The sequence below is a fragment of the Dyadobacter subterraneus genome (assembly GCF_015221875.1).
GTDB classification, from domain to species: domain Bacteria; phylum Bacteroidota; class Bacteroidia; order Cytophagales; family Spirosomataceae; genus Dyadobacter; species Dyadobacter subterraneus.
In genome coordinates this window covers 5,062,369-5,523,741 of the sequence record NZ_JACYGY010000001.1, presented here as the reverse complement: position 1 = coordinate 5,523,741, position 461,373 = coordinate 5,062,369, and the positions used below count along the sequence as shown (strand labels likewise).

Genomic DNA, 461,373 nt, shown 5'->3' with positions numbered 1-461,373 from the left:
TTGATTACAACCTGCCTGATCACTGTAAATTCCATCCGCCGGATGCAAGTCGATGCTCCAACCACCAAAAGCTACTGTATCTTCGAATTGTTTTTGTTCAACAATATCCTGCTGTTTAAGCATATAATCGCCTTCAAAACGGCGGCTTTCCCGTTTTCCGGGAATAGTACCGACCCACTCCAATGTCATCGTTTCAGCTTCGGGGAACAGACCGGAATTTTTAATATAATTCCAGGCGCCGTAAACTACTTTCCATAATTCCCACTTAATTGTTTCCGTATCGTGAACGGTGTCAAGTCGTCCGCCATATTCCAGCCACCACAGCCGACAACCGAAATCTTTTGGATTGAATGTTTTATAACGCGGAATCTGCGTAATATCCTGCAAAGCAAAAGACGGCGGCGTAAATTTCACTGGTCTGCCAACATCTTTCGAATAAAAATACATCGAATGTCCAAGCAGCTCACCATATGCTTTATCCGGGGCGAATTTTTCACCAAACTCTTCCTGAGATTCTGCACCCATACGAAATGCCGCCCCTGCCAGAAAGGCAACAATTCCGTCACCGGAGGCATCACAGAACAAAGGAGCGCTGATTTTGTATTGCGTACTATTCTGACTGCAAAAAGCGTGGACAGCCGAAATCGTATCTTCCGCAGATTTGTCAAGGTCGAAAACGGCCGTGTTTAATAACAAAGTGATATTCTTTTCTTCAACCACTTTTTCCAGCAAAACGGTATCAAAAATCAACGGATTTCCATCAGGGTTCCGGTGGATATTTTCCAGCATAATTTCATTGATTACGCCACCTTCCCGTGCCCAGCGGTTATTGTTTCCCATATGTGAGGTTGCGCCCAAAACCCACAACCGGACTTCACTTGACGCATTTCCGCCCAAAACCGGTCTGTCCTGAACAACAATTACTTTCATTCCTGTCCGTGCCCCAGTGATCGCCGCGCAGGTTCCCGTCAATCCACCTCCGACGATTACTAAATCTGCTTCAAGAGATATGGTTTTTGGTGATCTTTTGTAGATGAATTCTTCTTTTATCATTAGTTAATAGCGTTAGGGTGGGGACTCAGCGAAGAATTAATATTTCCCAGTCGTATTTATATTTTTAATTATTTTAGTTCGATTTCTTTAATTCCGGCGGAGTATCCCGTTGGCTTCATGAGAGTTAGCGATATTTTTTTGTCAAAACCATTTAGCGGAATTGTGAATTCTTTACTCTCACCAGGATTAAGATCAGGAATGACATAGCTGCCATTTGCCGTTTTTAGCGAATAACCGCGAATGGCATAAGAAGGAAAATCATTACGTGCAGTCAGTTTAAGAACAAGCTGATGCGAACCCTGTTCACCGGATTTAAAACTCACTTTTTCAATTAAAACCGGCGACATTTCATCCTGATAGGATTTGTAGGCAGGCCTCAGTGAGCGATCCGGGCCAACAATTCCCCAGGGACGATATCCGTTGGCATTTGTGCCGTGATAGCGACTTTGATAATCGTTGTAAGTCCACCAGGAAGTCCCAATCACATAGGGCCTTTTTCTTACCTCCGCAATTACATCACGCACATGTTGCGCCTGACCAATTTCGCCACCCTTATCATCAGCTCTCGTTCCCCATTCACTAATCAGGATCGGTTTCTCAGGATATAATTTGTGGATATGGTCCAGGACTTTGGCATGGTTTCCATAGGTATTCGAAGAAATGAAATCGACATACTGACTGGCCTCATCTTCCGGTTTTTCAGGGAACGTATTTAAGAACATACTGGCGAAAGTGTACAGCCGTGTTGGGTCAAGTTCACGCGCATTCACGATCATATCCTTGGTCCATTTTAGTCCGGCCTGCGATTTTGATTCATACTCATTCCCAACGCTGTAAGCAATAATGCTCGGATGATTCCAATCTCGTTCCACCATTTCCCGGAACTGCGAACGGAATTTGGTACGCATGCTGTCGTTGTCCATTTGGCGGGGTGTCAGCTGCCAGTTTCCGGCTTCGGAAATAATCAGCATTCCATATTTATCGGCCAGTTCATAGAAATATTTAGAGGGAGTATAGTGCGTTAACCGTTGAAATTCCATTCCTGCTTCCTTCATCAAACGAAAATCTTTTTCCACCAGCCAATCTGGTTCCATCGAGCCTAAACCCGGATAATCGACAACACGATTTCCTCCGCCTAACCGAAGTGATTTTCCGTTCAGTAATAATTGCGCATTTTTGATCTCGACTTTTCTGATACCAAAATTTGAGGAAATTGTATCCGAACCGATGATTGCAGTAAGATGATATAAGTTCGGATCATCCAGATTCCAAAGTTTAACCTGCGCCGCAGAAAGGCTTGTTTCCGCTTCGATAATTCCCGTTTGTCCGGCTGAAATGCTGGTTGATTTAATTTTCCAATTCAGTGCAACCGCTTTCTCTTTGAATTGAACGACATAATTTACTTTCGGGGAAACCGTTTGTTTTGAAACGTTTTTGATTCTAAGTTTTGTAGTCAAAACAGCCGTTCCTTTGATTAAATCCGGTGTGCTTTCAATCTTGATATTATCAGCATAAACTTCCGGTTCAACAGTTAAATAAACCGGACGAATCAAGCCGCCGTAATTTACCCATCCCATAAAAGCGTCATTGATTCGGTTGTTGTCTTTTGCGCCGGGAATTGTTCCGACTTTCCAGGTATCATTGTTTACGGAAACAGCCAGCAGATTGTCGCCATCTTTCAGGAAATCTGTTATATCAAAGCTGAATGGCGTGTATCCGCCTTCATGTACCCCAACTTTCTGATCATTCAGCCAGATATTAGTTTTGTAATAAGCCGCGTCGAAATGGAGAATGATACGTTTCCCGGAAGTCGTTTTCCATGGAAATGTTTTTCGATACCAAACCGTTCCGTTGTAAAACTGATAGCGCAGATCGGCAGAAAAACAATGAGGCACCGTTACTTTGTCAAAACGATTCCCGTCAATTTTCGATTCGTACCATTTTCCAGCCAGTCCCATTTCAGCAGGATCCAGTGTGAAAGACCATTCACCATGCAGTGGAATAGCGTTAGGCTGACTGATTTTATATTGACCAAAGGAAATTGAACCGGATAAAAATAATAACGTCAGTACAAAAAGTGATTTCTTTATTATCATGATAGATGAGTTGCAAGTTTATGAGTGAAGGATTTGATTTTTTGTTTCTGCTGAAATGAGTTTGATTTTTCGGGACGCGCGCCATGGAATGATGGCTGTTAACAGAATCCCAAATGCTATGGCAGCTGTTAAGGTGGAGCCAATTGTAGTTAAAGCACTTAACACAAAAAGCAAAAAAGCGGTAAATGAAAGTGCGCCGGCAATCACCTGTAAGCCAAACTGATTTTGTCTGCGCGCCTCCGTTTTCTCTTCTTCCGAGCTTTCCAGATAATCAAATTTTCGCTGCGCCATCACAGCCTGATAAACTTCGTATTCAGAACTGGTAGCAGTTCTTCGTGCTACAAACCATTCATTAATAGCCAGTAAAATAATCGGCAAACCAATCCCGAGAAGCATTTCTTCTGAACGATTTAATTTAAAACCTGCCGTTAATGGTAAAATAATTTTGAAAAGTAAATTGACCGAAAGTGTAGAACCAGTGATCCAGAGGGTGGCTTTTCCGGTTAGCTTTTTGGAAAACAAAGCCCAAAGTGCCGGCGCTAAAAGTGGTCCGCCAGTAACTGCGCCGATACTTAAAACCACTTCCACAATCCCACCGGCAGCTGGTACGAGTAAAGCGATAATGATCATCCCGATGCCAAAAACAAGCGACGATAATCGTGCAATGGACATCAGCTTTTTATCCGAAGCGCCCGGATTGATCATGCCTTTGTAAATGTCGTTTGTGAAAACGGCTGACACGACGTTCAAGGTTGTATTGGCTGAGGCCGAAGTTGAGAAATACATGCCGGTAAGCATCAGTCCCATCAAACCCGGGGGCAAAACAAGCTGGCAAACTTTCAAATAGGCGTTTTCAGTATCCAGACCTACCAGGTCAGGATTAATGGTCCGGTAAATCATCGGAGGCAGCATCCAGATAATCGGGCTGATGAGGTATAATCCTGCAAAAAGAAAAGAAACTTTCCGGGCAGATTTTCCGCTGTCGACACTAGTGTAACGTTGTACAAAAGTCCAGTTACCTCCAATGTAACAAATGTGATAAAGCGTAAAAGCGATGATAAATCCGAAAGTATATTCGCCGTTTAACAATTCGAAAAAACCGTCTGGTGCTTTGGTAGTTACCGCGTCCCAGCCGCCTGCTGCATTTAAGGATAATGGTAAAATGATAAAAACGGCAGCCGTCAAAATCACAAATTGAAGAATATCAGTAACCATTACTGCCCACAATCCGCCAACGGCTGTGTAAGCGATCATCATAATTCCCAAAACAATGGTGCTGGGAATCAATGGAAATCCAAGTGAAACGCTCACCAGTTTGGCGACCGGATATAAAACGGAGCCTTTAATAAAAAGTGAAACCAGCGTAAAAATGTAGATAAACGTTTTTTGTACCGTCAGTCCCAATCTTTCTTTTACAAATTCAGCGGCAGTTAATGCGCCTGTTGCTTTCCATTTTGGAGCCAGCCAAAGTCCTGTGATCAGCGCGCCGATGCACATGGTCCACTGGATTGTCACGGAAACCCAGCCATATTTATAGGCAATAGCTCCCCAGGCGACAAAAGTGCCGGCAGAGAAAAAGCTCATAAATAACGAAAGTCCTCCTATAAACCAGGGCACGGATTCACCTCCGGCAAAAAAGGATTTCATGTTCCGTCCCGTCCGGACGAAAAGCATTCCGATAAATAAAACGAAGGCCGAAAAGATAAAAATGACGGCGGTATCAATGGGTGAGTTCAAGCGTTCAGGAGTGTTAGGTGAAGTAAATTTTTTAAGCTATTTTTTATTCAAACTGAACAGCAATCACTTCAATACCAAAACCCGGAATGTTATAGGCAAAGGAATTGTCGGATGCTGTAATGGTCTGATTAGATTTCTTATTTAGGATTTTCGAGATATTTTTCCCGGAAATCCATTTTTCCGGGTTTAAAGTAATTTTCCCTGATGTTGGCTGTGAGCGGTCATTAAGCAGCATGACATAAGCCACATTTTTTTGACCGTTTTCTGCCAGAATATAATCTACAATGGGTTTGTCATTTTGAACAAAACCTTCACGGATTACCAGATTTGACTTTTCACCATAAACCGATCCGGGTTCAAAGCCATAAGTCTGGTGCGGACCAACTTTCGGCGTTACAAAACCTCTCGGAAAACTGACTTTTCCGTCAGATCTCAGTTCAGTTTCGGACAGTAAATAATCTGTAATCCAGCCGATTTGCCACCAGGCGTGATGCGGATAAGGACCGGCACCTTTGTTCATGGATTGCCAGTAATAGGAAGCGACGCTGGTTTTTGGATCGACGAAAGCATCGCGGCCAATAGCGGCTGATCTTGCCAGATCAGCAAAAATCTGTTCGCCGGTGATTTTGTACATTCTGATAAAAAGTCCGGCGTGACTGGCCAATTGAATAGGCCCGTGACGCGTGGCTGAGCCAAATATTCCGCCATGTTCAAAACTCAAACCAGCCTGACTGATTTCCCAATCTTCTCTTTCAACACCATTAACAATTTTGATATTTTTGGAAGGAATCGGGTGTGTGTAAATTGAACTGACATAAATTTTAGCTGATGTTATGGCAGCTTTTTTATAACGCTCATCTTTTGTCATATCAAAAAGATCTAGCAAAGCCTGAGCAGATTGTCCGGTTGCGAAGTCAGGCGCATAACGCGCGTCACCACAAACACCAAGAAAAGAACCGGTTTCAACCGCATTTTTAATAAACCAATCAGCGCCTTTTTGTGCAGCTTTCAGATATTTTTCATCTTTTAAAATCCGGTAAGCGACGATCAAACCGTAAAAAGTAGGACGAACGTCTTTAATATCTTTGAATATCTCCTCTTCCGTTTTCCGGTCATAAGCAACGGCGAAACTTCCATCCGGTTTTTGCCAGCTCAACAATTTCTCGGCACCCAATTTCAGTCTTTCTTTTAATTCCTTATTATCAGGTTCAAAAAGCAGCATATTGCCGATGTCCAGCATGATGTAATAAGTCAGGCCGATTGGTTCCACGACCGAACCCCATTCCTCTACAAACTTTTTACTTTTTGCCAGATAATATTGTCCTTCAATTGCACCTTTGAAAAAACCATCGTCGGTTATTTGCTGAACCAGTTTGAAATTCTCTGCCGGCGGTAATACTTTCTGGTTCAATTCGGGGTCTTTGGTTTCATGCGCCAGCATCCACATGGCACCATAATCTGAATTTTTCATGGCATCTTTATTCGAACCCACAACACCACCTAGATAAGATTGAGCGCCAATTTGTTTCCCTTTATATTCTTCGATATTCCAAAGTGAAGTTTTCGGGTTGATCAAATAATGATGCATTTTTTCAATGCGATCTGATAAAGATTGGGTACTCTGACGAAGCGCCAGTCCTTCTTTAAAATTATAAACATCATAAATGGCGTGGTTCAGCGCCTGAAACCAATCGCCGGAAATCAAACTGTACCGAAACCCATAACTTAGTTCCTGACCGATTTCTCTTTCCGATTTTTCCTCTCCTAACACCGGATAATAGAGTGTTGGAGATAACTGCGATTTTCGGTTCATGTGCGACAATCCGATAAACCAGTCGGTCTGAGTGATTTTATCCTTCTCCCAAGGATCGCGCGCCAGGCCAGGTTCGGGAATAATAGATAAAGTAATTCCATTTTTGCTGCTCACGAGCGGACTCAAAGTACTCGCACAACGTTCACGATAAATGACCGGGCGATTCGGAATTCCGTGACCGTAAGCATAAGCAAGTGCAAAATTTTCCTGCATAAAATTTCCCTGAAAATAACCCGGAACAGAAACCCAGCTTATTTTTTCCTTCTCCAAAACCGCTAAGGTTGGTGTTGCCAAAGAGAAAAATCCTTTTCTTTTTGGAATCAGTTTTTGAGATACCTGAATGTCGGAAGTATACTTTTCATCCAGTTTCCAGTCGGCGATAATGATTGCAACCTCCGTTTCCTGTGTGAATTGAATATGATTTTTATCAATGATTTTTACTTTGGACGGAAAAAAATGGTACGTCTTTCCCGCCGTATTCAACGAAACGGCCGTAGTGCTTTCTTTCCATTGTTCCTGCTGATAATGGTAGGCGTCTTCCGGGAATTTTCCGCCTGTTATTTTTTCAAAATTTTCTGCGGATTCTGATGCGGGTTTTGTCTCGGAAAATAACAAAGTGTATTCACCGGAAGGAGCCAGATCGGAGATCCACTTTCCGTTTTTATTGACGGAAACCTTTTGAATGTGATAACCTTCCGAAGTATTCTGCCAGATAATCTGTATATTTTTATTGGCAAGAGATAACATTTTCGGTGCTTGGCCAAAAACGTTTATCAAAATAAAACAGGAAAGTATCGTTAAATAATATTTCATAATTGATTACAATTCTTTAATAAGGTTTTTAATCCCGTCTGTCAGATACGTTTTTAAGTTTCCATGATCGTCGGTATACAAAAGACATATATCGAGATTCGGGTTTTTTGATACAAAATGTTTTGTTTCTTCAAGACCCATGACGAAAAATGCAGTGTCAAATCCGTCCGCTGTGATGGCATCTTGGGCAAAAACAGTTACGCTAAGTAGAGAACTCTGCTCCATTGAACCGGTTTTGGGATTGATAATATGATTGAAAACTTGTCCGTCCTTTTCAAAATGGTTTCGATAATTTCCGGCCGTCGTCATCGCGCGGTCAGAAAGCTGAACTGAACAGAAAAGAGAACCAGGTTTCAACGGATTTTCGATGCCTGTAACCCATGGTTTATTATCGACTTTATATCCTTTACAAAGAATTTCTCCACCGATCTCTACCATAAACCTGTTAATATCAAGTCCGACCAGAAAATCACTGATTATGTCAACCGAATATCCTTGCGCAATACCATTAAAATCAAGCTGAATTTCAGGTTTTGACTTTCTTACAGCGTAGGAATCAAATAGAATTTTTTCGAAGCCAATGAGTTTCAGCAAAGAATTAATGTCCGCATTTTCAGGATTTTTATTTTTAGTCGGACCGAAACCATAAGCGTTAACCAATGGCAAAATGGTAGGATCAAAGGCACCATTCGTTGCCTCAAAAACTTCCTTAGATTTTTTGAGGACCGGGAAAAAGTAAGGTGATTTATATCGATGAAAAGTAGATTTATTAAAATCCGAAAGCTCGGAATCTGACCGGTATAGTGATAAACATTTATCAAAATCAAGTAAAATAGAATCTATAGCAATTTTCAGATTTCGCTGTTTTTTATCAAAATATTTAATGTGATAAGTCGTTCCCTGCGCTTCTCCCTGAATTGAAATCATCGGAATATCATAACGATTTGCCACCGCCAATTTTGACGATAGCAAATATGAAATGATAAAAAGAAGAAATCCGGTGATTTTGGTCATGGCTAATAGATAGAAATATTACGGCTGAGCCTCTATGGTTTCTCCTTTTAAAATTCCCATCAATTCGGGTAGGTGATCCTGGTAAACGCCTCTTGGTGTAGTCTTATATTTTGTGGTCAAATAAGCGGCAAAACCTACAACTTCGCCCATCATACCACAAGTTCTCATCACTCTTGTGCTGCCAAAAGCTACGTGTGTAGTACTGATATTTCTTCCGGCAACGAAAAGATTCTGGATATTTTTGGAATAAAGGCAGCGGTATGGAATGGTGTAAGGAGCTACCTTGATATGTTTGGTTCCTGCGAAAAACTCCTGTCCTTCAAAATATTTGCTGTTTTTTGCATCTGGAAAATGAAGATCAATTGTCCAGGTAGCCGTAACAGATCCATCCGGATACTGTTTGCCTTCCTGAATATCCATCTGGTTTAAAATATGATCACCGATGATTCTGCGCGACTCTCTTTTTCCTCCAATATAAGCTACCCAGGCAAGCTCCTGTTTTGCATATTTTTGTGATTTGTGATTTTTCAGATACGACCAGTTTCCATAAATCGCACGCAGGTTATGGTCTCGAATTTTTTCGGCATCCGTGATGGTGTTGAAGTTTCCAAAACCAGTTTCCCATTCCCAGTCGGCCTTGGTATTATCGATGTGGTACTCGTCTGAAAATTGCAGTGCCCAGGGCGTTTCAGGAAAAGTTGTAACGGTATCACGTGGTAATGAAGCCCAAAGATTTGAAGTTCCCAAAGTAAAATTATCCGGTTTCTCGGCAGCCAGTGATTCGCCTGTTTCCGCTTTGCTTTCTCTTCCCATTCTAAATTCTGCTCCGGCCAGATATCCGATGGTTCCGTCGCCGGTACAGTCTGAAAAGAAGGAGCCTTCGAAACGGGTTTCTTTATTGGTAATAATGTCTCTTCCTACAACCGCCGTAATAATGTCGTTTTGTTTTTCAACTTTATCCACATAAGTATTCAGGAAAAGCGAGATGTTTTTTTCGGCTTTTACAATAGAAGTTTTTCTTGCGTCGCCATATTCTTTTGCATCAGGATTTCCGTTTCCCGGATCTCCATTGTCCATTTCTCTTACAATCCTACCAAGTTTGGGATAGTAATTTTTATCAACATCACCCATCAAATGCACACGTATTTCCGAACTGTTATTACCACCCAAAACTGGCCGATCCTGGATTAACGCAACTTTCAACCCCATTCTTGAAGCTGAAATAGCGGCACAGGTTCCAGCTACACCGCCACCAACAACGACCATATCAAAATGTCCGGCGGATACCGGTGCACCAGGCAGATTTAAAAGTTTTTTGCGGAAGGCGGTTAGTTCTTCCAGTTTATTAGGTGGGGTGAATTTTGGAGCATCTGTGAACAAAATCGCATCGCAGCGGCCATTAAAACCGGTCAGATCTTTCATGGATAATTTGATTGTTTCCGTTTTTATTTCAGTTTCGCCCGCATCGTACCACTTCCACTCATCAGAACCGCTTTCTCCAAAAACTTGCTTAATCGGATTTCCATCAATAGAAACCTGAAATTTTCCCGGTCCTTTTGGAAATGGTGCCCAGTCTTTGGTGCGAACCCAGATATGGTATTTTCCTTTTTTGGGGAATTTTACGGTTGTTGAGGCATCTTTTACTGGTCGGCCCATGCCATGCGCCATCAGGTAAGACGAACCCATAACCACAAAAGATTGCTGGTCAATAACCCAGCCGCCTTTGTTTTCAAAGGATTCAGTTTCTACGAAAACGTGGTTTTGCGCAGAAAGCTGCAATGTGAATATTAGAAGGAATAGTGTTAGATAGTTTTTCATCTTTATATTGGTTTGTTCCATAGGATTCAGGGTTAAAACCCTGAATCCGGGATGGTTGGTCGCTCATTCGACCCAAGGCTGAAGCCCTGGGTTAGTGCTTTCCAAGGTTGAAACCTTAGTGGTGGATTTTTGCTTATTAACTTCAAAATCCGGTTTCTGAATTTCTATGATCCATGTTTTGGTTGTTTAAAATTTCAAATCGAAGTCTTTCGCCGAGGATTAGTTCTTCCGATTTTTAAACTTTGGATATGGAACTGCAAATCGCTGAATTTGCTATTTTTAGTTTTAGCACTGCATTAACCCAAGGCTTCAGCCTTGGGTGGCCAGATATCTCTACTTTCCAGACTTTAGTCATTCATCGCTTTATCTAAAATCTCTCGACTTTTATCCGATAGTCCGCTCTGCTTTTTCAATAATTCAATTTTCAATTTCCGTTGTTCATCGTTTGAGGCAACAAGCCCGTTAGCGATATTTTCTGTTAAGGTTTGGTTCAAAGGAATAGTCGAAAGTTTTTTCAAAATCGCGATCTGCATCGGATAGGAAGCTGATTGGAATGTTTCCCAAAGCCAGTTTTGTTTTTGCGGTTTTGAGAAAAAATCATTTTCTGTTTTCTGCAATGCTGTTCGGGCAGTATAAAGATTTTTCCCGGCAATAATTTTTTCTATGTCCGGTTCAAAAGTTTTTAAGACGCGGCCATCTTTGTTAATCACTTTTTCCATGGCCCAGTACTGATAATGATAGTTTTTGTCAGCCAGGAAATCATGGAGCATTTTATCATTTTTATAAGATTCCGTTATTTTCAGCATTTCCGGAACAGCCTTTCCATAAGCAATTTTCCAAAGTGTAAAACAGGTGTAAACCGCTCCGTCAATCACTTCGTTTTTAATTGTTTTTAAAGTAGCTCCGGTTTTGGCGTCCACTGAATCAGACAAGTCATCCGTACCTTTTGTAATAAGATCTTCCATTTTTAAATCGGCAAAAATGGAATTCTGCCTGGCCAGGATATCCTGTAATTTTTCGTAATCTTCCGCTTTGAATTCTTCGTGATCAACTTTGGTGAGGACTTTTCCTTCCGGCAGATCATACCTCACGTAATTGCCCAAAAGATCCCAATAGAAATTAATGTGCACTGGTTTGCATTCGTTGGTATAACAAACCGGCGTGAAAATATTCCGGAAGAAATACTGCGGTTTTCCGGAGTCGTCGAATTTCAGTTTTAAAGTATATTGAAGCGTATCGTTCTCAACAACAGTGAACTCACGTATCTTTTCTTTAACCATATTTCCCACTTTCCCTGAGACTGCAATACTATTTTCCTGACTTTTTCCGGACTGAGAAAAAGAGGAAAGAAGCATCAGAGAAAGAAGAAATAACGGGTTCATTTTCTTGAATTACAGTTAACGAAACCAGAAAACTTTGACGATTTTCTGATTTCGTTTTGAATTATTTGCTCATTGAAACTATTGCCAATCAGGATTTTGCACCAGTTTTGGATTCGCATAAATTTCGTCCTGAGGTATTGGGAAATATTTGTTTTTTGCCGTTGGCGTGCGGACAGGATATACACTATTTACCGCTTTTGGAATTGCGGTCAGGAATTTTCCTGTTCGTGTTAAGTCATACCAGCGGTCACCTTCTGCAAAAAACTCCCAGGCACGCTCCTGTATCACTGCATCAATAAATGCATCCTTACCAAGACCCGTTGCCAGGTCAGGAAGTCCGGCGCGTTTTCTGATCACATTGATAAAATCATAAGCGACACCAGTTGCACCGTTCAATCTAGCTTCTGCTTCGGCAGCGATCAGGTACATATCGGCAAGGCGCAAAATTGGAATATTAGGAATCATCCCGACCGTAGAAACCGGATCCTGATATTTCTTTATCAAAACCGCATCCGTTGTTATCGGCGTAATATTTTTTTGAGCAATCGTCTTGCCGGTTTTGTCAATATATGTTGTGTCAAGCAACAATCTGCGCTTATCTATCGGATTGAAAGAATTGAAAAATGATTGATAGGCAAACATGGAACCGTAAGATGTTTTGGCATATTCCGGGGCAGCACTTCCTGTCGGGCCCATCAAACTTGTCAGTTGATGTGACCGTGTTTGTGTTAGCGGATCCACTTCAAATGCCCACATATTTTCTGCGCGGGCAGCATCTTCTTTGTCGTAACGATAAGTATCACGCACATCCGGCATCAGGGAATATTTTCCGGAATTGATCACTGCTTTTGCTTTTTCCAATGCCTTTGCCCAGTCTTCATTATACAAAGCAGCTTTTGCATAAAGTGCGTTTACGACTTCATTGGAAGGGCGTCCTTTATCAACATTCGGGTAGGATGGAAGGCCGGCTGTCAGCGCCTGGTCAAGATCTGCGTAAATTTGTTTGTACACATCCGCTTTTGGACTTTTGCCCACAATCGCTTCTTCCTGCGAGTAACTTGGCGTTGTTTTTATGGGTACGTCACCAAAGTTTTTTGTCAAAGTCCATTGGTAAAACGCGCGCAAAAAATAGGCTTCACCAATGATCTGTTTCTGGCGGGTTGCATCCATGGTTGCTTCCGGAACTTTTGCAATGATCCAGTTTGCTTTTTCAATACCATCATAACCCGAGGACCAGATTTGCTGCGGAGATTCATTTGTCCGGGAATTTGTTTTCTGGGTTGTGTAATTGACATCGTACGTAAAAAGTGTCAACGTATTTCTACCCACAACACCACGTGGATAAGTCTGGTCGTCGCTGAAATCTGGTACCAGCGTTGCGGCCGGACCGGAATACATATCAGCCAAAGGATCGTACGCTGCAACCAGACCTTTTTCAGCATCTGCGGCAGTTTTGTAAAAATCTTCGGTATAAATGGAGGAATAAATCGTCTCGTCGAGCTGGCAGGCATTGAACAAAAACATGCTTATGACAAGTCCGGCCGAGGATAATTTTATATATGATGGAAACATAGGTTTCATATCGAATTCAGTTTTAAATAGGGAAATAATGGCTTAGAACGTGATTTGCAGACCACCCAGAATTGATTTTGCCTGTGGATAGACAAGGTTGTCTACCCCAATGACAGTGTTGGAACCTGCATAGGTATTCACTTCGGGATCAAAGCCGCTGTATTTCGTAATCGTCAGCAAATTGTTGACACTGGCATAAATCCTGATCTGTTGAATCCCCTTAATTTTCGGCAATGTGTAACCCAGCGAAATGTTTTTAAGCCGCACGTAAGATCCGTTTTCAACGAAATGATTGGTCACCGGTAAACGTCCGCTGACGTAGGCGCTCGCATATTCGTTGTTAGGATTTGTAGGTGTCCAACGATCTGCCAAACCTGCCAGCATATTTCTGCCTCCACCTGGATTTTCAAAAGAAAGTCGGCTGGCGTTATAAATATCATTTCCCTGAGAACCTGAAATGAATATGCTCAGGTCAAAATGTTTGTAAGATGCATTGGTTGAAAAACCATAAATAAATTTAGGATTTGGATTGCCTGTAACGACTTGATCGTCAGCTGAAATTTTTCCATCGCCATTTACATCTTTTACTTTATGTCCGCCAAGTCGTCCGTCGTACCCGGGCAGGATCGCATCTCCGGTTTGATTGATTCCGTCAAAAACATAGGTTTTAATCAAACCAAGCGGTTGGCCAACTTTCAAAACCGTATAAGCCGTAATGAATCTTTCCTGGGTAAGTCCGCCGTCCAGTCCTAAAACTTTGTTACGGTTGAATGTGATATTTCCTGAAACGTTCCAGGTGAAAGCACCATCAAGAATTCTGGCATTGGCCGCAAGTTCCAGACCTTTATTCTGAAGGGAAGCAAAATTTCCGGTGATGTTCGCGTAGCCAGAACTCAGCGGTAACGCTTTGACATACAATAAATCATCCGTCCGTTTTTTATAAACATCAGCGATTAAACTCAATCTGTTATTCAATAAACTTACATCAATACCAACGTTGGCCTGTTTTGATTTTTCCCATCTTAAATCCGGATTTGAGATACCGGATGGATTTATTCCGGTTATATAAGTGTGGTTAAAATTGTAATCAGCACCTTGGGCAGAAACCGTTGCCAAAGATTGATAGGGAACGAGGCCACCCGCATTTCCTGTAATCCCATAACTTCCACGAATTTTCAGATCAGAAAGCCAGGAAACATTTTTAATAAACGGTTCTTCAATCAAACGGTAAGCGGCGGATACTGCCGGGAAAACTCCATATTTATGATTAGCGCCAAACTTGCTTGATCCGTCGACACGCGCTGTAAGATCTACGAAAAGTCTGTCTTTAAAACCGTAATTAACCCTGCCCATATAAGAATCAAGACGCGAACTGTTACGGGTACTGGTAACGGTACGGGTTAACGCAAGTTGAAGTGCTTCATTACTTGTGGCATCATTTGGGAAACCGGTCGCACTTATTTAATTCTGATTAAATAATTCGATCTGCGTTGCAAAAAGTGCGGTTGCTTTTAAGGAATGATTAGGTGCAAGCTGCGTGGCGTAGGTAAGAATACTTTCATGCAAAAGCGATTTTGAATTTGCATTTCTTTTGTATCCGGAACCCGAATTATCATTTAAATCGTTTTTTGCGACGATGGATCTTGGAGAATATCGATCCTGTAAGCTGCTTTGCAAATCAGCGTTAAAAGATGCGCGGTAGGATAATCCTTTGAACAAAGAAACTTCACCATAAAGATTGACCAACGTACGATTGATTGCTGTCCGGTTCAGCATGGAACCAAAATTCAACGGATTTGTCACCTCACGATATTGTCCTGCGGCTTGTTCTCCAAATGGGAAAATTGAGCCATCTGGGTGATAAGGCTGTAAAGTTGGCGGTGCGCCGATGGCAGATCCAAGAATCGAATTAGTTACGACACCCGCGTCTCCAACGGTTTCTGAGCCAGTTGTAACACCATTATTAACGTTAAAGCTTCCAAGAATACTGGTACCGATTTTTACCCGTTTACTAACTTTATGGTCAACATTCAGACGGTAAGAATAACGTTTGAAATTGGAATTGATGATGATACCGTCCTGATTGAAATAATTCAGGGAAAGTGCCATTTGTGTTTTTTCTGAACCACCATTAATCGAAAGCTGGTGATTTTGAATAGGCGCTTCTCTGAAAATAATATCCTGCCAGTTTACACCTTTGCCAAGTGAAGCTGGATCTTTGTAATAATTGTTTTTGAAAACTTCATTTTCCAGCTGTGCAAATTGTGTAGCGTCTAAAACAGGTAAAGTTTTTCTTACTTTCTGGCTTCCGTAATATCCGTCATAGGTTACACGCGTTGCACCTGTTTTTCCTCTTTTTGTTGTGATCAATATAACACCGTTTGCTGCTCTTGAACCGTAAATCGCTGATGAAGAAGCATCTTTCAGGATTTCAATCGATTCAATATCATTAGGGTTTATGGTTGAAAGCGGACTTACATCCGTAATCCCGCCACTATTGGAAATCTGGATTCCATCGATTACATAAAGTGGTTCGGAGGTTCCATTGATTGAGTTAGTTCCACGAATTCTGACACTGATATTTCCACCGGGCGAACCTGAATTTTGATTAATCTGAACACCGGAAATACGTGATTGAAGTCCCTGCGCTAGGTTTACAACAGGAGTTTGTACGAGATCTGATGCTTTTACAGAAGCGATAGAACCGGTCGTTTCTATTTTTCGCTGTGTTCCATAACCTACAACGACCACTTCATCCAGTGCTTTTTGGTCAACTTTTAAAGTAATGTCAATCGTTGTTTTACTATTTACAGGTATTTCCTCTTTCAGATAACCAACAAATGAAAATACCAGCGTTGACTGGGCAGTGGCTGCTAATGAGTAAGTTCCATCGACATTTGAAAGTGTTCCTTGCTGTGAACCTTTCACAGTAACACTTGCGCCAGGAACAGGCTGACCAGTTTCGTCAATAATTTTCCCTTTGACAGTCCCATCCTGTGCATGCAGGAATTTCCCGGATGCGGTTATGACCAGGAGAATTAGGAAAGTGATTTTACATAAATTTTTGAGCATAGTTAAAAGGGTTTTGATAGTAGCGTAAATTGAAATAGTTCAATTTTTTTAGGTGTTCAACTAATGTTTTCCAAATCTGAAAAGATTCGATAGAATGCCTTTTTTGATTGAAAACCGGAATTATTACTTGAATATAGGAAGCAAAAAAGTTTTGTCAAGGCCGAAAAAACGCAGAAATATCACGAATTATCACAAAAAGTATCGGTAACGTTTGCGGATACGTTACCGATATATGGTTATGATTATTTTTTATATGAAAATTTTATAGAAGTTATTTTTAATATCTTTGAAAGAGAATTCTATGATTGTTTGGTGATATATTGAAATAATACAATGATCTCATGTCCTAAGTGCTCCGAAGTCGGATCGATAATGAAAGCGGGTTATGTGCGGAACAAACAGCGTTATGTTTGTAAAGACTGCAATTACTTTTTCACGCTTTCAAATCCGGATCAAATCACGCCCAGAAAAAATAGCCGACGGCACCAGACTACCATTATTGATATTGCCCGATCAACCGGCGTTTCAAATTCAACGGTTTCCAGGGCACTGCATGGACATGCTGATATTAGCCCTGAAACCAGAAATGCGGTTTTGGAAATGGCTGCGCTGCTTGATTATCAGCCAAATCAGTTGGCTTATAATCTTGTAAAAAGCCGGACAAATACGATAGGTATGATCGTGCCGGAATTCACCAATTCATTTTTTCCAAATATTATCATTGGTGCCCATGAGCTTTTGACAGAGGCTGGGTACAATCTGACCATTATGCAGTCCAATGAATCTTACCCGATTGAAGTTTCCAATACTAAAGCGATGCTTGCCAACCGGATTGACGGTTTATTGATTTCCCTGACGCAGGAAACTAATAATTATGATCATCTGAAAGTGTTTGAGAAAAGAGGAATTCCTCTTGTGCTTTTCAACCGCGTTTGTGATTATGTATCCGCTCCAAAAGTGGTTGTAAATGATTTTGAAGGTTCTTTTTTAGCTGTGGAACATTTGATATTAAACGGTTACGAGCGCATAGCGCATTTGGGCGGTCCGCTTAATTTGCTGGTAAGTCGTGAACGCTTGCGTGGGTACCGCGCTGCTATGGAAAAGTATGGCAAAAGTATTGAAGAGAATATGGTGATCCAGGGAATGTTTTCGCAGCAAAAGGCGAGGATTTATGGGAAATACTTATTGGATCTCGAAAACCGGCCAGATGCAATTTTCGCAGTAAATGATTCTTCTGCGATTGAAATTATGCTGATGGCTTTGGAAAAAGGAATCAGAATCCCGGATGAGTTAGGTGTTGTAGGTTTCAGTGACAATCCGGAATCTGCCTACATTGGTCCGGGATTAACTACGATAAGACAGCCAACCAATGCAATCGGTAAAACATCCGCGCAGTGGGTTTTACAATTGATTGAATCGGAAGAGGAGATGATTTTGCCTAATGAAAAGGTGTTGAAAACGGAGTTGGTGGTGCGGGGGTCTTCGAGGCGTAAGGATTTTTAATTTTTGGTCAAAACTGCTGATTTTGTTTGATCCAAATATGCCCGAAATTCCTCATAAGACATATTTTTTATATCATTTGAAATTTTGTCCTTGATTTTTCTGAATGTTTTGACTGTGTCAAATTCTTTTGTTTTACCATTTGTAGATTTCATTGCCTATTATATCTTTTGGTGAACAAATACTAAGCGCTTGGTAACCTAATTGTAAATTTACAGAATTATATCCATAAATTCTATGGACATTAACTATGTGCTTAAAGTTCCAGCTCACCAAAACATCAACCTTATTTAAAGTTGCTACGGCTATATGGATGCAATCATCTAAACTTGTCTGTCCAACAACATTTTTTGTTATATAGGTCTGTGCCAGTTGAAAAGATTCTGGTGTGACATTCACCAATTGTCTCTGATCTCCTTTTAAATCAAGAAAAAACGTCTTAACTCTTTTCGGAGCCTTAGATATTTCTTTTTCCGTCAAATCAGAATAGATACATTGAATCTGTCCCAAATTGACTTTTTCGAAAAGAATTAATGACTCCTTTTCAAACTCAGTATCAAACACCCCACCAAAAACAGATGTATCGAAGTAAAATCTATGTTTCATCAAATTTGCTAAAAAATCCTAACCTTGATACGGATTTTTGCAAAAGTGTCACTATGGTCAATAATTAATTTTCTCTTGCCTAAAATTAAAAAAGTGCGCTCCCACAGGAAACGCACTTTCATAACTACGGAAGAAAATTATTGATATACTCTTTAATTTTTTGCGGGCAATCAGTATTTCCGCATTATGATTTAAATAAATTAAGGGTAGGAATAGTTTATATTAATTCGCCGGGTACTTGGCGTACCCGGCAAATTGGCTTAATTTGGATTTTGTTTCAGGACATTAGATCCCATGATATCAATTTGCGCCTGAGGAATCGGGAAATATTCACTGCTTCCTTTTTTGAAAACTGCTCCGTTCAAATATGTTCTTTTGATTTTTTCTTTCGCCAGATAAGCATTCAAAACCACATCCGCATTTCCCCAGCGAACCAGGTCAAAGTGACGGTGACCTTCCATTGCCAGTTCAAGACGACGTTCGAAACGAACTGCTTTTCTTGCATAATCCTGGCTTGCGAAAGCGGTATATGGTTTTACCAGATAATTTGCAGCAGGCGTTCCGTCATCTTTTTTCACAACTTCCGTAGCTGCGCGGGTTCTGATCTGATTTACGATGGTCAAAGCTGTTGGAAGATCGTTTTCTTCTACTGCAATTTCAGCACGCATCAAAAGAAGATCAGCATAACGGATCGCACGATAATTGTTTGCGTTGGCGCGAGGAGATTCTGCACCGGCGTTATCACCGCTGTTAGCGAAAAACTTCTTGAACGTATAAGGCCCTGCAAAACTTTGATCACGGATCCAGTTTTTGCCCGGGTGAATTCCCCAGTTAAGGAAAGGCAAGCCACGGCGACCAACTGTCCAGTCTAATCTTGGATCCAAAGTTCCTGTCTCCGGAGTGAAAGGATCACTTGAAGCTAAACCTTCGTCATTTTTTACATCTACATCGTTGAAAGTATCCAAAAGTGGCAAACCTGCTGCATCCGTTTTAAATGCATTTACAAGGTTTTGTGAAGGCTGATAAAACCCGCAGCATCCGCCAGGACCTGAGCCATAAGGAAAATTAAGGTTATCACCCCAGCTACCATTTTCTCCACTACCACCGTCAGCTACTGACATTTGTACTTCAAAAACGGATTCGCTGTTGTTTTCCGTAGCAATTCTGAAATTGTCATGATAATTGGCAACCAATGAAAAAGGACCGTTTGAGATAATATCGACAAGCAAAGGTTTTGCTGCTGTATAATCGCTTTGGTACATATGAACTTTCGCAAGCATCGCTTTTGCAGACCATTTGCTGGCTCTTCCAACCTGTGCTTTTGTAGCAGAAATATTATCCACAGCAAACTGAAAATCTGCTTCGATGTTTGGCCAGATATCTTTATCGTTCGGTAGGTTGATGTAATCCGTTACCGTTTCATCAACGTAAGGAACCATGTTCCACATTTTTTTAGCTTCAAAATGGTACCAGCCACGAAGAAATCTTGCTTCTGCGGTAGCCTGCGTTTTTTCAGCCTCTGTCATATCCGTTGCTTTTCCGATCAGACGCAACACATCATTTGAGCGCGAAACACCGTCGTAAAGTGCCACCCATTTTTCGTTAAAACCACCAATGTCAGCCTGTTGGATATATTTTTCAATGGTTGTAATTTGAGCAAGGTCACCAACATCACTTCCTTTATAGCCATCATCAGATGCCACAGTTCCGTAGATCCAGTTACTTACAGCAGAAAAATATGTTCCGCCGGAACCTACACCGTCCAATAAACTGTAAGCACCGATCAAAACTGCATTTACACCGGTTTTATTTGCAAGCATGGTTTCGTTTCCTACGCCAAGTGGTGTAGTTTCCAGGAATTTATCTTTACAGGAATCCATTATTCCCATGCAAACCAATGCTGTCAATACTAAAATTTTCTTTTTCATATTTTTTGATTTAAAAAATCCGTGTCGGTTTGTTTTGATTAAAATCCAAAGTTGAGACCAACCTGATACATTTTAGATCTTGGGTAATTTCCCTGATCCACGCCTAATACAGTAGTTCCCGGAGTTGATCCAACCGAGGTAACTTCCGGATCAATTCCGCTGTATTTTGTAATGGTGAAAAGGTTTTGTCCCTGCACGTAAATTCTTGCGCTTGTCAAGCCAAGTTTAGACAACGCTTTTGATGGGAAAGTATAACCGATGGTCAGGTTTTTCATTCTGAAATACGTACCGTCTTCAATAAAGTAGCTTGAAGGCTGCTGACTTCTGCTGTCGTTTGCATCCAGAATCGGCAATACCGCATCAGGATTTTCCGGTGTCCAGGAATCATTCAGCATACGAAGACTTCTGTTACCTGCTTGATTATTGAAATCTGTCCAGCGTTTTACCATGTTCAAAATCTGGTTTCCTTTCACACCCTGGAAGAATGCAGAAAGGTCAAATCCTTTATAACCAAGGTTCAGGTTGATACCGTATGTGAAGTCCGGATGAGGATTTCCAAGGAATTTTCTGTCGGCATCTGTAATCACACCGTCTTCATTTGTGTCGTGGTATTTGTATTTTCCAACAGCGGCATAACCTGGATAAGTTGGTCCGGCGTCCACTTCTGCCTGATTTTGGTAAATCCCGTCAATCTGTAAACCATAAAAAGAATATAGCGGCATTCCTGCAACCGAGCGGCTCCATGTATAACTGCGAATTGTTGGTCCAAGAAGAACAGCAGAAGCACTGTTGTTCAATTTCACTACGTTGTTTTTGTAAGCTGAAATGTTAGCGCCGATCGAGTAAGTAAGCTGACCATCCAATGCTTTATTATTAAAATCAATCGCAAGGTCAATCCCTTTGTTATTCATTTCTCCAACGTTTACAAAAGGAATTGTGGCAACACCTTGTGTAGCAGGCAAACTAACCTGATACAACATATCCGAAGTAGTACGATTGTACAAATCAAGATTAAGACCAAACATTCCTTTCAGGAAAGTTGCATCCAAACCAACGTTCGTCTGCGTTGTTGTTTCCCATTTTGCATCCTGATTTCCAAATGCTTGTGTATCAAAACCAGCCTGAACAGAACTGTTAGATCCGTCAATTGCGTAAGAAGATTGGTTCAAAGTAGAACGGTAAGTGCTGAAACCGTTGTAGTTACCAATTTCCTGGTTACCTGTTTGTCCCCATCCACCTCTCAACTTCAAATCATCAAGCCAGGTAGTGCCTTTCATGAAAGCTTCTTCGGATAAACGCCATCCTGCACTGAATGCAGGAAAGGTACCATAACGGTTGTTTTGTCCAAAACGCGAAGAACCATCGCGACGAACCGTTGCTTCCAGTAAATAACGGTCTTTCAAAGCATAGTTAACTTTTCCAAAAACGGAGAAAAGTGACCATTGATAACCGGCTCCTGAGTTGTTAATACCCGCAGAACCTGCGCTTAAATACATGTACTGAGGATCTTCCGAATAAAATGTGGTACGGGTTGCAGAAAAGTCTTTTCCTGTACCTTTAATCGCCTCTGTTCCTGCCAGAACATTCAATTTGTGAATCGTTCCGAAAGTTTTGGTATAGTTAAGCGTATTTGACCAGGTCCAGTTTACGTCCCATGCGTAGGCATTTGTCAGCGAGTTATTCGATTCAATTTCTGCCTCTTCCAAATCCAGAAGTACATACGCTGTTCTGTTAGCATGGGTGAAATCGACACCGATACTTGATTTCGCAACAAGATCTTTTAGTACGTCAACTTCTACGTAAGCGTTACCGAAAGTTCTGAAAGTGTTAACACGGTTGTCTTTTGTACGATATAACTGAGCAACCGGGTTCGTGGCTGGTCCCAAACCAGCCGCACGTGTTGCAGCAAATTTGCCCATGATATCATAAACCGGAATGATCGAAGGAATACGGAATCCGTTTCCGATCGGGTTACCATCCTGGTTGTTGGTTGTACTTGCTGTACCGTTATTGCTGTAATAACCTTTATTCTCAGTATAACTTACTTCAAGATTTTCTCCAAAACGAATTCTCTTTTTGAACAAAAACTCAGTATTTGAACGAAGAGAATAGCGGTTGAAAGAAGTATTTTTCAAAATACCATCCTGTTTGAAATAGTTAAGTGAAAGAGCGTATCTGCCGGTTTCGCTTCCACCTGTCGCGCCAATGTTGTATTCCTGAATGGCAGCATCACGAAGAATTTCTTTCTCCCAGTCCGTACCTTCTTTGTTTGCTTTTACGATCTGGTAAAAACCGGTGCGGTTGTAATTGTAGAGCGATGGATTTGTAGCAGGATTTCCTTCGGACAAACCATACTGAGAACCAGCTAAAATATAATCCGGCACGACTGCATTAACACCATTACCATATTGCTGATGCGAAGGATTTCCGTTTGTAAGAACACCTGCATTTCTGCGCTGGGTCCAAAGAAGATCACCAAATTGTTGTGGATCAATGATCAATCCCAAATCAACTTTTCCGGTTTGTACACCGAAACGGCTGTTGAAAGAAAACTGTGGCGCACCAGATTTTCCCTTTTTTGTTGTAATGATAATTACACCATTCGCAGCACGTGAACCGTAGATCGAAGCAGAAGAAGCATCTTTCAAAACCTGCATCGATTCAATGTTATTCGGGTTGATGCTGTTCAAACCACCTTTTGTAGGAACACCATCGATTACATACAATGGATCGTTGTTGTTAACCGTACCAAATCCACGGATACGAACCGTCGCCTCACCACCTGGTGAATTATTTGAAGTAACCGTCACACCCGCAACGCGTCCCTGCAATTGCTGAGCAACGTTTGGAGCAGAAACTTTTGTCAATTCTTTTGTATCAACTGTTGATACAGCACCGGTAATATCTCTTTTTGATTGAGAAGAATAACCCGTAACAACAACTTCGCTCAATGATTTTACATCCGATTGAAGTGTGATTTCAATCATCGATTTGTTGGCAATGTTAATTTCCTGTGTCAAAAAACCGATCGAAGAAACAACTAATGTGGTACTTCCGTCCGGCAATTCAAGAGAAAAACTTCCCTCGCCATCCGTTGTGGTTCCAACACTTGAACTTCCTTTTAACACAATCGTCGCACCCGGAACAGTCGCTCCTGTGGCGTCAATAACCTTTCCCTTGATAGAAAATAATGCTGATTTAATCGTTTGGATCGATGTTCCCATTCCTTCGATCTGAGGGACAGAAGGTTTTGTTCCGGGAATTCTTTTCAGTAAAATCTGTTTTCCGGAAACTTCGTAAGTTACCTTTAAAGGCGTAAGGAAATTTTCAAGAATCGCTTCCAGTTTTTCATCCTTTGCATTCAGATTTACCTTACGTTCCGACTGGATCAGTTCAGGGCTGTACATGAAATTTACACCCGACAGTTTTCCCAGTTTTTCAAGAGCAACGCCAATTTTCTGTTCCTTTAGATTGATCGTCAGGCGACGGTTAAGCACTTCCTGTGCATTACTGTCTATCGCAAACGACATGGTGGAAAACTGTATAACAATAAACAATTGTATGAGGCTGATTCTCATAATTTTAAAAAGGCATTGGGGCCATTGTAAGGTTTTTTTCATACTTTTGAATGTTTTGATGGTTGTTAAAAAATCAGCAAAATAATTCCCTGGTCCCTTTTCGGGGGACTTCATCTTAGTGCCAACATAGGTGGGGATTTTAGTCAGGGTGAATGATGTTGACGCATCGTTCACCTTTTTTGTTTGTCTTCAAATAGTCTGGAGTTTAGGATTAAAGAATTATTGACAAGAATTTCCGGTAATACTTATTTTGTTTTCACTCACCTGATAGTTTGCTTCCAGTATCGCACAAATCCATTTCAATTTATTTTCCAGCGGTTCGTCTCCAAGTGTTGCCGTGATACTGCAATGCGCCATCGTTTGTTCATTGTACTCAATATCAATTCCGTAGGCTTTTTCAAGTGATGTAAAAACCTCCGAAACTGGCGTGGCATTATAAGTGAATTTTTGATTCTCTATCGGAATTTTCAAAAGCAGCGATCCTGTTACTGACGATCTAATTAAACGCGATTTCGCTCTTTCAAAAGTCGCCTGCTGATTACAGGTCAACAATAACGCGGATAACTTGTTGCCATCCTGATATTCTTTCAAGTGCTTATCAGTACTTGAAAAGACTGAAACTTTTCCGGTTTTGACAGCTACCAGTACGTTTTGGTCATCTTTATCCGCTTTGATACTAAAACTTGTACCTAATACTTTGGTTACCAGTTCATTGGCATAAACGAAAAATGGACGTTCAGGATCTTTTGTGACTTCGAAAAACGCTTCTCCTGAAAGCACAACAACCCGCTTATCCTTATCAAATTCTTTGTTGTAACTAATCCGGCTATTTTTTCTGAGTACTACCGAACTGCCATCAGGCAACTGTACATACCGAACTAAATTATTTTCATTGATGACTTCAATAACCGTTTCAGCTGATTTATTCAAAGAAAGCTGCTGCTGATTTTCAATAAATATGTTCTCGTTGTGATATTTTAGATAAACAAAAAGTCCTGCTGCGATCAGCAGTAAAACTGACGCGGCGATGGCTCTGCTATATTGGAACCAATTGAAATCGCCTTCCAAAGTTTTATTGGCATTTTCTCTGCGTTTTGCAATTTCCAAAGCCTGACTAACTTTGTAAGCTATATGTTCATCGGTAATCGGGAGGGTGTCATTTTGTATGGACAAAAGGCTGAATCTTGCCTGTTCCAATGCTTCTTTTTTTAAGGCATCATTCGCCGACCAGTTTTTCCAGTATTCATCAAGATCCGGACTTTCTTCAAGTACCCAGGCTATAAAAACCGGATTTTTTATCAATTCCTGAAAAAGCGCGTCGAGCTTGGCATTCATAAATAACAATATATTTCTACCTCTATATTGTTACTATCTGTTTAATCTGTATGGATACTCACTTGCCAAACTAAATTTTTACTATTCTTTAAAAATTATAATATTATTTCGAAAAATGAATAAAAGATAAAAGAAAAAGAAGGGCTTATTGGCCATATATTACGCAGGGTTGACAAAGCGCGTTGCAAAATATTACTGACGGATTGCGGCTTAATAGCAAGCAAAACTCCGATTTCTTCGGATTTTAAACCTTGAAAAAATCTTAGATAAATAACTTCCCGTTGCCTTGTCGGAAGTTGCGTCATTAATTCTTTAACCTGATTTTTTAGATTAAGCTCATTTTCATTTTGGATGATCACTTCTTCGGAGGAAAATTCCTGCCAGGTATCGACGAATTCTCCTGTCAATTCCTCTTCTCCGGCTAGCGGTTTCAGCGTTTTAATGATTCTGTGACGAAAAGATTTTAGCAAATAAAACTTGATCGAGGGGGTGTCATTGAGATTTTGACGGTGGAGCCAGAGATGGATGAATAAATCCTGTAAAGCATCTTCGGCAATTTGAACGTTTGGTGTAAATCTTAAACCGTAGTGAAGTAAAGTGCGGTAGTATCGTGTGGCGAGCTCGGTATAAGCTGCCTCATTCCCGTTCCGGAAACTGTCCCAGAGTATTGAATCATCGGTATGTTTGGAGATCTGAGTCAATAGTGATTCTGTTGAAAATAGACATCGTAGAATCAAAAATAGGTAATGGAGGTATTATATAAAATACTATTTTGAATATTATTAGAATATCAAAATTTAATTACGTTATTCTTCAAGTTTAGGTGAAGTTTCAACACAATTGTGATGAAAATTGGTGTCCGGATATAAAATTTGCCGCAAAAGAGTATAACAAACATAGACTTTCACTTTGTTATTTCAGTTCCTAACTTAATGACATTGTCAATGATCCGGATTATTCCATTTCAACTTTTTCTGGTATTCTGTTTTTTTGTAGATGCAAATGGGCAACCTGCTGGTATTGATTATAAATCACGAGTAAATGCCATCAGCAGCAATATAAATTCTGTTTTTTACGAATCTGAAACCGGGTTGTATAAAGAGACAAATGGTAAAAACGACAAACTACATTCTTATTTATGGCCGTTATGCGCCTTGGTTCAGGCCGCTAATGAAGCTGAGCAAATAGAGCCGGGAAAAGAATTTATGAAACCGGTTTTAGCAGCAATCGCTCAGTACCATAATACAAATCCGCCAGTGCCTGGTTATCAGGCTTATGTAACAAAAGAAGAAAAAGATTCGCGTTTTTATGACGATAACCAATGGATCGCGATTGCTTGTCTGGATGCTTACAACCGGACAAAAAAGAAATCATATCTGGATATCGCTGAGGAAATTTACCGGTTTCAGATGACAGGTTATGATGAAAAATCGGGTGGGGGATTGTACTGGAAGGAAGATGAAAAAAATACGAAAAATACTTGCTCAAACGGTCCAGGAATTCTGGTGGCTTTGCAATTGTACAAGGTCACAAAAAAGAAAGAATATTTGACAACGGCGATCAAGTTGTATGGCTGGACAAATAAAAACCTGCGCGCATCCGATGGTATTTTTTACGATGCAATCAAGATTCCAAGTTTGAAAATCGATTCAGCAAAATATACCTACAATACCGGAACAATGCTCCAATCCAATGTTATTTTGTATACGATTACAAAAGAGAAAAAGTATCTGGATGAAGCTGAATTGATCGCAAATTCTGCGGAAAAATATTTTTACAAGAACAAAAAGTTGCCGGGAAATTATTGGTTTAATGTTGTGTTGCTTAGAGGCTACGAAGAGCTTTATAAAGTGAACAAAAACAAAAAACAATTTCAGTTTTTTGTTGACGATGCCGAGCGTATCTGGAAAGAAGAAAGAGATGAAAAAGGTTTAGTAGGAACAAAAGCGGCCAAAACCCTGATCGATCAATCGGCGATGATGGAAATGTATGCAAGATTGGACGGGATGAAATAGTCTACCAATATTTCCCATTTTTCCGCGCAAACCAGAATCCCCGCCAGAAAATTAATCCATGATTCCAAAGCGAAGGAATCAATCCGAAATGCTTTTTTAAAACATTATAACGATCTAATAATGAGCGGCGATGATTTTGTATTGACAGTCCGCCCATTAAATACCGACAAAGAATAAAATCCATATACTGTGTCTTTTTTGAGTTTTTCAAACAGGAAATTTCCCAGTCAATATCAGCACTCAGATTGGTGTAATCATAGGGTGGGGCAATTTCTTTTTTAGCAATAAAAGATTGGTGGCAAACTTTCATTCCCAGTGCAAAATCTTTCCAGGTAAGGTTTTTAGGCAAATCGTGTGGAGTAAATTTACTTCTTAATCCAACTTCACTGCCATCTTCGCGAACTAGCAATGCATCGCTGTAATAAACATCTGCATTACTTTCAAACGCAGAAATTAACTGACTTAAAATGTTTTCATCCTGAACTTCATCACCAGCGTTCAGAAACCATAAATACTTTCCAGTTGCCAGATTCAAGCCTTTATTCATCGCGTCATAAAGTCCGCGATCTGGTTCAGAAATTACTTTTGAGATAAATTCGAATTCACTGGCAATGGTTAAAGTGTTGTCTTTTGAACCTCCGTCAATGATCAGGTATTCAACCACAGTTTTATCCGCCAGTTTTGCCAATGCCTTTTCAGCGCTTTTCAGCGTTCGGGGCAGGAAGCGTTCGGCGTTGTATGTGATGGTGATGATTGTTAGTAAAGGCATTCGTATCGATTTTTGAATGAATCAGATTCACCCTTATTTTATTATTTCCCAATGACCGCCTTTATCAGGCCCGATCCGGTTAATTATTTTTTGATCTTTTAGCTTTTGTATTTGCCATTCAATACCTCGTCTGCTTAATCCGGTAATTTGTTGAATGGCTTTTGTCGTTATTCGGGAATCGGATTTAATCAGGTTCAGGATAATTTCTTCGGTTTTCTCCACAGTTTTCTCCACAGTTTCCTCCACAGTTTTCTCCACAGTTTTCAGTACAGTTTGTGTAGAAACAATAACCCTAAATCCGTGCTGAAAATTTTCAAAAACGGGCGCTTCTAAACCGTAATTCAGAAAGGCATTTTGAATTCTTTTAATACCAGATCCATACTTTTCAATAACACCAGCTTCTTTGAAAATCGAAGATACCTTTTTATTTCTAGCCTGCGATGTGTAATCTCCGCTGAGTAATTGTTCAATGGAAATTGATTGTGGTAATGGACCAGGGTTGAAAAATTCGATATAATGATCAAAAACTTTCACAGATGAATCACCATAATGCATATAGTCGCGGTGGACGATCATGTTAATAATAATCTCACGAATTGCATTCAGAGGATATTCCCAGCGTTCCTCGCGTTGAGGATTTCCGGTAATGATATACTCTTTGTTTATATGTTTTTTAATAAAAGTTAATACATCTTCGATTTGAGAAAATAAATCGCTCCGGAGCGTTAAGCCATCTTTTATCAAAGTTGGAGCAGAAAATCTTCCCAATTCAATCGTTGCCAGAAACACGTCATTTTTCGCGAATAACAAATGGCACGCGTTGGCAATTTGGGATTCTTTAATCAGCTCAAATTTGTACAAAACCGTTAACGGATCATCCTGCAACGGATTTTCTTTGAGTATGTTTGATTTTTCTATAAACGAACGTACTTTTTCCAACGAAATATCGTCCAGTTTGTAATCGTTTGTTGCATAACTGTCCCAGCTTGTGTTGAAAGTTTTGAGATGCATATCCGAAATTTCTCTCAAATTCAATTGATGATTTGAGTTTTGGACCCGTTTGAAATAGCGTCCGCGAAAAGCTACCGGTTTGATTGGGAATTCTTTAATCGAAAGCGAAATTATTTCTTTTCCTTCAATTTCAAGGAATTCAGAATCAGGAATAACGGAAGGCTGCGTTTTGTGTTTGATTTCATTAAGCCATTGCTGAACCGTTTCTTCCCGGATCACGAAATTTTTGACAGGTTCTCCATCATCGTTAATACCAATAAAAATCTGTCCGCCTTTCGTGTTGGCAAAAGCAACCAGCGTTTCAATTACGGCATCACTAAAACGGCTTTTATATTCGGTATTGGAGTTTTCAGACATATGTAAAAGATATGAAAACTGCTTTGTCATTTGTTTTTCAACAATGATTTGTACAGCGTTTCATATTGAGACGCGACAATATTTTCCGCGTAACTTCCCAGTACTTTTTCCCGCGCTTTTTTAGAAATTTCTCCATCCGTATTATTTTCCAAAACCCACTGAATCCCGGTTGCTAACGACTCAACAGATTTATATTCTGAAAGGTATCCGTTTTGCTGATGATAAATCATTTCCGGAATACCGCCTATGTTGAATCCAACTGCCGGCGTTCCACAGGCAAAAGATTCCATAATCGTATTTGGCAAATTCTCTTCGAGAGAAGGAGTTACAAAAACCGACGCTGCGTTATAAGATAATACTATCTGTTTTACATCGGACAAATGTCCAAGTTTATGCGTCTTAAATGGTAATTGATTTAACACTTCTTCTTCCGCCTGCCCGAAAACCAGAAGTTCAATATTTTCAGAAAGCTCGGGATGTTGATTTTTAAGTTGAATTAATGCTTCCTGAAAATACGAAAAACCTTTCATCAGCGCATTTACGCGCATGGCGGCGAAAAGAATTAAATGTTTGTCAGTTGGTAAATTTAATTGTTGCCTCGCTTCCCTTTTTGATATTGGAGAAAATACGGTAATGTCAATTGGATTTGGAATCGATTCTATTTTAAAGCCATTAAGCAAACTGCTGTTTCGGGCTCTTTTGGATAGCCACTGACTGCAACCAACTGCTGTAAAATGATTAGGCTGATAGGCTGAGTTTTTGGAAAACCAGTCTTTTCTGGAAATATCATTTCCACCCGGGTTTTTCAAAAACTTGCAGTTCCCACATTCAATCTGATAGTTTTCGCATTCGCCGCTATGATGACAGCCGCCCGTAAAAGGCCACATGTCATGGAAAGTCCATACGACAGGTTTTCCCAGCGCCAGTAATTTTTTTATAGAACCGGTTGATAAAAATCCGAAGTTAACCCAGTGTAAATGAATGATATCTGCATTTTGAACAAGCGGATGTTTGCTGATATCCACGCCAACGATACCACGATTAAACAGAAAACGAATCTCTTTCGATCGTTCGTAGGGTAAAAATAAAAGTCGTTCAGCGATAAATCTCGCCCAGACAAATTGTTTTTTTAATGAAGTATTGGCGATTGTGGTTACAGCCGGATTTTCCGTTTTTTTTTCCTGAACCAATATGTCGCCTTTGATGGACGAATGTTTTTCCAAAGCCTTTTGCAGTCGGGAGCAAGCTATGGCTGCGCCGCCGCTACTGTCGCTGGTATTGATAAAAACTACGTTCATGCACGGGCCGTTATGACGATATAAGGTGATAGCGCCTTTGTTTCAAACGGAAAAAATTTAGAAAAAACTTTAAGCGAAAACCAGGTCGATTTGCGGAAAGCTTGTACCCAGGCAGGCTGTTTATTTTCATTTTCCAGCCAAAGCATGAAACGGCCGGAATAATAAACTTCAATATCTTTCAATCCCAAATTCTGGCAGATATTCCGCAGATAAACAAGATCCATACTTTCAATAAAATGCTTGTCGTAATTGTCGCGGTCAAATGTCTTTTGAAACCAACCGTTTAATCCCTGAAAGTTTGGCAGTGAGATAAAAAGTATCCCATTTTCAGAAAGAAACTGGGTATGCTTTTCAATAATTTCCGTTGTATTTTGAAAGTGTTCAATCAAACCGTTTGACATGACGAGGTCATATTTGCCAACGGGAGAGTAGTTGAATAAATCAGCTTCAATCGTCCCGACCGAACCTTCTGTTATTAGATTCGCTTTTTCAAGATCATGCAAAATCTTCGGATGTATGACGAAATCCAGCAGATCGGTTTTAATCTTTAAATTCTTGTGCGCCCAAACGGAATAATAACCCGGAAACCCACCGATTTCAAGCAGACTTTTTACCTGATTTGTGGTCACCAGTTTTTTTAAAAGAGACAAGAATGGATAATTATCAGGGATACTAAAAACGAGTCCGGTCTTACTTTCCCAATAATTCAACCAAAATTCTTTATCCGTCAGGCCATTCATAGATTTTAAAAACAGATTATGCTTATTCGAAACTTTGCAGAAAGACCAAAGTTACAATTTCAAAATTAAGATGTCTTTAAAAAATATAACCGGAGTAGATTTTCTTCAATCTTGAGGTCACAATTTGTGATCTCAAGATTGAACTGTTATTCGTGGCTATTTTTAAATCCTATTACTTTTCTTTAGGGATGTGGGGGATTTAATAGAAAATTCAAAGTTTCGTAAATGTCTTTAAATTTAATTTGCATCTCATTTTCCAGGCTTTCGATGCGCTGTTTCAATTCCGTTGAATCAATAATATTGACGAATCATAACAAAGGCCCGCATATTGGTGATGTTTACTTGAAGTGCTTTTTGACCTTTCAACACACTTGATAATATGGCAGTACCTAGTTCAGTAAAAGCAAATGGTAAATATTTACTATGTTCACCTCTTTGATTCTTTAAGATCACAAATTGTGATCTTAAAGAATCAAATTCCAGCGAGGTCAATTCAAACATAAGTCTGCGGGAAATCAATCAACATTTCTCCTAACAGCCTGTTTCAAAGATCTTGTTTCAACTTCATACATTTCTGCCAAATCGAAATCCAGCATAACTTTCTGTCCACGAAGCGTGAACACTTTGTTTTGTATAGCGATCAGTTCCATAAATTCAGTTTTTAAATTATATGGAATACTGAAAATCGATAATTAGGTCACAGCTTTTTCGATTCTCTAAGATCACAATTTGTGACCTTAGAGAATTACATTCTGGTCTTGTAATTTCAAACATAAAGTCGTCAGGAAACCTGTCACAAGGCGTTTCAATGGAACGCTTCATATCGAGGTGTTTATTTATTTCTACCAACGAGATATGCCTACGGCATAGTTAAAGAAATCTTCTGAGTTATAATTTGACATAATCGAAAGACATGTCCACATGTACCAGAGATACATTTTGTTGGTAGAAATAGAATACGTTATTATGTAAGGCGTTCCGGTAGGAACGCTTTGTGATTGGGTGTTAATATATTTTCTGTATACAAATACACCCAAGATATACCAGAACAAGATTTCCCCAAAATTTTCTGATCATAATTAATATGGCTAGTTTTATGTCCTCGTTTTAAATTTTACCAGAATGTTGTCAGAAATTGCTGCAAGTAAAATTGCAATTATTGGTCTTGGTTATGTTGGTCTGCCGTTGGCGGTGGAATTCAGCCGGAAATATTCAGTGCTTGGTTTTGATATCAATAAAGAACGTGTTGCTGAATTGAAGCGCGGCTATGACCGAACGCAGGAAATTTCTTCGGAAGATTTACAACGTGTTCAGGATCTGCAATTTTCAGATGAATTGTCGGCATTGGCGACTTGCAATATATTTATAGTAACTGTTCCAACGCCGATCGATAACTATAAAAAGCCGGATCTTGGCCCACTTTTGAAAGCCAGTGATACGGTTGGAAAAGTTTTGAAAAAAGGTGATATCGTTATTTATGAATCCACAGTTTATCCGGGTTGTACAGAGGAAGATTGTGTTCCGGTTCTGGAAAGAGTAAGCGGCTTGAAATTCAATGTTGATTTTTTCTGCGGATATTCTCCGGAGCGTATCAATCCAGGCGACAAGGTCAATACCTTAACCAAAATCAAAAAAGTAACCTCAGGTTCAACGTCGGAAATTGGTGAGTTTGTCAATACTTTATACGGAACGATTATCGAAGCCGGAACACATCTGGCATCGAGTATTAAAGTTGCCGAAGCTTCAAAAGCAATTGAAAATGCCCAGCGCGATGTAAATATTTCTTTCGTTAATGAACTTGCGTTGATCTTTGACCGGATGGGAATTGATACGACGGAAGTGTTGGAAGCTGCCGGAACAAAGTGGAATTTTCTTAAATATAAGCCGGGGTTGGTAGGCGGACATTGCATTGGTGTTGATCCCTATTATCTGGCGTACAAAGCAGAATCTTTGGGTTATTATCCACAAGTAATCCTTTCTGGCCGCCGTGTGAATGATACGATGGGTGTTTTTGTAGCCAATAAACTGGTCAAACTTTTGATAAAAAAAGGACATAAAATTGAAGGCAGTCGCGTTTTGATTTTAGGTATCACTTTTAAAGAAAATTGTCCTGATATCCGAAATACGCGTGTTGTTGATGTTTATAAAGAATTGAAAGATTTCGGTATGGATGTTGATGTGTATGACTCCTGGGCTTCGGCGGAAGAGGTGAAACATGAATATGACATCGCCTTGGCAGATAAACCAAATGGAAAATATGAAGCCGTTGTATTAGCTGTTGCGCACGACACTTTCAAAGAGTTGAATCTGACAGATTTTACAAATACAAATTCGGTCCTTTTTGATCTGAAATCGACTTTGCCAAAAGATTCGGTTGATTCTCGACTATAAAAATTATCCAAAACCGGAATCAACTTAGAAATGATTCCGGTTGTTTTTTTCTCTTATAGGTTCAAATTTTCGCTTTTGAAATTATCTCAATTGCATTAAAGTAAGCGAAACATTTCTTCCCCTCTTAAAATTGTCTGCGAATGTGTACTTTTGCAGGAATTACCACAAGATTTCTGACGCATGCGTGTTTGTTTTGTTATGGCGGGGTTGCCGCATTATTTTGCCTTGATATTGAATAAAATGGTTTCCGACTATGGAATCGAAGTTATTCTCGTCAAACCTACCCAACAAAGCAAAGCCCTGGGCGCCGGTGTGAAGGAAGATAAATCAGCCGCGAACTTCCGGTTGGTGGAACTTCCCGAGTTTACAACCTGGTACGGAAAGTCTTTTTTCGAAAATCTTATCCCGACTTTACAGGAAATAAAACCGGACATTATCGTAATGTCGTCCTGGCCATATTTTTTGCAACTGGTACTGAATCCGCCTTTTTATTTTAAACTGAAAAAAATTGGCGCAAAGTTAATTTGCCGGGATATTCCTTTTAATACGGCGTATTGGGGTAAAAGTCAGGAGTATTATTATTCAGGACAAAACATTACCGAAGATCTTGACGCAAATAAAAAAAACTGGAAAGGTGCACTTTATTTCCGGGCAATAACGTGGTTACGAAAATTATATCTTCCGCTAGCCGACGCGCATATCAACTATTATGATGAAGGCCGTGATATCATCGGAAGTTATGGCGTTCCGAAAGAAAAAATATTTATTGCCGCCAATTCTCCAGATACTGACGAATTGCTGGCCGCGTATGAAGAAGTTTTAAGACAACCTGAAATTTTACCGGCTAATCCACACCGTGTTATTCATGTAGGAAGATTAGTGAAATGGAAGCGAGTGGATATGCTGATTCAGTCGATTAAAGATCTGAAACGGTTTTTTCCTGATATTGAACTGGTCGTTGTAGGTTTCGGTCCGGAAGAAGAAAATCTTAAAAAACTGGCTGAAAAACTTGATGTCACGGACAATGTAAAGTTTGTCGGAGGAGTTTATGATGCACTCACGCTGGGTAAATATCTGCATGTTTCGTCCATTTATTTATTAGGCGGAATGGGTGGATTATCCATCAATGATGCCATGTGTTTTGCCAAACCGGTCATTTGTTCGGTTGCGGATGGAACGGAAAGACGTTTGGTGAGAGATGGATATAATGGTTTTTATTTTGAAAATGGAAATCAGGAAAGTCTGAACCTGAAAATGAAAACGTTGCTTCAGGATCCCGAAAAAATCAGCACCTTTGGTGCAAATTCATTGCGCATAATAAAAGAAGAAATCAATATACACAGTGTGCTGAAAGAATACATGGTTGCCTTTAACTACGTTCTGGCGCACTGATCTGTTTAAATTCTGGTTGATTAAAAAATGAAAATCCTGAGTATTGTTGGTGCCCGTCCGAACTTCATGAAAGTGGCTCCGTTGCACCGCGCTTTTTTACAACATCCTGAAATCGATTCGAAAATCATTCATACCGGACAGCATTATGATGCCCGTATGTCGGATGTGTTTTTTAATCAGCTGGAATTACCGAAACCAGATTATTTTCTTGGTATCGGCGGCGGTTCGCATACACAGCAAACGGCCAAGATCATGATCGAATTTGAGCAGGTTATGCTGGCTGAAAAACCGGATGTTGTGCTGGTTGTTGGTGATGTTAATTCAACAATTGCCTGTGCGATGGTAGCGGTAAAAGAACATATTCCTGTCGTTCACGTAGAAGCAGGTTTGAGAAGCGGCGACCGTGGAATGCCGGAAGAAATTAACCGGATCATGACGGATTGTATTGCGGACGATCTTTTTGTAACCGAGCAAGCCGGTATCGACAATCTGAAAAGAGAAAGTATTCCGGATGAAAAAGTCCATTTTGTCGGCAATGTGATGATCGATTCTTTGGTATACTATCGCCAGAAAGCTTCAACTTTAACATTGGTGAAAGATCTTGGCTTGGAGCCAAAGTCTTATGTTTTGATGACGATGCACCGCCCAAGCAATGTGGATTTTCAGGAAGGATTAACTAATATTTTGAAAATTATCAAAGAAACTTCAAAAAGTAAAACCGTACTTTTTCCTGTTCATCCAAGAACGCTGAAAAATATGGAAACATGGGGTTTGCTGGATGAATTGAGAAGTCTTGAAAATGTGATTTTGATGGAACCACAGGGTTATCTTGAATTTTTGCATTTGATGGAAAATTCTGCTTTGATTATCACCGATTCAGGTGGAATTCAGGAGGAAACTACTTATCTGCAAGTGCCTTGTCTTACTTTCCGTGCAAGTACGGAACGTCCAGTAACGGTAGAATTGGGAACAAATATTTTACTTAGTGATCTGGATCCGGTTTCTGTTGCTGAAAAAGTGCAGGATATTTTGGCTGGAAGGGTGAAAGAAGGCATTATTCCTCCATTTTGGGATGGACACGCCGCTGAACGTATCGCAGAAATATTGATACAAAAATACGCTAACTAGACTTTCAGAGTGGGAATCGTTGTTCGTCAGAGTCTTAAAGCTGGTCTTGGATCGTACATTGGGGTAGGGATTGGTATTGTCAATCAGATGTACGTTTCTACGAAATTTTTATCCGTAGAGCAATACGCACTTTCCCGGTTGCTTTTTGAAAATAGCTTACTTTTTGCTGCATTTGCACATTTAGGAACCCCCTTTATTGCAGATAAATTTTTCAGTCTTTTTCGGAACGACGAGGAAGAACATCATGGAATTCTTGCGTTTCTCCTGCTTCTTCCTTTTATAGGTGCAGTGATTTTCGGGATTATTTATCTCGTATTCACACCGGCGATCCATGCGTATTTCGCGGAGGAGTCGCCGATGTTTTTGAAATATCATTTTCTGGTTATTCCCTTAACGACGTTCTGGATCTATATTTCTGTCCTTGAAGCATATTGCCGAAACAATTCCCGAATTGCAGTACCGAATTTTATTAGAGAAGTATATCTCAAATTAGCCAACGTCTTGCTGATTTTGATGTTTGGATTGGGCTGGCTAAGTTTTGAAGCCATGTTGTATCTGGTCGTAGCATCCTATGGTTTAGCGGTAGTCATTTTTCTTGGTTACATCAAACAGCTTGGCAGATTATATTTCCGGTTTCCTGATAAAAAAATCCTGACACGCTCGTTAATCATACAAATGCTTGGTTATGGCGGATTTACATTGCTTGGCGGGGTGGGAGTAAACCTGATGCTTTTTATTGATCGAACCATGGTGGCTGGTAAAAAAGGACTGGTAAGTGCCGGGATATTTATCATTGCTTCTTATATCGCCGGGATTATTGAAATTCCTAAAAAAGCAATTGCTCAAATTTCAATTCCTTTACTGGCAGCTTCTTTGGTGAAAGGTGATTATGATCACGTTCGTACCATGAATCAAAAGTCAGCTTTAAATCAGCTTATTGCGGGCGGAGTTGTATTTCTATTAATTTGGGCCAGTATCGACGATATTTTCTTTTTAATACCCAAAGGAAGTACGTATGGAGAAGGCAAATATGTGGTGCTGTTTCTTGCGTTGGTGAAGGTGTTCGACATTGCAACGGGTTTGAATACAGAAATTATCATGTATTCGAAATTTTTCAGATTCGCTACGTTATTTATTGTTGCATCGGCCATTTTAGGTTTTTTGTTGAACTTATGGCTAATCCCAATCCACGGTTTTGTAGGAGCAGCGATTGCAACTGCCTTCACCACTTTGGTTTACTCAATTGCCAGAATGACTTTCGTTTGGTGGAAATTTGGAGTGCTTCCGTTCACAAATAAAACGTTACAGGTTACCTTAATTCTGGCTTTTTTGTATGCAATTACTTTCCTGATTCCGGATTATACAAGAACGATTATTTCGGCTATGTTGATGATGGCTTTGCGTTCAATAATCATCATTCTGTTGTTTATTCTTCTAATTGTAAGGTTTAAAATTTCCGAAGAAATTAATGATCTGGTACTGGGTTTGCAACGCAGATTTCTCAAATAATCAATCGAATAATTCTAGATCAGATCGTTCCCCAATTTAATTTTTCTGGAAGTTTTAACCCGGTTTTCAACAAAAGCCAGATCACGGATATAAATCGTGTTTTCAGGATTGGTAGTCGTAATTTTAGTCAGTTTTCGTTCAGAAGGGAAATAATTATAAGGCACAAAACCCAGGCTCAAAAGCTTGTCATGGATGTAATTCTGGCCAAATTCATATTGATCGGAAAGCCCATTGGTTTCCATAATAATGATTTTCAGCTCCGGCCTTTCCAATGTTTTTGAAGCGCCATTAATTACATTGGCTTCAAAACCTTCGACATCGATTTTTAGTAAATTGATGTTTTTATCGGCCAATATATTATCCAACGAATTTACCGGAACTTCTGTAACCGGGCCGCGGAAAGTATTATCGTTGATCACGTGATTGATTGCATCCAGAGAATTTGAAAAAATCAGCGTTTCTTCTTTATCACCAACTCCAAGATTATAAAGCTCCGAGCGGTCTTGCAGATTATTGTAATTGATATTGCGTTTCAGGTTTGCAAACGTTGAGGGAATGGGCTCAAACGATAAAGATTTTGCACCGGTAATGCCTGATGCCAAAACGGAATAAACTCCGATGTTAGCGCCCACATCCACAAAAGTATCTTCCGGACGCAGGTAATGCATCACAAAAAGCATTTCGTTTGTATCGTATAAGCCCGTATAAATTTGCAGTTCCGCGCTCGACATACCCTTGTCCACAACCAGCGAAACATGCTCAACAAACGGGTAGACCATCGGATGTTTGTGTAAGCGAATGACCAGGCCTCTTTTGAAGAGCGTCATCAATGCTTTTACCTTTCTGTCTTTGTTTAAAGGGTGGCCCAGAACCGTCTTTATCGTTTTTAATTTCATTCTAAAACTGAGGGATTTTGAAATTATTCCCGCTATCAATACAAATATTAAAATTGAGTGCTAATGTAGTATATTTGCACCCCCTATGCAAAATTGGAGTTTCGGAGCGATACCGGAAATCGGAATGTTTCAGGGTTGGAGTTGTCACAAATATCTTTCGGAATAAGCGGATAAAATGGTTAAGTTTTTAAAAAAGCAGGGTTGGGGAGTTCTAAATTCAGTTGGTTTTGGCGGAGCCGTTCAACTTTATTTGAAAAGTGCTCTGAAAGAATACGGTTGGTTCAGAAGTTTTCATTCCAAACAATCCGTTGACGCCGCAGGAAATCCGCTTCCCTGGTATACTTATTCGTTTATCTTTTTCCTTGAACCAAGAATTAAACCGCATTTTGAAGTTTTCGAATACGGATCCGGAAATTCTACACGTTGGTATGGTGCCCGCGTGAAACATATCGCTGCTGTTGAACATGATGCGCAGTGGATTGAAATCATTAAACCAAAACTTCCTGCAAACTCGACTGTTTTCTCTCGTCCGCAAGGACCTTCTTACGTTGAAGCCGTTAAAAACGAAGGCAAAAAATATAACATCATTGTAGTCGATGGCCGCAACCGCGTAAAATGCACCGCTTTTGCTGCTGAATATTTGTCGGAGGATGGTGTTTTAATTCTTGACAATTCGGAACGTGACTGGTATCAGCCTGCGAAAGATTTTATGACAAATAAAGGTTATAAGAGCATCGACTTTCGAGGAATGTTACCGATCGTGGGGCATGAAAGTTGTTCGACTGTTTTTTATAAAGAGGGCAATTGTCTGGGAATTTAATTACCTAATAGCACTTCTATCTTCTTTTCATAAGTGATTTTGAAAGATTCAATTCCGCCAAGATTCTTTTTAAATTTCAGCAGTCCTGGTTTCTCAATGCCATGATGATCCGTTGAAATACCAAGATCGAGAATTCTTATTTCTTCTTTTTGGCAATAATTGTAAACCGTTTCCAAGAGATATACCATCGGACTAAAACTTTTATAATCTGAAAGATCTGCTGGCAGAAAATTATACAATATTCCTTTACTGACAAGAACTGTTACGCTCATTGCAATTATTTTGCTTTCATCTCGAACGACGAAAATCCGGCATTGATGTGGAAATTTATTAATTAACACATCCACTTGCTTCGGCGTCATCGACATCAAATATCCTTTTTCTGACCGGCTGTTATGAATAAAATTGTAGACAATTTCAAAATCCGGTTTAGCGTATAATTCTGCCTGAAAACCCGATTTCCTGCATTTGGCTAATCTTCGTCTTTCAGCAGGAATAATGGTGTTAACAAAGGGTGACCGGGAAACCGGGATATGATGGTTGATGAATTTACGGGTAATCTTGTAGCCTGCCGTCTCGTAAGAATTAAATAATAAAAAGTGTTTGTCGGCTGATTTATAACAAGTTGCAGCTGTCCTTATTATACACTTAGTAGCGTTGGTTTGCGATGAAAACCAGTCTTCAACACATCGAAGGAAAAAGGATAGTTCATTTGCCTTGCACTTTTCATCACACTGAACTCCGCCGAATGGAGCTCGTAACGGAGAAACGAAGCTGGTATCAATATTCGTAAAATGAATGCAGGCAGCTGACAAGGCTTCTCCTTTCCGAAAAAGATAAAAAGAAAATCTTCTATCACAATTCTGGGCATTCAGGTAATCCGCAGTTTGATACAGAAAAGGCTCAAAAGAAAGTGGAATTTCTGTTACGAAATGCTGAATATACAGTCTTGTTTCCAAACCGTTTTCAACCCAGTCGAAATCAGGATTTTTCAAATTTTATATATGTGTGTGTTATTGATGTTTAAAAAATCCTCGTTAAAATGGTTACTAATGGGATTTTTGTTAGTCTAACAAGTTTAAGACGGTAAACCCCTAATTTTTAATTAGAAGTTTACAAGTAATTGAATGAAAGATATTTGGTATGGTTTTGATATATCTTTTTTATGGGCATAAAAGTATTTAAAATATCAGAATTATTAATAATTTGATAATTTATAATAACTTGTATATTAACAAATTAGTTATCGGACAATGGAATGTAGATATATTATTCTTTCTTTGTAGCATCATTCCCAGTTTATTTGTAGATATTTATTGGTTTTTTTGTCAAATTATCTTTGTAAATTATAGGCATATTATCTCGTAAGTAAATAATAATTATTGCGCTTGTTTAATAAACCAATTTACCGAATAATTGAGCTTAGTTTTCGGGCCATAAATAGAGATAAATTAATCAAATTCAAAAGTTTAAATTTAATCATTGATTGAATTTTGAAACTGAAAAAGTTAAAAAATCAGTTTAGGCTTAAAAATAATCAGCTCATTTTATTATAATTTTTAAAGTTAGCATATCTGTGTACCAGGCAATTAGAATTTATCTGATAACTTAGTGAATAGATAAATAATTAATTCTAACTTTGGGGTAATACTATTTCTACTGTCATTAGTATATAAAATTTCATGAAGCACATACTTATTGCCGAGGATCACGCTGTGGTCCGCATCGGAACCAAACACCTCTTAAAGTCCCTTATACCTGAATCACAGATTACAGGGGTTGATACTTTTCAGAAGGTCTTGCTGGAGTTGGGCAACCAAACTTTTGATCTTCTTATTCTGGATATCAATATTCCTGGTGGAAATAATACCAAAATGATTGAGACAATCAGGATTAAACGTCCTGATATTCGGATACTTATGTTTTCAAGTTACGATGAACAATTATACGGTTTATTATATCTTCAGGCTGGTGCAGACGGATATTTATCCAAGGATGCAGCAGAAGATGAATTTAAAACCGCTGTCTTAAGTGTGCTCGATAACAAGAAATATATGAGCGCGGATATGCAGCAGATTAATATTAACAGACTTATCAACCCTAAGGAATTTCTTCCGGATCCAATCGTGAGTCTTTCTCCGAGAGAAAAGGATGTAATGAATTTGCTTAAAGAAGGATTTGGTACTGCAAAAATTGCAGAAAAATTGAACCTTCAGCTTTCAACGGTCAGTACTTACAAGGCCCGGATATTCGAAAAAATGGGTGTTAAAAATATCGTTGAGTTAATTACTAAAATTAAGTTGATCGATAGTTAATATTTTAAGTTAATGTTATTGTGAAGCAGATACTTCGGTGATTTTATCAGGTATCTGCTTCTTTGTTTAATTGTATACCCTCATATCATACAGGAATTTGAAAATCGAAATTAATGGTTGCAGTCTTGGGTAAACGTACCTGGTAACCAGCGGTTTTTAATTTCAGATTACGAATGAATTACTCTAACGTATAATGAAAAGAATTTTAATTGTGGAGGATCATGCCATTGTAAGAATGGGTATTGATTTTCTTATTACCGATTTATTTCAGCCCGTAGATGTGCATCAGGCCTCTAATTTTACTTCTGCACTCGGATTAATTCAAAAAAATGTGTTTGACCTTATTGTGCTGGATATCAATATTCCGGGCGGAGAAAACAGTAGAATGATCAATAAAATCAGGGCTATCCAACCAAGTGTAAGGATTTTAGTTTTTTCCGGTTCTGAAGAAGAAATATATGCATTACATTATATACACGCCGGTGCAAATGGATTTTTATCCAAAAGTGCTTCGGAGGAAGAATATAAGATGGCCATTACGGCGGTACTCAATAACGGGAAATATATCAGTAATAAGGTCCAGCAGCAAATGGTAAAAAATATCCTGGACAGTAAAAATGTCAGTTCCAATCCACTGGAAGATCTTTCCAAACGGGAACTGGAGGTCATGCATTTACTTGCTCAGGGGAAATGGACCAAGGAAATCGCTACGCTTTTGGATCTGAAAGAAACCACAATCAGTACCTATAAAGCCAGGATCTTTGAAAAACTTGAAGTGGCAAATATTATTGAAATGTTTAAAAAACTGGAATTGTATAAAACCAAGGATTTTGATATCAGCTAGTTTGTAGTTTGTAGGTTTGGAAAAATCAGATGAACGTGTGTTCCCATATTTTTTTCAACCCGTAAGTCTAATTTAAGAAGCATTGCCAACTCCTTTACAATAGTTAGTCCCAATCCGTTGTAATGAATAGAGAATGATTTAGACTTTTCGAAAGCCTCTGCTTTTGAGGGAGTGTTAAGCCAATAGAGAAGTTCGTCTGGTATTCCGGGGCCTGAGTCAGAAATAATGAGATGGATTTCCTTATCCGTAATTTTTGTCCGGATACAAATGTCAGCGTTAAATGAAAACTTATTTGCGTTGTCAATCAGATTGTGCACGATAATTCCCAGCAGCTGGGCATTGGTGAAAACATTTACCACAGAGTCTACTTCGTTGGTAAACTGGTTGGAGCGATCACGGATTATGTCTTCAAAAATTTCGAATTTTTCGGAAAGAGACGTAAATAAATTAATTTCTTCAAATTCGATTTTGCTTCCGTAGACCTGTGTTGTGACATAAGCAATCAGGTTTTCCAATAAATTATACATCTGATCGGTAGAGTGCTCAATCGTTTTTCCAAGTTTGGAAACTGCCTCTATCTTTTCTTTTTCAAGCAATTCTTCAATCCGGCCGGCAGCGTTAGAGACAAATTTCAAAGGTGTTTTTATATCGTGCGACATGGATGCGATCAACCGGGTTTGAATGTGCATTTGGCGTTGCAATTCACGTTCGGATTTTTCAAGTGCGTTAAATGTATGTTCGAGTTTTCTGGTACGCCTTGCAATTTTAATTTCCAGCAGACGATTTTCTTTTCTGATAATCCGTAATCTCAGGCGAATGAAAAGATATACGGCAAGCACAAAAAGGATCATAGCTGCAATCCTGAACCATTGTGTCTCATACCAGCTGGGCGGTACGACAAGGGCTATTTTTTTGTACATATAATTATTCTCTCCAAAGCCATTATTCTTGCGGATAAAAAGCGTGTAATCCCCGGCTTTCAGACTTCCGATGGTAATATTCATACTCGTGCCATCAAGATCAAGCCACTCATCCGGCATCGTTTTGGACCGGGAGTTTTCCAGAAGTGCATAAGAAATATTCAGGTCTGCCGGGTTTCCGAAATAAGCAGTTGTGAAATGGATTTTTATGTTTTGCGGATTTAACGGAAAAGTGATAGAATCTTCGGATGCGGCAATGCTCTTTCCCCGGACCTCATAACGATCCAGAATAATATTTTTGTCGGGCAATTCCGTTTTTATGTTTTCAGGTATGAACCAAACGAGCCCGTCCAGCGAGGGTAAAGAAACATAGCCATTGGGCAGTCTCAGTGCACAAGGCTGACATTTTCCATTAAATTCATTGGTATAAAAGCCCTGCTCTTTTGTGAAGTGCATGGAAAAAATGCTTTTATTTTCAGATGTAAAATGGTTTTCGGCATAGTCCAGTAAATCTTTTTTGGCGATACGGAAAAGACCTTTATTAGTTGTGAGCCAGAAATAACCAAGCTTATCAAGGAAAATACAATGTGATCCGCTCAAATACTGATTCTTATCAAGCGGGAATTTGATGAGTTTGTTTTTGGAAAAAAGAAAGAAACCATCTTCGTAGGTCGTGATCCAGATTTCCTCTTTACCGGAATTTTTTCCTGTGCCGGTAAATGGAGAAATGTAAAGACTACGAATATATAAGTTTTCTGTTCCTTTAATGAAAACAAGTTTTTTAGATAATAAATTAAGGAAAAAAAGTCCGTGCGCAGTGCCAATAATTAACTCCTGAGAAGTTTTTTGATGAACAAATGATATTCTATCAAGCGGTCCTTTGATGAATTGCCGAGGTGCAGGGTTGGGATCTGATAAGTTGATTTGGAATAATCCGGAGCTTCTTGTTCCGATCCAGATAGTCCCGTCGTCGCCCTCATAAAGATGATTAACTTCTGTTTTTAAATCCCATTTCCCGACAATTTTATTATTCCGAATGTTATAACAAAAAATCATATCCCCGCTTTTCCGCCAGATATTTCCATTTTTGTCGATAAGTATTCCGTATCCGTCAGCTGATTTTTCATCATGGATTAATGGATAGTCTTTCAAAATAATCTGGTTGCTTCCTGCTAATTTTCCCAGAATAAAGCCTTTTGGCGTAATAACAGAGTTTGAGTCGAATATGGCTTGCCCGTAAAAAACATTTTCCAGATTATTTCCTTTGGTTCTGAGTGTGTAGAAAGACTTGTTTTTTAAGACAAATAAACCTTTTGTAACACTTCCAAGAAAAAATCGCTGGTTTGTTGTGTCGTAATGGATTGAGGTTATATTGTTTCTGACAAAGTCGAAATTGTTAAGCACCAGCGTTGTTTGCAAGATACCTTGTCGTTCTTCTTTTAAGGTATAAAGCTTTTTTTCCAGATAGAGGAAAACCTGATTGGATATATTATTCCAGTAAATTTTACCATTCATTTTCCCGGGAATATAGTTTTCATCCGATGTTAAATCACCGGACACAGAAAGGTTTGTTAATCCCGCTTTGTCTATACGTATGAATTTATCGTTTGTATAGCTATAAAGATTTTTATTTATCGTAAAGAAATTCCAGGGCAGATCTGTTTTGATAGCGTGGTCATATATCTTTTTCCAGTTGGAATAATATCCGATTTTCTGGCGTTCACAAATGAAGAAATTTCCTTCGCCTTCCGGGACGGCAATAATGTAATAATCAGGGTTGAGCCAATCCCGCAAATAATTTGGTGAGCCGTTCGACATAAGCACATTTTCTCCCGACTTACTCAAATGCGGAATAGAACGAATTCTATTGGTATATACAGAATCCATTGTGGCTCTCCCAGCTTCAATACGAACAAACTGGTAGCCTTCTGCAACCGCATATAATTTCCTGGATTTATTATTTTTTGAGCCAACTTCAAGGCTGGGCTGAAGCATGGAAAACCTGTTGTAGGTAATCGGGAGATTAGATTTGTCAAATGTAAAAAAGTTTTTTCCATCAAAGCGGACCAGGCCGGTTTCTGTGGTGAGCCATATAAAGCCCTCTGAATCAGATGAAATATTTTTTACACTATTTTGGGGGAGCCCGTTATCCTCGGTATAATAACTCACCGTATAGGCGTCCTGTTCATTTGTTTGCGGTTGCGCAAAAATGTAATTGTTAAAGGCGAAGAGTTGTAAAATTGCGAGGAGAACAGGGTATTTCTTCACTATTAAGGGAATAAATTTTAGTAACAATCCGATTAACTATCCAATAGACGTCGGATTATACTGTAAGTAACGATTTGATAAAAAAATCAAATCGTTAATATTATTTCGTGATAAATGTAGTAAGATTTTGATTTTATAGTAGTGGAACATTGCTTTATGGACTACTTAATTTTTTAAGTAATTAATGGATGGATATGATTTGTTTTTAAATAGCTTGTATAAAGTCGGGCATTAACATTTTTCCTGTTTTGAAATAATTCGTTGTACGTTTGTCTGGAAATTAATTAATATACTTTTATCGAAATCTATTGCAATGCGTAAACTGCTCATTGAGGAAATGAACCGTTTGTCGGTTAAAGAGTTTAAAGAATCGGATAAGTTTCCATTTGTAATTGTACTGGACAATATTCGTAGTCTTAACAATGTGGGATCATTTTTTCGTACAGCGGATGCGTTCAGGGCTGAGAAGATGCTTTTGTGTGGGTATACCCCCAATCCTCCGCACAGAGAAATTACAAAAAGTGCATTGGGAGCTGAAAATGCGGTGATCTGGGAAAAAGAAGAAAGTACTTTACAGGCCGTTCTAAAATTGAAAGAAGAAGGATATCAGGTTTTTGCTGTTGAACAGGCGGAGGGAAGTACATTGCTCCAGAATTTCAATCCAAAGCCTGATGTTCCCTGCGCATTTGTGTTTGGAAATGAAGTAGAAGGCGTAGCAGATGATGTAATTGAGGTTTGTGACGCCTGTATTGAAATACCTCAATTCGGGACCAAACATTCATTTAATGTGTCGGTATCGGCGGGAATTGTATTATGGGAATTTATCAAGAAAAATTTAACATAAATATAACACGTTTTATTTGCTCTTCTGGAATTATTAGACGGTATTTGCAGGTTGAAAGATAAGAGTATGATTTATTTAACAAACGGCTGGATGCAAGAATATTAGCCGTTCATACTTCTGGTCTTATTTTTAAAAATAATTCTTAAAATATGAAATCCGCAACGAAAAAACTTACTACCGAAATCGCAGAAACACTTGTTACGAAACTTGATGCGGTAACTGCTGATTCAAAAAAAATAAAGAAGTCAATTGAGAAAGCATCGGCTAAATTGGCAAAAAAAGTTTCGAAATTTCTAAAAGACGAAGCTAAGAGAAAAGAGAAAGAAGCTAAGAATGCGGAGAAAAAGGCAAAAGCACCAAAAAAAGAAAAAGAGTCAAAAAAGGATAAAAAGAAACATGCAGAAAAAGTAGCTACTTTGGTAGCGTCGGCCTCGTCTAAGCCTGCTGCTGTTCCGCCAGCTAAGACTCCCGCTCCAAAAGCTGCTGCGCCAGCACCAAAACCGGCAGCTGCTCCCGTTAAAGCTCCTGCAACTGAACCAGCGAAAACAGAAGAAGGCAAATAAGATATCGTTGCTTTAAAATATCAGATTGAATTCAACTCCGAAATGAGTTGAATTTTTTGTTTATAGCCGTTTTGGTTTGCGTTACATTTTACCGAACGTTACCATAATCGCAGCATTCCGTATAGATTATGTATGATCTAAGTTTACGGAAACATGGCGTTTTTCAATTGGAAAGGCATTTTTATTGTTGGGCTGTCTTTGATTCTTAATTCCAATTCTTTTAGTCAAGGTTATAATAGTGTAGTTATTTCGGAAATCATGGTAGATCCGACGCCGGTTGTTGGGTTACCGGCAATTGAATATACTGAATTGTACAACCGAAGTGGACAGGCTTTATCCTTGAAAAACTGGAAGTTAGTCATTGGTACAAGGACAGCCGTTTTTCCGGATTCGGTAATTCAGCCAGAAGAATATGTTCTGCTTTGTAATAAAGTAAACGCTGCCAGTTTTAATGGTTTTGGAAAAATAATTCCCCTTTCAACTTTTTCTTTACCTAACACAGCGGGCACAATTTCGCTGTATCGACCCGGAAATAACCTGGTATTTTCAGTTTCTTACGAAAGTAGCTGGTGGTCTTCCGACAAGCGCGCTGGGGGTTATGCGATTGAAATGATTGATTCTGATAATCCCTGTGGAGAACAAAATAATTGGAAGGTTTCAGAAGATCCACTTGGCGGAACGCGGCGAAAGTAAACAGTGTCAAAAATAGTAATCCGGATTCTGAGGCTCCTGTCATTCAACGTATTGACGTAACGTCACCGACTGAGTTAAGAATTATTGCTGATGAAAAACTGGATAGTCTGGTTGCAACTTCAGGCGCAATGATAGATTTGGCAGGTCGAAAAATCGTCAAGAAAAAACTGGAATCGCCTCAATTTCACGTTCTTTTTGCTACGCTGGATTCTCCACTTTTGGCGGGTGAGAAGTATAATTTATCGGTAAGGAATCTATCAGATTGCGCCGGGAATATTTTACGTCAGGCGGATTTTACAATTGGGTTACCCATACAGGCAGATTCCGGCGATGTAGTTTTAAATGAAATTTTATTCAATCCACCGGAAGGAGGTGTTGATTTTGTTGAAATTTATAATCGCACCAGTAAATATATTGACCTGAAAAACTGGTCATTGGGTAATGTAAAAAATGGCGAACCGGATGTTTCCAGGGTTATCACATCCGACAATTTTATTTTGGCACCTTTTGAATATCTTGCCTTAACTACAAATCCGGAGCTAATTAAAGAGCTTTATCCGGTCAATTCGTCTGGAAATTTCCTGCGCATGACTTCACTTCCCGCTTATTCAAACGCCGAAGGTGGTGTTATCCTTAAAAATCAGGATGATAAGATTTATGACCGATTCGATTATAATGAAGACATGCAGGATCCTTTAATTACCAACAAAAAAGGAGTTTCTCTTGAAAAAGCGGATGCGAATATTTCTTCGAAAATCATTTCCAACTGGCATTCAGCAGCTGCAACTTCCGGAAATGCAACACCGGGTTATGCAAATTCTCAAATAAAAACCAATGTGGAAAAGGATATCTTTGAAGTAGAGCCGGAAGCTTTTGTTCCGGATAATGTTTCCGTAGGTTTTGCAAAAATAAAATATAAATTGACGCAATCAGGTAAAATCGCGACGATCAATATTTTCGATATAAATGGCAGACTGATTAAAAACCTTCTCAGAAATCAGCTCATTGGAACAGACGGGGAAATTTCCTGGGATGGCAGAAATGAAAATGGCGTTGTCGTTCAAACCGGATATTACCTGATTCTGATCGATATTTTTGATCCGACTGGCGAAAAAAAACAGTATAAAAGGAAAGTGGTAGTCGTTAAAAATTAGAATACTATTCAATTAATCCGATAGTCACCAGCATTCTTCCGGTCATACCGTTTTCGTAACGATATGAAAAATAATCTTCATTATGCAAAACCGTTGAAAATGGCGAAACTTCTACATTTTCAGGTTTGATACCAAAACGAATCAATTGTTCTCTATTGGCCGATTTTAAATCAACAAAGTATTTATTTTTCTGATCATCCCAGCGTTTGAAAGTTGGGTTGAAATTGTCGGCAACATCTTCACCAACCTCGAAAGAACATTCATCAATACAGGTTCCAACGTAAGCCAGACAATCTTCTGGAACAGTTCCATATTCTTTTTGCATCGCCAAACCCGTTATAAAAACAATTTCCTGAACTGTCCCACGCCATCCCGCGTGAATGGCCGCTACTGCTTTTTTGACAGGATCAAAAATCAATATGGGTGTGCAATCTGCTATGGTAACGGCTAACTGAATGTTGGGAATATTAGTAATTAATGCGTCGTAACCTTCATAGCGGCCGGCGGTTGTGACGGTAAGAATTTCAGCACCATGTACCTGATGTGACTTGGCGACATTTTCAAAATCAATATTCAGCGATTGAAAAAACCTTTTATTATTTTCCAGAACATTTTCAGGCGTATCTTTTGTTGAACCGCCAAGATTCAGTGAATTGTACGGCGCCTGACTTACGCCGCCGTGACGCGTACTTTCGCCAGAGACGAGATTGGTAAAGGCATTAAAAATTTCCGGAACGCGGTATAAAGGCTTGTTATTCGAATTTGGCTGATCTTTCACAAAAATATTGTTAATTCTGAAAGCCCAAAAATAACACAACTCCGCCATGAAAAGACATGACGGAGTCGTAATTTTTAACTTTTAAAAAATTAGAACAACATTTCCTGCGGAGGCTTAACTCCTTTCAAACGGATATAAACAGTCGTTTGTCCACGGTGATGCGTCTGGTGCTCGAAGTCTTTTTCGAAAGCAGTTTTCACTTTAAGATCTTTTCCAAAAACCTTCACATCTTTTTCAAGATCAGCATCTTTCATTTCTTTCAAAGCATTGATGATGAAATCATAGCTGTCAAGTGTCGCTTTGGTTACAGCAGTTTTGGATTGGTCTGCGGCTTTTTCCAATGATTCTTTAAATGGACTTGCTTTGCCTGTCGCTGCTGAAATAAATGCATAATTTACATCCGCAAGGTGATCCATTTGCTGAGCAAACGACCGCATTTCCGGTGTTGGTTTAAACGCATAACCGTCTTCCGGCATCGCATCCAGATACTGTTTGGTGTAGGTTTTTGCTCTTTCGAAGTCCGCTATCATTTTGGTTGTTGCGGTTTGAGCAAATAGGCTCTGGGCTGTAAACAACAGCATAGCAGAAAGTAACAATTTTTTCATCTTTATTTGGTTTTGGTGGTTAAAACTTTTTGAATATACGTTGAAGTTTATGAGGATTAAAGAACGATTGGTATAGTATTCTAATTTTGAATATAAATATCTAAAAATGAGCATTTTGTGATAATTTATATTTTAATCTGTATAGAAAAATGTAAATACTTTTCATTCGAATTCAAAGCTGCTATTTCTGAATTCATTCAGTGGCCTGAATTTTTTAACTAACTTAAAGCATTTGAAACACGATTATCAATCATCAGGCTCAACTGGATAACTGCTAATTTTTTAATTATTAATGAAGGAAAAATCAGAAGAACGGACTAAGAAATTTCTTGCATTAGGACATAGTGAAGCGGAAAATCATGCAAAAACCCAACAGGAACTTTATGAAAAACATGTAAAGGAAACTTCATCCGTTACCAACGTTATTTCTGAATTTTTCAAAACCAATTTATTCGGTTTCGCCTGGCATTATCTTAAAAGTCGCTTCGGTCCGCGACATCCATATCAGGCCTATCCCAGAAATGGCGATACTGGTATTTACAAACTGCAATCTTCTGTTCCGAGCCGGGAAGAAATCAGCATCGCCTTACTTTCTGACTGGGCAAGTGATACAGCTGAATCTGATAAAGTAGCCCATTTGGTTTCTCGTTATGCGCCGGATTACACGATTCATATGGGCGATATTTATTTTGTCGGAACGCCAAAAGAAGTTGAGGAGAATTTTACGGCACCTTATGCATCCTGGTATTATGGCGCGTCGGGAAGTCTGGCGTTGTCAGGAAATCATGAAATGTATTCCAATGGAAATGCTTTTTTTCAACATTTGCTTCCCTCAATGTATGCGCAGGAGGGAGAGGTGAGAAAAACGCAGCAGGCTGGTTTTTTCTGTCTGGAAAATGACTTCTGGCGCGTAATTGGAATTGATACCGGTTATACTTCGGTAAGCCGGCCGTTGCTGGAAATTGTTTCGCCACCTGATTGTCATTTGAAAAAAGAACAGATTGAATGGCTTCGGGATGTGGTGAAACTGGGTGATCCTGATGATAAACGCGGATTAATTATTTTGAGTCATCATCCTTACATTTCAGCATTCCGTGAAGAATATACCAGGCCGGGTGCCCAGCTTAGGGAATTGATGGGAGAATTCGAAAGAACGATTGTCTGGTTTTGGGGCCATGATCATCGTCTGGTTATTTATAACAAAGATGTAAATGGAAAAGGACCTATGGCTTTTGGCCGTTGTCTTGGACATGGAGGTTTGCCCGTGGAAATAAAAATGCCTGACAATGAAACGGATCTTGAAAAAATACATTTGTACGACCGCCGTATCAGACTGGAATTAGGAAGATATCAGCTTGGTTATAACGGATTTGTAAAACTTCGGCTTGATAAAGACAAAGCAATTGCTGAGTATATCGATCTGGAGGATACCTGTGTTTTTGAAGAAGAATGGACAATAAAAAACGGCCAACTCGATTGGAAGGTTTTGAAAGCACTTCCGGAATTGGCCGTTCGTTAATATATTATAGTCCGATATTTCCTGTGAGGGAAATAAGAAATTTCAGTGACCGTCTGCGGAGTGATCAGTGTAAAATGCAGCAAATGTTACTACAAGACCGATAAGTCCGAAGATAAAAGTAAAAAGATCTCCAAATACTGCGAGAATGATTACTAACAATAAAAATATTACGATAGAAGCACCAAGTGAAGCTCCTTCAGGTTTGCTATGTACGTGTACGTCGTCAGCCATGGTTCAATAAAAATTTTAATAGTATTGATTTACTACTGCGAAAATAATAAAAATTAGTGAATGCCGACACAGAAAATGCAGATAACAAGGATTTTTACAGATTTTAAATTATTCGTTGTTAATTCAAAGGACAAAGCGGCGGAATATAATACATTTGTCAGGTTATAAAATTCAATTTACGCTTAATTAAAATGTCATTTATAATTGGTGTTGATATAGGTACGACAAACGTTAAAACCACTGCTTTTGACACAAAAACGGCCGCAATTCTTGCTTCACACAGCGAAGGTTATGAAATGCTTCATCCACAACCCGAATGGAGCGAACAAAATCCGGATGACATTTTTAAAGCGGTTTGCCATTCAATTCAGGTTGTCAGCGAAACCTGTAAACCGCAGGGAGAAACCCTTGGCGTATGTTTCAGCACGGCCATGCACAGTATTATGGCGATGGATGAAGATGGGTTACAATTGACGAACCTTATCATTTGGGCCGATAACCGGAGTGCGGAAATTGCCGAAAAATTGCGTGCATCGAAGGAAGGGAAAAAGATGTATCAAAATAATGGTACGCCAATTCACGCCATGACGCCACTTTGCAAGTTGATCTGGCTGAAAGAAAATGAAAAGAAGATTTTCAAGGCTGCAAAAAGATTTATCGGAATCAAAGAATATATCGTTTATCGTCTTACAGGCAATTTTGTCATTGATTATTCGATCGCTTCGGCAACCGGATTGTTCAATATAAAAGATAAAAAATGGGATGACTGGACGCTGAATCAAATTGGACTCGACGAAAGTTATTTGTCGGAAGCAGTTTCTCCATATCATATTGAAAAATTACCAGCCAATAATGGTTTTAAACTTTCTGCCGGCGTTCCCTTAATTATGGGTGCTAGTGACGGCTGTCTGGCAAATCTGGGAAGCGGAGCAATTTTGCCTGGCGCTATGGCTGTCACAATTGGTACAAGCGGAGCTGCCAGGATTTGTTCGGACGTGCCGTATCTGGACACCAATATGCGTACGTTTTGTTATATTCTGGATGAAAAAACCTACGTCATCGGCGGACCTTCAAATAACGGCGCTGTTGTTTTTCAATGGTTGAAAGAAACCTTTTTTACAGACAGCGATTTTAATCAGGTTTTCGACGAAGCGGCGAAAATTAATGCCGGCTCAGACGGACTTTTGTTCTATCCTTATCTTTTAGGTGAACGCGCTCCGATATGGAGTTCTGCGGTAAGAGGCGGATTCCTTGGGCTCGATATTCAACATACAAAACCGCATTTTGCACGCGCTGTGATGGAAGGAATTTTGCTGAATCTATTCAGTATCGGTAAAATTTTGCTTGAAACACAAAAGGTAAAAACGATTTATGCCAACGGCGGTTTTGCGCATAGCCCCTTATGGGTACAAATGCTTGCAGATGTTTTCGGAATTGAAGTGGCTTTAAATGATACGGTTGATACCGGAACGGTAGGAGCGGCGATGGTGGGATTGAAGGCTTTGGGCGTGGTTGAGAAATTATCTGATCTGCAATATTTTACACCGGTCAGCACGATATTTAAAGTTGATAAAAAAGTGCACAAAGAATATGTTTCCGTTTACGAAAAATTCGGGAAAGGCACAATCGGCGTGCTTGCCAATGCAGGAATAGAAAATAATTGATTATAATTTCAATAAAAACCACCTTACAAGCAAAGCCCGAAGGTGGTTTTTATATATAGCAGCCCGTGGAATATTGAACAGGCTGCCCGAACGTTGATGAAGATTTGTTGTTATTTAACGTCAAGTAAAACAGTGGCGCAACGCCACACCGAGGTGTAATTTTTTCCATTATGTTCGCCTTCTTCTTTTTCGCTTTTTGATGCTTCAATACTATAAGTTCCAGGCCAGATTGGTGTGAATTCTGCAACGCCCTGGGTATTGGTACTGATTTCTCTATTCCATCCGCTAGGTGAATGAACGGCTACCTGCAAGTTATCAGCCGGCTTTTCTTTGATAAAACCTGTTAATGCGAAAGGCTTATTGACTTTATAAGTTTTGCTTGCATCTGCAAAAACACTGATATCATTCGGGTTAAGTGCAGGATCATTTCCGGCAACGGATTTCCCAATGGCAACAACTGCACTGGCATTGAACTGATACTTAGTTTTACCTCCAAGTTCTTTCGCGGTATGGCTCACGCTGATTGTGTAAACACCCTCTTTTTCTGGTGTGAATTCTGATGTAAAATGATCCACGGCTTCGGTTGTTGGTAGTTTAACTTTGTGTTTATCAGGACCGGTAACCCATAAGGTGAAATCTTTAACATCTGAATACCAGTCTGCTATCTTTTCCGGTTTGTCGTTCGGTTCAGAATATACGATTTTGATTGCCTGTTTTTGTCCGGCTTTTCCAACTGTACTGGTTTGAATCCATAAAGCGTGTGCAGACACTTTTCCCAGAACAGCAATTAGTAAAAGGACAAAAATTGAAATGGTACGTTTCATAAGAAATTAATTAAAAGGGGAGTAGTAAGTATTTATTGATGATTGCAGTGGAACTGCCTGAGGAATTATTAACGCTTTTTGTTAAGGGTGTAGTCAAGGCTGTATTTGCCGGGACCCAGCAAAAATATGACTGTATAAGCCAACAGATAAAAGAATCCGGAAGAAGCGCTGTCAAAAATGTCACCCTCGTGGGCTACAAAAACGATGACAATCGTAGCGATGATTAATGGAATTGTTGCCAGCCTTGTAAATAATCCGATGGCAACAAGTCCGGCGCAAATCAATTCAGCAAAAATGGTGAGTGACAAGGAAGCTGGTCCGCTCAGACCCATAAAATTCATGAATTTGTCAGATTTTTCGGCAAATCCCATCAACTTGGCATAACCGTGTGGCATCATTAAGATACCAAAACCTAAACGTAAGATCAACATTGAAAAGTCAAACGAGCGGCTTTGGTAGGCAATACTGTTTAATTTTAAAGAAGGCATAGTAATTAATCTTTACTTTTTAAATGTAACAGGGTTATTGCATTTTGATATTCCGGCTCTCATTTGTTCCCAGAACGGGAACAAATGAAAAAAGACGGCTAATAAAAATTAAAACTTGTAAGAGATACTTAATCTGTAATTTCTTGGTGCTTCTGCCTGGTAGCTGTAACTTAAAATATAATCGTAGTAAGCGCCGCTGTACAGATATTTGTCAAGAACATTGAATACATTTAGCGTAAGTCTGATTTTGTCCTTTTCCCAGAAAACGCCTCCGTCAAGTTTGAAATAATTAGGAAGGTTTGTTTTGGTATTTGTTGTACTCCAATTAGACATTGCTCTGTCGACCAGATAAGTAAATCCGCCGGAAAAACCTGTTCCTTTTAGTGCACCTTTCTGGATTTTGTAGCTTAGCCAGCTGTTTACTACATGTTTTGAGAAACCAGGAATTACGTCACCTTTTGCGATAGAAGTCACGCCCTCGGTCACTTTTGTTACTTTGGAATCTGTGTAAGCATAATTTGCAACAAGATTTAATCCCGGAAGAATTGTTCCTCTTAAATCGAACTCAATACCCTGCGCTCTTTTTTGACCAAGCACAACACTTAAACCTGAGTTTGGAGGACTATTCGGATCAGAGGTTAATTCGTTATTTTTCAAAATCCGGTAAAAAGCAACCGTGGTATTCCAGCTTCCGCCAGCCCAGTCTTTTTTGATACCAAATTCTGTATTATTTCCAGTTAAAGGTTTTACGCTGCCGCTTCTCAAACGACCGGATTGCGGTAAAAATGCCTGGTCATAAAGTGCATAAATTGATGTTTGCTTGTCAATGGAAGCACTCAAACCGATACGTGGCGAGAAATGTTTTGCTGTTTCAGCCGCACCACCCCAGGCAGACATGCTTACGTAAGTGTAACGTCCAGCCAGTGTCAATCTGATTCTGTTATCCAAAAAGGAAAGTTCATCCTGCGCATAGATTCCGGTATATTTCTGGCTCATATTTCCTCCCGCGATCACAGCTCTTGCTTCAAGACTTGTTGTTCTGTCAAAAGACGGATAACCATTCACCGGCTTTCCATAATATGGGGCCAGAGGGTTAAATTCTGCTCCTGTGGTATCAAGGTCGTGAGTTTGTCCCCAGTCTGCCATGTAATCTTTATTTCCTATGTCAATTCCACCAAGAATTTTGTGTTTCAAAGGGCCAGTCGTAACATTTCCATTCACGAAAGCCTGCGCCAAAGTCATTTCACTTTTTGCATCCCAGATACCAACCGAACGGATCATAGTTCCATCCGGATTTACAATCGATGGCCACATGCTTGATCCGCGTTGTGCATAATTAAAGTATGCTGCCTGAACTGTCAATTTCCAGTCATCATTTAATTGATGTTGCAGGTTCAAAAACAGACTTTGATCCTTCATTTTCGTTGGTTCCAGTCCCGGAGGCATGGTCGTGAAATCTCGCGGTAAAGTGGCGTAACCTTTTGGCGCGAAGATATAGTAAGATCCAACATCAGACATTTTTGCATACTGCATCGTGTATTCAGCTGTCAGTTTTGTCTTTTCGTCAATCTGGTAAGAAATAACCGGTGCTACGCTGTAACGATCATTGTATTCATATGGACGGAATGACGCTTTATTTTGTCCGGCTACATTCAGACGGTACAGGAATTTCCCGTCTTTGCTTAATTTTCCGTCAAGATCCAGCGTGGCACGGTACAAACCATAACTTCCCATCGTGAAACCAGCTTCTCCTTTTGTTTGTCCCGTAGGTTTTTTTGTCACAACATTATACAAACCGCTTGGATCACCATTGGCAAGCATAAAACCTGCCGGACCTTTTACAAATTCAATATGATCAACGAAACTCATATCTTCTGTAAGTGGTCCCCAATATGAACTAACCACGTTAAATCCATTCCTAAATGCCTGAATCTGAGATCCGCGCATTGTAATATTGGCATACATATCTCCCCAGTGTTCCAGTCTGGCAGCACCACTGACGTTACGGATCAGGCCATCGCTCATGCTGATTACCTGCTGATCAGACAGCGCCTTGGAAGTGACAACCTGAATATTCTGAGGCGTTTCCTGGATCGGCGTCATCAAACGAAGACTTGAAGAAACTTCATTGGTTTTATATTGACTGGCGTCTTTGATGACAACTTCCTGTAATTCGTTGGCCGTTTCTTTTAAAGTGAAATTAACCGTAGCAGTTTGTCCGTCAATAACTTCTACTTGCTGTTCCAAAGTTTCCAGTCCGACATAACTTGCCAAAACTGTGTAAGTGCCCGGTTTCAATTTTTGAATAACGAAATTTCCGTCTTCTGCTGAAATTGCACCAAGTCTGTGGCCTTTTACACCAACAGAAACATGCTGGGCAGGTTTTCCATCCGCTGAGGTAATCTGCCCTTTGATACTTCCGGTTTGTGCGTAGGAACACAGGGAAAGAATCATGAAGCAAAGGATAAAGTAAATTTTTTTCATTTTTTTGAGTGGTTAATAATCTTTCTGGTTGAGCAGCAACTTAGCTAAATCAAATTGTTATTATTTAGACTGATTGTAATTAATGGCAAAAGTATAGTGAGATTGTATACCAAGCAAGAAATTATTTAGAATGTTTAAAAATAATTAATTCTGTCGGCAGGTTACAGAGAGGAACACGGAGATAAAAAAAGAGGGACACAGAGATTATTGAAAATCTCCGTGTCCCCGGGCGTCCGCTCTTTTTTACTTTCTCTGCGTAACCTACAAAAAATTACTTAGTAAGCGAGAATGGTGCTGTTTCTGGTTTGATACCCCATGCTTTTGAAGGCGAGTTGGTCATATTGAATTGAAGCGTTCCGCCGTTTTGGATATCCTTATGTTCAAGATATGTATTGGCGTAAGGTTTTCCGTTCATCGTTGCGCCGTCTACATACATATTGGTATCGCTTGTTTTTGGTGAATCGATCGTGAATTTCTTACCATCTTCAAGCGTAATGGTTGCTTTTTTGAAAAGCGGCGAGCCGATTACGTATTGGGTGGTACCAGGTGTTACCGGATAAAATCCTAGTGACGAGAAAACATACCAGGCAGAAGTCTGTCCGTTATCTTCATCTCCGCAATATCCGTCCGGCGTTGCCTGATACAATTTTTTCATAACCTGACGCAGCCAGAATTGCGTTTTTGAAGGCGCACCAGCATAGTTATACAAATAAATCATATGCTGGATCGGCTGATTTCCGTGTGCATAATTACCCATGTTCATGATCTGCATTTCGCGGATTTCATGGATAGGGAAACCGTAATAGCTGTCATCAAAAATTGGAGGGAAAGTAAATACTGAATCCAGTTTCTGAACAAAAGCTTCACGTCCGCCCATCAATCCTACCAAACCTTTTACGTCCTGAAACACCGACCAGGTATAGTGAACGCTGTTTCCTTCTGTAAATGCATCACCCCATTTGAACGGATTAAATGGCGTCTGGAACTTACCATCCTGATTTTTTCCACGCATCCACTTTGTAGTCGGATCGAAAAGATTCCGGTAATTCTGGCTTCTTTTCAGGTATAGGTCAATATCTTTTTGTGGTTTTTTCAATTCTTTTGCCAATTGTGATATACAAAAGTCAGCATAAGAATATTCCAAAGTACGGGCTGCATTTTCATTGATTTTTACATCATAAGGAACATAACCCAGTTCATTATAATACTCATGTCCGAAACGTCCAACTGAACTTACCGGCCCTGCATTTTCAGTATTTTTAATGATCGCGGAATATAGTTTTTCAATATCATAACCACGAATTCCCTTTATGTAAGAATCTGCAATCAGCGAAGCTGAATTGGAACCGATCATACAATCACGATGACCAGGACTTGCCCATTCAGGCAAAAATCCGCTTTCGTCATAAGCATTTGCCAAACCTTCCATGATGTGCGCATTCATGGTTGGATACATAAGCGTGAAGAATGGGAAAACGGCGCGGAAAGTATCCCAGAATCCGTTATCAGTAAACATATACCCCGGACGAACTTCACCATTATAGGGACTATAATGAACCACTTTGCCTTTCGCATCAAATTCGTAGAATTTTCTTGGGAAAAGCAAAACGCGGTATAGACAGGAGTAAAAAGTACGGATCTGATCAATATTATCACCTTCAACAGTAATGCGTGAAAGCTCAGTATTCCAGATATTACGGCCTTTTTCCTGTGTTTGGTCAAAAGTATCTTTACCAATTTCAGTCGTTAAATTTCTTTCGGCTTGTTCATAACTAATGAAAGATGAAGCAACTTTTAAGCCAATTTTTTCACCCGTTTTTGTTTCAAAACGAACCACAGCACCTACGTGATTTGCCTGAATTTCAAGGGTATCTTTTGTGATTTTAAATTTGCTCCATGCGGAAGAAAATTTGAAAGCTTTATCAAAAACCAAAACAAAATAGTTCTTGAAGTTGGCAGGAACGCCACCGCTGTTTTTGGTAGTATAACCAATAATCTTGCGCTCCGAAGGAATCACTTTTACATAAGAACCTCTGTCAAAAGCATCAAGTATCACATAAGAACTATCAGATTTCGGGAAAGTAAAACGGAATTGGGCAGCACGTTCTGTCGGTGCAATTTCTGTTGTTACATCATAATCGGCCAGATAAACTTTGTAATAATTTGGCTTGGCAACTTCTGCCTTGTGTGAAAACCAGCTTGCGCGTTCGTTCTCATCGATTTTCAACGCACCGGTAACCGGCATAATTGAAAATTGGCCGTAATCATTGATCCAGGGACTTGGCTGGTGCGTTTGTTTGAAGCCGCGGATTTTTTCTGCATCATACATATAGCTCCATCCATCACCCATTTTACTGGTTTGCGGCATCCAGAAGTTCATACCCCAGGGCAAAGCAATAGCAGGATACGTATTTCCGGACGACAAACTGAACTTTGACTGGGTTCCCATCAAGGGGTTCACAAAATCAACAAGATTTGTGTTTGTTGTCACACTCTGGGAAAAAACGAGGGAATTGGTTAACAGGGTAAAAAAAGCGATACAGGAGATAATTTTCTTCATGTCAAGGGAAATCCTTTTGAGTTTATGGTAGCAGTAAAACAAAGATAATGATCAGGCGCTAAATCCTTTTAGTTTTCCTTATAGTTTAAATAAACTGGATTATTTTATCAGGCTTGCCGTTTTCGGACGGCAATTTACTAAAAAGATTTACTTGGAAAGAACGTCAGTAATTATTTAACTGTGGTATCATTTTTTTATATCCTAAGATGAAAAAAATATATTTGTTCAGAGAATTTTATGAGCAGGCATGAAAACGTTTATGCCATGCAGTATCCCGCCTTTTTTTACAAGAAATCGGTTTTCTCTTCGTTCAAAGCAAACATTTAAGCTTATCTAGTAAAAGTATTTTTATAAATCCCACTATGACTGAACACTTGAACCGCCTTACTCCACGACAAATTGTCTTTGAACTGGATCAGTATATAATCGGACAAAATGACGCAAAACGGAATGTTGCCATTGCTTTGCGGAACAGATGGAGGAGAATGAATAGTCCGGAAGATATTCAAAAGGAAATTATACCGAATAATATCCTGATGATCGGGGCGACTGGTGTTGGTAAAACTGAAATTGCCCGCCGTTTGGCAAAAATTGCGGACGCACCTTTTGTAAAAGTAGAAGCATCCAAATTTACCGAAGTTGGATATGTTGGCCGTGATGTTGAAAGTATGGTTCGCGACCTGGTGGAACAAGCCGTTGGAATGGTCAGGACCCAGAAAAAAGAAGAGGTTAAAATTAAGGCCGAACAAGCCGTTGAAGATATTATTCTGGATGCACTGATTCCTCCGATCCACGGAAATAATGCTGTAAAACCACGTCCTGAAAACGCAGAATCAAACGGAGCAATTCCGGAAGATGACAACGAACTGAACCAGCGTACCCGCGAACGTTTCCGAGAAAAAATCCGCAATGGCGAATTGGATGAACGTAAAATAGAAATTGAAATCCAGCAAAACCAGTCGCCAAGTGTTGGTATGATCGGTGGTGCGATGGATGACATTTCGATGATGAATATCCAGGAAATGATTGGCAACATGGTACCGCGTCGTGGTAAAAAACGCAAGGTTACCGTTGGCGAAGCCAAAAAACTTCTTTTGGATGAAGAGGCAGGGAAACTGATTGATATGGACGAAGTAAAACTGGAAGCCATTCAAAAAGCGGAAAACTTGGGGATTATTTTTATTGATGAAATTGATAAAGTGGCTTCAAGTCGTTCAGGTGGCGGAAGCGGACCGGATGTTAGTCGTGAAGGCGTACAGCGTGATCTTTTACCGATTGTGGAAGGAAGCGCAGTAAATACCAAACATGGCGTAATCAATACGGATCATATTCTTTTCATCGCTGCCGGAGCTTTCCACGTAGCAAAACCATCCGATCTTATTCCGGAACTTCAAGGTCGTTTCCCAATTCGTGTGGAATTGAACAGTTTGACAGAAAGTGATTTCTACCAGATTTTGAAAACGCCGAAAAACGCTTTAACAAAACAATATGAAGCGATGATGGAAGCGGAAGGCGTGGATCTTCAATTTGAAGACGGCGCGCTTCGTGAAATGGCCAGGATTGCTTTTGAAGTAAATAGTGAAGTCGAGAATATCGGAGCGCGTCGCTTGCAAACCGTAATGAGTTTGCTGCTGAATGACTTTATGTTTGATATTCCTGATGTAATCGGACCGGATTCTTCAATCGTTGTTACCGCAGAACTTGTGAGTGAAAAATTATCTCACATGGTAAAAAACAGAGATTTGAGCCAGTTTATTCTGTAATCTGTTTCGACAAAAAATAAAAAAGCTCCCTAACTTAAAGCGAAGGCTTTCGGTTAGGGAGCTTTTTTTATATAGAATTTATTCTCCTGAATACAACCACTTCAAAGCTTTGGGAAATTCTTCTCCCCAGCAACTTTCCGAGTGTGTTCCTTTTGGATTCAAGGATGTTTTTATTTTAACACGACTGTAACCAAAACCCTGGTTAACAAGCGTTTCCTGTAATTTTTCAATATTAGGGATCATTTCTGCGCCTTCTTTTCCTCCGCCGTATAAATAAATACGAGTCTCAAAAGGTTCGAAAAAATGGATAGCATCAAAATAAATTTTGCGTGAAATCCAGAGTGACGGCGAGAAAATCATCAGTCTGCCAAAAATATTCGGATACATCAAAGCCGCATACATACTCAACAATCCACCGACAGAACTTCCGCCCATACCTGTATTCAGGCGATCAGGTAAGGTTCTGTATTGATTATCAATGTGTTTTTTAAGCGTTTCGGTAACGAATTTCAGGAACAGATTTCCTAATCCTTTTCCCAAATTCGGATTGTCGTAAGGAGAAAATTCCTGAACACGCTCGTCTCCGCCGTGATCAATCGCAACGATAATGACATTTGCTTTATCTTCTCCCGCAAGCGTAGCAAGTCTGCGGTCGATTTCCCAGTTTCCATAAGGAGAACCTTCGCCAAAAAGATTTTGTGCGTCGGTCATGTATAATACCGGATAGCGGCGGTCTGGCTGCTCATAATAATCATGCGGCAGCAAAACGTGAACACGGCGTTCTCTTTGTAATTGTGGAATCTCAAAAGTCTCGGAAAGAACTTCAACAATTGGCATCAAATCCAGTTTCTTGTTCTTGTCCGTCTGCCACCTTATCACATAATCCGACACTTCTGTTTCGTCTTCTGTAATAAAACGATTGGCGTAAGGCTGACCATAACGATCCAGTTCTACCTGATCCCAACCTCCTCGGGTATATTTATATTCCAGAGGAAATTCAAACTCAATATCGGTAGGAAATTGAAAAGTATAACGGCCCGGAGCCACTTTTGTCATTTGGAAATGAGGCAGATCCGGCAACCACTTGCAAAAAGGACCAGTTATGAAAATAGGACGATCGTCTGTATTGGGTGTTGTTAACGTTAAAGTGAGCGTTTCCTTTAACGTATCTATTTCTGTAAGCATTCTTGTAATAACACTGGGGTCAATATAAGTGTCAAATTTACAAGATTTTTATAACGAATAGTAACAGGATGAATAGTTTAACGAAATTTTTCTATCTGGCTTCCTCTGATTTAGGAATATGAGAAGAAAACATGCCACGAATACACGAATTATTCAAAAATGTTTTTAAACCAATTAGTCAACATTCACGGTCCGCCGCGCGGTGTATTCGTGGCGGAAAATATTTTTTGTAATTTTATTTAACTGTACTATCAAATTGTGTTTTTCTTATATAATCAACAAAGTCAAATGAAAATTCATGCTTTTCATCGCTTGGGTGATTTTCTCTTTCAACTTCTTCCCACAAATCTGAATTTTCTATTTTGAAAAATGTATCGCCTTCGGTTTCAGTATGTACTTCTGTGACGTATAACTTATCAGAAATCTTTTGAACCTGATTGTATATATCTCCGCCGCCTATAACGAAAGCTTCATCTGTTCCTGTTTTTTGTGCTTCTTCAATAGCTTCTTCCAATGAATGAACGACAATGGTACCTTCAAAATAAAAATTTTTGTCGCGGGTTATGATGATGGATTGTCTACCTGGAAGTGGTTTTCCAATGGATTCAAAAGTTTTTCTGCCCATGATCATCGGATGTCCGAGAGTGAGTTTTTTGAATCGTTTAAGATCATCAGGTAGTCGCCAGATGAGTTGATTGTTTAGTCCTATAACACCGTTTTCAGAAACAGCAACAATGATTGAAAGAAGCATTTATTTTGAATTAGTAATGTTTAATTTGAATGCAATAGATGAGGTTTCAAGTAGCGGAAATTTGATTATTTCGGTGCTCTGCATCTTGAATTTCAGAGTTTCGAATTTGTTTGCTACAAGTAATATGGTGCTCCGCACCTGCTGTAAATAGGTGCAGAGCGCCGTAATATTTGTAGAAAAACAGATATTGGTAGTCGGGGTGTCAAGGTGCAGCGCACCGAAATAATCAGAAATATCCTTACAATTTCGCCCCTCTCAAAAAATCTCCAACCTCCATTTTCTTTTTTCCTTCCAACTGCAAAACCTCAATCGCCAACCAAACATCACCTGCGCGGAAATGTAAAAACGTCTTATGATCTGTTTTAAATTCTCCCGGATTGCTCTCGCTTGAATCTTCCGTAATACTTGTTTTGAAAATCTTGCACGACAAACCATTCAATGTTGTCCACGCGGCCGGATATGGTGAAAGTCCTCTGACGAAATTAAAGATTTTTTCAGCAGGCTGCGTCCAGTCAATTTCACAGGTTTCCCTGAAAATTTTCGGAGCCATTTTTATTTCTTTCGACTCGTCCTGAGGCTCCTGAGGATAATTTCCTTCTTCGATTGCCTGAACCGTTTTCACTACAAGTTTCCCGCCAATATGCATCAGCCTTTCATAAACTGAACCGGCATTGTCTTCCCGACTGATTGGATCTCTTTCCTGAAAAATAATTTTTCCGGTATCAATTTCCTTTTCAATAAAAAAAGTTGTGACACCAGATTCTGTTTCACCATTTATGACAGCCCAGTTGATAGGCGCTGCGCCGCGATATTGCGGCAATAAGGAGCCATGTAAATTAAATGTGCCATATTTTGGCATACTCCAGACAATTTCCGGCAGCATTCTAAATGCAACGACCACTTGCAAATCTGCATTTAATGCTTTTAATTGAGCAATAAACTCAGGATTTTTGAGTTTTTCTGGTTGAAGAACCGGGATTCCCTGTTCTTCCGCATATATTTTGACAGGAGATGACATCTGTTTTTGTCCACGTCCGGCAGGTTTATCTGGCACGGTAATTACAGCAATTACATTAGAATTGCTCTCTACCAGACTTCTTAAACTTTGGACAGCAAATTCAGGCGTCCCCATAAAAATTATTCTTAATTTATCAGGCATGGATTGTATCTGCTTTTGATAATTTGGTTTGTTACCATTTACAAATATTGCTATTTTTGTCGTTCATAATTAAAAACAATGGAAAAGATAAAAAGATATTGCTGTCGAAAAGCTAAGGTTTTCTAGTCCTCTACTACGGGTTATAACAAACTCTTGTAGGACGGTCTTTGAGCCGTTCTTTTTTTTTACCCCAGACCACCAATTAAAAATTTAAGAATATTTAAACATAATTAAGTCATGGCTAAAATTTCATACTATACCGAAGAAGGATTAAATAAGCTGAAGAATGAGTTGAATGATATGAAAACCAAAGGCCGTACTGCTATTGCTGCACAAATTGCAGAGGCGCGGGACAAAGGTGATTTGAGTGAAAATGCAGAATATGATGCGGCGAAAGATGCACAGGGAATGCATGAAATGAAAATTGCAAAGCTGGAAGAGATCATGTCAAATGCTCGTGTGATCGATGAATCGTCGATTGATACTTCACAAGTTGCAGTGCTTTCCAAAGTGAAAATTAAAAACCGTAAAAACGGCATGGAGGTAACTTATACGCTTGTTTCAGAAGAAGAAGCTGATTTGAAAACCGGAAAAATCTCTGTTGGTTCACCAATCGGAAAAGGTCTTTTGGGTAAAAAAGTGGGAGAAACAACCGAAATTAAAGTGCCGGCCGGATTGATGGAATTTGAAGTTTTGGATATCAGCCGTTTCAGTGAATAGTCTTTATAGATAAAACCGGGTTTATCATTTTTTGTTAAACCGATAAAAAGAATGTTGAATTGCTGGATGATCGTTCATTCAATAATTCAACATTTTTTATTTAAATTGAATTAAGATCAATACCATAAACCATGAGATTTAAAGGATATTTATTGACGTTTTCATTCCTTTGGGTTGATGGTATGGCTGTTTTTCCTTTTATTTTTTCAAAGTCAAAAGTGCCTGGAAAAGTGCTTTTGAATCATGAAACGATTCATTTGAAACAACAGCTTGAATTGGGTCTGCTTCCATTTTACATTTGGTATTTTCTGGAATATCTGATTCGTCTTATTCAATACAAAAATCATTATCTGGCATATCTTAATATTTCTTTTGAGCGCGAAGCTTATGCAAATGAGCGCGAATTTGAATATCTTGTGAACCGGAAATTCTGGGCATTTTTGAAGTATTTGTGACTGAGAAAAGTAACTGGAAATTACAGCGTGATTACACATTTCAATTAAATCAGTATGACAGAAGAAAGTAAATCGTTTTTATACAAGTACCTGAACAACGCTTCTCCAACAGGTTTTGAAGCATCCGGACAGCAGATCTGGCTGGATTATATCAAGCCCTATATTGAAGAACAAATTATTGATGTGTACGGAACGGCTGTCGGCGTGATTGGCGGCGGACAGGATTACAAAGTTGTTATTGAAGCACATTCCGATGAAATTTCATGGTTTGTAAATTACATTTCGGAAGACGGATATATTCACGTTCGTCGAAATGGCGGATCTGATGCAGCCATTGCGCCTTCGATGCGCGTTAATTTACATACGGCCAAAGGAATTGTAAAAGGTGTTTTTGGATGGCCGGCCATTCATGTGCGTGACACCGCAAAAGATCAGGTGCCAAAAGTGCATGAGCTTTTTATAGATGTGGGCGCTGCGAAAAAAGAAGAAGTGTTGGAAATGGGCATTCATGTTGGTACTGTTGCCACTTTTGTTGACGGTTTGGACGAACTGAATGACAAATTCTACATCGGGCGTGCCTTGGATAACCGCATGGGTGGATTCATGATTGCGGAAGTAGCCAGAATGCTGCATGAAAATAATGTTCAGCTTCCATTTACGCTTTATATCGTAAATGCAGTTCAGGAAGAAATTGGTTTGCGCGGAGCAGAAATGATTTCCCGCAGATTGAAGCCGGATCTTGCTATTTGTACGGACGTGACGCACGATACCCAGTCGCCGATGTATAACAAAAAGGAGCAGGGTGATTTGAAATGTGGAAACGGGCCAGTGATTTGCTACGGACCGGCAGTTCAAAACAATGTGCGTGATCTTTTAATAAATATTGCTGAAGAAAAAAGTATTCCGTTCCAACGTCAGGCTGTAAGCCGCTCAACTGGAACGGATACGGACGCTTTTGCTTATTCAACAGAAGGAATTGCATCAGCCTTGATTTCACTTCCATTGAAATATATGCATACAACGGTTGAAATGGTACATAAGGACGATGTTCAAAACGTAATTCAACTGATGTACGACGTGCTTCTTTCTTTAAAAGGAAATGAGGATTTCAGATATATAAAGTAAAATCGGATTGCGTAAGTAGCGTAGGGGAAAGGGATAGAGTGAACAAACCCTATCTCTTTCCCTTTTATTTGGCTGGCAGAATTGGCATTTTAAAAACATTTTACACTTCATCACATGGATAATAGAGCAAGAGGCAGAGGAGCTGGAATTAACACCGACAACAAATTCCGAAAGCAGGAAATTGAATACACTTCCGAAGACTGGCAAAATTGGGAAGAACCTGAAACAAATGTCAAAACCTTATTTATTGAGGAAATTTCTAAATCGATTCTGAGTAAATCAGATAGTCCGGATCTTCGGAATTTCAATTCGATTAATCCGTATAGAGGCTGTGAGCATGGCTGTATTTATTGTTATGCACGCAATTCTCATGAGTACTGGGGATTTTCGGCAGGACTGGATTTTGAGACAAAAATCGTTGTAAAAAAGAATGCACCGCAATTGCTTGAAAAGCTCTTGAATTCCAAAAGCTGGGAGCCTCAGACCATTTTCTTTTCGGGAAATACAGATTGTTATCAGCCTGCGGAAAAGCGATATGAGCTTACAAGACAGATGCTTGAAATTTGTCTGAAATATAGAAATCCGGTCAGTATCCTTACAAAAAATGCCCTGATTCTTCGGGATCTTGATATTCTGGAAAAACTGGCGAAACTGAATCTTGTTCACGGCGCGGTTTCTATAACTTCTTTAAATGAAGATTTAAGGGGAAAACTTGAACCAAGAACGGTAACAGCAAAACGCCGTTTGCAGGTTTTAAAAACGTTACACGAAGCTGGCATTCAGATGGGTGTGATGACTGCGCCGGTTATTCCGGGATTAAATGATCACGAAATTCCGTCCATCATTCAGGCTGCGGCAGATGCAGGTGCGGTTTGGGCAGGTTATACGGTTGTGAGATTAAACGGATCTATTGGTGAGATTTTTGAAGAATGGATCAATCATCATTTTCCCGACAAAGCCACAAAAGTTTTGAATCAGATTAAAGAATGTCACGGCGGCCAGGTTAATGATTCCCGCTACGGACTTCGTATGAGTGGTGAAGGCAAATTCGCAGAAAATATCAGACAGTTGCATGATTTTGCCTGTCGGAAATATTTTGCCGGCCGTGAAACAAAAGAACTTAACACATCGCTGTTTATCAGAGGCGGACAAATGAAATTATTTTAATGAAAACAAATTTACTTGTCGCTCCTAACCATTTCCTAAATCCATAATTTTCATGAAAAGAATAATTCTTGCGCTGAGTTTTTTTGCTTGTGCCGGTATCATAACGACCAGTTGTGCGAGCACCTCAGGAAGTAAAAGTCCGTTTTTGGCCTCTTCTGATTCACTGGAAAGTCATAGTTCACCGGTTGCCAAATCGGTCATCACCGGCGCAGACCAAACGTCAGAATATCTTAAATATCTGAAAGGAAAACGTATCGCCATGGTCGTCAATCAGACTTCCATTATTGGCAAAACACCCAGCGTGGATAGCTTACTTGCGCTCGGAATAAACATTGTGAGGATTTTTGGTCCTGAACACGGGTTTCGGGGAAATGCCAGTAATGGCGCCAAAGTAAGTGATGAAACGGATCCGAAAACAGGTATTTCGGTTGTCTCACTTTATGGAAAATATAAAAAGCCAAGCAAGGAACATCTTGCCGATATTGATCTGGTAATATTTGATATTCAGGATGTTGGGTGTCGTTTTTACACCTACATCAATACGTTGGATCATGTGATGGAGTCCTGCGCTGAAAATAATAAAGAATTGATGATTTTGGATCGTCCGAATCCGAATGGTTATGTTGTGGACGGTCCGATTCTCGAAGATCATTTACATTCGGGGATCGGAATGCACAAAATTCCGATTACACACGGCATGACAATGGGTGAATTTGCTCAAATGCTGAACGGCGAAAAATGGTTGCCTGGTCAGTTACAATGCAAGCTGAAAATTATAAAAGTAGCTAACTATGACCATGATACGCCCTATGAATTACCTGTTTTTCCATCGCCAAATCTAAACAGTCAGCAATCTATTTTGCTGTATCCAAGTATTTGTCCTTTTGAGGGGACCATAGTAAGTCAGGGAAGAGGAACCTATATGCCATTTACTGTTCTGGGTGCTCCATTGTTGAAAGGGAAATATGATTTTTCTTTTATGCCGAAAAGTATTCAGGGCATGAGTGAGACGCCGTTGCACCAGAATCAGGATTGTTATGGCCTGGATTTGAGAAAATATGATATCGCTTCTTTAAGAAAAAGTAAGCAGATCAATCTGAAATGGCTTATTGAAATGTATAAGGCTTATCCGGATAAGGAGAGATTTTTTGATATGTCGCAAAGCAAACAAATGGGGAATTTCGACAAACTGGCGGGTACTGAAAATCTGAAAAAACAGATTATTGCAGGCACATCGGAAGCTGAAATTCGGAAAAGCTGGGAGCCGGGATTAACTGATTACAAGAATATGCGGAAGAAATATTTGTTGTATCCCTGAAATAATTAGTAAAAGAAAAGTAACAAAAAACCCCTGAGGCATAGTCTTAGGGGTTTTTAAATTTACTCAACGAGATTAGATATTATTTTGTCAGATATCGAAACATCTTTTATAATTAATGTGAGAAATATTTGTAGGTCTATATACCTTTGGCCGTATCTACGTTTTTTTTACCAACGTTAGATCATTTGGATGAAAATAAATTAGAAATATTTTCACACCACATATATCTAATTGATAATGAAGTATTTAAATCTTTGATTAATTTAAAATAATTAGCCAGCCTTACTTTTTCAGTAAAGTAGTCTTAATTAATACGAAGATCTGAGGGTATTAATGAGAAATTAATCAAAACTTGGCGCTCAACACTTTTGTATCACAACCAACCGCTCCATTATTCACAAATCCAACACTTACATCTGTAATTTTCGTAGACTTACCAGCGGGCAGGTCTTTTTTTATTGTGATAACCTTCGTCGTCAGGGCTTCCTGCGTGTCAGATAAATATTTGAACTCCACTTCGATACTCTTGGCAGGTTTGCTGGCTTTGTTTTCAACAAGTAGATTATGAATAGCAATTCCACCAACGGAATGCCATTCGTTTTCAATTATTTTAAATTCATCCTGAATTTTGCTTTTCAACGCTGCATCGGCAAGACTAAGTGAATCTTTTTCCCCTAACACAGTCGTTACGGACTCAATCTCTTTGTCTTTTTGAAGAAAATCAAGCTGTTTGTAATAATAAAGAATGTAAAAAAAAGCACATATAGGCACTATTGCACTTATCCATTTAAGCCACTCAATTGCTAGTTTTTTGAATTTGGCACTTTTTCGTTTTCTTGACGGCATTTTATTCGAATTGCGGTGAGAGAATTACAAATAAAAGCATCTTACGTAGTAAGAATACTATGTTGTGTCAAATTTTTAAGGAAATGCGGATAATTTTTTTAGTCCTGGGAATGGAAGGGGAGTATTTAGAGAAAAATTGATTTATGCAGTAGTAACGATTTTTAAGAAACTAAAAGGTATTTGTATGGAGATTACCACCATACATATTCTAAAATATTATAAAGGACAAAAACCAGTATTGAAAAAGCAATTAATGAAACAATAATTCTCCACCGGCCTGTATAACCAGGCTGGCCGTCACGCGAATTCTCCATGATATTCCAAATATTGTAGAGGTAATAGTAAAATACTTTTTCTTCTATTTATAAGCAGAATCACCTATTCTGACAATTTATTAGCGGGTGTATACTATGATCCAGGAAATTGGTATTCTGTTAACAAACGGTGACACAAGGTTAGTTTTTTATGTTGTGTCGCCCAAACCGTTAAATAAGTTTTGTTTTAAAATTGATGGATTTGTCGTATTAATATGATATGTCGCTATAAAACTAATTGGAATAATATTATAATTATAAAATTTAATTGTCTTTATTTTATTAGTGTCTGCTTCTGGCTGATATCAGGTTGTGGAAGTGTTACTTTGATGATTTTAATTGTGCTTTTAAAAGATAATGACGCGGTTAATACATGACATTCCTCATGTTCTCCCTAATTCCAATTGTCTTTACTGAATATAAAGGACCCGGCACATTTTCCTAGGAATTTTTCCTTGATACGCAGGAATTCTGTTCTAATGATCGGGTTGGATTAAAGCAAAGCGCCATACAATTCATTTTTAATCAATTTTACATTATTCAACTGGGGTATGGCTAAAACTTTATCCCTGGGAACGACACCTCGGGAGATCCAGTTTTGTACGCGACTAACTTTTAAATTATGAAGTCGGGAGTAATCGGAAATTGTCATCCACTCATGCAGGTCATACTCTGCCCCGGCAACCACAATTTTAACATCATTTAATAAGTGAAGTTCGTTTATTGCATCTTTAATATCTTTTATTGTTTGACGTGCAGTCTCCTTAATTTCCTGCCAAAAAGGTTCAATTTCATTTTTTTCATCATCAGAAAGTAAATAATACCAATTTGAAAATTCAGAACGTATTTTTGGTATTTCTGAATTATCTGCTTTCTTTATTTTTGTCAGATAATCTTCAAGCCTATCTTTTACGTGATCTATCATCTTATTTCAATTATTTGATTACAGAAATTTTAACATTTCTCTTAGCTTATTGCCTCTTGTTTTAATTCTTCAAATTCCTCATCTGAAAATTGACCCAGGGGTAAGAGTAACAGTTGGTCCAGGTCAGTAAATCTTTGATTTATGATTTCCAATAATTCTTCTCTTCGACTTTTTTCTTTCATAATAGGTGTGTTGATTGCGAATATTCTCAAATGTAAAATACTTATACATTAAATTTTGTATATAAACTATACAGCAGTTTTTTAATTATGATTTTAGTTAGTTTTTGAAAAATATAAAACAACAAAGGGTTGATATTCTACAATATCAACCCTTTATCATTGCCTGTTTATCCCAAAAATATTAAGGTTTTTTCACCGCAGTCGTTGTATCAGGATATACAACGCCCCCCGTTGTAACTGTTTTTTTTCTTCTTCTCACGGTATATCCTGCCGTTGTATCAGCACCTGGTCGGCCTGTGCTGCTTCTGCTTCCATCAACAGTTCCGTTCGTATTGACATTTCCGTTGTCATTCAAAACCGGAGCATTTTCTTTTATCACCGGATCTTTTGATAGGTTCACCCTTTTTGAAGTATCCATAACCGTAACTCTTTTGGATGTTTTCTTTTTAGTGCCGTCCTGGGTTTGAGAAAAACAGATAGCCGGACTAATCAGTATTGCGATAAGAAAGAAATGTTTCAGCGCTTTCATGGTGTAATTGTTTAAATATCAGACAAGAAGATTCTTATCTTTAACTATTAAAAATATTATTCCAGTGAATGATTAGTCGGTTCGGGTTAATGATGATTCACTTTATCTCCATTTTTCTATACTTCATCCACCTCATCCTGCTTTTCGGTAAAGTTCAGTTTTTAAAGGATCTGTTATCAGCCAATTTTGACTTAAATCTAATGAACAGCCAGGATGAAAACGTTATTAATTTCCTTATCAATATTTTTTCTGACATTAAGTGCAAAGGCACAAACCACAATTTCCGGGAAGATTTCTGACCAGAAAGGTGCCGCAATGCCGGGTGCCAATATATTGATAAAAGGTACTTACGACGGAACTTCTTCCGATGCGGACGGAAATTTTAAATTCGAAACAACGGAAACCGGAAAACAAATTCTGGTTTTTCAGGCCATGGGTTATAAACCACAGGAACGTGAAATCGAATGTGCAGGCCAGCCACTGAATTTCCAGATTTCCCTCGCCGAAAGCATTAATGTTTTAACCGCTGTGACGATAACCGCAGGAGCCATGGAAGCAAGTGATACCAAAAAAGCAGTTGTGCTCAAACCGCTGGATATTGTAACAACTTCCGGAGCGATGGGAAATATTACCTCAGCATTGCTGACACTTCCCGGAACTTCAACAGTGGGTAACGACGGCAGATTATTCGTAAGAGGTGGAGATGCTTCTGAAACTTCCATTTTCATAGACGGCTTACAGGTTGGAAATGCCTACGGAAGCACAGCGACAAATGTCCCGACACGTAACCGGTTCAGTCCCAATTTGTTCAAAGGATCGTTTTTCAGCACTGGGGGTTATTCTGCGGAATACGGCCAGGCACTGTCTTCCGCGCTTGCTTTGAATACGCTGGATCTGCCGCTACGCAATCAGGGCGATCTGAGTATTATGTCACTCGGAGGCGGCTATACACAAACTTTGGTTAGAGAAAATAACGCACTGACCGCCACAGCCAATTATTATAATCTGGCACCATATCAGTCATTTATTAACCAAAAATTTGATTGGGAAAAAAGTCCTTCGAGCTGGGATACAGAAGTTTCATTAAGACACAAATGGGGAAAAACGGGTTTCCTGAAAGCTTATGCCCATACGGAAGGAAGCAGTATGACGATCTGGCAACAAGTGCCGGGAGAATCGGGCAGGGGCGACCGGGTGCATATCAATAATCGCTATTCTTATGGAAATTTATCTTTTCGTCAATCCGGGAAACATGACTGGTTTTTCTACGGTGGACTGGCCTATTCACACAATCGGGATGCAATTAATCTCAATTATGTTCCTGTTCGTCAGGTTAATCAGCTGGGACATGCCAAAATTGTAGGCGTGAAAGATTTCAGTCCTCAGTTTTCTTTAAAAAACGGGATTGAATATTATTTAAAATCTTATTCGGAAGAATTGGTTGATGATCATCTCAAACGCAGTATCACAGATAATCAGCTTGTTCATTTTATCGAAACAGATTATTATTTCAGTAACCGTTTGATTTTTAGAGGTGGATTGAGAAGTGGATACAGCACAGCAGCAAAGCAATTCTGGATGGATCCAAGAGCTTCATTGGCTTACAAATTGAATAATCAGGGACAGTTTTCTATCGCCGCCGGGAAATTTCACCAGCTTCCGGATGAAAAGTTGAGAGTATTGCAAAACAATCTGCAAAATGCCGAGGCCAGTCATTATATCCTGAATTATTTTGTCGTCAATAATAACAGAACTTTCCGGGCGGAGGCATTTTATAAAACCTATAACAATTTGTCGACTTACAACGGAACGGATCTGACACCGGTAAACATCACACAAAACGGTTCCGGTTATGCAAGAGGAGCAGATTTATTTTACCGTGACAAGACAAGTTTTAAAAACACGGATTTCTGGATTACGTATAGTTTTGTGGACAGCAAACGCCAATATTCAGTTTACGAAACAAAAGTGCAGCCATCGTTCGCGCCAAAACATAATGGTTCTGTGGTTATCAAACATTTTGTAGTCGCGCTGAAATCGCAGCTTGGTACTTCGTGGTCGTGGAATAATGGCTATACCTACAACAATCCAAACGTTTCCGGAGAAATGCAGGGCAAAACAAAAGCGTATAGCGATCTGAGTATCAGTTGGAGTTATTTGCCAAGGCCTAACGTCATTCTCCACGCTTCCTGTTCCAATATTCTGGGAAGAAATAATGTATTTGGTTACAAATATTCAACACAGCCTGATGAAGCAGGTTCGTTTTCAAGAATTCCTGTCGGACAGGGTGCTACCAGAGTTCTTTTTGTTGGATTATTTATCACATTTTCTCATGACAAAAATGCCAATCAGCTGAATAATCTGTAACGACTTTGATATAGTTTTTACAAAACAAATCATACAAAAAATACTTGGTAATTAAATCATTACAATTTCTATCAGACCTTTAAATCAAACAATAAATGAAAAATTTGCTGTTAACTTTTGCCATAATTCTTTGTGCTGCCATGTCAATTTTCGCACAAGATTCCGCTTATCAAAAAGCCATGAAAAAGGAAATCGAAAAGCTGAATGCTGCTGATTCTCTGAATAAATTCCAGCAATCTGCCAATGGTTTTGCACGTATCAGTCAGCTGAATCCAAATGAATGGCAACCCTATTATTACAACGCACTTGCCTTAATTTATCAGGGACTTGACAATTCTTTGGACCTTACCAAAAAAGACGAAGCACTCGCAAAAGCGGAAGAACTGATCAAAAAAGCGGAGGCTATTTCTCCAAATAATTCAGAAATCGTAACGCTGGAAGGCTTTAAAATAATGGCAGAAGTCAATGCAGACCCGAACAGTCGCGGACAAAGTTTATCGGGTGCAGTCATGTCCACTTTTGGAAAAGCGATGAAAATGGATCCTCAAAATCCAAGAGCGGCACTTTTAATGGGACAAATGGAATTCGGATTGGCCAGATTTTTTAAATCCGGTACTGAAAAAGCATGTGGATTAGTCAAACAAAGTCAGGCTATATTTGCAGCCCAGGACGACGAAGCCCTGAAAGCAAAACTGGCGCCAACCTGGGGAAGACCGCTTGCCGAAAAGTCGGCAAAAGCTTGTCAGTAATACCTTGAAATATTACATTAGAAAAACCAATTGATCAAATGACATCTTCCATAAGAGGCTCAAAAAAATTCTGGAATTTTTCCCCGGCCTTTCTGGGTGTGAATTTGATTATTGCTGCCGTGCTCACGGTTTTAATCTGTCCTTCCTGCTTTTTTTCAATAAAAGGACTTTTGTTCGTAGCCAGTGACTTTTTCTATTCTTTCATTTTGTCATGTATTCTGAGTTACGGTGGTTTTCTGGCGGAATATTACTTTGACAAGAAAATGCCCTGGATTCAATATCCTGTCAAAAGGCTGATTTTGGAAAGTACGAGCTATGTGTTATATGTTTTCGTTACCAGCTATATCATTCTATTTTTAATCGAATTTCTGGTAAGACAGACTTTTTCGTTAGATAATATTCCCTGGGAATGGATCATGCTCCACACAAAATTACCCATGCAGATTTCCGTCATCATTGCATTTCTACTGATCAGTCGCTCATTTTTATTGGAATGGAGGAAATCCGCGATAGAAGCTGAACAATTGAAAACGCAGCAATATGCGCAACAATATCAAACGTTAAAGGATCAGCTGAATCCGCATTTTTTGTTTAACTCTTTCAATGTTTTGAGTAATCTGGTTTATGAAAATCCGGATACTGCGGCCAAATTTATAAAACAGCTGTCAAAGATATATCGTTATGTTTTGGAGGTTCAGCAGGAGAAAGTGGTTAAACTTTCCAGTGAACTGGAATTTGCCGAAAACTTTCTCTCGCTTCAAAAAATCAGGTTCGAAGAAGGTTTGCAATATCAGATTAACGTAAACCCTAAAACTGATTTTTATCTCCCGCCGCTTTCATTGCAAATGTTACTTGAGAACGCAATCAAGCATAACATCGCATCCATGGCCAATCCTTTGCACATTGAGATTTCGCTTGAAAAAAATCAGCTGATCGTAAAAAATAACCTGCAACTGAAAAGCAGTTTGTCGGAAGAATCAACCGGAATCGGACTTTCCAATATCCGCAAACGGTATGAGCTGCTTAATAACGAGCAGGTTTTGATTGAAGAAACAAGTGATTTTTTTATTGTGAAACTGCCTTTAATTGAAAATCCACTAATATAATTCCGCCAGACAATTTTAGAAAAAATGCGAATACTGATCATTGAAGATGAAAATATGGCGGCGCGTCGCCTGATCAAACTGATCAACGATTTTATACCAAATTGTGAGATTTTTGGAAATCTGGACACGGTAACTTCGGCTGTGGATTGGCTGAATAGTAATGCCCAACCAGATATTATTTTCCTAGATATTCAACTTGCGGATGGAATAAGTTTTGAGATTTTTGAACATATAAAAGTCACTTCTCCTATTATTTTTTGTACAGCATTTGATCAATATGCAATCAAAGCTTTCAAACTGAACAGTATCGATTATTTGTTAAAACCGGTTGATCCCGATGAATTAAAAAATGCTTTAAATAAATTTCAATCAGCAAGAAAAGCGCCGGAAATAACGCTCGATCAAATTCGTGTTTTATTACAACCTGTTCAAAAAGTATACAAAAACCGCTTTTTAGTAAAAATCGGAGAACGTATCCAGACAATCGCCATTGAAGAAATCGGGATATTTTACAGTGAAGACAAAGTGACTTTTTTAATGACCAGACAAGGCAAAAAATTCATCATCGATTATACACTTGACGAAGTAGAAAACCTGCTTGACCCGGAATTGTTTTTTAGGTTAAATCGAAAATATATCAGTTCGGTGGGAGCGATAAAAGGTGTTTTTACTTACTCAAACAGTCGCCTGAAAATCCAGCTTGAAAATTCGAACGATAACGATATTTTGATAAGTCGGGAAAAAATGGCTGCCTTTAAAAACTGGTTGGGCCAATAAAAGTAATAACCCCAGATTCATAGGATTTATAAATTTTCAAAGAAGCCGTTCGAGCCACCCGTCCTACGGATTTTTCTCCGTCGGACGGGTAATAAAAACCATCCCACACCAAAATTTCAAAACCTAACCTCTCTAAAAACCCCACATATCTACCTCAAATTCCATCATAAGTCCATTGAACTTCAAATCCTGTCGATAGAAATTTGCTCAAACTATCCGGCGATAATTGCGCATTCCCAACAATCATTAGTACATTAAAGTGTAATTGCTCAACATCAGGATAGCTGGAACGAAAGTTGAGTCCTTACTTTAAAGTGATCACTTTCAATATCTAAAAAACTAACACCTATCGATATGTCAAAGAAAGTAGCGGAACAACTGGCGGATATGCTTGTACAGGCAGGTATCAAAAGGATTTATGCGGTTACCGGCGACAGTTTGAATGAATTAAATGATGCAGTTAGAAGAAACCCGGCATTAAAATGGATACATGTGAGGCATGAAGAGGCCGGAGCATATGCAGCCGCCGCCGAAGCAGAACTTACCGGTTTGGCCTGTTGCGCAGGAAGCAGTGGCCCGGGGCACGTACATTTAATCAACGGACTTTATGACGCACACCGCGCCGGAGCGTCGGTTTTGGCGATTGCGTCAACCTGTGCTACGGTGGAATTTGGCAGCGGATATTTTCAGGAAACGAATACGATCAAGCTTTTTGATGATTGCAGTTATTACAATCAAATTGCTGCTACGCCGGCGCAATTGCCAAGAATGACACAAGCCGCGCTTCAACACGCCATTCAGCAAAAAGGCGTTGCAGTATTAGGTTTGCCGGGCGATGTTAGCGCAATGGATGCGGTTGAAAATGTGACGGCTGATAAAAATTATTTTTCCAAAGCATTGATCAGACCAGGTGATGAAGAACTTCTGGCATTGGCAAATCTGATCAACAAACATAAAAAAATCAGCATTTTCTGTGGAATCGGCGCTTCTGAGGCTCATGATGAAGTTGTGGAACTGGCGGCAATATTGAAGGCTCCGGTAGGATATTCTTTCCGTGGAAAAATGGGAATTCAATATGACAATCCTTATGAAGTTGGTATGACCGGCTTGCTGGGACTGCCTTCCGCATATCATGCCATGCACGAAAGTGAGCTCGTAATTTTACTTGGGACGGATTTTCCTTACACGCCTTTTATTCCTCAGGACAAAGTTTTAGTACAAATTGACACCCGCCCGGAAAGATTGGGAAGAAGAGCGAAACTGGAAATGGGTTTGCACGGCGATACAAAAACGACACTGAAAGCGCTTTTTCCACTTTTGAAAATAAAAGAAGACGACAGCTTTTTGAAAGCCCAGCTACATGTTTACGAAAAGGTAAAAGATCATTTGCATACTTATGTGAAGGACAAGGGCAAGAAAAATGCAATCCATCCCGAATCGGTGGCCGCTGAAATTGATAAACTTGCTACAAGCAACGCTATTTTCACCGTTGATACCGGTATGTGCTGCGTCTGGGCTTCCCGGTATATTCAGGCAACTGGCAAACGTAGTATGGTAGGATCTTTTACACACGGTTCAATGGCGAATGCCATGCCGCATGCGATTGGTGCGGCACTGGCTTGTCCGGATCGTCAGGTAGTTGCTTTTTGTGGTGATGGAGGAATTTCAATGTTGCTGGGAGATCTGGCGACGATTAAACAATACAATCTTCCGATTAAAATAGTTGTATTCAACAACCGTTCTTTGGGAATGGTAAAACTGGAAATGGAAGTAGCCGGATTGCCTGATTCTGAAACGGATATGGTAAATCCTGAATTTGCCTTAGTGGCCGAAGCGATGGGTATTAAAGGAATAACAATCAATGATCCGGATAATCTGGAAACAGGTTTACAGGAAGCATTTCTGCACAACGGCCCAGTTTTGGTCAATATCATGACTGATCCAAATGCGTTGGCAATGCCTCCGAAAATTGAAATGAAAATGGTTGGTGGTATGGCGCTTTCCATGACTAAATTAATACTGGGCGGGAAGTTTGAAGAAGTGTTGGACACTGTGAAATCAAACTACAAACATTTGGAAGATCTGCTGGATTAACAGTCGATTTTATATTTAAAAAAGGTTGTGTAAATCTCAAAATACGGATTTACACAACCTTTTTTATTTTCAATATATGCTGATAAAACCAATTTCAGTTTTTAGCAAAAGGAAACAAAACACTTTCCCGATGCGCCTCGCTCATATATTTTACCATTTTACTTACGATTTCAGTATTTTGAGACGCTACATTATTTTTCTCCGCCGGATCTTTTGACAGATCATAAAGCTCCGGAATTCCATCAGGATTTTTGTCAACTTCAAGTCTTATTGCTTTCCAATTTCCCATTTTTACAGCCTGTCTTCCGCCGCCTTCATGAAATTCCCAGTATAAATATTCGTGTTGTTTCTGGTTTGGCTTGCCAAGTAATTCATTGACAATCGAAAATCCGTCCGAATTTTTTGGTTTTGCTGCACCGGTGATTTCTGTAAATGTGGGCATAAGATCCCAGAATGCACCAACAAACTGACTTGTAGTATTTGCTTTAATTTTTCCCGGCCATTTCACGATAAATGGAACACGAATTCCACCTTCATACAAATCCCTTTTATTTCCTCTCAATCCCCCCGAACTATTAAAAAATTCCGGATCAGCACCGCCTTCACGATGTGAACCATTATCGCTGCTGAAAATGATGATCGTATTTTCTGTCAATCCCAGTTTGTCAAGTTTTTGCAAAATTTCACCCACATAAAAATCCATACGGCTTACCATCGCAGCATAAGTGGCATGTGCATCCGGCTCAGAAGCATAACCGGGAACGGTAGCGTCCGGACCATAATCATTTCCTTTGTATGGTTTTTCGGCCAATTTGCCTTTGTACATTTTCAGGAAAACATCATCCGGTCCCTGCAATTCTGCGTGCGGCAAAACTGTTGGCACGAAAAGAAAAAATGGCTTGTCTTTATTTCTATCAATAAAAGCCAGTGTTTTTTGCTGGATCAATTCTGGTGCGTAAACGGCTTTATGCTTTAAATCATTTCCGTCAAGAATTACTTTTTTATCATTATCCCAAAGATGCGTAGGGTAATAACGGTGCGATTGGCGCTGACAATTATATCCAAAAAACTGGTCGAAACCTTTTTTCGCCGGCTCGCCGGAAGTTCCGACCATACCCAATCCCCATTTCCCAAAAGCTCCAGTGACATACCCAGCTTTTTGAAGTAACTGTGCATAGGTTTCTATGGAATCCGGAAGCGGCTCCTGGCCTTCGGGCTGAATTTCCTTATTTCCTCTGATGTAAGTATGGCCTGTATGCTGACCGGTTAATAAAGAAGAACGGGAAGGTGCACAAACCGTAGTGCCGGCGTAAAAGTTGGAAAAAAGTTTTCCCTGTTTAGCCAGACGGTCAATATTGGGCGTTTTTATTATTTTTTGTCCATAAACCCCCAAATCTCCATAACCCAGATCATCAGCCAGAATGAAAACGATATTGGGCTTTTTATTTTGTCCGAAGGTTAATGTGGAAATTGCGATTAACCCGATTGCAAGCGATACTAATTTTTTCATAAATAAATTCTATACGCTGAATAAAGGAGAGCTGATGGCTTCCCTACCGGTTATTTAATGAATAACCTCATTTTGGGTAATTTTTGGATTCTGTTTTTCCAAATGTATATAACCCCATTTCCGCATTTCGTTAATGATGGGATAAATCGTTTCGCCATATTCTGTTAAATAGTATTCAACCCTTGGCGGCACTTCCGGGAAACTTTTTCTGATGATAATGCCGTCTTTTTCTAGCTCATCCAATTGTCTGGAAAGCATTCGTTCACTGATCGACGGCAAAGTTCTGCGCATTTCTCCAAAGCGGTTTCGGCCTTTTTTGATCATCACAATCAGCGTTGTTTTACATTTACCTTTGATAATGTTCAGGAAGACATCCGAAGGGCAAACGAATTCAACTTTTGGTACATCGTCCATAAATTTTTTTATGTTGATAGTCAGCATTACTATACAAAATGTCCGTTACGGTAATGAATGTAAGGTCTTGTAAAGCATAAATTGAAGCTGTAATTTTAATCAAAAAAATCATGACAAAGGCATTTAAAGCTTTATATATAAGCCAGGAAGAAGGAAACTTCAAAAAGGAAATCAAGGATGTAAGCATCGCCGATTTGCCGGAAAATGATGTGCTTATTAAAGTCAGTTATTCATCTCTGAATTATAAAGATGCTCTTTCAGCTTCCGGAAATAAGGGTGTTACAAAGAAATTTCCACATGTTCCGGGCATTGACGCGGCAGGAATTGTTATGAAATCCAACACGCCGGATTTTCAGGAAGGTGATCCGGTTCTGGTAACCGGATTTGATCTGGGCATGAATACCTGGGGCGGTTTTGGTGAATACATCAGCATTCCCGCTGCCTGGGTTGTAGCCTTACCCGAAGGACTTTCTTTAAAAGAAGCCATGAGTTTAGGAACAGCGGGATTAACAGCAGGATTGTCTGTTGAGAAAATAATTGCTGCCGGAATTACTCCGGATCAGGGCGCTGTTATTGTCAGTGGAGCAACCGGAGGAGTTGGTAGTATGGCGACGGCAATTTTGTCAAAACTTGGGTTTGAAGTGGTCGCGATTTCCGGGAAAAGTGAAAACGATTTTTTGACCTCAACGCTTGGCGCAAAACAGATGCTTAACCGGGATGAATTTATTGAAAAATATAATAACAAACCTTTATCGCCATCTGATTTTGCGGCTGGAATCGATAATGTAGGCGGACCGACATTATCAGGAATTTTGAAATCCGTCAAACAATATGGGATTGTTACCTGCTGCGGAAATGTCTCTTCGGCGGATCTAAACACTTCTATTTTCCCATTTATTTTAAGAGGAATTACCCTGACCGGCATCGATTCTGCCCAGGCTCCCATGGCGTTGCGAAAAAAAGTCTGGAAATCATTAGCATCAGAATGGAAGCCGGTACATCTGGATGAAATGATTGAAGAGATTAGTTTGGATGAATTACCGGAAAAATTGGATGCATTATTACAGGGAAAAGCCAAGGGTCGTTATGTCTTGAAACACGATTGATGAATAATTAAAGTTTGATGTTTGGCCTGTGTAGTAGGATTACCATCCGGCTATACAGGCTTTGCTATTTTAGGATTATTTTATTTGATTATATAATAAAAATATTGTCAAAACCGGTTTGGTTAATGTTTTATTAATCATTCTGTTAATCCTGCATGCCTAATTTGCATCAAATTCTTTGATCCTGATACATTCCGGATGGTTAAGGATTATATTCTTTCTCAAATATTTACAAACAATCATGATTAGAGTATTCTTTTTTGATTCTTATCTAAGTGTCACCCGTTTTTCAATTTCCAATTTCTGCTTTTAGATAAGATATCCAAATCAATTCAATGAAAAATTTATTACGCACTCTGATCGGTTTTTTGTTTATTTCTAACGCTTTTGCTCAGCAATCCGGCGCGTTAAAACTCTGGTATAAAATACCTGCCGGAAAAATATGGACCGATGCGCTACCGGTTGGAAACGGCCGTTTGGGAGCGATGGTTTATGGAAATCCTGAGCAGGAAGTAATAAAACTGAATGAATCTACCGTCTGGGCGGGCGGACCAAATCGCAACGATAATCCCAAAGCACTGGCAGCGTTGCCACAGATCAGAAAACTGATTTTTGAAGGAAAACATGCAGAGGCCGAAAAACTGGCTGCACAGAATATTGAGTCAAAAACAACCCATGGTATGATGTATCAGCCGGTTGGGAATCTCCATCTAAGTTTTGCGGGACATGAATCTTTTACAGATTATTACCGGGAACTGGATTTGGAAAAAGCGATAACCACAACTTCTTATACTGTTGATGGTGTGCGTTATACCCGACAAGTAATTGCCTCTGTTCCTGATCAGATTATTGCAATCCGGTTAACAGCTGATAAACCAGGGAAATTAAATTTCACTTCTTTTTTAACAAGTCCGCAAAAAGGACAGCGAAAAACAGATAAAACAGGGAAGCTGGTTTTTACGGGAATGAGCGGTAATCATGAAGGTTTGAAAGGACAAATTGCATTCAATGCACATGTGAAAGTGCTGAATGAAGGCGGACAAATATCGAAAAATGATACATCCGTCACGATCAATAAAGCCAATGCAGCCACGATTTACATTTCAATTGCTACCAATTTTGTTGATTACAAAACGCTGACAGCAAATCCGGAAACGAAAGCAGATTTGTATTTGAATAATGCGGTGAAGAAACCATTCAAAAATATTCTTGCCAGTCATATTCTTGCTTATCAAAAGTATTTCAACCGGGTAAAACTGGATTTGGGAACAACGGAAGCAGCTAAACTTCCAACCAATGAAAGAATAGAAAAATTTGCATCAGGAAACGATCCGCAAGTCGTATCCTTATATTTTCAGTTTGGAAGATATCTGTTGATTTCCGCTTCCCAACCTGCACAAAATGGAATGCCGGTTGGTCAACCAGCAACATTACAAGGAATATGGAATGAACAAATGACTCCCCCCTGGGATAGCAAATATACCATCAATATCAACACAGAAATGAATTATTGGCCTGCCGAAGTTACCAACCTGACGGAGATGCATGATCCTTTAATTCAGATGATTAACGATCTTTCGCAAACAGGAAAAGAAACGGCAAAGGTTATGTATGGAGCGGGAGGCTGGGTGGCGCATCATAATACAGATATCTGGAGAATAACTGGTCCGGTTGACCCGATTTTTTACGCCATGTGGCCCATGGGCGGTGCCTGGCTGAGTACACATGCCTGGGAAAAGTATTGTTATTCAGGAGATAGAAATTATTTGAAGTCTGTTTATCCTGCGCTTAAAGGTTCTGCTCAGTTTTTTATTGATTTTCTGGTTGAAGAACCTAAGCATAAGTGGTTGGTCGTAGCGCCGGGAATGTCTCCGGAAAATGCACCGGCTTCTCGTCCGGATGTGACCATTGGCGCTGGAAATACAATGGATAACCAGATTGTTTACGACATTTTCACCAGCACGTTACGCGCGGCCGAAGCACTGGGAACTGATCCTGAATTTGTAAAAATATTGAAAGAAAAACGGTCGAGATTGGCTCCAATGCAGGTTGGAAAATTTGGCCAGTTGCAGGAATGGCTGGAAGATCTTGACAATCCGGAAGATAAACACCGCCACATTTCACATTTATACGGATTATATCCCTCGCACCAGCTTTCTGCTTATCGTACGCCCGAACTTTTCAGCGCGGCGCGTACTTCACTTGAACATCGCGGTGACGTTTCTACCGGCTGGTCTATGGGCTGGAAGGTGAACTGGTGGGCCAGATTGCAGGATGGAAACCGGGCTTATAAATTGATTACGGATCAACTTTCTCCTGTGAATGCGCCTGGGAAAAAAGGTGGCGGAGGAACTTACACCAACCTTTTTGACGCGCATCCGCCTTTTCAGATTGATGGAAATTTTGGCTGTACTGCCGGCATTGCAGAAATGTTGATGCAAAGTCATGATGGTGCGATTCATCTGCTGCCGGCTATTCCTGATGGCTGGAAAACGGGAAGTATTTCCGGACTTCGCGCACGGGGTGGTTTTGATATACTGGCTTTGGAATGGAAAGATGGTAAGGTGTCAAAACTTGTGATTAAATCCAATCTGGGAGGAAATTGTCGTCTAAGGTTACCAAATAATTTACAAGGAAAAGGTATCGTTTTACAACCGGCAAAAGGCGAGAATTCAAATGTTTTTTACCCAACGGAAGATGTCCTGAAACCTATTATTTCACCAGTAGCCATAATTAATAAACTGAATATCAAAGAAACCTTTCTCTTCGATTTTCAAACTGAAAAAGGGAAAACGTATTCACTAAGCCTGTAAATAATTAACCCAGCCACCATGAAAAAACATATTTCGATCGTCTGCGTTCTGACGGCTTTTATACTGATTACCTGTCAGGTTTCAAAGCAGAAAACGACTGATAATACGCTGAGAACAACGGATGCATCGGTTGCAGCAATTCCTGCTTTTACTTCCAATCCTTCACCGGAACATTTAACGCCGGAGCAAAGTCTGAAAACATTCAAACTGCCAAAAGGCTATCATCTTGAACTGGTTGCCAGCGAACCGATGATCCATGAGCCGGTTGCGATTGCATGGGACGGAAATGCGCGCATGTATGTAGCTGAGCTGAATACGTATATGCAGGATGTGGAAGGAACCAATGAGCATGCGCCGACGAGCCGTGTGATGCTTTTGGAAGATACGAATAATGACGGTAAAATGGACAAGAGTTCTGTTTTTATTGACAAGATGCTTTTGCCAAGAATGTTGTTATGTGTTGGTCATGAATTGCTTGTCAATGAGACAGATACCTACAATATTTACAGTTATAAAGATACGAACGGCGACGGTGTGGCTGATGATAAAAGACCAGTTTATACACCCAATAAAAAAGCACCCGGAAATCTTGAACATCAGCGTAGTGGACTGGATTGGAATCTTGATAATTATATTTATACAACGGTTGACCCGGTACGTTTTCGCTATTCAAAAGGTATGTTGGTGCCGGATTCTATTCCAAGCGGATCTAACGGACAATGGGGTTTGACGCATGATAATTTTGGTCGGCTTTACTTTTCCTCAGCGGGTGGGGAAGTGCCTGCGCTTGGATTTCAGATCAACCCAATTTATGGCAGAATGGAATTTACAGATCAGTATACACAGGAATTCAATGAAGTCTGGCCGATCATAAAAACGCCGGATGTAGAAGGTGGATTGAAAAGATTGAGGCCGGATACAACACTAAACCATTTCACAGCCAGCTGCGGACAGGTAATTTTTCGTGGCGACAGATTACCAAAAGATCTTGATGGCGATTTGCTTATCAGTGAGCCGGTTGGCCGTTTAATTCGTCGCGCCAAAGTGATTGATAAAGGCGGTAAAATTACTTTGGAAAATGCCTATCAAAAAGAAGAATTTATTGCTTCCACCGATATGAATTTCCGGGTTGTGAATATGTATACTGGTCCGGATGGTTGTTTGTATCTGGTGGATATGAACCGCGGAATTATTCAGGAAGGCAACTGGACGGGGCCGAAAAGTTATCTTAGACCGCAAATTAAACGTTTAGGTTTGGATAAAAACATTCAGCACGGTCGTATTTATCGTCTTGTTCATGACGGAATGAAACCTGGTCCAAAACCAGATTTACTGGATGCTTCATCAAAAAAGCTGGTTTCCTATCTTAATCATCCAAACGGCTGGTGGCGTGATAATGCACAAAAGGAATTGATTATCAGAAATGACAAATCGGTTATTCCTGCTTTAAAAATTATGGCAGAAAGTCAGAATGAATCGGTGAAATCTACTTCTTCGTTAGGTCGACTTCATGCATTGTGGACTTTGGAAGGTTTAGGTTCTTTGGATAGTGCAATTATTCTTGGCGCTTTAAAAGATAAAGATGCTGAAATCAGAAAAACAGCAATCCGCTTAACAGAGCCTTATTTGAAAAAGGATGATCAAATGATCGAGCACCTGGCCAGCCTGAAATCGGACGCGAGTTATGATGTAAAAATGCAGCTGATTTTGTCTTTGTCGTATAGCAAATCTCCAAAAGCAAAAAGCCTAATAGATGAAATGCTAACTGCTTCAAACGGAAATGAAGTATTAGCCCGCGCGCAGAAAAGTATTGATAAAAATGAAGATGTGAAAAAATTTGGCCAACGTTTGGGACGGTTGGACGAAGTTGACAGAAAACTTGTTTTGAATGGTGCTGTGATTTATAAATCGCTTTGTACAGCCTGTCACGGTGTGGATGGAAAAGGTTTGCAAAGTAAAACTGCACCGCCGCTTGTAGGTTCGCCGCGTTTGGGAAAAGGAAAAGATATGGCCATGCGCATTCTACTGCACGGACTTTCCGGCCCGATTGATGGACAAACTTATCCGAGTGAGATGCCGGCCATGGGTGATAACGACGACCAATGGATAGCCTCGGTACTTAGCTACGTCCGTCACGAATTTGTAAACGCGCCGCCAATCCGTCCCGCCGACGTAAAAACCGTCCGTGAACAAACGGCCGGCCGAAAAAATGTCTGGACATTATCTGAATTGTCCGGATTGTAGGGGCGTACCCTTGTGGTCGCCCAGGTTCAAATTGCAACCAAACTCATTTGAGTAAAAATCCAGAGGCATCGATCTAATAGAAATGTTCCAGCCTGTGCCGAAGATTTGATATTGATATTAGAAATATTATTGATTATTCCGGGGCGACCACGAGGGTCGCCCCTACCTAAACCACCCATGAAAAATAAATTCCTTTTCCTGATCCTATTGATTTTCCTCACCGGAAAAATCACAGCACAACCAACCTTCAGCGGCGATAAAGTTTCCTGGCACGGCTTCGACCGATACGATTTCGTCATGGACGAATCAACCTTAAAAATAACACCATTCAAACCGGACCCGGACGAAAAAAATGCAGTAAAAACTCCCGAAAAAGGCCAGCGCCGATGTATCATCGTAGTTCCGCAAAAAGCCGCCGCCGGAAATCCATGGTCCTGGCAGGGATGTTACTGGGATCATGAACCGCAAACAGAGGTTGAACTATTAAAACGAGGATTTTTCATCGCTTTTATTACTCCCGATCCCGGAAAAGAATGGGATGCCTGGTACAAATTCCTGACCGAAAAATATGGTTTGAATACAAAACCAGCTTTTGTAGGCATGAGCAAAGGCGGCGTAAATGAATATGACTGGGCGACTAGCAATCCTGATAAAGTTTCCTGTATCTATGCGGATAATCCAGCCATAAGACCAACCGCTTTTATGAAATTAGGAGAACTGGCTAAAAATGATATTCCACTTTTAAATGTCTGTGGATCAGCTGATTTTCTATTAGAAAGAAATACACTGGCGATTGAAAAACGCTATCAGGAATTAGGCGGAAGAATTACTGTGATGATCAAAGAAGGTCCGGCCCATCATCCGCATAGTATCAAAAATCCAAAATTGATTGCGGACTGGATCGAATCTAATATGAAATTGACCCCGGAAATAAGACCTGATTTTGCAAATGCTAAATTTATCAAGTCCTACTATTACAGTCTCGACAATTCTTACCCATATCTCCCGGAAGAAAAAACCTATGCAATAAGCCGCGGCCCCGGTTTTACCAAATGTTATGAGCGTTATGATCTGGAAAGAAACAGCCAGTGGGGAGTAACCGGTATGACGGTCATTGTTCCGGAAAAAGCTGCTTCGGGAAAACCATGGATTTTCAGAGCCAGTAATATTACCAGAGATGATGTTGTTGATCAGCAATTACTTGCCAAAGGTTATCACATTGTCATTGCTCCGTTAACCGAACAATCCGGTGCTGTAAAAAGCCAATGGGACTCAACTTACAACTTCATGGTTGAGCATGGTTTTTCAAAAAAAGCAGCATTGGAAGGAAAGGGAGCAGCTTCAGGTGAAAGTTTTGCCTGGGCGATTGAAAATCCGGATAAGGTAACGGCCATTTATACAGAAAATCCGGTGATGATGAGTTTGATGTCAAAAAAAGTATTGCTGGATAATCTGGAATCATTGACAAAAGCAAAAATTCCACTTTTAACAGTTAGCGGAAGCCTGGATCCGTGGCTGACTGATAATACCAAAGTTTTGGAACAGCGTTATAAAAAGTCGGGAGGAAAAAATACAGTACTGATCCGACAAGGCGAAGGACATTTCCTTACCACAAAAGACCCTGAAGTTATTGTCAAATTCATCACAGATAATACTAAATAAATTCTATAAAACTTTATCAGTCAGGCAAATGCACAAGATTATACTAATCGGCCAGCTTTTGTTAAGCATTGTGATGTTTAGCGCACGCGAAAGGGAAAATTATTCCGGTCCGGATACCGACTGGCCAACTTACGGAGGAAACAAGGCTGGAAATCGTTATTCGCCTTTAAACCAGATCAATACAGGGAATGTAAAAGAGCTGCAAGTGGCCTGGATGTATGACGCTTCTGAAAAACCGGATCCTAATAATCCCGGCAGATCGCGGAACCGTGCCATTCAATGTCAGCCGATTGTGGTAAATGGCATTTTATACGGAACTACGCCAGAATTAAAATTATTTGCTCTGAAAGCAGGAACCGGAGAACAGCTCTGGAAATTCGAACCTTCAAAAAGTGATAAACTGAATTCCAACCGCGGTGTGGTCTATTGGGAGGAGGGCATAGACAAGCGTATATTGTATACAGTTGGTTCGAGCCTGTATTCGATTAATGCACAAAACGGTGAAATTATAAGAACTTTCGGTGTTAATGGGAAGGTTGATATTCATGAAGGATTACAAACAAATATGGATCATGATGTCAGCGTTTTGTCTGTAAATGCGACCAGTCCGGGAATTGTTTTCAAAAATACTTTCATTCTTGGATCGGCCGTTTCGGAATCTGGCGATGCAGCTCCGGGACATATCCGTGCTTTTGATGTAGTTACCGGAAAGTTGAAATGGGTTTTCCATACGATCCCGCAACCGGGAGAATTTGGTTACGATACCTGGCCGAAAGATGCTTACAAAAAGATTGGTGCTGCCAACAATTGGAGTGGTATGAGCCTGGATGAAAAACGGGGAATTGTTTATTTTGGAACGGGTTCGCCGGCTTCGGATTTCTATGGTGGAGACAGAAAAGGTACTAATTTATTTGCCAATTGTATCATGGCTCTGGATGCGGAAACCGGTAAAATGAAATGGTATTACCAGACAATTCACCACGATCTCTGGGACCGTGATCACCCAAGTCCGCCTAATTTGACGACGATAAATCACAAAGGAAAAAAGGTTGATGTATTGGTTCAGTCAACAAAAGACGGACTTGTTTATGTTTTGGATCGAGATAAAGGAACTTCCATTTTTCCTGTTGAGGAACGACCAGTTCCTACCATCGGACTTCCGGGAGAACATCCTTTTCCAACCCAGAGATATCCTTCGAAACCGCTTCCATTATCCCGGCAAATTTTTACCGAAAATGACATAACCGATCTTTCACCGGAAGCGCATGCTTATGTAAAGGAGCGTTACGAAAAGATAAAAACCAATAACAAATTTGCCCCGCCAAGTACAACCGGAACCTTACTTTTTGGTTATAGCGGCGGAGCAGAATGGGGTGGAAATGCGGTTGATCCGGATGGAATTTTTTATCAAAACGCAAATGAAGAGCCATGGGAATTAATCATGATGGATGCGACTCAGAAAAAAACAGATGTTCCAAGAACTGCCGGAAACGCTTTATACATGACCAACTGTTCAGCATGTCACGGTCAGGACAGGAAGGGGAGTGGAAATGAATTGCCGTCTCTTGTTGATATTGGTAAAAAACTGAATGCTGCGTCTATCAAAAGTATCCTGAAAACAGGAAGTGGACGAATGCCATCTTTTTCTCATTTGTCTGATAAAGAACATGATGCAATAATTGCTTTTTTGTTAAATACGGAAAAAGACCAGAATACGTTTGTTCAAACTGAAAAAAAAGCTCCGGTAAAGAAAGGCGGATTTCCTTATACACCAGCCTATGTCAGCAAAACCTGGCAAAGATTCACTGATCAGGATGGCTATCCCGGCGTAAAACCACCTTGGGGAACGCTGAATGCAATTGACCTGAATACGGGAGAATATTTATGGCGTGTGCCTTTGGGCGAGTATCCCGAACTGGCAAAAAAAGGGATTCCAACAACAGGAACTGACAGTTATGGTGGCCCATTAGCAACAGCCGGAGGCCTCGTTTTTATTGCCGGAACAAAAGACGAAAAGATCCGTGCTTTTGATAAGAAAACAGGAAAAGTAGTTTGGGAATACCAGCTTCCGGCAGGTGGATTTGCTACACCAATCAGTTATGAGATCAATGGAAAACAATTTATAGTCATTGCTGCCGGTGGTGGTCGAGGACAAAAAATTGGTGGAAATTATATTGCTTTTGCTTTGAAATAATAAACCTTTAATCCGATAGAAAGATGTCAAAATCAGAAAAAAATGTGGAGGATAGTCGGCGTAATGCGCTGAAATTATTAGCTGCCGGTTCAACGGCTGGTTTGTTTTCTTTGTTTGAAAGTCCGGCTGCACGTGCCGAAAAATATGTGACACCATCGTACGCAAAAGCAATGGCGCCGGTAACCATAAAAAGTGTAAAAGCAATCACAACTGCACCGGGCGGATCAAATCTGGTGATCGTAAAAGTGGAAACTTCGGAGCCTGGTTTGTATGGTTTGGGCTGTGCTACTTTTACACAAAGAGCGCTGGTAGTAATACCTGCAATCAATGTTTATCTGAATGAATTTTGCGTGGGAAAAGATGTCGATAACATTGAAGATATGTGGCAGTCGACCTATGTGAGTTCTTACTGGCGGAATGGTCCTGTGTTGAATAATGCACTTTCCGGACTGGATCAGGCTTTGTGGGATATCAAAGGAAAACGTGCCAATATGCCCGTTCACCAGCTTTTGGGTGGAAAAGCCCGGATTGCCGTTGAAACTTACACACATGCAAGCGGCCCGACTCCGGAAGCTGTTGCCGATAAAGTGCAGCAATATATGTCCGAAGGTTTCCGTCACATCCGGATTCAGCAAGGCGGTTATGGCGGAGTAGGAGCGATGGATGAAATAAAACCGGATTTTAAAGCAGCAGGTTTTGGCCGTTCAACAGACGATTTCAGCGACCAGAGAACTTATCTGAAACGTGTTCCGAAAATGTTTGATATTGTCAGAAAAAGATGTGGGGAGGATATTGAACTTTTGCATGACATGCATGAACTCGTTGAGCCAATGGATGCCATCAATATGATAAAAGGTTTGGAAGAATATCGTCCTTATTTCGTTGAAGATCCGTTTTCTCCGGAAAATATGGGCTGGTTCAAACAGCTTCGCCAAAGTACTACCGTACCCATTGCGATGGGAGAATTGTTCAATAACATCAACGAATTCCGTGAGCCGATGGCTCATCAATTATTCGATTATATCCGTTGTCACGTTTCCCAGCTTGGAGGAATAACACCGGCTATGAAAGTGGCGCGTTTGGGAGAATGGTTTAACGTGAAAACGGCATGGCATGGTCCGGGAGATACTTCACCGGTTGGGCACGCTGCCAATAACAATATCGATATCGCGATCTGGAATTTTGGAATTCAGGAATCCCAGAAATTCAGTGAGAAAGTGCAGGAAGTTTTCCCGGGTTGTCCGACGATAAAAAATGGATATTACTATGTAAATGAAACACCCGGACTTGGTATTGATATCAATGAAAAAGAAGCAGCGAAATATCCGATCAGCTCGAAATCGAGATGGACGGTTAGGAAAAGCGATGGGACGTTGTTAAAACCTTGATTATAAAATTCCGCTGTCTGCGGTCCCCGTGGGTTGAAACCCCGTGCTACAATGTCGGTCATGCCTACGGCATTTTTTCGAAGCATTATTTCGATTAACTGCCAGGAGCATGACCGATTATATTTTGATGGACTTTCGACCTCGAAATTGCTGATTAATAAACCATTAACGTCAATTTAATCTATTTTTTATTGAAATTGTTTAAAAAAATATCCAAAAAACAGCTCTGTTAATCCTTTATTAAGATTTTCTTAAGACTGCTAATCTAAGTTTGCCATAGTTAATTTTTAACCCTTTTGGCAAAATCATATGAATGACGTTGACTTGTGGAGAAGCTTTCGGAACGGAGATGATCACGCCTTTTCCATGTTGTATCAAACCTACATTGAAGTATTGTACAAGTATGGACATAAGCTTACGATTGATTCTGAACTGGTTGAAGATGCGATCCAGGACATGTTTATTGAACTTTGGAATAGTCGTCAGCGATTGTCCGATACGGATTCTGTCAAATTTTATCTTTTCCGAGTACTCAGAAGAAAGATTACGCAGAATCCTCTAATGCGAAAAACCACAGATTGTGGTATCGAATCCATGGAGCAAAAGTTCTTCTCAGGTTCTGCGGAAAGCCAGCTGATCGATACGGAAAGCGAAGGCACCCGAAAAAAAATGCTTGGAAGAGCTTTGCTGAAATTACCTCCCCGTCAGCAGGAAGTTGTTAATCTTCGTTTTTTCAATGAATTCAATCACCAGCAGATTGCAGAAATTATGAACATCTCGATCCAGTCGGTGCACAATACACTTCAAAAATCCATGAAAGGTTTGCGGGAAATACTTTCCGATTATTCCGAGATCATTTTGTCTGCGGTCATTATGCTTTGTTTCGGAAATTGAAGTCTGGTTTGAGATAATTTAAATATTTCAAAAAAAAGTTTAATTCTTAGGGTAATCTGTTTCGAATTCTCCCATTTGATTGATGAATAAGAGAAACAAGATTTTCTATGAATTATTTGTTATTTGAACCGGAGGATTTTGCGCTGGATGAATTTTTCTGCCGGTGGGTTTTGGAGCCTACCTCGGAATCGGAAACTTTCTGGCGTAACTGGCTGAATGATAACACTGGCAAAAATAAGGACATAGAAATTGCACGTCAGTTAGTACTTCTTGCAACCTCCGACGACGAGATTTCCCCTTCACAATTCATCATCAACAAAATCTGGGAAGGAATTGAGAATGGAAAACAGGCAAGAACAAATGTTTTTCAAAGTGTCAGATTCTGGATGAAAGTCGCGGCGGCTGTTACCATTTTATGCGTCGCTTTTGCCGGATATTTTTACAAACGCGTTCAAAACCAAACTTACCGCACTGCATTCGGTGAGTCCAGAAGATTATTACTACCTGATGGCTCACTGGTAACGCTTAACGCAAATTCAAACTTACGTATCTCGGACCGTTGGGGCGTTGCAAAAGAACGTGAAGTCTGGATGGAAGGTGAAGCATTTTTCAGTGTAAGTAAATTGAAAAAAAATGGTGTTCCAGTGAAATTTATCGTACACACGCCCGATCTGGATGTTCAAGTAAAAGGAACTGAATTCAATGTCAACACCAGAAAAAACCAGACGCAGGTGGTATTGAGTGAAGGCAGCGTCAATCTTTATCTATGCGGCATCGGGAATAAAAATGAAGTCCGGATGAAACCCGGCGACCTGGTTGATTTCTCCCAAAATAATAAAAAACTTTTAGTCAGGCATTTGAAAGATGCCACGCCTGTTTTCTCCTGGAAAAATAATCGCTGGACGTTAAGCGATACATCTCTGGAAGAAATTTCCAACCTGATCCGTGAAACGTTTGGTGTTACCGTTACCATTGAGGATGATTCTCTTCGCAGCAAAAAGATATGCGGGGTGGTTCCTACCGACAATATGGATGATTTGCTCAGTTCGCTTGAAAGTATTTTACCAATAACAATTCTGCACCATGAAAACCATTTGACTATCAGGAATCGCTAGTACTAAACTAAATCAAAAATTTCCACTAAAACCTTAATTGAATTCCCATGAAAAAAATTAGTCTACTCATAATGGGACTGACCTGTTTTTGTCATTCCATTGCTGATGCTCAGATATTTGCCCGGGGACAAGTGCCTCAAAAAGCACCGGTTTCCCAAACAACATATAAAAGTCTGGATCAGGTTTTGAAAGATCTGGAAAAGAAACATTCGATTTATTTCATGTATCAAAATGAAAAAATTAAATCGATGCAGGTGCAGTATCCTTTAAAGTCGGGTGAAGATGTGGATGCGACACTTGACAGAGTTTTGAAAGCCAGCGGACTGGAATATAAAAAACACGGAAAGATCTATGCGATTTTCCCGAAAGATGCTGATTCAAATTCAATTAAAGAATTGAAGCAGTCGATGAAACAAACGCAGGTACCTGCAAATGAGCCTGATTCTGATGCTGGTTCTGCCACAAATCAACCTGCGGAACAAGGGTCAGAAATAAAATTGATTGGCATTAAAGGAAAGGTAACGGACGAGAAAAATGCCGGACTGCCAGGAGTAAGTATTGTTATAAAAGGTACACAAACCGGAACCACAACCGATGCTGGTGGTGAGTATCAGCTGGATATTCCGGACGCACAAGCCGCAAGCGCTGTCCTGATTTTCAGCTTTGTAGGATATGAAAGCCAGGAAGTTCCCGTCGGTAGCAAAACTTCGGTTGATGTTAATCTGAAAGTAAGCGAACGTGGACTGGATGAGGTTGTTGTAGTAGGTTACGGAGAGCAGCGTAAAAGTGAAGTGACGGGTGCTACCAGTACAGTTTCGGCCAAGGAAATTGCTAAACGTCCGCTTTCAAGATTGGAACAGGCATTACAGGGAACTACGGCCGGAGTGATGGTTGTAAGCCAGAACGGTCAGCCGGGACAAGGACTTCGGGTGAAAATTCGTGGAGCAAATTCCATTACCGGGAGTAATGAACCACTTTATGTAATTGATGGAAATATCGGTTCCGGATCTGACGTGAATGTGAATGATGTTGAATCGATCGAGATTTTGAAAGATGCGGCATCAACAGCAATTTATGGTTCAAGAGGTTCCAACGGCGTTGTGATGATCACAACGAAATCGGGGAAATCAGGAAAAATGCAGATCAATCTGGAATCGTGGGTTCAGCAGGCGTCTATTCCAAGAAAACTGAAACTGATGAATGCCTATGATTTTGCGCGCTCGGTAAATTCTCAATTTGTTTCCACAGGAAGCACGCCAGCTTTTAATGAAACCCAGCTTCAGGCATTTAAACAAAATGGCGGTACGGACTGGCAGGATGAATTGCATACCAAACCATTTGTCAAAAATTACCAGCTTGATGTTTCGGGTGGAACAGACGCGGTCAAATATCGTTTTTCACTGGGCTATCTTGATCAGCCTGGTGTGATTTTAAATCAGTCTTACAAAAGAGCTTCTTTTCGTTCTAATATCGATACAAGGATAAACGACCGCATGAATATCAAATTCATTGTGGCTGCAACCATTCCTCAAAATCATAACAACAGTTACGGCGGAGGTTTGGGTGATCCGTTCAACCAGGCGGTAGAATGGGATCCGACTTCACCGATTCGTGATCCTGTGACCGGAAATTACATTTCCCACTCATCTTACGCTTCGATTCAGTTCAATCCAATCGCGCAGGCCAACAACCAGCGTGTTGATAATACAAGTACCAACGTTTCCGGAACAGGAACATTTACTTACAAAATCCTGAACGACCTTACTTTTACTTCTACCAATGTTTATTCGCTTGGTTCAGGTTTTGGCCAGCAGGTTTTCGGACCAGGAACGGGAGCATATGATTCTAAATCTGATTATGCTCAAATTAATTCTAATAGGTCGCACAGTTTTCTTAGCAGTAACTTTTTGACCTACAAGAAAAAATTCGGCGATCACTCACTTACCGTGACAGGTTTATACGAAGTAATGTCGGGACAAAATACTGCTGTTCAGGCTTTGGCAAAAAACTTGTCGACCTACGCACTTGGATATTATAATTTAAGTCTGGGGGGAACACAGCAAACTTCCTCTACTTATTCGGCTGATGTTTTGCGCTCTTATATGGGACGGGTTAACTATTCTTTCAAGGAAAAATATTTTGTAACAGCCAGTATTCGTACGGATGGTTCGTCTCACTTGACAGATAAATACAGCTCGTTCCCGTCTGTCGGTGTTAGCTGGAATATTGCCAATGAAGATTTCCTGAAAGATTCAAGATTTATCAATAATCTTAAAATCAGAGCATCTTACGGACAAACTGGTAACCAGGCGGTTGCAGCTTATTCAACCATTCCTGTGATTTCTACGGGCGGTACACAGCCATCCTATTACTTCGACGGAAGCACGCCAAGTGTTGCCACGCCACTAGGATCGCCTGTTTCGCCTTCATTGAAATGGGAAGTAAAAACTTCGTATGATGTTGGTATCGATGCAGCATTCCTGAACGGAAGATTGACATTTACAGCTGATGCTTACAAAAATACGATCAACGATCTACTTTATAATTACCAGGCTCCTTTCTATCTGGGTGGTGGAACTTACAGCCGCAATATCGGTAGTGTTTCTAATAAAGGTCTTGAATTTGCTTTGGGTGGAACACCGGTTGTGACAGAAAATCTGCGTTGGAATACCAACTTTACCATCGCTTTTAACAGAAATAAAGTACTTGATCTTGGAGGACTTGACAACGTAATTACCGGTGGCGTTACAAACCAGGGAATTTTGAAAGTGGGCATGCCACTTGGTGAATTTTATGGTTTCGATTTTCAGGGAACATGGAAGTCCAACGAAGCAGCTCAGGCCGCAGCCTTCGGTATGAAACCGGGCGATGCAAAATATAGAGATGTTAACGGCGACAAAGCGTACACATCTGCGGATTATGTGCCGATCGGAAATGGTACGCCAAAGTACAGTTTTGGATTTATTAACGACGTTTCTTACAAAGCTTTCACTTTAAGTTTTATGTTCCAGGGAACGCAGGGCAACCAGAAATTCTCTCAGACTCAGGCATATTTATGGGGTGGATTGGGTGATATGAAAAATGCAACCACGGTTGAAGCAGTTCCTGAAAACTTATGGTCGCCTGAGCATGAAACCAACAATCCGGCTTGGAGCAACACTGGGAAAAACTACAATTTGAGCAGCCGTTATGTGTACAATGCAAGTTATATCAAACTGAAAAACGTCGCAATTTCCTACCGCATACCAACTGATTTGTTAAGCAAAATCAGAGTGAGAAGTCTGGAAGTTTATGTGAGCGGTCAAAATCTTTTCATGATCACGCCTTACAAAGGTTATGACCCGGAAGTTGAAAACGGAAACGACGCTATCTCGCAAGGCCAGGAATTCGGTGTTATTCCAAATCCGAGAACTTACACTGTTGGAGTCCGGCTGGGATTGTAATCTGAACCTCGCTGTAACCAATCATTCTAAATTTTATTAAAGAATATAAAATGAAGACAACATATTCAATTTTGACAGTAATCCTTTCCATGATGATTTTCGCCGGGTGCCAGTCGCTCACCGAAGATCCGAAAGGTACTTTGACACCAGTCACATATTTCAAAACACAAAGTGACCTCGACGCCTCCGTTGCTGCGATGTATATCCGCCTTGCCCGGGATGGTGGCTGGGGTTTTACCAGTAAGGAAACTTCTTATTTCGGCTCGGACGATTACACGACAGATCCGGGTTTGAATAAACAGGATCAGCGTGATTTTGATAAACTTGCCGGGGGTAGTACCAATCAATCCATGGTTGCCGAATGGCAGGGTCCATGGGAAACTATTTATCAGGCGAATAACGTAATTGAAAATTATAGTAAGGTTAGTTCAACAGAAGAATTGAAAAATGCTTCTGCCGGACAAGCCTATTTTCTAAGAGGCCTTTGTTACTATTATCTGGTAAGAACTTTCGGACCGGTGCCTGTGATTTTGGGATCGATTGATGTGAATGATCGTCCGCCAAGGGATGAGGTTTCCAAAGTTTATGAAGCGGTTGTGAGTGATCTGCAAATGGCAAAAACCTTACTTGGCACAAAACTGGAACAGGGAAAACCAAACAGGTATGCAGCAAGCTCACTATTAGCTGATGTATATCTGACAATGGCTGGCTGGCCACTCAATAAAGTTGAAAATTATGCCTTGGCAGCATCCGAAGCAAAATCGGTGATTGATGCCAATGTGTATAATCTGAATACACCGTACGACAAAGTTTTTACAACAAACAACAGTACGGAATCCATTTTCGCGTTGCAATATAATATAGGCGGAGGACTTCCAAACCGTCGTTTTGGATCAAGTAATGTACCTTTGGACGAAGTGGCCGTTGATGGATCAAGCGGATGGGATGATGTATATCCGGAAATAACTTTCTTTGAAAATGCACCGAAATGTACGCGTACAGATTTAACTTTTTATACAACTTTAAAGTTGAGACAGCCGGACAAAACCACATTCAAACTCGTTCCGTGGAGTTCGGCCGAAACACATGCGCAGCATCCATATTACAAAAAATTCAGGGCAGGATTAAATGGTGATGGTGTGAAGGAAACAGATTCACAACTGCTTTCAATCCAGCCAAGTACCAACAAAGCGACCGACATTATTCGTTATCCGCTTGTTTTACTTTGTTATGCGGAAGCTTCCGCCATGGCATCAGCACCGACGGCGGATAGTTATGCGGCAATCAATCTTGTCCGAAAGCGCGCAGGTTTGCCGGATCTGACGCCAGGACTTTCACAAACTGCTTTTCGTGATGCTGTGGTGTATGAAAGAGCTTATGAATTTGCTGGTGAATTTGGTGTAAGGTGGTTTGATATTGTCAGGCTGCAAATGCTTCCACAAATAATTGCGGCCAGAAATCCTGTTGAAAATCCAATTCCGACTGGCACAAATATCAGCCAGAAATACATTGCGCCGATTCCTTATACTGAAATGGTAAGAAATCCGGAATGGCAGCAAAATGCCGGTTATTAATAGTAAACCAGTCTTTGAAAGAAAAATAGTTTAATCGTGCTACGGCATGGTTAAACTATTTTCTGTTGTTAAGAGTAATTAGATGTTAGGTTTCTCATCAGAAAATCTGGCGTGCATGTGAATTTCTTTCCCTTATATTGTTACTTTCAATAATGAGTAAAAAGCAAGTTTTGACAAGGAAATCAGCTCCGAAACCAGATCGGATAATCGCCTTTCGGGTGATCAGTATGCTGTTACCTTTTTTGTTGTTATTTCTTGTTGAAATTGCTTTGAGGACTTTTAATTATGGTAATGATCTGAGTTTATTTATCGAATATCCGCAGGATAAAAATTACCTTTTCCTGAATCCTGACGCTTCAAAACGATATTTTTCAAATCAAAAAAACGCGACAACCGGAAATGTTGAGCCTTTTAAAAAGAAAAAGGAAAATGGCACTTTAAGATTTTTTGTCTTGGGAGAATCCACTACGATCGGTTATCCATATTTTCATAACGGCTCATTTCATCGCTGGCTTTTATACCGGCTGACACATATTTATCCTGATCAAAAGTTTGAAATTGTCAACATTTCCCTCACCGCCGTTAATTCTTACACGGTTGCGGGTTTTGCAAAAGAAGTCATTAATTATGAACCAGATGCGGTTTTAATTTATACCGGACATAATGAATATTACGGTGCTTTGGGCGTAGGTTCAACTGAAAATATTGGTGGAAATCGTTTTCTGATTAAGTTAATTCTCAAACTGCGGGAGCTGAAAATTATACAGCTGATCACTAACTTTTACGACAAAATAATAAGTACTACCAGTTCCAAAAATCCGGATTCTGAGGGCACAAGAATGCAGCGAATGGTATCAGAACAAAAAATTCCTTATCAGTCTGATTTGTATAAAAGGGGAGTTGAGCAGTTTCAAGGGAATATGGATGAAACGCTTGAATTGTTTAGCAAACACAACATTCCAGTATTGATCAGTAATCTTGTCAGTAATGAAAAAGACCTTAAACCATTCGTGAGTTTCCCGGTTGATAGCACCAAATTTCCAGGTTTTTCACTGAATTTTAAGCTTGGTTTAAAAGCCTTTAAAAACAAGAATTACAACTCAGCTTTTAATTTTTTCAAAGCGGCTGATAAAAGTTATTCCGAAAATGCGGAGAGCAATTACTATCTGGGAAAGCTTACATATGCTTCGAAAAATTATAATGAAGCACGTCGATATTTTTCCAAAGCAAAAGACCTTGACGGTTTGCGATTCAGAGCGCCGGATGAGTTAAATACTATTTTGAAAAATCTGTCATCAAAATATTCCAACGCACATCTTGTAGATACCAAAAGTATTTTTGAAACACATGCAGCCAATCAAATTATTGGAGATGAATTAATTCTGGAACATGTTCATCCGGATTTAATGGGTTATGCACTTATGTCCGACGTTTTCTTTGATGAAATTGAAAAACTAAAAATTATTAAAACATCCGGTGAAAAAATTAGTTTTGATGTTTTGTTAAAAGAAATGCCGATAACAAAAATTGATTCTTTGTCAGGTATTTATAAAGTAGCAAATTTGAAAAGCAGCTGGCCTTTTACCGGGACAATGCGTTCGGATTCTTTCAAAATAAATTCCTTTGAAGAAAAAACAGCTTATGAATTAGCCAACCGGAAAATTTCCTGGCTGGATGCAATGGACCGTGCGTACAATTATTATGTTGAAAATCACGATTTGGTAAATGCCAGAAAAACGGTAGAAACTTTAATTCTGGAATATCCAACTGATGCTCAGTATTATCTAAAATCTGCAATGTTGAGCGGAGAAATGAAGGACGAGAAAAACGCCGTTTTTAACTTCAAAAAAGCATTTTCGCTTTCCCCGACTTTTGATATTGCACGATATCTTTTTGTCATTTTGCTGAAACTTGACAAACCCGCAGAAGCAATTCCATATCTGGATTACGCGGTTGCAAATAATACTTCCCGCTTCGATTTGAATCCTGTTAAAAATTCTGCCCTGAATATTATTGAACTGAAAAACACTTTTTCAAAGGATTCCAGCGATAAATCTGCTCCATTACAGATTGCCAAATTGTATTTTAAAATGCAGAACAAAGAAGGCGCAGAAAAATACGCACGTAAGGTTCTGGTCCTGTCTCCGGGAAATTTGGAGGCCAAAATGATTATTTCAGGACAAGTTAAACCTTAGTTATCTTACCCATTATTTGAATAGTGTGGTGGTATTTTATAATGAATATCTTCATAAATTTTTATTTGCTTCAAAGCGTTTTTTAAAATTATTCCTTCTTGGCTAGCAGGATCAGGTTTGTTATTGAATTAAATATCAATCCATTCTAAAATAGTTTCATATTCTTCTTCGCTTTTAATAGGTTTCATGTTCATAATATTTGTGGTTTATGAAATCCGGATTTTCGATTAAATGGATTGGGCATAATTCATGTTGACAAATTCCTTTCTTCAAACCTGGATTGATTTTTGTTAAATTCCGTTATCATTAAAAAATGAGACATTATGGAAAACACAAATTTGCCTTCAGATCACATTCCTATTCTTTTTACGGACCAATCAGGAATAAGTCACGAAGGAATTTACAACTCGGCCATTCATGCGTTTGTAGAAAAAATTGGTGATGAAGGACCGGAAGATAGCGGCATCAGTTATACCGCTGAGGAAATCAGGGAGTGGGAATATCTGGATGACAAGGAAAGTTCTGATCCTGATATCATGATTATTTTGTAAAATATGTTGATTCTTAGGTTGTAAGCGCTATATACTGGCATTTGTTCGAAAAAAAATAAAACTTGTATACGGAAGTAACGTTATTGAAAAAACTAAAAATCAATTTGAATGGAATTGTCAGATAAGCAGTGGGAGCTATTTGATTTCGTGAAAGAACAGCATGGCGAGCAAAAACGGAAGTACTCTGGTGAGCCGTACTGGACCCATCTTTTATCCGTAGCGCATATTGTGAGTGACTATTCAACCATTCATTTTGAAATTGAAATTGCTTTGTGTCATGATTTATTTGAGGATACGATGTGTACTCCCGACAAATTAAATGAGCATTTACTGAATCTGGGTTACGACAAATCTGGGAGGGACACGATATTGAGAGGTGTGAACGATCTTACTGATAAATTCACGAAAGAAGCTTATCCCAAATTTAACCGCAAACTCAGAAAAGGTTTTGAAGCACAACGATTATGGAAAATAAAGCCTTATTGTCAGACGGTTAAGTACGCTGATATTATTGATAACACAAGTTCAATTGTAGAAAATGATGCTGGTTTTGCCAGGATTTATCTCAGGGAAATTGATTCTTTCATCTGGAAAATCAATGCCGGAAACAAAGATTTATATGCACGATGCTGCAAACTTTTTAGTGAAGCGGTACATAAATTATTATAAATATGAATTCATCAGAGCAAAAGGAATTTGAATCTGTTACGCCGGCACAGGCTGAGGTACTGGAAACTGTAAGCATAATTCGTCATAATCTTGAATTACAATCTTTAAATTTGGAAGAGAATTCTGCTGCAAAAGAAGGTTACGAAGAAGCAATTATTTTACTGACAGAAAATAAAAATTCCTACGACCAGATTTCATCTTCCATTAAAAACCATGTAAGCCAGGCCATTGCTGTGCTTGCCATCAATTACTTAAATGGAGAATGCAGTCGGGAAACGTTTTTGGCGTTAATACCAAATGAATAATATGATTAAATGGCAACAAAATTGATTCTGCAAAAATGCAAAAGAACCTGAAAATGGTTCTTTTTTTGTGCCTGATGAGATACAATTTTGCATTTTGCCATTTAATAATTTAATTATTTTGTACTTATTATTCAGCTTATATTTACCAGTAACGTTGAGTAGTAGTTTTTAAAGGGGCTTCGTAGTTTTCGAAGTCCTTTTTTATTTATGCATTCTGGCCTGATTATTTTATTATCAGCCTTGTCTGCATAAACGTCATATTACTCAATACGACGATTAGATAGGTGTTTGGAAAAGAACTTTGGACTTTCTGAGGTTCTTTTTTTATGTTGTGATTTTGGCAAATCACCAACTTTTGACTGAGTTATTTAGCAATATCTAATCAATGTTTGCATACCACGGCAGTTTTTTCTGTTTTAATTGTTCTATTGGTTACAAATGTTTTACTTTTGCCAAAACTTACAAATTGTGAGTTAGGTAGAAATAATACTTATAAGAACTTCGGAGATTTCGGGGTTCTTTTTTGTTTCCTGATTCTTCGCGTCTTCACAGAATTTTCATTCGAAATAACATTCTGAAAATCAATCAGGATTTAATAAAAACCCGGATTGGTTAAAAATGTCGTAACTTAAAAAGGAAAACAAAGATTGTGTATTATGAAAGTGAAGATTATCACAAAAGAAGACCTGCCTGAGCCTGGTTCAATCGTAAAGTTTAGAATAAAAAATACTACACAATGGCGCGTGGGGCACAGAGATGCAGAAGGAAGTGATTTTATAGAAGAACCCCGCGGAATTATTTACCGATATTCCTGGAACCAGATCGACGAATACATGTTGTGGACAATTCCCGAAGTTGAAATTTAATAGATACTATCAGGATTAAAAGGAGGCAAGAGCCTCCTTTTTGATTTTAATTTTAAATGATTTGGGAAATAAATTTTCCATGACGGCATGTAATTTACCTATACTTGAACCTAATTTCTTTATAATTCGTGTAGGAAGTATGGTTTGATTTGTTCAATCAAAAAAGTTACCAATAAACATTAATTTAATATAATCGATTGTGTTAAAGCATTGAAAGCGAATGTTGCAAACAGGTATTATTGCAGTAAAATTCTTTTAACATCAGCCTTTTCTTTGGAGCCGGCATTAGGCATCACGTATAAATAATAGGTTCCTCGTGGCAGGCTGCTCACATCCACCTGGGTTTTGCTGCTATTTGCAGTCAATGTACTCGGGTTTGATATTGTGCGCACTACATCGGATCTTTCATTGTATAAAACAATTTGTTTTGGCTGTACTTCTTTATTTGAATTGCTGCTGTAATCGAGATTTATTACATCTCTTGCCGGATTTGGATATACACTAAGACCGGATTGCGTGCACTGCCAGCTAAAAGAAACTTTGTTGCTCATTGGGGTAGTTCCGCAAGCATTTTTGATAGTAGCCTGGACAAAATGTGCAGTTCCGCAATTTCCGCTATTGATATCTTCTACATTGTTAATCCCACTAAAAGCCAGATTTCCATCCAGATACCAATTGTAAGTTGCATAAGGAACTTCCGTCATAATCGCTGTAACAACACCGTTAGTATTTGGAGCGGATGCAGAAAAAGTAATTTCCGGAATCCCAACATAAACTTCTTTTGTTACCGTGACCGGTGTACTACATACGTCGATGACAGCGGTTATCGTAACAAGTCCATTTTCTGTTCCAATTCTTTTAGCAACTCCTGTCGTAGGATTAATGGATAATAAAGTAGAATTACTACTTGACCATGAAACTGATGTTCCAAATAAATTCGCTCTGAATGTTGTAGTACTGCAAACTGATGAATCTCCAAGAATTTCAAAGTTGTAATCCGAAGTAAGCAAGCTGTTTTCGTTACCGGCAATCCAGGCATTAATTTCTGATTTTGAAAATTCTGAGAACATGGGTGCGTCGTCAAGGCTGCTGCACATTAGTGAAGGAGCTTTTTCACTGCAACCTGATGCCGCATCTGTCGGGTGCGAAGCGTTGAAATTATGGCCAAGTTCATGCGCCGTGGTAAGATACTCATTAGTAGTACCATAGGTCAGCGAATAAGCCATGGAAGGTGTTTTACCAATGACGCCTTTGTGCGCGATACCCAGGGTAAATCCTTCAAGAAATTTGGATGTAAACAAATGTGCTACATCTCTTTTAACATTCGTGTGGTTCTTGTTCCAGTAACTTGTGAATTCAGTAAGGAGTTTGGCGGGATTGGTTGATGTATAAGGATCGTTTGCAGTGGCGTATACGTGTTGATAAGTTACCAAAATTTTGATGTTGAAAGTATTAAAGAAAATGCCTGCAACAATATTCATATCGTTCAAAATGCGTGCATTGGTGTTGTCACGGTGGTTTTTGTAATATTCAAAATCTGCATCCGTGGCAACTTCGAGAATTCTGCATTGCGCTGAAACCGTTGCAGCTTCTCTTGCACTGCTTTGAGCTTTTGAAACTACCTGGCTCACAGACTCTTCAATTCCGCATCCCGTAGCTGTTGATTTTACATCCTTTGTGTTATATACCACATAACGATTGTCTGACAAATTCGATTTTGTGATCGTTGATAAAGGCTCAATGGCGTAAAAACCGTTTTTTCCATCGCTGATTATTCCTTTAATCTGTTCATTATCAATATAAAGACGTACAAACTGGTTCGGATCATTATTCGCATATCCGGAATAAGTGTTGACAGCCGTCATGGATGAATCAACTATTTCTCCGTTTTCTGTGGTGATAGAAGCTTTGTAACCAGCACTTCTGATTTCGTTTTGCTGAATGGTCAAGTCCAGCGTCAGATCTTTTGATACGGCCAGTTGAAATTTCTTCGCTTGCAGAGGATTTCTTTTTACAAAACTGTTAAGCGAAGCGGGTTCCAGATTTACTACATTCAAAGATTTTGCAAAGCCGTCCAGTTTCACTACTTCGGTTTGAGAAATTCTGGCTGGTGCTGTAATTGGTGCAATGTTTTGCGCTTGTACTGTTTGAAAAAGTACAACAGACAAAATGAAAAGATTTTTCATGATCGTGAGATAAAGCTTATTAGCTGATAGGGAATGATAGTGTAATCCTTAAATTTTAATGACCTGATAATTGTGTTTTTGAGCCTGTAAATGCTTGAAATTAAGTTCTTCTACAAACGAGGGTTTAAATTGGAATTTTGGGTCGTTTTCTGCGGCTCGAATCTAAGTACTATAACAAAATTTAATTTGCAATAGCTTTTTGTAACTTTTTTCAATAAAGTATATACAATTCTACTAACTTGTAGAATTCCTTATTTTGTTGATTACAAGCATTTTATGTTGATTATGTCAAGAAGGTATTCGAAGTGGCATGCGTAATTCAAACGTGGACCCGCGAATTAATGAAAAGAAGTAAAATAGCAAAATTGTAACAATTTTATAGGTCAAAATTGAATTTTTGAAAAATTATTTTGCCTCAGCGAGATCAGGCAAAATATTATTTGTGGTATGCCAAAAGCTTCCGTTTTTTTTGAATAAAAATGTCAAATTCCTACTATTTCGCTTCGAACATTGTTCTATATACGTTTGCTGTTTTATGCTACTAAGGAATATTTTATTTGTAATAAAAATCTTACTTGTTTGTTCGAAAAAATCTCAATATTGGTTTTAGTTATTAAAACAGGTATATCTGGAATAAGAAATATTTGTTCAATCTGTCAAGTTGAATAGGGTAATCTGTCTTTAAGGATAATCCAAACAGGGAAAAAATTTAACAATCTGTCTTTTGATTAACTAAATAAAAGTTGCAGTTTAGATTACAAAAACAACTAAATGATAAAGAAATGGCAGCTGAACCCATAATCATTGAAGCAACAATAGAAGCACCCATTGAAAAAGTCTGGGAAACCTGGACCAAGCCAGAACATATTACCCAATGGAGTTTTGCGTCCGAAGACTGGTTTACGCCAAAAGCTGAAAACGATCTTCGTCCCGGCGGCGAATTTTCAACCCGGATGGAAGCCAAGGACGGCAGCTTCGGATTTGATTTTGGTGGTATCTATGACGAAGTGACCGAGCACAAATTGATATCCTATACTTTGGGCGATGGCAGAAAAGTGAAAATTGAATTTGAAGAAAATGGGAATGAGACCAAGATTGTCGAAACGTTCGATCCTGAGGATCAAAATCCGGTTGAAATGCAAAAAGGCGGATGGCAGGCGATTTTGAATAACTATAAAAAATATACTGAGGGATTGTAATTTTGAATGATATAACAAAAGAGCGGCTAAAACTTCATTTAGCCGCTCTTTTGTTATTTATTTTTCGGATGATGGCACAAGTTTGGCTTTCAAATCCGGATCTTTCATGTTTTTATCCAAAGGATACATCGGGTGCTGGATTCTTTTATAACCGAGTCTTTTCAAATCCTGATCAACACCTCCCGGAGTTAGAGCCAGAAGCCAATCGGCGCGCATATTATAAAGTTCAGGTTCAAGATAACCAATTTTGACAACCACGATGTCAGATTTGCGCGGGTTCAATCCAAGTCTGGTAAAGTCCGCTTCCTTATGATAAGGCTTACGTTTTTTGGTGACAATGACATGGACACTTCCTACTTTGATAACAACTTCCGTTTCCGCGTTCAAATCACCGTGCTCTATGGATTCAACTGTGCCGACAAGTCTTACCGGCGGAGCAAAACGTGCATCAACCGCTGCGCCGGCCAAAGCATCAATTTTTCCGCCAATGCCAGCCTTGATAGCAGCCTCAACAACAGCTGGTCCGGGAATGGATGCATAAATAAGCGAAGGACCATTTTCAGATTTAAATTCAGGACGTTTTAAAATTTCTGTCAAAGTCCACGTTACATCACCAGCTCCGCCCGCAGTAGGGTTGTCGCCGGAATCACTGATAAAAAATGGGTGTTTCTGGCTCTTAACAGCGGCGTTAAGCGCTTCATCTAATGTTGCTGTTGGTGCCACGAAATCAAACTTTGACCGTACATTCCAAAAGCTACTTGCCAGTTTTTCCGCCGTTTTTGTTACTTTTTCCTTATCATCCCCGGTTACCATTACCACCGCGTGGTTGCGTGGTTCATCCGCCCAGGCATACCCGATCCAGATTGCTGCATCGATAATTCCCGGTTGCAAAGAAGCGGGAGAAACGGCTGCATACAAAGTTTTTCCAGGCTCAATCCTTGTACTTGTCTGTTCACCTGGCAATAAGATAGGTACAGGAATATAGGCTTTGTAAGCAGGTTTTCCTTTTCCGCTTTCCAGTCGGGACAACATATTTGCTACTGCTCGTCTTTTGGTCGCCATGGCATCTTCATGCGGTGCCATTCGATAGCAGGTTATTAAATCCGTATTTTGCGCAAGTCTCCACGAAACATTTCCGTGCAAATCCATGGAAGTTGAAATAAACGGTTTTTTGCCAACCACTTCACGAATTCTGATCAGAAAATCTCCTTCGGGATCATCCATGCCAACAACGCTCATGGCGCCATGGATGTCATAAAAAATGGCATCATAAGGAAGATTTTTTCTCAACAAATCCAGCGACTGTTTTACCATCGATTCATATGCCTCTTTCGTAACGGTGCCACCGGGCAAAGAACGGCCCATAAACGCCGGAAGCCAGTTTGCACTTTTGCGAAGTACAGAATCAGGTGAAAAAAATGGATAAGAAGTAAAAATCTGGTCGCCACGTTTTGGATGAAAAGCTTCCTCATTCGTACGGGCCGGCGAGAATGTACTGGATTCAATTGCCAAACCAACTATCCCTATACGTGGCAGGGGTTTTTGTACAGATTCAGAAATTGATTTTTCCTCAACTACATTATTTTCAGGCTCTTTTGCAGAAACTGGAATACTGGGTTGAAAAAAGGTGAGATAAATAGAAGTGAGAAGCAAAAAAGTTCGTTTCATATATAAAATTTGGTCCAGGAAACATTTTAAAATATTTTATTAAATATAATCAACTTTCGACGTCTCTGGTAAATTTGCCCGAAAACTTTCAAATGATTGCTTCAAACTGCTATTAATTGGTTGAATTGTATAATTGGAGTTACTTCATCGCCGAGTGACCATCAATGTTTGTCCGAATATCGCAGTGCTAGTTATTATGTTTTGTTTGATAGTATGGGAATAGAATTAAAGTAGATAATTTGATTTTGGTAAGTTTTGGATTGATTTTAGCAAAACTTAAAATAGCTGTAATTTCTAGATTTGTAAAAAAATATACAGATATGATTATCAAGTTAATCAGTAGAGCACTTATTTTGTTCACAGCTTACATGGGTTTGAAACATGGCTGGCAAGCACTTCATATAAAACCCGGTGACACAGGACCTGAAGTTGAATTGTTTAACAAATTGAATGTAAGTCCGGGGGCTATAAAAATTATTGGTGTTTTAAGCATTCTGGGTGCGCTTCTTATTTTGGCTCCGCAAACGTTTTTCATCGGGAATTTGCTAAATGCCGTGGTCATTTTATTTCTTATGGCCATGTTTTTGAATGTTAGCGAAATAAAAGCAACAATAATTGAAGTACCGTTTCTGATTGCGCCCTTGCTACTGATTTATTTGAAATATCCGTTTGAATTCTCGTGACGAGAGGATTTTAAAACTTGCATATTCAAACAACGTGGATAAATTTAAGATCGATTTATTAACGTTGATGCTAAAATATTTTCATGAATAAACCTGCTCCCGAAGAATTACAAAGCTTTTTTCGTTCTGATATTTTCCAGTCGGAACTGGCAAAAAATGGAGATTTTTCACTGGTCATCAAAGCATTTTACGAGCGGTTTTATTCGGAATTTGATCAGGAAAAATACAATAAAATTGGTGTACACATTGATCAGATACGGCGTGAGCAGTTAATTTTTGATGAACAAACGGATGATAATCACGAAAAGGAATATAAAACAATCATCGATTTTCATTTTATAAAGGAAACCGCAAACAAACAATCTTTTTCATTAATAGGAACCGAGGAGGAAAGATTTTTTTATAATCTGAACAGTGAAGAACTTTTAAACTTTTTTATTCTGAGGTTTAGAAGATTCAGCAAACTTTTTATTCCATAAAGGAATGATTTAAATCAGCACCGAAAAATATTTGATTTTTTTTCATTCGCTAAATCTAAACTTTCATCCGTGTCGTATATATGTAGTCCGCGACTTTAAAAGTTCGGATAGAGGAGGGTTTAGAAACAGCTTCGGAAATTCCGGAGCTTTTTTTGTGCCCGATTTTTCCTGAAATACGTTCAATAAGATTAACCATAAATTAAAACGGGAACAGAATCAAAGCGCAGAAAATCAGCAGTCAACTCCCTCTTTAGTGATCAGAGATTGATTGTGAAATTTAAAATAGGTAGGAAGATAATTATGCACACACGATTTTCATACCGGAATATTCTATTCAGACGGATCTAAATATCAGTAACATTTTTGCGGGCAAAAATCAAATCCGTAAAATAGGTTTAGCGCAGATATCCCAAAAAGTTATATTCGAATCGGTATATTTGTTTATTCAAAAACAATGGAAAAAAGCGTCAGTCAACGGATTGATTTACTGGTTAAAAATTTCAATTGAAATCAATAAAATGAATAAAAACCTATTTGTTTATCTGCTTTTTATATTGTGCGTGCCATGTACATTTGCCCAATCTTCTTTGCCAATATCATCTTCCGCAAACGTTTTGTACGGCAACAATGCAAAAGCAGGTAAATACGCAGACATCCGTGGTTTCAAGATGTATTATGAAATTTACGGCACAGGAAAACCACTTTTGCTGATTCATGGGAATGGCGGTTCCATAGAAAATTTCAAAAACCAGATTCCATATTTTGCCAAAAATTATAAAGTAATTGTAGCCGACAGTCGGGCGCAGGGAAAATCAGCGGATATGGCTGATTCACTTTCCTATGAAATGATGGCGGATGATCTCAACGAATTACTGAATAAGCTTCATGTAGATTCCTGCAATGTTATTGGGTGGAGTGATGGCGGAATCGATGGAATTCTGCTGGCAACCAGACATCCGGAAAAAGTAAAGAAACTGGCCATAACCGGAGCAAATTTATGGCCGGATACATCAGCTGTTGAGTCTTCACTGTTTAACTGGATTGTTACGGTAAATGATAGTTTGGCAAAAGTGCAGCAGACACCGGCTGTAAAGGGGCAAAAGAAATTGCTGAATCTGATGATTTTGCAACCGAATATTTCAACCGCAGATTTGAAAAACGTAAAATGTCCAACACTCGTCATTGGTGGAGATCATGACGTGATTTTGCCAAAACATACTATGATCATTGCGGATGCCATTCCAAAATCATATTTATGGATTTTGCCAAACTCAGGACATTCGACGCTTGTCGTGTACAAAAATATCTTTAACCAGGTAGTCGGGGATTTTTTCAAAACGCCTTACCGTATCCAAAAAGGAATGGCTCGACTTGAATGAACCAGGTATAAATTAAATATCTTTTTGGACGGCAATGTGGATAATCTGACTTTGACTTCTGACGTTCTTTGAAAAGAAATGGGACTGAGTTATTCGCAGCTATTTCGGATCGCTAAGGAAGAACGCACCTTCCAAATACGCTTTATATTAATCAGAAAAGATTAGAAAAAGCTCGAAATCTGCTTGCAGAAACTGATATGAGGATTTCTGAAATTGCGTATCTTGTGGGCATCGAAAGTCCTCGGAATTTAGCAAATACTTTTTCCAGGCTTCCAGATCACTCCAACCGAATTTAGAAACAAGTCTGCCATGGAAAAAAATACAAAATCGACTGCTCAGAAAGTGTCCATTGCCGTTTTACCTTTTTTGAATCTCAGCAATGATCCTGAGCAAGAGTATTTTAGCGATGGAGTAACGGAGGAAATTATTAATGTATTAAGTCATGTGCCTGATTTGCAGATAGCAGGGCGCACTTCGTCTTTTACTTTCAAAGGTAAAAACCAGGACATTCGATTGATCGGTGAACAATTGAATGTCAATCATATTCTGGAAGGCAGCATCCGGAAATCCGGAAATAAGCTTCGGATTACGGCAAATCTTATAAAGGTTGAGGATGGGTATCAAATCTGGTCTGAGAAATATGACCGGGAATTGATGGACATTTTTGATATTCAGGACGAGATTGCGCTGGCGATTTTGAAAGAAATAAAAATACAACTGCTGGGCGGCGAAGAAGTAACGCCTTTCAAAAGATATACGAATAATCCGGAAGCTTATCAGTTGTATTTGCATGGCCGTTTTTATCACAACAAATTTGCAGGAGCGGATGAATTCAATAAAGCAATTGGATATTTTCAGTCGGCCATTGAGCTCGAACCGACCTATGCGATCGCGTACGCGGGAATCGCTTCCTGTTATCTGAACATGTGGTTTTATCGTCTTCTTCCTGCGGCCAAAGCTTTGCCGTTGATGAAAAAAGCAACAGAACAAGCGCTGGAACTGGATAATTCGATTGCGGAAAGTTATCTGGCGCTCGCCCGTATGCAAATGTTATATGAGTGGGATTTTGCAAACGCATCTGTCACTTTCAAAAAAGCACTGGAATTAAACTGGAACGCTGCTGAATTACATATCCAATTTGCCTTATACTCCGCTTTGACGGGCGATCTTGCCAAAGCGGATGAACATGTAACCCAAGCCTTATCACTGGAACCATTTTCGCTAATCAATAACTTTTATGCTGCTTACGTATATTGGATAGCCGGAAATATTGAAAAAGCAGTTGGCCAGGGAAGAAAACTGGTCGCGCTGGAACCTTCATTCTGGGGTGGATATATGATCACAGGCTTGAATCTAATCACACTGAAAGATTATCCGGATAGTCAGGAAGCGCTGGAAACTGCGCTGGAACTGAACTATAACGGGATTACTTTGAGTGCCTGCGGTGCCTTATTCGGATTATCCGATGAAACGGAAAGTGCCTGGGATATTCTTACGCAGATGACGTCATTGAGCAAAAATCAGGTTGTGGCGAATTACGACATGGGCATTGTGCATGCCTGTGTAGGCGATGCGGATACAGCTTTGGATTATTTTCAAACCGCAATAGACCAGCATGAGTCATCGATGCTGTTTTTCAAATTTATTGTACGCGACTGGCTTTCAGGTCATTTGCACGACGACCGATACGAATCCCTCATTCAGCAAATTGTGAAATAGCAGGATTTAAGAATTGTCTATCAATTTGGATAGGGACATTTTTGGTGCTGTATCTGTTTTGTTAAAATTCGATACTTTAAAGCGTAATAAGGAAAAGTGGTGGCTGAGTAAATTGTGACCAGTATTTAATATTCGGGATTGAAAATTTAAGCCATACCGTAATTGGCAACGATTCAACCTGCGCAATAAAACCTTGAAAAGCTGCAATCAGATCGTTAAATTTGATTTTCACAAATCCGCAACCAGCATGACCTCAAATTCCATTGACGACTTTTACAAAAGGGCTACGGCAACATTGCCGGAAGGAATTTCTAAGGAAATCGGTCATTTCAATGTGTTTGAGATTGAAAAACTGTTTGACAAAAAAACAGGTACCCGGATTATGCCTTACAGCAGAAGATCTTATTACAAAATAAGTTTTCTTCAAGGTAAAAACCGGGCGGAGTATGCTGATAAGGTTATTGAAATAAATGGAAGCGCTTTGCTTTTTGCAACGCCCAAAATACCGTATCACTGGATTCCGGAGGACGATAACCAGACAGGCTTATTTTGTATTTTCACCAGTGATTTTCTTTCGAAAAACAGGGCTGGCGTTGTGCTGGATGATTTACCAATTTTCCGCCCAGGCGAATTGCCGGTTTTTGAACTGACATCAGAGCAGGCAGAAGAGTTGGGATATTTATTTCGGAAAATGTACAAGGAGTTGCAAACGGACTACATTTATAAATATGATCTGTTGCGTAATCTGCTCCTGGAAGTGATCCATTACGGACAGAAATTGCAACCCGCTTCTTCTCTCAGTTCAGTACAAAATGCTTCTGACAGGATTTCATCCTTGTTTATCGAGTTGCTTGAAAGGCAGTTTCCATTGGAATCTCAGGAGCAAAGACTTGGTCTGCGTACTGCCAAAGATTATGCGGACAGACTGGCCGTTCATGTAAATCATCTCAACAAGGTGCTCAAAGAAATTACCGGAAGCACAACCACGGAAATCATCAGTAACAGAATTGCGCAGGAAGCGAAAATTTTGCTCAAACAAACCGATTGGAATATTTCAGAAATCGCTTATACATTAGGATTTGATGATCTTGCCAATTTTTCTCATTTTTTTAAAAAGCAGACTTCATTTACGCCAATGGGTTTTCGGTCTTGAAAGGTTAACCCGACGTCAGTAATGCTGTCGAAAGCCGTCTTCAGGATAAAAGTTATTTTTCGAGAAAATCAAAATGGAAATGTCAGAAAAGGATTTAAAAACTTTTTGTCCAGAAAGCCGTCATCAGTGGCGGAGATGGTTAGAAGAAAACCACGATCGGGAGAGATCTGTCTGGGTGATTTTCTATAAAAATAAATCAAATCTTCCGACGATCACATGGAGCGAAGCGGTAGATGAAGCACTTTGTTTTGGTTGGATAGACAGCATTGCGAAGCCCATTGATGAAGAAAAATTTATGCGGTTTTTTAGCAAAAGAAAAGCAAAAAGTGTTTGGTCAGCCATTAATAAAGAAAAAATCAAAAGACTTATTGATGAAAAACTTATAACCAAGGCAGGCTTTGAATGCATAGAAATCGCAAAACAAAATGGTACCTGGACAATTTTGGATCATGTTGAAGCGCTTGTAATTCCGGAGGATTTGGAAAAAGAGCTTCAAAAAAGACCTAGTGCGAAAAGTTACTTTTCAAGTCTTAGCAAATCGGATAAAAAGGGAATTCTACAATGGCTCGTTCAGGCCAAACGGTCAGAAACACGGGAGAAACGAATCATCGAAATCGCTGAACTCGCAGAGCAAAACCTGAAACCAAAAGTCATTCAATGGACAAAAAAACCGTTGGATGAATGAGTTGGATTACGTTCAATTCTTACTTGATTATCTTTTCATTAACCCTCACATTATTCAGCTCAAAACCTTGAACAACCGTTTTGTCATAAGCACCATTTTTGGCCGTGATATTCAGGTTTTCAAAATTGAATTTAGATAATTTATCAAATTCACCAGGATTTACATCAAAAAATACGTCACATTTTAGGTTGATGTTTTTCAAGCTGATGTTGTCACAATAAGATAAGGGAGTATCTTTTCTGCCTTTCAAATCAAAAAACTGAGTCCATGGTTTGACATAAATCAAACTGTGTGCATAACCGTCAACATTTTCAACACGCACAAATTCATATTTTTGCGGAGTGTCCGGCCGCATTTTCAGCCAGAGAACACGCATTGCATTGGTAATATGGCAATTTCGCATCACAATATTTTTGTTGTGAATAGCCTCGCTTCCGCAGGTAAGTGCTGCGTGACAAAATCCGAATTCACAATTTTCAATAATAATATTTGTGTTTTCGCCATTGCCCGGATCCTTATCCGCATATGGTCCTTTTCCACCTTTTAACGCAATAGCATCATCATTTACAGCCAGATAACAGCCTTTGATGAGCACATTACTGCAAACATCCAGGTCAATAGCATCCGTGCTTGGTGCTTTTACAGGTTCATGCGGCGCGGTAATTCGCACATTCAGGATCTTGATATTATTGCACTGATAATAATGGCTCGTCCAGAAACCTGAGTTTTGCAACCGGATATCCTGAATCTGGACATTATTACATTTCCATATAAAAACCAGTCGGGGCCTGGACACTTCCAGATTGGTACAATTGGGATTTTCTTTTCTTCTCTGCCAAAATGCCTTCCAGTAATTTAGTCCGTTGCCATCAATTGTGCCTTTTCCTGAAATTGTAAAACCATTGACGCCATAGGCATTTACCAACGCAGGAAAATAATCCAGACTTTGCCCTTCCATTCTTGATGGCATAATCGGATAATCAGCAATGTTGTCCGAACCTTTTAAAACGGCGCCTTCCGAAACAAACAAATGCGTATTGGGCTTAAAAAACAAAGCACCACTCAGAAAAATACCTTTTGGAATAATAATGACGCCACCTCCCTGCTGGTGAGCCTGATCAATTATTTTCTGGATAACGGCTGTTTGAACAACGCTGCTGTCAATCACCGCTCCGTGTTTTGTTATTACAAATTGTTTTCCCAAATCTTTCAGGTCGATCTTTGAACTGTCTGAAAACCAGTCAGGTATTTTTGTTCCGTCAGGGAAATTGATAGATTTATTCCCCTGTGAAAAAGCGGCGAAAGAGATGTAAAGCAGGTGTAAAATGAGCAAACAGGATTTTGCCATAATTGTAATGAATATCTATCGTGAATTGTAACTATTTTTGGTTTGTTAATGCTGTCTTTCAAAGTCATCATCGCCAGCTATCCTATTGAATGACGTTGATTTTGTTGCAAAGCCCTTAAAGAATAAAATAAGGCCAATCAAATTCTGTATCGGATAATTTGACTGATCACAAACGCTAAATTTAGAGATTCACAGGTTTTAACTGGTATGAAAAATAAATCGGAATACTCTTCACTGGGATTTTTTGCATTAATCATGGTTTTGATACTTCTGGTATACTTCACCAGTGCCGGAGTATTTAAAGATCAGATCTTAAAACGAAGCGAATTGGTCGAGGCAGACAGTACGGGTAGTGTCACAGCAGAAGGCCATAAATTTGTAAATAAAACCGAGATGCAGGTATATATGATGGAGCGAGGTTTCAACAAATTTTACCCACCATACAATGATATTTCGAATCCAATCATAATAATGCTGGCCGCCATGTCATTGGCTGCAATTGGCGTAATACTAAATGAAATTTACGATGAGGGGAGTGGTATCTTATTGATAAACAGACTCTTGTTTGGGATATTCCTCGGAGCGGTTATTTGGTTTATTGGCGAGCGCGCTTTTGGTATCAATGAATCTGGTAGTGGACATAATTCGGTTTTTATCATATCGCTTATTGCCGGGACGTTTGCCAGTAAAATTCTGAATGGAATAAAGACTATATATAAAAGTTCTTCAAGTAAAAGATCAATTAGTTGACCTTCAATAATCTGTTTTTCAGATCTTAAAGCAAAAAATGACTCCGACGTATCGCCAGTGCCATTTGAAATTATCATTTTTTAATCTTTCATTTTCCTTCAATCTTACCGATCGGATTTGAGCGTTCATTAAATTCTTTCCGTGCTGTCGCCCAGGAAGAATCTTCTGGATACAGTGCACTGCGAAGATATGCCAGCGAAAGTTGCTGTACTGCGGCAACGCGCTCAGGATTTTCGTCACTTGTTTCGGTAACGAGATATCCGGAAATTCCACCTAGCAAATGTTCGCCATCAAATAAAGTTACCAGCCAATCTGCGCCCGGGCTCAAAGTATAGGCGTCGGTAAACCAATCCCATCCCCGGATAGTGAGCGGCGAAATATCTTTATCCCCGGCAATCACAAGGGCCGGTGTAGTCATTTCTGCGTAGCTTGGATTCATAAAAGGATAATGCTCTGCGGCGAACGGACTTAGGTCTTTCCCTCCTTTCCCCGCCGGAGTAAGAAGTATCCCAGCCTTAATTCTCGGGTCAGACATATCCTCGCCCAGACTTCCGTCAGGCGCAATAATCCGTGCACCTAACAACATCCCTGTCGTTTGCGATCCAAAAGAATGTCCGACCGCAGCAATACGGTCACGGTCCAGACGACCTTTAAGTCCCAGGACAGAATCTTCAATAAAATCCAGATTGTCCAGAATTTGTTTCATATCCTCAACACGAAACTTCCATATTAAAGGCGTGCGCGGATCTTCGGGGCTGAGCGCCAGCGTTCTTGAATCAAGAAAAGTGGGTTGAATTACGACAAAACCATTGGCTGCCCAGAAATTAACCAGTGGGGCGTAACCATCCAGTGAAGAGCCGTAGCCATGTGCGAAAATAATAACGGGTAATTGATTTCCGGTTATTGGCGCGGAAACCCGCAATTGTATATCTTCCCCGCGTTCCGGAGCTGAAATTATAACAGGACTTACAGATAGAACTGCGCTTGGCGCATTTACCGCCTGATGATGCGTTATGTCGACTACTTCCTGTTCATTTAATTTTCCTTCTTTCATGATTTTGTATTAAAAGTTTAAAGCAACGGACAGATGTTATGGCTGATGGCTGCAATTAATTTGATAATACAAAGCTCCGGTTTAAAGGCTTTTTCGAATAAAGAGAATCAAACCGAAAATTATAATTTTCATACTTTTTCTTTACTCTTCCTGAAAGTGTTAGGAGTAAGGTCGGTAATCCTTTTGAAGTAGTTATTAAAGTAGCTTGGATATTCAAAGCCTAACGCATAAGCAATATCCGCAACGCTCCAATTGGTATGCAACAAGAGTGCTTTCGCTTCTGACGCAATACGTTCGGCGATATGTAAGGAAATTGGTTTGCCGGTAATTTCTTTTACAGAGCGGTTAAGATAGTTGACATGCACGGACAGACTTTCGGCAAAATCCTGGGCAGTTCTTAATCGTAGCGGATCTGCCGCTGTTTCTATTGGAAATTGTTTTTCCAATAATTCCATAAATAAATACGTCATTCTTCCGGCGGCATTTTTCTGTTTCAGTTCATTTTGTGGCTGAATCCGCAGTGCCTCATGAACAATAATATCTATGAAACTTCTGAGCATTTCGGCCTTTTTGTCATATTCTCCGCTATATACAGCTTGCATTCTTTGAAAAAGAGAGGAAATGAAAGCTGCCTGTTCATTGTTCAAAGGAATAATGGGATTTCCGTCAAAACGAAATATTGAGCTGTTTAAAAGACTATCGGTCCGTTCTCTGCTTCCAATAAAGCGCTCGGTAAAAACACATGCATATCCTTTCTGCTCAGGAGATAAATGTTCATTGGAATATGCGATGTGCGGATTGCCAAAAAACAGGAAAGTATCATTGATGTTAAATGTCTGATCGCCATAACAAATTTTAAAATGTCCCGTCGCCAGAACGATTTTATAAAAATCCCGTCTGCCATAAAAAAGTGAAGGATAGGATGGCCCGGTAATCTCATGGACTTTAAAGCCTTTCAATTTTATATCAGAACTTTGGAATCCCGCAACTTGACATTCTAGATTTGTCTTCATGTTGTAAAGTTAATAAAATCAAACTTTTTTTGAGGAATTTATATCATAGTGCTAAAAAGGCAAAGATTTGGAATCACCCACGCCAAAATGGGGATCATTAGCCGGAAAATCCAGGCCGAACAAACGGGGGAACTGGAAGGAAATGGTATTGTAAAAAGAGAAGATTTCAAAGAAGTGCCACCGAGCGTGGAGTATTCTTTGACAGAAATTGTTTTGAGTTATTGCAGATTTTAAATTTATTGACCGAGTTGAATTTGCGGCATAGTACTGTGGCGGAGGTTGATGGTTTAGAAATGAATCACGGTATTGAGGCAGAATAATTGATGAATTTCTTTTGAATTCGGTTATTTTTGAGATTCAACCTTTATGAATGATCAAATCAATATATGGATATCAATCAGGAAAAAAACATCGCACCCATATTACCTCTTTCCAAAGCTCTGGTAGCTAATGGTTTTCTATTTATTTCAGGCCAGATCGGATCAGCTGGCGGAAATTTGGTAACTACATCGTTTGCGGATGAAGTAAAACAAGTGCTGACCAATATTGAGACGGTACTAACCGAACACAATCTCACTTTTGATCACATTGTCAGCGTTACTATTTATCTTAACGATATGAGATTGTTTGATGAGCTGAACCTTGTGTACGGTCCTTATTTCAAAAACCGCTTCCCTACACGTACTTGTATTGCGGTTGCCGGTTTGCCCAAACTTGCGCGTGTGGAGATGACGACGGTGGCTAGTTTGGTGCTGGAATAGGATAAATGAGGGATTATTATTGTTTGTATTAAATCTTCGATCTTGTTTGGACAAGAGTTAAGAATTTATCTGGGGAGTTCTGGTTTGGGACTCTCTATTTTTTTGATTAAATAAAAGTAGCATTTATCTATTTTTTAGAGCCATTTATTCAATGAGTAAATTTTGATTTATAATACACATATCAATGGTTAGAGGAAAATAATAAAGCTAAGAGTATGAAGATAACAAGATTAAACCATGGTTATAGTTGGTATTGTTAAATGAAAAGACATTTCTCGTCTGTCTGAAAAAATATTTAATGTGGTATCTTGCTTTAACTAATATATGTTCATGTTTTGGGTGAAAAGTCATCGCTAGGGCAGAGACAACATTAATTGGATTGGCCCTTCGGTTAAAAAATTATCCGCTTAGGTCTTTGAGTAGTTCGTATATGAGCATGAGAATTTTGACTATGGATATAATTACGTTTGAAAATCCAATAATTGAAAAAGATTTGGAAAGGCCCGTGCCAATGGCAGGGCAGGGATATCCATACAATCAAATTGCCAATCCTCGTCGATTCGAAGAGCTGATTTATAGTATTTGTAAAGCTAAAATTTCTGACAATGGTTTTGATGATTTCGATGCGGTAAGTTTGATGTCGGGTGTAGCAGATAAAGGACGAGATTGTGCACTTTTTAAAAAAGGAAAAGCGCATGGTGTAATCCAGTGTAAGATGTACACCACTCATTACAGCAAAGAGAATTTTGGATTAGAGATTACCAAATTTGTACTTTACAGTTTACTTGATGAACGGTTGATTTATGATAACGAAGATTTTATCTATTATATCATGGTGTCAAATGATTTTACTGCTGACTGCAAGGACTTTATCGATGACTTCCAAAATAATATTCAAACCGAATTAAATTTGAATCGTTGGGTTCAAAAAAATCTTTCGGCGCCTACTCTTGCGTCACTCGGATTGCGTGATCGAATAGAAGAGGTAAAGAGTATACTTGGCTCCATTCAAGTGCGGAAAATTGTTCCTCAGGATATTGATGTGTATTTAAATGAGCCAGCCTGTTCTAAATTAATACCATTATTTTTTCAAGTTCGAACTGTAACCGATAATTCTGAGATAGCCAGTTTAAGGAATCTTTTAATTAAGGAGTTGACACCAGATGAAATCATAAAGGAGCTTGACGCAGGTTCTATTGGATTGAAAAGTGAAAGTAATGAATTTGAGGGTATTCAACATTCTCATATTGAGAGAGATGAAACAGCAGAATTATTACAATGGATTGTAGCAGAACCAGTCAGAAACAGTGAAGGCAAGCCATTAAATATTTGTTTACTTTCAGGGCAGGCAGGATATGGGAAGACTGTCATTCTAAGAGATCTTTATCACGAGATTTCAAAACAGAATATTCCAGTTTTAGGGCTTAAAGCTGATAAGTTGTATTCCTATACAATTTCAGATTTGAAAAAAAATATTGGTCTTTCAATTCCGTTGTATGATTTCTTCGAAAGAAGCCGTAGATATTTTCCTCTGACCGTAATATTGGTTGATCAAATGGATGCTTTATCTCAGTCGATGTCATCGGACAGAAGTTTTCTCAACGTATATAAATCACTTATTGATAATTTTGTTGGTAAAGAGAATATTAAAATCGTCATTTCTGTACGAACTGCCGATTTACAATATGATCCATCTCTCAGAGTGTATAAAAATGTTAAAACGGTTACTGCTAAACTTCTCAATGAATCTCAGGTATTAGAACAATTGTTGAAAATTGGGATTGTTAAAGAAAATTTTTCACAGAAGTTATTAGAACTACTTAAAACACCGAATCATTTAAATGTTTTTTCCCGGATAGCATTAAATAATAACAATAGCTTTCAAGCTGCAACTGTACAGGAGTTATATTTTGAACTTTGGAATAGCAAAGTCATAAATTTATCAAGTCAAATTCGAGTTGAGCCGGCCAGAGTAAAAGAAGTGCTATATTATATAGCTGACAAGATGTACGAATCACAGCGTATAACTGTTGCCGTACGTCGTTTTGAAGATTATAATAATGAGTTAAAGTATTTGGAAAGTGAGTTATTGATAAAGCAAGAAGGAAAACAACTGCAATTCTTCCATCAGTCATTTTATGATTTTGTCTATTCAAAACAATTTGTTGAAAAGGAAAATGACTTGGTTGAATATATAATTGAAGCCGAACAATCAATACATATTCGATCAGCGGTAAAAATGATATTAGGTTATCTTAGAGATTTTAATCCTGACTTATATATTAGAACTGTTGATAGAATTCTTTGGGATGATCAAATTCTGTTTCATATTAAACATATTCTACTATCCACAATCTTGTCACAAGACGATCCCACACAGCAGGAGAAAAAAGTTATATTGAAAGCTTTCAGAGAATCCATTTATTTTGCGACTTTATTTTTTGAGCAAGCCAGAGGTCATGCTTGGTTCGAATTAAGTAATGAAAATTCATTACTTAATTTTTTTAAAAAGGCAGAGCCAGTAGCAATAGAAAGCATTTGGATAGATGCATTGGCGCAAGAATTAGCCTATTTAAGATTTGTTTGCATTGGCTTTCTCAGAAATTGTTTGCTAAGTGAAAATATATCGGCGGCCTGGGAATTTACAAAGGATATTAAAGACCAGTCTATACTAAGAAATATCTTATTTTCTTGTGAAAATTGGAGTAACCCAATTTCTTATGAGCTTTTGAATTATTGTTCTGATTTTGAAGATATCGATTCCTTTGCATACTATCATGTACTAGATAACATAGCGAAGACAGATCCCGAATTTGTGTTAAAAAAAGTCAGAAACTCATTATTTTCGCATTATAAAAGTGATAAGCGAGCAAGAGAGTATGAGGAGGGAGCACTACTCAAAAATCTTGCAAAAAGTATCCCGGAAAAATTGTTTCCTATTTTGTTTGATATTATTCGTCCGGATATTGAGAAAACAATAATTGTAGAGGAGGACATACTAAGTGATTTTAAATATCGGTCGATCGATTTGGACGACGATCATTTGGAGAGGGGAGAGTTTTTATATCGTCTTTTGGCAATATGCCTCCGCAGCTCGGCCGAATTAAAAGCTACTAGTTTTAATGACTTTCTTAATATTCACAAAAAGTCTGATTACTATTCCATTTTACGATTGTTGGTTTTTGCTCTAACCGGTAGTGAAGAAGGATATAAAGCCGAGATTTTTGAGCTATTCAATTATTTCATAGAATTTCGTTGTAAAGATTTTCATTCCAGACTTGGGTTTGAAATGAGAGTACTTTTAGGACAATCATTTTCTTTTTTTACAAAACACCAGATTGACATTTCTCTTAGAAAAATTGAGCAAATTGTTGATACAAATGAAATTTATTACTATAAAGACCCAGATTCTAAAAAACGTAAATTCCACTCATTCTGGGGACAGACAAAATATCAATGGATTTTGCAGATACCGGAAGAGTTTTTAGTCATAAATAATAGTCTGAGAAGATCTTTTCTGGAATTAAAGAGAAAGTTTCCAAAATATCGTGACACTGCACCGGGAGGGATGAGGAGTGGAGGGATTTTTAGTCCCATTCCAATGGAAGCTCATAGGTATATGAGTAAGACAAATTGGATTGATTCGTTTAGGAAGTACAACAGACAGCGAGATCAATCAAGTCATGATTTTTTTAAAGGAGGACTAGATGAACTAGCATCTGCATTCCAGACTGTTGTTAAAGAAAATCCCTCGATTGAGAAATTACATATTATTATAACCTCAATTAATGATCCAAATATTGATATCAAATACTCAATATATGGCCTTCGGGGATGGAGTGAAAGTAAGGGGGATCTAACTCAGGCAATTCCATTATTTAAACAGTTATTAGATAAGGACCATGAGCCATTTATTCGGGATCTAGTTAGTATTGCTTCCAATTTAATTGGAGAGGAAAGTGATGATGTAGTCATTGTGAATTTTCTGGTAAAAACAGCCTTACGGTTTAACGAGAGTTATCATAAATTAAATATAGATCAAGAGGAAGGAACGTCAATTAGAAAATTAATTACAGTAGGGAGCAACACACCTTACGGCTCAGCGCTGCGTGCGTTGGTGCATGTTAAGGATAAGGAATTGAAGGATTTGATTTTTAATACCTTTGAGAAAATATTTTATGAGGGACCTAACGAGGCTAAGGCAGCGGCGCTATTTCAGTTCGCATATTTAATGAATTTGGATCGGGATAGAGCTTTTGATCTATTTGCTTCAAGTGTCAATTTGGAAATAGACATACAGGTGCTCGCCTCTGGTATATGGTCATTTCATTATATGGGAAATTATAATTTTGGTGGGTTAGATACAGCTTACAGAAAATTAGCAGTTTCACAGGATCTTGGTCATGAGGATAGCCATTTTTTGTTTATTCAATTGTACGGAGCCTACTTACATGAACAGCCCAATGCAGATAGTCTGTTGTACATGCTTTTGGATAATAACAAACATAGTTGTTCCGGTGCAGTTAACGATATTGTAAAGCACTATAATCTATTTCCAGAGGCCAAAAATAAAAATAACTTTCTGCTTGATTATGTTCTTGACAAATCTGTAGAGGAAGACTATGAGCGGTTGAATTGGAGTTTTCTACATGCAGACAATCTTGAATTAGACGATATCCATTTATTTCTTAGGAAATATGTTCAGTCAAGATATTTTACCATTACCGAATATTTTCTGGACTATCTTACCCTGCAATGCACCCGATCTCCTTTAATAGCAATCGAATTATTTGAGCTTGCGATGAATAACAAAGGTGGAAATGTAGATAAACGTTTTGGTTTTGGTTCTGATAATTCGTCTATAAAGTTTATTGTGGGAGCTTTTAACGCACTTAACGAAAACGACGATGTCAGTAAAAATCAACGACAAAAACTTCTTGTATTATTTGACAAGGTTTTGTTAGATTATCGATTTAAAAATAACGCTGAGAAAATATTGGATCAAGCTAAATTCTTGGGGGTAGTTAAGCATATAATTTAGTAAGCCTGAATAAGAAGAATGGAATATCCCGAACACCTCTTGAAGATGCCCTAAAAGCCTTGATTTTGGCATTGAAAGATTCAGCAGAAGCATTCGTACTTCTGTTGTTAAAGAAGTTTAGGATGTCCAAATAGTGGGTTTGAATAGATCTTCCGACAGTTTTAAAAGAATCAAGCGCGCAATCTTCGACAATATTATACCAAAGTGCCAACTTCTTGAAGGCTTGTTCTTTGGTTTTACCAGTCCGGAAAATCGTCCCTAACCCTGTTGCTAACTGGTAGGCTTGATTAATAAGTGGATAACGCTCAAACAGCAGTCTGGAACGCTGAATTTGCGAAGCAGTCCACTTGTCGTAATGCTTGAAAAGTAAGTACCGGCTTCTTACCAATAGTTGTTTAAGCGTATCACCATTGCCAAGAATTTCAGGTTGATAAGGCAAATTAGCTTGCTTTGCAGCTTCAATAGCTTGATTTTCCTGATCCAATGCCTCCCATCTGTATTTGATTCTAACTTCCTGAACCGCATCATAAGCCAATTTCTGGACATGAAAACGGTCAATAACCTTTGATGCTTTCGGGAAACATCTACTTACGATCATTCCCATATTGGCGGCCATATCCAAGGTTACTTCACGTACTTTACTGCGAATGCGCCTGGGTATTTTTCGCAAAACCTCAATCACTGATGCCGCTTGCGTACCCTTTACCATTGCTAACAAAGAACCTTTTCTGCCCTTTGCGGCCTTATTAGTTACAATTGTATATAGTTCACCATTGGAAAGTGACGTTTCGTCGATGCTTAAATACGGACCGGCATTTTCAGGGTACAAAAGCCATTCTGCCGCATGTTCGCGTTGATCCCAATCCTTATAATTGCTGATATGATTTTTGTACTGCTCTTGAAGTTGTTTACCATCTAAATGGAAATATTTGCCTAGCTGAGAACAACTTACAGGATGATTATCAATACATTGCTTTTAAAAAATCAGCGAACTCTTTAGTCATCCGAGTCCCCTGCTGCACCAAATTCCAATCTCTGCTGATGATCCCGCCAGTAGCTTTGACCTCCCAGCGACGACGCTTAATACAGAGCGTAACTTTTTGATTACGAATCGGAAAGTCCTGAATGTATACTTCCGGCAAAAAGCCCTTGGACTCTAGTTTTTGATCATTGTATTCGGTAGGAGGTAAGTTTTTTTCTTCTAAATAAATGTTCAGTCCCGTAAGACCTTCCACGATTTTAGAAAGTTCGAAGTAATCCAAGATACCCTCGGGTAACAGGAAGCGAACTAGGGCTTGGTAAGACTCTTGCAATGCGTTCAATATTTTATCCATTGCAAAACAACTACTTTTTTTTCTGCCCCTCAAGTTTTAGGACTGATCCCAAACACTGTCTATGCGTAACGAGATGCGTAACGAAATAAAAAGAAAAGAGCGCAAGTAATTGAATATCAATCTCTTGCGCTCTTTAAATGTACCCGGAGCCGGGGTGCCACCTACTTAATCTTAAAAAAATAATTTTAGTCATAAAACGTAATTAATAAGCTCATTTTAAGCTTGATAAGAAGGTTTTTCTGTATAGAGTCATTAAGCATCATTAAGGTAGATATGGTTTTTATTAAGTAAAAGTGTTAACCATAGTGTTAACGTATTATCTTTGTATATCCCTAAGTACAAAGAAGCAATGGCAATTAATAAACACGTCAGGTTTTACATTCGGAATAAGAAAGGCACAACTCCTCAGCCAATTTATTTATCATTCTACATTGACAAGTTGAACAGGCTATTTTATCCTACTGGTGTAAAGGTGCATCCCAAACATTGGGATAGTAAAATGGACAAAGTCAAGAATGTCGCTATGCCAGAAATGACCGTAGACAATAAGCATGTTCATGAGATTGCCGGATATCAGCAGGCTACTAAGGATAATGTTAATTTGTATTTCAGTTACCTACGAACAGTGGTAGATAAGGCTTTAAGTGATGCGTTAGTAGGCAGGATATCAATTACCAAGGAATATCTTGAAAAAGCTCTTGACGATTATAATAACCCGGTTATTGAGCCTGATACAATTTCCTTCTTCCAATTCATTGAAAAATTTATCAATGACCTGGAAACTGGTAAACGGATGTTGGATGGTAATAAAATTGCAGATCCGAAAACGGTTCAGCGATATAAGACTGCTAAAAATAGTTTGATCGAATTTGAAAAGCACGAGCAAATCAAAATAATGTTTGATAGCTGGACAGAAGAATTATGGAATACCTACATTTCATACCTGACATTCGTCAAAAATTTCAGAATCAATAATATCGGGTTCTATCAAAAGCAAGTAAAAATTTTACTTAAAGCAGCTCGTAAAGCAAAATTATATACGGTGGGCGATTGGTTGGATGACGTTAAGATATTGGCTGAAAATCCCGTAGATGTTTATTTGAACAAAAAAGAGTTGGCACTTATTGAGGAAAAAGACTTGACTGGCAATGAAAGGTTAGATCGTGTAAGAGATTTATTCTTGATTGGGTGCTATACTGGGTTTAGAATTTCAGATTGGAAACAAGTAAAGAAAAGTAATATAAGAATCACAGAAGCCGGAAATCACTTTATCGAGATATTTCCGGAAAAAGGCAATGCTACGCCGCCCTCAACTAATTTATATCCGGTTGTTAGTAGAATTCTTGATAAGTACCAGGATGTACTTCCGACTATAAGCGAACAAAAGTTCAATGAATACATCAAAGAGCTTTGCAAGCTTGTAGGAATTAAAGACGAGGTAACTACCAGATATATAATTGCAGGACGTGTCAAAGTTGAGAAATTTGAAAAACATACTCAAATAAGCAGCCATACTGCTCGCCGGAGCTTTGCAACAAATATGTATCTCGATGGCGTGGAACCATACCTAATAATGAAGGCAACCGGTCACTCCTCGGCTGCAAACTTTAAAAAGTACCTTAAACTGGATAATTCAGGGGCAGTAGATGCTATAGCGGATCATAAATCTAAAAAATCTTAATTACTAGGTACCATGACACTAGAATTTGCAATGGCTGCTGTGAGATTGTTAAGTCCTAACACCATCCCAAGATATAAAGAATCTCAAGAACATGGCCGTGGCCCCCAGCTAACAATTCTTATTTATCCAGACCAAGTCATGAAGCTATTTGCAGAACATGGTATAGAAGATAAGGTAAGCCTAAAAGTTTCAAAACAGAAACTTCATGAGAAATATCAAGTTCCAGTACTTCCGTCCAGGATTCTGGATACTTCAATACCAAACCATTACAATTTTTTTGACTTATTTGATGAGTTAGTCGAAGGGAATAAGGAATTACGCCTGAAAGAAAGCGCTAACCAGTACGACTTCACCGTTGAAATGGTAATGAGAGGATTAGAAAGGGATGTGAAAAGCATTGATCACTCATCATCAGACCCGTTTGTTAACAGAGGTAGATTGTTATTCTATGCCGAACTTAAAAAGTTAAATCATACAGTTCTATTCCCTCGATATATTTCTGTACGAAATCTATACTATAGTATACTTTCCGAGGCAAATAAGAATGAGTTAGAGGTAATTTGTGATGCATTGATGATTATAGATAAGCTTACCCCTTTAATGCATCTAGTGAACCAAATCTTTGATGGCCATCAGGAGGAGGTACTGAGTGAAGTGCCGAAATTTATTGGTGCTAGTTCGGCAGGTAAAACTGAAACTAATTCTGTTATAAAAAAAGAACAGGGTTCGAAAAAAGAAAAGAAGAATATTAAGGGCTGGGCATTGTATTATGCGTATGCAATAGAATCAAAGGAAATAGCTCCTTTAAATAAAAGAAGATTCCTTAAAATAGCAAAAGATATGGGTAGTAGTGAGACTTCTATCTATCAAGAATACAACAAACTGAATAACGAAATTACCAGGAAAAAAGAGTTGAAAGATGGTAAAACCGGGAAGAAAATAATACTATTTTGTATAGAAAAATTGAAGGAGGATAATCTATTATCTGCATTGCAACTAGCTGAAAAAGAATATAATACTTTGTTTTTAAATTGATCTACTTTATAGAAGGTATTAATACCATGTAGTTTCATACCATTGTGAAAGGACTATAATATTGCAGAACGTTTTACTAAACAGATATGCAATGGATAATCCGTTTCACAACATAGATATTCGATTGGGTAGCATCGAATCTACACTTTTAAAGATCGTTAAAAAGAATGATAGCTCCGAGTCTGAGAGCCTTGTACTTAATGCTGATCAATACATAGATCAAAAAAGAGTTTCCGAGCTTTTAGGTGTATCCACGGTTACTATATGGGATTGGGAAAGAAAAGGTTTGCTGAAATCTTATCGAATTGGTAACCTAAAAAGATTTAAGCTTTCTGAGGTAATGGATGCGCCTCAACCAATAAAACGCACCTTTAGAGCTTCAAAATTAAACATCACAGACAATGTTTGATGGGGCTAAACATATGACTCTGACAGTTCCAGGGGATATATTAATCCATACACTGGATTTTGAAGGAAAGCATGGTCTAACATCTGGTGAAGACCTTAAAAAGAAGTGGTATGCTGCAAAGCTTAAAGGGTGGACGTTTATAGTGTACCGAGATGGAAATAGATACGGCAGAGTAATGGCCAAAGGGAGCTATCATAAGTTTTTTAATGGCGGAACTCAAAATTACGATGACTTTACACTAACTAATTTAATTGAGGCATTAAATATGTTCAGCGTAGAAATTGGGATTAATCCTACAAAGGAAAAACTGACTAATATAGAGTTTGGTGTTAATGTGATACTTCCTTTTGACGTGAGAATAGTTTTAAATGCCCTATTAACTTACAAAGGAATTGCCTTTCAGCGACCAATTGAAAATGCGAATTATTTTCAGTGTAAAACCGGAGAGTTCATAATCAAATGTTACGATAAGGGGCGGGAATTTAAGTTGTCTCAGAATGTACTCCGATTTGAAATTAAAGTGATTAATAAAAGATTTTTAATAGATAAGGGTATTGAAATTACGTACCTATCTGATCTGTTAAATTATGAAAACTATCCAAAGCTAGGAAGATTATTAAAAGAATATTTTAGCGCAATTCTGTTTAAAAATTCAGAGTTAGAAATTTCTTCGTTTTCAAACAAGGACAAAGAATTAATTTGGAAGGGGGGGAATCCCATATATTGGATGAGGCCGGAAAAGGGAACTTTTAAAAGTAAATCAGAATATGAAGCTGCTAGAAAAAGACAAAGTCGCGAAGAGCTAAGATTTCGGAATTTCAATATTCCGGATTGGTATGATATGTTAGTTGAAAGGATAGTTGGAAAATGGTTTGAATTGACCACCCTTTCTGATTCTATTTTGTCCCAAATTCAACGCAGTATTGAAAATTGGCAATGTATAAGTTACAACAGTGTGTAAAGGGCGAATGTCCCAAATTCGTACTTTATATGTATGCAGAATTTGGGACATTTAAAGACTTACTAATCCATAAACTAAATTGGATTGCAAGAATAATCGGAGCACTAGACTTAAAAAACTGATAAGTGTAATACCAATTTGGACTTGGAATAATACAGCGAAAATACAACGAGGCAATGGGTCAAATAGATAATTTAAAAAACTTTGAAAAGGGTAAGTCTGGGAATCCAAACGGAAGGCCTAAAGGGTCTAAAAACCGTTCTACTTCTTTAAAAAAGATGTTGGCTTTAAAGGCTCAAATCATTAATCCAGCCAGTGAAAACGGTGAGATAATGAAAGGTACTTTGGAGGATAAGGTGGCGGCGGCAATAGTACAAAAAGCATTGTCAGGTAATTTGATGGCGTTTAGGGAAATTATGGATTGTGTTTATGGGAAGATACCGCTTATAGTAAAAGATCCCGGTGAAACCGAGGATCTCAATAAAGGTAAATCGACTCCTTTTACCATTATGAATCCGGTTACGAACAATATAGAAACATTTGATATCGGTGGAGCTGACGAATAAACAAAAAGAAGCCATTTTGAGGTGGCAAGACCCGAGAATAAGCTTTCAGTTATATGGAGGAGCAATACGCGGAGCAAAAACGGCAAAACTAGCTATTGAAGCCGCATTATTTGCAATGGCTTATCCTAATTCAAGATGGGTAATCATGAGATCAGACCGTCCAAAGATTGTTACGAATCTATTGCCAACGGTAAGTCATTTTTATTCTATGGATGGAATCAGAGAACATGTTGTGAAAGTAAACAGGTCGGAACTGACTTTTACTTTTGATAATGGCTCTGTTGTGCAGCTCTTTGCTGAAAGCTATTCTCAGGATAAGGATATGAATAGATTCCACGGGTTGGAAGCTAATGGTTTCTTTTTAGATGAGCTATCAGAATTTCAAGAACAAACTTTAAATAAATGTTTTGAACGCGCTGGTTCATGGTTAAATGCGGAGCCAAGTATATTCGGGAAAAAGCCTAGATCAATCGTTTCGGCTACCTGTAATCCTACAAAAAACTGGGTTAAAACAGAATTGTACGACAAATACATTCAAAATAGATCACCTGAAGGATGGATTAAAGAGGGCTGGGTTTATATCCCAGCTAAAATAACAGACAATCCAAAGGTTCCCAACTCATATTATGTCGGTTTAAAGCAAAACATGACTTCATTAAACTATCAACGTTTTGTAGATGGAGACTGGGAGTATGTTGAATCAAATGGTCATGAATGGATTTATAACTTTGATTATTCCTCTCATGTTCAAAAAGTAGATTATTTGCCAAATGTGGCAACCTATTTGACGTTTGATTTTAACGTGTGGCCTTACATGACCTTACTTTGTTTCCAAGTTGTGCAAATTCCTGAGGGATATCAGGTAAGATTTTATGACGAATTTTGTTTACCTCATCCTAAAAATACAGCAGAGGACGTTTGCAAGGCTTGGATTGATAAGTACCCAAAGACCTACGGGAAAATTCCGGTAAGTTATTGCGGGGATGCTTCTGGCGAGAATAAAATTCCGGGCTTTGGGGATAAAAAAGCTTTTAATTCAGTCCGTTCTACTTTGGCTCCCTACCTACATAATAGTTCCGATAGGGTATATAAAAAGCAATTTTTCAATGAGTTTGTCAGAAAATTTATAAATGATATTTTTTCAGGGACTCTTCGGGATCGTTCCCAGGTGCAGATAATTATAGATGAAATAAATTGTCCCAAATTCATAAAGGATATTCAAATGACCATCGAAAATCCGAATGGAGGTTTTATCAAGGAAAAGGCAATAGATCAAAAGACAAAGGTAACGTACGAAAAAAACGGGCATTGTGTGGACGCTGGAAAGTACGGTTTGCTTTCTGTTTTCTCAGGACTTTACGAAAATCAATATCACAACAATAAATTTTATTAAGATGTCTAATGGTGGTTTAGAGTACTCAGAGCTCTCAGAAGAGCAAAAAGCGAAAATTATGGAGGATAATTGATCCTAGTGAATTAGGTATTGTTTATGATCCTAAGGTGTCAACTCCTTTTATTATTCAAAGTAATTCTACCGGAGAAATAGAAGATCTCAGCGACTTTGGCGGATGCGCAGAAAGTTAAGATTAAGTGATTAAAGTTCTTAGTTTAAATGAGTCTTGAAACAGCGTTGACCTTTTGATCAAAGAACTTTAATTATAGATAAATTTTATTTTTTTCTAAGTAAGTTTATAATATCCGTTAAATAAAATAATTTGGTATTGAAATAAAATCTAATGTTATTGTGGATTACTCTCCAACAACTGATGTTAATGAATTTACTTCTTGCCCCCACTTCTGCTTTATCTTTTCCTTTTTCGGGAAAAGCAGAACTTTCTAAGCACATTGAAGCAACGAATGATTTTAGCCAGCTTAAACAGCATAGCGCGTTTAAAGGAATAATTATTAAGCCTTCAGAGATTTCAATAAACGCAAATCGTCAAAAGCGAATCAGCTTTCAGTAATTGATAACTGCGATTCTTCTCAAAGGTTATCATGCTGATAAGATAATAATAACTATCCAGCTGTCATTTTAATAAATCTGATATTCAATCGTTCATGAAAATTTATTTAGCAACGTTTTCTTTAAAAATCTTAAACCGTGGAAAAGATTTACAATTGATAGATCGGTTTAATGGCGCGGATGACTTCTTCGATATTCTGAATAGATTTTTAATGGAAATATTCCAGAATAGATTTGAGATTCCGGGTGCTGAAAACGAAGTGCCACTATATTTAACCTTAGAAGCTCCTCCAACAGTAGATGTTGAGAATCGTGAAATTTATGGATATTTTAAATCTGGAATCAGTGGAGATAACTTTGAGGTAGTGGAATTAGAAAATAATCAGACGGTAATGGATGTAACGGATAGACATGCCACTTTTCGTAAAATGTTTTTTTACTTCAAACTTCCTCATCTTTCAAATAGGGCAGGTGTAGTCCTCGAGAAACGTGCGAAATTCGGAATAAAGGGTTTACTTGATCGAGCAATAAATAATTATATCCAACGATTAGGATATGCAGATTATAGAATTGTTTTGGATAACGCTCTACATGGAAGAATCTTTAATGAGTTTATGGAGCATGGACGTTTAACAAAAGTTGAAATCGTTAAGCGGTTTTTGCCTCCCACCTTAGAACAATGGTACGCGGATAACCAGACTCCCAGAGAAGTTAAGGGAACAATCAGGACTGTAATGACTTCAAAGGCGGGTCTTCCAGATGCTTTTAAAAGCTTCATTGGTCAACGATACAGGAATCCAGATAATTTTATGGTTGAAGTAGCTGATAATGATATAGGACACATCGAATTCGAGCTGAAGTTGCGCGGAAAGACTAAGAAGTTCTATCTTGCCAACCAGGACAAAGCACAACCAGATATTGATGTAACTGCACAAATCCAGTTTGAAAATGGACGTCCTACAACAGAATCAATGCTGCTACAATCACAGGAATTACTTGATGAAATACTAAATCTACGTCCCATAGATGCTGGCTAGAATTGATATTTGGAAAATTATTTGTGATCACTTTGCCACACTTAGGCGCATTGATGATGGCTCTAAAAACATGTCTATTAACGATTGTGTTATCTTTATTTTTTTGCCATTAGTCTTATCGTCCATCTTTGTAAGGCTCGGCTTTAGTATAAAGTTGCAATTGAGTAATTTAATTTCAGCGGTAAGCATTTTTGGAGGCTTTCTATTTAATTTATTAGCAATAATCTATAGCCAATTCGACAAAATACAAAAGGATTCACAGACAGGACAAAATACGGAATTAAAGAAGAGGTTTATCAGAGAAATTCACTCAAACATCTCTTTTTGCATTGTTCTTTCGGTGTTTATTGTCCTGGTCTTGTTTTTCGACGCTATTGAAATTCCAGATAAAAATTATTGGTTAGATCCAAGACATGTTCAGGATTTTGTGACTTTTTATTTGCTTTTACTTCTGCTATTTACAACTCTGATGGTAATTAATAGAGTTTACATATTGCTTAAAAAGGATGTTGAGAATAGATAAAATAAAACCATTGGCTACAATAGCATCTTAATATAGATTTTTAAACTTACCCTCTTATTATTCATGGAATTTTACTACGCGAAATTAAATTTTTTTGATACAATCTATTCTTTGTTGCCGGAAGAGGCAGTTCTTAGCGGTTCTCGAATTGAAGTTTTGGAAGAAGGAATGAAAATTGCCACGTCTGTTACTTCTCAGGGGAGCAAATTTATGTTTGCGGATGTAAGTAGGGAAATAATTGAAGGTGAGTCGTATCTTTATGGTAAGATAGTAAAGTATGCTGACAGGAAGGAAAAAGTTGCGAATGTAGAAGAGCTAACCACTGATTCGGTAATTGTACCGGATCGGATATTATCAGAGTCCCATTTTGTAATCGAGTTTAAGGAAAATTTTTTGCTTTATACAGAATCCAAAAGTCATTTAAATAAAAACTCCTTTATCGTTAAGTTTAATGATTTGATTTCTAAAGTTTTAATCCGTGCTACCTTCAATTGCGAAGCTTATCCGGTATCTGACCAGTATAGTTTTTTCAATCGGCTGTCAGATCTTCAAGAAGTTTTGGAACTCGAATTAACAATTTTTCCTACAAACCCGTTTCCTTCAAAAGTAATCGAGGAAATTGATAACGTTTTAAAGGAACAAAACGTTAAAGTAAAATACACTAAGTATAAGGCTAAGCCCGGCGGATTAAACGTAAAAGATAAGGAAATAAAGGAAAACTCTACTTACGCTGACATCGGTTACGGAAAAGGGCAGGCCAGGGGGATTGATAAAAGTGGTAATGCAGTAAGGATTAGTTCTCAGAAATCTGACAAGCAAAGGAGCGTAACTATTGACCCGAAAAGCCGTAATCCTTTTGATATATTACAGGAAATTAATAATAGAATAAATGAAAAGAATAAGTGACATAGTTTTGACATGGGATACCATTCTAGGTTTAATTGCCATGTTTGCTGCGATTTGCTATGTCCCTGATAATATTTCATCAGCAATTTATATTTCTATTTATGGCACCGCTATTTCCGTTTTGTCAATCTTATTTTCTATCTTTTTCGCTAGCCTAGCCGTTATTATTTCTTTTCCGGATAATTCGTTTGTTGCGTTTTTAGAAAAAGCTGGCAAATATTTTAGTCAATTAATAGCCTATTATAAATTGACGCTGTTTATACTTTTTGTTGCTCTTTTCTATACTTTGGTTATTTACATTTATGCATCGCTGAGCCCGTCAGAATTTAGATTTAGCAAGACGACATTTGTAATCTTCATATTTATGTTCACTTATAGTCTCGTAGCAACTATAAGTGCTGTTATCGTGATACTTTCCTTGACTAAGAGCAGGGCTGCATATCTCGCCAACCAGGAGGAAGAATCTGAGAAGGAGGAAGAAGGAAATTAATATATCAGTTGTAGTTGTGAGTGACAAATTTAGATTGGCTGATTTTAGGGGGAAATGGTAGATATTATCCATAAAAGCATAGCTAACTACCTTTTCTGCTAGTCTATTAACCCAGCTTCTCTCAAAAAAATATCTATTTTTGACCTCATTGTATCATTGTTCAAGATTTGAGATTGAGCCTCTTTAATTAAATAGTCAATAGTAGAATCCCTCACATCAGACATTTCGGAATACCTGTTTTTTATATAAATATCTACTCTCAAATAATTACTATCTAGACTGAAGGATTTGAAAATTGTTTCTATTTGATTATCAATAACTTTGACGGGCCCATTTGTACTTAAATCAATCACTGGTTTTATCCATCTAAATTTACCCCATCCATTTGCCCTGATACCGTCAACTAACGAATTGGTATGTCCCGTGCCTAATGAAAGTAAAGCAATGTCCTTCATTTGCAACACTTTATTATTTAATTTGTAGTGCTTATAGTCCGCGTTTCCAAGCACTTCAACTAGCACCCCTAGCGAAGGATTATTCATGTAAATACCTCCATCAATACAAATTAATCTTTCTGAGGCGTAATGGAAATCGTAAGTTGGAAAGTAAGTGGGAGCGGCAGAGGTGGCTCTAGCTATTTCAACGAGTGTAGGATTTCTATCCGCAAAAAGACTTGCTTCTCGATATGTAAAGAAAACAGGTTTGTTTCTATGAATATCATAGGAGGCTATAAATATCGGTTTTAAGCAATTGCTAATTCTTTCCTCTCCAAAGTATTCTTTTAGTACTTCATTTAAGCCTTTTGGATCGAATTGTGGTTGAATCCAACTCTTACAAAAGGTATACCATTTGACAAATTTTGAGGGAGCGGGGAAAATTTCCTTACCCCTATCTTTATAAATACTTTCTAATTTATCTAACGTATATTTTCTAGTATCTGCTTCAACGGAATTTTTATCCTGAATGGTAAGTGCACTCGATAATATGCCGCCAGTTGATGTACCCGCAATCAAATCAAAAGATTGATGAATTTCCTTTTTGGTAACTGACTCAATGTACCTAATTACCTGTAGGGGAACAACACCTCTTATCCCACCTCCATCTATTGCTAAAATTTTAAATTTTGGCGGTCGTGCCATATTATTTAGAATAAACTTTTTCTATAAAATTTATTAAGATGTTTGTGATTTCAGTATCTGTTAATTCCCGGATTCTGTAATTCTTAAAATCTTTAAATCTTTCTTCGTTTTGTAATTTGAATGATACCTGTACTGTTGCATTGAATTCTTGGCCTTCAAATTTAATTGAAGGATTATTTTTAGTGCCATCGATAAAAAATTCAAACTTATTCGTCCCGACAAACATTTGGATCAGTGCGTAGTAAGAGTTTCTTCTGTTTTCATAGGGATCATCGTATAATATTCTAAGGCTATCATCAGTAGATTTTTCAATCTCGTGATTAATATCCTGTACGATACGCTTCAATTTCACTCTTGTCACATCATAAAACAGACCTTCAAATTCACGAATAGCGGTAAGGTTTTCCTTTCTTTTATCAATAAGCCCCTTAAGTTTTTCTTTAATTGGATCTTCCATACATCATAATTGTTAAATTATCATTTGATACTTTATACCAGTAAAATAAACCCCAAATATACCACTGATATCAATGGTATTAGGAATACTAAGTAAGCAAAACCTTCGTACATTCCTCACCAAACTGGCTAATTATCCTCACAGCAACTTTCTGACCCTTCCTCTTTATTTCAATAGGATGAGAAATATGACCATATAATCGATCAAAGGCTTCATCATCTATTTCAATTTTAAGTGTTTTTTCGACCTTCTTTTTAGTGCTTTCCTTTGCTAAGTTATCAAGACCCTTTTTCCATTTATTGAATTCGTCTTTATCTCCGCCACAAAAAAATACTTGTTTCACTACAAAATTGCTGCCGTCGTAATCTTCATCCACCATCCAATATGCGATATCATGAATGTTACGTGGTTTTACTTCATCTTTGATTGGATCATATATATCTAAGCCTTTGATTTCAATGGTTGCTTCATTTCCGTTTCGGTTTAAATCAATATCGGGCTCGCCGATTGTTACGAAGCTTGCCGCTGATTTAGCCGGTTTCTTTTTAAGTCCTTCTTGTAACAAGTCATCGTGTATACGCACCCTGTCTACCTGGAAGGTTCCCATGCTCATAGTTTGGGAACCTCCTTCAATGTCACTTTCGAAACTAAAACCTAAAATCACCAGCCATTGCGCATCACCACGCGAGCGGCAGTCTTTTATAGCTTCGTTAACCAACTTCTTACTAACGGTTCCAAATTTTGGGCCGATATGGAAATAAGCCTTTTGTTCACCACTTTCCGTGATGTAGAAACCTTCCGCATTGAGTGACTCGCTTGCTAACAATTCTACACTTCGAAAAACGACCATCTCATCTTTTCGACCATTCTTGATGCCGGCACTTACTAAATGCTGTTTAATTACATCTTCGAATGCTCCTTCCTCTTCGTTAACTCTTACCTCATCATCTAATTCTTCCGGGCTTATTGGTTCAAAGTTTTGTAGTGTTTCAACTGTAAAAGGGCCACTTACTCTAAGTAGTTTTTTGTCAATTTCCGGTTGATCGTAGAGAGTTTCATTTGCAGTTGGTTCGTCATTCGCTAAACTCTTTAAGGTTATATGTGGAACAGTTTTGTATATAAATCCCTGACGTACATCACCATTTTCATCATATAAATTATAGTACGGATAAATAGCAGTCATGAGTCGCTCTTTGGCTATGCTAAGTGCAATACGGCTAGTATCGATCGTGATCCAACGCCTTCCCCACTGCTCAGCTACAAATGCGGTGGTGCCACTTCCGCAAGTGGGGTCTAGAATAAGATCTCCGGGATCCGTGGTCATGAGTATGCAACGTTTGATTGCCTCGACAGCCGTTTGTACCACATATAGTTTTTCTCCTGTAAATCCTCTTTCTCCAAGTCCCAACCAAATATTTGAATATGGCACTACAGGGAAATCATCAAGGTAACGCTTGTATTCAATACGATTTCCAATGGCAATAATTCTTTGTAGCTCTGCTAACTTTTTTAAGCCCGTAACACTAGTCTTCCAGTGAGATCCAGAAGGTGGCAAATACTCTTTACCCATAAATTCAAATGGTAGATTACCTTTTGAAGACTCGCCAGTTGACATTAATGGTGTTCCATCAAAGATTTTATAATCTTTCGAAATTTCCAAAGGCCTCTCTTTCTCATCCTTGGTCATCGAACGCCACTCACCACTCCTAATATTCTCTATAAGAGTGTAACCTGTTGCTCCCTCTTGGCCAGCTTCCTTTCCCTGGTATAGCTGCCTATACTTAACTACTGATTTGCTTTTTGAGAACCAAATTATATAGTCATTTACTGTTCCGAGCAAATTTGAACTGGCACCGCCCGTTTTTGTAAATACGATTAAGCTAACGAAATTCTCGCTACCAAAAACTTCATCCATTAAACTTCTTACCAAATGTACATTTTCGTCACTTATTTGGACAAAACATGATCCACTTTCAGTCAACAGCTCTTTTGCAACGAGAAGACGATCACGTAGATATGAAAGGTATGAGTGAATACCAAGTTCCCATGTATCTCTGAATGCTTTAATTTGTTCTGGTTCGCCGGTTAACGCTTCATCATTTGTATCCTTTACATCAGTGCTATTTAACTTTATTTGCCAATTACCACCATATTTTATTCCATATGGAGGGTCAATAAAAATTGTTTGGACCTGCCCTGCCATACCTTCTCTTTCCAGCAAACTTGCCATTACCAAATGACTGTCACCTTGTATCAATCGATTAGTCCAGCCATCCTGATGCTGATAGTATTCACTTACTTTATCAATCTCATCCTTTTCCAAAGCATTCCCGAATAGTTCGTTAACACTACTGAAAAGATCCAATTGATCACTTTGCGTTTCAGTTACCGTATATAAATTCCTTATCAAAGTTTCAGGAGCTACATGCTCATGGCGGTACAGACTTCGAATATCTATTTTTAATAAAGCTTCACGGTCATCGTTGCCGTACTTATTCAGCCAAAATAATTCAGGGTCTTGCCCGCGATGCACAATCGGATTTTTTGGTAGTTCCAGTATTTTTTTACCACTTTGTACTTTTGAACTAGCATCTTCATAGCCTGCTTCCTCTTTGCTAGGGATATGAGCGCGAGTGTCTGTGTTATGCTTGATAGAGGTTACTTTCTTAGCCATTATATACTCTGAATTTTTTCGATCAATTGATTTTTGATATTACGGATGTCATTTGCCACTTCAATGAAATGCCACTCAGGATATTCGTATTTTTCTTTTAAAGAGTTTACAGCTGGTATCCATCTATTCTCCACATACCACTTCTTTTCCGCTTTGTCACGGTTCATTCCTGTAATTTCTATCATCAGATTTTTAATAGAACCATCTTTACTTTTCACACGGGCAATAAAATCGGTAAAATACTGCCTATCTTTACCATCTTTGGTGTAAGGAATGGCAAAACCCAGAAACTGGTTTTTTACATAACTTTCGACAGTTTCAAGTTCTTCCAATGTTTTTGCACAAATCCCCTCCCAATCGCTATCCATAACCACATAATTCACATGGCTTTTTTCGGTAGGGTAAACATCTTTTACCGTGTTGCCATTAACGTATTTACTACTGCTGAATTTGTTGTAGTAGTTGAATACCGGACGAACATGTTCAGTTGTATTATTATGAGTATTAATTCCTCGTGCAATGTGATCAACGATCTTCTTTGGCTCATCGAAATAGAGTAGTCGTTTAAATCTTTGATCCTGAATATTGAGAAGTAATACCTTTTTTTCATACCATTCCGCCACAATGTTCTTTAACTTATTGAATTTCTGAAACTGCGGGTTTCCTTCATCATCACTGAAATGAAATTTTATTAACTCCTTTGTAATCAGGAAAATAAGTTCGTTGTCCCGTTTTTCCAAAACAGCCTTTACCTGCAACTTTTCTTCTGTTGCAGAAATGGGACTGGACATGATTGTTTCCGTTGGATAGCTGGAACCGTCGATTTCATAATTTTCAAGGTCACTAAAATCGTGCTTTATGTCACCTTCTGAATTCTCAATTCTATAACCCACAACATTTGGAAAATCAATTTCCATTAATGCTTGTCTATCTGGTATAGCTGAAATATGGGTCAAATCCACGTGAGGTGGAGGTGCTTCTGATTTCCCACCTTTGAACATCTTAAATGGCACACCAATAATGTGAGCATATTCAGGTGGGAATTTTTCAATCAGATTTTCTGGTTTAAATCTGTGCTTTTCTTTGGCTTCAACTTCTTCACCCGTGTCGACCCTATATGTCTTTAAGATATAGCTCATTCTACGCAAAGCTCTACCTGCCACCTGTTCACAGAGCAACTGACTGCCAAATGCTCGTAAGCCTATAATGTGCGTTACCGTATTTGCGTCCCAGCCTTCCGTAAGCATTGAAACAGATACAACACAACGAATATGCGAACCCAGTTTCCCTTGCTGTCCAACAGTGTTTACCACTTCCCGAAGAATTTCAGCATCGGACATTTTTTCAACGCTCCCTTGTCCATACAGACGTGCGTAATCCTTTTTAAACTCTTCTATCTCAGAAGAAAATATCTTTTTGAAGTCATCATTTATTTGCTCTCCATTTTCCAGTGCGTCACTGTCAATGAGCAATGTTGGCGGTCTCCTTAAAGGCTTGTTAGTGATAGGATCGTAATTAGAGAACAAGTCTTTTGCACCTTGCACTGTTACCGTTTCTCCTTCGCCATCAGCATATTCATATCCGGCAATATATTTGTAAACCTCCTTGGATACCCCGGTATTATTACAAACTGCTATAAAAACGGGTGGTGCTGAGAACAAACTCATTGATTCCTCCCGATTTTTTCTCATCCCATTGAAGTAATCTACATAGTGATTGTAGAACTGATCCAAAGCTCCCTTAACCAGTGAGGGAAGTTTTGGACGAGATTCAATGAATTTAGAACCTTCAGCCGCAGCATCCTTTTTCTGGGTTCGCTGACCTTTTTTGGGAAGCTCATCTTTTACATGATCATAGAGGTTACGTAAGACAGGCATAGTCAATTCCTGTGTATTATCACTTTCTGGTAGGAACGGGATTTTAACTAATCCGCTTTCTATAGCTTCTATTAGACCGAAATCCGAGACTACCCATGGAAAAAGACTGTATGGAGGGTAGCCAGAGCCAGTGAGATAGTAAGGAGTCGCTGAAAGATCATAGACAGATTGTACTTTAAACTTCTTTGAAATCTCTCGAATTCCACTAAACCAAACTGCTGCTCTTGCGTTTTCATCTGCTTCCTCGTTGTCGGTGGTTTTGCTTTTAGATTTTGGCAAGTAGCAGTGATGCGCTTCATCATTCAACACCAACACCCTGCTTCCGGTTTTGAATTTTCCAAGCGTTCGTTTTATAACCTGTGAAAAATCCTCCTTATTTCCGGTATCTATTTTCTTGCCTTGCAAATTCACTTTCCCATCAAATGGGCTACGTTTATTGCCTTGGAGAATTTTAGGCTCAAAGGTATGGTAGTTAGTGATTACCAACCTTGCATTAAGATTTTCGAGCCTATGCTCTAGATTCCCTGGCACTAAACCACGAATTCTATAGTAGTCTTCAATATCTTTTGGGTTCTTATTTTTCGTATCAACAAATAAAACCCCCAACCTACTCTTTATGGTAACACCTGGTGCAACGATCAAAAAATAATCCGCAAATCTGGTATCATTTCTATATTCCTGTCTATTAAAATAATGGTAGCATATTAGACATCCCATTACCACCGTTTTACCAGAACCAGTCGCCATTTTGAAAGCGACTCTCGGTAGTTGGTCATCCGCATCAGCACTTATCGTCTGCTGTCCGGCCCTGAGTAAATTAAGAATGTGCTGCCCCGCATTTGATTTTTCAGCAACTTCGTTAAGCCAAATAGCAGTTTCCACAGCTTCTTGCTGAGCGAAAAACAATTTTTTGGTAGCAAGTCTTTCCGGGTTGCTAAACCAAAAGGTTAACAGCTCTTTTGTAATTCTGGTTGTGTTTGGATAATTTGATGTTCTCCAATTACCGATTTCTTTTCGGCAGAGATTAATTAGGTGAGAACCATATTCAGCTGGGTTATCATTCCATTCGAAAGTTTCTTTGTGGCCTTTTTGTCTAGTTGGGATGACTGAGGCGTCGGTTTTGAAAATTCTCCTTCCATTACAAACAAGATTATAATCAAGACTTCCTTGGCTGTCGGTATCGTAGTGTAATTTTGGTTCTAGATATGGGCTATTTAATATCGGGTTGTCCGAAGGCATAACTTGAGGGATTTTTTGTCAAAATACATATAAATTGTATAAGATTTCAAATCAATCTTAATTTGAGGCCCTAAATTCCAATTTGATTTGCATCAATGAAAAAGTTCGTATTAAAAGATGGTAATATTTAATGAAAGTGATTTGGTTGAAATGTTCTATCTGTTCTGTTGATCATTAATTTATCTTTGACGATTAAAAAAATCCTCTTTAGCTTTCGGAAGTGCAGTTTAAAAGGGATTCATTAAGTAAGGAGGACTAGATTTATTTGGTAAAGGAATACGATAAGAGTAAACTAAGGGCATTATTTTGTATCAGTACCTTAGATTTTAATAAATATTTATTTTCCCTTTTCCTGCACTTCTCTCTCTGGTATCCAGTATTCCTCAAGCCTCCAGTCAAAATACCTAAAATGTTCTCCCAGTTTTTCAACTAACTTCCAATAACCCTCCTTATTTAGTTTTGTCCATACGTTTACGTTTATTCCTTTCAGGCCAGGTATGGCAGAAAGTTTATCTAAAAGTATTTTGTCTATTGGAGGATGAATTACCTTAATATTTTCAGTAGGTGCACCATTTCTAAGGATAACAGATGTCTTAAGGTATATTGCTATAATTTTTGCTGCCCTACCATAGGAGACATCCTTTAACCCTTGTTCTCGTAATGATTTTATAAGTTTTAATGCATGTACTCTGTGTAAAGCATCAAAATCCTCGACGATCTCATTTGAAAGCATTTCAGCCAACTGCCTGATTTCAGAGTATGTAATTGCGCGGCTAATATTTTTGGTGTAGCATTCTTCCATTTACGTTGGACAGCTCTGGCGGCTGTCCAAACTGCAAAATTATGCCTATGTTGTTCAAAATAATATATGGACATGAAAAGGAGGATTTATTTTAAAATACAGAAGTGTTAACCAAGGTGTTAACGAAACAATAAAAAAAGACTCTAACTAATTGATAAACAATTGATTAGAGTCTTTAAATGTACCCGGAGCCGGAGTCGAACCGGCACGAGTGTAACCTCATTGGTGTTTGAGACCAACGCGTCTACCAATTCCGCCATCCGGGCATTGTGTTGTGTTGGGAGTGCAAAAGTAGGGAGAAAATCAGATTAACCAAACATTGTTTGAAAAATATTTTGAATAAATTTTCAATGATTGAAATGATCTGAATTTCCTGCCGGCATTACTCATAACGCAACGCTTCGATAGGGTCTAAGCGTGAGGCTTTTATGGCAGGATATATTCCTGAAAGTACGCCCACCACTACGCAGACTACAATTCCCAAAGCCATCCATGCCCACGGAATTACAAAAGAACTTTCGGAGCTTATTGAGTTTGAAATTACATTTCCGATCAAAATTCCCAGAAATAATCCGGCAATACCACCAATAATACAAACTACAATCGCTTCTATCAAAAACTGAAAACGGATTACACTGGGTGTAGCACCAAGAGATTTACGAATTCCGATTTCTCTTGTTCGTTCGGTGACAGAAACCAGCATGATGTTCATCAACGCAATGGATGCACCCAATAAGGTGATAATTCCGATACCAAAACCACCGATTCTTAGATAACCCGTTATATTTTCAAAATCTTTCGCCATTGCATCTGCACGCTCTACAACAAAGGAATCTTCGTTTCCGAGCCTGTCGTTGCGGATGCGCCGCATTAAGCCCCTGGCTTCTTCCAGAATAACGTCGCCATCCGAAATTTTCGAAGTTGATGCGGTAATGTTATAGGTTAATGTCCGGTTTGCAGCCAGTCCGCGTCCGTTATCCATCGGAATGATCATGATCCTGTCTGCATCATTTCCACCACCCATGGACCCCTTTTTTTGTAAAACACCGATGACTTTATATTTGGAACCCATAAATGTGATTTCCTTATTCAAAGGATCAAGATCACCAAAAAGATTCCGGGCAATTTCCTGACCCAAAACCACGACATTCAACGAATTTTCCATGTCGTTTTTATTCAGATTCCGGCCAAAATCTATCTTGTAGCCGTTAATCGCCAGATACTGTTCATCCGTACCAATCACATTGCTGTTTGGATTGGTTTTCTTGGAACGATAATTGGCCTGAATCGCGCCGCCTATGCTGGATGAAAGGGAAACCGTTCCGCCAAAATCATCCCGGAAACGCTGTGAAAATTCACTGGCTTCTCTGTAATCAATGACCGGATAACGTTTTCCACGCCGTCCGCCATTCCGGAAATTATCTTCTTCGTGATTTTTAACCGTAAAAGTGTTGGCGCCCAAATCGGCAAAACTACTGTTCACAGAATTCTGGATTCCTTCAATGGCAGTCAAAATTCCTACCAGAGAAGTAATTCCAATGGCGATAATCAGCGCGGTAAGTACGGTCCTAAGAAGATTTGACTGTATGGAACGTAAGCCTTCGTCTACATTTTCCCTTATATTCATTATATAATTATGCGTTACGTACCATATTTTGTTTAAATTACGTTAAATCAGACAGAATATGAGCGTTAGAAAACGTATATTTCGATAAGAATCTGATGGATCGTTTTCGTAATTAAAACGAAAATTTTTGCCAGATCTGTCCTGATTTTAAAATTTGTTATAAGGTGACTTGGAAAAAAAGAAACCTGTTTTTATCAATACGTAAAGCTGCACATGATGCGTGAAAGAATCAAACCAATGGTACGGCTCTTTGCCCCGTTTATCATTTTTTTAGGAATTTCTGCCCAGAGTTTGGGGAACAGATTGCTGATTCCGATGGATGATTCGCAAAAAAACCATTTGAAGGCTTATGGAATCGCTTACTGGATTCTGAAAAGTTATGAAATGGAAATGGACTGGCTGCTGAACTACCGTGGCGGAAGTTTCATGGTGGCCTATAATCAGCAATTCGCTTCGGAAATGACGGTTCGGGGTGTAAGTTTTGAAGTAATTTCGGAAGGACAAGCGGGTAAGATACTGAGTGATATCAGTGCTCCGGATGTGAATATGGATGCGGTTAAATTGCAAAAAGCGCCGAAAGTTGCCGTTTATTCTCCCAAATCAAAATCGCCCTGGGATGATGCGGTGACGCTGGTTTTGACATATGCAGAAATTCCATATGACGTTGTTTATGATGATGAGGTACTAAACGACAAGCTGCCTGAATACGACTGGCTGCATTTGCATCATGAAGATTTTACAGGTCAATTTGGTAAGTTTTTTCAATATAAAGATTATCCCTGGTACCGTGAGCAAAAGCGTGAAGCGGAAGGTGTGGCAGAAAAATTCCAGTTTGCCAATGTACCGCAAATGAAGTTGGCTGTGGCCAAGAAAATTTCTGCTTTTGTAACGGGTGGAGGCTATATGTTTGCGATGTGTAATGCGACGGATACATTTGACATTGCGTTGGCAGCAGACGGACTTGATATCGTGGAAGCGATGTATGACGGAACGCCGGCAGATCCAACAGCGAACAGCAAACTTCATTATGAAAATACATTCGCTTTCCAGAATTTTAAAACAATTCCATATCCTTATGAAATCGAATTTTCCGACATTGACAGTCAGGTTGAAGAACGCGGATTGAATGAATCCAACGATTTTTTCTCGCTTTTCCAGTTCTCTGCAAAGTGGGATCCGGTTCCAAGTATGCTGACTCAGAATCATCAGACCATTATCAAAGGTTTCTGCGGACAAACTACTGCGTTTAAAAATCGTTTTGTTAAACCGGAAGTTGTTGTTTTGGCAGAAAATAAACAATTACAGGAAGCCAGATATATCCATAGCACGCATGGTAAAGGCTTTTTCACTTTCTATGGCGGTCACGATCCCGAAGATTATCAGCACAGAGTAGGTGAGGAACCTACGGATTTAAATCTGCATCCTAACTCAGCGGGTTATCGTCTGATTTTGAATAATATTCTTTTTCCGGCTGCAAAAAAGAAAAAGATGAAGACTTAATATATTATAATTTCTTCTTGTTCGCAAACACACAAACCGTGCCATATCGCACGGTTTTTTCTTTGTTATGTTTTGATAAATATCTGATTGAGAGTTTGTTGACCTTTGGCATAATGTTGTGAACAAAAAGGTATAGTTAGCCATGAAAATGAAATGACCATATCTTAAATATTTACAAATGGATCGGGAAGTTGAACCGCTGTATGTTCAAAAACAAAATAACCGGCGCTGGATTGTTGGAATCGCTGTCACTATTGCCATCGCTGCGGGAATTTATTTGCTTCGCAGTTCTTTGCAGGGAACAATTGAAGCATCCAGAATCAGGACTGCGGCTGTTGAAACGGGAGATGTAGAAAATACAATTACCGCATCGGGAGAAATTATCCCGGCTTATGAACAAGTTATTACCAGTCCGATCCGGGCAAGTATTCGCAGGATTTTGATTAATCCCGGGACGCCGGTATCTCCCGGACAAGCCATTGTTGATCTTGACAAATCGTTGACTGAAATTGAGCTGGAAAAGTTTCAGGATCAGCTTGCTTTGAAAAGAAACAGCATCGAACAGCTTCGGATGAAGCTTAATAAAAATCTTTTTGATGTTGAGATAAGTGATAAAATCAAATCCTTGAATATCAATAAACTAAGAGCTGATTTTGAAGATGCAAAACGTTTACAGAAAGTTGGAGGTGGTACCGGCGAAGATATTACAAGAGCAGAAAACGAATTGAAAATCGCTGAACTTGAAAAAAAACAGCTGGAAAATGATCTTTCCTACAACCGCGAATCCATGGGTGCAAGTTTGAAAGAAACAGAATTGGGCGCGCAGATTGAAGGAAATAATTTAAAAGAACTTTCGCATAAACTGAAAATGGCAGACATCGTCGCCGACCGGAAAGGTGTGCTCACTTGGGTTAATGATAATATTGGCTCTGCGGTGAATGAGGGCGAAATGCTTGCCAAGGTCGCTGATCTGGGAAGTTTCAGAATTGATGGTTCCTGCTCCGACGTATATGCTGATCAGATTAAATCCGGGCTGCCTGTGATTATTAAACTGAACGAAACGGTTTTACGCGGTTTGATCACCCAGGTAAAACCTTCGGTAAAAAACGGCATCATTGAATTCGTCGTTCAGCTTGATAATGCAAAAAATGAATCACTGCGGCCTAATATGAAAGTGGAAGTTTTCATTATTACCGACCGGAGTCTGAAAACGCTGCGTGTTGCCAATGGCCCCACTTTTAACGGCAAGAGAAAACAATTTGTATATGTTGTGAAAAACGGAACTGCGTATCGTCGGGAAGTGGAAGTCGGGTTATCAAATTTCGATTATGTTGAAATAAAAAGCGGGGTGCAGAAAGGCGAAAAGGTTGTTTTGTCTGACATGAGCCAATTTGAAAATCTGGAAGAAATCTCAATCAAATAGCCATGAAAAAGAGATATTTCTACCTTCTGCTAATCATTTTTTGCGTGCAGTTTGCTCAGGCACAAGTTCAGCGCATTTCACTTACCGAAGTTGTTCAGCAAGCCCGGGAAAAATCTGTGGCTTCAAAGCAGGCTGTCACTTCCAAGAAAACGAATTACTGGCAATACCGTTCCTTTATGTCCGATTTTAAACCGCAGTTGAGCTTGAATGGAACAATTCCCGGGTTTACCAATTCCTATATTCAGGTAGTTCAGCCTGATGGAACGGTTTCATTTCAATCGGTTTCTAACAATAATTCGGTAGTAAATCTTTCCCTGAATCAAAGTATTGCTTTGACGGGAGGTACCATTTATGTCCAACAGCAAATGCAGCGTTTTGACAATTTTGCGGGGAAAACCACCAGCTACAATGGTATCCCTTTTGAATTCGGAATCACGCAGCCACTATTTCGATTCAATGCGATGAAATGGAACCGGAAAATTGAGCCATTGAAGTATCAGGAAGGCAATCAGCAATACATTGCTTCTTTGGAACAAGTAGCTTTGGACGCAACCGGATTATATTTTGATCTTCTGGTTGCCCAGGTAAATTTACAGATAGCCGGAAAAAACAGAAGTAATAATGATACGCTTTATAAGATAGCAGGTCATAAACTGGAATTGGGCAAGATTTCGCAAAACGATTTGTTACAGCTCCAAATGGGACTTTTAACCGCTCAAAAAGATCTGGCATCCGCTCAGCAAGCCGCTGCTGTTGCATCTTTAAAATTAAAAATGTTTTTGAGTTCAAGAGATGAGCGGGAACTGGAACTGGAAATTCCTATGGAGAAGGATGAATTTGCTATTAATCCACAATTAGCGTTGGAACAGGCTTTTTTGAATAGGTCGACTGCAATTTCTTTCCGCCGGAGATTGCTGGAAGCAGAACGTGATGTTGTTCAGGCGAAACAGGAAAATGGATTGAATGCTTCACTTAACGCAACATTTGGCTTATCAAATCAAGGTAACCGACCAGGAGAGATTTATGTAAAACCACAGGATCGTGAATTTGTGGAGCTGCAATTTACCCTTCCAATTATGACCTGGGGACGAAATAAGGCCCGGACAGAAGTGGCCAAAGCGAATCAGGAATTTGCCCGACAATCTGTGGAACAGGATAAATTGACTTTTGAACAGGAAATTTTCACCCAGGTAACGCTGCTTCAAATGTTGCAAAAACAGGTAAAATTGACAAAACTGGCAGATCAGATTGCTGCAAACCGTTATCAAATAGCCCAGGATCGCTTTATTTTGAGTAATTTGAGTGTTACGGATTTGGGAATAGCGATGCAGGAAAAAGACAGAGCCAAGAGGGATTACATTTTAGCATTACGCGATTACTGGCAATCCTATTACACATTACGATTATTAACATTATACGATTTTGAAAATGATCAAAGGTTGAATGGGTAGGGGCGACCCTTGTGGTCGCCCTTTTTGCCACCTGTCGCCTTTTTGCCAGCCATGGTCGGCCTTTTTGCCCGCATTGGTCACCCTTTTTGCCAGCCATGATCGCCCTTTTTTGCCAACCCCGATCGCCAGAACATTGCCAACGTCAGTTGCCAGAGAATTGCCGACATGAGCCAGAAGAACGTTACAGATGAGAATCACGGAATGTTATCAACGCCAAACGATATCCAAATAAATTATTGCCCAATCCAGGATCCCGGATCGGAACGGGCGACCACGAGGAGCGCCCCAACCGTCGCCCTAACGAGGACCAAAATAAAATGATCGAAATAAAATATTAAGACGAAATAATCAGGACATCAGAAGGAATCCAAAAATATTTATTTAAAAACCATAACAGCCATGATCAAATTACAAAACGTTGAAAAAGTTTACAGAACCAGTTCTATTGAAACATTAGCACTCAACAACATCAACATTGATGTAAAAAAAGGAGAATTTGTATCCATTATGGGGCCGTCGGGTTGCGGAAAAAGTACGCTCTTAAACATCATTGGATTGCTCGACGCACCGTCAAAAGGAATTATTGAAATTGACGGATTGAAAGTCGAAAAATTTCATGACAAAGAACTGGCCCATTTGAGAAACCAGAAACTGGGTTTTATTTTCCAAAGCTTCCATTTGATCAACGATTTGTCCGTGGTTGATAACGTAGAAATTCCTTTACTATATCGTGAAAGTAATGCCAAACAGCGCAGAGAACTGGCAGAAGAAGCGTTAGAAAAAGTAGGATTGGCCAACCGGATGAAACACTTTCCCAAACAATTATCAGGCGGACAAAAACAGCGTGTAGCCATCGCCCGCGCCATCGTTGGAAAACCTGAAATAATCCTGGCCGATGAGCCAACCGGAAACCTAGACAGCGCGATGGGAAACGAAATTATAAGTATTCTACAAAACCTGAATGAAAACGGAGCCACAATCGTGATGGTAACACACGATGACGCCATGGCCAAAAGAACACATCGGTTAATCAGACTGTTCGACGGAACGCAGGTACTTTAATGTTAAATGAGTGAATGATTGAATGAGAGAATAATTGGCTCATTCAATCATTCACTCATTCTATCACTCACTCATTCAATCATTAATTCCCATGCTCGCTAACTATATAAAAATTGCCTGGAAAGTTTTGCTGCGGCATCCTTTCTATACATTTATCACCTTGTTTGGTATAAGTCTCACGCTCACCGTGCTTATGCTTTTAACCTCATTTCTGGATCATTTGATCGGGGCGCATTACCCGGAAACAAAAAGAGACAGAACGCTTTACGTTGAAAGGATGGTCATGTCTGATTCAACTGCTCACTCGATGATGTCCGGACCTATGAGTTTCAAGTTTTTGAATGACTATGCCAAAACACTTAAAACCGCAGAACGCGCTGCCATTTTCTCCTATTTTAACGGATCAAATGCTTATGTAGGTTCTCAGAAAATCAAACTGAATATCACTTTTTCGGATGCCGATTTCTGGCGCGTTGCTGATTTTGATTTTGTTGAAGGAAAGCCATTTAATGAACAAAATATAAAAAACGGAGATTATGTGGCAGTTATCACGGACAACTTCAAAAAACAATATTTTTCAAATTCGGATGAGCCTGTAGTTGGGAAAAATGTAGAGATTGAAAACATAAATTATAAAGTTTTAGGTGTGGTAAAAGGGAGTCCTATCACAAGACCATTTACGCATGCTGACATATATTTCCCGTATACAGCGCCCAAAAGTAATTACCAGAACACGGGAATGCGTGGCAACTTTATAGCGATGATTCTGGCAAAAAGTAAAGGAGATTTAAAAACCGTTCAAAGTGAATTTCAAAGTCAGATTGGAAGAATTCCTTTGCCAGGAATGCAGGGCGACTTCAAGTATTCTGAACTTGAAGTTAGAAGTGATCCATATCTGGAACATTTTATTATGACGATTTTGAATGGTGGACCCGGATTGAAAAATATTTTTTATGGTGTTATAGGTTTTATTATGCTGATGGTCATGGGACTTCCCGCTATAAATCTGGTCAATTTGAATGTGGGTCGCATACTGGAAAGAGCTTCGGAAATCGGGGTCAGGAAAGCCTTTGGAGCACCGATAAAAACTTTGATGTGGCAGTTTATTGTTGAAAATGTTTTCATCACGTTCATCGGAGGAACCATCGCGTTAATCCTCACCTATATTCTGATCAACATCATCAATGCAAGTGGCTGGATTGCCTATGCGGACCTGGCAATAAATCTTCAGGTGTTTTCCGTAAGCATAGCGGTTTGCCTTGTTTTTGGATTATTATCAGGCGTCCTGCCAGCATTGCGAATGTCAAAACTAAGCATCATCGAGGCTCTTAAATCATAATTTTGAATGATAGAATTAGTGAATGATAAACCAGCAGTAAAATCCTATCACCCCACATTCGCTCATTCCATCATCTCACATTCACTAATTAATCTTCTCCCCATGATACGACATCTTTTTAAATTGATATGGAATAAAAAGCAGACGCACGCGCTGCTGATTATTGAAATTTGGGCATCGTTTCTGGTGCTGTTTGGTCTGGCAACACTGATTGCCTACAACGTTCGGAATTATCTTCAACCACTTGGATTTCAATATGATAATGTGTGGGCTATTAGTTTGAATAATAACCAGGATACAGTAGCGATTCAGGAAAAAATCGAAACGATATTTCAACAGGTTAAGGCATTTCCGGAAGTAGAATCGTTGTCAAGGATGAGCGACAGTTATCCTTTTTCGCACAGCAACAACGGGAGAACTATCAAGTACAAAAATGCATCATCACAGATCACTTTTATTTCCGCGGATGAAAACCTGAGCAAAACGATCGACATTCCGATGGTGGAAGGAAAATGGTATCGAAATGCGGATAGCGTTGGTAAATACCGGCCGGTTGTGATTAACCGTAAAGCCGAAAAACAGCTTTTTGAAAATGAAAGTGCTGTGGGTAAAATTTTGGGAGATAATGATGGAAAAGGAGTCTGGATTGTTTCGGGTGTGATTGATTATTACAAAGACAAGGCGGAATTTATGGAAAATAAACCGTACATGTTTGAATTGTTAAAGTCGGGCGATACCTGGAATAAGGCGTTGGTAATTCATGTGAAACCCGGAACAGATGCAGTTTTTGAGGCAAAATTGGTCAAAAATATTGCTTCGATAGCCAAAGGATGGAGTACGGAAATTGTTTATTTAAAGGATGCGCGCCAGCAGCAACACGATATGACGCTTATTCCGGTACTTATATTTCTCATCGTATGTAGTTTTCTTTTAATCAACGTAGCTTTGGGGCTATTTGGAATTCTAAATCTCAGCATTGCAAGAAGACGAGGCGAAATTGGATTAAGGCGGGCAATGGGCGCGACAGAAGGAAAAGTGACTACGCAGTTTTTAGGCGAGATATGGGTTTTGGCAACCTTCAGTCTGATCCTGGGATTATTATTCGCTGTGCAGTTTCCATTGCTTAATGTTTTTGATGTTGCGGCGGGAATTTATGTGACGGCGATCCTTGCAGCCGTTCTGATCATTTATTTGATTGTTACACTCTGCGCATGGTATCCGAGTAGACAGGCTTCGAGGATTCATCCGGCGATTGCTTTGCATGAAGATTAAGATTTTAAGGGTTTCACACAAAGCAAAAAAGAAGGGCAAAGTACGCTAAGAATCTTTTGCGTATTTTGCCTGCTAAAACAATCTTTAACCTTAACTCCACGCTCTTTACCAACCTCAAAACCTTTGCGTGAAATAAACCAAACCTTATGATCCTCATAGTAGACGACGACCTGGCCATCAGAACCTCACTTGCTCTTCTCCTCAAAAAAGAAGGATTCAGTGTCAAAGGTGCCGGCTCGCCTGAGGACACATTTGAAGTATTGAAAAATGATATCCCTGAATTAATTCTATTAGACCTGAATTTTTCCATTGAAACTTCCGGAGATGAAGGCATGCATTTACTTCAAAGAATTCATAAGTATAATCCAAAGATTCCCGTCATACTTATTACCGGTTGGGGAACGATTGATCTTGCAGTAAAAGGTATGAAGGAAGGCGCCAGAGATTTTATTACCAAACCCTGGCAAAATGAATATCTCCTTCAATCCATCAATACGATTTTAAACCTGGCACATCAGGCACCACAAACTGCCAACCGTCGGAAACTGGAACAGAAATATCATTTTGAAAATATCGTAGGAGAAGATCCCAAGCTGCTGCAAATACTGGAAACAGTCGGTCGTGTTTCCGCAACAGACGCGCCCGTACTAATTACAGGAGAAAGCGGAACCGGGAAAGAATTAATTGCCGAAGCGATTCATACCAATAGCAAAAGAAAAACGAAGCCATTTGTAAAAGTTAATCTGGGAGGAATTTCATCGACTTTGTTTGAAAGCGAATTGTTTGGTCACGTTCGGGGTGCTTTTACAGATGCAAAAACAGATCGGGCTGGTCGGTTTGAAATGGCGCATAAGGGAACCATTTTTCTGGATGAAATAGGGGAACTGGATCTTGCCAGTCAGGTGAAATTGCTGAGAGTTTTGCAGGAAAGAACTTTTGAACCTTTGGGAAGCAGTAAAAGTAGGACTGTGGATGTCAGGATTATCTGTGCTACCAATCGTAATCTGGAAGAAATGGTAGCGCAAGGTACTTTCAGAGAAGATCTCTTTTATAGAATTAATTTGATTACTGTAAAGCTTCCCGCATTAAGAGAACGACCAGGAGATATTCCTATTCTGGCTGATTTTTTCATGAATAATTTAAAAGTAATTTATGAACGACCAGCTTTACAACTTAGCACAACGGCATTGAAATGGCTGAAAACACTGACCTTGCAGGGTAATATTCGTCAGCTAAAAAATATAGTAGAACGTACCGTTTTACTAGCCGGAGATGACATACTTGAAGTGGAAGATTTCAAACAAAATATGAATTCTGATTTGCGCCCAACCGTTAAAAGTTCATTGCCGGAGGTTGGGACGATAACATTGGAAGAAATGGAATATCAGATGATTATCCGTGCCATGGAATTCCATCAGCAGAAAATATCAAAAGTCGCCAGGGCACTTGGAATTACCAGATTTGCCTTGTACCGCCGACTGGAAAAGTATGGGATTTCCTATGAATCTGAAAACTAATCTGTACTCATCTTCATGAAAATCTCGCTGCGGCTTCGTTACATTTTATTTATTGGAATACTTCATATCGTGTTGATAGTGATGATCTTTGTATTGCTCAGAGATCAAAAAATCTATTTTATAGCCTCGGAAGTTTTAATCCTGATTTCTATCATCATATCAGTACAGATTTATAGAGATTTTTTAAGGCCGATAGAATATGTTCGATCTGGTATTGAAGCGATAAAGGATAAGGATTTTGCGATAAAATTTGTACAAACCGGCAAGAGTGAAATTGATATTTTAATTGAGGTTTATAATCTCATGATTGATCAACTCAGAGAGGAAAGGATCAAATTAAACGAACAACATTTCTTTCTGGAAAAGCTGATTGAGGCTTCACCGATCGCTATTCTGATTATGGATTTTGATGAAAAAATTACTTCTGTTAATGAAAAAGCGAGAAGATTATTTCAAAAAAATGAGGATTTCTGGCTGGGTAAAAAATTGGAAGAATTAGATTTTGCTTTATTTCCCCAGTTGGAAGATTTACAGGATGGGGAATCCAGAACTGTTAAAATTAATAGTATTGAAACCTACAAAGTACAGCGTTCCCATTTTATGGACCAGGGTTTTCGGAGATCTTTTTTGATGATTGAAGAGTTGACAACAGATATTCTGGAATCAGAAAAAAAGGCTTATGGAAAAGTGATCAGAATGATGGCTCACGAAGTGAACAATACGCTCGGTGCTACGGGTTCTATTCTTCAAACGACCAGAAATTATCTGGCAGAAGATTCATTTCTGGATCTGAGGGAGGCACTTGGCGTTGCTTCGGACAGAAATAAAAAACTAACGATTTTTATGCGGAATTTTGCTGATGTTGTCCGCCTGCCAGTTCCTTTCAAAGAAAAAACAGATGTTGTCGGCTTACTGAAAAGTGTAGGAACATTTATGCGTCCTATGGCTGAGCAAAAGGGAATTAGGCTTGAAACTGACTTTTTTGAAACTGGTGAATTTTGGATGGATCTGGATTCCGGACAAATGGAGCAGGTTTTTGTCAATGTAATTAAAAATGCAATAGAAGCCTGTGAAACTGGAAATTTGATTCAGCTGAAAGTTTCAGGAGGGAAGGTGTTAATACGAAATAATGGGAAACCAATAGAGCAGCAAGCAGCTATTCAACTTTTTAATCCTTTTTTCAGTACAAAAAAAGATGGACAGGGGATAGGATTAACGCTTACAAAAGAAATCCTACTTAGTCACGGTTTTACATTTTCGCTAACCTCCGGAATTAACGGCTGGACTGTTTTTGAGATTTCTGTTCCGAATTAAATCAGACTTTACGTTTCCGGATTTTTAAGGCAGAAGCCGGATTTTTTATCAATAACTGATCAAGTTCTGAATCTGTGAATCCTTTGGTTTTCAGAAGAGGAAGAAATTTATCGGATATCGTAGTGAAACCTGTGAAAGTCCCGCCATTTTCTTCACCAGGTTTATACCATCCTCCATCGTGGGAAATGAGGACTTTGTTGAGTAAGTTATTATTCTTCATTAACTCAATCAAGACAGCGTTTTTCTCCAAATTTTCTCCACTAATGCCATCCAGGCTTATCCATGCGCCCATTTTTGCAGCTTTAAGAAAATCATCATCCTCCGAACTACTTGCATGAACCCAGACAAACGCTTCCGGGTGAACGCCTTCTTTTTTCAATATTTCAATTCCTTCAAAAGCAGGTAAGGATGGGCCAGTGTGAGAATAAATTGTTAATCCGGTTTCGAGATGTGTTATTGCCGCAGCTCTTACCAGTTTTTGATGAATCGGTGATAAGCTTCCTGAATTTACGCCAATTTTTATAAAGCCGGGTTTGATTCCTGTTCCGTCAATTCCGTTTTTAAATTCGGTAATCCAACGTGAGGCTAGTTGTTCTGCTGTTTCTTTAAAGGCGAATTCCGGGAGATATTTGTTGTCTGAAGCGCCGTAAAAACCTGTATTCGTCAGAATATTTAAACCACTTAAACCGGATAGTTTTTTTAATAGTGATACGTCGCGGCCAAGGTAAGCAGGCGTGCATTCTACCAATGTTTTTATTCCGTGATTTTTTGCTTCCAATAAATAGGGCAACACTTTATCGATTACTTTCTGATGATCCCAGCGGTTAGGATTGATTTTATCAGCCCCAATAAAATCAACAAGAATGTGTTCGTGAATTAAAGTTTTGCCAAGATCGGACGCATTAATTTCGCCAGTTACGGTATTTATTTTTCCTTCAGAAAAAGGTAAACTCCGAACAAGAAACGGAGCTGTAAAACAGAATTGTAAAAATTTACGGCGTGATGGCATGACATAAGATTTGGATTCTTATGTAAGTTATCCTTTTAAATTGTTTGTTGGTTAAGGGGTAAAAGTATTGGCGACCTAATTTTTATTGAAGCCAGGAATAACACCTGTACGTTCATATTCATTTAGCCAGGTTTTATGATTTCCTTCGATAGTCAGATAAAAATCAAAAACCGGTTTTAGATCTTTTTGTAAATCTCCTGACAAATAAATGGGTTCGCTGATGACAAGTCCTTTGCGGGGATAATCAAATCCGATCAAAATCAGAGGAACATCGGAAAGAAGGGCCATATGATAAAAGCCTGTTTTCAGTCTTTCAACATCTTTTCGTGTTCCTTCCGGTGTTATGGCTATGTGCAGCGTTTCGTTTTGCTTAAACATGGCTGCGACTGCTTCGACCAGATTTCCGGATTTGTTTCGGTAAACCGGATAACAACCCAATGCTCTGAACAACCAACCCGAATACCATTTAAAAAGCTGACTTTTGGCAAGAAAACCGACATTTATTTTCATTTCTCCGCGAGCACCCAGGCAAACCATAAAATCCCAGTTGGAATTATGCGGTGCGCCAACCCAAACTGCTTTTTTTATTTCATAAGGTGGTCTGCCAATAATTTTCCAACCGGCAATACGAAATATGAATGCGGCGATGGCATTTAGCATGTTGGATAGTATTGGGATAAGCCAGTTTAGGTAGCTCAGCGAAAATCAGAGTACAATAAACGGTTTGGGACTGAATGATATAATGAAGATTATCAGGGCAATTACACCTAATATCATTCGTGCTGTACCGATAGGTTTGTTTTCCTCTGTCTCAGGATGACGAATTCCCAAAAATCTTCCAAGAATAAAAATAAACGGCAGAAATCCTGAATAACCTTCCCATTCAGGACGCAAAAATGACAAGCCAAACTGACCAACAACAATCATCAAACTTACCATCAGCGCGTTCGAAGCGTTTTCACTGATTCGTCTTAGACAGATATAAAGGAAATAAATGTAGATAACCAGCGAAAGCAAATGTTCATAGAAAACCGAGTCGCTGCTGATGGCAAATTCCTCAGCTCTGAACATTCCAAGTCCGGCGTAAAAGACAAAAACGATATAAAGCGCAGGAGCAACAACATCGAATTTTTTCTTACCAATCATTCCATACAAAATATGTCCGCCATCAAGCTGACCGATTGGAATAAGATTCAATGACGTAAAAAATAGTGCAAGGTATCCCGCAAAAAGAAGGGGATAATGAATGATTTCGTATGCGTGAGGCAAACGTGCAGGATCCGCTACGAAATTCTTAAAGAACCAGAAAAGGATATTATCACCTAAAACAATGTTTCCGGCTGAGTTTTCATATACAAATTGCGGATAACTTAGTCCGTAACGTGCATACTCAGGATGTATTGTGAAAATATAATCTGCTGGTGGCAAATGTGTAAATCCGTACCACAACACAACCAATGCAGCTACGAAACCAGCCAACGGTCCGGCAATACCAATATCGAAAAATTTCAATCTTGAACGGACAACAGAAGTAATTCTTATGAACGCGCCCATGGTACCGATACTCTGTGAAATCCCGAACCACAATGGAATGTAGTAGGGAAGTGTAACTTTTACCTGATGTTTTTTGGCTGTGAAATAATGGCCAAATTCATGAATGGTAAGGATCGCTAAAAATGGAATTGAAAATTGAAATCCCATAAAAAACTGAGACCAGCCCATTGGCTTTCCAGTTTCAGGAACCTGATTTCCCGACATTTTCTCTGCCAGAAAGTGAATAAATGTGCTGACAAAAGAAAAAATATTACCAAACATCCACTCGGCACCAGCCATTGTGGTCGTAATAAGCGTAGCAACAAAAAGTAAAGCCTGAATCAGGTGTGTGCGGGAATTAGGCGACATAATCTTTAAGATAGTCCAGTATTGTGACAGGCTTTTGTACGAGAATGGTGTCGATGCCCAATTTTGAAGCTGCTGTTATATTATCAGGATTATCATCAAGGAAAAGTGTTTCTTCCGCTACGAGGCCTGATTCTTCCAAAACCTGCAAATAAATTGCCGGATCCGGTTTCATCTTGCCCATTTCGTAGGACAGATATACTTTCTCAAATAAATCATCCAGTTTTTCTACACCTGATGCGGCGTGAAGAATTTTGTTAACTTCTTTAATATGAATGGAACTGGTATTGCTTAATAGAAAAAGGCGGTACTTTTTGCCAAGTTCTTTAATCAGTTCAATTCTTGCTGGTGGAATGTCAAGCAAAAGGCTATTCCAGGCTGTATCAATAATTTCTTCTGACCATTCAGGGAATTCGAGTACTTCCCTGACCATATTTCTGAATGCATCCTCGTCTACCAAGCCGGTTTCGAACAAACGGAAAAGTTCTTTTTCTTTGAAAAGAGTCAAAACTTCATGCTGTTCTTTACCGCTAAGTTTCCCAAAGTTACTGGAAGCAAGAGGTACGTCAATATTAAGAATGACGTCACCCAGGTCAAAAACGATATTTTTAATACGGCTGTTTTTCATGAACTCCTAAAAGCTTGATTATTCAACAACTACACCCATGGCACAGAATTTATCAATTCGCTGATCAATTCTTTTTTGCGGGTTTATCGAAGAAAGTTCTTTGATATTGCTTAAAATTACTTTTTTCACTTCAGCAGCCATCCAAGCATGATCCAGATGCGCACCACCAAGCGGCTCGGCAATGATTCCGTCGATCAGATTATTATTTTTCATATCCTTGGCAGTGATTTTCATTGCTTCTGCTGCCTGTTCTTTGAAATCCCAGCTTCTCCACAAAATCGTAGAACAGTTTTCAGGGGAGATTACAGAATACCAGGTATTTTCAAGCATCAACACACGGTCACCAACTGCAATTCCAATTGCTCCTCCCGAAGCACCTTCACCAATAATAATACAGATAACAGGTACTTTCAACAAAAACATTTCCTTGATGTTACGGGCAATTGCTTCACCTTGTCCACGTTCTTCCGCCTCCATTCCAGGAAATGCACCAGGCGTATCAACAAGCGTAACGATAGGAACATTGAATTTTTCAGCCAGTTTCATTAGACGTAAAGCCTTGCGATAACCCTCCGGATTTGGCATACCAAAATTACGATGCTGACGCTGTTTTGTATTTCTTCCTTTTTGTTGACCAATGATCATGCAGGTTTGTCCGCCTACATTCGCCAATCCACCAATCATCGCAGGATCATCTCTAACCTGACGGTCTCCGTGAAGTTCAATGAATTCATCACAAATCAACTGGATGTAGTCAAGCGTATAAGGGCGGTCCGGATGACGCGAAAGCTGAACACGCTGCCAGCTGGTGAGCTTTCCGAAAATTTCCTTACGAAGTTCAGTAATATTATTTTCCAGAAGGGAAATAGCGGAAGAAACATCAACGTTATTTTGCTGCGCTAATGTCTTCATCTCTTCGAGCTTACGTTCTAGCTCGGCCATTGGTTTTTCAAAATCAAGGTATGTTCTCATGTTATATTTCTTCTTTGTGGCTGAGGCTTAAAGTTCATAGGAGTGTCCCCGCAACGGTATTTCGACCGTTTTATAGCCTAATTCATTAATTTTACCCTGGAAATCTGTCATGCTTTGATGTTCACCATGCACCAAAAAAACCGTTTTTAATTTTTCAGGATCCTGCATTTTCACAAACTTCATCAAGTCATTTTGGTCTCCGTGGCCGCTAAATACGTCAATTTTTTCAATATTAGCCAAGACTGGCAGCTTGTTTCCACGAATAGAAATGCTATCCTGGCCATTTAAAAGCCTCCAGCCCAGCGTTCCTTCACTTGCGTATCCGATCATCAGGATAGTCGCATAAGGATTACCGATGTTTGCTTCCACATGTTGTTCAACCCGTCCGCCCTGCACCATTCCTGATGAAGAAATGATTATACAGGGTTCATTATAATTGGAAACGGCACGACTGGCGTCCGAACTTTCAAGATAAATCAAATTGTCAAAATCGAACAAAATGTCATTATCGGCATGGAAAGTTCTGGCTTCTTTATTCAACAATTTCACATAGCGCTGATAAACTTTTGTACTGCTATGCGCCAGCGGACTATCCGAAAATACTTTCAGATTCGGAAAAGCATGGTCCGCATAGATTTTATTCAATGTAAAAAGTAATGCCTGCGTACGGCCAACGCTAAAAGATGGAATGATTAATCTTCCAGGTATGTCAATACAGGTACGTTTGATCACATCTGCAAGCGCTTCGGCAGGGGAAGTGGTGTCTTCATGAAGACGGTTTCCGTAGGTAGATTCACAAACCAGATAATCAACTTGTGGAATTTCCTGTGGATCAATTAGTAAAGGATAATTGCTTCTGCCAATATCGCCGGAAAAACAGATCTTTTTCTTCTCTCCGTTTTCAGTTACTTCCACAACAATATGCGCTGCACCCAGCAAATGCCCGGCTGCATAAAACGTTATAGCAACATGATCGGCAATTCGGTACCGCTGTCCGAAAGAAACAGGGACGAAATTATCCAGTGCCTCAATGACGTTTTTTTCTACAAAATAATCGCGTGGGACATCTTTCCTTTTGCGTCCTCTTTTTTTATTGGAAGAGCTGTTATGAGAATTCAGTCTTTTCTGATGTAAGTGTGCAGCATCTTTTAAAAGCAGGGAAGTAAGTGCCAAGGTGGGCTCCGTACAAACCACTCTGCCTTCAAATCCCTCTTTAAATAAGTTAGGTATGTTGCCGGAATGATCAATGTGTGCATGCGTTAATAGCACCGTATTGATCAAACTTGCATCGAAAGGGAAAACACTTTTTTGTTCATCATAGCGTGTTTTTCTGTCTTTTTCATCTAAATCAAAATCTGAGCCACAGTCAATCAAAATCCGGTAATCGTCTGTTTCGAGCAGAAACATACTACCGGTAACTTGTTGGGCGGCTCCCCAAAATGTCAATTTCATGTTTTATGTGATACCGTGAATATCTATATTGCGATTCTTCTCTTTGTGGGAAAAATCAATATTATTTCGAATCGTAAAGTGTTATCAAAAGATTAAGTTAATGTAAAAAAGCGTGCAGCAAGATAATGCATGTATAATAACGGCAATTGTTGCGGAATATCATCAAACTAACTTAAACATTTAAATACAAAAGTATCAAAAAAGAGACTTAGAATTGGCTAAGTCTGTATAGTTTAGCATAAGAATATTACTTTTTGGGAATTAGCGCTGACCGAATAAACATTTATGAAATTAATATATACCTTTTTCTGCATGCTTATTTTCTTTGCAGGAAAGGCGCAATCAATTGATAGTTTGGCTTTAACCGGTTTTAGCGATGCCGTACTTGAACTTCAAAATAGCGAGCTGATCAGGAATGGAACGCTGTCAGTAAGCGTAAAATCGGTGGCAGATAAAAAAACAATTTTTGCTATTAATTCTGAAAAGTCATTGCCTTCTGCTTCTATATTAAAACTAGTTAGTACAGCAACAATTCTATCTATACTGGGAGGTGATTTTCGATACCAAACCTTCCTGGAATATGATGGTTTTATTATGAACGATACTCTGGTGGGTAATATTTACATAAGAGGAACCGGCGATCCGTCACTTGGCAGTGACAGATTTAAAGATTATTTATCCAGCTCACAATTGATCGCGCGATGGACAGCTGCTATTCAAAAAGCTGGAATAAAATATATCAAAGGTGATGTTTTGGCAGATGCTTCATATTTTGATAAAAACACTTTGGCAGATAGCTGGATTTGGGGCGACCTGGGAAATTATTATGGTGCCGGTGTTTCCGGATTAAACTTCAACGATAATCAATACCGTATCAAATTTAAACCTGGTGTTGATGAAGATGATCCGGCTGCATTTCTGGGCATTGAACCTGCAATTTCTTATTTAATTTTTCAAAATCTTGTAACAACGGGTGAAAGAGGTTCTGGTGATAAAACAGTTGTTTACGGAAATCCGCTAAGTACTAATGTCATTCTCACGGGAACTGTGCCAAAAGGTGTTCCGACTTTTTCGGTTAAAGGATCAATTCCTGATCCGGCAGCTTATGTAGCTTATGCTTTAAAACAAAGTCTAGCCAACACAATTCCGGTAATTCCAGAGACAGTGACGTTCAAATTAACAAAGTCGGTTATAATGCCGGGACCAAGAAAAATGCTGGACGAATATAAATCTCCACCTCTGAAAGAAATATGTCAGCAGGCTAATTATTGGAGTGTCAATTTATATGCAGATTCATTTTTGAAAATGGCAGGAAAAAGATTGGAAGGGAAATCGGATTATGACGACGCGGCGAAAGCCGTGACCAATTATTGGTGGAACAGAAAAGCAGATATGCGTGGATTTTTTATAAAAGATGGCAGCGGACTTTCACCATCAGGTTCGGTCACGACAAATAACATGACAGAGATTTTGAGTCTGGCAACGAAAGAAGCGTCCTATCCTGATTTTTACAAAAGCATAGCGGTTTTGGGTGTTAATGGGACAGTAAGAAATTTAGGTAAGGGAACAAAGGCAGCCGGAAATATTCGGGCAAAGAGCGGCTCTATTGAAGGCACAAGGGCCTATGCAGGTTATATCACGACAAAGTCTGGTGCCGTATTAAGTTTTGCGATGATTGCAAACAAATATCAGCAGGAAAGCAGCCGCACTATTTCCGAAGAATTAGTAAGATTAATGACCCTTCTGGCGGGATTTTGAAAAAACGATATGAGTGTAGAAATTAAAAAAGTGTCAGTGGAGGCTATTCTGCCAATCCGGCATAAAGTGCTTTGGCCTGACAAACCGTTTGAATTTGTAAAAGTGGAAGGGGATGAAGAAGGAATTCACTTTGGGCTCTATGAAAATTCTGAGCTCGTAACGATTATTTCATTATTTGAAGAAGGAAAAAGTCTGCGATTCAGGAAATTTGCAACCTTACCGGATTATCAAAACCGTGGACTTGGTAAGATGATGATTTTGAAAGTAATCGAATATGCCAAAGAAAATAATTTCGAAAGATTGTGGTGTGATGCAAGAACGGACGCGTTGAATTTTTATGAAAGGGTAGGATTTAAAAAGTTTTCCGAGCCCTTTTTCAAAGAAGAAATTGAATATTATAAAATTGAAAAGTTACTCTAAGATTAGAAAGCGGCTGAGAAATTCAACCGCTTTCAAATGCTTTTATTGAACAACTTTTTCAATAACAAGATTGTGGTTTGTATAAATACAAAGATCAGCCGCAACCGTTAACCCTTCACGAACCATTTCCTCAGCTGTCAAGTGTGTTGCATGTTTTTTCAAAGCCTGAGCTGCAGACAAAGCAAAGTTTCCGCCAGAACCAATTGCTGCAATTCCATTTTCAGGTTCCAAAACATCGCCTGTCCCTGAGATTACCAGAATTTCATCTTTATTAGCAGTAATCATCATAGCTTCGAGTTTTCGTAGATAACGATCTGTCCTCCAATCTTTTGCAAGTTCGATCGCAGCACGTTTCATGTTGCCGCCATACGCGTTAAGTTTTTCTTCGAAACGTTCCAAAAGTGTAAAAGCATCAGCCGTGGATCCTGCAAAACCAACAAGAATTTTGCCGCCCATAAGCGTGCGTATTTTTTTTACATTGCTTTTTGCTACTGTATTACCCATCGTCGCTTGTCCGTCTGCACCCAATGATACGGTGCCATTGTGAAGTACGCCAAGGACGGTGGTTGCATGTATTTTTTCCATAGTGTAATTGTGAATGCTAAATGATATCTGCCAAACGCGCAGAAATTTAATCTGTTGTTAAAACAAAAGTGCCAGGCTATAAAACCTGACACTTTTGACATTATTGTATTTTTTAAATTGAAATCATTTCGAAAAACTAGTTTTTGTTTTTCAGGAATGTTAAGATAGCGTCGGTTGTAATTTCGATTTTGTCTAGTCGATTATCAATCTTGTCAATCTTCACTTCTATCTTATCTAATCTATCCTCAACTTTCTCTAATCTGTCCTCAACTTTCTCTAGTTTGTCCTCTACTTTCTCTAATCGGACTTCAATACTATCTAATCGAACTTCAACTCTATCTAATCGAACGTCAACTCTATCTAATCGCTCTTCAACTCTATCGATTCTTATTTCCAGATTATCAATCTTCTTATTCGTTGATAACTGATTTTCCAAAAGGAATGATATAGCGTCAGTTTGTTTAAATAAAATGTCAGTATGCTTGTCCAATGTTTCGGAATTTCTTTTCATCGAAACTCTGAGTTCGGCAACATCCTCTGAAACTCTATCAACTTTCGCTGCGGTCTGATCCAACTTAATAAGCATTTTAGCAATAAGTGGCTCAATCTGATTTAAACGGTCTTCTGATTTCATATATAAGTGTGTGTTTGTTAATTACAACTTTAAACCAACATGCTCATCGGCTCTTCCAATAGCTTCTTCACAGTGTTCAGGAACTGGGCAGCAAGTGCTCCGTCAACAACACGGTGATCAGCAGAAAGTGTAACTTTCATGATGTTAGTAGGATATACAGTTCCGTCTTCCTTGAAAGCAGCAACTTTCTTGATACCGCCAATAGCCAAAATACAAGAATCCGGTGGGTTGATGATGGCTGTAAATTCATCTACACCAAACATGCCCAGGTTTGAAATCGAGAATGTATTTCCTTCCCAATCCTTTGGCTGCAATTTTTTATCTTTTGCTTTACCGGCAAAATCTTTTACTTCTGCTGAAATGGTAGAAAGATTTTTCTTGTCAGCATCACGGATCACAGGAACCAAAAGTCCTTCGTCAACCGCAACGGCAACTCCGATATTTACATAGTTGTATTTTCTGATCTTGTCACCCAACCATGCAGAGTTAACCGCAGGATGTTGTTTCAACGCAATTGCACAAGCCTTGATCACGAAGTCATTGAATGAGATTTTAGCTGGGCTAACTTCATTCAATTGAGGGCGCAATGCCATCGCTTTATCCATCACGATTTCCATGGTAACATAGAAATGCGGTGCAGTGAACAAGCTGTCGCTCAAACGACGTGCAATCGTTTTACGCATTTGAGAAACCGGAGTGTCAACAAAATCTCCGTTTGCAGGCGCCGCAGCAGGTTGTGCTTCTGGTTTCGCAGCAGGGGCAGCTGATTCAGCAGCTTTTTCAGGTGCAGCTTCTGTTTTGGCAGCTGGTTTGAATTCATCTACATCACGTTTTACGATACGGCCATTATCACCGCTTCCTGCAACCTGATTAATGTTAATTCCTTTTTCGTCAGCCAAGCGACGTGCAAGAGGCGATGCTTTAACGCGTTCTCCTGAATCAGCAACAGATGTCGCTTTTTCAGCTTCTGCAGGAGCAGCTTCTTCTGTTTTTGCAGCAGGTGCAGCCTCCGGCTCTGCTTCTCCGTTTTCACGGGCAAGCAAAGCTTCAACGTTTGATCCTTCTTCACCAATAACAGCGATAATTCCGTCAACCGGAACTGCTTCGCCTTCTTTGATACCTACATAAAGCAAAGTACCATCTTCATATGCTTCAAGTTCCATAGTAGCTTTGTCGGTTTCGACTTCCGCCAGAATGTCTCCTGATTTTACTTTATCTCCAACTTTTTTCTGCCATGAAACCAGAGTTCCCTCTTCCATCGTATCGCTCATTTTTGGCATACGAACCACGGCAGCATTGATTTTTTCAGCAGATTTTGCAGCAGGTGCAGCCGGCGCTTTTTCAGCAGTAGGTGTTGCAGTTTCTACCTCTTTTTCTGGTTTAGGTTCTTCTTTTGGTGCTTCTGCTTTGCCATTGCCCGCAGCAGCTCCATTTCCACTACCTTCTTCCAGCAAGGATTTATAATCTTCACCTTTTTCACCTACGATGGCCATTACGCCGTCGATAGGAACAGCATCGCCTTTTTTAACGCCTATATAAAGAAGAGTACCATCATAATACGATTCAAGATCCATAGTAGCTTTGTCGGTCTCGACTTCGGCTATAATTTCACCGGATTTGATTACATCACCAACTTGTTTGTGCCATTCTGCAATAACACCTTCTTCCATGGTGTCGCTCATCTTGGGCATACGGATTACTTCTGCCATATCGGTATTTGTCGTATTTTAGTTTCTTGGGTATTACAAATAGATTCGAGTCAAATTTACAACAAAAGGCTTACGAAGCACTTTCTTTTGTTATTAAATTATAACGCTGCTTTGGATTTAATTAATCTTTAATACAGCCATAAATGCTTCCTGTGGTATTTCTACATTACCAACCTGACGCATACGTTTCTTCCCTTTTTTCTGTTTTTCAAGCAGTTTACGCTTACGCGAAATATCACCGCCATAACATTTTGCCAATACGTCTTTACGCATCGCCTTCACTGTTTCACGGGCGATAATCTTCTGACCGATAGCGGCCTGGATTGCGATCTCAAACATTTGACGAGGTATCAGCTCACGTAATTTCTCGCAAAGTTTTTTACCCCATTCGTATGCTTTCGTTCTGTGAACAATGGCCGACAAAGCATCAACCGGTTCACCGTTAAGCATTACGTCAAGTTTAACCATGTCAGATTCTTCGTATCCAGCCAGATCATAATCCAGAGATGCGTAACCTTTTGAAATTGTTTTAAGTTTGTCAAAAAAGTCAAACACAACTTCTGCAAGCGGCAGTCTGAATTGCAATTCTACACGCTCAGCCGTCAGATAAACCTGATTTTTCAACATCCCGCGCTTATCCATACAAAGCGTGAGGATCGGGCCGATGTAGTCAGATTTTGTGATGATCTGTGCATTGATATAAGGTTCTTCAATCCAGTTGATAAGGTTCGGCTCCGGCATTTCAGAAGGCGCACTGATATTGATCAACTGATCTTTTGTATTGGTTATTCTAAACTGAACGGACGGAACCGTTGTAATAACCGTCATATCAAATTCGCGTTCCAGACGTTCCTGAACAATTTCCATGTGCAGCATTCCAAGGAATCCGCAACGGAAACCAAAGCCAAGAGCCGCAGATGTTTCAGGTTCCCAAACCAGGGCCGCGTCATTCAACTGAAGTTTTTCCATCGCATCACGAAGTTCTTCAAACTCCGTAGTGTCGACCGGATAAATACCAGCAAAAACCATTGGTTTTACTTCCGAGAAACCAACAATCGATTCAGAGGCCTGACGGTGCAAATGTGTGATCGTATCACCCACTTTTACTTCTTTGGCAACCTTAATACCGGAAATAAGATAACCTACATCGCCACACTCAACAACCTGTTTTGGTATTTGTACAAGTCCTAGTGTTCCAATCTCATCGGCAATATATTCCTTACCGGTGTTCATGAATTTTACCTTATCGCCTTTTTTAATACTTCCGTTTTTGATACGGAAAATTACCTCAATACCACGGTAAGAGTTAAAAACCGAGTCAAAGATCAGTGCCTGTAAAGGAGCTTCCGGATCGCCAACCGGTGAAGGAACTCTCTCAATGATGGCATCCAGAATTTCTTTGATACCAATTCCTTCTTTTCCACTCGCCGGAATAATATCATCGCGGTCACAGCCAAGAAGATCAACCATTTCATCCTTGATTTCCTCAGGTCTTGCACCTGGCAAATCGACTTTATTCAGTACCGGAATGATGGTAAGGTTATGATTTATCGCAAGATATAAGTTTGAGATAGTCTGCGCTTCTGTTCCCTGTGAAGCATCAACGAGCAATAATGCACCTTCACACGCAGCAATTGAACGGGAAACTTCATAAGAAAAATCGACGTGTCCCGGCGTATCAATCAGGTTCAGTGTGTATTCTTCCCCTTTGTAAAGATAAGTCATCTGGATCGCGTGGCTCTTGATCGTGATGCCGCGTTCGCGTTCCAGATCCATATTGTCAAGGAGCTGAGCCTGCATGTCGCGGTTGGATACCGTTTTGGTAAATTCCAACAGACGATCTGCCAGCGTACTTTTTCCGTGGTCAATATGGGCAATAATGCAAAAATTACGAATGTTCTTCATGAAAATAATTATATAGGCCGACAAAATTACATGCCTAAACTTTCAAATCCTACATTTCGCTAACCCACTGCATCATAAGTGCAGAAAGATAGCCTCCATAAGTGCCTATGGCGTATCCTAAAATCGCTAATAAAATTCCGACAGACGCCAGTGAAGGATGAAAAGCGGCTGCGACAACAGAAGCGGAGGCGGAACCACCTACATTGGCCTGACTGGAAACGGCCAGGAAAAAGTAAGGGATTTTCAATAATCGTGCTACCAGAACAATTAAACCGGCATGAACCATCATCCAGATCAAGCCAATTCCAAAAAGTCCGGGATTATCAGCAATCGATCCTAAATCCATCTGCATACCAATTGTTGCCACCAGAATGTATAAAAAAACACTTCCCAGTTTTGATGCCCCAACGTTTTCCAGTTTTCGTAAAGGCGTGAAAGAAATAATAATTCCCATCAAAGTAACCAAACCGGTAATCCAGAAAAAACTGGAAGTCAGACTGTATTTTTCCAATGACGGATAATTGGTTGAAAGATAAGGCGTGATCTTTTCCGCTAGCCAATGCGCCAATCCGGTAGCACCAAGACCAACGGCACATAAATAAATGAAATCTTTTGTGCCGGGAATTTTCTGGTTCGTCAACTGGGCTTGTTCCAGATCGTTTTTAACATGATCAATCTGACTGCTGTCGGCTTTTAGAAAACGATCAATTTTTGTCGCAAAACCTGCGCCATAAATTAAAACCGCCATCCATAATTCTGCGGTAATCACATCAACAGCAACAATTTGTGAAAATAAACGGTCGCTTGGTTTGAAAACTTCGCGCAACGCTGTCTGATTTGCCCCGCCGCCAATCCAGCTCCCGGCAATGGTTGCCAATCCCCGCCAAATCGCCTCCGAACCTTCACCGGCAACGGTTTCCGGACTTATTTTTCCAACAATAAAAAGCGCAATCGGTCCGCCGATAATAATTCCGAATGAACCTACCAGCATCATAATAATGGCTGGTGGACCAAGTTTTGCAAGCGCTTTCCAATCCATTCCTAAGGTAAAAAGAACCAGACAAGCGGGCAGCAGATATCTTGAAACGACAGGATAAAGTTGAGAAGTCGCTCCATTAATAATTCCAAAGGAATTTAGTAAACCGGGAATAAAATAACATAGTAGTAGTGGCGGAAAAATACTGTAAAGTCGTTGCCAGCCTTTGTTCGGAAGTGACGCTGTATAGAAAACCATGGCGAGAATCACCATGAGCAGGCCAAGAACCGTAGCGTCATTTTGTAACATAAAAAATATTTTTTCGAAGGCTTAGGGATATTGATTTTCCAAATATATGCATTTAGGCAACGGAGGCTAATTTTCTGCACGCTATTAATTGTTGGCCGGGAAAAGTTCTGGAATATGTCTTTATAATCTGTAACTATTCAGAGTAAATCCAGTGACTTTATGGGTTTTATTAAAATTGGCAAAGTTTCCTAAACCTATATAAACATTCAATGCGTACACCATTACAAGCAATTTCAGGATCGGCAAAAAGATTGATAACAGTGATTTGGGAAGACTATGTGTGTGGGGTAAAATCTGCTCCCGTGTTTTTGCTTTTTCTTTTTTTATTTTTCAATTCAGCTTTTGGACAAACAGGCGGCAAGTTTTCAGTGACAGGAAAAGTAACGGATACTCAAAATAACAGTGGATTAAGTTATGCCAGCGTTCGTTTATTTAAGACATCTGACAGCACTTTTGTCACAGGTGCGATTACGAATGAAACAGGCGAGTTTTCCATTGAAATTAATACCGGGTCGTATTATGCATTGACAGAATTCATTGGTTACAATGCCCGGAAAACTTCCAGTGTAAATGTCACTTCCCAAAATTCTCCATTAAATATTGGTACAATAAAATTAAATCCTTCGGCAAAAACACTGGATGAAGTTGTAGTTCAGGGTGAGAAAAGTACGATGGAACTGACTTTGGACAAAAAGATTTTTAATGTTGGGAAAGATCTGGCCAATGCAGGTGGAACTGGTGTGGATATTTTGACAAATATCCCGTCTGTCGCTGTTGACGTGGATGGTAATGTCAGTCTGCGGGGAAGCAATAATGTGCGTATACTCATTGACGGTAAACCTTCAGGTTTGGTAAGTCTGAAAGGCGGAAGTGGTTTGCAGTCTTTGCAGGGGAGTATGATCGAACGTGTTGAAATAATTACAAATCCATCTGCGCGGTATGAAGCCGAAGGAATGGGCGGAATTATTAATATCGTTTTGAAAAAGGAAAGAAAAGAAGGTTTCAACGGTTCTTTTGATATTATTACCGGAAATCCAACGAATTTCGGCGCAGCGGCTAACGTAAATTATCGTCGTAAAAACCTGAATTTCTTTGTCAATTATACGGTTTCATACAGAAATACACCTGGCAAAAATTCACTTTATCAGGAATTGTACCGCAACGACTCGACATTTATTACAGAAAAATACATGACCAGTCGGTTAAAAGGCCAGAATAACAGCGCCCGTGCCGGAATTGACTATTATTTAAATGACAAAAATGTTTTAACCGGATCTTACACCTATCGTCTGAGCAAAGGAAAACGCTTTTCAAATATTGATTACCGTGACTATCTGTCAAATCTGAATAATTTGGTAAGCACAACAAACAGAACGCAGGACGAAACAGAAACCGAGCCAAATTCTGAATACGCATTAACCTATAAAAAAACGTTCAAAAGAAAAGGACAGGAACTGACGGCAGATTTCAGATATTTGGACAACTGGGAAGATTCGGATCAATACTACAAACAGACCAATTTTAAACCGGACGGAAGCGCATCCGATATTCCATCGACCTTACAGCGCGCCGTGAATTATGAAACAGAAAAGCAGTTTTTAGCACAGGTTGATTACGTCCATCCGTTTGGAAAGGAAGGGAAATTTGAAGCAGGCGGAAGAAGCAGCACACGGAATATGACGAATGATTATACCGTAACCCAACAAAATGACGACGGTAGTTTTAGTCCGATTCCCGGTCTTACCAACGACTTTTTATACGAAGAAAGAATCAATGCGGCTTATGGAATTGTAGGAAATAAAACGAAAAAGCTTTCCTATCAGGCTGGATTGCGTGCAGAATGGACAGGCGTGACAACGACTTTGAAACAAACCAATGACGTCAATAAAAGAACTTATGCCAATTTATTTCCAAGTGTCCACGTGAGTTATGATTTGCCACGGCAAAATGCACTTCAATTGAGTTTTAGTCGTCGTGTCCGCAGGCCGCAGTATAATGATTTGAGTCCTTTTATGACATATAGCGACAACCGGAATTATTTCAGTGGAAATCCGGATCTGAATCCTGAATTTACCAATGCTTTTGAAATTGGTCATATCAAATATGTGGAAAAAGGTTCGATCAGTTCTTCGGTTTATTATCGCCATACCAACGGGAAAATTATCAGTATCCGTCGTGTTGAAGAGAATGGAGATTCTTATACCAGACCCGAAAATCTGGGGACAGAAAATTCTTATGGCGCTGAATTTACAGGTTCTTATACCTTATACCAATGGTGGAAACTGGATGGAAGTTTAAACTTTTTCCGTGCTATTACGAACGGTCAGGGTGTTGATTCCGAATTTCAAAGTGACACATACAGCTGGTTTGCCAGAACCACTTCCCGTTTTACATTATGGAAAAATACCGATCTGCAATTGCGAGCCAATTATGAAGCGCCCCAACAAACTCCGCAGGGAAAACGTAAGGCTTTGGCAACGCTGGATTTGGCAGCGAGCCGAGATGTTTTCAAAAATAACGGTACACTGGTTTTGAGCGTCACCGATGTTTTTAATTCCCGTAAATACCGGTCAATTCTGGAAGGTTCAAATTATTATGCAACCACAAGTTCTCAGGGAAGATTGAGACAAATCAACCTGACGTTGAATTATCGTTTACATCAGGCTAAAAAGAAAAAAGAACTTAATGCTGGTGAATATTGATAATGTACTTAAAGTCAGAAGATTATATTTTTGGTGAAATAATATATTTTCAGGATCGTTAAAAATATATCAAAAGTGTGATATTTGATTTGGGATTAACACTTTTGACTTTCTGATTTTTAAGAATTAGATTTAATATTCAGAGACGGGAGGTAGTCTGCCGCTTGCAACTTAATGTGAAAATTGATCAGGTATGAATAAAATTGAAAGAAAATACATTTTCCTGGTCGATGATGACGAAGACGACTGCCTTTTGTTTGAAGACGCTTTGAGGGAAGTATGTGATACTACTGAACTTCGTACAGCTAATGACGGAGTAGAATTGATGGATATTTTAGAAAATAAAATACCGCCAACGCCGGATGTAATTTTTCTGGACCTGAATATGCCCAAAAAGAATGGTTTGGAATGTTTGAGCGAAATCAGAAGTGAGGGAAAATATAAGGATATTCCTGTTGTGATTTTTTCAACAAGCGGAGAGGAGGAAACGATCAACAAGGTTTATGATCAGGGGGCTAATTATTACATTAGAAAGCCAGGATCATATCCAAAATTGAAAATGGCAATTCAGCATATTTTGTCCATAGACTGGCGCCAGCATCCATTTAAGACATTCAAGGAAAATTTTTATTTTCAGTTTTGATATCACTATTGGCACCATGTTAGCAGCAAGCTGGTAGAGAGTCAGACCCTTTTATTATTAGTGAGAAAATAGGATTGAAGCATGAATTTACTTGAACTGGATTTCGAAAGAGCCAAGGCAAAACACATCTTATTTAAAACACGGCTCAGATCAATGCTATATGGCGCTGAGACAGATGAGTCTTCTGTTACAAGTCACCATGAATGTGAAGTTGGAAAATGGATATATAATCATGCACTCGAAAAGTACGGGGATATTCCGGAGATGCACGATCTTGAAAAAGTTCATCATAAAATTCATGACTGCGCCAACGAACTGATTAACCTTTATAAAAACGGAGAAGTTGAAAAAGCGCGTGAAGGATTAACATCCATGGAATTTATTGCGGGCAATCTTACCACATTATTGTCCGTCGTCGAGGTTAAAGTCAACTCAAATAATAATGATCAGAACGAAAACGGGATTTCGGATCAGGTTAGCGTAAATTACAAAGAACTTCTTCAATTGCACGAAAAGCTGGTAGAGCTTGATGAACGGGTAAAAACTGAAATCGAAAACGCCGCAAAGGCAAAAAAGCAGGAAGACAACAGCGAAAGCAAGTTTCGTAATACGATGATGCAGGCGCCTGTCGGTATGATCATATTACGCGGACGGGAGCTGATCGTCGAAATGGCAAATGCAACTTATCTTGAAATTGTAGATAAAACAGAAGAAGATTTTGTAGGAAAATCCTTATTTGATTCTCTTCCGGAGGTAAAAGACCGTGTAAATCCGATCCTGCAAGGTATACTGACAACCGGCATTCCCTATTACGGAAATGAGTTTGAAGTGATTTTGCGCCGTTCCGGTATTAAGGAAACCTGTTATTTTAATTTCGTTTACCAGCCGCTTCTTGAAACTGATGGAGCCATTGGCGGAATAATTGTGGTTGCAACAGAAGTAACTCAGCAGGTAAAGGCAAAAAAAGCCTTGCAGCAAAGTGAAACCAGATTTCGGAATCTTGTAGCACAATCACAATTTGCCAAAGCAATTTTTGAGGGTGAAGATATGGTGATCAGCCTTGCCAATGAAGCAATGCTGAAAGATCTATGGAAGCGTGAATTGAAAGATGTGCAGGGGAAAAAACTTCTGGATGTTTTTCCTGAACTGATAGACCAAAAATTTCCGCAGATTTTGAAGGACGTTTATTTTAACGGAATTACTTACCGTGAGAACGAAGCGATGGCTTTTGTAGAAACGCCGGAAGGGCCGAAAATATATTACCTTGATTTTCAATACGCTCCAATCCATGAAATTGACGGATCTGTTTCCGGTGTCATGGTTTCAGTTAATAATGTGACCGAAAAAGTTGAAGCCAGGCAACAGGTTAATGACGCGGTGGAAAGACTTAGACTTGCCACAGAGGGAACACAACTGGGAACCTGGGATCTGAATTTAAAAACCCGGCAAGTCGTTTATTCTCCAAGGTTAAGCGAATTGTTTGGACAGCCGGAAACCAAAGTTCTCACCCATTGGGACCTCCGCGACCAGATTTATGCTGAGGACAAAGATATTATTGAGCAGGCTTATAAAATAGCTTTCAAAACCGGGATTTACTATTATGAAGCCCGTGTGGAACATCCGGATCATTCTTTGCACTGGGTAAGAACTCAGGGTAAGGTAATTTTTGATCAGGATGGGAAACCGCATCGTATGCTTGGTACAATGATGGATATTTCGAAGCAAAAAGAAGCAGAGAAAATCATTGAAGAAAGTGAAAAACGATATAAGGATCTGATCGAAACGCTGCCTGTTGCGGTGTATACGGTTGATGCTGACGGCCTGGTGAATTTGTACAACAAAGCTGCGGTGAAGTTATGGGGCAGAGAGCCGGAATTAGGCAAAGATCTGTGGTGCGGATCTTATGAAATGTATACGCTGGATGGCGAATTCCTTCCGCATGCTGAATGCCCGATGGGACCGGCGTTGAGAGAGAAGCGTTCATTGACGGCAGAGGCTTATGTGAAACGACCGGATGGAACTTTGAGACATGTTATTGCAAATCCACAGCCGATTTTTGATAGTGCCGGAAATGTAACAGGCGCGCTTAATGTGGTTATTGATATTACCGATCGAAAAGAAGTTGAATTTGCTTTAAAAACGAGTGAAGGAAAATTCAGGACTTTGGCAGACTCGATGCCGCAGTTTATCTGGACAGCTGATATAGAGGGAAATCTTAATTATTTCAATCGGGCTGTTTTTGATTATTCAGGTTTAAAATTTGAACAAATTCAAAAAGATGGGTGGCTGCAAATGGTTCATCCGGATGATCGGGGAATAAATATTCAACTGTGGTCGGAAGCGATCGGTTCGGGAAAAGAATTTGTTCATGAGCATCGTTTCCGAAAATTTGATGGAGAATATCGCTGGCAGTTAAGTCGTGCTATTCCTCAAAAAGATACGGACGGCGTAATTCAGATGTGGGTTGGGACGAGCACGGATATTCACGACAGTAAATTGTTTATTGATGAACTGGAAGCCAAGGTTCAGCAGCGTACACGGGAGCTGACGGTCACAAATGATGAATTGATCCGTACAAATATTGAACTGGGGCAGTTTGCTTATGTAGCCAGTCACGATTTGCAGGAACCGTTACGTAAAATCCAGACGTTTGCGACAAGGATCATGGAAACTGAAAAGAATAATCTTTCGGATCGCGGCAAGGATTATTTTAACCGGATGCAGGCGTCTTCTACCCGGATGCAGCAGCTCATTGTTGATTTGCTGGCTTTTTCAAGAGCGAATGCGGTAGAAAAGAATTTTGAGCATACAGATCTTAATCTTTTATTGCAAAATGTACAAGAGCAGCTGAATGAAAGTATTCAGCAGAAAGGTGCTATCATCACTTCTACGAATTTGCCATCACTGAACGTAATTGTGTATCAGTTTGAACAATTATTTACAAACCTGATTACTAATTCACTAAAATTTGTGAAAAACGGTGTTCGTCCGGAAATCAACATCACTGCCGGAATTATTGCGGGAAGAGATTTGGAATATGTGGAAGCAAACCCGGAAAACGATTATCATTATCTTTCCTTTTCCGACAATGGAATTGGTTTTGATCCGCAATTCAAGGAAAGAATATTTCAGGTTTTCCAGCGTCTTCACAACAAAAACTCATACGAAGGAACAGGAATCGGCTTAGCGATATGTAAAAAAATTGTTGATAATCATCTTGGGATTATAACGGCAATCAGCAATCCGGATGAAGGAGCAACATTTATTATTTATATTCCTGTTGCTTAAATATGACTTATTTATCAATCACAATACCGTCAAAAGCTTCAAGTTTATCAACTTTAAGTTCCAGAAATCCATCTTTCCAGGTATGAATAACAGGTTTCCCGCTTGTCATTGAAAATACCCTGGAAGGTTTAAAATCTGATTTTACTTTGAATTTAATTTGATAAACAGGTAATGGAGGGAAATACGTATTCCCACTAAATCCGGTCAGATTGATCAGGTGCAAAATCATTCCGTTTTCCTTACCTGGTGTATTAACACCCGGCGTATTCTTACTATATTTTTGAAGAATTGTTTCAATACGTGCGGGTGCATCAGTTTGTATTGTTTGTGCTGCTTCCGGATAAATATAGTTGATTACATCCAGCATAATATTCTTGTGTTCTTCATAACCATGCATATAGTATAACCTGCCAATATTGACCGGCATTAAAACGGCTTTACTTTTCGAATGATTTTTTATACCCAAAGCAAAAGAACCGATAGGGTCATGTCCGCCAATAATTTCCGGAGGACCGGGTCTTCCTTTTGCCAGAACAGGAAGTAAAGTCTGATCTGCATTTTTGAAATCATACAATCCCAGATTAAATTTCCAGAACACCATTTTCTGTTTTGTGAAATGTTTGAAAATGGATTTGTTTTCAGGATTGAGATAATTTCCCGCACCATCATTATCAAGCGTCACAATTTTTGCGCCGAATAAATCTATTAATATTTCCGGTGTGTCAAAAAACGCTTTGTTGGTAGCGATCAGGTTTGTTCCGTTGGCTGATGCTTCTTTGATTATGTCTAGCGATTTCTTGCTCAAATATGTGATTTCAGGCAAAATGATCAGTTTGTACTTTTTTACTTTCGCTTCCAGATTTTCAATTTGTGCGTCTTCAATGATATCAAAAGGAATGTGTGCCTCTTTCAGCATCAAAACGATTCCGCGATATTCCTGCATGGTTGGTCCGCTAGGCCAGGAACCCGGAGCAATCACAGCGATTTTGGCAACTGACTTATACTTTCCAAAGTACTGTTCATGTTTTTTATGATGTGCATAAACGGTTTTGATCACATCATAATTTCGCTCATCTTCATACCCACGCATATCTCCCATCATGCTGATATCCAGACCTGAACCGTTCGCAATATTTTCATAAAGACGAATTCTCACTTCTTCGGGCTCAACGGCATTGTATCGTGATTGAAATGAAATCTGCTGAATACTTGCGTTGCTGATAATATGATCCGGATAAGAATTTACAGCATTACCAACGTTATCAGAAGCCGTGTAAGGCCAGTAAGGTAAAACGGTACTGCTCTGGGATTCATGCCGGATGATATCAACATATTTGTCAAAATATGTACAAACAGCAATGTTGGTATTTTTAGATTTTACTAAGGTATTAAGTCGGTGCGACCAATCTTCAACCGTAAATTTTTTAAATTCCAGATATTTTTGAAATAACGGATCCGCCTTGTTTTCCTCAGTTGGTAATGCCTGTCCATTTGTATATTCAGCAAAACGTTTTTGGTCATATTCGTTCTGGTCAATTCCATGATATTTTCCTTCGTACGGATTGTTGACCTGATAACCCGGCATATTCAGAAAAATGCCGTCAACCGGGAATTTGTCAATAACTTCTTCAATAATTTTGAAAGCTTTTTCCTGGACATAAGGCGCATTAATGGAAACGACGTACATATCCGTATTGATAATTCTTTCACCTTTTGGAGAAATATAACACCAGTCGGGATGTGTCTTGAAAATACTTTCATGTATCCTGCTGAAATCGAAACGGACGATAACTTTGATGCCATTCTCATGACATTTTCTGACTATGTCAGCCAGCATATTGTTATTTTTCAGAAATGGATTTCGGTAATGAAAATCGAGTTCGGTAGGGTAGAAGGCCATAATGCCTCCTGCGTTGATCAGGAGCGTATTGGCAGAAAAATTTTCAAGATCTTGTAGTAATGAATCAGGATTTAGCGTTGCTGCTTCGTAGGCTGGCAAATTAGTCTGGATGACACGCAGATTATTCTTTTTCCACCAGAAAGTTGTATCTGTCTTTTGTGCAAAAACATGTGTATTGAAAAGAAGAAAACAGATCAGAAAACTTAACGGCTTACTTTTCATTTGGCGCTTTATTATTTCTAAGGAATAAATGTATTAAAGACGCTTATTCTGGAATATACTTGCTGGCCTTTTATTTAACCGCAATAGACGCGATCGGTTTTCGCAATGGGCACAATGGATTTTGATCAGGATGTGGTTTTCTTTTTTAGGAAAGTGATGCCAATTCCTGCGAGAATGATGATTCCGCCGATGATCATTTGGAAGGAAACTTTTTCATTGATGAATAGCCAGGCCATTAATCCTGTTACAACGGATTGGCTTAATAAACTTAACGAAACGCGTTGCGCATCCAGTTTTTGTACTGCATAACTAATAGTGAGCCAGCCAAGTAATTGGCAGATTAATCCCTGAACACTCAAAACTGCCCAGATTGTTGGTGTGAAACTCCATAATTGCTGGCCAGTTGCCAGACAAATAATAAGTAAATAAATACTGGAAACCGACATACTGTAAACCATAAAACTGACGATTTTCATCCGGTTCAAAACCCGTTTGCTCGTAATCATGTAACTGGCATACAAAAGTCCGGAAGTTAGCGCCATCAGGAATCCCTTATCAAATCGCATTTGGGTGAACGTGTCGAAACCCATCAGAATTACCATGCCTGAAAGCGCCATAATGGTTCCGATCCAGAAATGTTTTCCCGGTTTGTCATTCAAAAAAAGTGCAGAAGCAATGCCAACCCAAACCGGTGACAAATTTGAAAGTAATGTTGCTTGCGTCGCGTTGGAATAATGGATTGATAAATTCCAGATTGCGATATCACTTCCAAATAAAATCCCGCAGATGAAGATTGGAAGCCATAAAGATCTGTCAGGTCTTTGGAGCTGATTTTTAATTAAAACATATGGCAATAAAACGATTACCGCAATCGACATTCTGTAAAATGCAGAAGTTAACCCCGAAACCGGCGCCCATTTCACCAGAACCGGAAAAATACTGATGGAAATAACACCGATAATAAGACAGATCCGGGGATTGAGCATGCTGTAATTTTGAAACTATCCGATAATTTTTACGCGTCCAACTTCACCTGTCGCCAGTCTTACTTTTATACCATGCGTATGTTTTGGCGCGCTTGTTAAAATGTCTTTTACAATTCCCTTGGTTAATTTTCCGGTGCGCTGATCCTGTTTCAAAACAATAGATACTGCAAGTCCCGGTGTTATATTGCTCCGCTCGGTACCTGATAATGCATTCATAAATACTGATTTCGGTTATTGATAAAACTTATTTTTTTTCCAAAAGTAAAATAAATTGACTCTGGAACATCATCTCACGTTATAATCATTGCTTTAAAGTTATATAATTATATTTTTCCAAGTTGTTGTGGTGTTGTCATAAATTATGTAACTCAGAATAACTTTTCAGTTTCCGCTTGATGAAACAAATGAGATGTGATTAGTCTTAAAAATTCTTTGAAAGATTTAATAAAATTTTATTGCAAATAAGGCTCTTGAATTCGTCTTGAACACATTTTGAAATATAGGCGTTACCTTTCCTGTATAAAAGAAGATTTTTGGCTTGTTTAAAATACTCGCCTGAAATTATGAAATATTGATTCTCTGTTTTGTGATAGAAATTTAACAAAACAAAGAAATGTCGATCTGAAATGTTTGCTGTAAAATATTAAATATGAAAAAGAGCGTATTAACCCTTACCCTCGGTGGTTTTGGAATTGGCATGACAGAATTCGTAATCATGGGAATTTTGCCGGATATCGCGAAATCACTTGAAATAACAATTCCCGAAGCAGGTCATTTGGTATCGGCTTATGCCCTTGGTGTTGTTGTTGGGGCTCCGTTATTGATTGGTTTTACAGGTAGCAAACCGCCGAAAACAATTTTGTTATTGTTGATTATCCTTTTTACTGTCTTCAATACAATTTCTGCTTTTGCCCCAAGTTATTATATGCTTTTGCTTTCCCGTTTCTTTTCCGGAATGCCACACGGAGCATTTTTTGGTGTTGGTGCAGTGGTAGCCGGCCGACTGGCAGAACAGGGAAAAGAAGCCAGATCAGTTTCCCTAATGTTTGCAGGATTAACAATTGCAAATCTGATCGGCGTGCCGCTGGGAACATTTATCGGTCATCATATCAGCTGGCGGATTACGTTTATGATTGTGGGTGTAATCGGTTTGCTGACAACCACAAGTATCAAAATCTGGATGCCTTCGCTTGCGGTTACAAATACAAAAGGGTTGTTAAGTGAGCTGAAATTTTTCACGCGTCTGGACGCGTGGCTGATTGTCGCGGTTATCGCAGTGGGTACAGGAGGATTCTTTTGCTGGTACAGTTACATCGCTCCGTTGTTAACGGAAGTGGCAGGTTTCAGTGACGATTCCATCATGTATATTCTCGTTTTAGCCGGATTGGGTATGGTCGTTGGTAACTTTATTGGTGGCCGGCTTGCGGATCGGTATTCTCCTTTGTATACTTCTGCCGGCTTGTTACTCGCTATGGCGATATCTTTGACGATATTATATTTTGTTTCTCACAACCAGATATTGACTCTTGTTTCAACATTTATCACTGGCGCAATTGCATTCGCCATGCTTTCGCCTTTGCAAATGCTGATGATTAATACCGCGAAAGGAGCGGAAATGCTTGCGGCCTCTGTCAGTCAGGCGAGTTTTAATATTGGAAATGCCCTAGGAGCATATCTTGGTGGTTTGCCAATTGCGGCCGGTTTAGGTTTTAATTCACCGGAATGGGTAGGCGCAAGTCTGGCCATTGGCGGAGTGCTGGTTTCTTTTGTGCTGATGTTTCATTTGAAACAAAATAAAGAAGTTCGTTTGCAAGCTGTTGAAGTCTGATCAGACTTCAACAGAAATCTTGTTCAGGATTTTAATTTCGTCAATGGTAATCGTACTGATCAACTCAAATAGTCCATTGATGGTTTTTAAATCAGATAGCGCTTTTCTGGCTGGCGACTGAGCAGATTTTTCAATTCCCATTTCCTTAATTTCTTTTTTCCGGATTGTTAAAAGCTCGATTAATTTCTGGTTTTGAGGAAGCGATTCTTTAATAACTTCCGTTCCTATATTTTGTTCTCCTTCAATAACTTTAATTGCCGTTTCGAACTGGCGGTCAATCTGCCGGATCATCGGTTTAAATTCTTCAGATAAATAACTTTGTCCAACCGTTTGTGCATAAGTTGATAGGGAAGCAATGTAAGAAGTTAGCATATGGCTTGTAGCAACAAACTGGTGATGCTCTTCCATTTTTACCTGTTGTTTTTTGGGTTCAGAAAGCATGCGTTGGAAATTGTCTGACAGGTTTGCCATCGCAATAATAGCCTCTTTTCGGTGCAATTTTAATTCACCAATATTTAAAGCAACTCCTGTAAAAATTGTCGAAACATTGTCGAAATACTTCCTGTTTGCGTCCAAAGCTTCTTTCATGTACTGCTTGATCTGCGTATGTTCCCAAACCGGAAGTACATATGACGAAACGAAATATGCGATAATGGATCCAATGACGGTATCAATCACACGATCCTGCAAAACGGCTGTAATATGCTGTGGATTTAAAAAGTTAAACCAAAGCAAAACGTAAAGTGTAATTCCAGTGGAGGCGACGAAATAATTGATTTTCAAAAAACTGTATGCACCGATCATGGCGAGCATCATAATAATAAAAATGACCGTATCATCCTTGACCAGATAAAGCGTCATAAATCCAATGAATGCGCCTAAAACGGTTCCGCCGATCCGGTATATATTTCGTTGCTGTGTAATGCTGAATGCCGGTTTCATAATTGTTACAATGGTCAGCAAAATCCAGTAACCATGCCCTACATCAAAAAACAAGGAGCCAAGAAATCCAATAATCAAAGCCAGCGTAACCCGGAATGCATGGCGGAAATGACTTGATTTGAAGGAAAGATTATCTAACAGAATTCTTGGAGAATACTCCTGTTTTGTGATAAAATCGTCTGTTTCAAGATTTGGTTTGTAATCTTTGCTAAGATCAACATCGTAAGCTGTTGCCCGATGCAATTTCTTTATCCGCTCCGTAATATCCTGGATACTATTCAAAATCTGGCGTAACATGATAAAATCTTCCACATTATCATGTGTCATCCTTCGTTCACGGATTTTGTCAAACGCAAGCTGGCATTTATTGAAGGCCTCATCCAGATCATGTTTTGGTTTAGAGGGAAATCCACCTTGTACAGCTAATCCGATTTGCAGAAGTTCAGCCGCCAGCCAGCTGATGTAAGTACCAAAAAGTCGCAGGATTTTGGTATCATCAAAAGCTCTGTGCAGGTTGGAATAATTTTGCTGGGAGTTCAAAATCCGCTCCATTAAATCAACACTATCTAGAAACATCAGCATCAAAATCCGGCTGGTATTTGTTGATTCTGATACGATTTGACGTGTTTTGAAAAGAATTTCTCTTAGCGTTTCATGATTTTCGCGTAGAATAACCTGTTGATGGATCATTTGGTTAAACAATTCATCATAGTCCGGTTTGGCAAAATAATAACCTGCCTTAACTGAAAGTAGTTTTCCCAGCTCTACAAAGTTTTCTCCAAGTAATTGCTGGATCAGTTTATAAGGACGGATTTTTTGAAGAACAAGAAATAAAATCAGGTACCAGATTCCACCCGCAGAAAAAACAAGCGCATTGTGCAGCACCATTTCCGGGCTGATGTGATCATCAATATTGAAAACAAAAACGAGCAATGATATCAAACCAATACTATTGGCGCGGTTTCCATAAACACCGACCAGCGAGAAAAACATACCAAAAAGTATGATCTCAATAAATGAAACAAAATGTATGTGTCTTGAAAATCCGGTAACGCAAGCGACGACAAAGCACGTCACTATGGCGATCATCAGGGAATTTCTTCTACGATGCACCGGACCTGGATTATCTGTGGTTCCAATCAACAGAGTACCTAAGGGAAACGCAATCAGGTTGTTCAGAATACCGTAATGATGAAAGATAAGGCACGGAATAACAGCTCCTAACGTGAGCCGGATGCCCGTGGAGAGGTAGTGGCTGGAAATAAATTTCTTAAACTCATCAAGGTAATTCATGCAAAAGATAAACGGTGGCTAATTCTTTACTTCCAATATCAACTTTAAGTTTGACAAAAACGATACCTGAGCCAAAATTTTATTCTGCACAAGCTCACTTTTCGCAGGCTTTGTTAAATTTTGCAGAATGGATCCGAAGCGTAGTTGGGGACTTGTTTTTATTCCTATATTGATCCTCTGACCCGGTTTTTGCTATAAAATAAAATGATTTTAAACCCGGCTTGATCTTTACGTATAAGCCTGTGGCGTGATTATTTTAACCGGAAAGCAAGTCAACTTACATTACATTTAACATTAATTGAATTGATTTTATGAATATCAGAAAGGCAATTGATCAGGACCGTCATGAGGTGTGGGAAATATTTACAGCGGTAATTCAGACGGGTGATACGTATGTCTTTGCACCGGATACGGCGAAGGAAGATCTGGACAAACACTGGTTTTCGCCTTACATGGATACATATGTTTTGGAAGAAAACGGAGAAATTCTGGGGACTTATATTATCAAACCGAATCAGATTGATTTGGGATCGCATATTGCGAATGCGTCCTACATGGTACATCCGAAAGCGCAGGGCAGGGGAATTGGAAATTTGCTTTGTGAACATTCATTGATGGAAGCGAGGAAATTTGGTTTTATGGCGATGCAGTTTAATCTGGTGGTAAGTACAAATAAAGTAGCCGTTAAACTTTGGCAAAAATTCGGTTTTACTATCATTGGGACAATCCCTGACGGTTTTAATCACCTGACACTTGGTTATGTTGACGCATTTATTATGTATCTTAAACTATAAATTTACATGAACTGGTAACTTTCCATGCTCACATTTAATTTCGAAACCTTCCCCGTTCTTGAAACAGAACGGCTAGTATTGAAAGCGATTTCAATGGATTTTGTAGCAGATATTTTTCAGCAGCGAAGCAAAAAAGAAGTCATGCAGTACATTGCAAGACCGTTGCTTTATTTGAAAATACAGGCAGAAGATCTGGTTAAGAATTATCAGTATTTGTATGAACAAAGAATCAGTATTTCCTGGGCAATTACGCTGAAAGATTCGGGTCAGATGATCGGGACAGTAGGTTATCCAAGAATTAATAAGGACAATTACAGAGGAGAAGTTGGTTATTCCCTTGATCCGGATTATTGGTACAAAGGGTATATGAACGAAGCTTTGGAAAAAGTGCTGAAATTCGGGTTTGAAGAATTACGTTTTCACAGTATAGAAGCATTCATTCACCCCGATAATAAATCTTCTTCTAATCTGGTAATAAAGCATGGATTTGTAAAGGAGGCTTATTTTAAAGAGTATACTTATTTTGAAGGTAAATTTCTGGATGTGGAAGTTTATTCATTGATTCAAAAAAAATAAATATAAAATTAAAACGCAACAAAAAACCCGTTTGCAGAGCGCAAGCGGGTTTTTTGTTACAACAAAATTTATATTTCTATTGAGCTGTCAATTCGTTCGTTGTTGTTTTTAAAGTCACTTCAACATTGCCCCGTGTTGCATTAGAATACGGACAAACCTGATGTGCTTGTGCAATCAGATCGTCAGCAACCGATTGTTCAACACCAGGAATATTTGCTTCAAGGGTAACCACAAGTCCAAAACCTTCCGCTTCATCTTTGCCGATTCCTACATGTGCTGTAACCGTTGTCATCCCGGTTGTCACTTTATTTCTCTTAATGATCAAGCTTAACGCACTATCAAAACAAGCGGCATAACCTGCTGCAAACAATTGTTCCGGATTGGTATAATCATTATTCGCGCCGCCCATTTCTTTCGGGATACGTACTTCAAGGTCCAAAACTCCGTCAGATGAAGTTACTTTTCCATTTCTTCCGCCGGTTGCTGTTGCAGTTGCGGTATATATTGCGTTGATCATCTTCAATTGGTTTTTAGTGGGTTATTCAATTAATTACTATGTACTGTTTCAATTTGGTTGATCTTTTCAAGCAGCCCTGTTGCCAGCGCTTTCATTTCACGCATTTCCTTATCTGTAAGTTCAAGACTACACTTAATCTGTTCCGGAATTACGGAAGCGCTTTCTTTTAACTGTTCTCCTGATTCTGTTAACGTAATAATGACAACACGTTCGTCTTCTTTAAGTCTTTTCCGGAGCACCAATTCCCGGTCTTCCAGTTTTTTCAAAAGCGGAGAAAGTGTTCCGGAATCAAGCATTAATTTATGTCCAAGTTCTTTAACCGAAACTGAATCTTCCTCCCAGAGTACCATCATGACAAGATATTGAGGATAGGTGAGTCCGATTTTTTCGAGAAGAGGCAGATAATGGCTCGTAATCTTCCGGGATAAAGCATACAACGGAAAACAAAGCTGATTTGATAATTTTAATAATTCCATGTCTTAATATTGATTGTGCAAAATTAAATTGTATACAATTTAATTCCTAGCATTAACTGGTATTTATTCTTTAAAACGAAAAGAGCCGCATCAGAAGATGCAGCTCTTTTTGTAAGCTTGAATTTTATATTTCTAGTTCTCAGAACTGATTTTCAAAATTGCTTTGTCGATGTGGTAACGACCAGTTCCTTCTTCACCGATTACATCAAAAAGTTCGATAGCGCGACGGGCGTTGTCTTCTTCTTCGATTTGTTCATTTACAAACCACTGCATGAAAGTTTCAGTAGCATAATCTTCTTCGCGACGGCTCTGTGTTACAATGCGGTTGATCGATTGAGTCACATTGATTTCGCTCTGAAGCGCTGCTTCAAAAACACTTCTGAATGAAGCGAATTCTTGTTTTACAGCAGGAACCTCAGGAGAAACAGCAGTTCCGCCAACGGTCATGATGTAGTTGAAAATTTTCAACATATGTCCGCGTTCTTCGTCGGATTGTTTAAGGAAATAAGCTGCGCTGTTTCTGTAACCATTACGGTCGCACCATGAAGCCATAGCCAAATATTTAGCTGATGCTTCTGCTTCCATTTTAACCTGGTTGTTCAATAATATTTCTATCTCTTCTTTTAAAGAAGTACGGGCTCTAAGTAGATCTCTCATGGTATTCGTGTTTATCATTTGAAGTAATAAGCACAAATATCACACGAAAGTTCATCATTACAAGACAAACCTTTAAATTTGGAATTGGTCTAATATGAAGGGTTTCAGCTATTTAGACTAATTCTTGTTCTACGTAAAGAATGGTATGAAGAAGTGAATTAAGTTCAATTGCGAAGTGCGTTCCGTTAACAAGTTCTCTTAACTGGATCAGTTCGCAAAGGGTAAGTTTCTGATTGATATTGAGTTGAGGAGCTTCAACAAATTCGAAATCAGATTCGTCAGACAGATCAAATAATCTGCTTTTTATGTCAATGTTGTTTACTAAACGACGGAAGTTCAGGAAATCCTGGATGCGAAATGAAGCAATCATTTCCCCAAAATGAATTACAATTCTTGAACTTTTATCACACTGAAAACTATAACCTTTGGAGGTACAGAACAATTCATTCGGGTTATTCACTGCAACTGACATTTATATGACCTTGAAATCTGGCACAAAGATAAATCGTAAGTTTTAGCATTGCAAGTATTATTTAAAACCAATCTAATTATATGGAGTGTTTAATTGAAATTTAATGGAGGTTAGGGAAATATAATTTGGAGATTTTTGTGCAGCGATTTAATTATCATAAATAAAAACGTCGTCTACCTTTTTAAGTAACGACGTCTTCAAAAGAAGTGGGTATATAAATTTTTCCAAATCTCTAACCAATCCAGGTAGAAACAAGAAAATACTTTAAGTCCAAAGGACTGATATTATTATAGGAGGTGAAATTTAGAATTTCCAAAACCCCGAAGGGGTGATATTTCATCCCTTCGGGGTTTTGGAGAATATTTTGTTTCTCAATTTCTATAATAATAACATCCCTTCGGGATTGAAAAGCACAATTATAAATATTTTAATTTAACTGCGTTTCGGTATGCTTACTAAGCCTGCATTACTAGCAGAAGGCCAATGGCCAATAGCTACCTATTTTTCCCCAGCCTTCGCCCAGTTATCACGAAGCGTGACCGTACGATTAAAAACAGGCTTCTCAGCCGTTCCATCCGGATCAGCAGCGAAATAACCTTTTCTTAAAAACTGGAATGATTCGCCAGGTTTTGCTTCTGTTAAAGAAGGCTCAGCATATCCGGTAATAATATTTAATGAATCCGGATTCATGTATTGTTTGAAATCACCTTCCTCCGAAGCTACATTTTCAACAGAAAACAAACGGTCATACAAACGAACTTCAACCGGCACCCCATGTTTGGCGGAAACCCAGTGCAATGTTCCCTTTACATTGATTCCAGTAGTATCCTGTCCGCTTTTGCTGTTTTCAACATAGGTACAATGAACTTCGGTAACTTCGCCATTTTCGTCTTTCACAACAGAATCAGCCTGGATGATATATGCTCCTTTTAAACGGACCATTTTACCTGGTGCCAGTCTGAAATATTTTTTAGAGGGAACTTCCATAAAATCTTCACGCTCGATGAAAATTTCTTTTGTGAAAAGAATCTCACGCATACCGGTTGCGATATCTTCCGGATTGTTTTCAGTAATACAGGTTTCAGAAAGATCTTCAGGGAAGTTGGTAATCACCAGTTTCAAAGGATCAAGAACCACCATTCTGCGCAAAGACGTTTTGTTCAAATCTTCACGCACACAAAATTCCAGCAAACCTACATCAATCATATTTTCACGACGTGCCACACCGATACGATCGCAAAATTCACGGATACTTGCCGGTGTATAACCTCTTCTGCGCAAACCGCTGATGGTTGGCATGCGTGGATCGTCCCAGCCATTTACGTGTCCTTCCTGAACAAGCTGCAATAATTTTCTTTTGCTTGTTACCGTGTAATTCAGGTTACGACGCGCAAATTCATATTGATGAGATGGAAATATTTCCAGCTTTTCAATCAGCCAGTCGTACAACTCACGGTGCGGAATAAATTCCATCGTACACAATGAGTGCGTGATATTTTCGATAGAATCACTTTGTCCGTGGGCAAAATCATACATTGGATAAATGCACCATTTGTTGCCTGTACGGTGGTGATGCGCATGTTTGATACGGTATAAAATCGGATCACGCATCAGCATATTTTGATGCGCCATATCAATTTTCGCACGAAGCGTATGACTTCCATCCGGAAAATCACCGTTTTTCATCTGTTCAAAAAGAGTCAGATTTTCTTCAATCGTGCGGTCACGGAACGGACTGTTTTTTCCTGGTTCCGTTGGTGTTCCTTTTAAAGTCGCAATTTCTTCGGAAGTAGAATCGTCAACATAAGCCAGACCCAGATTGATCAGCTTTACTGCATAATCGTACAAAGTATCGAAATAGTCAGAAGCGTAAAGTTCGTTCTGCCATTCAAAACCCATCCAGCGAATATCATTTTTAATACTTTCAACGTATTCCGTGTCTTCCGTTGTCGGATTTGTATCATCAAATCGCAGGTTTGTATAACCCGGAAATTTTTTTGTCAATCCAAAATTCAGACAAATACTTGAAGCATGCCCGATATGAAGATATCCGTTCGGCTCAGGAGGGAAACGGGTTATAATTTCCTTGTACTTACCTGCTTGCAGGTCTGCCTCAATGATCTCTTCAATAAAATTCAGGCTCTTCTCTTCTTTTTTTTCTTCCGTAATCATACAGTACTGGAAATATATTTCAATTGTCAAAGTTAATGTTCTTCACGTCAACCTCGAAATAATTTGTGTTCTTTGAATGAAATCTGTATTTAATTCAGCTTTCTGTTGTCAAATTTATATTGACAAAGTGATTTTTAGAATATTCTGAATCTTCATCAACATAAAAAAGTACAAATCGGTGCCTCATTTCTCACCTTATTCATATCTAAGTTTCAATCTCAAAAAGATAAACTCACTACTTTCTCTTACTTTTGCGGCATGCGCTATTTTATCGAATTCAGCTATAAAGGGACAAATTACAGTGGTTGGCAGAAGCAAAACAATGCAATTTCTGTGCAGCAAAAACTGGATGAAGCACTTACGCTCATTCTGAGAGAAACGATTGAAAGCGTTGGCAGCAGCCGTACCGATACTGGTGTGCATGCGGAGCAACAATATGCACATTTCGATACCATACAGCCGGTTAAAGATTGTGATGTACTAACTTACCGGCTTAATAGTTTATTGCCTTTTGACATTGCGGTTCATCGGGTTTTCGTTGTTGAGGATACTGCACATTCCCGTTTTGATGCCATTTACCGGCGTTATGAGTACCGGATTGTAAAGCGAAAAAATCCTTTTTTGTTCAACGAATCGCATATTTTTCACAAACAACTCAATATTCAATTGATGAACGAAGCGGCTCTTCTATTATTCAAATACAAGAATTTTGAAAGTTTCAGCAAGCTGCATACGCAGGTAAACAATTTTCTTTGTGAAATCACCGAGGCTGAATGGTTTGAGAAAGGCGGAATTCTGATATTCAGTGTAAAATCAAATCGTTTTCTGCGGGGTATGGTTCGGGCACTTGTTGGCACATTGCTCGAAGTGGGTACCGGGAAAAAAAGTATTGGTGATTTTGAAAAAATTATCCAGGCGCAGGATAGGAGCAAGGCCGGAGCACAAGCACCTGCGGAAGGTTTATTTTTAGTTGAAGTCGGGTATCCTGAATAAGCCGGATTTCATTTTATCTTTTCCAAAAGTTTTTCAACCTGCGAATCCCCAAACCCATAAATTCCTTCTCTTTTACCAAATTCCCGGAAAATTGTTTTAAAATCTGTTGTTTCTTTTTCCTTCATAATTTCTTTCAAAACATTTTCTGGCCGATTATATTTCCGGTCGAGCTGAGCCTGTATAACCGGGGACAGAAACGTGAAATTTTCTGATTGGATCAGTGCCAGTTCTACCAGCTTTTCACGATTATCATTTTTATAAGCATCCCAAAGATTCGCCAGCAGACTTAAATCAGAAAGTGAAAGCTCCTTTTTTTGCAGATAAGCTTCTGCAAGTGCATGTCGATCCATAGGACCGAATCCGCGCCAATCCGGTTCCTGGTCAATTAACGGCGGTTTGATAATAAAAGCTTTAATCACATGTGCGACGGGCAGCAACAATGAGGCGCAAAACCATAAATTCGCCTGACAAAAAAGATCGTCTTCAAACCAAAAATTAACTTCTGAATTGGCAGGAATCGCTTTTATTTTTTCAAACTCGGTAACAACTTCTTCAAAATAAACTTCCTTTTCTTCACCATAAGTTTCCTGAATAAAACCTGCGCGGGTTTCCCAAAACTGTTCTGGTGTTGCGCCATCAACCGGTCCGTCCACCAGACATTCCCGGGCGATAATGATTTCGCCGGTTAGCAATTCCGCTGGAAAATTATCCAGTAATGCATCTCCATTAAGGATATGAAAAGTTTTGGTTTTGACGGCGATCATGACTTTATTGTTTAAGAACACTGCTAAACGCTTCCAAAGCTTTTCTTCGGAAGCGTTTAAAGTTAAGATTTATATCTCCCGTTTGGTAGTTTCGTTATTCACCAGCCTGAAAATTCCCAGCGGATTCGCGTTTTTCAATTCAACCGGAAGTAAGGAATCATCCCAATCCTGAAATGACTGCGGACGAACAAACCGAAGAATCGAATGACGGCCAACAGAAGTAAACCGCGCATCAATGGCCGAAGGAAACGGTCCGCCATGATGCATGGATGGACAAACCTCGACACCGGTCGGAACTCCATTCATAATAAATCGTCCGCAAATTCTGGAAAGACTTTGCAGCAATTCCGGATACTTAGCAGCTTCACTAGCATCAGCCATTAAGGACGCAGTTAGCTGGCCTTTCAAACGTGAAATTGCTGACAGTAATTCGGCTTTATCCTTACAGATAACAAGCAATGAAAATGGTCCGAATACTTCTTCGTGGATTTTAGGATTAGCAATAAAATCCTTTCCGCTCACTTTTGCCACAGAGGCCTGCGACTGGTTTTCCTGCTCTTCGGTAAGGTCAGAATATGCCAGTTGCGTTACACCTTCCTGTTCTACCAGTTCATCCCTTAACTTATAAAAATTGGAACGGATACCGGCAGTCAGCATCGTAGTTGATACTGTTTTTAGGATTTCGTTTTTGTATGCTTCTTCAAATAAATTCAGCGAACCGGTTTCAATGACAAATACCAATCCGGGATTTGTACAAAACTGACCGGCGCCGAGTGTTACAGATGCAGCCATTGTTTTGGCCAGCTGCGGTGAATTTTTTTCAAGATATTCCGGCAAAATAACAACCGGATTAACACTTCCCATTTCAGCATAAACAGATATTGGTTCTTCACGCTCCTGCGCCAGTTTGTGCAGCGCCATTCCACCTTTAATCGAACCGGTAAAACCAACAGCCTTACTGGCCGGATGTTTAACCAAGGCCGCGCCAACTTCAAAACCATCATCATACAACATGGAGAAAACGCCGTCCGGCATTCCGGTTCTTTTCGCCGCTTTCACGATTGCCTGAGCCGTAAGATCACTAACACCGGGATGTGCGGCGTGTGCCTTAACTACAACCGGATTTCCCGCTGCCAAAGCCGGACCTGTATCAACACCTGCAACAGAATAGGCAAATGGAAAATTACTCGAACCAAAAACAATCACTGGCCCGATAGGAATAAGCATTTTACGCAGATCTGATTTTGGAACCGTCGTGCGGTCAGGAATGGCTGTGTCAATACTCGCTTCAACCCACGAACCTTCCCGGATCAGATCAGCAAATTGTGTAAGCTGATTAATCGTACGGGCTCTTTCACCTTGTAAACGGGCAATAGGCAAACCTGTTTCAAGATTTGCTCTTTCCAGTAATTCGTCGCCGATGGCCAGGATTTCTTCGGTGATTGCAATTAAAAAATCAGCTCTTTGAGAAGCGGGAATTTGTGAATATGGTCCAAATGCATTTTGAGCAAGTTCCATGGCTTGCGCTACTTCGTCAGGTGTAGCAGCGTGAAATTTCTCAGGTAATTCTATATTTTGAGCAGGAACGTAGGATTTAAAAGTGCGCTCGTTTTGGGACGAAAGTGAATAACCTATATAATTTTCTCCTTGAATTGTCATGGTTGGAATTATGGTTTTGTGTTGAAGAATTTAATATACAGATACCTTTAAAAGCAAAAAATTGCGTTGATATCCTTTACAGATCAACGCAATTTTGTATAAATTAAATTCCTTTTCTGATTAAAGAAGACGAGCAATGATGTCGTCGACCGATATTCCCTCAGCCTCTGCTTTAAAGTTTCGGATAATCCTATGACGCAGAACCGGAAGTGCAACCGCCTTTACATCTTCAACATCAGGAGAATATTTTCCTGAAAGCAAAGCATTACATTTTGATGCCAGAATCAATGCCTGAGAAGCACGCGGACCAGCGCCCCATTCCAAATAATCACTTGTGTCTTTTATTGCCAGAGCAGAAGATGGTCTGGTTTTATGAACCAGTTTTACAGCATATTCAATCACATGATCCGTAACCGGAACACGGCGAACAAGATGCTGGAAATCCATAATTTCCTCTGCTGTAATTACTTCCTTAACCTGATATTTTGAATCGTTGGTCGTACTTTTTACAATGCTTACTTCCTCGGCATAAGATGGATAATCCAGCTGAATCATAAACATAAACCGGTCTAATTGCGCTTCCGGAAGTGGATAAGTTCCTTCCTGCTCAATCGGGTTTTGCGTTGCGAGTACGAAAAACGGACGGGATAAAGCATGTCTTTGTCCGGCTATCGTTACTGAATATTCCTGCATCGCTTCCAAAAGTGCCGACTGCGTTTTTGGAGGCGTACGGTTAATTTCATCCGCAAGAATAATATTTGAAAATATCGGCCCCTGAATAAATTTGAAATTACGATTCTGATCCAAAGTTTCTGATCCCAGGATATCTGAGGGCATTAAATCGGGTGTGAACTGAATCCGGTTGAATTTTAAATCCAGCGACGAAGCAATGGTTTGAATAAGCAGTGTTTTGGCCAATCCGGGTACGCCGACTAACAAACAATGTCCCTGACAAAAAATGGCTGTAAGCAATCTTTTAATAACTTCATCCTGTCCGACGATCACTTGTCCTATTTCACTACGGATTTTTTCATAGGCCACTTTCATAGCCTCGGCTGCTTCAACGTCAGATTTATAATTCACAGTGAGTCAATTTTCAATTTTGGGGAATCTTAAATTTCTTCAATCGGCATGCTTTCAAACTCAGGTATCGCTGCCATTGGACAACCCGAGAATTTTACAATTTTTATATTCCGGTTCAACACTGATGAAAACATCACCCTGTGCTTTTTTGAACCATTCTTCCAGCGCATGATTTCTTTTATTGCTCAATACAATCTGGGAAATTTTCTCGTAATCATCACGAAGATTGGCGGTATGCGGTTCAGATCTGCTTTTATACCAAAGAATACGCATCGCACTTCTTCCGTCTTCTGTACGGTAAGAAACCGGAACGCTCAAATCTCCAACTTTCATCGTATCAATTGCAAAATAAAGCGCAGGGTCCATTGAAGCATCAAGTGTCAAACGTCCAAGCTGTGTATTTCTATCCTGAATAATTCCTCCCGTTTCAGCAGTTTCTTTATCTTCTGAATTGTTAAGCGCTGCTTTTGCGAATTTCAAAGTATCCGATTTAATCAGAATACGCAAACTGTCAAGCACACGAAGTGCACTGCTCATGTCTGTTCCTTTGTTATAATCTGGTCTCAACAGAATGTGACGTGCGTGATATTCCGCACCGCGGGTTTCAATCAGTTTTATTAAGTGAAAACCAAATTGCGATTCCACGATGTCTGACATTTCTCCCGGTTTCAATGCTAATGCTGTACCCTCAAATTCAGGAACCATCGCTCCGCGTTTTGCAAAACCCAAATCTCCGCCATTTTTTGCAGATCCAACATCCTCAGAATAAATGGTCGCAAGCATGGCGAAATCTTCACCTTTTTCTGCTCGCGCTCTCAGTTCAAGAAGCTGGTTTTTTAATTTATCTTTTTGTTCTCTCGTAACAGTTCCCAGACGAACAATATGCCCGATCTCAACTTCCGAAGGGATATAAGGTAAACTGTCTTTTGGAATTGAATTGAAGAATTTACGTACATCACTCGGTGTGATTTTAACGTTCCCCGAAATGGTACGCTGCATTTTTTCAACTACTTTCTGCTCTTTTACCTGTGTACGAAGTTCGGTTTTCAAGTTTTCAACACTTTTTCCGTAAGCCTCAACCAGGTTTTTTTCTGATCCGAAACGCTGGATCATATAGTTCATTTTTCCGTCAAGCTCATTATCAACGTCCTTATCTTCAACAGTTACGGAGTCAATTTCAGCTTTTGCCAAAAGCATTTTGTTGATAATCAGAGATTCAAGGATCTGGCATTTTTCAGGAGCTTTCTGACCATTCTGTGCATAGCTGTTATACATTTCTTCCAGCTCGGAATTGAGGATATAATGGTTATCCACACGGGCAATAATCTTGTCAATCATAACACCCTGCTGTCCTTGTCCGTAACCAACCAGACTTAAACACAATGTGCAGATTGCAAAACATTGCATTACTATCAATCTATTTATTTTCATATAATTTTAAGTGTTCCTGAATTGAAATAGTAGGGCTTATTTATTCCGGTTTTGTAATAAAAAGATAGTCAACCGGTTTTCAAAATGCTAATTTACGTTTAACGCTTAATTTTTTCTAATTCTTGTTGATTCACTTTCACCGGAAATTTTTGTTGAAGCTTTTCAAGCCACTGTTTTTCCAGTATTTTTTGATATTCATTGATCACACTTCCTCGTGCTTCGCCAAATGTTTTTACTCTTGCCGGTTCAATTTTCTGAATTTCAATCCAGTAAGTTAATCCATTGGCAGTCACGGTTTGTTCGCCGGTTTCCCATTTTGCCTGACTAAGTAAAGCATTATTTTTCTGGAAATATCCTTCCTGGATTATAACGGCATCCGGTGTTACAGAATTATAGACTTTCTCCACATCTTTTTTGGACTGACTATAAAACTGGAAACTTAGTCTTCTATTACGCTCAATTTCGGCAGATTGACGAAAAGATCCGTAATCTTTTTCAAGAATTCTTACAATGGATATATTTTTTGAACTTAAATATTGAACTGCCTTTCTGATTCTGTCGGAAGAAATCGTTTCAGCTTCCGTCGAAGAACGGTAACCAGCTATTTCAACAACATAATCCGGATTTTTTTGCAGGATGATATATACATCATATAATTTATCAATCTGATCCTGAGTAAGATCACTTGAACCTTCCTTGAAAATCAGTTCGTTTGCTTTTCTTTCCAGTAAATAAGGACTTTTTGAAATTGATTTTTTTACTGCATGAAGTGTCGCAGTATCCGGGGCTGTTACAATTGTTCCAAAAGCACGTTCAGGATAACGGAAATGATCCATATTTTTTTGATAATAGGCCTGCTGTCCGGCAGAATCGGTAAGAGAACGCTGTAACACATTTTCTTCCATCAACTGATCCAGCAAAACACCTTGTCGGATTTCTGTGATCTGGCTTTTAAATTCCGGGAGTGATTCTTCGAGATGCTCCTTTTCATAAGCGAGAAGACGATCCGTCAGATAATCATTGTAAAAATGTCTGAAAATTACTTCCGGTGACGAGCCTTTCGGACGGGGCTTCTGCTGATTTTTAACATAATTTAGGAAAGACAGCGCGTCGTATGGTCTTTTTTCAATTGTAAATATTACGTTGGAAGCCCAATCTGATGAAACAGCTTTCATATAGTCCCATGAACCTAAAATCAGCGTACTGTCGATTAGCGGATTAAACAGTGCATATTTATCAGCAAATTCCTGAATGGCATATTTGGCACGAAGACGTTTTGCCGTTGCCTGATCCAGAATTTTTCCACGGGAATCCGTTACCACTTTTTGTCTCAAAGTTGGAGCCAAAACGCTGTATGGTTCCAGATTTTTCTTTTCAATCAGTTTGATAATGTGCCAGCCGTAAGATGAAAGAACGGGTGCAGCATAAGAATTCAGTCTGGTCAGTGCAAATGATGTTTCTTCAACTTCCGGAACCATCTGGCCGATACCAAACGGTGGTAGCAAACCATGATTTTTGCTGGATTGTTTGTCGTCGGAATAAGCTTCTGCTATGGCATCCCATTCCTGGCCGTTTTGAAGTTTTTTGTAAGCCTCGTCAATTTTAGTTTTCGCTGTTGCCTTTTGCGCTTCGGTTGCTTTTTTATCAACCTTCACCATAATGTGGGCAATTCTCACCGTACCACGACTGGCCCTGCGATCATTCACTTTGATGATATGGTAACCGGTTTTACTGCGTACGGGTTGAGATGTTTTTCCAACGGGCAAAGTATAGGCAACTGTTTCAAATGGATAAACAGTTTGGAAAACAGTAAAATAACCAAGATCGCCTTTGTTATGAACAGCTGATGGATCCTTGGAAAATTTTGCTGCCATATCTCCAAAATCAGAACCTTCTTCCAGTCTTCCGCGTAATGCTATGGCTGCGTTGTATGCATCCAGTGTATCCTTTGCGGAAGCATCTTCCGGCACCGCGATCAGAATATGAGAAGCTTTCACTTCCTGTTTCATTCTGGCATAGGCCTCAGTTGAAAGTTTTTCAACCAGTGCTTTATCAACCAAAAAGTTTTTGGCTAGTTGATCGTAGTAGGAATTAATTTCTTCTTTATAATCATTCGTGGTATCCAGTCCTTCGCTTTGTGCGGCCAGCAATTTAATTTTCTGATCTCTGTAAAGCGGTAAATATTCTTCCGTCGAGAGTTCCTTTACAGAGTCTGAGGCAAATTTATTTTTGTTATAAGAATCTAAAAAGTCATTCGCACTGAATTTTTCATTTCCAATTTGTATGAGCGCAGGGGTTTCAGAAACTACTTGGGTTTTAGGAGCTGAGGTCTTACAGGAATTAAATATTACCGCGGAAAGCAGAGAAATTATTATCGGGTATTTAAACATACGTGTACACAATTCGTAAACAGGAGATTGCTCATCTCCACATAAATTTTAATCTAACTTTTATAAGTTCTAAATATTGTATTTGCCCAAAGTTATATCCTTTCAAACGAGTATAAAAATAATACTCATGTGAACACCACTTTTAGGCTGTGGAATTCCCCATTTTCCGGGCTCAAAAACAGTGTAAATCTGCTACAATTTAAGAACTGGAAGAGACCTGAAATTACTCGTAATTTCTCTCTTTTATGAAAATAAATTTAATCTATATGGTTTAAAGAATAATATTGATTTTTCTGATCATTTTGTAACCGTTGGGCATAGAATTTGTGCGTGTTTTGAAATACCTTCACCTGTTTCAGCAACTGCTATGGAAGATTCCAAATTACACGAGTTCGTTCTGAAAATAAGCTCTTTATGGAACGAACAAAAAATCAGAGAGGTCCTTTATCTTGAAGCTTTGAAAAAAGACAGTATGGGTCCCCTGAGGAGAATGCTTACGCAAGGACATTTTAGCGCTTTGCTGTTCCAGAAGGAAATCCATTGGATTTATGACTACTTCAAATGTTTCTTAACCGACAAAGATCTTGTCAACAATGAAGAAGTAAATTTAAACACCGTCTCGGCCCTGCACAATCTGGAAGATAAGGAAGAAGTAGCCGGATATCTGAAGAAAACAGAAGGGAAAATTTTGCAATCGTACAGATCACTTTATAAGTATCTGGACAGAGATTTGGAAACCAGAAGGGTTGTTGATGAGCACCTGGACAGGATCTCTGAATTTTATGAAATCCTGTCCAAGCAGGAAATTGTGATAATAAAGGAACTGAAACGTCCCGTTGCAGCCTGATTAATCTTCGCTCGAAAGGAATTTGTACACAATTCCTGCCAATGCTGCACCAACCACCGGTGCTACAATAAATAACCAAAGTTGTTCTGTTGCCCATCCGCCTACAAATATTGCCTGACTGATACTTCTTGCCGGATTCACCGAAGTATTGGTAACCGGAATACTGATCAGGTGAATCAATGTTAAAGCCAAACCAATAGCAAGACCTGCAAATCCGCCCGAAGCTTTTTTATCCGTTGCTCCAAGAATAATAATCAGGAACATAAATGTCATAACGATCTCCGTTACCAGGGCTGCCACCATGCTGTATTTGCCGGGAGAATGTTCGCCGTAACCGTTTGCCGCAAAATCTCCGATCGCACTTCCATTTCCGGTTATGATGAAAGACAATACCGCCGCAGCTGCAAGTCCGCCAAGGATTTGCGCGACGATGTACGGCAATAAATCTCTGCTGGAAAATCTGCCGCCGATCCAGAGGCCTACAGAAACTGCCGGATTAAGATGTGCACCGGAAATGTGCCCAAGGGAATAAGCAATGGTCAATACCGTTAATCCAAAAGCAAAGGAAACACCAAGCAATCCAATTCCGACATGTGGAAATGCCGCCGCCAGCGCCGCACTTCCGCAACCGCCTAAAACCAACCAAAATGTCCCGATAAATTCTGCTGCGTACTTTTTCATGTGTGTATAGTATTTAAATGTTAAAGTGTGTTTGTTTTTCTGGATAATAGACGCTGATAGCTGTTAGAGGTCACAGTTGTCCCAAAAACCAAAAGCCCCGAATGTAAAATCAATTACATTCAGGGCTTTTCTTAATCTAAACAGCAATACTAAACTTCGTAGAGTTCTATCGGCAGATCGTCGGGATCAGCAAAAAAGGTGAATTTTTTGCCCGTGAACTCATCAATACGAATGGGTTCCGGATGGACATCTTTTTTTACAAGTTCTTCAATGGCTTCTTCAATATTTTCAACCTGAAATGCCAGATGCCGCAAGCCAGTCGCTTCCGGTCTGGATGGTCGTTTAGGTGGATCGGGGAATGAAAATAATTCGATTAAATATTGACCATTTAAAGATAAATCAAGTTTGAAAGATTGTCTTTCCACACGGTTAACTTCACGGTCAATAGTAAAACCTAAAACATCGGTGTAAAAGCTTTTTGACTTTTCGTAGTCAGAAGCGATAATCGCAATATGATGAATTCCTTTCAGTTGCAGCATTTAGGTAAAAGTTAATATTCTCCCAAAGGTAACAAAGTTCGATTTTCCGGATGCAATTATGACGACAATCATAGTTAAGCGCCTGATTAAAATCCTATTAATTTTTAATTATAACTAATCTAAATAACTTTAATACTTACCTTTGCAGCCGAAGCCATAATATCACGAAAGACAAAAACATATGAAGAGGTTTATTATTCCGGTAATACTTTTAGGATTAATGTCAGGATGTAGTTCGTCGGATGACGATGCAGTTGATGGCGTTGATCCGTTACGTCAGCAGGTTGTTGAAAATTATGCAAGCCTTGTTCTTGCGAATTATACGGATGCCATTACCACTGCAAAAGCGTTACAAACCCAGGTAAATGCATTTCTTGCAGCGCCAACTGCAAAAGGATTGGAAGATTGCAAAACTGCCTGGTTGAAAAGTCGTATTCCCTACTTGCAAACCGAAGCATTCCGTTTTTACGACGGACCAATTGATGCCGCCGCTGATAATTATGAAGGTTTAATTAATGCATGGCCATTGGATGAAGCCTATATTGATTATACTGACAGCCTGGGTACTATTATCTATGGTGGTGTTATCAACGATCTAAAAGGTTATCCTTCCATTACGGAAGCCGTTCTTTTGGGAGATAATGAGAAGAATGGAGAAACCGATGTTAAGGTAGGTTACCACGCCATCGAATTTTTACTATGGGGACAGGATCTCTACGCAGATAGTCCTGGAAAACGTCCATACACTGATTACGTAACCGGTGGAACAGGTACCAACCAGGCAAGAAGAGGTCAATATCTTAAAATTGTAACTGATTTATTGGTAAAAGATCTTGAATCGGTAAAAGCACAGTGGGAAACTACCGGCGCATATCGCAAGGATTTTACAGCCGCTGCAAATGTGGATCAGTCGCTGATGAATATTTTTAATGGAATGGGAAAACTGACCAAAGGCGAACTTTCCGGAGAACGTATGACGGTTTTGCTTGCCTCGAAAGATCAGGAAGATGAACATTCCTGCTTTTCTGACAATACGAAAAACGATTACATTTATGATGAAGCTGGTATTTACAACGTCTATCTGGGGAAATATACCAGAACAGACGGAACCGTGCTTGACGGCCCAGGATTAAACGATCTTGTATTGGCAAAAAATGCATCTGTTAACACAACAATGATCGCCAAACTTGATGCTTCTGTTGCTGCAATCAACGCAATCCCTGCACCTGTTGATCAATCGGTAACCAAAAGTCCTGATTCATTTAAAGCCGCTATTACAGCATTGCGTACACAGGCAGATCAGTTATCTGTTGCTGCACAGGCAATTGGGATTAATTTAACTATTCCTGAAAGTAATTAACAAGAGGTAGAGTTTTGACGGATAGAAGTCAGTTGGTAAAGCCAAATTCCTATCCGTCAAACTTTCCAACAAATAATTGAAGATTCAATTCTTCAATTTCACCACCATGAATAATTGTCATTAAAGTGAGTGCAATACTCAGAAACTTGATTGTCCATTCATTTTGGATATTCAGTATTACCATTTTCAGTCAGTGCAGTTCTCCCAAAGTTGAATCCGAAGTCGAGACAGACGTGGATGAAGCTTACTCGGGTGGTAAGGAAGGGACTGTTTTTGACCAGACCGCCAATGCTTTTGGGAATTCCCTGATCAACCTTAACTCGGACGAAGTAGATCAGTTTGTAATCGGAAATTCATTCAATAGAAATAATTGGGTTACGGCTCCGTCCTCAACATCTGCAAGAGACGGGCTTGGACCATTTTTTAACGCCACGTCCTGTTCTGCCTGTCATTTTCAGGATGGTAAAGGAACACCTTTAAATGCAGATCAAACAATTACGCAATCTTTACTTTTCCGTTTGTCTATTCCTGGAAAAGGTGAACATGGTGAACCGCTTTTTGATCCGAATTATGGTGAACAGTTCAATCCCAGAGCAATTATCGGCGTTGAGGCTGAAGGCGATGTTTCCGTAACTTATCAGGAAATGCCTGGTACTTATCCTGACGGAACTTCTTATTCTCTTAGAAAACCAACCTATATTTTTTCAAATCTGAAATACGGACCGATGTCCGGTACTTTAATTTCGCCAAGAATTTCAACACAAATGTCTGGTGTTGGACATCTGGAAGCGGTTACCGAAGCAACCATTCAATCTTTTGCAGATCCAGATGATTCAAATGGCGACGGCATTTCCGGTCGACCTAATTATGTCTGGGATTATAAAACGCGGAAAAAAGTAATGGGGCGTTTTGGCTGGAAAGCAAATCAGTCAACGGTAGAACAACAAACTGCTTCTGCTTTTAACGGGGATTTGGGAGTAACATCTACCTTATTCATCACTGAAGGTTTGACAACAGCTCAAAAAGTAAAATATGGTAATTTAGCCAACGGCGGTTCGCCCGAAGTTGAGGATAATATATTTCAGGATGTTGTTTTTTATATCAAAGCGCTGGCCGTTCCGGGCAGAAGAAGTTTGACGGACCAACAGGTTATAAGCGGGAAAGCGCTTTTTATCAAAGCAAATTGTTCAGGTTGTCATATTCCAAAAATGACCACGGGGAAATCTGATTCTCCAAGTTATCTTTCCGCACAAACGATCCGGCCATATACTGATTTGCTATTGCATGATATGGGAGACGGTCTGGCTGATAGTCGTCCGGATTTTGAAGCAACAGGAACGGAATGGCGTACGGCTCCGCTTTGGGGAATTGGGCTGGTGCAAACGGTTAACAAGCATACCAATTTCCTGCATGACGGACGTGCCAGAAACGAAGAGGAGGCGATTTTATGGCATGGAGGAGAGGCAGAAAAGTCGAAGCAGGCTTTTATGAAATTCTCAAAATCCGACCGTGAAGCTGTGTTGAAATTTATTGATTCTTTATAGTAAGACCCAAAGATATGTTTAAGAAAATATTTTATTTCCTGTCCGTAGCTGCCATTATTGTAGCCTGTTCATCCAAGGATAGTCCCGATCCTTCGACTTCTTCGGATCGTGTAGCGATGCTTACCAATCTGGGAAAAAATGTAATTGTGCCTTCCTTTGAAGCCTTTTCGACCAGTTCTCAAAGCCTGGCAAAAGCTGCAAGTGATTATGCTGCCGACACAAAAAGTGAGGCCAAGTTAACAGCACTTCAAACGGCATGGACTGCAACCGCGGCTTCCTGGAAAACAGCCTCATTATTTACCCAGGGACCCATTGAAGATGATTTCCTGTCCTCAGGGATTTATTTTACTACGACAAATTATACAGGAATTGAGAAAGCGATAACACAAACGACTGCGACGATTGATAATGCTTATATCGAAAGTCTTGGTGCAACTTTGAAAGGAATTCCGGCCATCGAATATTTGCTTTTCAGCACAACGGGAAATGCTGCCGTGATAGGAGGTTATACCGGCGTTAACGGTGCGCAAAGAGCTGCTTACTTGAAAGCCCTTACTGTTAATTTGCAAAATCAGGCAGCAAATGTTGTCACGAAATGGAAATCAGACGGCGGAAATTATGTGAAAACATTTATTGCTGCGGACGGAAGTGATATTAATTCTTCTCTTGGTATTCTTTCTAACAAAATGATCGACCTGATTTATACGATCAAAGATGAACGCATTGGCGCACCGCTTGGAAAAAGAACAAACGGAACACCGCAGCCGGATCTTGTGGATGCAAAATTCAGCAACGCTTCTTTAACTTTAATGAAAGCGGAATTGCAGTCACTGGAAAATGCTTTTACCGGAAAAAGTTTGAGCGGCAGTGATGGATCTGGAATTGACGATATTCTGGATAAAGCAAATGCTATGTCGGGAAGTGTGTTGTTAAGCAAAAAAATAAAAGATCAGTTTGCAGTAGTAAAAGGGAAACTGGATCTGATCACGGTTCCTTTAAGCAGTGCGGTAACGACACAGCAAGCTGCTGTAAGTGCTTTGTATGACGAGGTGAAAAGGTTGCAGGTAATGATGGAGGTGGATATGATCAACAATCTGGGCGTGTTGCTGACTTTCAGTGATAATGACGGGGACTAATTAATGGTTAAGGGTTAATTATTAAGGGTTAATGATTTCTGTTAACAAACTAATTCGAAAGGCGAAGGAATTTGCTGGGAGTGAGTCGCTCGCTTTCTTTCGGATTGTTTTTGGGCTATTGCTTTTTGTTTCGGAAGTCAGGTTTATCTGGAAGGGATGGATTACGGACTTTTATATTACGCCGCAGTTTTTCTTCCCTTTTTATGGATTTGAATGGGTGCGTCCGCTGCCGGATCCTTACATGCATTGGGTCTTTTATGCACTTGTTCTGCTTTCGCTGTTAATCACTTTTGGGCTGTTTTACAGGGTTTCGATCATTACCTTTTTTCTCGGTTTTACATATGTTGAACTGCTTGATAAAAGTGTTTATCTGAACCATTATTATCAGGTAAGTTTGTTGGCACTGCTTATGTGTTTTTTGCCAATGAACGGTTCTTTTTCGCTTGACAACTATTTTTTCAGATCCAGTCGTTTAGACAAAATTCCTTACTGGATGATCTGGGTTTTGCGTGTTCAGGTTGGGATTGTTTACTTTTTTGGTGGTATCGCCAAACTTCGCTACGACTGGCTTTTTGAGGCACAACCGTTGCGGATCTGGTTATCTGCCAATCAGAATTTTCCTCTCATTGGCTCTTTATTGATCGAAACCTGGGTTGCCTTTTTACTTAGCTGGTTTGCTATGTTTTTTGATCTGAGTGCACCATTTTTTCTTAGTTTCAAGAGGACAAGAATTTATATGTATGCCGTCATCGTGATCTTTCATTTACTGACGCATTTTTTGTTTTACATTGGTATGTTCCCATGGATGATGATTTTTACGGCACTCATTTTCTTCCCATCCAAAACACATCGGAAGATTTTGCATTTTTTATTTGGAAGATGGAGACGACTTTCGGCTGTAATTCCTTCTTCAAACAAAAGGTATTCATTAACCTTTGCTTTCTTGTTGCTGTTTTTTCTCTTTCAACTTTTTATGCCGTTTCGCAGCCGGTTGTATGGTGGAAATGTGCTTTGGCATGAACAGGGATTCCGGTTTTCCTGGAATATTATGCTGATGGAAAAAAATGCTTCACTGGAATATGAGGTTAAAGTCAAGGAAACGGGCAAACAATTTACAGTCAGACCAAACAAATATTTAACCAGAATCCAGGCCCGGCAATGCAGTTTTCAGCCTGATATGATTTTGCAGTTTGCACATATGCTTCATCAATACTATCTGGATTCGGGTGTTGGAGATACAGAAATTAGAGCGATATGTTATGCATCAGTAAATGGCCATGGAAGTAATTTACTGATCAATCCTGACGTCGATTTAATCAAAGAGCGGGATAGCTTTGAGCCAAAAAAATGGATCACAGACTGGAAGCCATAATCACAAATTCATTCAAATTGATTTTATATTTTATCAATAGAAAAGTGTTAAGAAAATTATTCGTTTTGTTAATTATTACCGTCATTTCTGCTGTGGATTTTACACTTTCAGCTCAGCGTATTACGGTTTCAGGAAAGGTTTCCGGCTCAGAAGGAACAGCCATACCTAATGCGCAGATACAAATTAAAAGTTTGAAAACAGGTGTGGTAGCAGATTCCTCAGGTTTTTATACTTTGTCAGTCAAACCCGGAAAATATTCTTTTGAGGTATCAGCTGTCGGCTTTGAATCTCAAACGGAAACTGCAAAAGTTTCGAAAGAACTGACACTGAATTTTATATTGAAATCCTTAATCCGCCAGCTTAATGCGGTTGATGTAAAAGATAAAAAAAATGATGTCAATGGTTTGAGACGACTTGCGGATGTCGAAAATATGGCAATTTATGCCGGCAAAAAAAATGAAGTGATCGTTCTGGATGGTGTTAATGCCAATTTGGCGACTAACAATGCACGCCAGATATATGCCAAAGTTCCCGGTGTAAATATTGTCGAAAACGATTCTTATGGTATTCAGCTTGGCGTTGCCACACGTGGTTTGAACCCGAACCGGACAACTGAATTTAATTCTCGTCAAAACGGCTATGATATTTCTGCTGACCCCATTGGTTACCCTGAAAGTTACTACACGCCGCCAACGGAAGCAATTAGCCGGATTGAGATTGTACGGGGCGCTGCATCTTTGCAGTATGGAACCCAGTTTGGTGGATTGCTGAATTTTCAGTTTAAAAAGGGAAATCCTGATAAAAAGTTTGAACTGGATACCCGGCAAACGGTGGGTACCTATGGACTTTTCAATTCTTTCAACGCTATCGGCGGTCAGGTTGGAAAATTAAATTATTACGGGTTTTATCAACATAAACAAGGCAACGGCTGGCGGGATAATACCAATTTCAATTTGAACACAGGTTATGCGGCAGTGAGTTGGGATCTTACGCCAAAGCTGAAAATTGGCGGAGAAATAACCATGATGGATTATCTGATGCAACAGCCGGGAGGGTTAACAGACGCTGAATTTGAAGAAAATCCAAGAACCAGTTATAGAAACGGAAACTGGTTTAAGGCTAAATGGAATATTCCCGCCGTGCATCTGGATTATCAGCTTGGCGAAAAAACAAAAATTAATCTGAGAACTTATGGTTTGGTTGCCCAACGCGGCTCCATCGGAAATATCATAAATCCATTACGTGACAAAACAGATACAACAGCTCGCCGTCAACTTTCTTACGATCATTACAACAACTGGGGTTCGGAATTCCGGTTTTTACATCGTTACAAAATAGCTGGAAAAGTTTCCTCATTTCTGGCCGGAGCGCGTTATTTTCAGGGAAATACACAGAAAAAACAAGGATCGGGTTTTGAAGGAAAAGATGCTAATTTCAATTTCCCGAATCCAGATAAGGTTGATGAATTTGATTATACTTTTCCCTCTCACAATGCCGCCTTTTTTGTTGAAAACGTAATTTGGCTGAACGAAAAATGGAGTGTTACGCCAGGTTTCCGGATGGAATATATCAATACGAATTCAAGAGGATACAGCGTTTCTGATGTTACCAATGAAATAGTGCAAGGCAGGGAAAAGAAAAACCGTTCGTTTCCTTTGTTCGGTATTGGTGTTAATCACGCGATCACGACGAAATCAGAAATCTATTTCAATATTTCACAAAATTATAGTCCGGTTAACTATTCTGATATTCAGGTTCGTACACCTAATTTTCAGGTTGATCCAAATCTGAAAGATGTGACCGGATTTAACGCGGATCTTGGGTTCAGAGGTCAATATAAAAACTGGCTTAATTTTGATTTAAGTGCTTATTATCTTGATTATAACAACCGGATCGGAATTATCAGAATTGCCAGCGATGATGGTTTGGAAGTAATCCGTTATCGTACCAATGTGGGCCGTTCCAGAAGCCGTGGTGTGGAAGCTTTTGGAGAAATTAATTTTTTCAGATTGCTTGGTAAACCGGAATCTACCGGAGATTTGTCGTTTTTTGCCAGCGTTGCCTATACTGACGCAGCTTACACAAAAGCCATTAATCCATTATTGAATACGCTTATTGTGGGTCGTCAGGTTGAATTTGCACCCAAATTGATCACAAGAGCAGGTATTACTTTCCGGAAAAACCGCTTTGGAACAACACTCCAAATGGCCTATACCAGCCAGCAATTTACGGATGCATACAATTCCTCACATACAGCGGATGGTTTGGTCGGAGAAATTCCGGCTTATAAACTTGTCGACTGGACAGCGAATTATCAATTGAAAAATGTCAATTTCAGTCTGAGCGTGAATAATGTTCTGAACGAAAAATACTTTACACGCAGAGCCTTAGGATTTCCCGGACCAGGTATTATTCCAAGTGACGGGAGAACTGCTTATTTAACCGTTGGGTTTAAAATTTAAAATCCGCCGGTTCGATTTATACGACCGGCGGATTACTGAAAACGGTGTTGAGTAAAATTAGATCTTGATAAATAGTTTCTTTTTGTACATCCAGTATAAAATCCAGAATTCCACAAGCAAAATAATACCGCCACTCACAAGCGTGCGGTAAGCCTCTCCAAATATCAAATCATAATTCTGGCTGATATTGATCCGGAAAGACTGGTCGATAAAATCATTAATGGTATGGGCGAAAATATAGGCTGCGATGGAGTTTGTACCGATCACGATCAAGGGCAAAAACCAGGACTTGTTTTCTTTTACATCGACAATAAAATAAAAACCGGCTAACAGAATAAAACACCATCCTCCGCTAAACAATGTCCATGCAGGCGTCCAGATACGTTTTACGATTGGATTGATTCCCGTAAGATTCAAAGTAATCCCAATCACAAAAAGTATTGCTGCGGTAATCACAAAACGTTTTACAAGCCAGGAGGAAGATTCCGCAGTTTTTAGCCATTTTCCGGCAATTAACCCCAAAGTCATTGTTCCCAAGGTTGGTATAAAACTAAGCGTGCTATATCCGCCGCCATTAAAATGAAAAGGACTTTCTCTTGGAAAAAGATTCATAAACCACCTGTCAAATGCCCAGGCGGCGTTTGTGTTCTTATTCCAGTGAGCCGCGAACCCTTGTAAATTATGTTCCCAATCGGCTGTTGTGCCTGTTTCAGCCCAATCGAAGTATGGACCAGGTAAGGGATAAACTGCGAAAAATATTCCGTATCCCAAAAGCAGAAACGCCAAAGCTGTCCATTGTACGCGTTCGGAACGGAAGCCCAAAGCGAATAAAAATGGATAACCCAGACCGATTTGTGTTAATGTATCTTCGAATGTAAAATTGGTCTGTTCCCGATGCATGGAGCGTAAAAAAATACCCAGCAAAATCAAAATCAGTGACCGCCTGAAAGTATGAAACCACATCATACCTGTTGTCTGCTGCCTGCTGGCTCTACTGGCCATGGAATAGGGAAGTGCTACGCCAACCAGAAACGAAAAGGATGGTTGAATCAAGTCGTGTAATGAACATCCTACCCAGGAAACATGGCTTTGCTGATAGTGAAGAAAAGCCCAAAAAGCACTTCCCGGGAGAGCCTCTGAAACTTTATTAAAACTTAAAACTTCGCCCATCATGAGCAGCATTACAAAGCCGCGGTACGCATCAACGGAAGAAACGCGCTGAGGAATGGCTGGTAAAGAAAAATCTTTCAATGTAAAGTGGGTTAGGATTTACAGAACGTGTTTGTTTTTTGGAATGAACTTACAATGTACTACATGTTTTTTATCAAAAAAGGCTATTGGCTACAAAAGCAAAAACCCCGCCGGATTTACCCGGAGAGGTTTTTGGTAATCAGTTCAATAAAAAACAGTTAGTGTTTTTTTAGATATTCATCTTTTTAAGCTCCTTCACCGCATGGTCGGCAGCACGTGCTGTCATAGCCATGTAAGTAAGCGACGGGTTAACACAAGATGAAGATGTCATAAACGCACCATCAGTCATGTAAACATTTTCTGCACCCCAAACCTGGTTGTTTTTGTTCAAAACAGAAGTTTTAGGATCGTTACCCATACGAGCAGTACCCATTTCGTGGATACCAATTCCTGGGTGTTTAGATTCGTCGTTGTATTTTGATACGTTTTTCAAACCAGCCGCTTCTAACATTTCGGCAGCATCGTTCATCATATCAACACGCATTTTCTTTTCATTGTCGCCATAAGCCGCATCGAAAACGACAACCGGAAGTCCCCATTTATCTTTTTCTGTTGTTGAAAGCGTAAAACGGTTTTTCTCATCGGGAAGCATTTCGCCGAATCCACCAAGATTCATGCTCCATCCGCCCGGTTGAGAAATTTCTTTTTTGAATTCAGCACCGAAACCATCGATGTTGGCTCCACGTCCCCAGCTGTCGCGACTAGCACCACCCTGGTACCCAAATCCTCTCAGATAATCACGTTTATCATCACCCCAGTTACGGTAACGAGGAACATAAATACCATTTGCACGACGTCCGAAATAATATTTATCCTCATATCCTTCCATATCACCACGGGCACCAACAGCAAGATGGTGATCCATAATGTTACGGCCAACCTGATCGCTTTCATTACCGAAACCGTTCGGGAATCTTTTCGATTTCGAGTTTAAAAGAATCGATGCAGAAGCAATAGCAGAAGCATTAAGGAAAATCACCTTGGCGAAATATTCCTTGGTTTCCTTCGTGTTCTGGTTGATTGTACGAACACCGGTTGCTTTGCCAAGCTTGTCGTCATAAATCACCTCTGTTACAATTGTATCAGGGATCAAAGTAAGATTTCCGGTTTTCCTTGCAGCCGGTAAAGTTGCGGCCTGTGTACTGAAATAGGCACCATATGGACAGCCACGCATACACATGTTACGGAACTGACAAGCAGCACGTCCCAATTCTGTATGAACTGCGTTTGGCTGGGTTAAATGTGCAGCACGTCCCATGATCACGTGACGGCCTGCAAATTTCTTTTCAATTTCTCCCTTTACTGTTTTTTCAACACAGTTCATTTGCATAGGAGGAAGATAGTTACCATCCGGCAACACATCCAATCCATCTTTTGCACCACTGATACCAGCGAATTTTTCTACGTAATCATACCACGGAGCGATATCGTTATAACGAATCGGCCAGTCGATAGAAATACCATCTTTTGCATTCGCCTCAAAATCTTTTGGATTCAGACGATAGCTCTGGCGTCCCCACAAAAGTGAGCGGCCACCAACGTGGTATGCCCGGATCCAGTCAAATCCTCTTGTTTCTTTATAAGGATTTTCCTTATCGTTTTCAAAAAGATATCTGTGCTCTTCATTGGCAGTATAACCTGTACGCATTCCAGCCCAGTATTCTTCCTTCGCAACGGTTGTTACACGGCCGCGGTGTTCAAGTTCCCAGGGAGCCAGTGTGGCAGTTTTGTAATCTTCAATATGTTTGATATCACGCCCGCGTTCGAGCATAACCACTTTCAGTCCTTTTTCAGTTAACTCTTTAGCAGCCCATCCTCCGCTTATACCAGAACCAACGACGATTGCATCGTACGTTACTTCCTTTTGACCTTTCAGGTTTAAATTCATAGTGAAATGATATTATAACTTAATGATAACCAGTTCTTTTGAGCTTCAATTATTTAAAACTCATCCTTAAATTAAAAACTACATTGCCCAGGCTTTCTGTCCGGGTTTCAAGTCAATACAGCCATCGTAACGGCCCGGTACTGCAACGTATTCCAATGCCTGCGTAGCGCCTGGCTCAGAAGTGAAATATCCCAAAAGTGTAAGTTCTTTGATCAATTTGAAGAAAGGAACACCCTGATCATCAGTATATTCTTTACCTGCTTCTGTGAATTTCTTACGTTCCTCAGTCGCTTTTTCTGAATCTGTTTTAGCAGAAGCTTCCAGTTCTTTCAAAATCTTTGTCTGATCTGCCGGTGAAGCTTTCAGGAAATCTTTCTTTTCAAGTTCTTTCAAACCTTTTGCAAAACTGTCCTGATCCTTGCCTGCATAACATTCTTTGATCATCTTCTCGATGAACTCGCCAACTTTGGCATCCTTCGCACCAGGTGTATCAGTTTTAGGAATAATGATTTCAGCAACTTCGGAAACTAAATTTTTTTGATCCGCCGAGAAAGGAAAAGTCAGCGCAGTCGACGTTTCCGTCGACGATTTGCAGCCCTCCAGAAAAGCCAGCATGGTCGGGGCGGAAAGCGTACCACCCATCAATAGTGCCACACGGGCAATTGCGTCACGTCTTTTCATTTTATATACTTAATAAGGTTAACAATCCAAAGTGTAATTATACATTCGATTAATGCAATTAAGAACAACCCGGCTAATTTATGAAATATTCTCTATTATTGTTTGGTTAGAACAATTCTATATAAGATGAATTGAATTTAACTAATTGATAATAAGCTAGATATGAAATTGGTCGGGAAAATTATTATGCGCGATTCTATTAAGAAAGAAGGTTCTGATCTGCTGATTTTTAACAGACCATTTAACGATTTACAAAACCAGTAAATTGCATCCTCTGATATCAGAATTATCAAAACGGCCCATGACATAAAATGTGCCAGCCTCTGCACCAAATCTTCCAAGATCCTGGGTTTCTATAAATGAACAGCTGTCAAGATTTGCCAGATCAATAATATTGATACCGCCGGTTTTGGATCCGGTCAAATTGTGGTCATAAATTGAAAAAGGATCGTTCACATCACGAAGAAGAATACGCATGGTAGTGCCTGGGTAAAATAACCCGTCGCCCTGAGAATAACTTTGAGAAAGCAATTCTGTCATTCCATATTCCGAATGAATTTTTGAAACTCCGAAACTTCCGGTCAGAATATCATGGACTTCCTCACGAAGTAATTCCTGCCGGCGACCTTTCATCCCACCGGTATCCATCACTTTCAGATTGGGAATATTTTTCAGAAAAGAAAAGTCAATATCACTTTCGGCCAGATCCAGAAGTGCAAAGGTTACACCCATCAATAAAATGCCTCGGCCGTCCGGATTTTTGGCCAGATTTTTCAGCTGTTCAATCATTTCTTCTGTGTTATGAAGATAAAAATTGGATAGCGGGGACTTGGCCTGATCAATAAAATGCTGCATCATATACACCAGAGACGAGTTGTTTCGTTCAAGGTATGATGGTAGCAGAACTAGCATATGGAAGTCGTCCAGATGCCCGTAATTTTGCTGAAAGATGCGCGTAGAGACGGATTGGTAGAGAGGAGCATCATACAAAGCATGACGGCTGGTGGCAGTACCGGTGGTTCCGCTACTTTCAAAAATTACGGTTGGTTCAGGCGGAATTCCGGATTTAATTAAATGATGTTTAAAGAATTGAATCGGAAGGAAAGGAATATCCGTAAGTCTGTTAACTTCATTCGTTTTGATATGCAGATGTGAAATATATTCCTTATAAACAGGATTGTTTACAGCCTGATATTGAAAAATAAGCAATGCAAGTGATTCGAAATCAGATGGGTCCAGATCAATAATTTGCCGGCGAAGTTCCTGACGCATTTCCAATGAAGATTTATTGCTTTGAAGTTTCAATCGTAGTACTTTCGTAAATAGAAAAACAAAGTTAGAAGTTACAAGCCAGAAGTTAACGGCTTGTTTTTGAAAATGCAGAGAATTGTTAAAAACATTATAATTACATAAACTCTGACCTATATCAACTGAAATTACAAACCTGATCTATGAAATTTAAAATCTTACTTTTTTTTATAACGGCAATTGCTCTTGCGAGCTGTGTCGATATTCCTGATTTTGACGATACACCAAAGATTTTTTATAATAGTATTGATACTGAAACCGAATTAGACAGTAATGGTAAGAAGGTACAGGAAAATATCACTGTGACAATTGATTTTGAGGATGGAGACGGAGATTTAGGTGCTTCTGATGCCGAAATTGCGGATTCTGTGAAATACAGAGATTGGGGGAATTATGAACTGGTTACTTCCACTTTGACGGATGGAAAATGGGTTGATCAAATACTTGCAATTGATCAGTTCAAATGGTTCCCGGATCTAAAACCTGATGGGAAGGCGGGTCCGATAAAAGGTAAGCTTGACTTGCATACATCAGCCAAGTATTTTAATAGTTCGGTACCAATTACCATAAGATATAAGGTCAGGATCCGTGATCGCGCATTGAGAGTTAGTAACCAGATTGTTACAGACAGTATCACGGTTCCCGGATTTAGATAAAACTTACAAAATATTAATTGAAAGAGACTGATATCTTATTTGATGTCGGTCTCTTTTTTTGTAACTTTTGGTTTAATTATTTGAACTAAATGCATATAAACCGGAAGCTTTAATATGAAAATCAAAGTTCTATTATTTTGTGGGTTCGCCATTACACTTCTCGGCTGCGATCCAACTCCCAATTTCAATACCGTTCCAAGCATTTCTTATAATGATATTAGCTCAGAAACAGAACTGGATTCGAATGGAAAGAAAATTAGGGAAAACGTAACCATTTCGATAGACTTCGAAGATGGTGACGGCAATCTTGGCGCGACAGAAAGTGAAATAAATGACTATGTTAATTTTCGCCCGCCTTATGGCAATTGGGGAAACTATGAACTGATCACTTCCAGACTGGAAAATAATAAATGGGTGGAGAGAATCATGGCCACGGATTCTATCAAATTTTTCCCGTTGTTAAAGGTGGATGGGAAAATTGGACCGATAAAAGGGAAACTGGATTTGCATACTACGGCTTATTACACGGCTAATACAAAACAGGTTTTATTCAAATTTAAGCTAAGGATCCGTGATCGTTCCCTGCATGTAAGTAATCAGGTTGTTACGGATAGTTTGTATTTGCCATACTATCAGTGAGGGTTTAAATTTGAACAATGTATTGGTTTTGCCTGTTGTGCATTTAACCCTACCAGTAAAATCATCTTCGGTTACCTGTGAACATTGGAATGTATGCTTCAATTCTTCTTTCTGTAAGAAGTATCATGTTAGGGTAAGCGTTTTTCAAGGCTTCATCAGTTAAAATGCTTGGTATCAATGTGTCTGACTTTATGTCTCCTTTTGTGTAAGCAAATACAAAACGAACCGGAAGAATGTACTCCCCAACATAAGAAGGTTTCAGGTGTGGAAGATGGCGGAGTGCTTGTTTAACTTGCTTGTCAAAACCATAATCTGGCTGACTGGGATTTAAAATTGCTATATTCTGTATGTGACCCAGTGAATCGATATTAAAATGAGCGTAAATAATTGATCGTGTGTAGACCTTTGCTTCAACTGCTTGCTGAGGATAGGTGATATATTTATGTAAAACAGCATTAAATGCAAGATCTTGATCAAGGCTATGAAGTGACTGCGCATGTAAAAATTGACCAACAAGACAGAGTCCTATTAAAGTATTGAACTTTATCATTTGAAGTAGATTTAAATTAAGAAAGATTAATAATTCTACGTTTTGCCTTCTGATAACTCAAAGTACAGTATTTTAATTAATCATTCAATGTTGTACGTTCTTTTTTTGAACTGTTAGGCCGTCGTGCGTCAATGTTCTTTGAATAGTGCGAAGTGTAGCAAAATACGGTTTGAAAGGGTATTTGTGAATTAGAAGCTATTCTGCTGTTTTAATTTATATTGTTACAACGGTAGATGATTAGAGGGGCTGACCAAAAAGTCGGTCACATACTTTATTCCATTCGGACCAATTGGAGAAATTTTTGTCCGGACGGTTTTCAGGCAACGAAATTTACTATTTGGTCAGCCCCAACATTAAGCTTACTGCTGGTAAGATTTTTTGCAAAACTCCCTCAGACAACATTTTTCCAACCCCAAACCGCTTAAAACGATAAACTCCCGTATATTTAGGAGCTTTATCGGTCGCAATGTTTATGCAGGGAAATTCTACCAAAATTTACAATTCATTAATCTCATTTTTTCTGACAGTTTTATTTGTCGGTACTTCCTATGCGCAAAAATCTGCATCGGGTGATAGCATAAAAATCGCCATTGCACCGGAGTATAATGCTGTTGGTAAATCACACCGTTTTTTTCTGGGAGAAAATTACAGGAAACTCTGGGCTATGCCTGTTCCTATGCGGATACTTGATTTTTCCAAAGAACACGGTGGTCTGACGATTTTGAAACTGGGTGGAGGAATGCAAACACGTTCGCTGCGTCTGAAAGATTCTTCCGGTAAAGAATGGGTTTTGAGAACCATACAAAAATATCCGGAACGCGGACTGGCGGAAAATCTTAAACCTACTATTGCAAGAGATATTGTCCAGGATCAGGTTTCTACCGGTCATCCTTTTGGTGCTTTGGTCGCGCCTTCGCTGGCCGAAGCGTTGGGGTTACTTCATTCCAATCCTGAAATAGTATATGTTGGCAACGATCCGGGTTTGGGAGAATACCAGAAAGATTTTGCCAATGCGGCCTATTTATTTGAGGAAAGAAATCCTTTTGAAACAGAAAAAACGGATGCAACGGATAAAGCGCAGCGGAAGGTTCAGAATGATAATGATACCAATTTTGATGAAAAACTCACACTTCGAGCACGTTTGCTGGACATGGTCATCGGCGACTGGGACCGTCACGAAGATAACTGGCGCTGGCTCCCGGAGAAATCAAAAGGAGAAACCATTTACAGACCTATTCCAAGAGACAGAGATAAAGTTTTTTATAAAACCTCCGGACTCTTGCCCTGGTTTTTATCTCATCAATGGCTGAAATCCAACCTTCAGCCTTACAGTGAAAATATCAGGGATGTAAAAGGGTACAATTTCAATGCGCGGTACCTGGATCGTTATTTTTTGAATCAGCTGGATGAGGGTGACTGGAAAGAAGAAATAAAATATATTCAGGATAGGCTGACTTCTGAGCTTATCGACAGCACAATGAAGTTTTTACCAGATAGTGTTTATGCCGATCCAAGTACCGCAGAACTTACCAGATCTTTGAAAGGCCGGGTGAAAAATCTGCCGGTTTATGCTCTGGAATATTTTCGCTTTTTGGCTGGTATCGTAGAAATTCCGGCGTCAGATAAAAAGGAATTTTTTGATATTCGTCATACCAAAAAAGGTGATATTGATCTGACTATTTTCAATATCAGAAAAGACGGATCAAACGGAAGGAAAATTTATCACCGAAAATTTGATCATCACATTACGAAAGAAATCAGGCTTTACGGTTTTGGCGGGGAAGATGTTTTTTCTATAAATGGTACTACGAAATCTTCCATCAAAGTGAGAATGGTGGGTGGAGATGATGTTGATAAATTTGAGGTTGACGAAAACCTGAAAAATAAACATAAGCTTTATGTTTATGACAGGTCCGATCAGGAAAATATACTACCTGCTCCTTCACTTGCAAGGTTAAGGTTAGCAACCGATACCGCTGTCAATCAATACAACAAGAGAAGTTTTCTTTTCGATAGATTGGGGCCTCTTTTTCGTATCAATTACAATATTGACCAGGGAATTCAGATAGGTGCGGGCCTGGTTTTTGAAAAACAGGGATTCAGAAAAGTACCTTATGCTTTCAAAAATGAATTCTGGGCCAATTATTCTACCGGACGAAAATCTTTTATTCTGGATTATGTTGGAGATTTTAAGAAAGTGTTCGGGTTGAATGATATGGAAATTGACGCGCATTTATTAGGCCCGAATAATTTAAGTAACTTTTTTGGTATTGGTAATAATACCCGTTTTATCAATAAAGGAAACCGGAAAATGCCATACTATCGAAATCGATATGATTACCTGACGGCGGATTTTAAACTGAAAAGAAAAATCAGAGACAACCTGACCTTATTTGGAGGAGTTTCTACGGAATATTATACAAGTAAGCAGACCAATAATTTAACCCGTTTCCTGTTCGATTTTAATGAGGCAAATCCTCAGTACCAGGTTTTTCAAGATCGCGTTTATGCCGGTTTGATAGCGGGTTGGACTTATGATTCCCGGGACAATATTTCCATGCCTTCAAAGGGACTTTACTGGAATACAACTTTTTCAGCGAAGGAAAAGCTAAACGGTTTTTCTCAATCCTATGGCAAGCTGGCTACCGAGATCAGATATTATTTAAGTAGTAAAAATTCAAATTTCGTCATGGCAAATCGTCTTGGCGGCGGAACAACTGTGGGAGATCCAACTTTTTTCCAAAAAATGCAGTTGGGTGGTGTGCGCAGTCTTCGTGGATATCATACCAATCGGTTTACCGGAAAAACGATGATGTACCATAACCTTGATTTACGGATGGATATTCTGCATTTCACTTCTTACATCGTTCCGGGAACACTGGGTATTATTGGATTTAATGATGTGGGAAGAGTTTGGGAGCCCGACCAATCTTCAAAAAAATGGCACGATGGATACGGTGGCGGATTATATGTTGTTCCTGCCGAACTGGTTCTTATTCAATTTGTAATGGGTTTTTCCAAAGAAGGATCGCTTCCTTATATTTCAATCGGATTCAGTTTTTAGGTTGATTCAGGATTCAATATCCTGATCCTGCTCCACGACTTCTTCCATAACTTTGGCGGGGATTAAAATTCTAAAAGTGGTTCCTTTGCCAACTTCTGAGCTTTTTACGAATAATTTCCCCCCATGATAATCTTCAATGATACGCTTGGCCAGTGTTAAACCTAACCCCCAGCCACGTTTTTTTGTACTGAAACCAGGATTGAAAATTTTGTTGGCGTTCGCTTTGGTCATTCCTTTACCGGTATCGGTAATATCAATAAGTATTTCTTTGCTTGACGGCGGAGCTTGCAGCGTAACGTGGATTTCTCCGATACCGGCCATTGCATCCACAGCGTTTTTACAAATATTTTCAACAACCCATTCAAAAAGGTTTTTATTCAATAGTGCAGTTTGTCCTTCCGCGAGCTGATCATGGATATAAAAATGAACTTTTGAAGAAACACGTTTTTGAAGATAAGTAATAAAACTGGTTACGATGAAGGAAACCGATTCCTGTTTTAAAGTAGGAACAGAACCTATGTTGGAAAAGCGGGTCGTAATCATTTCCAGACGCACCACATCTTTTTCAATTTCGTCTGCAATGGAAGAATCAATGTTAGGATCACTGCGAAAATATTCTACCCATGCCATGAGTGAAGATAATGGTGTACCCAACTGATGCGCAGTTTCCTTAGCCAAACCAACCCAGACACGATTTTGCTCCGCTTTCCTGGCTGCACTAAATGCCAGATAAGCCAGATAGCCAATCAGCAGCATAACCGAAAGCTGGATAAAAGGATAGTACCGAAGCTGTGTTAACAAAAAAGAGTTACTATAATAAATGTAGCCAACTTTTCCTTCGCCAATCTGGACGGGAACCGGCGGGTGCTCTTTTTTCATTTTAGCCAAATGGGCTTCCACAATTCGTTCTTTTTCCCGAAGCGAGGCATTTTTTGAAAAAGGAATATTCTTGAAAACACTGGGGAAATTATTTTCGTCTACATAAATCGCAGGGATCTGATAAAAGTTGAGTGCATCCTGAATGAAACCCATCACCACATTGAAATTTTCATCATCCGGGCTGTTGATTATATACCGCAGACCTTCACCAAACAACCTCACCTCACGTTCTTCGCGCTCTTCAAGTTTGTCGACCAGATCATTGGTATAAACAAGAGAAGCAATACTCAAAAAGAGTAAAACTACCCCAATTGCATATTTCAGGTTGCCTTTTTTCTCATAAGTTTCAACCAGAGAACGACGGAGTCTCTCGCTGTTTAAGAGCGCAGCCGGGTGTAATCGGAAACGTGGTTTGTTTTTAGGTGTTTCTGCAATCATTTATATTCAGACACTTAGACAAATTTACCTGTTGAAATATTAAGGCTTACAAATAACGTAAAATAATTGTGCTTAGTGGATTTTCCTGTCAATTTCCTTTGTTATCAGGTCAGGAATAAAGATGACGAATGTCATTTACCTGCCTCGGATTATAGCAGAAATTTACAATATAAACCGAAGTTTTATTTATATGTTTTCTAAATAAACAAGTGCTTTTTGGTTAGCGTTCCTATTGTAAATTTTGTGCTGTATTTTTGTAAATCGAATTAGACCTAGTGATGTATAATCATTTCAAATCAATAAGTTTATCACATCGGAATGCCCCACTTTCCATCAGAGAGCAGCTTTCGCTTTCGGAGGAAGGAGCAAAGGGAATAATGCTTCGTTTGAAGGATTTCTTTGAAGTTTCCGATGTTCTTGTCGTTTCTACCTGCAATCGTACAGAAATATATTATTCTTCGGCCGAGGATCTGAATGAGGAGATTATCAAGCTTCTTTTAATAGAGAAAGGGATTTCTGATGTACAGCCTTTTCTGGATTATTTTGATCGTTTTTCAGAGGGAGAAACAGCTGTACAGCATCTGTTTGAGGTTGCTACCGGCCTTCATTCACAAGTGGTTGGGGATATGCAAATCCCTAATCAGATCAAACATGCATACCAATGGACTGCTGACTTAAACATGGCTGGTCCATTTTTACACAGACTTTTACACACGATCTTTTTTGCCAACAAACGTGTGGCTCAGGAAACATTTTTCCGTGACGGAGCTGCTTCGGTTTCTTATGCTGCGGTTGAATTACTGGATGGTTTGATGCCAAATCCTAAAATTCTGGTGGTTGGTCTTGGAGAAATCGGAACTGATGTTTGTCGTAATCTGGCGCAAAAAACAGGTGCAGATGTAACTTTGGTAAACCGTACTGCAAGCAAAGCAGAAGCTTTGGCTCAGGAACTTGGTTTTAAAGTTGCCGATTTTGAAAATATTGAACAAGAAATTGCAAAGGCTGATATCATTGTTTCCTCCATTGCGCTTGATGAACCATTCTTTACAAAAGAAATGATGGTTCGTTTGCGGGGTATGTCTTTCAAATATTTCATAGATCTTTCTGTCCCGCGCAGCGTATCTCCGGAAGTGGAAGAAATTCCTGGCGTAATGCTTTATTCGATTGATTCCATCCGTTCAAGAGCAGATGAAGCGCTTACACGCAGACTTGAATCTGTTCCGCGTGTGAGAGAAATTATCGGAGAAGCGGTTTATGAATTTAATGACTGGTCAAAAGAAATGATCGTTTCTCCGACTATTCAAAAACTTAAAGGTGCGCTTGAACAAATACGTAAGGAAGAATTAACGCGTTTTACCAAAAACCTAAGTGATTCTGAACTTGAAAAAGTAGAGCGTATCACAACTAGCATGATGCAGAAAATCCTTAAACTGCCGGTTTTGCAATTAAAAGCGGCTTGTAAACGAGGAGAGGCAGAAACGCTGATCGATGTTTTAAATGATCTTTTCAATCTGGAAAAGCAAAGCGAAACACATTAACACAGAATATTATTCACTATGGAGTTATAATAAGACCCCGATGACCGAAAGGAATTCGGGGTTGTTTTTTGATAGGCTATTCAAGAAAAGAACGGGCCGCTTTGTGCGGCCCGTTCTATGCATTACCTTACCCTCCACAATATTTTTAATTTGCTGATTACATCTTTTTGATGAATGGACCAGCAATTGCAAGAACCTGATCCATAGTCAAAGGCTCATCAAATGCCTCAGTGATGGCAGTAAATGAAACACCTGACAAACCGTCAACACCAGGAAGATTCAAAGTACCTTGAACAACGTTTCCTTCACCTGCGTAAACCGCAGCAGGAACGCCGGCATCATTTGAAATCCATCCTTTGATAGTTGCATCGCCAGAAATTTTTGCCAATATTTTTCTGGCAATCGCAGCGTGACGCGCTTCAACTGAATGTATTTGAAGTGCATACTCCAACAAAGGTTTAGACGTGATAAGGTTACCAGCCTGTCCTTTGTAAGCGCGAACTCCAGTATCTTCTAAAGCTTTTGAAACAGTAACAAAAGTTGGGAAATCTGTGAAAACTGTTGGGAAAACTGCTGGGAAATCAAAAGTTGGTTTAGCAACTGCATTAGTGCTAAGCGCAGCTACAAGAAAATCAACGTGTGCTTTTTCGTGTTTTCCTATCTGTGCGAACACAGGGGCGTAGGTACTAGGAATTAATCCGGAAGTACCGTTACCAATCATGTAAAATTCGTTTTCCAGATATTCAAGCGTAAGTGCATAGTTAAGCACTTCAGTAGCAGTTGGAGTTGCTCCAAAAGCTTTGTTCACAATCGTACCGAAAGCAACAGGAATAGCAGCTGCGGCCAGTTTACTACCAATACGGTTCATAAACATGCGACGTGATGCGTGCTCTAGACGACCAACAGCATCGCCGTCAAATTTTTGGAAACTATCTATTATATTAAAGATATTCATGTCTTCGTGATATTAAAATGTTGATGATTAAGATGGCAAATTTGAACCACTGATTTTGTCCATTACAAAAGGCTGAACGGCCGGAAGGATTACGCTTGGAGGAACCGCTGCGTCAAATCCACCAAATCCCATTATTGTGACAAGTACATCATCACCAGCAAACGAACCCGTATTTGGCATCAACAAATCACGAATGATAGAAGCGTGACGTGCTTCAACAGAAACAATTTTACCTGCCAGAAGTAAATAATCACCGCTTGTAATTAATTTTCCAGCACCGTTGTAAGCCTGAACTCCTGTATCTTCAAACAATTTGGCAGCACCTAAAACACTTGCACGATCGTTGAAATTAATTGAGGTAAAATTAGGTGTCAATCCTTTAATTGCAGATCCGCCCAAAGCAGCTTTGAAGAATTGTCTGTGAATAATTTCGTGATCACGAATATCAGTAAGAATCATTTTTTCCTCAGCGGTCATACCTGCATAAGGAGTAGCCATTACTTGTGTGTAGAATGCAGCTTCCAATTGTTCCAATGCATAAGCATAGTTAAGGATACCAACATCACCTGATCCAAGATCAACTGTTTGGTCACCTTGAATATCATGATCAGTACATGCACCTAGGATAAAAGCTCCAGTTGCAGCCGCAACACCGGCTGATCTTAGAAAGTAGCGTCTGTTTACCACCGATAGCATTTGCTTATCTTCGGAAACTGTGTTGTCTAATAAGGTTTTTTTCATAATGCAGTTTGTTTCTAAAACTCTCGTTTGTTGAAAAAAGGTTGAATTTAGCAGACTTACGACGGCCTGATTGAAATAGATTAAGCTGTGAAAAAAAATATTTGGTGAAGTGATTAATCGGTAGAATCCAGTTTTGTATTCCTACGCTATTTATCCCGGAAAAGAAGCGTTTTCATAGGATTATAGGTAGAAAAAAAATTATAAAGTTTTAAGAAAATATATTTTAATACTCAATAAAAATATTGTGAAATGGGATAAATTTATTTTTTAAGTATTGAAAGTGAGATTTTTGCATGAGGTCGGATATAATCTTGTTAAACTAATCTTAATATAATCGACAGGATTAATCTCTTACTTTTGACTAATTTGCTATCTGTATGTACATCCGGTTTTAAATTTCCTTCGTATGTATTAAACGTTAGTATAAAATCCAGCATAGATATATTATTACACCTTTACCTCCATCTGATATGGCGTGCATGTACGCTCAAAAAAGAGTAAGCCGGCGTATGTTCAGCACCTTGAACGCTTTGCTAATTGTTTGCGTCCAAAGAAAGTTTTTGTTATTCTTTTTACTAATCAGTTTATGTAGAAATGCCGAGGCGCAAATACAGCATTGGAGTCCTTCGGCGGAACTGGGAAGTTATATCGGAACAAGTTCAACAGCTCCGTTCTGGCTTAGATCCAACCAATTTGGCACAGTCCCTTTAACGATGCCTTCTTTAACAGGACGTGTTGGGCTTACTTATGAATCCCAGATTTATGCTGATACGATCAAAAAGTCAAAACATTCCAAAATCCGTTGGGGTGCGGGTGCCGAAACAGTTTTCAATCTTGGTCGAGGTAATGAGAAAGTTTTATTGCCGGAGGCATATCTTAAAGTAAGGTGGAAAAAGCTGGAATTCTGGGGGGGAAGGAGGAAGCAAATTCTGGGCATAGTGGATACAACTTTGAGTACCGGATCTTTTACATGGTCAGGAAATGCAATGCCTGTTCCGAAAATTCAGCTCGGTTTCCCGGATTACGTTCCCTTGAAATTTTTGAAAAACTATGTTTCCCTGAAAGGATTTTTTTCACACGGCTGGTTTAACGTGCCTTATATTCAGGATGCTTATCTTCACCAGAAAACCTTACATGGAAAATTTGGAAAACCTGGTGGCAAATTCAGCATGCAGATCGGGGTTGTTCATAGTGTTACCTGGGGAGGTCACGCGGATTATTTGAAAACCAGTCCGCTTGCTGTAAACGGACAGCTGACAGATAATTTTGGAGATTTTTTATGGGGCGTCGTTATTGGTAAAATTCCGAAAGCTTATCAAAATAGACGTTTCACCAATTTTGATGGAGAAAACAGGGTAGGAAATCATGTCGGTCAATATGATCTCGCTTTTGAATATCAGCTAAAAACGTCAAAATTACTTCTCTATCATAATCACCCTTTTGAAGACGGATCCGGATTGCAGCTGCAAAATATTCCGGACGGATTGTATGGTTTAAGCTGGAAAAGGGCTGCGAGTAACAAATCTTTTATACAAGTCAGAGGTGTATTGCTCGAATATCTTTTCAGTAAGGATCAGTCCGGTGCAGGATTTGACCTGACGAATTCACATTTTAAAGGAAATGACAATTATTTTGATCATGCACAATATAAAGAAGGCTGGTCGTATTTTGGCAAAGGTATGGGGACACCCTTTATTCAGCCAAACAGCGAAATAAAATCAAAATACTGGGGCGAATTTTTTCCTGATAACCGGGTAGTTGTTTATCACGTTGGACTGGAAGGAACGGCAGCAAGATCCATTCAATGGCGGACTAAATTATCTTACAGTTCAAATTTTGGAACAAATAACAGGCCGTTCAATCCCACGGCCAAGCAGTTTTCGTATTTATTGATGGTCGATGCGCCAATATTTAAATGGGGAAATACGAGGTTGGTAACCAAACTTGCTTTTGATCAGGGAGATTTATTGCCCTCCTCACTTGCAGGTTACGTAGGTTTCAGAGCCACAGCCTTTGGAAAATGGAAATAAGTTTCCTTTCAAAGTAAAACAGAAAAGGTGGCCGGATTTCTCTGCCACCTTTTCTGTTTTATTTTTTTGCCGCTCTTTTGATAGGCCGACCATATTTCTTCATTTTTTCGGCCGCATGATCTCTGCGGACATTCACTTTTTTATTTTTATCAATTTTCTCATGAAATGCCGCACCAACCGTTCCTTTTTTAGGAAGTTTGATATCAACCGTTTTCATGTAGATATGAGGCTTTTCATTTTCAGTAAGAATATCTGATATTTTCAGATTTTCCGGTAACGCCAGCATTGGAATTTCGTAATTCATCAAAGCCTCGATATTTTCCTGAAATTCCTTTTCCTTCTCCGTTACAAATGTGATAGCAATCCCTTTTTTATCAGCGCGTCCCGTTCTTCCTATACGGTGAATATAATTTTCAGGTACTTCTGGAACGTCGAAATTAAAAACGTGCGAAACTTCGGCCACATCCAATCCTCTGGCAATAATATCAGTTGCGATCAGTAAGCGGTAATTCCCTTCATGAAACTGTTTCACACTATTGAAACGGTGATTTTGTTCCTTATTAGAATGTATTACACCAATTTTATCCGGGAATTTTCTTTCCAGCTGTCCGAAAAGCTGGTCTGCCAAATGTTTGGTAGCAGCAAATACAAGCACTTTTGACATATCCTCATTTTCACTTAGCAGCAGTTCCAGTAAATTTACTTTGGTGTAAAAATTAGGAACGTCGTAAGCCACTTGCTCAATATTTTCCAATGGCGTTCCAACCGGCGCTGCCTCAATACGAACAGGATTATTGAAATAAGTCTGCATCAAAACTTCCACTTCCGGAATCAGCGTTGCTGAAAACAAAAGATTTTGTCTTTTCTGTGGCAAAAGATCCAGGATATTTTTAAGCTGCGTACGAAATCCCAAATTCAGCATTTCGTCCACTTCATCAATCACCAGTTTTTTAATATTTTTAGTTTTAAGCGAACCATTCATCGCCAGATCAACCAGACGGCCCGGCGTTGCCACCACAACATCCGCTCCGTTTTTCAACTCGGCCATCTGCACTTTTATATTGCCGCCACCATAAACGCCAACCGCTGTCAGCGTCATATAAGCAGCCAGTTTTTTCACTTCTTCCACCACCTGAACCACAAGTTCGCGCGTAGGAACAATGATCAGAAGCTGGGGTAAACGGTCTTTGGAAAACTGTATTTGCCGAAGCGTTGGCAATAAATAGGCGAAAGTTTTTCCAGTTCCAGTCTGGGCAATTCCACACACATCTTTTCCGGACATCATCACAGAAAAAACTTTTTCCTGAATTGTTGTCGGTGTTGTATAACCAAGATCCTCTAATGCGTTCAGTAGCGGCCTGGTGAGATTTAATTCTTCAAAAGTCATAACACAATCCTAAATAATCCGCAAAGGTAATTCTAATCCGGCGGATATGACGACTTTTATCAGGATTTGATTACTTAATCGCTGTTAAAGAAGAAATTAGCATTTTTGATATATAACTGATTTTACATTTTGGTATAAATCCAGGCCCACCAGATCAAAATAAATTGTAAAGGCAACCGAAGAATTGCTATCCACAAATATGGATTTTGCTCTTTATAAAAAGTAATAGCCATCTGAATATTGGCTGGGAAAACAGCAATCAACAACAAAATCAAAAGCCATGCACCGATGTGTCTTGTTGCGGGAATTGCCAGTAAGATTGCGAACAAAATTTCACAGGCGCCGCTTACATATACCAGTTCCAAAGGATAGGGAAGGAATTTTGGAACGATACTCACAAACATTTTTGGTTTTGTGAAGTGCGTTATTCCTGCGAAAACAAAAAATGCAGACATGAGGTAGAGGAAAAAGTATTTCATGTTGCGCTGATATTGATGGGAATAAATTATGATGTGGATTCGAATTTATGATTCCGGTTAGATATCTTTGAAAATTGTTAATTTTCGGTTACATATCACCCTCAATTTAATGGTATTTAACGATTAATTACTACCACCTCCAATAAAAAATATGTTTTTAAAATCTACTTTATTCTCTTCCTTTTGCGGCTGTATTTTCCTTTTAACTTCCTGTGCAGGGACTTACCAGGTGCCATCTTCAATAACTATAAATAAATCAGATTCAACAAGCGGCGTTGTTCTGTTTTCTATTTCACTTCCAAAGCAGTCTTACGGACATTATTATATTGACATTTTTCAAATAGAAAGCCGGAAAAAAGAAAAATTGATTATCTCAACAGCCGACCTACCGAATTTTAAAAACGGTGAAATTAAAATATTCTATGGCGCAAAGGTTTTGCCAAAAGGAGAATATAAAATTTATGGCTGGGGTATTGATTTCAATGATGGAACACGAAAAAAGCCATATGTTTCCAAGGCGAATGTTGCGTTTCCTTTTACAGTATTTGCGGGTGATGTGAATTATCTGGGTGACTATTTCGGAATGTACAGGAGGATCACAAATGGTGGCGGACTAAAAGTACCGACAGAGGCATATTTCATTGTTTCAAATAGGTATCTGGAAGATAGAGAGATAATTAGTAAGAAATTTCCAGGCTTGAATTTGAATAAAACTGTCGATGCAATGCCGGATTTTGACGGCAACAATACAGCTTTTAGCGGATTTTATTTGAAAGGAATCAATGTACCATGATTATCCAATTTTTAGACATTTAATAAATTCCCAATAAATAATAATCCCCGTCAGGTGATTCACCGTCTGAAATAATTTCCCAACCCTGAGCATCATAAAAAGCCAAAGCCTTCTTATTAGCTTTTAAACATTTCAAAGATGCAGGCCGGCCGGTTCTTGACAGACATGCCTCCAAAAGAGATTTTCCTATTCCTTTTCCAACAAAACCGGTATCGATAAAGAGAGAATGGATAAAATTATCTGGCAGCCACCAGGCAATGAAACCTATCGGGAAGTTATCCTTTAAGGCCACCAAAACTTCTTCTTCCTGAATCGCGGAATCAAAATCGTTAAGATTTAAGCTTTTCGGGTCTACCCACGGAAAAGCCAGTTTTCGCGATTCCAGATAAATTTGGCGAAGTTGTTCTTTATACTCCGGGTTATATTCCCGTATGGTCCAAAACATTGTTTTTTCTTTTTCTTCCAATTTCTTTATCGTTGCCTATCCGATGTATTTTTCTTTTTAACAGTTTATTTTCTAAAACCGTACCCGCTGTTAACAATTATTATTGTTGCCAAATAAAGCCCGATGGTTTCTCCTTCATTCATATAATTTGAGTTAGATTTGTAATGATTTGCTGATCAGAGAAATCGACGTTTGTGAAGATATCCATATGCAGGCTAAACTTTCAAAATAATATTTTACCTGTTTTGTTGGAACAATTAGCCTGCGTAAAAGCTTCTATTCTTGAATAATGGTAGTATCTGTTTTTTTGAAACCGCCATCGTGAAATGTTTTAATTATAGTCTAATGAAACTTGTCGGACAATTAAACCGGGTTGTAGTTACCGGACTTGGCGCTTTGACACCGCTGGGAAATAATATAAATGCCTTCTGGAATGCATTGGTTAATGGCGTAAGCGGTGCAGCAGAAATAACGAAATTTGATACTACCAATTTCAAAACAAAATTTGCCTGCGAAATTAAAGGTTTCAACCCACAGGATTTTTTTGACAGAAATGACGCAAGAAAATACGATCCTTTCACGCAGTATGCATTGGTTTCAGTGGCCGAAGCTTTAAAAAATGCAGATGTTGATTTTGAAAAACTTAACAAAAACCGCATTGGGGTAATCTGGGGGAGTGCAAATGGCGGAACTTCAACTTTTCAGGATGCGGTTTCTGAATATGCAACCGGAAGCGGAATTCCACGGTTCAACCCCTATTTTTATCCTAAAATGATCGTTGACATCGCTTCTGGTGTCATTTCTATAAAGTACGGCTTGCGTGGTGTAAATTTCACTTCCGTATCCGCGTGTGCAAGTGCAAACACGGCAATCATCGAAGCATTCAATTTTATTCAGTGGGGAAAGGCGGATATGATCATTACCGGCGGTTCCGAAGCTTCTATTTATGAAGTTTCCATCGGTGGTTTTAATGCAACAAAGGCATTATCTACCAACAACGAAAATGCTAAAACGGCCTGCAAACCTTTTGATCCTGATCGTGACGGCTTTGTAATGGGAGAGGGCGCCGGTGCTCTAATCCTTGAAAGTTATGAACACGCAGTGAACCGGGGCGCGAACATTATTGCAGAAATTGTGGGCGGCGGAATGACAGCGGATGCGTATCACCTCACCAGCACACATCCGGAAGGTGCAGGAACATCTGCGGCCATGTTTCTTTCATTGGAAGAGGCGGGAATTTCTGCATCGGCGATTGATTATCTTAATGTGCACGGAACAGCATCATCAGTGGGAGATATCAGTGAATTACAGTCTATTAAAGCGGTTTTCGGACTGGATACCAATCTTAGTATCAGTGCAACAAAATCCATGACGGGGCATTTACTTGGTGCGGCAGGAGCCATTGAAGCCATTGCCTGTATCAAGGCCGTTGAAAATAATATAATTCCACCAACCATTAATACACAAAAACTGGAACCGGAATTTGAAGGCAGACTTGATCTTACTTTGGGCAAAGCAAAAAGTAAAACGGTAAATTATGCCATGAATAATACACTCGGTTTTGGCGGACATATTGCTTCAAGTATTTTTACAAAGTTCAGAGAGTAGAAATTCGAGGGCTTTCAGGCATAAAAAAAGCATCCGTTTTCAGGATGCTTTTTCGTTTATCGATGAAGTGTAAAATGTTATCTTGTTCTCAAACGACCTGATTTTTTGTCGTAAGTTCCTAGTGGAAAGCTTAATCCAAGATTAATTCCGAAGTTACGGTTCTGGATGTTGCTGTTAGAATCTTTTGTTACATCCAAAAGTCCCAGTCCGTATCTAACGTCAAAATTAAGCCATATTTTGCGTGTAAGTTCATAGTTCAAACCCAATCCGCCAGTCAAGCCCAAGTCAAAAACATTGTAAACACGACTGTTTGAATCGCCATTAATGTTATTTCCGTTGATATCTTTTGCGCTAACAAGGAAATTCAAACTTGGCCCAAGAAATACTTTCGGACGAAGACGATCACCATATTGACCAAAGAAGTAAGTGAAAAGCAATGGAACCTGTACATAGTTCAAATTGATTTCATTTGTTTTATCAAGGATTTTTGCACCAAGTTGTGTGTATAGGATTTGTCCACTAAATCCAAATCCCTTTTTTGAGCTATAATTATAAAAAGCTCCGATTGTCAAACCTGGTTTAACTTCTGTTTTACTTGCGCTTCCGTGAAAGTTAGCAAATGAAACACCTGCAATAGGTCCGATGGAAACATTTTCCTGAGCGAAAGCCTGTGACAGGCTAAGCGTAAGAGTAATTAAGAGAATAATACAATTCTTCATGTAGGTACGTTTAAGTTAATTTGAAACGTACTATTCAATTAGCATTCCAACTGAGCTGATTTGAGGAGATATTGGTTATTTTGTTTGTTATCAAGACTATAATAAATAATTGGAATTTTTACAATAGTGGAGATTTTAGAGAAACTGGGGTAAGTTGTCCACAAATTATATCAAAGAGCTACATTAATCATCGTCTTCATCATCAAAAACTGCTGTGTTCGGTATTTCATATGTTTTCAAAAAAGCTTTGAGCACACTTGGTACTTGCCATTTTTTTAATGTCAGCTTAATTTCTTTGATTTCAGCTTTTACTTCATTAATGTTGGTGTTAAATTTAACAACAACGGTCGTCATGGAATTGGCGTGTTGTGGATTGATCCCGCATAAATAGGAAATCTGCTGCTGAATTTCTTCTTTCTCTTTTTCCAATTCTTCAACCTGCTCTTTCAAAACCAGATTGTAATACGTAAGCTGTTCCTTACCCAGATTTTCAAGATGATCCTGATCGATTCTTTCAAACTCAATCTGCAATTTTAATAATTCAAGCAGATTATTTTCCTGATAAGTTTGGGTAACACGCTGCATAATTTCCGTTTTACGGATTTTTTCTGCTTCATCGGTTTCGCGGTCAGGATGGAATGCTTTGACCAAATCCATATAAACCGTTCGAACCGATTTTGTTGTCTTTTGTTTGGTTAGTAATTGTCTGGCTTCTTTCGCCTGTTCAGCAAAAGCTTTTGCTTTTTCTGCCCTTAATTCTTCCTTGATACGAATTTGCTCTTCTTCACTCAGTTCATGGAAATGTTCAGGATATGTTTCTTCCTCCGTAATTTCATTTTCTTCTGCTAATAATTTGCTGTCGATCAACTGGGAATCAGCTCTTTTCAATTCATTAAGCGCAGCTTCAAAATCAACTTCACTGTATTTGTTAAAAAGTGGAATCAGTTCTTCAAATTTATAATTGACAATCAGATCAAAAGATATTTCAGAAATGAGATATGCCAGTTTGGTCAGATATGCTTTTCTATAAAGATCCTTTTCGTAAGTCCGGTCCATAAGTTTTACCAGCTCCACACGAAAAGACTGGTATTCCAGCACAATCGGATTGTATTCTCTTTGAACGCGATCAATCAAAAGATGATAGGTCGTGCGCAACTCAGGAATCAATTTATCCAACTGCTCAATTTTTTCGGATAACTGATTAAATTCTTTTTGACGTTTGTTCCAAACAGTCTTTGGCTGCCCAATACGCAGCACACTTGATCTTTGCATGATATTATTTTAAAGTATTTCAAAAGCTGTTTTAGCTATTTTTAAGTTTATAATGTTAAGGAAATTTTGTTACCCGTCGGACGGGCAAAAAGCCGTCCGACGGGCTGCCGGTCCAACATTAACAAAGTGTTCTGACGTGCCACCGGTCCGACGGTTTTTTCTACCGTCGGACCGGTAATAAAAAATATCTATATCCTAAAACATCGCAGTCTCAAAACCCCAATTCCTGATAGGAAATCAACACAATGGCAATAACCGCCAAAGCTAATCCCAACCGGTTCAGATTATTCAACTTCTCCTTATACAAAACCCAGGCGGCAAAAGAAGAAACGAGCATACTCAGAATATTGTAAATCGGAAAAACAAAAGCCGCACTGTTTCCAAATGAACCCAAGGCCAATAACAAAAAGTAAAGCGAAAGAAAATTGGGAACGCCCAGAATTAATCCGCCGATAACACTCCGAAATTCAAGTTTTTCTCCCCCAAAAAATATTTTATAAATCAACACCAACGTCCCAATCAAAATTGCACCGGAGCATGCAATAATCATAAAAAGCGTAGTTTGTTCCGGACGATAATACGACATGGTCAGGTAATTGATCAGCGTATTATTCGTTCCGCTTGCCAGAAACGTAAAAACCGGAAGCAGCCAGGCGTAAGAAAAAACAGAAACACGTAAAGGTTGCCCGTCTTCGAATTCAGTGGTTTTTTGCTGTTTTTGAATTGCTCCTAATGCCAATGCCGCTAGTGCAATAACGAGCCCGGTGTAGTTAAGAACCGTAAATTCTTTATTGGTATTCTTAAAAATGAACAGTCCGAACAGTACCGGAATTACCAGCGACATATTGCCTGCCAAAGATGCTGCTGTAACGCTAACTTTCTGAGCCGTTAAGCCAATTGACATAAATGCAATGACAAACAAAGTCCCCAAGGCCAAAGTCAATATAGTCCCTTCCGAATTCCACTGAATTTCCTGAAAAGCTTTCAGTTCCGGCGTAAGGAAAAGTCCGGTAACAACGCAGGAATAATAGTTGAAAACCACTGCATGAAAAGAATTGACCTGATAGCGCGGATAGGCACGCATAATCATATACAGCGCAACGGTAAAAAGTACAGCCAGTAAAAAGTATAACATGATAGCGGTAGCTTAATTCAGTTTTGAGACGACTTCGTCAATAATTCTTGGAAAATGCTCATGTTCCAGAACCTGTACTTTTTTGGCGACATCGTCTGGCGAATCCGTTTCTGAAACTTCGCAGGAAGCCTGGTAAATGATATTTCCTTCGTCGTAATTTTCATTGACAAAATGAATCGTTATCCCCGATTCTTTTTCGGCATTAGCCACTACGGCTTCGTGAACAAAATGTCCGTACATCCCTTTCCCACCATATTTTGGGAGTAAAGCCGGATGAATGTTGACCATTTTTTCAGCATAAGTGCCAAGTAAAGACGCGGGAATAAGCATCATAAAACCGGCAAGAACAATCAGATCTACCTGGTTGTTTTTCAAAATTTCTAAAATCCGGTCGGTTTCGTAAAAGATTTTCCTGTCAAAAACAACAACAGGAATATGGAATTTCCGGGCACGCTGAATAACGCCGGCCTGAGGATTATTTGTCAAAATTAAATTAACCTGCACGTCAGTACGGTCTTCAAAATATTCACAGATCTTTTCTGCGTTTGAACCCGAACCTGATGCGAAAATGGCAATACGCTTCATTTAGTTGAAAGTGGAAAGTTGAGAGTTGAGAGTTCTGGACTAACCTGTTATTATCCTTTAAACTTTAACTCCCGGTTTTAAATAATTTGGCAAAGCTATAAAAAAATGAACGGCTTTCGGGGAATATCGAAAGCCGTTCTTCTATATGTTGCTGGTAATAATGTGTCTTTTAGTAAATTTTTGTCAACTCACTTCTGCTGATCAGCTTTCCTTTTCTATATGATTCTGATTTAATATCCCACAGAACGCCCGGTGCGCGCCATGAAATTGTATTGATATCTACGGTTATTCCAAAACCCATTTTTGTTTCCATTTTCATATCGGAAGTTAATTTGTAGGCATCAAAAGTACCTGCGGGGATGGTAACTTTTTCCTGATCTTCAACATTACGGTTGGATATCAGCATATTCATTGTCATCGCCATCGGTCCGGAAGTTCCTTCGCCTTTCAAAGATGCGTCTTTCAGTTTTTCTCCGACGGTCAATTTGGTAGGATATTCAATATTGGTTGAGGTGAATTTCATATTGAAGTTTTCAAAAGACTTCATTTGTTCCTGGTTGATCAGCGTGCTTGCATCAATCATTAATGTGCTTCCGTTACATTTCATTTGATAGCTGTTTTTCAACTGGGATTTTCCTTTTGGATCAAAAACTTCCATGTCCAGTGTGATCAAAGCCATGCCACCTTCCTGCGAAACTTTGGCTATTTTATAGGAAATGTTTCCGGTTAACTTACCTTTTCCGTCATAAGTGGCCATATCAAAGCCGCTGCCAGCTTTCATTTTGACACCAAAACATTCCTGTGCATAAGTAGCTGTGATTGCAAAAAACGAAAATACGATCACTAGTAAAATTCTATTTTTCATATCGGGATACTTTGATTTGTTAATTATGATTTAGTTTAATAGTTACTGAACGACAATTTTGTCAAAAATATGTCCTTCCGAATGTACATCTGAGGACTTGTTATTGAACGGTATTATGCCCAAATCATGGTTACCAAGCCAAGGAGCATTATTATTTTACAAAGTGAACTGATTTTCCTGAAATCACGGCGGGTGTCCGAACGGGTTAAAGAATAAACCAGCCAGCCGATTGGTATGAGTAATAAAAGAAATAATACGGCAAGCACATTGTTGTTAAGCTTGTCGGCCATAGCAAAAAGAGAAGCTACGAAAACAAAAATTATCCCGTAAAGAAAATATTTGGTTCTGCGGATTCCCCAGATTATTGGTAATGTACGGCAACCATGCGCTTCGTCGCCCCGGATATCTTCCATATCTTTGACAATTTCTCGTATCAAAGAAATGAAAAAGGAGAAAACAGCGTAAATAAATACCAGTTTGCGGTTTGCCGGATAGTGTAAGGTGAGTATCAACAAAGTGGCACCCGTCAAAAGTGAGACGATAAGATTGCCAATAAATGGTGCCCGTTTGTAACGTTCTGAATAAAACCAGAGAGAAGTGATGGAGATTACATTCACAAGAAATATCCACGGACTTACGATTAATCCTAACGCGGCTCCTAAAACGTTTAAAACCTGGTGAGCGCCCATGGCCCAGCGACGTTTAAGATAACGCCCGACAACAACACGTTCGGGTTTGTTTACGATATCGATTTTTATATCAAAATAATCATTAATGATGTATCCGGCCGCAGCAATGCATACGGTCGATAAAGAAAGAATGAAAAGATCAGGGTCACTGATGATTTTTTTCCACTCACTTCTTGGGCCAATTAATAAAATACGTGTGAGGTACTGTGTAATGGCCACAATGAGCAGATTGCTCATCCGAACCAAACGCACACTACCGGCAACAAAATCCCGAATTCGCACTCTCGGTCTTACAGACACATTCATTAAGGTTAATAAAAAGCAGGTTCAGACATTAAAATTATTCATTTTATGTCAATTATAGAATTAATAAAATCTTTCTCTTCCTGTTCGGGATAAAAAAGGATGATTTTGTGTTAGCTATGCATAACTCTTCTGTATCGGAAAGTTTGTCGGGCTTTACGCTTTAATTATTTCACTAAGAACAAAGAAATTTTATATTATGAAAATAGGCATTGTTTGCTATCCGACATTCGGAGGAAGTGGCGTTGTCGCTACCGAACTTGGAAAAGCGCTTGCAAAAGAGGGACATCAGGTACATTTTATCACCTATTCCCAACCACAGCGACTGGATTTTTTCAATGAAAACCTTTATTATCATGAAGTAAATATACCTGCTTATCCATTATTTCAATATCCGCCGTATGAATCCGCTTTGTCGAGCCACATGGTGCATGTTGTTAAAATGGCGAAACTGGATTTGCTTCATGTACATTATGCAATTCCGCATGCGTCTTCCGCATACCTTGCCAAACAGATATTAGCACAACAGGGAATTCACATTCCTGTGATCACCACTTTGCACGGTACAGATATTACGCTTGTTGGAAAAGACGAGTCTTATGAGCCGGTTGTAACGTTTTCTATCAATCAGTCTGATGGAATTACGGCAGTTTCTGATTCGTTGAAAAATGATACTTATAAACATTTTGCAGTTACAAAAGACATTGAAGTTATTCCAAACTTTATAGATCTGGATCGTTTTAACAGACAGAAAAAGGATCACTTCAAACTGGCTATTTGCCCGAATAATGAAAAACTGATCGTCCATACGTCTAATTTCCGTAAGGTTAAAAGAATTGACGATGTGATTATGATTTTCCATCAGCTGCGTGATATTACGCCAAGTAAATTATTGCTGGTGGGTGATGGACCGGACCGTGCGCGTATTGAGCGTTTGTGCCGTGATCTGGATATGCTTTCTGATGTTCGTTTCCTTGGAAAACTGGATGCAATCGAAGAAGTTTTGTCCGTTGCTGATTTATTCCTTATGCCTTCCGAATCTGAAAGTTTTGGTTTGGCTGCGCTTGAAGCTTTGGCCTGTGAAGTGCCGTTGATCACTTCCAATGCCGGTGGATTACCTGAATTGAATATTCCTGGCGTGACCGGATTTTTGAGCGATGTTGGCGATGTTGACGATATGGTAAAAAATGCAGCCTTTATCTTGCAAGATGAAAATCTTCCAAGATTTAAAGAAAATGCCCTTGCACGTGCGAAAGAATTTGATGTGGCTAAAATATTACCGCATTATGAATCTTATTATGAACGGGTTATAGAAAACAGCAAAGTTGCTGTTTAAGCCGTTTTAGGTATGGTATTTGTAGTTGGCCTCATGTCACTACAAATACCGATACTATGCTACCGAATATCCCATATACCGACCATAAAAGAATTGTAATCATAGGCGCCGGCTTCGGCGGTTTGGCGCTCGGAAGAGAACTTGCCAAACGTGATGATTTACAAGTTGTCATCATCGACAAAAATAATTTCCATCAGTTTCAGCCTTTATTTTACCAGGTTGCCACAGCCGGACTCGAACCAAGTTCGATCTCTTTTCCGCTTCGGAAAGCTTTTCAATCCAAGAAAAATGTACATATCAGAGTTACGGAAGTAATTTCGATAAACACGAACAGAAAGTCGTTGGAAACTACACTGGGAGAAATTACCTATGATTTTTTGGTCATTGCAACCGGCGCTACCACCAATTATTTCGGTATGAAAGAAATTGAAGAACGGGCCATTCCAATGAAATCTGTTTCAGAAGCTTTGGCTTTACGAAACCGCGTTTTGCAAAATCTGGAAGATGCTTTGGCAGTTGATACGGACGACGAGCGTGAAGGATTAATGAGCGTCGTAATCGTAGGTGGAGGTCCAACAGGCGTGGAATTATCTGGTTCTCTGGCTGAAATGAAAAAATATATTCTTCCAAAAGATTATCCTGAACTGGATTTTTCAAACATGAAGATTTATTTGCTGGAAGGTCTGGATAAATTGCTTTCTGTAATGTCGGAGGAATCGTCTAAGAAATCCAGAAAATACCTGGAAGAAATGGGTGTGGAAATACTTACCGGACAGGCTGTTGCAGGTTATGACGGGAAACATGTTACCACAAAACAAGGAATGAAAATCCGTACTGATAATCTTATCTGGGCGGCCGGTGTTAAGGCCAATGCTTTGAAGGGAATAAATCCGGAAGTGCTTGTGAAAGGTGGAAGAATCAAAGTGGATGAATTTAACCGTGTTCAGGGTTACACTGACGTTTTTGCGATCGGTGATGTTGCTTCTATGAGTGAAGGGAAATTTGAGAACGGACATCCGCAACTTGCACAACCGGCTATGCAGCAAGGAAAAGCACTTGCAAAAAATATTTGGCGGGCATTGGATGAAAAACCTCCGGTACCATTCAAATATAATGATCTGGGTTCTATGGCAACGGTTGGAAGAAATAAAGCTGTTGTCGATTTACCATTTATCAAGTTTCAGGGATTTTTTGCCTGGCTTACATGGATGTTTATTCACCTGATTTCTATTGTAGGTGTTAAGAATAAAGTGCTGACCTTTATAAACTGGTTCTGGAGTTATGTCACGTTTGATCAATCGTTAAGATTAATTCTGACACCAAAAGTGCTCGCTCCCGGATTTGTAGAAGAGCCCGAGCCTCAACATGCCAAACCGGCAGGGGTATAATCATTGTAAAGTTTGCCGTCCGTCCATAAGTTGCACCATTCTTCCAACCTATTGGATGATTTGTTACCTTTTCGTTATATTCGTGTGTTATTTTTTACAGATTACACGTTATAATAGAGATATAAAACCTTTGAAAGATGAAAATTGTATTTAACATTCTTATTATATTCTTCTTGCTAATCGCTTTTGTACCGGTTTTTCGCCGTTTTATGTTTCATTTATTAGTTGGAAGGCAATTGGTAAAGGAGCAAAAAAGACAAGCGAAAGCTTATGAACAAAAAACAAAAGAGGGAATTCGTGTAGATACTGTACCACCAGATGCCAATCAGTCACGCTTTCGCGGAGGAGAATATGTTGATTATGAAGAGGTAAAATAGAAAAATATAGATTTTAATAAAAATTTAATTGGAGCCCAAAATCGTAAGATTTTGGGCTTTTTTATGCTTGGCCCGATTTGCAATCGGGTCGTAAATGGTTTCGCGTTTGAAACGCGTGTTAAAAAGAGAAAACGATTTAGTGAGATTCCACACTCGCGTTGCAAACGCGACACAGAAACGCACCGATTGCAAATCGGTGCGAGCGCACTCAACTCGTCCAACCTGTAAGCGTTACCATTTTTTTGTAACGACGTCCTAATTGAGATAAATCCCTTGCAAATAATGACGTGAGGATCAAGTATCTCAATTATTATTTTGATAGCAAAAAAAATCCTAATTTAGTAAATGTAGTATGCCGGAATTATTACGCCTGTTCGGATTGCGATTTTTCTTTTACAGCAACGATCATCGTCCACCACATATCCACGTAAGAGGTAATGATGGCGAGGCACGGTTCTCAATTAATCCAGTAAATTGCATTGAAAATAATGGGCTGAAAAAGAAAGATTTGTATTTGGCAGAAGCAATAATTAAAACTAATAAAGAGGAATTTCTTAGAAAATGGAACGAGTTTTTTAAATCATGAATATGAAATTTTTTGATTATAAAGCTAAAAAAGTTGAAGTAAACGAATTAGAAATTCGGGTTACCCTTATAGATGGTCGAGAGGCTGCCTTACTAATTTCGGATTTCCCTTTATTAAAAGAAGCAACTTCTTCGCAAAGAAAAAATGTAGAAGTCATTAATGGTTATGCGCTGTATTGGCCTGAATTGGGTGAGGATTTAAGTGTTGCCGGATTTTTCGAAAAAGAAATGATACAAAACGACCACAAATGAGTTTTATGCTCGGCCCGATTTGCAATCGGGTCGTAAATGGTTTCGCGCTTGAAACGTGTGTTAAGAGAAAATAAATTAGTGTGATCCATACTCGCGTTGCAAACGCGACACCAGCAACGCACCGATTGCAAATCGGTGCGAGCTCACAAAATAATCCCGGCTCATCACCGGGATTTTTTATATTATCCAACTTATCGGTTCCAATACAATTTTATAACTTTCAGCAAACAGTTATTTTTTAAGCAATTCGAGTGGAATTGGATATTTTTTTAGGGTCTCCCTCATTCGATCGATTTTCTTATCCACAGTTGTTATCCTTTTATCAGGTTGGCTCTTCTGATTAGCAGAAATGTCTTTTTTATTATTTGTGATAGTAGACATGCGAATAAAGTTTATTACTACTTAAATATACAAATCATTTAGTGTATAACAAAAACGCATGATAATTGGTGTTTCTTCTGAAATGTTCCCATTTCAATGCAGGCAAAGCTTCATTCAATAGATTTTCATCAATGAGGCCTAAAATTCCTAAACTAGGAGGAATATTATTTACGTCTTTTGAAATTCCCATTTGATATTTTCTTGTACGTATAGAATTACTCCCCTCGATGTAGAGTAAAGATTGCGGATGGTTTTCATAAATGAAATTGCTGTTTGAGCTACCGTCGCAAGAACTCGATCCATATCTCCGTTTAAGTTCGATTTTATCGTCAATATCATTTAGTATTTTATTCCATACTCCAAATGCTAGATTGTGATAATTACTTGCTTCCCGATCGTCTTTTGAAATAATAATTCGCAGTTCAATTATGCCTTTTGGCCCGATACTATTAAAAGTGTATGTATCAGAACTTATTTGTTTAGTTAAATATGTTCCAATCTGCATATTAAATTTCTATCTGGTTACAGAGATACTATTTCTAATAAGACGTATTTTAAGATCGATTTGTAACATATTGAATTAAATTTCCGATTCCGAATCGGTCTTAATCAACAAAAAATCCCGGCTCATCACCGGGATTATTTTTCATCATATTAATTTTTCTAAAACCTACCGGCTCAGATACAGGTTTCTTTCACTGTAAATTTTCTGGAAAAACTCGTCCTGCAAATCATCAATGAAGTAAATCGCTTCACCAGTTGATTTCATTTCAGGTCCTAATTCTTTGTTAACATTCGGGAATTTATTGAATGAGAACACAGGAATTTTTATCGCCCAACCTTTCTTAACCGGGTTGAAAGTGAAATCACTTAATTTTTTATCGCCAAGCATCAGTTTAGTTGCATAATTAACGTAAGGCTCCTGGTATGCTTTGCAAATAAATGGAACTGTACGAGAAGCTCTTGGATTCGCTTCAATTACGTAGGCTATTCCGTTTTTCACAGCAAACTGTACGTTGATCAAACCTTTCACATTCATTGCCAGAGCAATTTTACGGGTATACTCGTTGATCTGACGGATAACGTCATCTGTTAAATCGAAAGGAGGAAGTGCGGCATGTGAGTCACCGGAGTGGATACCCGCTGGCTCGATGTGCTCCATCACACCGATGATGTAAGCATCTTCACCATCACAAATTGCATCTGCTTCTGCTTCAAGAGCCCCTTCAAGGAAGTGATCCAGAAGAATATTATTATCAGGAATATCACGAAGGATTTTTACAACGTGTTGTTCAAGTTCTTTCTCGTTGATTACGATTTTCATATTCTGTCCACCCAAAACATAACTTGGACGAACCAAAAGCGGGAAACCTAACGTACGCGAAAGTTCAACAGCTGCATCAGCAGTTCTTACCGTTCCGAATTTCGGATAAGGAATTCCCAGTTCTTCAAGTAAAGGTGAGAAACGTCCGCGATCTTCAGCCCAGTCAAGTGAATTATAGCTGGTTCCGATAATTTTGATACCGTATTTGTCAAGTTTCTCAGCCATTTTAAGAGCTGTTTGTCCACCTAGCTGAACAATTACACCTTCCGGTTTTTCATGTTCGATAATGTCAAAAACGTGCTCCCAGAAAACTGGTTCGAAGTATAATTTATCTGCAATATCCGGATCCGTTGAAACCGTTTCAGGATTACAGTTGATCATAATCGTTTCGTAACCAGCTTCTTTTGCGGCCAAAACGCCATGAACACATGAGTAATCAAACTCAATTCCTTGTCCGATGCGGTTAGGGCCTGAGCCCAAAACGATCACTTTCTTTCTATCAGAAACAACCGATTCGTTATCAGGCGTTTCCTGAGAAGAATTGAAAGTTGAGTAGTAATATGGTGTTTTTGCTTCAAATTCAGCCGCGCAGGTATCTACACATTTGTAAACACGTTTGATGCCCAATTCTTTACGTCTGTCATACACTTTACTTTCTTTTGTTTGAAGTAAATGTGCGATCTGACGATCTGCATATCCTTTTTGTTTGGCAGTCAGGAATAATTCCTTTGGAAGATCTGACAAATCAAATTTTTCGATTTCATGTTCCAGTTCGATCATTTCTTCGATCTGGCGAAGGAACCAGGCATCTATTTTTGTAAGACTCTGGATTGTTTTGAAAGACAAACCAATCTTGAAAGCATCATAAATATGGAACAGACGATCCCAGCTTGGATGTGCAAGACTATATTTGATAGCTTCCTGGTCACGTAATTCACGGCCGTCAGCACCAAGTCCGTTTCTGCGGATTTCCAGCGACTGACACGCTTTTTGCAATGCTTCCTGGAAATTACGTCCGATCCCCATGGCTTCACCCACTGATTTCATCTGTAATCCTAACGAACGGTCGGCACCCTGGAATTTATCAAAGTTCCAACGAGGAACTTTTACAATTACATAGTCAATTGAAGGTTCGAAAAATGCAGAGGTACTTCCTGTGATCGGGTTGATCAATTCGTCAAGATTGTAACCAATCGCCATTTTTGCAGCGATTTTTGCAATCGGATAACCTGTTGCTTTTGACGCAAGGGCAGAAGAACGGGACACACGCGGGTTAATTTCAATCGCGATAATTTTATCGTCAACCGGATTTACAGAAAACTGAACGTTACATCCACCTGCAAATTTTCCGATACCATCCATCATTTTGATGGCCAGATCACGCATTTGCTGATAAAGTGTATCAGGAAGGGTCATTGCCGGAGCGACAGTAATACTATCTCCCGTGTGAACACCCATCGGGTCAAAGTTTTCAATCGAGCAGATAATGATGAAGTTTCCTGCACCATCACGCAACAATTCCAACTCGTATTCTTTCCAGCCATATACACTTTGTTCTACTAAAACTTCATGTGTTGGAGAAGCGTGTAAACCGTTATTTAACGCCTGGTCAAAATCTTTTTCATTTTCAACAATTCCACCTCCTGTTCCTCCTAATGTGAATGAAGGACGAATAACAAGCGGGAAACCGATTTCCTGGGCAATTTCTTTTCCTTCTAAAAATGATCTTGCGGTACGTCCTTTACAAACGTTAACGTCAAGTTCAAGCATTTTCAAACGGAATTTCTCTCTATCTTCTGTGGTTTCGATCGCTTTAATATCGACACCAATAATTTCTATATCATACTTTTTCCAGATACCGGCTTTATCGCAATCGATAGCCAGGTTTAATGCTGTCTGACCACCCATGGTTGGCAAAACGGCATCAATCGGCCTGCCAAGCGCTTTATGTTTTTCAAGAATCTCGATGATATATTTCTTCTCCAATGGAAGCAGATACACATGATCAGCGCTGATCGGATCCGTCATGATCGTCGCAGGGTTAGAGTTGATTAGAACAACTTCTATACCTTCTTCACGAAGTGAGCGGGCTGCTTGTGAACCTGCATAATCGAACTCACATGCCTGACCAATGATGATGGGACCAGAACCGATAATTAGGATGGACTTGATATTCGGATTTTTGGGCACAGTAAATGGTAATTTGTAGAATTTTGGGAATAACTTTTAATAACTTCGGAGCGTCCCTGATACTTTTTACCTCTCGATTAAAAGGGGTTCGTTCAAAAATTCCACAAAGTTAATTCACATATTGGAAAAAGAATACTGAATGACTAAAAAAAGTGTATATGACAATGTGTGTGTTAAACGGTGATAAACCGGATTTTACGTCGCCGACAGAAGCATGTTTGGTAAATTGACTTTTTGATAAATAATTATATGGGTGAAATTGATAATAAGTTGCTTTATCAACTTATTCTGGGATTTTTTATCGGTAGTATCGTAGCTACGATCGTTCATGAATATGGACATTTTTTTACTGCAAAATTACTAGGTTATGATGCACGCGTGAGTTATGCCTATACGACCTGGAGGAATACCATATATCATGATTTTGTTGACAGCCTTACCAGAGATGAAAGAATTAAGATCCGGACAAATGAATATTTTCCCCGAAAAGAGGAATATGCCGCTTTAATGAAAAGGATAAAAGATGAAAACTTTTTGATAACACTGGGCGGCCCTTTGCTAACGATTATAATCGGTACTGCCGGATTTATTTTCGCTTTGGTAAATAGAAAAAGTTTTAACGGAGAAACCCTTTTACAAAAACAGTGGATATTACTATTTACTGCACTTTTCTGGTTAAGAGAAACGGGTAATTATGTAATGGAATTATTATTTACAGTTAGCCGGGGACGCTTTCCGTATGGAAACGACGAAACTATCTTGGCGAGATATTTTGAAATCGATACCTGGTTGATATCCTTTGTTTTAGCAGTAATCGGTTTTTTTGTCGTTTTAATAATTTATAAACGATTTATACCGGACGAAAGTAAAACGACTTTTTTGCTGGCTGGACTGGTTGGCGGGCTGGGAGGCTATTTATTATGGCTATTTCTTTTTGGACCAATTTTTATGCCATGAAGTTAAATAATTTGTTAAGCTGCTATTGATAAGGTACCATAGATGGCGCCGCAATATCAAAATCACGCAGTCTTAAAGGAGTATTTCCTTCTATTGCATAACGAATAGCGGATGAAGTCCCGGGAATATTTGGATAATAACCAAAACGTAATTGCAATGTGTTAATTGAAAGGTTTTCATTTCTTAACCTCAATCCAAATCCATACCCCTGATATACGGGCGCATTCCATAAGTGAAATTTGTCTTGTGTTACAAGTCCGAAATCAGCAAATGCGTAATAAGCGATACGAAAACCTAATAAACTTTTTTCCGAAAAATATACGGTTTCAAGACCAACCGTGAACTTCTTTGTTCCAATTAATCTGTCGCTGTTGATTCCCCTGATTCCGTTATCCCTGCTTATATTGATATAATCCACCGGATCTCTATTGACTCCACGGGTATACCGAACAGTTACAAATTGCCTGAAATAGCTATAACGGAAAGGAATAAGTTTGGAAATATAATTTACCTGCCCACTAATGACGCCCGGTTGTTTCGAATCATTTTTAAAGTAAGAACCGACATTTACCAAGCCATATAAATAACCAGAACTGTGAGGGAGATAGTGTCCCGTTGCGTACTGAACGCCAGCATAACCGCGCTGCCCAAATTCCGTATTTTCCTGTCCTGCGGTCACTGCGAGTAAATTTCCGACTGGAACGTCCTCTGTTCTACCAAAACCATAGATAAGTACGTCTCGTTTATAGCTTCGGTTTGAGTAACCAAAACTAATAAGTGTTGCACTCCGGTCCCAATAAATAATGTTGGTATCCGCACGTACTTCGGGACGTTGCGTGTACTTGTATCTATTATGACGCATCGCGAAAACCAGACGCGATTTTTCACTAAGCGAAGAATTTTTAAAAGGAAATTTGAAGGATCGCCCCAGCCAGGCGTCATAATAATAATATCCCGTTTGATAGCGGTTCTCTTTATCCAGACTATCAAGATCCCTTTTATAATTACGAAGTTTGGCGTGACCGGCTTCTATGGAACCAGCATATTTTGTTTCAGTCGTAAGAAATGAGCGTGAAAAAACAATGGACTGGATTTTCTGGTCGCGCTCATAAATAAAGTTAGCCTGGCCGGTAATAAATGTTTTGCCGATGTAAGGAATGGTATAAATCGTCCGGAACTGAAATTTTTGCAGTGAATCACTGGCATCATACCGGATTTTGGTAAGCTGCTGATGCGTGGTTCCATTCACATTGGTATTGTTAAGACCAAGGCTGAATTTATTAAATTTGCTTGGGCTTGCCGAAATATTCCATGACCATGAATCTTGTATAATAACCACAATATCAGCCATCCATGTCACATCAGTTCTCGGTACCACAATGATCCGGGCATCTGTAATTGTTCCGTTTTTTCTTAATAAACGTTCATTGTCTCTCAATACGCTTGCCTGTATTTCATCACCTTCCGAAAATCTTAGAAAGGACTTTCTGATAATTCTTTCACGGGTGTTGGTATGAAAATTTTTGCTGAGAAACCGTTCCAGCTGTTTTCCTACCCGGGTGGTATCATAAACGGATTCCCCAAGAACATCAAGTTGTTTGATAACGATTTTCCTAATTACCATGCCTTCATATGGCGTGAAAGGATTTGTTTCAATGGCCTTAACCTCGCCCTTTTTTCCCTGATTATATACGTCCCGAAAAAGTAACCGGTATATGGACCGCGAGAATTTTGTTTTGGACATACGAATTTTAAGATTGGTATATCGCACACTATCCATATTTACTCCTCCATTCCTCAGGCTGTCACTTTTCTGCGCCAGAGTTATGGTTGAAATAAATAAGAAAAGTAACAAATATCTAAACATGGGCACATAGTAATGAACAATTCATTAGACAATATATAAACGTACGAATGTTAGATGTAGTAAGATTTAAACTGTTTTTATGGTGCTAAGATTGGAATAAAAATAAGATTATACTTAATTAATTTCGTGCCTCACGAATTGCTTTCAAAACAAGCTCTGTCTGCGCTGGTGAGGGCGCTTTTTTCGTTTCAAATTTCCCGTTGGGTTTGATAATAGCGTAAGATCCAGAATCAAGCGGATTAAGTCTTATAAGTAAGTCAATGATTTGATTGCTGTTGATAAACATATGTACGCCTTTTAATTGGTGTCTTACTATATATTGTTTAACCAGGTCGTAAGAAACAGGATTCTCATCCATAGGTAAATGCAGGTAAATAAATTCTACGTCCGTAGGTAATTGTGCACGTAAAGAAGCCGCATATTCCAGGTCATCCCTGCTTTTCTGATCCTCAATATTCCATTTTAAAATATAAAGCGTTTTCCCTTTGTATTGTTCTGTAATACTATTGAACCAGGCATTCCCGCGACTGTCAGATTCGGCCAGCCAATATTCAGGAAGCACTTCTGTTGGTGTAGCTTTAAGATTAGCGAAAGAAATCATTTTATTGATATTAACACTATCCTTAACTTCCAGTCGTACAATTTCATCCAGCGACTGACGGAATTGTGGTGATATCAAACGTGTTTGAATATATTTATTCAGGTTAAGCTGATTTTTGTACGAAAACTTGTAAAAGTTCTTAGGCAGGTATCTGGCATTCAGGAAATCAGAGCCGGTACTGTCAAATTGCGTATGATTGAACCTGCTTTCGGCTTCATAGGCAAAAAGCAAATCAAGTAATGCGGTATTTTTTTTGTAAAGATTATTGAGGAAATCCATTTCAATCTTTTCGGCTTTTCCGCGGTCTATAATCGCATCGAGTTTTTCAGTTTCATCGTCTGTCAATCCGGGCGTATTATTTTTTATCATTGTTCCCATCAATCTTACTTGCAGGGAATTGACCTTTGGCGAGGCGCCATTGGCCCATAACTGTTTTTTCAAATCGGCATATGAAGAAATCCGGTCAGCCAGGGAAACGTGCTGGGCTGTCAAAGGTGCCTTTGTAAGTTTTTTTAAATCAATAAGCCAGCTGTCTGATTTTGGCACATCAAGCTGATTGCTCAATAAATATTCATACAGATTTTGATACCGCTCATCTTCCGCAATCGATTGTACCCATTGCGTAAGTGCCTTATCCGGAACGGAATTTGAAGTTTGCAATAATGCAGAAACCCGAAGTTCTGCACGGGCTGAGGCTGCTTTTTGTGCTTCGGGAAAAGTTTTATCCCAATAGGTTTCATAAAATTTTGTTCCCAATACACTGTTTGAGGCCAGTGCATTATTCAACGAAGCCAGGTATTGCGGATATAAATTGTTCGCGGTAGCATTTACGCCGGCGAAGTAAAACAGCTTTTTTGCCTTAGCGATAGAATCTCCGTTGAAAGTGATTTCTATTTCGCCAGGTGATCCTAAAAAAGTTGTAAACGCCTTTCCGCTGTAATCCAGATAAATCTCTTCACTGGAAAATAAAATCGGCAGCGAAACCCGGAAACTGCCATCAGCCTGCAACGGAGCCTGTTTACTTAGCTCTGACTGTGGCTGTAAAATATTATTTCTGGAAAAAGTAATGGATGGAGCCTGTCGGTATAATCGCCCGGTGAGATTCAATATTCTTCCTTTGATTATTAGGGAATCCGTAGCAGCAAATCCGGAATAGGAGGTGCACAGGAATATAACGAGAATTATTAGGGGTAATTTAGTTCGCATGTTGATCAGTAATTAATAACGAAAAATACTGAGCCTTTATGAAGCAAACAAGTTTGTCAATTAAATTTCAAAGAGGTGAATAAGTGAAGAAATAGAGAGGTGAGTTAAATTATTGATTTATAGATATTTATTGTATTTGTGTCAGTTTTCGAACCGTACATTTATTCCATGATATTTCTCCTGGGCGCTATAATCTTTTCTTAAAGGGTGTCCTTCCCAGTCTTCGGGAAGCAAAATCCGGCGAAGATCGGGATGGTTCTCAAAATGAATCCCAAACAGATCGAAAGCTTCACGCTCATGCCAGTCGGCCGTGCGCCAGATGTGGCTTACCGTAGAGACAGAAGGCAGTGGCTGGTCTTCAGTATTTCGGGGGAAAATAACTTTAAGCATCAGGTCGTGACCATAAGGAATAGAGGTGAGATTGTAGATCAATTCCATTGTAGCCAGTCCGGGACCATTATCTATGGCTGTAATACAAGCCAGATAATCAAAATAAAAACGCTCGTCTTCAAACAAAAACTGACAGATTTCGGCAATGTTTTCAGTTGGGACTGTGATGGATGGTTGAAGTCCTTTTTCATCCGAAGTTATTATTTCTCCAAACGCCGCAATCAGATTATTTTTTATTTCTTCAAAAGTCATTTCAGTATTTCAATTTTGAATGAAGGAATAATTAAGCGGGAACACCTTCCTGCATTTCCAAAAATAATTCGGGTGCAAGCGGATGTTCTCCTCGAATTTTTTCCTGCAATTTCATAAATCCGCCGATCAGCGCTTCCGGGCGTGGAGGACAGCCGGGAACGTATATATCGACAGGAATAATTTTATCCACACCTTTGACCACGTGATACCCATGTTCCCAGTAAGGACCGCCACAATTTGAGCAGCTTCCCATGGAAATTACATAGCGAGGCTCAGGCATTTGTTCATACAAACGACGAATCCTGTCGGCCATTTTGAAAGTAACTGTTCCGGCAACGATCATTACATCAGACTGGCGTGGGGAAGGGCGCGGCAATATTCCAAAACGTTCCAAATCGTAATGTGAAGCATATGCAGCCATCATTTCAATTGCACAGCAAGCCAGGCCGAATCCCATAGGCCAAAGCGAAGAAAGCCTTGCCCAGTTCATCAAATCTTCCGCATTGGTTAATATAATTCCGCCGTCTCCGGTTTTGATTCGTTCACTCATCCCTGTCGCTTTCGGTAAATCCACTGGTACAATATTTGCTCAGACAAGAGCTAATCTGTCAGAATACAAAAGTAATGAATAATGACAAGAAACAGGCTTTTGTTTGTGTCAGATTGCAAACACTTCAACTTATCCAGATATGAAAAACAAACTACTTTTGACAATTATTTTTTCTGCCTTTTTTATTAATCTATCCAGCGCACAGCAGATTTCGGACACTACTGTTACGGCTCCCAAAAAATTCATGAGCGGAATGGCTATTTACGGTGAATTCGGAGTTTTATCGAACAGCAGTTTCAAAGCCATACGAAATCAAATGAAGGCTTTGAATATCAAACCTTTTGAAGATTTGATGGCTTCAATCGTTCTTGCCAAAAGAATGGAAACTGAGAAATTCTTTGCCGAAAGCCGGTTAATTCTGATGAACTCTACCAAACATAGTAACAACGAAAATCAAAGCAAGGGTTCTTTCAGAGGGATTGGAATTGGTGTAGATGCCAGTCCAAAATTCGTTAATTCCACACACTGGAATGTTTTGATACCTATTGGATGGGATCTGATGTTATATCAGGTGAAAGTTAAAAATGATCAGACAGCAAGTTTCGCACAGGTTGTCTCCAATCCAAATGGTTACCGGTCAGCCAAAATACATAACGGCAGTTTTAATTTACATGCCGGAATCGGAGTTGATTATAAAATGAATCTGTTTCCAAAGGTCTATGACAAAGTTTATATCAGCAGTAAGTTGACTTATCATTTGCCCGTTGCCCGTATGGGAAGATGGCGTGGGGATGATTTAAAAGTTACAGATCTGCCATCATTCAAAGCAAATCAGTTATATGCACAAATTGGCCTTGTGTTTTTTCCAAAAAATATGGGAAAAATGTGGGGGAGGATGCATAACAAATTCAACTAAGAGATTTTAAAAATAAACAAAACAGGGAGCTCATATACGAGCTCCCTGTTTTGTTTTAGTACTTATCAATACCCCTATTGATTAAATCAAACTCTCTTATATTTCTCATTAACCTGCTTATACAAATCGGCAGGGACCGGCGATTTTACTTCCGGAATTTTTGGTTCAGGGCGAACCCAGTCAAGGTAACCTTTTACCCAGGCGTATGCCAGTCCCAGAATTAATATCAATACAAAAACCGTCATTTCTGCCATTGCAAACCATCCCCATTGCCCGTTTGTCTGCGCGATAAGATCTTCATTACCAAAGACAACTGCCCAGGGAAAAAGAAATAATAACTCAATTTCAAAAAGAACAAAAATCAGGGCGATTACGTAAAAACGTACGTTGAATTGCACATTAGCATTTCCCAGCGGATCTTCTCCCGACTCATAAGTAGTAAGTTTTTCTTCATTTGGACGATCAGGTCTAAGAAAACGAGCGATCGTCAGCATAAGCCCGATCAGGGAAATTGCGGCAATTATAAAGAGAAGTATATAACCAAAATCACTAAGCATATGGCAGGAAACGAATTTCTGCAAAGCTAAGGAATTTTGATTTAGTGATGCCTAATGACCAGGGAAAGTGTATCAGGAATTCTGTATTTGCAGAGAAAGAGAATAAAATTAGATAATGCTGAGAATTATGGTTCTCAAACTTAAACCAATAACCAAAACTCCAACCATTAACATTAACGGTTTGCGTTTTATTTTTCCCACAAGAAGTGCTCCGAATGGTGCAGCAATAACGCCGCCAATAATCAGTCCGAGTACAACCTGCCAGCTGTTAATTCCATTGAAAATCAGGAACGTAATACCACTTGCGAACGAAATAACAAATTCAGCTGCGTTGACAGAACCAATAGTGTAACGAGGATCACGTCCCTGTCCAAGCAAAGTTGAAGTTACGATTGGTCCCCAGCCACCGCCACCAACGGAATCCATGAAACCTCCGGTTGCGGCAAGAACACCAATGCGTTTTGTGTTGTTCTTAATCAGCTTTTTCTGAATTGCTTTACGAATAATGATGACACCCAGGATCAACATGTAAAATGCGATATAAGGTTTGATCATCGCTCCGTCGATAACATCGGAAAGAAGATATGCTCCCGTAACCGCACCAAGCACACCTGGTATCAGTAAGGATTTGAATAGTTTTTTATTGATATTTTTAAATCTGAAATGCGAAATTGCTGAGGCGCCGGTTGTAAACATTTCTGCTACGTGAACACTCGCGCTACTCACGGCCGGTGTTACACCCAGACTCAATAAAAATGAAGTGGAAGTTACGCCATATGCCATCCCAAGTGCTCCGTCGACAAGCTGAGCAGCAAGTCCTACCAATAAATATAATGCGAAATCACTGGCTATGAATGTTCCGACTCCTTCCTGCGTGATGGAAATTGTTCCGTTTAAAAACAAAAAACCAACAAAAAGAACAGCAACACTGATCGGTAAAACATACCAAACCGGTTTTGTAGGAAGTTTAAGAGAAAGAACTTTTTCTAACATGGTGATGGGTATTAATAATTCAGCAATTTGTGTGATGATATGCAAAACTACTAAAACTATTAAATCTACCAAATTGATAGAGTAAAATTAATCTTAAATTAATTTTTTTGAATCAGATAAAAAGGAAGTTTTACCAGGTAATTTTCAGGAAAGAAACAGCTTGGCGAGGAAGTGGAAATTGCATGACCAATTCTCCATTTTTAACATTTATCCATTCAGGAGAGCTCAGAAGCTGTAATTGTCCGGCTTTTTCAAGTGTAGAAATTTGCTCTGCGGTTGGATTTTTAGGTGATCCCATTTTTTTCCAGACTTCATATGAATTACTGAATTTCTGATCAATCCGGTAATGGTGCACCAAAACTCGCTGAGCTGTAATTCCCTTGACATGAATATCAACAGGAGAATCCGGCGCAGGTTTATTATCGTCATGATAATTCCAGACCATCACGGCTGCTACTTTCTGATCTTTTGATGCAAATGCATTAATGTCGGGTTCGCCACGAACGCTTTCATCACGTACTTTCAGAAAATTATAAGCCAGATTTTGTTTAACGTCTACGCGCGTTCCCTGCATCATTCCGAACATGCGGAAAACATTTAAAACCGGTTTATCAACACCATTTGTAGCTAAATCCCGGAATCCACGAAACCAGGCCTGATCTTCAAATTCAAACGCCCAGGTTACTGCTCCTAATAAATTTACGCCACGGGCTTGCGCCAGATCCGATTTTCTCGCAAAAGATGCGGCTGTATAACTTGAATACATCGTCCCATTTCGATAAGCATTTTGCGGACTAACATCTTCTGAACAGGCAGCGCAACCTTCGGGATCGGATTCACCTATAATAATCGGCAGGTTTTTGAGGGTTGGATAAGAAGCAATAATTTCAAAACCTTTATCCATGTCACGCAGCTGCGTTCCCATATCCATGCGAATTATTCCGTCAACCAGTTTTGGCGATCCTTTGGCATGAAAGGTCAAAACATCGATAGGTGACCCGATTTTTCCTGTAACATAATTTTTTCCTTTGGTAACATGATCAAGAAATGCTCTGAAAAATTTGGCAGAAACGTCCCAGTTTGGGCCTGTAACTTCCGGTCCACCTACTTTTGCGGTGGGTAAAGCACGTTTTACGGCGTCAGCTGAATAATCATACATTTTGATATATTCCTCCGTTGTGCCTTTCCAGTAACTGATATTGGGCTCATTCCATAATTCCCAATACCAGCTTTCAACTTCTTTTTTACCGTATTTTTCAACCGAATGTTTTACCCATTGATATACCAGTTCTGCAAATTTTGCGTAATCTTTTGGCGGATACGCCCAGCCGGTGTAGATATCATTGTAATTATCTCCGGGTTTCCAAAAATGGCGGTATGGTTGCGGATGAGAAGATAAAGCCTCCGGCATAAAACCGATTTGGGCAATTGGCTTCATGCCACGCTCAATATAAGTATCACATATTTTATCAACAATTGTCCAATTGTAAACCGGTTTTCCATCTTTATCTTCCGTGTAAGCATTTGTTGAACCCCATTTCAAAGCAGCCACGCCGTCGCCGGTGACAAGCATACTATGAGCACGAACATAAACCGGAACTTTACTTAATTGAGATATTTCAGAAAGCAGTTTTTTCCCGTCTTTCATGTAAGTATAGTTTGGCTCATCATAGCCAAACCACGACCAAATCGGTTTTATCGGGCCTTTTTCTTTCTTTAAATCGATCTCGATGGAGACTGGTTTAACATCTTGCGCCCTACTTTGAAAAGCGAAAATGGTAATGATCAAAAAAAGAATAATTGAATTACATATATGTCTGCGAGTAAAATCTGAATTAATCAATTCCATTTAGTCTTTAAGTTTTGACAAAAAAGTAGTCACGGCATTTGTCGGATTGCTATGAGTTTGACTGCGAAAGAAATTATTATATTGGCTTTACTCTAATTGTAAACTGTATTTTTTGAAAATTCAAATGATACAAAACTTTATTTCTGGTCATCATTTAACCACACCACCTTTTGCTCCGGCTCATGTTCCTTTCCAATTATAGCTCCATACAAATCCGGTCGTCGCGCTTTGATATACCGGAAACCACCAGCGCGTTCCAGTTTTTCCGGCGTTAAAGTTGCAATGGCTATATCATTATCAAGCTCACGACATTCCGCAACAATATCTCCATAAGGATCGAGAATCATGGAACAACCATTTTTCAATTGATCATCGTCCATGCCAATCGGATTGGAAAAAATGGCATAAATCGCATTGTCATAAGCACGTGCCGGCAACCATTTCATGAGCCAGCTACGGCCTTTGGCTCCATCAAATTCCTGGCGAAGCGAAGTTGGATCAGATTCTCTGTTTTCCCAAAATTCCGGATCAACAAAACCTGCACCGGGGCGTGTCGAAGGTGTACACATAGTAACGTGCGGCATGAAAATAATATCGGCTCCAAGCAATTTTGTGGCTCTTACATTTTCAATAATATTACTATCGTAACAAATCAGAATGCCACATTTCCAGCCGAATAAATCGAAAACAACATATTTATTTCCGGGAGTCAAATGCGGATTTATGAAGGGATGAAGTTTTCGGAATTTCGCAACCAGTCCATTTTCATTGACACAGACATAGGCTTTATAAATTTTTTCTTCTGAATCTTTTTCAAACAAACCGGCGAGAATTGTAATATTATGTTCGCGGGAAATGGCAGTGAGTTTTTCAACACTTTCGCCATCCGGAATAAATTCAGCAATGTCCAGTAATTGTTCTTTGGATAAATGTCGGGCAAAAGTGTAACCTGTTATTGAGCATTCGTGAAAGGAAATAGCTTTGGCGCCTTTGGCAGCGGCCTGTTGTGAAAGCTGGTTGATAATTTCAAGATTATAAACTTTGTCACCGCTTCTGTTCTCAAATTGTGCGGTTGCAATTTTGATATTTTCCATGCTTTTGTCATTTTTAGTCGATGATTCAAAAATAGAAAACCAGGGAATTACAAAATTGTACAAACCCGACGGCAGACTTTATTTTTCAGAAATCTGCAAGAGATTGGCAGCTAACAAATTGGACTGACCGATATATTGACCTGGCGTAATACCTGAAATATTTTTCATTTCCCGAATCAAATGCGCCTGATCGAAGAAACCACAGTCGTAAACTAAATTGGTAAGTGAGTTTAGAGAAGAAGTATTTGTCCGAACCAATTTTAAGAAATGCTGAATTCTGGTAACTCCTGAGTATCGTTTTGGTGAAACTCCGATATGTTCAGCAAAACTTCTTTGCAACTGTCTTTCACTTATTTTTAAAAGAGAAGTTAATTCGGTAACAGGCAGATTACCATTGTTTTTATTTATTATTTGTATAGCCTGACAAGCGAGATTTAAAGAAAGATTTTGAATTTTAAGTTTAGCGGTCAGAAAATTTTCAATTATTTGAATTTGGTCAAATACATCAATTGAACTTACGATTTGATCTGAAATAATCTGATTCTCAACCGGATAAAAAATTTCAAGATCCAAAATCTGGTTTTTTAATTCAATCGCAGGAATACGTAATAATGAAGAGGAGCCAAAAGGATGGAAAACCACAATCAGCATCCCGATTTTACCAACTGAAATTATATTCTGGAAGGTTTCCGGCTGACCATAAATAAAAGAAATTGGAAGGATATCCAACTGTCCGTTTTCCAGATGTAAAAGTGGATCTCCATAATTGAAAACCATTCCCGTATTCCCATCTGCAAACATTCTGTGCTGCACATTCGCAGCGTGATCATTTTCGATAATCAGAAAATGTTTTACAATCTGCGAAAGCGACCGAGAGGGGAGAAGTTGCATGTAATTTAATTTACTATCCTTTTTTGACCCAAAAACTTTGACCCTGAAAATTACTTTTTGCTAATAAAGTTGCCGCCATGCGGCTTCGTTTTCCGGTCGTGCAATAAAATACAACGGTTTTATCAGCAGGGAAATTGGCAATATTTTCCGGTAATTCTGAAAGAGGAATATTTTCACCACCAATAAAATCTTCCTCAAATTCATAATTTTCTCTTACATCAATAAGGTATAAATCATCGGAGTTTGATTCTAATCGGTTTTCCAGATCTTCAAAAAACATTTCCTCAATTTTATTTGTAGAAACTGTTTTTGAAATAACAGATGATTTCTCAATTGGCATAACCGGAAATTCAGGTGAACGACTAAAACTGAACACATTGGTAGTATTTCCAAGTGCATTCAAAACCAGCAATTTTCCGGAAAGTATTTCGCCAAATTCGCAGATTATTTTGATGGCTTCATTGGCCATATAGGTACCAATAATGCCCGGCAAAATTCCGATCACACCGGCAACTTCACAATTATCACCTTCCTCAGCTTCGGGAAAAAGACAACGGTATGTTGGACCACCTTTATAATTGAAAACTGAAACCTGACCTTCAAAACGTAAAATGGAGCCAAAAACCAAAGGCTTATTCAAAGCGACACAAACGTCATTGGCAAGATAACGGGTTGGAAAATTGTCAGATCCGTCAATGACCAAATCGTAATTTGAAATAATTTCCAAAGCATTCGTTTCATCCAATCTTACAGGAATTGCAATAAGATTGACAAAAGGATTCATGACAGAAAGCTTCTCAACGGCAGTTTTCGCTTTTCCTTTTCCAATATCATCAGCGGAATATAAAATCTGCCGGTGAAGATTTGTAATATCAACGGTATCGTCATCAACCACACCAATGGTTCCAACTCCGGCAGCAGTCAAATATTGCAAAACAGGACAACCCAAGCCACCAGCGCCAATGACAAGCACCTTGGCAGCTTTCAGTTTTTCCTGCCCGGAAATTCCCATTTCTAGAAGCACTATTTGTCGACTATATCTTTTTCTTTCCTGAGACTCCACAGCTATTTGTTTCGGTGCTCTGCACCTTTAACATGTTTATATTATCCGGTTTTCTACAAGTATTTGGCCGCTCTGCGGCGACATTGAAAGCCTGGTGTTGCCGACTGAACATTCTATCATTCACTTATTCAATATTCAACATTGCATTACCTTATCCCAATCTTTCCAAACAGGCTCATATCCCTTAGACCTGATCATCGCTGCGATTTCAAACGGACTTCTTTCATCTGAAATTTCAAATTGCTCCAACGATTCAGGTTCCACTGCATATCCTCCCGGATTTGTTTTTGAACCTGCACTTATGGATGTTATTCCAAGTTGTACACAATGATTTCTGAACTTTTCAGACTCTCTGGTTGATAGAGAAATTTCTACTTCTTCATTAAACAAACGATAAGCACAAATGAGTTGCACCAATTCTTTGTCATTCATTTCAACTTTTGGCTCCAACCCACCCGAAAAGGGGCGAAGTCTGGGAAATGATAAACTGTAACGGGTTTGCCAATATGTTTTTTCAAGATAATTGAGATGTAAAGCTGTGAAAAAACTATCCGTCCGCCAATCTTCCAAACCAATTAAAACGCCTAAACCCATTTTATGAATACCAGCCTGGCCCAGTCTGTCCGGCGTTTCCAAACGGTAATTAAAGTTAGATTTTTTTCCTTTGGGATGGTGTTTTTTATAATCTTCTTTGTGATAAGTTTCCTGATAAATCAATACCGAAGTTAATCCAAGTGGAATCAGTTCAACATATTCTTCCGTGTCCAGAGGCTGAACTTCCATCGAAACCTGAGCAAAATACGGACGAATTAATTTTAAAACTTTTTTGAAATATTGTACATGTACGGTTTGATTCGCTTCGCCTGTCACCAAAAGTACATGATCATAGCCAAGGCTTTTGATCACTTTTACTTCCTGTAAAATCTCGTCTTCGGTCAGCGTTTTTCTCCGCACTTTATTATCCAGACTGAACCCGCAATAGGTGCAAATATTGGTGCATTCATTGGAAAGATAAAGTGGAATATAAAGCTGGATTGTTTTTCCAAAACGCTTTTGTGTCAACTGCTGACTTAGCTGCGCCATAGGTTCCAGATAGGTGGTAGCCGCAGGAGAAATTAACGCTTTAAAATCTTCCAGATTTCTTCGGGATGTATGTAAAGCGCGCTCAACATCGTTTTTTGTTTTGGAATAAATACTTTCCTTAACATCATCCCAGGTATATGTTTCGAATAAATCTTTAAAACTACTCATCTAAAAAGGCGGTTAACGGGCTGCTTGCCACGGCAAAATTTCCTTGTTTTCCTAATCTGGCATGGTAAGCCATTCTTCCAGCTTCTACGGCCATTTTAAAAGCAATCGCCATCTGAACCGGATTTCCAGCGATGGCAATCGCGGTATTGACCAGAACAGCATCCGCACCAAGTTCCATTGCTTTTGCGGCATCCGAAGGTGAGCCAATTCCAGCGTCGACAATCACCGGAACTTTACTCTGCTCAATAATGATTTCCAGAAAATCAATCGTTTTCAAGCCTTTATTGCTTCCAATGGGTGATCCCAATGGCATCACTGCGGAAGCGCCCGCATTTTCAAGTCGCTTGCACAAAACCGGATCAGCGTGAATGTAGGGAAGAATTACAAAACCCAGTTTTGCCAGTTCTTCAGTTGCCAGAAGGGTTTCAATAGGATCGGGCATCAGGTACTTTGGATCAGGATGAATTTCGAGTTTTATCCAGTTGGTTTCCAAAGCTTCTCTTGCAAGTTGTGCCGCAAAAACTGCTTCTTTGGCTGTGCGGACACCGGATGTGTTGGGTAATAAGTCAATAGACGGATGTTTGAGATGTATTAAAATATCATCGTCCGCATTGTTCATATCAACTCTTCGAAGTGCAACGGTTACCAATTCGGAGCCGGATGCGATGAGCGCCTCTTCCATCAATTTTGAAGAATTGAATTTCCCGGTTCCCGTGAAAAGTCGTGATGAAAATTCTTTGTCAGCTATTTTTAACATAGTATTTTTTTGATTTTGTAAACCACGTTTCGCGGATTTTCAGAATTAATAATTGAGCCGGAAATGGCTACTCCGTACATTCCGGTTTTGGTTATTGGTGCAACATCTTCTTGTGTAATCCCGCCGATTGCAATTATTGGAATTGATAAACCAAGTTCTTTTAATGACTTTATTAGATTTCTGTAACCTTCTAATCCCAAAATCGGGCTGAGATTTTGTTTGGTTGAGGTAAACTGGAAAGGGCCCAATCCTATGTAATCTGCTCCTTCGTTAATTCTTTTTACGATATGTTCAAATGTGTTGGCAGTCCCGCCTATAATCATGTTTTTTCCAACTATTTTTCTCGCCGTTTCAATAGGCATATCATTAAGTCCGAGATGCAGACCGTGAGCATTGATTTCTTTTGCGATAAATGGGAAATCGTTGATTATAAGTTTGGACTGATAGCTGTCACAAAGGACCTTGGCTTTTTCTGCAAGATTTAAAACGTCTTCAAAAGATTGATTTTTCACCCTCAGTTGTATCCAGCGACAGCCTGCGTCGAGTGCGGTTTGGATGCTTTCGAGGTGGGTGATTTCTTTGGTTTGGTTTGATATGAACTGGAGTTTTTCTATCATTTGATTTTATTTCTTGTGGATTGATTTCGATTACCCTAAAATCCCAGGGTATAAACCCCGGGCTAAGATATGTGACCCTGTTAGGGTCATGGAGATTACGAACATTTAGGTCATAATTAGGTTGTGCTTGTCCAAATGTTCGGGATGTGCCAAAGCCCAACGGGCTTACATATTTTAGCACCGGGCTTCGCCCGGTAGTGGTGTGATGCACGGTGTTATGTTGGTGTGATCCCCGGTGTGTTTGTTGATATGATTAATTGATTCGTGTTAATTGTTATGTTTCAGATTGATTGATAAAATTCACCAACTCCCGTAATTCCCGAAAACTCATAATAGCATTTTCCGGATTCTCCCACAACGTTCCCAAAATAGCGGCTCCGTCAAAATTCATATTTTCTATTTGTTGAAGATTTCGACGATTTATTCCGCCCAATCCAATAATTGGTATTTTTTTAATTTCAGGTTCAATGAAAAAATCATGACTCAGAACTCCTTGATAACCTGATTTTGAAATACTGTTAAACACCGGCCCGAAAAATGTGTAGCTGAAAAGCCCGGAAAGAATTTTCAATTCAGATAAATCATGAATTGAAGTACTTAGCAGAAAACCACCGGACTTTAAATTTTCCAGAATTTCCGTCGATACTGATTTTCTTTCTTTTTCAGTAAAATGAAGCCTTTTAATCCCAAATTCTCCGGCCAGATCATGGTGCTGGTGAATTGAAATTCTGTCGAGAAAATCCGCATGGACTTTACTTAATAAATTCCTAAAATCAGCCGGGTTACTTTCGGGTTTTCGGATATGTAAACACACCAATCCTTCCCTGAAAAGACTGTTTATTATTTCAGCCTCGTCAGGGATAAATTCAGGATTGGATATGGCTAATAGTTTCATTATAAGTAGATTTCGCTGCCTTTATTAGCAAATTCTCTTGCTTTTTCCTGCATACCTTCTTCCAGTGCCATTTCTTCCATCAAACCATTTTCTTCGGCATAATCACGAACATCCTGTGTGATTTTCATCGAACAGAAGTTCGGTCCGCACATAGAACAGAAGTGAGCGATTTTGGCACCTTCGGCGGGTAATGTTTCATCATGGAATTCTTTGGCGGTATCCGGATCAAGTGAAAGGTTGAACTGATCTTCCCAGCGGAATTCGAATCTTGCTTTGCTTAATGCATTGTCACGATATTGCGCTCCTGGGTGTCCTTTTGCCAAATCTGCGGCGTGGGCAGCGATTTTGTACGTGATCACACCGTCTTTTACATCTTTTTTATTAGGCAAACCCAAATGCTCTTTTGGTGTAACGTAACAAAGCATCGCCGTTCCAAACCAGCCAATCATCGCTGCACCTATTGCAGAGGTAATATGGTCATAACCGGGAGCAATGTCGGTTGTTAATGGTCCCAAAGTGTAAAATGGAGCTTCCTGACAATGTTCCAGTTGTTTTTCCATATTCTCTTTTATCAAATGCATAGGCACGTGGCCGGGGCCTTCAATAATGGTTTGGATATCATGTTTCCAGGCAATTTTTGTTAATTCACCCAAAGTTTCCAGTTCAGAAAATTGTGCGGCGTCATTGGCGTCTGCGATGCAGCCCGGTCTTAGACCATCACCCAAAGAAAATGCGACGTCGTACGCTTTCATGATCTCACAGATATCTTCAAAATGGGTGTAGAGAAAGTTTTCCTTGTGATGGGCAAGACACCACTTTGCCATTATTGAACCGCCACGGGAAACAATTCCTGTGATCCGTTTGGCTGTTAGCGGAATATATCTCAGCAAAACCCCGGCATGAATTGTGAAATAATCAACACCTTGTTCCGCCTGTTCAATTAGGGTATCCCTGAACAATTCCCAGGTAAGATCTTCGGCTTTTCCATTCACTTTTTCAAGCGCCTGATAAATTGGAACGGTGCCGATCGGTACAGGAGAATTGCGGATAATCCATTCCCGGGTTTCATGAATATTTTTTCCTGTCGAAAGATCCATGATCGTATCAGCTCCCCAGCGGCAAGCCCAAACCGTTTTCTCCACTTCTTCTTCAATGCTGGATGTTACAGCTGAATTCCCAATATTTGCATTGATTTTGACAAGAAAATTTCTGCCAATAATCATGGGCTCACTTTCCGGATGATTGATATTAACCGGAATTACGGCTCTACCCGCAGCTACTTCTGATCGTACAAACTCCGGCGTAATAAATCCTTTTGGTGTATTTGCTCCGAAACTATGTCCGGCGTGCTGATGTGCCAGAATTCCTGATTTTCCGTTTAGTTCTGCAATCTGTTCTTCAATCCGCTGGTTTTCACGAATCGCTATATATTCCATTTCAGCCGTAATAATTCCCTTTTTGGCATAATGCAGTTGAGAAACATTTTGACCTGCTTTTGCACGGTACGGTTTACTGATGTGGGCAAATCTTAAAGCATCCAGACTTTTGTCATTTTTGCGCTGTGTTCCGTATTCTGACGAAATGGTTTCAAGCTGCTCCACATCTCCACGTTTTAAAATCCAGGGAGCTCTTAATGGTTCAAGTCCTTTTTTTACATCGATTTCTATGTTGGGATCTGTAAATGGACCACTGGTGTCGTAAATGGTAACGGATGGATTTTTTTCAATCAATCCCAATTTTCCATGCACTTTTGTATCGCTAAGAGATACCTCACGCATGGCGACGGAAATGTCGTGTATTTTTCCTTTCACATAAATCTTCCTGGATTTTGGAAAAGGTTTTCTTGAAATTACTTCTGTGTCTGGTGTTTTTTCAGTTTTCATGGATGGAATAGCTTTTGGCTTTAAGCTGTTAGCCAGATGGATAGTTGAAAATTGGTTTATTCGTTCAGGATATTAGTTTGATTAACCTCCCTGTGTAGCTTTGATCAGGGTGATTTTATCGTTGGGATTGAGTATGTGAAGAGGCCATTCCTTTTTTGGAATAATGGCCTGATTGATCGCAATAGCGATTCCTTTGGAGGAATCTGCAAACAAGGAAGACAAAAGTTCTTCAACCGAAGAGCGTTCGGGAATTTCTGTACGTTGCTGATTAATGCTGATTTCCATTCTGAATAATGTTTTATGAGAAAAACTTCAGGAATGGACCTTGGAAAGATTCATTAAGATACAATAGCAGTATCTCTTACTTTTCCCTATCGGCAGTACTAACTGCATCAGGTTCAAAGGGTATTATCTCAGTCCGCATACGGGACACCCCTAAAGTTTCCGTAAAGCTATTGGAAAAATCGGAGTTTCAAAAAATAAAAGTTTAAAGCTGATTTTTGATGGTTGGGAAACTGTGAAAGTTTTGCTAATTATGAGGTAACTTTGAATTTGTCAAATTAACACCTCATAAAGAATCTGCTTTTAATGGATCTTATCATCAGAAATGCTGCTCCGAAAGACTTACCGGCTATACTGGAAATTGTAAATCAAGCTATTTTAGAAACTACTGCCATTTATGATTACGAGATCAGAACTTTGGAAGAACAGACTGCCTGGTTTGAAAAAATGATAAACGATGGTATGCCGGTAATTGTAGCTGAATTTGAGAAGGAAGTAATCGGGTATGGATCTTACAGTATTTTTCGTCCGAAAATCGGCTATAAATTCAGTGTTGAACATTCGATTTATCTGAATGACAAATCTCGTGGAATAGGAGTAGGAGGCAGGTTGCTTGGAAGTTTAATTCAGCGCGCAAAAGAATCCGGATTGCACACCATGATTGCAGGAATCGACGCCACAAATCGCGGTAGCATCAAATTTCATGAAAAATATGGATTTGTAGAAAAAGGATATTTGAGAGAGGTTGGCTATAAATTTGACCAATGGCTGGACCTGGTCTTCATGCAATTAATCCTGAAAGAAGATTAAATAAATTAGCCCTGAAAGGGCGTAATATCTTAGAATCGGGCATCGCCCGATTGATTTGGGATATGGGAATTATACAATTCCGAATTCACATCATCGTTCTCATAGGGCGTTGCCCTATCCTAAAATATGACGCCCTTTCAGGGCTATGAAAGGGCGTCATATTTTTAATGAGCTCGTCCGGTTTCTACATACGTGGCTTCGTCACCCGTAGGTTTTCTATGCCAATAAGATGCGAGGATTGATCCGGTAATATTCATTAATGGTCCAAAAACCGCGGGTGCCAAACCTACTGTCGCCATTTTTCCCATTTCCTTTGCTATTCCTGACGCCAATCCGCCATTCTGCATACCAACTTCAATGGCAATTGTACGACAATCTCGTTCGCTCATTTTGAATAGTTTCCCCGAGAAATATCCAAGCGTATATCCCAAAAGATTGTGAATCAACACCAGTCCTATTAAAGCCGGCCCGATCGTCAAAAGACTGTCCCTTCCTGCCGCCGTAATAATCACAATAATAAATGCAATTCCTGACATCGAAACCAAAGGCATTGCAGTATCCAGCCAATTTGCTTTTCCGTGAAACAATTTGTTGAAAATTAATCCGGCACCAATTGGCAGAATTACCATTTTAACAATATCCCACATCATATGCAGCATATCAATTTCAACAAAAGCACCGGCATATAATTTCATCAGCATTGGCGTCATTAAAGGAGCCAGCATGGTTGAAATTGCAGTAATTGTAATAGATAATGCAAGATTTGCTTTTGCCAAATAGGAAATTACATTGGACGCCATACCATTTGGAGAACAACCGATCAGGATAATTCCGGCTGCAATTTCAGCTGGAAAACCGCTGATGCTTGCCAGTGTAAAACCCAAAAGCGGCATGATTAAAAAGTGACTTGTAACACCGATAAAAACACCTCTTGGCATTTTTACAACACCAACAAAATCCTCAAAACTCATCGAAGTCCCCATTCCAAACATGATTATCTGGATTAATGGCGTAATCAGCGTTGCAAATTTGAAACCATCATATTGCTGAAAATATTGAGGATAATATAAAGCAGTAGTAACGGCTGCAAAAATAATCGTTGTATAAGTAAATCCTTTCAAAGTTTCCGACCCTCTGAAACTTATGGCCAATGCTAAGAAAAAGCCAATAAAAAACGGGCCCGCCTGAGCCAGATTTCCTGTTACTGTAAGATAAAGCGCTACAACCAGACACAAAATAGCAACACCAGATAGAAGCTTGTAAATATTCATAAACTTATGTTAATTATGCAATTTTAAAAAAGGTGCATTTTTAGGAAAAAAGCAGGAAATATGTATTTCTTACTTTTTCCCAAGACTTATTACCAGGTTCTTTTCTTCATGTATTCGTCCAGTTCAGAACGCTTCATTGGAATTTCTTTTGGGTTTTTATCCAGCCATTTCAGGAAATCATCTTTTAATTTGTCTGACCACTGACTATCAATTTGTCCCGGTGTGTATTTTCCTTCTTTCAACATCTGAATTCCGAATTTGTCACGGATCGCGATAAATTCAGCGGTTAAAACTACCTTTTCAACCAAATGCGCAGGGATGAAAATGATACCTTCTCTTTTGGCAAGAACTAGATCTCCCGGTAAAACAATCGCTCTTCCGATGCGGATAGGCGTATTAAGTCCCATTAAAACCACATCTTTCAAATAAGAAGGATCCCAGTCACGGACAAATGCGTTGAAACCTTCAATTTTTGACAAACCTTCCAAATCTCTTGCTGAGGCATCAAAAACAACGCCGTTTCCTGATTTTGCAAATATTGAATTTCCAAGATTATCACCGATTAAAGTACCCTGGGCAATTTTTCCAAAACCGTCAGCAACGTAAACATCACCTTTGGAAAGCTGGTCTATCGGCCACGAGTTGGTATTTCCGATACGGCCATTTTTTGCACCCCGTTCTTTTATATTTTTTTCAACATCCGGGCGGGAAGGCATAAATTGTGCAGTAAGTGCACGACCTGCGATAGTCACATCCTGATGGATCATTTTCCAGTTTGCATCAAACTGAGAATTATAACCTTCATTTTGGAGCACAACCCAGGCTTCTTCAATGGCAATTTCTTTTGCCCGGCGAATGAAGTCATCAGACACTTTTGGTCTTCCGTCAGGGAAACGTTCGCCTTTCCATTCAGAAGTCAAAAAAATCAATTCTTCTTTTGATATGGTTTGGGCGTGAAGAGAATTGAAAAAATTAAAGCTTAAAAATAATGCTGCGGCAACAATGGATTTAATTTTCATTTCAATGGAATTGCAATTTATGAAGGGCCGGCAAGATAAAATTTGGATTACAAACCGGATACATAATGTATCAATTTGTAACCCAAATGAGAAAAGACCGGATATCCCGAATTTTACTAGATTGTATTAATTTCTTTTTGAAGCAACGACGATAGGCGAGGTGATTCCGTTCAGGTCATATACCACTTTTCCGGCGCGGATTGTCAGTTCACATTCCAGTTTTTCTTTACCCGTAATTTTTGTTCCGGTATAATCAAAGAAACCAAAAACACCGGTATCGTTCATGCTGAAATTTCCTTTCAAGACGCGTAAAACTGCGATATCGGCTAGTCCGCCTACGGTTAAGCTTCCAAGCTGCTCTCTGTGAATTGCCTGTGCAGGAGCCCAGGTACTCGCTTTGATAACGCTTTGCAGATCCATACCCATAGCCAGGAATTTGGACATCACATTCAGCATATCTTTCATCGCAGCGTTCATACTTCCCGTATGAATATCGGTGCTGATTGTATTTGGATAAAATCCACTTTTCACAGCCGGAATTGCCTGAGAAAAAGCGAAACTGATACCACCATAACCCACATCAAACAGAATTCCTTTTTTACGAGCTTCGTAAACGAATGGTTTAATTTTTCCGGTTTTAACATCCAGAATTGGTTCGCGACTTGATAATTGTCCGAAGCAATGTGTGAAAATATCACCCGGACGAAGGTGCTGCATGAATAATTCTTCGATTGAAAGTACGGGAGTGCTTCCGCCAAAATCAATCATAACAGGAATATTGGCGAGTTTTCCGGCTGCCACAGCTTTGTCAGTTGGCGTCCAGTCGTGGCCGTTGAAGTGAGCCAGTTTTACACCAACTACATAGTCAGGATTTTCTTTGGCAACGCGTGCTGTATTTTCAGGATCCATATCAGCGATATTCTGCTCATATGTTCCGCCACGCATTCCTTCTCCTACAATATTCAGAAATGCCAGAACACGGGTTTTTGAAATATCTATGGTTTGTTTTTTGAAGTCAGGAAAGGATTTCCAACCGGCACAACCTGCGTCTACAACCGTAGTAACGCCGGTACGAAAAGTAAAACCGTCCGGAGGCAATGCGTTAGGTCCGTTGCTGTACGTCTGATCCATTTTTGTTCCGTAAAAGTTATGCGAGTGCATATCAATTAATCCCGGAGTAACGTACATTCCTTTGGCATCAACAACCTGTGCGGCAAGTTTCGGATCAATGTTTTTGGCTACACTTTTAACGGTGTCACCGTTTAAAGCAACATCCATGATACCGTTGATATTATTCTTCGGATCAATAACGTGGCCTCCTTTGATAATGATGGTGTATTTTTGAGCATTCGCGGAAATGCTGCAACAGGCCATTAAAAGACCCATGGAAAGAATTATTTTTTTCATTTTGAAGGATTAGGAATTAAGTATCAAATTTACTGTTTTGTTGCCGTAATAAGCACAGAGCGGTTAGATTAACTGGTAATATTTTATCAATTCTAAACGAATAATTTCCCAAAAAGAATTAATAATTATGAAACCGGATACTTTTTAATTTCAGGAGTGAGCAGGCAATAACGGGTTGGTCAGGTTCTTATCGTTTTGAAAACAGATAAGTTAAGAAATGGTTAAGGGAAGAGGAATGCGTAAACAGAAAAAATATCACTGAGAAATCCGAAGATCATCTCAGTGATACTTTACCTTTCGGCTAGATGTAGGCGATGCAATCTATTTCCACAAGCGAGTTTCCCGGTACTCCGCCATAAACGGCAACCGTTGTGCGCACTGGTGGCTTATCGCCAAATCTGCCTTTGTAAGCTTCGTTCATTGCCTTGTAATCATTCAGGTCATGAAGCAAAACGCTTACTTTTAATACTTTTTGCATCGAAGAGCCAGCGGCAATCAATTCTTTTTCAACTTCATCCAGAACATGTTTTGTATGGGCTGTAATATCGCCCTCAAAGTGGGCGCCTTTACCTGCTATAAAAACAAGATTATTGAATTTTGTATGCCCTGAAAACAGTGGTACATCCTGGTGGTTAACAACATTTCCAACTTCCTTTTCAGGTGCAGCTTCAAGTGCTTTCGCTTGTGAAGATGCCATGCCAAGTCCTGTTACACCGGCTACCGAGGCGAATAATTTTTTAAGGATTGATCTGCGTTCTGTTTTCATACGGCTATTATTAATTGAGAAAAATTGAATTTGCGGCTTTTATTTATCCCACCAAACTACACTGGAAAGGTTGTTTGTACCACCTTGTCTGGTTCTTGCTTCGATGAAATTTGTCTCGTTATAAATTCCTTCTGAATCCGGGATCTGGAATCTTGTTGGAATTTTTCCACCTGTAAGGTTACCTGGGTAATTTGTCGGTGTCAGTTTAGGATATCCTGTGCGTCTCCAGTTAGAGAAGATTTCGTATTCATCTTCCAAAAACAAGGTTACCCATTTCTGAGTACTGATCTGCTCGATTTGTTCGTCAACAGAACCCGATGTTTTGTAAGGATTTGCAGTCAGGTAAGCATTTATTTTAGCGTCTGAAATTGTACCTGCGCTTCCAAACAATGCCCATTGTTTCATACCCGAAGTTACAGCGCTGTTATACTCAGCTTGTGCTGTTCCTGCTGAATACCATCCTCTAACGGCAGCTTCTGCCAGAAGCAAGTGAACTTCTGCGCTTGTGAAAACCAGCAAAGGAGCGCTGTATTTAAGGATTGTATTTGGATTTGGCTCAGAGTAAGAGTTAAAATCAGCTGGCAAACTGTTGAAAGCCGCATTTTGCATTCCTTTTTGAAGTGCTGTTGTAGTATCGGCAGTGAAAGTTTTTCCATCCGCAGAAGGTACCCAAACAATAGAGATCACGTTTAAGCGAGGATCTTTTGTCGTCTTCAAATGATCAATAAGCGTTTTTGAGAATTTTCCTCCTTCTACGTTATCACCACCTGGTGTCACATAGTCAGTTCCCATCAAACCACTTGCAATAAAGTTTCTGCTGGCTGTAACCGAACCATCAACATAAGCAATTGTTGCAATGTCAGAATCACTTGTGATAACGCCACCTGCGATTGCTTTCTGAACCCATGTTTTAGCCAAAGCAGCATCCACTTGTGTCAAACGCATTCCCAGACGAAGCATCAAAGAATAACCAAATTTTTTCCATTTTGTGATATCACCACCATAGATCAAATCAGAAGTTCCGAAAGTAGCCTGCGCAGGATCAAAAGCAGCGATCGCTTGTTCAAGTTCTTTCAACATGTCAGCGTAAATCGCAGACTGCTGATCGTAAACCGGCGTGTAATTTTTATCTGTAAGTGCTTTTCCGGCCTGGCTGTAAGGAATGTCTCCGTACAAATCTGTCAGTCTGTGATACATATAAGCTTTCCAGATACGTGCAACTGAAAGTTTGTTCACGTCGGCAGGAGCGGTATTTACTGCACTGATCACTTGTTCGATATCAATGATAGACCCTTGTGTGGTCATGTCAGTTCCGCCATACATTCCCCAGCTTCCTGTTGAATAAGTATAGTTGAAATACTTGTCACCAGCAGCAGGTACTTCTTTGTATGTTGCAAAATGCTGCATCGAACCACCGATCGTAAGATAAGCAGCACCTGTGTAATTGTTGCTTACTGCCGAAAGCTGAGCTCTTGTAAAAAGGAAACCCGGTACAACTGCTGTTGATGCATTAGGATTCACGTTCATTTCCTCAAACCCATTGTCACAAGCGGCCAAGAGCAGGGCCATTGGGGCCAGATATAATAATCTTAAAAACTTTTTCATATTCACTAAAATATTTTAATGATTAAAATTTCACCATTAGGTTCACGCCCAGGCTTCTAGTTCTTGGCACACCAAATGCTTCAAGACCTTGTGCGTTACCATTTGTATAGCTCGATTCAGGATCGAAGTAGTTGTTTCTTTTGTCTTTGTAAAGAAGCAAAAGGTTACGTCCTACAAGTGAAACAGAAGCTGATTGTAATTTCAGGAATGACATTTTGCTAACCGGCAGGTTGTAGCTGAAAATAACCTGACGAAGTTTGATAAAGTCATTGTTGAAAGTGAACATCGAAGTGTAGTTCTTGTCGTTGTCGTAGTAAGTATCGATGTCAGCCTTAGCCCATGTTTTTGAGAAAGGAGCTCCTTCCGGCGTTACACCTGTTACTGTCAAACCATTGTCACGGCCAGGAAGTGTTTCTTTTGGCAAACCGAAACGGTAAGCGTACTGGTACATGTTTGAATAAACGATGCTACCGAATTTACCGTCAACAAGAATGTTCAAAGAGAAATTTTTGTATCTGAAAGTGTTTGTGATACCCATTGTAAGCGGAGGAATACCTCTTCCCAATTTTTCAAGATCACCTCTTACTGCATATCCGCTGGCTGTGTTGAAAACAACATTTCCGTTAGCATCCGTTTTTTTCTTGTAACCCCAAACTTCACCATAAGAACCATCAACAACGTTACGGATCGTACCGCCACCAACACCGTCACCCACAGTAAGACTTGGAAGTCCGTCAGCAAGTTTTACGATTTTGCTGTCGTTGTAAGCCATGTTATAGCTCACATCCCAGGTAAAGTTTGCCTTTTTAAGGGGTGTTCCTGTAAGCAAAAGTTCAATCCCTTTGTTGCTAAGTTCACCCACGTTCAAAAGAGCAGAGGTATATCCTGACGAAGCTGCGATTGAGCTTTGAACGATATCGTTTGTTGTTTTACGATTGTAAAGTGTCACGTCAACTCCGATACGGTTGTTAAGGAATTTCGCTTCAATACCTGCTTCGTAAGTAGTAGATGTAAGTGGTCTCAAATCCGGGTTTGGTACAAGAGACGAGCTCAATTGCTGAACCGGACGTCCGTTGTGGCCGCCTTGTGCCATGTTATAGCTTTGGTAGATCTGGTAAGCTGCTACGTTCGCGCCACCCACTTGTGCCCATGAACCGCGTAATTTTGCAAAACTTACAACCTCAGGCAATTTGAAAGCCTCAGAAAGAATCAACGTACCACCAATTGCAGGATAGAAAATGCTGTTGCTCGCTGTATTCAAAACCGAAAACCAGTCCTGACGACCAGACATTGTGATGTAAGCAAGTCCTTTATAACCTAAGTCAACCGAACCAAACAACGAGTTGATACCGCTTTTTGAATAAGAAGGTGTAGTTGTAGACGTTGCAAGGTTTGTAAAGCTGTAAAAATAAGGGATCGTAAATTCTGTACCATTGAACGACGTTTGGTCATAAATGCTTCTCTGCATATTACCACCTGCCAATGCTGAGAAACTAAGATTTTCAAAGAAATTGGTGTTGTAGTTCAAAGTAACCATTCCGTTGGTTTCAGAAGAAGTGATTTTCTTCGCTTCGTAAACCCCAAGTGGCTGGTAAGCATTGTTTGTCGGTACTACAAATTCATAGTTGAAGTTATAGTAATCCTGGCTTACGCTTGCTTTAACAAAAAGGTTGTCAAGGATATCGTATTTAATATTAGCCTGTCCAAGAAAACGGTTTTTTCTGTCTTCGTTTTTGAACTTGTTGATAACCATGTAAGGGTTTGGAGCAGCCGGAACAGGGTTCCATTCTACTTCTTTACCTGTTACAGGATCATATCCCGGAGCAAGGCTTCTGATATCAACTGTGTTAGCGATCAAATAAGTTGCCCAGTGCGGGTTGTAATCAGCATAACCAACTTTTGGACGGTTGTGGCCGTTTTCAATGTTGTACTGAACAACTGTTTCAATCGTAAGTTTTTTACCCAATAACGCATTCACGTTAAGGTTAGCAATTCTTCTGTTGAAAGTTGAATTTGGAACAATACTGTTTGAGCTTGTATTGTTTAAACCGAAACGGAAGTTTACAGTTTCGTTGCCACCTGTGAAAGAAAGCGAGTTGATATAATTTGTACCCGTTCTGTAAAAGTTTTTCAGGTTGTTTTTCTGAGGAGAATATGGGCGCATCTGGCCATCAAACTGGATAACTTGTGAGCCATCCATTTTTGCACCATATGACAAACGGCCTGAACTTTTCGCCTGAGTCTGAGTCAATGGTTTTACACCATCCACACCCTGGCCGTATTCATATTGCCAGTCTGGAATGATTGAAAGATTATCTGTTGTAAAGTTGGTATTGAATTCAACACCGATGCCTTTTTGAGCTTTTCCTTTTTTAGTAGTGATCAAAATTACACCATTAGAAGCACGTGCACCGTACAAAGCCGCTGCTGGTCCGCCTTTCAAAACGCTGATCGATTCGATATCGTCCGGGTTAATACCACCGATACCATCACCACGGTCAGTGTTGTTACCATTACCGTCAGATGCATTTCCACCACCTGGTGAGCTGTTATCCATCGGCATACCGTTGATTACGTACAATGGCTGGTTGTTACCGCTCAAAGAACCGTTACCACGAATGATGATACGGCTAGAACCACCAGGACCAGTTGCCATACCTGTTGCGTTAACACCGGCAATTTTACCTGTAAGAGCATTTGCAACGTTATTTTCACGAGCCTGTGTAAACTCACTACCTTTTACTTCTGTCACCGCGTAAGCAAGTGCTTTTTTCTCTTTCGAAATACCAAGAGCCGTTACAACAACTTCATTAAGCGCTTTTGCTTCCGGAGCTAATTGTACCGAAATATCTCCTTTTGCACCCACAGCTGATTCCTGTGAAGTATAACCAACAAAGCTGAAAATAAGCACAGCCGTAGAAAGTTCTCCGTCCGGAATGTCAAGAGTATATTTTCCTTCTGCGTTGGTTGAAGTTCCGCGTTGTGTTCCTTTTACAAGAACACTCACACCCGGAAGTCCTGAACCGGTTTCGTCCGTTACCGTACCCGTAACCACTTTCTTTGGAGATTCTTTTGGGGCCGAAATCTTCAATTCTGATGAAGCTTGTTCCCGTTTTAGAATGATACGGTCCTGAACTACTTCATAAGTAACGTTGTGCGGAGCAAGGATTTTTCCAAGAACTTCTGAAAGTGATTCGTCCTGGAATTTGAAAGTACCTTTCTGATTGTTAAAAATCTGTGGATTATACATGAACTTAACCTTGGTCACGTTTTCTATTTTATCGAGTACTTTATCGATCTCGGTATTAGATAAACGTAAGGTTACTTTTTGGTCAAGCACCCTCTGTCCATTCACGTCGGCGGCGTGGACTAAAGTAGTGAAGATCACTGCAAGTAAAGCTTGATACAGACTCATACGCATGATTTTCTGCAAAGCGTGTTGATAATGTATTGATTTTGACATAATTTTGTTTTTGTCGGGTTAATAAATTCGGCAAAATGATTCCCTTGTATCCGCGGCACGCGGAAGGTGTAATGAGCTTACAAATTGGGATGATTGGTCGTCGGTGATGTTGGCGCATCATCGACACTTTTTTTAATGGAGTCAGGGACAGGTTATCGTCATAGGCTATTCATTCAGATAGGTTTAAATAGTATAGGTTGCTTGGTTACTCTTTTTTCTTCTGGTAATCTTACTCTATTATTTTGTTGAGATGAGTGTAATCTGACCGGATAATTATTTTTTAACTATTGATTTTCAGATGGATATGAGCATCCTTTGCTCGAAATAATAATACTGGCATCAAGCTGTTCGTGTGTGGCGTTGATGGTACGGCAAATCAAATCTATTTTTTCAAACAAGGGTTCGTCTGACAGAGACGCTGTGAGGTAGCAGTTTTTCATGATTTCAGCATCAAAAAGAATTTTTACACCGTAAGATTGTTCCAATGCTGCGAAAACTTCTTTAATAGGAGTTCCTTTAAAGTTAAACGATTGTTTTTGAATTGGCAAGTCAAGTAATTCAGGATCAGCAATTAAACTCCTAGTAAATCTCAAATTTTGGGGAGAAAATACAATTTGCTGGTTTGGAGTAAGTACCATTCCGCCCAGCTTGTTATCCGCCTGCTGCGTTTCAAGATTTTCATCAGTTAAAGCAAAAACAGATACTTTTCCTGTTTTAACAACCACTTTAACATCTTTTTCAGTGTCAAAAGCGCTGATAATAAAACTTGTTCCTAAAACTTTGGTAACCAATCCGTTAGCGTATACGAAGAAAGGCTGTTCAGGATTTTTTGCTACTTCAAAAAAAGCTTCACCATATAGAAACACTTCCCGTTTATCTCCTGTAAAAGATTTTGGATAACTGATGCGGCTTTGAGGCTGCAAAAGCACCGAACTTCCGTCATGCAAGGCAACAAGTTTTGGCTTGTCTGTATTATTTACTTCCTGAATGAGCGGTTCCTTAATCTGGCTTATGATCTCTTTATACAGTGAATTGGTTTTTTCGGCAGGAGAATTTTTATTGATAAACCACCAGCCCAGACCAATCACCAATAAAACGGAGGCGGCCATATTGTACCATTCCGGACGAAGTATGAATCTTTTCGATTCTGCCTTGGCACTTTTTTCGCCAAGTGAATAGGACAAACGATGAATTTCTGTTGTCACCTCTTCATCTGATACTGCATCAAAGGAATTAAATACGGTATCGAGCAAGTGCGTCGCTTTATTTATCAAGTCCTTTTTATCAGGATTTTCAGACAGCCATGTTAACCAAAATGTGCCCTGTTCCGCATCATTGGAGATTTTCCAAAGTCGGAATGAAGGGTCTGTGGCCAGTTCTTCGGGTTGAAAATTTCTGTAATCAGGTTGCATAGATAAGCGTAGTAATTGCGAATTCAAATAAAGGATGCAGAAAAAGTATGTCAATACTCTTTTTTGTAAAATTATTTTTTGATTTTTTTTGAAACAGGGAAATAAACTACTGGTAAATGGAAGTTTGGAAGATGGGTAATGTTAATAAATTAACATATAAATTATTAGTATCCAGTTACTTAATAATGGAATCTGACTTTTTAAAGTGGTGATGGCTTTAAATAATAAATTGGCTACGGATTGACGATTAACCTGCATCATATCCGCGATCTGTTCATTTTCCAGACCTTCATAAAATTTCAGGAAAATAGCTTCCTTCTGGCGTTTCGGAAGTTCATTGATTGCATTTCTTACTTTACGCTGACTTTCATGATAGTTTTCTGTTTCTTCTATCTCAGTTTCGATGGTGTGATTGTCAGTCATTTCTTCAATCTCATCCAGGTCAAGGTATGGATAAACATGTTTGTTTCTCCTGAATTCCTGTAAGATCTGGTTACGGAGGGATTTTAAAAAATAGATTGTAACAAACTGTATATTAATAGTTTGCCTCTTTTCCCAAATATGCAGCATCAACTCCTGGATGGCATCTTTGATATATTCACGGTCGTTGGTAAAACTTGTAGCGTAATTGAAAAGCGTCCGGTATAATTTGTCGGCAAGCTGGCAAAAGGCACCACTGTCTCCGGCTTTTGATTGCTGCCAGAGATCCAGTAGAACTTCATTTTCTAAAAGAATGCGTTGCTTTTTATCCAAGAATATATGGGGTTGCTATTGTAAATTAACAGTCAATTTCTTGAAATAAGAAATTTAAGGCTTAGAAAATATTATTTGCCAGAATTATATATCGATTATTTATAGAAATTCGAAATAAGGTGAAATTTTTTATCGTTCAAATGGACAACATACTAAAGAAAGAAGTCAACTTTTTAAGTTGACTTCTTTCAATCTAAAAGTTATAACTGATATTCAGTGACTAGATATAAGCAATACAGTCAATTTCAACCAAAGAATTTCCCGGAACGCCTCCATAAACCGCGACAGTAGTACGAACTGGTGGTTTGTCACCAAAGCGTCCTTTGTAAGCTTCATTCATCGCTTTGTAATCATTCAGATCATGAAGAAAAACGCTGCATTTCAATACTTTGCTCATGGAAGAACCTGCCGCGATCAATTCTTTTTCAAGTTCATCCAAAACGTGTTTGGTATGTGCAGTAATATCTCCTTCAAAGTGAGCGCCTTTCCCTGCAACAAAAACCATATTATTAAATTTGGTATGACCAGAAAATAACGGAACATCCTGAATCGTCGTGATATTGCCAACTTCTTTTTCTGGCGTTGCGTCAGCTGCTTTTGCAACAGTTCCCAAACCTGCCACACCGGCTATGGATGTAAATAATTTTTTGAGGATCGATCTTCTTTCAGTTTTCATGATATGCTTAATTAGGATTCATTGTTAAGGATATTATTACGCTTTTTTCATTTTTTTCAAAACTTTGGCATCACCCGGTAAAGTGATTTTCCAGAGCGTCCCGCCTGATTTTGTTCCGCCTTGTTTTCCACCATATTCGATGATATACATGTCATTGCCAATCAGTATAGCGTCGGTAGGACTGGTAAAGTTATCGACAATTCTGGTAGTCTGGACTTTGTAATTGTCGGTTTTTTTGTCGTATATTAAATGCAAATGAAGCAAATCTTTTCCTTGTCTCCGCAATGCATTTGGATTTGCAGCACCTGCTTTTCCACCGCCGGCATAACGCATTACAAATCCGTCGCCCTTAAATTCTTTGGAAAGTGCATTATCTTTATCAAAAATTAAAGCCAGCGGAGAGGAGTGAGCGTTGAAAGTTCCAACCGTAACGCCTGTTGTATCTCCATCCATAACCAAGCCGGTTTTTCGGTCGCGGTATTCGTTTGCATCCGGACCAAGATTTTGAATTGCAGGCGTGAAAGTTACACCAGCCGGTCTTTTAGGGAAATCAGGATCATTATGGAAATATTTCATCAGCCAGGCAAAAGCAAATTTGCTCAGGAAAGGATCGGTATCCGGATTTGGCTGCCAATCAGGATTTTGCTGCGGATTTTCAATGCCACCCATCACCCACGGAAAACCATAATGATGCCCCTGACGGATCCAGAACATATCCTCCGGATGATCATAGTCACCTGAGTTAGAAACGGCAAAAAGATTTCCTTTTCCATCATAAGCGATATCGTAGGCATTACGGATCCCTTCGGCGTAGATATAGCCTTGTTCTTTTAATTTGTCAACATCGTCAACCAAAAGTAAATCTTTCGAGTCGATCGGGAAGCGGTAAATTTTTGTAGTTAAGGCTTTGTCACGTGCATCGGGATAAAGTCCGCCGTTGTCCTGCACTTCGCCGTGATCCGTTCTGGCACCAGAATTTACAACAATATATTTCCCGTCAGGACTGATTTCCATGGCATTCCAGCCGTGATCAAAAGTAGTTTTATTTGCACCATATTCAACGGTATTAAAAACAACGGTCATTTCCGGTTTTTCGTCGTTAGGTTTTAACTCATAACGAACCATTCTTCCCTTGTTCCCTTTGTTGTTATTTACGTTGATATTTCCGGTAAGGAAAAGTGTATTGTTATGAAAAGCTGCGCCTTGCAAGCGGGTAATTCCGTGATCAGCAGCAGTCAATATTTTTACACTTGTTGGCTGTCCGTCTTTTTTTACAATGTGAAAAACATCACCGTCAAAACTGGTATAATATAAATCGCCGCTTACCGGATTTTGAATTAGTCTTACAGCTTCCGGCTCTACTTTCATGTAAGCTTCCACCTTGATATCCTCGCGTAAAGGATGTGGCGTCTGCGTAGGCTGGTCGCGGCCTCCCTGTGCAAAATTGAAATGAGGAATGGTTAAAATTCCTAAGGCTAACAAATTTACTTTTAAAAATGGATTCAGGATTTTTTTCATTTTTCAGGTCTAGGAAATGTTATTCGGTTACGGACAATTTTCTCAGGTAAGCTACGAGCTGCCATCTTTGTTCGGCGGTGAAAACATCCTGGAAAGGTGGCATATTTCCTTTTCCGTTTGACATTTTCCAGAACAATGCGCCATTGGATTGTTTTTTAACCAGTGAATCATGGAAATTGGCAGGCTTTTGACCTAATGCACCACCAGCGGCGCCGTCGCCATACCCGGTTTCTCCATGACAGGAGGCGCAGTACAATCCAAATAATTCTTCTCCGTTGGCGAGTGTGAGCGGCTCATCATGATATGGGCTTACCAGTGTATCGGCCCAAGCCGGTGCAACCCAGCGGTCCTGACTGTGGTACGGATGCTGGTTTCCTTTGAAGGAGGACAAACCAACGAAACCGATTGCCCCTGAAAGTAAAAAGCTTGCGGCTATCTTTTTGTTTAAAATCATTTTAACGAATTTTGTTTAGGAATTTTATTTTTTTCAATCGGTTATATTCAACGCTTTACGTTCCTTTTTAATATCTTCTGCATCAATTGCAGACGCATTATTTCCAAAGCTTTGTCTGATAAAAGTTAAAACTTCGGCTATCTCCTCGTTTTTCAAAAAGCTGTGATTTGGCATAATGTTGTTGTACGGTTTGCCTTTTACTTCAACCTGACCATCCAGACCTTTTAGCAATACATGAATTAACTTTTTCTTATCGCCGGTAACCCATTCCGAACCAGCAAGCGGAGGGAATCTTTGAGAATCTCCCTGGCCATTTCTCTGATGACAAGCGGCGCAATAAACGCTGTACACTTTCCCGCCGGCAACCGGTTTGTCTTTGTCAAGATTGTCATTTACAACATCAGGCGTACGGATATGCGACATGGTTTTTCTCTTTTCCATTTGTGTCAAAGCTGTGGCAGCGAATTTGGATTTATCACCTTTGTAAGTGACTTTCCAGATTTTTCCTTTTTCAGTTTCAGCAAAATAAAGAGATCCATCCGGCCCCATTGCAATTCCCATTGGCCGGTAAGCAGCGTCACTGGTATTAACGATTGGATCTACGCCGGCAAAACCATCAGCAAAAACATCCCAGCCACCAGAGGGCTGTCCATTTGTAAAAGGTACAAAACCAATTATATAGCTGGACTGCGGATAAGGAGCACGATTTGTAGAGCCATGAAATGCTATGAACGCACCGTTTTTGTAACGGTCAGGAAATTGATTTCCCTGATAAAAAAGCAGATCATTTGGTGCCCAGTGACCAGGAAATCCAATCAGTGGTTTTTCATAAATACCGCAGTTTCCAACGATTTTTCCATCTCCGCCGTATTCCGGTCCCAACACTTTTTTCTGCTTAATCTGATCATAATAACAATATGGCCAGCCTACATTGGCGCCTTCTTTTATTCTCACAAATTCCTCGGAAGGCAAAACAGCACTTTGCCATGGAGAATAAACACCGGCCCAAAGACGCAATAAATCGTCTCGGCCATGCTGAACAAGATATAAATTATCGTCCGCATTATTCCAGTCCATTGCCACCACACTCCGGATTCCGGTTGCATAACGATAACCATCTTTTTGTGTCTGGTTTAATTTATTGGCATCAAAACGCCATACGCCGCCGTGATCTTCCAGAAACGGACAGGGCGTCATTCCCGCAGAATTTGGCATTCGGAATAATTCTTCGCAGGCATTGGAAGGTGCGCCGAAGGGGATGTACATATTTCCCTTGTTGTCAAAAGAAATCGGTTTTGCGATGTGCTCATGCATACCGTGTTCATGATCGTCGGTCATGATGATTTCTTCTTTTCCCTCAGGAATCAATTTTCCTGGTGTAAGTTTCTGACGATAAACGACGAGTTCGGAACTGTAATAAATGTAACCGTTATGAATCCGGACGCCGGTTCCATAACCGTGTTCTTTTTTAGAACCACCAAAACGTTTGATAATATCGGCGCGACCGTCATGATTGGTGTCACGCAGCGCGATGACAGATTCGTCCTTATTCGCAAACCGCGCTTTGACATAAATATCACCGTTATCATTCACGGCAATATGCCGTGCACGACCGGGAAGGCTGTCTACGACAACGACGGCTTCGAAGCCGTCGGGTAAAAAAAGTCCGCCATTTTTTGAATTTACAACGTCTGGCTGACGTCTGGTTACAAAGCCTGTAACAAGAATGACAAGTAAAGAGGAAGCAATTTTTAAGTTCACAATCGACGGGTTTAGGGAGGTGTCGAGGTAGGTTTTAGCTATTAGCGCCTGGCTTTGGTTTATGAAATAATTATTGGCTTATTTCAGTTCTACGATCATTTCGATTTCTACCGGAATATTTCCTGGGAGAGAACCCATTCCAACAGCTGAACGCGCGTGTTTTCCATTGTCTCCGAATATTTCAACCAACAAATCTGAACAGCCGTTGATCACCATCGGATGCTGGCCGAAATCTGGTCCGGCGTTAACCATACCCAGAAGTTTTACAATTCTTTTTACTTTGTTCAAATCACCGCCAAGAAATCCTTTCAATGTCGAAACAAGAGAAATTCCGGTCAGACGTGCGGCTTCTTTTGCTTGTTCGATTGTTAAATCTGTTCCAACTTTTCCAATGACTTGTCCGCCTTCCGGTTTGTCCGGTCCGTGTCCGGATAAATAAACAAGATTTCCAACCTGCACCGCTTTTACGTAATTGGCGATAGGAGCAACCGGTTTGATCAGTTTTATATTTTTCTCTTTGATCCGAGCCTCATAATCGGTAACCGCTTGTGCCTGTGCCGCGATGGATAATACTGCAAAGCAAAATGTTAAAGCCAGCGTTGACAGGGAAAAATTAGAAATCCTTTTCATGGAGTAATTTAAAGTTCAGTGAGTTTAGATGATATCTTATTTTGTTGTTGGTAACGCCATTCCGTTCAGGTCATAGACAATTTTTCCACCCATGATCGTCATTTCACATTCCAGTTTTTGCTTGCCTTCCATTTTATAACCTGTCCGGTCATAAAACCCGAATTTACCTTCGCGCATCGAAAATATTGCAATGTCAGCAATCGCGTTTTCAGAAAGATGACCCAGATTTTCGCGCTTGATAACCTGTGCAGGAGCCCAGGTACTTTCTTTGATAACGGTAGGAAGATCAACACCCATGACCAGGAATTTAGACATAATGCTCAGCATATCTTTCATCGAAGAATTCATGCTTCCGGTATGTAAATCAGTACTGATGGTGTTTGGAAGAAATCCGTTTTTGATAGCCGGGATAGCCTGGGAATAATTGAAACTTGCACCGCCGTAACCAACATCGAATATAATCCCTTTTTTACGTGCATCCAGCGCATACTGTTTTACTTTCCCGGTTTTTTCATCCACAATGGTTTCTCTCACATTTCCTTCCAGATTGGTGAGTGCATGTGTAAAAATATCTCCGGGACGAAGATATTTTGTAAATAATGTTTCAAGAGAAAGAGGTGGATTGTTTCCGCCAAAATCAATCATTACCGGCATATTAGCAAGTTTTCCTGCTTCAACAACACGTTCAATCGGTTTCCAGTCGGCGCCTACAAAATGTGCAGCTTTAAATCCAACAACATCGTTTTTGTTTCTGATAGCAACAGCCGCTGCCATATGTGAATCCATATCACTGGTATCCTGCTCATATTGTCCTCCACGCATTCCGGCTCCGACAATATTCAAAAATGATAATACGCGTGTTTTGGAATGTAGAATGACATTTTTTTTAAACTCAGGAAAAGCTTCCCAGCCAGCGCCGCCTGCGTCCACAATGGTAGTAACGCCAACGCGAAAAGTGAATCCATCCGGAGGCAATGCCACCAGACCATTACTTAAATAATGGTCTGGCTGAGTGCCGAAAAATACGTGTCCGTGGATGTCAATCAGTCCGGGCGTAACGTACATGCCCTTTGCATCAATTACTTTTGCAGCTTCTTTTGGATCAATATCCTTTGCTACTTTTTTAACTTTTCCCTCAAAAATCCCGATATCCATCACCTGGTTCAGGTTATTTTTAGGATCGATGACGGTGCCGCCTTTGATCAGAATGCTGTAAGTCTGGGCGTTTACAGAAAACGTTTTAAGGCAAATCAGACAAAGAATTAAGAAGTATTTATTGTTCATAGTGAAATTCAGGCTTAGGAAATAATTATTCAAAAGTCAGATTTTTAAACCGCTGCTTTTGATAATTCTTCTTTCAATCTTGCTGCTACAATTTTTTCTTCACCTGATTTCAACATCCATGAAGTGATGGTTAATGAACTGCCATCAGCCGGCATGATTTCAATCGACGGATTTCCGTTGCGAAGATTGTCCTGCAAAGTTTTTACGGGTAGATTAAGTTTGGTTAAATCCCAGGATACTTTCAAAGTTGGCGTATGATTTCCAAGTTCAGGAACGAAGGTTTCAACATTAACACCTTTCACACTTTTTGCAGCGTTACTGATCAAAGCGATGCGGTCTTCCCACATTTTCCATTCTTTTTTGTGATCCATTTTCACGAAGTTATCCAGCGCAACATACATACCCAGGATTTCTTCCTTGTTCACTTTCATACCGCGTCCGATTGTTGAGCCACGTGGAGGCATACTCAATCTTGCCGCTTCGATCAGATTCTTTTTACCCATCAAAATACCTGCGCTTTGCGGTCCACGCATCGCTTTTCCACCTGAAACACAAACCAGATCAAAGCCCATGTCATTGAATTTCCAAAGGTTTTCAACCGGAGGAACGTCGGCAGCCATATCGATCATTGTCGGAATTCCTTTGCTTTTTGCAATTTCAACCCACTTTTCATGTTTGATCTGTCCCTGATCCGCCTGGATATTTAAAAACCACATCAAAGCTGTTTTTTCATTAATCGCTTTTTCAAGATCTTCAAGCGTTTCAACAGAAATGATCGTACAGCCTGTATTTGTCAAAGCGTGAGAATATCCGATGTTGTGGCCCTTCTGGATAATCACTTCCGATTTCATTCCTGTACCTTCAAGATGCGGCAAAGCTTCTACTTTTTTTGGATCGATTCCGGTCAAAACACCGGCCAGTCCAAGCGTTAATGCAGAAAAGCAACCGGCGGTCACCACGGCTGCTTCTGCGTGTGTAAGTGCTGCAATTTTTTCGCCAACTTTGGTTTGTACCTCGTCAAGAATCATAAATTCTTTGGCAGCTCCCTGGATTGTCTCCACAACTTCATCCTGCATTAATGACCCAGTCATGAATGTGTAGGTACCCGCTGCATTAATAAAAGTACGTATGCCAAGTTCTTTGGCCAGATTTCTTACCGGAAGTTTTGTTGTCAGGCCAAGCGGTTCCAGACCGGACTGTCCTAAAATTCCACCAAGAAGAGGAAAAGTAGAAAGATGTTTGATTAATTCTCTACGATTTAGCATAATGTAGTTTGACAGGAAAAGGTGATTAGGTTGTGTCAAAATTTATTTGACAGATTAACAGGGAAAAGATGCATCAAATATGTAACGATACTCTTTTTGCTGTAATTATTTTTTTCGATTGACGAAATTATAAAAATATAGTTTGGTGATTGTTGATTTTGGTAATTTTTTATTTTGATAGGTTGAGAATTTAGTTGCTCCTGTTAGGAATTGAGGTTTAGCATGTTAATTTTAGCGTGTAAGATTTTTAGCATAACCCATACTCTCAAAATTCTGTATGAAAAAATTACTTCTGTTACTCTTCATTTTCCCTCTTTTCACCCAAGCCCAAATCACCCAAAAATCGGTAAAGATAGATTCTCTGCTGACCTATCTGCAAGAAAGAGATTTGTTTAATGGAACCGTGTTGATTGGCAGAAAGGGAAAAACGATTTTTAAGAAAGCTTACGGAATCACCAATACTCCTAATAATAAAAAACTTACAACCGCCTCCGCATTTAATCTCGCTTCGGTTTCCAAGCAGTTTTATACGATGATGGCAATGATTTTAAAAGAGCAAGGAAAGTTGAATTTTGACGATAAAGTAAACCGATATCTGCCCGAATTCCCGTATGACAATATCACAGTCCGTCAGCTCATGAATCACACATCCGGGTTACCGGAATATTTTGATTTTGCGCAGAATAATATGGGATTGCTGGATACGCTTACCAACGAGTCTTTATTGGAATTGATCGCAATTAAAAAGCCGGAACTGGTTTTTCAGCCGGGAGAGAAATTTGAATATTGCAATACCAATTATACCACATTGGCTTCCATCATTGAAGAACTTTCCGGAATTCCGGCCGATCGGTTTTTTAAGAAATATATTGCTGATCCATTAAAAATGACCAATTCCTATGTTTATACCTTGAAAATGAAAACCTATCCGCCAAGCCGGGTTTTTGGTTTTAAGATTGAAGGCGGGAAAAAAGTTTTGAATGATCTGGTGCGGTTTGATGGTGTGGTTGGAGATGGAAATATTTATTCGACTGTTGAAGATCTATATAAATGGGATCAGGCTTTATATACCGAAAAGCTGGTGAAAAAAGCTACTTTTCAGGAAGCAATAACTTCCGGAAAACTTAACAACGGCAAAGATATAGGTTATGGTTTTGGCTGGTTTATACCCAAACCGGGTGAAATCGTGCAGCATTCCGGTGGTTGGGTTGGGTTCAATACGATGATTGTAAGACATATTAAAGCCAACGAGACGCTGATCATTGTGGACAATTCCGGGAATTATCGGGCAGCCGGATTAGCTACAAGTCTTTTTGAAGGAAGAGCAATCAAGGTTCCTTTAACAAGTCTGATCAATAATGTAAATCTCATCGACGGAACCGGAACGGCAGGCAGAAAGGTCAGTGTGAGATTGATCGACGCAAAAATCCGTGATATCGGTGAGCTGACTGCTTATAAAAATGAGGAAGTAATTGATGGAAAGGGGAAGGTTTTGGCGCCTGGTTTTATCGATAGTCACAGTCATCATGACCGTGGACTGGAAGATAATCCTGAATCACTTTCTACGATTAGTCAGGGGATTACAACGATTGTGGTTGGCCAGGATGGTGGCGGAATCCCGATCGATAGCATTCAGGAAAGGATTAAAAACAAACCTATCAGCACAAATCTGGCAACGTATACCGGTCATGGTATGATGCGTTCAATGGCAATGGGGAATAAATTATTTCGTACTTCAAAGCCATCAGAACTGGATACCATGAAAAATATTCTGAGCAGAGAACTGGATAAGGGCTCACTGGGTTTGGCAACCGGACTGGAATATGAAGATGCATTTTATTCGAACCGCGACGAAGTTGTTGATCTGGCCAAAGTTTCTGCGTCAAAAGGTGGAAGATATATCAGTCACATCCGCAGTGAAGATATGAACTTGGAAGAATCCATCGACGAAATTATAAAGATTGGTAAAAGAGCGAAAATACCGGTTCAGATTTCTCATATGAAAATTGCTATGGTCAGTAAATGGGGAAAGTCTCATGATATTTTGGCACAATTGGCAGAAGCCAGATCCGAAGGAGTCAATATAACTGCAGATGTTTATCCATACCAAATGTGGATGTCGACGCCGCGGGTTTTATTCCCGAAAAAGGATTTCAAAAATGAAGAAAGCGCCATTTTTGCGACCAAACAATTATTCGATCCGGCGCAATCTTATATCACAAATTTTTCTGCCAATAAATCTTATGAAGGAAAAACAGTAACTGAAATTGGTCAAATGAATCAGGAAAGTCCGGCGAAGGCGTTAATGCGCATTGTGCGTGAAGCAGAAGAAAAAGATGGATCTTCGGTAATCGCTGCAACTTCAATGTCGGAAGAGGATGTCATTAATTTTCTGACCTGGCCAAACAGCAGCATTTGTTCGGACGGAAGTGTTGGCGGACATCCGCGCGGCCACGGTTCTTTTCCGCGGGTTTTAGGAAAGTATGTAAGAGAGCAAAAAATCATGTCGCTTGAAAATGCGGTTTATAAAATGACAGGCCTGGCAGCAGAAAATACAGGAATAAAAAACAGAGGTATTGTTACTCCCAATTATTACGCAGATCTGGTTTTATTTGATCCTGAAACGGTTAAGGATAATGCAACTATTGCTAATCCAAAGGCATTGTCCGATGGAATTTTGATGGTTTGGGTGAATGGGAAAGTGGTGTTTAAGGATGGGAAGGCGACGAATGTTTTTTCAGGGAGGTTTGTGAAGAGAGGGGAGTAGGGGAGAGATAAACGGAGGTGAATTAAAAGTAATATTTAAGAATAACAAAAAGTCTGCATTCACGATTTATATCGTGAATGCAGACTTTTTGTTATTGAATTATTGTTGAAAGGTATATTATTATATATCTTTGTGAAGGCACATACACTATTTAATTGTTAAGTTTAATATGAAATCCTCCGAATTTCACAGATTTATCCGGCGTAATGGTTGAGTACACATACGGACAAATGGTAGTCATTATATTTATGAAAAGAACGGACGGAGATATCCAGTCCCATTTCACGGATCAAATGAAATTTGGGAGGGATTAAGAAAAAAGATTGTAAAAGATTTAGGTTTGGAATAATTGATAAATCATAATCATGAAAAAAATTAAAATCATAATTGCCAGAGGAAAGGATGATTATGCAGCCTATGCTGAAAACGTGGAAAAGATTTACGGGATAGGAGATACTATTCAGGAGGCAAAAATGTCAGCTCTTAACTGCATTGATATTATTAAAACATTTTCTCCGGACAATATTCCGACAGCCTTGAAAGGTGATTACGAGATTGTCTGGAAATTTGGTGTTGAGAGTTTGTTAGAGTATTACAAAGGCATTTTTAATCAAACAGGAATTGCCAGATTAACCGGAATTAACGAGAAGCAATTGAATCATTATGCTTCCGGGTTGAAAAAACCTCGTCAGGCACAGATTAAAAAAATTGAAGCAGCCTTGCATCGACTTGGTTCTGAACTGCTGGCAGTAGAGTTGTAAATCTTAAAAAAATAAAGCCGCTAATCAGAATTTGAAATCAGATTAGCGGCTTTATCATTATCGTATTTTTTCTATTTCAAAAACAACTGCTTCACACAAACCGGCGTTGGAATACTAATCTCCTTTTCAGTATAAGTCAGCAACCCAGTTGCTGCGTTTCTCTTAAAGAAAACGACATTATTATTATCACGATTGGTAACGATCACCAATTCTCCCTTTGCGTCAACCATGAAATTGCGTGGATGTTTTCCGTGTGTTTCAGGGAAACCGACGGTTGTAAGTTTTCCTGTTTTTGAATCTACGGCATATACAACAAGACTTTCATGGCCGCGATTAGAGGCATAAAGGAATTTTCCATCCGGTGAAAAATGAATATCCGCTGCAAAGCTTTTTCCCTTAAAATCCTCAGGAAGCATGCTCACACGTTCGATAGGAACCAAGGCTCCTGTATTTTTAACAATTTGGAAACCATTAACCACCGAGTGCAATTCACAAGCAGAATAACCAAAATTTCCATTCGGGTGAATAGCAAAATGGCGTGGACCGTCACCTTCTTTTACTTCTGCATAGGGCACTGCGCCAGGCGTAAGTTTTCCGGTTTTTTGATCAACCAGATAAACCATGATTCTATCGATACCAAGATCCGAAGCATAAATAAATTTACCATCAGCCGAGGGAATAACCGAATGCATATGTGGTTTTTGAGATGCGGATCCTTTGTCCTGAATCTGGTCAGCCAGTTCGCCAATACTTCCGTCCGCATTCAATAAATAAACAGCCAGCAAACCGCTGCCGTAATTAGAAACATAGATAAATCGACCTTTTGGATCCACACTTACATGACAAGGACCTTTTCCAACAGATGATTTTTCATTGATCGGGGTAAGTTTGGCCGTTGTCTGATCAATTTTATAGGACGAGATCGTATTATTATCCTCATTGGCTGAATAAAGGAATTTTTTATTCGGGTGGAATTCCAGGAAAGAAGGACTGTTTTTATTAGTCAGTACTTGCAATTCCTTGAAAGACATATTACTTCTGTCAAACCCGTAAACATATATGCCCTCGCCTTTTTGCGTGTAAGTACCTATATAAAGAATTTCTCTGCTTGCGGGTTTCTGGGCAAAAGTCATGGTTGCTGCGATTAAACAGAAAATGGTAAGAATGGTTTGTTTCATGGTTTAGTTGTTATTGGATTAAATTTTATTCAAAAATGAGTGTGCCGAATTTCTTGAAATCATGGAAACTTCCGCTGGTTTTTTGCCAGGAATAATAAGCGGTTTCTTTATTGTCATAATCGATACGATAAAAATTTCCTCTCCATTTGTCTCCGGATTTTGGCGGAGCTTGTACAATCGGATTCATCAAAACATAAGGAATGAAAAATTCAGCTTTCCAGCCTTCCACGGCGGCCATGCTTTTCTTTTGTCCGCCTTGGGCACTTGTTTCGTGTTGTACCTTATTGCGATCATCGTAAAACCATGGTTTCCAGCCTTGTGCTCTTCCTTTAATATTGGGAACAAGAATCGCCAGTTCATAATTAAGCGGAGAAACTTCATATTCAAGATAAATCGGTTCGGAAGTGTCCGGCCATAGAAAAACTTCTACCACATCTTCTTTAAACAAAGTGCCAAAATCTTCAAGAATTGTAGCTGTCAGTCTTTTATCGGTGCAGTCAAACAGGAAGTAAATTCCTTTGTCTGAATGCATGATTTTCACTCTCGTAGGATATTGTTTTCCTGGAACAGGCTGATTGGGGCCTTTTTGAACATTTATATCGAACCAGCTCGCAGCTGCCCAGTTTGCTGCTGTACCTTCACCATTAACTTTGAAGTCGGTGGTTTTTTTTATAATAAGTGTGGAATCAGCCGTGCCGGCATTCACCGGATTTTGGTAAAAAACTCCGGCTGTTACTAAAAACAGGAGTGCAATTTTTTCTAGCATTTTTTCAATGGTTTAGGAGATTCGGGAAACAGAAATCCTCTCGGATTAAAGCAGGGCGGCAATTTCACGAGGTTTTTAGATAATACCAAATCTGAATGTTATTTCTGTTTCAAATCATAAGCTAACGAGCAGTTATCAAGTCCATAATAAATAGCGAATGAAAAAAACCATGCGTGTATCTTCTACAAAAACGGAAAAATCTCTACAATTAATAACAGGCCAGACGTGAATATTCACGGGAATGATTATTTGAAAAACCATTACAAATTAGTTTAGTAGTCAACCTTTTAAACTGAAAATATCATGATAACGAAAAGAAAAGATCCGGACATTTTAGATACAAGTAAACCAATTTTGGCTGCACCGATATATCCTGATTATCCGGAAAATACGCCGCAAGGCCGTATGCCGAAAGATGATCCGGAGTTGACAAGAAAATCGGATAAAGACGATGAAATTGACGTTACAGATGAAATTGTAGATGCGCCATTGGATAGTCTGGAAGATGACGACGAGGATGAATGGTAGAAGAATCATTGTCTGTATAAAATAATCAAGCTTTTTTAGGAGCCTTCCAATTTATTTGGGAGGCTTTTTGATTTTAAAATGAGTATTGAACCTGCATTTATGCCTTATTCTGCTAAATAAGCATTTGCCGTATCAGGCAAACCATCTCACGTTCAATACTTACCACTTGCTGATCAATGAGTACACCCAAAGACAACGTTACACAAAGCATCACAAAAGTGATTGCAGCCTCCTCACTCGGGACATTAATTGAATGGTACGATTTCTATATTTTCGGAAGTCTGGCGGTAATTATCGGTCATCAGCTTTTTCCAAGCGATGCCGGGGCCTCGGCTCTTATTAATACGCTGGCTATTTTTGCGGCCGGTTTTATAGTCAGGCCATTTGGCGCATTGGTTTTTGGTCGTTTGGGTGATTTGATTGGAAGAAAATATACATTTTTACTTACGCTCGTTTTGATGGGCGGATCCACTTTTTTGATCGGTTTAATTCCGTCATATTCCAGTATAGGTTACGCGGCACCTATTCTGGTTTTGATTTTAAGACTTGTTCAGGGCTTGGCACTTGGTGGTGAATATGGCGGTGCAGCAACTTATGTGGCAGAACATGCTCCCGCTGGGAAAAGAGGATTTTTTACAAGCTGGATTCAAACCACAGCAACTTTGGGCTTATTTCTTTCGCTGGGCGTTATCGTCGCTACAAAAAATATCCTTGGCGCTCCGGCTTTTGCGGATTGGGGATGGCGGATTCCATTTCTGTTATCTATTTTGCTTGTTGGCGTTTCAATTTACATCCGGATGAAAATGCACGAATCGCCGGTTTTTTCAAAATTGAAAGCTGAAGGGAAAATTTCTGCCAATCCATTAAAAGAAAGTTTTCAGAAAAAAGCGAATTTCAAAATGGTATTGTTAGCACTTTTCGGTGCGACGATGGGACAAGGTGTGATCTGGTATACTGGACAATTTTATGCTCAGTCTTTTCTGGAAAATACCTGCAAGCTGGATTTTAACGAATCACGATATATTCTGCTCTGGGCCATTTTATTTGCGACTCCATTTTTCGTAATCTTTGGTTCCTGGAGTGACAAAGTGGGGAGGAAATGGATTATGCTTTCAGGTATGCTGTTTGGGATTATATTTTATCGTCCTATCTATCAGTATTTTATCGACGCCACCGATGTCGGTGAGTTTCAGAAAACAGAATTAAAATCGTCATCTGCACCTGTCGTTACCAGAGAATTTTTAGCAGAAAAAGCAGATTCGCTGATTACTACCACGACCGTAAAAACATTAAATAACGGAAGTACTTTTAAGGAAATTAAGGCTGTTACTCTTCATGCTGACGAAACCTTACCGCCAACAGAAAAGATCTCTTTTGCTGACGTAACGTTACCAAACAGTACTTTCTGGATTATTGTTGCCCTTGTATTTTTCCAGGTTTTGCTGGTTACGATGGTTTATGGACCAATTGCTGCTTTTTTGGTAGAATTATTCCCGACACAAATCCGGTACACATCTATGTCACTTCCTTACCATATCGGAAATGGCGTTTTTGGCGGTCTTGTTCCTTTTATAGCCACATTAGTAGCCTCGTTTCAGGGTTCCACGCCATTGTCGGGTTTATGGTATCCAATTGGCATTGCTTCATTATCTTTTGTAATCGGCGCAGTTTATATTAATAATAAGGGGGACCGGGATGTAACCGACTAAGCTTTCGGTGGTCGGCTATCAGCTATCGGAAGTTGAGATTTCTAATATTTTTAGATGAAAGAAAGCATTATAACAGCTATCATTAAGCAACAAGATATGAATACTTTAAAAAGAATTTTGGGCGTTGTCTGGATCATTTTGGGTCCGACGATCATTTTATTTTTATTTATGCAGGCCGCAGAAAAAATTGCAGCCGCTGCGGTTGGAATAGCGCGAACGAATACCACTTTACAATGGTCGATCATCATTATCATATTTATCCCGATCTGCGCTGGACTTATGATTTTTGGTTATTATGGGCTAAAAGGAGAATATGACCGGCTGCCGGGGAATTCGGATGAGCTTTAAAACCGGCGGATTATTTTTAAATTAGGAGACTAAATTTTAGTAATTTTTCATCTCAAAATAATAACACAAAATCTTTAAAAACGGTCAAAATGATAGCTACAAAAGGATATGCTGTACACAGCAGCGATGATAAACTGGCTCACTGGGATTTTGACAGACGCGAAGTTGGTCCGAAAGATGTATTGATTGAAATTATTTTCAGCGGAGTTTGTCACTCCGATATTCATCAGGTGAGAGGTGAATGGGGAAATTCAACTTATCCAATGGTTCCTGGCCACGAAATTGTGGGCAAGATTGTAAAAATCGGAGATGAGGTTACCAAGTTTCAGGTTGGTGCTTTGGCTGGAATCGGTTGTATGGTGGATTCTTGTCGGGAATGTAATAATTGTAAAAGCGGACATGAGCAATTTTGTCAAAAAGGCCAGACTGTTTTCACTTACAATTCTGTGGAGAGAGATGGAGTAACGCCAACTTATGGGGGTTATTCAAACCAGATTGTTTGTGATGAAGCTTTTGTAGTAAGTGTTTCTGATAAACTTCCGCTTGAAGGAGTTGCGCCGCTTTTGTGTGCAGGAATTACAACATATTCTCCGCTGAAGAGATGGAAAATCGGACCGGAACATAAAGTTGCGGTTTTAGGTTTAGGCGGTTTGGGACATATGGCTGTTAAATTTGCAGCTGCTTTCGGTGCAGAAGTTACTATGTTGAGTACTTCACCATCAAAAGAAGCAGATGCCAAAAGACTTGGAGCGCATAAATTTTGTAACACAAAAGATGCGGCTCAGGTGAAGGAATTTACCAGCTATTTTGATTTTATAATCGACACTGTTTCTGCACCACATGATTATGATATGTATCTGAATATGCTGCATACTTTCGGCACGATGATCTGTGTCGGAATTCCGCCGGAACCTATTCATTTGAATGGTTTTGCCTTGTTAGGCCAAAACAGAACACTGACGGGTTCAAACATTGGCGGGATTGAAGAAACGCAGGAAATGCTTGATTACTGTGCAGAACATAATATTGTTTCTGACGTCGAGGTGATCAAGATGGATTATATCAATGAGGCTTACGAGAGAGTTTTAAAAAGCGACGTGAAATATCGTTTTGTGATTGATGTCGCCACGATTTAATCTTCCATCAATATAAAAAAAACGACCATAGAATAAAAACTTCTTCATTTCAGGACAGGTTTCTTATATTTATTGTTATACAGAAGAGAGTCTGGCAATAAACTTTGATTTGTCAAAATCAGATCAACAAAACTAAAAACATGAAAGAAGAAGTTTTTATTCTTGCTGCTGCACGCACAACGATCGGCAGTTTTGGCGGCTCGTTATCCTCCGTTTCCGCAACACGCCTTGGCGCCGCCGCGATCAAGGGAGCATTGGAAAAATCAAAAATTGACACGACTTCCGTTCAGGAAGTATATATGGGAAATGTGATTTCGTCCAATTTGGGACAGGCTCCTGCGCGCCAGGCTGCAATTTTCTCAGGATTATCTCCAAACGTAATTTGTACGACGGTTAATAAAGTTTGTGCTTCCGGCATGAAGGCGGTTATGCTTGGTGCCCAGGCTATTCAGCTGGGAGATGCAGAAGTTGTTGTGGCCGGTGGCATGGAAAATATGTCTCAGATTCCCTATTATCTGCCAAAAGCCAGAAATGGTTACGGTTATGGAAATGGAGAAATTATCGACGGTTTGGTAAAAGACGGACTTACTGACGTTTATGACCAAAGTGCGATGGGACTTTGCGGAGATAAAACCGCTTCAAAATATAGCATTAGCAGAGAAGAGCAGGACGAATTTGCGATCCGATCTTATAAATTAATTGCAGATTCAACAGAAAAGGGATATTTCAAAAACGAAATTATTCCGGTTGAAATCATTTCCCCAAAAGGCGGCCCTTCTGTTTTTGTTGAAGAAGACGAAGAATTCAAAAAGGTAAAGTTTGAAAAAATTCCATCTTTAAAACCTGCTTTTTCTTCTGATGGAACTGTTACAGCCGCCAATGCTTCGACAATTAACGATGGAGCAGCCGCATTGATTTTAGCAGGTTCAACTACCGTTTTGAATTCGAAATTAAAACCTGTTGCAAGAATTGTTGCTTATGCAGATGCCGAACAAGATCCTGCCTGGTTTACTACAACGCCGGTTTTGGCAACACAAAAAGTTTTGAAAAAAGCGGGATTGACGATTTCGGATATCGATTTTTTTGAGGTGAACGAAGCTTTTGCAGTCGTTGCCTTATTTTTTATTAAAGAACTTGGGCTGGATCAGGAAAGAGTAAATGTTTTTGGGGGAGGCGTTTCGCTTGGACACCCGCTTGGAGCGTCGGGAGCGAGAATTATCACAACATTACTTTCTGTTTTGGAACAAAAAAACGGACGCTACGGACTTGCCGCTATATGTAATGGAGGCGGGGGAGCTTCGGCTATTATTGTGGAAAAACTTTGATTATAGTCAAAAATATTCTTGCCACGAATACACCGCGAGGCTGACCGTGAATTTTACACGAATGACTTAGAAAACATTTGTGAAAATTCGAGTATTCGTGGCAATTTTTAAATTATCGGATAAGCACTTTTAGGCGGTTATAAAAACCTGTGCTTTTGAAAGTAAATGTTTTGTGAAGAATATAATTGCTGATAAAGCTAAAACCCATTCCCACGATATAGCAGGCCATTTCATTAACATTCACATGTTTTTTTGACCAGGGTAATAGGTAATTATATTGCTCAAAATAATTATCAGAAATAAATTTAGCTCCCGTTGAAAATATATATGTTACAAATCCTGAAAAAACGGCAACCATTAGAAATTTAACCATTTCCCGGTTTGTTTGATTCGTGTTACGGGCATTGAAGGCAAACAATTTGGTAAGTGCAAAGCCGACTACAAAAGAAGCTGCGTAAGCGGGTAAAATTGATTGCTGGAAAGTTAATCCAAACCAGTCTTTAAATAAACTACTGCAAAGTAACTGAACAACGGCGCCGGTCCCGGCTACAAGGAAATATGCAATTAAGTCTTTGGAATTAAAGATTTTACTCTTTTTATTATCAACCACAGGGCTAATTATTAGTTTAGAATAATGAAATGTCGGGTCAATATTAGAAATAAAATGATCCTGAAACAAAGGCAGTCAGATAATTTGATTTAAAGGAAACAATTTATACCTTTTCCCAGACTAGTATTTTTGTGACCAATCCGTTACTTCTTCGTCCTAATAAATATTCGTTTTTAGCTCTGGTTCGGTTTTATTAATGTGTAGTATAAGGGACTTTGGTTTGGGAAAACGGGGAAATTATATTCTAATATTTATTTTTTAGTAACACGTTTATGAAAAGATTTTTTTTACTTTTTGCATTGATTTTTTGTTTTTCAATAGCACAGGCTCAGCCTGAAAAATGGGCATTGGGTGTAAAAGTTGGTGAGCCGACAGGTTTCAATCTCCGAAAATATGGAGACAAAAATGCACTGGACATCACAGCAGGTACCTATTCAAGTTTATTGAAAAAGAAAGATTACCGCTCTGGAGAATATTCAAGTATAGGCTTCATGCTGAACGGCAGTTATTTATGGTTTGTACCTATGTTTAACGACAGAATGATTGCGTATGGCGGAGTAGGGGTTCAGATCAATTCAAGGAGATATTATCCCAATCCAAATATTAAAGAGGTACATACCAGTAATATTTCAACGGGTCCGTCATTCACGGGTGGTCTTGAATTTTTCTTTTCTCAAAAACCAACATCTTTTTTTGTTGAAGGCGGAGGATTTATAGAATTGCTTCCCAAAGTTTTCTATTTCAGTCCAAATTTGAATATTGGATTACGACATAATTTTTAATTAATACTGCCATGCGTCGTAACTTTTTTATAGCCGGAATTTCATTTCTTGCTTTGTTCAATATTTCCTGCTCAAATCTTAAAAGTAGTCTGAGCAAATCAGACGCTTCGGATTATAATAAACAGCAGCCCTACACAAGCTCATCCGTACAAAGAGATACGACGACTGTCATAAAATCCACAACATCATACAACACCGGAAAAGGAGATCAGTCGGAAATCAGATACAAAAAGGATTATTTAAAAACAGCAAATGAAACGGACCCGCGTGCTGGTTCGGATTCAAGAAGTATCAATAACGCTAATGCCGAGGCAAACCAGCAATTGATCAACCAATATGCTGAAATGGATAAATTGGGAGGTTTGGTACTTTACGAACTGGATATTGTGGAGCGTCGCAGAGATGTTTTACTGAATAAATTCAGATCTGCGTCAGCCTCGGAAAGAGAAGCATTGACAAACGAATTGAATACGCTTGACGGAAATCAGATTGCTCTTTATAAAGCTTATGTAAAAGTGTATAAAGAGGGAAAAACAGATTGGTCAAATGTTCACAAAAGCGTTGAAAATACACTTCTTAGTTTGAGAGGAATTGGAAATAAATAACATGGAAATCATTCCTTGTTATTTATTTTACCAGTTGATACCTTTCGTGCCGGTTTTTATTCTGCATAAATATCCATCGACGGTAATATAAAGTGTTGATCCGTCATCGCCCCAGGCGCAGTTGGATGCAAGTTCTCCGTCTGTTTCAATTTTGCCGAGCAGTTTTCCTTCAGGTGATAGAATCAATATGCCACCCGGACCGGAAGTCCAGATATTTCCTTCGACGTCAAGTTTAAGTCCGTCAGGTAAACCCTTCAAACCAGATTTACTCATCGGCGTTGCATCATAAAATAATTTGCCTTTTCCTACTGATCCGTCTGTCTGAACAGGATATGACATGACATATGCTTTTTCGGGATCTGACTGTGCGATGAAAAGTGTTTTGCCATCTGCGGAAAAAGCCAATCCGTTTGGTCTTGTCAAATCTTTAATTATTAGTCTGGTTTCGCCTTTTGGCGTAATTTGGTAAACACCAAAATAAGAAGTTTCCCGGCTGGAATCCATTTCATATTTGGCCAGACCATAAGGCGGATCTGTGAAATAAATGCTGCCGTTGGCTGGGTTTTGTAACACGTCGTTTGGACTGTTGAATCGTTTTCCTTCAAAATTATCTGACAATGTAACTTTTCCGCCACCATTTAAAGGCATGGCAGAGATCCGGCGGTCGCCGTGTTCACAGAAAATTAATCGCCCTTTTTTGTCGATGGTCAAACCATTGCTTCCCGGCTCATTACTATATTCGCCTAATCCGGTATAACCCGAAGGTTTTAGAAAAACAGATAATTCATTTTTCTCATCCCACTTGTAAACCGTATTTTTTGGTACATCTGAAAAAAGTAAATAAGCGCCGTTTTTCACCCAAACCGGACCTTCACACCACACGAATCCCGTTGCTATCACTTCCAGGTTTGCGTTTTTCGGAAGTAACTTTTCCAGTTTTGGGTCATTTACAATGATCTTTCCAAGTGTAGGATAAGTTTTTTGCGCAAAAGCGGAAATTGATAAAACCAGAAATAGGAAGGTAATGAAAGATGTGAGGCGTAGTTTCATTTTTATAAAATTATCCGGGACTATCAGTAATTCTTTATAAAGATGAATGTGCCGGTCAAACTACTGTTGGTAAAGTAATACCTGATATCGGCGCTGATTTTTCCTTTAAAATCAAACTTCCATAAGAAGTAAGTTCAAGTATTCCATTTTCCAGAATTGAAGATTTATTGGTTGAAAAAATTATCTCCTGAAAATTTAATTTACTATCAGGAAGTGTTATCTTTTTTATCTCGCTGCTTAAATTATGAATAATAAAAACCGGCTCTGTTTCATGTGTGCGAACATAAGCGAGAATTTCATTGTCCAAAGATTCGACTTCTTCAAGATTTGGCTTTAAAATTTGTCCAAGAGCCGGAACCGTTTTTCGTAAATGAATCAGCTTTTTGTAATGTGAATAAATAGAATCAGGATTATTTTCCTGAATGGAAAGTGGCTCAATCGTTTTTAGCGTGGAAAATTCTGCTTTCAGCCAATTGGTTTTTACTGGATCCGTTTCATTTTCTGACCAAAGAAAAGGTTCGCGGATATATGGATCCGGCTTTCTTCCGAGCATACCAATTTCCTCGCCATAGTATATATAAGGTTGTCCGGGCAAGGTAAGTAAAAGTGTAGCGGCCAGTTTTATTTTTCCCAAATGATTTCCAACGACACTTCCAATCCGATCCTGATCATGATTTGTCAGCATGATCGCGTCAATAAAATCAGGATTGAAAACTTCAAACTGGGAATAACTTGCCAGTAATTGCTGGATTAAATTTTCATCCTTTTCCTGAATAACAATCCGTTGCAACGCAAAACTTAAATCGAAATGAAAAGTGGCGTTGAGATTTTCCAGATAAGGTGCTACTTCCCAGGTTTCCGCCCAGACTTCCGCGACGGTGTAAGCATCTGGCTTCGCCTTCTGTACAACGCCATTAAAATATTCCCAGAAATCATGATTTTTATCTTTTTCCCAAATCGGGTAAATATGCCTGGCAGCATCGAGGCGAAATCCGTCAATACCAATTTCTTCAAGCCAGAAAGTGATGATTTTCGCCAGTTCTTTTTTTAGCGGCTCCGAATCATAGTTAAGATCCGGCATGCCTTTCCAGAAGAGTCCATAGTATTTTTCATTATCTCCCGGTATCTCATGCCAGGGGTAAACTTCATCCGAATCATCCGAAGTTTGTCTTTTGGCAATGCCAAGTTCTTCAATTTTTTCAGGAGACAGCCACCAGTAAAAATGGCGAAAAGGATTTTCCGGACCTTTACTCGCTTCCACAAACCAGGAATGATAGGTGCTGGTGTGATTGACGATCAGATCAAGATAAACAACGATATTTCTGTTATGAGCTTCGGTAAGCAGTTGTTTGAAAATTTCTATTGTCCCGAATTCCGGTTCGATTCCGTAATAATCGACAGGATCGTATTTATGATAACTTGGTGATGGATGAATAGGTGTGAGCCAGATCGCCTCAATCCCAAGATCGGCCAGATAATCCAGTTTTGAAATAATACCGTTCAAATCTCCTATTCCATCTCCGTTCGAGTCACAAAAGGACCGGACGAATATTTCATAACAAACTTTGGGAATAAATTTCGGGAGATTGGGATGCATCAGATTTTGGACATGTGATCGATCTGAAAGCCGGATTTCAGCTTTGTGTTATCAAAAACGGTTTTAATAATTGGTAAACAACATGAACCGGAAGTCCCATAATGGTATAAAATGAACCTTCGATCCTATTAATACCCACCATGCCGATCCATTCCTGAACTCCATAGGCACCGGCTTTATCAAACGGTTTATAATGTTCAATATAATAGTTTATTTCGGTATCTTCTAATGTCCGGAACGTGACAAGCGCCGTATCGGAAATGGTATAAACATGATCGTCCGCCAATAAACTAACGGCCGTTGTAACTTCATGTGTATTTCCGGATAGCATTTTTAACATTCTCACCGCATCCGGAATATCTTGTGGTTTGTTTAAAATGGTTTCTCCAACAATAACGACGGTATCAGCTGTCAGTATAATTTTTTCAGGATGAAGATTTCTGAAAACTTCTGCTTTTTGTGAAGAAATGTATCCGGCGACTTCATGCGTTGGAATATTATCAGGGAAAGATTCATCGGTTGGGAGTACTTCTACTTCAAAATCAAATCCGGTTTCCTGTAATAATTGTTTTCTGCGAGGGGAATTGGAAGCCAGAATCAACGGCTTTGATAACTGAAACATATTTTGTTAAAATAATTTATCATTTTAAGTATTTGATAGTAAGTGTGTTATGTTATATGAGTATAATTTCTCACAAATATCCGCAAATACTTTTTACAAACTGGAACTTAAATTGAACAAATACATGTTTCAACATTATATGTATATACACAGTATTGCATTTCAACGAATTAAGCTATGTCTATTGAAACCGATATAAAACAAAAAAGATTTCGAAGCCCATATCAGAAGCTGGGACTCAACCTGGTTTTTACCAGTAACTGGATCCAGTATCAGCAGATGGAGATTTTTCGGGAGTTTGATATTACTTCACAGCAATTTAATGTTTTGAGGATTTTAAGAGGGCAACATCCTAATCCGATCAAAGTAAGTGACATCGCCGAAAGGATGCTGGATAAAAATTCTAACACTTCGCGACTGATTGATAAGCTGCTTCTTAAAAAACTGGTTGACAGAAAATCCTGCCCGAATGACCGCCGCGCTGTGGATGTCATTATTACCGAAGAAGGTTTGGATTTATTAAAAAAACTGGATCCGGAAGTTGAAAAGTGGGAAGATAATATGACTGGGATCACACCGGAAGAAGCGGATCAGATCAGTTTATTGCTCGATAAATTACGTAATTCAAAAAACAACAATTAATACAAATAACAAACAATCAATTTAAATTAAATCATGACTACAATGAATTCTCTAAAATCGTTTGCTGCTTCTGTTGCAGTTTCTTTGTTCGCATTTACAGCTGTTAATGCTGCTGACGGAAAAGTTAAAGCTACAAACCTTAAAGTTGATGTTGCTAAAAGCGAACTTATCTGGACAGGTAAAAAAGTAACTGGCGAACATACTGGTAAAATTTCTTTGAAAGAAGGTACTGTAATTATGGACGGTACTAAATTGTCTGGGGGTAAATTTATTGCAGATCTTACAACGATCACCAATACTGACCTTACAGACAAAGAATACAATGGAAAATTAATCGGTCACTTGAAATCTGACGATTTCTTTGGTGTTGAAAAACACCCAACTGCAACTTTTGTTACCACAAAAGCTGTTGCTAAAAGTGCTGGTGTTTACGACGTAACTGGTAATCTTACTATCAAAGGAATTACAAAACCTGTAACTTTCCCTGTAACTGTTAAACCAACTGCAACTGGCGCTGACATCACTGGTAAATTGGTAATTGACCGTTCTAAATTCGACATTAAATACAATTCAAAATCGTTCTTTGACGCTTCTGCACTTGGTGACAAATTGGTTAACGACGATTTTACTTTGGATATTAAATTGGTTGCAGTTAAATAATTGCATCAAAATATTTGAGTAACCCTCTTTGAAAAAGCCTGCCGACAATGTTGTTGGCAGGCTTTTCTTTTTTAGGGCTAAAATTCTTCTTTATTCCATTCTCTATAAAATGGAAAATCGTCCAGAAATTTGACCTGACCATTTTCAACCTTGAAACAATAATGGCTCATGCCATTTGTGACTGCCAGATATGCTGGCTGCAAAGTGAAATTATAGCGGCTGATTTGGGCAAAAGTGATGTCATTTACAGGAATAAATGGCGCTTTGCATTCAACCAGAAGAAAAGGCAAACTGTCTTTCGAGAGTATCATTATATCCGTCCTTTTGGCCAGCGTATGATATTTCATACCCGTTTCAATGGCAAAAAGCGCCTTGGGATATCCGTAGTGATTTATTAACAAATGAATAAAATGTTGCCGAACCCATTCCTCAGGCGTTAGAGAGACAAATTTTCTTCGTATAATGTCAAAAATATAAGGTTTCCCGCTTACATCTTTAACTTTATATTCGAAAGCAGGCAAATTTAATGATTCCATAGGCGAAGATAGTCATCACAGTCAGTGATGCCAATAAACCCAAAAAAATGATGACAACGAAGGAACAAATTGTAGAAAACTGGCTTCCGCGGTATACCGGGACAGCAGTGGAAGATTTTGGAAGTTATATACTGCTTACCAATTTTTTTAATTACGTGACCATGTTCGCGGAAAAGTTTGGGGTTGAAGTGAAAGGCACAGGACGGGCAATGCAAACGGCTACCGCCAATGATATCACCATTATCAATTTTGGTATGGGAAGTCCGATGGCGGCGACGGTTATGGATTTGCTTTCTGCCATCAATCCCAAAGCTGTACTTTTTCTTGGGAAATGTGGTGGATTGAAAAAAACGCAGGTTGGAGATTTGATACTTCCCATTGCGGCCATCCGCGGAGAAGGTACGAGCGATGATTATATGCCAAGTGAAATTCCGGCACTGCCTTCTTTCCGTTTGCAAAGTACGGTTTCTGCGAGTATTGCCAAACACAAACTGGATTACTGGACGGGTACAGTTTATACAACCAACCGCCGGATCTGGGAGCATGATGACAGCTTCAAAGAATATCTTCGTGACATCCGCGCCATGGCCATTGATATGGAAACGGCTACCATTTTCATTGTTGGTTTTGCCAATTCAATTCCACACGGTGCTTTGCTTTTGGTATCTGACAACCCGATGGTTCCGGAAGGTGTTAAAACCGAGGAAAGTGATAAAAAAGTAACGACCAATTATGTCACAACGCACCTGGAAATCGGTATTGAATCCTTAACCGAACTGGCCAGATCCGGCGAATCTGTAAAACATTTGCGTTTCGAATAAGCGTTGTTTTTATTTTCCCCAGGGTTTTGTTGAATCGGCAATCACCAATATCCAGTCGGTTCCAGGACCGGCGGCATAGGGTTTAAATTCGGTCACTGCGTCATTTTTGATGTTTCCAATCTTAACTTTTGTCTCGTCTCTTGGATTAAACCAATAGGCATTTAATGATATAGAAGTAAATTGACTCAGGTCGATTTTAAAGCTGCGGCCGTAAGGCGTGTAAGCAACTAGCAGATCTTTATTTTTAGAAAAGGCTGAAATTTGATAACCAGCATCTTCCGGATTGTCATTTTTAATGATGGACTGATCCGGAACGAGTGTTGTCCATGGCAGAGATTCCAGAAATTTCTTCATGTAGCCCACCTGGAAGGCGCCGGGAAAATCAACGGCAACTTTCCAGTTTGTCTTGGCAACTGAAACCGGCGGATTTCTGTCGTAGTTGAAAAACTGCCAGATATCATGACAGCCATATGTATGTCCGCAGGCACCTGAAAGTACCGCCCAATAGGCCGCTTGTCTGGCGTCAAAATCATTGAAATAACCCACTTCGGGTTTCCAGTTAATCGGATGATCTTCGTAACGTGGTTCGCCATCGAGCGTTGGTTTTGGTGGAGAAAGATTATAATCGTTACGAATCATCAAATAATTTTTACTGTTTCTTTCACTATGGCCGGATTGGAACATATTGACATTCAGCCAGTTTTCTTTGTGAAAATATTTCGAAGAATAACTTGCACCACTAGGATGATAACTCATAATCTGCTCATTCCCGACAGCCGCTTTTATTCCGGCAACCATTGCTTCAATGATTTTTGTATGAGTTTCATTTTCAGGACTTCTGTCTCCCCCAAGAATCCAGATGATCTTTTTGTTTTTAAATTTCTTGCCCAAATATTCTCCATAAATTCTTGCGTTTTCAGGTGTGAAAATCTCTGGCCCAACACCCCATTTTTTATTGAATTTGTCGCCCCAGGTAGGTAAAAATCCAACATACAATCCGAGCTCATTTGCCTTATCAATGACCTTTTCAACATGTTGAAAATACAACTCATTCGGTTTTGTCGGATCGTTATTGATTAAAGGCAATTGTCCCTGTTGGTCTGGCTGAATGAGTCCGTCAAATTCTGCAAGTGCTACACTTTGAATCACATTAAATCCTTTTGCCGCCCTGTTTTTAAGATATAATTCAGCTTCGTCGAAAGTTAAACGGTGGAATAATTCCCAGGCTGTGTCGCCCAGCCAGAAAAATGGTTTTCCATCTTCCTGCATTATATAACGGCTGTCTTTCGGTACCGATAGTTTTTGTAATTTGACAGATGTTGACGATTGTTTTTTCTGGGCGAAATCATGATGCCAGATTATTAAAGAAAATAGCAGGAGAATAAATTTTTTGTACATTTTTATATCATTAAACATCACGAAATGAAATCGGCATAACGCGATTTGATTTATTTAAGTACAAAGAAATTGGATGTAAAAGAATACTTATTTCTTATTCAAAATTCAGTACAAGAGATGTGGTTGCATCATGATATCTGTCATAAGCAGGAAATTTTACTTGTGGAAGGAAATATTTAATACGAATTTTGAACCATGGAAGGACTATCATTATACGACCGTATAGGCGGGGAAGAAACTTTGAGATTGTTGACGGATCGTTTTTATGATCACGTGTTTGCACATGAGCTCATCTCCCGACTTTTTAAAAGCGATAAAGATGAAATCAAGGAAAAACAGCGCCTCTTTCTCACCCAATTTTTAGGCGGTCCTGCTTTATATTCAGAAGTGTTTGGTCACCCCAGATTAAGAGCCCGCCATATTCCACATCCGATTACAGAAGAAGATGCAATTGCGTGGCTAACATGCATGGACAGAGCAATTTCGTCTCTGACAATCAGTGATGATCTGAAAAAAGAACTTTTCAGCCGGTTTCCACAATCCGCTTTGTTTATGGTAAATAGCTAATTTACAGGCTTATTTAATAATCTTACTTTTTTACAAAAAATAATTTCTTTAATCTATTTATTAACAACTATTTGAAAATCAAATAGTTGTTAATATCTTTGTTTTGCTCTCCGTTATTAAATAATCTAAAAGTTACTATTTCAATAATTTTTAGACTATTTTTGATTTATTTAAATTCCTCCTCGATCTAATCCAAGAAATTAAACGTATATCAACATATAAGTGACATGGGATGTCACAATTACCAAGTTTTCACGGTAAATCCTATCTATTAGCATGATCATCATTACTGAGTTTTTAATACGTACGCTTCTTGGAATTGTATTGCTGGCCGCATTGGTTATTACAACGGTTCTTTTGGGGCCAGTACATTTGACCATTATGTTGTTATCCGGGTCGCTTTTTCAAAAGGCAAATATGAAATCCCAGTGGGTTTGGTGATAGGAATTTCCCTTTTTCTATTTTAGAAAAACTGCGAACTCAGAATCAATCTGAAAATATTTTACTCCAAAAGACATCATTTTGCCGCAATCGTCTTTTGCTTCCTTGTACATATTCTCTGAATTTTTGTAATGGTATTTGTTGATTGCCGCAACAGTCAAAATTCCGTTATCCTTTGCCCAGTTAACATCGTCTTGTGTAATTTTTGCCGGACGTTCAAACAGGAAATAATGTCCTGGTTTGTAATCTTTCCTGGTTTTATTTTCTTCAAGCTGTTTTCTTGTACAGCTAAGTTTTATTTTGCCGGTAAAAAATTCCGTAGAAGCATCTGTACCGATCATTAACGCATTTTCCCGTAAATGATATTGATCAAGCAGTGCCAACAGTTGGTTAAATACTGCTGTGTTCGGTCCTTCAATTTTATTATCCAGCATTACATTCATCTTGTTTTTACTGCAAAATTGAAAAACCGTTTCCAGTTTTAACGGAGCATTTCCATCCAGTTTACTGGAAAGTTTTTGAATTTCTGCCCAGTTCATGTCTGTAACTTTTTCTTTCAATCCATAGTATCTTTCAAAATTTGCATCATGGTTAGCAATTAGCACGCCATCTTTTGTAACGCGTACATCCGTTTCAATCATATCATATTTATTTTCCTTTGCTTTTTTCAAAGCAGGAAAGCCATTTTCAGTGAAGGTGCTGTCGACAACTCCACCTCTATGAGCTATTAGATGGATGGTGTTATCCTGAGCATGAACCGTCAGATTGGTCAGAAATAAAAACAGGAGCAGGTATATTGAAAATTTAAGAAAAGGATATTTCATTTTTAAAAGACATTATTAAGGTTCAGGATATATTTTGTCAAAAATCAGTTTTAATTCTGATTCCGCTGCGACTTTTATATGAAATAAATGTAAAGATTTCAAACCTTTTACAGCAGCTTAGGTGACCGGTAAAGAAGAGTAAAAAATTTATGTTGGTTTTAATTTTAAGAAGACGTTAAATTCGTCATAAATGTAAAGAACAAGAATTCCTTACCTTTGCGGCATGAATTTTAAAGAACAGTTAATAAATTACCCGATACTGGAAATAGTAGCCCAGGCTTCGTCAGAGCTGGGTGTTGAAGCATATATAATTGGTGGTTTCGTTCGTGACCTGATACTTAAAAGACCAAGTAAAGATATTGATATCGTTTCCATCGGAAGCGGAATAGAGCTGGCAGAGCTTGTTGCTCAGCAACTTGGACCAGATGTGCATGTAAGTATTTTTAAAACTTTTGGTACAGCACAAATTCGTCAGGGCGATCTTGAAGTTGAATTTGTGGGTGCGAGAAAAGAATCATATAGTCCGGATTCCCGCAAACCTGCGGTAGAAGATGGTACCTTAAAAGACGATCAGAACCGCCGGGATTTCACGATCAATGCCATGGGGATAAGTCTTAGCCGAAGCAATTTTGGTGAACTTATCGATCCTTTTGAAGGCATGCGAGATCTTCGTAAAAAAATAATTCGTACGCCTTTGGAGCCTGGAATTACCTTTTCAGATGATCCGTTGCGTATGATGCGCGCAATCCGGTTTGCTACACAACTTAATTTTGATATTGAACCCGATACTTTTGATGCGATCATCAGCATGAAAGACCGGATCAGTATTGTTTCCATGGAGCGGATTTCGGATGAATTGAATAAAATAATTTTGTCGCCGGTTCCTTCCTATGGCTTCAAACTTTTATATCATGCGGGACTTCTGGCAATCATTTTTCCTGAAATGATTGAGCTGCTGGGCGTTGAAACGATCGAAGGAAAAGGGCATAAGGATAATTTCTATCACACTTTGCAGGTGCTGGACAATGTATCTGAAAATACGGATGATCTTTGGTTGCGCTGGGCCGCTATTTTGCATGACATCGCAAAGCCTGCAACAAAACGATTTGATAAAAAAGTTGGCTGGTCCTTTCATAATCATGAAGAAGTCGGAGCGAGAATGGTCCCGGTGATTTTCAGACGAATGAAATTACCTCAGAATGAAAAAATGCGGTTTGTCAAAAAGCTGGTCAGACTGCATTTACGCCCGATTGTTTTGTCGCGAGAAGAAATAACAGATTCTGCTATGCGTCGGCTTCTGGTTGAAGCCGGAGAAGATATTGAGGCTTTGATGAAACTTTGTCGTGCCGATATTACTTCCAAAAATCCGGATAAGGTCAAAAAGTTTCTTCACAACTTTGATATTGTTGAACAAAAACTGAAAGACCTGGAAGAGCGCGATAAACTGAGAAGTTTTCAGCCTGTGATTACCGGAGAAATAATTATTGAAACTTTTGGATTAAAGCCGTCACGTGAAGTAGGAGTAATGAAAGAGATAATACGTGAAGCAATTCTGGAAGGAATTATTCCAAACGAATACGAACAAGCCTATGCATTTATGGTGGAAGAGGGTAAAAAAATGGGTTTAACGGTTCAATAATGCACTTTTATATTCAATTGATACATTGAATAAATTGAGGTATTCTCTATTTTTGCAGACCTGAATAAATCAAACAAAATCTTCATACTTATTACAATGGAAAGTACACAGTTTAAACGTTTTTTCGGAGCACTTCTGACGTTATTGGGGATTGCTGTTTTGTTGTTTGCCTGTGTCGCATTTCTTTCTGAAAAACCGGTTTTGGGGCTTACCGTTTCAAAATGGGAATCCGTTGTTCCGTTTTTAGTTGGTTCTGTTTTCCTGCTTACCGGTGTAAATTTAGTCAGCAGAGTTTAGGTAGAACGGACCAGCGCGGCGCCCACGGTACATTCCAGACATTTTTTGTTGGTGCAATAATGATTGTACCATTCAATAAGTGACTGGGAATCGGCGGCCGTTTTTACTTTCATTCCCAACGTTTCCCATTCTCTCGTAATTCGGTTGCTTTCTGCTGGGATTTCTGAAAGCAGGTATAATGCTTTATCCAGAAAATCCGGTTGCTGCCGTTGTCTGGAATATGCGACAAGCAGTGGAACCGCAGCATTGATAATCAAGAGATTGATTGCATCTTTTCCCATTACAGGAACATTGGATTTTGACAATTTCCCAAATTGAAAATGGTAAATCCAGTAATCAGATTGTTTGAGACTAAACAAATGATGAAGCGATTTTATATTTTCAGAGGAGGTGATGGAAGAAAATAATGTCCCGTTTCTTGTGATCAGATCTGCAAATTGAGAAATACGTATTGTTGGAAATCCGGCTGGTCGCAAACGCAGAAATTTGAACTCATGATTGTTCATCTTTAAATGGGAAATCCTGTATTTGTTTGCCAAAAATTGATATTCTCTCCGAAGTGTTTCAATGTATAAATCTTCTGTTTCATCAAGCGCTGATTTGTCTGGAATTAACCCGGCACTGCCAAAAAGTAATGCTTCTATTTGAATGGATTGGCTGCGATGTTTTTGCAAGATTTTCAACGGAATGATCTGGGTAAGGCGCAGAAATGCCGGATCATTTAGTTTAAATCCGAAATGCTGTCCAAGCCATTGATAGGCGGTTTCTTCCCAATCCTGCTGATTCTCATGATACAGTTCGAGTACTTTTGATGCTTTTTTTTCAAGTCTTTCCAGTAAGACCCGGTCGAGCATTGAGAATTTCTGTAATTCATTTACGGACGGGAATTGTTCCTGACAAGCAATTCCAGGACTTTCATAGAAATCCTGAGCATGCATTAAAGATGCATATCTATCCAAAATGGAAAGTCGCACCAAACCTTTGAGTGATAAAACCGGCAGCAACGTTTTATCGGGTCTGAAAATTTGAACATCATTTTCCCAAACCACATGCATAATCACGCTTTCATAGGAACCATCCTCGCTATGCTGATGCAGATGCCAGTCAGATGATTTGGTATGGATTTCGACCGTTCCGATCCATTCCACACCATCAATCCGAATTCTCGCATCGGAAAAATCCGGGCCGGCATTCGTATTTTTATGGCCCGTTCGAATTATCTGAATTGTTTCTCCGGCTTCGGTCTGCAAATTAGCCGCGTCGAAATATTGAAATTGCCATATAAAACTGAGCAGATCTTCATTCATAGTCTTGACAGATAGTGTGTGTAGAAAAAATATGGTGTTTCTGGGTCGATATTCTTTGTCCAAACCTTAATAGTTCTGTTCTTTGTACGTGTTTTTGTTGGTTTGGTTTCTTATCCTGAGGAAATAATTATTGTATGCTCCGCCGTTTTCTGTTATATGCGTTTAAATTCCTGATTTACTTTTTTGCTTTTTCCATCATTTGGGTCGTGGTTTTGAAATTTGTTCCTGTGTGGGTAACACCTTTTATGATCTCGCGAAAAATAGATGCGTTTAGAGTAGATGAGGATACTAAAATTTATAAGGATTGGGAATCTTACGATAATATTTCAAAAGAAGCGGCACTGGCCGTAGTTGCCTCCGAAGACCAGAATTTCCCGAACCACTGGGGATTTGATTTCGATGAAATTTATGATGCAATGACTGAGAAGCGGAAACGGGTTCGTGGCGCCAGTACCATTTCACAACAGGTTGCCAAAAATGTTTTTTTGTGGCACGGCAGAAGTTATATCAGGAAGGGGTTGGAAGTTTATTTCACGGTTTTAATAGAATTGATCTGGGACAAACAACGGATTCTGGAAGTATATCTGAATGTGGCCGAAATGGGAAAAATGACATTTGGCGTGGAAGCTGCTTCCCAACGATTTTACAAAAAATCTGCTAAGGATTTATCCCGTTATGAAGCTGCAAGAATCGCAGCGGTTCTGCCTAATCCGGTTCGGTTTTCCATCAAGAATCCTTCCCCATATGTCAATAAAAGGACAAACCAGATTGTACGCCAAATGAAATATCTGGGTGGGAGAAATTATATTGCTGACTTGTAGGGTTTATATTTGAAGTTGAATTCAGCTTTTTATTTCATTCAATAATTCTCGCCCATTCTCAAAATCAGATAAATTGTTCAGGGTAATCGTCGCAATTTCTTCCAGCGCTTCTTTTGTAAAAAATCCCAAATGGCCTGTAATCAAAACATTTGGAAAGGATATAAGCCTCGAAATGACATCGTCCTGGATAACACTTTCCGAAAGATCCTGAAAAAAAAGATCAGCTTCCTGTTCATAAACGTCAATACCGAGATATCCGATTTTTCCTGATTTCAGACCTTCAATCGCATCTTTTGCATTGATTAAAGCGCCTCTGCTGGTATTAATCAGCATCACGCCATTTTTCATTTTTGAAATGGAATTGGCATTGATAATGTGAGCAGTTTCAGGGGTAAGAGGGCAATGCAGTGAGATTACGTCACTTTGAGTTAGTAGCTCATCCAGCTTTTTATATTGAACACCTTTTGAGATTAAATCTGGTGATTCATAAATATCATCATAAGCCAAAACTTTACACCCAAAACCCAGCATTATTTTACAAAAAGAGGATCCAATTAAACCCGTTCCGATTACGCCGACCGTTTTGCCTGATAAATTAAATCCTGTCAGGTTTTCAATAGAAAAATTCCCTTCTCTGACGCGGTTGTAAGCTTTGTGCGTTTTTCTGTTTAGCGTAAGAATTAAAGCAGTTGCATGCTCTGCAACAGATTCCGGAGAATAAGCCGGAACTCTGACTATGCTGACACTTCTGGATTTTGCAGCTTTTAAATCCACATTATTAAAACCGGCACAGCGAAGTGCAATGACTTTTATTCCATTGACGCTTATTATTTCAATCGTTTCTTCATCAATTTTATCATTCACAAAAACACAAACTGCCTCGAATCCTGTCGTCAGACCTGCGGTTTGATTATTTAGAGGGACTTCAAAAAAAGTTATTTCATGCAGGTTATCATCATTAAATCTGTTGAAATATTCTTTGTCGTATGATTTGGTACTGAAAAAGGCGACTTTCATAATCAGGATTTTAATTTTCTGTGACTAATCAAATATGATCATTAATAAATACGCATTTCAACTTTCTTGTCATAAATTTCTCTTGGAGCGTAATCCATGATACCGGTTTTAAGCGCGTCAATCAAGCGTGTTTTTACTTGTTCACGATTCACAACCAGGCACACTTCACGCGCGGGTTCGGGCCATTGAAAATGTCTGATATGTTTTTTTCTTTCTTCCGACAATTCCAGCACAGCCAGTTCAGGAAGAATTGTAATACCTCCATTTTTTTCTACCATACGTATCAGCGTCTCTATACTGCCCGACCGGTACTGAAAGCTGTTTCCAAACTGGCTGCTTCTGCTTAATTCACACAAACGCTGGATCTGGGTTCGGAAGCAATGACCTTCTTCTAAAAGCCATAAATCATTTGGTTCAATATCACCCGGAAGAATATATTCCTTGCTGAACAAATCCGTATTTTCAGAAACATAAGCATAAAATATTTCTTTATACAAAGGAATTTCCTGTAAGCCGCTATCCCCGGATAGTGATGCTACAATGCCTACGTCAAGATTTCCAAGTTTCAATTCGGTAATAATCCGCTCCGTAATCATTTCGGAAACATGGAGACGTATGTTTGGATAATTTTCAATAAAGGGTTGCACCAGATGCGGAAGCAGATACGGAGCAACGGTAGGAATGATACCAATCCGAAGTTCCCCTGACAGATCGCCGTTGAAATGTTTGGCAATTTCGGCCATCTGGCGCGCTTCAAAAAGTATCGTTTTGGCCTGATCAATTATCAGTCTTCCAATGGCTGTTGGAACAATCGGCTGCTTGGTACGATCGAAAATTTTTACACTTAATTCATCTTCAAGTTTTCTTATCATCATCGATAATGTCGGTTGAGTGACATTACAATGTTCGGAAGCCTGAACAAAATGACGATGATTATCAACGGCTACTATATATTCCAGTTGCTGAATATTCATAAAAGTCTGGTGTAGTAATGAGGTAACAAGCAGTTGTCGATAAACTGCTGTCAGTAAGTTTTTTACATTGTGGTATAAACTATATCTATGCAAAGATAGAAACTATCAGTTTGATTTATGATAAAGCGCGCTGTTAATTTGTAGCATACTTCTTCGGGAAGGTTATTAATACAAGTTTAAGTTGAATCATTATGTCAGACGAAAAGAAAAAATTAACCACAGCTTCCGGTAAACCTTACACGGAGCATGAAAATAGTCAGACCGTTGGACCAAGAGGCCCCATTTTATTGCAGGATTTCATTTTGCATGAGAAAATGGCTCATTTTAACCGCGAACGTATACCTGAGCGCGTGGTGCATGCAAAAGGATCCGGCGCATATGGCACTTTCACCGTTACGCACGATATTACAAAATATAGCAAAGCCAAATTGTTTAATGAGATCGGCAAGCAGACCAAAACTTTTCTCCGTTTTTCAACGGTAGGAGGAGAAAAAGGCTCAGCAGATACAGAACGTGATCCAAGAGGTTTTGCTTTGAAATTTTACACTGAGGACGGAAACTGGGATATTGTAGGAAATAATACTCCGGTATTTTTTATCAAGGATCCGAAGAAATTCAGTGACTTCATACACACACAGAAACGTGACCCGCGCACAAATTGTAAAAGTGCTACGATGATGTGGGATTTCTGGTCGTTGAATCCGGAAAGTCTTCACCAGGTTATGATACTTTTCAGTGACCGGGGAACGCCATATAGTTACCGCCATATGCATGGATTTGGAAGTCATACTTTCTCCATGATCAACTCCGAAAACGAACGTGTTTTTGTGAAATTCCATTTCAAAACCCAGCAGAAAATCAAAAATTTTACAGATTCGGAAGCTGGAAGAATGAAAGGAATGGATGCGGATTGGGCACAGCGTGATCTTGTTGATGCAATTGATAATGGTGATTTCCCAAAATGGGATGTGAAAATCCAGGTAATGACGGAGGAGGAAACACAGACTTTTCGCTGGAATCCGTTTGATGTTACCAAAATCTGGCCTCAAGGAGAGTATCCGTTAATTGATGTCGGAACGTTGGAATTAAATCAAATTCCGTCCAACTATTTTGCAGAAGTTGAACAGGCCGCTTTTGCGCCGGCTCACATTGTGGACGGAATTGGTTATTCTCCCGACAAAATGTTGCAGGGACGCCTGCTTTCTTACCCGGATGCGCAGCGTTACAGATTGGGTGCTAATTATGAGCAGTTACCTGTGAACCGTTGTCCTTATGCAACCAACAATTATCAGCGCGATGGTGCGATGCGTCTGGACGGCAATGGCGGCGGATCACCAAATTATTTCCCAAACAGTTTTGATAACATTGAAATAGATTACACCTATAAGGAGCCTGCCGAAAAGATGAATTCTCTGGTAGCTGATTGGTATGATCGTAATGGTGAAAATGATCATTATACCCAGGCAGGAGATTTGTTCAGAAAAGTGTTCAATGACGAAGAAAGAACTACTCAGGTAAATAATTTTTTAGGCTCATTAAAAAATGTTAGCGGACCGAAACGTGAATTGATTTTGAACCGCCAGCTATGTCATTTCTTCCGGGCAGACCCGGAATTAGGCGCACGTATCGCACAAGGATTGGGTATCGAAATTGACGAAAAAATGTTCGCCCACAAAGGTTAAGATTGATTAAAGGAATATATACGTATTTCACAAAGCCATGCGAAGTTTTCGCATGGCTTTGTTTTTTTTTGTTAAAAAAGTATTAAATTTTATTAGTAAAGTAATTTTAAATTTTCTTTCGATTACTGTATAAATTAAAATTGAAGCATTGAAAAACGTGCCTGATTCTGATGGAACGGCTTTTTTAGGTGAAAATGATAAATTACAGCGAGAGAATTGTCTAATAATATTTTAATTACACTTTCAAGATAATTTCAACAAAGATAATTTTTTGGAGTAATTCGTATATTAGCCTTAGTTAATTCCAATGTCACACCTAAAAACAAACTTAGAAATGAAAAATTTAAAGGCGATTATGTTGATTTTGTTCCTTGCCATTACCGGAACAACTTTTGCTCAAACGGCAACGCCCGCAGTAAAAACAACGGTAACCAAGAAGAAAACAGATAAAGACGCAAGCAGCACAACGAAGGTAGATGTTAAAACAAACGCAGCAGCTGCACAGCCAGGTGCCAAATTAAAAAAAGATGGTACGCTTGACAAACGTTATGCTGAAAACAAGAATCTGAAAAAAGACGGAACACCGGATAAAAGATTTAAAGCAAACAAATCCAAAGATTCTTTGAAAGCAGGTAAAAAACCTTGATTTGATGGATTTGGTAAATTAAAAACAGAAAAGGCTGCAAGATTTTTGCAGCCTTTTCTGTTTTAGGCCGTTTTGTTTAAACAATTCTTTCTTTCAGGAATAGGGGTTTGGCTGCGTCAGCTTGTCATTATGTTATATTGCAGATCGTATTGAATACGCAGTGAAGGGAAAAATTAGGACAAATTTTAAGTTTTATGAAGTACAACTTCGATCCCGAATGTTAGATTTCTGGTTGTATCATGATTCGTTTTAGGATGAACCGGACTCATATTTTTTTCAGAGTCAATATGATTGTAGCATTATCCTTGATGCTATCGGTTTGTCATGCCCAGAATTTATTGAATAAAAGCGTTTCCATTTCCGTCAGAAATAAACCGGTTTCTGATGTGTTAAAAATTATTGGAGACCAGGGGAATTTTAGTTTTTCCTACAATAGCGACATTATTCCGGGAGATAGTCTGGTTACAATCACAATGCATTCGAAATCTGTGAAACAGATTTTGGAAATGATGCTCCGGGGAAACTATCAATACAAGGAATCGGGAGATTTTATTATCATACAAAAAACGCCGAAAGAGAAATTTTATCATTTAACAGGACAAATCATTGACAGTGAATCCGGAAAAACTGTGGATTATGCCAGTGTTTATTCCCGGCAACTTCTGGTTTCTTCTTTAACTGATGAGGAAGGTATTTTTAAACTGAAAATGCGTGACAGGAATTTCCCTATATCATTAACAGTCAGTAAAGTAGGTTATGCAGATACTACGATAATTGTAAATTCAGAATTTTCTTTACCTTTAAATATCACGATAAATCCAAAAGCGATTGATCTTGATACACTGATTGTCATATATTCTGAAGGTGGCAACTCCTGGCTAACGAGATTATTTGTTTCTTCCCGCGTGCGTCTGCAAAGCCGGAACATCAGCAGGTTTTTTGTAGCATTACCTTACCAGATTTCTTTGACACCGGGTTTAAGCTCACATGGAAGAATGAGTTCGCAGATTGTGAATAAGCTTTCCATTAATATCTACGGCGGTTATACGGCCGGCGTAAATGGTGTTGAAATTGGAGGTCTTTTCAATATTTCAAAAAAGGATGTAAGGTATTTGCAAATGGCTACAACTTTCAACGCCGTTTCCGGACATTTTACAGGTGTGCAAGTGGTTGGTATTTACAATCAGGTTCTGGATTCCCTGGTTGGCGTACAGATATCGGGCTTTGCGGGTTGGACAAAAGGCAATTTAAAGGGTGTTCAGATGGCTGGAATATTAAACAAAATTTCAGGAAATTTGAAAGGCGTCCAGATTTCTGGTGGCGGCAATATTACAAAAGGAAAAACAAATGGTGGACAAGTCAGCGGAATTTTCAATAAATCCGGAAAGGAAATACACGGGTTTCAGATTGCGGGCGGTGTGAATATTGGAAACGAAAATGTTTTCGGGCCGCAAATCAGCGGAATTGGTAATATTAGTAAAAGGGAAACAAATGGCTTGCAAGTGGGTAGCTTATTTAATTATACCAAAAATTTAAAAGGAGTTCAGATCGGGATCGTCAATCTGGCTGACAGCTCGTCTGGTTACAGTTTTGGATTGCTTAATATTGTGAAGAAGGGTAAAGGTGCAATTGTAGTTTACGGAAATGAAATATTGCCCTTAAATCTGGCCTGGAAATCGGGAAGCAAAAAGCTCTATAATATTTTCACGATCGGCTCTTCGATAGGAGGCAGCAAGGCTTATACATTCGGTTTCGGTATTGGAAGGGAGTTTAAAATCAGTAAGAATTTAACACTGAATACTGAAATTACGGATCAAAATATCTATTTGGGAAGATGGAGAGATCTGCCGGTACTGTATCGTTTCCAAACCGGATTAAATATCAAACTAAATAAATCGCTTACACTGAGTGCCGGACCTGCTTTCTCTATGTTTTATTCAGAACAAAAAGAATTTAACAGCAACTATCAATCCTTTTCTGATAAAGGATTTTTACGGTTTAAAATGAGCCGGAATACGCAGGCATGGTTGGGCTGGCAAGGTGGGCTGAGTTGGAATTATGGGTCAATTTTCTAGAAAGTAGCTATGGCTAAAGCCGGAAAGTTTTTATATACTCCCGACCCCAGGTTGAAACCTGGGGTTAATTTTTGTGGATTATTGCTGAGACTTTGTGTGATTTTTAAGCCTAATCACTAACCTAGGTTTAAACCCTGGATTGCCAGAAATCCAACCATTTAGCCCGCAGTTCTATCAAGCTTTTTTTCTGATTTATCCTCCGTTATCCAATACAGATCTTTCCTTCACAGAAGGATTTTTAAGCTAAACACTAACCCAGGATTTTAACCCTGGGTTGCCAGAAATCCCAACCACGTGTCCGGGCTTTAACCCGCAGTTTTATCAAGCTTTTTTCTTATTTATCTTTCCGGCATCCTATACAGATTTTTCCTTTTCCAGAAGGATTTTAAGCCATATCATTAACCCAGGGTTTCAACCCTGGGTTGCCAGAAATCCCAACTACGTGTCCGGGCTTTAGCCCGCAGTTTTATTAAGCTTTTTGTCTGATTTATCCTCCGTTATCCAACACAGATCTTTCCTTCACAGAAGGATTGTTAAGCTAAACACTAACCCAGGTTTTCAACCCTGGGTTGCCAGAAATCCCAACTACGTGTCCGGGCTTTAGCCCGCAGTTTTATCAAGCTTTTTTTCTGATTTATCCTCCGTTATCCAACACAGATCTTTCCTTCACAGAAGGATTTTTAAGCTAAACACTAACCCAGGATTTCAACCCTGGGTTGCCAGAAATCCCAACTACGTGTCCGGGCTTTAGCCCGCAGTTTTATCAAGCTTTTTTCTGAGTTATCTTTCCGGCATCTTGCACAGATATTTCCCTTTCCTGGAAGGCTTTTTAAGCCAAAACACTAACCTAGGGTTTCAACCCTGGGTTGCCAGAAATCCCAACCAACTTCCGGGCTTTAGCCCTCATCATTATTGGAAAATTTTCGTATGAAATGAGGGTATCGCGGCCATCAATTGTCTAAAATATATACAGCGATCAGAAATAAATTGAAGGCCTGCAATTTCTACATTCTGTCTGCCGTGGTTTTTGCTACCTTTTAATTTCTGACAAAATGAATATCTATTTCAAATCTTATAAAATATCTCTGGCCATTGGTTTCTTCTTTATCGGTTTTTCAATTTCAGCATTGGCACAAGAAGAAAGAACACGTTTGATGCACATTGGATTAATTTATCCCATCAGCTCCAACGGCTTGAATGCTGCTGAATTTACAAACAAACTTTCCCTGCATGCCATCGGAGGTGTCTCAAAAAATGAAACAGGAGTTGCCATTTCGGGTGTAACAACAATTATAAAAGAAAATGCAAAAGGCGTTCAGATCAGCGGAGTAGCCAACGTCATTGGCGATTCTGCCGACGGAGTTCAGGTTGCCGGTTTTATGAATCTCATCCGTCATAATGCGAAAGGATTACCTGTTGCAGGTTTTCTGAATTTAAGCGAAAGTGCAGGCGCAGCGCAGGTTGCCGGATTCAGCAATATTACCCGTGAGTCTGTTAAAGGTGTACAAGTATCCGGATTTCTGAACAAAGCGAAAGATGTGAATACGCAGATTTCAGGGTTTATGAACATTGCAAAAAACGTTAAGGGCGTACAGATTGCGGGTTTGATCAATATCGCGGATAGCAGCGATTATACAATTGCACTATTGAATTTTGTAAAAAACGGTGAAAAATCGGTCGGAATAATCGTGGATGAAACGGCCACCACAATCGCATCATTCAGATCTGGCGGGAGAGTTTTGTATGGCATAGTCGGTGTTGGTTATAATTTCAAAAGTGATAATAATTCATTGTATGGCTTTGAGACAGGTTTAGGGGCGCATATTTTAGTCGCAGAAAAATTCAGGGTGAACGCCGAGTTAGCAAACCTGATGTTATCCGATTTTAAAAGTGGCGATTATCTCAAACATACATTACGTATACTGCCAGCGTTTAAGTTTGCGGATAGGTTAGAAGTTTTTGCCGGACCGTCGATAAATTATGTCGATTATTCCAAAGGAAAAGGTGAAGACTTGACAAGTCATTATTTATGGAAAAAGAAAAGTGAAAAGGATTTTAAAGGACTTTATCTTGGATTTAACGTTGGTGTTCAATACATTTTTTAGCAGGATTTGCTGGATCCAAAAATGTGGAACGATACTAATTTTCATATTAATATTCATTAACATTTAAGATGTCATCATTTTGTCGCCTAATTCAGCAAAAAGAGTACTTAATCTACAAATTGTTGATTATCTGATATTTGGTTAAACCTTAGCTTTTATACACTTAGCCTTTTTCCAAGAATTGGTATTGTTTTTTACTGACCATCCGTTGATAACCAATTTTCCACTTAATTCAACGAGTATGAACAGATTGACAAGTATGAAGAAATTTGCGTTTATAGGTATTTGCGTATTAGGGGTGGCGTGGGGCTGTAAAGATGACGATGACGATGTAACACCACCAGTAGATGTTTTGCCAACTTTAAAAGTTACCACCACACTTTCAGGAGCGAACGAAAGGCCTGCAAACACATTAACAGCTACCGGTACAGTGGACGGAACGTTGGATCAGGAAACCAACATTTTGAAATTAAATATTGCTTACAGCGACACCGCCACCTCGGATTCAACCGCGGGAGATTCTACCACTGCTTTTATACCAACTGCATGGCATATTCATAAGGGAGCCGTTGATTCCACTGGTGCAGTAGTAATAGATTTCGGAACAACATTTACCAATCCATTCGCATTTACAGATACGCTTACGGCAGATCAGGTTACCGATTTGAAGGCCGGTCTGTACTATGTCAACATTCATACAAAGGAATATCCAAACGGAGCTATTCGCGGGCAATTGTCAGCGAAGGAATAATTAAAGTAAGGCACGAAAAAAGCGGAACCTGTTCAGGTTCCGCTTTTTTCGTATATCGGCTACTGTTAAAATAAACCTTTTGCTTTTTCAAGCGCCTTATCAAGACCGCTCGCATCTGAACCTCCCGCTGTTGCAAAGAAAGGTTGTCCACCTCCACCACCACGAATTTCTTTTGCAAGATCTTTGACAATACTGCCGGCATTCAAACCTGAACTCTGAACCACATTTTCAGCAATAAATACTGAAATCTGAGGTTTTCCGGCAATTTCTGTTCCGAATACCGCGATTAGATTTTCAACCTGATCACGAAGTTCGTACGAAAGTTGTTTCAGAGAATCTGCACTTGGCACATTTACTTTTTCAATTATAAGATTGAAAGTTTGGTAACTCTTCACATTGTCAAGCAGATGTAATTTCAAAGTCTGGATTTTTTCATTTTCCAAACCTTCAATGCGTTTTTGCAGTTGAGTACGCTCTTCAAGCAAATTTTCAACAGCTTTTACAATGTCCTTAGGACCTTTTAAAAGCTCTTTTATCTGTGTCAGAGTTTCTTCCTGCTGACGCATTATTTCCAATGCTTTTTCACCAGTAACGGCTTCTACACGACGAACACCGGCTGAAACTGAACCTTCCGAAATAAATTTGAAAACACCAATTTCACCCGTAGAAGGAATGTGCGTTCCTCCGCAAAGTTCAAAAGAAAATTCAGGGTCAAAGATGATTACTCTTACAAAATCGCCATATTTTTCACCAAAAGTTGCTGTCGCGCCCATTGCAATTGCTTCCTGAATCGGTACATTGGTCATTACTTTTAATGGAATGTTCTCACGGATTTTTTCATTAACGCGATCCTCGATTTTCTTCAATTCCTCATCGGTAACTTTTGAAAAATGTGAAAAGTCGAAACGTAATAATTCGTCGTTAAGATAAGATCCTTTTTGTCCGATATGCGTTCCCAAAACTTCACGCATCGACGACAACATCAAGTGCGTAGCCGAGTGGTTTGCTTTAATTTTATTTCTACGTTCCTCGTCAATATGGGCAACAACTATACCAGCATTTTGTAAAGCATCGTCAAGGTTTTTATCTTTTGAAATATGAACAAAAAGATCGTTTTCCTTTTTCGTATCAGTAATATTGACAACTTTGGATTCACCGTTTGCATTGAAATGAAGCGTGCCGGTATCTCCAACCTGTCCACCCATTTCAGCATAAAAAGGAGTGCGGTCCAGAACGATATGATATTCGTCGCCGGTTTTGGTTTTTACCTTGCGGTATTTTACAATATGGCTGTGTGTTTCTTCAAAATCGTAACCCAAAAATTCAACACCATCTGATTCACGAAGTTCAATCCAGTCAGTAGCTTCCTTGGCTGCATCCTGGCGTGATCTAGCTTTTTGCGCTGCCAATGCATCCTGGAATCCTGCTTCATCAATAATAAAACTTTTTTCCCTTGCGATCAGCGCCGTTAAATCTACCGGAAAACCGAAAGTATCACTCAGTTCAAAAACTTCATCACCAGCAATGACATTCGTTTCTTTTTCTTTTAACGAAGTCATAATGATATCAAGACGTTTCAGTCCTGATTCAAGTGTACGTAGAAAACTTTTTTCTTCTTCCAGAATAACGCGGGTAACAAATTCTTCTTGAGAAGTAAGTTCAGGGAAAACGTCCTTGAATTGATCCGAAAGAACCGGAATCAGCTTATGGAAAAACGGTTCAGAAAAACCTAAATAGGAATATCCGTAACGAACCGCACGGCGCAAAATCCGGCGAATCACATAACCCGCTTTTACATTGGAAGGCAGTTGTCCGTCCGTAATTGCAAAGGCAACTGCACGAATATGATCAGAAATAACGCGCATGGCGATATCCGTAAAAGGCTCATCGCTACCATAAGTTTTTCCTGATAATTTTTCCAAAACCTGAATTGTATTCTGGAAAACGTCCGTATCATAATTTGACATTTTTGCCTGAACTGCCATACAAAGGCGTTCAAAACCCATTCCGGTATCTACGTGCGTAGCAGGCAAAGGAATCAAAGAACTGTCTGCTTTACGCTCAAACTGCATAAATACAAGGTTCCAGATTTCAACTACCTGAGGGTGATCATTATTGACCAGGGATTTTCCGGAAATTAAATCCACATCTGCCTGCGGACGCAAATCGATATGAATTTCGGAACAAGGTCCGCATGGGCCGGTATCGCCCATTTCCCAGAAATTGTCTTTTTTATTACCAAGAATAATGCGGTCTTCACCAACAATCGGTACCCACAAATCCCATGCTTCCTGGTCAAAAGGAACGCCGTCTTTCGCATCGCCCTCAAAAACAGAAACATAAAGTCTCTCTTTGGGAAGTTTATAAACTTCGGTCAGTAATTCCCAAGCCCAGCTTATCGCTTCCTTCTTGAAATAATCTCCAAACGACCAGTTTCCCAGCATTTCAAACATTGTGTGGTGATAGGTGTCAAACCCAACATCCTCTAAATCATTATGTTTACCTGAAACGCGAAGGCATTTTTGTGTATCCGCAATGCGGCGTGAAGGCGGTGTGCCATTACCCAAAAAGAAATCTTTGAACTGGGCCATTCCTGAGTTGTTGAACATCAGGGTTGGGTCATTCTTAGCTACCAAAGGAGCCGAAGGAACAATAAGGTGATCTTTACTACGGAAAAAATCCAGAAAAGACTGGCGTATCTGATGCGAAGTCATTGTATGTAATTTGGTACTAAATCTCTGTGAAAATGTCCGTAAAGTTAGTGAAAAATGCAATTTGGTAATTACGACCACGTTATTAATTACCAACTTAGGCGTTTAGCTCCTTTTTGCTTTCATTTTTATTCTTCTGCACGACTGATTCAGGACTTGACTTTATATGGCAATCGGTCTATCTTTTTTAAAACTTTTAGCGTTTACAGGAAATCGAACAAGTCCAAAGTTAAAATTGTGCTTATCTTTTTGGGCGGATGATGCTCGGAATTATAAATCTGTTTTTATTACAATAGAGTATAAAAGCAAATGATCTTCCTTTTTTAAATAATCAACAAGTAAAGATTGACACCAAGTAAAATTTTTAAATAATTGCCGGATGTGTTTTGTTTGGTACAACAGACGAACATTCGCTTAACACTCTTAATGCGCAACTGATGAAACCCTACTCGGAGTATTCGGCCGAAGAGTTGGCGATGGAAAACCTTTTTATCCGATGGGTTCGTTTTCCAAATGATCCGCCTATACGCTCTTTCTGGGAAAACTGGATGATAAAATATCCAAACAAAAAAGATACGATTGATAAAGCCCGTGAATTAGTGTTGATTACATCAGAGTGGAGACCGGAAACGCTTTCTAATCAAGATGTTAATTCGTTGTGGGATCGTATCAGAACTTCTCTTGAGATTATTAAAGACAGGGAGCCGGGCGACTCTCAACAAGATACTTTGCCCGAAATTTTAAAGCCAAACAACATTATTCTGGGTGTGATTTCAATGGCTCTTCTGGGGATTTTATGTTTTATTTTCCTGATTTTTATCAGGTAATTTTGTCCTCCTCCGGTTATGTTTTTTTAGGAAAAACTAACCATCCCGATTTTCTGCTTCCCTTACTTTATTAAACATTTCTTCGTGTAAACGAGTCATAGTTCCGGTTTTAAAGCAAATCGGAATCTTTTTATTATTTATAAATTTCTCATTTTAAGCATATAGATACGATTATCAGAAAGTAAATTCCGGACTTTTATTTTCTTATTTTTAATTAAAAATGAAGCTATATTATTTGTACTAAATATTTATAAAGTACAATTTTATTACTGTTTCATAGAATTTTAAATTTATAAATATTACCCATAATTGTCAGTATTTTACCATAAAATATTCGATGATCCATATAATGGCAACGTTCCCGATAACGATTGCATAAATAAAATTCATCTTTCCTTTCCCATTCTCATCTGCTTTCTATAATCTCAACCAGAAATTGAGAATTGTACTTTGTGTGCAAAAAACTAGATTTATTGGTTTTGTTCAATAAGCTTACAGTAATTCATCAGCTAATAATCAGGCAATTAAAATACTTATCCCTTGAACAACCCAGAATACATTTTATCAAGATTTAATAATTAACCTGTCCTCTCCACCTATGCTTAAAAAAACGACGATTCCTGATTATCCAGTTACAAGGTGTCTGCATTAATCAAAATTTGTACAGAGTTGGCTCTAAAATCTCTCCTTCATTCGTCCTTGTTTATTGATAACCAAACCTGACAAAATTCTAAATATATATAAGTTACATAACACACTTATAAATATTTGACGAAAAAATTAAATCATTTATAGGGGTAAGCAGCAGTTTCCTCGTCAGCAACATTGAGTTTTAAAACATTTTTAATTCTAAAGTCACAATACAGTATGAAAAAAAACTTTACGTGCATTAGGCAATACTTGTTCGGCTGTGCCGTAATGGGTGTTATGAGCCTGAGCTTTTCAGCCCATGGTTCGCCAATGAATTTAGGGAAGTCTTCGAAAGAAATGGCGATAGACAAAACCATATCGGGTCAGGTATTATCTGCTGAGGATAACACACCGGTTCCGGGCGTGTCTGTTGTTTTGAAAGGCAGCAGAACAGGTACCAACACAGATGTGGATGGTAAATTTAAAATAGATGTTCCCGATAATTCTTCGATACTGGTTTTTTCTTCGGTAGGATTTGTAACACAGGAAATAATAGTTGGCGCTAAAAGTACGATTGACATCATACTTGCGAGCGACATGAAAAACCTGAGCGAAGTTGTCGTTGTAGGTTATGGTACACAAAAGAAAAGCCAGCTGACTGGTGCAATTTCTTCTGTAAACTCCAAAATGATCAATGAAATGCCTATCACAAACCTTGGACAGGCTTTGCAGGGCCGTGTTGCCGGGGTGGATGTAGCGCAGTCGGGTAGCAAGCCGGGAACTGTTCCGAAAATCCTTATTCGCGGACGCCGCTCATTCAGTGCAGGTAACAATCCGTTGTATGTAGTTGATGGTATTCCACTTGCCGGAGATCGCAATGAATTGCTTGCAACGCGTCCATTTGATTTTGTATCAGGCGGTTATGAAGATATGAATCCAAATGATGTTGCATCGATGGAAATCCTGAAAGATGCTACGGCAACTGCGATTTATGGAGCAAGAGGTGCGAACGGAGTTGTGTTGATCAGTACAAAAAGAGGGCCAACAAAGGGAAAAACAACGGTAAGTTATGATACTTATGTTGGTACTACCAATGCATTGGACAAGGTTAATCTGATGAACGGTGCGGAATATGCCGAATTGAAACGTGAATCGCGCAGAACAACTGGTACTTATAAAGATGAAGCAGGAAATGTGGTGCCGACCGGTACTACCGATGCTTATGCAGATTCTAAATTATTTGAGGCTGTTGAACTTGACGGAATTGCCAAGAACCGCACTACTGACTATCAGGATATGATGATTCGTACAGGTTTCCAGCAAAATCATTCGCTTGGCGTTCAGGGAGGAAATGAAAAAACACAGTTTTATATTTCCGGTGGATTTTTCAGAGATAAGGGTATTATCCCTGGTCTTGACTTCACACGTACTTCGGTTCGCGTAAACCTGGATCACAATATTAATAAACGTGTTAAGGTTGGGGTTTCATCGTATACTATGTATAGCGTCCGTAACGGAGCTAACAGAAATCCATACGGATCTACATTGCCGCAAAATCCGCTGGCACGCGCTTATGACGATAATGGCAAGATTATTTTCGCTCAGACAACTGACGCACTTCTTACCAACCCAATGGCTGAGCTGGTTAAAGGTGCACAGATAGATCAGACCAAGAAATATCGTTTCTTCAACAGTTTATATGCAGAAGTTCAGATTCTTCCGGGATTGAAATATCGCGCAAACTTCGGACCTGATTTTAGCATTTCCCGTGCCGGTCGTTTTATTGGAGCACAAACCAATGATATCAAAGGAGGACAACCAAGAGCAAATACAAACAGTCAGTTTGGTTTCAACTACACAATTGAAAACATTTTGACATACGGCAAGACTTTCGCAAATGTTCACAATTTTAACGTGACAGCATTACAGTCTATCCAACGTGACAATTTCGAATATAATAATATTGCGGTGCAGGGAGTTCCGGTTGAAGGACAGGAATTTTACAACGCTGGTAATGCAGGTTCGGTTTTGGGTGTGGGAAGTAATCTTATCCAATGGACGCTTAATTCCTACATGGTTCGTCTGAATTATGATTATAATGACAAATATCTTGTAACAGTTACAGCACGTCGCGACGGATCAAGCCGTTTTGGAGAAAATACTAAATATGGTAATTTCCCGGGTGTTGCCTTAGCATGGAACATTTACAACGAGCCATTTTTTAAAGGAATTAAGTGGATCGATCAGTTGAAAATCCGTGCGAGTTATGGTAAAACGGGTAACCAGGGTGTATCCCCATACCAAACTCAGGGATTGTTGAAACGTACTTCTTATGCATGGGGAACAGCTGCGGCTTATGGTTATCGTCCAAATTCAATTGGAAATCCTGATCTTAAATGGGAATCTTCGGGCACTAAAAACATTGGTATTGATTATAGCTTCTTTGGAAACCGGGTTTCAGGTTCTATCGAACTTTATCAAACCAACACAACAGATTTGCTGCTTTCAGATCAGCTTCCAACTTCAATCGGATTTAACGCTGTGACGCGGAACGTTGGTGAAACACGTAACCGTGGTATTGAAATTGGCGTTTCAACCGTTAACGTTAACTCGAAAAGCGGTTTCAAATGGAGCACTGACTTCGTATTCTATAAAAACAAAGAAGCAATTCTTTCTCTTTACAACGGTAAAGTGGATGATACTGGTAACAAATGGTTCATCGGACATCCGCTTAACTCATTCTATGACTACAAGAAAATTGGCATCTGGCAGCTTGGCGAGGAAGATGCGGCAAAAGCACAAGGATTTACAGTGGGACAAGTTAAGCTTCAAGACACTGATAAAGACGGAAAGATCACCGCAAACGACCGCGTAATTCTGGGATCGGATATTCCTTCATGGCAGGGTGGTATCACCAACCGTTTCAGTTTCAAAGGAATCGATCTTTCGTTTTTCATCTTTGCACGTGTTGGTCAGAAAATTCTTAGTAAGTTCCATCAGGACAACCTGACTTTACAGGGACGTTACAACCAGATTAAAGTTGATTACTGGACACCTAAAAATCCTACAAACGAATTCCCGAGACCAAACTTCAACCAGGAGTTCCCGGTTTACAATACTTCGTTTATCTATTTTGACGGTTCTTTCGTGAAGGTTCGTAACATCAATATTGGCTATACTTTCTCGCCAAAATTTGTACAAAAACTTGGACTTGAATCACTTCGTTTATTTTCAAGCATTCAGCAGCCATTCATTTTCTCGAAATACCGCTCGAAATACAATGGTATAGATCCTGAATCTTCTGATGGAAATGTTAACAGCGATGTAACGCCTGCAACAAGGATTACAACTTTTGGATTAAATATTAAATTCTAATCAGGCTGCTGTCCGATCAATTCGCAAGCGGTACAAGAAGAATTAATAGGAGTGGCCAGTTACAACAATCTTAAATTTAAAAAAATGACACGGACATATTTATCAAAATCTTTTAAAACACTAAGCATACTGGCTTTCCTGTTTATAGGCCAGTCGTGTAAGGATTTACTGGATGAAAAAGTAATTTCCAGCATAGGTGACGACTACATGACCACTGCTGCCGGTTTCAATTCGGCATCTAATGCAGCGTATTCTTCACTGAGAAATTTTTATGGAACGGAGAGAGGTCTTTCAATGACCGAGTATGGAACTGACCTTTATTCTGCCGGTGCGGATGGAAGTTTCAAAGGTTTTCACTTTTACGATTCCCAGCTGATTGGTACAGTTAGTATTATTCAGGAAGTTTGGGAAGAACTTTACAAAGGTATCAATACTTGCAACGCCGTTATTGAACGTGCAGCAGGCGTGGCGGGTGTTACGGATGCGGTGAAAACACAAAGAGTAGCGGAAATGAAATTCTTGCGTGCTCATTATTATTTCATTCTGTTTCAGGAGTTTGGAGGTGTGGATCTTCGTTTGACCGAAACAATTCTTCCGACAAAAACAACCAAACGGGCTTCGGATGCAGAAATGTATGCAGCCATTATTAAAGATTTGGAAGAATCGTTGCCAGGTTTAGAGAATAAAGCGAAATCGGCTGATTACGGTCGTGCAACAAAAGCAGCAGCGGAACATTTACTTGCAAAAGTTTATCTTGCCAAAGCTACATCTTCCGTAAAAGCAGCTGATGATTATTCAAAAGCAGCAACTTATGCTCAGAATGTAATAAGTAATTATGGCTTCAAATTGTTGCCGGATTTTGCCAGTGTTTTTGTTCAGGGTGCAGGTGAAATTAATGATGAAGTGGTCTTCGCCGTTCAGTATACAACTGATCCGCTGACCAATATTTCTGACCCGACTACAAACGGAAATGGTAACAACCTTCACTTGCTTTTCGGTATGCAATATGATGTGCAGGCAGGTATGGTTCGTGATGTTTTCTACGGCCGTCCCTTTAAGCGTTTGAAACCAACAACTTATGCTTTGGAAACAGTATTTAAGGACCGTGTAAATGATTCACGTTACAAAAAGACGTTCAGAGATACCTGGCTTTCTAACAATCCGGGAACTTTCACAAATGTTTTTGACAATTCAAAAAAATCTGTGACGTATAAGGCGGGTGATACAACGATCTTTATTCCGGGTGTTGAATGGACATTGGCGCAACGCGCTGCCAAGCCTTATCAGGTTTTGGTACCAAGTTTGTATAACTTGTCGCTTTTTCCGACGCTTGTGAAATTTATGGATCCGCTTCGTATTGACAAAACTTACGAACCGGGTAGCCGTGATTATCTTGCTTTCCGTTTGGCTGATACGTATTTGATGCTAGCCGAAGCACAAATAAAACTTGGAAAAACTGCCGATGCAGCAGCTTCTATCAATATGGTTCGCCGCCGTGCAGCTTTTGCCGGTAAAGAATCTGCCATGGAAATTACTGCTGCTGATGCAACAATGGAATTCCTTATGGAAGAACGTGGACGTGAATTATTGGGGGAACAAACCCGTTGGCTGGATTTAAAACGTTGGGGTGTTTTGGTTGATCGTGTTAAAAAATATAATAGCGACGCCGCTAACAATATTAAGGAAACACATAATCTTCGTCCAATTCCACAAACACAAATTGACAGAAGTGACAAAGGAACAGATGGAGCTTCTGTATTTCCACAGAATCCTGGATATTGATTTTGAATCAGCTTCATTTTAATTAATAAATTCAAACCAAAAAGTGACTGTTCCTTCGATGGAGCAGTCACTTTTTTGATAGAAAGAAAAAATATTTTTATTATTTTATTTATAATAAACATCTGTTTTAAGTCACTTCAAGCAACAAACGTAATAGTTTAATATAATTACTACATAATGTAGGATTAATTCATTGTAGGGGTTGGTATAATTCAATTTCGTCAGGTTTTCTTGATATGCAATCGGTTGAAATCGAAAGTAAATCAATCTGACAAATCGCTCACCAATTTCTAAACCTACAAATGATGAACAAGGAATTTACAAATTTACCTTCGCATTTAGTCAGGAGGTGCATGCTTATGGCAATGCTGCTTCCACCTTCTTTTACTTTTGCCGGCACATTTCCACAACGGCCAGATCAAACAATTCAAAAACAAACAGACAAAAAGATCACAGGAAAAATATTGTCGAAAGACGATAACCAGCCTGTCCCCGGAGTTACTGTTGTTGTAAAAAATACAACAATTGGAACAACAACTGACATTGATGGAAAATATGAAATTAATGTAGCCAACAATGATGCAGTTCTGGTATTTTCAGCGGTTGGATTTTTAACCCAGGAAAAACCAGTCGGTACACAAAGTGCCATTGACATTGTGATGTCATCAGACCAGAAAACACTTGATGAAGTAGTCGTTGTGGGATATGGTACTTTGAAAAAACGTGATCTTACCGGTGCTGTCTCACAGATCAACGCCACAAAACTCGAAAACGAAAATCCACAGTCTGTCCAGGACGTGCTTCGTGGAAATATTCCCGGGATGAACGTTGGTTTTTCTGCTTCTGCAAAAGGTGGTGGTAACTTGGGCGTGCGGGGAACAAATTCTTTAACCGCCGGAAGTAGCCCATTGGTGGTACTTGATGGAGCTATTTATTATGGTGGTTTAGAGGATATTAATCCAAATGATATTGAAACGGTTGATGTTTTAAAGGATGCCAGTTCCGCAGCCGTTTTTGGTGCGAAGGCAGCCAGTGGGGTTATTCTTGTTACAACTAAAAAAGGAAAAGAAGGTAAAACCATCATCAATGTTAATTCAAACTTTGGTATGGCAGAGGTCTCAAGAATGCAGCATGTTTTAAGTCCGGATGGATTTATTTCCTGGCGTCAGGAAGTGATGCGAAACATTAACTCTTCTGCTCAGCCAAGTCGTTTTACCAATCCAAACAATCTCCCTTCTGATATAACATTGGATCAATGGCTTGCTTTTGATGGTTCAAAAGGAGATCCGACTACGGTTTGGCTTCAACGTTTGAATATGCAACCGGTTGAAATTCAGAATTATAAAGATGGAAGAAATACTGATTGGCAAAAAATGGTTTTCCAAAAGGCATTTCGTCAGGATCATACAGTAAGTCTTTCCGGAAAAACGGATAAAGTTTCCTACTACATGTCGCTGGGATATCTGAGCAATGAAGGTATTGTAGTTGGCGACAAATACAGCACAGTTCGTGGGCGGGTAAACCTGGAAGGAAAAGTCAGTAAATTTCTTTCAGTTGGTATCAGTACTCAATTCGCTGACCGTGATGAAAGTCAGGTGCCGGTCAATTATGATCTGGCTGCAAATTTATCTCCATGGGGATCACCTTTAAATGCGGATGGTAGTTACAAATGGAGACCAAATGATGAAGCAAGTGGTGGAAATCACCCATACTATCTTCCAAGTTTCACAGATCGGGACAAAGGTGCAATTACTGTCAATAACGTTATTTTTGCCAAAGTAAATCTTCCTTTGGGGATTACTTATCAGGCAAATTTTACGCCTCGTTTTGAATTTTCGCATCGTTACAATGCGGAATCTTCTAAAAGTCTTGATTGGGTTGCAGAAGGTGGAAGGGCTTCCCGTCGCGATACCAGAACCATGAGCTGGCAGGTTGATAATATTTTCAAATGGAACAAAACCATTAAGCAGGTCCATAATATTGATGCCACTTTTCTTGTCAACGCAGAAAGATTTCGTATGTGGGATGACAGTATTTCCAACAAAGGTTTTGCGCCAAATGACAATCTGGGCTACCATAACATGAGTGCTGGAAATGCTCCGATCATGTGGAGTAATGACGAAACAAGTACGGCTAGTGCATTAATGGCCAGATTATTCTATTCCTACAAGGATCGATATATGGTGACTTTGTCGTCGCGTAAGGATGGATATTCAGCATTTGGACAAAAAAATCCGACTGCACTTTTCTCTTCCGCAGCTCTGGGCTGGGTCTTTACAGAAGAGCCATTCCTAAAAAACAGTATTCTTAATTACGGAAAATTGAGAATTTCATACGGTAGTAATGGTAACAGGGATATTGGCCGTTATGACGCGCTTTCTAACCTTGCAACGGGTAAATATCTGCAGGTAAATTCAGCCGGAACGGTTTATCAGGTAAGCCAGCTTTACGTGGACCGGATGGCAAATCCAAACCTGAAATGGGAGCGTACAAATTCATTAAACCTTGGTTTCGACTTTTCTCTTTTTAATTCGGTCATAGACGGAAGCTTGGAATTGTACAAATCTTCAACGCATGATCTTTTAGTAAAAAGAGCACTTCCAAATGTTCTTGGATTTGATTTTGTACTGGATAACCTTGGCCAGGTTGATAACAAAGGATTAGAAATCAGCTTGAATTCCAATAACATGAAGCGTGAAAACTTCACCTGGCGAACAACGTTTAATGTTCAGATGAACAGAAATAAAATTGTTCATTTATATGGAAATCAATCTGTTACAAAAGATGCTACTGGAAATGTGACTTCGTCACGTGAAGCGGATGATATAACAAATAAATGGTTTATCGGCCATGCTATTGACGAAATCTGGAATTATAAAGTACTGGGCGTCTGGCAGACGGAAGAAGCTGATCAGGCTGCAAAATATGGTGTAAAACCTGGTGATCATAAAATCCTGGATGTTAATGGTGACGGCAAATTTACAAATGATGATAAGGTTTTTCAAGGTTATACAACCCCTCGTGCACGTTTCACGATGCGTAATGAATTTAAGCTTTTCAAGGTTTTTGACCTCTCATTTATGGCATATTCTTACGTTGGGCAAAAAGGCGAATTTAATCAAATGAAAAATCGTCCGGGCTTCCCTGATCGTAGCAGCTCTTATATTTTTCCTTATTGGACGGCTGAAAACAGAAATAACGAATGGGCCCGTCTTTATTCGAGCGAAGGTTCTGCAACGGGTTACACAGTTTATCAGAAGAAATCATTTGTACGTTTTGAAAGTATAGCACTTGCCTACACTTTCCCAAAAGCGCTGGTTCAGAAAATAGCAATTCAAAATCTGAGGGTTTACGGTAATGTCAGAAATATCGGATATATATCAAGCTGGAAGTTCTGGGATCCTGAAAATGGAACGAATGGTGCGGATAATACTAATCTGGCCTATTCCGTGCCAAGTCCGCGCATCTTCACAATCGGTATTGATATTACCCTGTAACATTCAAACCTTCAATCTGATTTCCAATGAATACGATATATAAAAAAGCAAAAAGCATTTTAACGCTTACCCTGATTGCCGGAGGTACATTGATGGTAAGCTGTAAAGACAGTTATTTAAAACCGGAACCTTTATCATTTTACGATCCGGACAATACTTTTAACGACGCAGCGGGATTAAGAGCCGCCCTGGTTGCTTGTGAAAGAAATATGAGACTTGAATGGTATGGTGATGCGCCTCCGATGGTAACCGAGGCCATTTTTTCTGAAATCGCAGTGGAGGGAACAACTGACAAATCTGGTCCGGCACAAAACCTAAATTTATTGATAACGCCTGATGCTCAGTTGAATAGTGGTGATTATAATAAAATCGGCTGGTATTGGTCAGAAGGTTTTAAAGGGGTGAAATATGCCAATGTTGTTGTTTCAAGAATTGATCAGCCAACCAATTATAAAGATGACGCAGAAAAAAATGCGATTCTTGGCGCGGCTTATTTTCACAGAGCATATCGCTATTATCGCCTTACCCAACAATTTGGCGATGTTCCGTTAATTCTTAGCGAAGTGATTGGTCCGAAACTGGATTTTCAATCAACAAAAAGGGAAGTAATTCTTCAAAAAATGAAGGAAGATCTGGAATTTGCGGAAAAGTGGGTACCTGTGATTACAGATAAAGGAACGGTCAACCGGGGCTCAGTAAGTCATCTTTTGACCAAAATTAATCTTGCATTAGGTTTATTTGATGATGCCATAAAATCCGCCAGTAATGTGATTGATGGCGGTCAGCATAAACTGATGACCAGCCGTTTTGGCGTTGATGCCAATAATGCGGCGCGCAATGTGATCTGGGATTTGCACCGTCCAGCCAACAAATCAGTAGGAGCAAATACAGAAGGTTTGATGATGGTTATTGACCGTGTCAGTATTGATGGTAACGTTGTTGACGGTACTCAAATGATGCGAAATACGGTTCCTTTCTGGCATAATAATATTAACACGCCGGCCGGAAACAGAGGAACAATTGATACTTATGGCATTGCAATCGATCAGGTAACTTCACTGGGCCGGGGTATCGGACGGGTTCGTCCAACCTATTATTCTCAGGATGGTGTTTGGGATGATAAAAAGGATCTGCGTCATATCAAGGGAAACTGGACCAAGATGGAGGATATTCTTTACAATAATCCGGCTTTAAATACAACGTTGAAAGATCCGTATTATGGAAAAAACCTTCAATTCCGTAACGAATCCGGTACTGTTTTGACCATCGATACCATCAGATGCTGGTTCGATTGGCCGAATTACAAATTGTTTATTGAAGATCCGTTGAAAATTCAGCCAAGTGGCGGCAATTCTGACTGGTACGTTTTCCGTCTGGCGGAAACGTATTTACTTCGGGCAGAAGCTTATACCTGGAAAGGTGAACTTACAAAAGCAGCGGCAGATATCAATGCGGTAAGAACCCGTGCAAATTGTGATCCTGTTGACGCGTCAAAAGTTAATATTGATGTAGTTTTGGATGAAAGAGCACGGGAATTATATTTCGAAGAACCGCGCAAAACGGAACTGACACGTATTGCCTACATTTTTGCCATGACAGGAAAAGCTGCACCAAATGGTAAAACTTACAGTCTGGCAAGTTTCTCGGAAAGCAATTATTTCTACGACCGTGTGATGGCAAAAAGTGATTTTTATAACAAAGGTGTCAAAACCCGTCACGGCGACGAATATCTGATGAGTCCTTATCACGTACTTTGGCCGGTTCCGCAGCCGGCAATTGCAGGAAATACGGGAGGAATAATTAACCAGAATAAAGGATATAATGGATTCCAGAATAATGTTCCTCCATTAACTTCGATCCCGACAGAATAATATGAATACGTAAACAGAAGAGTGAAAAGCCCCCGATTTTTGGGGGCTTTTCTGATTATAATCGTCTTTGTTGTAATTAAACATTCTCAATTTTTAAATATCATCCAAATGAAAAATATTGAATCCCCGGACCGTCGACTTTTTCTAAGAAATATAACTCTGGCAAGCACTGCTTTAATGACTTCTTCGGCCTGGGCTGAAACTCTTGTTAAAAAAGGTGATGTGAAAATCGGATACTCAGCCATCACCTGGGGCGGGAAAGATGAACAGGCTATAACGGATCTGGCCGGACTTGGTTTTAAAGGTATTCAGTTGAGAGCCAATACTTTTGCACCTTACAAAACGAAAGTTTCTGAATTAAAAGATTCTCTTATTAAACATAATCTCACTTTATGCATGTTTTCAAGCGGGAATGTAGAAATCGATCCTGCCAAATTGCAGAGTACCATTGATACCCATGTCGCACATGCCAGTTTTGTAAAAGCGCTGGGAGGCAATGCATTGCAGTTGACAAATAGTCTGCGTCCGAAAGATCGTGCTCCCTCAATAGAAGAATTGAAAAAACTGGCACAGGTTATGAATGAAGTCGGTAAACAAACGGCGGATCTTGGTGTTCAGGCGGTTTATCACAATCACATGAACCAGCTTGGCGAAACCCCGGAAGAAGTGGATGTCATTGTGCAGGCAATGGATCCACGTTATATCAAATTACTCCTTGACATTGCGCATTACAAACAGGGTGGAGGAGAACCGGAAAATGCAGTTATCAAGTATAAAGACATCATTCATTCTCTGCATTTGAAAGATACCAAACCGGCAGAAAGCAAAAGCGGCTACAAATTTGTGGAACTTGGCCAAGGCCGTGTAAATGTCCCGGCGGTTTTTGAATCGCTTAATAAAATTAAATTTAAAGGCTGGGCTGTGGTTGAACTTGACGGTGTCCCAGATCCTGAGAAATCACCCTTGATTTGCGCGGAAATCAACAAGAAATATATTGTGGAGACTTTGAAGTATCCTTTGGGGTGAGTGTTGTAGAAAACGTTTACCGATCTTAAAAACCTTTCAACCTGTTTTGTCAGGGTAAAAATGATAATATATCGTTATATACTTTAAAGTATTTCCTTCTTAATATAACCAATCATAGTGATAATTTACAAACAGCCAATTTGGCGATAATGGAATATGAAAATCAACAAAGTACGCATTACATTTTTAGCATTAATCTTATCAGTTTCAATAGCCAACGCACAAAAATCCAAAGATGGCTGGCAGGATCTGTTTAATGGAAAAGACCTTACCGGTTGGAAACAATTAAATGGAAAAGCAAAGTATGAAGTAAAAGATGGCGCCATTGTAGGGACTTCGGTTATGGATACGCCAAATTCCTTTTTGACAACCGAAAAAAACTACGGTGATTTTATATTGGAATGCGATGTAAAAGTTGATAATAAACTGAACTCCGGAATCCAGATCAGAAGTCTTTCTACGCCTGATTACCAAAACGGTCGTGTGCATGGCTATCAGGTTGAAATTGATCCGAGCGACCGGGCATGGTCTGGCGGACTTTATGATGAAGCTCGCCGTGGCTGGTTATATTCACTTGATATTAATCCCGAAGGGAAAAAAGCTTTCAAAAAGGATGCATGGAACAAGTATCGTATAGAAGCGATCGGAAATTCGATCCGTACTTTTGTAAATGGTATTCCGGTTGCTGATGTTGTAGACGACATGACGCCAAGTGGATTTATTTGCCTGCAGGTTCATGCTATTGGTAATAAAGATAAGAGTCTGGAAGGCACACAGGTAGCCTGGAAAAATGTCCGTATCAAAACCACGAATCTTAAACCAAGTCCAAAAACGACTATCCGTATCGTAAATCTTATTCCGAATACGCTTGTGGAAGCTGAAAAAGCACAGGGATGGAGTTTGCTTTATGACGGAAAATCAGTTGATCAGTGGACTTCATACGCCGGTCCGGAATTTCCATCGAAACGTTGGTCATACAACGACGGAACAATTACAATTTCAAAATCTGACGGTTCTGAAACAGGAAATGACATCATTACAAAAACACTTTACGGACCCGCTTTTGAATTCCAGTTTCAGTTTAAATTGACGGAAGGAGCCAATAGCGGTGTAAAATATTTTGTTGATAAAAAGTTTAATTCAAACGGAAAATCCGGTGTAGGACTGGAATTTCAGGTTCTTGATGACGAAAGACATCCTGATGCAAAAATGGGTAAAAACGGGAACAGAACTATCGCTTCACTTTACGATATCATCACTTCCGAGAAACCTGCCAATGCGATCAAGAAAATCGGAGAATGGAATTTGGGCCGTATTGTAGTTAACCCTGATGGTACCGTTCAGCATTTCTTAAATAATCATAAAGTTGTAGAGTATGTTCGCGGATCACAGTCTTTTAAGGACTTGGTAGCACAATCGAAGTTCAAAGGCTTTGAAGGTTTCGGCCTTTCTGAAAAAGGATATCTGCTGTTGCAGGATCATGGAGATAATGTTTCTTTCCGTAGCCTGAAAGTTAAGGTATTAAGTAAATAAAATTAGTCTTTCAAAATTTCATTCATAATTATGACCACCAGAAGAGATTTTATCAAAAAAACAGCTTTGGTAACGGCCGGGGCTGCCGTTAGTATCAACTCAGTGAATGCATCGAGCTATCGCCGGATCCTGGGAGCAAATGACCGTGTTCGTGTCGGAATTATTGGATTTTCTGATCGTTTCCGCAGTTCACTGGCACCAAGTTTTGCTGAGCACTCCAAAGAATTGAATTTTGAGTTTATGGGTGTTTCGGATTTGTGGAACCGCCGGAGAGACGAAGCTGAAAAGTTTATAAAAGGAAAAGGCTGGTCGGCAAGTGAATTTGTGAAGGCGCGTAATAATGAAGAATTGCTCGCCAGAAAAGACGTTGACGCAGTAATCATCAGCACTGCCGATTTTCAGCACGCGCTTCATTGCGTTGAAGCTGTGAAATCCGGTCGTGATGTATATGTTGAAAAACCATTTGCTGAATCTTTGGCTGACGGAAAACTTGCACTGAAAACGGTGGAAGCTTCCAAACAAATTGTTCAGGTAGGTTCTCAGCGCCGCAGTGCACCGAATTATCATGCAGCAAACGATTTTATCAGATCGGGGAAATTTGGTGATATTTCAATGGTTGAAATGACCTGGAATGTCAACCAGCCTGCAAGATGGAGACGTGCAGAATTGGTTTCTCAAATCAGAAAAGAAGATACAGACTGGGATCGTTTCTTATTGAATCGTCCAAAAACAGAATGGAATCCACGTCATTATCTTGAATTCCGTTTGTTTTACCCATATTCATCAGGTTTGCCAGGACAATGGATGTCGCACCAGATTGATACCGTTCACTGGTTTTCAGGATTGGAAGCGCCTCGCAGTGTTGTTGCAAACGGTGGTGTTTATGTATGGAAAGATGGCCGCGTAAATGCAGATACATTCTCGGCAACATTTGATTACGGCCCATTTGACAATCCGGATAAAGGATTCCAGGTAATTTATTCTGCACGTATGCACCAGGCAGCTGGCGATGTGAAAGAATATTACTACTCAAATGGTGGTATGATCAATTTGGATACAAATAAAATCACCTCAGAAGGCGGATTGAAAGAAAAAGATGCAGCCGCCATGGGCATGAAAGCTAATCTTCTTCCAGATCAATCTTTGAAAACGGGTGAAAAAGTTTCGACAGATGCCAATACAGGATCTGATCCAATGACATCACTACATATGCGCAACTGGATGGAATGTGTGCGCAGTCGCAAGCAGCCAAATGCGCCGGCACGTGCAGGTTTCAACCACTCGGTAGCCAATATCATGTCAACACAAGCTTTGCACACAGGTAAAAAAGTAACCTGGGATCCAAAGAAAAGCGACATCGTTTTAAGTTAAATTTTGTTTAAACGCAGAGGTTGGAAGAGTTTGCGAAGAGTTACACGGAGTTTTTTGTTTGAAAATAAATAATACCTCAGCGTACCTCTGCGCGTAACTCTCTTAACTCTGCGTTTAATCCCCTTAAAAGATATAAAAGTGAAGTTTAGATATACCAATATTGCGATTGCTGCTTTTTCTTTGGCAGTGAGCGGCTTGGTTCAGGCCCAGAAGGTTGACCTGGTCGATAATAAAAAAGAGAAAAAAGTGGAGGTAAATATTGATGGAAAACCGTTTACTTCTTATTTCTATCCTGGTGAAGATGTTTTGAAAAAAGCAGTTCTGTATCCGGTTATGACGGCGAAAGGTACTTTGATAACCCGCGGCTGGCCACTGGATCCTCGTCCGGGCGAGCGCATCGATCACCCGCACCATGTCGGAATATGGCTGAATTATGAGAATGTAAATGACAACGATTACTGGAATAACAGCAATGCAGTTGATCATGTAAAACATGCTTACGGAACCATCAAACATACCGGAATTACTTCCCTAAAAAGTGGAAAAGATAAAGGGGAACTGACCGTTACTGCGGACTGGGTTGACAGAGACGGAAAACTGACTTTGCAGGAAAAAACGACTTACATATTTTCAGGAAAAGGAACTACCAGAACTGTTGACCGTTTAACAACTTTAACTGCCGTTATTGATGCTGCGATGCCAGATGTTAAAGACGGAATGTTTGCGATTCGCGTAGCAAGAGAACTGGAACTTCCTTCTACAAAACCTGAAATATTCACTGATGCAAGCGGAATTGCAACCAAAGTACCTACGTTGAACAACGATGGAATTACTGGCAATTACCGCAATAGTAATGGCGTTACCGGCGAAGACGTTTGGGCTAAAAGAGCAGTTTGGTGTAATCTGACAGGGAAAATCAAAGATGAGGATATTAGTATCGCAATCATTGATCATCCAAAAAATGTTGGTTATCCTGCTTATTTCCATGCAAGAGGCTACGGTTTATTCGCTGTGAATCCATTAGGCCAGAAAGCTTTCAGTGATGGAAAAGAGGTTTTGAATTTCAAATTGAAAAAAGGAGAATCAACAACTTTCCGTTACCGTTTGGTAGTTGCATCAGAACATCTGTCAGATGCTTCCATCAATGCAATGGCTACCGATTTCGCGAAAGTGAAGTAATAAATTTGATAGTTAAGCTATAAAAAAACGCCTTGTAATTTCCGTCTGTCAGGATAAAAATCGCAAGGCGTTTTTTACTTTATCTTGGTTTGATTTATTTGCTCATCACGCGGAAAACCGGATATCGCAAATATTCCTTTTCTCTGTATGGTGAATTTTCATAAACAAATCGTAACTGCGCATCTCCGCTTTTAGCAAAAGCTTCGTCCGACTTTCTTTTTTCTTCCAATGATTTTTGCAATTCCGGTGATTTGCTCAAAATATCTGCTGCCAGATCTTCAAAAACATAACTTGAATAACCCTCCTTTGCCATAAGAATGGTATCAAAGAAATTCCATTTGAAAAACGAATCCACTGCTTTGGGTTCCAATGTTTCAACGATGTAACGGTTTGTCCACTGGTTTACAGGTATATACCAATCGCCTTTTCTGAATTTTACTTTCTTTTTTTCTGTGCGAAGTTCCGTATTTGTGTGCCAGTAATGTCCTTCAAAAGGTTGTTTCGGCGCATCGTAACTTTGGATATAATAAACTTCCACTTCACGTTCTTCATCCTTTTCAATCTGGTTCATTTGAACCTGATTCAGTTTTAACAGATCAATCACATTAAACCAGCTTTGCGGAATAATATAGGCGACCGGCTTTTGAACAACATCCAATGGTTCGTAAGTATCATAAAACGGTACCTTTACATTCAAAGGTTTGGTGCGGTCATAATGCAGACGGTCTTTCCCGCTTACTTTACTTGGGTAATATTCCGGTGTAAAACCTTTAAAATCAATTTCTGTAAATTTTTCTTTATTATTCTGCCAGGTGATTGCAAATTTTTCCTGCGTTTTCACAGCCTCTTTCGTTTCCTTCCGCATCTGCAAAACAGCCTTTCTGTACTGAGCCAAAACTTTCAGATTTCCGTGCAAATAAGCATAAGTTGCCTTCACGCGTTTGTCGTAAGATTTAAGCATATGTGTTTCCGTCATCACACCAAGCGTATGGAAAAGCGCAGCATAACCGGTTGAATATCTCGGCCAGTCTGGAAATTGAACAAAGCCTTTGTCAGGCGTTTGTCCCCAGGAATTTACATAAGGCGTCGCTTCATAACCCGCTTCTTTCAGGTATTTATACATAAACGGCAGGAAAGTTTCTCTTTGAAATTTACCGAGAGATCCACCTAATTTATCCTGTTGTGCGTAATCCAATGTCATCACATACTGATAATCTGCACCATTGCTTACGTGTGTATCTGCGAAGAGATCAGGATCCAGTTCATGAAATATAGCAGCGAAACTTTTGGCATTTCTTGTGTCGTTTTTAATAAAATCACGGTTCAGATCATAATTCCGGGCATTTCCACGAAAACCATATTCCAACGGACCATCCTGATTTGTACGGGTTGTGCTGTTGCGGTTAAGTGCTCCGCCAATATTGTAAAAGGGAATAATAGCCAGGACTACACTATCAAGTTCAGGAAATTTTTCAGGATGAAGTGCAATGTCGCGGAGCAAAAGCATGGAAGCATCCACACCATCAGGTTCGCCTGGGTGAATAGCGTTATTGATCATATAGATCGCTTTCCCCTGCGCTTTCAGTTTTTTTATATCGAAGACTTTATTTTTAGAATAAAGAACGAGACTCAAAGGTTTTCCACTGTCGGTAAGACCTTTTTCTGTGATTTGAATCTGAGGGAAGTTCTTGGCTAAAAGTTTATAAAAAGCGATGCCTTGTTCATAAGTCGGCGTTTCTTTTTCACCGCTTTTTTCAAAATGTGTTTGATACTGGGCAATGGCTGCTGTGGAAAAAAATAGCAGTATTATCAGGAGTGTTTTTTGCATAATAGATTAAAAAAAAATTGCATATCGACAATTTTACAGATAAGACTGTCGATATGCAATTTTACTTTACTATTATTTGGCAAATTATTCTTCTTCCGTAACTAAAATGTCGGGATGTGACGTCGCTTCATAATTATCCGCATATTTAATATCGTCTAACCAATATGCCGAGCTTACGATATCAAATGTAATTTCCTTCTCTTTCTTTTCAATCGTTTTAAGCTCCCAAAGAATATTTTTCGCTTCTTCAAAAGTTGTTCCTTCCAATTGATCGCCAAAAAGACGGTTAACCAAATTGTGATCCGTCATACCCTGAGCCAGAATTCTTACAATCGGAGCTTCCGGATTTTCTTCAAAAATTGACAAGCTTTCCGGAGTTTCGCCGGTAAGTTTTAATTGAAATTGTACGGCTTCTGTTCTTGGGAATTTGCCGTTATAGGCATCATACAAAAGTTGTGTGGCTTTGAAAAAACTGATGTGCAAATCCAGTTTCGGATTTTCTTCCCATAATTTTTCTGTCAGCATCTGATGCGAAAGATTTTCTATCTGTCCATCAGTCAGCTCATCTTCAATCAGATATTCCAAAACAATTTTTGCTGCTTCGGCCGGTTCATAATCGGTGATGGACATGAAACACATTTCTTTCAATTCTGCTTCGCTGATCTCGTCAGGATTGTCATAATCCATTTTCACCAGCAGCGCCTTATAATCACTATTATTCCATGAACCCGGAATTTCTTTTATCGTCGTAAAAGACAAAATCTCTACCGCAAATTTATTCTTACTTTCCATAATCATTTTTAATTGAATAGCTTATCTGACACATTCTTGCGACTGCCTGTTTCTGATATTTGAAAAATCGTATCATCCAGGGATTTAGACGCAATTGCTGTGAACAAGTAATTGTTTAAAATGAATAAGGAAAACTGTGCCAGCAGTTTATTATTTTTTTCTGATCCGGCTCGAAAACGTTCTTTTGAAATAATAAGCAATGGGGAAAAGAAGGGAGATCATGACAATCGGCAAAAACATGGAGCCAAGTTCCTTGGCCAGGCCGTCAACGATCAGGTTGGTCATAACAAGGATGTAAATGAATTCCAGCATTACAAAAAGCTTCACAAAGTGAATGATCCTGATCGCGAAATCCAGATTTTTGTTTGGCAAAGCGCCTGCATTCGGTGGACTGAAAACATATTTTATGGAGAAAGTGATACTTAGAAATATAGCGGCTGCAATAGCAAATACCGCAAAAATCATGGCTTTTTTGCCATGACCGTCCACATGTCCTAACGCATTGAAATGGAGAGGAATAATATCAGGCGACCGGAAATATGTAAAGATTGTCAACAAACCCAGTGCAATAAGACTAAACCAGCCAGCGGTTTCCAAAATTTTGTCAATTGAGGACAGACCAGATTTAGCGACGTTTTTTGTGGTTTTAGATTTTGCCATTGTAATTAATTTGAGCACAAATCTACTATTTATATCGATCGATTAGATACAAATATGGCTCTAAAAGATGATGGACAAAAACATCGGTTTTGGAGTCGGGATATAGTTTATAATAATCATCATCGCCTAGCAAAGTTATGGTCGGGCCAATTCGCACATAATCTGATGATTTTACATAAACCGGTGGCTGAAATTCCGGTAAAGTTTTCTTTACCATTTTTGAAACGTAATTCCCAAGATATTTTTGATAGTTACGCTGCGCTTTTTCACTTGGTTTTTTCAACTGTTTGTACGCGTGACGCAACGCAATTCTGGTAAAAAATTTCTGCTTTTTTAATACGCCATCAATATCTTTAAACGGATTTGTCTCATTAAAATCTGAAAGATTTTGTACAGAAAACGGCGTCTGCGGTACCCAATCTGCACCATTGATCACATTTATTCCCCAACCATGGTCAATCAGTTTTTCATATTCGTAAGCATAATAAACATTTCCAGCCTTAGGCGCCGCACTGCAATACGTTTTGAAACGAATATCATTGGGCAAAACTTTTTGTTTTTGAAGACTATACAAATAGGAAGTCATCAGATAAGTGAGTGCTCCGCCCTGACTGTGACCCATCACAATAAATTCTTTAATCCCGCTTTTGTAACAAGAATCGATTTTTGGGAGAATATCCTTGGCAAGATAAGCCACACCAATCAGCCAGCCGACATGGACTGCTGCCCGTGGATTTTCAGCCAAATGATATTTGAAAGTAAAACTGTTTGAAAGTTTTAGTTCACCTTGTGCCGGAACCATTGCCGCGTAAAAATTTTGCAGCCAGCTAACAGGATTTTTTGTTGTGCCTCTCAAATTAATAACAGCCACCGGAGATTTTTTGCTCGTCCATAAATCCCAACGATTATCCATCCCAACGGTTGGAGAATTGTAAACTGATTTGAAATGAACCGGATATGGGATTTTATTTTTTGTAGTATCATACAGCCGTGCATGCATTTTCATCAGCTCGATGTATTCCTGCTTGTCAAAACCAGGTTTTAAAACTGTTGTCTGGGCAGATACGGGAGAAATTGCTTGGATAATCAAATAAGCAAAAATAATACTTCGGATAATTTTTGCGGGATTCTTAAACAAGAGACGAAGTGTGATCATAGCCGTTGTTGAATGTCTGGTAAATATATTAATTAATGTTGCTGAAAGTGTACCTGAATCTATTTAGCGGCAATTTTTTAGTACAATAATTAGTCCAAAACCATGTTGGTTTTGACTTTTTCCAATTATTAGAATACACTTAGAGTTTGGTTTTAAGCCCGATAAAATTTTTATGGCTGCTCTTAATTTTTTATTTTAGCCAGTCTAAAAAATATTTTCATGGAGTTATACTATTCATTTTCTGTATTAATTGTCATATCTGCTGTCTTTGCCTATCTCAATGCGCGTTTCCTGAAATTGCCTGCTTCTATCGGTGTTATGGTCATTGCGTTAATGGTTTCTTTGGGTTTATTGGCAACTGATAATATATTCCCACATACCTTTGACAGGATCACAACGCTGCTAAATAGCATCGACCTGACTGAAATTTTGATGGGTGCGATGCTTAATTTCCTTCTTTTCGCAGGTGCTATTCATATACATTTGGAAGATTTAAAGGAGCAGCGAATACCCGTTATGGTTTTCTCAACGGTCAGTGTGGTGATTTCTACTTTTGCAATTGGTTTCATGATGTATGAAATTCTTCCATGGCTTGGATTAGGAATTCCATTTGTTCAATGTCTGGTTTTTGGAGCACTCATTTCACCAACAGATCCTATTGCGGTTTTAGGAATTTTGAAACAGGCGGGCGTTCCGAAATCACTTGAAACAAAAATTGCTGGAGAGTCGCTTTTTAATGATGGGATGGCCGTTGTGGTTTTCATCATCATGCTCGCTTTGGCAAGAGGTGAGGAGGTCAATACTTCATTTGTTGGTATATCAACGCTTCTGGCCAAAGAAGCCTTAGGAGGAATTTTATTGGGCGTCGTGCTGGGATTCATCGGCTCACATGCCAACAATAGAGTGGATGGCTATAATGTGCACGTATTGATCACACTCGCGATTGTCATGGGTGGACATTTGGCAGCAGAAGCCATGCACATGTCAGGTCCGCTTGCAATGGTGGCCGCTGGTTTGATGATTGGTAATTACGGGAAAAATCTGGGAAATATTACAGCAACAGAACAGGATTACCTTGACAAATTCTGGGAGCTGATTGATGAAATCCTGAACGCGCTTTTGTTCCTGATTATAGGTTTTGAATTATTGCTGATCCCGGATTTGAAACAATATGGCGTGATTGGTGCAATCACAATTGCTGTCGTTCTATTCGCCCGGTTTATTTCGATTTATATTCCAGTAAGAATTATCCCTTTTCAAAAACGTTTTGGGAAACAATCGATCATAATTCTCGTTTGGGGAGGCTTGCGTGGTGGCGTTTCTATCGCACTGGCTTTATCGATTGATGATGACCTGAACAAGAATTTGCTTTTGGCAATTACTTATTTTGTCGTTCTCTTTTCAATTATTGTACAAGGACTTACGGTAGGAAAGCTGACAGGGAAAATCGATGAAGTAGAAAATGAGATGATTTAAAAGTAAATCAGGAACTAAATACTTTCCTGGGTTACTTTTTTTATAAGTTCATTCGTTTTGTGCAGCCATATATCCTGAGCCTGGCACGTCCAGTGCGAGTCGCCTCTGAGATATGCTTTTTCCTTCATTTTTCTAAAATCAGAAAGCACATCAATGTGAGGAATGTCAAGTTTTGGATTGGAATAAACGCGGCTGATCAGATTATTATAAGCACCATATTCCGGCATCAGGACAGAAACCTTGTTAGGAATGACTGATAAAAGAACATGATCAAAACCCAGTTTCTGAGCTAATTCTCTACTTTTTGACAAATTAGTAACGATCGAATCCACTTCTGAATCTTCCAGATCAGTAAAAGAAGATGTGATTTGTGGCGTGTCCGTGTCGAGGTAATAAACTACATTTTTGTCATTATTTACCAGCGTCACTTTTTTATCAGCTCTGTGAAAAAAGTGATAAGTAAATGCCGCTTTCATTTCTTTTAATTTCAACAAAATGTCATTTTGAAAAAAGACAGCATCGAGTCTTCCTTCTGTTCCGTCAGATGAAAATGCAAGGTCGAGCTTATTCATAAATGACGGTTCAGGTCCTTTCAAAACATAAGTTTCATAATCAGGAACCAGATTATGAATCGGTGAAATCATCTTTTCCCGAAAATGCCTTTCAACACTTTCAAGCAACAAAATATTGATTGCAGAAGTATCGGTTTTCAAATGCAGAATATTATCCCAGTGCACATATTGATACTGATCTACCGCAAAATCCTCTTTTTCAATTCTTTCCTTTTCGGTAAAGCTGTCGCCGATGATGTACAAATGAATTTTTTTTGAGCCATTATTTTTCTCAACAAAAATCTGTTTTGGACACTTTTTAACGGGATCTTTAAATTGTGGAAGGTTTGACAAACGATACAAATCTCCAAAACGGTAACCGTCTTCGGTCAGCTTCCATTCATCCAGTTTTGTCTTTAATGAAGGACTCAATCCAACAAGCCAGACAAAAGAAAAAAGTATTAAAAATATGTATTTCAAAGATTTCATAATCAACGCAGCTTAATCGACCAGACTTGTACTTTCTTTTCAGACCGACTGAAAATCAGTAATTTATAATAAGATGGAAGATAAGTTAACTGTACTTTCATTTCGGAAGGAATCGGTTTATCCCCGAGTCTTTTTCCGGTCATATCAAAAATCGTCGTATAATTTCCAGACCTGATCGTGATAAAACGATTGTCTACACCAAAGAAATGATACTGAATATTGGAATTTGGTAACAGGTTTTTAATTTCGAAAAGCTCTTTTCCTTCCTTGGTCAGAAACGCCGCTTTGTTGGATGAAGTCCTGATCAGAATCCAGTCCAGAGAATTTCTGTCAAACAAAGTTTTGAACTCGCAGGAAGGTTCCGGACGCAATAACTGGGTTTGGGAAGTTATTTTTCCATCCATGTTAATTCTTGTCAAAGCTCCATAAACACTAATCCCAACCAGTTCCGACTGGCCAGTTGTTGGATTTTGCGTCCAGGTAAACGGACTTTCTGTTCGTGCAAGAATATCCGCGGGAAAACCATCTTTTACTGCTCCTGTGGTTTTTAAAAGGTAGATTTTTCCGTTTTTCTGAGTGACAATATAATTTCGGTTTCCAATTTGATTCAAAGCAATAACAGGTCCCTGAATATTATCAAAATGCGTTGAACGATTCAATTTTCTGATCGCCTTGGTCACACTTTCCCAAATGTAAAGCTCACCGTAAGCATCTGTTACGATAAACCGGTTACTGCCATCTTCTCCGCCATCAATCATATTCAGCGCCGTAATTCTGGCTGCGGACGGTAGCGCTTTTGAGAAACTGGTAATCACATGTGTCGAATCATCTTCGTCAACAGCATAAACAGCGCTTGAAGTGGCAAAAATTCTTTGCTGCCTGCCAATGTTCAGAAAATCAACTTTGTAGGCTGACGTGACAATCGGGCCATTCAATTTTGTTATTGTCTCTGTTTTTCCTGTTTTTAAATTATTAACCCGAAGCAGATTGTTGTCTTTGTCGGTGAGTAAAACCTCCGAACTTCCGTCAATTGGATTTTGTAAAGCGGTTAACGACGAATCATACAAAATAGGCCATTCCACATCAATATTTAGAAAAGTACGGTTAAGCACTTTATTTGCAGTTTGTCTTTTCTTTGGATTCAGGGTGATTTCGGGATAAGCATCACCGCCCTCATAACGGCATCGGAGAATAACAGATTCAATTTTGGAAGTCAGATCCGTATATGATTTTGTATCAGAACCTTCTCCACGGGATTGTGCTTTTCTCAAATTTACAACCAGTGAAAGCTGAGCATCCGATTTACTGCTCGTCAAAACGCTGTCATATTCTGCCGATTGTTTCCAGGTTAGCTGATTTTCATAATCAACAATATAATTTTGCAATACCTGAGAATTATTGCTCATCACCAGATAAGGCGCGACATATGTTATATAAGTGCGCGGAAATCCGGAAAACATCGGTCCATAAATACCCGCAGGCAATTCCGGAATCGCTACGGAATAAATATCATATCCCTGAAATTGATCGGTCGAAACATTGGATTCCGGAGTAGAAAGTCGGGCCAGTTTTTTTAGAACGGGTCTTAATTTATCATAATTAGAAAATTCTGCCAGAATTATCTTTCCGTCACTGATGCTGTTGTTTTCTTCAAGTTGGCAAAGAATAATCTCCGAACCGAGATTATCTAAAAGTAAATTACTTTCATTTCCGATATGATAAACAAGCTTTTCCCAAGCTTCTGATTTTAGTTTTTTGTGCCACTTCAAAAACCGTTTCTGAAAATCAGGTTTGTCTTTTACACCAAATCTGTAAAAATAAGAAGTCTGCTGTGAGATATGTTTATGCCCTTTGAAAGGCGATCCCGTACTGTTTTTTAACCAGTCAGTAATATAATAATCCGGTGAATCTGTACCGGCAGAAATCATCTGAAGTTTATTCTCACTTCCGGTATTTTCTATATGAAAATCCTGGTAATCAGGAAATGCTTTGGCAAATTCCGCAAAATTCTTGCTTTGATTATTGGTTGGAATAATCGATCTCCATGCCTCATTTTTCAAATACAAACTGGTTCCATAATTGGAATCATCACTTTTTGAAAATGTAGATTTAAGGTTTGAACTTGGAATATGCAGTGAAGAAGTCCGCACTACATCTTCAATCAAATCGCCATAGTAACTTAAAATCAGAAACTTATCCTTGATAACATACGAAAATAATGGCCTTGAATGTGTGTCATTGATATCCGTAATTCTGTTATCCTGAAAAGTATGATGCATCACACGGATATTGTCATGATGCGGATTTTCAAGCCATTTGGAATCCTTTTCTTCCTCAACGGGGATGTACATAATCACGCCCCATTCGGTATTGGTCCTGGGATGATAGGAATAGGAAATATTCTTTCCTTTGAGAAAAGTATTTAATTTTTTCTGATCCGGCGAAAGTAAGTTTAGAAGCGATAAATTGTCGCTGGCTATATCAAGCAAAGGCAATCTTTTCAGATCAAGATTTGCATCCGTACCTTCATAAACCGAATCCTGTAAGTGCTCGCTGGTTATAACGACAACCGCATTGGAAGGAATATATTTCCAGGCAGCCGACGAACCGCGAAATGATTTATATAGAAAATATCCTGCCGGAACCAGAATAATGGCCAGCAGGATAGTAATGATTCGTTTTTTCGACACGGGCTTATTGAGTAAGCAGTTTCAGGCAAAAAACTTACAGGAAACTGTGTTATTTTTAAATATAAAAATACTCAGTATGAGCTGTTTCTCTTTTGTTAAGCACGGATCGCTTTCACGTGCTGGTTCAGTTCCAGACGGAAGCGTAACAATTCTTTGAAACTGCGGATACAAACTTTCCACAGGTTCCATTTTACGATTGAAACCTCTCCGGTTTCTCGGTCTTTATGTGTAATTGGAATATCGAATAATTCCTGACCTGATTTTTTTGCCATAACCGAAAGAAAAATATTCGGTGCGAATGGTTCAGGATTAGGAAGCTGGTTCATCAATTTTTGAAGAAACGTACCTTTAATCAAACGGAAAGGAATGTTGCTGTCAAGAATGTAAGTTCCGTAAACGAAGGAAATCGTGCTTCTCAGGAACTTGGTAATGAATAAACGAACACCGGCGTCGTGACGTACTTCACGGTAGCCTAAAATAAATTCAGACTGATGTCTTTTTTCCCAAAGCTTGTCAAAATCATCGGAAACAAACTGATCATCACTATCTGTCTGGAAAACATATTGAGAATTTAATTCCAGCGCTTTACGGTAACCGTTTACAACTGCGTTGCCGTGACCACCATTTTTCTGATTCACAACGGTAAGATTGGTTACTTCTTTTTCAAGTTTATCCAAAAGTACTTTTGTATTATCCTTAGAGCCATCATTGATGACGATCAGTGTGGTATTGTCGTTTGGGAATTTATTTTTCAGGAAACTTGTCCAGTTGTGTACTACTTTTTCGATACAATCTTGTTCATTGTATGCTGGCATTACTATACTAAGAAGGAACGTCATGCAGAAAATTATTTGGTATGTTGATGCAAAATTAAGGAAAAAAGCCTGTATCCGAAAATTGGATATTTTTTATTGACTAAGCGTAACGATCTTTTAACGAATTAATTGGTTTTTCGAAGCAATACCAGGATATGGTTGCTACGATAACTGTCAGTAACGAAAACAAGCATGCCTCGAAAGTGAGATTACCTTCCAGAGAAGGAAAATGCTGGTAAATTTTATGGATTAATCGCACTGTCGGATGGTTTGGACCGCTGTGGTAATGATTGTAAATAAAGTTGTGATACAGATAAATACCATAGCTGATCTTTCCCAAATAAACGCTGATAGGGTTTTCAAGAAAATATTTCATTGCCCCACCGTATCCTGTCACTGCCCGTCCAATAAGGAAAAAGCTGAAAATAGAAGAAACAAGACGGTCGAATACGACATCAACAATATTATGAATTTCTCCGAAGCTTTTATTCCAGTATTGCATTAAAATCCAACCTAAAAGCCCTAACAGAACCGGCCAGGTTTTATCAAAAAGTTTCAGGAAAATATCTTTTTTGTAAAGCTGTAACCAGGCCATTAGTCCACCAAGAGCAAAAGAATCCAGACAGGCGGGCATTGTAACGTAGGAGACACTCCAGTCTTTTCCTGAAAAATAAAAATAGAAACGAAGCAAAACGCCAACAACACCCATGACTGCTAGCCAGGGAATCAGGTTCTTTTTCGAAACAAAAAATATCAGAAACGGGAAGAACAAATAAACCTGTTCTTCTACCGCAAGCGACCATAAATGATCACAAGATCCAAGCCAGGTTTGATAAATGCCGATGTATAAATTGGTACCATAAAGTGCCAGCCAGGCAAATTTCTCACGAACCGGCGGAACATTGAGAATAAATAAAATCGCAAGCAAAAGGTAGTAAATCGGGAAAATCCGTATGGTTCTACGGATCAAAAACTTACGGATGTATTTCTTGAATCCATCAGGTTCAGTTACATAATGTTCTTTGCTTTTAAGCAGAATTCTTGAAATCAGAAAACCACTCAAAACAAAAAATATCGTTACACCCAGTTTTCCGAAAGGGATAATATTAACGGCTGAAAAAAAATGGTCAATAAGTACGAGGGCAACTGCTATAAAGCGGATTCCGTCCAGTTGAATGATATGTCCCTTTGCAGTTGCGTGCATGTTACCAGTTTACTTTTACTTTATTTTGAGTTACGTTGTCCACAGAAATCTTGTCGTCTTTAAACAAAATACCTGTTTCATCACCTTGCTGACGAATAATTGCGACTTTGTATTGACCCTTTTCAAGAGAAGAAAAAGGAATATCCGCATAAAATCCAGGCGCGAAATAATATTGTTTCAGAAATAGTTCTTTCCGGTTATTGTTCCGGCTTCTGTGCGTTGGAAAAACATAATAACGTTTGTCAGAGCTTAACAAAACATAAATTCCGCTATCCTGAAGACGCTGACTTGTGAAGCCGGTATTTTGTACCAATAAAGATTTTGGTGTTTTTTCAAAGGATATTCCTGCGTACAATTCTGTCAGTGCACGGGAATTTCCTGCATATCCTTGTCTGTCTGAAATGGCAATTAATGGCAGCCATTTTTCGTAAAATATTGGTGTTTTTTCAACAATGTTGGCTGCGAAAGAAGTGTCGGCAGGCGCTTTTAAATCTTTATTTGTATAAGTCCAATTGAATTGGCTTGTCGTTAAATCTTTTCGCAAATTAAATGCATCGACCAAATGATAATGATAGCTGAAAACATTAAAAGTGATTGCCAGAAAAACGATTGCCGTAATATATGGTGATAAAAAACTGCCACGAATTGGAATAACTACATACAGATAAGCAACCATTAAAAGCAGTACAGAATAAATTTTATACCGACTCGTAATTAAACCTTCCAGGCCAAAACCAGCGCGGCTATATACCACGATCACCGCAGTTCCTAAAATAAACAGTATCGTTCCAAGGCAAAACAGATCCGTAATCCGTTCAAATTTTACAGCATATTTTTTTGTTGAAATCCTGAAAAGTGTAGTCGAAGCAATGGAAATCGCGACGAGGAATAAAAATATTCCCATAAAAACGCAGGCTCCGAAATGATCTTTTACAGGAATCGATTCTGCAAAAGAACCCAGAAATGCCATATATCCTTTTGCCAACTGGAAAAGCGAAGCTTTTGAAGCAGGATTCGATTCCGGTTTAGTATAAGTCCAGAAATAAGCCAGAATTCCTGCCAAACTTACAAAACACCAGGCAGCTAAACGTTTACGATCACCGGAAAGGAAAAGCATTACTGCGCCAACCGGGAAAACCAGTAAACCATTTCCACTCGTTGAAATGGTCAGAAGCGCCAGAATTAAAGATAAAAAGAACAAAAATGGCTTGGAATGAACACACAAATAGAGTGTCCAGAGCAGCAAAGTGATGACGCCAAAGTTCTGAATTGCAGCCATTCCCCAGTACATATTTTCCCAAAAAGCAAGTGTAAGCCAGATGAAAGAAATCGGTACAAGCGCGAATAAAGGCTTTTTGTTATTTTTTAAAAGTACATACCAAAGCGGAATTATTCCAAGCAACAACAGATTTCCGATCAGCATCAGATGCCTGTAATTCAACTTGCCGAAAGTTGAAAAATCCAGCCAGGCGAAAAACCGGTCTAATGCAATTCGGTGTTCGTTGTGCTGTTTGAAAATGGCTTTGAATTTTCCCTGCCAGGTTCCGGCATGGGCATATTCGACGATAAAGGCTTTTAACGCATGGTCATCCCATTTCGGAATGTTGATGGCATAGTAATCCCACACATAAAAATAAACTCCTATGGGAATAAAAATGATCAGGCTTACCAGCAGCGTTAAAGCCCCCTTACTCATGCAGGTATTATTAATTGATGAATATGGGCTGTCAGAGAAGCCGGATCCAGTTCCGAAAGTTTCTGGTGGTAGGCCTGGCTTCCGTACAACCGGTTAGGATATCCTTCTGCCTTCAAACTTTTGAAAGAACTCATTTTAACACCTCTTTCCAAAAGCTGCACTGAAAGCTGCTGCGCAAGTCCACCAGTTCCGACGTGCTCTTCGGCTACAAGAATGGCAGGTGCTTTTTCAATCAACTGGACGATATCATTTGTAAGTTCCAACGGAAAATGTAATGCGTTGATCACATTTACTTTCGAAGCAAGTTCTCCTGATTGACCCAATGAAGTCATCACGTTATTGGCAATGGGGCCAAGCGCGAAGATTGTAATTTCCGGAGAATCTCCCTGATGAATAACTTTAAAGGAACCGGAAGAATAAGAATTTTCAGGTGCATTTTGCCCAAAACCCAAACGCAGATAAGCTGGACGGGAATCAGAAACGATTTGTCTGATAACAGGTTCTACTTCGTCAGCAAAAGCCGGTACCCAGACATTTGCATTTTGTAAACCACTCAAACAGGCAATATCTTCCAGCGTATGATGGCTGCTGCCCATAATTCCATAACCGTATCCGCCACCATTTCCAACCAGAAAAACCGGAAGATTATGGAAGCAAACGTCATTACGGAATTGTTCCAGACAGCGGTAAACGATGAATGGAGCGATGCTGTAACAAAAAACTTTATATCCTTTATGTGCAAAACCAGCTGCCACACCGACCATATTTTGTTCGGCAACACCTGCATTTATAAATCTTTTTCCCAGCTTGCCCTGTAAAGTTTCCAGTGCGGCATATCCAAGATCACCGGTGATGAAAACGATAGAATCGTCTTCCGATGCCAGTTGTAACATGGTGGCTGCAAATTCTTTTCTCATTTTCTTAACTGTTTTACCAATGTCCTGATCTCGTCCGCCGTTTTATACGATTTTGAACCTCGTCTGATACGCGTACGAATATATTTTGGCCGTTTTTTTGTCTCTTCGAAAATCTTGGTGATGTATTCTCCCAAAAACGAAATTCCCAGAATGGTCAATCCGCCGAAGAAAACGATCAGTACAATAACCGTACTAATGCCTTGCGGCGTTTCCGGGAAGAAAAATAGTTTCGCCAGAATCTGCCAGATAATTCCTAAAATGGATAATCCTGTCAACGTAAAACCAGCGTAACTCATCAATTCTAATGGTGCGAAACTGAAAGAAAAAATCGCTTTTTTCGCCCACCAGATATTTTTCGTCCAGTTATTTGTTGAGACTCCGAACATACGCTCCGGTCTCACATAAGGAACTCCCGTTTGTTTGAAACCAACCCAGGCGCGCAATCCGCGAAGGAATTGTTCTGTTTCCGGTAAGTCAACCAGTTCTTTCACCACTTTTCTGTCGATCATGGAGAAATCGCCGGCGTCACGGGGGATCGGGATATAACTTAGTCCCTGGAATATTTTGTAAAATGTTTTATAGAAAAAGTGAATATGCGGTTTCATTTCACGCTGCACACGTACACCGTAAACTACATCATATCCTTCCATCCATTTTTCATAAAATGCAGGAATAATTTCCGGCGGATCCTGCAAATCCCCATCCATTAAAACGACACAATCACCCGTAGCAATCTCCATTCCACTTAAAAAAGCGGATTGAGAACCGAAATTTCGCGAGTGACTGATACCAACTACATTCGGATCTTTATCACAAATTTTGTTAATCACTTCTTCCTGATTATCAGGCGAGTTGTCGTTAACAAAAATAATTTCGTAGCGTACTTTTAGGTCATTACAGGTTTTTACAATTCTTTCATACATGAATGGAATCGCCTGTGCATCTTTATAACAAGCAATAATTGCCGTGATAACCGGATTTAATTTTGGATTCAGGAAAGCCGGAAGTATCGAGTCTTCATATTTCAAAGCATCCTGCCAGTTTTTGGTTTTTGCCAATCCGTCTTCCAATGAAGTTTTTGCTTTCCAGCCAAAATCAGTTTCGAAAGCATCCGGATCACCATACCATTCTGCCAAATCCCATTTCCGGTTGGACATGCTTCCCCATTTCGGTTCTTGTGCGATACCAAAAGTTTTACGGGAAGTTTCAACCAAATCACCAATGGTCGTTTTTCTGCCTGTCGCAATGTTATATGATCTTCCGGCAGTGGCACTGGTTATTTTAAGTGCTGCATCCAAAAATGCCTCAACACAATCTTCAATAAAAACAAAATCTCGACTGATATCCGGTGAAACCAGCGAAGGAAGTTCGCCTTTTCTTACACTTTCAATCAATTTCGGAATAAGTCTGTCCGGCTCTTCCCAATATCCGTAAATCGAATAAAGTCGAAGATTCAGGGTTTTTAAATCCAGAACCTTTGCATAATATTCCAGCAAATAAGCCGCAGAAACTTTGGAAACTGCATAATGGCTATTCGGCTCAACACGGTCTGTTTCTTTTGGTGCTGTACAATTAAAACCGTACTCAGAACTGCTTCCTGCATGTATGTAAACCGTTTCTTTGGAACAATTTTGCAGAATATTTGCAGTGCCAATTACATTCGTTTCATAGGTAAGATTAACGCTGCTTTGTTTGCTGTAAGCGCCATAAGCGGCCAGGTTGAAAAGCGTTTGCGGTTTATATTTTTCAAAAACTTCCCGAACAGAATTGTCCGAAAGGATATCGCAGTGAATAATATTTTCAAACGGAACATTTAATAATTTTAACCGCCAGGCTTTGGTTGCGTCGTGGGTAAGTGCGTAACAATCTTTTCTGATTTTGTAGATATCGTTAAAAAGATTAGCACCGATAAAACCACTGGCTCCAAATACGAAAATCGGTCCTTTAAGTTGTTCTATTTTATCGCGGTAATGCGGTAAAGAATCAAGCATTGGTAAGTTCATTAATATAGCGTTCCGTTACTTCAAGACTGGCCTGTCGATATTGTTCTTCACTCATCGGCAAATAGTGCCATTCCATTTTATTTTCCATGTAAGAAACTCCTTTTCCCTTTACCGTATTGGCGATAATAGCTTTTGGAAGTCCGTTTTTATGGGTTTTTAATTCTTGTATAATCTGATGAATTGCATAAATATCGTGACCGTCAACTTCAACTGTTTCAAATCCGATCGCACGCCATTTTTCCGGTGAAGCCGTTTCGCCCAAAACTTTATCGGTAAAACCGAAACCCTGGATTCCGTTTTTATCAACAAACATAAAAAGATTATCAAGTTGATTGGCAATGGCATAATGCGCTGCTTCCCAGGTAGTGCCTTCATTTGTTTCTCCATCGGAAAGCAATGCAAAAGCGTAACTTTCTTCATCGCTCACTTTGGCTGCGTGGGCAATTCCGGTTGCAATCGGCAAGCCATGTCCTAACGAACCTGTCGCGAAAGGAATTCCTTTATATTGCCGTGGAGCAGGATGGGCAGGTAACGTTGTTCCGTCCTGATAAAAGGTAGAAAGTTCTTCGTCAGAAATTTCTCCAAGGACGTTTAAACAGGCGTAAAGCGCTGCGGCTGCGTGTCCTTTCGATAAAATAAAAGTATCTTCTTCAGATTTATTTAAAAACAGAATGGCGATCATCAGGTCGATGCAGCTTAATGAGCAGCCGATATGGCCGGCATTTGCCTGATGATAAAGTCCAAGGATTTTCAGCCGTAATTCACCACTGATTTGCCTTGGTTCATTTATTATTTCATTTACTGTCATGGCAGTTTGAATGTCGATGTTTGCGATGAAATCAAATACAAAGTAACGAGCAAAATTGTATTATTATGTCCGCAATATACAAAATCTTATTTGACGGTTTCGCCCGGAGAAGTCACTTCTGTTATTCAGATCCGTATCGAATACCTTTTAAGTTGATGATTTCCAGCGTATCTTTTTGAATATTTCTTTTAATTAATATTCTGTCGACCTGCGTTGTATCCATCGACTGAATATAATTTAAACTTTTTGGAAGGTATAAATTCGTAAGCTGTGCATCCTGGATTGAATAGGGCAGGAAAGTACGATCCATCTCCGATAAAATTTGAAGTTTGAAAGCCGGATACAAAATTGTATCGCCTTTTTGATATACTTCCTGGATCTTATGAGCGGCTTTTTCATAGGGATTGGCAACACGCGGTTTGGCAAATCCTCCATATTTTACAGAACGGTCTTCATAAAATTCCTTCAACCGTTGTCCGACAAAATAGAATTGAATAGCAAGAATAACGAAAATCAGATATTTGAATTCATCACGAATTTCAGAAATATATTGAAGCAGCAAACTGATCAATATAATGACATAAGGAAAAGAAAAACCTGAATAACGCTGCTGAATTCCGCTCGTATGGCCACCTTTAAATGCCATAACAATCAGGAATAAAGTGGGAATCAGCGCCATCATATAAAGCATTACCATTCGCTGACGTTGCAGCTTATCGGCATCTTTATAAATATCATACAGAAATGACAAAGCGAAAATCACAACGGAAAGAACACAAAACTGAATTTTGTTGCTTGTGTAAACCAAAGCACTCAATAGCACAATGACGTAGGGGATCCGCGGAACGATAAATTCATGAAGTTTTATCCTGTCTTTCAAACGGTACCAGACAATCAATAAAATGCCAACCAAAAGGGAAACGATAAAATTACGTTTCCCAACAAGCGATTCTGCCATTCCGTTGGTGAAAATAACCAGATCAGAGAACATTGGTAATGCCTTGTTATAAACATTAACAAATGTTGCCGGAACTACACCAAATGGATTGTTTCCAGGTTTCGTTTCGGCCATTCTCCGGTACAGATCAGCCTGATAACCCAGTGTATAAAAAGTATATTTTCCTCCTCCGTATAACAACCACCAAGTAACACCCGATAGAGCTGCAACAGCAGAAATTGCCATTTTTACCCAGCCACTAACCGATCTCAAATAGAAAAGCGCGTAAAGTCCATGCACTAATAATACAGAAATGGTCAGGAAATGGGAGAGAAGCCCTAATCCGGCAGCGAAAATATAGCCGATATATAGCCAGATACTATTTTTATTTCCTTTGCTTCCTTCAATGATTTGTAAAAAGAAATAAGTAGAAAGGAGTGTCAGGAAAAAGGTAAGAGAATAATTTCTGGCCTGATGGCTATACGCAATAAAAAATGGTTCAATGGCAACAATTCCAGCCGCAATTAATCCGGTATTTATTGAGAAAAAACGTTTTGCAAAAAGATAAGTAAATCCGATAATCAACACGCTAAAAGCTACTGAAAACAGCCTGGCTGAAAAATCGGAAATCCCGAAAATCTCCATCCAGATATGCAGCAGCAAATAGTAAAATGAGCTGTTTCCGATATCACTCCGGGTCATCGCCTCGTAATAATCCGCGAGTGATTTCGGTGCCCAGAATTCAGCAGGTGTAAAAGAACGGGGTGAAAATGTTTCAGTATAAGTAAAAGATCGTAAAACCGGCTGAGGCTTAAAACTTAAAGGAGGAGTTTTCCAGAATTCCGGAATAGTAACTTTTTTTGTCGAAAAAACTTCCTTCTGATTCGCACCTTCCAATACAATTCCCTGGCTGACAACCATCGTACTTTTTTCATCAAAAAAGATACTGTAAGAATCCAGATGATAAAGTCTGAGCCCGATACCGATGACAAGTATAACGGCAAGTGTAATCCAGGTTTGTAAACTTTCCTTCTTGTATGTGTGCACCATGTTTGATTGTCGGAAGTTAAAGCCGCGAAATTAAGGAAATTTCCTATGATTAGGCACTTTTACATTTTTAGAATCGTAAACTCAACGCGGCGGTTTTTCTGACGGGTCGCTTCGGTGAGGTTACTGGCAATCGGTTTGGCCGGTCCCCAGGCTTTGGTTTGAATTCTTGACGATCCTATTCCCTTGGTAACCAGATATTTTTTAACCTGTAAAACCCGGTCTTCCGAAAGTTTTACATTTTTCTTTACATCACCCTGGTTATCTGTATGCCCTTCCAGCAAAATTTCCATTTCCGGATATTGGTTCATGATTCCGATTATGCGGTCGAGTTCCTGAAAGGAGGTTGTAGTAATATCGGCACTGCTTTGGGTAAACATATTGTTAGCTAATCGAATCTGTTGTCCAGGTTTTACAGGTTGCAGATACAGATTTTTCCGAATTGTTCTAAATCCGGTTTCATCAATCAGATCGATATCTTCTGTTGTAGAAAAATAATCTTTCTGGCTTGCAGTAATTACGTACGCTTCTTTTAAAGGTAAAATCAGTTTGAATTCACCTGTTTCACCCTCATAGGTGGTTTTGCTGAATGTTTCTCCGGTTTTAAGAATTTTCGCTGTGATTTCCGCTTTGACAGGAGTTGTTGTTTCAAATTCAAAAACAGAACCCGTCACCGTTGCAACCGGATCTGGTTTGATGGACGGTGTAAGTCTGATCCTGAAAATATCATCTCCCAATGCATTACCATCCGAAACAAAATAGCCATAATCTCCCGCAGCAGGAATGTTAAAGTAGGAGTCCTGTTTGGCTGTATTAATCGTTGGGCCAAGATTTTCAGGTTTAGACCAATTGAGCCACGTATCGTCAAGCCGGCGGGATAAAAATATATCTCCTCCACCATAACCGCTTCTTCCTGACGAAGCGAAGTATAATGTTTTGTTGTCAAGAGCTAAAAATGGGGCGTATTCTTCACTTGCGCTATTTAATACCGTTCCCATATTTTTCGGCTCCGACCAGCTTTCATCTTCCTGAATGAACGAAACATAAAGATCTTTTTTCCCTTCCGTGTCATTACGCTGTATCGCCATGATTATTACATTTCCATGCGGCGAAACGGCATATCCGGAGAAATCATCACGGTTGTAAAAGTTTTGGATTTTCATCTCTTTCGGAAAACTCCAACCATTTTTTGTGTAAAATGATTTGGATAATCCGTTGACAAGCATGCCGCTCGGAAGATAAACATTAATAAGGTACAGTGTCTTTCCGTCTGCTGATATGCTTATAATCGCATTGTCGCCTGCTGTATTTACAGGAGGGCCAAGATTAACGGCTGGCGTCCATTTATTGCCTTTGTCCAATGTCGAAACCCAGGCGTCCTGTTTTGCAGCTGAACCCACATTTCCTTCGAAATCTGCTCTTGTAAAATACAACGTTCGTCCGTCGGCCGAGATGATTGGATTGATTTCCTGCCCTTTGGTATTAATTGCCTTGCCCAGATTTTCCTTTTTTTCATCTTTTAAAATTCCGGGAGCAATATTAATCAGCGCTTCTATGGGCTCTGATGCGGTAGAAATACCAATGGCATCAATCTGATTGAAACCTGCAACTTTGGCTGGGTCCAGAATTATTTTTATTGCATTGGCAATCAGGTTTTCCTGTTTGGGAAATATCCTGAGCATCCGCCCTTTGGCAGGAATCGGCGCTGCTTTTTCGTCATAAATCAGAAATTCTTTACCGGAATCATTGTAGGCATAAACCCTTGTTACTGATCCTGGGTTGAAATTTTCGGCAACGGCAACCTGTTTCAATGCGATTGATTTTTCAAAACCTACCTTAATCCACTCCTCATTTCTATTATCAGGAGTAGCAGGCGACCAGGCACAAAAACTATTTCCAAAATCCGGAAGTTTGTTAGGCTCTCCCAGTATTTGTTTGGAACGAAAACCCTGGCCGGAGTCATTATTTCTGTATTCTGAAGAGTAGCCAAGAACTTTATCTGCCCAAAGTACATGCTGAGCGAATGATTTTCCGCTCAACAAAAGAATCAGGGCAACATAAAAATTTAATTTTCTTCTCAAAAGGCTCATTCGGGGTGCACTTGCTTGTTGTGTCATTCTATTCTGTTGAGAAAATAATTGTACCTGACGGATGTGCACAATTATTTTCTCAACGGCTTTTTTTATATCAAATTGGGAGTCAATATTATAATAATAAAAGCGAATGACAAAAGTTAAATACTCTAAGGTGCATTCCGGAAAAGATAAGTTATTGCTAGTTTTTTGAACCTACGAGTAAAATCCAATCCCAATCTGCCTGGGGGTCTGGCGGCTCAATGGTTGCCAGTTCCGTTCGTTTTAGCGCCTTGCCTGACCACCGTCTTCCTGTACGAGGACTATACCAGACAGCGCTGAATTCTTCGCCGGTAAGTTGGGATAAGTCAATGCCAAAAGAACGGAAAGTTGGAATGTACATCATTACCATCCGTTTGTTCGTCAATGCAGAAACTGAAATCTCCGTGGTTTGCGTCGTGTCCTGAACCATTTTCAATGAAGCCGCAGGTTCCAGATAATCCCAGGGAAGTCCTTTCAGTATTTTGACAAGATACTTCATATATTCTCCGCCGTCCTTGGTAATATTGGTTTTCCAGGTCGGATTGAAATTCTTGATCGTACTCATATGGCAAAAACCGGCAGCAGAATTTAGCAAAGATTCATAAGCCTGTTTACGAATTAATGCTGACTGATCTTTGATTGGAAATTCTGAATTGGCGATCAAAAACGGACTTTTCATTGATTTTCCAATGTTCTTCTGCCAGGTTGCCAAAGCTGCATATTCTGAATCCGTCACCGTAGAATCAGGGACGAAAACTTTAAGATCCGTATGATTTTTTTTAAGGGAATCGGGAGGTGCGCAGGTTGATAGTGAAGCGACGAGTTTATTCTCAGAGCTTTTTTTTAGGCTTTCTGTAAGGGTTAGCGATAAGAAATCTTTCTGATTCTCTTCCTCACTAACGATCCAGAAAATATTGTTCAACTTGGAAAACCGTTTACCAATATATTCCCCAAAAGTACGACAGGCTTCTTCGCCCTGTGATTCAAAAATGACATTCCAGCTTTGTCGGGAAACCACCAGTCCTACGGCCAGATTACGTTCTTTTGCAGCCAAAACCACTTTTTCAATATAATCGAAATAGGTTTTGTTGGGATTTGTAATATCATTTTCACCCTGGAAGGGTGTAACCTTCTGGAAATTTTTCTGCGTGGGCAGTGACGGTAAAACGTGAATCAGGACGGTATTGAATGACTGCCCCTTTCGAATATCCAGATACTGGATGGCTTCGGGATAATCCAGTTTTCGCAGCAATTGCCAGGCCACATCAGCTACTACCAAAAACGGCGTGTCAGTCTGATCTGTTAGATGTTTTCCATCCGCACTGACTTTTAATGGATACTGGTAAGTTTGTGTTGATAAAACCGGTTTGTCTTCTGCGCTGGCTGCCATTTTAACATTAAAAAGCAAACTCACAGCCAAAAACATACGGATAATCATAAGTCCAGAATACTATTGAACCTCCTGCTAAAATTGGTTTTTGTGAAATAATAATTCATATAGAGCGGGTTATGGTTATGGGTTAAACATTAATTCTTTCGTAATTCAGCAATAGTTTCAAGCGGATTTGTCGAATTAAAAACAAAACTTCCCGCCACTAAAACATCGGCTCCGTTTTCAACGAGAAAACGTGCATTATCATTGTTTACCCCTCCATCAACTTCAATTTTAAAATCCAGCCCAAGCTCTTCGCGGATGCAATTCAGCTTGTAAATTTTACGGTAAGTATTTTCAATAAATTTCTGTCCGCCAAATCCCGGGTTTACCGACATGATCAAAACCTGAGAAAGATCCGGCAATATTTCGGACAACATTTCAACCGGTGTATGCGGATTAAGCGCTACACTTGGCAATACACCTAATTCCCTGATCAACTGAACGGTACGGTGTAAGTGCGGACAGGCCTCATAATGAACTGTGATGATGGAAGCCCCCGCTTTTTTGAAATTTTCAAGATAACGATCCGGCTGCTCAATCATCAAATGGACATCTAAAGGTTTAGTAGCATAGCGGTTTATCGCTTCGCAAACAGGAAACCCGAAAGATATATTAGGAACAAACATGCCGTCCATGATATCTACGTGTATGTAATCTGCTTCACTCGTATTCAACATTTCAACATCACGTTGCAGATTAGCAAAGTCGGCAGCTAGTATGGAAGGGGCAATCAGGGCCATAATGACAAGTCAGTAATTTATAAATCCGGACGAATTTAAAGAATTTCTGCTGTAAGATGAAAATAGAGGGCAAATTGAGCGGAAATCAAATAAAGACATAGAAATCTTACTTCTATTTTGAATGCATCAAAAAATAGAATAAACCGTAAATTTGTGCAAGAATGATAATAGCATGAATTAACATTTCATCAAAAATAATCCATTACCCAGCCGCTAGCCACCAAATATCATGAATCCGGAAGAACGCATTAACGAACTGATCGAACAGATTGACCATTATAATTTCCAATATTACCAGGAAAGCATTTCCGAGATTTCGGATTATGATTTTGATATTTTATTAAAAGAACTGGCCAAACTTGAAAATGAATTTCCGGAATTCAAAAGAAGCGATTCTCCGACGCAACGGGTAGGAGGTACGGTCACAAAAAATTTCAACGCTGTTTATCATCGGTATCCCATGTTGTCGCTCGACAATACATATAACGAGCAGGAACTCCGTGATTTTGATGAACGTGTTCGGAAAGGACTGGATGGAGAAGCTTACGAATACATTTGTGAATTAAAATTTGATGGAATTTCACTAAGTTTTACATACGAAAATGGTGTTTTAGTTCGAGGCGTGACACGTGGCGACGGAACGCGTGGTGATGAAATTACCAATAATGTTAAAACGATTAAATCGCTTCCTTTACGTGTAAAAGCCGACAAAGTTCCACCCATTTTTGAAATCCGCGGTGAAGGTTTTATGCCCTTACAATCTTTTCAAAAACTGAATGAAGATATGGAAGCGTTGGGCGTAAATCTTTACGCAAATCCAAGAAATGCGGCTTCCGGTTCTTTTAAATTACAGGATTCGGCAGAAACTGCGAGACGCGCGCTGGATTGTTATATCTATTCATTTTTAAGTGATGAAACGATTTTTGCAAGTCATGAAGAAAGTTTGCTTGCGCTAAAATCCTGGGGTTTTAATATTTCACCAGGCTGGAAAAAAGTGGATAACATTGATGATGTGATCGATTACATTCATGAATGGGAAGAAAAACGTGCGACACTTCCGCTTGCAACGGATGGAATTGTGATCAAAGTAAATTCTTTCGAACAACAGCGTGAACTTGGTTTCACGGCGAAAAGTCCGCGTTGGGCGATATCATTTAAATATAAAGCTGAGAATAAACCTGCGATTTTAAGATCGGTTAATTTTCAGGTTGGCAGAACAGGAAATGTCACACCCGTAGCCAATCTTTGCGCTGAAAGTGAACGAACTATACCTTATAATAAAGTAAAAGGTGTGCACTTATCCGGTACTTATGTGAAACGTGCTACACTTCACAATGCCAATGAAATGGAGCGTCTGGATATTCAACTGGGCGATACCGTTTTTGTTGAAAAAAGCGGAGAAATTATACCTAAGATCACAGGCGTTGATGTAAGTAAACGCGGATTATTCATAACTGAACCTATCGCTTTTCCTACCAATTGCCCGGAATGCGGTTCGCTTTTGGCAAGAAACGAAGGTGAAGTCGCATACTATTGCCCGAATGACAGTGCTTGTCCGCCGCAGCTAAAAGGCCGTATCGAACATTTCATTCACAGAAAAGCAATGAATATTGAAAGCTTGGGTGAAGGGAAAATTGAATTGCTTTTCGATACCCAACTGGTCAGAACGCCGGCGGATCTATATGACTTGACCTATGAAAAATTACTTGGTCTTGAAAAAAATATTGTCAACGAGGAAACCGGAAAATCGAAGAAGATAAGTTTCAGAGAAAAAACGGTGGAGAATATTTTGAAAGGACTGGAATTGTCAAAATCAGCTCCCTTTAAAAATGTTTTATTTGGTTTAGGAATTCGCTTTGTTGGCGCTACGGTGGCTGAAAAACTGGCTTCTTATTTCAAAAACATTACCGCGCTTCGTTCGGCGACATATGATGACCTGATCAATGTGCCTGAAATTGGCGGAAGAATTGCCCAAAGCGTAGTGGCGTATTTTTCTCTTCCCGAAAACCAATTGGTGATGGAGCGTTTGGAAAAGGCAGGTTTGCAAATGACAACAGACGACAAACCGGTTGAAATGGAAAGTAACCTATTGGAAGGCAAAACATTTGTGATTTCCGGAGTATTTGCAAATTTTGACCGCGACGAATTAAAACATAAAATCGAGTCCAACGCCGGAAGAGTTTTAAGCGGTGTTTCAGGGAAATTAAACTTCCTTTTGGCGGGTGATAATATGGGTCCGTCGAAGCTGGAAAAGGCAAGAAAACTGGGTGTTACGATTTTGTCAGAAGAAGAATTTTTAGGAATGATTGAGAAATGATGAAGGAAATTGAGTCAGGTAACTAACTTTGTGTTTTAAAATCAATAATTATATAAGAAATAATGCCATTGGACGAACGTTTCAAAGGAGTCGGAGCAGCGCTGATTACACCCTTTGATGAGCATCAGGAAATTGACTACGCTGGGTTAAGAAAGTTAATCGAATTCGTATCTGAGGGAGGCGTGGATTATCTGGTCGTGCAGGGCACAACCGGCGAATCGCCAACGATCTCGACAGAGGAAAAAAACGAAATTCTGGCTTTTTCAAAGAAGCATAACACAAAGGAACTTCCGATTGTGTATGGCTTGGGCGGAAATGATACCAGAGCAGTTTTGGAAACGATCCGAAAGACAGACCTTACTGGTGTGGATGCAATTTTATCTGTTTGTCCATATTACAATAAACCAACACAGGAAGGGATTATAGCGCATTTCACGGCCATTGCTGACGCGTCGCCGGTGCCGGTTTTATTGTACAATGTTCCTGGTCGCACGGTTATCAATATGAAAGCCGAAACGATCCTGAAACTTGCAGAACATCCGAACATTATTGGAATTAAAGATGCAGGTGGCAGTATCGAACAAAGCATGGAACTGGCTTCTTTCGCACCAAAAGATTTTCTTTTGCTTTCGGGTGATGATAATCTGGTAACAACGATGGTAAGTGTTGGCTGGCACGGCGTAATTTCTGTGATTGCAAATGCTTTTCCTCGTGAATTTACCGATTTAACATGGCATGCTTTGGAAGGAAATTTCAAAGATGCAGCGGCTTTGCAGCTGGCATTTCTGGAATTTGATACCTTGTTATATATTGAATCAAATCCGGTTGGAATTAAAAAATGCCTCGAAATTAAAGGTGTTTGTAGTTCAGAAGTACGTTTGCCGTTGTTGAAAGCATCTGCGCAATTGGGTGAAAAATTGGAAAAAGCGATGGTTAGGGAAGGGTTTATGTAAATCTCTTTTCTGGCCTTAATCGAGATTTTCTATAATACTGTCATCCATTCGGGATTGTTAATCCAGGGAGATTTTTTGATAGAATTATGTCACCCTTTCAGGGTTATCATCAGGCTTGAATTGATTTTTTTCTATAATAATGTCATCCCTTCGGGATTGTTTGCAAATAAAAATCAATGTGTATTTTTTGAATACAATGACTGCATAATATTGAGATGTAACCCCGAAGGGGGTGGCAGTATTGTAGAAAAGCCAAATTTATCAACACTCCAAAACCCTGAAAGGGTGATATAAGAAGGTTCTTTATCTAAATAAATAGAATTGATTTTTGATCATCTCTGTTTACTACGATGAAGAACCTCCTTTGTTTAAATTGAAGTATGATCAAACAAAGTGTTTGTTTAAAAATATTAAATTCATGATTACCTTTTATCCCGGCCCGTCAAAAGTTTATCCACAAATTGAGCATTATCTATCTGATGCCTATAAAAGTGGAATTTTAAGCGTCAATCATCGCAGTGAGCCTTTTATGAAAATGCTCAAAGAGACGATTGAAATGATGAAACTGAAACTTGAAATCCCGGCGGATTACGAAATCTATTTTTGTTCGTCGGCAACGGAATGCTGGGAAACTATTGCGCAATCGCTGGTTGAAACCAAAAGTCTACATGTTTTCAATGGTGCTTTTGGAGAAAAATGGATGGAATATACCCAGAAGATAAAACCGGCATCAAGCGGTTTATTTTTTGATATAAATGCATTGCCTGAAATCTCGGATATTATTGTAGATAAAGATAGCGATGTGATTTGTTTAACCCATAACGAAACTTCAAACGGCACCGCTTTACCCGATTCATTTTTTGTTGAATTAAGAAAACAGACGGAGAAAGTGATTACCGTTGATGCTACTTCTTCGATGGCTGGCGTTATTTTTCCCTGGGAATCTGCTGATGTCTGGTATGCTTCTGTGCAAAAATGTTTTGGTTTGCCGGCAGGATTGAGCGTGATGGTTGTTTCACCAAAAGCGGTTCAGAAGGCAGAGAAAATTGGCGAACGAGATCATTATAACAGTTTACTTTTTGTTCGTGATAACTTTTTGAAATATCAGACACCTTACACGCCGAATGCGCTGGGCATTTATCTGGCTGGCCGTGTTTTGGAGCAAGTAGAAATACTTTCAGAAATATCGGTTCAAATTAAAGACAGAGCGAAAAGCTGGTATCAGTTTTTAACTGAATCCGGTTTTAATATTCTTGTTGAAAATGAAGAAGTTCGGTCGGATACCGTCATTGCCGTTTCAGGAGAAAAAGAACAAATCGCTGCAATAAAAAAAGCGGCAAAGGAAAATGGTATTATGCTGGGAAACGGATATGGCTCCTGGAAAGAAACCAGTTTCCGGATTGCGAATTTCCCGGCCATTACTTTGGATGAAATCAATCAGCTCAAAGTTTTCCTGAAAAATTATTCCGAAACCGCCGGATGAGTAGTAATACAGATAAATTGTATTTACTAATTAAAATGTCTTTTACTCAATTCTCAGAAACACCATCGTGTTAATAGATATGTTGCATCAATACCAGACACAAACCAAGTGTCTGGTGGCTCTCGATTCCATTATTTTCGGTTTCGACGGGCAGGAATTAAAATTATTACTGGTAAAGCGCGGTATTGAAGATGAGCATCACACCTGGTCTTTGATGGGTGGATGGGTGCAGCCGGAGGAAAGTCTGGAAGAGGCATCAAACCGTATTCTTTTTGAATTGACAAGTCTGACTGACATTTATCTTGAACAGTTGCATACCTTTGGAAATCCAAAACGTGACCCTGTGGAACGCACCGTTTCTGTGGCTTATTTCGCGCTGATCAATGTAGAGGATTACGATAACAAGATCTCGAAAAATTTTGAGGCTCAGTGGTTTTCCATGCAGGAATTACCTCAGTTATTGTTTGATCACAGCGCAATGGTTGAAATGGCGATAGAACATTTACGTTACAAGGCTTCCCAGCACCCGATTGGTTTTGAGTTGCTTCCGGAGAAATTTACAATTCCCCAATTGCAGAAATTATACGAAGCGATTTTTGGAACAGAATTGGACAAAAGGAATTTTAGCAGGAAATTATTATCTACACATTTGCTTGTAAAACTGGAAGAAAAACAAAAAGGGTTTTCAAAAAAAGGCGCTTTCTATTATAAGATCAATGAGGAAAAATATAAAAAACAATTCAATACTTTTTTGAATTTTCTTCCTAATGGCATCGCATAAACCTTATTTATTTCGCCGGGCTTCCGATAAAAGGTTTGTGTAAGCAGTCTGTTTTGTTCAACTTTGCGGCTTAATCCTCGAATTGGTGTCGCAATGTTCAATATCAAAGAAATACTTTCCGTAACGCTGATTCTCTTTTCGGTGATCGATGTGCTGGGTTCCATTCCCATTATCGTTGATTTTCGGAGAAAATTAGGGAAGATCGAATCAGAAAAGGCGACGCTGGCCGCAGGCGCAATCATGATCGCTTTTTTATTTCTGGGTGAAAGGCTGTTAAGTCTTTTTGGTGTGGACGTAGCTTCGTTTGCCGTTGCAGGTGCTATCATTTTATTCCTTTTAGGATTAGAAATGATATTGGGAAGAAATATTTTCAAGCATGATAATATCAGTGTCAGCGCAGCTTCCATCGTTCCGATTGCTTTTCCAATCATTGCCGGAGCGGGTACTATGACCACGCTTCTGGCATTACGTACAACCTATGAGATCAATAATATTTTAGTTGGCGTGCTTCTCAATTTGTTTTTCGTTTATCTCGTTTTAAAATCGTCCTATTGGATTGAAAACAAACTGGGACAGGGTGGAACGGATATTCTTCGCAAGGTTTTCGGGATAATATTGCTGGCCATCGCGATCAAACTTTTCAAAACGAATCTTATATTATAGAATCAGGAAGTTATAGTAGCCGGCTGATTTTTAATTATTTTATATTAAATACAAGTAATACAATGCAACAATTAGATAGTCTTAACCAGGTCGCTGAATTTCATAAAACTTTCAAACATCCAATTCTTGAAACGCCAACAATTCCTTCGGAAGATCGCAGCCGTTTGCGAGTTGCACTTTTGGCTGAGGAGTTGAAAGAGCTGGAAGTTGCGATACTTGAAAAAGATCTTGTAGAAATTGCTGATGCGCTTTGTGATCTTCAATATGTACTTTCGGGTGCAGTTCTTGAATTTGGACTAGGTAATAAGTTCAGAGAATTGTTCGACGAAGTACAGCGTTCAAACATGTCAAAAGCTTGCGTAAGCGTTGAAGAAGCGGAAGCGACAGTTGCGCATTATAACGCAAAAGGTACAGAATGTTATTACAAAGAAGACAATGGTAAATACCTTGTTTACCGTACTGCCGATGATAAAACGCTAAAAAATATCAATTATTCACCGGCAGATCTGTCAGGAATTATTGGTTCATAAGGAATAAAAACAGTCAGTATTCATTCTAATTTTGAGTAAATATGTCTTCCGTTCTAAACCGGTTTCTTAGCTATGTTCAGGTTGATACACAATCTGATCCGCAGTCGACAAGTTTTCCAAGCACGGAAAAACAACGGGATCTGAGTAATCAGCTCGTTGTTGAATTGCAGGAGTTAGGGATTGAAGATGCGCATCTGGATGAGCATGGATACGTTTACGCAACAATTCCTGCCAATTCAAATAAGGAAAATATCCCGGTAATCTGTTTTTGCTCGCACGTTGATACATCTCCGGATGTAACAGGAGCGAACGTAGAGCCAATTGTTCATCAGAAATGGAATGGATCTGATATTATTTTGCCGGATGATAACGAACAGGTAATCCGATTATCCGAGCATCCTGATTTGAAAAACCAGATCGGAAATGATATTGTAACAGCAAGTGGAACGACACTTTTAGGTGCAGATAATAAAGCTGGTGTAGCTGAAATCATGGCTGCGGCTGAAATTTTAGTTACAGATTCCAGAATTAAACATGGCGTGATTAAAATTCTTTTTACACCGGATGAAGAAGTTGGAAGAGGAACTGAAAAAGTTGATTTAAAGAAACTTGCAGCGGATTTTGGCTATACCGTAGATGGAGAAGCCGTTGGAACGATGGAAGATGAAACATTTTCCGCAGATGGTGTAAAAATCACAATTCATGGTGTTAGTACGCATCCTGGATATGCGATCGGAAAACTTGAAAACGCATTGAAAATCGCTGGTGAAATTCTGGCGGCTCTACCAAAAGATTCACTTTCTCCCGAAACGACAGAAGGAAAAGAAGGATTTATTCACCCCGGGCATATTGAAGGAATTCAAGAAAAAGTGGTTATCGATTTTATTGTCCGTGATTTTGACGAAGCCGGTTTGCACGAAAAGGAAGCTTTGCTGAAAAGTATTCTGGATCAGGTGATGACGAATTATCCGAATTCAAAAAGCGAATTTAAGGTAACCGAGCAATACCGCAATATGAAAGAAATCCTTGCGAAATATCCGCAGGTAATCGATAATGCCACGGAAGCAATGAAACGGTCTGGATTAAATCCGATCACGAGAAGTATTCGTGGCGGAACGGATGGATCAAGATTATCATTTATGGGCTTGCCTTGCCCGAATATATTTGCAGGTGAACATGCATTTCACTCACGTCTGGAATGGGTTTCTGTTCAGGATATGGAAAAAGCGGTGGAGGTTATTGTAAACCTGGCCCAGGTTTGGGAGGAAAGAAGTTAGTTTAGCATAAATGGCAAAAAAGACGAAATTTTATGTAGTGTGGCAAGGTAGACAAACAGGTGTGTTTACCGATTGGAAAGAATGTGAAGCGCAAATCAAGGGTTTTGAAGATGCCCGTTATAAATCTTTTGACTCGATACAGGAAGCTGAAACAGCGATTCAGCGGAATTATTGGGAGTATGTTCAGAAAAAAGAAAACGCTGCGAAAGTTGTTGCCAAAATCGCACCGGCCAATATTGGTCAGCCTATAAAAAATGCCATTGCCGTTGATGCAGCCTGGAATACTGCTTCGGGCGATATGGAATATCAGGGAACTTACCTGCAAACAGGTGAACGGATTTTCCTGCAAGGTCCTTTCAAAGATGCGACGAATAATATCGGAGAGTTTCTGGCAATTGTGCATGGATTGGCTTATCTGCAAAAAAATAATAGCGAAATCCCTATTTATTCTGATTCAAGAACGGCGATCAGCTGGATCAAAAAGAAACATGCGAATACAAAATTGCAATTAACACCAAGAAACAAGCCGGTTTTTGAAATGCTTCAAAGAGCAGAGCGTTGGTTGGCAAGTAATACGTATCCGAATAAAATCCTGAAATGGGAAACAGAATACTGGGGTGAAAATCCGGCAGATTTTGGAAGAAAATAAATCATTTCATGGCCAGAAATTCATTTTTTAAATTCAAACAGTTTACGATTAACCAGGACAAGAGTGCAATGAAAGTTTGCACAGATGCCTGTGTTTTTGGTGCCTGGGTGGATATTGAAAATGCTAAGAACATTCTGGATATCGGCGCGGGTACCGGATTGTTATCGTTAATGGTTGCCCAACGTAATAATATCGCGAAAATAAGTGCGGTTGAATTGGATCAAGAAGCATTTATTCAGGCAACCGAAAATGTTAGGGAAAGTCCGTTTTATAATCAGATTTCAGTTGTTAAAACTGCAATTCAAGATTTTTTACCTGATGAAAAATTCGACTGTATCATTACCAATCCACCTTTTTTTCAATCTGATTTAAAATCACCGGATGCCAAAATAAATCTTGCTCATCACGCTGATTCACTTTCTTTTGAAGATTTACTGATAGCTGTGAAGAGGTTATTGCTGCCAAAGGGTGTCTGGAACGTGCTTCTTCCGGTTGACGAAGGGCTTGTTTTTCACGATCTTGCAGAGAAATCGGATTGGATTTTATGTCGTGAGCTAACTTTGTATCATCAGAAAGGAAAGAAACCTTTTAGAAAACTGATGAGTTTTCAACTTAGTGAAATGGCTGATAATATGCCGTTTAGCTCTGATTTATTTATCTACGAAGAGGATGGGAAAACCTATCATCCGGAGTTTGAAAAATTATTGAAAGACTATTATTTACAATTTTGATCAGGAAAAACACGAACTTTGCACCAAAATATGGATGTGAGGTAACATCCTAGTACTTGATTCATGACCAATTCAGCAATTCAGATATCCGTTGTCGTCCCGCTTTTCAATGAAGAAGAGTCTTTGCCAGAGCTTAGCGAGTGGATTGCGCGCGTGATGAATGAAAATAATTTTACTTACGAAGTTCTGTTCATCGACGATGGGAGCAAGGACCGTTCCTGGGATGTTATAGTTGATCTTTCGTTAAAAAATCCAAATATAAAAGGGCACCGGTTTGTTCGTAACTACGGAAAAACGGCTGCGTTACAAACTGGTTTTCAGGCTGCTCATGGTGATGTGATTATCACTATGGATGCGGATTTACAGGATAGTCCGGATGAAATTCCGGAGCTTTACCGCATGATCAAGGAAGATCGTTACGATCTTGTTTCAGGTTGGAAAAAGAAAAGATATGATCCGATCACGAAGACAATTCCTACTAAAATCTTCAATGCTGCTACGCGCGGAATTTCCGGAGTGGAACTGCATGATTTTAATTGCGGACTGAAAGCGTATCGCAAAGAGGTTGTTAAAAATGTTACCATTTATGGGGAAATGCACCGGTATATTCCCGTTATTGCCAAATGGAACGGTTTTGGTAAAATCGGAGAAAAGGTGGTCCAGCATCAGGCGAGGAAATACGGATACACAAAATTTGGCCTCGAAAGGTTTGTTTTTGGCTTTCTGGATTTGCTTTCGATTGCTTTCGTCAATAAATTTGGACGGCGTCCAATGCATTTATTCGGCAGTCTTGGAACGCTTATGTTTTTTCTTGGAAGTCTTATTGCTTTCTGGCTTCTTGGGACGAAAATCTATAAAATTTACATTTCTCACGAGCAATACAGGAATGTAACAGAAAATCCATTGTTTTTTCTAGCCCTGGTAGCAATCATGGTAGGATCACAATTATTTCTGGCCGGATTTCTTGGAGAGCTTTTTGTAAAACAATCTATATCAAAGTCAGGCGATTATCTGATTTCGGAAAAAGCGGGAGAATAAAAAAGAGATTAGATAATTAAATAAGATCATATACCTATTACCTTATAATGAACGCAAACGTACATAAAGCCCATCCCTGGCATGGAATTCCGATGGGAGAGAATGCACCAGAACTTGTCACTGCATTTATTGAAATTGTTCCTACGGATACTGTTAAATACGAAATTGACAAACAAACGGGCTATTTGAAAATTGACCGTCCACAAAAATATTCAAACATCGTTCCTGCTCTTTACGGTTTTATTCCAAAAACTTATTGCGCAGACAAAATCGCTGAACTTGCAAGAGAAAGATCAGGCAGAGACGTTACCGAAGGTGATGGTGATGCATTGGATATTATCGTTTTGTGTGAAAAAATTATTTCTCACGGTGATATCACTTGTCAGGCAAAACCAATCGGTGGAATTCGTTTGATCGATGGTGGCGAAGCAGATGATAAAATCATTGCAGTATTGAAAGGTGACGAAGTTTATGGTGCCTATTCAGATATCAGCGAATTGCCAGCAGGTATCGTTGAGCGTTTGAAACACTATTTCCTTACTTACAAAAACCTTCCTGGCGAAAAAGCACATATCGAAATTACGAATGTTTATGGCCGCGAAGAAGCGTTTGAAGTGATCATGACTTCTGTTGAAGATTACAAAGATTCTTTCTACTGAATACCAGAATTACCCCAGGTAATCATGAAAGTCGGTAATCAGGATAAACATTGAGCTGACTGACAGTGAATAATATAGCCGCTCCGGATACGGGCGGCTATGTTTATTTGTATCTTTGTGCAAAATTTTCAAAAAAGAGAATCTTTCGTGCTTGCTGTCAGGCGTTTTTGCTTATTTCCAAAGTTGAAAAAACAGCCAAAACTGAATGCAGCGGGTTATAAAATAATATAATGAGTAACATAGAGGAAATTAAGAAAAGACGCACATTCGCGATCATCAGTCACCCGGATGCTGGAAAAACAACATTAACTGAGAAATTGCTTCTTTTTGGGGGAGCAATTCAAACGGCTGGTGCGGTAAAATCGAATAAAATCAAGAAAACGGCAACTTCCGATTTCATGGAAATTGAGAAGCAGCGTGGTATTTCGGTGGCAACTTCGGTAATGACTTTTGAATACCGCGATTTGCTGATTAATATTCTGGATACTCCTGGTCACAAGGATTTTGCAGAAGATACTTATCGCACGCTTACGGCTGTGGATAGTGTAATTCTGGTTATCGACTGTGTTAAAGGTGTTGAAGAGCAAACAGAAAGGCTGATGGAAGTTTGCCGGATGCGTAATACACCGGTAATCGTTTTCGTAAATAAGCTGGACAGGGAAGGACAAAATCCTTTCGAATTGCTGGATGAACTGGAAACGAAATTAGGAATCCGTGTACGTCCACTTACCTGGCCGATTAATATGGGAGCTGATTTCAAAGGCGTTTATAGTCTGTTTGAAGAGAAATTGTATTTCTTTAAAATCAACAAAACAAAAATTGAAAGTAACGTTGTAGAAATTGGTCTTGGCGATGATAGGCTGGAAGAACTTCTTGGCTTAAAAGATGCCATTCAGCTAACCGAAGATGTGGAATTGGTGGAAGGCGTTTATGATCAGTTTTCCAACGAAGCATATGCAAAAGGAGAACTTGCACCGGTTTTCTTTGGTAGCGCGATCAATAACTTTGGTATAAAAGAATTGCTGGATACATTCTGTGAAATTTCTCCGCTTCCTCAACCACGTCCGACAGACGTTAGAGAAGTGGAACCGACGGAACCTAAATTCAGCGGTTTTATATTTAAAATTCACGCAAACCTCGATCCTCGCCACCGCGACCGTATTGCGTTTTTGCGGATTTGTTCGGGTAAGTTTGAGAGAAGAACGTTTTATCACCACGTAAGATTAAACAAAGATGTGCGTTTTGCCAGTCCGTTTACTTTCATGGCTTCTGATAAAAGTGTGATGGACGAAGGTTTCCCGGGTGATGTGGTTGGTTTGTATGATACCGGAAACTTCAAAATTGGGGATACATTAACAGAAGGAGAAAATTTTAATTTTGCTGGTATTCCCAGTTTCTCTCCGGAAATTTTCAAAGAGTTGATCAACCTGGATCCAATGAAATCAAAACAATTGGAAAAAGGCATTCAGCAGCTTACCGATGAAGGTGTAGCGCAGTTATTTAATCTTGATCTTGGAAACAGGAAAGTAGTAGGAACGGTTGGAGAACTTCAATTTGATGTAATTCAATATCGTTTGGAACATGAATATGGTGCAAAATGCCGTTGGGTTCCGATGAATATCACACGTGCTTGCTGGCTTACCGCAGATGAAAAATCTGCGATGGACGAATTTATCCGTTTGAAAGGTAACCAGATCGCTTTTGACAAAGACCGTAATCCGGTTTTCTTTGCTGAGTCAGACTGGATGATTCGTATGAACCGCGAAAATAATCCGAAGATACATTTCCATTTTACGTCTGAGTTTAAGACTGAAGTGGCGTTGTAGTTTTTGGTAACAATTATAGTAAAAAGGAGCATAGCCGAATAGGTTTTGCTCCTTTTTTACTGCTAACTAATTTATATCCCTATCTGATTATCTCAATAAATTTTGGAATAATGCCCTGGTCTGATTCTATTTGAAGTACATAACGACCCGTTCCTATTTTTGAGGTATCTATCAATTCATTTTGTCCGGCATTCGTAAATTTTTTCTTTAAAATTATCCTGCCGTTCATGTCAATCAGATTCATCGTAATCTCTTTATTGATAGAAATTTGTTTCATATCGATGTGTCAATACCGTGCTTGCGGGATTTGGATAAAATACTATATCATTGCCATTTTCAACTATAACAGAGATGATCCTGCTGAAAGCAAAACTATTATCCATATCAACCGGGCGAAGACGATAGTAGTTAGTTCCGGAGGCAGGCTCTGTATGGATGAAGCTGTATTTTGTAATGTTACCAGCTTTTACAGTACCAATAGCCGTGAAGTTTTTCCCGTTTCTGCTTAGCTCCACAACGTATTTATCTACATTGATCTCGGCAGTAACTTCCCAATTAAGCACTACATTTTTTGCTTCCGCTGTTCCGGTAAAACTAATAATTGTAACTGGTAATGGATTGAAATTATTAACTCCGGGAGAGCCGTTATCTGCCGAGCTGGCCTGCCAGTTACTTGCGAGGCTATTATCCAGATTTGGCTCTTTGAGTTCCAGGGATTTTCCACCTCCGTCAGCGGAAGTGGGCCAGGGAGCACTGTCAAAATATTCAACAACGTCAATCGTATTACCAAAAGCATCAGATAAAACAAGTTTTTGAGATTTGTTAGACAGATTTCTTGTGTACTGGCCAAATGCACTTTTGGCATAAACCGTATTGAATTTTGCTGAATTACTGGCTAATACCAATATACCACCGGCTGCCAAAGAGGTATTTGCGGGAAATTGGTAGGAAAGCCCCAAACCCGAAAAATAAATTCCGGTTAAGTCAACCGACGAATTGCTCTTGTTTTTTATTTCAATAAATTCCAGATCATTACTTGCATTATCTGCGGTACCCTTCGGATTGTACATAATTTCGTTGATGACAAGTCCGGGAGGTGCAGGAAATGTACAGGTAGAAGACGAGTTAATATTAGCCGTAATCCAGGTGCTTCTGGCCCGTATAAAGGATTTCAAAAATGAAATCTGATTTGGGAAATTATTAATCGTATTCCATTTTTGATTTTCTCTCACTTCACTTTCCGTTAGCAAGGCTGCCAATGAATCAATCCAACTATCTAGCAAATCGATATTAAGTGGTTGTCCCGGCTGGATAAGTTCATTCCAGCGTTTGGCTATATAACAACGGTAATCGGGATTGTTGAAGATCTGCTTGAAAAATTTTGGGCCTTCATTGGTACCATTGTTAAACTGCCATTCTGATATTCCGGATCTGCCATCGACCTCCTTTACCAATCCGAATGCAAAGTTAAAATCCCAAACCGGGCCGGCGCGGAGTTTTCCGCCTCTGTCCTGATGGAAATAAGTACTGTATTGATATGCATCCACACAACTCGATATCTCGTTTATGAGCATATAATCGATAAAAGAAGGAATATCGATAATAGATGGAAACCCATTAACTTTTGAAGCGTTGTTTGCCGAAGATTGTGTTTCTAGGTTTCTGAAAACCGATTCAATATAAGCTTTTTGCTGACTTGTAATTACTGCGGGTTCTGGTGTATCATGTATGAATTCAACAGTTTGTGTATTGCTGCTCATTGTAAAAGCAACCGGGTCGCCACCTGTTGTTTTATCCGCTTTGATAATATATCCGCCGGTAACATTGGGCGAAGCGTTATCAGTTGTCAGCATTTCAGTGATATTCACACGGTTGTCGTCCTGTTTTATTTTTTCCTGCAAAAGATATATTCCGTTATAAGCCCCGTTGAGGACAACTTCGCAGAAAACAGTTCTCGTGGCATACTGGCCAATATTTCGCGACAGGTTATTTGCGATGTAATCGTGCAAAAGCGTAGGGTCAAATGCCAGACCGTTTAATATCCAGTCGTTTTCACTTGGCATGTCAAGTAGGGAAACATTTCGGTTTGAAACGTTATCATCTTTTCTTGTTTCAAAACCATAAGCTTTTTTAGGCGCAGTTTGAGAAAAGGATCCTCTGATTTCGATAGCAATTCGTCCATTATAATTAAGATAGGCAGCATTTGTCTGATCCGAAACATAATTTCGCTGACCCGCGCCTCTGTAAATAATTTTCATTGAGGCACCAATCTTCGGATCGTCTACAATACTTGCACCGCCATCTGTATTAATTAGCACGATGGGCAAATTGCTGTCTGTGAAAGTTTGAGATGCAGCTGATAACGATAATAACAGCAGCAGGCAAAACAGGGAAGTTTTTGCGTAGTTGTTTATCATAAATCTGGAAAAAATTGGTGCTGGGTTAATTTTTATTAAAAATAAGTGTGATAAATACCTGTAAGGAATTTTTATTACGGGTCCAAGAATTGAATAGAAGTTGAGTAGGAGAGTGCTTGCCGAACCGGCTATATTAATAGTTATTGAAGAGGGGCTTCAATAGTAACGTATCATGCAAAAATATACTGTGGCTAAAATTAACTGTAATTTCTAAAATTCTTATAAAAATGGTAGAATTATTATTATGTTTTTTATTTAAAACGCCCCAGGATTTTGATATTCAAAATCCTGGGGCGTTTTATGGGTGAACTTTCTTTACTTAATTTCTCGGCCCTCTGCCAGCACCACCATTTTTCCGACGTTCTTCCATAGCAGTTTTATATTTTTCCTGTTGCTCCGGCGTCAGCACTTTTTGCAATTCTGTGTTGAATGCTTCCATCGATTCTCTCATTTTTGAACGGTCCGTGTCTTGTGAATTTCTCAATTCATCCATTTTCTGAGCGCGGGTCAGGTTTAAAGCATACACTTGTTTTTGCTGATCTGCACTTAGTCCAAGTGTTTCGGTCAAATTTTTGGTTTGATTTTCAGCACGTGCTTCCGGTGTCATTTTAGCCATATCGCGCTGTGCGAAAGCCGTAAAACTTACAAATGCCATTATAATGGCGATAATTCCTCTTTTCATTGGTTTTAAAGTTTTAGATACCAGTCTTAGAGAAGAATAAATGAAGAAGGTTTAACGGGAAAGGAATTATTTAATAAAATAATCTGGCTGCTAACGCGGTACACACTGCGGCAGTGTAACTCATTAATGTGCCCACAAGAATGTATTCAGATTTCTTGCTGATGTAGGTTGGAGGAATTTCACCGGCAACGGCTTTATCATTATATCGCAAGAGTGATTTAGCTGCAATTAAAAATCCAATCGCTGAATATTGACTTAATAAAACGAAAACAAATATTAATAATCTTTCAGACATTCCTATCCAGCGACCAGCGTTCGCGAGGTTATCATCGGCATGAGGCAAAAGCTTGTCAAGTTCATCACGCCATGGTTTCGTTAGCATGCCAACCAAAAATGAAACAGGTGAAAGTACGAGAAATGTTCCGGTTAATATTGCGATGACTTTCTGGTTATAAAACCATTCTTTTAAATGAATAAATTGTACCGGAATAGTGCTTGTCAGGATAATTGCCGTAATAGCAATGGTAAGGAGGTGCGCAATTTGATCACCTATAAACCAGTTTGTTGTTCCGTTTTTGTCAAATTTAAGTTTGACAATGTCGATAAGTCCATGAACCAAACCGATAGCAATTGCAGGGACCGGGTTTTCGAAATGCCCTAGTAAAATATAAGAAGTGATGATCACTACGCCTACATGAGCATACAAATATTTGGAACGAAAGGATTTTTCCCTTTTATCCACAACCCATGCTGTGGGTTGCCAATAAAAATCGGCTAACACATGTGCTAGCAATAGCAGCAAAAATTCAATCATCTTATTTCATTTTGGTGTATAGTGCGAGATGTTGCGGGAATGTACGAAGAAAATGCTCGATTGCCCACCACTTTGTTGAAGTAATGCGTTGACTTACTGCCGGCTGACTGATAGATAGTTGGGCAACAATTTCTGAAATATTCTTATTTTGAATAAGTGCAGCAACAACTTCGCTTTGTGCCGGTGTCCAGTTTTCTATTAAGGTTTCCAGTAAATCCATAATAGCATTCAGCGGTTCCGAATTTTCAGGAAGAGCAATACCAATTCTTGCTTTTTGTTTCCTGATGTTATCAGCTAAATGGCCTGATAATCTGAACGCTTCTCCATCGGAAGTTCCGGGCCGGTCGGTTATTAAGTCTATCGTTCCTATACCAATAGCAATCCGTAAATCACTTTTGGGAGAATATGATTTCATAATAGTCCGGGATAAAACTGCAACTTTTAAAGCATCCGCAGGATTTTCTAATACGCCCTGAAAGCTATCTCCCCGATAAATTTCAGGTGCTAACAACCATTTAAATGAAGCTTTGTTGATGATCACAATTAATTCATCCAGCCATTTTCCAGTTTGTTCTGTTGAAAAATGGGTTGAATTAACCATGTCTGCAGTTATGACCGCTAGATATTTCTTTTTCATATAAGGTAAAAAGCTTATAATACTCAAATATAAGGTTTTTGCCTTATAATCTAGGTATATAAGGTTTTTTACTTATAAATTTAATATATAAGAGTTTTGCCTTATATTTTACAATAAAGATTCAACCAAAAATTCCCATTCTTCTTTCAAAGAACCTTTAAAAACCTCAGCTCCTGCACGTCTGTACCAATATCCCGCATTCCAGGTATCGCCTTCAACTCTGTGTAAATAAGCATGAAGGCGATCAAAAGCTTTTGTGCCTTCCTGACTTTGCGCAATATCGTGAGCAGCTTCCCAATCTTTATTTGCATCATACCAGAGTGCTTGTAAAATCACTGAAATACCTTGTGGCGGTTCGGTTTGTGACAGGCTGGATTTAAATTGATCGTAGGTCATTTCTAGGAATGTAAGTTATTGAGATGCAAAAAAACAAAGCAATATTGAAATTCCAAGTACAGATTGTACAGATACTACATTAAATCGTTGTTAGACCAATATTTAGTGTTTTCATTGTATATTGTCTGAACATTCCCTTATTATCAATAAACTGTTATTCTTTTCCAAAACTCCTATTTCTATGATGAAAAAATTATCAACGTTAGTGTTTGGACTGACCTTAACTTCGTTGTGCCATGCCCAGGAAACTTTTCCACGCAATGGTACTTATGATGAAAGAACAGGGCGGTACGCATTCACGAATGCAAACATTGTAGTCGATTCCAAAACAACAATTCCCAATGGTACCCTGCTCATCGAAAACGGAATTATCCGGGAAGTGAGCAAGCAGGTGAAAATTCCATCCGGTGTTGTGGTGATCGACCTTAAAGGAAAATACATTTACCCATCTTTAATTGATCTGGATTCTGATTACGGAATGCCGGAAGTGAAAAATGAAGCCAGAGGACGCGGGCGTCAGACTCCACAGCTGGAATCAAATAAAAAAGGTGCTTTTGGCTGGAATCAGGCTGTACAACCAGAAAATGATGCAAGCCAGGTTTTTAGTCCTGATGCCAAAAAAGGTGGTGATTTACGTAAAATCGGTTTTGGAACCGTATTGACTTATTCGCACGACGGGATTGTAAGAGGAAGTGGTGCTGTGGTAACGCTTACCGACGAATCTGCCAACAAAGCACTTTTGAATGGAAAAGCATCAGCTCATTTTTCATTTAGCAAAGGAACGTCTGGCCAAAATTATCCTTCATCCGGAATGGGTGCGGTAGCATTGCTTCGCCAGAATTATTATGATGCTGACTGGTATGCAAAAGGCGGAAAAGCGAAGGAAACAAACCTTTCGCTGGAAGCTTTCAATCAGATAAAAACTTTGCCCTCATTTTTTGAAACCAATGATAAGTATAGCCTGCTTCGTGCCGACAAGATCGGAGACGAATTTGGAACGCAGTATATTATCAAAGGTGGCGGGGATGAATATCAGCGTCTGGAAGAAGTAAAAGCAAGTAAAGCCACATTGATTTTACCATTGGATTTCCCGGCAGCTTATGACGTTACAGATCCATGGGATGCAGACGCAATCTCAGTCGCGCAGTTGAAACATTGGGAAATGGCTCCTGCTAATGCTTCTGTTCTTACTAAAAGCGGAATTACTTTTGCTTTTACAGCTGCTGATTTGAAAAATAAATCTGATTTCTGGTCTAAAATCCGTTCAGCTATTGAATATGGTTTGCCAAAAGAAAAAGCACTTGAAGCTTTAACAACGACGCCTGCTCGTTTGATAAAAGCAGAAGGACAGGTGGGAAGTTTGAAAGCGGGTATGCTTGCTAATTTCCTGATCACGTCTGAAGATTTGTTCAGTAAGGATAATGTGATTTATGAAAACTGGATTCAGGGAAAGAAATTTATTCTTGCACCAATTGATGCGCCTGATCTTCGCGGAACCTATTCGTTTTCGATCAATAAAGCGGCAACCGGAAAGATTGAAATATCTGGTTCTGTCGACAAACCTGATTACAAAATCACGATAAAAGATACGGTAAAAGTTACGCCAAAAGTAATGCTTGCCAATGATCTGCTGACGCTGACCTATCAACCTGAAAAGAAAACGCCGGGAACTGTAAGATTAACAGGATGGATTGCCGGAAAAGGCTTGGCTGGTGAAGGTGTGATGCCGGATGGTTCGCCGCTTACATGGAGCGCAACTTTAACAGAGCCTTACAAATCAGTAGCTAAGAAAGATACGGCTGTTGCAAAAATTAAAGAAACCGGACCGGTAATATATCCTTTTGTTGGATTTGGAAATGAACAGCTTCCAAAATCTGAAACCGTATTTGTGAAAAATGCAACGGTTTGGACTAATGAAAAAGACGGTGTTTTACAAAATGCTGACGTGATTATCCAAAATGGAAAAATTGCGAAAGTTGGAAAAGGATTGTCAGCTCCTTCTGGTGCGCGTACGGTGGACGGAACAGGAAAACATTTAACAAACGGGATTATCGACGAGCATTCGCACATTGCGTTGTTTGCCATCAACGAAGGTTCTCAAACAAGTTCTGCCGAAGTTCGGATGAGTGATGTGATCAATCCTGATGATGTAAATATTTACCGTCAGCTGGCTGGTGGTGTTACTACCTCACATTTGCTTCATGGTTCTGCCAATGCAATAGGCGGACAAAGTGCTTTGGTGAAATTGAAATGGGGCGCTACACAATCAGAAATGCTGATTCCGGAAGCTAAAACAATCAAATTCGCTTTGGGTGAAAACGTAAAACAATCCAACTGGGGAGATGTTGCACGTGTTCGTTTCCCACAAACAAGAATGGGTGTTGAGCAGGTTTATTATGACCATTTCACGCGTGCAAAAGAATATGCGAAAGGATGGAAAGATTATAACAGCGCTTCGAAAAAAACAGGTCTGGAAGTTCCTCGTCGTGATCTTGAACTGGAAGCTCTGGCTGAAATTCTTGACAACCAGCGTTTCATAACCTGTCACTCTTATGTACAGTCGGAAATAAATATGCTGATGCACGTAGCTGATTCGCTGAAATTTAAGATCAATACTTTCACACACATTTTGGAAGGTTACAAAATGGCCGACAAAATGAAGACCCGAAATATTGGCGGATCAACTTTTGCTGACTGGTGGGCATACAAAATGGAAGTAAAAGAAGCGATTCCTTACAATGCGGCCTTGATGTATCATGAAGGTGTTACCGTTGCGATTAACTCCGATGATGCCGAAATGGCCAGAAGATTAAATCAGGAAGCTGCAAAAACCGTTGTATTTGGTGGCGTGCCGGAAGAAGAAGCATGGAAAATGGTAACATTAAATCCAGCGAAACTTCTGCATGTAGATAATAGATTGGGTAGTATTAAAGCTGGAAAAGATGCTGATCTTGTACTTTGGAGCACACATCCTTTGTCGATTTATGCACGCCCTGAATTTACAATGATTGAAGGTGCTGTTTATTTTGATCGTAAGGAAGACGTCGCAAAACAGGCAAAAGTAGCCGCAGAACGTGAACGCTTGATTCAGAAAATGCTGAGTGACAAGGCAGATGGCAAGCCAACACAAAAGGCGCCAATGACTATGCCTCGTATGTGGCACTGCGAAGATATTATCGGAATTCATGCGGAACATGAGGAAGGAAAATAAAAGATTTCTGATTAATTCTTCCATCATTTACTCATTCAAAATTGTCTTATGAAAACAACAAAATATATAAAGCTGAATTCAGTACTGCTAAATTTTGCAGCTGTTTTCTGCCTTGCCACCTCAGGTTTTGCGCAGAATCCGGCTCCGGCGAAACCGCAAACCAGACCGATTGTTTTAACCGGCGCAACCATCCATTTGGGAAATGGACAAGTGATAGAAAACGGCGCGATTTCTTTTGATAAAGGTATCATTACGCAGGTAGGGCCGGCGACTTCCGCCACAACAAGCAATGTTGAGGTAATTGATGTTAAAGGAAAGCATATTTTTCCCGGCATTATTTCCATGAATACAACCGTAGGTATCCAGGAAATCGCTTCTGTACGTGCAACACTGGATTACTCGGAAGTTGGTGAAATTAACCCGCATGTTCGTGCCTTGGTAGCTTACAATACGGATTCAGAAGTTATACCTACTTTGCGTAATACGGGGATTTTATTGTCTCAGGCGGTTCCTCAGGGCGGAATTATTTCGGGATCTTCGTCAGTTTTCTATACCGATGGCTGGAACTGGGAAGATGCGGTTTTGAAAAAAGACGACGGGATCTGGATTAACTGGCCTCCGTATTTGTCCACCAGTTTCAATTATGAAGATTTTTCAATTTCGTTGAAAAAGAATGAAAAACGTCAGGAAGCAATCGATTTGTTCAGAACTACCTTTTCCGAGGCGAAGGGATATGCAGGAATTAGCAAACCTTCTCCAATGAACATTCGTCTTGATGCGATGAAGGATCTTTTTGCAGGAAAAGCTAACCTTTATATCCGCGCAGATTATGCAAAGGATATTATTGAATCGGTGAAATTTGCTCAGGAATTTGGCATCAAAAAAATCGTGATTGTGGGCGGAGATCAGTCAAACAAAATCACTGCGTTTTTGAAAGAAAATAATATTCCTGTTGTTTTAAACCAATCACACCGTCTTCCAAATGCAATAGACGAGGACGTTTATCTTCCTTACGGACTTCCTGGAATTTTGACAAAAGCTGGTGTGAAAGTAGCGATAAGTTATTCTGACGAATGGTGGAGAACACGTAACCTTGCGTTTTTGGCAGGCACTTCTTCTGGCTTCAGTGATATCAAACCGGACGAAGCTTTGCAGCTGATCACAAAAAATGCCGCCGAAATTATGGGCATTGATCAATATGTAGGGACTCTTGAAAAAGGTAAACAGGCTTCTTTAATTGTCACAGGTGGAGATTTGCTTGATATGCGTGGAAATTCCGTTTCCATGGTATTTATCAAGGGAGGAAAGGTAAACCTGGACGACAAACAAAAACGACTGTACGACAAATACAAAGAAAAATACGGTCAAAAGTAGAAGGTTACATAGAGGTACACAGAGTAAAAAGGAGAGGGCCACAGAGAATTTTTTATAAATCTCTGTGGCCCTCTCCTTTTTCTCCGTGGTTCTCTGAGTAACCTACAAATTATTCTCCTTCTACCGAATAAATTCCGTCTTCCGCGATTCGGATCAGCCCTTGTTTGTATAGGCCGCCGATTGCTTTTTTGAAGACTTTTTTACTGATTCCCAGTTGTTTGTTAATATCTTCCGGAGCACTGCTGTCGGATAAATTCAGGTAACCGTTATTCTTTTTCAGATCGTCCAGAATACGCTGTCCGGTAGGTTCGACAACATTTGCATATCCCTGTTTTTCCAAGCTGATATCCAGTCTGTTTTCGTCTCTGATCTTTTTGATATAACCTTTCAGGCTGTCGCCAATGCTTAGTGGCTTGAATACTTCGTTGGCATATATTAATCCCTTATGAAACTGGTTCACTACAACATTGTAGCCCAGATCTGTTTTTTTCCAGACAAGCACATCTACTTCATCGCCTTCCTTAACCAGCAAACGCTCGTTTTCAAGATATCTGTCGAGCTTGGTGGTTGCGATCAGGCGTGAAGTTTTCTGATCTAAATATAAAAAAACAACGTGCCATTCATCAATTTCCATGGGCGTGGTTTGTTCTCTGAAAGGCACGAAAAGGTCTTTTTCCAAACCCCAGTCCAAAAATGCCCCATGTTCAGAAACATCCTTTACCCGAAGATTAGCAAACTGGTTACGTACGATTTTTGGTGTTTCCGTAGTAGCAACCGGACGATCTTCTGAATCATTATAGACAAAAACCTTGATGACGTCATCAATCTGCATGTCATCGGTTTTGTATTTATTGGGAAGCAGTACTTCTTCACCTTCCACATCACCCAAAAAGAAACCTACGCTGGTATCACGAAGGATGGTGAGGTTGTTATATTTTCCTATAAAAAGCATTCTTTCTTATTATGTTTGACGCAAAGGTAACGGTATAAACCCGGATTTGCATTTTATTAATCGACTAACCTTTTTTCCTCTTTTCCTTAAAGCATCAAACCACCTGAAATAGCTTAGGTGGTTTGGGAAATATTAATAACAAGAAAATCGGAAAGACTATAACATCAATGTATTTGTCAACCTTTTCAATTCAATTTCCGAAGATTTTGCTGCATAGTTCAGGTTGATCAAACGATAACCCGCTTCTTCAAAACTACGCTGAGCTTCTCTAACATCAATAATAGTTGCCTGAATTAACTGGAAACGCTGTAATGTCAGATCAAGAAGCTGCTGGCTTAATTTGTAATTTGCTTTTTGAGATTCCAATTGTTCTAAAGAACTTTTGTATGTCTGGAACATTTTCACAGCTTGCGAAGAATAATCACGAATCAGAACCTGTTTTTGAGATTTTGCTGAATTGGCATTGATTTCTGCAACTTGTTGCTGGCGTTTAAAGGCGCCACCGTTATATATCGGAACGTTTAAGGTAACACCTGCACTTGGCGCAGTAACTTTGTTCAAAAGCGTAAAACCTGCTGAACTTTGGGCACGTGTATAGTTATATCCAAGGTTTAAACGAACAGTAGGATAACGCAACGCAGCAGTTTCACGAATAATTAATTCCGAAATTCTGATCTGGCTGTCGGCTGCTTTTATATCTGCATTAACGGCAAGTTTTTCAAGAACATTATCAATATTAATCGTCTGATCTACCAGAATTGTATCTCTGACAGCAACCGGAGATTTTGGATCCATTGCCAGCAGTCTTAATAATTCAGATTTAGAAACATCTACTGCCAGTTGTTGATTTGTCAAAGTCTGCGAAAGCGTATTTAAATCGATCTGCGCCTGAAATAAATCCGCATTATTTGCCATTCCCGCCGTTTTTCTTACTTCGATAATTTCAAGACGTTTTTGAGAAGCAATGATAGAAAACCGAACCGTATTCATGTAACTCAACTGGCGGACAACATCATAATAACTTGTCATCACCGCTGCAATCACATTCTGAATTTGAGAATTTAAAACTTCACTGCTTTGGTTTTGCAATTCCGCCAAGCGCATTTTTGTTGCCACTACTCTTTTCCCATTGTATAACAGAAGACTTGCTGTGATCCCTGCATTGGTGTTATTACCATCAGCACCCCTTCTTTTGGTACCAGGTCCGGTTTGAAGTTCCTGGGTGATATTCTGAATTTGTTCAACATTGGAAGCGGTACCGGCTATTGTTGGCAACCCTCCGGCCACACCGTAATTGTTAAGGAGTGTGTTGGCTTCCACATCATTTTTGGCAATTTGTATTTCCAGACTGTTTTTCAACGCAATCGCAATAGCATCATCCAGTGTGATCAAAGAATCGGCTGGCGCCTGATGACTCATGGCTGAGCTTCCGGTCAGGAGAAGAAAAATTGCAATTTTAAAACTACTATTCAAATTTTTGAGCGGGTTCATGCAAAACCTATATTGACTTATGATGAATAAACAATTCGTTTTTTAAACAGTGGCCGGAGCTTCTTCCGCGGCCGCGAGTTCTTCTCTGTGTTTGTTATGTTTTGGAGAAATAAACGTATAGATCGCCGGAATTACAAACAAAGTTAATATTAAAGAAAACGTCAATCCGCCTACAATTACAACGCCAAGCGGCACACGACTGGTGGCTGCTGCTCCAAGGCTTAGCGCAATTGGCAATGCGCCGAATGCTGTTGCAAGACTTGTCATCAAAATAGGGCGAAGACGCTGCGTTGCTGATTCAATTACGGCTGGTAATCTTTTCATACCGTGTTCACGCTTTTGATTAGCAAATTCCACAATCAAAATACCATTTTTCGTCACAAGCCCGATCAGCATGATCATACCGATCTGAGAGAAAATATTGATAGTCAGTTTGAATATGTACAGACTTAAAAGTGCTCCTGCCAAAGCAAGCGGTACCGTAATCATGATGATAAACGGATCTGTAAAACTTTCAAATTGTCCGGCCAGTACCAGATAAACAAGCAGCAAAGCAAGTCCGAATGCAAAGCTTGTGTTGGAAGAACTTTCTTCATAATCACGGGAAGGACCGCTTAATGAAGTCTGGAAAGTTTCGTCAAGCAATTTGTTTGCAATGTTACGCATAGCCAAAACGCCATCACCAACGGTTTTTCCTTCTACGAGAGAGGCAGAAATTGTTGCGCTCTTATATCGGTTGTAGTGATAAAGTGTAGGAGGACCGCTTTGTTCCACCATGTTCACAACGGCTGTCAACGGAATATTCTGACCACGATTATTTCTTACATATAGTTTTTCAATATCCGCAGGTTTATCACGATCCGCACGTTCAACCTGTCCGATTACCTGATACTGTTGTCCGTTCCTGATAAAATACGCCAATCTTCTACCACTAAATGCAGCCTGAATTGTTGCAGCAACGTCAGTAGTGGAAAGACCAAGATCACGTGCTTTTAAGCGGTCAATAGTCAGTTGAACTTCCGGTTTGTTGAATTTTAAATTAACATCGACATTCTGGAAAACTGGATCTTTTCTGGCTTCTTCAAGGAACTTTGGCAATACTTCTGACAATTTCGCGAAATCAAGATTTTGAAGAATAAACTGAACGGGAAGTGCGCCACGAGAACCGATACCCACTGCAATTGTTTGCTCCTGAACTGCGAAAATCCGGGCGTCGTTGAACTGCGGAAGTTTTTTGTTAATCGCCATTGCAATATCGTTCTGGCTTCTTTTCCTTTCACCAGCGGGTACTAATCCAATACGACCGGAGGCAGCATTAACACCGCCGCCACCAAAACCCGGCGTGGAAGAAAATACAAAATCACGTTCAGGAATTGAGTCATTCAAATAATCTACAACTTCGTCGGCAATACCCTGCATTTTATCATAACTGGTTCCTTCCGGTGCAGACATGCTCAAACGAACGCTATTTCTGTCCTCCATCGGTGCCAGTTCGCTCGGCAAATGTTTGTAGGTGAAATAAATAAGACCCACGCAGGCAAGTACTAAAATCCAGGCCATCCAGCGTACCTTAATAAAACTGGTAAGGATTCGGTTATATCCATCTTCCATCCCGGTGAAAAATGGTTCGGTTTTGTTATAAAACCATCCGTGACCAGCATTTTTACGATTCAGGAATACGTTAAGAACCGGTGTGATTGTCAGGGAAACGAAAGCAGAAATCAATACCGCAGATGCTACCACAATACCAAATTCACGGAACAAACTTCCCACAAAACCTTCAAGGAAAATAACGGGAAGGAATACAACGGCCAGTGTCAAAGAAGTCGAAATAACGGCGAAGAAAATTTCCTTACTACCTTCAAGCGCCGCCTGTCGGATCGGAAGACCCTCTTCAAGCTTCCGGAAAATATTTTCTGTTACCACAATACCATCATCCACCACAAGTCCGGTTGCCAAAACAATTCCCAGAAGCGTAAGGATATTAATAGAAAAACCAAAAAGGTACATGACAAAAAATGTTGCGACCAATGAGATTGGAATATCGATCAGAGGACGAACCGCAACCAGGAAATTCCGGAAGAAGAATAAGATTACGATAACAACCAGTGCGAAAGAAATGATCAGCGTTTCTTCCACCTCTTCCACAGACTGACGAACAAGACGGGTATTATCAATTAAAACATTGAAAGTAATGTCCGACTTATTCGATTTAGCAATCTCTTCAAGGCGTTTATTGAATTCTTCTGATATCTTAACGTAGTTGGCTCCGGGCTGTGGAATTACGGCCAGACCTACCGCGTAAACACCATTATATTTCCAGCTCTGCTCTTCTGTTTCAGGACCCAGTTCAACTTTTGCAATATTACTTAGCCGGACAATTCCCGTACTGTCATTTTTAACAATCAGATCGCTAAATTCTTTTTCAGAAGTCAGGCGGCCCATTGTACGGATGGTGAGCTCGGTTTCATTACCGTAAATTTTACCCGCCGGTAATTCTACGTTTTCAGCAGTCAGTGTTGTATTAATATCATTGAACGAAACGTTATAAGCGCTCATCTGATCAGGATTCAGCCAGATACGCATCGCATATCTTTTCTGACCAAAAATATTAATCGCACTTACTCCATCAATCGTTTGGAGACTTTGCTGTAAAACATTTTCGGCATATTCACTCAATTCCAAAAGACCTTTTGATGGACTTTGAACGGCCAGAAGCAAAATGAAATCACTATTTGCATCCGCTTTTGCTACAACGGGAGGTGCATCAATATCCTGAGGAAGATTTCGCTGCGCCTGACTTACTTTGTCACGCACGTCATTAGCCGCAGCTTCAAGGTCAATTTCCAGATTGAATTCAACCGTAATATTACTCGCGCCAATCTGGCTCGACGAGCTTATACTTTTAATACCAGGAATACCATTGATACTTTTTTCAAGTGGTTCAGTAATCTGGCTTTCAATAATATCGGCATTGGCACCTGTGTAGCTGGTGCGGACGTTCACAATAGGAGGGTCAATGGCTGGGTAATCTCTCAGAGACAGAAAGTTATAACCTACCACTCCAAAAAGGATGATAAGCAGGTTCATAACGACGGCAAGTACTGGCCGGTTCAGCGATAATTCCGAAATATTCATAGGTTGGTTGTCTAGGAAATGGGCATTGGATGCCGTTATTCGGCTTTTGTTGAATTCAGGGTTTTTACTGCTCTCACTTTCACAGGTGCATCGGGACGGGCGAACAATACCCCGGAAACAACTACGGAATCTCCAACGTTAATACCACTTGTAACTTCTACAAAATCAGCTTTACGAACGCCGGTTTGAATACTTACGAAAACTGCCTTTCCACCTTTTACCGTTACCACTTTTTTATCCCTTGATTCAGGAATGATGCAATTGGTAGGAATCAGGATACTGCTTTTTTGCGCTCCTGCATTAAGAAGAACTTTCGCGAATGAACCAGGGCTCGGTGCTCCTGAATCCAGTACAGCTCTCACCGTAATATTTCTGGTCGACTGATCAATTTTTGGCTCAGTTGCAATAATTCTTGCTTTCTGAATTGTTCCTTTTTGATCAATGATAACATCAACAGTACTTCCCTTCTGAACAAATGCCTGATAAACTTCCGGAACAGTAAAATCAATCCGTAAGTTATTCAATTGCTGCATAGTAGCAATGACTGTCAGTGGAGAAACGTAGGATCCTGCACTTACTTTTCGCAAACCAACCACACCTGTAAATGGTGCACGAATTATTGTTTTATCAATTAAAGCCTGTGTATAGGCCATATCAGCTTTTAGGGAATTTGAGTTGTTGACAGCAAGATCATAATCAGCCTGGTTAACACCATTGACTGCTATTAGTTTTTTCAACCTGTCCTCAGTTACCAAAGCCATATCCAGAAGAATTTTTGATTTATTCATCTGCGCTGTAAGGTCTGCGCTGTTAATTCTGCCAATGACCGTTCCTTTCTGAATGGTTTTACCTTCGGGAACGTCAAGAAAAGTTAATAATCCGCTTACTTCCGGGTGCAATTCAGCAAATTCATTGGCGACTACCGTACCATTAACTTCAACTTTATCGCTCACATTTTCTCTTGCTGCGATGATTACATCGACAGTAGTAGGCGTAGATTTGCTGTCATTTTTTTTGAATGTATCTTTTTTTTCTCCGCATGAAAAAAGTACGGTGCTTAAAAACGATGAAAAAAGTATTGGAAGAAAAGATTTTTTAAAATTAGATCGACACAAATAATCAGGCCCTGGAAGAATGCGATTCATAGAGGTAGTACTATTTCAAGGAATTTTTAAATAATTAAATTGTTAGGAATAGTTAACAATCAGAAAACGTGGAAGTTTTGTGATTGTTATGTAAATGTAATACGCCTTGGATAGTTTTCTACTATAAAAGTTTAATGCCCCGATGTAATTTTTTTAAAATTCTTTCCCGATCACTTTCAAAAGTGTATCACATTTAAGTTCAGTTTCTTCCCATTCTCTTTCCGGAATTGAGTCCTCCGTAATGCCGGCACCCGCGAAAAACGTTGCAATGCCATCTTTCAGCCTTACGGTTCGAAGGTTTACGAATAAATTCGAGTCTCCTTCAACCTGAACAGGCCCTAGGAAGCCGCTGTAAAAAGATCTGTCATAACCTTCAATTTCAGAAATGAATTTTAGACTTGGTATTTTGGGTACGCCGCAGATTGCAGAAGTAGGGTGGAGCAGGCGAAGCATAACGGACGAAAGCTCCGGAAAATTGAGCGCATTGGTGTCCACTTCAAAATCGCTTCTAAGATGATAAAGGTTACCTGCTAAAACGGTTTTGGGGCCGGTTTCAAGATATTCCCTCAATCGAATTTTTTTAAAGCATTCAATAATATAACGACTTACCAAAGCCTGCTCTTCGATTTCTTTTTGTCCCCAGCGAATGTCATATTTTGGAAGCAGGATGCCGTTCTTATCTTTGGCTTTTTGGGTACCGGCCAGCGACATGGTTTTGAAAGTACCATCTGCCGTTTGTTGTACCAAGGCTTCGGGACTGGCACCCAGCCACAATTCTTTCTGTTCCGGTAAATTTACCAGCGAAACAAAAGCGTGAGCGTATGCTTTTGCCAGTTTTTGAAAAGCTTTTGCCGGTTGAAAATGTTCGGTGTAGGTAAGCTTTTTTGTTCTTGATAAAACTACTTTGTGAAACTGTTTTTGTTTTATAGCCGAAACAGCAAGTTCCACTGTTCTCTCAAAACGTGCTTTTGTATCGTGATCCGGAAGCGTGGCCGTTAAAAGAGGGAGATTTTCTAAATTTCCGCGATTGTCTTTTTCCTTGATCTGAGAAGCAGAATGAACAAGTTTTTTAATTTCCGGATGTTCTTCACCCAGCTTATTATCAAGTTGTTCAAGCTGACCGTTTTCAGAATAAACAGCAATAATATCACCTTCCATAAAAAGCACATTATCGTTTTCATTCCAATGAAAAGGGCTGATCATGAATCCCGAAGAAAGTTTTTCCATATCCGGCTGGCAGCTGCGGATTCCTTCTCTGATTGATATTAATAATTTTATTTCGCTGGTATAAGGAAGTTTCCACATGGCACATGGAAAACCCAGTTCTTTTGCTGCTTTCCAAAGTTCTTCTGCTTCAAAACGTTCTAAAATGGACTGAGCCGTTCTAATTTGAGTCGAAATCATCTATATAATCTTTAACAGGCATCAAACCCGTTCTGAATTTCTTTCTTGAATTGGTTGAAATTAACGATTCGCATCTACAATTGCGACTGTTAAACGACTTATGCAAACCAGTTTATTTTCTTCATTCGTGATTTTTATATCCCAGATATGCGTCGTCCTTCCAACATGTATAGGTGTAACACGTCCGTAAACAAATCCGTTCTTTGCCGGGCGAAGATGATTTGCATTTATTTCCAGTCCTACTGCATGCTGATTGTCCCGGTCTTTCAGGCATAAAAAAGACGCAATACTTCCCAGTGTTTCTGCCAAAACAACAGACGCACCGCCATGCAAAATCCCGAATGGCTGATGCGTACGATGATCAACTGGCATTTTGGCCACAATATAATCTGTTCCTATTTCCAGAAATTCAATACCAATATGATCGGCAATTGTGTTTTTGCTAAAAGAATGAATGGCGTCAAGAGAAATGGATGTTGCGAACATATAAAAATTGTATAAATTTGTATCTGCTATATTAGTCAAAAACAAGGTATTTGCAAAAATAATATTTAAATAATACAATTATTTTGAAAAGAAAGTCTATATATCTCATTCGCCACGGTGAAACTGATCTTAATCGCAGAGGAGTAGTACAGGGAAGTGGTGTGGATTCTAGTTTGAACGAATGGGGAGAGGCTCAGGCCGCTGCTTTTTTTAATGCTTATCAGCATGTACCTTTTGACAAAATATATACTTCAAATTTACAGCGAACGCAGCAGTCTGTCCGCGGTTTTATAAATCAGGGTATTGCGCATGAAAGTTATGCCGGACTGAATGAAATTTCCTGGGGACTTCGCGAAGGTAAAGAACCTAACACGGGGGATTCAAGTTACTATCGAGATCTTGTACTTGCGTGGAAAGCAGGTGATTTTGACAGTGCTGCCGAAGGCGGAGAAAGTCCGAATCAGGTTCGTGACCGTCAGATTCCGGTGATAGAAACAATTCTATCCCGTCCTCACGAAAGAAATATTCTAATTGCCATGCACGGCCGTGCGATGCGCGTGTTATTAACCATTCTTTTCAAGGAATCGCTGATCCATATGGACGATTACGAGCACAGTAATCTGTGTTTGTACCGCATCAATTATTCTTATGACACTGGTCTTTTTGAAATGGAAGTGAGAAACGATACAACGCACCTGCTTTCACTGGAAATTCCTCAAACCTTGTAGGAGACCGTTTGTGTAGGGGCAGTTCCTTTGATGTATTTATGGCGGAAAACTGGCTGTGGTTCCATATTTTTGTGGCTTAGTCATTCAGCTGTAACCTTTAACTCATGTCCAAAAGGAAAATTTACTGGACTTTACAAATTGTGGGCTGGACAGTGCTCATTATGTATGAGTTTGTTCTGTACACACTTGAATACGGTTTTGATCTTACCAATTTATACAGCAGCCTTGCCAATATCCTTTTAGGTATCACGCTGACCCATATTTACCGTCTTGTAATTCGCCGATGGAACTGGTCTACGCTGCCTTTGCCAAGGCTGGCATTACGCGTTGTTGTTTCCGTTTTATTTTTGGGTTTAATTATGACGGTGGTTAACCTTCCTCTGGATAGAAAAATTTTAGAGGAAAACCTGATGAATCAGCCTTTTGTGTTCTGGAATTATTATGCAGGCTGGTCCAAAAATCTGCTTGCATGGATACTTTCCTATACCGTTTATCATTATGTTGAACAAAACAGGCTTACTGATTTCGAAAAGATAATGCTCAAAACTTCCATGCGTGAAGCGGAGGCAAAGGTGTTGCGTTCACAGCTTAATCCGCATTTTACTTTTAATGCATTAAATAGCATCCGTGCGCTGGTTTATGAAGATCCTTCTAGAGCGCAAATCAGTATTACACAATTATCCAATATTTTACGAAATTCACTTCTGGCTGATCGCAGGAAAACTGTTGATCTTCAGGAGGAATTGAAAACGGTTGTGGATTATCTTGAATTGGAAAAAGTACGATATGAAGAGCGTTTACAATATACAATTGAATCTAATCCTCAGGCCGTTTACTGGCAAGTTCCGCCTATGATGCTGCAAACGTTGGTGGAAAACGGAATCAAACACGGAGTTTCCAAAGAGATGGGTGGTGGATTTCTGGATGTAAAATCGGATATTGAAGATGATACGCTGATAATTCTTATCCGCAACACTGGAAATCTGATCAGTGCGCCAACAAATCTGGAAAATACGGATTCTGGTGGTGTTGGTTTGAAAAATACTGCCGAACGGCTTTCTATATTATATGGTAAAGGCGCATCATTCCGGATTTTTCAGGAAAAAGAGGGAGTTGTTTGCTCTGAGATACGGATTCCAACACTTTCTGATCAAATGCAGCTTTTGCAGGTGGACTAAAATGTTATCTTTGTAAGTCACCGAAATTCATTTTTAAGTAACGATTCAAGATTTTTATTTAATAAACAATTCCCGAAAACCGCCATGAGAACTCTTATTGTTGATGACGAACGTCTAGCAAGAAATGAACTTAAAAGATTACTTGAACCGTACACAAAAATTGAAATTGTAGGAGAAGCCGCCAACGCGGAGGAAGCTTTGGTAATGATCGATGACCTGCAACCTGAACTTTTATTTCTTGATATACAAATGCCGGGTAAAAACGGTTTTGAACTTTTGTCTTCTATTGAAGGAAAAAGTCCGGAGGTGATTTTTACAACGGCTTATGACGAATATGCGATTAAAGCGTTTGAATACAATGCGCTGGATTATTTGCTGAAACCAATCGATACAGAACGGTTAAAAGAAACAATTCACAGAATTGAAGAAAACCAGGCACATACTGAAATTCCTGTTTCCAATCACGAAAGAGTAGAGAAAATTCTGGGTGAGAACGATCAGGTTTTTGTGAAAGATGGTGAAAAATGCTGGTTTGTGAAGTTGGGAAAAGTGAGATTGTTCGAATCTATGGGTAATTATGTTCGTCTGCATTTTGACGATCAGAAACCTTTGGTTCTTAAATCGCTTAACAATCTGGAAGAAAGACTTGATCCGGGTACTTATTTCAGAGCAAACCGTAAACATATTATAAATCTGCACTGGATAGAAAAAATTGAACCCTGGTTTAGCGGTGGTCTTTTAGTGACTTTACAAGGTGGAGATAAAATTGAAATATCCCGTCGCCAGGCGATTCGGTTTAAGGAATTGATGAGTTTGTAGATTTTTCTTACCCGTCGGACGGCGGAAAAAGCCGTCCGACGGGTCGCCCATTCAGATGTTTTTCGGGCTGCCCGTCCAACGGTTTTTTTACCGTCGGACGGGTTTACAAACTTTGGAATGATAATCCAGGCAATTTACAGCGACAAAGCCTTTGGAATTATTGTTGAGACAGAATCAGTCATACAACCTCTGGAACAATTATTTAGTCGACTCACTCATCAACAAAGAAACACTAACATGCATATTTCTTCAAAACTATTACTATTAAGCAGCCTTATTTACTTCTTCGCCTGCACTCCTTCTACCAAAAAAGAAGAAGTCAAAACAGGAACTAAATCAGGGAAATTTAATAAAATGGAGCTGGGAAATTGTGATACTACGCTAATCGGAGGAGTTAGCCTGGTAATTAATGTATGGGAACCAACCGCTCAGGATACAGTTTCAGGCACAATCCGTGCTTTCCTAAATCAAAAACTAATTGACAGAGTAAACGATTATGCAGATTCTGCAAGCATCGCCGCTCATCCGGGTTCTGATAAAAGTATTAAAAATGCTTACGATGTTTTTGCTTCAAATTACACTAAATTTAAAACACAATTCCCTGATGCGCCGGGTTGCTGGGAAGTGGATTTGAAAGGAGATACTATTATGTATTCTTCAAAAATAATCCAGTATCAAATGGATCATTACGCGTTTACAGGCGGCGCACATCCAAACAGTTTCCGGACTTATTATGTTTTTGATACCCAAACGGGAAAGGAATTAAAATCTTCATCATTCCTCGCTGATTCCGTTGCTTTACTTAAAAAAGTAGAAAAGTCATTTAGAAAACTGGAAAACCTGGCGGATACTGCGAATCTTGAAAACGCCGGGTATTTTTTGACAAATCATAAATTTTTTCTACCTGCCAATTACGCTTTTACCCGAGAAGGAATCTACTTTTATTACAATCCGTACGAAATTGCAGCTTACGCGCGCGGAGCAATCACGTTCACAATTCCATATAAAGAGCTCGAAGGAATTGTAAAAAAGGAATTGATTTTTTAGGCTAAAAAATATTCTCGTCGACAAAACTGAGAAATCCTTTATCTGTGAAAATGACGTGATCTAAGACTGGGAGATCGAGTAATATGCCGCATTCTTTCAGTTGTTGAGTAAGATTTACATCGGCTTCACTGGCTTTCAACTGGCCTGAGGGATGATTGTGGACCAATACAATAGAACTCGCCATGTTTTCAAGTGCATGTTTGAAAACCATTTTAGGATCACAAACTGTTCCGGAAATTCCGCCAACACTTACAGCAACCGATTTCATTACTTCGTTAGCACGGTTCAGCATAATAATCCAGAATTCTTCATGCGATTTGTCTTGAAGATGCTGCCTCATTTCATCGTATACCGCCTGAGATCCATCAATGATTCTGCGCTTATTCGGAATATGGTCCGTTCTTCTGCGGCCAAGTTCAAGTGCGGCAAGGATGGTTATAGCTTTTGCTTCACCAATTCCTTTATTTTTCATCAGGTCTTTCATCCCTTGCCGGGCAAGCTCGCTGATGTTATTATTCACAGCATTCAAAATACCCTTGGCAACATCAACCGCGGATAATTTCACAGTGCCGGAACCTATCAGAATGGCAATTAATTCAGCATTGGACAATGCAGCTTTTCCTTTCAAAAGCAATTTTTCGCGGGGTCGGTCTTCTTCTGCCCAGCTAAGAATTTTACTTGGATTGTAGGAATTATCTTCTGACATACGAAAAGTTTTTAATTCCTATGACGGGAAAACTAGTCTTTGGTCATGCAGAAAGTTAACGGTGATTTTCTTTATTCACCCAATTCCGTCAGCGCAGCTTTTGCCTTGTTATCAATACTATTTTTGTATTCATGTTTTTTATAAGACATGGCTTTTTTGAAATAGCTGATAGCCAAAGTATTATTCTTTTTGTCGCGGGCAATGTAACCCATTTGCAAAGCGGCGGAAGGACCAAATGTCAGTGATGTTCCCTGACTTAGAAATATCGCACGATCGTAATAGGGCATGGCGCGGTCGACCTGATTCATTTTTTGAAGAATCCTGCCTTTCCGGTAATTTAGTTCTGCTTTGTCGCTTGGCGTAGTGAATGATTTTTCGGTATAATTATCAATAAAATTCCAGGCTTCCGTCAAATACCCGCCGTCGGTTGAGTAACGGGCTTTGTAAAGAATTTTCTGATCAGGCAATATTTTCCCGTCTGCATATTCTTCGGACAAACGCTGTGCAAATTTATCGCCTTCAACAATAGTACTTCCTTTGCTTCCTGCCAGCTTTATATATTGAATAGCATCGGAATCACGGTCAGCGAGCCAGCGGCTCATGAAGAGTTTTAAATTGCTGTCTTTAATAAAATTGACACCTTTATATTTCTGTTGAAATTTGGAATAAAAGAAAAACGCGATATCATATTTTCCTTTTTGTAAAGCAATTTCTCCCCGTAAGTAATCCAGAAAGGGAAATGGTAAATAGTCTTCACCATTGGGCGCATAATTAAGGTAATAAAGCGCGTCCTCACTTCTGCCTTCTTTCATTAAAATTGTCGTAGCGAAAAAGTGAAGAAGCAGATTATCAGGCTGATTTTTCGGTAATTGCTGGATTAGCGCTCTTTGGGAATCACTCAGCTGCAAAGTATAAGCGTGCAGAAGAAGATCAATCAACTGCGCTTCCTGTTTGAAAAATGGCTCTTCTTTTTCTACAAACTGTATTTCTTCAATACCCAGTTTTATATTTCCTTTCAAACCAAGTATTTTGGTTACCCAGGTATAATTATCAGGAACAGAACCAATTAATACATGTAAAAGTCCGAGCGATTTTAGGGTAGGATTAAATGCCGGGAATTTTTTCCTGTTATCCTGTAATAAATGATAAGCCTTGATGATATCCCAGGAAGCACTTACTTCATTTCCGAATTTCATTTTAATAAACGCCCAGTGCATTCTGATTTCGGCCTGGAAAAAACGTTTGTAGGGTGAAGAATTTGAAAGTTTGGTCAGATCCAGCAAGCGGCTGTCTTCTTTTTTACTCCATTCTTTAAATGCATTCTTATCTTCTGAAATCAGGAGATAATGCAAATCGGCATAATTGTCGAGATAGGTGATAAAAGCATTTTCCGGATCTGCTTTTCTTTCTTCATCTATTAATGCACGGGCCGGTTCAATTTTTAATTTTTGAATTTCAAAATAGGCCTTTTGCAATTTCGGAGTAAAACGAACATCGTGATAGTTCGCAGCTTTTATTTGTAAGCTACTCAGAAACAGTATAGTAATTAGAAAAAGATTAACTGAAAATTGCGATCTTAACTTACTAACGATTATATATTCTTTCACTGGATTATGGTCGGAGAAAATTAGAGCTGGTTCTGCAAATTTAAGAAGAGAAAGTTATCCAGTACTATTTGACCTGAAATCTATTAAATCAAAAGCACAAAAAAAGGTTGCCTGAAAAAGGCAACCTTCTAATATTATAATTTTCTAAAACCTAGCGGCGTTGGTGAACAGGCTCAACGCTTTCCACATCGGCAAGAATTCTTCCGCAGTGTTCGCAAACGATAAGTTTTTTGCGTTCACGGATATCTGCTTGTCTTTGAGGAGGAACGATGCTGAAACATCCTCCGCAGGCGCCACGTGATACGTGTACAACTGCAAGACCGTTCATCGAATTGTCACGTATTTTTTGATACGATTTCAACAAACGCTCTTCGATTTTTTTAATATGTTTTTCACGTTCCGCCAAAAGTCCTTTTTCCTCAGCTTCGCTTTCGCTTGTGATTAAAGAAAGTTCACCTTTTTTGGCTTTCAAATCTTCATTTCTTTCATTAAGCGTAGATTCTGCACGGTTGGCGTCATCTTCGATCAATCTGATACGTGCTTTGGCTTCGTTGATTTTCTTGTCGGCCAATTGCATATCAAGTTCCTGCAATTCAATTTCCTTCGTGATAGCATCATATTCGCGGTTGTTACGAACATTCATTTGCTGATCTTTGTATTTTTTGATCAGTTTTTCGCCATCCTTCTGGGCATTTTTAAAGCTATCGATTTCTGCATTAAGTGCAGCGATTTCGCTTTTGAATTTTCCTATTCTTGTTTCAAAACCGATGATTTCGTCTTCCAGATCTCTAACTTCTTCGGGAAGATCGCCACGGGTCTTTCTGATTTCGTCCAGGCTTGAATCAATTTCCTGAAGTTTCAGGAGAGCGTCTAATTTTTGTGCGATTGTGTTTTCCATGTATGTCTTTAATGGACTTGTTTCAATGCGTATTATATGAGTGGGACTATAAGGCTGAATCTCTTCTTCTCACTATTTTGATACTAACTTGCTCAAAAACTTATTTCTAAACAAAATATCGTACCGGATTAGTATTGACGTCTGACAAACAGAGTGCGAAATTACTAAAAATTCCTGATAAATAGTTGTATAATAAATCTTTCGTAAATACTTCGCTTTCAAAATGCCCGATATCGCAGATCATGATGCGATTATCGGCATCAAAAAATTCATGATATTTATAATCAGCGGTAACAAAAACGTCTGCTTTGGCTCTAATCGCATCAGATAAAAGAAAACTCCCGGCGCCTCCGCAAACAGCAATTCTTTGAATTTTTTTATTTAATGGTACCGTATGTTTAACAACCGGCGTCTGCATTTGGTTTTTCAGAAATTGTAAAAACTCTTCCGGTTCCATCGCTTCCGGAAGATCTCCAACCGCACCAGCACCTACTTCCTGGTTCTCATTTTCCAGATTTTGAAGGTAATAGGCCACTTCTTCATAAGGATGATTTTCCTTCATGATTTTCAAAATGGTGGATTGCATATAAGAAGGGAACATTACTTCAATCCTGTTTTCCGTCACTTGTTCATCTTTTCCTTTTGTGCCAATAGCAGGATTTGATGATTGACCAGGTTGAAAAGTACCAATCCCTTCGGTGCGAAAACTGCAATTTTTATATTGACCGATTTCTCCTGCGCCGGCTGCAAACATTGCGTCTAAAATAGTTTGCGTATTTTCAACAGGAGTGAAAAAAGTAAGTTTTGTCAGTAATTGTTTTTTGGGAGACAGCACTTTTACATTGGCCAAACCAAGTTTTTCTGCAATTTTCCAGTTAACACCATCAACAACATGATCAAGATTGGTATGGATTGCATAAATGGCAATATCATTTTTGATGGCTTTGATAACCGTTCTTTCTACATAGTTGCTGCCATTTAATCTTTTTAAGCCTTTAAATACAATCGGGTGGTGGGCCACAATAAGATTACAATTCTTTTCAATTGCTTCCTGGATGACTTCTTCCGTGGTATCTAATGAAAAAAGTACCCCTGTTACCAAAGTGAGAGGTGAACCGACCAGTAATCCGGCATTATCATAACTTTCCTGGTAAGAGGAAGGCGCAAGTTTTTCTAGCTGATGAATAACGTCTTTTATTTGTGTCATTTTTTTAAGCTGCAACTATTTGATAGCCAGAATGAATTTGTTTTTTAGAATTTTTATTTGCAAATTAAACAACATTTATTTGTCAAACGTATTGCAATCAAGAATAATAATACTAGTTTTGCACCACAATAACCCGGAACGACGGGCGAAAATAACTTGGTTTGGTAGTTCAGTTGGTTAGAATACATGCCTGTCACGCATGGGGTCGCGGGTTCGAGTCCCGTCCAGACCGCCAAGTTTATTGAAAGATTGAAGCTATTGGTTTGGTAGTTCAGTTGGTTAGAATACATGCCTGTCACGCATGGGGTCGCGGGTTCGAGTCCCGTCCAGACCGCAAAAAGCTCAGAGAAATCTGAGCTTTTTTTGTTTTCAATCTGAAATCTCTGGAGATCATAATTACGTTTTAGTAATGGGGGTATGCCTTTATACTATTAGTTAAGTACAATACATTACTGATGACGGAAATCCGGCAACTCTATTTTATCTTTTGTAACATCTTCTTCCTTGCTGCTAAATAATTTGCTGATTTTTTTCACTGGGCTGCTTGCCAGAATACCAGCTACCGTATTAACCACGGCCACGCCAAATTTTGATTTAGGATGTGCAAGCCAGGGAACTCCTGGTGGCAGGCGTTGAATGTCTTCTACAAAAGGACGCATGCGTTTTTCATAGGCCGCAAATGCATCTTCATGTTTGTTGTGTCTGGAAAGTTCTCCCGCAAGCAGATAAGCCCCTACAATGGCTAAGGTAGTGCCCATGCCTGTGAGTGGAGTAGGGCAATAGGCAGCATCACCGATCATGCCTGCCCGCCCGTTGAACCATCTTGGTGCATGTACCTGACTGATGCCGTCAAAATATACATCGTCATTTTTTTCAATCTCTTCCGCCAGACGGACCGCTTCCCAGCCGGCACCTGACAGTTTCTCTTTCAAAATTTTCTTCTGCTCGCTATTGGATAGCTTTTGATAACCTGGCTCAGAGGAAAGGAAACTGAATGATGCGCGTACGGTACCATGATTATCCGGGCGGATCATCATGACCCTTGATCCCGGAGCCGTGTACCAGCGCGCCCATTTTGTATCTGTTTCTTTTTTAGGAATTGTGTACCACGCATTATAAAGTCCTACAAATTTAATCTGCGACTCATCGCCAAAAATTAACTGCCGTGTCGTAGATCTGACGCCATCGGCAGCAATGAGCAGATCAAAAACTTCTGATTCGCCATCGCTGTATGTTGCTTTAATCTTGTTATCAGACTGGTCGACCGCTGTGATATATTTACCAAAAATATACTTTACATTATCTTTTGTGCTGTTGTAGAGTATATTGACCAAATCGCCCCGTAAGATTTCGGCTTCGCTGGTAAAGCTGTCGGCTCCGTCGCTTGGAAATGCAGCTTGAACTTTGTTGTCGCTGCTAACAAATTGTAATCCTATTTCTCCGGTATTTGCTGCCAGGATTTCATTTTCTATACCCATCATCCTTGCAATGGCGCGGCCTGCACCTCTTACATCAAGGTTCTGTCCGCCTAATCTTATTGATTTTGAACGTTCCACGATTGTCACATCAAAACCATATTTCGCCAGCCAAAATGCTAATGTTGGGCCAGCAATGCTTGCTCCTGACACGAGTACCTTTTTAATTTCACTATTCATATACACGTTAATTCAGATTTCTGTTTTGCAAGCTTTAAGACTAATTATTTTAATAGCTCAAAAATGATACCATTGATAATAACGCAGAGTTTCTCATTACTTTTTTATCCGATATAAAAAGGGAGCTTTATTAGCTGCGCCAGTGAATTTTTTTTCAAGTCGCTCTAAAACGTTTAGATCCAGAATTTTTTTCTGGAAGTTATTTCTGGCGAAAGGTTTATCAAAAATGGATTCGTAGAGTTCTTGTGCTTCCTTCATTGTAAAAGTTTCTGAAAGCAGGTTAAATGCCAGGAGTTTTTCATCCAGATTTAGCCTGAGACTATCGAGCGCTTTGGCTACAATAATATTGTGGTCGATGATCATAGCCGGCAGATCTTTTATGTTGTACCATTGAATTGACTCATCAAGATCTGTTTTTTGGGGAACTACCTTATTAATATCAACCAGCGCGTAATATCCTATTGAAATAAATCTTTTGGTGAACCAGTCGTACTCTTCTTTGTCTTGCTTACTCCCAACAGACATTTGCGGGTTAGATGCAATTAACTCGTCGATGAAATCAAGATTATTCCTAGATGCACTTCCGAAAACATAAAACTGATCAAGATAGATATTACTCAACCCTGTGCGCTCCTGAAGAATCCTATTGGCGGCTTTATCAATATCTTCATTCTGATATACAAAGCCCCCGGGAAGTGCCTGAAAATTTCCTTTAAAGTTGAGTTTGTTGACTAATACCTGAAGCTGCTTTGCATGATATCCAAATATGACACAATCAATAGAGAGTTGTTGAATGAAATTCTGTTGACTTGGATTATGCATACTTTATTGATTTTGTAGAAGTAACGAAATTACTGCTTTCTGTTAAGCAGAGATTGAAAATTATCTGAATCATAATCGCAGTCCCCAGGTAGAAATATTCAAAAAGGAATAAATATTAACCATTTTGCATAATACAAATTTAAAACATAAAAATATTTATTGTCTAAATATTAGACAATAATAAAATAATTGATACTTTTGATCATCATTATCTAAAATGATATTCCTGAATTACTGGCTGGTAAAGTATTAAAGGCTTTGCAAGGTTGTAGAAGAGGTTAAAGAGAATTCAAATCAGCAATTTAATTAACTGTTCAATATCACTTTTAACATGTAGAATGATGAGAAAATTAAACTTAATCTGCCTTTTATTAATGCTGTGTGTTGTGTTTAACAGCAATTCCCAAACTACGGCCCCGGCTGATTTCTTTGCCGGAAAATGGGAAGTAACAGTAATTGGGACACCAAATGGTGATTCAAAAATGATTGTGGATTTGGTGCGAACAGATGGCAAACTGACCGGACAAATGTCAAATCCGGCCGAACCATCCGCTGAAAAGGTTCCTGTTACTGTTGATGAAAGTGCAGATTTACTGGATCTCGCGTTTAACGCACAAGGCTACGACGTGACGATCAACCTTAAAAAAGTGGACGATGATAATCTTAAAGGCAGTTTGTTGGGTATGTTTGACGCAGTTGCAAAACGGATAAAATAAGCCAGAATTTGTTAATAATAAGAGAGTTAAGGTGTAAGAAATGCAGAGTGTGCATTACACCTTAACTCTCTTTTTTTATCTCGTACCAGAGTTCTGTCATACCATTTTTATAAGTTGTAACGTCTTTTAGATGCAAAGGCTGTTCTTGCCCTATTTTGTCAAAAAATGATAACTCATCACCCAAAATAATCGGCAAAACGGATACTCTTATTTCATCTGTTAATTTTAAGCGAATAAATTCTTTGGCAAGCATTGCGCCGCCCACAACCCAGACATTCTTATAGTTTGGTTTTAGAATTTCATCCACCAGTTTGTTCAAATCACCAGCATAAAATTCAATATTCTCTCTTTCGACAGGCAGCTTTCTGCTGGTTATCACTATGGTAGGTTTGTCGCCATAGGCCCACCCGTAAGATTTGGAAAGTTCCAGAGCGTGTTCGTAAGTACGGGAGCCCATTATATAACAACCTATTGTCTTCAGAAATTCTTCCGGATCTTCTCCTGAAACACCGTTCTCGTAATTGCTTGATGTCTCAAACCACGCAGTACTATTGTCTTTTTTGGCAATGATGCCATCCAGACTTGAAACCATGTGTATGGTAACTTTAAATTTGTCGGATTCCATGATATTTTATGTTGTGAGCCATTGCCGGCGTGTTCAATCACTACCTTTTCATAAATTTCTCGAATGATCAGGAGTGTTTTTCATCTGCATAAGTTTGAAAAAAAGAACGGTATGGTCAAAATTTGCACAGATTATTTAACGGATCAGGGTAATAATTTAGGATAGAAGAGTAATTATTTGTGATAGATCTTAGGAAAGACTGAGTTGGTATAATATTTGGAGCGTTTGATTCGGGGTTATTGTAATTAAACCTCGTTTTATTCAGTTGTGCACCAATCATCGGCGTTACAGTAAGGAAAGACATAAGAATGAATATAGAGAGCATCGCAGACAACATTATTGAGAAACTTAATATATATTCTTCAAAGCCATTGCGGAGTTAATTTGCAATGACTTTTTTGTTGTAACGCAGTCGAAAAAGTTCGAGCTATTTAAATTTGACGATCCAGTGAGTTTTGTGAAGCCATAAGATGATTATCAGGGAAATTGCAGCTGACAAAGGATTTTAGATACTATTTCAATATTTGAATATCCTTTCCCATGTTTTTGGCAAGTAGATTAATTGGGTTTCCCGGCTTGTTATCTACTAAAACAGATCACTGGACGGTTTAAAATAAACGAATGGCTTTAACGGTTACTCTAATTGGGATTTTAGCGCTGATCGCGCTTATTTCTGTCGTTCGGTTAAATACCTTTCTGTCTTTTCTGGCTGTAACAGTGGGTGTCGGCCTGGCGTTAGGACTTCCCGGCGCCACAATTGTGGATTCCATTCAAAAAGGAATTGGTGGAACATTGGGATCAATTACGGCTATCATTGCATTGGGAGCTATGCTCGGTAAACTGGTCGCGCAAAGTGGTGCCGCTGAGCGTATTGCTTTTAAATTGATTGAACTGGTCGGAACTTCAAATGCGCGGTGGGCATTTATGCTAACCGGTTTTATTGTAGGCTTGCCCTTATTCTATTCTGTTGGATTTATGTTATTGACGCCGGTCGTGATCACAGTTGCATATCGATACAAGTTGCCTGCGCTCTATATTGGTTTGCCTATGCTGGCATCTTTGTCCGTTACACAAGGATTTTTGCCACCTCACCCGGCTCCGTTGGCAATCCTGAAACAATTCGATGCATCCATGGGCACAACACTTTTTTACGGGATCATTATTTCAATACCTGCCATATTAGTATCAGGAGCGCTTTTCGGGCTGACATTAAAAAAGTATACAAATCTGCCAAATCCTGCATTCATTGCCCCGGATATGAAATTTGACAAAGCGCCGTCAACCTTCACCAGTTTTTTTTCGCTTTTGTTTCCACTCATATTAATTGGCAGCAGTGCAATTGTCTGCCCTTTTTTACCAGCAGCATCTTGGTTGAAAATGACTTTGCTTTTTATTGGAGAGCCGGTCATAAGCATGTTTCTTGCCGTAATTCTGGCATCTTTTACACTCGGTTTACGACAAGGGAAATCGATGCAGGAGGTAACAAATTTATTAACAGATGCCATTAAAGATGTAGCCATGCTTTTCCTGATTTTCGGGGGCGCCGGTGCGTTTAAGCAGGTTTTAACGGATGGTGGAGTAAATCAATCCATTGCAGATATGATGCAACATTCGACGCTGCATCCCTATGTTCTGGGCTGGGGTATGGCTGCACTTATCCGCGTTTGTGTCGGGTCATCAACAGTGTCAGGTATCACAACTGCCGGATTTATGGCTCCATTGCTTATTTCAACAGGTGTGGATCCAAATCTGATGGTGCTGAGTATTGGTGCGGGGAGTATGATGTTTTCACACGTGAATGATACCGGCTTCTGGCTCTTTCGGGAATATTTTCAGGTTTCGATGACTGATACATTAAAAACCTGGTCCATTATGGAAACGTTGGTATCTGTAACCGGATTGGCGGGTGTCATGACACTTCACTGGTTTCTGACTGCATTTTAAATATTTCACGCAAAGGCGGCAAAGACAAAACAAAGTCCGCAAATTTTGTAGAATTACAAACCTTTGCGAACTCTGCAAAACTTACCTTCTTTACATGAAAAATTAAATATTGAATACAGCTATCATGGCTTGATCCTTATTTTTTTAGCTCTGCATAATATGAGGCTGGCCGAAGACTATCCTTATGATCGTACGTGTAATTCCACAATTTCATATAAGAATCAGCAGGAAGAAATGTGTCGTTATTTTCTTTCAGCTTTTTGGAAAGCGTAACTTCCAGACCTTCCTGTAACGTTTTGAATTCCGGTTTGTTAACGAGATTATTCTGCTGATAAGGATCCGTTTTATTGTCATATAAAAGCCATGGCCCGTTGAGTTTCCGGGCGTAAGTATATCGGTCGGTACGTATTCCTCTGTATTCTCTGCCTCCATTTGTAAAATTCCATTCATGAAAAGGTACCGGAAGCATAATCAGGGCTGCTTCAATGGGGTATTTTTTTGGTTGAAGTAAACCTTGTGATACATCTTTTCCATCAATGGACGCCGGGATTTTGATTTGAGACAATCCCAGCAACGTAGGTAAAATATCCGGCGTGCCAATCGGCTTGTTGACAACAATACTTTTTTTGCCCAGCTTTTCAGGATAACGTATCAGCATAGGCACCAAAATAGATTCATCCCAAGGTCTTTGTTTTCTGAAAACGCCGCGGGTAAGCAGCATATCTCCATGATCCGAAGTGAATACAACAATCGTGTTTTCTGCAATACCCTGATCATCCAGCGTTTTCATTAATTTTCCCATGGCATCATCCAGAGCGGTGCAATGGGCATAATAATTCGCCAGCGTATTTCTGGCACTATCCTGCAATTCGGCAGGAACGTTCGGGCGAACTTTCAGCTTAGCCGGGTCGTACATTTTTTTATATTTTTCGGGCGCGGTATTGTACGGATTATGTGGCGGTCCCCAGGAAAGTACGAGCAGGAAAGGAGAATCTTTGGATTTTTTAATAAAACCTATGGCACTGTCAGTTTGCGAAAATGCATCGTATCCTTGCCAGGTATGTTTCTGATCATTCTCATCAAAATAAAATGAGCTGTTGTAATCATGTGAAACTTCCCGCACTTTCCAGTAATCAAACCCCTGACGACGGTCGCGGGTAACCGGTTTGTCGCGCGCACTAAACGGATCTTCACCATTTTTATGCCCGTTTACATGCCATTTGCCGATAAATCCTGTTTTGTATCCATTCTCTTTAAAAATCTCCGCCATGGTCAGGGCGTTATTGGATAGCGGTTTGTCGTTATAAAATAGACCATGTTTTAATGGATATTGTCCGGTTAATAAGGATCCACGATAAGGTGTACAGACAGACATGGTGGCTACTGCGGTTTTAAAAACGACACTTTGCCCGGCTAATTTATCAATATTGGGCGTTTTCACATCCGTGTTTCCTGCATAACCAGTCGCTTCTGCGCGCCACTGATCGGCCAGAATAAATATGACATTAGGTTTCGGAGTTTTCGGTTTAGCAGGTTGAATACAGTAAACCGAGGCAAAACAGGTTAGGAAAAAGCCTGTGATTTGAAATGTCTTCTTCATTATTTTATAGGTTGAAATGGAATCAAGCCAGGATTTTGAATAAAATATTTTTGCGCATTTGCAATCGGCGTTATAAGGAAAAACAACGAATGGTAAATATAATGTATATAGAATTTATAGACTATTGAGTTGTCTTAAATTTGGTTATTTGTAATAATTGATTCGATATACAAATTCTAATTAAATTGTGACTTTATTACATATAATTTTTGTATTATTACCTGTTTAGTTATAACGGATATAATCTGTACTGATTTTCAAACTAAATTTTATGGAGGAAAAAACCGGAATTCAAACACAGGTGGAACCGCAATATCCAATATCAAAAGGCCTGGCCATTGTGGCTGGTTCCGTACTGGCTATTGTGCTTTCACTTATTTTTCCTCTCGGGGAACTCTTATTATACGTATTTGCTTACCTCGCAGGAAGAGATGAAAAAAGGCAAAGCAATAATCAGATTTAGATTCCTGCTAAAACGGCTTATTTATGTCTGATTTTGTTTTTCCTTTTCAACCAAAGCATGGCTCCTGTAACACTGAGAAATCCGGGTGTTAATCCAATAAGCACATAAAGTATTTTCACAAAAATTCCTCCGAAATTTCCGATGTGAAGCTGGTATATCTGCCATTCCAGCCGGTCCGTAAAGCTCTTTTTTGCAATATCTGATACCCCGATTAATTTTCCTGTTTGCGGGTCAAATGAGACCCCGCTTGCTTTTCCCTGAAATAAAAACCAGCTGGTATCTTGAAATTTTCCTCTTACCAAAACGGGTTGTCAGGATACTGTCGGCATTGTTACGGCAATAGGCGAAAAACCTTTGATTTTTTTTGACTGATCGATGACTAAATCCATATTCGCAGCGACGGTTTGATTCACAATTGGCGGATTTATTTTCCAGCCGGAAGGCATAAAAAAATCCATATTCATCCAGAAACCGGTGAAAAATAAGATCAAATTAAACACCATCGCCCAAACACCTATAACTCTGTGAAGTGAAGAAACTGCTGTCCGCTGGTTTTTGAAATTCAATACATTTTTAAATCTTAAAGCATCCCAAAAGTGCTTGCGATAGATAATCAGGCCAGTTATTAAGGATAGTACCATCACCAATCCGACAATCCCTGAAAACAATTTCCCGGGCATACCAAGCTGCAAACTGTAATGAAACTGATAAAGCCAGCGAAAGAAAGAAGGCGAAAAAGCACTGTAATTTCCTTCGTGCAGAATTTTGCCGGTGTAAGGATCTACAAAAACGAAATAGAGATATCCTTCGGTTTCTCCCTGCTGGTTTTTGTAAATCATAAATTCATAGCTATCGCGACTGTTCACCGGGAAATCGTGTAAAACGATCTTTTTCAGGTTCGGGTAACGGACAGCTAAATGTCGATAGATCTGATCAACCGGAGCTGTTTTTCTGCCAACTGCCAGCTCATGAAGTTCCGGATGAATTTTCCGATCGAGCTCAGTTCTGAACATAAGGATTGAGCCAGTCAGGCCGAACAGCAGGAAAAATATTCCTGCTGCCAGTCCCAGCCAGCCGTGCGCTTTAAATGCCCATTTTGTAACGGTTCTTTTCAGCATTAAACTAAAAATTTGGCATTAAAAATTATATCCTACCGTAATTCTGTATTCTCTAGGCGCATAAGGAACGTAGGCAAAAAGCCCAACCGGCCGCGTCCAGGCGCTTCCGTAATTGAAGCGATTGAAGATATTATTTACAATTCCATTCACAGAAATCCGGTTATTGGACCAGCCCAAACCGCCATCAACTCTGAATAAATTGGAAATCGGCAAATTTCCGTCTTGTGAATATCTTCCCTTTCTTCCGGCCTGAAACTGGTAACCAGCTGAAACCGAAAGTCCGTTTAATTTTTTAACAGGCAACTTATAATTCAGCCAGGTATTTTGAATGTGTTTTACCAAGTAAGGTGATGGAAGCCCAACATTGCTTTCGTTTGCATCTTTTGATATGTAAGAATCCGTGTAAGCATAATTGATCACAGTATTCAGGCCTTTGAAAATTTCTCCTTTCAGGTCAAATTCAACACCTTTTGATTTGGTTTGTCCGATCTGCGACTGGAAATTATTGTTATTCGGATCGGTCACGATAATATTGTCGCGGGTAATCTGGTAAACCGAAACCGACGTATTCCATTTTCCATCCGCCCAATCTTTTTTAAGACCTGCTTCAAGATTTTTTCCTTTTAATGGTTCAAAAACACCGCCGGCAGCACTTATTCCGCTTTGCGGCGTATAGGTATGATCCAAAAGTCCATAAACCGACAAATCCTTCACTACTGAATAACTCAAACCTATCCTTGGCGTAACAACAACATCAGAAACACTCGTTGGTTTAGGAAGTGAAACGCTGTTTTTTGAAGAAGTCAGTCTTGCGGCCAACGTAATTCTCAACTTATCATTCAGAAGATTTAATTCATCCTGAACATACCCTGCATAATACTGGATGTACTGTTTATTTGTAGCAATATCCGAAAGCTTTCCAGTCTTTTCATTCGAATCAAAAGTGATACCGTAAACCGGATTTAAAGCATCCAAAGGATATAGTGCCGGATTTGCTTTTGGATCATTATAACCTGCATAACCCAGGAAATTTTTACGGTTGTAGTCAAAACTGGCCAATACATTATGTGTGATCGCACCTGTTGAGAACTGTCCGTTGACGAAAGTCTGTAAAGCGTAAACACTTGAATTAAAGCGCTCATAAGTCAGTCTTCTCTGGATCAAATTTGGTGTTGCTTTGTTATAAGCTGAGACAAAAAAGTAATTTCCATCCAGGTGACTTCTGGCATAGGTGGCCTTCGCGGTGAACTGCCATTTTTCACTCAATTGACTTCGATAAGTTAGAAAACCGTTGTTCTCATTAGCCTGAGCCGGTTTTTTATTAGGATCGGTAATGCTGAAATCGCGTGGAAGCGAACCAAAACCATATGGAGAAAATACAGTGACCAGATATTGCTGAAAACTTTGTTTGCCATAAATATATTCCGCAGTCAGTGATGATTTACTGTTGATATTGTAACGAATTACGGGCTGCACCACAACCTTGTCATTAAAAGCAAACTTCTGAAATGATTGTGCTTTTTGTCCGGCTACATTTAGTCGATACTGCCACTTTTTATTTTTGCCAAAACTTCCATCAAAATCACCGGTCAAACGGTAAAGATTAAAACTCCCGGCTGTGAAGCTGATATTATTTGAGCGGATACCGGTGGGATTTTTTGTAACAATATTAAATGAGCCGGCAGGATCACCAATTGAGTTCATAAAGCCGGCAGGGCCTTTAATAAATTCCATGCGGTCAATGATCGAAGCATCTTCCGGCAGTGGTCCGTAATAGATCATGGTAATATCCATCCCGTTTCTCAGCGTACTGATTCCGGCTCCGCGCATGAAAATCAGTGGTCCATAAAAATCGGCGGTATTGTTACGAATGGCACCGCTGACATTTCGGGTTACGCTTTCATTAACATTGATCGCCTGCTGATCCCGAATAATACTTTTGTCGATTTCCTGGATATTTTGCGGAACTGAAAGTAGTGCCTGATTTAATTTTAAAGAACCAGAAACGTTGTCGATTTTATAGCGTTGATAATATTTGGAGCTGATTGTAACTTCGTTCAGTTCCCTGCTTGCAGTGTCCGAATCCAATGTTGACTTATCTTTTGTCTGAGCAAAAGAGATGTTGGAAATGATAAAAAATGCGGCAAAAAGAAATTTATATTTCATTATAATACTCAATTCAATAATATTCCGGATGTATTTAATATCCCGAAGCGGCGGGATTTGGTATGCAGAAACAATTTGGATCACCAGATTATAGGACTAAGTGATCCCGGAAATCTGGGATAACATTAGCGTACTATTCTGTTGGAGAAATTAACAAACATAGTAGCGCATTCTGCCCGAAAAGCAGCAAACACTTCCGTTCGTAATAATCAAATTGTCCTGCAAATAGCTGATCAGACAGCCAAAGGCGGGTGAAAAATTTCGTCCGGGGAATTAAGCGGTGAAAGCGCAGAATTGTATTGAAATACAACGGCAAGCGGTAATTCAAAACCGGAAGGTTGAGCATTAAAAATGCCTGGAGAATTTGTATCCATGACCTGATAAATCAGACTGGCCAGATAATCCTGTTCTGCCTGACGCTGTTGTTGCTTCTCACTTTCGGCCAGTTTTTTGGCAAGGTAACATTTACCGTCACAATGCAGCTGTGGCCTGTTTCGGTTGATACACAGGTTTTTGACAATATATTCTCTTCTAATCTCGAAATCCAGACAGATCAAAGGAATCACCCATGCTTTCACAAGCATTAAAGTAAGCAGGCATAAGCCAATCCATTGTCTGTGAGAACCTTTCAAACGAAAATCTTAATTATACTGGTAGAATAGGGTGGTAAAGGTAAGCACGGAATTCTACAATGAGAACAAAATTTAAGATTGTCAAATGACATTTATCTAAAACAGATGTCATTCAGTTACTTAATCTTTGTCGGTGTTAGAAATGCCGTTTCCAGCTTGTATTTCGTCCAGTCTGGCTTGAAACAACTTTCCAAATCATGATTTGAAGGCAAATTTTGAAGAAAAAAAACAAGAAATCATGAAAACACAGACTGCAAAAAGAATTTATTGGACAGGCGCTGCTTTAACTTCACTATGGTTCGGCGCAAGTGGATTTTTCGAATTGACAAAAAATCCTTTGGTATGGGGTATAACAGTTCAATTAGGTTATCCTCCACATTTTATTTACATCCTGGGCGTCGCCAAAGTGCTGGGCGTTATCGTCCTTTTAATACCTGACAGACTTTTAAGGTTAAAAGAATGGGTATTCGCCGGAATATTTTTTGACATCATTTTTGCCTTTGGCTCAAAGGTAAGTGTGCTTGGTGTCGCTGCAACCACAGATGCTGTAATCGCTTTTGTTATGGTTTCTGTCACGTATCTGATGTTCAGAAAAATACATGACGGTACAGGTTTTAGTTATTCGGGTTCTTCATCTTCTCAGATTAAGTAATAAAAATTTTGCATGCTTAATACTAAAAAACCGTCTCCAAATCATTTGAGACGGTTTTTTAATTTATAGTCAATAAGGAATTCAGAATTTATTATCCAATTACTTTTCTCAGGTTTTTGTAACACAAATCAACGGTATCAAAAGTAGGAGCGAGGTCATACTCAACAAAGAAATATTGCAGACCCGCAATTTTGGCTGCTTCAAAAATTCTCTTGAATTCCACGACACCAGTTCCAACTTCGGTAATGGTCTGCAAATCTTTTTTGATATCCTTTACATGCCATAAGGGAAAGCGGCCTGGATGTTCTTTGAAAAGCGCCACAGGATCTTTGCCCGCTTTTGTTGCCCAAGCCAGATCAAGCTCCATTTTTACAAGGTCTTTATCGGTTTGAGAAAGTACAAGTTCGTAGGCCGTTTTTCCTCCTTCAACCGGATCGAATTCCGTTGCGTGGTTGTGATAGGCAAAACCAATTCCTGCTTTTTTACTGGCCTCTCCGGTTTTTTGAAACACTTCAATTGAGTTTTTCACTTCCTCCATTGTGCCTACCGGCGTACTGGCACACACGAGAAATTTCAACTCTCCTTCCGCTGCGTCATCAACCAGTTGCTGATAATTATCGCGAAGATTCATCATCGTCGGGATTGTAATCGGCTTTCCATCTGCACCCACTGGCATTTTTCCACCTTTTGGCATTTTAAAAGGTGCACCTAATGCATGATGCGCGCGCCATTTCATCCCCAGATCTTCAACCAGTTTTTTAAATTCTTTTGGTTTGTATCCGTAATAACCACCGCGTGTGCTGAACGCTGATTCAATTTCCTTGTATCCGATTGAAGCAATTTTTTCAAGCGTTGCTTTCGGATCATTGTTCATTTTTTCAAAAACGGTAAATAACTGAATTCCAACCGGTCTTTCAGCTGCGAATAAATCAGTTAAACCTGAGGCATTTGATAAATATGGTATAGCAAGGCTTCCTGCGGTTAGTGCTCCTGCTTTTTTTAGAAAATCTCTTCTGTTATTCATAAAAGATAAATTAGAAGGTTAATATCCAGTCTCTTAGATTATTGTTGAAAATTGATTTTTGAAAATGACAAGAGCGGTTGTATTGCTTTTGCTTCATCGTTTTTAAAGACAAAATATATATCATGCTTGCCTTCGGTATCCTTGATTTTGATTTTAACCGGCGGTCTGGCGAAAGGATTACGCTGTTTTACAACTTCACCCGGTTTGGCATTCTTTTTCTCACTTTCCATTTCTGCCATAACTTTGGCAACGTCAATTTCCGGGGCAACTTCTACCTTTTCAGTTCCGATAACCGGACCAGTAGGGGAATCAAGTCGTATTTCAATTGTTCCGCCAACGCTTCCTTCCCTTTTTTGTGCCGAAGCATTCAATTCAAGTTTATTGATACCTGCCAGATCGATTTGTTTGAATCCAAGATAACTGCCATTAAAAGGAACCACACTGAAACCTAATCCTGCCACACCCAGCGCTTTAAGTTCTGCGCCTTTTACAATAGGCGCTTCCGCTGCATTGATTTCCGGACTGCGCAACACGATCATTTCTTCGGAAGTTTGAGCCGGAATTGTTTTTGCTCCTGTAACCGCATGATCCGTGAAAGCGGCTCTGATTATCACTGAGCCCTTTCCGTCATCTCCTTTTGGAATCTCAGGTTTATATTCTCCTTTTACAGGAAGTGTGCTAAGCGTTTTATCGGTACTGTTTAAAATGTATTTGACAATTACTTCTGCATCCGCAACAGGCAGAGCAGGGTGGGCAGCCATAGCCACTTCTCCCCAAACTCCGGAACCACCTTCACGTACTTTTTTGACCAGTTTTTCCAGCGCGCCGTTCTGACCCTTATACTTATTGGAAACATCAGCAAAGGATGGTCCAACGGATTTAGTATTAGGCTGATGACAAACTTTACAGTCACTTTTGCTCATTAAAATCTGTGCTACGGCGAATTGTGTCGAGGCATCTACACTGCGCTGACTTTGCGTAACTTCTGCATAATCAAATCCTTCCGAGGTATAGTCGATACTGACCGCAACTTGTGAAGGTTTAATTTTTCCGTCAGCCAGACTGCCATCTTCCTTATCGTTTACATTGACTGCATAAGCAATCGGTTTATCGGCGAAGAAAAATGTTTTGTTTCCGGCAAGATTTACAGAAACCTGCGGCGGCTCATTTCCTGCGACTATTTTTATGGATTGCGAATTACTTGCACCTTTGGAATCTGTCACGGTCAGACTTGCTGTGTAAACACCTGACTTGTCAAATGAAACCGTTGGATTTGCAGTGGCAAAAATTCTTGGAGCAACGCCAACGCCTGTTATTTTCCAGCTGTATTTTAAAGCATCTCCATCAAAATCTTTTGTTCCCTCAGAAGATAAATTTGCTTTGAAAGGTACCGTTCCGCCTTTTTTATCCGTGGAAACCTGAACGATCGGTTTTCTGTTTCCACCATTATATTCAATGCGGATTAAACGCGAATTATCACTTTTTCTAAACCAGTTGCTACCGTATTCAAGGATGTACAAATCGCCATCCGGGCCAAATTTTATATCTATTGGCTGCACCGGATGATAGGAGGGAAGTACCCGCTCCATCGAATCATAATCACCGTTTTCTTTCATACTGATCGCCATAATCCAGCCACGGGAAAAATCAGCAGCGATCCATTTATTTTCGTAATAAGCCGGCCATGGACGTTTTGGATTTACAAAATCAGATTTGTGATAAACCGGTCCGCCGGTGGCACTTCTTGACCCTGAACCTACCAGCGGGAATTTTTCAGAAACGCCGTATGGATAATAAATAAAGTTTGGCGCCGTCGGTGGAAGATCTTTTAACCCGGTATTGTTGGGAGAATTGTTTACCAAATGCATCGGATCTTTTTTCTCCAAAGGTTTATTTGCTGCATAATCGTAAACCGGAAAAGCCTGATTATCTGCTACAAACCATGGCCATCCGAAATTACCGGGTTTTCTGGCCTGGTTCATTTCATCATAACCTCTCGGCCCGATTTCTGAATCTTCGTTTGCATCCGGACCAACTTCACCCCAATAAACATAATTCGTTTTACTGTCAACCGAGATTCTCCAAGGATTTCTGTGACCCATAGAATAAATTTCAGGTCTTGTTTTAGCAGTTCCTTTTGGATAAAGATTGCCTTCCGGAATGGTATAAGTTCCGTCCGCTTCCGGGTGAATTCTCAGGATTTTTCCTCTCAGATCATTCGTATTCCCCGCATGTGCCTGATCATCCCAGCTGCTTCTTCCTTCACGTTCGTCGGTTTGCGCAGCTTTCTGGTTTCCGGTATTATTTCCAACCGTCAGAAAAAGATTTCCTGCTTTATCCCAGGTCATTCCACCACCAGTATGGCAGCAAACTTCTCGCTGGGTTTCAACTTCCAGAACTACTTTTTTAGAACTTTCAACCAATTGTTCATCCTTGATTTCCCAGCGTGTCAAGATGTGTTTTTTCTCAGTGGGATGCGCGTAATACAAATAAATCCAGTGATTTTTTTCATAATTCGGATCCATCGTAAAACCCATCAAACCTTCTTCCGCTTCCCTCACCACGCCTTCTGCACTGGTGTATTTTGTGTTGACGGGAATAGTTGCGATGAGGTCGGTCGATTTTGTAGCTGCATTATATTTTTTCAATGCACCTTTTCTTTCAATAATGTAAGCAGAGCCGTCTTTCAGGACTTCGAAAACCATCGGTTCGTCCAGATTTTCTGCAATGACCACAGGTGTAAACCTGCTTTCGTCAGGTTTGGGTTGACTATCCTGTGTAGTAAATGAGGCAAGAAAAGCCAGCGTGGCAATTTTAAAAGACGTTTTTGAAATTTGTAGTAGTCGTGGATAAACTGCGGATGGATCAATCATTATAGTTAGGTTAATAAATACCCTGAAATATAATAATATTTTAAGAAAAAATGGTTAAAAGCGAAGGGGTTTAAAACATATTAGATCAGCTACTCGACGGCATAGACCAGTTTTAAAGTCATGGAGAACAATGCGTGTCGCACTTAACCCTTTCTTTACAAACATTAAATTCGAAATATCCTGTATCAGTAAATCGTTGTAAAACTTTCATGTTTATATTTGCGGGCTTTGAATTAAAAAATAACCGGCCTTCACAACAATTGAATAGTTCAAAAAAACAATGGATAGCCATGAGCCTGCTCACCTTGATGCTTGTAAAAGCTTGGGTGCTTCCGTTGTTGTATCTGGATTTTGAAATTCGCCGGGATTATATTGTGGCCAACTTATGCGTGAATCGTGATAAGCCAATTCTGCTTTGCAACGGTAAATGTTATCTTACCAAACGCGTGAAAGACGCCAAAGAAAAAGAAGAACGACAAGCAGAAAACGATTATTTGTCACATCTTTTGTATCAGGTTATGGATAACAGGACGGTGGTTTTTAACGTATTAGAAAATCAATTTAAGCTCCGTTCTTTTGTTCAATACCAATTTAATCCTTCGCTTACCGCCCATAATCCGGCATCTGATATTTTCCATCCACCTCTGTTTAACTGATTTATTTTGACGCAGTAATTGTATAAGAATGGTGAACCAGTCTGAAATATTTCTGTGTTTCCAAAATTCTTCATACTTCTAATGTGACAGCAAAAGTCGCGACGTGTTAAACTGTGGAATCAACTATTCTGAAAGTTTTACGATTTTCTGTTTATGCCAGAACTTTTCACAAAGTGCTGACAATCATTTTGTTGTTATTTCTGAATAGTTGTCAGACAAAAGAAAATCAAAAAACAGAAGACTGGAAACCTACGCCAATGAAGTGGGTTAAGCCGGCAAACTTTCCTGATCCGGTTTATAATCTTTCAAAAAATCCATTGACGGAAGAAGGTGTTGCCCTGGGAAGAAAACTTTTTTACGATCCGGTTTTGTCGAAAACAAACAATATAAGTTGCGCAAGTTGTCATGTTCAACAAGCTGCTTTTTCGCATCAGGGACAAAGTTTTAGTCTTGGAATTCATGGACAGTTTAGCAAACGAAATTCCCCCTCGATACAGAATATGGCCTGGAATCCTGTGTTTTTTTGGGATGGAGGTGTTCATGATCTTGATTTTGTGCCTTTTAATCCGGTTCAAAATCCGCTTGAAATGGGAGAAAGTGTGAAAAATGTGATTGACAAGATTAAAAATGTTCCCGGCAATAATTCCAATAATTATCCCAAAATGTTTAAAGCAGCTTTTGGAACGAATGAGATAAATTCTATCAGAATGATGAAAGCCTTGTCTCAATTTATGGTTACGATGGTTTCAGCGGATTCGCCTTATGATCAGTATGTTACAGGAAAATACAATGCTTTAAGTTCGGAACAAAAAGAGGGGCTGATAATTTTCAAAAATAAATGTGCGTCCTGCCATTCAGGTGAATTGTTTACCGATTTTAGTTTCAAAAATAATGGCCTGGCTCCTTTGAAAGCCAACGATACCGGAAGGTTTGATGTAACCAGACTTGAAAAAGACAAATATAAATTCAAGGTTCCAAGTTTGAGAAATATTGGTTTTACAGCACCTTATATGCACGACGGAAGATTCAAAATGCTGGAAGAAGTATTGGAACATTATGCTGAAAATGTGATCAAATCAGAGACGCTGGATCCAATATTGATTCAGGAAAATGGCAAAACCGGAATCAGTCTTTCAAAGGAAGAAAAGAAAAAGGTGATCGCATTTCTGAAAAGTCTGGACGATCAAAAGTTTTTGCAAAATCCAACGCTTGCTGCTCCGAAAGTGTCTGCGTTTTAACATAAAATTAATGCTTTGTTGAGGTCTGATTTTATATTTAATTCCATTGTTTAGCCGTTTTGAAATCGTGGAAGTATTCATTGTAACTAATTACCGTGCGCTGCACCTTAATGAAGATTTGATGATTTGTTTCTGTAAATATTCGAGTGCTCTGCACCATTTTAAAAGATGCAGCGCACCAAAATATTTTGCAGAAAGGGAATAAATAAGACATTAAACGATCCATGGTGCAGCACACCGTAATAATTGTAGAAAAGGATAAAAACACATCAACGATCTAAGGCGCAGAGCGCCGCAATAATTGTAGAAAAGGATATTATTCATCACAGATCCAAGGTGCAGAGCACCGTAATATTTGTAGCCAATATGAAAAAACTGATTTATTTTTCCTTGCTAATATTGATTTCTGCTATTTCAATTGTAGCCTGTAACGACGATTCAAAAGACGTTACTGATAATCCTGATTTGTCGGCCGGAACAGGGAAACTGACTTTGAAATTTGACAACGTTTCCGGAAATCAGGATCTGAAACTGGACAGCACAACTTACACAAACAGTTCCGGAGAAGATTTTACCGTTTCAACTTTAAATTATTTCATCTCAAATATTAAACTGACACGGGACGATGGTAAAACTTACACTATTCCACAGGATTCCAGTTATTTCCTGATCCGTGAATCTGATCCAAAATCCCAGATCGTGACTTTGAAACAATTACCGGACGGAAACTATACCGGTATCGAATACATTATCGGGGTTGACAGTTTGCGCAGTGTTTCAGGAATTGATAAGCGTGTCGGCGCGCTTGATCCGTCAGGCGATCCGGAAGATGGCGGGATGTATTGGGCGTGGAGTTCGGGTTATATATTTTTGAAACTGGAAGGTTTGTCATCAAAAGCAACATCTGCTAATAATAAATTCTACTATCACATTGGATTTTTTGGAGGATATGATTCCAAAACGGTAAATAATATCAAATCCGTAAAACTTGATTTTGCAGGAAATAAAGCGGTAGTAGCCGACGGGAAAGTTCCTCAAATTCGTTTGATTGGTGATGTGCAAAAGGTTTTCAATGGCCCAGTTCCTATCAGTATAGCAAAAAATCCAAGCATCATGTTTGATTTTACGCTTTCTTCTGATGTGGCTAATAATTATAAATCCATGTTTAGTTTTGGTGAGATTACACAATACAGTGCGGCACAGTAATCGTGTATTTAAAATTGAAATTTGATAATTCTAATATGATTCGTTCCTTATTCAATGTAGTACAAAAGTATGGGGCACTTTTTTGTGTGCTGATAATTGTGATACAGCTGAATATTTCCTGTTCCCCCAAGTCGAAAGATACGCCGACAGATCCGGATCCGGAACCAACGGCGCCGACAGCTTTGCGCTGGGTCAAACCAACGCATTTTCCTGATCCTGTTTATGATCTATCCAAAAATCCATTGACGGTGGAAGGCGCTTTGCTGGGCAAGTACTTGTTTTACGACGGCATTTTATCCCGTACCAATGTTATCGGCTGCGGTACCTGTCATCAGCAGGCAACGGCGTTTACACATCACGGACATGACCTGAGTCACGGCGTGGATGATCAGTTGGGAACCCGAAATGCTCCCGCGGTCCAGAATCTTGCCTGGAATACTTCGTTTTTCTGGGATGGAAATGTACACGTGCTTGATTCCGTTTCACTTTTTCCAATTACCAATAAAGTGGAAATGGATGAAACCATGGATAATATTCTGATCAAACTAAGAGCGACGCCGATTGCCACACAGAAGGTTCAGGTTGATTACCCCAAAATGTTCAAAGCGGCCTATGGAACAAAGGAAATAACTTCGGAAAGAGTCAGAAAGGCTTTGTCTCAGTTTATGATGACAATGGTTTCTGCCAATTCGAAATATGATTATTACGTGCTTGGTGATGCAGCGGCTTTGTCGGCAGATGAACAAAAAGGTCTGGCCATTTTCAAACAAAAATGTTCCTCCTGTCACAGCGGAGAGTTGTTTACGGATTACAGTTATCGGAATAACGGTTTGCCGCCTATCAAAATCGATGACCAGGGGCGATATGGTATTACAAAAGTTGAAAGTGACCGTTACAAATTCAAAGTACCGAGTTTGCGGAATGTTGGGTTGACGGGTCCTTACATGCACGACGGGCGCTTCACAACGCTGGATCAGGTGCTTACACATTATACGGATAATATGCAGTCGATGGCAACCCTGGATGATACATTTAAACTGCCGAACGGAAAAGTTGGAATTGTACTGACGCAGGCAGAAAAACAAAGTATTATCCTCTTTCTGAATACATTAAGTGATACCCAGTTCACCAATAACGCCCAACTTTCTGACCCTGGCATTGGTAATGCTTTTTAATTGATTTCTCTTTTCATGCGTTCGTTTTTTGCTTCTTTATTGTTGTTTTCAATTATGCTGCCCACAATCAGTCCGTGGGGAACGATCGTGTATTTCCGTTTAAACCAGGAATTCATTGCCAAAACACTATGTGAGAACCGGGATCAGCCGATGGCGATGTGTTATGGGAAATGTTATCTGGCAAAAGTTCTCAAACAGCAGAAAGAACAGCAAGATAAAGAAACGGCTCAAAGGCTTCAGAATCTTCCGCTTTTTCAACTTTTTACCCAAACAGAAATGCAGTTTGCATTTACTTGTAAAGCTGTGTCTGAAATGGAAAAAGCATGCTTCCAATATCAATTAGCCATATATACCTCACCGGAATTTCGCCTACTGAGGCCGCCAAAACTTTCTTAACGACAACAGGATTTTTTGGTTTTAAGAAAATCATTTCACAGATGATTAGCTGGAATCTTGTATCCGTTGAAATAAGTTTAAGTCTAATTTTTTTAAAATATTGATAAATTGAAAATGAAAAAATACCTGATTATAGCACTCACAATTTCTTTTTTATATAGCTGCAATAAATCAAATGAAACAAAAGAAGGACATCATCACGATACAAAAACTCCTTTGAATGAGCAGACAGAGGCCATGCTGGCAATTCATGACAGCATTATGCCGCATATGGACAAGCTGATGGATTTGAAAAAACAGCTTAAAGACGAAGTTAAAGTCACAGATAGTCTTCTTGCTTTGAAATCTACCGAAGCGCTGAAAACCCGGAAAGAGGAAGTGTTGAAGTTAACTTCACAACTCGACAGTACCGACAAAGCGATGATGAACTGGATGCATGAATTCAAGTTTGACACGTTGGAAAAACTGGACAAAACTCAGGCGGCTTCATACGTGGCCGATCAAAAGAAGAAAATAGAAAGTGTCAGAGAGCTGATGAATAAAAGTCTGTCTGACGCCAATCAGTTTATTGAAAAATCAAAAAAGAAATGAAATTATATATAATGGGCATTTTTGTCCAGACAATAATGATTACCGGTTGTGAAACCAAAAAATTGCCTTATTACGGAGAACCGGAAGTTGTAAAAAAAGTTGTTGATGGAAAGGAAACGGAACAGACAGTTTATCCGACAATTCCGGATTTTTCATTTATCAATGAAGATAAGGAAGTAGTGACCGAAAAGGATTTCAAAGGCAAAGTATATGTTGCCGATTTCTTTTTCGTGACCTGTCCGACGATTTGCCCGGTTATGAAGAAAAATATGCTGACGGTTTATAAGGAGTATAAAGATAATCCGGATGTGAAAATCTTGTCGCATACCATTGATCCGGAGCATGATACACCGGAAATTCTCAAAAAGTACGCAACAGATCTTGGCGTGAATGGCAAAATGTGGCAGTTTGTAACTGGCGATAAGGAGAAGATTTATGACATTGGACAGAAACATTATATGGTCAGTGCACTGGAAGATTCTTCACAGGCAGGTGGATATATTCACAGCGGAGCGTTTGTTCTGGTTGATAAGGAAAGGCATATCCGTGGAATGTACGATGGAACAACAGAAGACGGAACAGCAAAACTGATTAAAGATCTGGCCGTTTTATTAAAGGAGTAAAAGCAGTATTTTAAGAATATTTAAGCAGAGGACTGAATCTTTGGGTTTGGGAATCTGCTTATTTTTTTCTCCATTTTGTCCTACTATTCGGTAAATACGGTAGTGGGTTGAGTAGAAAAGTACAAAATTTTTGAAATGAACGGTGCAATTGTACGTTTTGAAGAACTATAACAAAACCGATGTTGTTGGTTTTAGATGAAAGCCGGATACCGGTTTTTCTGATCATGGTAAAATATTTGGTATAGTTACTAAATTTGGCACTGGTTTTGTATGGCTGTGATCATTAATAATATTTTGTTAACACCGATTATTTAGAACATCATGTATGACATCTGTACAATAGGTCACATCACGCTTGATAAAGTAGTAACGACCAAGTCTGTTAAACACATGCCTGGCGGAACTTCCTTCTATTTTTCGAAGGCTATCCAGCAATTTGATATCAATTATGTGCTGATAACCGCATTGGCGCAAAGTGAAATGAATGTTGTGACCGGCTTGCGTACTGATGGTATTGAAATACATTCTTTACCAAGTGAGCATTCCGTTTATTTTGAAAATATATACAGTGAAAACCAGGATTACAGAGAGCAGAATGTTTTGCAGAAAGCAGCGCCTTTTGATGTTTCCGTAATGCCTGCTATCGACGCGAAAATCTATCATTTGGGGCCTTTGCTTTCTGATGATATTTCTGTTGATCTGATTAAATCACTTGCTTCGAAAGGATTGGTATCGCTTGATATTCAAGGCTTTTTGAGATATGTTGAAAACAAAAAAGTATTTTATACCGATTGGGCGGATAAAAAAGAAGCGCTTCCATATGTTTCCATTTTGAAAGCGAATGAGCATGAAATGGAAGTGGTTACGGGAAGAAAAGATGTTCAGGAAGGTGCACGCGCACTGGCGGATATGGGCGTTCAGGAAGTAATTATTACACTTGGAAGTAAGGGGTCTTTAATTTTCAAAGACGGTTTATTCCATGAAATTCCAGCTTTCAAACCAACAGCCATAATCGATGCGACAGGCTGCGGAGATACTTATATGGCTGGTTATTTGAGCAAAAAAATAAATGGAGGAGATATTGAAGAATCCGGAGAATATGGAGCCGCTATGGCTACTTTAAAGATTGGTTCTTCGGGACCATTTTCAGGTGATGCTTCTTCCGTTGAACAGGTATTAACTAATGGAATTGCTGAAAGATTTAACGTTTTGCAGTTCGGATTATAATCTGATTCACTTTTGAGATATTAACAAAGCAGCCGATTTAATACCGGCTGCTTTGTTTTTTTTACAGGAGATCGTTTTTACTGAAAAGTCGCTCAGCCATTTTCTTATCATGACCATAAATATCATTTCGGAAATTCAGGTTTCCATATTGGTCAACCCAGGTGGTGAAATAACCGATGAATACTGGAATTTCTGCTTTTCCGCGTAACCTTACATACTTTTCTTTTCCAAGATTCATTGCCGCTGTAATTTTCTCCTCCGTCCAGGTGCTGTCTTTTCTTAGCAGAAATTCGGCCAGTTTTTTGGGTTCTGAAAGTCGGATACAGCCGTGACTGAAAGCTCTGCTTGATTCTCCAAAAAGGTTTTTAGAAGGAGTATCGTGCAGGTAAATATTATAACTGTTTGGGAATAGAAATTTTACTAGTCCAAGCGAATTCTTTGGCCCAGGTTTTTGCCTGACCGAACCGCCGCTCCACTCCATATTATGTTTGGCCAGATAATTGGAATTCTTTTTGATACCTGGAAGGATTTCCTTTTTCAAAATACTTGGCGGAACATTCCAGTATGGACTAAAAACAATCTGATTCAAGGTTCCGGAGAAAATCACCGTACTATGCGCTTCCGAGCCAACAACCACATTCATATCAAAAAGTAACTTTCCTTCTTCGTAAACATGCAATTTGTATTCAGGAATATTAACCAGTAAATAATCCGTCGCCGGCTGCGCAGGTACCCAGCGAATGCGTTCCATATTGATCAGGATCTGTTGAATACGTTCCTGTATTGGCACATTGATTTCCCTGAAAAAAGATGCACCCAACTGGCCGTCCTGCTTCAATCCAAAACGCATCTGGAAATGTTTGACAGCACTCACCAAAGCAGTATCCAAAACTGCCGAGGAATCTGCCGTTGCCAGGTCACCGAATACGAATAAACGTCTTTTGATCTCCGGAATATTCTCATAGCTGTTACCCTTTTTATACTTTTTATCGGCCGGCGTCAAGGGCGTCCATTCATCTTCTTTATTAATCTGATAATAACTTAATAGCTTCTCTTTCATTAAGTTATATTGTCTGTTGACCGGCTCATAAGCGGTCAAATTCTTCCCTTTATTTTTCAGCAAAGAATCAAGGAAACCTTCTGTATTGATTTTCTTTCTGGGAATATACCAGTCGAGTTCCTGGGTATTAATCTTGTGATCACCTGCATAGGCACGACTCGAATATTTGAAAAACTGTGCGGTTAACAACAACTCCGTATTGACAACGGAGGTATCTTTTGGGTTAACAGATTTCATTTGTTTCAAAGAATCTACTCTTGCGGTCAATCCGGGATTATATAGTGAGCTGTCGCCGGAATAGTGGATATAGTCATTTTGCATCCCCAGAAAAGTGGTAGCGAAATCTGCAATCCCGTCATGAAAAAACCAGGCAAACTGGTAATTTCTGTGATTGTAAAAACTCTGAATTTGTGCTGAAATACTGTCGTTTTGGGAAGTTCCCAGAAATTTGGTCAGTTCTGTGCTGTCAACGAATAATTCGGTAAAGGAATTTTTTACCGTGATCGTAGTATCCCGAACTGCGACTGTCGGTACTTTTTTCTCGGTTTTTGAACAGGAAGAAAACAGGATACCTGCCAATAACAAAGCAGAAAGATACCCAAAAGCGTGTGTTTTTAGTTTTTTTAAAATCATTTAGCGGATAGAATTATTTTGTTATTAAAAGCCTCGAAAATTGTTTTGTCGCCATTGGTTAAACTTACGTTTCTAACTGCTCCCGTTCCTTGAAATGTATAAGATAAACCAACAATTTTTATTTCACGCTTGGGAAGCGGATATTCAGCGGCGAGTTTTTTATTGACGAAATACTGAATTTTATCGCTTGAATTTTTACATGAAATTTCACTCCAAACCGAGAAATCTACGCCGAAAGCGGATAAATCTGCTTTTTTACCTGATATATAATTGTCTATACTCAACATGTTCAATTCAGAAACACAGCCTTTGACAGAAAGTGGAATCACAATCGGGATATCGTCAGTCAGTAAAGTGATACTTGCCAGTTGACACGCCGCAGCTCCTTCCCGGTACTCGTGTTTTATTTGAGTGCTAAAACCAAAGTTTTTGAGAGAAACCGGATCGAAATTTCCGACATTAAAATAATGAACATACGGAGGTTCGGGCTGCAAGGAAATATTTTTTTCAGTAATAACAGAAACCGGTAACCGCATAACATCCGGCTTGATAAATTCAGAATCTTTGAGATAAACAGGAATCTTTTTGCCATCAATGGTTCCCAGCCAGCCTTTTGTTGGGACCAGCAATTTATGCTCTTTGACAACCTTTTCACCAACAATTAGTTTTGCAATATAAAACCCCGGTTCATAGTAAATGGAAGTATGTTTATGAAGATTTTTATCAACCAGTGTCTGTTTTTTACCATCCCACGATTGCTGAATAAAAACAGAATCAGTAGGAGAATCCGAAGCGTCATAAGTGAAAATAACTGAATTTGGGATTTCCCGGGTGATGGGCTGACTATTAAAAATATAAGTTTCGTTTTTCGGTTGCCGGGTTTTTTGAAATGCCAGTATACTGATTAATCCAACCAGTATAACTGCACCGGATATCCAGGCAATGTTTTTCGTCGGTAATTTGGTTTTTTCGTTTTTCTCAGGTAATACTACGTGCGGATTTTCATTTGGAATATTACTCTGTTTTACAAAAGTCCGCCAATCCTGATAACCTGCAAATTTCGCCAGTGTATTCAAAGTCGTAACACTGGGCAAATGATTATATTCAACCCGTCCCCAGATTCTTCTGAGCGTACTTACACTGAGGGATATTCCGGTTTTATCCAATATCAACTGATTAAGATTTTCGAAATCGGTGCTTTGCCAGTTTTCGCTTCTTCCCCAATCGAGCTTTTGCTCAATTATTTTCTTACACCGCATCAATTCACTTATATCGGATAGCATTGATAATCAGTCTGGTATAACTTGAAAAAACTTGATCTCCATTTGAACAACCAAAAAATAGATCTTCCGCTTAGGTTTGTCCTGCAAGCTTGCAGCAGCCGATGAATATCTTTTTATCAAGTAACAAATATTTTAAATATGAACAAAGTAAGTTCTTTGACAGCGATCCTGCTGTTTTTATTTATTCAGAATCTGAGCGCGCAAACTGTCTATGTTGACGCCATAAAAGGTAATGATTCCGGCGCAGGAACTTTGCAAGCTCCGTTATCAAGTATTCAAAAAGCGGTTGATTTGGTCGCCGATTTTACTGGAAAAGAAGATATTCATATCAAGTTATTGCCCGGTTTATATCTTCTGAAAGATAAGGTTGTCCTGGATAAAATACGGAATGAGTCCTCCTGGCTTAGCATCGAAGCAGCGGTGATGCCCGATAATCCTGATTGGGAACCCACAAAAATGCCTGTTATTCAATCGGTTTCTTCAAATAATTCTGTAACACAATTTCCGCACAGTATAGGATTTTTAATTGCTTCAAATAATGTCGCACTCAAAGGGCTGAAATTTACCGGCAATGCAAATCCGGACGTGAAATATTATTACCCGGTCAACAGGGAAAATGAAAGTTTGAAGGGGCTGGATATTTCTCAATGTTATTTCATCGGTGAAAGAAATTCATCTCCAATCCAGGGAAGTATCTGGGCGCATGGTGCGGGAACACATGTGGATCATTGCATTTTCTACGGCTGTAAAAACGCGCTGCTTTTGTTCAAATCCATCAGTGATTTTTCGCTTACCAATTCCATTATTTATGGAGCTTATGAAGCGGCAGTATGGTTTGGGCCTTTTAGTTCTGATTTTGTTTTTAAAAATAACATCGTTTCCAATTGTACTTATTTCTGGTTAAGAGCGGAAAATACCTTTCCAAAATACACTTTCAATAATTCCCTGATTATTAATAATGAAGGATTTATGGGCTATTACGCCAAGGATGGTGCCATTCCTGCCGACAAAAACGAACATACAGAAAACCAGATCCGGAAATCCGGCAAATTGATTTTGAGCGAAGTAAAAACAAGCGGTTTGCCAAAAGATTATTTAAACCCTACAAAGGGATCTGCCGGAAAGGAATTAGGTGCAGGCATTTTTATCAATCCGAAAAATTAAGCTTCTCAGAATTTTTTACCATTTCAAATTCCATATTAAACTCAATTGACAGATCGCCATGAAAAATTTAATTTTTATCATTTTCAGCTTTTTATCGATTACCGTTTTTGCTCAAAAGAAGGAAAAAAGAAAAGCCGCGGAATTGAAGCAGAATAATACAGCCATTCCGCTTACCGCCGAAAACTGGGAATTTAAAAATGGGAAAGTTCAGTTTGAAAATCACGATTCCAAACCCTCTATGAAAATCTCAGCAAATGCAGGAGCAGTGGTTTTGAAAAATACCAGCTTTTCAAGTGGTACTATTGAATACGATTTCATTCCCGTTGATGCCATGTTTGCATCGCTTTATTTTCATTGGCAGGACAACAAGGAAAATGAATGTTTCTATTTCAGAACGGATACTCATGAGGATTCAACAGCGATGGATGTTGTGCAATATGCCCCTCATGTTGCAGGTGTCAATCTTTGGGATTTATTAGGTCATTTTCAAGGTGGTGCATATTTGAAAAAGACGGAGTGGAATCATGTGAAAATTGTGGTTTCCGGCATGCAAATGCGCGCTTATCTGAATAATATGCAAAAACCGGTTCTTGAAATTCCACGATTGGAAGGGAATGTTTCAGAAGGAACGATCGCTTTTGATGGAGAATCCGTCATTTCAAATCTTGTAGTAAAAATAGATGAAACTGAAAACTTACCTGCGGTTGCCGGCGTCGATCTTACTGCGCATGATCCCAGATATCTGCGCGACTGGCAGGTTAGTCAGCCTTTCGAAACACCTTCAAACATTGATTTTGGTTATGATTTTATTCCAAAACCTGATCAGAAGTGGGAAACGATTGCTGCTGAAAGAATGGGGCTGGTTAATCTGACACGTAAATTTGGCGGGAGTGAAAAACGCAGGATGGTATGGCTGAAACTGAATGTTGATTCAAAATCCGATCAGAAGAAAAAAATAAATCTGGGATTTAGTGATGAGGTTTGGGTGATGTTAAACGGTCGTTTTCTGTACACAGATAAAAATTCTTATGGCCGACCAATGATGAAAGCTCCGTTTGGAAGATGCTCCATTGAGAATTCTTCTTTTTTAATTCCTTTCAAAGCCGGTAAAAATGAAATACTTGTAGGTGTTGCCAACGATTTTTTTGGTTGGGGTATCGTAGCAAGACTGGAAGACATGAAAGGAATAACCGTCATAAAATAAATAACGTAGATTCCGGTACGTAAAAATTAAGGTCGTTATATAATTAACAGGTCAGTTATCTGTTCATTATATAGCGACTTTTTTTTAAATGAAACCGGAAAAATATTCAGATGAATAAAACATGCTGGTACAATTATTTTTCTATATCAGTTAAATGACAGGAAAAACAGAAGATGGGTTTATACGACAATAAAATTGTTATAATCACCGGTGCCGGAAAGGGTATCGGGAAAAGCATTTCAATAGCTTACGCAAAAGAGGGCGCTAAACTTGCTCTTTTTGACCGGGACGCAGAAAATTTGTTAAAAACAGAAAAACTGATCCGTGAGTTAGGCGGAGAAGTTTTTACACAAATCGTTGATCTGACTTTACCGGGTGATATCGTCAATGCGATTGTCAAAGTCAAAGAAATTTACGGAGGCATAAATATTCTTATCAATAATGCTGGCCTGGGCCGAGGCAAATCTCCTTACGAACTTGATCTTGAAGATTGGGATTATGTGCTAAACACAAATCTCAGGGGCACTTTTATATGCAGTCGTGAGGCGGCTAAGGTGATGCGTGGTAATGGGGGAGGTTCTATCATCAATCTTGCATCTACGCGGGCACTTATGTCCGAGCCTGATACGGAAGCTTACGCAGCTTCAAAAGGCGGCATTCTGGCACTTACACATGCGATGGCAATTTCACTCGGAAAAGATAAGATTATGGTGAATGCGATAAGTCCGGGATGGATAGAAACGGGCGATTATTCCGCACTAAAAAAATCTGATCATGAGCAGCATCCGGCAGGTCGCGTTGGGAAGCCGGAAGACATTTCGAGGGCTTGTTTATTTTTGACAAATCCTGAAAATAATTTCATTACAGGAGCAAATTTTGTCATCGATGGGGGGATGACGAGGAAAATGATCTATGAAGAATAGAATTTTAGGTGAACCTCAGTTACTTGTTATTATTTTCGGTTTTTCGAAGAATCATTGTAATAAGTGCCAAATTGACACGGAAAGGGCTTTTTTATTCTAAAAAAGAAAAACACGCAGGTTTCAAAATGAACCCGCGTGTCAAATTACACTTCATCAACAAACTAAAAACCAAATAAAACTACTACGAAAAAAATCGCTTGTCAAGTTTTTTTTGCTGTAGGAGGGGGATTCGAACCACCCACGGTGCGGTTAGCCGCGATACAAAATACTGTTGGTGGTCCACCCCAGTCGACTCTCGTCGGCATTATACCGTGTTTATCCCTGATTCACCACCCCCGAGACAGGAGGGCATGGCTGCCAATTTCATCACCCTACAATGTGATATTTTGTGTATTCCAAACTTTCAAATAAATTGTCTTCCCGGAAACCACACTGCAAAAGTAAGCGGTTAAGTTTTAAATATAAAATATTTGCATAAAAAAATCGAAAAATTTACGATATTTTTATAAATTGCTTAAATAACTTGCAAATCCTTCAATAAAAATCCCCTAAATGCAAAAATATTCAGATATAGACAGCACTGATTTGAGAATTCTGTCATTGCTGATTGAGAATGCTGCACTGCCATATACCGAGATCGGAAAGCGTGTATTTGTGTCCGGTGGTACAGTTCACGTGCGTATGAAGAAAATGGAACAACTCGGTATTGTGAAAGGTTCACAATTACTGATTGATCCGACTAAGCTTGGATGGGATATCAGTGCTTTCCTGGGGGTTTATCTGGATAAAAGTTCTTTGTATGAGCAGGTTGCTTCCGAGTTGGAGCGCATTCCGGAGGTAGTGAACATACATTATACAACCGGTATTTACAGTATTTTTGTAAAAATTGTTTGTCGCGATACCGGACATTTAAGAGAAATTCTGCACGATAAAATTCAGAAAGTAAATGGAATCCAAAGGACGGAAACATTTATTTCACTGGAAGAACGTATTAACCGCTCTATACCACTGACGGATGAATAGGCGTTAATCGAAAGAATTTTATAAATTCATTAATATTTTAAGTTTGCTATTGTATATATAAAAAACTTATATATATTTGTTAGGTAAAAAATACATTATGGATACGAACACAACAAGTAACGAATACGTACGTGGTACGCTTAAAACCATCGTTTTGAATTTGCTGGCTGAGCAAAAACGCATGTACGGTTATGAAATTACCCAGGAAGTGAAAGAACGGACGGGAGGGGCAATTGCACTTACTTTTGGTGCGCTGTATCCTGTTTTACATAAGTTGGAACAGGACGGATTTTTAGTGACTGAATCTGTTGAGGTGGATGGAAGACTGAGAAAATATTATTCTCTGACAACACCCGGCACTGAGGCTGCGCGTACAAAAACGGATGATCTTGAACGTTTTGTAGATGCAATACGGTTATTATTAGCGCCTAAGAGTTTGGCGACAGAATAATAAATCCATTGGCTAATAGTTTTTCCTGATCCTGTAATACCCTAAATTTCTTACAGATGAAACGCCTTCAAAATAACCGAATAGAATTGCTTAGCAATTATTTAAAGAAAAATGGCCTGGATCCGGAATTGTTTCCCGAGATACTTGATCATTTGGCGTGTGAAGCAGAAGAAAGACTTTGGGACGGGGATTCGTTTGAGCAGGCTTTCAGCAATATTGTTGAAACGGCTGATCCGGAAACGCTCCAATTATTGAGTGTTGAACATTATAATCTATTAGCCATGGAAAAAACATTAAATGACATCGTGTTTGAAAACCGTAACAAGCTTTACGGTGCGTATCAGTTGAGAAAAGGGTATAAAAAAACAATGCAGCGGTCATTACTGCTAGGGGTTACTTTTTTTCTGCTAATAATGCTGCTGCCAAATCTGTATGCCCGGCTTGTTCCCGAACCGAAAAAAGATGATATCGGGTTTGAAGGTGAGTTGGAAATTATAAACATCAGGCCCGAGGCAAAACTTCCTCCTCCCGCAGAACCTTTAAAACCTCAGCCTAAGGTCAATACGGTTAAATACCAGAATTATGAGGTTTTGCCTGATCATATGGTTCCGGAAGAAATTACACCGCCAACCGTTGAAGATTTGCAAAATGCAGTGGCAGGACCGGAAACTATTCAGGGGAATTCTGATATTTTAACGATTGAGCCGCCAACAGCAGAAACTGCGCCAAGCAAGGGGGTATCTGTTGACATAGCTAGTCCTAAGGAAACAGAATTATTTGCGGTTGAACAAGCGCCTGAGTTTATGGGGGGAAATGCAGCCATGGGTGAATTTTTGAGAAAGAATCTTAAATATCCACGTCAGGCAGCAGATGCCGGTATTCAGGGCCGTGTATTTGTTTCTTTTGTAGTAGGAGCAGACGGTAAAATAGAAAACGTACAGACGTTGAAGGGAATCGGATTTGGCTGTGATGAAGAGGCTGAACGTGTTATCAAATTAATGCCGAAATGGAAAGCTGGACGTCAATCAGGAGTTCCTGTACGTGTTCGCTTCAATCTTCCGGTTGTTTTTCAAATGGAATAAGTCAAAAAGTTTAATCGAATATTAAGTTAAATCCCCGCTTGATGCGGGGATTTTTTTGTTATTTTTGTATTTAAATTTATAAGTTAACCGGAACGGATTGTTATAGTTTACCCCCTGAAATTTTTTATTTACCTATGCAGAGATTCAGTAAGTAATGTACGCCATTGTTGATATAGAGACGACCGGAGGAGGTGGCAATTCCCGCATAACTGAGATAGCTGTTTTTCGTCATAATGGAGTGGAAGTGATTGATTTTTTTCATTCCCTGATTAATCCAGAAATTTTTATTCCCCCTTTTATTACCCGGCTGACGGGAATTGATAACCTGATGGTTCAGGACGCACCTACTTTTTCGGATGTACAGGATTCTGTCCGTGCCTTGACAAAAGATGCCTGGTTTGTCGCACATAATGCCAAATTTGATTATGGATTTTTGAAGAAAGAATTTGGTGCACTGGATGAATATTTTCAGAGAGATTTGCTTTGTACTGTGCAGCTTAGCCGCAAAATTTTTCCCGGATTGAAGTCGTATAGTCTGGGTAATTTGTGTGAGAGTTTACAGATACTTATTGAAAATCGTCACCGGGCCCAGGGCGATGCGGCAGCTACTGTCAAACTTTTTGAAATGCTGCTTGAAAATGATCTGCAAAAGCTGATTCCGGTGAATATGTTGTGATTTTGTGTAAATATGCGCACAAAATAGTGTGGAATGATTTTTATAATAATGGGTATATATAAATTAACCTAAATTATTATACGCATGAAAGCCTACATCAACATCCTCGTCGTATTTTTTCTATTAATTGGCCTAACAAGTTGTGAAGTTGTTGGCGGTATATTCAAAGGTGGTATGTGGACCGGTGCCATTCTGGTAATAGCTGTTATAGGATTGGTTATCTGGTTGTTTACAAAATTGCTGGGTGGTAATAAATGATAAATAGAACATTGAGATAGAAGAAAAGGAGGTTTATTCAGGAATAAGCCTCCTTTTCTATTTAATGCTCTGGATGCCAGATTATTATTGTTCAGAAGATTTTATATTAAGTAAAAATGAATCAAATCCTTGGTTATCCCAATTCTCTCACACATCTTTGCACTCCAATCGGGGGATTAGCTCAGTTGGCTAGAGTGCTTGCATGGCATGCAAGAGGTCATGGGTTCGAATCCCATATTCTCCACATTTAAGTTTATAAGACAAAAAGCTACCTTTTGAGGTAGCTTTTTGTCTTATAAAGTCATCCAGCCCTACAAATACCCGACCAACTCCCCAATATCAACCTTCAGCATCTGCGCCTTAAACAAATCAGCTTTAAATTTGAATATGAAATTTCGTAGAGACATTCCTGTACGGTTCATAATGTAGAGATTCAGAACTTCTTCTGAAATATTGAACATCAGGAGTAAATTAGGTATTCTGATCGTCTTTTTTTGAAGAAGTTCACCTTTGATATATTCAATGATTGATTCTGTAAGTTCGCTTTCTTTGTGCTGATTTTCGGCTGGCTGGCTTCGATAATTATTTCTTGCCAAAACGGTCACGATCATTTCAATACAACCTTTGATCATTTTAAGATGAGAGGCAGGTTGCTGGCCTAGTTCAAACAGGATTTGAACAATCATATAGGTAATTGTTTTTCCCTCACGTTCATTTGGAATTGGCCTTCCCTGAATCAAAACAAAATTGTTACACAGATTTTCAGCTTGTTTATAAGTGTCTGCAAAATCCGGACTAAACAGTTTTTTCTTTTGAAAATCCTCCGCCAGATAAGTGTCGAAAGCGATCACGAATATTTCGGTTTCTTTGTCTTCCTGAAAAATAGGCTGTTGTCCTGGTCTAAGAAAAATAATTCCTTTTTGAAAATAACAGCAAATCTCGCCATCCAGAATAAATTTGCCTTGTCCCGAAAGAATGAATATGATCCGGTAATGTTCCAGTTGTTCATTACATGATTCCCAGATGCGGGTTTTGCTTTGAAGTAAATGAAACTTTTTATGGGCATTAAATTTAATGGCTGGCATAGTGCTGACAATTCTGTTTTAGCCAAGTTTGTAAATTTATACAAGGCTTAAAAACAGAAAAGTCTGAATGTCATTTTTTTGTGCTCAGAGCTCTGTTTTGACTTGCAGAATAGCAAGTCAGCTTATTTTCCAAGCCAGATTTTAAACTCGGTAATACGGTCAGGGCTCACGTAAATTTCTTTGGAAAGGGCCGGATTCAGTTCCAATCTCAATTTCCCTGCTGAAATGATCTGGATGTTTTCAATAGCATTAAAGCATATCAGCATGGTGCGGTTTATCCGAAAAAACTGTCGCGGGTCAATGATTTGTGTTAATCGATCCAGACTGTATTCAACAGCAAAATGACGGCCGTCAAATACTCTTAAAAAAGTGGCTCTTTGCTCGATTGTAAAATAGGCAATCTCGGTTGTTTTGAAGGTAAAAAAACGCGAACCCGCCGTGCATAAAAACCTGTCCTTGTATTTTTCCGTGTCTGGTACTTGCTCGATGGTTATTCTTTTTTCAAAAGTTTCAGACAGTTTTTTAAATTTTGTCAGCGAGGCTTGAAGTTCCAGCGGATTAATGGGCTTTAAAAGATAATCTATGCTGTTGGTTTTAAAGGCTTTGAGCATGTATTCATCATAAGCCGTAGTGAAAATAATGGGAATCATTAAATTCAGGCTCTCAACAATTCTGAAACCCTCGCCATCTTCAAGATGAATATCCAGAAAAATCAGATCTGGCTTCACCGACGATTCATCTGCAAGATATCCAATAGTTTGTAAAACGGAGGGAAATAGTCCAAGTAAATGGATAGACGAATCGATGGTCAAAATTAGCTTGTGCAATCGCTCTGCACTTAATTCCTCATCTTCTACAATAAGTATTTTCATGCGATCAGAGGAATTTTTACAACAAAGTCTTCTGCCGTTTTTTCAACAATAACCTGCCTGTTCAAAAGCAGATTATATCGGTTGATGATATTTTTAAGGCCAAGTTGCGTTGTTGGTTCTGTAAGGTTTCTTTTCTGCAAAGGATTACATACTACCAGCATTTCTTCTTCAATAAAAATCCTTACATGAAGTGGGTTTGCCAGTGACATGGTATTGTGTTTGATTGCATTTTCAATCAAAAGCTGTAAGGTTAGCGGGATGAGTGAATAAGTTTCAAGGTCGTGAGCAGATAAATTGGCTTCGATGACAACTTTCTCTTTGAAACGTGTTCTGAGCAAAAAAGTATAGGTTTCCAGAAAGTTCATTTCATCTTTCAAACTAATCTGCCGTAATTCTGACTGTTGTAAAATATAACGATAAGCCAAAGAAAGCTGATGGATAAATTCACCCGATTTTTCAGGATGCGATTCGACAAGAGAAGCAAGAACGCTTAAGTTATTAAAAAGAAAATGCGGACTAATCTGGTTTTTTAAAGCCATAAATCTGGCATTAATATTCTCCTTTTCAAGTATTTGAGAATCTACAAGTACTTTTTTAAAATTCTCTTGCACCTGATTACTCACACACAAATAATAAGCAGAAATAAGTGCCAGGATCGTCAATGCCTGATTACCTTTATAACGGTTGCTGAATGCAGCTGCATGTTTTGGATTATACGAAAATGTCATCGGAATATGGTCCCAGAACGTTTCCATGAAACCCCAGGTGAAAATGAGCATCCAGTTAAACAGAATGGCCAGTAAAACCGCGGGAACGAGAGTGATAAGCTGATTTGAAAGCTGGAATTCGGAAGATTTATCGCTGCCGGTTATTTTGGCGAGCTTTTTAAGTCCCCAGTCAATCATATAAATCCAGCTGGTGAAAAAGATAGTACTAACCAGAATTTCAATAAGAAAGAGCGGAAGCTTGCTGAGAATTGTATACCATATGTCATGCTGAACATTGATGAATGTTCTTAGCGGAATGTAAATAATGGCAAGGGCGAAGCCAAGTAACCATTTCTTATCAAAAACTGAACGCCGCATGTTTAATCTAAAAGTCAGCTCAATATAAAACAAAAGACCCGAAGTGAAGAAAATTTTTGATATTTATGGTTGAAAAATTGCTGTCGGTCTTTTCGAAGATTTGACAAAAAGTACTAACACGATCTTTTGTAGGAAGGCATATTAATGGAATATTTCTTTAAAACCATGGAGTCTCCCGTAGGGAAATTAATACTGGTGGCCAGTGAGCAGGGTTTGTCGTCGGTTTTATGGGAGAAAGACGATCCTGACAGTACCGGAATCAGTTTTGGTATAAAAGATGGTAGTCATCCCGTTCTTCTGGAAACGGAAAAACAGCTAAATGAATATTTTGCCAAAAAACGAAAAGACTTTTCTTTAAAACTTGATTTTCAGGGAACAGAATTTCAAAAGAAAGTTTGGGAAGCGTTACTTGCAATTCCATTTGGTGAGACCAGAACTTATGGGCAGGTTGCCAAACAAATTGGCAGTCCACAGGCTGTCCGTGCTGTTGGCGGTGCTGCAAATAAAAATCCAATAGCCATCATTGCACCGTGTCACCGCGTGATCGGTTCAACCGGAAAACTGGTTGGATTTGGCGGAGGAATGGCTAACAAAACAATTCTTTTGGATATAGAAAGACCTTTTAAACAAACTTCATTGTGGGATTAAGCTTTTCCGGGTCCAATAATTTCAGGGCTATTTGAAAGCTCTAATCCTAAGAAATTAATAGAAAAATGCACGTAACTTTCTCAGCTGATAATTTTCATAATATTTGTGATGAACTGGCTGCCAGGGATGAAGATTTGTCGGCGATCATAAAAGAATACAAATATCCGCCAATGTGGACCAGACCCAATACTTATGTAACGCTGGTTCATATCATTCTGGAACAGCAGGTTTCATTGGCTTCGGCTCTTGCTGCATTGAAAAAATTGCAGGATAAAACGACAGAATTAACACCTGAAAATATTCTGAAACTCAGCGATGAAGAATTAAAAGCCTGTTATGTAAGTCGGCAAAAAACAATTTATTTAAGAAATCTCGCTTTGGAGTTAGTCGAAAAACGACTGGATCTGGTTGTTTTGGAAAGTATGTCTGATGACGAAGTGCGCAGCAAACTCACTCAACTAAAAGGAATCGGTAACTGGACAACCGATATCTATTTGATGTTTGTTTTACAACGAGCGGATATTTTTCCAATTGGCGATCTGGCGGCGGTGAATGCTTTAAAAAGAGCGAAAAAACTGGATAAAAGCACATCACGAGAAAGTTTACTTGAAGTGGCCGAAAGCTGGAAGCCGTATCGTACCGTGGCAACGATGATTTTGTGGCATCATTATCTTTCTTCGCCGTTTAGAAGTTGATTATTTCGGCTGTTTGTGTGGTTTATATGGAGGCCTTGGTACATAACCTTCATTGCCCACGTCGATTTTTTTTGCGTCGTCCTTTTCTTCAAAATAATTTACAACATACATCAATGGAACTGTCATCCGATCCGCAGCATTGGAAAGTTGGATGACTGCACGATCAATGGAATCCTTGTCAAAACCAATAAAATTGCCCCGAACAAATTCACCAGGCATTTTTGCGTAGGTGATCTGTTTGTTGATATATTTTTCGGCTCTTTTTTGAAGACCGGTAAGTTGTAGTTCTGGCATGACTTCTTCTCATTTTTTCGTTTAACATTCAAAAGAGCATATCCGTTTCGATAATCAGAAAAAACGTTATTGACTTTTGACGTAGCTAGCGGTTTTCCAGCCAATTTAAAAAGCTGCTGACTTTCTCTTTTCCCAGTAATAATTTCTCAGCCGTAGGAACGGTTAATTTTACAAAAAGCTTTCGTGAAAAATAATGTTCTACTTCTTTCACGGCTTCAAAATTTATCAGATACTGTCTGTTCAATCTGTAAAACTGGCTGGATTGAACGATATTCTGTATTTCTTCCAAAGGCTGGGAAATTGAATATTCATGCTGGTCAAAAGTTACAATGCAGGTCGATTCGTTGTGAATGTAGAAAAACGCGATGCTTTCTGTTTTCACGGTCATGTATTTGTTTTTGTTGAAAACCAGAAAACTCTTCTTTCCGTCAGGCTCACCAAGTTTTTTCAATAGTAATTCCAGATCAGGCACCAGTGGTTTTTCTGCTGAAAAGTAAGATCTCAGATTGCTCAGCTTATCAAGCGCAGATTCAATATGTTCTTTTTTAAACGGTTTAAGCAGATAATCAATGCCGTTTGCTTTAAATGCTTCAATCGCATAATTGTCATAAGCCGTACAAAATATCACAGGAGGAACCACTTTTACGGACTCAAAAATCTGGAAACACAAGCCATCCGAAAGCTGGATGTCCATGAAAATCAGATCTGGCTGCGTGTTTTCTGACAGATATAACACTGCTCTTTCCACGCTTTGTATGGTGGCAACAATTTTAGCCTCGGGGCGTATCGAAGTAATGATCTGCGCCAAAGATTTGGCTGTTTTTATCTCATCTTCAATGATTAATATATTCATAAATTAATGGAAGTTTGACCCTGAAAAAATCGTTGGTCGTTTCTATTTCTATTTTTTTGTCCAAAAGATGCAGGTAACGCTGGTTGATATTGTCCAGTCCCAGTTCCGTGGAACGTCCCGGATTTTTCTTTAACTGCATTTTATTTTCAACCACCAGTTTTCCTTCCTCCGAATAAAGGATAATATTCAGCGGATAATCCAGCGATACGACATTGTGTTTGATACAGTTTTCAACCAGCAGCTGCAAGGTGAAAGGCGGTATCCAGGTATTGTAATGACCCGGTTCAATTTTATATACAATGCTGATCCCTTCTTCAAATCTTGCTTTGAGGAGAAACATATAAGCATCCAGTATTTCAATTTCTTCCGTTAAAGGAATTACATCCATTTTTCGATTTTCCAAAGTAAAACGGTAAAAATCAGATAGTTTCAAAATGAAATCCACACTGTTTTTATCTTCAAGCTCCACCATGGATTTCAGCGTATTAAGGCTGTTAAATAAAAAATGCGGGTTTACCTGTTGTTTGAGTAATTCATATTGTGCTCCAAGATTATCGGCTTTTGTACGTTCAAGTTCTACAACGACCTGTTGGTTTTGATATGTCTGATAAAGCAGATTCAGCAGCATATAAAACGTTAGGTTGATCAGAATTCCCCTCACTTCAAGCATCAGCATTACAGGACCAAATTCCGGCGAAGGCACCAGAAACTGCCACGCTGAAACCATCAAAAACATAACCACAAAACCAATTATTACACTTCGAATCAGTAACGGATAGGAAAACCCGGTTGCTGCATTGAATTTTGAAAATTTAGGTAGCGAATAAATGTTGAAATACCAGACAAACAACGTGAACAAAGACGTTACCAGACCATCGGCCAATGTAGAAAAGACGCTAAAATGCTGTTCTGCAATTTTAGGAACCATCACCAAAATGCCAAGGGAAAGTGAACTAAGCCAGATGATCACAGCCGAGACCTTAAAAGTTTTTGTATTCATGAAAAAGATTTATTTTGCTTAGGGGAAAACGGCTGCCTTTTGATCAAAGATAAAATTAATCCGCTCCTGTTTGTCCGGATCGTATCTTTTCAAAACATCACCACCGTTATTTTCTACTTCGTAATCAACCCGTATTCCATTTTCAGCCGGCAATACTTTTACAGTTTCCACGCATTTTTCTTCGCCGTTTATATTTCCGCCAAACCAGTATGGATTTGGTTGTAGCTCCCAGGTTACAAGCCTGAAAATTTCTCCGGCAACGTGGTTTTCTGACTCATTTCGTGCCGCTTCCAATGCCGGTTTGTTTCCATAAAGCGTGGAAGTGATTCCGGATTTTTTATTAAAAACTGACGTGATCACATGCATATCCGGATCTTCAAAAATTTTCTCAGGCGCCAGTACCGGTTTGGGCGAATTGCTGCATGCTGCCATGAGTATGCAGAGTACAAAAAGTGTCAGGATCTGGATTTTCATCAGCATATTAAATTAAATGTTAACCTTAAAGTCCTGTTTCGCAGCCGCAAAAATCTCTCCGTTATTAGTATTTTGAAGAAAACCGATCACTTCCCAGCCTTTGGGATCAAATCCCGCAGGAATTAAAATTTCTGCATACCCGGAACCTGTTGAACTTACAGATTCACTTTGGATCTGGCGCACAATCTGCACGTGAGAAAGAATACGTCCGGCATTTTCACCTCTTTTTACGGTTGTTTGAGCCACTTTTTGTACCAAAGCCAATTGCAGACTTGTGTTATGGTCAGCACCTTTTGACTGATATTGTACTTTGATCTTGTTAGAATTTAAATTGGCGTTGAGAGAAAGACTGGAAGGGAATGTCGCATGCAAACTGGTAGTAAGCGCATTATTCAACGTCGCTTCCTGGGAACCAATAAATTCCCTTTTGCCATTTACGACAATCTGAGGTGTGTAAACTGTTTCCGTTTTCAACCAGCTCGCATATTGGTATTGTCTTTTGGTAAATTCACGATCGCTGAACACATCTTTCCAGCCCTGGTGATTCCAGTAATCAACATGAAATGCGAGTATATAAACCGGTTTTCCTATATTTTCCTCCTGTACTTTCGCAACAAGATCCTCCGCCGGCGGACAGCTCGAACAACCTTGTGAGGTAAAAAGCTCCACCACGGCAAAACCGGAATTTCCGGTATTGTCAATCTTTTCTTTTTGTACTTCTGTGTTATGTTGGCCTTCAACAAATGAAGTTAAAATGATGGCTGCAACGGCTAAACTTGTAGCAAAAGAGATATTTATGAGCTTTTTCATTGTTTCTAAATTTAATGGTTAAAAAGATTATTTTTTGGTCGGGATATCAAATACAAAGCCGTTTTCAGGAACAAGTTTGTGGCAATTGATGCAGGAAGTGGCAAACGAAATTGTTTTTCCATAAGGCACAAGATCCAAACCGCTGAACCGCGCAAATCCCCAGCCTTCGGTAGCCTTGAATTTTTTGTCATCCCTGATCATCATTTGCACGTTATTGAAATTTCCCGTACTGATATTTCCGTTTTTGTCTTCATGCTGGCTGTTCCAGACCACTTTTACAATAATGGCACCGTTTGGCCAGGGCTTTATTTTGTCTTCTTTTATAGCTTTTACCGCTATGTCATTTCCATAGATCAGCCGCATGGTTCCATTATCAAAACGATTTGTCGAGCTGATCACTTTCCAGTTTTTGTAATCGTCAAAATACCGGATTCCATTAACGGATTCCGGGAAATTATTTGATTGGGCGGTGTGATTTGTCGGTGCATTATGTTCAGATTTTTTAATTGTTGCCGTATCGCCCTTTTCATGAATTTTCGCTGAAAGTCCGGTTACATAATTTTTCAAAATAACCAGCTCTTTGTCAGAAACTTTCGCTGCTGGATGAATGGCGGTGTAAGAGGGAAGCGGCATTTTTTTTGCATCAATCATATTGACCATATACCACAACTTAGCTTCCTGATCTGCTTTTGGTATGCTGTCCCACTCTGAAAAATTAAACCGTTTTCTGGCTTTGTTCACATCAGCCGCAACGATGTGAGAAAACGGCGCGATTTTGTCATACCAGTTAAGGTTTGTTTCGTTGGAATGACAGTCGTAGCAGGAACGCTTGAAAATATTCGCCACATCTTCCGGTCCCTTAAATTCTCCTGTTACCGGCCGTTCTGATATGTCCGGACTTGTTGCCTGAAAGCCTATGAAGGCAACGAACAAAATGGCAAGCAATACAACTGCCTTTCTTTTATAACTGTTTTGTTGTGAGGTGCTCATATCATATTATTTTTCATCAAAAGTATATCCTTCAATGAAAAACGGGAATTGGAAAAAGGCTCAGTCAGGCAAATTCAAGGCTGAACTGGACAAGTGAAAACCTGAATGTTTTAGGCTTCAATGGCTTTTGTATAGGACTGAGTACAGCATGCAAATCACTACTCTGGAAAGATTAAAATACGGCTCTGCCGAATTCAGGTTCGGCGATGACCAACCCAACTTCAACTTCGTCCAATCCGACTATTTATTCATTTCAAACGGGCAGGAGAGAGGTTAATTTTGATACATCAATTTAAAAAAATAAAAAATAAAACAATGGAAACGAACGCAATCAACCAAATCGAAAAAGTACTTTATACAGGAAAAACCCATACAACCGGTGGCCGCGATGGTTTTTCCCGAAGTTCAGATAATCGTCTTGATATTAAACTTTCCTCACCTGGTACTTCGGGTAAAGGAACAAATCCTGAACAACTTTTGGCAGCCGGCTGGTCGGCCTGTTTTATTGGTGCAATTGGAATTGCCGCAGGTAAATCGAAAATTAAACTTCCGGTCGATACCGCCGTTGATACAGAAATTGATCTTGGAACCGGTGAAGGAGGTTATTTTCTTCAGGCCCGTCTCAATGTGAGTTTGCCAGGTATTGACCATGAATTGGCACAAAGTCTTGTATATGAAGCGCATCAGACATGTCCGTATTCCAAAGCAACAAGAGGTAATATTGATGTTGTAATAAACCTGGTTTAACCGGTATATTTGTATTTCACAGCCTGTCTGGTCAAATTGACAGGCTCTGAACTGTTTTAAATCTATCAAATAAAAATAAACAGAAGATGAAAATCACCTACTACGGCCACTCTTGTTTTTCGGTATTTGCCGGCGGCAAACATATTTTATTTGATCCTTATATTTCCGGAAATGAATTGGCGAAAGACATTAACATTGAAGAAATTAAGGCAGATTATATTTTTATTTCCCATGGTCATTTTGATCACATGCTGGACGCGGTAGCCATTGCCAACCGCGCTGGCGCGACGATTGTCGGGATTTGGGAGTTGTACAATTATTTCAATGCGCAAGGCGTGAAAAACGTTTTTCCGTTGAATCCGGGTGGTAAAGCAACTTTTGATTTCGGCGTTGCAAAAGCGGTTTCTGCACAACATTCTGCCAGTTTTTCAGACGGAAGTTACGCCGGCGTAGCGAGCGGATTTGTATTGAAAACCGATGATGGAAATTTCTATTATAGCGGCGATACCGGGCTTACGCTTGACATGACGCTGATCCCGAAATGGGCAGATCTTGATTTTGCCGTTTTCCCGGTTGGCGACGTTCTGACGATGGGTGTGGAAGATGCCATTGAAGCTGCAAATTTTGTAAAAACGACCAAAGTTCTGGGTGTTCATTATGACACTTTTGGATTTATAAAACTCGACAAATCCGAGGCGATCGCTGAATTTGAAAAATCGGGCATAACACTTTATTTACCAGAAATCGGTTCAGAAATTGACATCGCAACGCGGTAGCGGATAAGGTGCATGATTATAATCCGTCACGATGCTATTTTAAAATAAAAAACTTGTGAAAATCCCTTTTTGCGATTGAAAAGTATTCAGCTTTCATTTCACAAAAAGGGATTTTTTTAATTGATAAGGGTTAGTCCGCTGGATAATTAACAATTAATAAATCAAAGATTTCTTCTATAATCATCCGGATTCGCAATTGGGCATCTTATGAACGTAATGCCTTTTTCGGATCCTTCTATTAAGTGCTGCCAGTCGCATGATACTGGCAGCACTTTCTTTTAGTGGTAAGCGCTACTTTCCATTTTGGCTACAACATTTACCAATCCGGATACAATCTCCTTCCTCCGGACCTGCACCTTTGTAATACAATAATGCAAAGGAAAAATTAGCAAAATATAAATCAAATGTCTTACTGCACCTATATCGAAAGTATGTCCGGCGTGCAAAAGGATCTGCACAAAAATTATCATGATAATCAATACGGTTTTCCGATACATGATGATAATGAGTTGTTTGGGAGACTAATTCTGGAAATAAACCAGGCCTGTTTGAGCTGGGAAATTATTCTGAAAAAGGAAGCAAGTTTCAGACATGCTTATGACAATTTTATAATTGAAAAAGTAGCATCCTACACCGAAACGGACCGGGAAAGATTACTGAATGATCCGGGTATTATCCGCAACCGGCTGAAAATAAATGCAGCCATAGAAAATGCTAAAACCATTATTTCACTTCAAAAAGAATATGGCTCATTTGAAAAATGGCTGGAATCTCATCACCCAAAGTCAAAACAGGAATGGGTGAAAATTTTCAAAAAAACATTCCGGTTTACGGGTGGTGAAATTGTGAATGAATTCCTGATGAGCATCGGAATACTTCCTGGTGCACATACTTCATCCTGTCCTGTTTACCACAAAATTTTAAAAGAAAATCCGCTCTGGATTAATGCCTGATCACGTAAATATTTTTAATCAATTAAATCAAAAAACAATATGAAAACGATCTTCATCACCGGCGCATCTGCCGGATTAGGAAAAGCAACTGCAAAATTATTTCAATCAAAAGGCTGGAGAGTGATCGCTACGATGCGTACACCGGAAAAAGAAACGGAATTAAACCTGCTGGAAAATGTGATTTTACTTCCGCTTGATGTTACAAATATTGAACAAATTGAAACAACGGTAAAAGCTGCCATCGCACTGGGCGATATCGATGTTGTTTTTAATAATGCAGGTTACGGATTGATCGGACCTTTGGAATCTTATTCAGAGGAAGAAATCAGAAGTCAGTTTGAGACCAATTTCTTTGGCGTAATATGGGTTACCCAAGCCTTTATTCCTTATTTTAAACAGAAAAGAAGCGGTCTTTTTATTACCACAACTTCGCTTTGCGGTTTGACAACTTATCCGCTTTCATCGATTTACAACGCTTCCAAATGGGCTTTGCAGGGATGGAGCGAAAGTATGTCGTTTGATCTTGCCCGCTTTAATATCGGTATCAAAAATGTAGCACCAGGCGGAATCAAGAGTAATTATATGAACGTGATGACTGTGGCGGAAGACAAGGATTATGATACCTTGATGCAAAGAATGACCGAAGGATTTACGGACGGGACATTAATGGAATTCACGGAATCCGAGGTAATTGCTGATGTTGTATATCAGGCAGCAACGGATGAAAAAGATCAGCTGACCTATCCGGCCGGAAATGATGCGGTGAGGATTTATGAAAAAAGACTGGAACAAGGACCTGAAACATTTAGGAAAAATGTAACCAAATATCTTAATCTGGAAAGTCCTTATAGTATTGCTGCTTTGTAAAATAGGTAACTTGGCATGGAAATCCTGACCGGAATTCCATGCCTTCAATTAGAAAAACCATGAAATCAGAATCCAAACAGCCGTTTATTTTTAACTCAATTTCTGACTTGCATCGCGCATTAGGTTTGCCAAAACCGCTTCATCCACTGGTAAGTCTGGTTGATTATGGTAATATCAAAAACAATACCGATGAAATCAGCAAGGGAATGATCCTGAACTTTTATAAGGTTTCGTACAAAAGGAATTTTCACGGCAAGATTAAATACGGACAGCATTATTACGATTTTGATGAGGGCGGTTTGTCATTTATTTCTCCAAACCAGATCATTTCCGCAAACGAGAATGAAGCGGATTATGGTGGATTTACACTGCTTTTTCACCCGGATTTTATCAGGAATTATCCGCTCGGAAAAAATATCCGGAATTATGGATTTTTCTCCTACGCTGCTTCGGAGGCACTTTATCTTTCTGAAAAGGAAAAAGAAATTGTTATTGGTATTTTTAAAAATATAGAGCACGAGCTTTCCCTGTCGATCGATAATTTCAGTCAGGATATTATTTTATCACAAATTGAACAGCTGCTGAATTACAGTAACCGGTTCTATAACAGACAGTTTATTACAAGAAAGGCGGCTCATAGTGATTTGCTGACTGAGCTGGAACAGATACTTTCTGATCATTTCGATACCAAAGAGGGCCTGGTAAAAGGATTACCTTCTGTGCAGGATATCTCTGAAAAACTAAATGTTTCGCAAAGATATCTGAGTGATATGCTTCGCCAGCTTACCGGACAAAATACCCAGCAGCACATACATAACAGGTTGATTGATAAGGCAAAGGAAATTTTAAGTACGACTGATCTCACGGTTGGAGAAATTGCTTACCAATTGGGTTTTGAACACCCTCAGTCGTTTAACAAGTTGTTTAAAAACAAGACAAAAGTATCGCCGGTGGAATTCAGGCAATCTTTTAATTGATAATTAGTTTTTCAGTTCAGGTTTGAATTTGATCGATCAGGAGATAAGACTTCCCCAAACTTCAACATCCATTTTCAAAAGTCTGCTTTTAAAAAGATCAGTACGATATTTTATGATGAATTTTTTAAAAGTAAAACCTGTGCGCGCCACAAGGCTTTCATTGACACATTCTTCGGATATATTGAAACTGGACGCAACTTCCTGAATGTCAAATTTATGATTGAGTTGAAGCTGTCTTTTAATATATTCCAGAATGCGGTCTGTTTCCGGATGAAATTGCCGGACGGGAATGTATTTCCTGACATATTGAATATTTCTGTCAAGCATGTGTATCAGTGTGAAGACACTGTTTCTGATTATTTCTTTATAAGAATCCGGCCGGTGTTGCATCTCATGCGTGATGAGCTTGATGATCTGGTTAGCAGATTCTCTGTCTATACTACGCTCCATGATTTTGCCCTGGACAAATAATTTATTTGAAACCAGGGATTCAATCTGACCAAACATGGTAGCAAATGTAGTTACATAAGGTTTCTCCCTGGTGGCTGATTTCTGCGATAAACCGGAAATGATGGAGAATATTTTTGTTTTTCCGAAAGTCTGCAAACTGATATTTTGATGCGGACGCAGAATAAAAATACTGTCCTTCTGGTAACTGTATGGGGCGTAGTTTATTGTTGCTTTTCCACTTCCTTCAAGAATTACGATAACTCTCAGGCGGTCTCTGTAAGTGCAAAGTGATTCCAGCTCACTGGATTCCAGGCTGGCCAGAATGCATTTGTTGTGTATGTTAAGTTCTTCCACAATTCAGTCGCTAAAATAAAACGGGTTTAGGAATGATCTCCGGTTTCCCGGACAACGATCATTTAAAACTGTTTAAATTGAAGCTATATGAAAAATAAAAATGTCTCAATGACCGGTTTTTGAAGCTGAACGGGCGTTTTTAGTGGAAGAATGAAAACCAGGGATTATTTTCCCAGCCACTGTTTAAAATCCGAAATACGATCTGTACTGACGTAAATTTCCTGCTGTGCCGCCGGAGCGAGTTCAAGTTTAAGCCGTCCTGCGGACAAAGAATTGATGGAACTGATACTTCCAAGCGAAATAATCAGCGATCTGTTGATACGAAAAAACTGGCTTGGGTCCAGCAGCTGAATCAGTTTATCCAGACTATAATCCATAGTAAGGTGTTTTCCGTCAAATGTTTTCAAATAGGTCGCCTTTTGTTCAATTGTAAAATAGGCGATATCTGCTGTTTTTACGCTGAAAAGCCTTGTTCCGGCAGAAGCCATAAATCTGTCCTTGTAATTTTCATGCTGGTTAGGCACTTGCAGCCACGATTTTAATTGTGACAAATCCGGGAAGGTTTTATTTTTAAAATGTACGTCTTTAAATTTATTGAGCGCACTTTCTAGCTCTGCCGGATTAACCGGTTTTAAAAGATAATCTACGCTATTTGCTTTGAATGCTTTCAGCGCATATTCGTTGTAAGCCGTCGTGAAAATAATTGGAATTGTCAGGTTCAGCTGCTCAATGATTTTAAATCCAAGTCCGTCTTCCAGCATGATATCCAGAAAAACAAGATCCGGCTGGGCATTATTGCTGTTTTCGAGCCAGAGAATACTTTCTTTTACGGAAGGTATTTTTGCGAGTATATAAACAGTAGGATCATACCTTAAAACAAGGTTTTCCAGTCTGTTTGCGCTAAGGGTTTCGTCTTCAATAATGAGAACGTTCATGAAATAAGAGGGATTTTAACAACAAACTGATTGTGCTGTTTTTCTACCAGCACGGGTTTGTTGACAAGCAATTTATACCGGTTAATAATATTATGTAAACCAATTCCGGTCGAAGCCTCCGTTGGTTCCCGAAGCTGAACCGGATTCCGGACAATCAGAAAATCGTCTTCAATGCTGATGGTTATTACCAACGGACTGGTGGCCGACATCTGGTTATGTTTTACTGCATTTTCAACAAGAAGCTGTAAAGTGAGCGGTACAATAGAATAAGAATCAAGTTGCTCCTCCGAAAGCCTAATTTCCAGATTTATTTTGTCCTCAAATCTTGTTTTTAGCAAATACATGTACGTTTCCAGAAACTCGATTTCAGTGCGCAGTTTGATCTGGTCAAAGTCAGATTGTTCAAGTATGTAGCGGTAAGCTTGCGAAAGACGACTGATAAATTCTATGGACAATTCCTTGTCGGTTTCAACAAGTGTGCTCAGAACGCTGAAATTGTTAAATAGAAAATGAGGACTTACCTGGTTTTTCAGTGCATTAAAATGTGCTTTGATATTTTCTTTTTCAAGACGTTCCGCATTGATATGCACATGCTGCAATCGTTGATAAACACGAACATTTGATGCAAGGTAATAAGCTGCCATAAGCGCCATTACCGTCAATCCATTGTTTGCTCGCCGTTTTTGCTGTATCATAAGAAGTTCGCCCGAGGAGCTTACATGAAAAAGATGAGGATCCCAGATTGATTCCATCCAATGCCACAGCGCTCTGAACGCAATATTAAACATTGCTGCAAGGCCGATCGCAATGAGCAATGTCAACAATTGATTTATGAATTTATAGTGGATTGAATTTTTGCTGCTGGGAAACCTGGCAATATAATATTGCAGCCACTCGATAACATTTAACCACAAGGTATAAAATAATCCGCTGATGATCAGTTCAATAATCCAGAGTGGGAATTTGTGAAGTAGGAGAGGGACAGTGTAATTGGTAACATTTATGTAAATACGAATGGGTACGTAAATAATCGCAAATCCGAATCCCAGCTTCCATTTTTGCTTATGGGAAAGTGGATAAAGTGTTTCTGCCCACATAAATTGAGATGATTTATACGCCGGTTATATCAAAGGCGCGGAGCCTGTTAATTTTACCCATTCAATTCTTGTAGTCTGGTAAATTTAAATTTGCAAATTGATCAGAAAAACGGATTTGTTTAAGGGAAAAAAAAGAACCAGATTAAACCGGCTTTTCATCCATTTCAATTCCTGCCAGCATATGTCCCAGAATAGGCTCACATTTTTCACGACAGGCAGGGTAAAAGTGCCCATGTTTCCAGAAATCAGATTTAGGAGATAATCCCCACCAGAATTCTGCCATGGCAATAGGCTGCATATTTTGCAGAAAAGCATATTGAAGTAACTTTGGAGCAGCACATTCTCCGGCTCCGGCGGGTGGATTTTTATAGGATGCATTTTCGAAAATCTCACACAAACTTTTTTCCTCCCCATCCTGGTTTAGGAAATTATACTGCTCAAAAATTTCCTGTTGTAAGGAAACAGAATGCGCTTTGCGTATTGTTTTTAGTGTTTCAACTTCTTCCTGTGTCCCTGATTCCTGATCTTCGAGCTCTTTTATTTGCTGGCTTATCTGTGAAAGTTTTTCCATTCCGGTGTTCAGAAAACCACCATCAGCCATGCCGTCAAAAATGGGCGGGACAAATTTACTGTGATGATTTCCGCCGGCCAGTTTCCCTGAAAATGCTGATAAATATCCAATTTCATCTTCCTCGGTCCTCACGACCAAAACACCAAACATTTTGCCAATAACGGCTCCTTCCTGATCAGGTTTTAACCCGAAATTATGATCCCATTCATCCTGGTTTTCAAGGTGTGATTGCAGTTTTTCAACAGCCAGCAGAGAAAGCGGATGTGGCTCGTAATCAAACGGAAATGTAAATTTATCAGGAAAGGAATACGCAGCGAGTGATTCTTCAAAAATGCTGAAAATCGTATCCGTTGGGGAGATGGATTGTGTCAAAAGGAAATTGTAAAATTCATTAATGGATCAGCGTATGCAAAACGCCTGCAAAATTAATAATATCCAATAACTTTTGACTTACAAAGCATTAAATAAAAAGACGCAATTCTTTTGACAGGCTGAAATACTATTTCAGAAACCCAGTATTACTGCCGTTACTATCAAATAAAGGATCATGGTAACCGTTGATTTGTTCATAATGTTTTATTTTGAGTTTTGGACAAAAGAAATGACAAAACGATTGGTTTGATATTCAAGGATATTGGTACGCTTTTTTAGCACTTACGCAAATAAATTGAAAATGGTTGCTTGTAGATTGCCAGAAGTTCAGATGGACCGCAAACTATGAAATATGTACCCTTCCAAGTTTATTTTGTATCTTTTCAAAAAAATGTAAATCCGGGCGTTGAATAAGATTTTTGTTTTCCTGATCATTTTACTTTTGCCGGTTGCCGCTTTTGCCCAACCAGTTTATCTTTTGAGCGATAGTTCCTCTGCAACCATAAAAAGGTATGCAGTCCTGCCTGATCGTGATTATACTTTTGAAAAAATAGTTTCAGATACCACGCTTGCTTTTGTTGAAGGCGATTCGCTGGGGAAAGGACACGCGACTCACTATTGGCTTAAAATCAGGATTAAAAATCCGTTTCATTACGCCGGGGAATTTTATATTTCATTAAATCTTAACCTCGACAACATATTATACTATTTCAATGAAAATACCCAAAAATGGGTAGCTTATCAAAATGGAATGGCGTCGCCGTATATAGGTAAGCGTAACGTTAACGAGATGGCTTGTATTTTACAGGGCCAGGCTGAAAATGTCTTGTACATCAGAGTGGACGCAAGTATGCTTAGGGGACATAATTATAGTGTCAAACCGATAATAAAGATTAAAAAGGCAGCTTATGTAGATAGTAAAGAACAAATGATGTGGCTTTCCTGGATCGCTTCATTTTCTGTGTTGATTCTGTTCTTTATAAACAACCTGTATATTTATTTTGGTCTCAGAGATAAAACTGTTTTGTTTTATCTGATCGCGCAGTTGGGTGGAATGCTTTATATTACGGCTTATAAAAGATTTTACAGTATTTTTTTTAGCAGCCCAATTTTCACTTCCACGGTATCAACAGAAGGGCAGCTGCATTCTTTTGATATGACCAGCGTGCTGATGCATGGGAGCATATTACTGATCATGTATGGACTTGTACAATTAACCCGGTCGTTTTTAAGTACAAAGAAAATACTGCCGGTTATGGATTCCGCCCTCCGCATCGGATTACTTGTGTATGTGTTGGTTACGGTGATTCTTGTTGCGATAAATATTTTTATAACTTATCTGGAAGACTATACCTTATTGTATCACAATATTCTTGCTTTGCTGTTGATTACAATCATCATGTGCACCTGCGTGGTTGGTTATTTGCGAAAACTTCCGGCCTCTACACCTTTTTTAGTAGCCAATATTCTTCCGTTAATTTTCATGTTTGCCACAGCATTATATCATGTTTTTATCAGTTTCAATTTTACTGACGGTTCATTAATGCCTGATTTTTCAATTATTTCCCAGGCACTTGCGTTTTCGGTGGCTTTGGTGGCACGTACAAAATCCATTCATAAAGACCTGAAAGCAAAAGAAATAGAGGCGCGGCAGCTGGAATTTGATTTGAAAGAAATAAACTTACGTCAAAGACTGATCGAACTGGAAAACCAGAAAATCAATGCTGACATCCGGCATGAAAAAACACGAAATGAATTACTGGAACAAAGGCTGGAAGTAAACCAGCGGGAACTGGCATCTACAACATTGTATATGGTCCAGAAAAACGAGCTGCTCGCAAGTTTGAAAACACAAATCCAGGAGCTGGACAAGTTATATCCTGACAGCAAACACCAGGGCCTGAAAAGTATTGAGTCAATCCTCCAAAGTAACCTGTATCTGGATGGCGACTGGCGAAAATTCAAATTGCATTTTGAACAGGTCCATCCTCATTTTTTTGAAAATCTGCTGGCGAAATATCCTTCGCTTACCAAAAATGAAATTCGCCTTTATGCTTATTTTCATATCAATCTTTCTACCAAGGAAATTGCCGCTTTACTCAATATTGACCCGGCCAGTGTGCGCCGCGCAAAAACCAGACTTTACAAAAAAATGGCCCTCGTTGAGGAAAGTGATTTGCAGGATGACAATAACTAAACTAAAATAGCCCGGATTGTATAATTTTATTAAAACCTTGATTTTTGTTAAAAAAATGAGGCTTTTATTCCATTTGTACACACTTTGTCTATGTCTGTTTTTTGGTATTGGACAGTTTAGTGTCTTGTTTTGCTAAGAAATTAATGTACCCTCCCTACTATCAAAAGATGTGTTTAATTAAGGCAGGATTATGCCCGAAAATTAAATTTCATGTTGTTGCATGTGATTAAAAAACGGTACTAAGCAGCGAAAAAAAAATCGGAAACCCAGTACATTAAATTTGAAAAACCTATGAACACAACTAGTGAAAGAGGAAGTGAAAAATGTAAATCTTTGAGGAAAAGCTTATCCGAGACAATCGGATTGATCGTCATTCTTTATTGTGTTTATTTATTTGCTAATCTGGTAGTCAGCGGATATCTCAAAGATCAGACACTTACCAAAAGTTTGCTGGATTTTTGGCCAAAATAATTAAAACCGTAAACCTGAATCAGAAAAGTAATAATCCGAAATCGTTTTACCTGAATAATATTTTGCAGGAGATTTTACGATTAATGTAAGCTCGGGCAGAGACTATTTTCCTGAATAGTCTCTGCTTTTTTTATTCTGGCTTGTGAATGAGAATCGAAATTATTGTCTTACAAACGATTTTTATCTGGTGCGTAAACTTACATGCTGAAAAATACTTATTTTGCAGCACGGGAATATTTCCTCACATCCTATTACAAGGCAACAACCTAATATGAAGAAATTATTTACAGTCTTTTTGCCCGTTTTCCTAACCGGTTCAGCGTTTTCGCAGCAAGCGGCGCTGACAGCAAACGACTATCAAAAAGCAGAAAGTTTTCTAGCTCCTAACACGCAAAAGTACATCGACAATGTTGCCGGAAAATCGACCTGGATCTCCGGAGAGCGGTTTTGGTATCGTACCCTCACGGCACAAGGCAGCGAATTTATTTTGGTAAATGCACTGAAAGGAACGAGATTGCCTGCTTTCAACCACCAAAAACTGGCGCAATCTCTTTCTTCCGCAAGCGGAAAAAATTATACCGCTTTTATGCTTCCTTTTCAGAATTTTGCTTTTTCAGCGGATGAAAAATCTATTTTGTTTACCGCCAGTGGTAAGCAGTGGAAAGCCGATTTGAAAACATACCAAATTACAGAAGATACTTCGGTAAAAATAAAAACAGACGAAGATCCGAAAAGCGAAACATTGTCTCCTGATGGGAAAAAGGCTGTTTTGATAAAAGATTATAATTTATGGCTTCGTGATGTCGCATCCAATCAGCTTACACAGCTGACAACTGACGGAATTAAGGATTTTGGATATGCTACGGACAACGCCGGGTGGCGTCATAGTGACAAACCGGTATTGCTTTGGTCGCCTGATTCCAAAAAGATTTTTACTTATCAGCAGGATGAAAGAAAAGTAGGGGATATGTTTTTGGTAACGACCAATGTTGGTCATCCAAAACTGGAAGCATGGAAATATCCTTTGCCGGGTGACAGCGTTGTGGCAATGCTGCATCGTGTGATTATCAATGTGGAAACCCCCAAAATAGTGCGTTTGCAAATTCCTGCTGACGTTCACAGATCAACTTCCGGTGATGATATCAGTCGTGGCGGTGTACTTAATGATGCTGCCTGGAGCCCGGATGGTTCGCAGCTTATGTTTGTTTCCACCTCCCGTGATCACAAACAGGAAAAGGTAAGACTTGCTGATGCGGCTACGGGTTCAGTAAAGGAAATTTTTGAAGAAGTTTCGCCAACACAATTCGAATCAGGGCAAAGAGGTATCAGCTGGCGGTTTTTGGCTGCTAGCAAGGAAATTATCTGGTATTCAGAAAAGGATAACTGGGGACATTTGTATTTGTATGATGCGACATCCGGTAAGCTGAAAAATCAGATCACCAAGGGTGAGTGGCTGGTTACGCAATTGATAAAAGTGGATGAAAAAAGCCGTGTAATCTATTTTATGGCTAATGGAAAAGAATCCGGAAATCCATATTTCAGTCATTTTTACAAAATAAATTTTGATGGCTCAGGTCTTACCTTATTAACACCAGAGGCTGGATTTCACACCGTTTCACTCTCGACTTCCGAAAATTATTTCATCGATACCTATTCACAACCTGATGTTACTCCGGTTATGGTTTTGCGAAATATGAGTGGAAAATTAATCACCGAGCTTGAAAAAACAGATGTAAGCCGTTTGAAAACAATTGGCTGGAAAGCGCCGATTCCTTTTTCCGTGAAAGCGCATGACGGGAAAACGGATGTATACGGATTAATGTACACGCCATCAAAACTGGACTCCACAAAAAAATATCCGCTTGTCGATTATATCTATCCTGGCCCGCAAGGTGGGAGCGTGGGTTCCTGGGCATTTTCCGCTTCGAGAAGAGACAATCAGGCTTTGGCTGAACTTGGATTTATCGTGATAGAGCTGGAAGGTACAAGTAATCCGTTGCGGTCGAAAAGTTTCCATGATATGAATTATGGGCAAATGGCTGAAAATACTTTGCCTGATCAGGTTTCAGGAATTAAACAATTGGCAGCGAAATACAACTGGATCGACACCAGCCGTATAGGTATGCATGGACATTCCGGAGGCGGTTTCGCTACGGCTTGTGCGATGTTCACATATCCGGATTTTTTCAAAGTTGGAATTTCGGAATCGGGTAACCAGGATAACAGAAATTATGAGGACGACTGGGGCGAGCGTTACATTGGTTTGTTGACAAAAGATTCAAAAGGCGTGTCAAATTATGAAGCGCAGGCAAATCAGGTTCACGCGAAAAATTTAAAAGGAAAACTGATGCTGGCACACGGTATGATGGACGATAATGTGCCGCCATACAACACAATGCTGGTTCTTGAAGCGCTGGAAAAAGCGAATAAAGATTATGACCTGATCATTTTCCCAAACAGCCGTCACGGATATGGTAACTATGTTCCTTATATGATGAGACGTCGCTGGGATTATTTTGTTCGCCATCTGTTAGGTGCCGAACCTCCGAAAGAATATCAGCTGAATTATGTTACTGATCCGAGAAATTCAGTGAAGTAATTGATAGAATTTTTGATAGAAAAGGGAATAATCGGTCAAATGATTGTTCCCTTTTTTGTTAATAATGAACCTTAAATTGCACGGTTGTATCATTAGGTGTCGTTTTGTATGCAGGAAAAATCTATAAAAATCAGTTATAAACTGGAAACAGGCTACCTAATTTTACGAGTTTAACTTTTATTTTCTTTTCCATAATGATCGAAACTTAATTGTTTGATATCAGACAGTTAGAAGAAAATTACAAGAAAAGAAATCAACTTAATCTATATCTTCCGGATAATCTTCATTCGGAAATACTTCCAAATAATTACGAATTTCATCATCATCTAATTTTTTATCTACTATTTCCTGCAATTGCTGAGCTGAGGCTTTATAAAGGCCTGACCAGCCACTTGGCGGATCAATGGCAACACGTAAAAGCTCATGTTTTTTATTGTAATTCGCCAGATAACACGGCCCGAAATCCGTGAATGCACTTACTTCGTAAGATTCTTGATTTAAGAAATTTCTTTTTACTTGTTTATTTAATTCCGCAATAGTCTCAACGCTGCCATTTTTACAATCCCCCAGCTTTATAGCAACCAAATTACTTCTTGTTATCTTCCAGTAAATTATCAAAACAAAAAAGTGGAAGTACTACCCAAATCAAGGATGTTTTAAGTTTCATTGCTAATAGAAATGATTTAGTTTCAGGCTTTTGAATGTTTACAAGCTAGGAAATTTTTCAGTAGGACAAATCATTTCTCTACAAATCATCTTTTCTGATCACAAACTGATATTCTGTCAAACCATATCCATATTCGTCCCGGGATAAAATTGTGGAAATCCATCTTTCGTTTTTTACCGGATTTATTTCTAAAACAAGAGTTTTTGTCCCGCCGGTAATTTTGAAAAATCTTATATTCTTGAATGTATCACCGGGTACGGGATTATGTCCAAAATGCCCCAAATCTTCCCGGATTTTTGTTGTGGACAGGCGGGGAATTGGAATGATGCTATCTATCTGAACAACACTGTCAATGCTTCTGTCATAAATAGGTACTTGAAATTCAGCATGTAAATCTGTGTCAGTCTGATTTTTTACATAATAATAAGAACTACCAACCGGCTCAATCAAGATTTTATTAGCAGGATCATCGGGATTTTTGCAACCTGAAAATGATAGCGACATGAAAATGAGGCATAAGACAGTTTGGATCCGGTTCATTTTGGTATAAGTTAAAAGAGGATACAATAAGGACACGATTTTTCCGAATATGGTTGTCTTGGGTATAAGATTCGTTTAAAATTTGAAATTTAGAAGTTGAATTTGCGGTTAAAATTCTACCATCAAACGTATAGTACGACTCTGAATAGCGGTATTGATGTAAATCTTTCTGGCTCAGTTTTTTTATATATCCTGTCAAATCAACAAAACTAAAATGGCAACTATAAATAAAGAATCGGGAGATGAGACTCAAAATCCATCAAACGAAAATCAGGTAATCAAAGGCGATAATACCGTTAAAGATCCGGATGAATGGACCACAGGAAATGAGCCCATGACAGGCGCACAACATTCTTACCTCAAAACTCTTTCTGACGAAGCCGGAGAGGAGTTTGATGAAAAGTTGAGCAAGGCAGAAGCGTCTAAAAGAATTGATGAACTGCAACATAAAACAGGCAGAGGATTGAGTAATTAATTTCCTGCTTGCATATAACCGGCTGTTAATGTTAGATTTTAATCTCTGATTGACAGCCGGTTATGTTTTTTAAAATGTATGAAAATTTACTTATAATTTATCTTTAAATGTTAATATCTTATATTTTTGGACTCGGAGAAAGTGGGCCATTAATTTGATTATTAACATATTATATGAAATCAGACGGGTAACTTCTGTTATATATTCACTTTTTTAAATAATCAGAAAGTGAATATTCCTAACACCTTTACAGCCCGTTATTATGTCCGCATTTCGTTTACTTATTCTGCTGCTTTCAATCTTTTTTATTGTTCCAAAACCATTCAGCAGCGCTCAGAAAACCAAAACTTCTGCCGTTACAGATACCACCAATTTCGACAGGGATTATGCTTTGGAAGCAACCATGCTCGGTTTTTTCGCTCCGGATGGCTCTCGCAACCCGACTTTAAAAGCAAATAAAGGAGATCGTGTAAGAATCAAAATTACCAACGGTGAGCTGATGACACATGACATTTCTTTGGAGAAAATGGGTCTGAAAAGTAAGGTGATTATTGAAAAAGGAACGAGTACGAGCCTTATTTTCAAAGCTGTTGAAAGTGATACCTACTTCTGTTCTGTTCCGGGTCACCGTGCGGCAGGAATGGTTGGGAGTTTTGAAGTGGTGGAAGGAGTGATTTCGGATAAAACAATAGCGGGTAAACTGCCAACAAAAGATGGAAGGCCGCTAAACCTGAATTTTGAAACCGGTACTTTAAAAGACTGGACAGCAACGGGTAATGCTTTCGCCAATCCTCTTTTTTCAGACGACCCGTCTCCGGTTCATGAAAAAGATATGCATATCGGCTTCGAGGGGAAATATTTCCTAAGCAGCGGCGGGACAACAAACTACAAACTTACAGGTACTTTAACTTCGGTTCCTTTCAAGGTTACACAGCCGTTTGCAGCGTTCAGGGTTTCCGGCGGAGCTTTACAGGATACGCGTGTGGAACTTGTGCTTGCCGGGACAGATAGCGTTATTTTTCACATCACAGGCCAGGGAAGAGCTACGTTACAGCCGGCAGTAGTTGACCTTCAGGCTTATCAGAATAAAGAAATTTTCATCCGTATCATCGACAACGAAACCGGTATTTCCCAGATTCCGTACATTCCTGATGATAAATGGGGACATATCAATTTTGACGAATTTCTTTTTTACCCAAGTCGGCCCGATTTTCCTAACGAGTTGAAACAAAAGGATATTATCATCTTACCACCGCTTGATCCGGTACTTCACGCAGGACTTTCGGGAATAGAAGCGGCCAAAGTGATGACGCCGCCAAAGGGTTTTAAAATTACACTTGCTGCCGCTGAACCGGATATCGTTCGCCCGATCAGTTTTACGATCGATTCCCGCGGGAGGCTTTGGGTTGTTGAAGGACATACCTATCCTGTTCCCGCTCCGGAAGGACAGGGAAAAGACCGGATTTTGATATTTGAGGATACAGATGGCGATGGTACTCTTGATAAAAGAAAAGTTTTCACGGAAGGATTAAATCTGGTAAGTGGTATTGAAGTGGGAATGGGAGGAGTTTGGCTTGGCGCCGCACCTTATTTATTATTTATTCCGATCGATGCAAAGAATGACAAACCAGCCGGTCCGCCGCAAAAATTGCTTGATGGCTGGGGTGTGGATGATACCCATGAAGTACTCAATAACCTTAGATGGGGCCCAGACGGCTGGCTTTATGGAACACACGGTGTTTTCACACGCTCCAATGTGGGGAAACCGGGTGCTTCGGATGCAGAACGTACCAAAATAAATGCTGGTGTATGGAGATTTCATCCAACATCACACGAATTTGAAGTTTTTGCGGAAGGTTCGAGCAATCCTTGGGGAATTGATTTCAATGATTACGGACATCCTTTTATCACCGTTTGTGTGATTCCGCACATGTATCACGTCATACAGGGCGCAAGGTACCAGCGCCAGGCGGGGAAACATTTCAATCCTTATACTTATGACGACATCAAAACCATTGCCGATCACGTGCACTGGGTAGGAGAGCGCGGTCCGCATGCAGGAAATTTCCGGTCCGGATCTGCCGGTGGTGGTCATGCACATGCGGGAGCGATGATTTATCTGGGAGGTGATACCTGGCCGCAGGAATATCGTAACGAGATTTTCATGAACAATATCAATGGTGCAAAACTAAATATCGACCACCTTGAACGCAAAGGATCCGGATATCTGGCAACGCACAGAAACGATTTTCTTTCCATGAACGATTCGTGGTCGCAGTGGCTGAATTTTAAATACGATCCAAGCGGTTCTGTATTTGCGATCGACTGGTATGATAAAAATCAATGTCATAGCCCAAATCCGGACGTCCATAACAAAACAATGGGCAGGATTTTCAAAATTACCCATGAAAGTGATAAGTGGGTAAAAGTGGATTTGTCAAAAGCGTCTGATATGGAACTTGTTAATTATCAGCTTAATAAAAACGAATGGTATGTAAGGCAGGCGCGCGTGATTTTGCAGGAACGTGGCCCGAATAAAAAAGTACACAAAGCACTGAAAGAAATGCTCGCGAAAAATCCTGATCCAACAAGAAAACTTCGTGCCTTATGGACGCTTCATGTTACAAAAGGACTTACCGAAAAAGATCTTACGGATTTGCTGGCTAACGACAACGAATATTTAAGAAGCTGGGCCATCCAACTTTTAACGGAAAGCAAAAATGTTTCTCCTGAAACGTTGAAACGGTTTGCTGCTTTGGCGCAAAATGATAATTCGTCACTGGTAAGATTATACCTGACTTCTGCCATGCTCAGACTGGAACCTGCGCAGCGCTGGGATGTTGTCGAGGCGCTTTCCCAAAAAGTTGAAGATAAAGACGATCACAATCTGCCTCTGATGGTTTGGTATGCAGCAGAACCTTTGGCTGCAATTGATATGAAACGAGCTTTACAAATTGCTCAAAAAGCAAAACTTCCAAATATTTTGCCTTACACAATTCAGCGTGTCGCGGCCATTGGAACTGATGATTCCAAAAAGGTTTTGAAGGATTTGAATGAGAAACTGGGTCAAACCCACTCACATGAAAATCATGAAAGCCAGATGCTTATCAGCAAAGCTTTGGAGAAATAAACTGAATTTAAGATATAAATAAGTTGGGAAATATGAGAATAGGATACACTGGAAGTTACCGGAATAGATTTATAATAATACTCGTTTTTAGTCTCTGCGTAAACATTTCTTATGCTCAGACCAAAACAACAGACACCTCAAAAGACTTTAAAAAAACGAAAATTACTGGAGATTTTATCTCGGAAGGTGCTGCGGTGGCCGATTTGAACAAAGATGGAAAAATGGATATTATTGCCGGATATTACTGGTTTGAAGCTCCTACCTGGACGCGGCATGAAATGGCGCCTTCGCGTATTTTTGATCCTTTGACTGAATACAGCAATTCTTTTTTGAATCTTGGAATGGATGTGAATCAGGACGGCTGGGAGGATGTTATCATCGTCGATTTCCCTGGGAAACCTGGTTTTTGGTTTGAAAACCCACAAAATAAACCAGGAGCCTGGAAAAAACATATCATTGCCGACAGTGTGGGAATAACAAATGAATCACCAAATTTTGTTGATATCGATGGCGACGGCAGGCTGGATATTTTGTGTGGTGACAAAGTGAAAAAGCAGATGATCTGGC

Annotated in this window: 387 protein-coding genes, 4 tRNA genes, 1 pseudogene and 1 riboswitch (2 of these 393 cut by a window edge); of the genes and pseudogenes, 188 read left to right on the top strand and 204 right to left on the bottom strand. The window is 39.4% G+C overall.

All coding sequences use genetic code 11. From position 1 onward, the window contains the following. From IEE83_RS23110 to IEE83_RS23070, 9 genes and pseudogenes are all read right to left on the bottom strand, one after another. Positions 1 to 1,053, bottom strand: partial view of an FAD-dependent oxidoreductase gene (locus tag IEE83_RS23110; RefSeq protein WP_194122841.1) — the 5' end (the start) only. It extends 1,224 nt beyond the left edge of the window; 1,053 of the gene's 2,277 nt are visible here — the first part of the coding sequence; its start codon is at positions 1,051 to 1,053; the stop codon falls past the left edge of the window. A gap of 68 nt (positions 1,054 to 1,121) precedes the next feature. Next, on the bottom strand, positions 1,122 to 3,149 hold the full coding sequence (locus IEE83_RS23105) for a glycoside hydrolase family 2 protein (protein WP_194122840.1): 2,028 nt from the start codon (positions 3,147 to 3,149) through the stop codon (positions 1,122 to 1,124). An 18-nt stretch (positions 3,150 to 3,167) separates the two neighbouring features. Beyond that, on the bottom strand, positions 3,168 to 4,886 hold the full coding sequence (locus IEE83_RS23100; protein WP_194122839.1) for a sodium:solute symporter family protein: 1,719 nt from the start codon (positions 4,884 to 4,886) through the stop codon (positions 3,168 to 3,170). Between the two features lie 43 nt (positions 4,887 to 4,929). Next, positions 4,930 to 7,512 carry a glycoside hydrolase family protein gene (locus tag IEE83_RS23095; RefSeq protein ID WP_228101940.1) on the bottom strand — a complete coding sequence of 861 codons (2,583 nt, stop codon included), beginning with the start codon at positions 7,510 to 7,512 and terminating at the stop codon, positions 4,930 to 4,932. 6 nt (positions 7,513 to 7,518) lie between these two features. Next, entirely contained in the window at positions 7,519 to 8,526 is a 1,008-nt protein-coding gene (locus IEE83_RS23090; protein ID WP_228101939.1) for an FAD:protein FMN transferase, read from the bottom strand. An 18-nt stretch (positions 8,527 to 8,544) separates the two neighbouring features. Next, on the bottom strand, positions 8,545 to 10,344 hold the full coding sequence (locus tag IEE83_RS23085) for an FAD-dependent oxidoreductase (RefSeq protein WP_194122838.1): 1,800 nt from the start codon (positions 10,342 to 10,344) through the stop codon (positions 8,545 to 8,547). Positions 10,345 to 10,691: 347 nt separating this feature from the next. Beyond that, complete coding sequence (locus IEE83_RS23080; RefSeq protein WP_228101938.1) at positions 10,692 to 11,726, bottom strand: hypothetical protein; 1,035 nt, start codon at positions 11,724 to 11,726, stop codon at positions 10,692 to 10,694. Between the two features lie 78 nt (positions 11,727 to 11,804). After that, positions 11,805 to 13,250 carry a RagB/SusD family nutrient uptake outer membrane protein gene (locus IEE83_RS23075; RefSeq protein ID WP_228102060.1) on the bottom strand — a complete coding sequence of 482 codons (1,446 nt, stop codon included), beginning with the start codon at positions 13,248 to 13,250 and terminating at the stop codon, positions 11,805 to 11,807. 90 nt (positions 13,251 to 13,340) lie between these two features. Next, positions 13,341 to 16,370 (bottom strand): annotated as a pseudogene (locus IEE83_RS23070) (SusC/RagA family TonB-linked outer membrane protein). Positions 16,371 to 16,703: 333 nt separating this feature from the next. On the opposite strand from IEE83_RS23070, the gene IEE83_RS23065 reads away from it, so the two are divergent. Beyond that, positions 16,704 to 17,873: a LacI family DNA-binding transcriptional regulator gene (locus IEE83_RS23065; protein ID WP_194122837.1), complete on the top strand. Its 1,170-nt coding sequence runs from the start codon at positions 16,704 to 16,706 to the stop codon at positions 17,871 to 17,873. Positions 17,874 to 18,005: 132 nt separating this feature from the next. On the opposite strand, the gene IEE83_RS23060 is transcribed toward IEE83_RS23065, so the two are convergent. From IEE83_RS23060 to IEE83_RS23040, 5 genes are all read right to left on the bottom strand, one after another. Further along, on the bottom strand, positions 18,006 to 18,476 hold the full coding sequence (locus IEE83_RS23060) for a PIN domain-containing protein (protein ID WP_194122836.1): 471 nt from the start codon (positions 18,474 to 18,476) through the stop codon (positions 18,006 to 18,008). Positions 18,477 to 18,736: 260 nt separating this feature from the next. Next, positions 18,737 to 20,404, bottom strand: a complete 1,668-nt coding sequence (locus IEE83_RS23055; RefSeq protein WP_194122835.1) for a RagB/SusD family nutrient uptake outer membrane protein — start codon at positions 20,402 to 20,404, stop codon at positions 18,737 to 18,739. A 38-nt stretch (positions 20,405 to 20,442) separates the two neighbouring features. Beyond that, positions 20,443 to 23,982: a TonB-dependent receptor gene (locus IEE83_RS23050; RefSeq protein ID WP_228101937.1), complete on the bottom strand. Its 3,540-nt coding sequence runs from the start codon at positions 23,980 to 23,982 to the stop codon at positions 20,443 to 20,445. A gap of 219 nt (positions 23,983 to 24,201) precedes the next feature. Continuing rightward, on the bottom strand, positions 24,202 to 25,317 hold the full coding sequence (locus IEE83_RS23045; RefSeq protein ID WP_194122833.1) for a FecR family protein: 1,116 nt from the start codon (positions 25,315 to 25,317) through the stop codon (positions 24,202 to 24,204). Positions 25,318 to 25,412: 95 nt separating this feature from the next. Continuing rightward, positions 25,413 to 26,018, bottom strand: coding sequence for an RNA polymerase sigma factor (locus IEE83_RS23040; protein ID WP_194122832.1), 606 nt, complete (start codon positions 26,016 to 26,018; stop codon positions 25,413 to 25,415). A gap of 243 nt (positions 26,019 to 26,261) precedes the next feature. On the opposite strand from IEE83_RS23040, the gene IEE83_RS23035 reads away from it, so the two are divergent. Then, positions 26,262 to 27,332, top strand: coding sequence for a glycoside hydrolase family 76 protein (locus tag IEE83_RS23035; RefSeq protein ID WP_194122831.1), 1,071 nt, complete (start codon positions 26,262 to 26,264; stop codon positions 27,330 to 27,332). Between the two features lies 1 nt (position 27,333). Here the strand turns inward: IEE83_RS23035 and IEE83_RS23030 are convergent, their stop codons facing one another. The 7 genes from IEE83_RS23030 to IEE83_RS33640 all read right to left on the bottom strand — a co-directional run bounded on the left by IEE83_RS23030 (position 27,334) and on the right by IEE83_RS33640 (position 32,329). After that, complete coding sequence (locus tag IEE83_RS23030) at positions 27,334 to 28,101, bottom strand: glycosyltransferase family 2 protein (protein ID WP_194122830.1); 768 nt, start codon at positions 28,099 to 28,101, stop codon at positions 27,334 to 27,336. Positions 28,102 to 28,134: 33 nt separating this feature from the next. Continuing rightward, positions 28,135 to 29,469, bottom strand: coding sequence for an RNA-binding domain-containing protein (locus IEE83_RS23025; protein ID WP_194122829.1), 1,335 nt, complete (start codon positions 29,467 to 29,469; stop codon positions 28,135 to 28,137). Positions 29,470 to 29,495: 26 nt separating this feature from the next. Then, positions 29,496 to 30,767 carry a glycosyltransferase family 4 protein gene (locus IEE83_RS23020; RefSeq protein WP_194122828.1) on the bottom strand — a complete coding sequence of 424 codons (1,272 nt, stop codon included), beginning with the start codon at positions 30,765 to 30,767 and terminating at the stop codon, positions 29,496 to 29,498. Continuing rightward, positions 30,764 to 31,507, bottom strand: a complete 744-nt coding sequence (locus IEE83_RS23015; protein ID WP_194122827.1) for a methyltransferase domain-containing protein — start codon at positions 31,505 to 31,507, stop codon at positions 30,764 to 30,766. Before IEE83_RS23015 ends, IEE83_RS23020 begins: the two co-directional genes overlap by 4 nt. A gap of 291 nt (positions 31,508 to 31,798) precedes the next feature. Next, entirely contained in the window at positions 31,799 to 32,008 is a 210-nt protein-coding gene (locus IEE83_RS23010) for an ORF6N domain-containing protein (protein ID WP_262893249.1), read from the bottom strand. Positions 32,009 to 32,022: 14 nt separating this feature from the next. Continuing rightward, on the bottom strand, positions 32,023 to 32,157 hold the full coding sequence (locus IEE83_RS33325; RefSeq protein ID WP_262893248.1) for an ORF6N domain-containing protein: 135 nt from the start codon (positions 32,155 to 32,157) through the stop codon (positions 32,023 to 32,025). Positions 32,158 to 32,173: 16 nt separating this feature from the next. Beyond that, the gene (locus IEE83_RS33640) at positions 32,174 to 32,329 is read right to left on the bottom strand and encodes an ORF6N domain-containing protein (RefSeq protein ID WP_369009348.1); all 156 of its coding nucleotides are present in this window, start codon (positions 32,327 to 32,329) and stop codon (positions 32,174 to 32,176) included. Positions 32,330 to 32,629: 300 nt separating this feature from the next. On the opposite strand from IEE83_RS33640, the gene IEE83_RS23005 reads away from it, so the two are divergent. The 4 genes from IEE83_RS23005 (at position 32,630) to IEE83_RS22990 (ending at position 37,927) form a co-directional block, all read left to right on the top strand. After that, positions 32,630 to 33,898: a nucleotide sugar dehydrogenase gene (locus IEE83_RS23005; RefSeq protein WP_194122826.1), complete on the top strand. Its 1,269-nt coding sequence runs from the start codon at positions 32,630 to 32,632 to the stop codon at positions 33,896 to 33,898. A 180-nt stretch (positions 33,899 to 34,078) separates the two neighbouring features. After that, on the top strand, positions 34,079 to 35,290 hold the full coding sequence (locus IEE83_RS23000; RefSeq protein WP_194122825.1) for a glycosyltransferase family 4 protein: 1,212 nt from the start codon (positions 34,079 to 34,081) through the stop codon (positions 35,288 to 35,290). Positions 35,291 to 35,317: 27 nt separating this feature from the next. After that, on the top strand, positions 35,318 to 36,418 hold the full coding sequence (wecB, locus tag IEE83_RS22995) for a non-hydrolyzing UDP-N-acetylglucosamine 2-epimerase (protein WP_194122824.1): 1,101 nt from the start codon (positions 35,318 to 35,320) through the stop codon (positions 36,416 to 36,418). A gap of 9 nt (positions 36,419 to 36,427) precedes the next feature. Continuing rightward, positions 36,428 to 37,927 carry a lipopolysaccharide biosynthesis protein gene (locus tag IEE83_RS22990; protein WP_310588552.1) on the top strand — a complete coding sequence of 500 codons (1,500 nt, stop codon included), beginning with the start codon at positions 36,428 to 36,430 and terminating at the stop codon, positions 37,925 to 37,927. Positions 37,928 to 37,941: 14 nt separating this feature from the next. Here IEE83_RS22990 and IEE83_RS22985 read toward each other — a convergent pair whose 3' ends face one another. Next, entirely contained in the window at positions 37,942 to 38,823 is an 882-nt protein-coding gene (locus tag IEE83_RS22985) for an FkbM family methyltransferase (protein ID WP_194122823.1), read from the bottom strand. A gap of 175 nt (positions 38,824 to 38,998) precedes the next feature. Between IEE83_RS22985 and IEE83_RS22980 the strand changes: the two genes are divergently transcribed. After that, a complete protein-coding gene (locus IEE83_RS22980) occupies positions 38,999 to 39,643 on the top strand; it encodes an FkbM family methyltransferase (RefSeq protein WP_194122822.1) in 645 nt (214 codons plus the stop codon). On the opposite strand, the gene IEE83_RS22975 is transcribed toward IEE83_RS22980, so the two are convergent. Continuing rightward, complete coding sequence (locus IEE83_RS22975) at positions 39,640 to 40,638, bottom strand: GNAT family N-acetyltransferase (protein ID WP_194122821.1); 999 nt, start codon at positions 40,636 to 40,638, stop codon at positions 39,640 to 39,642. The two genes, IEE83_RS22980 and IEE83_RS22975, sit on opposite strands and share 4 nt — an antisense overlap. 687 nt (positions 40,639 to 41,325) lie before the next feature. Between IEE83_RS22975 and IEE83_RS22970 the strand changes: the two genes are divergently transcribed. Beyond that, positions 41,326 to 41,958 carry a response regulator gene (locus IEE83_RS22970; protein ID WP_194122820.1) on the top strand — a complete coding sequence of 211 codons (633 nt, stop codon included), beginning with the start codon at positions 41,326 to 41,328 and terminating at the stop codon, positions 41,956 to 41,958. Between the two features lie 193 nt (positions 41,959 to 42,151). After that, entirely contained in the window at positions 42,152 to 42,802 is a 651-nt protein-coding gene (locus IEE83_RS22965; protein WP_194122819.1) for a response regulator, read from the top strand. Here IEE83_RS22965 and IEE83_RS33470 read toward each other — a convergent pair. Further along, on the bottom strand, positions 42,799 to 45,990 hold the full coding sequence (locus tag IEE83_RS33470) for a sensor histidine kinase (protein WP_194122818.1): 3,192 nt from the start codon (positions 45,988 to 45,990) through the stop codon (positions 42,799 to 42,801). The two genes, IEE83_RS22965 and IEE83_RS33470, sit on opposite strands and share 4 nt — an antisense overlap. 313 nt (positions 45,991 to 46,303) lie before the next feature. On the opposite strand from IEE83_RS33470, the gene IEE83_RS22955 reads away from it, so the two are divergent. The 4 genes from IEE83_RS22955 (at position 46,304) to IEE83_RS22940 (ending at position 49,244) form a co-directional block, all read left to right on the top strand. Then, positions 46,304 to 46,834, top strand: coding sequence for an RNA methyltransferase (locus IEE83_RS22955; RefSeq protein WP_194122817.1), 531 nt, complete (start codon positions 46,304 to 46,306; stop codon positions 46,832 to 46,834). 149 nt (positions 46,835 to 46,983) lie between these two features. Further along, positions 46,984 to 47,397: a histone H1/H5 family protein, HCT subfamily gene (locus IEE83_RS22950; RefSeq protein WP_194122816.1), complete on the top strand. Its 414-nt coding sequence runs from the start codon at positions 46,984 to 46,986 to the stop codon at positions 47,395 to 47,397. Between the two features lie 153 nt (positions 47,398 to 47,550). Next, on the top strand, positions 47,551 to 48,090 hold the full coding sequence (locus tag IEE83_RS22945) for a lamin tail domain-containing protein (protein WP_194122815.1): 540 nt from the start codon (positions 47,551 to 47,553) through the stop codon (positions 48,088 to 48,090). Further along, the gene (locus IEE83_RS22940; protein ID WP_194122814.1) at positions 48,045 to 49,244 is read left to right on the top strand and encodes a lamin tail domain-containing protein; all 1,200 of its coding nucleotides are present in this window, start codon (positions 48,045 to 48,047) and stop codon (positions 49,242 to 49,244) included. The genes IEE83_RS22945 and IEE83_RS22940 overlap by 46 nt, the downstream gene beginning before the upstream one ends. A 4-nt stretch (positions 49,245 to 49,248) precedes the next feature. Here IEE83_RS22940 and pgeF read toward each other — a convergent pair whose 3' ends face one another. Both pgeF and IEE83_RS22930 read right to left on the bottom strand, forming a co-directional pair. Continuing rightward, positions 49,249 to 50,022, bottom strand: coding sequence for a peptidoglycan editing factor PgeF (pgeF, locus tag IEE83_RS22935; RefSeq protein ID WP_310588551.1), 774 nt, complete (start codon positions 50,020 to 50,022; stop codon positions 49,249 to 49,251). Between the two features lie 89 nt (positions 50,023 to 50,111). After that, entirely contained in the window at positions 50,112 to 50,627 is a 516-nt protein-coding gene (locus IEE83_RS22930; RefSeq protein WP_194122812.1) for a DinB family protein, read from the bottom strand. A 292-nt stretch (positions 50,628 to 50,919) separates the two neighbouring features. On the opposite strand from IEE83_RS22930, the gene IEE83_RS22925 reads away from it, so the two are divergent. Further along, positions 50,920 to 52,146, top strand: a complete 1,227-nt coding sequence (locus IEE83_RS22925) for a metallophosphoesterase family protein (protein ID WP_194122811.1) — start codon at positions 50,920 to 50,922, stop codon at positions 52,144 to 52,146. A 42-nt stretch (positions 52,147 to 52,188) separates the two neighbouring features. Here the strand turns inward: IEE83_RS22925 and IEE83_RS22920 are convergent, their stop codons facing one another. Further along, positions 52,189 to 52,377 (bottom strand): hypothetical protein, encoded by a 189-nt coding sequence (locus IEE83_RS22920; protein WP_194123564.1) that lies wholly within the window; start codon positions 52,375 to 52,377, stop codon positions 52,189 to 52,191. A gap of 191 nt (positions 52,378 to 52,568) precedes the next feature. Between IEE83_RS22920 and IEE83_RS22915 the strand changes: the two genes are divergently transcribed. Then, positions 52,569 to 54,041 (top strand): gluconokinase, encoded by a 1,473-nt coding sequence (locus IEE83_RS22915; RefSeq protein WP_194122810.1) that lies wholly within the window; start codon positions 52,569 to 52,571, stop codon positions 54,039 to 54,041. Positions 54,042 to 54,151: 110 nt separating this feature from the next. On the opposite strand, the gene IEE83_RS22910 is transcribed toward IEE83_RS22915, so the two are convergent. The 4 genes from IEE83_RS22910 to IEE83_RS22895 all read right to left on the bottom strand — a co-directional run bounded on the left by IEE83_RS22910 (position 54,152) and on the right by IEE83_RS22895 (position 60,397). Next, positions 54,152 to 54,865 carry a DUF4198 domain-containing protein gene (locus IEE83_RS22910; RefSeq protein WP_194122809.1) on the bottom strand — a complete coding sequence of 238 codons (714 nt, stop codon included), beginning with the start codon at positions 54,863 to 54,865 and terminating at the stop codon, positions 54,152 to 54,154. A 68-nt stretch (positions 54,866 to 54,933) separates the two neighbouring features. Beyond that, entirely contained in the window at positions 54,934 to 55,353 is a 420-nt protein-coding gene (locus IEE83_RS22905; protein WP_194122808.1) for a DoxX family protein, read from the bottom strand. A 108-nt stretch (positions 55,354 to 55,461) separates the two neighbouring features. After that, positions 55,462 to 57,837 (bottom strand): TonB-dependent receptor, encoded by a 2,376-nt coding sequence (locus tag IEE83_RS22900; RefSeq protein ID WP_194122807.1) that lies wholly within the window; start codon positions 57,835 to 57,837, stop codon positions 55,462 to 55,464. Between the two features lie 271 nt (positions 57,838 to 58,108). Next, positions 58,109 to 60,397 (bottom strand): GH92 family glycosyl hydrolase, encoded by a 2,289-nt coding sequence (locus tag IEE83_RS22895; RefSeq protein WP_194122806.1) that lies wholly within the window; start codon positions 60,395 to 60,397, stop codon positions 58,109 to 58,111. A gap of 362 nt (positions 60,398 to 60,759) precedes the next feature. Between IEE83_RS22895 and hslU the strand changes: the two genes are divergently transcribed. Beyond that, positions 60,760 to 62,160 carry an ATP-dependent protease ATPase subunit HslU gene (hslU, locus tag IEE83_RS22890; RefSeq protein ID WP_194122805.1) on the top strand — a complete coding sequence of 467 codons (1,401 nt, stop codon included), beginning with the start codon at positions 60,760 to 60,762 and terminating at the stop codon, positions 62,158 to 62,160. A gap of 78 nt (positions 62,161 to 62,238) precedes the next feature. Here hslU and IEE83_RS22885 read toward each other — a convergent pair whose 3' ends face one another. From IEE83_RS22885 to fmt, 3 genes are all read right to left on the bottom strand, one after another. After that, positions 62,239 to 63,345: an alpha/beta hydrolase gene (locus IEE83_RS22885; RefSeq protein WP_194122804.1), complete on the bottom strand. Its 1,107-nt coding sequence runs from the start codon at positions 63,343 to 63,345 to the stop codon at positions 62,239 to 62,241. Positions 63,346 to 63,580: 235 nt separating this feature from the next. Next, entirely contained in the window at positions 63,581 to 64,096 is a 516-nt protein-coding gene (locus IEE83_RS22880) for a dihydrofolate reductase (RefSeq protein ID WP_194122803.1), read from the bottom strand. 238 nt (positions 64,097 to 64,334) lie between these two features. Beyond that, the gene (gene fmt / locus IEE83_RS22875; RefSeq protein WP_228101936.1) at positions 64,335 to 65,255 is read right to left on the bottom strand and encodes a methionyl-tRNA formyltransferase; all 921 of its coding nucleotides are present in this window, start codon (positions 65,253 to 65,255) and stop codon (positions 64,335 to 64,337) included. A gap of 237 nt (positions 65,256 to 65,492) precedes the next feature. Between fmt and greA the strand changes: the two genes are divergently transcribed. From greA to IEE83_RS22850, 5 genes are all read left to right on the top strand, one after another. Further along, on the top strand, positions 65,493 to 65,975 hold the full coding sequence (gene greA, locus IEE83_RS22870) for a transcription elongation factor GreA (RefSeq protein WP_194122802.1): 483 nt from the start codon (positions 65,493 to 65,495) through the stop codon (positions 65,973 to 65,975). Between the two features lie 131 nt (positions 65,976 to 66,106). Beyond that, positions 66,107 to 66,430 carry a hypothetical protein gene (locus tag IEE83_RS22865; RefSeq protein WP_194122801.1) on the top strand — a complete coding sequence of 108 codons (324 nt, stop codon included), beginning with the start codon at positions 66,107 to 66,109 and terminating at the stop codon, positions 66,428 to 66,430. A 54-nt stretch (positions 66,431 to 66,484) separates the two neighbouring features. After that, positions 66,485 to 67,555 carry a M42 family metallopeptidase gene (locus tag IEE83_RS22860; protein ID WP_194122800.1) on the top strand — a complete coding sequence of 357 codons (1,071 nt, stop codon included), beginning with the start codon at positions 66,485 to 66,487 and terminating at the stop codon, positions 67,553 to 67,555. Between the two features lie 114 nt (positions 67,556 to 67,669). Then, a complete protein-coding gene (locus tag IEE83_RS22855; RefSeq protein ID WP_194122799.1) occupies positions 67,670 to 68,722 on the top strand; it encodes a PA0069 family radical SAM protein in 1,053 nt (350 codons plus the stop codon). 52 nt (positions 68,723 to 68,774) lie between these two features. Further along, complete coding sequence (locus IEE83_RS22850) at positions 68,775 to 70,040, top strand: exo-beta-N-acetylmuramidase NamZ family protein (RefSeq protein WP_194122798.1); 1,266 nt, start codon at positions 68,775 to 68,777, stop codon at positions 70,038 to 70,040. 348 nt (positions 70,041 to 70,388) lie between these two features. Here IEE83_RS22850 and IEE83_RS22845 read toward each other — a convergent pair whose 3' ends face one another. The 4 genes from IEE83_RS22845 to IEE83_RS22830 form a co-directional block, all read right to left on the bottom strand. Next, on the bottom strand, positions 70,389 to 70,889 hold the full coding sequence (locus IEE83_RS22845) for a hypothetical protein (RefSeq protein WP_194122797.1): 501 nt from the start codon (positions 70,887 to 70,889) through the stop codon (positions 70,389 to 70,391). Between the two features lie 807 nt (positions 70,890 to 71,696). Beyond that, entirely contained in the window at positions 71,697 to 72,128 is a 432-nt protein-coding gene (locus IEE83_RS22840) for a hypothetical protein (protein ID WP_194122796.1), read from the bottom strand. A gap of 41 nt (positions 72,129 to 72,169) precedes the next feature. Then, the gene (locus tag IEE83_RS22835; protein WP_194122795.1) at positions 72,170 to 72,310 is read right to left on the bottom strand and encodes a hypothetical protein; all 141 of its coding nucleotides are present in this window, start codon (positions 72,308 to 72,310) and stop codon (positions 72,170 to 72,172) included. Positions 72,311 to 72,491: 181 nt separating this feature from the next. Further along, positions 72,492 to 72,839: a hypothetical protein gene (locus IEE83_RS22830; protein WP_194122794.1), complete on the bottom strand. Its 348-nt coding sequence runs from the start codon at positions 72,837 to 72,839 to the stop codon at positions 72,492 to 72,494. 213 nt (positions 72,840 to 73,052) lie between these two features. Here IEE83_RS22830 and IEE83_RS22825 point away from each other — a divergent pair, with 213 nt between their 5' ends. The 5 genes from IEE83_RS22825 (at position 73,053) to IEE83_RS22805 (ending at position 79,932) form a co-directional block, all read left to right on the top strand. Continuing rightward, the gene (locus IEE83_RS22825; protein WP_194122793.1) at positions 73,053 to 75,206 is read left to right on the top strand and encodes a TonB-dependent receptor; all 2,154 of its coding nucleotides are present in this window, start codon (positions 73,053 to 73,055) and stop codon (positions 75,204 to 75,206) included. 95 nt (positions 75,207 to 75,301) lie between these two features. Then, entirely contained in the window at positions 75,302 to 75,955 is a 654-nt protein-coding gene (locus IEE83_RS22820; protein ID WP_194122792.1) for a hypothetical protein, read from the top strand. A gap of 38 nt (positions 75,956 to 75,993) precedes the next feature. Then, on the top strand, positions 75,994 to 77,061 hold the full coding sequence (locus tag IEE83_RS22815; protein ID WP_228101935.1) for a sensor histidine kinase: 1,068 nt from the start codon (positions 75,994 to 75,996) through the stop codon (positions 77,059 to 77,061). 24 nt (positions 77,062 to 77,085) lie between these two features. Then, positions 77,086 to 77,838, top strand: coding sequence for a LytR/AlgR family response regulator transcription factor (locus tag IEE83_RS22810; protein WP_194122791.1), 753 nt, complete (start codon positions 77,086 to 77,088; stop codon positions 77,836 to 77,838). A 354-nt stretch (positions 77,839 to 78,192) separates the two neighbouring features. Then, positions 78,193 to 79,932 carry a thiamine pyrophosphate-dependent enzyme gene (locus IEE83_RS22805; protein WP_194122790.1) on the top strand — a complete coding sequence of 580 codons (1,740 nt, stop codon included), beginning with the start codon at positions 78,193 to 78,195 and terminating at the stop codon, positions 79,930 to 79,932. A gap of 94 nt (positions 79,933 to 80,026) precedes the next feature. Here the strand turns inward: IEE83_RS22805 and IEE83_RS22800 are convergent, their stop codons facing one another. Continuing rightward, complete coding sequence (locus tag IEE83_RS22800; protein ID WP_194122789.1) at positions 80,027 to 81,442, bottom strand: arylsulfatase; 1,416 nt, start codon at positions 81,440 to 81,442, stop codon at positions 80,027 to 80,029. A 54-nt stretch (positions 81,443 to 81,496) separates the two neighbouring features. Continuing rightward, on the bottom strand, positions 81,497 to 81,856 hold the full coding sequence (locus IEE83_RS22795) for a winged helix-turn-helix transcriptional regulator (RefSeq protein ID WP_194122788.1): 360 nt from the start codon (positions 81,854 to 81,856) through the stop codon (positions 81,497 to 81,499). A 110-nt stretch (positions 81,857 to 81,966) separates the two neighbouring features. Between IEE83_RS22795 and IEE83_RS22790 the strand changes: the two genes are divergently transcribed. From IEE83_RS22790 to IEE83_RS22720, 15 genes are all read left to right on the top strand, one after another. Then, entirely contained in the window at positions 81,967 to 82,962 is a 996-nt protein-coding gene (locus tag IEE83_RS22790; protein WP_194122787.1) for a YhdH/YhfP family quinone oxidoreductase, read from the top strand. A gap of 335 nt (positions 82,963 to 83,297) precedes the next feature. Further along, the gene (locus IEE83_RS22785; RefSeq protein WP_194122786.1) at positions 83,298 to 85,775 is read left to right on the top strand and encodes a glycoside hydrolase family 95 protein; all 2,478 of its coding nucleotides are present in this window, start codon (positions 83,298 to 83,300) and stop codon (positions 85,773 to 85,775) included. Positions 85,776 to 85,793: 18 nt separating this feature from the next. Then, positions 85,794 to 88,019 carry a DUF7133 domain-containing protein gene (locus IEE83_RS22780; protein ID WP_194122785.1) on the top strand — a complete coding sequence of 742 codons (2,226 nt, stop codon included), beginning with the start codon at positions 85,794 to 85,796 and terminating at the stop codon, positions 88,017 to 88,019. Between the two features lie 177 nt (positions 88,020 to 88,196). Beyond that, positions 88,197 to 89,681, top strand: a complete 1,485-nt coding sequence (locus IEE83_RS22775) for an alpha/beta hydrolase (RefSeq protein ID WP_194122784.1) — start codon at positions 88,197 to 88,199, stop codon at positions 89,679 to 89,681. Positions 89,682 to 89,709: 28 nt separating this feature from the next. Then, the gene (locus IEE83_RS22770; RefSeq protein WP_194122783.1) at positions 89,710 to 91,875 is read left to right on the top strand and encodes an outer membrane protein assembly factor BamB family protein; all 2,166 of its coding nucleotides are present in this window, start codon (positions 89,710 to 89,712) and stop codon (positions 91,873 to 91,875) included. 23 nt (positions 91,876 to 91,898) lie between these two features. Further along, positions 91,899 to 93,263: an enolase C-terminal domain-like protein gene (locus tag IEE83_RS22765; RefSeq protein ID WP_194122782.1), complete on the top strand. Its 1,365-nt coding sequence runs from the start codon at positions 91,899 to 91,901 to the stop codon at positions 93,261 to 93,263. A 309-nt stretch (positions 93,264 to 93,572) separates the two neighbouring features. After that, positions 93,573 to 94,157, top strand: a complete 585-nt coding sequence (locus IEE83_RS22760; protein ID WP_194122781.1) for an RNA polymerase sigma factor — start codon at positions 93,573 to 93,575, stop codon at positions 94,155 to 94,157. Between the two features lie 107 nt (positions 94,158 to 94,264). Beyond that, positions 94,265 to 95,272, top strand: a complete 1,008-nt coding sequence (locus IEE83_RS22755; RefSeq protein WP_194122780.1) for a FecR family protein — start codon at positions 94,265 to 94,267, stop codon at positions 95,270 to 95,272. 47 nt (positions 95,273 to 95,319) lie between these two features. After that, complete coding sequence (locus IEE83_RS22750) at positions 95,320 to 98,715, top strand: SusC/RagA family TonB-linked outer membrane protein (protein WP_194122779.1); 3,396 nt, start codon at positions 95,320 to 95,322, stop codon at positions 98,713 to 98,715. 50 nt (positions 98,716 to 98,765) lie between these two features. Then, positions 98,766 to 100,289 carry a RagB/SusD family nutrient uptake outer membrane protein gene (locus IEE83_RS22745; protein WP_194122778.1) on the top strand — a complete coding sequence of 508 codons (1,524 nt, stop codon included), beginning with the start codon at positions 98,766 to 98,768 and terminating at the stop codon, positions 100,287 to 100,289. A 152-nt stretch (positions 100,290 to 100,441) separates the two neighbouring features. Beyond that, positions 100,442 to 102,484, top strand: a complete 2,043-nt coding sequence (locus IEE83_RS22740; RefSeq protein WP_194122777.1) for a hypothetical protein — start codon at positions 100,442 to 100,444, stop codon at positions 102,482 to 102,484. 323 nt (positions 102,485 to 102,807) lie between these two features. Continuing rightward, positions 102,808 to 103,035: a hypothetical protein gene (locus IEE83_RS22735; protein WP_194122776.1), complete on the top strand. Its 228-nt coding sequence runs from the start codon at positions 102,808 to 102,810 to the stop codon at positions 103,033 to 103,035. A gap of 108 nt (positions 103,036 to 103,143) precedes the next feature. After that, entirely contained in the window at positions 103,144 to 103,704 is a 561-nt protein-coding gene (locus tag IEE83_RS22730) for a metal-dependent phosphohydrolase (RefSeq protein ID WP_194122775.1), read from the top strand. Between the two features lie 2 nt (positions 103,705 to 103,706). Further along, complete coding sequence (locus IEE83_RS22725) at positions 103,707 to 104,009, top strand: hypothetical protein (RefSeq protein WP_194122774.1); 303 nt, start codon at positions 103,707 to 103,709, stop codon at positions 104,007 to 104,009. A gap of 656 nt (positions 104,010 to 104,665) precedes the next feature. After that, positions 104,666 to 104,875: a hypothetical protein gene (locus IEE83_RS22720; protein ID WP_194122773.1), complete on the top strand. Its 210-nt coding sequence runs from the start codon at positions 104,666 to 104,668 to the stop codon at positions 104,873 to 104,875. Positions 104,876 to 105,111: 236 nt separating this feature from the next. On the opposite strand, the gene IEE83_RS22715 is transcribed toward IEE83_RS22720, so the two are convergent. Further along, positions 105,112 to 107,061: a M12 family metallo-peptidase gene (locus IEE83_RS22715; protein WP_194122772.1), complete on the bottom strand. Its 1,950-nt coding sequence runs from the start codon at positions 107,059 to 107,061 to the stop codon at positions 105,112 to 105,114. 782 nt (positions 107,062 to 107,843) lie between these two features. On the opposite strand from IEE83_RS22715, the gene IEE83_RS22710 reads away from it, so the two are divergent. Next, entirely contained in the window at positions 107,844 to 108,260 is a 417-nt protein-coding gene (locus IEE83_RS22710) for an SRPBCC family protein (RefSeq protein ID WP_194122771.1), read from the top strand. A 57-nt stretch (positions 108,261 to 108,317) separates the two neighbouring features. Here IEE83_RS22710 and IEE83_RS22705 read toward each other — a convergent pair whose 3' ends face one another. After that, positions 108,318 to 109,928: a M81 family metallopeptidase gene (locus IEE83_RS22705; RefSeq protein WP_194122770.1), complete on the bottom strand. Its 1,611-nt coding sequence runs from the start codon at positions 109,926 to 109,928 to the stop codon at positions 108,318 to 108,320. A gap of 320 nt (positions 109,929 to 110,248) precedes the next feature. Between IEE83_RS22705 and IEE83_RS22700 the strand changes: the two genes are divergently transcribed. The 7 genes from IEE83_RS22700 to IEE83_RS22670 all read left to right on the top strand — a co-directional run bounded on the left by IEE83_RS22700 (position 110,249) and on the right by IEE83_RS22670 (position 116,026). Next, positions 110,249 to 110,611, top strand: coding sequence for a hypothetical protein (locus IEE83_RS22700; protein ID WP_194122769.1), 363 nt, complete (start codon positions 110,249 to 110,251; stop codon positions 110,609 to 110,611). Positions 110,612 to 110,694: 83 nt separating this feature from the next. Beyond that, positions 110,695 to 111,090, top strand: a complete 396-nt coding sequence (locus IEE83_RS22695; RefSeq protein WP_194122768.1) for a hypothetical protein — start codon at positions 110,695 to 110,697, stop codon at positions 111,088 to 111,090. Between the two features lie 518 nt (positions 111,091 to 111,608). Next, a complete protein-coding gene (locus IEE83_RS22690; protein ID WP_194122767.1) occupies positions 111,609 to 112,469 on the top strand; it encodes an alpha/beta fold hydrolase in 861 nt (286 codons plus the stop codon). 146 nt (positions 112,470 to 112,615) lie between these two features. After that, positions 112,616 to 112,765, top strand: coding sequence for a helix-turn-helix domain-containing protein (locus tag IEE83_RS33635; protein WP_194123518.1), 150 nt, complete (start codon positions 112,616 to 112,618; stop codon positions 112,763 to 112,765). Between the two features lie 13 nt (positions 112,766 to 112,778). Beyond that, positions 112,779 to 114,188: an AraC family transcriptional regulator gene (locus IEE83_RS22680; RefSeq protein ID WP_194122766.1), complete on the top strand. Its 1,410-nt coding sequence runs from the start codon at positions 112,779 to 112,781 to the stop codon at positions 114,186 to 114,188. Positions 114,189 to 114,435: 247 nt separating this feature from the next. Continuing rightward, positions 114,436 to 115,341 (top strand): helix-turn-helix domain-containing protein, encoded by a 906-nt coding sequence (locus IEE83_RS22675; protein ID WP_194122765.1) that lies wholly within the window; start codon positions 114,436 to 114,438, stop codon positions 115,339 to 115,341. A 79-nt stretch (positions 115,342 to 115,420) separates the two neighbouring features. After that, complete coding sequence (locus IEE83_RS22670) at positions 115,421 to 116,026, top strand: YdeI/OmpD-associated family protein (protein WP_194122764.1); 606 nt, start codon at positions 115,421 to 115,423, stop codon at positions 116,024 to 116,026. Between the two features lie 19 nt (positions 116,027 to 116,045). Here IEE83_RS22670 and IEE83_RS22665 read toward each other — a convergent pair whose 3' ends face one another. Further along, positions 116,046 to 117,374 (bottom strand): rhamnogalacturonidase, encoded by a 1,329-nt coding sequence (locus IEE83_RS22665; protein WP_194122763.1) that lies wholly within the window; start codon positions 117,372 to 117,374, stop codon positions 116,046 to 116,048. Between the two features lie 207 nt (positions 117,375 to 117,581). On the opposite strand from IEE83_RS22665, the gene IEE83_RS22660 reads away from it, so the two are divergent. Continuing rightward, on the top strand, positions 117,582 to 118,124 hold the full coding sequence (locus tag IEE83_RS22660) for a hypothetical protein (RefSeq protein WP_194122762.1): 543 nt from the start codon (positions 117,582 to 117,584) through the stop codon (positions 118,122 to 118,124). 88 nt (positions 118,125 to 118,212) lie between these two features. On the opposite strand, the gene IEE83_RS22655 is transcribed toward IEE83_RS22660, so the two are convergent. Continuing rightward, positions 118,213 to 119,178, bottom strand: a complete 966-nt coding sequence (locus tag IEE83_RS22655; RefSeq protein ID WP_194122761.1) for an alpha/beta hydrolase family protein — start codon at positions 119,176 to 119,178, stop codon at positions 118,213 to 118,215. 128 nt (positions 119,179 to 119,306) lie between these two features. Next, positions 119,307 to 120,191 (bottom strand): helix-turn-helix domain-containing protein, encoded by an 885-nt coding sequence (locus IEE83_RS22650; RefSeq protein WP_194122760.1) that lies wholly within the window; start codon positions 120,189 to 120,191, stop codon positions 119,307 to 119,309. 48 nt (positions 120,192 to 120,239) lie between these two features. Here IEE83_RS22650 and IEE83_RS33045 point away from each other — a divergent pair, with 48 nt between their 5' ends. From IEE83_RS33045 to IEE83_RS22635, 3 genes are all read left to right on the top strand, one after another. After that, on the top strand, positions 120,240 to 120,425 hold the full coding sequence (locus IEE83_RS33045; protein ID WP_310588548.1) for a winged helix-turn-helix transcriptional regulator: 186 nt from the start codon (positions 120,240 to 120,242) through the stop codon (positions 120,423 to 120,425). A gap of 152 nt (positions 120,426 to 120,577) precedes the next feature. Continuing rightward, the gene (locus IEE83_RS22640) at positions 120,578 to 120,952 is read left to right on the top strand and encodes a RidA family protein (protein WP_194122759.1); all 375 of its coding nucleotides are present in this window, start codon (positions 120,578 to 120,580) and stop codon (positions 120,950 to 120,952) included. A gap of 451 nt (positions 120,953 to 121,403) precedes the next feature. Next, positions 121,404 to 125,993 carry an NACHT domain-containing protein gene (locus IEE83_RS22635; protein WP_194122758.1) on the top strand — a complete coding sequence of 1,530 codons (4,590 nt, stop codon included), beginning with the start codon at positions 121,404 to 121,406 and terminating at the stop codon, positions 125,991 to 125,993. Here IEE83_RS22635 and IEE83_RS22630 read toward each other — a convergent pair. Further along, complete coding sequence (locus tag IEE83_RS22630; RefSeq protein ID WP_438821032.1) at positions 125,977 to 126,960, bottom strand: ISAon1 family transposase; 984 nt, start codon at positions 126,958 to 126,960, stop codon at positions 125,977 to 125,979. The two genes, IEE83_RS22635 and IEE83_RS22630, sit on opposite strands and share 17 nt — an antisense overlap. Further along, positions 126,956 to 127,327, bottom strand: coding sequence for an ISAon1 family transposase N-terminal region protein (locus tag IEE83_RS22625; protein ID WP_194118881.1), 372 nt, complete (start codon positions 127,325 to 127,327; stop codon positions 126,956 to 126,958). Before IEE83_RS22625 ends, IEE83_RS22630 begins: the two co-directional genes overlap by 5 nt. A gap of 349 nt (positions 127,328 to 127,676) precedes the next feature. Between IEE83_RS22625 and IEE83_RS22620 the strand changes: the two genes are divergently transcribed. The 10 genes from IEE83_RS22620 to IEE83_RS22575 all read left to right on the top strand — a co-directional run bounded on the left by IEE83_RS22620 (position 127,677) and on the right by IEE83_RS22575 (position 136,898). Further along, positions 127,677 to 129,008 carry a site-specific integrase gene (locus tag IEE83_RS22620; protein ID WP_194122757.1) on the top strand — a complete coding sequence of 444 codons (1,332 nt, stop codon included), beginning with the start codon at positions 127,677 to 127,679 and terminating at the stop codon, positions 129,006 to 129,008. A gap of 12 nt (positions 129,009 to 129,020) precedes the next feature. Beyond that, positions 129,021 to 130,043 carry a hypothetical protein gene (locus IEE83_RS22615; RefSeq protein WP_194122756.1) on the top strand — a complete coding sequence of 341 codons (1,023 nt, stop codon included), beginning with the start codon at positions 129,021 to 129,023 and terminating at the stop codon, positions 130,041 to 130,043. A 91-nt stretch (positions 130,044 to 130,134) separates the two neighbouring features. Then, complete coding sequence (locus tag IEE83_RS22610) at positions 130,135 to 130,452, top strand: helix-turn-helix transcriptional regulator (RefSeq protein ID WP_194122755.1); 318 nt, start codon at positions 130,135 to 130,137, stop codon at positions 130,450 to 130,452. Next, on the top strand, positions 130,445 to 131,413 hold the full coding sequence (locus IEE83_RS22605) for a hypothetical protein (protein ID WP_194122754.1): 969 nt from the start codon (positions 130,445 to 130,447) through the stop codon (positions 131,411 to 131,413). Before IEE83_RS22610 ends, IEE83_RS22605 begins: the two co-directional genes overlap by 8 nt. A gap of 176 nt (positions 131,414 to 131,589) precedes the next feature. Then, positions 131,590 to 131,979, top strand: a complete 390-nt coding sequence (locus IEE83_RS22600) for a DUF5681 domain-containing protein (RefSeq protein ID WP_194122753.1) — start codon at positions 131,590 to 131,592, stop codon at positions 131,977 to 131,979. Then, entirely contained in the window at positions 131,963 to 133,372 is a 1,410-nt protein-coding gene (locus IEE83_RS22595) for a terminase family protein (protein WP_194122752.1), read from the top strand. The genes IEE83_RS22600 and IEE83_RS22595 overlap by 17 nt, the downstream gene beginning before the upstream one ends. Before the next feature lie 379 nt (positions 133,373 to 133,751). Next, positions 133,752 to 133,943, top strand: coding sequence for a hypothetical protein (locus IEE83_RS22590; RefSeq protein WP_194122751.1), 192 nt, complete (start codon positions 133,752 to 133,754; stop codon positions 133,941 to 133,943). Between the two features lie 94 nt (positions 133,944 to 134,037). Next, positions 134,038 to 134,979, top strand: a complete 942-nt coding sequence (locus IEE83_RS22585) for a hypothetical protein (RefSeq protein WP_194122750.1) — start codon at positions 134,038 to 134,040, stop codon at positions 134,977 to 134,979. A 586-nt stretch (positions 134,980 to 135,565) separates the two neighbouring features. Next, a complete protein-coding gene (locus IEE83_RS22580; protein ID WP_194122749.1) occupies positions 135,566 to 136,408 on the top strand; it encodes a DUF4747 family protein in 843 nt (280 codons plus the stop codon). Beyond that, complete coding sequence (locus IEE83_RS22575; protein ID WP_194122748.1) at positions 136,392 to 136,898, top strand: hypothetical protein; 507 nt, start codon at positions 136,392 to 136,394, stop codon at positions 136,896 to 136,898. Before IEE83_RS22580 ends, IEE83_RS22575 begins: the two co-directional genes overlap by 17 nt. 98 nt (positions 136,899 to 136,996) lie before the next feature. On the opposite strand, the gene IEE83_RS22570 is transcribed toward IEE83_RS22575, so the two are convergent. The 7 genes from IEE83_RS22570 to IEE83_RS22540 form a co-directional block, all read right to left on the bottom strand. Next, positions 136,997 to 138,037: a patatin-like phospholipase family protein gene (locus IEE83_RS22570; protein WP_194122747.1), complete on the bottom strand. Its 1,041-nt coding sequence runs from the start codon at positions 138,035 to 138,037 to the stop codon at positions 136,997 to 136,999. 1 nt (position 138,038) lies between these two features. Next, positions 138,039 to 138,494 (bottom strand): hypothetical protein, encoded by a 456-nt coding sequence (locus tag IEE83_RS22565; protein WP_194122746.1) that lies wholly within the window; start codon positions 138,492 to 138,494, stop codon positions 138,039 to 138,041. A gap of 88 nt (positions 138,495 to 138,582) precedes the next feature. After that, complete coding sequence (locus tag IEE83_RS22560; protein WP_194122745.1) at positions 138,583 to 141,168, bottom strand: site-specific DNA-methyltransferase; 2,586 nt, start codon at positions 141,166 to 141,168, stop codon at positions 138,583 to 138,585. Next, positions 141,168 to 144,284: a BPTD_3080 family restriction endonuclease gene (locus IEE83_RS22555; protein ID WP_194122744.1), complete on the bottom strand. Its 3,117-nt coding sequence runs from the start codon at positions 144,282 to 144,284 to the stop codon at positions 141,168 to 141,170. The genes IEE83_RS22560 and IEE83_RS22555 overlap by 1 nt, the downstream gene beginning before the upstream one ends. Before the next feature lie 337 nt (positions 144,285 to 144,621). Then, positions 144,622 to 145,086, bottom strand: coding sequence for a hypothetical protein (locus tag IEE83_RS22550; RefSeq protein ID WP_194122743.1), 465 nt, complete (start codon positions 145,084 to 145,086; stop codon positions 144,622 to 144,624). A gap of 182 nt (positions 145,087 to 145,268) precedes the next feature. Further along, positions 145,269 to 145,352: transfer RNA gene (locus tag IEE83_RS22545), tRNA-Leu, on the bottom strand. Between the two features lie 116 nt (positions 145,353 to 145,468). Next, positions 145,469 to 146,713 carry an ABC transporter permease gene (locus IEE83_RS22540; RefSeq protein WP_194122742.1) on the bottom strand — a complete coding sequence of 415 codons (1,245 nt, stop codon included), beginning with the start codon at positions 146,711 to 146,713 and terminating at the stop codon, positions 145,469 to 145,471. A 237-nt stretch (positions 146,714 to 146,950) separates the two neighbouring features. Between IEE83_RS22540 and IEE83_RS22535 the strand changes: the two genes are divergently transcribed. The 3 genes from IEE83_RS22535 (at position 146,951) to IEE83_RS22525 (ending at position 151,087) form a co-directional block, all read left to right on the top strand. After that, entirely contained in the window at positions 146,951 to 148,213 is a 1,263-nt protein-coding gene (locus IEE83_RS22535) for an asparagine synthetase B (RefSeq protein ID WP_194123517.1), read from the top strand. Positions 148,214 to 148,391: 178 nt separating this feature from the next. After that, positions 148,392 to 149,636, top strand: coding sequence for an efflux RND transporter periplasmic adaptor subunit (locus tag IEE83_RS22530; protein ID WP_194122741.1), 1,245 nt, complete (start codon positions 148,392 to 148,394; stop codon positions 149,634 to 149,636). Between the two features lie 2 nt (positions 149,637 to 149,638). After that, positions 149,639 to 151,087 (top strand): TolC family protein, encoded by a 1,449-nt coding sequence (locus IEE83_RS22525; RefSeq protein WP_194122740.1) that lies wholly within the window; start codon positions 149,639 to 149,641, stop codon positions 151,085 to 151,087. On the opposite strand, the gene IEE83_RS22520 is transcribed toward IEE83_RS22525, so the two are convergent. Then, positions 151,049 to 151,285, bottom strand: coding sequence for a hypothetical protein (locus IEE83_RS22520; RefSeq protein ID WP_194122739.1), 237 nt, complete (start codon positions 151,283 to 151,285; stop codon positions 151,049 to 151,051). The two genes, IEE83_RS22525 and IEE83_RS22520, sit on opposite strands and share 39 nt — an antisense overlap. Positions 151,286 to 151,486: 201 nt before the next feature. On the opposite strand from IEE83_RS22520, the gene IEE83_RS22515 reads away from it, so the two are divergent. The 5 genes from IEE83_RS22515 to IEE83_RS22495 all read left to right on the top strand — a co-directional run bounded on the left by IEE83_RS22515 (position 151,487) and on the right by IEE83_RS22495 (position 157,591). Further along, positions 151,487 to 152,149 (top strand): ABC transporter ATP-binding protein, encoded by a 663-nt coding sequence (locus IEE83_RS22515; RefSeq protein ID WP_194122738.1) that lies wholly within the window; start codon positions 151,487 to 151,489, stop codon positions 152,147 to 152,149. 91 nt (positions 152,150 to 152,240) lie between these two features. Next, a complete protein-coding gene (locus IEE83_RS22510) occupies positions 152,241 to 153,488 on the top strand; it encodes an ABC transporter permease (RefSeq protein ID WP_194122737.1) in 1,248 nt (415 codons plus the stop codon). 102 nt (positions 153,489 to 153,590) lie between these two features. Beyond that, positions 153,591 to 154,760, top strand: a complete 1,170-nt coding sequence (locus IEE83_RS22505; protein ID WP_194122736.1) for an ABC transporter permease — start codon at positions 153,591 to 153,593, stop codon at positions 154,758 to 154,760. 146 nt (positions 154,761 to 154,906) lie between these two features. After that, positions 154,907 to 156,277, top strand: coding sequence for a sigma-54-dependent transcriptional regulator (locus IEE83_RS22500; RefSeq protein WP_194122735.1), 1,371 nt, complete (start codon positions 154,907 to 154,909; stop codon positions 156,275 to 156,277). 15 nt (positions 156,278 to 156,292) lie between these two features. After that, a complete protein-coding gene (locus IEE83_RS22495; RefSeq protein WP_194122734.1) occupies positions 156,293 to 157,591 on the top strand; it encodes a sensor histidine kinase in 1,299 nt (432 codons plus the stop codon). 1 nt (position 157,592) lies between these two features. On the opposite strand, the gene IEE83_RS22490 is transcribed toward IEE83_RS22495, so the two are convergent. From IEE83_RS22490 to IEE83_RS22465, 6 genes are all read right to left on the bottom strand, one after another. Next, a complete protein-coding gene (locus tag IEE83_RS22490; RefSeq protein ID WP_194122733.1) occupies positions 157,593 to 158,600 on the bottom strand; it encodes a phosphotriesterase family protein in 1,008 nt (335 codons plus the stop codon). 75 nt (positions 158,601 to 158,675) lie between these two features. Further along, positions 158,676 to 159,260, bottom strand: a complete 585-nt coding sequence (locus IEE83_RS22485; RefSeq protein WP_194122732.1) for a 1-acyl-sn-glycerol-3-phosphate acyltransferase — start codon at positions 159,258 to 159,260, stop codon at positions 158,676 to 158,678. Positions 159,261 to 159,305: 45 nt separating this feature from the next. Next, complete coding sequence (locus IEE83_RS22480) at positions 159,306 to 160,502, bottom strand: site-2 protease family protein (protein WP_194122731.1); 1,197 nt, start codon at positions 160,500 to 160,502, stop codon at positions 159,306 to 159,308. Next, entirely contained in the window at positions 160,492 to 161,127 is a 636-nt protein-coding gene (locus tag IEE83_RS22475; protein WP_194122730.1) for an HAD family hydrolase, read from the bottom strand. The genes IEE83_RS22480 and IEE83_RS22475 overlap by 11 nt, the downstream gene beginning before the upstream one ends. A gap of 18 nt (positions 161,128 to 161,145) precedes the next feature. Next, positions 161,146 to 162,099, bottom strand: coding sequence for an acetyl-CoA carboxylase carboxyltransferase subunit alpha (locus IEE83_RS22470; protein WP_194122729.1), 954 nt, complete (start codon positions 162,097 to 162,099; stop codon positions 161,146 to 161,148). A 27-nt stretch (positions 162,100 to 162,126) separates the two neighbouring features. After that, positions 162,127 to 163,551, bottom strand: coding sequence for an MBL fold metallo-hydrolase RNA specificity domain-containing protein (locus IEE83_RS22465; protein ID WP_194122728.1), 1,425 nt, complete (start codon positions 163,549 to 163,551; stop codon positions 162,127 to 162,129). A gap of 285 nt (positions 163,552 to 163,836) precedes the next feature. Here IEE83_RS22465 and dacB point away from each other — a divergent pair, with 285 nt between their 5' ends. Together dacB and IEE83_RS22455 are read left to right on the top strand one after the other, a co-directional pair. Continuing rightward, positions 163,837 to 165,309 carry a D-alanyl-D-alanine carboxypeptidase/D-alanyl-D-alanine endopeptidase gene (gene dacB, locus IEE83_RS22460; protein WP_194122727.1) on the top strand — a complete coding sequence of 491 codons (1,473 nt, stop codon included), beginning with the start codon at positions 163,837 to 163,839 and terminating at the stop codon, positions 165,307 to 165,309. A gap of 9 nt (positions 165,310 to 165,318) precedes the next feature. Beyond that, positions 165,319 to 165,729 (top strand): GNAT family N-acetyltransferase, encoded by a 411-nt coding sequence (locus tag IEE83_RS22455; RefSeq protein ID WP_194122726.1) that lies wholly within the window; start codon positions 165,319 to 165,321, stop codon positions 165,727 to 165,729. A gap of 42 nt (positions 165,730 to 165,771) precedes the next feature. On the opposite strand, the gene hslV is transcribed toward IEE83_RS22455, so the two are convergent. From hslV to IEE83_RS22430, 5 genes are all read right to left on the bottom strand, one after another. Continuing rightward, positions 165,772 to 166,314 carry an ATP-dependent protease subunit HslV gene (hslV, locus tag IEE83_RS22450; RefSeq protein WP_137343122.1) on the bottom strand — a complete coding sequence of 181 codons (543 nt, stop codon included), beginning with the start codon at positions 166,312 to 166,314 and terminating at the stop codon, positions 165,772 to 165,774. Between the two features lie 136 nt (positions 166,315 to 166,450). Further along, positions 166,451 to 166,948 (bottom strand): hypothetical protein, encoded by a 498-nt coding sequence (locus tag IEE83_RS22445; RefSeq protein ID WP_194122725.1) that lies wholly within the window; start codon positions 166,946 to 166,948, stop codon positions 166,451 to 166,453. 29 nt (positions 166,949 to 166,977) lie between these two features. After that, complete coding sequence (locus IEE83_RS22440; protein ID WP_194122724.1) at positions 166,978 to 168,657, bottom strand: pyruvate dehydrogenase complex dihydrolipoamide acetyltransferase; 1,680 nt, start codon at positions 168,655 to 168,657, stop codon at positions 166,978 to 166,980. Between the two features lie 117 nt (positions 168,658 to 168,774). Next, positions 168,775 to 170,562, bottom strand: coding sequence for a translation elongation factor 4 (gene lepA / locus IEE83_RS22435; protein ID WP_194122723.1), 1,788 nt, complete (start codon positions 170,560 to 170,562; stop codon positions 168,775 to 168,777). 49 nt (positions 170,563 to 170,611) lie between these two features. Beyond that, positions 170,612 to 171,847: a DUF819 family protein gene (locus tag IEE83_RS22430; RefSeq protein ID WP_194122722.1), complete on the bottom strand. Its 1,236-nt coding sequence runs from the start codon at positions 171,845 to 171,847 to the stop codon at positions 170,612 to 170,614. A 209-nt stretch (positions 171,848 to 172,056) separates the two neighbouring features. On the opposite strand from IEE83_RS22430, the gene IEE83_RS22425 reads away from it, so the two are divergent. The 3 genes from IEE83_RS22425 to IEE83_RS22415 all read left to right on the top strand — a co-directional run bounded on the left by IEE83_RS22425 (position 172,057) and on the right by IEE83_RS22415 (position 178,480). After that, positions 172,057 to 174,549, top strand: a complete 2,493-nt coding sequence (locus IEE83_RS22425) for a TonB-dependent receptor (RefSeq protein ID WP_194122721.1) — start codon at positions 172,057 to 172,059, stop codon at positions 174,547 to 174,549. A 193-nt stretch (positions 174,550 to 174,742) separates the two neighbouring features. Beyond that, positions 174,743 to 175,192 (top strand): response regulator, encoded by a 450-nt coding sequence (locus IEE83_RS22420; protein ID WP_194122720.1) that lies wholly within the window; start codon positions 174,743 to 174,745, stop codon positions 175,190 to 175,192. A gap of 81 nt (positions 175,193 to 175,273) precedes the next feature. Next, positions 175,274 to 178,480: a PAS domain S-box protein gene (locus IEE83_RS22415; protein ID WP_194122719.1), complete on the top strand. Its 3,207-nt coding sequence runs from the start codon at positions 175,274 to 175,276 to the stop codon at positions 178,478 to 178,480. Between the two features lie 7 nt (positions 178,481 to 178,487). Here IEE83_RS22415 and IEE83_RS22410 read toward each other — a convergent pair whose 3' ends face one another. The 3 genes from IEE83_RS22410 to IEE83_RS22400 form a co-directional block, all read right to left on the bottom strand. Next, positions 178,488 to 180,602 (bottom strand): alpha-amylase family protein, encoded by a 2,115-nt coding sequence (locus IEE83_RS22410; protein ID WP_194122718.1) that lies wholly within the window; start codon positions 180,600 to 180,602, stop codon positions 178,488 to 178,490. Positions 180,603 to 180,727: 125 nt separating this feature from the next. Next, entirely contained in the window at positions 180,728 to 181,588 is an 861-nt protein-coding gene (locus IEE83_RS22405) for a DMT family transporter (RefSeq protein ID WP_194122717.1), read from the bottom strand. A gap of 15 nt (positions 181,589 to 181,603) precedes the next feature. Further along, on the bottom strand, positions 181,604 to 181,804 hold the full coding sequence (locus tag IEE83_RS22400; protein ID WP_194122716.1) for a YwbE family protein: 201 nt from the start codon (positions 181,802 to 181,804) through the stop codon (positions 181,604 to 181,606). A gap of 433 nt (positions 181,805 to 182,237) precedes the next feature. Between IEE83_RS22400 and IEE83_RS22395 the strand changes: the two genes are divergently transcribed. Next, the gene (locus IEE83_RS22395; RefSeq protein ID WP_194122715.1) at positions 182,238 to 183,416 is read left to right on the top strand and encodes an MFS transporter; all 1,179 of its coding nucleotides are present in this window, start codon (positions 182,238 to 182,240) and stop codon (positions 183,414 to 183,416) included. Here IEE83_RS22395 and IEE83_RS22390 read toward each other — a convergent pair whose 3' ends face one another. Then, a complete protein-coding gene (locus IEE83_RS22390) occupies positions 183,417 to 185,651 on the bottom strand; it encodes an FUSC family protein (protein WP_194122714.1) in 2,235 nt (744 codons plus the stop codon). 311 nt (positions 185,652 to 185,962) lie between these two features. Between IEE83_RS22390 and IEE83_RS22385 the strand changes: the two genes are divergently transcribed. Both IEE83_RS22385 and IEE83_RS22380 read left to right on the top strand, forming a co-directional pair. After that, positions 185,963 to 186,445, top strand: a complete 483-nt coding sequence (locus tag IEE83_RS22385; protein ID WP_194122713.1) for a GNAT family N-acetyltransferase — start codon at positions 185,963 to 185,965, stop codon at positions 186,443 to 186,445. Between the two features lie 24 nt (positions 186,446 to 186,469). Beyond that, positions 186,470 to 187,021, top strand: coding sequence for a GNAT family N-acetyltransferase (locus IEE83_RS22380; RefSeq protein WP_194122712.1), 552 nt, complete (start codon positions 186,470 to 186,472; stop codon positions 187,019 to 187,021). Between the two features lie 76 nt (positions 187,022 to 187,097). Here the strand turns inward: IEE83_RS22380 and IEE83_RS22375 are convergent, their stop codons facing one another. From IEE83_RS22375 to IEE83_RS22355, 5 genes are all read right to left on the bottom strand, one after another. Then, a complete protein-coding gene (locus IEE83_RS22375) occupies positions 187,098 to 187,538 on the bottom strand; it encodes an organic hydroperoxide resistance protein (protein ID WP_310588547.1) in 441 nt (146 codons plus the stop codon). Positions 187,539 to 187,567: 29 nt separating this feature from the next. Then, positions 187,568 to 188,014, bottom strand: a complete 447-nt coding sequence (locus IEE83_RS22370) for a MarR family winged helix-turn-helix transcriptional regulator (protein ID WP_194122710.1) — start codon at positions 188,012 to 188,014, stop codon at positions 187,568 to 187,570. A 132-nt stretch (positions 188,015 to 188,146) separates the two neighbouring features. Then, a complete protein-coding gene (locus tag IEE83_RS22365) occupies positions 188,147 to 188,671 on the bottom strand; it encodes a ferritin (protein ID WP_194122709.1) in 525 nt (174 codons plus the stop codon). 112 nt (positions 188,672 to 188,783) lie between these two features. Next, positions 188,784 to 189,143, bottom strand: a complete 360-nt coding sequence (locus tag IEE83_RS22360; protein ID WP_194122708.1) for a hypothetical protein — start codon at positions 189,141 to 189,143, stop codon at positions 188,784 to 188,786. A gap of 498 nt (positions 189,144 to 189,641) precedes the next feature. After that, a complete protein-coding gene (locus IEE83_RS22355; RefSeq protein ID WP_194122707.1) occupies positions 189,642 to 191,315 on the bottom strand; it encodes a glutamine--tRNA ligase/YqeY domain fusion protein in 1,674 nt (557 codons plus the stop codon). Between the two features lie 258 nt (positions 191,316 to 191,573). Here IEE83_RS22355 and truA point away from each other — a divergent pair, with 258 nt between their 5' ends. Continuing rightward, entirely contained in the window at positions 191,574 to 192,308 is a 735-nt protein-coding gene (truA, locus tag IEE83_RS22350; protein WP_194122706.1) for a tRNA pseudouridine(38-40) synthase TruA, read from the top strand. A gap of 8 nt (positions 192,309 to 192,316) precedes the next feature. Here truA and IEE83_RS22345 read toward each other — a convergent pair whose 3' ends face one another. The 5 genes from IEE83_RS22345 to IEE83_RS22325 form a co-directional block, all read right to left on the bottom strand. Next, on the bottom strand, positions 192,317 to 193,072 hold the full coding sequence (locus tag IEE83_RS22345) for a DUF1835 domain-containing protein (protein WP_194122705.1): 756 nt from the start codon (positions 193,070 to 193,072) through the stop codon (positions 192,317 to 192,319). 69 nt (positions 193,073 to 193,141) lie between these two features. Continuing rightward, positions 193,142 to 194,731, bottom strand: coding sequence for an aldehyde dehydrogenase (NADP(+)) (locus tag IEE83_RS22340; protein ID WP_194122704.1), 1,590 nt, complete (start codon positions 194,729 to 194,731; stop codon positions 193,142 to 193,144). Between the two features lie 120 nt (positions 194,732 to 194,851). After that, the gene (locus tag IEE83_RS22335) at positions 194,852 to 195,814 is read right to left on the bottom strand and encodes an AAA family ATPase (protein WP_194122703.1); all 963 of its coding nucleotides are present in this window, start codon (positions 195,812 to 195,814) and stop codon (positions 194,852 to 194,854) included. A gap of 60 nt (positions 195,815 to 195,874) precedes the next feature. Further along, positions 195,875 to 197,239: a peptidylprolyl isomerase gene (locus IEE83_RS22330; protein ID WP_379992187.1), complete on the bottom strand. Its 1,365-nt coding sequence runs from the start codon at positions 197,237 to 197,239 to the stop codon at positions 195,875 to 195,877. Positions 197,240 to 197,343: 104 nt separating this feature from the next. Next, positions 197,344 to 199,635, bottom strand: coding sequence for a peptidylprolyl isomerase (locus IEE83_RS22325; protein WP_194122701.1), 2,292 nt, complete (start codon positions 199,633 to 199,635; stop codon positions 197,344 to 197,346). Between the two features lie 367 nt (positions 199,636 to 200,002). Between IEE83_RS22325 and IEE83_RS22320 the strand changes: the two genes are divergently transcribed. Continuing rightward, entirely contained in the window at positions 200,003 to 200,482 is a 480-nt protein-coding gene (locus IEE83_RS22320) for a hypothetical protein (protein WP_194122700.1), read from the top strand. On the opposite strand, the gene aqpZ is transcribed toward IEE83_RS22320, so the two are convergent. Together aqpZ and gloA2 are read right to left on the bottom strand one after the other, a co-directional pair. Then, positions 200,483 to 201,163, bottom strand: coding sequence for an aquaporin Z (gene aqpZ, locus IEE83_RS22315; RefSeq protein WP_194122699.1), 681 nt, complete (start codon positions 201,161 to 201,163; stop codon positions 200,483 to 200,485). 149 nt (positions 201,164 to 201,312) lie between these two features. Further along, complete coding sequence (gene gloA2, locus IEE83_RS22310) at positions 201,313 to 201,702, bottom strand: SMU1112c/YaeR family gloxylase I-like metalloprotein (protein WP_194122698.1); 390 nt, start codon at positions 201,700 to 201,702, stop codon at positions 201,313 to 201,315. Positions 201,703 to 201,883: 181 nt separating this feature from the next. On the opposite strand from gloA2, the gene IEE83_RS22305 reads away from it, so the two are divergent. The 5 genes from IEE83_RS22305 (at position 201,884) to IEE83_RS22285 (ending at position 209,576) form a co-directional block, all read left to right on the top strand. Further along, positions 201,884 to 203,062 carry an imelysin family protein gene (locus tag IEE83_RS22305; protein ID WP_194122697.1) on the top strand — a complete coding sequence of 393 codons (1,179 nt, stop codon included), beginning with the start codon at positions 201,884 to 201,886 and terminating at the stop codon, positions 203,060 to 203,062. A gap of 125 nt (positions 203,063 to 203,187) precedes the next feature. Next, on the top strand, positions 203,188 to 204,606 hold the full coding sequence (locus IEE83_RS22300) for a di-heme oxidoreductase family protein (protein WP_310588546.1): 1,419 nt from the start codon (positions 203,188 to 203,190) through the stop codon (positions 204,604 to 204,606). A gap of 14 nt (positions 204,607 to 204,620) precedes the next feature. Continuing rightward, positions 204,621 to 205,742: an imelysin family protein gene (locus IEE83_RS22295; RefSeq protein WP_194122696.1), complete on the top strand. Its 1,122-nt coding sequence runs from the start codon at positions 204,621 to 204,623 to the stop codon at positions 205,740 to 205,742. A gap of 31 nt (positions 205,743 to 205,773) precedes the next feature. Next, the gene (locus tag IEE83_RS22290) at positions 205,774 to 207,114 is read left to right on the top strand and encodes an HTTM domain-containing protein (RefSeq protein ID WP_194122695.1); all 1,341 of its coding nucleotides are present in this window, start codon (positions 205,774 to 205,776) and stop codon (positions 207,112 to 207,114) included. After that, a complete protein-coding gene (locus IEE83_RS22285; RefSeq protein WP_194122694.1) occupies positions 207,090 to 209,576 on the top strand; it encodes a TonB-dependent receptor in 2,487 nt (828 codons plus the stop codon). Before IEE83_RS22290 ends, IEE83_RS22285 begins: the two co-directional genes overlap by 25 nt. Positions 209,577 to 209,633: 57 nt before the next feature. On the opposite strand, the gene IEE83_RS22280 is transcribed toward IEE83_RS22285, so the two are convergent. From IEE83_RS22280 to IEE83_RS22265, 4 genes are all read right to left on the bottom strand, one after another. Continuing rightward, positions 209,634 to 210,827 (bottom strand): acyltransferase family protein, encoded by a 1,194-nt coding sequence (locus tag IEE83_RS22280; RefSeq protein WP_228101933.1) that lies wholly within the window; start codon positions 210,825 to 210,827, stop codon positions 209,634 to 209,636. A gap of 169 nt (positions 210,828 to 210,996) precedes the next feature. Continuing rightward, on the bottom strand, positions 210,997 to 212,715 hold the full coding sequence (locus IEE83_RS22275; RefSeq protein WP_194122693.1) for a GMC family oxidoreductase: 1,719 nt from the start codon (positions 212,713 to 212,715) through the stop codon (positions 210,997 to 210,999). 78 nt (positions 212,716 to 212,793) lie between these two features. Beyond that, complete coding sequence (locus IEE83_RS22270) at positions 212,794 to 213,396, bottom strand: gluconate 2-dehydrogenase subunit 3 family protein (RefSeq protein WP_194122692.1); 603 nt, start codon at positions 213,394 to 213,396, stop codon at positions 212,794 to 212,796. Between the two features lie 249 nt (positions 213,397 to 213,645). After that, complete coding sequence (locus tag IEE83_RS22265; protein WP_194122691.1) at positions 213,646 to 214,668, bottom strand: acyl transferase; 1,023 nt, start codon at positions 214,666 to 214,668, stop codon at positions 213,646 to 213,648. A gap of 179 nt (positions 214,669 to 214,847) precedes the next feature. Between IEE83_RS22265 and IEE83_RS22260 the strand changes: the two genes are divergently transcribed. After that, complete coding sequence (locus tag IEE83_RS22260; RefSeq protein ID WP_194122690.1) at positions 214,848 to 215,360, top strand: hypothetical protein; 513 nt, start codon at positions 214,848 to 214,850, stop codon at positions 215,358 to 215,360. A gap of 114 nt (positions 215,361 to 215,474) precedes the next feature. After that, entirely contained in the window at positions 215,475 to 215,999 is a 525-nt protein-coding gene (locus tag IEE83_RS22255) for a hypothetical protein (protein WP_194122689.1), read from the top strand. Between the two features lie 61 nt (positions 216,000 to 216,060). Here the strand turns inward: IEE83_RS22255 and IEE83_RS22250 are convergent, their stop codons facing one another. Next, positions 216,061 to 216,549 carry an energy transducer TonB gene (locus IEE83_RS22250; protein ID WP_194122688.1) on the bottom strand — a complete coding sequence of 163 codons (489 nt, stop codon included), beginning with the start codon at positions 216,547 to 216,549 and terminating at the stop codon, positions 216,061 to 216,063. Positions 216,550 to 217,021: 472 nt separating this feature from the next. Between IEE83_RS22250 and IEE83_RS22245 the strand changes: the two genes are divergently transcribed. Then, positions 217,022 to 219,613, top strand: a complete 2,592-nt coding sequence (locus IEE83_RS22245) for a BamA/TamA family outer membrane protein (protein WP_194122687.1) — start codon at positions 217,022 to 217,024, stop codon at positions 219,611 to 219,613. 6 nt (positions 219,614 to 219,619) lie between these two features. Here the strand turns inward: IEE83_RS22245 and IEE83_RS22240 are convergent, their stop codons facing one another. Then, positions 219,620 to 220,930, bottom strand: coding sequence for a sensor histidine kinase (locus tag IEE83_RS22240; RefSeq protein WP_194122686.1), 1,311 nt, complete (start codon positions 220,928 to 220,930; stop codon positions 219,620 to 219,622). A 278-nt stretch (positions 220,931 to 221,208) separates the two neighbouring features. Here IEE83_RS22240 and hemA point away from each other — a divergent pair, with 278 nt between their 5' ends. Then, complete coding sequence (gene hemA, locus IEE83_RS22235; RefSeq protein WP_194122685.1) at positions 221,209 to 222,468, top strand: glutamyl-tRNA reductase; 1,260 nt, start codon at positions 221,209 to 221,211, stop codon at positions 222,466 to 222,468. A gap of 157 nt (positions 222,469 to 222,625) precedes the next feature. Here the strand turns inward: hemA and IEE83_RS22230 are convergent, their stop codons facing one another. Then, positions 222,626 to 223,423: a ferritin-like domain-containing protein gene (locus IEE83_RS22230; protein WP_194122684.1), complete on the bottom strand. Its 798-nt coding sequence runs from the start codon at positions 223,421 to 223,423 to the stop codon at positions 222,626 to 222,628. A 27-nt stretch (positions 223,424 to 223,450) separates the two neighbouring features. Next, positions 223,451 to 224,164 carry a ferritin-like domain-containing protein gene (locus tag IEE83_RS22225; protein WP_194122683.1) on the bottom strand — a complete coding sequence of 238 codons (714 nt, stop codon included), beginning with the start codon at positions 224,162 to 224,164 and terminating at the stop codon, positions 223,451 to 223,453. Positions 224,165 to 224,643: 479 nt separating this feature from the next. Here IEE83_RS22225 and IEE83_RS22220 point away from each other — a divergent pair, with 479 nt between their 5' ends. Further along, positions 224,644 to 226,194, top strand: a complete 1,551-nt coding sequence (locus IEE83_RS22220; RefSeq protein ID WP_194122682.1) for a capsule assembly Wzi family protein — start codon at positions 224,644 to 224,646, stop codon at positions 226,192 to 226,194. 58 nt (positions 226,195 to 226,252) lie between these two features. Here IEE83_RS22220 and IEE83_RS22215 read toward each other — a convergent pair whose 3' ends face one another. Then, complete coding sequence (locus tag IEE83_RS22215; RefSeq protein WP_194122681.1) at positions 226,253 to 227,581, bottom strand: DEAD/DEAH box helicase; 1,329 nt, start codon at positions 227,579 to 227,581, stop codon at positions 226,253 to 226,255. A 122-nt stretch (positions 227,582 to 227,703) separates the two neighbouring features. Next, a complete protein-coding gene (locus IEE83_RS22210; protein ID WP_194122680.1) occupies positions 227,704 to 228,060 on the bottom strand; it encodes a DoxX family protein in 357 nt (118 codons plus the stop codon). A 151-nt stretch (positions 228,061 to 228,211) separates the two neighbouring features. Between IEE83_RS22210 and IEE83_RS22205 the strand changes: the two genes are divergently transcribed. Continuing rightward, on the top strand, positions 228,212 to 228,853 hold the full coding sequence (locus IEE83_RS22205; RefSeq protein ID WP_194122679.1) for a hypothetical protein: 642 nt from the start codon (positions 228,212 to 228,214) through the stop codon (positions 228,851 to 228,853). A 19-nt stretch (positions 228,854 to 228,872) separates the two neighbouring features. Here the strand turns inward: IEE83_RS22205 and IEE83_RS22200 are convergent, their stop codons facing one another. Then, positions 228,873 to 229,298 (bottom strand): GNAT family N-acetyltransferase, encoded by a 426-nt coding sequence (locus IEE83_RS22200; protein WP_194122678.1) that lies wholly within the window; start codon positions 229,296 to 229,298, stop codon positions 228,873 to 228,875. 345 nt (positions 229,299 to 229,643) lie between these two features. Between IEE83_RS22200 and fabF the strand changes: the two genes are divergently transcribed. Beyond that, positions 229,644 to 230,906, top strand: coding sequence for a beta-ketoacyl-ACP synthase II (gene fabF / locus IEE83_RS22195; protein ID WP_194122677.1), 1,263 nt, complete (start codon positions 229,644 to 229,646; stop codon positions 230,904 to 230,906). Positions 230,907 to 230,983: 77 nt separating this feature from the next. On the opposite strand, the gene IEE83_RS22190 is transcribed toward fabF, so the two are convergent. The 6 genes from IEE83_RS22190 to IEE83_RS22165 form a co-directional block, all read right to left on the bottom strand. Beyond that, entirely contained in the window at positions 230,984 to 231,625 is a 642-nt protein-coding gene (locus IEE83_RS22190) for an outer membrane beta-barrel protein (RefSeq protein WP_194122676.1), read from the bottom strand. Positions 231,626 to 231,808: 183 nt separating this feature from the next. Next, entirely contained in the window at positions 231,809 to 232,897 is a 1,089-nt protein-coding gene (locus IEE83_RS22185) for a hypothetical protein (protein ID WP_194122675.1), read from the bottom strand. Positions 232,898 to 233,108: 211 nt separating this feature from the next. Continuing rightward, a complete protein-coding gene (locus IEE83_RS22180) occupies positions 233,109 to 234,032 on the bottom strand; it encodes a hypothetical protein (RefSeq protein ID WP_194122674.1) in 924 nt (307 codons plus the stop codon). A 12-nt stretch (positions 234,033 to 234,044) separates the two neighbouring features. Continuing rightward, positions 234,045 to 234,617, bottom strand: a complete 573-nt coding sequence (gene purN / locus IEE83_RS22175) for a phosphoribosylglycinamide formyltransferase (protein WP_194122673.1) — start codon at positions 234,615 to 234,617, stop codon at positions 234,045 to 234,047. A 169-nt stretch (positions 234,618 to 234,786) separates the two neighbouring features. Continuing rightward, positions 234,787 to 235,482 (bottom strand): TapB family protein, encoded by a 696-nt coding sequence (locus IEE83_RS22170; RefSeq protein WP_194122672.1) that lies wholly within the window; start codon positions 235,480 to 235,482, stop codon positions 234,787 to 234,789. Positions 235,483 to 235,595: 113 nt separating this feature from the next. Next, positions 235,596 to 236,477, bottom strand: coding sequence for a geranylgeranylglycerol-phosphate geranylgeranyltransferase (locus tag IEE83_RS22165; RefSeq protein WP_194122671.1), 882 nt, complete (start codon positions 236,475 to 236,477; stop codon positions 235,596 to 235,598). Positions 236,478 to 236,673: 196 nt separating this feature from the next. Between IEE83_RS22165 and bshA the strand changes: the two genes are divergently transcribed. The 5 genes from bshA (at position 236,674) to IEE83_RS22140 (ending at position 240,412) form a co-directional block, all read left to right on the top strand. After that, positions 236,674 to 237,810, top strand: a complete 1,137-nt coding sequence (gene bshA, locus IEE83_RS22160) for an N-acetyl-alpha-D-glucosaminyl L-malate synthase BshA (RefSeq protein ID WP_194122670.1) — start codon at positions 236,674 to 236,676, stop codon at positions 237,808 to 237,810. A gap of 56 nt (positions 237,811 to 237,866) precedes the next feature. Then, positions 237,867 to 239,198 carry an NAD(P)/FAD-dependent oxidoreductase gene (locus IEE83_RS22155; protein ID WP_194122669.1) on the top strand — a complete coding sequence of 444 codons (1,332 nt, stop codon included), beginning with the start codon at positions 237,867 to 237,869 and terminating at the stop codon, positions 239,196 to 239,198. Positions 239,199 to 239,335: 137 nt separating this feature from the next. Continuing rightward, on the top strand, positions 239,336 to 239,575 hold the full coding sequence (locus IEE83_RS22150) for a DUF4834 domain-containing protein (protein WP_194122668.1): 240 nt from the start codon (positions 239,336 to 239,338) through the stop codon (positions 239,573 to 239,575). A gap of 352 nt (positions 239,576 to 239,927) precedes the next feature. Then, positions 239,928 to 240,161, top strand: a complete 234-nt coding sequence (locus IEE83_RS22145; protein ID WP_194122667.1) for a DUF4160 domain-containing protein — start codon at positions 239,928 to 239,930, stop codon at positions 240,159 to 240,161. Continuing rightward, positions 240,158 to 240,412: a DUF2442 domain-containing protein gene (locus IEE83_RS22140; RefSeq protein ID WP_228101932.1), complete on the top strand. Its 255-nt coding sequence runs from the start codon at positions 240,158 to 240,160 to the stop codon at positions 240,410 to 240,412. Before IEE83_RS22145 ends, IEE83_RS22140 begins: the two co-directional genes overlap by 4 nt. A gap of 415 nt (positions 240,413 to 240,827) precedes the next feature. On the opposite strand, the gene IEE83_RS22135 is transcribed toward IEE83_RS22140, so the two are convergent. Together IEE83_RS22135 and carB are read right to left on the bottom strand one after the other, a co-directional pair. Continuing rightward, complete coding sequence (locus IEE83_RS22135; RefSeq protein WP_194122665.1) at positions 240,828 to 241,298, bottom strand: DUF6934 family protein; 471 nt, start codon at positions 241,296 to 241,298, stop codon at positions 240,828 to 240,830. A 165-nt stretch (positions 241,299 to 241,463) separates the two neighbouring features. Next, complete coding sequence (carB, locus tag IEE83_RS22130; RefSeq protein WP_194122664.1) at positions 241,464 to 244,307, bottom strand: carbamoyl-phosphate synthase large subunit; 2,844 nt, start codon at positions 244,305 to 244,307, stop codon at positions 241,464 to 241,466. 234 nt (positions 244,308 to 244,541) lie between these two features. Here carB and IEE83_RS22125 point away from each other — a divergent pair, with 234 nt between their 5' ends. Beyond that, the gene (locus IEE83_RS22125; RefSeq protein ID WP_194122663.1) at positions 244,542 to 245,264 is read left to right on the top strand and encodes a zinc metalloprotease; all 723 of its coding nucleotides are present in this window, start codon (positions 244,542 to 244,544) and stop codon (positions 245,262 to 245,264) included. A gap of 22 nt (positions 245,265 to 245,286) precedes the next feature. Here the strand turns inward: IEE83_RS22125 and IEE83_RS22120 are convergent, their stop codons facing one another. From IEE83_RS22120 to IEE83_RS22105, 4 genes are all read right to left on the bottom strand, one after another. Beyond that, on the bottom strand, positions 245,287 to 247,008 hold the full coding sequence (locus IEE83_RS22120) for a BamA/TamA family outer membrane protein (protein WP_228101931.1): 1,722 nt from the start codon (positions 247,006 to 247,008) through the stop codon (positions 245,287 to 245,289). Positions 247,009 to 247,249: 241 nt separating this feature from the next. Then, positions 247,250 to 248,938 carry a hypothetical protein gene (locus IEE83_RS22115; protein ID WP_194122661.1) on the bottom strand — a complete coding sequence of 563 codons (1,689 nt, stop codon included), beginning with the start codon at positions 248,936 to 248,938 and terminating at the stop codon, positions 247,250 to 247,252. Between the two features lie 141 nt (positions 248,939 to 249,079). After that, a complete protein-coding gene (locus IEE83_RS22110; RefSeq protein ID WP_194122660.1) occupies positions 249,080 to 249,580 on the bottom strand; it encodes an NADH-quinone oxidoreductase subunit C in 501 nt (166 codons plus the stop codon). A gap of 31 nt (positions 249,581 to 249,611) precedes the next feature. Beyond that, on the bottom strand, positions 249,612 to 250,130 hold the full coding sequence (locus IEE83_RS22105; protein WP_137343053.1) for an NADH-quinone oxidoreductase subunit B: 519 nt from the start codon (positions 250,128 to 250,130) through the stop codon (positions 249,612 to 249,614). 139 nt (positions 250,131 to 250,269) lie between these two features. Here IEE83_RS22105 and IEE83_RS22100 point away from each other — a divergent pair, with 139 nt between their 5' ends. After that, the gene (locus IEE83_RS22100) at positions 250,270 to 251,046 is read left to right on the top strand and encodes a hypothetical protein (RefSeq protein WP_194122659.1); all 777 of its coding nucleotides are present in this window, start codon (positions 250,270 to 250,272) and stop codon (positions 251,044 to 251,046) included. A gap of 86 nt (positions 251,047 to 251,132) precedes the next feature. Here the strand turns inward: IEE83_RS22100 and IEE83_RS22095 are convergent, their stop codons facing one another. The 12 genes from IEE83_RS22095 to thiS all read right to left on the bottom strand — a co-directional run bounded on the left by IEE83_RS22095 (position 251,133) and on the right by thiS (position 263,181). Then, positions 251,133 to 251,603: an NADH-quinone oxidoreductase subunit A gene (locus IEE83_RS22095; RefSeq protein WP_194123514.1), complete on the bottom strand. Its 471-nt coding sequence runs from the start codon at positions 251,601 to 251,603 to the stop codon at positions 251,133 to 251,135. 108 nt (positions 251,604 to 251,711) lie between these two features. Next, positions 251,712 to 252,596 (bottom strand): sulfite exporter TauE/SafE family protein, encoded by an 885-nt coding sequence (locus IEE83_RS22090; RefSeq protein WP_194122658.1) that lies wholly within the window; start codon positions 252,594 to 252,596, stop codon positions 251,712 to 251,714. Between the two features lie 130 nt (positions 252,597 to 252,726). Next, positions 252,727 to 254,445 carry a GH39 family glycosyl hydrolase gene (locus tag IEE83_RS22085; protein WP_194122657.1) on the bottom strand — a complete coding sequence of 573 codons (1,719 nt, stop codon included), beginning with the start codon at positions 254,443 to 254,445 and terminating at the stop codon, positions 252,727 to 252,729. 137 nt (positions 254,446 to 254,582) lie between these two features. Next, complete coding sequence (locus tag IEE83_RS22080) at positions 254,583 to 255,539, bottom strand: nitrilase family protein (RefSeq protein ID WP_194122656.1); 957 nt, start codon at positions 255,537 to 255,539, stop codon at positions 254,583 to 254,585. Between the two features lie 78 nt (positions 255,540 to 255,617). Further along, a complete protein-coding gene (locus IEE83_RS22075; protein ID WP_194122655.1) occupies positions 255,618 to 256,430 on the bottom strand; it encodes a helix-turn-helix transcriptional regulator in 813 nt (270 codons plus the stop codon). A 13-nt stretch (positions 256,431 to 256,443) separates the two neighbouring features. Further along, positions 256,444 to 257,493, bottom strand: a complete 1,050-nt coding sequence (moeB, locus tag IEE83_RS33465; RefSeq protein WP_194122654.1) for a HesA/MoeB/ThiF family protein — start codon at positions 257,491 to 257,493, stop codon at positions 256,444 to 256,446. A gap of 135 nt (positions 257,494 to 257,628) precedes the next feature. After that, positions 257,629 to 258,744: a 2-iminoacetate synthase ThiH gene (gene thiH, locus IEE83_RS22065; RefSeq protein ID WP_194122653.1), complete on the bottom strand. Its 1,116-nt coding sequence runs from the start codon at positions 258,742 to 258,744 to the stop codon at positions 257,629 to 257,631. Then, the gene (locus tag IEE83_RS22060; protein ID WP_194122652.1) at positions 258,737 to 259,501 is read right to left on the bottom strand and encodes a thiazole synthase; all 765 of its coding nucleotides are present in this window, start codon (positions 259,499 to 259,501) and stop codon (positions 258,737 to 258,739) included. Before IEE83_RS22060 ends, thiH begins: the two co-directional genes overlap by 8 nt. Beyond that, positions 259,495 to 260,118, bottom strand: coding sequence for a thiamine phosphate synthase (locus IEE83_RS22055; protein WP_194122651.1), 624 nt, complete (start codon positions 260,116 to 260,118; stop codon positions 259,495 to 259,497). The genes IEE83_RS22060 and IEE83_RS22055 overlap by 7 nt, the downstream gene beginning before the upstream one ends. A gap of 274 nt (positions 260,119 to 260,392) precedes the next feature. Then, complete coding sequence (locus IEE83_RS22050) at positions 260,393 to 261,013, bottom strand: thiamine phosphate synthase (RefSeq protein WP_194122650.1); 621 nt, start codon at positions 261,011 to 261,013, stop codon at positions 260,393 to 260,395. Next, on the bottom strand, positions 261,013 to 262,896 hold the full coding sequence (gene thiC, locus IEE83_RS22045; protein WP_194122649.1) for a phosphomethylpyrimidine synthase ThiC: 1,884 nt from the start codon (positions 262,894 to 262,896) through the stop codon (positions 261,013 to 261,015). The genes IEE83_RS22050 and thiC overlap by 1 nt, the downstream gene beginning before the upstream one ends. An 81-nt stretch (positions 262,897 to 262,977) precedes the next feature. Then, positions 262,978 to 263,181 (bottom strand): sulfur carrier protein ThiS, encoded by a 204-nt coding sequence (thiS, locus tag IEE83_RS22040; protein WP_194122648.1) that lies wholly within the window; start codon positions 263,179 to 263,181, stop codon positions 262,978 to 262,980. Positions 263,182 to 263,247: 66 nt separating this feature from the next. Then, positions 263,248 to 263,343, bottom strand: a riboswitch (TPP riboswitch). A 141-nt stretch (positions 263,344 to 263,484) separates the two neighbouring features. On the opposite strand from thiS, the gene IEE83_RS22035 reads away from it, so the two are divergent. Continuing rightward, positions 263,485 to 263,988 carry a GNAT family N-acetyltransferase gene (locus tag IEE83_RS22035; protein ID WP_194122647.1) on the top strand — a complete coding sequence of 168 codons (504 nt, stop codon included), beginning with the start codon at positions 263,485 to 263,487 and terminating at the stop codon, positions 263,986 to 263,988. A 164-nt stretch (positions 263,989 to 264,152) separates the two neighbouring features. Here the strand turns inward: IEE83_RS22035 and IEE83_RS22030 are convergent, their stop codons facing one another. The 15 genes from IEE83_RS22030 to IEE83_RS21960 all read right to left on the bottom strand — a co-directional run bounded on the left by IEE83_RS22030 (position 264,153) and on the right by IEE83_RS21960 (position 283,272). Beyond that, positions 264,153 to 265,259, bottom strand: coding sequence for a bile acid:sodium symporter family protein (locus IEE83_RS22030; RefSeq protein ID WP_194122646.1), 1,107 nt, complete (start codon positions 265,257 to 265,259; stop codon positions 264,153 to 264,155). 89 nt (positions 265,260 to 265,348) lie between these two features. Beyond that, positions 265,349 to 266,278 (bottom strand): RraA family protein, encoded by a 930-nt coding sequence (locus tag IEE83_RS22025; RefSeq protein ID WP_194122645.1) that lies wholly within the window; start codon positions 266,276 to 266,278, stop codon positions 265,349 to 265,351. Between the two features lie 126 nt (positions 266,279 to 266,404). Continuing rightward, the gene (locus tag IEE83_RS22020) at positions 266,405 to 267,685 is read right to left on the bottom strand and encodes an amidohydrolase/deacetylase family metallohydrolase (RefSeq protein WP_194122644.1); all 1,281 of its coding nucleotides are present in this window, start codon (positions 267,683 to 267,685) and stop codon (positions 266,405 to 266,407) included. A 301-nt stretch (positions 267,686 to 267,986) separates the two neighbouring features. Then, positions 267,987 to 268,451, bottom strand: coding sequence for a RidA family protein (locus IEE83_RS22015; protein WP_194122643.1), 465 nt, complete (start codon positions 268,449 to 268,451; stop codon positions 267,987 to 267,989). A gap of 39 nt (positions 268,452 to 268,490) precedes the next feature. Next, positions 268,491 to 270,056: a SusD/RagB family nutrient-binding outer membrane lipoprotein gene (locus IEE83_RS22010; protein ID WP_194122642.1), complete on the bottom strand. Its 1,566-nt coding sequence runs from the start codon at positions 270,054 to 270,056 to the stop codon at positions 268,491 to 268,493. 22 nt (positions 270,057 to 270,078) lie between these two features. After that, positions 270,079 to 273,519, bottom strand: a complete 3,441-nt coding sequence (locus tag IEE83_RS22005; RefSeq protein WP_194122641.1) for a SusC/RagA family TonB-linked outer membrane protein — start codon at positions 273,517 to 273,519, stop codon at positions 270,079 to 270,081. A gap of 284 nt (positions 273,520 to 273,803) precedes the next feature. Continuing rightward, positions 273,804 to 274,931: a FecR family protein gene (locus IEE83_RS22000; protein WP_194122640.1), complete on the bottom strand. Its 1,128-nt coding sequence runs from the start codon at positions 274,929 to 274,931 to the stop codon at positions 273,804 to 273,806. 141 nt (positions 274,932 to 275,072) lie between these two features. After that, on the bottom strand, positions 275,073 to 275,684 hold the full coding sequence (locus IEE83_RS21995) for an RNA polymerase sigma factor (RefSeq protein WP_194122639.1): 612 nt from the start codon (positions 275,682 to 275,684) through the stop codon (positions 275,073 to 275,075). A 220-nt stretch (positions 275,685 to 275,904) separates the two neighbouring features. Further along, positions 275,905 to 276,360, bottom strand: coding sequence for a RidA family protein (locus tag IEE83_RS21990; RefSeq protein WP_194122638.1), 456 nt, complete (start codon positions 276,358 to 276,360; stop codon positions 275,905 to 275,907). 36 nt (positions 276,361 to 276,396) lie between these two features. Beyond that, positions 276,397 to 277,878 (bottom strand): PQQ-dependent sugar dehydrogenase, encoded by a 1,482-nt coding sequence (locus IEE83_RS21985; protein ID WP_194122637.1) that lies wholly within the window; start codon positions 277,876 to 277,878, stop codon positions 276,397 to 276,399. Between the two features lie 19 nt (positions 277,879 to 277,897). Next, positions 277,898 to 278,332: a c-type cytochrome gene (locus IEE83_RS21980; RefSeq protein WP_194122636.1), complete on the bottom strand. Its 435-nt coding sequence runs from the start codon at positions 278,330 to 278,332 to the stop codon at positions 277,898 to 277,900. Positions 278,333 to 278,365: 33 nt separating this feature from the next. After that, complete coding sequence (locus IEE83_RS21975) at positions 278,366 to 280,096, bottom strand: PQQ-dependent sugar dehydrogenase (RefSeq protein WP_194123513.1); 1,731 nt, start codon at positions 280,094 to 280,096, stop codon at positions 278,366 to 278,368. Positions 280,097 to 280,171: 75 nt separating this feature from the next. Further along, positions 280,172 to 280,723, bottom strand: coding sequence for a RidA family protein (locus IEE83_RS21970; RefSeq protein WP_194122635.1), 552 nt, complete (start codon positions 280,721 to 280,723; stop codon positions 280,172 to 280,174). 36 nt (positions 280,724 to 280,759) lie between these two features. Further along, positions 280,760 to 282,007 carry an amidohydrolase/deacetylase family metallohydrolase gene (locus IEE83_RS21965; RefSeq protein ID WP_194122634.1) on the bottom strand — a complete coding sequence of 416 codons (1,248 nt, stop codon included), beginning with the start codon at positions 282,005 to 282,007 and terminating at the stop codon, positions 280,760 to 280,762. A 44-nt stretch (positions 282,008 to 282,051) separates the two neighbouring features. Beyond that, the gene (locus IEE83_RS21960; protein ID WP_194122633.1) at positions 282,052 to 283,272 is read right to left on the bottom strand and encodes an aminotransferase class V-fold PLP-dependent enzyme; all 1,221 of its coding nucleotides are present in this window, start codon (positions 283,270 to 283,272) and stop codon (positions 282,052 to 282,054) included. Between the two features lie 277 nt (positions 283,273 to 283,549). Here IEE83_RS21960 and IEE83_RS21955 point away from each other — a divergent pair, with 277 nt between their 5' ends. The 3 genes from IEE83_RS21955 (at position 283,550) to IEE83_RS21945 (ending at position 286,800) form a co-directional block, all read left to right on the top strand. After that, entirely contained in the window at positions 283,550 to 286,039 is a 2,490-nt protein-coding gene (locus IEE83_RS21955) for a serine hydrolase (RefSeq protein ID WP_194122632.1), read from the top strand. 220 nt (positions 286,040 to 286,259) lie between these two features. Next, positions 286,260 to 286,388, top strand: a complete 129-nt coding sequence (locus tag IEE83_RS33630) for a type II toxin-antitoxin system HicA family toxin (RefSeq protein WP_369009356.1) — start codon at positions 286,260 to 286,262, stop codon at positions 286,386 to 286,388. 16 nt (positions 286,389 to 286,404) lie between these two features. Next, the gene (locus IEE83_RS21945; RefSeq protein ID WP_194122631.1) at positions 286,405 to 286,800 is read left to right on the top strand and encodes a type II toxin-antitoxin system HicB family antitoxin; all 396 of its coding nucleotides are present in this window, start codon (positions 286,405 to 286,407) and stop codon (positions 286,798 to 286,800) included. Between the two features lie 71 nt (positions 286,801 to 286,871). Here IEE83_RS21945 and IEE83_RS21940 read toward each other — a convergent pair whose 3' ends face one another. Both IEE83_RS21940 and IEE83_RS21935 read right to left on the bottom strand, forming a co-directional pair. Beyond that, entirely contained in the window at positions 286,872 to 287,978 is a 1,107-nt protein-coding gene (locus IEE83_RS21940) for a lactonase family protein (protein WP_228101930.1), read from the bottom strand. Between the two features lie 25 nt (positions 287,979 to 288,003). Further along, positions 288,004 to 288,744, bottom strand: coding sequence for a carbohydrate-binding family 9-like protein (locus tag IEE83_RS21935; RefSeq protein WP_194122630.1), 741 nt, complete (start codon positions 288,742 to 288,744; stop codon positions 288,004 to 288,006). Between the two features lie 303 nt (positions 288,745 to 289,047). Here IEE83_RS21935 and IEE83_RS21930 point away from each other — a divergent pair, with 303 nt between their 5' ends. The 5 genes from IEE83_RS21930 to IEE83_RS21910 all read left to right on the top strand — a co-directional run bounded on the left by IEE83_RS21930 (position 289,048) and on the right by IEE83_RS21910 (position 293,790). Continuing rightward, a complete protein-coding gene (locus tag IEE83_RS21930; RefSeq protein ID WP_194122629.1) occupies positions 289,048 to 289,272 on the top strand; it encodes a hypothetical protein in 225 nt (74 codons plus the stop codon). 176 nt (positions 289,273 to 289,448) lie between these two features. Beyond that, complete coding sequence (locus tag IEE83_RS21925) at positions 289,449 to 290,981, top strand: MFS transporter (protein ID WP_194122628.1); 1,533 nt, start codon at positions 289,449 to 289,451, stop codon at positions 290,979 to 290,981. 96 nt (positions 290,982 to 291,077) lie between these two features. Further along, positions 291,078 to 291,329 (top strand): DUF6814 family protein, encoded by a 252-nt coding sequence (locus IEE83_RS21920; protein WP_194122627.1) that lies wholly within the window; start codon positions 291,078 to 291,080, stop codon positions 291,327 to 291,329. Positions 291,330 to 291,418: 89 nt separating this feature from the next. Continuing rightward, a complete protein-coding gene (locus IEE83_RS21915; RefSeq protein WP_194122626.1) occupies positions 291,419 to 292,465 on the top strand; it encodes an NAD(P)-dependent alcohol dehydrogenase in 1,047 nt (348 codons plus the stop codon). 140 nt (positions 292,466 to 292,605) lie between these two features. Then, on the top strand, positions 292,606 to 293,790 hold the full coding sequence (locus IEE83_RS21910) for an acetyl-CoA C-acyltransferase (RefSeq protein WP_194122625.1): 1,185 nt from the start codon (positions 292,606 to 292,608) through the stop codon (positions 293,788 to 293,790). A gap of 112 nt (positions 293,791 to 293,902) precedes the next feature. Here the strand turns inward: IEE83_RS21910 and IEE83_RS21905 are convergent, their stop codons facing one another. Further along, on the bottom strand, positions 293,903 to 294,400 hold the full coding sequence (locus IEE83_RS21905) for a GtrA family protein (protein WP_194122624.1): 498 nt from the start codon (positions 294,398 to 294,400) through the stop codon (positions 293,903 to 293,905). 272 nt (positions 294,401 to 294,672) lie between these two features. Between IEE83_RS21905 and IEE83_RS21900 the strand changes: the two genes are divergently transcribed. Together IEE83_RS21900 and IEE83_RS21895 are read left to right on the top strand one after the other, a co-directional pair. Then, a complete protein-coding gene (locus tag IEE83_RS21900) occupies positions 294,673 to 295,182 on the top strand; it encodes a hypothetical protein (RefSeq protein WP_194122623.1) in 510 nt (169 codons plus the stop codon). An 11-nt stretch (positions 295,183 to 295,193) separates the two neighbouring features. Then, positions 295,194 to 295,787, top strand: coding sequence for a hypothetical protein (locus IEE83_RS21895; protein ID WP_194122622.1), 594 nt, complete (start codon positions 295,194 to 295,196; stop codon positions 295,785 to 295,787). A 27-nt stretch (positions 295,788 to 295,814) separates the two neighbouring features. Here IEE83_RS21895 and IEE83_RS21890 read toward each other — a convergent pair whose 3' ends face one another. Genes IEE83_RS21890 through IEE83_RS21880 form a run of 3 tightly spaced genes read right to left on the bottom strand, consistent with a single transcriptional unit; the run spans position 295,815 to position 299,056 of the window. Next, positions 295,815 to 296,837 (bottom strand): SMP-30/gluconolactonase/LRE family protein, encoded by a 1,023-nt coding sequence (locus tag IEE83_RS21890; RefSeq protein ID WP_194122621.1) that lies wholly within the window; start codon positions 296,835 to 296,837, stop codon positions 295,815 to 295,817. Between the two features lie 55 nt (positions 296,838 to 296,892). Beyond that, a complete protein-coding gene (locus IEE83_RS21885) occupies positions 296,893 to 298,434 on the bottom strand; it encodes an alpha-amylase family glycosyl hydrolase (RefSeq protein WP_194122620.1) in 1,542 nt (513 codons plus the stop codon). A gap of 37 nt (positions 298,435 to 298,471) precedes the next feature. After that, on the bottom strand, positions 298,472 to 299,056 hold the full coding sequence (locus IEE83_RS21880; RefSeq protein WP_194122619.1) for a Maf family nucleotide pyrophosphatase: 585 nt from the start codon (positions 299,054 to 299,056) through the stop codon (positions 298,472 to 298,474). A 177-nt stretch (positions 299,057 to 299,233) separates the two neighbouring features. Here IEE83_RS21880 and IEE83_RS21875 point away from each other — a divergent pair, with 177 nt between their 5' ends. Together IEE83_RS21875 and IEE83_RS21870 are read left to right on the top strand one after the other, a co-directional pair. Continuing rightward, positions 299,234 to 299,698: a MarR family winged helix-turn-helix transcriptional regulator gene (locus IEE83_RS21875; protein WP_194122618.1), complete on the top strand. Its 465-nt coding sequence runs from the start codon at positions 299,234 to 299,236 to the stop codon at positions 299,696 to 299,698. A 42-nt stretch (positions 299,699 to 299,740) separates the two neighbouring features. After that, on the top strand, positions 299,741 to 300,358 hold the full coding sequence (locus tag IEE83_RS21870; protein WP_194122617.1) for a YceI family protein: 618 nt from the start codon (positions 299,741 to 299,743) through the stop codon (positions 300,356 to 300,358). Positions 300,359 to 300,435: 77 nt separating this feature from the next. Here IEE83_RS21870 and IEE83_RS21865 read toward each other — a convergent pair whose 3' ends face one another. Beyond that, positions 300,436 to 300,894, bottom strand: coding sequence for a type I restriction enzyme HsdR N-terminal domain-containing protein (locus tag IEE83_RS21865; RefSeq protein WP_194122616.1), 459 nt, complete (start codon positions 300,892 to 300,894; stop codon positions 300,436 to 300,438). A gap of 50 nt (positions 300,895 to 300,944) precedes the next feature. Between IEE83_RS21865 and IEE83_RS21860 the strand changes: the two genes are divergently transcribed. Continuing rightward, complete coding sequence (locus IEE83_RS21860; RefSeq protein ID WP_194123511.1) at positions 300,945 to 301,715, top strand: AMP nucleosidase; 771 nt, start codon at positions 300,945 to 300,947, stop codon at positions 301,713 to 301,715. 9 nt (positions 301,716 to 301,724) lie between these two features. On the opposite strand, the gene IEE83_RS21855 is transcribed toward IEE83_RS21860, so the two are convergent. Continuing rightward, positions 301,725 to 303,113: a glycoside hydrolase family 140 protein gene (locus tag IEE83_RS21855; protein WP_194122615.1), complete on the bottom strand. Its 1,389-nt coding sequence runs from the start codon at positions 303,111 to 303,113 to the stop codon at positions 301,725 to 301,727. Positions 303,114 to 303,308: 195 nt separating this feature from the next. Between IEE83_RS21855 and IEE83_RS21850 the strand changes: the two genes are divergently transcribed. After that, entirely contained in the window at positions 303,309 to 303,680 is a 372-nt protein-coding gene (locus IEE83_RS21850) for a globin domain-containing protein (protein ID WP_194122614.1), read from the top strand. A gap of 276 nt (positions 303,681 to 303,956) precedes the next feature. Continuing rightward, complete coding sequence (locus tag IEE83_RS21845; RefSeq protein ID WP_194122613.1) at positions 303,957 to 304,121, top strand: hypothetical protein; 165 nt, start codon at positions 303,957 to 303,959, stop codon at positions 304,119 to 304,121. Positions 304,122 to 304,138: 17 nt separating this feature from the next. Here the strand turns inward: IEE83_RS21845 and IEE83_RS21840 are convergent, their stop codons facing one another. After that, complete coding sequence (locus IEE83_RS21840; RefSeq protein ID WP_194122612.1) at positions 304,139 to 304,945, bottom strand: glycerophosphodiester phosphodiesterase; 807 nt, start codon at positions 304,943 to 304,945, stop codon at positions 304,139 to 304,141. Between the two features lie 223 nt (positions 304,946 to 305,168). Here IEE83_RS21840 and IEE83_RS21835 point away from each other — a divergent pair, with 223 nt between their 5' ends. Beyond that, positions 305,169 to 306,584 (top strand): CCA tRNA nucleotidyltransferase, encoded by a 1,416-nt coding sequence (locus tag IEE83_RS21835; protein ID WP_194122611.1) that lies wholly within the window; start codon positions 305,169 to 305,171, stop codon positions 306,582 to 306,584. Between the two features lie 96 nt (positions 306,585 to 306,680). Then, positions 306,681 to 306,881: a hypothetical protein gene (locus IEE83_RS21830; protein ID WP_090334525.1), complete on the top strand. Its 201-nt coding sequence runs from the start codon at positions 306,681 to 306,683 to the stop codon at positions 306,879 to 306,881. On the opposite strand, the gene IEE83_RS21825 is transcribed toward IEE83_RS21830, so the two are convergent. Continuing rightward, positions 306,878 to 308,188: a DUF2851 family protein gene (locus IEE83_RS21825; protein ID WP_194122610.1), complete on the bottom strand. Its 1,311-nt coding sequence runs from the start codon at positions 308,186 to 308,188 to the stop codon at positions 306,878 to 306,880. The genes IEE83_RS21830 and IEE83_RS21825 overlap by 4 nt on opposite strands. A 134-nt stretch (positions 308,189 to 308,322) precedes the next feature. On the opposite strand from IEE83_RS21825, the gene mtgA reads away from it, so the two are divergent. Then, the gene (gene mtgA, locus IEE83_RS21820; protein WP_194122609.1) at positions 308,323 to 309,009 is read left to right on the top strand and encodes a monofunctional biosynthetic peptidoglycan transglycosylase; all 687 of its coding nucleotides are present in this window, start codon (positions 308,323 to 308,325) and stop codon (positions 309,007 to 309,009) included. A 21-nt stretch (positions 309,010 to 309,030) separates the two neighbouring features. On the opposite strand, the gene IEE83_RS21815 is transcribed toward mtgA, so the two are convergent. Next, the gene (locus IEE83_RS21815; protein WP_194122608.1) at positions 309,031 to 310,026 is read right to left on the bottom strand and encodes a 2-hydroxyacid dehydrogenase; all 996 of its coding nucleotides are present in this window, start codon (positions 310,024 to 310,026) and stop codon (positions 309,031 to 309,033) included. Positions 310,027 to 310,067: 41 nt separating this feature from the next. Continuing rightward, positions 310,068 to 311,000, bottom strand: a complete 933-nt coding sequence (locus tag IEE83_RS21810) for a hydrogen peroxide-inducible genes activator (protein WP_194122607.1) — start codon at positions 310,998 to 311,000, stop codon at positions 310,068 to 310,070. Positions 311,001 to 311,191: 191 nt separating this feature from the next. Here IEE83_RS21810 and IEE83_RS21805 point away from each other — a divergent pair, with 191 nt between their 5' ends. The 5 genes from IEE83_RS21805 to IEE83_RS21785 all read left to right on the top strand — a co-directional run bounded on the left by IEE83_RS21805 (position 311,192) and on the right by IEE83_RS21785 (position 318,259). After that, positions 311,192 to 312,682: a catalase gene (locus tag IEE83_RS21805; protein WP_194122606.1), complete on the top strand. Its 1,491-nt coding sequence runs from the start codon at positions 311,192 to 311,194 to the stop codon at positions 312,680 to 312,682. 334 nt (positions 312,683 to 313,016) lie between these two features. Then, positions 313,017 to 313,328, top strand: coding sequence for a hypothetical protein (locus tag IEE83_RS21800; protein ID WP_194122605.1), 312 nt, complete (start codon positions 313,017 to 313,019; stop codon positions 313,326 to 313,328). Between the two features lie 287 nt (positions 313,329 to 313,615). Further along, positions 313,616 to 315,403: an STN and carboxypeptidase regulatory-like domain-containing protein gene (locus IEE83_RS21795; RefSeq protein WP_228101928.1), complete on the top strand. Its 1,788-nt coding sequence runs from the start codon at positions 313,616 to 313,618 to the stop codon at positions 315,401 to 315,403. 1,052 nt (positions 315,404 to 316,455) lie between these two features. Beyond that, a complete protein-coding gene (locus IEE83_RS21790) occupies positions 316,456 to 317,508 on the top strand; it encodes a hypothetical protein (RefSeq protein WP_194122604.1) in 1,053 nt (350 codons plus the stop codon). 241 nt (positions 317,509 to 317,749) lie between these two features. Next, complete coding sequence (locus tag IEE83_RS21785) at positions 317,750 to 318,259, top strand: CHRD domain-containing protein (protein ID WP_228101927.1); 510 nt, start codon at positions 317,750 to 317,752, stop codon at positions 318,257 to 318,259. A gap of 65 nt (positions 318,260 to 318,324) precedes the next feature. Here IEE83_RS21785 and alaS read toward each other — a convergent pair whose 3' ends face one another. Further along, entirely contained in the window at positions 318,325 to 320,973 is a 2,649-nt protein-coding gene (gene alaS / locus IEE83_RS21780) for an alanine--tRNA ligase (RefSeq protein ID WP_194122603.1), read from the bottom strand. Between the two features lie 434 nt (positions 320,974 to 321,407). Between alaS and IEE83_RS21775 the strand changes: the two genes are divergently transcribed. The 9 genes from IEE83_RS21775 to IEE83_RS21735 all read left to right on the top strand — a co-directional run bounded on the left by IEE83_RS21775 (position 321,408) and on the right by IEE83_RS21735 (position 338,061). Beyond that, on the top strand, positions 321,408 to 321,797 hold the full coding sequence (locus tag IEE83_RS21775; protein ID WP_228101926.1) for a hypothetical protein: 390 nt from the start codon (positions 321,408 to 321,410) through the stop codon (positions 321,795 to 321,797). Between the two features lie 960 nt (positions 321,798 to 322,757). Continuing rightward, complete coding sequence (locus tag IEE83_RS21770; protein ID WP_228102055.1) at positions 322,758 to 325,802, top strand: SusC/RagA family TonB-linked outer membrane protein; 3,045 nt, start codon at positions 322,758 to 322,760, stop codon at positions 325,800 to 325,802. Positions 325,803 to 325,886: 84 nt separating this feature from the next. Then, complete coding sequence (locus IEE83_RS21765; protein WP_194122602.1) at positions 325,887 to 327,584, top strand: RagB/SusD family nutrient uptake outer membrane protein; 1,698 nt, start codon at positions 325,887 to 325,889, stop codon at positions 327,582 to 327,584. Positions 327,585 to 327,886: 302 nt separating this feature from the next. After that, positions 327,887 to 331,081, top strand: coding sequence for a SusC/RagA family TonB-linked outer membrane protein (locus IEE83_RS21760; protein ID WP_228101925.1), 3,195 nt, complete (start codon positions 327,887 to 327,889; stop codon positions 331,079 to 331,081). 26 nt (positions 331,082 to 331,107) lie between these two features. Then, positions 331,108 to 332,952, top strand: a complete 1,845-nt coding sequence (locus tag IEE83_RS21755; RefSeq protein ID WP_194122601.1) for a RagB/SusD family nutrient uptake outer membrane protein — start codon at positions 331,108 to 331,110, stop codon at positions 332,950 to 332,952. Between the two features lie 177 nt (positions 332,953 to 333,129). Beyond that, positions 333,130 to 333,978 carry a sugar phosphate isomerase/epimerase family protein gene (locus tag IEE83_RS21750; protein WP_379992190.1) on the top strand — a complete coding sequence of 283 codons (849 nt, stop codon included), beginning with the start codon at positions 333,130 to 333,132 and terminating at the stop codon, positions 333,976 to 333,978. Positions 333,979 to 334,134: 156 nt separating this feature from the next. Next, a complete protein-coding gene (locus IEE83_RS21745) occupies positions 334,135 to 335,511 on the top strand; it encodes a 3-keto-disaccharide hydrolase (protein ID WP_194122599.1) in 1,377 nt (458 codons plus the stop codon). Positions 335,512 to 335,541: 30 nt separating this feature from the next. Beyond that, positions 335,542 to 336,882 (top strand): Gfo/Idh/MocA family protein, encoded by a 1,341-nt coding sequence (locus IEE83_RS21740; protein WP_194122598.1) that lies wholly within the window; start codon positions 335,542 to 335,544, stop codon positions 336,880 to 336,882. 138 nt (positions 336,883 to 337,020) lie between these two features. Continuing rightward, the gene (locus IEE83_RS21735; RefSeq protein WP_379991977.1) at positions 337,021 to 338,061 is read left to right on the top strand and encodes a DUF6807 domain-containing protein; all 1,041 of its coding nucleotides are present in this window, start codon (positions 337,021 to 337,023) and stop codon (positions 338,059 to 338,061) included. Positions 338,062 to 338,155: 94 nt separating this feature from the next. On the opposite strand, the gene IEE83_RS21730 is transcribed toward IEE83_RS21735, so the two are convergent. The 4 genes from IEE83_RS21730 to IEE83_RS21715 all read right to left on the bottom strand — a co-directional run bounded on the left by IEE83_RS21730 (position 338,156) and on the right by IEE83_RS21715 (position 342,497). Next, positions 338,156 to 339,889 (bottom strand): M14 family metallopeptidase, encoded by a 1,734-nt coding sequence (locus IEE83_RS21730; protein WP_194122597.1) that lies wholly within the window; start codon positions 339,887 to 339,889, stop codon positions 338,156 to 338,158. An 84-nt stretch (positions 339,890 to 339,973) separates the two neighbouring features. Then, entirely contained in the window at positions 339,974 to 340,681 is a 708-nt protein-coding gene (locus IEE83_RS21725) for a hypothetical protein (protein ID WP_194122596.1), read from the bottom strand. A gap of 150 nt (positions 340,682 to 340,831) precedes the next feature. Continuing rightward, positions 340,832 to 341,341 carry a DUF1648 domain-containing protein gene (locus IEE83_RS21720; protein ID WP_194122595.1) on the bottom strand — a complete coding sequence of 170 codons (510 nt, stop codon included), beginning with the start codon at positions 341,339 to 341,341 and terminating at the stop codon, positions 340,832 to 340,834. Between the two features lie 25 nt (positions 341,342 to 341,366). Beyond that, the gene (locus IEE83_RS21715) at positions 341,367 to 342,497 is read right to left on the bottom strand and encodes a lipase family protein (RefSeq protein ID WP_194122594.1); all 1,131 of its coding nucleotides are present in this window, start codon (positions 342,495 to 342,497) and stop codon (positions 341,367 to 341,369) included. A gap of 219 nt (positions 342,498 to 342,716) precedes the next feature. Here IEE83_RS21715 and IEE83_RS21710 point away from each other — a divergent pair, with 219 nt between their 5' ends. Next, positions 342,717 to 343,973, top strand: coding sequence for a cation:proton antiporter (locus tag IEE83_RS21710; protein WP_194122593.1), 1,257 nt, complete (start codon positions 342,717 to 342,719; stop codon positions 343,971 to 343,973). 14 nt (positions 343,974 to 343,987) lie between these two features. Here IEE83_RS21710 and IEE83_RS21705 read toward each other — a convergent pair whose 3' ends face one another. The 12 genes from IEE83_RS21705 to rpe all read right to left on the bottom strand — a co-directional run bounded on the left by IEE83_RS21705 (position 343,988) and on the right by rpe (position 361,419). Continuing rightward, positions 343,988 to 345,013 carry a hypothetical protein gene (locus IEE83_RS21705; RefSeq protein WP_194122592.1) on the bottom strand — a complete coding sequence of 342 codons (1,026 nt, stop codon included), beginning with the start codon at positions 345,011 to 345,013 and terminating at the stop codon, positions 343,988 to 343,990. A 2-nt stretch (positions 345,014 to 345,015) separates the two neighbouring features. Beyond that, positions 345,016 to 347,703: a hypothetical protein gene (locus tag IEE83_RS21700; protein ID WP_194122591.1), complete on the bottom strand. Its 2,688-nt coding sequence runs from the start codon at positions 347,701 to 347,703 to the stop codon at positions 345,016 to 345,018. Positions 347,704 to 347,798: 95 nt separating this feature from the next. After that, complete coding sequence (locus IEE83_RS21695) at positions 347,799 to 348,542, bottom strand: glycosyltransferase family 2 protein (protein WP_194122590.1); 744 nt, start codon at positions 348,540 to 348,542, stop codon at positions 347,799 to 347,801. A 76-nt stretch (positions 348,543 to 348,618) separates the two neighbouring features. Next, positions 348,619 to 349,722: an acyltransferase family protein gene (locus tag IEE83_RS21690; RefSeq protein ID WP_194122589.1), complete on the bottom strand. Its 1,104-nt coding sequence runs from the start codon at positions 349,720 to 349,722 to the stop codon at positions 348,619 to 348,621. A gap of 1 nt (position 349,723) precedes the next feature. Next, positions 349,724 to 351,418, bottom strand: a complete 1,695-nt coding sequence (locus IEE83_RS21685; RefSeq protein WP_194122588.1) for a hypothetical protein — start codon at positions 351,416 to 351,418, stop codon at positions 349,724 to 349,726. Next, on the bottom strand, positions 351,415 to 352,335 hold the full coding sequence (locus IEE83_RS21680) for a transketolase family protein (protein WP_194122587.1): 921 nt from the start codon (positions 352,333 to 352,335) through the stop codon (positions 351,415 to 351,417). The genes IEE83_RS21685 and IEE83_RS21680 overlap by 4 nt, the downstream gene beginning before the upstream one ends. Beyond that, positions 352,332 to 354,326 carry an NAD-dependent epimerase/dehydratase family protein gene (locus IEE83_RS21675; RefSeq protein ID WP_194122586.1) on the bottom strand — a complete coding sequence of 665 codons (1,995 nt, stop codon included), beginning with the start codon at positions 354,324 to 354,326 and terminating at the stop codon, positions 352,332 to 352,334. The genes IEE83_RS21680 and IEE83_RS21675 overlap by 4 nt, the downstream gene beginning before the upstream one ends. Beyond that, positions 354,319 to 355,146 carry a transketolase gene (locus tag IEE83_RS21670; protein WP_194122585.1) on the bottom strand — a complete coding sequence of 276 codons (828 nt, stop codon included), beginning with the start codon at positions 355,144 to 355,146 and terminating at the stop codon, positions 354,319 to 354,321. Before IEE83_RS21670 ends, IEE83_RS21675 begins: the two co-directional genes overlap by 8 nt. 121 nt (positions 355,147 to 355,267) lie before the next feature. Then, positions 355,268 to 357,133 (bottom strand): glycosyltransferase family 39 protein, encoded by a 1,866-nt coding sequence (locus IEE83_RS21665; protein ID WP_194122584.1) that lies wholly within the window; start codon positions 357,131 to 357,133, stop codon positions 355,268 to 355,270. A 59-nt stretch (positions 357,134 to 357,192) separates the two neighbouring features. Then, positions 357,193 to 359,247 (bottom strand): OmpA family protein, encoded by a 2,055-nt coding sequence (locus IEE83_RS21660; protein WP_228101924.1) that lies wholly within the window; start codon positions 359,245 to 359,247, stop codon positions 357,193 to 357,195. A gap of 157 nt (positions 359,248 to 359,404) precedes the next feature. After that, positions 359,405 to 360,682 (bottom strand): apiosidase-like domain-containing protein, encoded by a 1,278-nt coding sequence (locus IEE83_RS21655; protein WP_194122583.1) that lies wholly within the window; start codon positions 360,680 to 360,682, stop codon positions 359,405 to 359,407. Between the two features lie 89 nt (positions 360,683 to 360,771). After that, entirely contained in the window at positions 360,772 to 361,419 is a 648-nt protein-coding gene (gene rpe, locus IEE83_RS21650) for a ribulose-phosphate 3-epimerase (RefSeq protein WP_194122582.1), read from the bottom strand. Between the two features lie 229 nt (positions 361,420 to 361,648). Between rpe and ligA the strand changes: the two genes are divergently transcribed. From ligA to IEE83_RS21590, 12 genes are all read left to right on the top strand, one after another. After that, positions 361,649 to 363,736: an NAD-dependent DNA ligase LigA gene (ligA, locus tag IEE83_RS21645; RefSeq protein ID WP_194122581.1), complete on the top strand. Its 2,088-nt coding sequence runs from the start codon at positions 361,649 to 361,651 to the stop codon at positions 363,734 to 363,736. A 62-nt stretch (positions 363,737 to 363,798) separates the two neighbouring features. Further along, entirely contained in the window at positions 363,799 to 364,689 is an 891-nt protein-coding gene (gene dapA / locus IEE83_RS21640; protein WP_194122580.1) for a 4-hydroxy-tetrahydrodipicolinate synthase, read from the top strand. Between the two features lie 418 nt (positions 364,690 to 365,107). Next, positions 365,108 to 366,172, top strand: coding sequence for an aminotransferase class V-fold PLP-dependent enzyme (locus tag IEE83_RS21635; RefSeq protein ID WP_194122579.1), 1,065 nt, complete (start codon positions 365,108 to 365,110; stop codon positions 366,170 to 366,172). Positions 366,173 to 366,251: 79 nt separating this feature from the next. Next, the gene (locus IEE83_RS21630) at positions 366,252 to 366,953 is read left to right on the top strand and encodes an NUDIX hydrolase (RefSeq protein ID WP_194122578.1); all 702 of its coding nucleotides are present in this window, start codon (positions 366,252 to 366,254) and stop codon (positions 366,951 to 366,953) included. Between the two features lie 93 nt (positions 366,954 to 367,046). Then, the gene (locus IEE83_RS21625; RefSeq protein WP_194122577.1) at positions 367,047 to 367,616 is read left to right on the top strand and encodes a MarC family protein; all 570 of its coding nucleotides are present in this window, start codon (positions 367,047 to 367,049) and stop codon (positions 367,614 to 367,616) included. Positions 367,617 to 367,678: 62 nt separating this feature from the next. Further along, complete coding sequence (locus tag IEE83_RS21620; protein ID WP_194122576.1) at positions 367,679 to 368,146, top strand: pyrophosphohydrolase domain-containing protein; 468 nt, start codon at positions 367,679 to 367,681, stop codon at positions 368,144 to 368,146. 41 nt (positions 368,147 to 368,187) lie between these two features. Beyond that, a complete protein-coding gene (pepT, locus tag IEE83_RS21615) occupies positions 368,188 to 369,423 on the top strand; it encodes a peptidase T (RefSeq protein WP_194122575.1) in 1,236 nt (411 codons plus the stop codon). Positions 369,424 to 369,433: 10 nt separating this feature from the next. Beyond that, positions 369,434 to 370,072: a ribonuclease H1 domain-containing protein gene (locus IEE83_RS21610; protein ID WP_170982751.1), complete on the top strand. Its 639-nt coding sequence runs from the start codon at positions 369,434 to 369,436 to the stop codon at positions 370,070 to 370,072. An 8-nt stretch (positions 370,073 to 370,080) separates the two neighbouring features. After that, entirely contained in the window at positions 370,081 to 370,803 is a 723-nt protein-coding gene (locus IEE83_RS21605) for a tRNA1(Val) (adenine(37)-N6)-methyltransferase (RefSeq protein WP_194122574.1), read from the top strand. Between the two features lie 63 nt (positions 370,804 to 370,866). Beyond that, positions 370,867 to 371,841 (top strand): glycosyltransferase family 2 protein, encoded by a 975-nt coding sequence (locus IEE83_RS21600; RefSeq protein ID WP_194122573.1) that lies wholly within the window; start codon positions 370,867 to 370,869, stop codon positions 371,839 to 371,841. A 47-nt stretch (positions 371,842 to 371,888) separates the two neighbouring features. After that, positions 371,889 to 372,500 carry an inorganic pyrophosphatase gene (locus IEE83_RS21595; RefSeq protein WP_194122572.1) on the top strand — a complete coding sequence of 204 codons (612 nt, stop codon included), beginning with the start codon at positions 371,889 to 371,891 and terminating at the stop codon, positions 372,498 to 372,500. Positions 372,501 to 372,730: 230 nt separating this feature from the next. Beyond that, the gene (locus IEE83_RS21590) at positions 372,731 to 374,326 is read left to right on the top strand and encodes a peptide chain release factor 3 (RefSeq protein WP_194122571.1); all 1,596 of its coding nucleotides are present in this window, start codon (positions 372,731 to 372,733) and stop codon (positions 374,324 to 374,326) included. A gap of 79 nt (positions 374,327 to 374,405) precedes the next feature. Here the strand turns inward: IEE83_RS21590 and IEE83_RS21585 are convergent, their stop codons facing one another. The 6 genes from IEE83_RS21585 to IEE83_RS21560 all read right to left on the bottom strand — a co-directional run bounded on the left by IEE83_RS21585 (position 374,406) and on the right by IEE83_RS21560 (position 379,272). Next, on the bottom strand, positions 374,406 to 374,603 hold the full coding sequence (locus IEE83_RS21585) for a T9SS type A sorting domain-containing protein (protein WP_194122570.1): 198 nt from the start codon (positions 374,601 to 374,603) through the stop codon (positions 374,406 to 374,408). Continuing rightward, positions 374,581 to 376,743, bottom strand: coding sequence for a CotH kinase family protein (locus IEE83_RS21580; RefSeq protein WP_194122569.1), 2,163 nt, complete (start codon positions 376,741 to 376,743; stop codon positions 374,581 to 374,583). The genes IEE83_RS21585 and IEE83_RS21580 overlap by 23 nt, the downstream gene beginning before the upstream one ends. 319 nt (positions 376,744 to 377,062) lie before the next feature. Further along, positions 377,063 to 377,425, bottom strand: a complete 363-nt coding sequence (locus IEE83_RS21575; RefSeq protein WP_194122568.1) for a DUF4890 domain-containing protein — start codon at positions 377,423 to 377,425, stop codon at positions 377,063 to 377,065. 70 nt (positions 377,426 to 377,495) lie between these two features. Then, positions 377,496 to 378,239, bottom strand: a complete 744-nt coding sequence (locus IEE83_RS21570) for a DUF3307 domain-containing protein (protein ID WP_194122567.1) — start codon at positions 378,237 to 378,239, stop codon at positions 377,496 to 377,498. Between the two features lies 1 nt (position 378,240). Next, positions 378,241 to 378,840, bottom strand: a complete 600-nt coding sequence (locus tag IEE83_RS21565) for a SatD family protein (RefSeq protein WP_228101923.1) — start codon at positions 378,838 to 378,840, stop codon at positions 378,241 to 378,243. 144 nt (positions 378,841 to 378,984) lie between these two features. After that, positions 378,985 to 379,272: a hypothetical protein gene (locus IEE83_RS21560; RefSeq protein WP_194122565.1), complete on the bottom strand. Its 288-nt coding sequence runs from the start codon at positions 379,270 to 379,272 to the stop codon at positions 378,985 to 378,987. A gap of 181 nt (positions 379,273 to 379,453) precedes the next feature. On the opposite strand from IEE83_RS21560, the gene IEE83_RS21555 reads away from it, so the two are divergent. Then, positions 379,454 to 382,483: an amidohydrolase family protein gene (locus IEE83_RS21555; protein WP_194122564.1), complete on the top strand. Its 3,030-nt coding sequence runs from the start codon at positions 379,454 to 379,456 to the stop codon at positions 382,481 to 382,483. Positions 382,484 to 382,531: 48 nt separating this feature from the next. Continuing rightward, positions 382,532 to 383,857: an amidohydrolase family protein gene (locus tag IEE83_RS21550; protein WP_194122563.1), complete on the top strand. Its 1,326-nt coding sequence runs from the start codon at positions 382,532 to 382,534 to the stop codon at positions 383,855 to 383,857. A gap of 109 nt (positions 383,858 to 383,966) precedes the next feature. On the opposite strand, the gene IEE83_RS21545 is transcribed toward IEE83_RS21550, so the two are convergent. The 6 genes from IEE83_RS21545 to IEE83_RS21520 all read right to left on the bottom strand — a co-directional run bounded on the left by IEE83_RS21545 (position 383,967) and on the right by IEE83_RS21520 (position 392,473). Beyond that, a complete protein-coding gene (locus IEE83_RS21545) occupies positions 383,967 to 384,809 on the bottom strand; it encodes a CvfB family protein (RefSeq protein ID WP_194122562.1) in 843 nt (280 codons plus the stop codon). 156 nt (positions 384,810 to 384,965) lie between these two features. Further along, complete coding sequence (locus IEE83_RS21540; RefSeq protein ID WP_194122561.1) at positions 384,966 to 386,300, bottom strand: TolC family protein; 1,335 nt, start codon at positions 386,298 to 386,300, stop codon at positions 384,966 to 384,968. A 42-nt stretch (positions 386,301 to 386,342) separates the two neighbouring features. Beyond that, positions 386,343 to 389,438: an efflux RND transporter permease subunit gene (locus tag IEE83_RS21535; protein WP_194122560.1), complete on the bottom strand. Its 3,096-nt coding sequence runs from the start codon at positions 389,436 to 389,438 to the stop codon at positions 386,343 to 386,345. Positions 389,439 to 389,473: 35 nt separating this feature from the next. Further along, entirely contained in the window at positions 389,474 to 390,583 is a 1,110-nt protein-coding gene (locus tag IEE83_RS21530) for an efflux RND transporter periplasmic adaptor subunit (protein WP_194122559.1), read from the bottom strand. Positions 390,584 to 390,736: 153 nt separating this feature from the next. Beyond that, positions 390,737 to 391,987, bottom strand: a complete 1,251-nt coding sequence (locus IEE83_RS21525; protein WP_194122558.1) for a chorismate-binding protein — start codon at positions 391,985 to 391,987, stop codon at positions 390,737 to 390,739. Positions 391,988 to 392,047: 60 nt separating this feature from the next. Continuing rightward, the gene (locus IEE83_RS21520) at positions 392,048 to 392,473 is read right to left on the bottom strand and encodes a hotdog fold thioesterase (protein ID WP_194122557.1); all 426 of its coding nucleotides are present in this window, start codon (positions 392,471 to 392,473) and stop codon (positions 392,048 to 392,050) included. Positions 392,474 to 392,556: 83 nt separating this feature from the next. Between IEE83_RS21520 and IEE83_RS21515 the strand changes: the two genes are divergently transcribed. The 4 genes from IEE83_RS21515 (at position 392,557) to IEE83_RS21500 (ending at position 396,245) form a co-directional block, all read left to right on the top strand. Then, the gene (locus tag IEE83_RS21515) at positions 392,557 to 393,201 is read left to right on the top strand and encodes a histidine phosphatase family protein (protein WP_194122556.1); all 645 of its coding nucleotides are present in this window, start codon (positions 392,557 to 392,559) and stop codon (positions 393,199 to 393,201) included. 104 nt (positions 393,202 to 393,305) lie between these two features. After that, positions 393,306 to 394,379: a sensor histidine kinase gene (locus tag IEE83_RS21510; protein ID WP_194122555.1), complete on the top strand. Its 1,074-nt coding sequence runs from the start codon at positions 393,306 to 393,308 to the stop codon at positions 394,377 to 394,379. Positions 394,380 to 394,463: 84 nt separating this feature from the next. Continuing rightward, entirely contained in the window at positions 394,464 to 395,198 is a 735-nt protein-coding gene (locus IEE83_RS21505; protein WP_194122554.1) for a LytR/AlgR family response regulator transcription factor, read from the top strand. Between the two features lie 237 nt (positions 395,199 to 395,435). Then, complete coding sequence (locus IEE83_RS21500; protein WP_194122553.1) at positions 395,436 to 396,245, top strand: DUF3298 and DUF4163 domain-containing protein; 810 nt, start codon at positions 395,436 to 395,438, stop codon at positions 396,243 to 396,245. 1 nt (position 396,246) lies between these two features. Here IEE83_RS21500 and radC read toward each other — a convergent pair whose 3' ends face one another. The 4 genes from radC to IEE83_RS21480 form a co-directional block, all read right to left on the bottom strand. Continuing rightward, entirely contained in the window at positions 396,247 to 396,951 is a 705-nt protein-coding gene (gene radC, locus IEE83_RS21495) for a RadC family protein (RefSeq protein ID WP_194122552.1), read from the bottom strand. Between the two features lie 71 nt (positions 396,952 to 397,022). Further along, a complete protein-coding gene (locus IEE83_RS21490; RefSeq protein WP_228101922.1) occupies positions 397,023 to 398,426 on the bottom strand; it encodes a hypothetical protein in 1,404 nt (467 codons plus the stop codon). A gap of 283 nt (positions 398,427 to 398,709) precedes the next feature. After that, a complete protein-coding gene (locus tag IEE83_RS21485) occupies positions 398,710 to 399,456 on the bottom strand; it encodes a zinc ribbon domain-containing protein (RefSeq protein ID WP_194122551.1) in 747 nt (248 codons plus the stop codon). Positions 399,457 to 399,562: 106 nt separating this feature from the next. Next, the gene (locus IEE83_RS21480) at positions 399,563 to 400,663 is read right to left on the bottom strand and encodes a Nif3-like dinuclear metal center hexameric protein (protein WP_194122550.1); all 1,101 of its coding nucleotides are present in this window, start codon (positions 400,661 to 400,663) and stop codon (positions 399,563 to 399,565) included. Positions 400,664 to 400,821: 158 nt separating this feature from the next. Between IEE83_RS21480 and IEE83_RS21475 the strand changes: the two genes are divergently transcribed. Both IEE83_RS21475 and IEE83_RS21470 read left to right on the top strand, forming a co-directional pair. After that, positions 400,822 to 400,898: transfer RNA gene (locus tag IEE83_RS21475), tRNA-Asp, on the top strand. A gap of 25 nt (positions 400,899 to 400,923) precedes the next feature. Continuing rightward, positions 400,924 to 400,997: transfer RNA gene (locus IEE83_RS21470), tRNA-Asp, on the top strand. A gap of 115 nt (positions 400,998 to 401,112) precedes the next feature. Here IEE83_RS21470 and IEE83_RS21465 read toward each other — a convergent pair. After that, the gene (locus tag IEE83_RS21465; protein WP_194122549.1) at positions 401,113 to 402,318 is read right to left on the bottom strand and encodes an FAD-dependent monooxygenase; all 1,206 of its coding nucleotides are present in this window, start codon (positions 402,316 to 402,318) and stop codon (positions 401,113 to 401,115) included. Positions 402,319 to 402,414: 96 nt separating this feature from the next. Next, positions 402,415 to 403,140 carry an NUDIX hydrolase gene (locus IEE83_RS21460; RefSeq protein ID WP_194122548.1) on the bottom strand — a complete coding sequence of 242 codons (726 nt, stop codon included), beginning with the start codon at positions 403,138 to 403,140 and terminating at the stop codon, positions 402,415 to 402,417. A gap of 338 nt (positions 403,141 to 403,478) precedes the next feature. Between IEE83_RS21460 and IEE83_RS21455 the strand changes: the two genes are divergently transcribed. Beyond that, entirely contained in the window at positions 403,479 to 403,856 is a 378-nt protein-coding gene (locus IEE83_RS21455; protein WP_194122547.1) for a hypothetical protein, read from the top strand. Between the two features lie 61 nt (positions 403,857 to 403,917). On the opposite strand, the gene IEE83_RS21450 is transcribed toward IEE83_RS21455, so the two are convergent. Next, positions 403,918 to 404,481: a dihydrofolate reductase family protein gene (locus IEE83_RS21450; RefSeq protein ID WP_194122546.1), complete on the bottom strand. Its 564-nt coding sequence runs from the start codon at positions 404,479 to 404,481 to the stop codon at positions 403,918 to 403,920. Between the two features lie 621 nt (positions 404,482 to 405,102). Between IEE83_RS21450 and IEE83_RS21445 the strand changes: the two genes are divergently transcribed. Continuing rightward, entirely contained in the window at positions 405,103 to 406,425 is a 1,323-nt protein-coding gene (locus IEE83_RS21445) for a gluconate:H+ symporter (protein WP_194122545.1), read from the top strand. 136 nt (positions 406,426 to 406,561) lie between these two features. Here the strand turns inward: IEE83_RS21445 and IEE83_RS21440 are convergent, their stop codons facing one another. After that, positions 406,562 to 408,025, bottom strand: a complete 1,464-nt coding sequence (locus tag IEE83_RS21440) for a sulfatase family protein (RefSeq protein ID WP_194122544.1) — start codon at positions 408,023 to 408,025, stop codon at positions 406,562 to 406,564. 271 nt (positions 408,026 to 408,296) lie between these two features. Here IEE83_RS21440 and IEE83_RS21435 point away from each other — a divergent pair, with 271 nt between their 5' ends. After that, a complete protein-coding gene (locus IEE83_RS21435; RefSeq protein WP_194122543.1) occupies positions 408,297 to 408,488 on the top strand; it encodes a hypothetical protein in 192 nt (63 codons plus the stop codon). Positions 408,489 to 408,505: 17 nt separating this feature from the next. Here IEE83_RS21435 and IEE83_RS21430 read toward each other — a convergent pair whose 3' ends face one another. The 4 genes from IEE83_RS21430 to IEE83_RS21415 all read right to left on the bottom strand — a co-directional run bounded on the left by IEE83_RS21430 (position 408,506) and on the right by IEE83_RS21415 (position 412,404). Then, positions 408,506 to 408,790: a PepSY domain-containing protein gene (locus IEE83_RS21430; RefSeq protein ID WP_194122542.1), complete on the bottom strand. Its 285-nt coding sequence runs from the start codon at positions 408,788 to 408,790 to the stop codon at positions 408,506 to 408,508. Positions 408,791 to 408,799: 9 nt separating this feature from the next. Next, positions 408,800 to 409,606: a PepSY-associated TM helix domain-containing protein gene (locus tag IEE83_RS21425; RefSeq protein WP_194122541.1), complete on the bottom strand. Its 807-nt coding sequence runs from the start codon at positions 409,604 to 409,606 to the stop codon at positions 408,800 to 408,802. An 18-nt stretch (positions 409,607 to 409,624) separates the two neighbouring features. Next, the gene (locus IEE83_RS21420) at positions 409,625 to 411,772 is read right to left on the bottom strand and encodes a TonB-dependent siderophore receptor (RefSeq protein WP_194122540.1); all 2,148 of its coding nucleotides are present in this window, start codon (positions 411,770 to 411,772) and stop codon (positions 409,625 to 409,627) included. 233 nt (positions 411,773 to 412,005) lie between these two features. Beyond that, positions 412,006 to 412,404 carry a hypothetical protein gene (locus IEE83_RS21415; protein ID WP_228101921.1) on the bottom strand — a complete coding sequence of 133 codons (399 nt, stop codon included), beginning with the start codon at positions 412,402 to 412,404 and terminating at the stop codon, positions 412,006 to 412,008. A gap of 238 nt (positions 412,405 to 412,642) precedes the next feature. On the opposite strand from IEE83_RS21415, the gene IEE83_RS21410 reads away from it, so the two are divergent. Continuing rightward, positions 412,643 to 413,056, top strand: coding sequence for a DoxX family protein (locus tag IEE83_RS21410; protein ID WP_194122539.1), 414 nt, complete (start codon positions 412,643 to 412,645; stop codon positions 413,054 to 413,056). Positions 413,057 to 413,147: 91 nt separating this feature from the next. Here IEE83_RS21410 and IEE83_RS21405 read toward each other — a convergent pair whose 3' ends face one another. Further along, complete coding sequence (locus IEE83_RS21405; RefSeq protein WP_194122538.1) at positions 413,148 to 414,080, bottom strand: sugar phosphate isomerase/epimerase family protein; 933 nt, start codon at positions 414,078 to 414,080, stop codon at positions 413,148 to 413,150. Between the two features lie 38 nt (positions 414,081 to 414,118). Beyond that, positions 414,119 to 416,953, bottom strand: coding sequence for a PQQ-dependent sugar dehydrogenase (locus IEE83_RS21400; RefSeq protein WP_194122537.1), 2,835 nt, complete (start codon positions 416,951 to 416,953; stop codon positions 414,119 to 414,121). A 290-nt stretch (positions 416,954 to 417,243) separates the two neighbouring features. On the opposite strand from IEE83_RS21400, the gene IEE83_RS21395 reads away from it, so the two are divergent. The 8 genes from IEE83_RS21395 to IEE83_RS21360 all read left to right on the top strand — a co-directional run bounded on the left by IEE83_RS21395 (position 417,244) and on the right by IEE83_RS21360 (position 424,065). After that, complete coding sequence (locus IEE83_RS21395) at positions 417,244 to 417,609, top strand: hypothetical protein (protein WP_228101920.1); 366 nt, start codon at positions 417,244 to 417,246, stop codon at positions 417,607 to 417,609. 113 nt (positions 417,610 to 417,722) lie between these two features. Continuing rightward, entirely contained in the window at positions 417,723 to 418,847 is a 1,125-nt protein-coding gene (locus tag IEE83_RS21390) for a cytochrome-c peroxidase (protein ID WP_310588544.1), read from the top strand. 366 nt (positions 418,848 to 419,213) lie between these two features. Next, positions 419,214 to 420,053 (top strand): MbnP family protein, encoded by an 840-nt coding sequence (locus IEE83_RS21385; protein ID WP_194122536.1) that lies wholly within the window; start codon positions 419,214 to 419,216, stop codon positions 420,051 to 420,053. A gap of 35 nt (positions 420,054 to 420,088) precedes the next feature. Further along, complete coding sequence (locus IEE83_RS21380) at positions 420,089 to 421,228, top strand: cytochrome-c peroxidase (RefSeq protein ID WP_194122535.1); 1,140 nt, start codon at positions 420,089 to 420,091, stop codon at positions 421,226 to 421,228. Positions 421,229 to 421,282: 54 nt separating this feature from the next. Then, the gene (locus tag IEE83_RS21375) at positions 421,283 to 421,624 is read left to right on the top strand and encodes a hypothetical protein (RefSeq protein WP_228101919.1); all 342 of its coding nucleotides are present in this window, start codon (positions 421,283 to 421,285) and stop codon (positions 421,622 to 421,624) included. Positions 421,625 to 421,738: 114 nt separating this feature from the next. After that, positions 421,739 to 422,215, top strand: a complete 477-nt coding sequence (locus tag IEE83_RS21370; protein ID WP_194122533.1) for a hypothetical protein — start codon at positions 421,739 to 421,741, stop codon at positions 422,213 to 422,215. After that, positions 422,212 to 422,838 (top strand): SCO family protein, encoded by a 627-nt coding sequence (locus tag IEE83_RS21365; protein ID WP_194122532.1) that lies wholly within the window; start codon positions 422,212 to 422,214, stop codon positions 422,836 to 422,838. Before IEE83_RS21370 ends, IEE83_RS21365 begins: the two co-directional genes overlap by 4 nt. A gap of 321 nt (positions 422,839 to 423,159) precedes the next feature. Further along, complete coding sequence (locus IEE83_RS21360) at positions 423,160 to 424,065, top strand: PfkB family carbohydrate kinase (RefSeq protein ID WP_194122531.1); 906 nt, start codon at positions 423,160 to 423,162, stop codon at positions 424,063 to 424,065. Between the two features lie 61 nt (positions 424,066 to 424,126). On the opposite strand, the gene IEE83_RS21355 is transcribed toward IEE83_RS21360, so the two are convergent. Both IEE83_RS21355 and IEE83_RS21350 read right to left on the bottom strand, forming a co-directional pair. After that, positions 424,127 to 425,758 carry a L,D-transpeptidase family protein gene (locus IEE83_RS21355; RefSeq protein ID WP_194122530.1) on the bottom strand — a complete coding sequence of 544 codons (1,632 nt, stop codon included), beginning with the start codon at positions 425,756 to 425,758 and terminating at the stop codon, positions 424,127 to 424,129. Beyond that, on the bottom strand, positions 425,755 to 427,041 hold the full coding sequence (locus tag IEE83_RS21350; RefSeq protein WP_194122529.1) for a hypothetical protein: 1,287 nt from the start codon (positions 427,039 to 427,041) through the stop codon (positions 425,755 to 425,757). Before IEE83_RS21350 ends, IEE83_RS21355 begins: the two co-directional genes overlap by 4 nt. Positions 427,042 to 427,179: 138 nt before the next feature. On the opposite strand from IEE83_RS21350, the gene IEE83_RS21345 reads away from it, so the two are divergent. From IEE83_RS21345 to IEE83_RS21305, 9 genes are all read left to right on the top strand, one after another. Continuing rightward, the gene (locus IEE83_RS21345) at positions 427,180 to 428,205 is read left to right on the top strand and encodes a right-handed parallel beta-helix repeat-containing protein (protein WP_194122528.1); all 1,026 of its coding nucleotides are present in this window, start codon (positions 427,180 to 427,182) and stop codon (positions 428,203 to 428,205) included. A gap of 58 nt (positions 428,206 to 428,263) precedes the next feature. Continuing rightward, on the top strand, positions 428,264 to 429,409 hold the full coding sequence (locus tag IEE83_RS21340; RefSeq protein WP_194122527.1) for a hypothetical protein: 1,146 nt from the start codon (positions 428,264 to 428,266) through the stop codon (positions 429,407 to 429,409). A 173-nt stretch (positions 429,410 to 429,582) separates the two neighbouring features. Next, positions 429,583 to 430,332: an SDR family NAD(P)-dependent oxidoreductase gene (locus tag IEE83_RS21335; RefSeq protein ID WP_194122526.1), complete on the top strand. Its 750-nt coding sequence runs from the start codon at positions 429,583 to 429,585 to the stop codon at positions 430,330 to 430,332. Positions 430,333 to 430,884: 552 nt separating this feature from the next. Beyond that, positions 430,885 to 431,355 carry an Lrp/AsnC ligand binding domain-containing protein gene (locus tag IEE83_RS21330; RefSeq protein WP_159466717.1) on the top strand — a complete coding sequence of 157 codons (471 nt, stop codon included), beginning with the start codon at positions 430,885 to 430,887 and terminating at the stop codon, positions 431,353 to 431,355. A gap of 97 nt (positions 431,356 to 431,452) precedes the next feature. Continuing rightward, positions 431,453 to 431,806: a PadR family transcriptional regulator gene (locus IEE83_RS21325; RefSeq protein WP_194122525.1), complete on the top strand. Its 354-nt coding sequence runs from the start codon at positions 431,453 to 431,455 to the stop codon at positions 431,804 to 431,806. A 56-nt stretch (positions 431,807 to 431,862) separates the two neighbouring features. Next, the gene (locus IEE83_RS21320; protein WP_194122524.1) at positions 431,863 to 432,888 is read left to right on the top strand and encodes an energy transducer TonB; all 1,026 of its coding nucleotides are present in this window, start codon (positions 431,863 to 431,865) and stop codon (positions 432,886 to 432,888) included. A gap of 154 nt (positions 432,889 to 433,042) precedes the next feature. Continuing rightward, entirely contained in the window at positions 433,043 to 433,564 is a 522-nt protein-coding gene (locus tag IEE83_RS21315; protein ID WP_194122523.1) for a 3'-5' exonuclease, read from the top strand. Positions 433,565 to 433,648: 84 nt separating this feature from the next. After that, positions 433,649 to 433,822, top strand: coding sequence for a hypothetical protein (locus IEE83_RS21310; RefSeq protein WP_194122522.1), 174 nt, complete (start codon positions 433,649 to 433,651; stop codon positions 433,820 to 433,822). A gap of 170 nt (positions 433,823 to 433,992) precedes the next feature. After that, positions 433,993 to 434,066 (top strand) — tRNA-Ala (locus IEE83_RS21305). A gap of 67 nt (positions 434,067 to 434,133) precedes the next feature. On the opposite strand, the gene IEE83_RS21300 is transcribed toward IEE83_RS21305, so the two are convergent. The 3 genes from IEE83_RS21300 to IEE83_RS21290 all read right to left on the bottom strand — a co-directional run bounded on the left by IEE83_RS21300 (position 434,134) and on the right by IEE83_RS21290 (position 436,864). Beyond that, positions 434,134 to 434,907: a hypothetical protein gene (locus IEE83_RS21300; RefSeq protein WP_194122521.1), complete on the bottom strand. Its 774-nt coding sequence runs from the start codon at positions 434,905 to 434,907 to the stop codon at positions 434,134 to 434,136. 122 nt (positions 434,908 to 435,029) lie between these two features. After that, positions 435,030 to 435,779 (bottom strand): LytR/AlgR family response regulator transcription factor, encoded by a 750-nt coding sequence (locus IEE83_RS21295; protein ID WP_194122520.1) that lies wholly within the window; start codon positions 435,777 to 435,779, stop codon positions 435,030 to 435,032. Further along, positions 435,776 to 436,864 (bottom strand): sensor histidine kinase, encoded by a 1,089-nt coding sequence (locus tag IEE83_RS21290; RefSeq protein ID WP_194122519.1) that lies wholly within the window; start codon positions 436,862 to 436,864, stop codon positions 435,776 to 435,778. The genes IEE83_RS21295 and IEE83_RS21290 overlap by 4 nt, the downstream gene beginning before the upstream one ends. A gap of 165 nt (positions 436,865 to 437,029) precedes the next feature. Here IEE83_RS21290 and IEE83_RS21285 point away from each other — a divergent pair, with 165 nt between their 5' ends. Together IEE83_RS21285 and IEE83_RS21280 are read left to right on the top strand one after the other, a co-directional pair. Next, entirely contained in the window at positions 437,030 to 437,512 is a 483-nt protein-coding gene (locus IEE83_RS21285; RefSeq protein ID WP_262893245.1) for a methylated-DNA--[protein]-cysteine S-methyltransferase, read from the top strand. 65 nt (positions 437,513 to 437,577) lie between these two features. Beyond that, positions 437,578 to 438,207 (top strand): DNA-3-methyladenine glycosylase family protein, encoded by a 630-nt coding sequence (locus IEE83_RS21280; protein WP_194122517.1) that lies wholly within the window; start codon positions 437,578 to 437,580, stop codon positions 438,205 to 438,207. Here IEE83_RS21280 and IEE83_RS21275 read toward each other — a convergent pair whose 3' ends face one another. The 6 genes from IEE83_RS21275 to IEE83_RS21250 all read right to left on the bottom strand — a co-directional run bounded on the left by IEE83_RS21275 (position 438,208) and on the right by IEE83_RS21250 (position 442,628). Next, on the bottom strand, positions 438,208 to 438,501 hold the full coding sequence (locus IEE83_RS21275; RefSeq protein ID WP_194122516.1) for a hypothetical protein: 294 nt from the start codon (positions 438,499 to 438,501) through the stop codon (positions 438,208 to 438,210). 85 nt (positions 438,502 to 438,586) lie between these two features. Beyond that, positions 438,587 to 439,354, bottom strand: coding sequence for a LytR/AlgR family response regulator transcription factor (locus IEE83_RS21270; protein ID WP_194122515.1), 768 nt, complete (start codon positions 439,352 to 439,354; stop codon positions 438,587 to 438,589). Beyond that, complete coding sequence (locus IEE83_RS21265) at positions 439,335 to 440,354, bottom strand: sensor histidine kinase (protein WP_194122514.1); 1,020 nt, start codon at positions 440,352 to 440,354, stop codon at positions 439,335 to 439,337. The genes IEE83_RS21270 and IEE83_RS21265 overlap by 20 nt, the downstream gene beginning before the upstream one ends. Positions 440,355 to 440,372: 18 nt before the next feature. Beyond that, positions 440,373 to 440,828 carry a hypothetical protein gene (locus IEE83_RS21260; protein WP_194122513.1) on the bottom strand — a complete coding sequence of 152 codons (456 nt, stop codon included), beginning with the start codon at positions 440,826 to 440,828 and terminating at the stop codon, positions 440,373 to 440,375. A gap of 12 nt (positions 440,829 to 440,840) precedes the next feature. Further along, positions 440,841 to 441,638 carry a DUF1223 domain-containing protein gene (locus IEE83_RS21255; protein WP_194122512.1) on the bottom strand — a complete coding sequence of 266 codons (798 nt, stop codon included), beginning with the start codon at positions 441,636 to 441,638 and terminating at the stop codon, positions 440,841 to 440,843. Between the two features lie 27 nt (positions 441,639 to 441,665). Further along, positions 441,666 to 442,628, bottom strand: a complete 963-nt coding sequence (locus tag IEE83_RS21250; RefSeq protein WP_194122511.1) for a heme-binding domain-containing protein — start codon at positions 442,626 to 442,628, stop codon at positions 441,666 to 441,668. A gap of 315 nt (positions 442,629 to 442,943) precedes the next feature. On the opposite strand from IEE83_RS21250, the gene IEE83_RS21245 reads away from it, so the two are divergent. The 5 genes from IEE83_RS21245 to IEE83_RS21225 all read left to right on the top strand — a co-directional run bounded on the left by IEE83_RS21245 (position 442,944) and on the right by IEE83_RS21225 (position 446,948). After that, entirely contained in the window at positions 442,944 to 443,375 is a 432-nt protein-coding gene (locus IEE83_RS21245; RefSeq protein WP_194122510.1) for an organic hydroperoxide resistance protein, read from the top strand. An 86-nt stretch (positions 443,376 to 443,461) separates the two neighbouring features. Further along, positions 443,462 to 444,151, top strand: a complete 690-nt coding sequence (locus IEE83_RS21240) for a metal-dependent hydrolase (protein WP_194122509.1) — start codon at positions 443,462 to 443,464, stop codon at positions 444,149 to 444,151. A gap of 404 nt (positions 444,152 to 444,555) precedes the next feature. Beyond that, the gene (locus IEE83_RS21235) at positions 444,556 to 445,104 is read left to right on the top strand and encodes a DNA-3-methyladenine glycosylase I (RefSeq protein ID WP_194122508.1); all 549 of its coding nucleotides are present in this window, start codon (positions 444,556 to 444,558) and stop codon (positions 445,102 to 445,104) included. 39 nt (positions 445,105 to 445,143) lie between these two features. Further along, on the top strand, positions 445,144 to 445,971 hold the full coding sequence (locus IEE83_RS21230; RefSeq protein WP_194122507.1) for an SDR family oxidoreductase: 828 nt from the start codon (positions 445,144 to 445,146) through the stop codon (positions 445,969 to 445,971). A 59-nt stretch (positions 445,972 to 446,030) separates the two neighbouring features. Beyond that, positions 446,031 to 446,948, top strand: a complete 918-nt coding sequence (locus IEE83_RS21225; RefSeq protein WP_194122506.1) for a helix-turn-helix domain-containing protein — start codon at positions 446,031 to 446,033, stop codon at positions 446,946 to 446,948. Positions 446,949 to 446,984: 36 nt separating this feature from the next. On the opposite strand, the gene IEE83_RS21220 is transcribed toward IEE83_RS21225, so the two are convergent. The 4 genes from IEE83_RS21220 to IEE83_RS21205 form a co-directional block, all read right to left on the bottom strand. Next, entirely contained in the window at positions 446,985 to 447,752 is a 768-nt protein-coding gene (locus IEE83_RS21220; protein ID WP_194122505.1) for a hypothetical protein, read from the bottom strand. Between the two features lie 164 nt (positions 447,753 to 447,916). Next, positions 447,917 to 448,687 carry a LytR/AlgR family response regulator transcription factor gene (locus IEE83_RS21215; RefSeq protein WP_194122504.1) on the bottom strand — a complete coding sequence of 257 codons (771 nt, stop codon included), beginning with the start codon at positions 448,685 to 448,687 and terminating at the stop codon, positions 447,917 to 447,919. Next, positions 448,684 to 449,784, bottom strand: a complete 1,101-nt coding sequence (locus IEE83_RS21210; RefSeq protein WP_194122503.1) for a sensor histidine kinase — start codon at positions 449,782 to 449,784, stop codon at positions 448,684 to 448,686. The genes IEE83_RS21215 and IEE83_RS21210 overlap by 4 nt, the downstream gene beginning before the upstream one ends. 142 nt (positions 449,785 to 449,926) lie before the next feature. After that, positions 449,927 to 450,727 carry a pseudouridylate synthase gene (locus tag IEE83_RS21205; RefSeq protein WP_228101918.1) on the bottom strand — a complete coding sequence of 267 codons (801 nt, stop codon included), beginning with the start codon at positions 450,725 to 450,727 and terminating at the stop codon, positions 449,927 to 449,929. 406 nt (positions 450,728 to 451,133) lie between these two features. Here IEE83_RS21205 and IEE83_RS21200 point away from each other — a divergent pair, with 406 nt between their 5' ends. From IEE83_RS21200 to IEE83_RS21190, 3 genes are all read left to right on the top strand, one after another. Next, positions 451,134 to 452,924, top strand: coding sequence for a 7TM diverse intracellular signaling domain-containing protein (locus IEE83_RS21200; protein WP_194122502.1), 1,791 nt, complete (start codon positions 451,134 to 451,136; stop codon positions 452,922 to 452,924). Positions 452,925 to 453,215: 291 nt separating this feature from the next. Next, positions 453,216 to 453,395, top strand: coding sequence for a hypothetical protein (locus IEE83_RS21195; protein ID WP_194122501.1), 180 nt, complete (start codon positions 453,216 to 453,218; stop codon positions 453,393 to 453,395). A 271-nt stretch (positions 453,396 to 453,666) separates the two neighbouring features. Then, entirely contained in the window at positions 453,667 to 455,994 is a 2,328-nt protein-coding gene (locus tag IEE83_RS21190) for a S9 family peptidase (RefSeq protein WP_194122500.1), read from the top strand. 258 nt (positions 455,995 to 456,252) lie between these two features. Here IEE83_RS21190 and IEE83_RS21185 read toward each other — a convergent pair whose 3' ends face one another. Both IEE83_RS21185 and IEE83_RS21180 read right to left on the bottom strand, forming a co-directional pair. Then, positions 456,253 to 456,579, bottom strand: a complete 327-nt coding sequence (locus tag IEE83_RS21185; protein WP_194122499.1) for a hypothetical protein — start codon at positions 456,577 to 456,579, stop codon at positions 456,253 to 456,255. Between the two features lie 160 nt (positions 456,580 to 456,739). Continuing rightward, a complete protein-coding gene (locus IEE83_RS21180) occupies positions 456,740 to 457,201 on the bottom strand; it encodes a hypothetical protein (protein ID WP_194122498.1) in 462 nt (153 codons plus the stop codon). 214 nt (positions 457,202 to 457,415) lie between these two features. Here IEE83_RS21180 and IEE83_RS21175 point away from each other — a divergent pair, with 214 nt between their 5' ends. The 3 genes from IEE83_RS21175 to IEE83_RS21165 form a co-directional block, all read left to right on the top strand. Continuing rightward, positions 457,416 to 457,676, top strand: a complete 261-nt coding sequence (locus IEE83_RS21175; protein ID WP_194122497.1) for a DUF3072 domain-containing protein — start codon at positions 457,416 to 457,418, stop codon at positions 457,674 to 457,676. 262 nt (positions 457,677 to 457,938) lie between these two features. After that, positions 457,939 to 460,806 carry a PVC-type heme-binding CxxCH protein gene (locus IEE83_RS21170; protein ID WP_194122496.1) on the top strand — a complete coding sequence of 956 codons (2,868 nt, stop codon included), beginning with the start codon at positions 457,939 to 457,941 and terminating at the stop codon, positions 460,804 to 460,806. Between the two features lie 32 nt (positions 460,807 to 460,838). Then, positions 460,839 to 461,373, top strand: partial view of an FG-GAP repeat domain-containing protein gene (locus tag IEE83_RS21165; RefSeq protein ID WP_194122495.1) — the 5' end (the start) only. Its footprint extends 671 nt past the window's final position; the window shows 535 of its 1,206 coding nt (coding positions 1-535); the start codon lies at positions 460,839 to 460,841; its stop codon lies off the right edge, out of view.

Excerpts from the sequence above, each read along its gene's own strand:
- IEE83_RS22565 (WP_194122746.1), bottom strand. The coding sequence starts at position 138,494 with ATGGAAGATCCAATTAAAGAAAAACTTAAGGGGCTTATTGATAAAAGA.
- IEE83_RS21830 (WP_090334525.1), top strand. The coding sequence starts at position 306,681 with ATGGAAAGTACACAGTTTAAACGTTTTTTCGGAGCACTTCTGACGTTA.
- rpe (WP_194122582.1), bottom strand. The coding sequence starts at position 361,419 with ATGGCCCTGATTGCCCCTTCCATACTAGCTGCCGACTTTGCTAATCTG.
- IEE83_RS22425 (WP_194122721.1), top strand. The coding sequence starts at position 172,057 with ATGCGTACACCATTACAAGCAATTTCAGGATCGGCAAAAAGATTGATA.
- IEE83_RS21880 (WP_194122619.1), bottom strand. The coding sequence starts at position 299,056 with ATGTTTCAGTTATCAAAGCCGTTGATTCTGGCTTCCAATTCCCCTCGC.
- IEE83_RS21870 (WP_194122617.1), top strand. The coding sequence starts at position 299,741 with ATGAATTCTCTAAAATCGTTTGCTGCTTCTGTTGCAGTTTCTTTGTTC.
- IEE83_RS21465 (WP_194122549.1), bottom strand. The coding sequence starts at position 402,318 with ATGAATAGTGAAATTAAAAAGGTACTCGTGTCAGGAGCAAGCATTGCT.
- IEE83_RS22605 (WP_194122754.1), top strand. The coding sequence starts at position 130,445 with ATGTTTGATGGGGCTAAACATATGACTCTGACAGTTCCAGGGGATATA.
- IEE83_RS22670 (WP_194122764.1), top strand. The coding sequence starts at position 115,421 with ATGTCAGAAAAGGATTTAAAAACTTTTTGTCCAGAAAGCCGTCATCAG.
- IEE83_RS21720 (WP_194122595.1), bottom strand. The coding sequence starts at position 341,341 with ATGGCAAAATCTAAAACCACAAAAAACGTCGCTAAATCTGGTCTGTCC.
- IEE83_RS22050 (WP_194122650.1), bottom strand. The coding sequence starts at position 261,013 with ATGAAACTATTAGCCATATCCAATCCTGAATTTATCCCTGACGAGGCT.
- IEE83_RS21755 (WP_194122601.1), top strand. The coding sequence starts at position 331,108 with ATGAATACGATATATAAAAAAGCAAAAAGCATTTTAACGCTTACCCTG.
- IEE83_RS22575 (WP_194122748.1), top strand. The coding sequence starts at position 136,392 with ATGAAAAGAATAAGTGACATAGTTTTGACATGGGATACCATTCTAGGT.
- IEE83_RS22190 (WP_194122676.1), bottom strand. The coding sequence starts at position 231,625 with ATGAAGAATTGTATTATTCTCTTAATTACTCTTACGCTTAGCCTGTCA.
- IEE83_RS22715 (WP_194122772.1), bottom strand. The coding sequence starts at position 107,061 with ATGAAAAATCTTTTCATTTTGTCTGTTGTACTTTTTCAAACAGTACAA.
- IEE83_RS22165 (WP_194122671.1), bottom strand. The coding sequence starts at position 236,477 with ATGAATGTGTCTGTAAGACCGAGAGTGCGAATTCGGGATTTTGTTGCC.
- IEE83_RS22225 (WP_194122683.1), bottom strand. The coding sequence starts at position 224,164 with ATGAAAAAAACCTTATTAGACAACACAGTTTCCGAAGATAAGCAAATG.
- IEE83_RS21440 (WP_194122544.1), bottom strand. The coding sequence starts at position 408,025 with ATGAAGAAGACATTTCAAATCACAGGCTTTTTCCTAACCTGTTTTGCC.
- IEE83_RS21785 (WP_228101927.1), top strand. The coding sequence starts at position 317,750 with ATGAACAGATTGACAAGTATGAAGAAATTTGCGTTTATAGGTATTTGC.
- IEE83_RS21990 (WP_194122638.1), bottom strand. The coding sequence starts at position 276,360 with ATGAAAACTGAAAGAAGATCGATCCTCAAAAAATTATTTACATCCATA.
- ligA (WP_194122581.1), top strand. The coding sequence starts at position 361,649 with ATGAATCCGGAAGAACGCATTAACGAACTGATCGAACAGATTGACCAT.
- IEE83_RS22730 (WP_194122775.1), top strand. The coding sequence starts at position 103,144 with ATGGAATTGTCAGATAAGCAGTGGGAGCTATTTGATTTCGTGAAAGAA.
- IEE83_RS22585 (WP_194122750.1), top strand. The coding sequence starts at position 134,038 with ATGAAAATTTATTTAGCAACGTTTTCTTTAAAAATCTTAAACCGTGGA.
- IEE83_RS22490 (WP_194122733.1), bottom strand. The coding sequence starts at position 158,600 with ATGCCATCACGCCGTAAATTTTTACAATTCTGTTTTACAGCTCCGTTT.
- IEE83_RS21670 (WP_194122585.1), bottom strand. The coding sequence starts at position 355,146 with ATGACAGTAAATGAAATAATAAATGAACCAAGGCAAATCAGTGGTGAA.
- IEE83_RS22560 (WP_194122745.1), bottom strand. The coding sequence starts at position 141,168 with ATGGCTAAGAAAGTAACCTCTATCAAGCATAACACAGACACTCGCGCT.
- IEE83_RS22360 (WP_194122708.1), bottom strand. The coding sequence starts at position 189,143 with ATGTCAGTTGCAGTGAATAACCCGAATGAATTGTTCTGTACCTCCAAA.
- IEE83_RS21505 (WP_194122554.1), top strand. The coding sequence starts at position 394,464 with ATGAGAACTCTTATTGTTGATGACGAACGTCTAGCAAGAAATGAACTT.
- IEE83_RS23015 (WP_194122827.1), bottom strand. The coding sequence starts at position 31,507 with ATGAATGGCCTGACGGATAAAGAATTTTGGTTGAATTATTGGGAAAGT.
- IEE83_RS21790 (WP_194122604.1), top strand. The coding sequence starts at position 316,456 with ATGAATATCTATTTCAAATCTTATAAAATATCTCTGGCCATTGGTTTC.
- IEE83_RS22370 (WP_194122710.1), bottom strand. The coding sequence starts at position 188,014 with ATGGAATTATTAAAATTATCAAATCAGCTTTGTTTTCCGTTGTATGCT.
- IEE83_RS22800 (WP_194122789.1), bottom strand. The coding sequence starts at position 81,442 with ATGAAAAAATTAGTATCGCTTGCAATCGGGTTAATCGCAATTTCCACA.
- IEE83_RS22285 (WP_194122694.1), top strand. The coding sequence starts at position 207,090 with ATGGATCACAGACTGGAAGCCATAATCACAAATTCATTCAAATTGATT.
- IEE83_RS22945 (WP_194122815.1), top strand. The coding sequence starts at position 47,551 with ATGGCGTTTTTCAATTGGAAAGGCATTTTTATTGTTGGGCTGTCTTTG.
- IEE83_RS21540 (WP_194122561.1), bottom strand. The coding sequence starts at position 386,300 with ATGAACCCGCTCAAAAATTTGAATAGTAGTTTTAAAATTGCAATTTTT.
- IEE83_RS22540 (WP_194122742.1), bottom strand. The coding sequence starts at position 146,713 with ATGAATATAAGGGAAAATGTAGACGAAGGCTTACGTTCCATACAGTCA.
- IEE83_RS22770 (WP_194122783.1), top strand. The coding sequence starts at position 89,710 with ATGCACAAGATTATACTAATCGGCCAGCTTTTGTTAAGCATTGTGATG.
- IEE83_RS21860 (WP_194123511.1), top strand. The coding sequence starts at position 300,945 with ATGACAACGAAGGAACAAATTGTAGAAAACTGGCTTCCGCGGTATACC.
- IEE83_RS21600 (WP_194122573.1), top strand. The coding sequence starts at position 370,867 with ATGACCAATTCAGCAATTCAGATATCCGTTGTCGTCCCGCTTTTCAAT.
- dapA (WP_194122580.1), top strand. The coding sequence starts at position 363,799 with ATGCCATTGGACGAACGTTTCAAAGGAGTCGGAGCAGCGCTGATTACA.
- IEE83_RS22095 (WP_194123514.1), bottom strand. The coding sequence starts at position 251,603 with ATGCTTAGTGATTTTGGTTATATACTTCTCTTTATAATTGCCGCAATT.
- IEE83_RS22515 (WP_194122738.1), top strand. The coding sequence starts at position 151,487 with ATGATCAAATTACAAAACGTTGAAAAAGTTTACAGAACCAGTTCTATT.
- IEE83_RS23025 (WP_194122829.1), bottom strand. The coding sequence starts at position 29,469 with ATGTCTGAAAACTCCAATACCGAATATAAAAGCCGTTTTAGTGATGCC.
- IEE83_RS21170 (WP_194122496.1), top strand. The coding sequence starts at position 457,939 with ATGTCCGCATTTCGTTTACTTATTCTGCTGCTTTCAATCTTTTTTATT.
- IEE83_RS21835 (WP_194122611.1), top strand. The coding sequence starts at position 305,169 with ATGAATTTTAAAGAACAGTTAATAAATTACCCGATACTGGAAATAGTA.
- IEE83_RS22600 (WP_194122753.1), top strand. The coding sequence starts at position 131,590 with ATGGGTCAAATAGATAATTTAAAAAACTTTGAAAAGGGTAAGTCTGGG.
- hemA (WP_194122685.1), top strand. The coding sequence starts at position 221,209 with ATGTATAATCATTTCAAATCAATAAGTTTATCACATCGGAATGCCCCA.
- IEE83_RS22170 (WP_194122672.1), bottom strand. The coding sequence starts at position 235,482 with ATGAAAAATAGAATTTTACTAGTGATCGTATTTTCGTTTTTTGCAATC.
- hslU (WP_194122805.1), top strand. The coding sequence starts at position 60,760 with ATGACTGAACACTTGAACCGCCTTACTCCACGACAAATTGTCTTTGAA.
- IEE83_RS21350 (WP_194122529.1), bottom strand. The coding sequence starts at position 427,041 with ATGCTATCCGATATAAGTGAATTGATGCGGTGTAAGAAAATAATTGAG.
- IEE83_RS22275 (WP_194122693.1), bottom strand. The coding sequence starts at position 212,715 with ATGAATTTAAACCTGAAAGGTCAAAAGGAAGTAACGTACGATGCAATC.
- IEE83_RS22895 (WP_194122806.1), bottom strand. The coding sequence starts at position 60,397 with ATGAAGAAAATTATCTCCTGTATCGCTTTTTTTACCCTGTTAACCAAT.
- IEE83_RS22795 (WP_194122788.1), bottom strand. The coding sequence starts at position 81,856 with ATGGACGATGTACCAAAAGTTGAATTCGTTTGCCCTTCGGATGTCTTC.
- IEE83_RS21225 (WP_194122506.1), top strand. The coding sequence starts at position 446,031 with ATGAAATCAGAATCCAAACAGCCGTTTATTTTTAACTCAATTTCTGAC.
- IEE83_RS22785 (WP_194122786.1), top strand. The coding sequence starts at position 83,298 with ATGAAAAATTTATTACGCACTCTGATCGGTTTTTTGTTTATTTCTAAC.
- IEE83_RS23065 (WP_194122837.1), top strand. The coding sequence starts at position 16,704 with ATGATCTCATGTCCTAAGTGCTCCGAAGTCGGATCGATAATGAAAGCG.
- IEE83_RS22675 (WP_194122765.1), top strand. The coding sequence starts at position 114,436 with ATGACCTCAAATTCCATTGACGACTTTTACAAAAGGGCTACGGCAACA.
- dacB (WP_194122727.1), top strand. The coding sequence starts at position 163,837 with ATGAAATTAATATATACCTTTTTCTGCATGCTTATTTTCTTTGCAGGA.
- IEE83_RS21300 (WP_194122521.1), bottom strand. The coding sequence starts at position 434,907 with ATGCCAGCCATTAAATTTAATGCCCATAAAAAGTTTCATTTACTTCAA.
- IEE83_RS22920 (WP_194123564.1), bottom strand. The coding sequence starts at position 52,377 with ATGGCTGACGACGTACACGTACATAGCAAACCTGAAGGAGCTTCACTT.
- IEE83_RS21535 (WP_194122560.1), bottom strand. The coding sequence starts at position 389,438 with ATGAATATTTCGGAATTATCGCTGAACCGGCCAGTACTTGCCGTCGTT.
- IEE83_RS21710 (WP_194122593.1), top strand. The coding sequence starts at position 342,717 with ATGGAGTTATACTATTCATTTTCTGTATTAATTGTCATATCTGCTGTC.
- truA (WP_194122706.1), top strand. The coding sequence starts at position 191,574 with ATGCGCTATTTTATCGAATTCAGCTATAAAGGGACAAATTACAGTGGT.
- IEE83_RS22365 (WP_194122709.1), bottom strand. The coding sequence starts at position 188,671 with ATGAGAGATCTACTTAGAGCCCGTACTTCTTTAAAAGAAGAGATAGAA.
- IEE83_RS22405 (WP_194122717.1), bottom strand. The coding sequence starts at position 181,588 with ATGCTCAATCCCCGGATCTGTCTTATTATCGGTGTTATTTCCATCAGT.
- IEE83_RS22755 (WP_194122780.1), top strand. The coding sequence starts at position 94,265 with ATGAATTATTTGTTATTTGAACCGGAGGATTTTGCGCTGGATGAATTT.
- IEE83_RS22955 (WP_194122817.1), top strand. The coding sequence starts at position 46,304 with ATGCGTAAACTGCTCATTGAGGAAATGAACCGTTTGTCGGTTAAAGAG.
- purN (WP_194122673.1), bottom strand. The coding sequence starts at position 234,617 with ATGAAGCGTATTGCCATTTTCGCATCAGGTTCGGGTTCAAACGCAGAA.
- IEE83_RS22465 (WP_194122728.1), bottom strand. The coding sequence starts at position 163,551 with ATGAAATTGACATTTTGGGGAGCCGCCCAACAAGTTACCGGTAGTATG.
- IEE83_RS22140 (WP_228101932.1), top strand. The coding sequence starts at position 240,158 with ATGAATATGAAATTTTTTGATTATAAAGCTAAAAAAGTTGAAGTAAAC.
- IEE83_RS21550 (WP_194122563.1), top strand. The coding sequence starts at position 382,532 with ATGAAAACAACAAAATATATAAAGCTGAATTCAGTACTGCTAAATTTT.
- IEE83_RS22510 (WP_194122737.1), top strand. The coding sequence starts at position 152,241 with ATGCTCGCTAACTATATAAAAATTGCCTGGAAAGTTTTGCTGCGGCAT.
- IEE83_RS21480 (WP_194122550.1), bottom strand. The coding sequence starts at position 400,663 with ATGACACAAATAAAAGACGTTATTCATCAGCTAGAAAAACTTGCGCCT.
- fabF (WP_194122677.1), top strand. The coding sequence starts at position 229,644 with ATGAAACTTGTCGGACAATTAAACCGGGTTGTAGTTACCGGACTTGGC.
- IEE83_RS22535 (WP_194123517.1), top strand. The coding sequence starts at position 146,951 with ATGGTACGGCTCTTTGCCCCGTTTATCATTTTTTTAGGAATTTCTGCC.
- IEE83_RS22245 (WP_194122687.1), top strand. The coding sequence starts at position 217,022 with ATGCAGGGAAATTCTACCAAAATTTACAATTCATTAATCTCATTTTTT.
- IEE83_RS21965 (WP_194122634.1), bottom strand. The coding sequence starts at position 282,007 with ATGAACAATAAATACTTCTTAATTCTTTGTCTGATTTGCCTTAAAACG.
- IEE83_RS21725 (WP_194122596.1), bottom strand. The coding sequence starts at position 340,681 with ATGGAAAGTAAGAATAAATTTGCGGTAGAGATTTTGTCTTTTACGACG.
- IEE83_RS21240 (WP_194122509.1), top strand. The coding sequence starts at position 443,462 with ATGAAAATCACCTACTACGGCCACTCTTGTTTTTCGGTATTTGCCGGC.
- IEE83_RS22555 (WP_194122744.1), bottom strand. The coding sequence starts at position 144,284 with ATGCCTTCGGACAACCCGATATTAAATAGCCCATATCTAGAACCAAAA.
- IEE83_RS21895 (WP_194122622.1), top strand. The coding sequence starts at position 295,194 with ATGCGTCGTAACTTTTTTATAGCCGGAATTTCATTTCTTGCTTTGTTC.
- IEE83_RS21255 (WP_194122512.1), bottom strand. The coding sequence starts at position 441,638 with ATGAAAAAGCTCATAAATATCTCTTTTGCTACAAGTTTAGCCGTTGCA.
- IEE83_RS22485 (WP_194122732.1), bottom strand. The coding sequence starts at position 159,260 with ATGCTAAATGCCATCGCCGCATTCATATTTCGTATTGCCGGTTGGAAA.
- IEE83_RS22850 (WP_194122798.1), top strand. The coding sequence starts at position 68,775 with ATGAAAAGAATAATTCTTGCGCTGAGTTTTTTTGCTTGTGCCGGTATC.
- IEE83_RS23090 (WP_228101939.1), bottom strand. The coding sequence starts at position 8,526 with ATGACCAAAATCACCGGATTTCTTCTTTTTATCATTTCATATTTGCTA.
- IEE83_RS22380 (WP_194122712.1), top strand. The coding sequence starts at position 186,470 with ATGCTCACATTTAATTTCGAAACCTTCCCCGTTCTTGAAACAGAACGG.
- IEE83_RS21445 (WP_194122545.1), top strand. The coding sequence starts at position 405,103 with ATGGCTTTAACGGTTACTCTAATTGGGATTTTAGCGCTGATCGCGCTT.
- IEE83_RS21655 (WP_194122583.1), bottom strand. The coding sequence starts at position 360,682 with ATGATTATCCGTATGTTTTTGGCTGTGAGTTTGCTTTTTAATGTTAAA.
- IEE83_RS22115 (WP_194122661.1), bottom strand. The coding sequence starts at position 248,938 with ATGCGAACTAAATTACCCCTAATAATTCTCGTTATATTCCTGTGCACC.
- IEE83_RS21935 (WP_194122630.1), bottom strand. The coding sequence starts at position 288,744 with ATGCTAGAAAAAATTGCACTCCTGTTTTTAGTAACAGCCGGAGTTTTT.
- IEE83_RS21525 (WP_194122558.1), bottom strand. The coding sequence starts at position 391,987 with ATGATTTCGACTCAAATTAGAACGGCTCAGTCCATTTTAGAACGTTTT.
- IEE83_RS23010 (WP_262893249.1), bottom strand. The coding sequence starts at position 32,008 with ATGTTTGAATTGACCTCGCTGGAATTTGATTCTTTAAGATCACAATTT.
- IEE83_RS22980 (WP_194122822.1), top strand. The coding sequence starts at position 38,999 with ATGGTTAAGTTTTTAAAAAAGCAGGGTTGGGGAGTTCTAAATTCAGTT.
- IEE83_RS23020 (WP_194122828.1), bottom strand. The coding sequence starts at position 30,767 with ATGAACGTAGTTTTTATCAATACCAGCGACAGTAGCGGCGGCGCAGCC.
- IEE83_RS22810 (WP_194122791.1), top strand. The coding sequence starts at position 77,086 with ATGCGAATACTGATCATTGAAGATGAAAATATGGCGGCGCGTCGCCTG.
- IEE83_RS23000 (WP_194122825.1), top strand. The coding sequence starts at position 34,079 with ATGCGTGTTTGTTTTGTTATGGCGGGGTTGCCGCATTATTTTGCCTTG.
- IEE83_RS21330 (WP_159466717.1), top strand. The coding sequence starts at position 430,885 with ATGCAAAAATATTCAGATATAGACAGCACTGATTTGAGAATTCTGTCA.
- IEE83_RS22255 (WP_194122689.1), top strand. The coding sequence starts at position 215,475 with ATGAAAATCAAAGTTCTATTATTTTGTGGGTTCGCCATTACACTTCTC.
- IEE83_RS22780 (WP_194122785.1), top strand. The coding sequence starts at position 85,794 with ATGAAAAAACATATTTCGATCGTCTGCGTTCTGACGGCTTTTATACTG.
- IEE83_RS21260 (WP_194122513.1), bottom strand. The coding sequence starts at position 440,828 with ATGAAAATCCAGATCCTGACACTTTTTGTACTCTGCATACTCATGGCA.
- IEE83_RS21825 (WP_194122610.1), bottom strand. The coding sequence starts at position 308,188 with ATGAATGAAGATCTGCTCAGTTTTATATGGCAATTTCAATATTTCGAC.
- IEE83_RS21360 (WP_194122531.1), top strand. The coding sequence starts at position 423,160 with ATGTATGACATCTGTACAATAGGTCACATCACGCTTGATAAAGTAGTA.
- IEE83_RS22860 (WP_194122800.1), top strand. The coding sequence starts at position 66,485 with ATGACAGAAGAAAGTAAATCGTTTTTATACAAGTACCTGAACAACGCT.
- IEE83_RS22340 (WP_194122704.1), bottom strand. The coding sequence starts at position 194,731 with ATGACAATTCAAGGAGAAAATTATATAGGTTATTCACTTTCGTCCCAA.
- IEE83_RS22845 (WP_194122797.1), bottom strand. The coding sequence starts at position 70,889 with ATGCCGTCAAGAAAACGAAAAAGTGCCAAATTCAAAAAACTAGCAATT.
- IEE83_RS23005 (WP_194122826.1), top strand. The coding sequence starts at position 32,630 with ATGTTGTCAGAAATTGCTGCAAGTAAAATTGCAATTATTGGTCTTGGT.
- IEE83_RS22495 (WP_194122734.1), top strand. The coding sequence starts at position 156,293 with ATGAAAATCTCGCTGCGGCTTCGTTACATTTTATTTATTGGAATACTT.
- IEE83_RS22855 (WP_194122799.1), top strand. The coding sequence starts at position 67,670 with ATGGATAATAGAGCAAGAGGCAGAGGAGCTGGAATTAACACCGACAAC.
- IEE83_RS22765 (WP_194122782.1), top strand. The coding sequence starts at position 91,899 with ATGTCAAAATCAGAAAAAAATGTGGAGGATAGTCGGCGTAATGCGCTG.
- IEE83_RS22885 (WP_194122804.1), bottom strand. The coding sequence starts at position 63,345 with ATGCTTACAGAAATAGATACGTTAAAGGAAACGCTCACTTTAACGTTA.
- IEE83_RS21405 (WP_194122538.1), bottom strand. The coding sequence starts at position 414,080 with ATGAATAACAGAAGAGATTTTCTAAAAAAAGCAGGAGCACTAACCGCA.
- IEE83_RS22775 (WP_194122784.1), top strand. The coding sequence starts at position 88,197 with ATGAAAAATAAATTCCTTTTCCTGATCCTATTGATTTTCCTCACCGGA.
- IEE83_RS22090 (WP_194122658.1), bottom strand. The coding sequence starts at position 252,596 with ATGTTAGAAAAAGTTCTTTCTCTTAAACTTCCTACAAAACCGGTTTGG.
- IEE83_RS22905 (WP_194122808.1), bottom strand. The coding sequence starts at position 55,353 with ATGCCTTCTTTAAAATTAAACAGTATTGCCTACCAAAGCCGCTCGTTT.
- IEE83_RS21565 (WP_228101923.1), bottom strand. The coding sequence starts at position 378,840 with ATGGTTAATTCAACCCATTTTTCAACAGAACAAACTGGAAAATGGCTG.
- IEE83_RS21315 (WP_194122523.1), top strand. The coding sequence starts at position 433,043 with ATGTACGCCATTGTTGATATAGAGACGACCGGAGGAGGTGGCAATTCC.
- IEE83_RS21605 (WP_194122574.1), top strand. The coding sequence starts at position 370,081 with ATGGCCAGAAATTCATTTTTTAAATTCAAACAGTTTACGATTAACCAG.
- IEE83_RS22985 (WP_194122823.1), bottom strand. The coding sequence starts at position 38,823 with ATGAAATTAAAAACGATAAAGACGGTTCTGGGCCACCCTTTAAACAAA.
- IEE83_RS22745 (WP_194122778.1), top strand. The coding sequence starts at position 98,766 with ATGAAGACAACATATTCAATTTTGACAGTAATCCTTTCCATGATGATT.
- bshA (WP_194122670.1), top strand. The coding sequence starts at position 236,674 with ATGAAAATAGGCATTGTTTGCTATCCGACATTCGGAGGAAGTGGCGTT.
- IEE83_RS21980 (WP_194122636.1), bottom strand. The coding sequence starts at position 278,332 with ATGATTTTAAACAAAAAGATAGCCGCAAGCTTTTTACTTTCAGGGGCA.
- IEE83_RS21610 (WP_170982751.1), top strand. The coding sequence starts at position 369,434 with ATGGCAAAAAAGACGAAATTTTATGTAGTGTGGCAAGGTAGACAAACA.
- IEE83_RS23030 (WP_194122830.1), bottom strand. The coding sequence starts at position 28,101 with ATGCCTTTACTAACAATCATCACCATCACATACAACGCCGAACGCTTC.
- IEE83_RS22640 (WP_194122759.1), top strand. The coding sequence starts at position 120,578 with ATGGATATCAATCAGGAAAAAAACATCGCACCCATATTACCTCTTTCC.
- IEE83_RS21355 (WP_194122530.1), bottom strand. The coding sequence starts at position 425,758 with ATGATTTTAAAAAAACTAAAAACACACGCTTTTGGGTATCTTTCTGCT.
- thiS (WP_194122648.1), bottom strand. The coding sequence starts at position 263,181 with ATGGAAATCAGCATTAATCAGCAACGTACAGAAATTCCCGAACGCTCT.
- IEE83_RS22010 (WP_194122642.1), bottom strand. The coding sequence starts at position 270,056 with ATGAAAAAGTTTTTAAGATTATTATATCTGGCCCCAATGGCCCTGCTC.
- IEE83_RS22805 (WP_194122790.1), top strand. The coding sequence starts at position 78,193 with ATGTCAAAGAAAGTAGCGGAACAACTGGCGGATATGCTTGTACAGGCA.
- IEE83_RS21235 (WP_194122508.1), top strand. The coding sequence starts at position 444,556 with ATGTCTTACTGCACCTATATCGAAAGTATGTCCGGCGTGCAAAAGGAT.
- IEE83_RS21920 (WP_194122627.1), top strand. The coding sequence starts at position 291,078 with ATGAATACTTTAAAAAGAATTTTGGGCGTTGTCTGGATCATTTTGGGT.
- IEE83_RS22120 (WP_228101931.1), bottom strand. The coding sequence starts at position 247,008 with ATGTCCAAAACAAAATTCTCGCGGTCCATATACCGGTTACTTTTTCGG.
- IEE83_RS22240 (WP_194122686.1), bottom strand. The coding sequence starts at position 220,930 with ATGATTGCAGAAACACCTAAAAACAAACCACGTTTCCGATTACACCCG.
- IEE83_RS21695 (WP_194122590.1), bottom strand. The coding sequence starts at position 348,542 with ATGACGTTCCTTCTTAGTATAGTAATGCCAGCATACAATGAACAAGAT.
- IEE83_RS23055 (WP_194122835.1), bottom strand. The coding sequence starts at position 20,404 with ATGAAAAAGAAAATTTTAGTATTGACAGCATTGGTTTGCATGGGAATA.
- IEE83_RS22215 (WP_194122681.1), bottom strand. The coding sequence starts at position 227,581 with ATGACTTTTGAAGAATTAAATCTCACCAGGCCGCTACTGAACGCATTA.
- IEE83_RS21685 (WP_194122588.1), bottom strand. The coding sequence starts at position 351,418 with ATGAGTAAGGGGGCTTTAACGCTGCTGGTAAGCCTGATCATTTTTATT.
- IEE83_RS22395 (WP_194122715.1), top strand. The coding sequence starts at position 182,238 with ATGAAAAAGAGCGTATTAACCCTTACCCTCGGTGGTTTTGGAATTGGC.
- IEE83_RS22650 (WP_194122760.1), bottom strand. The coding sequence starts at position 120,191 with ATGAAGACAAATCTAGAATGTCAAGTTGCGGGATTCCAAAGTTCTGAT.
- IEE83_RS21245 (WP_194122510.1), top strand. The coding sequence starts at position 442,944 with ATGGAAACGAACGCAATCAACCAAATCGAAAAAGTACTTTATACAGGA.
- IEE83_RS21585 (WP_194122570.1), bottom strand. The coding sequence starts at position 374,603 with ATGAAACAAATTTCTATCAATAAAGAGATTACGATGAATCTGATTGAC.
- IEE83_RS21175 (WP_194122497.1), top strand. The coding sequence starts at position 457,416 with ATGGCAACTATAAATAAAGAATCGGGAGATGAGACTCAAAATCCATCA.
- IEE83_RS22075 (WP_194122655.1), bottom strand. The coding sequence starts at position 256,430 with ATGCAACTTCTCCCCTCTCGGTCGCTTTCGCAGATTGTAAAACATTTT.
- IEE83_RS21930 (WP_194122629.1), top strand. The coding sequence starts at position 289,048 with ATGATAACGAAAAGAAAAGATCCGGACATTTTAGATACAAGTAAACCA.
- radC (WP_194122552.1), bottom strand. The coding sequence starts at position 396,951 with ATGTCAGAAGATAATTCCTACAATCCAAGTAAAATTCTTAGCTGGGCA.
- aqpZ (WP_194122699.1), bottom strand. The coding sequence starts at position 201,163 with ATGAAAAAGTACGCAGCAGAATTTATCGGGACATTTTGGTTGGTTTTA.
- IEE83_RS22020 (WP_194122644.1), bottom strand. The coding sequence starts at position 267,685 with ATGAAAAAAATAATTCTTTCCATGGGTCTTTTAATGGCCTGTTGCAGC.
- IEE83_RS21775 (WP_228101926.1), top strand. The coding sequence starts at position 321,408 with ATGAAACCCTACTCGGAGTATTCGGCCGAAGAGTTGGCGATGGAAAAC.
- IEE83_RS23050 (WP_228101937.1), bottom strand. The coding sequence starts at position 23,982 with ATGAGAATCAGCCTCATACAATTGTTTATTGTTATACAGTTTTCCACC.
- IEE83_RS21680 (WP_194122587.1), bottom strand. The coding sequence starts at position 352,335 with ATGAGAAAAGAATTTGCAGCCACCATGTTACAACTGGCATCGGAAGAC.
- IEE83_RS22180 (WP_194122674.1), bottom strand. The coding sequence starts at position 234,032 with ATGTTATACTTTTTACTGGCTGTACTTTTTACCGTTGCGCTGTATATG.
- IEE83_RS21215 (WP_194122504.1), bottom strand. The coding sequence starts at position 448,687 with ATGAACGTTCTCATTATTGAAGACGAAACCCTTAGCGCAAACAGACTG.
- IEE83_RS22210 (WP_194122680.1), bottom strand. The coding sequence starts at position 228,060 with ATGAAATACTTTTTCCTCTACCTCATGTCTGCATTTTTTGTTTTCGCA.
- IEE83_RS22840 (WP_194122796.1), bottom strand. The coding sequence starts at position 72,128 with ATGATAGATCACGTAAAAGATAGGCTTGAAGATTATCTGACAAAAATA.
- IEE83_RS22820 (WP_194122792.1), top strand. The coding sequence starts at position 75,302 with ATGAAAAATTTGCTGTTAACTTTTGCCATAATTCTTTGTGCTGCCATG.
- IEE83_RS21555 (WP_194122564.1), top strand. The coding sequence starts at position 379,454 with ATGATGAAAAAATTATCAACGTTAGTGTTTGGACTGACCTTAACTTCG.
- IEE83_RS22735 (WP_194122776.1), top strand. The coding sequence starts at position 102,808 with ATGGAAAACACAAATTTGCCTTCAGATCACATTCCTATTCTTTTTACG.
- IEE83_RS22530 (WP_194122741.1), top strand. The coding sequence starts at position 148,392 with ATGGATCGGGAAGTTGAACCGCTGTATGTTCAAAAACAAAATAACCGG.
- IEE83_RS22550 (WP_194122743.1), bottom strand. The coding sequence starts at position 145,086 with ATGGAAGAATGCTACACCAAAAATATTAGCCGCGCAATTACATACTCT.
- IEE83_RS21190 (WP_194122500.1), top strand. The coding sequence starts at position 453,667 with ATGAAGAAATTATTTACAGTCTTTTTGCCCGTTTTCCTAACCGGTTCA.
- IEE83_RS21295 (WP_194122520.1), bottom strand. The coding sequence starts at position 435,779 with ATGAAAATACTTATTGTAGAAGATGAGGAATTAAGTGCAGAGCGATTG.
- IEE83_RS21730 (WP_194122597.1), bottom strand. The coding sequence starts at position 339,889 with ATGCAAAAAACACTCCTGATAATACTGCTATTTTTTTCCACAGCAGCC.
- IEE83_RS21560 (WP_194122565.1), bottom strand. The coding sequence starts at position 379,272 with ATGACCTACGATCAATTTAAATCCAGCCTGTCACAAACCGAACCGCCA.
- IEE83_RS22440 (WP_194122724.1), bottom strand. The coding sequence starts at position 168,657 with ATGGCAGAAGTAATCCGTATGCCCAAGATGAGCGACACCATGGAAGAA.
- IEE83_RS21435 (WP_194122543.1), top strand. The coding sequence starts at position 408,297 with ATGGAGGAAAAAACCGGAATTCAAACACAGGTGGAACCGCAATATCCA.
- IEE83_RS22700 (WP_194122769.1), top strand. The coding sequence starts at position 110,249 with ATGATTATCAAGTTAATCAGTAGAGCACTTATTTTGTTCACAGCTTAC.
- IEE83_RS22270 (WP_194122692.1), bottom strand. The coding sequence starts at position 213,396 with ATGAAAAGACGTGACGCAATTGCCCGTGTGGCACTATTGATGGGTGGT.
- IEE83_RS22835 (WP_194122795.1), bottom strand. The coding sequence starts at position 72,310 with ATGAAAGAAAAAAGTCGAAGAGAAGAATTATTGGAAATCATAAATCAA.
- IEE83_RS21635 (WP_194122579.1), top strand. The coding sequence starts at position 365,108 with ATGATTACCTTTTATCCCGGCCCGTCAAAAGTTTATCCACAAATTGAG.
- IEE83_RS22420 (WP_194122720.1), top strand. The coding sequence starts at position 174,743 with ATGAATAAAATTGAAAGAAAATACATTTTCCTGGTCGATGATGACGAA.
- IEE83_RS21265 (WP_194122514.1), bottom strand. The coding sequence starts at position 440,354 with ATGAATACAAAAACTTTTAAGGTCTCGGCTGTGATCATCTGGCTTAGT.
- IEE83_RS21810 (WP_194122607.1), bottom strand. The coding sequence starts at position 311,000 with ATGAATATTCAGCAACTGGAATATATAGTAGCCGTTGATAATCATCGT.
- IEE83_RS21575 (WP_194122568.1), bottom strand. The coding sequence starts at position 377,425 with ATGAAAAGAGGAATTATCGCCATTATAATGGCATTTGTAAGTTTTACG.
- IEE83_RS21340 (WP_194122527.1), top strand. The coding sequence starts at position 428,264 with ATGAAAAATTTAATTTTTATCATTTTCAGCTTTTTATCGATTACCGTT.
- IEE83_RS21970 (WP_194122635.1), bottom strand. The coding sequence starts at position 280,723 with ATGAAAAGGATTTCTAATTTTTCCCTGTCAACGCTGGCTTTAACATTT.
- IEE83_RS21590 (WP_194122571.1), top strand. The coding sequence starts at position 372,731 with ATGAGTAACATAGAGGAAATTAAGAAAAGACGCACATTCGCGATCATC.
- IEE83_RS22760 (WP_194122781.1), top strand. The coding sequence starts at position 93,573 with ATGAATGACGTTGACTTGTGGAGAAGCTTTCGGAACGGAGATGATCAC.
- IEE83_RS22385 (WP_194122713.1), top strand. The coding sequence starts at position 185,963 with ATGAATATCAGAAAGGCAATTGATCAGGACCGTCATGAGGTGTGGGAA.
- IEE83_RS21915 (WP_194122626.1), top strand. The coding sequence starts at position 291,419 with ATGATAGCTACAAAAGGATATGCTGTACACAGCAGCGATGATAAACTG.
- IEE83_RS22400 (WP_194122716.1), bottom strand. The coding sequence starts at position 181,804 with ATGAATGCATTATCAGGTACCGAGCGGAGCAATATAACACCGGGACTT.
- IEE83_RS21275 (WP_194122516.1), bottom strand. The coding sequence starts at position 438,501 with ATGCCAGAACTACAACTTACCGGTCTTCAAAAAAGAGCCGAAAAATAT.
- IEE83_RS22660 (WP_194122762.1), top strand. The coding sequence starts at position 117,582 with ATGAAAAATAAATCGGAATACTCTTCACTGGGATTTTTTGCATTAATC.
- IEE83_RS22610 (WP_194122755.1), top strand. The coding sequence starts at position 130,135 with ATGGATAATCCGTTTCACAACATAGATATTCGATTGGGTAGCATCGAA.
- IEE83_RS22000 (WP_194122640.1), bottom strand. The coding sequence starts at position 274,931 with ATGCAACCTGATTACAGAAATTTTCAACCCGAAGAACTGGCCACAGAC.
- IEE83_RS21455 (WP_194122547.1), top strand. The coding sequence starts at position 403,479 with ATGATGAGAAAATTAAACTTAATCTGCCTTTTATTAATGCTGTGTGTT.
- IEE83_RS21385 (WP_194122536.1), top strand. The coding sequence starts at position 419,214 with ATGAAAAAACTGATTTATTTTTCCTTGCTAATATTGATTTCTGCTATT.
- IEE83_RS22250 (WP_194122688.1), bottom strand. The coding sequence starts at position 216,549 with ATGATAAAGTTCAATACTTTAATAGGACTCTGTCTTGTTGGTCAATTT.
- IEE83_RS21850 (WP_194122614.1), top strand. The coding sequence starts at position 303,309 with ATGGAAGGACTATCATTATACGACCGTATAGGCGGGGAAGAAACTTTG.
- IEE83_RS21665 (WP_194122584.1), bottom strand. The coding sequence starts at position 357,133 with ATGGTGCACACATACAAGAAGGAAAGTTTACAAACCTGGATTACACTT.
- IEE83_RS22930 (WP_194122812.1), bottom strand. The coding sequence starts at position 50,627 with ATGAAAAAATTGTTACTTTCTGCTATGCTGTTGTTTACAGCCCAGAGC.
- IEE83_RS21530 (WP_194122559.1), bottom strand. The coding sequence starts at position 390,583 with ATGAATCGCATTCTTCCAGGGCCTGATTATTTGTGTCGATCTAATTTT.
- IEE83_RS22265 (WP_194122691.1), bottom strand. The coding sequence starts at position 214,668 with ATGCGTCAGGAACTTCGCCGGCAAATTATTGATCTGGACCCATCTGAT.
- IEE83_RS22085 (WP_194122657.1), bottom strand. The coding sequence starts at position 254,445 with ATGGAATTGATTAATTCAGATTTTACTCGCAGACATATATGTAATTCA.
- IEE83_RS22680 (WP_194122766.1), top strand. The coding sequence starts at position 112,779 with ATGGAAAAAAATACAAAATCGACTGCTCAGAAAGTGTCCATTGCCGTT.
- IEE83_RS21460 (WP_194122548.1), bottom strand. The coding sequence starts at position 403,140 with ATGCATAATCCAAGTCAACAGAATTTCATTCAACAACTCTCTATTGAT.
- IEE83_RS21705 (WP_194122592.1), bottom strand. The coding sequence starts at position 345,013 with ATGAAATCTTTGAAATACATATTTTTAATACTTTTTTCTTTTGTCTGG.
- IEE83_RS22145 (WP_194122667.1), top strand. The coding sequence starts at position 239,928 with ATGCCGGAATTATTACGCCTGTTCGGATTGCGATTTTTCTTTTACAGC.
- IEE83_RS22415 (WP_194122719.1), top strand. The coding sequence starts at position 175,274 with ATGAATTTACTTGAACTGGATTTCGAAAGAGCCAAGGCAAAACACATC.
- IEE83_RS21595 (WP_194122572.1), top strand. The coding sequence starts at position 371,889 with ATGAACGCAAACGTACATAAAGCCCATCCCTGGCATGGAATTCCGATG.
- IEE83_RS22635 (WP_194122758.1), top strand. The coding sequence starts at position 121,404 with ATGGATATAATTACGTTTGAAAATCCAATAATTGAAAAAGATTTGGAA.
- IEE83_RS33325 (WP_262893248.1), bottom strand. The coding sequence starts at position 32,157 with ATGGAACTGATCGCTATACAAAACAAAGTGTTCACGCTTCGTGGACAG.
- IEE83_RS22740 (WP_194122777.1), top strand. The coding sequence starts at position 100,442 with ATGAGTAAAAAGCAAGTTTTGACAAGGAAATCAGCTCCGAAACCAGAT.
- IEE83_RS21840 (WP_194122612.1), bottom strand. The coding sequence starts at position 304,945 with ATGAAATATCCTTTTCTTAAATTTTCAATATACCTGCTCCTGTTTTTA.
- IEE83_RS21660 (WP_228101924.1), bottom strand. The coding sequence starts at position 359,247 with ATGACACAACAAGCAAGTGCACCCCGAATGAGCCTTTTGAGAAGAAAA.
- IEE83_RS22005 (WP_194122641.1), bottom strand. The coding sequence starts at position 273,519 with ATGTCAAAATCAATACATTATCAACACGCTTTGCAGAAAATCATGCGT.
- IEE83_RS22410 (WP_194122718.1), bottom strand. The coding sequence starts at position 180,602 with ATGAAAAGTAAGCCGTTAAGTTTTCTGATCTGTTTTCTTCTTTTCAAT.
- IEE83_RS22815 (WP_228101935.1), top strand. The coding sequence starts at position 75,994 with ATGACATCTTCCATAAGAGGCTCAAAAAAATTCTGGAATTTTTCCCCG.
- IEE83_RS21855 (WP_194122615.1), bottom strand. The coding sequence starts at position 303,113 with ATGTACAAAAAATTTATTCTCCTGCTATTTTCTTTAATAATCTGGCAT.
- IEE83_RS22865 (WP_194122801.1), top strand. The coding sequence starts at position 66,107 with ATGAGATTTAAAGGATATTTATTGACGTTTTCATTCCTTTGGGTTGAT.
- IEE83_RS22390 (WP_194122714.1), bottom strand. The coding sequence starts at position 185,651 with ATGAATTACCTTGATGAGTTTAAGAAATTTATTTCCAGCCACTACCTC.
- IEE83_RS22500 (WP_194122735.1), top strand. The coding sequence starts at position 154,907 with ATGATCCTCATAGTAGACGACGACCTGGCCATCAGAACCTCACTTGCT.
- IEE83_RS22295 (WP_194122696.1), top strand. The coding sequence starts at position 204,621 with ATGTTTAAGAAAATATTTTATTTCCTGTCCGTAGCTGCCATTATTGTA.
- IEE83_RS22750 (WP_194122779.1), top strand. The coding sequence starts at position 95,320 with ATGAAAAAAATTAGTCTACTCATAATGGGACTGACCTGTTTTTGTCAT.
- IEE83_RS21320 (WP_194122524.1), top strand. The coding sequence starts at position 431,863 with ATGAAACGCCTTCAAAATAACCGAATAGAATTGCTTAGCAATTATTTA.
- IEE83_RS22725 (WP_194122774.1), top strand. The coding sequence starts at position 103,707 with ATGAATTCATCAGAGCAAAAGGAATTTGAATCTGTTACGCCGGCACAG.
- IEE83_RS21335 (WP_194122526.1), top strand. The coding sequence starts at position 429,583 with ATGGGTTTATACGACAATAAAATTGTTATAATCACCGGTGCCGGAAAG.
- gloA2 (WP_194122698.1), bottom strand. The coding sequence starts at position 201,702 with ATGCTGCAACTGAAAGGAATTCATCATATTGCGATTATCGCTTCTGAC.
- IEE83_RS22100 (WP_194122659.1), top strand. The coding sequence starts at position 250,270 with ATGAAAAACAAACTACTTTTGACAATTATTTTTTCTGCCTTTTTTATT.
- IEE83_RS22830 (WP_194122794.1), bottom strand. The coding sequence starts at position 72,839 with ATGAAAGCGCTGAAACATTTCTTTCTTATCGCAATACTGATTAGTCCG.
- IEE83_RS21690 (WP_194122589.1), bottom strand. The coding sequence starts at position 349,722 with ATGCACGCAACTGCAAAGGGACATATCATTCAACTGGACGGAATCCGC.
- fmt (WP_228101936.1), bottom strand. The coding sequence starts at position 65,255 with ATGCCTGATAAATTAAGAATAATTTTTATGGGGACGCCTGAATTTGCT.
- IEE83_RS21485 (WP_194122551.1), bottom strand. The coding sequence starts at position 399,456 with ATGGAAAACACAATCGCACAAAAATTAGACGCTCTCCTGAAACTTCAG.
- IEE83_RS21815 (WP_194122608.1), bottom strand. The coding sequence starts at position 310,026 with ATGAAAGTCGCCTTTTTCAGTACCAAATCATACGACAAAGAATATTTC.
- IEE83_RS22105 (WP_137343053.1), bottom strand. The coding sequence starts at position 250,130 with ATGAGTGAACGAATCAAAACCGGAGACGGCGGAATTATATTAACCAAT.
- IEE83_RS22305 (WP_194122697.1), top strand. The coding sequence starts at position 201,884 with ATGAAGAGGTTTATTATTCCGGTAATACTTTTAGGATTAATGTCAGGA.
- IEE83_RS22080 (WP_194122656.1), bottom strand. The coding sequence starts at position 255,539 with ATGGAAAATATCAAAATTGCAACCGCACAATTTGAGAACAGAAGCGGT.
- alaS (WP_194122603.1), bottom strand. The coding sequence starts at position 320,973 with ATGACTTCGCATCAGATACGCCAGTCTTTTCTGGATTTTTTCCGTAGT.
- IEE83_RS22290 (WP_194122695.1), top strand. The coding sequence starts at position 205,774 with ATGATTTCTGTTAACAAACTAATTCGAAAGGCGAAGGAATTTGCTGGG.
- IEE83_RS22455 (WP_194122726.1), top strand. The coding sequence starts at position 165,319 with ATGAGTGTAGAAATTAAAAAAGTGTCAGTGGAGGCTATTCTGCCAATC.
- IEE83_RS21230 (WP_194122507.1), top strand. The coding sequence starts at position 445,144 with ATGAAAACGATCTTCATCACCGGCGCATCTGCCGGATTAGGAAAAGCA.
- IEE83_RS21290 (WP_194122519.1), bottom strand. The coding sequence starts at position 436,864 with ATGCGGCGTTCAGTTTTTGATAAGAAATGGTTACTTGGCTTCGCCCTT.
- IEE83_RS21630 (WP_194122578.1), top strand. The coding sequence starts at position 366,252 with ATGTTGCATCAATACCAGACACAAACCAAGTGTCTGGTGGCTCTCGAT.
- IEE83_RS22950 (WP_194122816.1), top strand. The coding sequence starts at position 46,984 with ATGAAATCCGCAACGAAAAAACTTACTACCGAAATCGCAGAAACACTT.
- IEE83_RS22230 (WP_194122684.1), bottom strand. The coding sequence starts at position 223,423 with ATGAATATCTTTAATATAATAGATAGTTTCCAAAAATTTGACGGCGAT.
- IEE83_RS22445 (WP_194122725.1), bottom strand. The coding sequence starts at position 166,948 with ATGAAATCAGAAGACCGTTTAAATCAGATTGAGCCACTTATTGCTAAA.
- IEE83_RS21910 (WP_194122625.1), top strand. The coding sequence starts at position 292,606 with ATGAAAGAAGAAGTTTTTATTCTTGCTGCTGCACGCACAACGATCGGC.
- IEE83_RS22925 (WP_194122811.1), top strand. The coding sequence starts at position 50,920 with ATGAAGGAAAAATCAGAAGAACGGACTAAGAAATTTCTTGCATTAGGA.
- lepA (WP_194122723.1), bottom strand. The coding sequence starts at position 170,562 with ATGAAGAACATTCGTAATTTTTGCATTATTGCCCATATTGACCACGGA.
- IEE83_RS22625 (WP_194118881.1), bottom strand. The coding sequence starts at position 127,327 with ATGGATAAAATATTGAACGCATTGCAAGAGTCTTACCAAGCCCTAGTT.
- IEE83_RS33640 (WP_369009348.1), bottom strand. The coding sequence starts at position 32,329 with ATGAAGCGTTCCATTGAAACGCCTTGTGACAGGTTTCCTGACGACTTT.
- IEE83_RS21425 (WP_194122541.1), bottom strand. The coding sequence starts at position 409,606 with ATGCTGAAAAGAACCGTTACAAAATGGGCATTTAAAGCGCACGGCTGG.
- IEE83_RS23045 (WP_194122833.1), bottom strand. The coding sequence starts at position 25,317 with ATGAATGCCAAGCTCGACGCGCTTTTTCAGGAATTGATAAAAAATCCG.
- IEE83_RS21740 (WP_194122598.1), top strand. The coding sequence starts at position 335,542 with ATGACCACCAGAAGAGATTTTATCAAAAAAACAGCTTTGGTAACGGCC.
- IEE83_RS21805 (WP_194122606.1), top strand. The coding sequence starts at position 311,192 with ATGTCAGACGAAAAGAAAAAATTAACCACAGCTTCCGGTAAACCTTAC.
- IEE83_RS22965 (WP_194122819.1), top strand. The coding sequence starts at position 42,152 with ATGAAAAGAATTTTAATTGTGGAGGATCATGCCATTGTAAGAATGGGT.
- IEE83_RS21800 (WP_194122605.1), top strand. The coding sequence starts at position 313,017 with ATGAAAAATTTAAAGGCGATTATGTTGATTTTGTTCCTTGCCATTACC.
- wecB (WP_194122824.1), top strand. The coding sequence starts at position 35,318 with ATGAAAATCCTGAGTATTGTTGGTGCCCGTCCGAACTTCATGAAAGTG.
- IEE83_RS22375 (WP_310588547.1), bottom strand. The coding sequence starts at position 187,538 with ATGATCAACGCAATATATACCGCAACTGCAACAGCAACCGGCGGAAGA.
- IEE83_RS22665 (WP_194122763.1), bottom strand. The coding sequence starts at position 117,374 with ATGGCAAAATCCTGTTTGCTCATTTTACACCTGCTTTACATCTCTTTC.
- IEE83_RS22155 (WP_194122669.1), top strand. The coding sequence starts at position 237,867 with ATGCTACCGAATATCCCATATACCGACCATAAAAGAATTGTAATCATA.
- IEE83_RS21795 (WP_228101928.1), top strand. The coding sequence starts at position 313,616 with ATGATTGTAGCATTATCCTTGATGCTATCGGTTTGTCATGCCCAGAAT.
- IEE83_RS21675 (WP_194122586.1), bottom strand. The coding sequence starts at position 354,326 with ATGCTTGATTCTTTACCGCATTACCGCGATAAAATAGAACAACTTAAA.
- IEE83_RS22880 (WP_194122803.1), bottom strand. The coding sequence starts at position 64,096 with ATGCTTCTTTCAATCATTGTTGCTGTTTCTGAAAACGGTGTTATAGGA.
- IEE83_RS21400 (WP_194122537.1), bottom strand. The coding sequence starts at position 416,953 with ATGATTGATCCATCCGCAGTTTATCCACGACTACTACAAATTTCAAAA.
- IEE83_RS22205 (WP_194122679.1), top strand. The coding sequence starts at position 228,212 with ATGTTTTTAAAATCTACTTTATTCTCTTCCTTTTGCGGCTGTATTTTC.
- IEE83_RS22525 (WP_194122740.1), top strand. The coding sequence starts at position 149,639 with ATGAAAAAGAGATATTTCTACCTTCTGCTAATCATTTTTTGCGTGCAG.
- IEE83_RS22825 (WP_194122793.1), top strand. The coding sequence starts at position 73,053 with ATGAAAACGTTATTAATTTCCTTATCAATATTTTTTCTGACATTAAGT.
- IEE83_RS23085 (WP_194122838.1), bottom strand. The coding sequence starts at position 10,344 with ATGAAAAACTATCTAACACTATTCCTTCTAATATTCACATTGCAGCTT.
- IEE83_RS21745 (WP_194122599.1), top strand. The coding sequence starts at position 334,135 with ATGAAAATCAACAAAGTACGCATTACATTTTTAGCATTAATCTTATCA.
- IEE83_RS22355 (WP_194122707.1), bottom strand. The coding sequence starts at position 191,315 with ATGATTACGGAAGAAAAAAAAGAAGAGAAGAGCCTGAATTTTATTGAA.
- IEE83_RS21985 (WP_194122637.1), bottom strand. The coding sequence starts at position 277,878 with ATGAAAAAAATCCTGAATCCATTTTTAAAAGTAAATTTGTTAGCCTTA.
- IEE83_RS21370 (WP_194122533.1), top strand. The coding sequence starts at position 421,739 with ATGAAAAAATACCTGATTATAGCACTCACAATTTCTTTTTTATATAGC.
- IEE83_RS22570 (WP_194122747.1), bottom strand. The coding sequence starts at position 138,037 with ATGGCACGACCGCCAAAATTTAAAATTTTAGCAATAGATGGAGGTGGG.
- IEE83_RS23095 (WP_228101940.1), bottom strand. The coding sequence starts at position 7,512 with ATGAAATATTATTTAACGATACTTTCCTGTTTTATTTTGATAAACGTT.
- greA (WP_194122802.1), top strand. The coding sequence starts at position 65,493 with ATGGCTAAAATTTCATACTATACCGAAGAAGGATTAAATAAGCTGAAG.
- IEE83_RS22015 (WP_194122643.1), bottom strand. The coding sequence starts at position 268,451 with ATGAAAACAGAACGCAGATCAATCCTTAAAAAATTATTCGCCTCGGTA.
- IEE83_RS21345 (WP_194122528.1), top strand. The coding sequence starts at position 427,180 with ATGAACAAAGTAAGTTCTTTGACAGCGATCCTGCTGTTTTTATTTATT.
- IEE83_RS21890 (WP_194122621.1), bottom strand. The coding sequence starts at position 296,837 with ATGAAACTACGCCTCACATCTTTCATTACCTTCCTATTTCTGGTTTTA.
- IEE83_RS21310 (WP_194122522.1), top strand. The coding sequence starts at position 433,649 with ATGAAAGCCTACATCAACATCCTCGTCGTATTTTTTCTATTAATTGGC.
- IEE83_RS21570 (WP_194122567.1), bottom strand. The coding sequence starts at position 378,239 with ATGATTGAATTTTTGCTGCTATTGCTAGCACATGTGTTAGCCGATTTT.
- IEE83_RS21365 (WP_194122532.1), top strand. The coding sequence starts at position 422,212 with ATGAAATTATATATAATGGGCATTTTTGTCCAGACAATAATGATTACC.
- IEE83_RS22620 (WP_194122757.1), top strand. The coding sequence starts at position 127,677 with ATGGCAATTAATAAACACGTCAGGTTTTACATTCGGAATAAGAAAGGC.
- IEE83_RS21865 (WP_194122616.1), bottom strand. The coding sequence starts at position 300,894 with ATGGAATCATTAAATTTGCCTGCTTTCGAATATAAAGTTAAAGATGTA.
- IEE83_RS22690 (WP_194122767.1), top strand. The coding sequence starts at position 111,609 with ATGAATAAAAACCTATTTGTTTATCTGCTTTTTATATTGTGCGTGCCA.
- IEE83_RS21945 (WP_194122631.1), top strand. The coding sequence starts at position 286,405 with ATGAAAAAAATTAAAATCATAATTGCCAGAGGAAAGGATGATTATGCA.
- IEE83_RS21620 (WP_194122576.1), top strand. The coding sequence starts at position 367,679 with ATGCAACAATTAGATAGTCTTAACCAGGTCGCTGAATTTCATAAAACT.
- IEE83_RS22185 (WP_194122675.1), bottom strand. The coding sequence starts at position 232,897 with ATGCAAAGATCAAGTGTGCTGCGTATTGGGCAGCCAAAGACTGTTTGG.
- IEE83_RS21900 (WP_194122623.1), top strand. The coding sequence starts at position 294,673 with ATGAAAAGATTTTTTTTACTTTTTGCATTGATTTTTTGTTTTTCAATA.
- IEE83_RS22110 (WP_194122660.1), bottom strand. The coding sequence starts at position 249,580 with ATGACTTTTGAAGAAATAAAAAATAATCTGATTGCGGCGTTTGGAGAA.
- IEE83_RS21625 (WP_194122577.1), top strand. The coding sequence starts at position 367,047 with ATGTTCAATATCAAAGAAATACTTTCCGTAACGCTGATTCTCTTTTCG.
- IEE83_RS21760 (WP_228101925.1), top strand. The coding sequence starts at position 327,887 with ATGATGAACAAGGAATTTACAAATTTACCTTCGCATTTAGTCAGGAGG.
- IEE83_RS23080 (WP_228101938.1), bottom strand. The coding sequence starts at position 11,726 with ATGAACCCGTTATTTCTTCTTTCTCTGATGCTTCTTTCCTCTTTTTCT.
- IEE83_RS22150 (WP_194122668.1), top strand. The coding sequence starts at position 239,336 with ATGAAAATTGTATTTAACATTCTTATTATATTCTTCTTGCTAATCGCT.
- IEE83_RS21750 (WP_379992190.1), top strand. The coding sequence starts at position 333,130 with ATGACTTCTTCGGCCTGGGCTGAAACTCTTGTTAAAAAAGGTGATGTG.
- IEE83_RS21885 (WP_194122620.1), bottom strand. The coding sequence starts at position 298,434 with ATGCATCCCAATCTCCCGAAATTTATTCCCAAAGTTTGTTATGAAATA.
- IEE83_RS21450 (WP_194122546.1), bottom strand. The coding sequence starts at position 404,481 with ATGGAATCCGACAAATTTAAAGTTACCATACACATGGTTTCAAGTCTG.
- IEE83_RS21510 (WP_194122555.1), top strand. The coding sequence starts at position 393,306 with ATGTCCAAAAGGAAAATTTACTGGACTTTACAAATTGTGGGCTGGACA.
- IEE83_RS22615 (WP_194122756.1), top strand. The coding sequence starts at position 129,021 with ATGACACTAGAATTTGCAATGGCTGCTGTGAGATTGTTAAGTCCTAAC.
- IEE83_RS22910 (WP_194122809.1), bottom strand. The coding sequence starts at position 54,865 with ATGAAACGTACCATTTCAATTTTTGTCCTTTTACTAATTGCTGTTCTG.
- IEE83_RS22695 (WP_194122768.1), top strand. The coding sequence starts at position 110,695 with ATGAATAAACCTGCTCCCGAAGAATTACAAAGCTTTTTTCGTTCTGAT.
- IEE83_RS21845 (WP_194122613.1), top strand. The coding sequence starts at position 303,957 with ATGATCATCATTACTGAGTTTTTAATACGTACGCTTCTTGGAATTGTA.
- IEE83_RS23035 (WP_194122831.1), top strand. The coding sequence starts at position 26,262 with ATGATCCGGATTATTCCATTTCAACTTTTTCTGGTATTCTGTTTTTTT.
- IEE83_RS21940 (WP_228101930.1), bottom strand. The coding sequence starts at position 287,978 with ATGAAACAAACCATTCTTACCATTTTCTGTTTAATCGCAGCAACCATG.
- IEE83_RS22720 (WP_194122773.1), top strand. The coding sequence starts at position 104,666 with ATGAAAGTGAAGATTATCACAAAAGAAGACCTGCCTGAGCCTGGTTCA.
- IEE83_RS21960 (WP_194122633.1), bottom strand. The coding sequence starts at position 283,272 with ATGCTAAATCGTAGAGAATTAATCAAACATCTTTCTACTTTTCCTCTT.
- IEE83_RS21210 (WP_194122503.1), bottom strand. The coding sequence starts at position 449,784 with ATGTGGGCAGAAACACTTTATCCACTTTCCCATAAGCAAAAATGGAAG.
- IEE83_RS21325 (WP_194122525.1), top strand. The coding sequence starts at position 431,453 with ATGGATACGAACACAACAAGTAACGAATACGTACGTGGTACGCTTAAA.
- IEE83_RS22430 (WP_194122722.1), bottom strand. The coding sequence starts at position 171,847 with ATGTTACAAAATGACGCTACGGTTCTTGGCCTGCTCATGGTGATTCTC.
- thiH (WP_194122653.1), bottom strand. The coding sequence starts at position 258,744 with ATGAGTAGTTTTAAAGATTTATTCGAAACATATACCTGGGATGATGTT.
- IEE83_RS22200 (WP_194122678.1), bottom strand. The coding sequence starts at position 229,298 with ATGTTTTGGACCATACGGGAATATAACCCGGAGTATAAAGAACAACTT.
- IEE83_RS21420 (WP_194122540.1), bottom strand. The coding sequence starts at position 411,772 with ATGAAATATAAATTTCTTTTTGCCGCATTTTTTATCATTTCCAACATC.
- IEE83_RS22580 (WP_194122749.1), top strand. The coding sequence starts at position 135,566 with ATGGAATTTTACTACGCGAAATTAAATTTTTTTGATACAATCTATTCT.
- IEE83_RS22260 (WP_194122690.1), top strand. The coding sequence starts at position 214,848 with ATGAAATTTAAAATCTTACTTTTTTTTATAACGGCAATTGCTCTTGCG.
- IEE83_RS22470 (WP_194122729.1), bottom strand. The coding sequence starts at position 162,099 with ATGAGAACATACCTTGATTTTGAAAAACCAATGGCCGAGCTAGAACGT.
- IEE83_RS22900 (WP_194122807.1), bottom strand. The coding sequence starts at position 57,837 with ATGAAAAAAATTTACTTTATCCTTTGCTTCATGATTCTTTCCCTGTGT.
- IEE83_RS22055 (WP_194122651.1), bottom strand. The coding sequence starts at position 260,118 with ATGATAGAAAAACTCCAGTTCATATCAAACCAAACCAAAGAAATCACC.
- IEE83_RS21500 (WP_194122553.1), top strand. The coding sequence starts at position 395,436 with ATGCATATTTCTTCAAAACTATTACTATTAAGCAGCCTTATTTACTTC.
- IEE83_RS21875 (WP_194122618.1), top strand. The coding sequence starts at position 299,234 with ATGTCTATTGAAACCGATATAAAACAAAAAAGATTTCGAAGCCCATAT.
- pepT (WP_194122575.1), top strand. The coding sequence starts at position 368,188 with ATGTCTTCCGTTCTAAACCGGTTTCTTAGCTATGTTCAGGTTGATACA.
- IEE83_RS22970 (WP_194122820.1), top strand. The coding sequence starts at position 41,326 with ATGAAGCACATACTTATTGCCGAGGATCACGCTGTGGTCCGCATCGGA.
- IEE83_RS21285 (WP_262893245.1), top strand. The coding sequence starts at position 437,030 with ATGGAGTCTCCCGTAGGGAAATTAATACTGGTGGCCAGTGAGCAGGGT.
- IEE83_RS22220 (WP_194122682.1), top strand. The coding sequence starts at position 224,644 with ATGTACGCTCAAAAAAGAGTAAGCCGGCGTATGTTCAGCACCTTGAAC.
- IEE83_RS22475 (WP_194122730.1), bottom strand. The coding sequence starts at position 161,127 with ATGAAAAACAGCCGTATTAAAAATATCGTTTTTGACCTGGGTGACGTC.
- IEE83_RS22325 (WP_194122701.1), bottom strand. The coding sequence starts at position 199,635 with ATGTTTAAATACCCGATAATAATTTCTCTGCTTTCCGCGGTAATATTT.
- IEE83_RS21395 (WP_228101920.1), top strand. The coding sequence starts at position 417,244 with ATGAGCCTGCTCACCTTGATGCTTGTAAAAGCTTGGGTGCTTCCGTTG.
- IEE83_RS22505 (WP_194122736.1), top strand. The coding sequence starts at position 153,591 with ATGATACGACATCTTTTTAAATTGATATGGAATAAAAAGCAGACGCAC.
- IEE83_RS21770 (WP_228102055.1), top strand. The coding sequence starts at position 322,758 with ATGAATTTAGGGAAGTCTTCGAAAGAAATGGCGATAGACAAAACCATA.
- IEE83_RS22705 (WP_194122770.1), bottom strand. The coding sequence starts at position 109,928 with ATGAAACGAACTTTTTTGCTTCTCACTTCTATTTATCTCACCTTTTTT.
- IEE83_RS21520 (WP_194122557.1), bottom strand. The coding sequence starts at position 392,473 with ATGTTCGCAACATCCATTTCTCTTGACGCCATTCATTCTTTTAGCAAA.
- IEE83_RS21580 (WP_194122569.1), bottom strand. The coding sequence starts at position 376,743 with ATGATAAACAACTACGCAAAAACTTCCCTGTTTTGCCTGCTGCTGTTA.
- IEE83_RS21280 (WP_194122517.1), top strand. The coding sequence starts at position 437,578 with ATGCACGTAACTTTCTCAGCTGATAATTTTCATAATATTTGTGATGAA.
- hslV (WP_137343122.1), bottom strand. The coding sequence starts at position 166,314 with ATGGAAAAAATACATGCAACCACCGTCCTTGGCGTACTTCACAATGGC.
- IEE83_RS21250 (WP_194122511.1), bottom strand. The coding sequence starts at position 442,628 with ATGAGCACCTCACAACAAAACAGTTATAAAAGAAAGGCAGTTGTATTG.
- IEE83_RS23060 (WP_194122836.1), bottom strand. The coding sequence starts at position 18,476 with ATGAAACATAGATTTTACTTCGATACATCTGTTTTTGGTGGGGTGTTT.
- IEE83_RS23105 (WP_194122840.1), bottom strand. The coding sequence starts at position 3,149 with ATGATAATAAAGAAATCACTTTTTGTACTGACGTTATTATTTTTATCC.
- IEE83_RS21545 (WP_194122562.1), bottom strand. The coding sequence starts at position 384,809 with ATGCTTTTTATAGGAAAATATAACAACCTCACCATCCTTCGTGATACC.
- IEE83_RS21375 (WP_228101919.1), top strand. The coding sequence starts at position 421,283 with ATGCTGCCCACAATCAGTCCGTGGGGAACGATCGTGTATTTCCGTTTA.
- mtgA (WP_194122609.1), top strand. The coding sequence starts at position 308,323 with ATGCTCCGCCGTTTTCTGTTATATGCGTTTAAATTCCTGATTTACTTT.
- IEE83_RS22320 (WP_194122700.1), top strand. The coding sequence starts at position 200,003 with ATGGAAGATTCCAAATTACACGAGTTCGTTCTGAAAATAAGCTCTTTA.
- IEE83_RS23075 (WP_228102060.1), bottom strand. The coding sequence starts at position 13,250 with ATGTTTTTGTTCAATGCCTGCCAGCTCGACGAGACGATTTATTCCTCC.
- IEE83_RS22030 (WP_194122646.1), bottom strand. The coding sequence starts at position 265,259 with ATGAATATTTACAAGCTTCTATCTGGTGTTGCTATTTTGTGTCTGGTT.
- IEE83_RS22480 (WP_194122731.1), bottom strand. The coding sequence starts at position 160,502 with ATGTCGCCTAATTCCCGCACACACCTGATTCAGGCTTTACTTTTTGTT.
- IEE83_RS22790 (WP_194122787.1), top strand. The coding sequence starts at position 81,967 with ATGACAAAGGCATTTAAAGCTTTATATATAAGCCAGGAAGAAGGAAAC.
- IEE83_RS21270 (WP_194122515.1), bottom strand. The coding sequence starts at position 439,354 with ATGAATATATTAATCATTGAAGATGAGATAAAAACAGCCAAATCTTTG.
- IEE83_RS22590 (WP_194122751.1), top strand. The coding sequence starts at position 133,752 with ATGAATTTACTTCTTGCCCCCACTTCTGCTTTATCTTTTCCTTTTTCG.
- IEE83_RS22025 (WP_194122645.1), bottom strand. The coding sequence starts at position 266,278 with ATGAAAATTAAATCCATTGTTGCCGCAGCATTATTTTTAAGCTTTAAT.
- IEE83_RS22915 (WP_194122810.1), top strand. The coding sequence starts at position 52,569 with ATGTCATTTATAATTGGTGTTGATATAGGTACGACAAACGTTAAAACC.
- IEE83_RS21380 (WP_194122535.1), top strand. The coding sequence starts at position 420,089 with ATGATTCGTTCCTTATTCAATGTAGTACAAAAGTATGGGGCACTTTTT.
- IEE83_RS22710 (WP_194122771.1), top strand. The coding sequence starts at position 107,844 with ATGGCAGCTGAACCCATAATCATTGAAGCAACAATAGAAGCACCCATT.
- thiC (WP_194122649.1), bottom strand. The coding sequence starts at position 262,896 with ATGAAAACTGAAAAAACACCAGACACAGAAGTAATTTCAAGAAAACCT.
- IEE83_RS21955 (WP_194122632.1), top strand. The coding sequence starts at position 283,550 with ATGAAAAAATTACTTCTGTTACTCTTCATTTTCCCTCTTTTCACCCAA.
- IEE83_RS21925 (WP_194122628.1), top strand. The coding sequence starts at position 289,449 with ATGAGTACACCCAAAGACAACGTTACACAAAGCATCACAAAAGTGATT.
- IEE83_RS22345 (WP_194122705.1), bottom strand. The coding sequence starts at position 193,072 with ATGATCGCCGTCAAAACCAAAACTTTTCATATCCTTAATGGAGATGCA.
- IEE83_RS22035 (WP_194122647.1), top strand. The coding sequence starts at position 263,485 with ATGGATCTTATCATCAGAAATGCTGCTCCGAAAGACTTACCGGCTATA.
- IEE83_RS21715 (WP_194122594.1), bottom strand. The coding sequence starts at position 342,497 with ATGATCACACTTCGTCTCTTGTTTAAGAATCCCGCAAAAATTATCCGA.
- IEE83_RS21195 (WP_194122501.1), top strand. The coding sequence starts at position 453,216 with ATGAACACAACTAGTGAAAGAGGAAGTGAAAAATGTAAATCTTTGAGG.
- IEE83_RS21410 (WP_194122539.1), top strand. The coding sequence starts at position 412,643 with ATGAAAACACAGACTGCAAAAAGAATTTATTGGACAGGCGCTGCTTTA.
- IEE83_RS22655 (WP_194122761.1), bottom strand. The coding sequence starts at position 119,178 with ATGAAAGAAGGAAAATTAAATGAACAGGAAGTAGTCGACATAACGCAT.
- IEE83_RS21180 (WP_194122498.1), bottom strand. The coding sequence starts at position 457,201 with ATGAACCGGATCCAAACTGTCTTATGCCTCATTTTCATGTCGCTATCA.
- IEE83_RS21765 (WP_194122602.1), top strand. The coding sequence starts at position 325,887 with ATGACACGGACATATTTATCAAAATCTTTTAAAACACTAAGCATACTG.
- IEE83_RS22135 (WP_194122665.1), bottom strand. The coding sequence starts at position 241,298 with ATGCAGATTGGAACATATTTAACTAAACAAATAAGTTCTGATACATAC.
- IEE83_RS22060 (WP_194122652.1), bottom strand. The coding sequence starts at position 259,501 with ATGTTAAAAATAGCTGACAAAGAATTTTCATCACGACTTTTCACGGGA.